The organism is Promicromonospora iranensis (genome assembly GCF_028994775.1).
GTDB lineage: Bacteria > Actinomycetota > Actinomycetes > Actinomycetales > Cellulomonadaceae > Promicromonospora > Promicromonospora iranensis_A.
In genome coordinates this window covers 56843-418281 of sequence record NZ_JAJQMN010000006.1, presented here as the reverse complement: position 1 = coordinate 418281, position 361439 = coordinate 56843, and the positions used below count along the sequence as shown (strand labels likewise).

The 361439-nt window shown below is 71.9% G+C and carries 322 protein-coding genes and 2 riboswitches (1 of these 324 cut by a window edge); of the genes, 221 read left to right on the top strand and 101 right to left on the bottom strand.

Annotation, left to right across the window (positions count from 1 at the left end; translation table 11 throughout):
- The first annotated feature begins 509 nt into the window (after positions 1–509).
- Positions 510–2966 (top strand): hypothetical protein, encoded by a 2457-nt coding sequence (locus LUU90_RS14005; protein WP_275004037.1) that lies wholly within the window; start codon positions 510–512, stop codon positions 2964–2966.
- Positions 2967–3181: 215 nt separating this feature from the next.
- On the opposite strand, the gene LUU90_RS14000 is transcribed toward LUU90_RS14005, so the two are convergent.
- On the bottom strand, positions 3182–3520 hold the full coding sequence (locus LUU90_RS14000; RefSeq protein ID WP_275004036.1) for a DUF192 domain-containing protein: 339 nt from the start codon (positions 3518–3520) through the stop codon (positions 3182–3184).
- Positions 3521–3703: 183 nt separating this feature from the next.
- Between LUU90_RS14000 and LUU90_RS13995 the strand changes: the two genes are divergently transcribed.
- Genes LUU90_RS13995 through LUU90_RS13940 form a run of 12 tightly spaced genes read left to right on the top strand, consistent with a single transcriptional unit; the run spans position 3704 to position 15010 of the window.
- Positions 3704–4549 (top strand): hypothetical protein, encoded by an 846-nt coding sequence (locus LUU90_RS13995; protein WP_275004035.1) that lies wholly within the window; start codon positions 3704–3706, stop codon positions 4547–4549.
- Positions 4546–5250, top strand: a complete 705-nt coding sequence (cpaB, locus tag LUU90_RS13990; protein WP_275004034.1) for a Flp pilus assembly protein CpaB — start codon at positions 4546–4548, stop codon at positions 5248–5250. Before LUU90_RS13995 ends, cpaB begins: the two co-directional genes overlap by 4 nt.
- 2 nt (positions 5251–5252) lie before the next feature.
- Positions 5253–6866 (top strand): hypothetical protein, encoded by a 1614-nt coding sequence (locus tag LUU90_RS13985; RefSeq protein ID WP_275004033.1) that lies wholly within the window; start codon positions 5253–5255, stop codon positions 6864–6866.
- 1 nt (position 6867) lies between these two features.
- On the top strand, positions 6868–7224 hold the full coding sequence (locus LUU90_RS13980; RefSeq protein ID WP_275004032.1) for a TadE/TadG family type IV pilus assembly protein: 357 nt from the start codon (positions 6868–6870) through the stop codon (positions 7222–7224).
- A gap of 18 nt (positions 7225–7242) precedes the next feature.
- A complete protein-coding gene (locus LUU90_RS13975; RefSeq protein WP_275004031.1) occupies positions 7243–8571 on the top strand; it encodes a CpaF family protein in 1329 nt (442 codons plus the stop codon).
- Complete coding sequence (locus LUU90_RS13970; protein ID WP_275004030.1) at positions 8568–9491, top strand: type II secretion system F family protein; 924 nt, start codon at positions 8568–8570, stop codon at positions 9489–9491. The genes LUU90_RS13975 and LUU90_RS13970 overlap by 4 nt, the downstream gene beginning before the upstream one ends.
- A gap of 1 nt (position 9492) precedes the next feature.
- Positions 9493–10374: a type II secretion system F family protein gene (locus LUU90_RS13965; protein ID WP_275004029.1), complete on the top strand. Its 882-nt coding sequence runs from the start codon at positions 9493–9495 to the stop codon at positions 10372–10374.
- On the top strand, positions 10361–11680 hold the full coding sequence (locus tag LUU90_RS13960) for a sensor histidine kinase (RefSeq protein ID WP_275004028.1): 1320 nt from the start codon (positions 10361–10363) through the stop codon (positions 11678–11680). Before LUU90_RS13965 ends, LUU90_RS13960 begins: the two co-directional genes overlap by 14 nt.
- Positions 11680–12363 carry a response regulator gene (locus LUU90_RS13955; RefSeq protein WP_275004027.1) on the top strand — a complete coding sequence of 228 codons (684 nt, stop codon included), beginning with the start codon at positions 11680–11682 and terminating at the stop codon, positions 12361–12363. Before LUU90_RS13960 ends, LUU90_RS13955 begins: the two co-directional genes overlap by 1 nt.
- A 10-nt stretch (positions 12364–12373) precedes the next feature.
- The gene (locus LUU90_RS13950) at positions 12374–12682 is read left to right on the top strand and encodes a hypothetical protein (protein ID WP_275004026.1); all 309 of its coding nucleotides are present in this window, start codon (positions 12374–12376) and stop codon (positions 12680–12682) included.
- A gap of 37 nt (positions 12683–12719) precedes the next feature.
- Positions 12720–14261, top strand: coding sequence for an OmpA family protein (locus tag LUU90_RS13945; RefSeq protein ID WP_275004025.1), 1542 nt, complete (start codon positions 12720–12722; stop codon positions 14259–14261).
- Positions 14262–14263: 2 nt separating this feature from the next.
- The gene (locus LUU90_RS13940) at positions 14264–15010 is read left to right on the top strand and encodes a pilus assembly protein TadG-related protein (protein ID WP_275004024.1); all 747 of its coding nucleotides are present in this window, start codon (positions 14264–14266) and stop codon (positions 15008–15010) included.
- A 36-nt stretch (positions 15011–15046) separates the two neighbouring features.
- Here LUU90_RS13940 and LUU90_RS13935 read toward each other — a convergent pair whose 3' ends face one another.
- Entirely contained in the window at positions 15047–16087 is a 1041-nt protein-coding gene (locus LUU90_RS13935) for an alpha/beta fold hydrolase (RefSeq protein ID WP_275004023.1), read from the bottom strand.
- Positions 16088–16185: 98 nt separating this feature from the next.
- Between LUU90_RS13935 and LUU90_RS13930 the strand changes: the two genes are divergently transcribed.
- Positions 16186–16659: a MerR family transcriptional regulator gene (locus tag LUU90_RS13930; protein WP_275004022.1), complete on the top strand. Its 474-nt coding sequence runs from the start codon at positions 16186–16188 to the stop codon at positions 16657–16659.
- A 45-nt stretch (positions 16660–16704) separates the two neighbouring features.
- Here the strand turns inward: LUU90_RS13930 and LUU90_RS13925 are convergent, their stop codons facing one another.
- A complete protein-coding gene (locus LUU90_RS13925; RefSeq protein WP_275004021.1) occupies positions 16705–17964 on the bottom strand; it encodes a nucleotide disphospho-sugar-binding domain-containing protein in 1260 nt (419 codons plus the stop codon).
- A gap of 139 nt (positions 17965–18103) precedes the next feature.
- On the opposite strand from LUU90_RS13925, the gene LUU90_RS13920 reads away from it, so the two are divergent.
- The gene (locus LUU90_RS13920) at positions 18104–19270 is read left to right on the top strand and encodes an alpha/beta hydrolase family protein (protein WP_275004020.1); all 1167 of its coding nucleotides are present in this window, start codon (positions 18104–18106) and stop codon (positions 19268–19270) included.
- A gap of 214 nt (positions 19271–19484) precedes the next feature.
- On the opposite strand, the gene LUU90_RS13915 is transcribed toward LUU90_RS13920, so the two are convergent.
- Positions 19485–20378: an SMP-30/gluconolactonase/LRE family protein gene (locus tag LUU90_RS13915; protein WP_275004019.1), complete on the bottom strand. Its 894-nt coding sequence runs from the start codon at positions 20376–20378 to the stop codon at positions 19485–19487.
- Positions 20379–20567: 189 nt separating this feature from the next.
- On the opposite strand from LUU90_RS13915, the gene LUU90_RS13910 reads away from it, so the two are divergent.
- Genes LUU90_RS13910 through LUU90_RS13895 form a run of 4 tightly spaced genes read left to right on the top strand, consistent with a single transcriptional unit; the run spans position 20568 to position 25252 of the window.
- The gene (locus LUU90_RS13910) at positions 20568–22043 is read left to right on the top strand and encodes a GntP family permease (RefSeq protein WP_275004018.1); all 1476 of its coding nucleotides are present in this window, start codon (positions 20568–20570) and stop codon (positions 22041–22043) included.
- Between the two features lies 1 nt (position 22044).
- Positions 22045–23361, top strand: a complete 1317-nt coding sequence (locus tag LUU90_RS13905) for a four-carbon acid sugar kinase family protein (RefSeq protein ID WP_275004017.1) — start codon at positions 22045–22047, stop codon at positions 23359–23361.
- 20 nt (positions 23362–23381) lie between these two features.
- On the top strand, positions 23382–24431 hold the full coding sequence (gene pdxA, locus LUU90_RS13900; RefSeq protein ID WP_275004016.1) for a 4-hydroxythreonine-4-phosphate dehydrogenase PdxA: 1050 nt from the start codon (positions 23382–23384) through the stop codon (positions 24429–24431).
- Positions 24428–25252, top strand: a complete 825-nt coding sequence (locus LUU90_RS13895) for a DeoR/GlpR family DNA-binding transcription regulator (RefSeq protein ID WP_275004015.1) — start codon at positions 24428–24430, stop codon at positions 25250–25252. The genes pdxA and LUU90_RS13895 overlap by 4 nt, the downstream gene beginning before the upstream one ends.
- Positions 25253–25540: 288 nt before the next feature.
- Here the strand turns inward: LUU90_RS13895 and LUU90_RS13890 are convergent, their stop codons facing one another.
- The 6 genes from LUU90_RS13890 to LUU90_RS13865 form a co-directional block, all read right to left on the bottom strand.
- Positions 25541–26134: a cysteine hydrolase family protein gene (locus LUU90_RS13890; protein ID WP_275004014.1), complete on the bottom strand. Its 594-nt coding sequence runs from the start codon at positions 26132–26134 to the stop codon at positions 25541–25543.
- A complete protein-coding gene (locus tag LUU90_RS13885) occupies positions 26131–27555 on the bottom strand; it encodes a purine-cytosine permease family protein (RefSeq protein WP_275004013.1) in 1425 nt (474 codons plus the stop codon). Before LUU90_RS13885 ends, LUU90_RS13890 begins: the two co-directional genes overlap by 4 nt.
- A 99-nt stretch (positions 27556–27654) precedes the next feature.
- The gene (locus LUU90_RS13880; protein ID WP_275004012.1) at positions 27655–28467 is read right to left on the bottom strand and encodes a C40 family peptidase; all 813 of its coding nucleotides are present in this window, start codon (positions 28465–28467) and stop codon (positions 27655–27657) included.
- Positions 28467–28623: riboswitch (cyclic di-AMP (ydaO/yuaA leader) on the bottom strand. (Overlaps the previous gene by 1 nt.)
- Positions 28624–28775: 152 nt before the next feature.
- Positions 28776–30122 carry an FAD-binding oxidoreductase gene (locus LUU90_RS13875; RefSeq protein ID WP_275004011.1) on the bottom strand — a complete coding sequence of 449 codons (1347 nt, stop codon included), beginning with the start codon at positions 30120–30122 and terminating at the stop codon, positions 28776–28778.
- A gap of 107 nt (positions 30123–30229) precedes the next feature.
- Positions 30230–31174 (bottom strand): ornithine cyclodeaminase family protein, encoded by a 945-nt coding sequence (locus tag LUU90_RS13870; RefSeq protein WP_275004010.1) that lies wholly within the window; start codon positions 31172–31174, stop codon positions 30230–30232.
- Positions 31171–32220 (bottom strand): proline racemase family protein, encoded by a 1050-nt coding sequence (locus LUU90_RS13865; RefSeq protein ID WP_275004009.1) that lies wholly within the window; start codon positions 32218–32220, stop codon positions 31171–31173. The genes LUU90_RS13870 and LUU90_RS13865 overlap by 4 nt, the downstream gene beginning before the upstream one ends.
- Before the next feature lie 206 nt (positions 32221–32426).
- Between LUU90_RS13865 and LUU90_RS13860 the strand changes: the two genes are divergently transcribed.
- From LUU90_RS13860 to LUU90_RS13850, 3 genes are read left to right on the top strand one after another with little or no spacing between them, the layout of a single operon-like run.
- A complete protein-coding gene (locus tag LUU90_RS13860; RefSeq protein WP_275004008.1) occupies positions 32427–34457 on the top strand; it encodes a serine hydrolase domain-containing protein in 2031 nt (676 codons plus the stop codon).
- 2 nt (positions 34458–34459) lie between these two features.
- Positions 34460–35875, top strand: a complete 1416-nt coding sequence (locus LUU90_RS13855; protein WP_275004007.1) for a sensor histidine kinase — start codon at positions 34460–34462, stop codon at positions 35873–35875.
- Positions 35872–36537 carry a response regulator gene (locus tag LUU90_RS13850; RefSeq protein WP_275004006.1) on the top strand — a complete coding sequence of 222 codons (666 nt, stop codon included), beginning with the start codon at positions 35872–35874 and terminating at the stop codon, positions 36535–36537. Before LUU90_RS13855 ends, LUU90_RS13850 begins: the two co-directional genes overlap by 4 nt.
- A 48-nt stretch (positions 36538–36585) precedes the next feature.
- Here LUU90_RS13850 and LUU90_RS13845 read toward each other — a convergent pair whose 3' ends face one another.
- On the bottom strand, positions 36586–38097 hold the full coding sequence (locus LUU90_RS13845; RefSeq protein ID WP_275004005.1) for a flavin-containing monooxygenase: 1512 nt from the start codon (positions 38095–38097) through the stop codon (positions 36586–36588).
- A complete protein-coding gene (cofG, locus tag LUU90_RS13840; RefSeq protein WP_275004004.1) occupies positions 38094–40499 on the bottom strand; it encodes a 7,8-didemethyl-8-hydroxy-5-deazariboflavin synthase CofG in 2406 nt (801 codons plus the stop codon). The genes LUU90_RS13845 and cofG overlap by 4 nt, the downstream gene beginning before the upstream one ends.
- Positions 40500–40681: 182 nt before the next feature.
- On the opposite strand from cofG, the gene LUU90_RS13835 reads away from it, so the two are divergent.
- Entirely contained in the window at positions 40682–41770 is a 1089-nt protein-coding gene (locus LUU90_RS13835) for a glycoside hydrolase family 5 protein (protein ID WP_275004003.1), read from the top strand.
- Positions 41771–42047: 277 nt separating this feature from the next.
- Here LUU90_RS13835 and LUU90_RS13830 read toward each other — a convergent pair whose 3' ends face one another.
- Genes LUU90_RS13830 through LUU90_RS13815 form a run of 4 tightly spaced genes read right to left on the bottom strand, consistent with a single transcriptional unit; the run spans position 42048 to position 46484 of the window.
- Positions 42048–42761 (bottom strand): ABC transporter ATP-binding protein, encoded by a 714-nt coding sequence (locus LUU90_RS13830; protein WP_275004002.1) that lies wholly within the window; start codon positions 42759–42761, stop codon positions 42048–42050.
- Position 42762: 1 nt separating this feature from the next.
- Complete coding sequence (locus tag LUU90_RS13825) at positions 42763–44427, bottom strand: ATP-binding cassette domain-containing protein (RefSeq protein WP_275004001.1); 1665 nt, start codon at positions 44425–44427, stop codon at positions 42763–42765.
- Positions 44427–45302, bottom strand: coding sequence for a branched-chain amino acid ABC transporter permease (locus LUU90_RS13820; RefSeq protein WP_275004000.1), 876 nt, complete (start codon positions 45300–45302; stop codon positions 44427–44429). The genes LUU90_RS13825 and LUU90_RS13820 overlap by 1 nt, the downstream gene beginning before the upstream one ends.
- A gap of 12 nt (positions 45303–45314) precedes the next feature.
- Positions 45315–46484, bottom strand: a complete 1170-nt coding sequence (locus LUU90_RS13815; RefSeq protein ID WP_275003999.1) for an ABC transporter substrate-binding protein — start codon at positions 46482–46484, stop codon at positions 45315–45317.
- Between the two features lie 208 nt (positions 46485–46692).
- Between LUU90_RS13815 and LUU90_RS13810 the strand changes: the two genes are divergently transcribed.
- From LUU90_RS13810 to clpX, 7 genes are all read left to right on the top strand, one after another.
- On the top strand, positions 46693–47970 hold the full coding sequence (locus tag LUU90_RS13810; RefSeq protein WP_275003998.1) for an ABC transporter substrate-binding protein: 1278 nt from the start codon (positions 46693–46695) through the stop codon (positions 47968–47970).
- A complete protein-coding gene (locus tag LUU90_RS13805) occupies positions 47967–48887 on the top strand; it encodes a carbohydrate ABC transporter permease (RefSeq protein ID WP_275003997.1) in 921 nt (306 codons plus the stop codon). The genes LUU90_RS13810 and LUU90_RS13805 overlap by 4 nt, the downstream gene beginning before the upstream one ends.
- The gene (locus tag LUU90_RS13800; protein WP_275003996.1) at positions 48884–49693 is read left to right on the top strand and encodes a carbohydrate ABC transporter permease; all 810 of its coding nucleotides are present in this window, start codon (positions 48884–48886) and stop codon (positions 49691–49693) included. Before LUU90_RS13805 ends, LUU90_RS13800 begins: the two co-directional genes overlap by 4 nt.
- Before the next feature lie 189 nt (positions 49694–49882).
- Positions 49883–51283, top strand: coding sequence for a trigger factor (tig, locus tag LUU90_RS13795; RefSeq protein ID WP_275003995.1), 1401 nt, complete (start codon positions 49883–49885; stop codon positions 51281–51283).
- 231 nt (positions 51284–51514) lie between these two features.
- Positions 51515–52150, top strand: coding sequence for an ATP-dependent Clp protease proteolytic subunit (locus tag LUU90_RS13790; protein ID WP_425596229.1), 636 nt, complete (start codon positions 51515–51517; stop codon positions 52148–52150).
- A 43-nt stretch (positions 52151–52193) separates the two neighbouring features.
- On the top strand, positions 52194–52913 hold the full coding sequence (locus LUU90_RS13785; RefSeq protein ID WP_275003994.1) for an ATP-dependent Clp protease proteolytic subunit: 720 nt from the start codon (positions 52194–52196) through the stop codon (positions 52911–52913).
- A gap of 280 nt (positions 52914–53193) precedes the next feature.
- Positions 53194–54483: an ATP-dependent Clp protease ATP-binding subunit ClpX gene (gene clpX / locus LUU90_RS13780; RefSeq protein WP_275003993.1), complete on the top strand. Its 1290-nt coding sequence runs from the start codon at positions 53194–53196 to the stop codon at positions 54481–54483.
- A 129-nt stretch (positions 54484–54612) separates the two neighbouring features.
- On the opposite strand, the gene LUU90_RS13775 is transcribed toward clpX, so the two are convergent.
- Positions 54613–56442 (bottom strand): AMP-dependent synthetase/ligase, encoded by a 1830-nt coding sequence (locus tag LUU90_RS13775; protein WP_275003992.1) that lies wholly within the window; start codon positions 56440–56442, stop codon positions 54613–54615.
- Between the two features lie 151 nt (positions 56443–56593).
- On the opposite strand from LUU90_RS13775, the gene LUU90_RS13770 reads away from it, so the two are divergent.
- From LUU90_RS13770 to LUU90_RS13760, 3 genes are all read left to right on the top strand, one after another.
- Entirely contained in the window at positions 56594–56941 is a 348-nt protein-coding gene (locus tag LUU90_RS13770) for a chorismate mutase (protein ID WP_275003991.1), read from the top strand.
- A gap of 201 nt (positions 56942–57142) precedes the next feature.
- The gene (locus tag LUU90_RS13765; RefSeq protein WP_275003990.1) at positions 57143–58324 is read left to right on the top strand and encodes a hypothetical protein; all 1182 of its coding nucleotides are present in this window, start codon (positions 57143–57145) and stop codon (positions 58322–58324) included.
- Positions 58325–58499: 175 nt separating this feature from the next.
- On the top strand, positions 58500–59006 hold the full coding sequence (locus LUU90_RS13760) for a DUF1877 family protein (RefSeq protein ID WP_275003989.1): 507 nt from the start codon (positions 58500–58502) through the stop codon (positions 59004–59006).
- A gap of 176 nt (positions 59007–59182) precedes the next feature.
- Here LUU90_RS13760 and valS read toward each other — a convergent pair whose 3' ends face one another.
- Entirely contained in the window at positions 59183–61936 is a 2754-nt protein-coding gene (gene valS / locus LUU90_RS13755; RefSeq protein ID WP_275003988.1) for a valine--tRNA ligase, read from the bottom strand.
- A 133-nt stretch (positions 61937–62069) separates the two neighbouring features.
- Complete coding sequence (locus tag LUU90_RS13750; RefSeq protein WP_275003987.1) at positions 62070–65699, bottom strand: ATP-binding cassette domain-containing protein; 3630 nt, start codon at positions 65697–65699, stop codon at positions 62070–62072.
- Between the two features lie 136 nt (positions 65700–65835).
- Between LUU90_RS13750 and LUU90_RS13745 the strand changes: the two genes are divergently transcribed.
- The 3 genes from LUU90_RS13745 to LUU90_RS13735 are packed head-to-tail and all read left to right on the top strand — an operon-like array spanning position 65836 to position 68475.
- On the top strand, positions 65836–66564 hold the full coding sequence (locus tag LUU90_RS13745) for an AraC family transcriptional regulator (RefSeq protein ID WP_275003986.1): 729 nt from the start codon (positions 65836–65838) through the stop codon (positions 66562–66564).
- A 10-nt stretch (positions 66565–66574) separates the two neighbouring features.
- The gene (locus tag LUU90_RS13740; RefSeq protein WP_275003985.1) at positions 66575–67450 is read left to right on the top strand and encodes a hypothetical protein; all 876 of its coding nucleotides are present in this window, start codon (positions 66575–66577) and stop codon (positions 67448–67450) included.
- A gap of 32 nt (positions 67451–67482) precedes the next feature.
- Positions 67483–68475, top strand: coding sequence for a TIGR03557 family F420-dependent LLM class oxidoreductase (locus LUU90_RS13735; protein ID WP_275003984.1), 993 nt, complete (start codon positions 67483–67485; stop codon positions 68473–68475).
- A gap of 13 nt (positions 68476–68488) precedes the next feature.
- On the opposite strand, the gene LUU90_RS13730 is transcribed toward LUU90_RS13735, so the two are convergent.
- A complete protein-coding gene (locus LUU90_RS13730; protein WP_275004051.1) occupies positions 68489–70066 on the bottom strand; it encodes a serine/threonine-protein kinase in 1578 nt (525 codons plus the stop codon).
- Positions 70067–70172: 106 nt separating this feature from the next.
- Between LUU90_RS13730 and cofE the strand changes: the two genes are divergently transcribed.
- Positions 70173–70967, top strand: coding sequence for a coenzyme F420-0:L-glutamate ligase (cofE, locus tag LUU90_RS13725; protein ID WP_275003983.1), 795 nt, complete (start codon positions 70173–70175; stop codon positions 70965–70967).
- On the opposite strand, the gene LUU90_RS13720 is transcribed toward cofE, so the two are convergent.
- Genes LUU90_RS13720 through LUU90_RS13710 form a run of 3 tightly spaced genes read right to left on the bottom strand, consistent with a single transcriptional unit; the run spans position 70964 to position 77114 of the window.
- On the bottom strand, positions 70964–74884 hold the full coding sequence (locus tag LUU90_RS13720; RefSeq protein WP_275003982.1) for an ATP-binding protein: 3921 nt from the start codon (positions 74882–74884) through the stop codon (positions 70964–70966). The genes cofE and LUU90_RS13720 overlap by 4 nt on opposite strands.
- Complete coding sequence (locus tag LUU90_RS13715; RefSeq protein WP_275003981.1) at positions 74881–75603, bottom strand: DUF4194 domain-containing protein; 723 nt, start codon at positions 75601–75603, stop codon at positions 74881–74883. The genes LUU90_RS13720 and LUU90_RS13715 overlap by 4 nt, the downstream gene beginning before the upstream one ends.
- Positions 75600–77114, bottom strand: a complete 1515-nt coding sequence (locus LUU90_RS13710; RefSeq protein ID WP_275003980.1) for a DUF3375 domain-containing protein — start codon at positions 77112–77114, stop codon at positions 75600–75602. Before LUU90_RS13710 ends, LUU90_RS13715 begins: the two co-directional genes overlap by 4 nt.
- Positions 77115–77292: 178 nt before the next feature.
- On the opposite strand from LUU90_RS13710, the gene LUU90_RS13705 reads away from it, so the two are divergent.
- The 6 genes from LUU90_RS13705 to LUU90_RS13680 all read left to right on the top strand — a co-directional run bounded on the left by LUU90_RS13705 (position 77293) and on the right by LUU90_RS13680 (position 84855).
- Entirely contained in the window at positions 77293–77610 is a 318-nt protein-coding gene (locus LUU90_RS13705) for a helix-turn-helix domain-containing protein (protein ID WP_275003979.1), read from the top strand.
- Positions 77611–77800: 190 nt separating this feature from the next.
- Positions 77801–78484: a YdcF family protein gene (locus LUU90_RS13700; RefSeq protein WP_275003978.1), complete on the top strand. Its 684-nt coding sequence runs from the start codon at positions 77801–77803 to the stop codon at positions 78482–78484.
- 115 nt (positions 78485–78599) lie between these two features.
- Positions 78600–82364 carry a S8 family serine peptidase gene (locus LUU90_RS13695; protein ID WP_275003977.1) on the top strand — a complete coding sequence of 1255 codons (3765 nt, stop codon included), beginning with the start codon at positions 78600–78602 and terminating at the stop codon, positions 82362–82364.
- 93 nt (positions 82365–82457) lie between these two features.
- Complete coding sequence (locus tag LUU90_RS13690) at positions 82458–82853, top strand: DUF1232 domain-containing protein (protein WP_275003976.1); 396 nt, start codon at positions 82458–82460, stop codon at positions 82851–82853.
- A gap of 51 nt (positions 82854–82904) precedes the next feature.
- Complete coding sequence (locus LUU90_RS13685; protein WP_275003975.1) at positions 82905–84188, top strand: NAD(P)/FAD-dependent oxidoreductase; 1284 nt, start codon at positions 82905–82907, stop codon at positions 84186–84188.
- A gap of 79 nt (positions 84189–84267) precedes the next feature.
- On the top strand, positions 84268–84855 hold the full coding sequence (locus LUU90_RS13680) for a 1-acyl-sn-glycerol-3-phosphate acyltransferase (protein WP_275003974.1): 588 nt from the start codon (positions 84268–84270) through the stop codon (positions 84853–84855).
- 62 nt (positions 84856–84917) lie between these two features.
- On the opposite strand, the gene LUU90_RS13675 is transcribed toward LUU90_RS13680, so the two are convergent.
- Together LUU90_RS13675 and LUU90_RS13670 are read right to left on the bottom strand one after the other, a co-directional pair.
- Positions 84918–85508, bottom strand: coding sequence for a redoxin domain-containing protein (locus LUU90_RS13675; RefSeq protein WP_275003973.1), 591 nt, complete (start codon positions 85506–85508; stop codon positions 84918–84920).
- Positions 85509–85567: 59 nt separating this feature from the next.
- Positions 85568–86299, bottom strand: coding sequence for a TetR/AcrR family transcriptional regulator (locus LUU90_RS13670; protein WP_275003972.1), 732 nt, complete (start codon positions 86297–86299; stop codon positions 85568–85570).
- 94 nt (positions 86300–86393) lie between these two features.
- On the opposite strand from LUU90_RS13670, the gene LUU90_RS13665 reads away from it, so the two are divergent.
- Entirely contained in the window at positions 86394–86771 is a 378-nt protein-coding gene (locus LUU90_RS13665; RefSeq protein WP_275003971.1) for a VOC family protein, read from the top strand.
- Positions 86772–86877: 106 nt separating this feature from the next.
- Here the strand turns inward: LUU90_RS13665 and LUU90_RS13660 are convergent, their stop codons facing one another.
- On the bottom strand, positions 86878–87354 hold the full coding sequence (locus LUU90_RS13660) for a TIGR03668 family PPOX class F420-dependent oxidoreductase (RefSeq protein WP_275003970.1): 477 nt from the start codon (positions 87352–87354) through the stop codon (positions 86878–86880).
- 33 nt (positions 87355–87387) lie between these two features.
- Here LUU90_RS13660 and LUU90_RS13655 point away from each other — a divergent pair, with 33 nt between their 5' ends.
- On the top strand, positions 87388–88509 hold the full coding sequence (locus LUU90_RS13655; protein WP_275003969.1) for a P1 family peptidase: 1122 nt from the start codon (positions 87388–87390) through the stop codon (positions 88507–88509).
- On the opposite strand, the gene LUU90_RS13650 is transcribed toward LUU90_RS13655, so the two are convergent.
- The 3 genes from LUU90_RS13650 to LUU90_RS13640 all read right to left on the bottom strand — a co-directional run bounded on the left by LUU90_RS13650 (position 88479) and on the right by LUU90_RS13640 (position 90961).
- On the bottom strand, positions 88479–89165 hold the full coding sequence (locus LUU90_RS13650) for an SIMPL domain-containing protein (RefSeq protein WP_275003968.1): 687 nt from the start codon (positions 89163–89165) through the stop codon (positions 88479–88481). The two genes, LUU90_RS13655 and LUU90_RS13650, sit on opposite strands and share 31 nt — an antisense overlap.
- Before the next feature lie 97 nt (positions 89166–89262).
- Complete coding sequence (locus LUU90_RS13645) at positions 89263–90354, bottom strand: winged helix DNA-binding domain-containing protein (RefSeq protein ID WP_275003967.1); 1092 nt, start codon at positions 90352–90354, stop codon at positions 89263–89265.
- The gene (locus tag LUU90_RS13640; protein WP_275003966.1) at positions 90338–90961 is read right to left on the bottom strand and encodes a DUF4126 domain-containing protein; all 624 of its coding nucleotides are present in this window, start codon (positions 90959–90961) and stop codon (positions 90338–90340) included. The genes LUU90_RS13645 and LUU90_RS13640 overlap by 17 nt, the downstream gene beginning before the upstream one ends.
- A gap of 201 nt (positions 90962–91162) precedes the next feature.
- Here LUU90_RS13640 and LUU90_RS13635 point away from each other — a divergent pair, with 201 nt between their 5' ends.
- Genes LUU90_RS13635 through LUU90_RS13615 form a run of 5 tightly spaced genes read left to right on the top strand, consistent with a single transcriptional unit; the run spans position 91163 to position 94347 of the window.
- The gene (locus LUU90_RS13635) at positions 91163–91618 is read left to right on the top strand and encodes a DUF1772 domain-containing protein (RefSeq protein ID WP_275003965.1); all 456 of its coding nucleotides are present in this window, start codon (positions 91163–91165) and stop codon (positions 91616–91618) included.
- A gap of 41 nt (positions 91619–91659) precedes the next feature.
- Entirely contained in the window at positions 91660–92715 is a 1056-nt protein-coding gene (locus tag LUU90_RS13630) for a diaminopropionate ammonia-lyase (protein ID WP_275003964.1), read from the top strand.
- Between the two features lie 39 nt (positions 92716–92754).
- The gene (locus tag LUU90_RS13625; protein WP_275003963.1) at positions 92755–93645 is read left to right on the top strand and encodes a putative RNA methyltransferase; all 891 of its coding nucleotides are present in this window, start codon (positions 92755–92757) and stop codon (positions 93643–93645) included.
- Between the two features lie 52 nt (positions 93646–93697).
- Entirely contained in the window at positions 93698–93928 is a 231-nt protein-coding gene (locus LUU90_RS13620) for a CopG family transcriptional regulator (RefSeq protein ID WP_129783680.1), read from the top strand.
- Positions 93925–94347 carry a PIN domain-containing protein gene (locus tag LUU90_RS13615; RefSeq protein ID WP_275003962.1) on the top strand — a complete coding sequence of 141 codons (423 nt, stop codon included), beginning with the start codon at positions 93925–93927 and terminating at the stop codon, positions 94345–94347. Before LUU90_RS13620 ends, LUU90_RS13615 begins: the two co-directional genes overlap by 4 nt.
- Before the next feature lie 22 nt (positions 94348–94369).
- On the opposite strand, the gene LUU90_RS13610 is transcribed toward LUU90_RS13615, so the two are convergent.
- The 10 genes from LUU90_RS13610 to LUU90_RS13565 form a co-directional block, all read right to left on the bottom strand.
- A complete protein-coding gene (locus LUU90_RS13610) occupies positions 94370–94960 on the bottom strand; it encodes an HhH-GPD-type base excision DNA repair protein (protein WP_275003961.1) in 591 nt (196 codons plus the stop codon).
- Positions 94961–95082: 122 nt separating this feature from the next.
- Positions 95083–95484 (bottom strand): nuclear transport factor 2 family protein, encoded by a 402-nt coding sequence (locus LUU90_RS13605; RefSeq protein ID WP_275003960.1) that lies wholly within the window; start codon positions 95482–95484, stop codon positions 95083–95085.
- 142 nt (positions 95485–95626) lie between these two features.
- Positions 95627–96148, bottom strand: coding sequence for an alpha/beta fold hydrolase (locus LUU90_RS13600; RefSeq protein WP_275003959.1), 522 nt, complete (start codon positions 96146–96148; stop codon positions 95627–95629).
- On the bottom strand, positions 96148–97095 hold the full coding sequence (locus tag LUU90_RS13595) for a GNAT family N-acetyltransferase (RefSeq protein ID WP_275003958.1): 948 nt from the start codon (positions 97093–97095) through the stop codon (positions 96148–96150). Before LUU90_RS13595 ends, LUU90_RS13600 begins: the two co-directional genes overlap by 1 nt.
- Before the next feature lie 141 nt (positions 97096–97236).
- Positions 97237–97725, bottom strand: a complete 489-nt coding sequence (locus LUU90_RS13590; RefSeq protein ID WP_275003957.1) for a GNAT family N-acetyltransferase — start codon at positions 97723–97725, stop codon at positions 97237–97239.
- Between the two features lie 19 nt (positions 97726–97744).
- On the bottom strand, positions 97745–98227 hold the full coding sequence (locus tag LUU90_RS13585) for a GNAT family N-acetyltransferase (RefSeq protein ID WP_275003956.1): 483 nt from the start codon (positions 98225–98227) through the stop codon (positions 97745–97747).
- A gap of 81 nt (positions 98228–98308) precedes the next feature.
- Positions 98309–98704, bottom strand: coding sequence for a nitroreductase family deazaflavin-dependent oxidoreductase (locus LUU90_RS13580; protein ID WP_275003955.1), 396 nt, complete (start codon positions 98702–98704; stop codon positions 98309–98311).
- A gap of 102 nt (positions 98705–98806) precedes the next feature.
- On the bottom strand, positions 98807–99637 hold the full coding sequence (locus tag LUU90_RS13575; RefSeq protein ID WP_425596232.1) for an ATP-binding cassette domain-containing protein: 831 nt from the start codon (positions 99635–99637) through the stop codon (positions 98807–98809).
- Between the two features lie 41 nt (positions 99638–99678).
- The gene (locus tag LUU90_RS13570) at positions 99679–100713 is read right to left on the bottom strand and encodes a putative F420-0 ABC transporter permease subunit (protein WP_425596231.1); all 1035 of its coding nucleotides are present in this window, start codon (positions 100711–100713) and stop codon (positions 99679–99681) included.
- A 23-nt stretch (positions 100714–100736) separates the two neighbouring features.
- Entirely contained in the window at positions 100737–101750 is a 1014-nt protein-coding gene (locus tag LUU90_RS13565; protein ID WP_275003954.1) for a putative F420-0 ABC transporter substrate-binding protein, read from the bottom strand.
- Positions 101751–102093: 343 nt separating this feature from the next.
- On the opposite strand from LUU90_RS13565, the gene LUU90_RS13560 reads away from it, so the two are divergent.
- From LUU90_RS13560 to LUU90_RS13550, 3 genes are all read left to right on the top strand, one after another.
- Positions 102094–102345 carry a DUF6480 family protein gene (locus LUU90_RS13560; RefSeq protein ID WP_275003953.1) on the top strand — a complete coding sequence of 84 codons (252 nt, stop codon included), beginning with the start codon at positions 102094–102096 and terminating at the stop codon, positions 102343–102345.
- Positions 102346–102369: 24 nt separating this feature from the next.
- On the top strand, positions 102370–103185 hold the full coding sequence (locus LUU90_RS13555; RefSeq protein WP_275003952.1) for an SDR family oxidoreductase: 816 nt from the start codon (positions 102370–102372) through the stop codon (positions 103183–103185).
- A 530-nt stretch (positions 103186–103715) separates the two neighbouring features.
- Positions 103716–105287 carry a molybdopterin-dependent oxidoreductase gene (locus tag LUU90_RS13550; protein ID WP_275003951.1) on the top strand — a complete coding sequence of 524 codons (1572 nt, stop codon included), beginning with the start codon at positions 103716–103718 and terminating at the stop codon, positions 105285–105287.
- Positions 105288–105290: 3 nt separating this feature from the next.
- Here LUU90_RS13550 and LUU90_RS13545 read toward each other — a convergent pair whose 3' ends face one another.
- Positions 105291–106124, bottom strand: coding sequence for a class I SAM-dependent methyltransferase (locus tag LUU90_RS13545; protein WP_275003950.1), 834 nt, complete (start codon positions 106122–106124; stop codon positions 105291–105293).
- Between the two features lie 163 nt (positions 106125–106287).
- Between LUU90_RS13545 and LUU90_RS13540 the strand changes: the two genes are divergently transcribed.
- Both LUU90_RS13540 and ileS read left to right on the top strand, forming a co-directional pair.
- Positions 106288–106959: a winged helix-turn-helix transcriptional regulator gene (locus LUU90_RS13540; RefSeq protein WP_275003949.1), complete on the top strand. Its 672-nt coding sequence runs from the start codon at positions 106288–106290 to the stop codon at positions 106957–106959.
- 330 nt (positions 106960–107289) lie between these two features.
- Positions 107290–110649 carry an isoleucine--tRNA ligase gene (gene ileS / locus LUU90_RS13535; protein ID WP_275003948.1) on the top strand — a complete coding sequence of 1120 codons (3360 nt, stop codon included), beginning with the start codon at positions 107290–107292 and terminating at the stop codon, positions 110647–110649.
- Between the two features lie 76 nt (positions 110650–110725).
- Here ileS and LUU90_RS13530 read toward each other — a convergent pair whose 3' ends face one another.
- Positions 110726–111940 (bottom strand): hypothetical protein, encoded by a 1215-nt coding sequence (locus LUU90_RS13530; RefSeq protein WP_275003947.1) that lies wholly within the window; start codon positions 111938–111940, stop codon positions 110726–110728.
- Positions 111941–112416: 476 nt separating this feature from the next.
- On the opposite strand from LUU90_RS13530, the gene LUU90_RS13525 reads away from it, so the two are divergent.
- Together LUU90_RS13525 and LUU90_RS13520 are read left to right on the top strand one after the other, a co-directional pair.
- On the top strand, positions 112417–112644 hold the full coding sequence (locus LUU90_RS13525; RefSeq protein ID WP_275003946.1) for a FitA-like ribbon-helix-helix domain-containing protein: 228 nt from the start codon (positions 112417–112419) through the stop codon (positions 112642–112644).
- Positions 112644–113066, top strand: a complete 423-nt coding sequence (locus tag LUU90_RS13520; RefSeq protein ID WP_275003945.1) for a type II toxin-antitoxin system VapC family toxin — start codon at positions 112644–112646, stop codon at positions 113064–113066. Before LUU90_RS13525 ends, LUU90_RS13520 begins: the two co-directional genes overlap by 1 nt.
- 99 nt (positions 113067–113165) lie before the next feature.
- Here LUU90_RS13520 and LUU90_RS13515 read toward each other — a convergent pair whose 3' ends face one another.
- From LUU90_RS13515 to LUU90_RS13505, 3 genes are all read right to left on the bottom strand, one after another.
- Positions 113166–114656 carry an AAA family ATPase gene (locus tag LUU90_RS13515; protein WP_275003944.1) on the bottom strand — a complete coding sequence of 497 codons (1491 nt, stop codon included), beginning with the start codon at positions 114654–114656 and terminating at the stop codon, positions 113166–113168.
- A gap of 89 nt (positions 114657–114745) precedes the next feature.
- Positions 114746–116011 carry a hypothetical protein gene (locus tag LUU90_RS13510; protein WP_275003943.1) on the bottom strand — a complete coding sequence of 422 codons (1266 nt, stop codon included), beginning with the start codon at positions 116009–116011 and terminating at the stop codon, positions 114746–114748.
- The gene (locus LUU90_RS13505) at positions 116008–117924 is read right to left on the bottom strand and encodes a hypothetical protein (protein ID WP_275003942.1); all 1917 of its coding nucleotides are present in this window, start codon (positions 117922–117924) and stop codon (positions 116008–116010) included. The genes LUU90_RS13510 and LUU90_RS13505 overlap by 4 nt, the downstream gene beginning before the upstream one ends.
- A gap of 57 nt (positions 117925–117981) precedes the next feature.
- Between LUU90_RS13505 and LUU90_RS13500 the strand changes: the two genes are divergently transcribed.
- The 28 genes from LUU90_RS13500 to dprA all read left to right on the top strand — a co-directional run bounded on the left by LUU90_RS13500 (position 117982) and on the right by dprA (position 147603).
- Positions 117982–119325, top strand: a complete 1344-nt coding sequence (locus LUU90_RS13500; protein ID WP_275003941.1) for a bifunctional folylpolyglutamate synthase/dihydrofolate synthase — start codon at positions 117982–117984, stop codon at positions 119323–119325.
- A gap of 140 nt (positions 119326–119465) precedes the next feature.
- Positions 119466–120461 carry a dihydroxyacetone kinase subunit DhaK gene (gene dhaK / locus LUU90_RS13495; RefSeq protein ID WP_275003940.1) on the top strand — a complete coding sequence of 332 codons (996 nt, stop codon included), beginning with the start codon at positions 119466–119468 and terminating at the stop codon, positions 120459–120461.
- A gap of 33 nt (positions 120462–120494) precedes the next feature.
- A complete protein-coding gene (dhaL, locus tag LUU90_RS13490; RefSeq protein ID WP_275003939.1) occupies positions 120495–121175 on the top strand; it encodes a dihydroxyacetone kinase subunit DhaL in 681 nt (226 codons plus the stop codon).
- On the top strand, positions 121172–121999 hold the full coding sequence (locus LUU90_RS13485) for an HPr family phosphocarrier protein (protein WP_275003938.1): 828 nt from the start codon (positions 121172–121174) through the stop codon (positions 121997–121999). Before dhaL ends, LUU90_RS13485 begins: the two co-directional genes overlap by 4 nt.
- A gap of 58 nt (positions 122000–122057) precedes the next feature.
- Positions 122058–122756, top strand: coding sequence for a TetR/AcrR family transcriptional regulator (locus LUU90_RS13480; protein WP_275003937.1), 699 nt, complete (start codon positions 122058–122060; stop codon positions 122754–122756).
- A 53-nt stretch (positions 122757–122809) separates the two neighbouring features.
- Positions 122810–124423, top strand: coding sequence for an MDR family MFS transporter (locus LUU90_RS13475; protein WP_275003936.1), 1614 nt, complete (start codon positions 122810–122812; stop codon positions 124421–124423).
- Positions 124420–124860 carry a DUF4233 domain-containing protein gene (locus LUU90_RS13470; protein ID WP_275003935.1) on the top strand — a complete coding sequence of 147 codons (441 nt, stop codon included), beginning with the start codon at positions 124420–124422 and terminating at the stop codon, positions 124858–124860. The genes LUU90_RS13475 and LUU90_RS13470 overlap by 4 nt, the downstream gene beginning before the upstream one ends.
- Positions 124861–124921: 61 nt before the next feature.
- Complete coding sequence (ndk, locus tag LUU90_RS13465) at positions 124922–125395, top strand: nucleoside-diphosphate kinase (protein ID WP_275003934.1); 474 nt, start codon at positions 124922–124924, stop codon at positions 125393–125395.
- A gap of 176 nt (positions 125396–125571) precedes the next feature.
- A complete protein-coding gene (gene smc, locus LUU90_RS13460; RefSeq protein ID WP_275003933.1) occupies positions 125572–129411 on the top strand; it encodes a chromosome segregation protein SMC in 3840 nt (1279 codons plus the stop codon).
- A 181-nt stretch (positions 129412–129592) separates the two neighbouring features.
- Entirely contained in the window at positions 129593–130132 is a 540-nt protein-coding gene (locus LUU90_RS13455) for a hypothetical protein (RefSeq protein WP_275003932.1), read from the top strand.
- Between the two features lie 51 nt (positions 130133–130183).
- Positions 130184–131365, top strand: coding sequence for a signal recognition particle-docking protein FtsY (ftsY, locus tag LUU90_RS13450; RefSeq protein WP_275003931.1), 1182 nt, complete (start codon positions 130184–130186; stop codon positions 131363–131365).
- 172 nt (positions 131366–131537) lie between these two features.
- Positions 131538–132800: an ammonium transporter gene (locus LUU90_RS13445; protein ID WP_275003930.1), complete on the top strand. Its 1263-nt coding sequence runs from the start codon at positions 131538–131540 to the stop codon at positions 132798–132800.
- A 43-nt stretch (positions 132801–132843) separates the two neighbouring features.
- Positions 132844–133182 (top strand): P-II family nitrogen regulator, encoded by a 339-nt coding sequence (locus LUU90_RS13440; RefSeq protein ID WP_275003929.1) that lies wholly within the window; start codon positions 132844–132846, stop codon positions 133180–133182.
- 20 nt (positions 133183–133202) lie between these two features.
- On the top strand, positions 133203–135020 hold the full coding sequence (locus tag LUU90_RS13435) for an HD domain-containing protein (RefSeq protein ID WP_275003928.1): 1818 nt from the start codon (positions 133203–133205) through the stop codon (positions 135018–135020).
- A gap of 34 nt (positions 135021–135054) precedes the next feature.
- Positions 135055–136692, top strand: a complete 1638-nt coding sequence (gene ffh, locus LUU90_RS13430; RefSeq protein ID WP_275003927.1) for a signal recognition particle protein — start codon at positions 135055–135057, stop codon at positions 136690–136692.
- A gap of 131 nt (positions 136693–136823) precedes the next feature.
- On the top strand, positions 136824–137945 hold the full coding sequence (locus LUU90_RS13425) for an amidohydrolase family protein (RefSeq protein ID WP_275003926.1): 1122 nt from the start codon (positions 136824–136826) through the stop codon (positions 137943–137945).
- 237 nt (positions 137946–138182) lie between these two features.
- Positions 138183–138608 (top strand): 30S ribosomal protein S16, encoded by a 426-nt coding sequence (gene rpsP, locus LUU90_RS13420; RefSeq protein ID WP_275003925.1) that lies wholly within the window; start codon positions 138183–138185, stop codon positions 138606–138608.
- Positions 138608–138847 (top strand): RNA-binding protein, encoded by a 240-nt coding sequence (locus tag LUU90_RS13415; protein ID WP_116674482.1) that lies wholly within the window; start codon positions 138608–138610, stop codon positions 138845–138847. The genes rpsP and LUU90_RS13415 overlap by 1 nt, the downstream gene beginning before the upstream one ends.
- Positions 138848–139041: 194 nt before the next feature.
- Entirely contained in the window at positions 139042–139671 is a 630-nt protein-coding gene (gene rimM, locus LUU90_RS13410) for a ribosome maturation factor RimM (RefSeq protein WP_275003924.1), read from the top strand.
- Between the two features lies 1 nt (position 139672).
- Positions 139673–140464: a tRNA (guanosine(37)-N1)-methyltransferase TrmD gene (trmD, locus tag LUU90_RS13405; RefSeq protein WP_275004048.1), complete on the top strand. Its 792-nt coding sequence runs from the start codon at positions 139673–139675 to the stop codon at positions 140462–140464.
- A 259-nt stretch (positions 140465–140723) separates the two neighbouring features.
- On the top strand, positions 140724–141071 hold the full coding sequence (gene rplS / locus LUU90_RS13400; RefSeq protein WP_274994083.1) for a 50S ribosomal protein L19: 348 nt from the start codon (positions 140724–140726) through the stop codon (positions 141069–141071).
- A gap of 217 nt (positions 141072–141288) precedes the next feature.
- On the top strand, positions 141289–142056 hold the full coding sequence (gene lepB / locus LUU90_RS13395) for a signal peptidase I (protein ID WP_275003923.1): 768 nt from the start codon (positions 141289–141291) through the stop codon (positions 142054–142056).
- Positions 142057–142749, top strand: coding sequence for a ribonuclease HII (locus LUU90_RS13390; RefSeq protein WP_275003922.1), 693 nt, complete (start codon positions 142057–142059; stop codon positions 142747–142749). It abuts the gene before it with no gap.
- A gap of 7 nt (positions 142750–142756) precedes the next feature.
- Complete coding sequence (locus LUU90_RS13385; protein WP_274994087.1) at positions 142757–143056, top strand: DUF2469 domain-containing protein; 300 nt, start codon at positions 142757–142759, stop codon at positions 143054–143056.
- A gap of 128 nt (positions 143057–143184) precedes the next feature.
- Positions 143185–144072 (top strand): glycoside hydrolase family 16 protein, encoded by an 888-nt coding sequence (locus tag LUU90_RS13380; protein WP_275003921.1) that lies wholly within the window; start codon positions 143185–143187, stop codon positions 144070–144072.
- A 195-nt stretch (positions 144073–144267) separates the two neighbouring features.
- The gene (locus tag LUU90_RS13375; protein ID WP_275003920.1) at positions 144268–144711 is read left to right on the top strand and encodes a YraN family protein; all 444 of its coding nucleotides are present in this window, start codon (positions 144268–144270) and stop codon (positions 144709–144711) included.
- On the top strand, positions 144711–146258 hold the full coding sequence (locus LUU90_RS13370; protein ID WP_275003919.1) for a YifB family Mg chelatase-like AAA ATPase: 1548 nt from the start codon (positions 144711–144713) through the stop codon (positions 146256–146258). The genes LUU90_RS13375 and LUU90_RS13370 overlap by 1 nt, the downstream gene beginning before the upstream one ends.
- Positions 146251–147603, top strand: a complete 1353-nt coding sequence (gene dprA, locus LUU90_RS13365; protein ID WP_275003918.1) for a DNA-processing protein DprA — start codon at positions 146251–146253, stop codon at positions 147601–147603. Before LUU90_RS13370 ends, dprA begins: the two co-directional genes overlap by 8 nt.
- Positions 147604–147607: 4 nt before the next feature.
- Here the strand turns inward: dprA and LUU90_RS13360 are convergent, their stop codons facing one another.
- Positions 147608–148564, bottom strand: coding sequence for a quinone oxidoreductase family protein (locus tag LUU90_RS13360; RefSeq protein WP_275003917.1), 957 nt, complete (start codon positions 148562–148564; stop codon positions 147608–147610).
- A gap of 163 nt (positions 148565–148727) precedes the next feature.
- Here LUU90_RS13360 and LUU90_RS13355 point away from each other — a divergent pair, with 163 nt between their 5' ends.
- Positions 148728–149636 carry a tyrosine recombinase XerC gene (locus LUU90_RS13355; RefSeq protein ID WP_275004047.1) on the top strand — a complete coding sequence of 303 codons (909 nt, stop codon included), beginning with the start codon at positions 148728–148730 and terminating at the stop codon, positions 149634–149636.
- Positions 149637–149655: 19 nt separating this feature from the next.
- On the opposite strand, the gene LUU90_RS13350 is transcribed toward LUU90_RS13355, so the two are convergent.
- Positions 149656–150363 (bottom strand): M23 family metallopeptidase, encoded by a 708-nt coding sequence (locus tag LUU90_RS13350; protein ID WP_275003916.1) that lies wholly within the window; start codon positions 150361–150363, stop codon positions 149656–149658.
- Between the two features lie 523 nt (positions 150364–150886).
- Between LUU90_RS13350 and rpsB the strand changes: the two genes are divergently transcribed.
- The 7 genes from rpsB (at position 150887) to LUU90_RS13315 (ending at position 157176) form a co-directional block, all read left to right on the top strand.
- Positions 150887–151912, top strand: a complete 1026-nt coding sequence (gene rpsB / locus LUU90_RS13345; protein ID WP_275003915.1) for a 30S ribosomal protein S2 — start codon at positions 150887–150889, stop codon at positions 151910–151912.
- 105 nt (positions 151913–152017) lie between these two features.
- On the top strand, positions 152018–152857 hold the full coding sequence (tsf, locus tag LUU90_RS13340) for a translation elongation factor Ts (RefSeq protein ID WP_275003914.1): 840 nt from the start codon (positions 152018–152020) through the stop codon (positions 152855–152857).
- 317 nt (positions 152858–153174) lie between these two features.
- A complete protein-coding gene (gene pyrH / locus LUU90_RS13335) occupies positions 153175–153894 on the top strand; it encodes a UMP kinase (protein WP_275004046.1) in 720 nt (239 codons plus the stop codon).
- Positions 153895–154017: 123 nt separating this feature from the next.
- Positions 154018–154575, top strand: a complete 558-nt coding sequence (gene frr, locus LUU90_RS13330) for a ribosome recycling factor (RefSeq protein WP_274994100.1) — start codon at positions 154018–154020, stop codon at positions 154573–154575.
- 50 nt (positions 154576–154625) lie between these two features.
- Positions 154626–155468 (top strand): phosphatidate cytidylyltransferase, encoded by an 843-nt coding sequence (locus LUU90_RS13325; RefSeq protein ID WP_275003913.1) that lies wholly within the window; start codon positions 154626–154628, stop codon positions 155466–155468.
- A 65-nt stretch (positions 155469–155533) separates the two neighbouring features.
- Positions 155534–156628 carry a 23S rRNA (adenine(2503)-C(2))-methyltransferase RlmN gene (gene rlmN, locus LUU90_RS13320; protein ID WP_425596230.1) on the top strand — a complete coding sequence of 365 codons (1095 nt, stop codon included), beginning with the start codon at positions 155534–155536 and terminating at the stop codon, positions 156626–156628.
- Positions 156629–156633: 5 nt separating this feature from the next.
- A complete protein-coding gene (locus LUU90_RS13315; RefSeq protein ID WP_274994384.1) occupies positions 156634–157176 on the top strand; it encodes a DivIVA domain-containing protein in 543 nt (180 codons plus the stop codon).
- Between the two features lie 143 nt (positions 157177–157319).
- Here LUU90_RS13315 and LUU90_RS13310 read toward each other — a convergent pair whose 3' ends face one another.
- A complete protein-coding gene (locus LUU90_RS13310) occupies positions 157320–157715 on the bottom strand; it encodes a MerR family transcriptional regulator (protein ID WP_275003911.1) in 396 nt (131 codons plus the stop codon).
- Positions 157716–157773: 58 nt separating this feature from the next.
- On the opposite strand from LUU90_RS13310, the gene LUU90_RS13305 reads away from it, so the two are divergent.
- Positions 157774–159069, top strand: a complete 1296-nt coding sequence (locus tag LUU90_RS13305; RefSeq protein ID WP_275003910.1) for an MFS transporter — start codon at positions 157774–157776, stop codon at positions 159067–159069.
- A 66-nt stretch (positions 159070–159135) separates the two neighbouring features.
- Here the strand turns inward: LUU90_RS13305 and LUU90_RS13300 are convergent, their stop codons facing one another.
- Complete coding sequence (locus LUU90_RS13300) at positions 159136–160452, bottom strand: hypothetical protein (RefSeq protein WP_275003909.1); 1317 nt, start codon at positions 160450–160452, stop codon at positions 159136–159138.
- Positions 160453–160602: 150 nt separating this feature from the next.
- Between LUU90_RS13300 and LUU90_RS13295 the strand changes: the two genes are divergently transcribed.
- Complete coding sequence (locus LUU90_RS13295; RefSeq protein WP_275003908.1) at positions 160603–160875, top strand: hypothetical protein; 273 nt, start codon at positions 160603–160605, stop codon at positions 160873–160875.
- An 83-nt stretch (positions 160876–160958) separates the two neighbouring features.
- Here LUU90_RS13295 and LUU90_RS13290 read toward each other — a convergent pair whose 3' ends face one another.
- The gene (locus LUU90_RS13290; protein WP_275003907.1) at positions 160959–162242 is read right to left on the bottom strand and encodes a DUF418 domain-containing protein; all 1284 of its coding nucleotides are present in this window, start codon (positions 162240–162242) and stop codon (positions 160959–160961) included.
- Between the two features lie 55 nt (positions 162243–162297).
- Positions 162298–164448 (bottom strand): DEAD/DEAH box helicase, encoded by a 2151-nt coding sequence (locus LUU90_RS13285; RefSeq protein ID WP_275003906.1) that lies wholly within the window; start codon positions 164446–164448, stop codon positions 162298–162300.
- 127 nt (positions 164449–164575) lie between these two features.
- Here LUU90_RS13285 and LUU90_RS13280 point away from each other — a divergent pair, with 127 nt between their 5' ends.
- Both LUU90_RS13280 and dxr read left to right on the top strand, forming a co-directional pair.
- Entirely contained in the window at positions 164576–165268 is a 693-nt protein-coding gene (locus LUU90_RS13280) for a hypothetical protein (RefSeq protein ID WP_275003905.1), read from the top strand.
- A 107-nt stretch (positions 165269–165375) separates the two neighbouring features.
- On the top strand, positions 165376–166545 hold the full coding sequence (dxr, locus tag LUU90_RS13275; RefSeq protein WP_275003904.1) for a 1-deoxy-D-xylulose-5-phosphate reductoisomerase: 1170 nt from the start codon (positions 165376–165378) through the stop codon (positions 166543–166545).
- A 98-nt stretch (positions 166546–166643) separates the two neighbouring features.
- Here the strand turns inward: dxr and thiD are convergent, their stop codons facing one another.
- Positions 166644–167591: a bifunctional hydroxymethylpyrimidine kinase/phosphomethylpyrimidine kinase gene (thiD, locus tag LUU90_RS13270; RefSeq protein WP_275003903.1), complete on the bottom strand. Its 948-nt coding sequence runs from the start codon at positions 167589–167591 to the stop codon at positions 166644–166646.
- A riboswitch (TPP riboswitch) is annotated at positions 167581–167678 on the bottom strand. Its footprint overlaps the gene before it by 11 nt.
- Before the next feature lie 16 nt (positions 167679–167694).
- On the bottom strand, positions 167695–168267 hold the full coding sequence (locus tag LUU90_RS13265) for a TetR/AcrR family transcriptional regulator (RefSeq protein WP_275003902.1): 573 nt from the start codon (positions 168265–168267) through the stop codon (positions 167695–167697).
- A gap of 122 nt (positions 168268–168389) precedes the next feature.
- On the opposite strand from LUU90_RS13265, the gene LUU90_RS13260 reads away from it, so the two are divergent.
- Positions 168390–169418 (top strand): aldo/keto reductase, encoded by a 1029-nt coding sequence (locus LUU90_RS13260; protein WP_275003901.1) that lies wholly within the window; start codon positions 168390–168392, stop codon positions 169416–169418.
- A 51-nt stretch (positions 169419–169469) separates the two neighbouring features.
- Entirely contained in the window at positions 169470–170465 is a 996-nt protein-coding gene (locus LUU90_RS13255; RefSeq protein WP_275003900.1) for an SDR family NAD(P)-dependent oxidoreductase, read from the top strand.
- On the opposite strand, the gene LUU90_RS13250 is transcribed toward LUU90_RS13255, so the two are convergent.
- Positions 170443–172671 (bottom strand): hypothetical protein, encoded by a 2229-nt coding sequence (locus tag LUU90_RS13250; RefSeq protein WP_275003899.1) that lies wholly within the window; start codon positions 172669–172671, stop codon positions 170443–170445. The genes LUU90_RS13255 and LUU90_RS13250 overlap by 23 nt on opposite strands.
- Positions 172672–172886: 215 nt before the next feature.
- On the opposite strand from LUU90_RS13250, the gene LUU90_RS13245 reads away from it, so the two are divergent.
- The 3 genes from LUU90_RS13245 to LUU90_RS13235 all read left to right on the top strand — a co-directional run bounded on the left by LUU90_RS13245 (position 172887) and on the right by LUU90_RS13235 (position 176410).
- Complete coding sequence (locus tag LUU90_RS13245; RefSeq protein WP_275003898.1) at positions 172887–174209, top strand: M50 family metallopeptidase; 1323 nt, start codon at positions 172887–172889, stop codon at positions 174207–174209.
- Positions 174210–174281: 72 nt separating this feature from the next.
- A complete protein-coding gene (gene ispG, locus LUU90_RS13240) occupies positions 174282–175424 on the top strand; it encodes a flavodoxin-dependent (E)-4-hydroxy-3-methylbut-2-enyl-diphosphate synthase (protein WP_275004045.1) in 1143 nt (380 codons plus the stop codon).
- A 26-nt stretch (positions 175425–175450) separates the two neighbouring features.
- On the top strand, positions 175451–176410 hold the full coding sequence (locus LUU90_RS13235) for a DUF4081 domain-containing GNAT family N-acetyltransferase (RefSeq protein WP_275003897.1): 960 nt from the start codon (positions 175451–175453) through the stop codon (positions 176408–176410).
- Between the two features lie 183 nt (positions 176411–176593).
- On the opposite strand, the gene LUU90_RS13230 is transcribed toward LUU90_RS13235, so the two are convergent.
- Positions 176594–177520 (bottom strand): DNA-formamidopyrimidine glycosylase family protein, encoded by a 927-nt coding sequence (locus LUU90_RS13230; RefSeq protein ID WP_275003896.1) that lies wholly within the window; start codon positions 177518–177520, stop codon positions 176594–176596.
- Between the two features lie 180 nt (positions 177521–177700).
- Between LUU90_RS13230 and LUU90_RS13225 the strand changes: the two genes are divergently transcribed.
- Positions 177701–179527, top strand: coding sequence for a proline--tRNA ligase (locus tag LUU90_RS13225; protein ID WP_275003895.1), 1827 nt, complete (start codon positions 177701–177703; stop codon positions 179525–179527).
- A 31-nt stretch (positions 179528–179558) separates the two neighbouring features.
- Here the strand turns inward: LUU90_RS13225 and LUU90_RS13220 are convergent, their stop codons facing one another.
- Positions 179559–180524 (bottom strand): DUF4439 domain-containing protein, encoded by a 966-nt coding sequence (locus LUU90_RS13220; RefSeq protein ID WP_275003894.1) that lies wholly within the window; start codon positions 180522–180524, stop codon positions 179559–179561.
- Between the two features lie 16 nt (positions 180525–180540).
- Here LUU90_RS13220 and LUU90_RS13215 point away from each other — a divergent pair, with 16 nt between their 5' ends.
- The 18 genes from LUU90_RS13215 (at position 180541) to LUU90_RS13130 (ending at position 200165) form a co-directional block, all read left to right on the top strand.
- Positions 180541–180732: a hypothetical protein gene (locus tag LUU90_RS13215; RefSeq protein WP_275003893.1), complete on the top strand. Its 192-nt coding sequence runs from the start codon at positions 180541–180543 to the stop codon at positions 180730–180732.
- Positions 180733–180817: 85 nt separating this feature from the next.
- A complete protein-coding gene (rimP, locus tag LUU90_RS13210; RefSeq protein ID WP_275003892.1) occupies positions 180818–181408 on the top strand; it encodes a ribosome maturation factor RimP in 591 nt (196 codons plus the stop codon).
- Position 181409: 1 nt separating this feature from the next.
- Positions 181410–182459 (top strand): transcription termination factor NusA, encoded by a 1050-nt coding sequence (nusA, locus tag LUU90_RS13205; RefSeq protein ID WP_275003891.1) that lies wholly within the window; start codon positions 181410–181412, stop codon positions 182457–182459.
- A 6-nt stretch (positions 182460–182465) separates the two neighbouring features.
- A complete protein-coding gene (locus LUU90_RS13200; RefSeq protein WP_342470205.1) occupies positions 182466–182813 on the top strand; it encodes a YlxR family protein in 348 nt (115 codons plus the stop codon).
- A 177-nt stretch (positions 182814–182990) separates the two neighbouring features.
- Positions 182991–186014: a translation initiation factor IF-2 gene (infB, locus tag LUU90_RS13195; RefSeq protein WP_275003890.1), complete on the top strand. Its 3024-nt coding sequence runs from the start codon at positions 182991–182993 to the stop codon at positions 186012–186014.
- Between the two features lie 89 nt (positions 186015–186103).
- Positions 186104–186544, top strand: coding sequence for a 30S ribosome-binding factor RbfA (gene rbfA / locus LUU90_RS13190; protein WP_275003889.1), 441 nt, complete (start codon positions 186104–186106; stop codon positions 186542–186544).
- The gene (gene pyrE / locus LUU90_RS13185; protein WP_275003888.1) at positions 186541–187077 is read left to right on the top strand and encodes an orotate phosphoribosyltransferase; all 537 of its coding nucleotides are present in this window, start codon (positions 186541–186543) and stop codon (positions 187075–187077) included. The genes rbfA and pyrE overlap by 4 nt, the downstream gene beginning before the upstream one ends.
- Before the next feature lie 20 nt (positions 187078–187097).
- Positions 187098–188177 (top strand): tRNA pseudouridine(55) synthase TruB, encoded by a 1080-nt coding sequence (truB, locus tag LUU90_RS13180; RefSeq protein ID WP_275003887.1) that lies wholly within the window; start codon positions 187098–187100, stop codon positions 188175–188177.
- Positions 188178–188370: 193 nt separating this feature from the next.
- Positions 188371–189393, top strand: a complete 1023-nt coding sequence (locus LUU90_RS13175) for a bifunctional riboflavin kinase/FAD synthetase (protein ID WP_275003886.1) — start codon at positions 188371–188373, stop codon at positions 189391–189393.
- A gap of 28 nt (positions 189394–189421) precedes the next feature.
- On the top strand, positions 189422–190087 hold the full coding sequence (locus LUU90_RS13170; RefSeq protein WP_275003885.1) for a hypothetical protein: 666 nt from the start codon (positions 189422–189424) through the stop codon (positions 190085–190087).
- 154 nt (positions 190088–190241) lie between these two features.
- The gene (locus LUU90_RS13165; protein WP_275003884.1) at positions 190242–190922 is read left to right on the top strand and encodes an ABC transporter ATP-binding protein; all 681 of its coding nucleotides are present in this window, start codon (positions 190242–190244) and stop codon (positions 190920–190922) included.
- Positions 190919–192460, top strand: a complete 1542-nt coding sequence (locus LUU90_RS13160; protein WP_275003883.1) for a DUF6297 family protein — start codon at positions 190919–190921, stop codon at positions 192458–192460. Before LUU90_RS13165 ends, LUU90_RS13160 begins: the two co-directional genes overlap by 4 nt.
- 142 nt (positions 192461–192602) lie before the next feature.
- Positions 192603–194489: a peroxidase family protein gene (locus LUU90_RS13155; protein WP_275003882.1), complete on the top strand. Its 1887-nt coding sequence runs from the start codon at positions 192603–192605 to the stop codon at positions 194487–194489.
- Positions 194490–194737: 248 nt separating this feature from the next.
- Positions 194738–195007, top strand: coding sequence for a 30S ribosomal protein S15 (gene rpsO, locus LUU90_RS13150; protein WP_020016810.1), 270 nt, complete (start codon positions 194738–194740; stop codon positions 195005–195007).
- A 212-nt stretch (positions 195008–195219) separates the two neighbouring features.
- Complete coding sequence (locus tag LUU90_RS13145) at positions 195220–197466, top strand: polyribonucleotide nucleotidyltransferase (protein ID WP_275003881.1); 2247 nt, start codon at positions 195220–195222, stop codon at positions 197464–197466.
- Position 197467: 1 nt separating this feature from the next.
- Entirely contained in the window at positions 197468–198796 is a 1329-nt protein-coding gene (locus tag LUU90_RS13140) for a M16 family metallopeptidase (protein WP_275003880.1), read from the top strand.
- 89 nt (positions 198797–198885) lie between these two features.
- On the top strand, positions 198886–199659 hold the full coding sequence (gene dapB / locus LUU90_RS13135; protein ID WP_275003879.1) for a 4-hydroxy-tetrahydrodipicolinate reductase: 774 nt from the start codon (positions 198886–198888) through the stop codon (positions 199657–199659).
- Positions 199656–200165, top strand: coding sequence for a hypothetical protein (locus LUU90_RS13130; protein WP_275003878.1), 510 nt, complete (start codon positions 199656–199658; stop codon positions 200163–200165). Before dapB ends, LUU90_RS13130 begins: the two co-directional genes overlap by 4 nt.
- Here LUU90_RS13130 and LUU90_RS13125 read toward each other — a convergent pair.
- A complete protein-coding gene (locus tag LUU90_RS13125) occupies positions 200150–200773 on the bottom strand; it encodes a TetR/AcrR family transcriptional regulator (RefSeq protein WP_275003877.1) in 624 nt (207 codons plus the stop codon). The two genes, LUU90_RS13130 and LUU90_RS13125, sit on opposite strands and share 16 nt — an antisense overlap.
- A gap of 111 nt (positions 200774–200884) precedes the next feature.
- Between LUU90_RS13125 and LUU90_RS13120 the strand changes: the two genes are divergently transcribed.
- On the top strand, positions 200885–201325 hold the full coding sequence (locus LUU90_RS13120; protein WP_275003876.1) for a nitroreductase/quinone reductase family protein: 441 nt from the start codon (positions 200885–200887) through the stop codon (positions 201323–201325).
- Positions 201326–201398: 73 nt separating this feature from the next.
- On the opposite strand, the gene LUU90_RS13115 is transcribed toward LUU90_RS13120, so the two are convergent.
- Complete coding sequence (locus tag LUU90_RS13115) at positions 201399–202361, bottom strand: TIGR03557 family F420-dependent LLM class oxidoreductase (protein WP_275003875.1); 963 nt, start codon at positions 202359–202361, stop codon at positions 201399–201401.
- 132 nt (positions 202362–202493) lie between these two features.
- Between LUU90_RS13115 and LUU90_RS13110 the strand changes: the two genes are divergently transcribed.
- From LUU90_RS13110 to LUU90_RS13085, 6 genes are all read left to right on the top strand, one after another.
- Positions 202494–202997 carry a hypothetical protein gene (locus LUU90_RS13110; RefSeq protein ID WP_275003874.1) on the top strand — a complete coding sequence of 168 codons (504 nt, stop codon included), beginning with the start codon at positions 202494–202496 and terminating at the stop codon, positions 202995–202997.
- On the top strand, positions 202994–204223 hold the full coding sequence (locus tag LUU90_RS13105) for an Nramp family divalent metal transporter (protein ID WP_275003873.1): 1230 nt from the start codon (positions 202994–202996) through the stop codon (positions 204221–204223). The genes LUU90_RS13110 and LUU90_RS13105 overlap by 4 nt, the downstream gene beginning before the upstream one ends.
- On the top strand, positions 204220–204660 hold the full coding sequence (locus tag LUU90_RS13100) for a hypothetical protein (protein ID WP_275003872.1): 441 nt from the start codon (positions 204220–204222) through the stop codon (positions 204658–204660). The genes LUU90_RS13105 and LUU90_RS13100 overlap by 4 nt, the downstream gene beginning before the upstream one ends.
- A 13-nt stretch (positions 204661–204673) precedes the next feature.
- Entirely contained in the window at positions 204674–205033 is a 360-nt protein-coding gene (locus LUU90_RS13095) for a PRC-barrel domain containing protein (RefSeq protein ID WP_275003871.1), read from the top strand.
- A 69-nt stretch (positions 205034–205102) separates the two neighbouring features.
- Positions 205103–206449: an APC family permease gene (locus LUU90_RS13090; RefSeq protein ID WP_275003870.1), complete on the top strand. Its 1347-nt coding sequence runs from the start codon at positions 205103–205105 to the stop codon at positions 206447–206449.
- A gap of 209 nt (positions 206450–206658) precedes the next feature.
- The gene (locus tag LUU90_RS13085) at positions 206659–208314 is read left to right on the top strand and encodes an MFS transporter (RefSeq protein WP_275003869.1); all 1656 of its coding nucleotides are present in this window, start codon (positions 206659–206661) and stop codon (positions 208312–208314) included.
- Positions 208315–208349: 35 nt separating this feature from the next.
- Here the strand turns inward: LUU90_RS13085 and LUU90_RS13080 are convergent, their stop codons facing one another.
- From LUU90_RS13080 to LUU90_RS13050, 7 genes are all read right to left on the bottom strand, one after another.
- On the bottom strand, positions 208350–209648 hold the full coding sequence (locus LUU90_RS13080) for an MFS transporter (RefSeq protein WP_275003868.1): 1299 nt from the start codon (positions 209646–209648) through the stop codon (positions 208350–208352).
- Positions 209649–209705: 57 nt separating this feature from the next.
- Entirely contained in the window at positions 209706–210230 is a 525-nt protein-coding gene (locus tag LUU90_RS13075; RefSeq protein ID WP_275003867.1) for a GNAT family N-acetyltransferase, read from the bottom strand.
- Entirely contained in the window at positions 210227–210694 is a 468-nt protein-coding gene (locus LUU90_RS13070; protein ID WP_275003866.1) for a hypothetical protein, read from the bottom strand. Before LUU90_RS13070 ends, LUU90_RS13075 begins: the two co-directional genes overlap by 4 nt.
- 102 nt (positions 210695–210796) lie before the next feature.
- Positions 210797–211300 (bottom strand): GNAT family N-acetyltransferase, encoded by a 504-nt coding sequence (locus tag LUU90_RS13065; RefSeq protein WP_275003865.1) that lies wholly within the window; start codon positions 211298–211300, stop codon positions 210797–210799.
- An 86-nt stretch (positions 211301–211386) separates the two neighbouring features.
- Positions 211387–211707 (bottom strand): AzlD domain-containing protein, encoded by a 321-nt coding sequence (locus tag LUU90_RS13060; protein ID WP_275003864.1) that lies wholly within the window; start codon positions 211705–211707, stop codon positions 211387–211389.
- Positions 211704–212441, bottom strand: a complete 738-nt coding sequence (locus LUU90_RS13055; RefSeq protein WP_275003863.1) for an AzlC family ABC transporter permease — start codon at positions 212439–212441, stop codon at positions 211704–211706. The genes LUU90_RS13060 and LUU90_RS13055 overlap by 4 nt, the downstream gene beginning before the upstream one ends.
- Before the next feature lie 96 nt (positions 212442–212537).
- Positions 212538–214010 carry an NAD-dependent succinate-semialdehyde dehydrogenase gene (locus tag LUU90_RS13050; RefSeq protein WP_275003862.1) on the bottom strand — a complete coding sequence of 491 codons (1473 nt, stop codon included), beginning with the start codon at positions 214008–214010 and terminating at the stop codon, positions 212538–212540.
- A gap of 115 nt (positions 214011–214125) precedes the next feature.
- Here LUU90_RS13050 and rraA point away from each other — a divergent pair, with 115 nt between their 5' ends.
- Genes rraA through LUU90_RS13025 form a run of 5 tightly spaced genes read left to right on the top strand, consistent with a single transcriptional unit; the run spans position 214126 to position 218246 of the window.
- Positions 214126–214590, top strand: coding sequence for a ribonuclease E activity regulator RraA (gene rraA / locus LUU90_RS13045; protein WP_275003861.1), 465 nt, complete (start codon positions 214126–214128; stop codon positions 214588–214590).
- Positions 214587–215099, top strand: a complete 513-nt coding sequence (locus tag LUU90_RS13040; protein ID WP_275003860.1) for an AAA family ATPase — start codon at positions 214587–214589, stop codon at positions 215097–215099. Before rraA ends, LUU90_RS13040 begins: the two co-directional genes overlap by 4 nt.
- A 28-nt stretch (positions 215100–215127) precedes the next feature.
- The gene (gene dapA / locus LUU90_RS13035) at positions 215128–216099 is read left to right on the top strand and encodes a 4-hydroxy-tetrahydrodipicolinate synthase (protein ID WP_275003859.1); all 972 of its coding nucleotides are present in this window, start codon (positions 215128–215130) and stop codon (positions 216097–216099) included.
- A 32-nt stretch (positions 216100–216131) separates the two neighbouring features.
- Positions 216132–217817, top strand: coding sequence for a ribonuclease J (locus LUU90_RS13030; protein WP_275003858.1), 1686 nt, complete (start codon positions 216132–216134; stop codon positions 217815–217817).
- Positions 217818–217859: 42 nt separating this feature from the next.
- On the top strand, positions 217860–218246 hold the full coding sequence (locus tag LUU90_RS13025) for a DUF998 domain-containing protein (RefSeq protein ID WP_342470186.1): 387 nt from the start codon (positions 217860–217862) through the stop codon (positions 218244–218246).
- Positions 218247–218348: 102 nt separating this feature from the next.
- On the opposite strand, the gene LUU90_RS13020 is transcribed toward LUU90_RS13025, so the two are convergent.
- Complete coding sequence (locus LUU90_RS13020; RefSeq protein ID WP_275003856.1) at positions 218349–220685, bottom strand: hypothetical protein; 2337 nt, start codon at positions 220683–220685, stop codon at positions 218349–218351.
- Positions 220682–222532 (bottom strand): HSP90 family protein, encoded by a 1851-nt coding sequence (locus LUU90_RS13015; RefSeq protein WP_275003855.1) that lies wholly within the window; start codon positions 222530–222532, stop codon positions 220682–220684. The genes LUU90_RS13020 and LUU90_RS13015 overlap by 4 nt, the downstream gene beginning before the upstream one ends.
- Positions 222533–222687: 155 nt before the next feature.
- Between LUU90_RS13015 and LUU90_RS13010 the strand changes: the two genes are divergently transcribed.
- A complete protein-coding gene (locus tag LUU90_RS13010; protein WP_275003854.1) occupies positions 222688–223521 on the top strand; it encodes a DUF4328 domain-containing protein in 834 nt (277 codons plus the stop codon).
- 76 nt (positions 223522–223597) lie between these two features.
- Positions 223598–224611, top strand: a complete 1014-nt coding sequence (locus tag LUU90_RS13005; protein ID WP_275003853.1) for an adenosine deaminase — start codon at positions 223598–223600, stop codon at positions 224609–224611.
- A gap of 28 nt (positions 224612–224639) precedes the next feature.
- Here the strand turns inward: LUU90_RS13005 and LUU90_RS13000 are convergent, their stop codons facing one another.
- On the bottom strand, positions 224640–225227 hold the full coding sequence (locus LUU90_RS13000; protein ID WP_275003852.1) for a TetR/AcrR family transcriptional regulator: 588 nt from the start codon (positions 225225–225227) through the stop codon (positions 224640–224642).
- A 64-nt stretch (positions 225228–225291) separates the two neighbouring features.
- Between LUU90_RS13000 and LUU90_RS12995 the strand changes: the two genes are divergently transcribed.
- Together LUU90_RS12995 and LUU90_RS12990 are read left to right on the top strand one after the other, a co-directional pair.
- The gene (locus LUU90_RS12995; RefSeq protein ID WP_275003851.1) at positions 225292–225729 is read left to right on the top strand and encodes a hypothetical protein; all 438 of its coding nucleotides are present in this window, start codon (positions 225292–225294) and stop codon (positions 225727–225729) included.
- 152 nt (positions 225730–225881) lie between these two features.
- Positions 225882–228689 (top strand): FtsK/SpoIIIE family DNA translocase, encoded by a 2808-nt coding sequence (locus LUU90_RS12990; protein ID WP_275003850.1) that lies wholly within the window; start codon positions 225882–225884, stop codon positions 228687–228689.
- Positions 228690–228693: 4 nt separating this feature from the next.
- Here LUU90_RS12990 and LUU90_RS12985 read toward each other — a convergent pair whose 3' ends face one another.
- Complete coding sequence (locus tag LUU90_RS12985; RefSeq protein ID WP_275003849.1) at positions 228694–229974, bottom strand: CapA family protein; 1281 nt, start codon at positions 229972–229974, stop codon at positions 228694–228696.
- Positions 229975–230106: 132 nt separating this feature from the next.
- Between LUU90_RS12985 and pgsA the strand changes: the two genes are divergently transcribed.
- The 3 genes from pgsA to LUU90_RS12970 all read left to right on the top strand — a co-directional run bounded on the left by pgsA (position 230107) and on the right by LUU90_RS12970 (position 231815).
- Positions 230107–230697, top strand: a complete 591-nt coding sequence (pgsA, locus tag LUU90_RS12980; protein WP_275003848.1) for a CDP-diacylglycerol--glycerol-3-phosphate 3-phosphatidyltransferase — start codon at positions 230107–230109, stop codon at positions 230695–230697.
- The gene (locus LUU90_RS12975; RefSeq protein ID WP_275003847.1) at positions 230694–231215 is read left to right on the top strand and encodes a CinA family protein; all 522 of its coding nucleotides are present in this window, start codon (positions 230694–230696) and stop codon (positions 231213–231215) included. Before pgsA ends, LUU90_RS12975 begins: the two co-directional genes overlap by 4 nt.
- A 246-nt stretch (positions 231216–231461) precedes the next feature.
- A complete protein-coding gene (locus tag LUU90_RS12970; protein ID WP_275003846.1) occupies positions 231462–231815 on the top strand; it encodes a helix-turn-helix domain-containing protein in 354 nt (117 codons plus the stop codon).
- Positions 231816–231946: 131 nt separating this feature from the next.
- On the opposite strand, the gene LUU90_RS12965 is transcribed toward LUU90_RS12970, so the two are convergent.
- On the bottom strand, positions 231947–232744 hold the full coding sequence (locus LUU90_RS12965; protein WP_275003845.1) for a DNA-formamidopyrimidine glycosylase family protein: 798 nt from the start codon (positions 232742–232744) through the stop codon (positions 231947–231949).
- Between the two features lie 211 nt (positions 232745–232955).
- Here LUU90_RS12965 and LUU90_RS12960 point away from each other — a divergent pair, with 211 nt between their 5' ends.
- Complete coding sequence (locus tag LUU90_RS12960) at positions 232956–233711, top strand: DUF998 domain-containing protein (protein WP_275003844.1); 756 nt, start codon at positions 232956–232958, stop codon at positions 233709–233711.
- Here the strand turns inward: LUU90_RS12960 and LUU90_RS12955 are convergent.
- Positions 233677–238788, bottom strand: a complete 5112-nt coding sequence (locus LUU90_RS12955) for an Lhr family ATP-dependent helicase (protein WP_275003843.1) — start codon at positions 238786–238788, stop codon at positions 233677–233679. The genes LUU90_RS12960 and LUU90_RS12955 overlap by 35 nt on opposite strands.
- A 73-nt stretch (positions 238789–238861) precedes the next feature.
- Between LUU90_RS12955 and LUU90_RS12950 the strand changes: the two genes are divergently transcribed.
- The 3 genes from LUU90_RS12950 to LUU90_RS12940 all read left to right on the top strand — a co-directional run bounded on the left by LUU90_RS12950 (position 238862) and on the right by LUU90_RS12940 (position 241246).
- Complete coding sequence (locus tag LUU90_RS12950; RefSeq protein ID WP_275003842.1) at positions 238862–239098, top strand: DUF3046 domain-containing protein; 237 nt, start codon at positions 238862–238864, stop codon at positions 239096–239098.
- 260 nt (positions 239099–239358) lie between these two features.
- On the top strand, positions 239359–240579 hold the full coding sequence (gene recA / locus LUU90_RS12945) for a recombinase RecA (protein WP_275003841.1): 1221 nt from the start codon (positions 239359–239361) through the stop codon (positions 240577–240579).
- A 34-nt stretch (positions 240580–240613) separates the two neighbouring features.
- Positions 240614–241246 (top strand): regulatory protein RecX, encoded by a 633-nt coding sequence (locus LUU90_RS12940; protein ID WP_275003840.1) that lies wholly within the window; start codon positions 240614–240616, stop codon positions 241244–241246.
- 132 nt (positions 241247–241378) lie between these two features.
- Here LUU90_RS12940 and LUU90_RS12935 read toward each other — a convergent pair whose 3' ends face one another.
- The 4 genes from LUU90_RS12935 to LUU90_RS12920 all read right to left on the bottom strand — a co-directional run bounded on the left by LUU90_RS12935 (position 241379) and on the right by LUU90_RS12920 (position 244805).
- Positions 241379–242254 carry an amino acid ABC transporter permease gene (locus tag LUU90_RS12935; RefSeq protein ID WP_275003839.1) on the bottom strand — a complete coding sequence of 292 codons (876 nt, stop codon included), beginning with the start codon at positions 242252–242254 and terminating at the stop codon, positions 241379–241381.
- A complete protein-coding gene (locus tag LUU90_RS12930) occupies positions 242251–242940 on the bottom strand; it encodes an amino acid ABC transporter permease (protein WP_275003838.1) in 690 nt (229 codons plus the stop codon). Before LUU90_RS12930 ends, LUU90_RS12935 begins: the two co-directional genes overlap by 4 nt.
- A 141-nt stretch (positions 242941–243081) precedes the next feature.
- The gene (locus tag LUU90_RS12925; protein WP_275003837.1) at positions 243082–243930 is read right to left on the bottom strand and encodes a glutamate ABC transporter substrate-binding protein; all 849 of its coding nucleotides are present in this window, start codon (positions 243928–243930) and stop codon (positions 243082–243084) included.
- A gap of 59 nt (positions 243931–243989) precedes the next feature.
- The gene (locus LUU90_RS12920; protein WP_275003836.1) at positions 243990–244805 is read right to left on the bottom strand and encodes an amino acid ABC transporter ATP-binding protein; all 816 of its coding nucleotides are present in this window, start codon (positions 244803–244805) and stop codon (positions 243990–243992) included.
- A gap of 149 nt (positions 244806–244954) precedes the next feature.
- On the opposite strand from LUU90_RS12920, the gene miaB reads away from it, so the two are divergent.
- Positions 244955–246613 carry a tRNA (N6-isopentenyl adenosine(37)-C2)-methylthiotransferase MiaB gene (gene miaB / locus LUU90_RS12915; protein ID WP_275003835.1) on the top strand — a complete coding sequence of 553 codons (1659 nt, stop codon included), beginning with the start codon at positions 244955–244957 and terminating at the stop codon, positions 246611–246613.
- A 36-nt stretch (positions 246614–246649) separates the two neighbouring features.
- Here the strand turns inward: miaB and LUU90_RS12910 are convergent, their stop codons facing one another.
- Both LUU90_RS12910 and LUU90_RS12905 read right to left on the bottom strand, forming a co-directional pair.
- On the bottom strand, positions 246650–247234 hold the full coding sequence (locus LUU90_RS12910; protein ID WP_275003834.1) for a YbjN domain-containing protein: 585 nt from the start codon (positions 247232–247234) through the stop codon (positions 246650–246652).
- Entirely contained in the window at positions 247231–247830 is a 600-nt protein-coding gene (locus LUU90_RS12905; protein WP_275003833.1) for a YbjN domain-containing protein, read from the bottom strand. Before LUU90_RS12905 ends, LUU90_RS12910 begins: the two co-directional genes overlap by 4 nt.
- Before the next feature lie 111 nt (positions 247831–247941).
- Between LUU90_RS12905 and LUU90_RS12900 the strand changes: the two genes are divergently transcribed.
- The 3 genes from LUU90_RS12900 (at position 247942) to dapF (ending at position 250555) form a co-directional block, all read left to right on the top strand.
- Positions 247942–248553, top strand: a complete 612-nt coding sequence (locus LUU90_RS12900) for a hypothetical protein (RefSeq protein ID WP_275003832.1) — start codon at positions 247942–247944, stop codon at positions 248551–248553.
- 65 nt (positions 248554–248618) lie between these two features.
- A complete protein-coding gene (miaA, locus tag LUU90_RS12895; RefSeq protein WP_275003831.1) occupies positions 248619–249593 on the top strand; it encodes a tRNA (adenosine(37)-N6)-dimethylallyltransferase MiaA in 975 nt (324 codons plus the stop codon).
- Positions 249590–250555, top strand: a complete 966-nt coding sequence (dapF, locus tag LUU90_RS12890; protein ID WP_275003830.1) for a diaminopimelate epimerase — start codon at positions 249590–249592, stop codon at positions 250553–250555. Before miaA ends, dapF begins: the two co-directional genes overlap by 4 nt.
- A 61-nt stretch (positions 250556–250616) precedes the next feature.
- Here dapF and LUU90_RS12885 read toward each other — a convergent pair whose 3' ends face one another.
- Entirely contained in the window at positions 250617–251216 is a 600-nt protein-coding gene (locus LUU90_RS12885) for a class I SAM-dependent methyltransferase (RefSeq protein WP_275003829.1), read from the bottom strand.
- A gap of 100 nt (positions 251217–251316) precedes the next feature.
- On the opposite strand from LUU90_RS12885, the gene LUU90_RS12880 reads away from it, so the two are divergent.
- The gene (locus LUU90_RS12880; protein ID WP_275003828.1) at positions 251317–251853 is read left to right on the top strand and encodes a GNAT family N-acetyltransferase; all 537 of its coding nucleotides are present in this window, start codon (positions 251317–251319) and stop codon (positions 251851–251853) included.
- 40 nt (positions 251854–251893) lie between these two features.
- Here LUU90_RS12880 and LUU90_RS12875 read toward each other — a convergent pair whose 3' ends face one another.
- On the bottom strand, positions 251894–252529 hold the full coding sequence (locus LUU90_RS12875; protein WP_275003827.1) for a hypothetical protein: 636 nt from the start codon (positions 252527–252529) through the stop codon (positions 251894–251896).
- 146 nt (positions 252530–252675) lie between these two features.
- On the opposite strand from LUU90_RS12875, the gene hflX reads away from it, so the two are divergent.
- From hflX to LUU90_RS12835, 8 genes are all read left to right on the top strand, one after another.
- Positions 252676–254217, top strand: coding sequence for a GTPase HflX (gene hflX, locus LUU90_RS12870; RefSeq protein WP_275003826.1), 1542 nt, complete (start codon positions 252676–252678; stop codon positions 254215–254217).
- A gap of 96 nt (positions 254218–254313) precedes the next feature.
- Entirely contained in the window at positions 254314–255333 is a 1020-nt protein-coding gene (locus LUU90_RS12865; protein WP_275003825.1) for a LacI family DNA-binding transcriptional regulator, read from the top strand.
- Positions 255334–255386: 53 nt separating this feature from the next.
- A complete protein-coding gene (locus LUU90_RS12860) occupies positions 255387–257063 on the top strand; it encodes a glycoside hydrolase family 13 protein (protein WP_275003824.1) in 1677 nt (558 codons plus the stop codon).
- An 87-nt stretch (positions 257064–257150) separates the two neighbouring features.
- A complete protein-coding gene (locus LUU90_RS12855; RefSeq protein WP_275003823.1) occupies positions 257151–258524 on the top strand; it encodes an ABC transporter substrate-binding protein in 1374 nt (457 codons plus the stop codon).
- Positions 258525–258585: 61 nt separating this feature from the next.
- The gene (locus LUU90_RS12850; protein WP_275003822.1) at positions 258586–259560 is read left to right on the top strand and encodes a carbohydrate ABC transporter permease; all 975 of its coding nucleotides are present in this window, start codon (positions 258586–258588) and stop codon (positions 259558–259560) included.
- Between the two features lies 1 nt (position 259561).
- On the top strand, positions 259562–260497 hold the full coding sequence (locus LUU90_RS12845) for a carbohydrate ABC transporter permease (RefSeq protein WP_275003821.1): 936 nt from the start codon (positions 259562–259564) through the stop codon (positions 260495–260497).
- Positions 260498–260550: 53 nt separating this feature from the next.
- Complete coding sequence (locus LUU90_RS12840; RefSeq protein ID WP_425596228.1) at positions 260551–262656, top strand: ATP-dependent DNA helicase; 2106 nt, start codon at positions 260551–260553, stop codon at positions 262654–262656.
- Positions 262657–262665: 9 nt separating this feature from the next.
- Positions 262666–263655: an L-lactate dehydrogenase gene (locus LUU90_RS12835; protein ID WP_275003819.1), complete on the top strand. Its 990-nt coding sequence runs from the start codon at positions 262666–262668 to the stop codon at positions 263653–263655.
- 118 nt (positions 263656–263773) lie between these two features.
- On the opposite strand, the gene lexA is transcribed toward LUU90_RS12835, so the two are convergent.
- On the bottom strand, positions 263774–264589 hold the full coding sequence (lexA, locus tag LUU90_RS12830) for a transcriptional repressor LexA (protein ID WP_425596227.1): 816 nt from the start codon (positions 264587–264589) through the stop codon (positions 263774–263776).
- Between the two features lie 190 nt (positions 264590–264779).
- Between lexA and LUU90_RS12825 the strand changes: the two genes are divergently transcribed.
- The 4 genes from LUU90_RS12825 (at position 264780) to LUU90_RS12810 (ending at position 267183) form a co-directional block, all read left to right on the top strand.
- Positions 264780–265238 carry a LysM peptidoglycan-binding domain-containing protein gene (locus LUU90_RS12825; protein ID WP_275003818.1) on the top strand — a complete coding sequence of 153 codons (459 nt, stop codon included), beginning with the start codon at positions 264780–264782 and terminating at the stop codon, positions 265236–265238.
- A 119-nt stretch (positions 265239–265357) separates the two neighbouring features.
- Positions 265358–265828 (top strand): transcriptional regulator NrdR, encoded by a 471-nt coding sequence (nrdR, locus tag LUU90_RS12820; RefSeq protein WP_275003817.1) that lies wholly within the window; start codon positions 265358–265360, stop codon positions 265826–265828.
- A gap of 149 nt (positions 265829–265977) precedes the next feature.
- The gene (locus tag LUU90_RS12815) at positions 265978–266205 is read left to right on the top strand and encodes a DUF5302 domain-containing protein (RefSeq protein ID WP_342470167.1); all 228 of its coding nucleotides are present in this window, start codon (positions 265978–265980) and stop codon (positions 266203–266205) included.
- 309 nt (positions 266206–266514) lie between these two features.
- Positions 266515–267183 carry a GAP family protein gene (locus tag LUU90_RS12810; RefSeq protein ID WP_275003816.1) on the top strand — a complete coding sequence of 223 codons (669 nt, stop codon included), beginning with the start codon at positions 266515–266517 and terminating at the stop codon, positions 267181–267183.
- A gap of 448 nt (positions 267184–267631) precedes the next feature.
- Here the strand turns inward: LUU90_RS12810 and LUU90_RS12805 are convergent, their stop codons facing one another.
- The 3 genes from LUU90_RS12805 to LUU90_RS12795 form a co-directional block, all read right to left on the bottom strand.
- Complete coding sequence (locus tag LUU90_RS12805) at positions 267632–268108, bottom strand: DUF1269 domain-containing protein (protein WP_275003815.1); 477 nt, start codon at positions 268106–268108, stop codon at positions 267632–267634.
- 199 nt (positions 268109–268307) lie between these two features.
- Positions 268308–269453 (bottom strand): FAD-dependent monooxygenase, encoded by a 1146-nt coding sequence (locus tag LUU90_RS12800; RefSeq protein ID WP_275003814.1) that lies wholly within the window; start codon positions 269451–269453, stop codon positions 268308–268310.
- Between the two features lie 17 nt (positions 269454–269470).
- The gene (locus LUU90_RS12795; RefSeq protein WP_275003813.1) at positions 269471–270475 is read right to left on the bottom strand and encodes a reductase; all 1005 of its coding nucleotides are present in this window, start codon (positions 270473–270475) and stop codon (positions 269471–269473) included.
- Positions 270476–270625: 150 nt separating this feature from the next.
- Here LUU90_RS12795 and LUU90_RS12790 point away from each other — a divergent pair, with 150 nt between their 5' ends.
- Complete coding sequence (locus LUU90_RS12790) at positions 270626–271084, top strand: GbsR/MarR family transcriptional regulator (protein WP_275003812.1); 459 nt, start codon at positions 270626–270628, stop codon at positions 271082–271084.
- 118 nt (positions 271085–271202) lie between these two features.
- Here the strand turns inward: LUU90_RS12790 and LUU90_RS12785 are convergent, their stop codons facing one another.
- The gene (locus LUU90_RS12785) at positions 271203–272054 is read right to left on the bottom strand and encodes a GntR family transcriptional regulator (protein ID WP_275003811.1); all 852 of its coding nucleotides are present in this window, start codon (positions 272052–272054) and stop codon (positions 271203–271205) included.
- 329 nt (positions 272055–272383) lie between these two features.
- On the opposite strand from LUU90_RS12785, the gene LUU90_RS12780 reads away from it, so the two are divergent.
- From LUU90_RS12780 to LUU90_RS12755, 6 genes are all read left to right on the top strand, one after another.
- Entirely contained in the window at positions 272384–273856 is a 1473-nt protein-coding gene (locus LUU90_RS12780) for a cellulose binding domain-containing protein (protein WP_275003810.1), read from the top strand.
- Positions 273857–273993: 137 nt separating this feature from the next.
- The gene (locus LUU90_RS12775) at positions 273994–275253 is read left to right on the top strand and encodes an extracellular solute-binding protein (RefSeq protein ID WP_275003809.1); all 1260 of its coding nucleotides are present in this window, start codon (positions 273994–273996) and stop codon (positions 275251–275253) included.
- Positions 275254–275389: 136 nt separating this feature from the next.
- Entirely contained in the window at positions 275390–276382 is a 993-nt protein-coding gene (locus LUU90_RS12770) for a carbohydrate ABC transporter permease (protein ID WP_275003808.1), read from the top strand.
- Complete coding sequence (locus LUU90_RS12765) at positions 276379–277212, top strand: carbohydrate ABC transporter permease (protein WP_275003807.1); 834 nt, start codon at positions 276379–276381, stop codon at positions 277210–277212. The genes LUU90_RS12770 and LUU90_RS12765 overlap by 4 nt, the downstream gene beginning before the upstream one ends.
- Positions 277209–278900: a beta-N-acetylhexosaminidase gene (locus LUU90_RS12760; protein ID WP_275003806.1), complete on the top strand. Its 1692-nt coding sequence runs from the start codon at positions 277209–277211 to the stop codon at positions 278898–278900. The genes LUU90_RS12765 and LUU90_RS12760 overlap by 4 nt, the downstream gene beginning before the upstream one ends.
- 136 nt (positions 278901–279036) lie before the next feature.
- On the top strand, positions 279037–279723 hold the full coding sequence (locus tag LUU90_RS12755; protein WP_275003805.1) for a PAS and ANTAR domain-containing protein: 687 nt from the start codon (positions 279037–279039) through the stop codon (positions 279721–279723).
- On the opposite strand, the gene LUU90_RS12750 is transcribed toward LUU90_RS12755, so the two are convergent.
- The gene (locus LUU90_RS12750) at positions 279618–280982 is read right to left on the bottom strand and encodes an APC family permease (RefSeq protein ID WP_275003804.1); all 1365 of its coding nucleotides are present in this window, start codon (positions 280980–280982) and stop codon (positions 279618–279620) included. The two genes, LUU90_RS12755 and LUU90_RS12750, sit on opposite strands and share 106 nt — an antisense overlap.
- A gap of 109 nt (positions 280983–281091) precedes the next feature.
- Here LUU90_RS12750 and LUU90_RS12745 point away from each other — a divergent pair, with 109 nt between their 5' ends.
- Positions 281092–281553 (top strand): Lrp/AsnC family transcriptional regulator, encoded by a 462-nt coding sequence (locus tag LUU90_RS12745; RefSeq protein ID WP_275003803.1) that lies wholly within the window; start codon positions 281092–281094, stop codon positions 281551–281553.
- 39 nt (positions 281554–281592) lie between these two features.
- Here the strand turns inward: LUU90_RS12745 and LUU90_RS12740 are convergent, their stop codons facing one another.
- Entirely contained in the window at positions 281593–283179 is a 1587-nt protein-coding gene (locus tag LUU90_RS12740) for an alpha/beta hydrolase (protein ID WP_275003802.1), read from the bottom strand.
- A 112-nt stretch (positions 283180–283291) separates the two neighbouring features.
- Positions 283292–284008, bottom strand: coding sequence for a hypothetical protein (locus tag LUU90_RS12735; protein WP_275003801.1), 717 nt, complete (start codon positions 284006–284008; stop codon positions 283292–283294).
- Positions 284009–284120: 112 nt separating this feature from the next.
- On the opposite strand from LUU90_RS12735, the gene LUU90_RS12730 reads away from it, so the two are divergent.
- Positions 284121–284747, top strand: a complete 627-nt coding sequence (locus LUU90_RS12730) for a TetR/AcrR family transcriptional regulator (protein ID WP_275003800.1) — start codon at positions 284121–284123, stop codon at positions 284745–284747.
- A gap of 124 nt (positions 284748–284871) precedes the next feature.
- On the opposite strand, the gene LUU90_RS12725 is transcribed toward LUU90_RS12730, so the two are convergent.
- The 3 genes from LUU90_RS12725 to LUU90_RS12715 are packed head-to-tail and all read right to left on the bottom strand — an operon-like array spanning position 284872 to position 287271.
- A complete protein-coding gene (locus LUU90_RS12725) occupies positions 284872–285618 on the bottom strand; it encodes an ABC transporter permease (protein WP_275003799.1) in 747 nt (248 codons plus the stop codon).
- Between the two features lie 4 nt (positions 285619–285622).
- Positions 285623–286375: an ABC transporter permease gene (locus LUU90_RS12720; protein ID WP_275003798.1), complete on the bottom strand. Its 753-nt coding sequence runs from the start codon at positions 286373–286375 to the stop codon at positions 285623–285625.
- Complete coding sequence (locus LUU90_RS12715) at positions 286372–287271, bottom strand: ABC transporter ATP-binding protein (protein ID WP_275003797.1); 900 nt, start codon at positions 287269–287271, stop codon at positions 286372–286374. Before LUU90_RS12715 ends, LUU90_RS12720 begins: the two co-directional genes overlap by 4 nt.
- A 134-nt stretch (positions 287272–287405) precedes the next feature.
- On the opposite strand from LUU90_RS12715, the gene LUU90_RS12710 reads away from it, so the two are divergent.
- Positions 287406–288602, top strand: coding sequence for a sensor histidine kinase (locus LUU90_RS12710; RefSeq protein WP_275003796.1), 1197 nt, complete (start codon positions 287406–287408; stop codon positions 288600–288602).
- Positions 288599–289297: a response regulator gene (locus LUU90_RS12705; protein WP_275003795.1), complete on the top strand. Its 699-nt coding sequence runs from the start codon at positions 288599–288601 to the stop codon at positions 289295–289297. The genes LUU90_RS12710 and LUU90_RS12705 overlap by 4 nt, the downstream gene beginning before the upstream one ends.
- Positions 289298–289316: 19 nt before the next feature.
- On the opposite strand, the gene LUU90_RS12700 is transcribed toward LUU90_RS12705, so the two are convergent.
- Entirely contained in the window at positions 289317–289724 is a 408-nt protein-coding gene (locus LUU90_RS12700) for a VOC family protein (RefSeq protein WP_275003794.1), read from the bottom strand.
- A gap of 72 nt (positions 289725–289796) precedes the next feature.
- On the opposite strand from LUU90_RS12700, the gene LUU90_RS12695 reads away from it, so the two are divergent.
- From LUU90_RS12695 to LUU90_RS12685, 3 genes are all read left to right on the top strand, one after another.
- Entirely contained in the window at positions 289797–290375 is a 579-nt protein-coding gene (locus LUU90_RS12695; protein ID WP_275003793.1) for a TetR/AcrR family transcriptional regulator, read from the top strand.
- Positions 290376–290531: 156 nt separating this feature from the next.
- Complete coding sequence (locus LUU90_RS12690; RefSeq protein WP_275003792.1) at positions 290532–291983, top strand: GntP family permease; 1452 nt, start codon at positions 290532–290534, stop codon at positions 291981–291983.
- Entirely contained in the window at positions 291980–292486 is a 507-nt protein-coding gene (locus tag LUU90_RS12685; protein WP_275003791.1) for a gluconokinase, read from the top strand. The genes LUU90_RS12690 and LUU90_RS12685 overlap by 4 nt, the downstream gene beginning before the upstream one ends.
- Before the next feature lie 24 nt (positions 292487–292510).
- Here the strand turns inward: LUU90_RS12685 and LUU90_RS12680 are convergent, their stop codons facing one another.
- On the bottom strand, positions 292511–293806 hold the full coding sequence (locus LUU90_RS12680) for a cytochrome P450 (protein WP_275003790.1): 1296 nt from the start codon (positions 293804–293806) through the stop codon (positions 292511–292513).
- Positions 293807–293974: 168 nt separating this feature from the next.
- Between LUU90_RS12680 and LUU90_RS12675 the strand changes: the two genes are divergently transcribed.
- Positions 293975–295174, top strand: a complete 1200-nt coding sequence (locus LUU90_RS12675; RefSeq protein ID WP_275003789.1) for a sulfotransferase family protein — start codon at positions 293975–293977, stop codon at positions 295172–295174.
- Positions 295175–295250: 76 nt separating this feature from the next.
- Here LUU90_RS12675 and serA read toward each other — a convergent pair whose 3' ends face one another.
- Together serA and LUU90_RS12665 are read right to left on the bottom strand one after the other, a co-directional pair.
- Positions 295251–296489, bottom strand: coding sequence for a phosphoglycerate dehydrogenase (gene serA, locus LUU90_RS12670; protein ID WP_275003788.1), 1239 nt, complete (start codon positions 296487–296489; stop codon positions 295251–295253).
- Between the two features lie 98 nt (positions 296490–296587).
- Positions 296588–298858 (bottom strand): HelD family protein, encoded by a 2271-nt coding sequence (locus LUU90_RS12665; protein ID WP_275003787.1) that lies wholly within the window; start codon positions 298856–298858, stop codon positions 296588–296590.
- 121 nt (positions 298859–298979) lie between these two features.
- Here LUU90_RS12665 and LUU90_RS12660 point away from each other — a divergent pair, with 121 nt between their 5' ends.
- The 5 genes from LUU90_RS12660 to LUU90_RS12640 all read left to right on the top strand — a co-directional run bounded on the left by LUU90_RS12660 (position 298980) and on the right by LUU90_RS12640 (position 304105).
- Positions 298980–300362 carry a PP2C family protein-serine/threonine phosphatase gene (locus tag LUU90_RS12660; protein ID WP_275003786.1) on the top strand — a complete coding sequence of 461 codons (1383 nt, stop codon included), beginning with the start codon at positions 298980–298982 and terminating at the stop codon, positions 300360–300362.
- Entirely contained in the window at positions 300359–302008 is a 1650-nt protein-coding gene (locus LUU90_RS12655; RefSeq protein ID WP_275003785.1) for a sensor histidine kinase, read from the top strand. Before LUU90_RS12660 ends, LUU90_RS12655 begins: the two co-directional genes overlap by 4 nt.
- Positions 302009–302102: 94 nt before the next feature.
- Positions 302103–302522, top strand: coding sequence for a response regulator (locus LUU90_RS12650; protein ID WP_274994388.1), 420 nt, complete (start codon positions 302103–302105; stop codon positions 302520–302522).
- 117 nt (positions 302523–302639) lie between these two features.
- Positions 302640–303569: a proteasome assembly chaperone family protein gene (locus LUU90_RS12645; protein ID WP_275003784.1), complete on the top strand. Its 930-nt coding sequence runs from the start codon at positions 302640–302642 to the stop codon at positions 303567–303569.
- A 332-nt stretch (positions 303570–303901) separates the two neighbouring features.
- Entirely contained in the window at positions 303902–304105 is a 204-nt protein-coding gene (locus tag LUU90_RS12640; protein WP_116674592.1) for a cold-shock protein, read from the top strand.
- A gap of 141 nt (positions 304106–304246) precedes the next feature.
- Here the strand turns inward: LUU90_RS12640 and LUU90_RS12635 are convergent, their stop codons facing one another.
- Complete coding sequence (locus LUU90_RS12635; RefSeq protein WP_275003783.1) at positions 304247–305236, bottom strand: spermidine synthase; 990 nt, start codon at positions 305234–305236, stop codon at positions 304247–304249.
- Positions 305237–305336: 100 nt separating this feature from the next.
- Here LUU90_RS12635 and LUU90_RS12630 point away from each other — a divergent pair, with 100 nt between their 5' ends.
- From LUU90_RS12630 to LUU90_RS12620, 3 genes are all read left to right on the top strand, one after another.
- On the top strand, positions 305337–305804 hold the full coding sequence (locus tag LUU90_RS12630; protein WP_275003782.1) for an SAV_6107 family HEPN domain-containing protein: 468 nt from the start codon (positions 305337–305339) through the stop codon (positions 305802–305804).
- Positions 305805–305885: 81 nt separating this feature from the next.
- Entirely contained in the window at positions 305886–307127 is a 1242-nt protein-coding gene (locus LUU90_RS12625; RefSeq protein WP_275003781.1) for a DNA polymerase IV, read from the top strand.
- Positions 307128–307233: 106 nt separating this feature from the next.
- Positions 307234–307656, top strand: coding sequence for a DUF3040 domain-containing protein (locus LUU90_RS12620; protein WP_275003780.1), 423 nt, complete (start codon positions 307234–307236; stop codon positions 307654–307656).
- A gap of 180 nt (positions 307657–307836) precedes the next feature.
- Here LUU90_RS12620 and LUU90_RS12615 read toward each other — a convergent pair whose 3' ends face one another.
- The 3 genes from LUU90_RS12615 to LUU90_RS12605 are packed head-to-tail and all read right to left on the bottom strand — an operon-like array spanning position 307837 to position 312508.
- Positions 307837–310128 carry a transglutaminase domain-containing protein gene (locus LUU90_RS12615; RefSeq protein ID WP_275003779.1) on the bottom strand — a complete coding sequence of 764 codons (2292 nt, stop codon included), beginning with the start codon at positions 310126–310128 and terminating at the stop codon, positions 307837–307839.
- Complete coding sequence (locus LUU90_RS12610) at positions 310125–311438, bottom strand: DUF58 domain-containing protein (RefSeq protein ID WP_275003778.1); 1314 nt, start codon at positions 311436–311438, stop codon at positions 310125–310127. Before LUU90_RS12610 ends, LUU90_RS12615 begins: the two co-directional genes overlap by 4 nt.
- Before the next feature lie 20 nt (positions 311439–311458).
- Positions 311459–312508 (bottom strand): AAA family ATPase, encoded by a 1050-nt coding sequence (locus LUU90_RS12605; RefSeq protein ID WP_275003777.1) that lies wholly within the window; start codon positions 312506–312508, stop codon positions 311459–311461.
- A gap of 403 nt (positions 312509–312911) precedes the next feature.
- On the opposite strand from LUU90_RS12605, the gene mraZ reads away from it, so the two are divergent.
- From mraZ to LUU90_RS12585, 4 genes are all read left to right on the top strand, one after another.
- Positions 312912–313382, top strand: coding sequence for a division/cell wall cluster transcriptional repressor MraZ (gene mraZ, locus LUU90_RS12600; RefSeq protein ID WP_275003776.1), 471 nt, complete (start codon positions 312912–312914; stop codon positions 313380–313382).
- Positions 313383–313577: 195 nt separating this feature from the next.
- Positions 313578–314621, top strand: coding sequence for a 16S rRNA (cytosine(1402)-N(4))-methyltransferase RsmH (rsmH, locus tag LUU90_RS12595; protein WP_275003775.1), 1044 nt, complete (start codon positions 313578–313580; stop codon positions 314619–314621).
- Positions 314618–315046, top strand: coding sequence for a hypothetical protein (locus LUU90_RS12590; RefSeq protein ID WP_275003774.1), 429 nt, complete (start codon positions 314618–314620; stop codon positions 315044–315046). Before rsmH ends, LUU90_RS12590 begins: the two co-directional genes overlap by 4 nt.
- Positions 315043–317166 (top strand): peptidoglycan D,D-transpeptidase FtsI family protein, encoded by a 2124-nt coding sequence (locus LUU90_RS12585; RefSeq protein ID WP_275003773.1) that lies wholly within the window; start codon positions 315043–315045, stop codon positions 317164–317166. The genes LUU90_RS12590 and LUU90_RS12585 overlap by 4 nt, the downstream gene beginning before the upstream one ends.
- A 9-nt stretch (positions 317167–317175) precedes the next feature.
- Here LUU90_RS12585 and LUU90_RS12580 read toward each other — a convergent pair whose 3' ends face one another.
- Positions 317176–317823, bottom strand: a complete 648-nt coding sequence (locus LUU90_RS12580) for a TetR/AcrR family transcriptional regulator (RefSeq protein ID WP_275003772.1) — start codon at positions 317821–317823, stop codon at positions 317176–317178.
- 126 nt (positions 317824–317949) lie between these two features.
- Between LUU90_RS12580 and LUU90_RS12575 the strand changes: the two genes are divergently transcribed.
- The 29 genes from LUU90_RS12575 (at position 317950) to LUU90_RS12435 (ending at position 353484) form a co-directional block, all read left to right on the top strand.
- The gene (locus tag LUU90_RS12575) at positions 317950–320520 is read left to right on the top strand and encodes a beta-glucosidase family protein (RefSeq protein ID WP_275003771.1); all 2571 of its coding nucleotides are present in this window, start codon (positions 317950–317952) and stop codon (positions 320518–320520) included.
- 50 nt (positions 320521–320570) lie between these two features.
- Positions 320571–322244 carry an ABC transporter substrate-binding protein gene (locus tag LUU90_RS12570; RefSeq protein ID WP_275003770.1) on the top strand — a complete coding sequence of 558 codons (1674 nt, stop codon included), beginning with the start codon at positions 320571–320573 and terminating at the stop codon, positions 322242–322244.
- Entirely contained in the window at positions 322244–323332 is a 1089-nt protein-coding gene (locus LUU90_RS12565) for an ABC transporter ATP-binding protein (RefSeq protein ID WP_275003769.1), read from the top strand. Before LUU90_RS12570 ends, LUU90_RS12565 begins: the two co-directional genes overlap by 1 nt.
- Entirely contained in the window at positions 323329–324312 is a 984-nt protein-coding gene (locus LUU90_RS12560) for an ABC transporter permease (protein WP_275003768.1), read from the top strand. Before LUU90_RS12565 ends, LUU90_RS12560 begins: the two co-directional genes overlap by 4 nt.
- A complete protein-coding gene (locus LUU90_RS12555; protein WP_275003767.1) occupies positions 324309–325226 on the top strand; it encodes an ABC transporter permease in 918 nt (305 codons plus the stop codon). The genes LUU90_RS12560 and LUU90_RS12555 overlap by 4 nt, the downstream gene beginning before the upstream one ends.
- Positions 325223–326323 (top strand): ABC transporter ATP-binding protein, encoded by a 1101-nt coding sequence (locus LUU90_RS12550; protein ID WP_275003766.1) that lies wholly within the window; start codon positions 325223–325225, stop codon positions 326321–326323. The genes LUU90_RS12555 and LUU90_RS12550 overlap by 4 nt, the downstream gene beginning before the upstream one ends.
- A gap of 756 nt (positions 326324–327079) precedes the next feature.
- A complete protein-coding gene (locus LUU90_RS12545) occupies positions 327080–328681 on the top strand; it encodes a UDP-N-acetylmuramoyl-L-alanyl-D-glutamate--2,6-diaminopimelate ligase (RefSeq protein WP_275003765.1) in 1602 nt (533 codons plus the stop codon).
- A gap of 89 nt (positions 328682–328770) precedes the next feature.
- Complete coding sequence (locus tag LUU90_RS12540; RefSeq protein ID WP_275003764.1) at positions 328771–330231, top strand: UDP-N-acetylmuramoyl-tripeptide--D-alanyl-D-alanine ligase; 1461 nt, start codon at positions 328771–328773, stop codon at positions 330229–330231.
- Positions 330228–331310, top strand: coding sequence for a phospho-N-acetylmuramoyl-pentapeptide-transferase (gene mraY / locus LUU90_RS12535; protein ID WP_275003763.1), 1083 nt, complete (start codon positions 330228–330230; stop codon positions 331308–331310). Before LUU90_RS12540 ends, mraY begins: the two co-directional genes overlap by 4 nt.
- Before the next feature lie 29 nt (positions 331311–331339).
- The gene (gene murD, locus LUU90_RS12530; RefSeq protein ID WP_275004041.1) at positions 331340–332800 is read left to right on the top strand and encodes a UDP-N-acetylmuramoyl-L-alanine--D-glutamate ligase; all 1461 of its coding nucleotides are present in this window, start codon (positions 331340–331342) and stop codon (positions 332798–332800) included.
- 57 nt (positions 332801–332857) lie between these two features.
- The gene (gene ftsW / locus LUU90_RS12525) at positions 332858–334090 is read left to right on the top strand and encodes a putative lipid II flippase FtsW (RefSeq protein WP_275003762.1); all 1233 of its coding nucleotides are present in this window, start codon (positions 332858–332860) and stop codon (positions 334088–334090) included.
- 114 nt (positions 334091–334204) lie between these two features.
- Positions 334205–335368 carry an undecaprenyldiphospho-muramoylpentapeptide beta-N-acetylglucosaminyltransferase gene (gene murG / locus LUU90_RS12520; protein WP_275003761.1) on the top strand — a complete coding sequence of 388 codons (1164 nt, stop codon included), beginning with the start codon at positions 334205–334207 and terminating at the stop codon, positions 335366–335368.
- Positions 335365–336876 carry a UDP-N-acetylmuramate--L-alanine ligase gene (gene murC / locus LUU90_RS12515; protein WP_275003760.1) on the top strand — a complete coding sequence of 504 codons (1512 nt, stop codon included), beginning with the start codon at positions 335365–335367 and terminating at the stop codon, positions 336874–336876. Before murG ends, murC begins: the two co-directional genes overlap by 4 nt.
- 101 nt (positions 336877–336977) lie before the next feature.
- Entirely contained in the window at positions 336978–337937 is a 960-nt protein-coding gene (locus LUU90_RS12510; RefSeq protein ID WP_275003759.1) for a cell division protein FtsQ/DivIB, read from the top strand.
- Positions 337938–338231: 294 nt separating this feature from the next.
- On the top strand, positions 338232–339584 hold the full coding sequence (gene ftsZ, locus LUU90_RS12505; RefSeq protein ID WP_275003758.1) for a cell division protein FtsZ: 1353 nt from the start codon (positions 338232–338234) through the stop codon (positions 339582–339584).
- A 37-nt stretch (positions 339585–339621) separates the two neighbouring features.
- Positions 339622–340413, top strand: a complete 792-nt coding sequence (locus tag LUU90_RS12500; protein ID WP_342470133.1) for a polyphenol oxidase family protein — start codon at positions 339622–339624, stop codon at positions 340411–340413.
- Positions 340414–340680: 267 nt separating this feature from the next.
- Positions 340681–341151, top strand: coding sequence for a cell division protein SepF (locus LUU90_RS12495; protein WP_274994289.1), 471 nt, complete (start codon positions 340681–340683; stop codon positions 341149–341151).
- Positions 341152–341331: 180 nt separating this feature from the next.
- The gene (locus LUU90_RS12490; RefSeq protein WP_425596226.1) at positions 341332–341613 is read left to right on the top strand and encodes a YggT family protein; all 282 of its coding nucleotides are present in this window, start codon (positions 341332–341334) and stop codon (positions 341611–341613) included.
- Between the two features lie 263 nt (positions 341614–341876).
- The gene (locus tag LUU90_RS12485; protein WP_275003756.1) at positions 341877–342521 is read left to right on the top strand and encodes a DivIVA domain-containing protein; all 645 of its coding nucleotides are present in this window, start codon (positions 341877–341879) and stop codon (positions 342519–342521) included.
- 181 nt (positions 342522–342702) lie between these two features.
- Entirely contained in the window at positions 342703–343170 is a 468-nt protein-coding gene (locus LUU90_RS12480; protein ID WP_275003755.1) for a TraR/DksA family transcriptional regulator, read from the top strand.
- Positions 343171–343480: 310 nt separating this feature from the next.
- On the top strand, positions 343481–344014 hold the full coding sequence (locus tag LUU90_RS12475) for a hypothetical protein (protein ID WP_275003754.1): 534 nt from the start codon (positions 343481–343483) through the stop codon (positions 344012–344014).
- Positions 344015–344320: 306 nt separating this feature from the next.
- Complete coding sequence (locus tag LUU90_RS12470; RefSeq protein ID WP_275003753.1) at positions 344321–344989, top strand: signal peptidase II; 669 nt, start codon at positions 344321–344323, stop codon at positions 344987–344989.
- Positions 344989–345918 (top strand): RluA family pseudouridine synthase, encoded by a 930-nt coding sequence (locus LUU90_RS12465; protein WP_275003752.1) that lies wholly within the window; start codon positions 344989–344991, stop codon positions 345916–345918. The genes LUU90_RS12470 and LUU90_RS12465 overlap by 1 nt, the downstream gene beginning before the upstream one ends.
- A gap of 62 nt (positions 345919–345980) precedes the next feature.
- A complete protein-coding gene (gene dnaE / locus LUU90_RS12460) occupies positions 345981–349532 on the top strand; it encodes a DNA polymerase III subunit alpha (protein ID WP_275003751.1) in 3552 nt (1183 codons plus the stop codon).
- The gene (locus LUU90_RS12455) at positions 349529–350044 is read left to right on the top strand and encodes an NUDIX hydrolase (protein WP_275003750.1); all 516 of its coding nucleotides are present in this window, start codon (positions 349529–349531) and stop codon (positions 350042–350044) included. The genes dnaE and LUU90_RS12455 overlap by 4 nt, the downstream gene beginning before the upstream one ends.
- Before the next feature lie 91 nt (positions 350045–350135).
- Complete coding sequence (locus LUU90_RS12450) at positions 350136–351086, top strand: hypothetical protein (RefSeq protein WP_275003749.1); 951 nt, start codon at positions 350136–350138, stop codon at positions 351084–351086.
- Positions 351083–352264, top strand: coding sequence for a sensor histidine kinase (locus LUU90_RS12445; protein WP_275003748.1), 1182 nt, complete (start codon positions 351083–351085; stop codon positions 352262–352264). The genes LUU90_RS12450 and LUU90_RS12445 overlap by 4 nt, the downstream gene beginning before the upstream one ends.
- On the top strand, positions 352261–352917 hold the full coding sequence (locus LUU90_RS12440) for a response regulator (protein WP_275003747.1): 657 nt from the start codon (positions 352261–352263) through the stop codon (positions 352915–352917). Before LUU90_RS12445 ends, LUU90_RS12440 begins: the two co-directional genes overlap by 4 nt.
- A 108-nt stretch (positions 352918–353025) precedes the next feature.
- Complete coding sequence (locus LUU90_RS12435; RefSeq protein ID WP_275003746.1) at positions 353026–353484, top strand: cupin domain-containing protein; 459 nt, start codon at positions 353026–353028, stop codon at positions 353482–353484.
- A 125-nt stretch (positions 353485–353609) separates the two neighbouring features.
- On the opposite strand, the gene hisD is transcribed toward LUU90_RS12435, so the two are convergent.
- A complete protein-coding gene (gene hisD, locus LUU90_RS12430) occupies positions 353610–354935 on the bottom strand; it encodes a histidinol dehydrogenase (protein WP_275003745.1) in 1326 nt (441 codons plus the stop codon).
- A 36-nt stretch (positions 354936–354971) separates the two neighbouring features.
- Here hisD and LUU90_RS12425 point away from each other — a divergent pair, with 36 nt between their 5' ends.
- Positions 354972–355235: an RNA-binding S4 domain-containing protein gene (locus LUU90_RS12425; RefSeq protein ID WP_425596225.1), complete on the top strand. Its 264-nt coding sequence runs from the start codon at positions 354972–354974 to the stop codon at positions 355233–355235.
- Positions 355236–355311: 76 nt separating this feature from the next.
- Here the strand turns inward: LUU90_RS12425 and LUU90_RS12420 are convergent, their stop codons facing one another.
- Complete coding sequence (locus LUU90_RS12420) at positions 355312–355716, bottom strand: pyridoxamine 5'-phosphate oxidase family protein (protein ID WP_275003743.1); 405 nt, start codon at positions 355714–355716, stop codon at positions 355312–355314.
- Positions 355717–355855: 139 nt separating this feature from the next.
- Between LUU90_RS12420 and LUU90_RS12415 the strand changes: the two genes are divergently transcribed.
- Complete coding sequence (locus tag LUU90_RS12415) at positions 355856–357214, top strand: carbohydrate-binding protein (RefSeq protein WP_275003742.1); 1359 nt, start codon at positions 355856–355858, stop codon at positions 357212–357214.
- Positions 357215–357224: 10 nt separating this feature from the next.
- Here LUU90_RS12415 and LUU90_RS12410 read toward each other — a convergent pair whose 3' ends face one another.
- Positions 357225–357899, bottom strand: a complete 675-nt coding sequence (locus tag LUU90_RS12410) for a class I SAM-dependent methyltransferase (RefSeq protein WP_275003741.1) — start codon at positions 357897–357899, stop codon at positions 357225–357227.
- 82 nt (positions 357900–357981) lie between these two features.
- On the opposite strand from LUU90_RS12410, the gene LUU90_RS12405 reads away from it, so the two are divergent.
- Together LUU90_RS12405 and LUU90_RS12400 are read left to right on the top strand one after the other, a co-directional pair.
- Positions 357982–360507, top strand: coding sequence for a RecQ family ATP-dependent DNA helicase (locus LUU90_RS12405; protein WP_275003740.1), 2526 nt, complete (start codon positions 357982–357984; stop codon positions 360505–360507).
- A gap of 81 nt (positions 360508–360588) precedes the next feature.
- Positions 360589–361439 carry the 5' portion of a histidinol-phosphate transaminase gene (locus tag LUU90_RS12400; RefSeq protein WP_275004039.1) on the top strand. Its footprint extends 337 nt past the window's final position, so 851 of the gene's 1188 nt are visible here — the first part of the coding sequence; it begins with the start codon at positions 360589–360591; the stop codon falls past the right edge of the window.

Below are 361439 nucleotides of genomic sequence, written 5' to 3'. Positions count from 1 at the left end.
GTGGACACGATGCGGACCATCTTCTCCAGCGCTCGGCTGGTGGCTTCCTCGGCGTCGATCCCGGGGACGCGGGCAGCGACCGAACGCACGACGTTGGGCCGATGCACGACCCAGTCGTCGGCGTCCTGGCCCCCGATGGTGGTCACGCGGCCCTCCCTCCCTCTGTTGCGCACGCTTGCGTGCTTTCCTTCTGGAGATCACCCGAAGAGCCGTGGCCAGGAGACGTGGCCGTCCGGGCATAAAGGACATAGGCATCTATTGCCCGCGCGGCATTTATCCGGATTGCCCCTGAATGCAATCCTGTGCGCCTGACACGGCGTGCTCAGCATACGAAAGAGCGGTACGTGCTCCCACTCTCAGCGCGAGGAGGTGGCCCGGGCTCGCCCGTGATATTGCGCGGGACGCCGGCGCAGGCGGGTCCGAACAGGTCCGAGGGCCCACTCGCCTTGGGTGCACAGTTGGGTCGCTGGGCCGTCGTGGCCTGCGGCGTCGCTCTCTAGGTTGGCTGGGTGACCAGCATCGACCCCCGGACCCGCCGTCGCGGCACGTTGACGCCGCGCTCTGCCCGGCCGCGCCGTGACGGCGAGGCCGGGCAGGCGATGACCGAGTACGTGGCCGTCATCGGTCTGCTCCTGCTCGTGGTCGGCGTCGTGTTCGCCGCGGCGACGCCGGTCGCGGCGGACGTCAGGGACCAGCTGCTGTGCGCGGTCGACCCCATCATCAAGGAGGAGGGGGCGATGCCCTGCGGCGAGGTGGTTGGCGCGCCCGACGGCCCCGGTGGTGGCGACACGCCGGGTGACGGGTTCAGCCCGCCGTCGGGCGACTGCAAGACCGACGTCACCTTCGACGTGGTGGACAACCCCGACTCGGACTCGGACACCTCCGTGGTGCAGATCAACTGCGTCTGGTACCCCGGCCCGACCAACTGCTTCACGGAGAACCTGCCTGAGGGCCACGCCGAGCGTGGTGCCGGCAACCAGGTGTACCGGGGGAGCGAGATCCAGGACTTCGTCGACTGCGTGCTCGACGGCCGCGGCGGGCCGAAGGACGACCCGAACGACAAGAGCTGCGCCAACGCCATGCCGACCAGCGGGGAGTTCGACGAGGACGCACCGCCCAAGGTGCAGGTGGGCTGCCGCGAGCTGCCCGTGCCCAAGGGCTGCGAGAAGGAGTGGAAGGCCTACGAGGACGCCGCGCCCGGCAAGGAGCGCGCGGCCCGCTCGGGCGAGCTGGCCAACTGCATCACCACGCGCTACACCAGCATGGAGCCGCCGTGCGTGGTTGAGGCGACTGGTCACGTGGAGAGCGAGAACATCCAGTTCCTCTTCTTCCGATGGGGCAACAACAACGGCACCCTGATCGAGAAGCTCGGCGACGGGCGCATCCGCATCCACGTCCTGCGCGGTGTCGAGATGGGGGCCGGGGTCAGCGGGAGCGACGTGGGCGGCACGCCCGTGGCGTTCGACATCGCCGGCATCACGGGCTACTCGAAGGACAAGACCTACGAGTTCACGGACATGCAGAAGGCCCAGGACTGGATCGACTGGTACAAGAAGTACGACGACGTCAACGGCAAGATGAACAGCTGCTCCGGAGCGATGCAGCAGTGGACCGGCGGCTGTGGCAAGAACCCCTACTTTGAGCAGGCCGAGGAGCTCCGGGGCCAGGAGCCCGAGCACCACGAGCTGGCCGAGGCCGACAGCGACATCAGGAAGGTGAAGCTCAAGGGCGGTCTGAAATGGGGTCCGCAGACCGGCGCTACCTCGCTGAAGGGGCAGGTCGAGGGCGGCTACGAGGGCGAGGTCCAGATCGAGGACAGGCGGTGGTCCGACGGCAGCCGGCAGGCGACCTACACGTCGTCGGACATCGGCGGGTTCCTGATCGGCGCCGAGCTGTCCGGCAAGCAGCCGTTCACCAAGAACAGCAACGGCGCGGGCAAGGGTAAGGGGCAGGTCGGCGCCGAGTGGAGGGGCACCACCAGCACCTCGGTGCTGTGGAACAAGGACGGCGAGCTGTCCCGCCTCATCATCGCCATGGACGACCAGGTGCTGAAGACCCTCTACAAGGCCGGCGTCGACGTCGACGTCGTGCTGCCCTACGGCTTCAAGCTCACCGGCGGGTACAGCAACCAGGGGGAGGAGGGCACGGCCTCCAGGCGCGAGCTGATCATCGACTTCAACCAGTACCCGGAGCTTCGCGAAAAGCTCGGCTCCAAGATCGACCGGATGTTCCCCCGCGACCGCGAGGGCAACCTCATCAAGGGTGACGTCGAGATCAACGGCGAGGACGAGGCGGGCGGCGAGCTGTACGAGGTCGCCGAGGACTACGCCAACGTCCGCGAGCTCACCTATGACGTGGACCGGGTCACCGCGAGCGGCGGGGCCGGCCTCAAGTGGCAGGGCCTGGACCTGTTCAAGGTCGACTGGACGACGGTCGACGAGAACCGCACGCTGTCGGAGTCGTCGTTCGAGGTGACCGACGTCGACGGCAACAGGCAGACCACGTCCCCCGCTCCGCAGTGCCGGGCGAAGGACTTCAAGATGCCCGACGGCTACTACAGCAACTCCTTCTCCGACCCGCCCACCAGCCGCGTCGACTCCCGGCATGACACCGGTGCGCAGTACGTGGACAACGAGTCGCCGATGTACACCGAGGGCACCTACCCCGGCACCGACTACGGCGGCGACGTGCCCGGCGACCGTGCCGAGCGGGTGCGCTCCCTGCTGGACGAGTACGGCAAGGCGTTCCCTGACAAGAACATCCTGGTCGTCAAGGACTTCGAGAAGTTCTCCTTCAGCAACCTGTTCGGGTTCGTGCACCTGGCCACCGTCGACGGCATGGACGTGATCGCCATGAACTCCGGCACGGTCAAGAACAAGGGCGACGGCGGCTGGATCAACTGGGGCTTCAGCGGCAGCTACGACTACGACCCCGAGACCAAGGTCGTGAAGTTCAAGCAGAAGTGAGGTGCGGGCGCCGCACAGCGGACGAGATGATGCGGCGATGGGCCCGGGGGCCTACCCGTTCTGGGCGCACAGTTGGGTCGCCGGACCGTCGTGACCTGCGGTTCTGCTCCCTAGGTTGGCCTGGTGACCAGTCCCGGGGCCCGCAGTCGCCGTAGCGCCGCGTCGCCGCGGCGACGCGGGGCGCGGCGACGGGGTGCCATGACCCGGCCGGCGCGCTACTCCTGGACCAGGGCGACCTGGCTGTCCGGCCGCAGCCCCCAGCGGGCGAAGCTCCCGGCCGGCGCCTCCAGCACCTGGGCGACCCCTCTGCGGGGCGCGGTCATGCCCCACGGGCGCAGCACCTGCGTGTGCACGACCCGCAGGTCCGCGGAGAGCAGGGCGACGTCGAGCGGTACCCGCATCCACGCGCCGTGCACCGATGTGCACGGCCGCAGCAGCAGGGCCTCCGGCAGCACGCGTCGGAACAGCAGCCCGCGCGCTCGGGTGAGGACGGTGTCGGCGACGACGGCCTCGGCGACGGGACGTTCGTCCACCACGAGCCTGACCTGCTGCACGGTGATGCTCCCCTCGGTGGTGGCTACCGGCCTGGAAACGAGTTTCACCCGCCTTGGTGAACGGCTTGGGAACTCTTCCCCAAGCCATGGCCAATATGAGGTGATTTGCGCCATTCGGGTGTGAGGATCGCGGCAGCGAGTTGCTCGTGGCTGCTTTCGGGCCGTTCGAGGAGAGGAACGTCTTTGCAGGTCATCGCGATCGGTGGGCCGGAGGGTGTGCACCCGGCCGTACATCGGACGGACCGCGCGCTGGGTGCAGTCGTCGACGCCGTGGCCGAGCTCCCGGCCGACGACGTGGTGCTCGCCACGCGGGACGAGCAGGCCCGGAAGGTCGCCCGGGCCGCCCGCCTGGTGCTCGGGGCGGAACGGGTGGGGGTGCTGCACGTCGACGCCCCCTGCACGGCGTGGGCCGTGATGCTGGCGGGCATCTCGGCGTCGGGCCTGACCGCGTCGTCCGCCCGCGCGGTGGCCGACGAGGTGCTCGCCCGCACCACGACGCGAGCCCTCGTGTCGAGCGTCGCCTCGCTGCACCGCCCCGCGCCCACCTTCCGCCAGCACGCGGGCAGCTACCTGCCCGGAACGGCGTTCGTGGTCGACGTCGGCAGGGGCACGGTCAGCCGGTTCCGCGGGAGCTTCGGGGTGCCGGACGGCGGCGACACGCTCGTCGTCGCCCGCTCCGCCCGGCCAGTGGTGCGGGTGGAGGACGGCGAGCTGCTGCCCCGTACGCCGGACACCCAGCTGACCGGCGTCGGAGACGGCTGGCCCGCGGCGCGCTGGCTGGAAGCGTCGACGATCGACGGCTCGCTGGGCGCGGCGGTCACGACCGCCCTGTCCCGCTCGTACCTGTGGGGCGCGTGCGACGCCTGCGGCCGCGCCGTCACCGCGGCCTGCATCTTCTGCGACATCGGGGAGCGCCGTCCCCGAGCGGTGCGAACCGACCGGGGCGACCTGTCCCGTGCGGGACGGCCCGCCATCCAGCCCGACACCCTGCCCGACACCCAGCCCGACCCCCAGGGAGCGATCAGTTGAACCCGCGTCAGCGCCGGGGAGTGTTCTTCCTCGTCGTCACCTCGATCCTCGCGGTCGCCGTCTTCGTCGGCGTCCTCTCCTACGTCAGGACCGTGAGCTCCCAGGTGGGGCCCATGGTGACCGTGCTCCAGCTCAACCGGTCGGTGGATGCCCTGGAGTCCATCGACGGGTCCATGCTGGACCGGGTGACGGTCCCGGAGCGCTGGGTGCCGCGGAGCGCGTTGCGGGACGTGGCGGACGTCGACGACCTGGTGGCGGCGACCGACTACGAGAAGGGCTCGTTGCTGCAGGACGGCATGCTGGTCGAGCGGCCGGGCGTGCAACCAGGGTTCCGCGAGGTGGCGATCATCGTGGACGCCGAGACGGGCGTGGCCGGCAAGGTGGCGCCCGGCGACCACGTCGACATCATCGCCACCATGGGTGGCACCGGTGACGTGAAGCCGGTCTCCCGGGTGTGGGTCTCGAACGTGCTGGTCCTCGAGGTCGGCCTGCCGCGGACGCTGGAGGACCCGGACGACCTGTCCACCAGCAGCGGCCTGCCGGTGACGTTCGCGCTGAGCACCGAGGACGCGCTGACGCTCGCGTACGTCGAGTCCTTCTCGGTGAAGCTGCGCCTCGCCCTGCGGGGTGCGGGTGACGAGGACATGCTCCCGGCCGAGCAGCGCGTCTACGACGGATCGACCCCGAAGGGACAGGGCTGAGCATGGCGACCAAGGTGCTGCTCGCGACGCCGTCGCTCGAGGTCAGGGACCACCTCGGCCACGTGTTCGCCGAGTCCGACGACTTCGAGCTCGCCGCGGCGGTGTCCGACGGCGCGGGCGTGCTGACCGCGCTGGACCGGCAGCCGGACATCGGGATCGTGGTCGTCGACGAGGCCGCCGACGACGGGCACGGGCACGCGGTGGCCCGCGCCGTCGGTCTGGCCACGCCGCTCACCGGCATCGTCATGGTCGTGGACGCCCATGGCCCGGCCGAGATGAGCCGGGCCATGGCCGCCGCGATGGAGGTCGGGGCGCGCTCGGTGATCGCCCGGAACGCGGGGCTGGAGGAGGTGCTGACCCGCCTCGAGGCCGTGGCGTCGTGGTCCGCCATGGCCCGCGCCTCGATCGCCGCGGAGCGCAACGGCGGCCGCAGTGGCCAGGTCGTGGCGATCGCCGGGGCGAAGGGCGGCGTCGGCACGTCGGTGCTGGCCCTGCTGCTCGCCCGGGCGGGGCGCGCCGGCGACACCGTGCTCGTGGACCTCGACCTCGGCGCGGGCGACCTCACCGCCTACACGGGGGTCCGTACCCGCCGCTCGGTGGTGGACCTCGCCGCGGTGGAGGGCGAGATCACCGGGCGCATGCTGCGGGAGACCACGTACGAGGTGCCCGGAGGCCTGCGGCTGCTGCCCGCCCCGAGCGAGGGCGAGCGCGGCGAGGAGATGACGGCGGCGGCGGCCAGGTCCGTCGTGAGCGCCCTGCGGTTCGAGTCCGGCCTCGCGGTGATCGACGTGGGCACCCACCTGGACGAGCCGCGGGCCACGGCCCTGGAGTTCGCGGACCGGGTGCTGCTGGTCACCACGCCGGACCTCCCGGCGCTGCGGGCCGCACGCCGCAGCCTGGCGCAGTGGGACAGGCTGGCGATCCGGCGCCCGTCGGCGGTGGAGCTGGTGCTCAACCGCCGCACCTCGCGCGACGAGGTGACGCCCGCGCTGGTGGAGCGGATCGTGGAGCGCCCGGTCGCGTTCACCGTGCCCGACGGCGGTCCCGCGTTCTCCGGCGCGGTCAACACCGCGACGCTGCTGGAGACGCCGACCGCCGTGCACACGGCGGTGGCCAAGGTCGGCGTCGCCGCGCTCCGGACGGAGCAGAGCTCCACCCAGGCGGGCGGTGCTGACGGTCCCACGGAAGTGGAGTCTCTGGTCACCGGGTCGTCCCGCCGGAAGGGCCGGCGCAAGGGCGCTGACCCCGAGGCGGGCCAGTCCACCGTCGAGCTGCCCGTGGTGATCTTGCTGGTGCTCATGGCGCTCATGCTCTGCGTGCAGGGCATCGGGTGGGCGTCAGGCCTGCTGGCGGCACGGGCCGCGGCGCAGGAGGGCGCGCGGACGGTCGGGGTCATGGGGTACTACGACGACGGCGGCCGGCCCCGCGACGGCGTCGTCGACCAAGTGCGGGACGACGTGCGCGAGCGCCTGCCGGACGCCTTCCGTTCCGCCGTCGCCCCGTCCGACATCGAGGTGTCGCCCGAGACCGTGAGCGTGCGGGTGACGGTCTCGACGATCCTGCCCGGCGTCGACCTGTCGGCGTCCTCCTCGGCCGTCGTGTTCCGGGAGGGTTGAGGTGCCCGGGCAGTCCCGCCGTGAGTGCGGGCAGGCGTCCGTCGAGCTGGTCGGCCTGGTGTTCGCGATGCTGCTCGTGGCGCTCCTGGCGATCCAGGGCATCACCGTGGCGCAGACCGCGTCGATCGCGCAGGAGGCTGCCCGCAACGGGGCCCGCGCCCTGAGCCTGGGCCAGGACTGGGAGGCGGCCGTGGAGCTGACGATCCCCGACGGGCTGAACCTGGTGGACAAGACCCCCGACGTCGACGACGGGACCGCACGCGTGCGGGTCGAGGTGTCGGCGCCGCTGGGCCTCGCGGGCATGGAGATCGTCGACGTCGCACTGACCCGGACCGCCGCGTTCCCGGTGGAGGACTGATCTTGGTGGAGGACCGACATGGCGCTACGTGACCGGCTGGCCGCCGACCAGCGGCACGACGAGGACAACGACCTCGCGAAGGTGTACCGCGAGCGGCTGCTGGAAGAGATCGACGTCGACGAGCTCGCCCGGCTCTCGCCGTCCCAGCGGCGCGTGCGGCTGGAGCGGGTCCTGTCCCGGATCCTCTCCGTCGACGGACCTGTGCTGTCGGCGCGCGAGCGCAGCGCGCTGGTGCAGCGGATCACCGACGACGCACTCGGGCTGGGTGTGCTGGAACCGCTGCTCGCCGACGAGTCCGTCACCGAGATCATGGTGAACGGGCCGCAGGACGTGTTCGTCGAGCGCTACGGCAAGGTCGAGCGGGTCCACGCGCGGTTCGCGTCCGTCGAGCAGCTGTACCAGACGATCGACCGCATCGTCTCGCAGGTCAACCGCCGCGTGGACGAGTCCTCGCCGATGGTGGACGCGCGGCTGCCCAGCGGCGAGCGCGTGAACGTGATCATCCCGCCGCTGGCCCTGGACGGGCCCACCCTGACGATCCGCCGGTTCCCGACGCCGTTCCGGATGGGCGAGCTGGTGGACCGCGGCACGCTGGACCTGACCACGGCGAGCCTGCTGGGCGCGTGCGTGCGGGCGCGGCTGAACATCGTGGTGTCCGGCGGGACGGGCTCCGGCAAGACGACGTTCCTGAACGCGCTGTCCGGCCTCATCCCGGACCACGAGCGGATCGTCACGATCGAGGACGCCGCCGAGCTGTCCCTCCAGCAGGGGCACGTGGTGCGGCTGGAGTCCCGTCCGGCGAACGTGGAGGGCCGGGGCGCCGTCGCCATTCGTGACCTGGTGCGCAACGCGCTGCGCATGCGCCCCGACCGCATCATCGTGGGCGAGGTACGCGGCGGCGAGACGCTGGACATGCTGCAGGCGATGAACACCGGCCACGACGGCTCGGTGGCCACCGTGCACGCGAACACGGCGCGGGACGCGCTGGGCCGGCTGGAGACGCTCGCGTCGATGAGCGAGCTCGACCTGCCCGCGGCGACCCTGCGCGACCAGATCAACTCGGCGATCGACCTGGTGGTGCACCTGGAGCGGGCGCAGGACGGGTCCCGCCGGGTCACCGAGGTGCAGGCGGTCACCTCGCAGCGGCGCGAGGAGTACGCGCTGACCCCGCTGATGGAGTTCGTCCCCGACCTCATCGGCCCCGACCGCTCCGTGACGGGCCGGTTCGTCGCCGCCGCCCCGCCGCCGGAGCTGCTGGACCGGCTGCACCGGGCGGGCGAGACGGCACCCACGGTGGCCTCGGCCCCGATGGCCGTGCCGGACGAGACCAGTGGTGAGGTCAGATGACGTTCCTGCTCATCGCGTTCGGCCTGCTCCTGACCCTGCTGATGGCCGCCGCCACGGTGGCGACCATGGTCAGCAACGCCGAGACCGAACGCCGCATGGTCGAGACCGCCGACCTGGACCAGCCGCCCGGCGTGCCCGTCTTCGCCCGGCTCGACGAACGGCTGGTCCGCGTCCGGTGGGGGCAGCGCCTCGTGGCGCTCCTGGCCGGGGCCGGCCTGCCGGCATGGTCGCCCTCCCTGTTCCTCAGCGGGTCGTGCGCCGCGGCGGTCGCGGCGGGTCTGGTCGTCCTGCCGCTCTTCGGCTGGGCGACGGCGGCGCTCGCGGTGCTGATCGTTGCGGTGGGCGCCCGGCGCTGGCTGGACCGACGGCGCAAGCAGCGCGTGGACAGGTTCGTGGCGCAGCTGCCGGAGCTGGCCCGGCTGCTGGCCAACGGCGCGTCGGCGGGCCTCGCGGTGCGCCGGTCGCTGGAGATGGCGGCGGAGGAGATGACCGAGCCCGCGGCGTCCGAGGTGGCACAGATCGGCGCCGAGATGGCGGTGGGCCGGTCCCTCCAGGACGCCCTGGCGAGCCTCACCGAACGGCTGCCCTCCCGGGAGCTGTCGGTGCTGGTGCAGACCCTGGCGATCCAAGGGCGCTCGGGTGGTGAGCTGGTGACGGCCCTGGCGGGGATCGGGCAGACGCTGGAGGAGCGGCGGCGGCTGCGGCGGGAGGTGGTGACGTCGACGATGGGGGCCCAGTTCTCGGGGTACACGGTGATCTTCCTGGCGTTCGGCGCGGTGGCGCTGATGAACGCCTTCAGCCCCGGCGTGGTGGACGAGATGATCACCAACTTCGCCGGCCAGGTGGTCCTGCTCGTCGCGACCGGGCTGTTCACCATCGGGTACCTGCTGGTCCGCCGGCTGTCGAGGGTGGAGGTGTGACGTGCTGGAGCTGCTGATCGCGGCGGGCGCCGCGCTGCTGGCGGTGCTGGGGATGGTCGCCGGGCGGCTGCTGACCAGCACCGGCCTGGAGGACGTCGAGGCGGAGTACGCGCCGGAGGAGGAGCCGCGGCAGCGCGGGTTCGTCGCCGTGCTCGACAGCGTGGGCGCGCCGCTGCTCCCGCTGGCGGTGCGGCTGCACGGGCGGCAGCGGCTGCAGCGGCTCGACACCGTCATCCGCCGCGCGGGTCGTCCCGAGGGCGTCACCCTGACGATGTTCGTGCGGCGCGAGGCAGGGCTCGTGGTGTTCGGCGTGGTCTTCGGACTGCTGTTCACGCTGCAGGACCTCTGGACGGTCGGCGTGCCGATGGCCGTGGTGCTGTGCGGGTGGATGCGCCTGTGGCTGTACACCGAGGCCGGCAAGCGGCGGCGGCAGATCGACGCCGAGCTGCCCGACTTCCTCGACGTGCTCGCCGTGACCGTGACGGCCGGGCTGGGCTTCCGCCAGGCCCTGGAGCGGGTGTGCGAGTTCCACGGCGGTGCGCTGGCCGCCGAGATGCGCACCGCGCTGCAGGAGATGAACGTCGGCGCGTCCCGGCGGCAGACCTTCGTGGCGCTGCGCGAGCGCAGCCGGTCCGCCGCGGTCGGCACGTTCGTGACGGCGCTGCTGCAGGCCGAGGAGCTCGGCGTGCCGCTGGCGGACGCCCTGACGGGCATCGCGTCGGACGTGCGCCGCGAGCACGCCGAGAACGTGCGTCAGCGTGCGGCGCGCGCGGTGCCCATGGTGTCGCTCGCGGTGACGATGACGATCCTGCCGGGTGCGCTGATCCTGATCGTGTCGGCTGTGCTCGTCGCGAACGCGGGGGTGCTCGGTGGGCTTTTCTGAGCGGCTGAGCCCGCCCCGCGCGATGGACGCGCTGACGCAGCGCGCCATCGGGCCCGCGGTGCGTCTGCTGTGCCAGGTTCGGCTGGTGATCCTGGCGTTCGCGCTGGTGCTGGCCCTGCTCGACGGCGCGGGCTGGCTCGGCGTGTTCCTGGTGGTGCTCGCGGCGCCGTTCTCGTTCGTGCCCGCGCTGAACTGGGACACCCGGGGCCGGTTCTACGCCCGCAACGGGATCCTGCTGGCGGGCGACACCGCCGTCGCCGTGATCGCGCTGCTGCCGCTGGCCGGGTCGCCGCTCATGGCGGTGTACGCCGCTGCCACCGCCGCACTGTGGGGCCTGTTCGCCGGCCTGCGGCTCGCGCTCCTGATGGCGGTGCCCCTGTGCCTGTACCAGCTCACCGCGTACAGCGACGGCTGGCGCGGCCTGATCACCGGCGCGGCCGGTGCGGCGCTCACCGTCATCATGGCCTGGACCGGCACCCACCTGGGCCGCCGGCTGCGCCGCCAGGCCGTCCAGTCGGCCCAGCTCGCGGCCGCCCGCGCCGACCAGGCCGCCCTGGCCGAACGGCTGAGCCTGGCCCGCGACCTGCACGACACGGTGGCGGGCGACCTGGCGGGGCTCGCCCTGGCCACGCGCGGTCTGGCCGACCGGCTGGAACGGGAGGGCGCGGCGCCGGGCACGGTCGGGCTGGCGCGCGACCTGGGCGCCGCCGTCCGGACGACGCACGACCACACCCGCCGCGCCCTCGGCGAGCTGCGCGACGACCCCGACGGTGTGGCGGCCCTGGTGACCGAGGTCGCCCGGCGGTGGACCGAGCGCACGGGGATCCCTACCGCCGTCGACATCGCTCCCGAGGTCGACCGGGTGGCCGGAGGGGGCCGTGCCCGGCACGTCCGGGCCATGGTGACCGAGCTGCTGGAGAACGTGCGCAAGCACGCGCACGCCTCCCGGGTGGGGCTGGTCGTGTCGGCGGCGGACGACATCGTCGAGCTGGTGGTCTCCGACGACGGCACGGGGCTCGGTCCCGCGGTGCCCGGCAGCGGCCGGTACGGGATGCGTGGCGTCCGCGAACGCGCGGAGCTGTGCGGCGGCGAGGCCACGTGGACCCCAGGACCGGACGGCGGGACCACCGTCCGGGTCGTGCTGCCCACGGAGCCGTCCGGCGAGGCCGCGCGGGAGCGGCGCGGCGTACGCGGTGGTGGGACCGCCGCCGCGCCATCGGACCAGGCCGGGCTCGCCCGCCGGGCGCGGCCCCCCGGAAGGGCACGGACCGAGGGCCGCCGCGCGACGACAGCTGAGGTGGCCTGATGCGGATACTCGCCGTGGACGACAACCCCATCATCCGGATGGGTCTGAGGACGCTGCTGGACGGGACACCTGGTGTCACGTCCGTGATCGACACGGGCGACCCCGACGAGGCGGTGGCGTGCGTGTGCGCCGGCCAGGTCGACGTCGTGCTGCTGGACGTCCGGATGCCCCGCATGAGCGGGCTGGAGCTGCTGCCCCGGCTGTCCGGCGCCACGGTCGTGATGCTGACCCACACCGACGACCCGGCGACCGTGTCCGAGGCGATGGCCGCCGGCGCGGCCGGCTACCTCGTGCACGGTGCGCTGGAGCCGGCGGCGATGGTCGACGCCATCCGGCTCTGCCGGAACGGTAGCCAGGTCGTCTCCGGGGTCGCCGTGGCCCCCGCCGTGCGCGACCGGGGACCGTCCGTGCGCGAGCTCCTGTCGCGGCGCGAGGCCGAGGTGATGGACCTCGTGGCCGAGGGCCTCTCGAACGGCGAGGTCGCGGCGCGGTTGTTCATCTCCGAGAAGACCGTGAAGAACCACGTGAACAGCCTCTTCGCCAAGCTCGGCGTGACCACGCGGAGCCAGGCCATCGTGCGCTGGCTCCACGGGGGCCCGGACCACGGTAGTGCCAAGGGCCCAGGCGGAAAGGGGCCTGCACCGGGTCCCCGCGCCCTGGGACCGGCCACCCCGGCTCCGTAGGTTTGCAGGCGTGGTCGAGGTCCGCAGGGCCCACGGCCGGCACCCGGACACCAACGTGGAGGTCACCATGAACAAGCTGATGCACAAGGCAGTCGCGGCCAGGACCGCGCTCGTGGACACCGTCGAGCGTGCGGCACGTCAGGCACACGACGACGAGCGCGGACAGGGCACCGTGGAGTACGTCGGCGCCGTCCTGCTGGTGGTCGCCGTCGTCGGTATCGTCATCGCCGCCGCGAGCGACGTCGGCGACGCGATCGTCACGCAGCTCACCGAGGCCGTCAACGACATCGCCGGCGCAGGTGGTGGCGGCGGCGAGTAAGGGCCACGGCCCACCTGAACCACGACGGAGGAACTGGATGCGTCAGGCACACCGGGCGGCGCTCGCCGTCGGTCTCGTCGGCCTGCTGGCCGGCTGCGGGCTCACCGGGCCCGACCGGACCGACGCGGTGACGTCGTCCCCGCCCGACGCGTCGGCATCTTCCACCTCGTCCGGAGGCACCACGCCTCCGGACGAGGTCGTCTCCGTGGAGCGGGAGTGGCACGAGGCGCGGGTGCGCTTCGACCTGCGCCCGGTCGAGGTCGACGGCGACCTGGCCGTGCTGCGGTACGAGTTCACCGCGGAGCCGGCCGGCGACGACCCGCTGCGCTTCTCGACGGTCACGCTCAGCCTGGGCGGGCTCGGCAACTCGGTCACCGACGGTCGCGGCGTCCGTCTCGTCGACACCGCCGCCGGCGTCGTGCACCCCGTGGCGACGGCGGACGACGGCTCCGCCGCCGCGCTGATCGAGCAGGTCGGGCGCGGGTCCGGTGACGAGACGCTGCGCGGCTCCGCCGTCGCCGTCTTCGCGGCGCCGGCCGGTGACTCGGTGGACGTGCTGCTGCCCGGGTACGGCGTCGTCACGCTGCCCGTCGCCGCGGCAGGTGACGACTTCGCCGACGCCGTCGAGCAGGTCGGCGGTGTCGAGCAGGCGTCGACGAAGCCGCTGCGCGCCTTCACCCAGGGGTACGACGCCTCCTCGGCGACGTCCGCCGAGGAGGAGGACGTGACCGTCACGCTGGCCTCCGACGTGCTGTTCGCGAGCGACGAGCACACGATGTCGCGCGCCGCGCGGGGCGTGGTCGAACGGGCCGCCGCGTCGATCGTCGAGCAGGCCGACGCCGGCGAGGTGCACGTCGTGGGGCACACCGACGACGTCGACACCGACGCGTACAACCAGGCCCTGTCCGAGCGCCGGGCCCGGTCCGTCGCCGAGCGCCTGCGCGCCGATCTGGGCGACGGGTTCACGGTGACCGAGGAGGGTCGCGGCGAGTCGGAGCCCGTCGCGGAGGGGAGGAGCGACGAGGCGCGGGCCGCCAACCGGCGCGTCGAGATCCACTTCGAGGGGCACCTCGTGGTCGAGTCCGAGGCCGGGGACGATCTCCCGGGGACCGACGCCCCGACGGCGCGGAACGCCGCCGTCACCATCGCGACGGACCGCGGTGAGTACACGGTCGAGGTCGAGTCCATGGTGCGTCGCCCCGGGGCGATCGTCGGCACGCTCGTCGCGGAGCGGGCCACGGGCACCGCCGTCGACCCGGCCTGGTTCCTCCCCGCCCACCTCAACCTGTTCGGCGACCGGAAGTTCGGCACCCTGGCTGAGGTGGCCGGGCCGCACAACCTCTCCCTGCTCGCCCCGCAGGAGCGGGTGCTGCCGTTCGACTACGTGGCCGAGAAGAGGTCGGGCGGGTTCGTGCTGCGCCGGCTGGCCGGGGACGAGGAGATCCAGACCCTGGACCGGGGCCAGTCGACGGCGATCACCGTGGTGTGGCCGGACACCGGGCAGGACACCGTGACCGTCGACGGACCGGACCGGTTCCGCATCACCGACGTGCCCGTCACCGACCAGGCGGGGGAGTGACCATGACACGCCGACCGGCCGAGACTCACCGACCGGCCGAGACGCGGCCGACGGCCGACGACCGGGAGCGCGGCTCGATGCACGTGATGACGATCCCGATCGCCGTCGGCATGCTGTCCGTCGCGGTGCTGGTCGTCACGATGCTGGGCTCGGCGACCAACGACCGCCGCCAGGCCGGGACGGCCGCCGACGCCGCGGCGCTCGCCGCCGCCCAGGAGTGGAACGAGCACCTGGGCGTGCTGCACGGGCTGCACCTCGGGATCTCCGAGCCGGAGGGGTTCTGGGGGATCGCCGAGCAGGCCCTGCTCGGCCCGGACCTCCAGGAGGAGATGAACGAGGCGGCCCGGGCGTACGCCGAGCGCAACGGGGCGGAGCTGCTGGGGGAGGTCGCCATCGATCCGGAACTTCTTCAGGTGACCGCCCAGGTGCGGCACGACGAGAGCGTGCCGGGCACCGAGATCCGCTCGGAGGCGACGGCGACGGCGGGCATCACGCTGCGCGGTGGGCTGTGCCTGGGCGTCGACGGCCTGGGCTGGCTGATCGACGGGCTGTGCCGTACCGAGCCGGAGCCGGAGGACCCGCGGGACGGTGGCGTGCCGGGCGGCGAGGAGGGCGGCGAGGACCCCGGCAGCGATCCGGGAGAGGGCGAGGACGGGGGCGAGGACGGGGAGGACGACGAGGACGACGAGCCAGCCTGGACGCCGCCCGACGTCGACGGTTACTCCAGCGCCGTCGTGCTGGTGGACTGACGCCCCGGCGCGCTGCCGCTCGTCACTCGTCACTCGTCACTCGTCGAGGAATCGCAGCAGCTCCGTGGTGACGAACTCGGGATTCTCCTCGACGAGCCAGTGCCCGGCGTGCGGTACGTCCACGGCCCGCACGATGTTGGTCATGCGTGGCGCGGCCGTGCCCCGGATCGCGTCGATCTGGCCCTCGGCGGACATGAGCAGGGTCGGGGCGTCCACCGGGTCCGCCGCCGTGGTGTCGAGCACGTCCTGGTCCAGGGCTCGGTAGAGCTCGAAGCCGCCGGCCAGGGCGTCGGGCCTGCTGTACGTCCGCGCGTACTCGTCGACCTCGGCGTCGGTGAACGGGGTGCGGTCCGAGGTGCCCCCGAACGCCGTCCCGCCGAACGCGACCTGGGGGTAGAACAGCTCCAGGTACTCGCGGACGTCGTCACCGACCAGCGTCTCGGGGACCTCTGGCTGCGAGTGGAGGGCGATGTGCCAGCTCAGCGAGCGATAGGTGGGCGCGTCCAGGGCGGGTCCTGGGAGCGGCAGGTCGAGGTAGCCGAGGCGTGCGGTGTCCTCGGGGAACTGGGCGGCGTACTGGAACGCCACGGCCGCGCCCAGATCGTGCCCGACGACCTGGGCGTCGTGCACCCCGAGCCGGCCGGCGACCAGGCCGTGCACGTATCGTGCGAGCGTCGCCTTGTCGTACCCGTCGGGAATCCCGGTGCTGTCTCCCAGCCCGGGCAGGTCGACGGCGTAGACCGTGTGCCGCTCGGCGAGCTCCGGCATGATCGACCACCAGCTGAACCAGGTCTGCGGCCAGCCGTGGAGCAGGACCACCGGCGTGCCGCTCCCGCCGGTCACGTAGTGCATCCGGACGCCGTCGACGGTCGCGAACTCGTGCCGGAATCCGTCCTGGAACTCGGGATCGTCCTGCGTCGCGGCGGCATGCGCCGGAGGGTCGTCGGCGTACGAGGCGTCGGCTTGCGGAGTGCAGGCGGCGAGCCCGACGGCCAGGAGCAGGGAAAGCGTGGCGGCCGCCACAGCGGCTGGACGTCGGGCAGCGTGGCGTGCGGCGCGTGCTGGTGCGGAGGTCATGGGATTCCTGTCCTGGCGAGGTGGTGTCGGCGCCCGGTCGTGGCGTCCGGCCCCGTAAGGCCTTGCGGGCAGGGCCCAGCCTGTGACTTCATGTCGACATGAAGTCAACCCTCGTGCCCGGAGACCAGTCGGCCTGGTCGGTCGGCGACCTCGCCGCGCGGTTCGGCCTGGAGACGCATGTGCTGCGCCACTGGGAGGCCATGGGCCTGCTCAGCCCGGCCCGCGACGGCGCCGGCCGCCGCCGGTACGACGCCGACGACGCCTTCCGTGTCGCCACGATCATGCGCAGCAAGGCGGCGGGCATGAGCCTGGAGCAGATCCGGGTGCTGCTCGACGGGGGCGCGTACGACCGGCACGTGATCCTCGAGGCGCACATCGCGGACCTGGAGCGGCGCATGGCCGAGATGGAGCTGTCCCGCGAGATGACGCGCCATGCGCTCGAGTGCCGCGCCCACGACATCACCGCCTGCCCGGGCTTCCGCTCGCACGTCCAGGACATCGTCGACGGGAAGCCTGCTCAGGGGGCGGTCCTGGCGGAAGCGCTGCGCAGCGGCCACAGGCAGCCGTTCTGAGCGTGGGATCCACCGGACGCAGCTGCTCGGCGGAACTTCCGACGATCAGTCGGTGAGCCGCTCCAGCTCCGTGACGAGGAGCCCGCTCTCGGCGTCCCGTCGTGCTGCCGCGCCGAGCGCCTCTGCCGCCCGTGCATAGGCCGGATCCTCCACGACCTGCCGGACGGCGCGTGCGACCGCCGAGGACGGCGCCGTGCGGCGCACGGCGACGCCCGCACCCCTGGTGGTCACGCGGATCGCGTTGTCCGCCTGGTCACGCCCGTGGTGCAACACGACGGCAGGGAGCCCGGCCGCGAACGCCTTGATGAGGGTGCCGTGGCCGCCGTGGGTCACGACGAGAGCGGCCTGACGCATCACGTCGCGGTGCGGCGCGGAGGCGACGACGGTCACGTTCGACGGTGCGCGCAGCACGGCCGGCGAGAGCGCCGGTCCGGTCGTGACCAGCCCGCGGACCGGGAGGCTGCCGAGAGCGTCGATGATGCGCTGCAGGCATGCGGCCTGGTCCTGAAAGGTCGACGAGAGCGCGACGAGGACCAGGGGAGCGTCGCCGGGCGGTGCGGACCAGGTGGTGTCGACGGCCCAGGCCGGGTCGTCGAGCACGGGGCCGACGTACCGTGCGTTCGCGGGGAGCTCGGCCGGGAAGTCGAACTCCTGGCTGGTCAGGAGCAGCAGACGCCGAGCTCGGCGCACCTGGTCCCAGGTGTGGTCCACCGGCGCCAGCCCGTACTCATCGCGCACGGCATTGAGCCGGGGGAGCACGTACTTGTCGACGAGACGCGTGCTGGCACCGTTCACCAGCTGGTCCCGGAGCCTGCCCGGGCGCCCGGTGGCCGGTCGCAACCCCATGCCCATCGGCGGCATCCCCGGGGCGGGCATGGTGTAGATGTTGGGCAGCAGCACGTCGAACGAGATGCCCTCCGCCTCGGCGGCGAGCATCGCGCCCAGCGCGACGAACGACGTGACGACCAGATCGGGCCGCTCCCGCTCGACGGCCGCCGTCACGTCGAGGGCCTGGCCCGCCGCGGGGCCGACCAGCATGTGGTCGGCCATCCCGCGGGCCTGAGCGAGCGGGCTCCTGATCTCCCAGTCACGGTAGGACGTGCCGTCCGGGCTTCGGTCGGTCCGGTTGGGAGCGGCTTGCCAGGGTGTGAACGCAGCACCGGCGGCGGCGACCTCCGGGGCCATGGAGTCCTCGCCCAGGACCGTCACGCGATGCCCCCGCTCGACCAGCCGTCGCGCCGCACCGAGCTCAGGAGGGACCGTCCCGCCCCCGTCGGTCAGGGCGAAGAGATAGGAGTGCGTCATCGGGCCAGGCTAGGGGAACGGACAGGTCCGGACGAGCGTTTTCGCTGGACAGGGGTTCGTTCAGGGATCTCCCTGGCTCGTCCCTGGAACTGCCCGAGAACCCTTGGCCTGCGGGTCGGCGCCGTGAAATAACCCAGACATGAAGACACGTAGACGCATGGTTCCGACAGCACTCGTCGCCACGGCACTCATGGCCTGCGCGGCGGTCGCCGCACCGAGCGCGTCGGCCGGCCCGACGTCGGGCACCGTGCCGTCCGCCGACGCCGTCCCGACCCTCTCGCTGCCCGAGCCGACCGGCCCGTTCCCCGTCGGCATGAAGCCGATCCACCTTGTCGACGCCGATCGGGCCGACCCGTGGCGCCCCGAGGAACGTCGCGAGCTCATGGTGTCCGTCTGGTACCCGGCGGTGCCGTACGGCGAACCCGCGGCGTACACGTCGGAGACGGTCTCGGCGGCGATCGTCGAGAGCGCGAACCTGCCGGTGCCGCGCGACATCCTGACGACGGTCGAGACCTACTCCTACGACCGGGCCCCGGCGTTGCCGGGCCGGCGGCCGCTCGTGGTGCTGTCGCCCGGCGCCGGCCTCAGCCGCGAGTCGCTGACGTCGCTCGCCGAGGACCTCGCCTCCCGCGGGTACGTGGTAGCCGGCGTCGACCACACGTACGAGGCCCGCGCCGTGGAGCTCCCCGACGGCAGCGTCGCCGGCTGCCTGCTCTGCGAGCGCGAGAACAGCGCAGAGGTCGGCGCCTGGGTCACGCGAGGGCGAGCCCTCGACATCAGCTTCATCCTGGACGAGCTGACGCACGGCAGGCTCTGGCGGCACGGCCCGGCCGTCGACGCACGGCACATCGCCGTTGTCGGACACTCGCTCGGTGGCTCGGCCGCCGCGGCGGCGATCGTCGACGACCGGCGCGTGGACGCCGGGGTCAACATGGACGGCACGTTCCAGGTGGACTTTCCAGAGACAGGGACGGGCCGGCCGTTCCTCATGCTGGGCAGTTCGTCGCACGAGCCGGGCGCCAGTGACGGGACCGACTGGCCGGACAACCGGGCGCGCCTGGGAGTGACCGGCTTGTGGCTCCAGGTCCCGACCGCCAACCACGGATCGTTCACCGACCAGCTGATGTTCCTCGACCAGCTCGGCGTGCCGCTGCCCGGGGACACCGTTGCCGGTGTCCGAGGCGTCACGATCACCAACGCCTACGTGGGCGCGTTCCTGGACCGCCACCTGCGCGGTCAGGACGCACCGCTGCTTGACGGTCCGTCGGGCGCGTACCCGGAGGTCGAGTTCCAGGACGTGCCGTGACCGCGCCGCTCCGGAGCGCCGGCGGGACGCCGACGGCGGTGGGTCCGGCGGTCTGATGCTCCGCCGGCCGTTCGCGGTCAACCTACGTCGGTGAGATGTGTTGCTGCGAGTGGACATTGTCGACTCGCAGCAACACACCCCCCGGACTACCTGTCCACCCCAGGGCCGTGGCGCGACCGGCGACTCGTCCCGCCAGGTCCGACAAGGCCACGACCTAGCGAGTTCCCGTCACGGTCAGGCGGATCGACAGCAGCATGTTCGTTGCCGTCACGTACAGGACGTTCCGCTTGGGTCCGCCGAAGGTGAGGTTCGAGCAGACCTCGGGCAGCAGCAGCTTGCCGAGCAGGGTGCCGTCCGGGTGCCAGCAGTGCAGTCCGTCGTGCGCGGCCACCCAGAGCCTGCCGCCGTCGTCGAGCCGGACGCCGTCGTAGCCGCCGGCGTCGGACGTGCCGAGCACCTCCCCGCCGGACAGCGACAGGTCTGGCCCCACGTCGAAGCGGCGCAGGTGCCGGTGGTGGGTGTCGACGATGTAGAGGGTCCGCTCGTCGGCGGAGAAGGCGAGTCCGTTGGGGCGTTCGAAGTCGTCGGCGACCCGCGTGACCGTGCCGTCCAGGTCGAGGCGGTAGACGTGGCAGCCGTCGATCTCCGGCGTGGCGCGGTGGCCCTCGTAGTCGTTGAGGATCCCGTACGGCGGGTCGGTGAACCACACCGTGCCGTCGCTGCGCTCGACCACGTCGTTGGGACTGTTGAACCGCTTGCCCTGCCACCGGTCGGCCAGCACGGTCACCGTGCCGTCCGGCTCGGTCCGGGTCACCGCACGCGTGCCCTGCTCGCACTGGATCATCCGGCCGGACCGGTCGATGGTGCGGCCGTTGGCGTATCCGCCGGGGCTGCGCCAGACGCCGACCTGGCCGGTCGCCTCGTCCAGCGCGAGGACCCGGTCGTCGGGGATGTCGCTGAACAGCAGCGTGCGCCAGGCGGGCGAGTAGGCGGGTCCCTCGAGCCAGCTGCCCTCGTCGAAGAGCACCTTGACGTGCTCGTCCCCGTTGACCGCCGCGAATCGCTCGTCGTGGCGCTCCCACTGGGCGCGGATCCTGCTGAGGGTCATGGTCAGCTCCTGGGTGCTCGGGCACGTCGTCCACGTGGACGCGACGAGAACATCATGGAGCCTCCAGCGTCGCTGCGCTAAATGCGCAACTAGTTGCTTGATTTGCGCAGCAAGGTCGGGCAGACTCGCGTCGTTCGATCACATCGCGGCGTCAACGACGACGTCGTCCCGGTCCAAGGAAGGACTGTCGTGGATCTCCAACTCTTGCTCGCGCTCCTGCTCGGCATCGTCACGATCATCGTCGTGGTGCTGCGTACCCGCCTGGACGCGTTCGTCGCTCTCCTCCTCGCCTCCGTCGTCACGGGGGCAGTCGCCGGGCAGCCGCTGCTCGACACCGTCACGTCCATCACCACCGGGTTCGGCAACACGCTCGCCTCGATCGGCATCGTCATCGGTCTCGGCGTGGGGATCGGCAAGATCCTCGAGGTCTCCGGCGCCGCCGACAGCCTGGCCCGTGCGTTCCTCCGCGCCTTCGGCAAGGGGCGTGAGGAGTGGGCCATGGGGAGCGTCGGCGCCCTCGTGTCCATCCCTGTGTTCTGCGACTCGGGCTACGTCATCATGAACCCGCTCGCCCGCTCCATCGCCCGGGTCAAGCGCGGCGGCTACGTCGCCCTGGCGCTCGCGCTCGGCTGCGGCATGACGCTCACCCACCACCTGGTCCCGCCGACGCCCGGCCCGCTCGCCGTCTCCGGCCTGCTCGGTGCCGACCTCGGCCTGGTGATCATGACGGGCCTGATCTTCACCGTGATCCTGCTGCCCGTCGTCATCCTGTACGCGCGCTGGGTCGGGCCGCAGCTCGAGGACCGGATCGTCCCCGCGGTCCGGGAGGCCGTCTACGGGCGGACGGCGGTCGTAGCAGGCGGCGCCGGGGGTGCCGGGTCTGTCGACGAGCCGGAGGGTCTCGACGAGCTCGACCAGCGGGAGCAGGATCAGCGCGGGCTCGGTGAGCCGCCCGCCGGGCAGCCGCCGCACAAGGTCGGGGCGTTCGTCGGTTCGCTGCCGCTCCTCGTGCCGCTGCTGCTCATCATCGCCAACACGGTCACCGCGGCCATCGACCGCAGCCGGCAGGGCGCGCTGAGCGGCGACTACGAGGTGTCGTCGTGGACGGTCCCGTTCGCTTTCGCCGGCAACCCGGTCATCGCGCTGGTCATCGGCATCCTGATCGCGGTCTACGTGCTGCTGCCGCGCTGGACGCCGCGCAGCACCGTGCACACCTGGTTCGCCGAGGCCGCGGCGTCGGCCGGGCTCATCCTGCTCATCACCGGGGCGGGCGGCGGATTCGGCCTGGTGCTGCGCGACTCGGGCGTGGGCGACGCCCTCGCGGAGGCCATCGCGTCGCTGAGCCTGCCGGTCTTCCTGGTCCCGTTCCTGATCGCCACGCTGGTGCGCATCGCGCAGGGCTCCGGCACGGTCGCCATGGTCACCGCCGCCTCGGTCACGGCGCCCCTGCTGGAGCCGCTCGGCATCGACCCGCTGCTCGCCGCGATGGCCTGCACCGCCGGCTCCATGGTGTTCAGCTACTTCAACGACTCCTACTTCTGGGTGGTCACGCGGTTCACCGGGCTCGAGGGCACGGCGGCGCTGAAGGGCTGGTCGGGTATCACCACCGCCGTCTGGCTGGGCTCGATCCCGCTGCTCTTCGTCCTGAGCCTGGTCGTGGGCTGACATGGCGGACATCCTCGTCGTCGCCGACGACCTGACCGGTGCCAACGCCGCGGCGGCCGGGTTCGCCCGCGCCGGACGGCGGGCCGTGACGGTCAGCCGGTCCGAGCACTGGGAGGCCGTCGCCGAGTTCCACGGCCGGTTCGACGTCATCGTCGCCACGACGGACACCCGGCACGCGGAGCCGGGGGACGCGGCCGACGTCGCCTCCCGGGTGGTGCGTGCCGGATGGCCGGTGCGCCTGGTGAGCTCGCGGATCGACACGACCCTGCGCGGCAACGTCGGGCCGGCCACCGAGGCGGTGCTGGCCACGACGCGTGAGCTGTCCGGACGGCGGGTCGTCGGCCTCTGCCTGCCCGCGCACCCCGCGGCAGGACGGCACACCGTCGAGGGCAACCAGCTCCTCGACGGTGTGCGGCTGGAGGAGACGGAGCTCGCGCGCGACGCCCGGTCGCCGGTGCGCTCTTCCTCCGTCGCCGACGCCCTGAGCCGTGGAACCGGTCTGACGACGGCGCTCGTCCCCCTGTCGGTGGTCACCGGCAGCGAGGAGCAGCTGGAGGCGGCCGTGCGCGAGGCCGCACGGGCCGACGTCGTCATCGGCGACGCGCTCACCACCGACCACCTCGACCGGGTCGCGCGGGCCGCCGCCGCGGTGGCCGCCACGGACCCGGACCTGATGTGGGTCGGCGTCGACCCGGGGCCGGGTTCGCTCGCGCTCGCCCGGGCGCTGCTGCCCGCGGCGGAGACGTCCGGCGCGCCGCTGCTCGCCGTCTCGGGCTCGGCCACCGAGCTCACCCGCGCCCAGCTGGCCCGCCTGGTCGCCGAGCGTGACGTCGTCGTCGTGCGGCCCGACGGCGGATCCGTGCCCGACGTGGACGTCACGGCACGCCACCTCGTCGACGCGCTCCAGGGCGCCGGCGCCGGGACCACGGTGCTGCTCGCCACGGCGCTCGCCGAGCAGGATGTCGACCCGCTGAGCCCCGCCGAGTCGGCGGCCCTGGCGCCCGCGCTCGGCCGGATCACCCGGCGCGCGCTCGAGTCCTGCGTCGTCGACGGCCTTTACACGACCGGCGGCGACGTCACCGCGGCGGTGCTCGCGGCCCTCGGCGGGCGGGGCATCGCCGTCGAGGACGAGGTGGTCCCGCTGGCCGTGGCGGGCGAGGTGGTCGGCGGGCCCTGGGACGGGCTGCCGATCGCCACCAAGGGCGGGCTCGTCGGCGGTCCCGACGCGGCGGTCCGCTGTCTCGACCATCTCGCGCAGGCTGCTGCGCTGCGCGCCCGCTGGGTGCGGACCGCCGTCCCACAGATGAGGATCCGATGAACACGCAAGGAGAGAACACCATGACTCGACCCGTCCTCGCACTCACCGTCGGCGACCCCGTCGGTATCGGCCCGGAGATCACGCTCGCCACGCTGGCGCAGCACGCCGGGGACCCGGCGCACCACGGGATCGCCGTCGGCGACCTGGCCGCGCTCGACCGGGCGCGCACTGCCCTCGGGCTCGACGTCGAGCTGCGGGCCGTGAGCTCCTGGGACACCGAGCCCGCGGGGACCGGCGTCGTCGATGTCTTCGACATCGGGGTGCTCGGCGCCGACCTGCCCGCCTGGGGCCAGGTGGACGCACGGGCGGGCCGGGCCGCCGTCGTCGCCATCGAGACCGCCACCCAGGCCGCGCTCGACGGCGCGATCAGCGGCGTCGTCACCGGTCCCATCAACAAGGAGGCGATCTGGGCGGCCGGCAGCGAGCACCTCGGCCACACCGAGATGCTCGGCGCGCTGACGGGTGCGACCGAGCAGGACACCATGTTCGTGGTGCGCAACACGCACCAGCCCGGGCACCACCTGCGGATCTTCTTCGCCACGCGGCACCTGTCGCTCCGCAAGGCCCTCGACAAGATCACGCGCGAGACCCAGCTCGGCTCCATCCGGCGGGCCGCGCAGGCCCTGGAGATCTTCGGCGTCCCGTCGCCGCGGCTCGCCGTCGCGGCGATCAACCCGCACGGCGGCGAGAACGGTGCGTTCGGTGACGAGGAGATCGTCCACCTCGCACCCGCCGTGGCCGACGCGCAGGGCCTCGGGCTCGACGTGTCCGGGCCCATCCCCGCCGACTCGGTGTTCCACCACGGACTCACCGGCCGGTACGACGGCGTCCTGTCGCAGTACCACGACCAGGGGCACATCGCGGCCAAGACCTTCGACTTCGACGGGACCATCTCCGTCACGGTCGGCCTGCCCATCCTGCGCACCTCCGTGGACCACGGCACCGCCTTCGACATCGCGGGCAAGGGCGTCGCCGACGCCGGGACCATGCGGTCCGCCTACCTCGCCGCCGTCGAGTACGCCCCGTTCGTCGACGGCATCCGCGCGGCCTACCAGCCGGACAACGCGTGAGCGTGCCGTCGGGGTCGGGGTCGGGGTTGGGGACGGGGACGGAGTCGCTGCGGCGCAGCACCCGCGCGCGCCACGACGAGCTGCTGTCGCTCATCCGGAGCGGGACCACCCGGGTCGAGGACCTGGCCGAGGCGCTCGCGATCTCCGAGTCGACGGTGCGCCGCGACCTCGCCCGACTGGGCGCCGAGGGACTCGTCACCCGCACCTACGGCGGCGCCACCCCGGAGTCGAGCTTCCACGAGCGGGCGCTGGCCGAGCGGATGCGCGTCCAGATGCCGGCCAAGGTCGCGATCGGTCGGCGGGCGGCCGAGCTGGTGCCCGACGAGGGGACGATCTTCGTCGACGCAGGGTCGACGACGGGCCAGCTCGCCGAACACCTGCGCGGGCGGGACGGGCTCACGGTGCTGACCCGGGGGCTGGAGATCGCGCTCCTGCTCGCGGGCTCGCCGGGCCTCGACGTCGTGGTGATCGGGGGCAGCGTCACGACCAAGAGCCACGGCCTGGTCGGCCCGCTGACGACGGCGGCGCTCGAGCGGTTCATGGTCGACGTCGCGTTCCTCGGCGTCGACGCCCTGGACCCCGCGGACGGCGTGGGCGAGGCCACCGCGCTGGAGGCCCAGGTCAAGGAGGTCGCCGCCCGGCGCGCGCGGCGCACCGTGGTGCTGGCCGACTCCACCAAGCTCGACCGGGGCGCGGTGCCCGCGTGGGCGCCGCTGCCGGCCGGCTGGACGCTCGTCACCGACGAACAGGACGAGGAGGTCCTGGGGCGGTACCAGGATGCGGGAGTCGTCGTGGAGGCGGTCGAGGCGCCGCAGGACTAGCGCCTCGGTCGAGAAGCCGCCGGGACTGGTGCCTCGGTCGCGGCGCCGCCGGACTGGCGCCGATCTCGGGCGGCGCCGCGTCGTTGGGTGCACTCGTTCGGCAGGTGCCAGCTCTGGTTGATCTCGTTCGGCGTTGCCCTGCCAAGTTCACGTCAGCTGAACTGTTCAGCACAGCCCGCATGTGAGGGCCACAGCCGAACGAAATTCAGCTCACCTGGCACGTGCCGAAAAGGCACTGTGCGCCCCGCCAGACCTCTTCGAGCCGCGCCGCGCCCCGCGGTGCCCGGCTCAGCGGACCGCGAGCACCTCGGCGGCCGTCGTCACCTCGATGAGCGGCGCGTACAGGCGCATGACCTCCAGCGCCCGCTCGTGGTTCTCCGGGGTCGAGCCCGCGCAGGCGTCCGCGACCACGAGCACCCGCCGGCCCGCGTCGGCGGCGGCGAGCGCCGTCGAGATGACGCAGCAGTCGGTGGCGACGCCGGCGAGCACGAGCTCGCCGGCGGAGCGGGTGGCGGCCTCGAGCTCGGGGCCCCACTTGCCGAAGGTCGTGCGGGTGACGACGGGCGCCCCGGACGCGACGACGTCGGCCAGGTCGGTGATCTCGTAGAGCGGGTCGTCCTCGGGGACGAGCGCGAACGGCCACTGGTCGAAGTAGGCGCGCCAGGCGCCGTCGGGCACCGCGGGGGCGATGTACCGGGTGAGGACGGTGCGGCCCGCGAACGCGGGGAGCAGGCGGCGGGTCCCGTCGAGGGCTGGCGGGTAGTCGGGGGAGGCCCAGGGGCTGGGTGGACGTGCGAAGACATCCTGCATGTCGATGACGACCAGGGCAGCGTCCGGGCCGGGCGGTGCGACGGGAGCTGCCCCGCCGTCGGGCGCCGTCATCGCCCTTCCTGGCGGCGTACCGTGCGGGCGCTCAGCAGGAGCGTGCCCACGAACCCGATGGCCAGCGCGACGAGCACACCGAGGTTGGCCCAGGCCCAGTTGCCCTCGACACCGCCGAGGGGGCCGAGCAGGTACCCCTGCCAGGCGAGCCACGGGGCGTAGGTGTTGGTCACCAGGCCCCAGCCGACGGCGGTGCCGGCCAGCACGAGGAGCACGGCCGCCCAGTTCACGGATCCGTACCGGCCGGTGGCGTCGTACAGGTCGGCGTCGGTGTAGTCGCGCCGACGCAGCAGGATGTCGGCGAGGAGCACGCCGCACCATGCTGCGACGGGGACGCCCAGCGTGATGAGGAAGCCCTGGAAGGGGCCGATGAACGAGTCGGCGATGAACACGACGTAGACCGCGCCGACGACCATGAGCCCGCCGTCGATGGCGGCGGCGACCCAGCGTGGCGCCGGCAGCCCTAGGGAGAGCAGCGCGAGGCCGGAGGAGTAGATGTCGAGGGCGGCGCCGCCGATGAGGCCGGCGAGGGCGACCACGACGAACGGGATGAGGAACCAGGTGGGCAGGAGCGTGGACAGGGCGCCGATCGGGTCGGCGCCGATCGCCGCGTTCAGGTCGGGGTCGGAGCCGGCGAGCAGCAGACCGAACACGAGCAGGACCACGGGGGCCAGCGAGGCGCCGAGGGTGGTCCAGCCCACGATCCGCGGGCCGGAGGCGGAGCGGGGCAGGTAGCGCGAGTAGTCGGCGGCCATGTTGACCCAGCCCAGGCCGAACCCGGTCATCATGAACACGAGCCCGCCGATCACCTGCGGCGCGCCGCCTGCGGGGATCGCGGCGACGGTCGCCCAGTCGACGTGGTCGGCCACCAGGATGATGTAGACGACGGTCAGCACGGCGGTGAGCACGGTGATGATCACCTGCAGCCGCATCACGAGGTCGAAGCCGAAGACGCCCGCGGCCACGACGATGCCCGCGACGACCACGAGGGCCACGACCTTGGTGACCGTCCCGCCGCCCCAGCCGAGCGCCCCGAGCACGGTCGAGGTCGCGAGCGTGGCCAACGCCACCAGCACGGTCTCCCAGCCGACGGTGAGGATCCACGACAGGAGCGAGGGCAGCTTGTTGCCGCGCACACCGAACGCGGCGCGCGAGAGCACCATCGTCGGTGCCGACCCGCGCTTGCCGGCCAGGGAGATGAACCCGCAGAACAGGAACGACACGACGATGCCGACCACGCCGATCACGGTCGCCTGCCAGAACGACACGCCGAACCCGAGGAGGTACGAGCCGTAACCCAGGCCGAGGACCGACACGTTGGCCCCGAACCAGGGCCAGAACAGGTCGCGCGGCGTGCCGCGCCGCTCGGACTCGTCGATGGTGTTCAGGGCGTTGGTCTCGACCGCCGTGGGGACGCTCATGGCCGTGATCATGCCACCCGGCCGGGAAACGCACGAGGACCCGCACCGTGTCGGTGCGGGTCCTCGTGGTCAGGCGTGACGGCTGTGAGTCAGCCGCTGTCAGCCGACGCGGATGAAGGTCGGGCTGTTCTGCCAGATCTCCGTGTAACGCACGGTCTGGCCGGGGACCGGCGCCTCGACCTGCATGCCGTCGCCGGCGTAGATGGCGATGTGGCCGGGCGACCAGATGAGGTCGCCGGGCTGGGCCTCGGCCGCGGAGACCGCGGTGCCCGCGTAGCGCTGCTCCGAGGAGGTGCGCGGCAGGTCGATGCCGACCTGGGCGTAGACGTACGAGGTGAACCCGGAGCAGTCGAACCCGGCGGGCGTCGCGCCGGCCCAGACGTACGGCACACCGAGGTACTGCATGGCGATCGAGACGATCTCCGACCCCGCGGCGGCGGCCGGGACGGCCTCCTCCACGGCTTCCTCGACGGGCGCCTCCGCGACCGGCGCGGCGGTCTCGACGACCTCCTCGACGACGGGCTCCGGCTCCGGCTCCGGCTCGGGAACGGGCTCCGGCTCGGGGGCCGGGGTCACCTTGATGGTGCCCGACTCCAGCGTGAACTTGCTGTCGGCCGCGACCTGCACGGCGGGGGCGGTGGTGACGGCCTGCGCTGCGGCGGCCTGGGAGACCGAGCCACGCGACGTCTCGGTCAGGATGTCGAGCTCTGCCGTGGACGGTCCGTGGTCGGCCACCGGTGCGGCGTCGGCGGGGACGCTGAACAGGGAGACGACCAGGCCCGAGCCGGCGGCGACGAGCGCGCCGCGGCGTGCGGCGCCGGAGATGCCCCGCGCCGCGGCACGGGAGATGGGGGTCAGCGGGGTGATGGGTTTGCAGGCAGCACGATGGCGCCCAGGCGTGCGAGTGGTCAAGAGGTTCTCCTGACGCCTACGAGGTGAGCTGTCGGATTCGGATCGGAGAATGACCCGGCCGCGTACTACCTGTGCGGCTTCACCCCAAGGACACCGTCGGTGCCCACTTACGTGGTTCCCCCGTCCCTGTCTTTTCGGTCTGTGCAGATCTTGGGGCGGTGACAGGGCTCGGCGTCCGCCTCAAGTGCCCGCGGCCTTCCCGCGAACCGGAGCGACGGTAACCCTGATCGGCCCCAAAGTCACAATCGCGTTACGGCTTCCGGGTCAGCCGGTGTACCGCTTGACCGTAATGTCCGACATGAGATAAGTCACTCGACCGCCGGCGACACGTTGTGGTTGCCGGCGAACAGGTTGCTCGGGTCGTACCGCCGCTTGACCGCCGCGAGCCGCTCGTAGGTCGCCGCCGGGTAGACGGCCGCCACGTCGTCGGCGGTGGTCGTCCCGAGGAAGTTCGAGTAGGCGCCGTCGACGTGCGGGGCCAGCCTCGCCCAGAGCGCGGCCAGCCCCGGGCGGGCCGCCTCGATCACGGGCTTCGGACCCCCGGCGACCGTCGCGACCAGCAGCTCCGCCCGACGGTGCGCGTACGCGGTGGCGTCCTCGGCGACCCGGGACACCGCGCCACCCACGCTCCGGACAGCTATCGACGGCGACCCCGCCGACGTGCCGACCTCCGCGAGGATTCGCAGGGCTTCCGGTACCGACTCGCGGTCGACGAATCCGCTGTGGCCGAGCAGCTCCAGGCCCGGCGGCAGGGCGGCGCCCTCCACGAGGATGTCGGTGTACGCGTGCAGCGCGACGTCGTCCTCGAGCACCGTGCCGAGCCGGCGGATCGGGTCGATCGCACGGGCCGCGAGCTCCGGGTCGTCGCCGTCGAAGGCCACATGGATCTCGAGCGGCGCCCCGGGGCCGCCCGCGAACGGGTTGGCGAGGTTCGCGATCGAGGTCAGCTCCTCCGGCGCGGTGCGGAGATGGTCCGCCCAGCCCTGGAGCACGACGGCGGTCTCCGCCACGGGGAACGTGATCCTGCCGAAGAAGACCTCCGTCGTCGGGTGCGCCGCGAACTCGAACGCGGTGACGATGCCCAGGTTGCCGCCGCCCCCGCGGATCGCCCAGAACAGCTCGGGGTTCTCCTGCGCGCTCGCGGGAACCACCGCGCCGTCGGCGGTGACCAGCTCCGCGGCCACCAGGTGGTCCAGGGTCAGGCCGTGCTTGCGGACCTTCCACCCGATGCCGCCGCTCAGGGTCAGCCCGCCGACGCCGACGCTCCTGGTGTCGCCGGAGGAGATCGCCAGGCCGTGCGGGTCCAGTGCCTCGGCGACCTGGCCCCAGGTCGCACCGCCGCCGACCCGCACGAGATGACGGTCGTCGTCGACCACCTCGATGTCGGCGAGCTCACCGAGGTCGATCACCACGCCGCCGTCGTTGGTGCCGAAGCCGGGAAAGCTGTGGCCGCCGCCTCGCACGGCGAGCGCCAGTCCCGAGCCGACGGCGAAGCGGACCGCCGCCTGCACGTCGCCGACGGACCTGGGACGCAGGACGAGGGCCGGGCTGCCCGCGACCAGCTTTGAGCGGCTCACCGCCTCGTACGCGGCCGCGCCGGGCTCGATGACGTCGCCGCCGAAGTCGTGGCGCAGGGTCTCGATCGCTGAGGTCATGGGGTTCCTTCCACAGGGGGTGCGTGGTGCACCCGGTGTGGAGGAGACGCTCCGGCTCCGAGCGATGTGACCGCGTCCCGATGTGACCCCGGACACACCGGGACGGGTCAGCGTGCGCCCGCCAGCACCGCCTCGGCCACCACCAGGTCCTCCCACGACATCCCGGTGCTCTTGAAGACCAGCGGCCGGGCCGGGTCGGGTCGGACGGCGCCGGTGACGACGTCGCGCATCAGGACCAGGTCGTCGGCGCGGAGCGCGCCGTCGGCGATGGCCAGGACGACGTCACCCGCCTCGCGCAGGGAGACGCCGCGGTCCTCGACGACGACGGTGGACCGGCCGAGCAGTCCGGCGGGCAGCTCCCGGGCGTCCGGCTCGTGCGAGCCCACCGCGACGACCACCGCGGTCTCGCCGATCAGGTCCGCGTCGAACAGCGGCTCGCGCGCCGACGTCGCACAGACGACGAGGTCGGCGGCCCGCAGCGCATCGTCCGACTCCGGGGCGCCGAGTCGCACGACCCGGGCCCCGCGAACCTTCGCCGCCCGGTCCGGATCCCGCACGAGCTGCGTCACCGAGGCGATCTCCCGGCGTCCGGCCAGGGTGCCGGCGAGCGTGTCGACGTGCCCGTGCGCCTGAGGCCCCGAGCCGAGGACGGTCACGTGCAGCGGGCCCGCACCCTCGAGGAGCCGGCCCTGGACCGCCGCCACGGACACGGCCGGCGTGCGGAGCGTGGTCAGGGCCGTGCCGTCCAGCACGGCGACGACGCCCAGCGTCGCGGCGTCGAGCAGCAGGAACGAGCCCTGGACGCGGGGGAGGCCGAGCGCCCGGTTGCCGGGCGCGATCGTGGCGACCTTGATGCCGACGTACGCGCGGCCGCCGCCGCCGTCGGACGGCATGAGCAGGAACTGCCCCGCCTCCAGCGGGACCGCCTGGCGGGGGAGATCGACGGCGGGATCCAGCCCGTGGTCCAGCGCGGCGGTGAGGGCGGCGACGGCGTCGGCGGGCGGGCAGGCGGCGGCGACTGCCGCGGCGTCCAGGACGAGGGGCGCGCTCATCGCAGCACGAACCCGGGAACGAGGGGGTCGGCGCCGTCGACCACGAACCGGTGCTCGCCCGTGCGGTACGCCATCCCCGTGACCAGGGGAACTACCGCCGGCAGGCCGCCGACCACCGTCGTGCCGACGACGGTGCCCGTGAACGTCGAGCCGACTATCGACTCGTGGTGCAGGGTCGGGCCGCCGACGCCGACCCGGCCGTCGGCGGCCAGGATCGCCAGCCGGGCCGCGGTGCCGGAGCCGCAGGGGGAGCGGTCGACCTGGCCGTCGGCGAACACCGTGACGTTGCGCTGCCGCACCTGGCCGGCGGCTGTGCCGGTGTCCGTGCCGGCGGCGGCCGGGGCACCCAGTTCCTCGTGCAGGATCGTCCCGTACACCCCGCTGAGGCGGGGGTCGGTCGGGTGGACCGCGAGCCCGTCCGCGTCCAGTGCGCGCTTGATCTCACGGCCCACCCCGATGAGGTCGCCGTAGCTCGCCGGGTCCACGGACAGCCCGAGGCTCGTCGCGTCCACGCTCGCGTAGATCGCGCCGCCGTAGGCGAGGGTCACGGACGCGGTACCCCGCGAGGTGGGCACCGTCAGACCGCGGGCCAGCACGTAGCTCGGGACGTTCACGAAGTCCACGGCGACCGTGCGCCCGCCCTCCCGGTGCACGCGCGCGGTGACCCGCCCGGAGGGCACGTCGACGACGACGTCCACCGCGCCGTCGTCAGGCGCAGGGACCAGGCCCGTGTCCACCGCCCAGGCGCCCAGCGCGATGGTGCCGTGCCCGCAGGCCGTCGAGAACCCGTCCTTGTGCCAGAAGAGCACGCCGAGGTGGGCGCCGTCGTCGTCCGGCGGGACGAGGAACCCGCCGTACATGTCCGCGTGGCCACGCGGCTCCGAGCACAGGGTGCGCCGCAGTTCCTGGGCGTCGGGGCTCGTCAGGGCGCGGACCCGCCGGTCGGCGACCGAGGCGCCCGGCAGCGGCACCGGAACGTCCGTGACGATCCGGAACGGTTCACCCGCGGTGTGGTAGTCGGTGGTCGCGATGGTCTGCGTGGTCACGCCGCCATCCTGTGCCATGGGCTCGACGCCGTCCATCGGCGCTGGACGGACGGAGGACGTCGGACGGCCCCGCCTCCACCAAAGGTCGTAGGCGAAGTGGGCACTCGTGCCCGATGTGGCGGAGCGGGCCGCCCGACAGGCTGGTCTCGTCCGGAAGAAAGCCTCCGGACCAGCCCGAACACCCGCCGAGCGCGAGGAGCGCGACGATGTTCCCGTCTTACGACCTACCCACAGAGCGGCCCGACGGCCGCCCGCGCGGCCCCCGCCGCGCAGCCGCGGCGTTCGCCGCCCTGGGCATCCTGACGATCAGCCTGGCGGCAGCCGTGCCGGCCTCCGCCGCGGCCACCGAGCCCACCCCGCCTCCGCCGATCTCTGCCCCGGCGGGCGGGCACTCCCTCGAGCAGGCCGACGTCGACGCCTGGCTCGACGGCCTGCTGCCGGCCGCGCTGGAGAGTGCGGGCATCGCAGGCGGCGTCGTCACCGTGGTCGACGACGGCGAGATCGTCACCACGCGGGGCTACGGCTACGCCGACACCGGGACGACGGGCGGCGAGGCCCTGCCGGTCGACGCCGAGCGGACGCTGTTCCGGCCGGGTTCGGTGTCCAAGCTCTTCACGGCCACCGCCGCCATGCAGCTGGTCGAGAGCGGCGACGTCGACCTCGACACCGACATCGCCGAGTACCTCGACTTCGAGGTCCCGCGCTCGTTCGACGGGCCGATCACGCTCCGTCACCTGCTCACCCACACCGCGGGCTTCGAGGAGCGGATCGGCGGGCTCATCGGTGCGGGCGACACGTCACCCGTGCTCCGCGACGAGCTCGCCGAGGACCCGCCGGAGCAGGTCTACGAGCCGGGCACCGTCCCCGCCTACTCGAACTACGGCAACTCGCTGGTCGGGTACATCGTCGAACGCGTGAGCGGCGTGCCGTTCGAGGAGTACGTGCAGCGCGACATCCTCACGCCCGCCGGGATGACGTCGTCGACCTTCGAGCAGCCGCTGCCCGACGCGTTGCGCGACCGGATGTCCCAGGGCTACGACACGTCGGCCGACGCCCCCGGCCCGTTCGAGATCGTCGGGACGCCGCCCGCCGGGGCATTGACCGCCTCCGCGCCGGACATGGCGCGCTTCATGCTGGCCCAGCTCGGCGAGCCCGGTACCGGTTCGATCCTGGAGCCGGAGACGCTCGACCTGATGCACGCCCCGGCGCTCGACGAGAGCTCGCTGGGCAACCTCGCCGCGGCCTCGCAGATGACGCTCGGGTTCTTCGACGAGAGCCGCAACGGACACCGGATCATCGGCCACGGCGGCGACACCAACTACTTCCACTCCCACCTGCAGCTCTACCCGCAGGAGCGCACCGGCATCTTCGTCTCGCTGAACAGCACCGGCAGCAGCGACCTCAGCACCCTGGAGCTGCGCGACGCGGTGCTGCACGGCTTCACCGACCGGTACTTCCCGGCTGACGGCGCCCCCGCGCCCAGCACCGTCGACGACGCGACCGCCACGGAGCACGCGGCGATCGCCGAGGGCAGCTACGTCGCCGCACGTGGCATGCAGAGCACCTTCCTGGCCTCGCTGGAAGCCTTCAGCGCCACGCAGATCACCGCGCGGGAGGACGGCCGCCTACTGATCACACCGGGCCCGCTCAGCGACTCGCCCGCCCTGTACGAGGAGGTCGAGCCGTGGGTCTGGCGTGAGGTCGACGGCCAGCGCACCATCACCATGCGGGTCGACGGCGACCAGGTCGAGGCGATCGGGGTCGAGGGCGCCTTCACCATGCTGCCCGCCCAGGAGGAACGCGCCGCCGACCTGGTGCTCCCCGTGCTCGGCCTGTCCGCGCTGATCCTGCTCGTGACGGCGATCGCCTGGCCCGTCGGCGCGATCGTGCGCCGGATCCGGCACCGGTCCCTTCCCGAGGGAGCCCGAGGCCTGACCAGGATCCTCACCAAGGTCGCCGCCGTCTGCGCGGTGCTCGCCCTCGGCGGCTGGACTGCCACCGTCATGACCGTGATGGGGCTGGAGGAGGTCTCGCAGTTCTCCCTGCGCCAGCTGCAGGTGGTCCAGGCGGTCGGCGTGCTGGGGATCGTCCCCGCGGTGCTCCAGGTCGTCAGCGCCGTCCGCCACCGCCTCGGCTGGCGCCGGATCCTCGGCACGGTGCTCGTGGTCCTCGCTCTGGCCGGAATCGCCTGGTTCGCGGTCGAGTTCCGCCTGCTCGCGCCGTCTGTATCGTACTGACGATGCCCACGACCGACGGTTCCACCGTGCTCGACGACGTCCGCGTCCCGCCACGGGTCAGCAGGCTCGACACGATGCTCACCCGGCTCGGCGTGACGAGCGTGCCGGCCCGGGACAGCCTCCTCGCGGCCGCCGTCCTGCTCCTGACGGTCGGCTTGCTGGTGGTGCTCTTCGAGTACGTGCTCGGTGCCGAGGGCCTGACGGTAGGTCCGGTGCAGGCCTGGGTGCTCATGGTCGCCGTGTGCGTCCAGGCGCTGCCCCTCGCCCTGCGCCGGACCCGGCCGGTCCTCTGCCTCGGCCTAGTCCTGGCCTGCCAGGTGGTCATCATCGCGACCTCGCCGGACGACCTCTCGCTCGGTGGCATACCGCAGGTCGTCGCCGGCTACACCGTCGGCACCCTGCTGCCTGCCCGCCGGGCACTGGCGGTGACGGGTGCGGCGGTGCCGGTGGCGGCGCTCGCGGCGACGGTGACGGCTCTCGTCTCGGGGAACGGCCTGCTGGTGCCGGTCGCCAACCACGTCCTCTCGGCCATCGGGACGTACGTGCTCAGTGCGCTCGTCGGCGGCGCGGTCGCGACGCGCCGCCGCTACGTCGAGCTGCTCCGTCTCCGGGCCGGCGAGCTGCTCCGGACCCAGCAGGCGAACACCCAGGCGGCCATCGTCGCCGAGCGGTCCCGTATGGCGCGCGAGCTGCACGACGTCGCGGCTCACCACCTGTCGGGCCTGGTCGTGCAGGCCGCCGCCGTCGAGCGGCAGATCGACAGCGACCCGGAGGCCGCGAAGAAGGGCACGGCGTGGATCCGGGCGCAGGGCAAGGAGACGCTCGACAGCCTCCGGCTCATCGTCGGCGTGCTCCGTGAGCGCCCGGGCGCCGACGGGCGCGGCGCGGACGGGCACGACGCCCCACCGCCCGGGCTGGGGGCGCTCGACGGGCTCGTGCAGACGGCGCGCCTGCTGGGCTCCACCGTCGAGCTGGTCCGGGAGGGCCGGCCGCGCGAGCTGGCCCCCATCGCGGACGCCGCGTTCTACCGCGTGGCGCAGGAATCGCTCTCGAACGCCCGCCAGCACGCTCCCGGCGCGCCGGTGCGGATGACCGTGCGGTTCGACGAGCGGGCGGTCTCGCTCGAGGTGGTCAACGGGCCGGTCGCGGGCGGCGCCTCGCAGGGCGCGGTCCGCGACCCGGCTCGGCAGGGCATGGGGCTGATCGGCATGGGGGAGCGGGCGCAGCTCGTGGGCGCGACCCTCACCGCCGAGTCGACGCCGTCCGGGGGCTGGCGGGTGCTGCTGACGCTCCCGCTGCACCATGAGCACGAGCAGCACGAGCAGCACGAGCAGCACGGGCAGGACGCGCAGCGCGCGAGCCAGGAGAACCAGGCGCCCGCGGAGTCCGCGGCGCTCGTCGAAGGAGGACGGGAATGATCAGGGTCTTGCTCGTCGACGACCAGGCGGTGGTCCGGGCAGGTTTCCGGTTCCTCCTGGAGCAGGCCGACGACATCGAGGTGGTCGCCGAGGCCTCGAACGGTCCGATGGCGGTCGAGCTCGCGCGCCGGCACAGTCCCGACGTCGTCTGCATGGACGTGCGGATGCCGGGTGGTGACGGCCTCGCCGCCACGCGGGAGATCGTCGCGAGCGGCGGCCCCGACGGTGCGACGCCCCCGGCGGTGCTCGTCGTGACGACCTTCGACCTGGACGAGTACGTCTTCGGCGCCCTGGAGGCCGGCGCCGGCGGCTTCATCCTCAAGGACTGCGAGCCCGAGGAGCTGATCGACGCCGTCCGGCGGCTCGCCGACGGGCACGGCCTCATCGACCAGGCCGTCACGCGCCGTGTGATCGCCGAGTTCGCCCGCCGTAAGGCGCCGCCGGAGCCGACGTCGGACATCGCGCCGCAGCTCACGGCCCGCGAGGCCGAGATCGTGCGGCAGCTGGCCCGCGGGCTGTCGAACGCGGAGATCGCCCGCGAGCTGGTCGTGGAGACGAGCACCGTGAAGTCCCACCTCGGTCGTGCGATGGCGAAGGTAGGGACGCGCGACCGCCTGCAGACGGTGGTCTGGGCCTATCAGAACGGGCTCGCGCCGCACTGAGCACCCATCAGGGTGTACCTCGCCTCCGGGTCGCTCGTTGCTCGCCGTTCATGGCGGAGGAGCACCCACGGCCGCGCCGTCGCGGGCGAACGGGGCGGGGTCGAAGACGCCGAACCGTTCGCGGTACTCGGCCGCGCGGCCGGGCCACAGGAGCGTGAGCCGGCCCGAGCGCTCATCGACGTACCAGCTGCGGCACCCGCCGCGCAGCCACACCGTCCCGGCGGCGCGCTCGTCGATCTCCCGCGTGTACGCGGCCTCGGCCGCCGCGGACACCTCCAGCGGGCAGCCCGTCTCGTCCTGGTGGTCGAGCGCGCCGAGCACGTAGCCGATCTGCGCCTCGATCACCTCCAGGGCGGAGTGGTGGCCCAGCCCGGCATTGGGGCCGTCCAGCACGAACAGGTTCGGGAAGCCGTGCACCACGGTGGAGGCGTGGCTCGTCATGCCGTCGGCCCAGTGCTCGGCGAGCCTCTGCCCACCGCGGCCCGCCACCAGGTGGGCGAACGGCGGCCGGGTCGTCTCGAACCCTGTGGCCAGCACGAGCACGTCCACCTCGTACCGCGCGCCGGAAGCCGCGACCAGCGTCGATCCCTCGACCGCTACCGGCGGGCCCGGCTCCAGCGTCACGTGTGGCTGCTGCAGCGCCGGGTACCAGTCGTCGCTGAACAGCGCACGCTTGCAGCCCACCGCGTAGTCCGGGGTGAGCAGCTGGCGCAGCGCGGGGTCCGGCACCTGGGCGCGCAGGTGTGCCTCCGCGCGTTCGCGCAGCTCGGCCTCCGCCGTCGTGCCGGCCACGCGCGCCTCGAACAGCCGGTCGGCCTCCTCGGCGAGCGCGGCCCGGTCCGGCCGTGCCTCGCCGGGCGCGTAGGCACGGTCACCGCGCGGGAGCACCCAGGGCGGGGTGCGCTGCAGCACGACGACGGACTCCGCCCGGCGTGCCAGCTCGGGGACGAGCTGCACGGCGCTCGCGCCGGTGCCGACCACACCGACCCGCAGCCCGGCCGGCAGGTCGCGGTCCCAGCGGGCGGAGTGGAACACCCGGCCAGGGAACGTGCCGAGCCCCGGGAGGTCGGGCACGCGCGGCTCGCTGAGCCGGCCGACCGCCGTCACCAGCACGCGTGCGGTCAGCGGGCCCCGGGACGTGGTCAGCTGCCATGCCGCCTCGTCCTCGTCCCAGCGTGCGCCCGTGAGCTCCGTGCCGAGGCGTAGGTGCGGGGCCAGCCCCTCGGACTGCGCGACGTCCCGGACGTACTCGTGGATCTCGGCGCCCGGCGCGAACACGCGCGACCAGGCGGGCTGAGGAAGGAAGGAGTACGAGTACAGAGCGCTCGGGATGTCGCACGCGACGCCCGGGTACACGTTGTCGCGCCAGGTCCCGCCGACGTCGTCGGCCCGTTCCAGGATCGTGAAACCGGTGCGTCCGGCGCGGCGCAGCCGGGCGCCGAGGCCCACCCCGGCGAGCCCCGCGCCGACGACCGCCACGTCCACGGCTGTGCCAGGTCCCGGCCCCGTGCCGCGGCCGGAGTCCGAGCCCTGGCGTGCGGCCCGGTGCGCTCCCGTCACCCCACCTGCCCGTACGTGGTCGTGCGCTGCCGGACCGGACGGCCCAGCTCGCCGGCGAGCCGGGTCACGTCGGCGACGGTCAGCTCCCGGCCCTGCTCGGGGCCGGCGTCCGGGTCCAGCACGCCGTCGAGCAGCACGCCGCCCAGGTCGTCGGCGCCGCCCGCGAGCACGCGCTGCGCGCCCCGCATCCCGAGCTTGGTCCACGCGGCCTGCACGTGGTCGATCCGCCCGGCGAGCATGAGCCGCGCCACCGCGTGCAGGGCGCGGCTCTCGCGAAGGGTTGCCGTACGTGCGCCGGGCACCGGAACCGGTGACTCCGTGGGTAGCCAGGGCATCGGGATCAGCTCCGTGAAACCGCCCGTCGCGTCCTGGATGTCGGCCAGCCTCCGCAGGTGCAGCACCTGGTCGCGCGCCGACTCGACGTGTCCGTACACGATCGTCGCCGTCGACCGCAGGCCTGCCGTGTGCGCGGCGCTGACCAGCTCGACCCACCGCTCGGCGGGGATGTCGGTGCCGCCGGTGAGCAGGTCCCGGACCCGGTCGTCGAGGATCCGCGCGCCGGTGCCCGGCACGGTGTCGACGCCGGCGTCGCGCAGCGCCGTCAGCCAGTCCGCCAGGGGGAGCCCGGCACGGGCGGCGCCGTCGGCCAGCTCCGCCGGGCGGAAGGCGTGCAGGTGCAGGTCTGGCCCACCCCGTCGGACGGCACGCACCAGGTCGAGGTAGCCGTCCGCACCCGCCGACGTCGGCGGCACGCCCTGCGCGCACACCTCCGTGGCACCGAGCTCGACGGCCTCCCTCGCGAGGCCCTCGACCTGCTCCGGCGACAGGCCCAGCGACGCGTCGATGTTCCGGTTCACCGCATACGTCACGGCGTCGCCGGTCCGCGCACGGCGCACCTGGTCGGCGAGCGCCGTGAGGTCCTCGAGGTCGGCGCCGTCCGCGCCGAGCAGCTCGACCCAGGCGGCGTCGTCCGCTCCCGCGGGCTCGACAGCGACGTCGGCGAGAAGCCGCCCAAACCCCCCACCCCTCCCGTTGAGTGCTGGGTATTTGCGCACTGCGGGGTCGAAATCGCGCAGATATCCCGCACTCAACGAGGTGGAGGCGGGGGACTCGCCCTGGAGGGCGTCGTGGCGGGCCAGGCCGTAGTCGTCGGCCAGGGCCAGCACACGGTCGCGGAGTCGGTCGTCGAGCCACTCGGCTCCAGCGCGCGCCTCGCGCAGGTAGTGGGGGTGCGCGGTGAGGCGCTCGCGCAGCGTGTAGCCGCCCTCACCGGTGAGCCGGGCCAGGTCCTCGATCTGCGGCCAGGGCCGCTCGGGGTTCACGTGGTCGGGGGTGAGCGGGCTGACGCCGCCCCAGTCGTCGATGCCGGCACGCACGAGCAGCTGGAGCTCGGCGGCGTCGGTCAGGTTGGGCGGCGCCTGGACGCGCATGCCCGGGCCGAGCAGCACCCGCGCCACGGCGACGGCGGCCGCGTACTCCTGGGTCTCCAGGTCCGCGGCACCCATCATGGCCGTGGCCGACTTGGCGCGGAAGTTCTGGACGATCACCTCCTGCACGTGGCCGTGCCGGGCATGCGCGTCGCGCAGCGCCAGCACCGAGTCAACGCGTTCGGCGTAGTTCTCGCCGATGCCGAGCAGCACACCGGTGGTGAACGGGATACGGGACCTGCCGGCGTCGTCGATCACGCGCAGCCGCAGGGCCGGGTCCTTGTCGGGGGAGCCGAAGTGCGCCTCGCCCTTCTCGGTCCACAACCGCGAGGACGTGGTCTCCAGCATCATGCCCATCGACGGGCCCACCGGCTTGAGCCGCTGCATCTCGGCCCACGACATCACGCCGGGGTTCAGGTGCGGGAGCAGGCCGGTCTCGTCCAGGATCAGCTGCGCCATGTGACCCACGTACTCGAGGGTCGAGGAGTAGCCGTGGTCGTCGAGCCACCGGCGGGCGACCGGCCAGCGGTTCTCGGGGCGGTCGCCGAGCGTCAGCAGGGCCTCCTTGCAGCCCAGCGCCGCGCCCTGCGACGCGACCTCCAGGACGGCGTCGGCCTCCATGTACGGCGAGATGCCGGCCTTGGCGAGCTTCCCCGGCGACTGGACGAAGATGCAGTAGTGGCACCGGTCCTGGCACAGGTGCGTCAGCGGCACGAAGACCTTGCGCGAGTACGTGATGACGCCCGGCCGCCCGGCCTCCTGCAGGCCGATGTCGCGCATCGTGCCCGCGACCGCGAGCAGGCGGTCGAGGTCGGCGCCGCGGGCGTGCAGCAGCACCTCGGCGTCCGCCCGGTCGGGCGATGTGCCGCCGCCGTCCTCCAGCCGGTCGAGCGCCGCGTCCAGGACCGCGCGGTCCGGGGCTTGCGGCTGGTCGGCGCCGCGCGAGGGCATGCGCAGGATCAAGGGAACAGTCATGAGCCCACCTCGGGTGCGGGAACCGGATCGGGATGGTCCGGAGGGGACGGGCCGACACTATGTCATGTGGGAATCCCGCATTTCACCCGACGGCGACCGTTGCTAGCGTCGTGGCGACCAGCAGGGCGGCAGCGCAGCCGCCTTCTGCCCCGGCTTCGCACACGAACTGAGGTGGTCCCATCATGGTTTCCCGCCGCGCTCCCATCATCGTCGCAGCCGTCACGGCCGCGCTGCTGGCGACAGGAACGGCCGTCGCTTCCGGCCTCCCGGCCGTGCCGGCGGCTCCCGCTGTCGAACGGGGGGACGTCGCGGCGGAGCCGCCCGGTGCTGCCGCTCCCGCCGCCGTCACCCCGGTCGAGGCGAACGGCCAGCTCACCGTGTGCGGCGTCGGCCTGTGCAACGAGCACGGCAAGCAGATCCAGCTGCGGGGGATGAGTACGCACGGCACCCAGTGGTACTCGCAGTGCGTGACCGACGGTTCGCTCGACACTCTCGCGTCCGACTGGAACGCCGACGTCGTGCGCATCTCCACCTATGTGCAGGAGGGCGGCTACGAGACCGATCCGGCGCGCTTCACCGCGCTGGTGAACCGCTACATCGACATGCTGACGGCGCGCGGCATGTACGCGATCGTCGACTGGCACATGCTCGAGCCGGGCGACCCGAACTTCAACCTGGAGCGCGCCAAGACGTTCTTCACGGCCATCGCCGAGCGGAACAGCGGCAACAACAACATCATCTACGAGGTCGCGAACGAGCCCCACGGCGTGTCGTGGCAGACGATCAAGGGCTACCACGAGCAGATCATCCCGGTGATCCGTGCGAAGGACCCGGACGCCGTCGTCCTGCTGGGCACACGGGCGTGGTCCTCGCTGGGCGTCTCGGAGGGCTCCAACGAGTCCGAGGTGGTCAACAACCCGGTCGACGCCTCGAACGTGATGTACACGTTCCACTTCTACGCCGCGTCGCACGGGCAGGAGTACCTGGACGCGCTCTCGCGGGCCGCGGACCGGATACCCATGTTCATCACGGAGTTCGGCACCCAGGACTACGCGGGCGAGGGAGGCAACGACTTCGCGATGTCGCAGCGGTACCTGGACCTGGCGGCGTCGAAGAAGATCAGCTGGGTCAACTGGAACTTCTCCGACGACCACCGGTCGGGCGCGGTCCTCACCGAGGGCAGCTGCGCGAGCGGCTCCTTCGGGACGGGGAACCTCAAGGAGTCGGGGCGATGGATCCGTGACCGGATCCGGACGGCGGACGACTTCTAGGTCCTGCGGTCCTGCGGCCCGGCCTGGCGCGGCCTGGCGCGGCCCGGCCCGGTCCGGTCGGGGGCAGGCTAGACCTGACGGGGACGTGCCAGGTCCGGTGAAATTCGTTCGGCTCGGCCCTGCCTGATTCACCTCAGCTGAACTGTTCGGCTGAGGTGAATCATGCGGGCCCAGGGTGAACGAAGTTCAGCCCACCTGGCACCTACCGCACGGCACCACTACCGCACGGCACCACCGACTTTGTCGGCGCCCCCAATAGGGTCGCCGGGCTGCCCGTTCAGGCCGTCCCGAGATACGCCTGGACCACGTCGTCGTCGGCCAGGAGCTCGGCCGCCGGGCCGGAGCGCACGACCTCGCCGGTGCGCAGGACGTACCCGTGGTCGGCCGCGCGCAGGGCCCGGCGGGCGTTCTGCTCCACGAGCACCACGGTGGTCCCGGCCTCGCGGATCTGCGCCACGACGTCGAACACCTCGTTCACCACGAGCGGCGCGAGACCCATGGACGGCTCGTCCAGGAGCAGCAGGACAGGCTCGGCCACCAGGGCCCGGGCGATCGCGAGCATCTGCTGCTCGCCGCCCGACAGCGTGCCTGCGGGCAGGTCTCGCCGCTCGCCGAGCACCCCGAACCGCTGGTACATCTCGTCGATGGCGCGGGCCGCGGCGCGGCCCCGGTGCCAGCCGCCCATCGCGAGGTTCTCGGCGACGGTCAGCGTGGCGAGGATCTGCCGGCCCTCCGGCACCTGGACCAGGCCCCGCGCCACCAGCTTGTGCGCGGGCGTCCGGGTGATGTCGGTCCCGCGGAACCGGACGCGCCCGCCGTGCGGGCGCACGATGCCGGACACCGCGTTGATGATCGTCGACTTGCCGGCTCCGTTCGCGCCCACCAGCGTGACCAGCGAGCCTTCCGCCACGCTGAACGAGACGTCGCGCACGGCCTCGACCCGGCCGTAGCGCACGGAGAGGTGCTCGACCTCGAGTGCGGGCTGCGTCATGTCAGGCCTCCGTCCCGAGATACGCCTCGACCACTCGTGGGTCGGCGGCGACGGCGGAGGGCGCACCCGACGCGATGATCTCGCCGAAGTCCAGCACCACCACTCGGTCGCAGACCTGACGCACCAGACCCACGTTGTGCTCGATGAGCAGCACGGCCAGGCCGTCGTCGGCCAGGGACCGGATCAGGCGAGCGAGCTCGCCGGCCTCCACCTGGTTCATGCCGGCGGCCGGCTCGTCCAGGATGAGCAGGCTCGGATCGGCCGCGAGCGCCCGAGCGATCTCGAGCCGCCGCTGGTCACCGTACGAGAGGGCGTTCGCGCGCGTGCTCGCCGCGTCGAGCATGCCGACGCGGTCGAGGCACCGGGCCGCGTGGGTGAGCGCGGCCCGTTCGTCGCGGCGCGCCGACGGCAGCCAGAGGAGCCTGCGAACCAGGGTCGGCCTCGTCACGAGGTGGCCGCCCACCAGCACGTTCTCCAACGCGGAGAGGCGGCCGAACAGCTTCGAGTGCTGGAACGTGCGGCTCACACCGGCGGCCGCCACACGGTGCACGGGGGTGCGTCCGGCCGCGACGCCGAGCACGCGTGCCTCGCCCGACGACGGCGCCACGAGCCCGCTGATCATGTTCACGAGCGTCGTCTTGCCCGCGCCGTTGGGTCCGATCAGGCCGAGCAGCTCACCGCTGTGGATCTCCAGGTCGACGTCGCGCACCGCGTGCACGCCGCCGTAGTCCTTGCTCAGCCCGGTCAGCCGCGCCACGACGTCGCCCCGCGGGGCGCGCTCCCGGGCACCAACCGCGCCGCCCTCACCATCCGCCCCGTCGAGCTCCGGCACCCGGAGCCGCCGGGGGATCCGCCCGGCGAGGCCGCCCGGCAGGAACAGGATGACGACGAGCAGCAGCAGGCCCGCGACGAACGGCCGGATCCAGCCGGCCTCGACGCCCAGGGCACGCTGGATCTCGGGGATCATCGTGAGGAACGTGCTGCCGACCACGGGCCCGATGAAGACCGTCGTGCCGCCCACCATGGCCGTGACCAGGCCGTCGATGGCGGCTGTGAACCCGAAGTCGGCGGGTCCGACGAGGCGCACCGTGTACGCCCACAGGACGCCGTAGAGCCCGGCGACGGCGCCGGCGGTGGCGAACGCTCCCAGGCGGTGCCGCCCGACGTCGATCCCCATGGCGCCGGCGGCGAGCTCGTCCTCGCGGATCGCCTCCAGGGCGCGGCCGTACCGGGTGGGCGCGGACCGCCAGAACCAGTAGGCGACCACGGCCAGCACCGCCCAGGCTATGGCGGGGGTCACCACCTTGGGCACGGTCATGCCTTGCGCGCCGCCGGTCCACTCGGCGTTGAGCAGGAAGATCCGCACCGCCTCGGCGAATCCGAGGGTCGCGATGGCGAGGAACACGCCGCGGAGGTGCATGGTCGGCAGCCCGAGCACGACGGCGGCCACGGTGCCCGCCGTCGTGCCGATGACCAGGGCCGCCAGGAGGGCGGGAAGGTCGCCCACGACGTCGGGGTCCGGGGCGAGCAGCACGGACGTGTAGGCCGCCACCGACGCGAAGCCTGCCTGGCCCAGGCTGAGCTGGCCGGCGTTGAGCACCGCGTAGAAGGAGAAGGCGAAGATCGCGCCGAGCGCGATGAACGTGACCGTCGACTCGGTGAACATCAGACCTGCCGCGCCCGACGTCCGCCGAACAGGCCCTGCGGCCGCAGCAGCAGGATCCCGAACAGGAGGGCGAACGCGATCAGGTCGCGCCACGCCGAGCCCAGGTACTGCACGGCGAACACCTCGGCCACACCGAGCAGGAGCCCGCCGACCAGCGCACCGGGCAGCGAGCCCATGCCGCCCACCACGATGACCGCCAGACCCTTGAGCTCGATCGCCGACCCCATGCCGAGCTGCGCGGAGTTCACGTTCATGGCGAACAGCGCCCCGGCGACCGCACCCAGCGCCGCGGAGATCGCGAACGTCGTGGCGGTGACCCGGTCGACGTCCACGCCCAGCACGCGTGCCGCCGTCGGATTCTCCGCCACGGCCCGCATGCCCCGCCCGAGCCTGCTGCGGGCGACCAGCCAGGTGAGTCCCACCACGAGGGTCACGCAGACCGCGACGATCACCACCTGCAGCAGCGTGACCTGCGCGCCGAGCACGTCGAACCGCGTGGCGGGGAACGTGTCCGCGGGGAACCGGCGGGTCTCGGCGCCGTACCGCCACTGGAGCAGCGCGATCAGCATGCCGGCCACGGCGATCGAGGAGATGAGGCCGGCGAAGTGCGCGTCGGCCCGCCCCTTGAGCGGCCGGAACGCCACCCGTTCCACGATCAGGCCCAGGAGCGCACCCACCACGGCCACCGCGGGCAGAGCCGCCCAGAAGGGCAGCCCGCCCACGGTCACCAGCTCGATACCGATGAAGGCCGACGCCGCGAACACCGCCGGGTGAGCGAGGTTCAGCCGGTCCAGGATGCCGAAGACGAGCGCGAACCCGACGGCGAAGAGCGCGTAGATCGACCCGATGAAGAGCCCGTTGAGCAGCTGTTGCATGGCGGCGCGCGATCAGTCGAGCACGGCGAACTCGCCGCCGTCGACCACCTGCACCACAGCCTCGTGCTCGGCGTCCCGTTCGTCGTTGATGGTGAGCTCGCCCAGTACGGTCGGCACGCCCTCGATGCCCGCGAGGCCCTCCTTGATCGCGTCGCGCTCGCCGGAGCACGACGCCCGGACGGCGGTGTCGATCAGCATCAGGCCGGTGTAGGCCTGGGCGGCGAACTGGTCGGGCCGGGTCCCGTGCATCTCCTCGAAGTCGGCGAGGAACGCGGTGTTCTCGGGGGTGTCCGACCCCGAGTTCCAGGCCGCGCCGACCACGACGCCCTCGGCGGCGTCCCCGGCGTCGGCCATCAGCTTCGGGTTGTTGAAGCCGTTGCCGCCGATGATCGGGACGTCCAGGCCGAGCTCGCGTGCCTGCGTGACCAGCGGGATGGCCGCCTCGATCAGGCTCGAGACCACGAGCGCGTCCGGCTCGGCGGCCTTCGCCTCGGTGAGCAGAGCCCGGAAGTCGGTGTCGGCCACCGAGAAGGCGAGCGTGTCGGCCACCTCGATGCCCTCGGCGTCCAGCGCCCCGGTGAACACCTCGCCGCCGGCCTCGGCGAGCGCGTCGTCGTTGGCGTACATGAGCACGACCTTCTCCAGGCCGTACTCGGCCGTCGCGGCCGCCACCGTCTGCGGGATCACCTGCGACTCGGTGAGCGAGTCGCGGAAGATGTAGTCGCCCTGCGCCGTGATGCCGTCCACGGTGTTGGAGATCGCGAGCACCGGCACGCCCTCCTCCTGAGCGATCGGCTGCGCCTGGAACGCTCCCGTGGACAGGGTCGGCCCGATGATCACGCTCGCGCCGTCGTCCGCCGTCAGCTGTTCGAACACGGCGATGCCCTGCCTCGGGTCCGTCTGGTCGTCCTCGACGGTCAGCTCGTACTCGACGCCGCCCTTGGCGTTCAGCTGCTCGAGGGCGAGCTCCAGGCCCTTCTGCTGCGACTCCCCGTAGCTGCCGGCCGCGCCGGTGAGGCTCAGCGCCGCACCCACCGGTACGGGCGAGCCGATGGTGCAGTCGTCGCCGGTGCCCTCGCCCTCGAGCCCGCCGTCGGCCGTCCCACCACCCTCCGACGTGCAGGCCGTGAGCGAGACGGTCAGGGCGGTCGCGGCGAACAGGGCGAGTGCACGGTGCTGCATGCGGTTCTCCAGAGTCTGACGAAGGCGTCGTTGCTTCGGAAGAGATAGCCGTACAAGCCGGTAGCGGGGGAAATTCTGGCACGGATGTGGTCTCGATCACACCCATTTCCGATCAGGACACGACGTATCGATTCGGCGCAAATGCTTGACACTCCGTCTCCGGACCGGAAACGTCCGGCGCATGAACCGCCGAACCACCCTCGCAGGAGTGACCACAGCCGTCGTGGCACTGACGCTCGCGGCCTGCGCGCCGACGTCGGGCAGCCCGGAGCCCGGTACCGCAGCGGGGGAGGGGTGCGACGGCGAGCCGGTGGCGCTCGACGTGTGGTCCTGGCGCACCGAGGACGTCAAGACGTACGAGCAGATCTTCGACGTGTTCGAGCAGGCCAACCCGTGCATCACGGTGAACTTCCAGGCCCACCTCAACACCGAGTACGACCAGATCCTGCGCACGGGGCTGACCGGTTCCGACGGGCCCGACGTCGCGCAGGTGCGGTCCTACGGCCTGCTCCAGCCGCTCGTCGAGGGCGGCAACCTCGAGCCGCTCGAAGACCTCGTCCCGGCGCTCGGCGACTTCGACGACGCCATCCTCGACGGCGCTCGCGGACGGGAGGACGGGGCGGTCTACGGCGTGCCGCTGGCCTCCCAGACCATCCAGGTCTACTACAACACGGCGATCTTCGAGGAGAACGGCCTGGAGGAGCCCGAGACCTGGGACGACTTCATGGCGATCAACGACAAGCTTCTCGGGGCGGACGTGACGCCCCTCGCCGTCGGCGCCCGCGACGGCTGGTTCGTGCCGACCGTGCACGATGCCCTGACGGCCGCCCAGTACGGCGGCGCGGACTTCCAGCAGGCGCTGCGCGACGGCGACACCGACTTCACCGACCCGGGCTACGTCGACTCGATCCAGACGCTCAAGGACCTGCAGAAGTACATGCCCGAGGACGTGACCGGCGTGGCGTACACGGACGCGCAGGTGCTGTTCACGTCCGAGCAGGCGGCGATGTTCGCCGGCGGCTCGTACGAGCTGGCGTTCTTCCAGGAGGCCAACCCGGACCTCGACCTCGGTGTGTTCCAGGTGCCCCCGCCGCCCGGGTCGGCCCTCGACCACCCGGTCACCGCCGGGTACGCGGACGGCAGCTGGGGCCTCTCGGCCACCACCGAGCACCCCCAGGAGGCGGAGACCCTGCTGAACTGGCTGGCCACGCCGGAGTTCGGGCAGCTGGTCGCCGACGAGCTCAAGCAGTTCTCGCCGATCCCCGGCGTCGAGTACTCCGACCCGCTCCAGCAGGAGATGTGGGACCTGTACCAGGAGAACCCCGCGCCGTACCTGCTGCTCGTCGACTACCGCTACGGCGACCCCGTGGGCACGGACCTGATGGGTGAGGCGGGCCAGAAGCTGTTCCTCGGCGACGTCGACGCCGAAGGTGCCGCGCAGATCGTCCAGGACGGCCTGTCGGCCTGGTGGACACCGGGCGAGTGAGCGGCCGTCGCACAGCGGCGCTGCCCACCCCCGTAGCACTGCTCTTCCTGCTGCCCGCGGCAGCGCTGTTCGGCATCTTCGTGCTCTACCCCATGGCGACGGCGCTGACGTACTCCCTGTTCTCCTGGCGCGGCACCGCGCAGGAGGCCTTCGTCGGGCTGGACAACTTCGTCGCGCTGTTCACCACCGAGCCGTACCGCAGCCAGCTGCCGCGGGCGTTCGCGCACAACGCGCTCCTGTTCGCCGGCGCGATGGTCGTGCAGAACTCCGTGGGCCTGCTGCTGGCGTACGTGCTGCACCGGCGGGAACGCGTACGCCGGCTCTTCCAGGTGCTGTACACGATGCCGTACCTCGTCTCACCCCTGGTCGTCGGGTACCTGTGGTCGCTGCTGCTCTCGCCGCTGTTCGGCCCGGTGAACGCCGCCCTGCGCGCCCTCGGCCTCGGGTCCGTCGCCCAGCCGTGGCTGGGCGACCCCGACACGGCCCTCTGGGTGGTCGTCCTGGTCACCGCCTGGCAGTGGGTGGGGTTCCCGCTCCTGATCTACGGCGCCGCGCTCGGGTCGCTGGACCCCACCATGGAGGAGGCCGCGATGCTCGACGGCGCCACCTCCCGCCAACGGTTCTGGCACGTCACCCTGCCCATGCTGCTGCCGGTGATCGGCACCGTGAGCGTGCTGACGTTCATCTTCTCCATGGAGGCGTTCCCGATCCCGTACGCCCTGGGCGGGTCCAACGGCAGCCCGGCGGGCGCCACCGACGTCATGTCGCTCCTCTTCTACCGCACGGCGTTCAACTCGGGCGCCTCCAACGCGATAGGTATCTCGTCAGCGGTGGCGATCGTCCTGTTCGTCGTGATCGTCGGGGTGTCGGTGCTGTTCACGCGCTGGTTCCGCAAGGTCGAGCGGGGCCTGACGTGAAGCGCGCCGCCGTGCACGTCGTGCTGTGGGGCTACGCGGCCGTCGCGCTGCTGCCCCTGCTGATCATGGTCTGGAACTCGTTCCGGTCGGACCAGGAGCTGGTGGCCGAGCCGCTCGGACTGCCCGTGAGCCCGTCGTTCGACGCCTACCAGGAGGCCTGGGTGGAGGCGTCGTTCTCGACGTACTTCCTCAACTCGGTCCTCGTCACCACGGCCTCGGTGGTCCTGTCCACTGCTGTGTCCCTGCTGGCGGCATACGCGCTGGCCCGCTCGCGCTCGCGGCTCATGGGCGTGATCGAGCAGGTCTTCGTCTCGGGCCTGATGATGCCCGTGTTCCTCATGATCGTGCCGATCTTCTACCTGCTCGATCGTGTAGGGCTCGCGTCCACCCGGACCGGCCTGATCCTGGTCTACGCGGCGGTCTCCATCCCGTTCTCGGTCTTCGTGCTGTCGACGTTCCTGCGGCAGCTGCCGGTCGAGCTGGAGGACGCCGCCCGGATCGACGGCGCGGGGCCGCTGCGCACCTTCTGGTCGGTGCTGCTCCCGCTCGTGCGGCCCGCCGTCGCGACCGTGGTGGTGTTCCGCTTCGTGCCGATCTGGAATGACTTCTTCTATCCGCTGATCCTCGTGCGCGACCGCGCCCAGTACACGCTGCCGGTCGGCCTGACCACGTTCTTCGGCGAGTACCAGACGTCGTGGTCCACGCTGTTCGCCGGCCTCGTCATTGCTACGCTCCCGTTGGTGCTCCTCTTCCTGGTTGCCACCCGGCAGATCGTCGCCGGGCTCACGGCAGGGATGGGACGCTGACGGTGTGCGGCACGACACCAGGTTGCATTCGGCGCCTGTGGTCGTGGGGCGTACCATTGACGGGTTGCCCGTGCGCCTGGCGCACATCGCTTTCAGCGAGCAGCCGCAACTGAGTTGAGCATCCCCGCGCCACCCCGGGACGCAGTACGCCGGCGTGCGCGCACCCCCGACATTCTGGAGACCATCGAAGTGAAGAGCGCCGTCGAGACCTTGGAGCCCACCAAGGTCAAGCTGACCGTCGAGGTGGACTACGACGAGCTCAAGCCGAGCATCGATCACGCCTACGAGCACATCGCGGAGCAGGTGAACATCCCCGGCTTCCGCAAGGGCAAGGTGCCCCCGCGCATCATCGACCAGCGGGTCGGCTGGGGCGCCGTGATCGAGCACGCCGTGAACGACGGCCTCTCCGGTTTCTACCGTGACGCGCTCGGCGAGACCGACCTTCGTCCGCTCGCCCAGCCGGAGATCGACGTCACCGACATCCCGGCCAAGGCCGGCGAGGGCCAGCTGAAGTTCACGGCCGAGGTCGAGGTGCGCCCGGAGATCGAGCTGCCCGACCTGTCCGCCGTCGACCTGACCGTCGAGTCCACGCAGGTCACGGACGAGGACGTCACCGAGCGCATGGACGCCCTGCGGGAGCGCTTCGGCACCCTGGTGGGCGTGGACCGCCCGGCCGTCGAGGGCGACTACATCGTCATCGACCTGAAGGCCGTCATCGGTGACGAGGAGGTCGACTCCGTGTCGGGCGTCTCGTACCAGATCGGCTCCGGCAACATGCTCGAGGGCCTGGACGAGGCCCTGACCGGCCTGTCCGCCGGCGAGACCACCACCTTCAAGGCGCCGCTGGCCGGCGGCGACCACGAGGGCAAGGAGGCGGACGTCACCGTCACCGCCACCTCGGTCAAGCAGCGCGACCTCCCCGAGGTGGACGACGACTTCGCCCAGCTCGCCTCGGAGTTCGACACGCTGGACGAGCTCAAGGAGGACCTGAGGACCCAGGTCGCCGGCATCAAGACCTCCAACCAGGCCGTCACCGCCCGTGACGCCCTCATGGAGAAGCTGCTGGAGACCGTCGAGGTCCCCGTGCCCACCGGTGTGGTCCAGGCCGAGGTGCACCGCCACCTCGAGTCCGAGAGCCGCCTGGAGGACGACGAGCACCGCGCCGAGGTCACCGAGGACGCGACCAAGGCGATCAAGAACCAGATCCTGCTCGACACCCTCGCCGAGAAGCTCAAGGTGCAGGTGAGCCAGGGCGAGCTCGTCGAGTACCTGGTGAGCGCCTCGCAGCAGTACGGCATGGAGCCGAGCGAGTTCATCCAGACCCTCGAGCAGGGCGGTCAGATCCCCGCCATGGTCGGCGAGGTCGCGCGCTCGAAGGCCCTCGCGGTCGCGCTGCGCCAGATCGAGGTCAAGGACTCCGACGGCAACGTCGTCGACCTGAGCGAGTTCATCGGCTCGGAAGATGCCGATGAGGCCCAGGCCGCGCTCAACGACGCGATGGCACAGGCCCAGGAGGCCGCTGACGACGAGGCGTCCGAGACGCCCGCGGAGGGCTCCGAGCCGGAGTCGTCGGAGCCCGCCAAGGCCTGACGCACACCCGGCCCGACAGGGCTGAAGCATGACGCCGGACGGCGGTCCGCACCCTCGGCGTGAGGGTGCGGACCGCCGTCGGCGTTCCCCCTGACTTCGCCGTGGGCAGCACCGATGCGCTGTAGGCGAAACGGCCGCCGGATCGGGAGTTCAGGCGGGCAGGGGCACGTTAGGGTCGAGCGACACGACGTCGTAGGACGTGGTCCAAAGACGAGAGTCAGAACCGAGGAGATGGACGTGAACGATCTGCTGCGGATGGATGCTGGGCCGGTAGCGCGGACGGAGGGTGCTGGCTTCGGGCTCAACGACTCCATCTACAACCGGCTGCTCAAGGAGCGCATCATCTGGCTGGGGTCGGAGGTGCGCGATGAGAACGCGAACGCGATCAGCGCGCAGATGATGCTTCTCGCGGCCGAGGACCCCGACAAGGACATCTGGCTGTACATCAACTCGCCCGGCGGCTCCATCACGGCCGGCATGGCGATCTACGACACCATGCAGTTCATCAAGCCGGACGTGGCGACCGTCGCGATGGGGATGGCTGCATCCATGGGACAGTTCCTGCTGTCCTCCGGCACGAAGGGCAAGCGGTACATCACGCCCCACGCCCGCGTGCTGATGCACCAGCCGTCGGGTGGCGTCGGCGGAACCGCGACCGACGTACGCATCGGTGCGCAGCTCATCATGCACATGAAGAAGGTGCTCGCCGAGCTGACGTCCGAGCAGACCGGGCAGCCGATCGAGAAGATCATCAAGGACAACGACCGGGACAACTGGTTCACGGCCTCCGAGGCGCTGGAGTACGGCTTCGTCGATCACGTCGTCGAGACCGCCGCGCTGGCCGGCGGCGGCGGCATGGCCAGCTGACCGCCCGGAAACGCATACTTACCTTTATTGCGAGGAGACCATCGTGAGTCCTGAAGCCCAGTTCATCGCAGCCGCAGAGCGCCTTGCCGGTGCACGCGCCCACTCGGGCATGGGGCTGCCTTATGCCACCGCCGGCGCCACGCCGTCCGCGCGCTACGTGCTTCCGCAGTTCGAGGAGCGCACCGCGTACGGCTTCAAGCGCCAGGACCCGTACACCAAGCTGTTCGAGGACCGCATCATCTTCCTGGGTGTCCAGGTCGACGACGCGTCCGCCGACGACGTCATGGCCCAGCTGCTGGTCCTGGAGACCCAGGACCCGGACCGTGACATCTCGATCTACATCAACTCCCCGGGTGGCTCGTTCACGGCCATGACTGCGCTGTACGACACCATGCAGTTCATCAAGCCGCAGATCCAGACCACCTGCCTGGGCCAGGCGGCGTCGGCCGCGGCCGTCCTGCTGGCCGCCGGCCAGCCGGGCAAGCGTCTGGCGCTCCCGAACTCCCGTGTGCTGATCCACCAGCCCGCGATGGAGGGTGGCGGCTACGCGCAGGCCTCGGACATCGAGATCCACGCGAACGAGCTCATCCGCATGCGCGAGTGGCTCGAGCTGACGCTGTCGACGCACAGTGGCAAGCCGCTGGCCCAGGTGCGGGACGACATCGAGCGGGACAAGATCCTGACCGCCGCACAGGCCAAGGAGTACGGCCTGGTCGACGAGGTGCTCGAGTCGCGCAAGCCCGTCGCAGTAGTGACGAACTGATCTCTCGGTCTCGTCGAGTCCGCTTCCTGACGCCGGGGCGCGCCACCAATACCGGTGGACGACACGCCCCGGCGTCGGGCATGGTGGGACACGCTGCACAGAACATGACAAAATTGTCATGATGTGGTGAATATCGGTCGTGCGACCCGCCGGGCCGCCGGGCTGACAACAGGCCACCGGTGGTGTGGAATGGATGTAAGACCGCTCGACGTTGCGGATCTGCTGGGTCAACCGGCCTGTGCGGGACTCCGTGAGGGTGCACAAGGCGAGGAGACAGGTAGTGGTGCGAATCGGTGACGGCGCGGAACTGCTGAAGTGCAACTTCTGCGGCAAGTCGCAGAAGCAGGTGAAGAAGCTGATCGCCGGGCCGGGCGTGTACATCTGCGACGAGTGCATCGAGCTGTGCAACGAGATCATCGAGGAAGAGCTCGGTGAGGCAGCCGAGCTCGGGCTGACAGAGCTGCCCAAGCCTCGCGAGATCTTCGACTTCCTCGAGCAGTACATCATCGGCCAGGACCCCGCCAAGCGCGCCCTGGCCGTCGCGGTCTACAACCACTACAAGCGTATCCAGGCCGGCGAGGCCGGCCGGTCGATCAGCCCGGACGATCAGGACCCGGTGGAGATCGCCAAGTCCAACATCCTGCTCATCGGCCCCACGGGCACGGGTAAGACCTATCTGGCGCAGACGCTGGCCAAGATGCTCAACGTGCCGTTCGCGATCGCCGACGCGACCGCTCTCACCGAGGCCGGCTACGTGGGCGAGGACGTCGAGAACATCCTGCTCAAGCTGATCCAGGCCGCGGACTACGACGTCAAGAAGGCCGAGACGGGCATCATCTACATCGACGAGGTCGACAAGGTGGCCCGCAAGGCGGAGAACCCGTCGATCACGCGCGACGTGTCCGGCGAGGGCGTCCAGCAGGCGCTTCTGAAGATCATCGAGGGCACCACCGCATCGGTGCCGCCGCAGGGCGGGCGCAAGCACCCGCACCAGGAGTTCATCCAGATCGACACGACGAACGTGCTGTTCATCGTGGCGGGCGCCTTCGCAGGGCTGGACGACATCGTCGCCGCCCGGTCCCGCAAGCGCGGCATCGGGTTCAGCGCCCCCATGGAGTCGATCGCGGTCGACGAGGACCTCTTCGCCGAGGTCCGGCCCGAGGACCTGCAGAAGTACGGCCTGATCCCCGAGTTCATCGGCCGGCTGCCCGTCATCGCGTCCGTCTCGCCGCTCGACCGGGACGCCCTGGTACGGATCCTCACGGAGCCCAAGAACGCCCTCGTGAAGCAGTACAAGCGCATGTTCGAGATCGACGGTGTGGAGCTCGAGTTCGACGAGCCCGCCGTCGGCGCCATCGCGGAGCAGGCCCTGCTCCGCGGGACCGGCGCACGTGGCTTGCGGGCGATCCTCGAAGAGGTGCTCCAGCAGGTCATGTTCGACGTGCCGAGCCGCGACGACATCGAGCGTGTGGTCATCACCCGCGACGTGGTGCTCGACAACGTGAACCCGACGGTGGTGCCGCGCAAGAACCCCGTGCGAGGCCGTCAGCCGCGCGAGAAGAGCGCGTAGCGGACCGAAGGGCCGGGCACACAGCAAGAACGCCTGCCGGGTCTCGACAGGCTCGACCTCGTGGTCGAGCTGGTCGGGACCGGGCAGGCGTTCTTGCGTGATGCGTCAGGGCGGGTCGGGCCCGGACCGTCAGCGCGCGGCGGTGGCCCTGGTCTGCGGCACCGGCGCGTACAGGGCGTCGATGGTGCTCGCGAAGTCGGCGATCACCTTGGAGCGCTTCACCTTGATGGACGGCGTGAGGTACCCGTTGGCCTCGGTGAAGTCGATGTCGAGCACCGTGATCCTGCGGATCGACTCGGCCTTGGACACCGCCTCGTTCGCGTGGGCGACCGCCTTGTCGAGCTCGGCCAGCACCTTCGGGTGCACGCGGGCCTCCGCCACGGACAGCTTGGGCAGGCCGTTCGCCGCGCACCAGCCGGGCAGCATCTCGGCGTCGAGCGTGACGAGGGCGCCGATGAAGGGACGCTGGTCGCCGACCACGACCACCTGGCTGACGATCGGGTGGGCGCGCATGCGGTCCTCGAGGACGGCCGGGGCGACGTTCTTGCCGCCGGCCGTCACGATGATCTCCTTCTTGCGGCCCGTGATGTGCAGGTGGCCGTGCTCGTCGAGGCGGCCGAGGTCACCGGTGCGGAACCAGCCGCCCGCGAACGCCTCGTCGGTCAGCTGCGGCTCGTTGCGGTAGCCGCGGAAGATGTGCGGCCCACGCAGCAGCACCTCGCCGTCGTCCGCGATGCTGATGTCCGTGCCGAAGAAGGCCGGGCCCACCGAGCCGATCACGATCTGTCCGGGGCGGTTGACCGCGGTCGGGGCGGTGGTCTCGGTGAGGCCGTACCCCTCGAGGATGGTCACGCACGCGCCGCGGAAGAAGTGGCCGAGGCGTTCGCCGAGGGGCGCGCCGCCGGAGACCGCCCACTTCAGCTGGCCGCCCATGGTGGCCTTGAGCTTGCTGTAGACGAGCTTGTCGGCGATCGCGTGCTTCGTCCGGAGCGCGCGTCCGGGGCCGTCCGGGGCGTCCATGGCCCGGGACCAGTCCTCGGCGACCCGGGCGGACCAGGTGAAGATCTTGGCCTTGAGGCCCGACGACGCCTTCTGCTCGGCGCTGTTGTAGACCTTCTCGAACACGCGCGGCACGGCGAGCAGGTAGGTCGGGCGGAAGGTGCCCAGGTCGGCCACGAGGTTCTTGATGTCCGGGGCGTGGCCCAGCACGGCGCTGCCAGCGATCGTCGCGACCTCGACGAAGCGCGCGAACACGTGCGCGAGGGGGAGGAACAGGAGCGTGCGGGCGTTCTCGGCCTGCAGCAGCTCCGGGATGCCGACGGCTGCATTCATCGAGAGGTGCGCGAAGTTGCCGTGCGTGAGCTCGACACCCTTGGGTCGGCCGGTGGAGCCGGAGGTGTAGATGATGGTCGCCAGGTCGTCGCGGCGGACGGCGTCGCGGCGTTCGGCGACGATGCCGGCGGAGAGGTTGGTGCCACCCTTGCGCAGGTCGAGGACGGCGTCGTCGTCGATGAGGAGGATGTCCTCGAGCGTGGGCAGGCTGGCGCGCACGCTGCGGACCGTCTCGGCGTGCGCACGGGACTCGACGACGATCAGGCGCACGTCCGCGTCGGACAGGATCCACTGGACCTGCTCTGCCGAGGACGTCTCGTAGACCGGCACGGCCACGGCGCCGGCGGCCCAGATGGCGAAGTCGATCAGGGTCCACTCGTAGCGGGTGCGCGACATGATCGCCACGCGGTCGCCAGGTCCGACGCCGCGGGCCACCAGGCCGCGGGCGACGGCGAGGACCTCGTCCTCGAACTGACGGGCCGACACCGCGGTCCACGGGCCGTTCGGGGTCTCACGCCGCTCGATGAGCGCCTCGTCTCCGGAGCGTGCCACGCGGTCCGCGAGGATCGTGTTGATGCTGGTGCCTTCTGGCACCTCCACCAAGGCCGGCGACGTGGCGAGTGTCATCTGCTGCTCTCCGTTGAAGTCTTGAAGAGGTGAAGCCAGAGTTCTGGGCCTTCACCAAGTTGCGTGCCTGCTCGCCAGACTGTAGCCGATCCACGTTGCAGGTCGGAACAGCCTTCGCCGGTGATCCCCCCGGGCGGGTTAGCCTCTTCCTGTGTCTGACAACGAACCGACCAGTGCTCCGGTGCCGTCCGAGATCATCCGGCTCCGCGGGAGCATCGACAACATCGACGCGGCGCTCGTCCACCTGCTCGCCGAGCGGTTCAAGATGACGCGGAGGGTCGGAGAGCTGAAGGCGGTGGGTGGCCTTCCGCCGGCGGACCCGTCGCGCGATCAGCAGCAGATCGCCCGGCTCACGGCGATCGCCGAGGAGTCGGGCCTCGACCCCGAGTTCGCCGTGCAGTTCCGCCAGTTCATCGTGAGCGAGGTGATCCGCCACCACGAGGTGATCGCAGCGCGGCACAAGGGCGACAACCTCCCTGAGGTCGACACATACGCTTGAAGGGGTTAGCACTTGTCGTCGCTTGACCCTTTGCGGGTCGTTGATCGACGTCGGGTGGCAGAAACTTGGTGCTCCGGTCACAGGTAATTCCCGCCTGGGGGTGGCGTGTGCCCGCGATCCGTCGTTTCCTGGAGGGAACGCCGGGGCGAGGTCGTGCGGTAGGGCATCACTTCGACCTCGGCGGGAGACGCGGAGGTTCGAATGAAGATCGACTGGCTCAAACCCCTCCTCGGCCACCCGGGCCCCTTTGCGACACTGCACCTGGACGCGACGCCGTCCGAGCAGGCCGCCGACCGCGACGTCGAAGGTCGTTGGAACGCGGCGCGCAAGGATCTGGCGCAGCAAGGGGCGCCGAACGCCGTGCTCGACGCGATCCAAGAGGTGGTGTTGCGGCCCACGAGGGTCCCGGGGCCGCACGGCCGTGTGGTCATAGCGGACGACACGGGTGTGCTGGTGGACCGCGTGGTGAACAACCCGCCGACCGCGACGACGAGCTCATGGGCAGCGGTGCCGGCGCTGCTGCAGGCGGCGCTGGCCGCCGACGAGTCCGTGGAGCTGCTCAAGGTGGCGGTGGACCGGCAGGGTGCCGACTTCCTGCGGGCGGGGCCGGGCGGCAAGGAGCACAGCACCTTCCAGGCGCCGCACGACGAGATCGAGAAGTCCGGGTCCAACGAGGTCAAGCGTGCGCGCATCGAGTCCCGTGCCGAGGACTCGTGGGAGCGCAACGCGGCCGCCGTGGCTACCGAGATCGAACGTCGGGTCGCCGAGTCCAGGCCGGAGCTGGTGCTGCTGACGGGGGACGTGCGGGCTGTCGCCCTGGTCCGTGCGGCGCTGACGGCGCCGACCACGGAGAAGGTGGTCGAGGTCTCGGGCGGCGGCCGCAGCGGCGGCGGTGTCCACGAGGGCGCGTTCGCCGAACGCGTCGGTGAGGCCCTCGACTCGTACCGGGAGCGCCGCAGAGAGCGCGTCCTGGCGGAGCTGCGGCAGGAGCTCGGCCGTGAGTCGAACGCGGTGACCTCGGTGGGCGACGTCGTCTCGGTGCTCGCCCGAGGACAGGTCAAGGAACTCGTCCTGGCCGAGGAGTACGGCACGGGCGGCTCGCCCATGAACGGCCGCAAGCTCTGGATCGGGCCGGACCCGATGCACATCGCGTCGTCCCGGTCCGAGCTCGAGGCGCTGGGCGTGACGGAGCAGCTGGAGGAGCTGCCGGCCTCGGTGGCGCTCGTGCGCGCCGCGGTGGGGCAGGACGCCGGCCTGACGTTCGCGCCGGAGGGATCGGTCGAGCTCATGGACGGGGTCGCGGCGACGCTGCGCTGGCGTGACGAAGGCACGCCAACGGAGGCGCTCGCGAGCATGTCGGGGGATGATCGAAGGTTGCACTGACCGCGCACGTGAATTCGGTGTGAATTCTGATGCCCGTTCTGGGGGACTAAAGACCCCAGAACGGGCATCAGTTCGTATGGAATTTCCGTTTTACCGTGTATGGGAAAATGTTGCATCGAAATGTGTCCGTTTTGCCCATACACACGGAAACGCATTATCGGTACGGTCACGGGCCATGGGGATGATTCATTGTGAGTACGCGCGGCTTGCCGCCGACGACTTCGACAAGGCACGGACCGATCCGACCTGGGCGCTGGAGCACATCGACGAGCTCGCGGGCGAATGGGTCCAGATGGACCTCCCGGCACAGGAGGCGAGGTACTTCAGCATCGGTACCGTCTGGGGTCCGCTGCACAACGTGCTGCGGGTCCACGGCGAGATGCCCGTCGACCCGGTGCAGGGCGGTGCCGCGCTCGGGGCTGCCGAGGGAATCACGCCGGTGCGCTACCTGGGCCCCGAGGATGTGGAGAAGGCCGCCGCGTTCCTGGTCGGCACGTCGTTCGACACCCTGGCACCGCTCGCCGACGCCACCCGGCTGTGCGACGAGGACGTCTGCCCGGACCCGAGCGAGCACGCCGCCGAGACGGACGCCGAGCGCCTGGCGCAGGCGTACGGCGAGCTGGCCGCGTTCTACGGTGCGGCTGCCGAGGCCGGCGACGCAGTGGTGCTGATGCTCAACTGACGTACCGGGCCGGTGCGCCACGCGTGTGGCGCACCGTGCCTCCGACCGATCTCTGGCAGCACGGAGACAAAAGACCGGGGCGGTGGTGCTGCTCAGCACCACCGCCCCGGTTCTGTCTTGCCCCGGTCTGGCTCGCCCCGTCTGGCTCGGCACGGTCCGCGCCGATGGGCGAAAAGTCAGCCCTTGTTGCGGGGCGGGGCCTCGCCCAGCTCGCTCGACGTCACGACCATCCCGCCCTGTACCGCCTGGTCACCCTGGCCCTCGGCAGCCGCGACCAGGTCGAGCGCACCGGTGACGCGGCCCGCGGCCTTGATGTCCTCGACGGCCGTCCGGACGGCCGTCAGGGACGCTGCCGGCACCGCCAGTGACGCCGCCAGGATCGGTGTCCGCATCGATGCCTTGGCCTCGGACTTCACCTTGCGCAGTGCCGCCAGGGCGTGCCCAGCCGCCGCGAGGTCGGCAGGGTCGGCGTCACCGGACGCCGCACGCAGCGGCTCCGCGTCGGGCCACTCCGCACGGTGCACCGAACCCTCGCGCCACCAGGACCAGACCTCTTCCGTGGCGAACGGCAGGTAGGGCGCCAGGAGCCGCAGCATGGTGTCGAGCGCGATCGCCAGGGTGGTGCGGGCCGACGTCGTCTCGGGGGAGACGTCCGCCGAGTCGGCACCGGCGCCGTAGGCACGGTCCTTGACGAGCTCGAGGTAGTCGTCGCAGAACGCCCAGAAGAACGTCTCCGTGAGCTCGAGCGCGCGCGTGTGGTCGTAGGACTCCAGCGCCGCGGTGGCCTGCTCGACGACGCCTCCCAGGCCGGCGAGCATCGACCGGTCGAGAGCGACGGTCACGGCCGCCGGGTCGAGCGCGATCTCGCTGCCCGCGCCGCCGCCGAACGACAGCGCGAACTTCGAGGCGTTGAGGACCTTGATCGCCAGGCGGCGACCGATCTTCATCTGCCCCACCTCGAACGCTGCGTCCGTGCCCAGGCGGGCCGACGCCGCCCAGTACCGCACCGCGTCCGAGCCGTGCTCCACGAGCAGGTCCATGGGCGTGACGACGTTGCCCTTGGACTTCGACATCTTCTTGCGGTCCGGGTCGAGGATCCAGCCGCTGATCGTGGCGTTCTTCCACGGCAGCACCCGGTTCTCCAGGTGCGAGCGCACGACGGTGGAGAACAGCCACGTGCGGATGATGTCCTGACCCTGGGGGCGCAGGTCCATCGGGTAGACGCGGTCGAAGAGGTCCTGGTCCCGCTCCCAGCCGGCGACGATCTGCGGGGTCAGGGAGGAGGTGGCCCAGGTGTCCATGACGTCGGCGTCGCCGACGAAACCGCCGGCCTGGCCGCGCTGGTCCTCCGTGTAGCCGGCGGGCGCCTGCGAGGTCGGGTCGATCGGCAGCGACTCCTCGGCCGGGACGATCGGGTGGTCGTAGTCGACCTCGCCGTTCGCGTCGACCGGGTACCACAGCGGGATCGCGACACCGAAGAAGCGCTGCCGGCTCACGAGCCAGTCGCCGTTGAGGCCGTTGACCCAGTTCTCGTACCGCACCCGCATGAAGTCCGGGTGGAAGTCGAGCTCCTTGCCGCGGGCCAGCAGCTCCTCGCGCAGCTCCTTGTCGCGACCGCCGTTGCGGATGTACCACTGGCGCGAGGTCACGATCTCGAGGGGCTTGTCGCCCTTCTCGAAGAAGTTCGCCTTGCGCTGCGTGGCCACCGGCTCGGTCGGCATGTCGCCCGACGCGGTGAGCGCGTCGACGATCGCCTTGCGGGCGCTGAACGTCGTCTTGCCCGCGACCTCCGCCTCGAACAGCTCGGCGCCCGGGCCGCCCGCGAGCCACTCCGGCACCTCACGCGTGATGCGGCCGTCGCGGTTGATGATCGAGCGGGTCGGCAGCTGCAGCTCGCGCCACCACTGCACGTCGGTGAGGTCACCGAAGGTGCAGCACATCGCGATGCCCGCGCCCTTGTCCGGCTCGGCCAGGTGGTGGGCAAGCACGGGGACCTCGACACCGAACAGCGGCGACTTCACGGTCGTGCCGAACAGGTGCTGGTAGCGCTCGTCGTCCGGGTGTGCGATGAGCGCGACGACGGCGGGGATCAGCTCCGGGCGGGTGGTCTCGATGTAGACCGGCTCGCCGTCGGCCTGGTGGAACGCGACCTTGTGGAAGTGGCCGGGGTAGTCCCGGGCCTCCAGCTCGGCCTGCGCGACGGCGGTCTGGAACGTGACGTCCCACAGGCCCGGCGCCTCGGCCTGGTAGGCCTCACCGCGCTGCAGGTTGCGCACGAAGGCACGCTGCGCCGTGGCGCGCGAGCTGTCGCCGATGGTCTGATACGTCTGTGCCCAGTCCACCGAGATGCCGAGGCGGCGCCACAGCTCCTCGAACTGCTTCTCGTCCTCGGCGGTCAGACGCTCGCACAGCTCGACGAAGTTGCGGCGGCTGATCGGGACCTGGTCGGCGGCCTTGACGCTCTTGCCGGTGCCCTCGAACGGCGGGGTGAAGTCCGGGTCGTAGGGCAGCGACAGGTCGACGCGCACGCCGTAGTAGTTCTGGACGCGGCGCTCGGTGGGCAGGCCGTTGTCGTCCCAGCCCATGGGGTAGAAGACCTCGAGGCCGCGCATGCGCTTGAAGCGCGCCACGATGTCCGTGTGCGTGTAGCTGAACACGTGTCCCACGTGCAGCGATCCCGACGCGGTCGGCGGCGGCGTGTCGATCGAGTAGATCTCGTCGCGCGTCTTGGTGCGGTCGAACGCGAAGGTCTTCTCGGCGGTCCAGCGCTCGTCGAACTTCGTCTCGAGCCCGTCCGTGCTGACCTTGTCCGGTACCTCCTTGACCACCGCGCGTACGACGTCGGCGCCGGTGACCTCGGCGGTCGAGGAGTCGAGGGCTGGTGTGGTCGCGGCCGGGTCCGTCGGCCCGGAGGAGGCAGGGATGCTCATGCGCACCAGTGTCCCAGATTCGAGCAAGCCGAAGTGCACGCTTTCCACAGGCAGCGGCCGTGTCGCCGGCGATGTGCTGCAGGTGGGTCGAGACCGTCGCGGCCGACGCCTCGGCCGGCGAGCCGGCGGCCCGTCACCCGGCGAGGTGGGACCAGCGCGGTTCCAGGTCACGCCAGTGCCCGACGGCGGCGACGCGCCCGTGCTCGAGCACGAGCACCCGGTCGGCGGCGGCCAGGGTCGCCGCGCGGGACGTCGTGCCGAGCACGGTGGCGCCGGCGGCCCGCAGCCCTGACCACACCTCCGCCTCGGTGACCGCGTCGAGGGCGGAGGAGACGTCGTCCACGAGGATCAGGTCGGACCCCGTGGCCAACGCCCGGGCCAGCCCCAGACGTTGCACCTGACCGCCCGAGAGGCGCAGGCCACGGTGCCCCACCAGGGTGGCGGTGCCGCCCGCCTCGGCGACGTCACGGGCCAGCCCGGCGGCGTCGACCGGGCCGGTGAGGGGGCGGTCGTGGTCGAGCCGCACGTTGTCGGCGAGGGTTCCCGACACGACGTGCGGCACCTGCGCGACGTGCGCCACGCGGGGCGGGCGCAGGAACGTCTCCGGATCGGTGACGTCGGCGCCGTTCCAGGTCAGCCGCCCGCCGACGTCGACGAGACCCGACAGCGCCCCGAGCAGCGACGACTTGCCCGACCCGACCCGGCCCACCACCAGGACGAGCTCGCCGCGCCGCACGGTGAGGTCCACGCCCGCGACGCCCACCGTGCCGTCGTCGTGCGTCGCGCTCACGCCGTCGAGCCGCAGCTCCCGCAGCTCGCCCGACACCCCGGGTGCCGGCGCCGGAGGGTTGGCCGTACCGGCGAACAGGTCCAGGTCGTCGGGCACGTCGGCGAGCCGTTCGGTGCCGGCGTACCGGGACGTCACCTCGACCCAGCGGCGGGCGGACGCCCCGCTGGTGACGAGCTCACCCAGCCCGTACCCGATCCAGCTGAACGTGCCGATCGAGGTGCTGACCAGCAGGGTGGTCGCCAGCGACCAGGTGCCGTTCAGGTGCAGCGCCCACGCCAGGACCGCCGCGATCCTGCTGAGCACGGAGGGCGCCAGTCCGACGAGAAAGTCGGTGCGCTCCTCGCGCAGGGAAGCCTGCACGCGTCGACCGTCCACCCGGGCCACCTGAGCGAGGACGCCGCCGGTCGCGGCCCCGAGCTTGACGGTGCGTACGGCGTCGAGCGCCGACCCGAGCAGGCGGCCCAGCTCCGCCGCGGCGTCACCCGCGCGGCGTGCGGCGGCCGCGACGGACCGGCTGCCCAGCACCTGCGCCGCGAACATCACCGCCGCCATGGCCAGCCCGATCGCGCCGGCGAGCAGGCTGCCGCTCAGCACCACGAGCAGCGCCAGGGTGAACGGTCCGGTGAGGACCTCGCGCCAGGCCTGGGTGTGACCGGTGAGCCGGTACTCCTCCTGGGCGCGCGCGGCGATCTCGCCGGGCGCGTCGCGCACGGTGCGGCGCTGCGCCGTCTGCCCGCGCAGGACGGCGAGCCGGAGACGTAACCGAGAGTCGGCCCACCAGCGGGCGCTCGTCAGCCGGACCGTGAACGGCAGCAGCGTGTTCGTCACCACCGCCGCCAGGATCGCGCACACCAGCAGCCAGGGCGCCGAGCCCTGCTCCAGGTCGACGACGAGCGACGCCCACAGCCACCCGACGATCAGGCCGGTCGAGGTGAGGTAGTCCGCGAGCTCCCACACGACCGCCGGGAGTAGCAGGCCGAGCGGGCGGGCGCGCAGCGTGCTCCACACGGCACGCACCATCGACGTGCGGGGCGGCGGTGCGGGATCGTGGCTCGGTCCGGACGCGGCGGCGCTCGCCGCACGGTCGGCACGGTCGGCACGGTCAGCACGGTCAGCACAGACGGCACCGGAGACACCCGCGGCGCCGACGGCACCGGACGTGGCCTGCGCCGACAGGTTCGCGGCGGGATCGGCGGCGCCGGCCACCTCCCCGGAAGCCTGCGGGGTCGTCCGCCCGCCGTCCGCGTACCCGAGGCCTGCGGCGGCGACGAGCTGGGCGAAGTGTCCGTCGGACGCCGCCAGCCGGTCCCAGGGGCCGTGCTCCACCAGGCGCCCGCCGTCGAGCACCGCCACGGTGTCGGCGTGCCGTGCGGTGGGCAGCCGGTGCGCGACGACCAGCGCCGTGCGGCCCGCCAGGAGCGCCCGGGCGGCGAGGGTGACCCGTTCCGCCGTGGCCGGGTCCATCCGGGCCGTCGCCTCGTCGAGCACGACCACCTCGACATCGCGCACCAGGAGCCGCGCGAAGGCGACGAGCTGCTCCTCCCCGGCTGACAGGGTCACGCCGTCGGACCCGAGGCGGGTGTCCAGGCCCTGCGGGAGCGATTCGACCCAGGCCCGCAGGCCGAGCGCGTCCACCGCCCGCTCCACGCGTTCCGCCGGCACGGGCGCCCAGAGCGTGATGTTGTCGGCGAGCGTCGCGGCGAGGATCTCGGTGCGCTGCCCCACGACGCCGACCCGCGTGCGCAGCTCGTGCAGGTCAAGCCCGGTGATGTCCCGGCCGTCCAGGAAGACGCTGCCGACGGGTGTGTCGACCGCACGGGACAGCATCTTGGTCAGCGTCGTCTTGCCCGAGCCCGTGCGTCCCACCAGCGCGCAGGTGCTGCCCGCCGAGATGGTGAGCGACAGCGGGCCCAGGGTGAAGCCGCCGCCGTACCCGAAGGTCAGGTCGCGCAGCTCGACGTCGACCCCGGCGTCCCGCGCGGGGAAGGCCGCGCCGCCGACGGGTTCCTGGGGAACGGCCAGCAGCTCGCGTACGCGCTGGAACGTGCCGATCGCCTCCTCGACCCGGGGCAGGAGGCGGCCCAGGACGTCCACCCGGCCGACGAACCCCGTGACGAGCAGCCACAGCGTGACCAGCCGAGCGACGTCGAGCGTGCCGCCCGTGACGGCCCACACCCCGCCGACGAGCACGGCCCCGACGAGCGCGTCCAGCGGCAGCTCCGTGCGCAGCCGCACCCGGGAGAACACGACGGACCACTCCTCCCGGAGCCGGATCTGGCGCGCCGCCAGCTCGGCGTACCGCCGAAGCACGTACCGCTGACCCTGGGCGGTGCGTAGGTCGTCCCGGGCCGCGACCGCCTCCTCGAGCTGCGCCATGTGGTCCGAGACCGCCTCGGAGCTGCGCCTGCTGAGGTCGCGCAAGGGCCGCGCCGACCGCCGTGCGAACAGGAGCACCACCGCGGCCACCAGCGGGAACGCCATCCAGGCCGGCCACCACACCAGGCCGGCGGCGACCCACCCCACCACCAGGCTGATCGCCGCCTGCCCCAGCGTGATGCCGATGCCGCTGATCGCGCGGGTGAGCCGTTCGGGATCACCGTTGACGCGGTCCAGGAGCTCGCCCACCGCCTGCTCCTCGAGCGCGGGCAGCGGCTGGCCCAGGGCCGCGGCGGCGAGGTCGCACCGGAGCGTGGCCTCCGCCCGGGCCACGGCGCGCTGCACGACCAGCCACGTCACGGCGTCCAGCACCACCACCGCCGCGCTCACCGCCGCGAGCACGATCAGCGTGTCGCGGGCCGGGTCGGCGGCCATGCGGCCCGTGACCACCGCGGCGTACGACGAGGCCCCGGCCGCCAGCAGTGCGGCCGGGACCGCGACGGCGGCCACCCGCAGCGCACGGCGGCGCCACGGGGTGCGGCGCTGGTCGCGGGACGGGTCGGGTCGACGGCTCGGCCGAGCCGGGGTGTGGGGCACGACATGACTCTGCCACCGGTCACTGACACTCGACCCGCACCTGGACGCCGCCCGGCCGGGCGCGTCGCGGGGAGCCGGTGCGGCCCGTGCTCCGGCACGAGGGTGAGTGTCAGAGGGTCCACGTAGCGTGGTTCACGTGACCTACCGTGAGCTCGCGCCGCCCACCGGCCTCCTGCCGGTGGTCGCCTGCCTGTGGGAGCACGACGTGCCGCCCGGCTGCGAGCAGCGGATCATCCCCGACGGCTGCGTGGACCTGGTGCGGCTCGACGGCGAGCTGGTGGTCGTCGGCGCCGACACGGGGCCGGTCGTGTCCCGGTCCGCCGCCACGCCGTCGGACCGGACCAGCGGCATCCGGCTGCGGCCCGGCGCGGCGGGTGCGGTCCTCGGGCTTCCGGCGTCGGAGGTCCGCGACCAGCGCGTGCCGCTGGCCGACGTGTGGCCCGCCGTCGGCCCTGCGCTCGCCGACGCGCTCGGCACGGCGGACCCGGCAGGGCGGCTGGACCTGCTCGCCCGCGCGGTGCTGCGGCGCAGGGTGGAGCGTGACCAGCTCGTCGCGGCCGCTGCCCGGCGGCTCGGGGTGCCGGGCTCACGGATCTCCGGCGTCGCGCAGGAGCTCGGGGTGAGCGAGCGGCACCTGCATCGCCGCACCGTGGACGCCGTCGGCTACGGGCCCAAGATGCTGGGGCGGGTGGCTCGGCTGCGACGGCTGATCGGTCTGTCCACCGGTCAGGCACCGCCACCGCTCGCGGAACGTGCGGCGACGGCCGGGTACGCGAGCCAGGCGCACATGTCCGACGAGGTGCGCCGCCTGACCGGCCTCACGCCCGTCCGTTTTCTGGAAGACGCCGCCCTGACCGCTGCCTAGTGTCGGAGCCATGAGCACAAGGACGAGGATCGACATCCGAGCCGCACATCGGTTCATCTACGACGACGCCCGCCTGCTGGAGCGGCACCGCCTCGCGGTGTGGTCCGGCGACGCACCGGCCGGCCGGGTCCTGGACGCCCTGCGTCCGTACCGGAACGACGACGGCGGGTGGGGTCATGCCCTGGAGCCCGATCTGCGCGGACCCGACAGCCAGGTCTCGGGTGCGCTGTCGGCGCTCGAGGTGCTCGCCGAGCTGGGCGCCGACGCCGACCCGGACGTCATGCGGCTGGCCACCGAGACCGCCGACTGGCTGGCCTCGGTCGCCCTGACGGACGGCCGGGTGCCGCACGTGCTGCCGACCGCCGCCGACTACCCGGCAGCGCCCTGGATGCAGCCGAACGACGACGGGTTCCTCACGTTCGTGATTGCCGCGCGGCTGTGGGAGCTGGAGGTGCGCCACGAGTGGCTCGACGCCGCGACCACATGGTGCTGGGCCCGGCTCGACGGTGAGACCCCCGTGGGCGGGTACACCGTCATGTTCGCGCTGAGCTTCCTCGACGCGGTGCCGGAGCCGGACCGGGTGGCCCAGGCCGTCGAGCGGCTGCGGCCTGCTCTGGGCGACGACGGGACCATCGGCGTCGAGGGCGGGCAGGACGACGAGAAGCTCAGGCCCCTGGATATGTCGCCCCGGCCCGGCGCACCGAGCCGGGCGCTGTTCTCCGAGGCCCAGATCTCCGCGGAGCTCGACCGGCTGGAGCAGGAGCGGCTGGAGGACGGCGGCTGGGACTTCGACTTCCTGCACTGGTCGCCGGGGCAGACGGTCGAGTGGCGTGGCATCGTCACGCTCGGCGCGTTGCGGACGCTCCGGCTGCACGGCCGGCTCTGAGCCCACGCGGGCGCGGCGTCTAGGCTGTCGGCGTGGTGACCATCGGCTATGCCGCGATGCTCGAACAGTTCGCACCCCGCACGGCGGTGGAGCTGGCGGCGCTCGCCGAGACGCACGGCTTCTCCGGCGTCATGGCGGCGGACCATTTCCAGCCCTGGACCCCGCACCAGGGCCAGGCGGGCTTCGTCTGGAACGTGCTCGCGGCAGCCGCTGAGCACACGACGGGCGACCTGGGGCCGGTGACGGCGCCGACGTTCCGGTGGCATCCGGCGGTGGTGGCCCAGGCGTCGGCGACCCTCGCGGCGATGAACCCGGGCCGGCACTGGCTGGGCGTCGGCTCGGGGGAGGCGCTCAACGAGCACGTGGTGGGCGGCTACTGGCCGGAGGCCGCCGAGCGGATCAACCGCATGTTCGAGGCGGTCGAGATCATCAAGAAGCTCTTCGCCGCGTCGCTGGCCGGACGCGACGTGAAGCATTCGGGCACGTACTTCAAGCTGGAGTCGACCCGCTTGTGGACCATGCCGGAGGTGGCCCCCGAGATCCTGGTCGCGACGGCCGGCCCGGTCACCGCCCGTCGCGCGGGGCGTACGGCGGACGGGCTGATCACACAGGCGGCACCCCTTGACCGGATGGCCTCGCTGCTGACCAGGTTCGCCGACGGCGCCCGCGAGTCCGGTCGCGACCCGGGACAGCTGCCCAAGGCGTTGCAGCTCCACCTCTCCTGGGCACCCACCCACGAGGAAGCGGTGACCAACGCCCTGACCGAGTGGCCGGTGGGCGGCATGCGGTTCCCCCGGTCGGACATCCGCTCGCCGCACGACTTCGCGCAGCTGGCGCGGATGGTGCGGCCCGAGGACTTCGAGGGGCGCGTGCTGATCTCCGCCGACCTGGACGAGCACCGATCGTCGATCCAGCGGTATCTGGACCTCGGGTTCGACCGTATCTACCTGCACAACGTGGGCCGCAACCAGCGCGAGTGGATCGAGACGTTCGGCCGCGAGGTGCTGCCCCAGCTGGTGCGGTGACGCGTCGGCCGGCTCAGGGCGTGACGGCCCAGTACGAGCCGTAGCCGTTCTTGTGCTCGACGAGCACGGCGGCCAACGGCCCGACGTCCGGCAGGGTGACGGTGGTGGTCACCGCCGCGGGGTCCGGGAGGTTCCCCTGGGTCCAGAACGTGTCCTGCGCCGTCGCGTCCGCGCGGTCGCTCTGCCGGACGGTCCCGTCCTGCCCGACGGCGAACACGCCCAGCCACCGGTTCGGCGTCGGGGTCTCGTAGAGGCTGGTCCCTGCCTGGTCGCACGAGAGTGTCAGGGTGGCGAGTCGCCCCTGCACCTGGTCGACGCTCGCGATCCAGCACGATGCGCTGTCGAGCTTGTGCTCGCTCCCCAACGCCCACGGCTGCTCCTGGGTGCCGTCGGCGACCGGCGACGGGACCCGCTCCGGGCGGTCCTCCGGCGGCGCGCCCGTCTGCGTCGGCGTCTGGGTCTGCGTCTGGCTCGGCGTCTGGGTCTGGGTCTGCGGCAGTGTCTGCGGTGCGCCGCCGCCGAGCTCGTCGTCGCCGCTCAGCAGGTCGAGGACGCCGAACGTGGTCCCGGCGAGCACCGCTGCTCCGACGGCCGCCCCCGCGATGATCCGGACGCGACGTCGGGGACGCGGTGTGCGCGGCGCGGAGCCCGTCATGTGCCCAGATGCGTGCGTACCGACCTGAGCTCGTGCGCGAACCTGGGCTCGCGTGCGGAGCAGAGCCACGGGGAGGGTGGCGGCGCCAGGGTCGGGAACGCCGAGGGAGCGCAGGATGGCGTCGGTCGACGGCCTGCCGTCCGGGTCCCGGACCAGGCACGCGTCGAGAAACGGGCGCAGGTACGTGGGGCAGTCGTCGTAGGCGGGCTCCTCCGCCGAGACCCGGTACAGCACCACCGCCGGGTGGTCACCGTCGAAGAGCCGGTTGCCGGTGGCGGCGTAGTAGGCCAGCGCACCCAGCGCCCAGACGTCGGCGGCCGACGTCGCCCGGCTGCCCGAGGCCTGCTCGGGGGCCATGTACACCGGCGTGCCGACCGGCTGTCCGGTCAGGGTCAGGCGGGTCGCGTCGATCGTGCCGACGACGCCCAGGTCGATCAGGCGCGGCCCGTCCGGTCCGAGGATCACGTTGGCCGGCTTGACGTCCCGGTGGACGAGGCCGGCTCGATGCATCTCGTGCAGCGCCTCCGCGACCCCCGCCACCAAGCGCAGCACCTCCGCCTCCGGCAGCGGGCCCTGTGCGGCCAGTGCCTGCGCGAGGGTGGGGCCCGGCACGTACTCGGTGGCGAGCCAGGGGAGCTCCGCGTCGGGATCGGCGTCGATCAGGTTGGCGATGAACCGGCTGCGCACCTTGGCCGCGGCACGCACCTCACGGCGGAATCGCGCGCGGAACTCGTCGTCGTCGAGCTGCGCCCCCCGGATCAGCTTGATGGCCATCTGCTGCCCGCGCCGCGAGGTACCGAGGTAGACGTCGCCCATGCCGCCGCTACCCAGCCGGCTACGGACTCGGAACGGCCCGATCGTGCGTGGTTCACCCGGCCGCAGAGCGGCGGGTTCCGGTACGGGAACCGTCCTCTGGGCGGGCGGGTCGTGCAACACCGGAAGCTTCCCCCTGCTGATCACCGCACGAACCAGACATACGTGACGTGGACGCGTGGCAGGTTACCGCACCGAGGTGGGCCCGCGCGGGTGTGAGGATGGTCCGGTGGAGAGACTCAGCATCTGGGCCCCTGACGGGCTGCCCGAGATCAGCCCCGGCGACGACCTCGGCGAGCTCGTCGCCGACCTCCTGGCCGGTCTGGACGAGCCGGACCGGCCGCGGGACGGTGACGTCGTCGTCGTCACCTCGAAGATCGTGTCCAAGGCGGAGGGGCGTGTGGTGGCCGCCGACGACCGCGAGCAGGCCATCACCGACGAGACGGTCCGTGTCGTCGCCCTGCGGGAACGCCCCGGTCTGCCGCCGCTGCGGATCGTCGAGAACAAGCTCGGCCTGGTGATGGCCGCCGCGGGGGTGGACGCCAGCAACACCCCGGAGGGCACGGTCCTGCTGCTGCCGGTGGACCCGGACGTCTCGGCCCGCACGATCCGCGCCTCCCTCACCCAGCGGCTGGGCCTGGGCCGCATCGGCGTAGTCGTCACGGACACGGCAGGCCGCCCCTGGCGCGACGCGCTGGTCGACATCGCGATCGGCTGCGCGGGGATAGCGCCCACCGACGACCTGCGCGGCAGCACGGACGCCCACGGCCGCCCGCTCAACGTGACGGTCACCGCCGTCGTCGACGAGATCGCCGCGGCCTCCGAGCTGGTCCGGGGCAAGTCGAGCGGGCGGGCGGTCGCCGTCGTGCGCGGCATGGGCCACCACGTCACCGCCGACGACGGCCCGGGCGCTCGCGTCCTCGTGCGGAACAGCGCCGACGACCTGTTCCGCGAGGGCTCCGCGGAGGCCTACGCCCGGGGCCTCGCGGACGGTCGCGCGGCCCCGGGCGCTGACGGCTCCTAGAGCGACGGGCGGCGCGAGGTCATCCGCGCGACCGGTGACGCGTCGCCCCGGTCCTCGGGGGTGACGGTCACCGACCAGTCCAGGTCCGGCTCGTCGGGGTCGTCCACGCCGTCCGCGCCTCGCGTTCCACCCGGGCCTGCGGTGTCCGACGCCGGAGCCTGCTCCGGGGCGGGCGGCGGCGGCGGAGAAACGGCGGGGAAGCCGCGTGGCGGTGTCGCGGTGCCGGCCTCGGCGCCCGTCTCGGAAACGTCGGAGGCACCGGCCGGCGCGGCAGCGGCGTGCGCACCGCCGGTCGGCCGGAGCGCCGGTGCGGTCGCCGCGGCCGGTGTGGTCGCCGCAGTCGGTGCGGCCAGCGCGGTCGGTGCGGCCGGTGCGGTCGGCGCGGCCAGCGCGGTCGGTGCGGCCGGTGCGGTCGACGCGCCCCCGCCCGTGCCGCCCCGGATCGCGGAGGGGACCGGGTCGACGTCGGGCAACGGGGACTCCAGCAGGACCACGTCCACGCGCGACTCCCGCATCTCCCGGCAGGTGGCGAGGCCGATGCCGCCCACGTAGTCCTCGAGGGTCTGCAGCAGCTTGAGCGGCGTGGCCAGGATCATGTGGAACCCGAACGCCGCGAACGTGTCCATCGCGGTGCGGGTGAACGCCGTGTCCGCCTTGTCGAAGGCCTCGTCCAGCAGGATGGAACCGAAGGCGGGCGTCGCGGAGTCCGAGGCGCCGGCGAGCTGGTACCGCAGGGCGGCCGCCAGGCAGAAGACGACGAGCTTCTGCCGCTGTCCGCCGGACAGCCCGGCCGAGGAGTCGTGCACGGCCAGGGAGATGCCGCCCGCCGTGACCTCGACGCCCGTGAAGTGCACGTGCCGCCGGGTGTCCAGGCAGAGGGAGCGCCAGGCGCGGTCGGCCGGGTCGCTCGACCCGAGGCGGCGTACCAGCCGCTCCAGCACCTCGTACTCCGGCTCGGTGTCGCCGGTGAGCGCGTCGAGGGTCGCGAGGAACTCCTCGACGGCCGCGGGGCGACGCTCCTTGACGCGGATCTCGAGGAACCGGTCCGTGTCGAAGGGGGAGCGGCGCAGGGACGTGTTGACCCCGACGATCCGCTCGCGGATGGCCGCGGGCGCCTGCCGGATCTCGGCGGCGAGCTTGCGCAGGGCCCGGCGCGCCTGGTCGGTGAGGAGGTCGGAGAACCGCGCCTCCTGCTCCGGCAGCCGCGACGTACGGATGCGCTCCAGCACCTCGAGGTACCGCGACCGGTCGCCCACCTGCGCCGTCAGGTCGCGGGTGATGGCAGGCCAGCGCCGTCGGAACTCGGCCAGCAGCCCGACGATCTCCCGCTCGGCCGCGCCCGAGGTGCGCAGCCCGGCCTCCCGCTCCGCGTCGAGCGTGCGGGACACGGTGAGCGAGACGTCGTCGATCACCTCGTGCGTCACCGTCGTGCGCACGGCGGCGTAGCGCTTCTCCAGCTCCTCGCGGTGCGCGGGCGGGATGGAGTGGGTCGGGGCGTCGCCGAGCTCGGCGACCACGCGCTCCAGCGAGCGGCGGTGAGCGCGTGCCTCGGCCAGGGTGTCGGCGGCCACCGCCGCGGCCGCCCGCGCCTGGTCCAGCCGCGTCTCGGCCGCCGCGACGTCCTGCGACGCCTGCAGCAGGTCCATCGTGCCGTCGAGCAGCCGGTCGAACGACGCCTGGGCGTCCGTCAGGTCCGCCTCGGCGGTCTCGATGTCGACCTCGCGCCACTCGCGGCGCGCCACGTGACGCAGCGTCAGCTGCCTGCGCACCGCCTCGCGCTGCTCGGCGACGGCGTCGGCCACCGCGGCGTCAGCCTCCGCGAGGCGCGCCTGCGTCTCGCGCGCGAGCTCCAGGAGCTGGTCGAGGCGGTCGTCGGCGTCCCAGCCGAGCGCCCAGTCCTCGACGCCGGGCAGCACCGGCTGCTCGATCTCCTCGGGCCCGTGCTTGACCAGCCCTTCCCGGGTCACCGCGCGTTCGTGCCGGTCCAGCCCGGAGGGGTCGTCCACGCACAGGTAGTCGTACTGCTCGGACAGGCGCCGGTGCAGCCAGCCCGACATCGGGCCGTCCTTCACCTCCACCTTGTGCACGAGCGACGCGTCGTCGGCCGAGCGGGGCGCGTCGTTGCGCACGCCGACCACGCGGTAGCGCAGGCCGGGACCGGCCTCGACGGCGCTCGCGACGGCGGCGCGGTGCGCGGGGGCCACGAGCACGAGCGTGGCCAACGGCCGAAGGACGCCCTCGATCACCGGACGCCACCCGGCGTCCTCCTCGCGGACCCGCAGCAGCTCCGCCGCGAACGGCAGCACCGAGATGTCCAGCCCCGCGGCCTCGGCCACGGCCCGGCGGGCCTCGGCGAGCTCGGCGGGCACGTTCGTCTGGGTCTGCCGGACCGCCTGGATCCGCGTGGCGAGAGCCTCGTGCCGCAGCCCGACGGCGGAGCGGGCCGCCAGCGCCTCCCGGATGTTCGCGTCGAACGTCTCGGGTGCGCGCGACCGCCCGACGGTGGCGACGGCACCGGTGGCGACCGAGGGTAGCGCACCCGTCGAGACCCCCGCCGCCGACGGGACGGCGCCCGAGACCGCAGGCACCTGCCCCGTCGCGTGCGCCGGGACGTGACTCGTCGAGTGCGCCGGCGAGACGGCGGGCAGGGCGCCCGTCAGGGTCGGGACCGAGCCGGTCGCCAGGGGCTTCGCCCCGCCGAGCTCCCACCGGGCCTTCTCCTTGAGCGCCGCGAACTCCGCGAAGGTCTCGGGCATGTTCATGCCGACCGACTGCAGGTCGGTGGCGAGCTCACCACGCCGCGTGCGGACCAGCGCCGCGATCTCGCCGGCCCGCTGGAGGCGGTCGGCCTGCGTGGCGAGCGCCTGTCCGCCCCGCGCGCCGAGCACGTTCACGGCCTGCTGATGCGTGTTCGCCGCGACGTCGACCTCGGTGTCGGCCGCCTGCCGGTGGTGCTGTGCGCGCTCCTCGGCCGCCCGCGCCTCCGCCAGCGCGCCGTGGGCGAGGTCGAGCTTCCACGCGTCCTTGAACGTCTCCAGCGACCCGCGCAGGGTCGCCGCGCGCACGCCCGCCGCCGAGCCCTCGTCGTACGCCTTCGTGAGGGTCGCGAGGCGGCTCAGGTGCTCGATCTGCTGGCGCGACGTCTCGATGTCGGCGTAGGCGCGCGCGACGTCGGCGAACTGCTCCACCGCCTGGGTGGCCAGCAGATACGTGTTCGGCTCGTCCAGCATGTGCCCGCGGAACAGGTCGTCCAGGCTGCCCAGGTTCTTCGCCGACTGCGTGCGGTGCAGCAGCACCAGCGCCTGCTCCGAGCCGATCCCCAGCGCCTGCGTGAACGCCGCGGCGAACGGGCCGTGCCGCTCGCTCACCGTCGCCGTGGGCCAGGCGGCGGTCACGCCCGCGACGTCCGGACCGGACCGGACGTAGCGCTCGAGGTCCAGCAGCCCCACGTCGTCGGGCAGCACCACGTGCAGCGTCGACGGCGTCGACGAGCCCCGCGTGAGGTGGAACAGCCGCACCAGCGTCACGGTGCCGTCAGGAGCGTCGGTGCCGTTCGAGTACTGCAGCAGCACGCCCGACCAGGTGGCGCCCGGACGCAGGTGGTCGGCCACCACCTCGCCGGTGCTCTCGTCGGTGCGGTGCCGCCACGCGCCGCGCACGTACGAGACGACGTCACGGTCGCCCGCCTCACGCTCGGTCGCACCCGTGCCGGCGGCCGCCACGTTGAACCGCAGGTGCTCCGGCGGCGTCAGGACCGCCGCGACGGCGTCGACCAGCGACGACTTGCCCGAGCCCGAGTGGCCGGTGAGCAGGAAGCCCTCACGTGGCACGGGCACCACGTGGTGCCCGGAGAACGTGCCCCAGTTGACCAGCTCGACGCGCGCGAGGCGCCACTGTCCGGGGTGGGGCGTGTTCATGCGCTCTCCTTCGCCAGTCGTGCGTACTCGGCGCTCAGCGCCGCTACCTGGTCCGCACCGAACACGGTCCGCAGCACGGGCGAGACCACGCACCGGTCCCCGCTGAGCGGCTCCAGCATGCCCGACTCGATCAGCCGGGCCCATGTCGCGTCCAGCTGCCGCGTGAAGTCCATGGGCGAACCGCCGCCGCGCCGCCGGTACATGCCGAGATGGTCGGCCGCCTCGTCGCGGCTGATCGCCACCCGGCCGTCCGCCGAGTCCAGCAGCAGGGCACGCAGGTGCAGCAGCAGAGCCGTGTCCAGGAACGTCAGGTTCAGCTCGCGCACCACCTGGGGCGCGTCCGCGGCCGGTACGTCGCGCACGAACGCGACCTGCGCGTCCGCGTCGACCACCAGGTCCAGGTACTGGTCGCAGAGGCGCTCGCGAACCACGTCCTCATGGGTCAGCAGCGCGCGCCAGACGTCCGGGTCGGCGTCGGCGGCCAGGTACGGGCCGCGCACGAGGCGGGCCAGGGCGAGGCGGGCGGCAGCGGGCAGCGTGCCGTGGTCGCCCGGCCAGAGGTGGGCGCCCGCGCCGGCGTCACCGCCGGTCTCCTGGCCGCCGCGTCCGGTCGCCGACGGCGTGGCGCCGCCGCCCGCGGGCCTCCCGGGACGGGCGCTACGGAGGTCTGTGGTGCCGGGCCTTGCCGGGCCGGGCCTGCTCACGTCGGGTTCGGTCACGGGACATGCTCCTCGAACTGGTGCTGGGGTAGTACGGCCCGCCGCGCGACGCCGCGCGAGGACCGCCAGTTCACGTCTTCGTCCTTGCCGGTGGCCACACCGTTCTGCTCCGCGAGCGTCAGCAGACCGACCACGCTCGCGGCGCCCTGGGTGGCGGGGTGCGCGGCGAGCACCGACGCGACGGTGGCGCGGCCCACGGCCCCGACCCGCTCGTTCACGTGCCCGCGCAGCTCGTCCACGTCGATCTCGGAGTCGCGGGCCATGGCCCGCAGCGCCGTGAGCGAGACGGCCCGCGGGGGTGCCGCCGGCGCGGCGGGTGGCGCCTCGGCGTCCTCCCTGCCCGGGTTGTGCGGCACGAAGCCGCCCACTGACCGAGGCGCGACGGTCCCGAGGGGCAGCCGGAGACGCATCTCGGCGCCCGGCGTGACCTCGGGGGCCGCCGCGAGGGCGGCGTCCTGCGCCTCGCCGAGCAGACGGCGCAGGGCGCGCTCGGCCGGCAGCTCGCCGGACCGGACCATGCGCTGCAGCGCACGGCGCAGGGTGGCCATGGTGTCGGTGAGCTCGTCGGCGGCGTCCTGCAGCGTGGGCAGGAGGCGGCGCAGGGCGGACGCCTCCGCGGGCGTCAGGTGGACGGTGTCGAGCACGCGGCCGACGTCGTCCTGCGCCGTGTGCTCCGCCTGCCGCAGCAGGTCGCGGAACGCGACCAGGCCTCGTCCTGCCTCGGACTCGGCGAGGTGGTCCACGCCGCGGTAGATGTCGTCGAGGAATGTGTCGCGCGAGCCGTCGGACTCCAGGAGCCGGCGGCGCAGCTCGCGGTCCGTGCGCTCCAGCTCGGTGCGTACGCGGGCCAGGTCGGCGGGGATGTCACCGGCGAGGGCGAGGATCTCGCGGGCCCGCTCGGCGGCGGCGTCCGGCGGCAGGGCCTCGTCGTCGCCCCGGCGGGCACGCTCGATCCTGGCGTCGAGGGCGGCGCGCTGCTCCAGCAGGGACGCGAGCCGCGCCTCGGGGTCGGGGTCGGCCTCGTCGGCGAGCGTGTGCAGGCCGTCGAGCACCGTGCCGAGCCGGGACGGCGTCACGGCCGGGTGGGGCCTGCTCAGCCGGGAGACGAAGCGGATGGCGAGGAGGGCGCCGTCGGACAGCTCGACGGTCTCGGCGCCCTGCTCGCCCGCAGCCTGTGGGGCGCGACGGCGCACGAGCACGCCGTCGTCGATCCACTCCGAGACGTAGAAGTAGCCGGAGTAGGGCAGCTCGAAGCCCGCGCGGCGCAGCTCGGGGAGGTCGTCGTCGATCCGGTCGGCGAGCTGCTCCACGGGCAGCCTGCGGCGGGCGCCGAGGTTGCGGTCCAGCAGCACGACGGCGGCCGCGGCGTTCCGCGAACGCAGCAGCACCCACGCGGGGTGCTCCTGGAGAAGGGCGCGCACGCCGCGCGCCGCCTGGCCGCGACGGCCTGACCCGTGCCCGGCGGCCTGCCGGGACACGGCGGCGTCACCCGGTGAGCTCGCTGTACCCATGGGGGCTGAGAGTAGTAGGCCAACGTGTCGGTGCGGCACCCCGGGAGGAAACACGGGGCACATGCACTGTCGGTGAGCCGCGACGGCCATAGACGTATAGAGTCTGGGGCACAGGGCTTGCCGGAAAAAAGATCTTCACTTTCCGGGGAGCCCTGTCGTGCGTCACGGCACGTACTTGATGGCCGAGAGTCGACGGGAGGGTGCCTTGCTCACCACCGCAGCCCAGATCGTTGTCAGGATCCGTGCCGAGCGAGGGCTCAGCATGAGTTCACTGGCAGTGCTCGCCGGTGTGCCCACATCGACGATCAGCCGTATCGAGTCGGGCCAGGTCGAGCCCACGCTCGGCATGATCCGGCGCATCGCGCTCGGGGCCGGCTACCACCTGCACCTGCAGTACTACGACCTGTTCTCGGGCAAGCTGGAGGAGCACGTCGTCGGGGTCTCGGCGGCCGAGCGGACGAGCGAGGCCGACGACGGGGACGATTCCGACCGATAGGGCGATCTCGCCGGCGTCCGTTACCTTGTGTACCCATGGGGTGTCTGCGTGGGGGGCGCGAGAACCGAGGCGGACGGCGTTGTCCGCGTGTTCTCGCCAGTTGTGACATAGCGCGCAATTACCGCGGAATCGCGGTGCGTACCCACACTCAGGTTGTGCCGGTCATTCCTCTGAGCAATATGGTCGTCATATGCCGAACGTCATGATCCCCGCCGAAGTGCGGGAGGACGTACAGACACTGTGGGCGTTCCACGACCTGAAGCACGAGCCGCGACCGGTCGACGTCTGCATCGGCCTGGGTGGTCACGACCTGGGTGTGGCGGACTACACGGCCGACCTCTACCTCGACGGGCTGTTCCAGCAGATCGTCTTCACGGGCGCCAACGCCCCCACCACCATCGACGTCTTCCCGGAGGGTGAGGCGTTCGGCTACCGCGACCACGCCATCGCGCGAGGTGTGCCCGGCTCTGCCGTGCTCGTCGAGCCGGCTGCCACCAATACCAGCGAGAACCTGGAGTACAGCCGCAAGCTCCTCGCGGAGCACCAGATCGAGCCGTCCTCCGTGCTGCTCGTCTCCCACCCGTACCAGCAGCGACGCGCGTTCGCGACGTGCCGGGTCGTGTGGCCCGACGTCGACGTGTGGTGCGTCTCCCGCCCGTTGCCGCTCGACGCGTACCTCCGGACGATCGGCGACGCCGACCGGGTGATCGACATGCTCGTGGGCGAGACGCAGCGCCTCACCCTGTACGCGGAGCTCGGCTTCATCGCCCACGAGGAGGACGTGCCGGACGACGTGGTCGTGGCCTTCGACCGCCTCGTGGCCGCCGGGTACACCTCGCGGCTCGTGGAGGACCGGCGCCCGATCGACGTCTGACCGGCGTCGTCACCGCGGCCGAGGTCGGGTGACTTTCGTGGTGCGTGCCACTTTGCGCGGATAACTTCGGCGCAGGTCGCGCCCGGACCGGGTGCGCTTGACGGAGAGGCACCACATGCGCCGCGTCGCTGTTGCCGCACTGTCCGCACTGCTCCTGGGAGGGTTGCCCGCCGCGGCACTCACCCCGTCCGCCGAGAGTCCACCGGGTTCGCCCGGCTCGGGATCCGGTGCCTTCACCACCGCGCAGGCCACCGCGACCGCCCCGGAGACGCACAGCGTCACGCTGATCACCGGCGACCGGGTGGCAGTGCGCGGATCGGGAGACGCCCGTGCGTTCACCCCGATCGCCGCGCCCCGGCCCGACGGGCGCACCGTGACCTTCCACTCCGTCCGGCAGGGCGACGCGCACTACGTGTTCCCCTCGGACATCGCGCCCCTGGTCGGGGACGCCCTCGACCTCGCGCTGTTCGACGTCGCCGGCCTGGTCGAGGCCGGCTACGACGACGCGACGCTCGCCGCCGCGGGCCGCAGCTCGCTGCCCGTCATCGTGCAGTCCACGCCATCCAGGGCCCGGTCCGCCGGCGCGGCGGACTGGGCGGACCTCGGCCTCAGCCGCGAACGGACGCTGCAGTCCATCGGCGCGGTCGCGGGCACCGTCGACGTCGCGACGGGCGACGGCGACCGGCCCGCCAAGGCGTGGGGCCTGCTGCGCGCGGTGGGCGCCGGCTTCGCAGCGGACGGAGCGCGGGCCAAGACCAGGTCGGGTGTCACCAAGGTGTGGCTCGACGGGCGGGTCGAGGCGCTCGACGCCGACTCGACGCCCCAGGTGGGCGCCCCCGAGGCCTGGGCCGACGGGTACACCGGGGAGGGCGTGACCATCGCCGTCGTCGACACGGGCGTCGACACGACGCACCCCGACCTGGACGAGAACGTCGTCGCGGAGCGTGACTTCACGGGTGGCGACAACCCGTCCGACGGGTTCGGGCACGGCACCCACGTCGCCTCGATCGCCGCGGGCACCGGTGACGCCGACCCGGACATGATCGGCGTGGCGCCGGGCGCCGACATCATCAACGCCAAGGTCCTGGACGACCAGGGCTTCGGCGAGTGGTCGTGGATCATCGACGGCATGGAGTGGGCCGCAGGGGAGGGCGCCCAGGTGCTCAACCTGAGCCTGGGGGAGCCGGGCAGCTTCACCGACGGCACCGACCCCGCGTCCCAGGCGGTGAACGCGCTCACCGAGCAGTACGGGGTGCTCGTGGTCGCGGCGGCCGGGAACGACGGGCCGCGCGCGGGGACCGTCTCACCGCCCGCGGTGGCGGACTCCGCTCTCGCCGTCGCCGCCGTGGACGACGACGACGCGCAGGCGGACTTCTCCAGCGCCGGCCCCCGGGCGGGGGACGGCGCCCTGAAGCCCGAGATCGCCGGCCCGGGTGTCGACATCGTCGCGGCCCGGGCAGCCGGGACCGAGATGGGCGAGCCCGTCGGCGACTCGTACGTCACCGCCAGCGGCACGTCGATGGCTGCGCCGCACGTCGCGGGTGCCGCCGCGGTGCTGCTCTCTGCCGACCCTGACCTGACCTGGCAGCAGATCAGGTCGACGCTCATGGCCTCGGCCCAGCCGGGCGGAAACTCGGTCTGGCAGGAGGGTTCCGGCCGGGTCTGGATCCCGGGCGCGATCGAGCAGCAGGTGACGGCGAGCCCGGCATCGGTCTCCCTCGGTGGCTTCGAGTTCCCGCAGGACGACCTGGAGCCGGTCACGAAGACCCTCACGTACACGAGCACGGCGGACACGGACGAGACGCTCGACCTGACCGTCGACATCACGTCGGACGGCGAGCCCGCCGCCGGCGCGGTCACCCTGAGCGCCGACAGCGTGACCGTCCCCGCCGGGGGCAGCGCGACCGTCGACGTCACCGCGCACCCGGCCGACCATGGCGTCGGTGACTTCGGCGGCGTGATCACGGCGACCGGTGCCGGCGGGACGGTGCGCACGGCCGTCGGCTTCGTCAACCAGCCTGAGCTGTTCGACCTGACGATCAGCGCCACGGACCTCGACGGCAGCCCCGCGGAGGAGGACGACTTCTTCGTGGTCCAGGGGATCGACGACCCGGACTACTTCACCTTCGCGGAGTTCGGCGAGGACGGCACCTCCACGTCCCGCGTACCGGCGGGCAGGTACACGGTCAGCGGCTTCACCTCCGTGTCCGACGAGGCGTTCGGTCTGCTGAGCACCACGTCGGCGGCATTCCCGCTCGTCGACGTCACCGAGGACACCGCGCTGACGGTCGACGGCGAGGCGGCGCAGCCCGTCACGATCGACACGCCCCGCGAGACCGGCGTCGGCACGACCTCCGTGGACCTCATCTTCGAGACGGACGAGATGGGGATGTTCAACGGGTTCTTCGGCGACCTCGGCGACCTGTACGCCCTGCCCGTCCCGGAACCCGCGGACGGCCACTTCCAGCAGACGTGGACCTCCTTGCTGGACGAGAAGACCCTCGACGTGCGGGCGGACGATCTCGGTCTGGACCTGGACCTCGTCCTGCTGGCCCTCACCGAGCCGGTGACCGGCACCTCCGAGGTGCCGCTGGTGGACGCAGGCCTCGGCGGCGACTTCTCCGGCGCCGAAGGCTCGTGGGCGTTCGTGGACCACGCAGGACCGGACACGCTGCAGGGTGTGGCCGACGCCGCGGCGGCGGCAGGCGTCGAGGCGCTCCTGGTCGCGGGCAGCGAGACGGGCAACGTGCTCGACTGGGTGGAGTCCGCCCAGCTCCCGGTCTTCGGGGTGCCCTCCGCGCAGGCGGAGTCGTTGCGGACGGCGCTCGCTGCCGGACCGGTGACGCTCTCGGTGGCCGGCAAGGCCGCGCCGTCGTACTCGTACGCGCTGGCCTTCGGCAGGGACGGCTCGGTCCCTGACGAGCCCATCTCGTACGTCGCCGACCGGTCCACCACCGGGTCGGTGCGGGTCTCCGTGACGGCCCCCGCGCCGGGAGCCTCCCCGTACGTGGGCGGCTCGGTGTCGATGTGGGGCATCGGCGTGGGCATGTTCAGCCGGGCCCCGGCGCCGCACACCCGCACCGTGTTCGTGTCGGCGGACGAGGACGTGACCTACGCGCCCGCCGCCTCGGTCACCGAGGAAGATCCGTTCGACGGGATGTTCGAGGGGCCCGGGCGCAGCCTCGCGCCGGGGGAGAAGACCTCCGACCGGCTGCTCGCGCCGGTGTTCCACGGCGGAATCAGCGGCGGGGCCGCGCTGCGGGCGGGCGACGCCATGGAGGTGTACCTGTCGGCCTACGTGGACGACGCCGGCCACAGCATCTGGGGCCTGCCGGGCGAGGACGCGCAGACCCGCCTGCGGCTGTGGTCGGGCAAGGAGCTCGTCGCCGACTCCGACGGTTCGACCTACGTGTCCGCAGAGGGCCTGCCGGCCGAACGGACGCCGTACCGGCTGCGCCTGGACACCGCCTTCTCGGGAGACTGGTGGAGCACGTCCACCGACGTCACCACCGACTGGCGGTTCCGGTCCGCCGCCACGGACAGCGGTGACGAGTTCGCGTCGATCCCCCTGCTCCAGGTCGACTACGGCGTGCCGGCGGCGCTCGACGGGACGGTGCCCCGCACGGCGAGGCTCACCCTGTCGGCCGACCACCAGCCGGGCACCGAGGGTGGGGACGTCACGGGCATGCGCCTGTGGGCCTCGTCCGACGACGGGAAGAGCTGGCGGGAGGTCGCCGTGCGGCGCGGCAAGGGCGACACGTTCCGGGCAGTGGTCCGGGCCGCGCGTGGTGCCGAGTTCGTGTCGCTCAAGGCGCAGGCCGTGGCCGACGACGGCGGGCGGGTCACCGAGACGGTCGTGCGGGCGTACCGGGTCGAGTGAGGCCCGGCAAACCGCTCGAATGAGGTAGACGTCACGAACCGGGCGACTCGAACATCCCTGGCGAGTCGCCCGGTTCTCCGTTACGTTCCGGGCATGGGCGAGGAAAAGAAGCGCGGCAAGGATCCCAGGAAGTTCACCTGGCAGGAGATCCTGACGTTCATCGCGGGTGCCGGCTACGTGGCCAGCCCGATCGACTTCATGTCCGAAGCCTTTCTCGGTCCGCTCGGCCTCGGCGACGACGCCATAGCGGTCATCATCGCCGGCGTCACCCTCTTCAAGGCGCTGCAGCGGTTCCGGCAGCACCGGCCGGGGAAGGGCACCACCGGGGACACCACGCCGGGCAGCACGGGCGCCGGTACCTCCACGCCGGGCGGTACGACGCCAGGGGCCGCGCCGTCGGACAGTGCCAAGCCGGGCAGGTACGCGACGGACAAGACGATCCCCGGCACCGCCGAGGACGTGACCTCGGACCGCAGGTCCCAGCGCTGACCCCGGCGCCTGCCCTGGCTCGTCGGCCGCAGCCGGTCTAGGGTCGAGCACGTGGCCGGAGACGACGCACCGCGGATCCTCGTCGTGGGTGGCGGTCCCACCGGTGCCGCGACGGCGATCGCGCTGCGGCGGGAGCTGCCCGGCGCGCACGTGACGCTGGTCGACAAGGCGACGTTCCCGCGCGACAAGACGTGCGGCGACGGCCTGGGCCCCGGTGCCAGGAGGGTGCTCGACGGGCTCGGCCTGGCGGACCTGCTGGAGCGGTTCCACATGCCGATGTCGGTGGCGATCAGTGGCCCGGGCGGGGTCGAGGCGGTCGCGCACGGACCGATCGTTGACGGCCGTGACCTCGCCGGGTACGTGACGCCCCGGCTCGCCCTGGACGCTCTGCTCCTCACCGCGGCGCGGGAGCGCGGAGCGGAGGTTCGCGAGGGTGTCGCGTTCCAGGACATGACGCCGGTGCCCGGCGGCGAACGCGTCACCCTGTCCGATCGCGAGGCCACGTTCGACCTGGTGATCGGCGCGGACGGGGCCTATTCCGGCGTCCGGCGGACGATCGGCGTCGAACGGCCCGCGATGCGGCACACCCACATCGCCATGCGCGCGTACGGCACGGTGACCCACCCGGACAAGCCGGTGAGCGACACGCTCCGGTTCGACTTCCTGGAGACGCTCCTGCCGGTCTACGGCTGGGTCTTCCCCCTGCCGGACGACGGCGCGAACCTCGGCGTCGGCATCCCGGTGGACCACCTCAAGCGGCAGACCGCGCAGCACGGACGCAAGCTGCGCGACTTCTTCGACATGTACGTCGAGGACCTGGGACGGCGGGGTTTCGCCGTGTCCGGGCTGGAGCAGGTCGCCGCACACCAGCTCCCGCACGCCGCGGCCCGCACCCCGATGACGGCGCGCGGGCGGTCGGCGGTCCTGCTGGGCGACGCCGCGGCGACGATCAACCCGCTGAGCGGCGAGGGCATCTTCTACGGCATGGCCGCCGGGGTGCAGCTCGCGGAGCACCTCGGGGCGCTGGACCGGGCGGGCGAGGCCTGGCGGGGCGACGGGCTCGCCGCCGCGCTGGCCGGGTTCGAGGCGGCGCACCGGCGCCGGTTCGGGCGGCACTACCGGGAGTGCTACCTGGCGCAGCAGCTCATGCGGTCCCGGTTCTGGGCGGGCATCGCCACCCGCGCCGTCGCGGCCTCCGACGACGCGATGGCCCACGTGGCGCTCATGCTGTTCGACGAGCAGTCGGCGGGATCGCGGGGCCTGGTGCGCCTCGCGGCGAACAGCCTGCGCCCGCTCCTGCCCGGCCGGGAACGGGCGGTCCGGGCGGGGCGTTGAGCGTGCGCGGGATCTGTCAGAATTGGGATTCTGCGCTTTTCCTGAGGTTTCACCCGATCGATCTTTGACTCGAGGACGAATGTCACGCACCATCCGCCGGGCCGTCGCACGACTGATCTGGGCCGTCACCGGCTACCGGATGCGCTCGGAACCCGCCCCGACCCGGCCCACGGTGTTCATCGGTGCGCCGCACACGTCCAACACGGACTTCTTCCTCATGCTGGCCATCGCGTTCGAGATGGACCTCAAGATCCGGTTCCTCATCAAGGACTCCTGGTTCAAGGGCCCCATGGCGGGTCTCATGCGGTCGCTGGGCGGCATCCCTGTCGACCGGAACGACCCGGCGAGCATCGTCGAGGAGATCCTCGGCGCCGTCGAACGGGGCGAGGAGTTCCACCTCGTCGTGACGCCGGAGGGGACGCGCGGCGCGGGTTCGGGTTACTGGAAGTCGGGCTTCTACCGCATCGCGCTGGGGTCCGGGTTCCCCGTGACGCTCGGGTATGTGGACGGCGTGGCCAAGGTCGCGGGCCTCGGTCCGAGTGTCCAGCTCACCGGCGACATCCGGGCCGACATGGACGTGATCCGCGCGTTCTACGCGGACAAGTCCGGGGTCAAGCCGGCCAACCGCACGGAACCCCGCCTCCGCTCGGAGGACCAGGACAGCTGAGTGCTGGATATCTGTGGGGTTTGAGCCGAAAACCCCACAGATATCCAGCACTCAACGGCGGGTCACATGGTGAGCGAGGCGACCTCGTCCGGAACCTTCATCGGGTCCATCGGGCCCTGGTGCGTGACCTCGCCGTGGTCGTCGATCAGCACGACGTCGCCGTCCGCCATCACGCCGAAGTGCGAGGCGAGATCGCCCATGCCGTCCTCGAGCTGGGTGACGCCGCTGACGTCGGCCATCGGGTCGTCCATGGGGTCGCTGTCCTTGCCGGCGACCGAGAGCAGCTCCACGCCCTCGACGTCGGCGAGAGCGGCGGCCGTGTCGGCGCACGTGTCGCACATCTCGGACCAGAAGAAGACGACGGCGGGGCTGCCCGCGAGGTCGGCACCCTCGAAGGTGTCGCCGCTCACGGTGGTGGCGGTGAAGTCGAGGGCGTCGGACATCATCTCGTCTTCGGCCATGTCGTCCTCCATCGGGGACTCCGACATGTCGTCGTCCATGGGGGACTCCGACATGTCGTCCATCGGGCTCTCCGACGTCATGTCGTCGGACGCCTCGCTGCCGCCCGGCTCCTCTGCGGAGCCGCACGCAGCGAGGGTGAAGGCGCAGGTCAGGGCGATGGCGGCGACGGCGCCGCGGCGTAGTGTTCTCATGGCGTCGACGCTAGGCGCGCCGCGGGGCGAACAACCCTTACGGCCTGGTTACCGGCTCCTTACGCGCCCGGCCCGTCGGCGGCCTGACCCAGCGAGTCGAGCACGCGGGCCAGCCCGAACTCCCAGGCGTGGGCCGGGCTGGAGGCCGCGTTCATCTCCTGGCCGGCCGCGCCGCCGACCCGCTGGGCGAGCGGATAGTCGTCGCCGAGGTACGCCGCGAGCCGGCCGGCCCACCGGGCCCAGATCTGCGGCATCTCGTCGGCCCGGGGGTCGCGACGGCGCGCACGGGCGGCGGCCCGCACGAAGTCGAGCACGAAGGTGAGCGCGGCATCGCGGGCTACGTCGTCCAGGGGCAGCGGGTCCAGGGCGTGCAGCTCGTGGTCGTACTTGGCGATGGTGCCGGGGCCGAACGCCGTGCGGTCGTCCGTGATCTCCAGCAGCCAGGGGTGCTCGAGGTGGAGTGCCAGGTTCGTGTCCGCGACCCGGCGTATGCGGGTGCGCCAGCCCGCCGTCCCGTGGGCGGGGCGCGGCATGCGCGCGTAGACGGCGTCGGCCATCAGGACGAGCAGGTCGTCGCGGCCGTTCACGTGCGTGTAGACGGACATCGTCGAGATGCCCAGGGCATCGCCGAGACGCCGGACCGTGACGGCGGCGAGGCCCTCGGCGTCGGCCAGCGCGCACGCGGCGTCGACGACGGCGCCCGTCGTCACGCGTGACCGCGGGCCGCGTGTGCCGCCCTGCGGGGCGGACGGGTGATCGCGCCAGAGCAGGTCGATCAGCTCGCGGGGCATGGGTCTCCAGAATCGGGGTAACAGGCCGGGAACATTCTGCAATCATCCTACGTTGTACGCCGTACGAAGTTAATCCTGACGCGAGGAGTCCCCCTTGAAGATCACCGAGACCGCCCTGTCCCTCAACGTTCCCGACGTCGCCGCGTCGGCAGAGTTCGCCAAGCAGCACTTCGGGTTCACCGAGAGCATGTCCGCTGACGGGTTCGTGTCGCTCGGTCATCCCACGGCCGGCGTCAGCATCGTGTTCCTCAGTGTCGGCCTGGGCACGTTCAAGCCCGAGCGCATCGCGGGCCCGGCAGGACAGGGCCTGCTCGTCGCGTTCGTCGTGGAGGACGTCGACACCGAGTTCGCCCGCATCTCCGCCGCCGGGGCGGAGGTCATCACGCCGCCCGAGACCGAGCCCTGGGGTGAGCGCTACTGCCAGTTCGCCGACCCGAACGGGATCGTCTGGCAGCTCGTCCACTGGGCGTGACGAGCGGGCCCTTCCCTTCGAGGTCAACCCTGCTCCCTTCTGAAGCGTTTCAGAGCGGAGAAACATTGACCTCGAAGGGGACGGGCACGCCCCGTGAGAGCGGCGGCTACCCGTGCGCCCAGCCGGACCACCTGGTCACCCGCACCCGGACCAGCGGGCCGTCCGGGCGGTGCTCGCGGTACTGCGGGTACCGCGCGGCGAGCGCGTCGAGTGCCGCCGCGCGGGCCGGGCCCCCGTGCTCGACGGTCGCCAGCCCGTCGGCGCGCACCCACCACAGCCGGGCCCAGTCGTCGTCGTACCGGTCCGCGAGGAACGCGACCCGCGGGTTCTCCGTGAGGTTGCGCAGGCGCTTCAGGTCGCCCGTGGTCTTGGGCTTGTGGTCGACGGCGACCACCACCTCGTCACCCGACGGCGCTCCGGCTCCGGTATCGGCCGCTTCGCCGCCCGCAGGGCCGTCCGCGGCGCTGAGCAGCACGAACGTCACCGGTACGAGGTGCGGCACACCGTCGGCGTCGGCGGTGGCGAGGTAGGCGTGCCGGGCCGCGGCGAAGCGGGAGCGGCAGGCGGCGACATCGAGGCGCACCTTGCCATTGTGCCGATCACCGATGCTGTAGCCATGGGAGACAACGGACAGCGCCCTCGCCGGGCGCGTGATCTCGGCATCGTCGTGGGCCCGCTGCCCACCGGACCGCACAACGCCCTCACGGATGTGCCCGGCGTGCGCGTGGGGCACACCACCGTCGTGGACGCGCCTCGCCTCCACACCGGGGTGACGGCGATCGTCCCCGACGCCCTCGGCCCCGACCGGCGCAGCCTCCCGTGCGGGCTGTTCGTGGGCAACGGGTTCGGCAAGCTCATCGGTGCCACGCAGGTCGCCGAGCTCGGCGCGATCGAGACGCCGATCCTGCTGACGGCGACGCTCAGCGCCTTCCGTGTGGCGGACGCGCTGGTGACGTACATGCTCGCGCGGCCGGGCCATGAGGAGACCCGCACCCTCAACCCCGTCGTCGGCGAGACCAACGACGGCCGCCTCAGTGACATCCGCGCCCGGCCCGTCACGGAGGCGCATGTGCTCGCCGCGCTCGACGGCGCGACGTCCGGCCCGCCCGACGAGGGCTGCGTCGGCGCCGGGACGGGGACCATGGCCCTCGGGTTCAAGGGCGGGATCGGGACCTCGTCGCGCAGGGTCGACGGCTGGACGGTGGGTGCCCTGGTGCAGGCCAACTTCTCGGGCACGCTGACCGTGCGGGGTGTCGCGATCCCGGCCGACGGCGCTGGCGCGGCGCCGGCCTCCAGACCGACGCCGGCCTCCGGCCAGCAGCCGCCCTCCGCCGAGGAGCTCGAGGGCAACTCCTGCATGATCGTCGTCGCCACGGACGCGCCGCTGGACGCGCGGCAGCTCGGCCGGGTGGCTCGTCGGGCGGTGTTCGCGATGGCGCGCGTGGGCTCGGACTTCGCAGGCGGCAGCGGCGACTACGCCCTCGCGTTCAGCACGCCGGGCGCACCGCCGTCGGGCAGCGCCGCAGCCGGCGACAGCCTGGCGGAACGCGACCTGGAACCGATCTTCGCCGCGGCCATGGACGCCGTGGAGGAGGCCCTGCTCAACGCCCTGCTGACCGCCACCACCACCGTGGGGCACCGTGGCACGGCGACCGCTGTACCCCACGACCTGGTGCTGAGCCGCCTGCGTGCGGCCGGCGTGCTGCCTCAGCCCTCGGCGCCGACGCCCGCCTCGTAGTCGGCGGACAGCGTGATCTCGACGTCGATGTCCCGGGGCTGGAGCTCGACGTGCGCGCCGCCGTCGGTGTCTGCCATGGAGGCCGCGCGCATGGCGTACACCGGGCCGTTCCCGCCGCCGTTCCCGCCACCGCGCAGACCCGCCTCGTAGATGGCGACGGGCGCCACCGGGCCGAGGCCCAGGGCGTCCGCGTACGACTGCGCGCGCACCACCGTCTCCTCGGCGGCCTCGATCCGGGCCTCGGCCTGGAGCGCCTTGCGGGTGTCGTCGGTCAGGTCCCACGTGATCCGGTCGATCTCGACGCCGTCGACGTCCATGACGTCGGCGAGCCAGGTCGACAGCGCCTCGAAGTCGCGGAACGTGACCGACAGCCGTGCCGACGCACGGAAACGCCGCACCCGCTGCTTGCCGCCGGCGTGTGAGCTCTTGACCCGGTCGTCGTAGACGTACGAGTGCACCGAGTCCGCGTCCCACCGCTCGGCGGCACCCGCCAAGACGTGCTCCTTGACCTGCTCCACGAGGATGGTGTGGGTCCTGGCCACCTGGTCCACCACGTCGTTCCGGAGCGTGCCGGAGAACGCGACGTGCAGGTTGACGGTGCCTCGCTCCGCGGGATGCGAGCGCGTGGCCTGGCCTTCGACGGCGATGCGAGTCATGTGCGGAGTCTGCCGACTATGCCTTGACCTGCGCTACCCCGGCCGCCCGTTCCCGACGTACCCGCTCCCGCGCGTCCGGTCGGAGGACGGGCGGCCGTCAGCCGATCGTGCCCTCGGCCACGGGGCCGCGGGTCAGGGTCGGCTCGAGCCCGCAGAACTCCCCGTAGCGACCGGCCTCGGCCTCGATCGCCGCCCACACCCTGGGGCTGGGCTCCTCGGTGAGCTCGACGGTGATGTCGACGCTCTGCGCCTTGAGGACCCGGGACCAGCCTCCGGCGATCATCCCGTCCACCGTCACGAGTCCCGTGTACAGCCAGCGGCTCGGCATCGCGTCCCCGGTCAGCGAGGGCCAGCCCTTGAAGTCGTGGCAGAAGAGCTCGTCGTACACCGACAGCAGCCGGACGGTGCCCTCCGGAGAGGGTTCGGGCAGGTCGCCGTCGGTCCAGAGGGTCAGGCCGGCCAGCTCGTGGCGCGTGAGCCCGGCGTCGGCCACCGCAGCGCGCGCCGCGGTCTTGGTGAGGGTGCCCCACCAGGCGGCGTCCTCGGCGCGGCACGGGCCGTGGCCCCGCACGTACGCACGCACCAGATGGATGCGCGCCTCGTCCTCGTCCCACGCCTTCTGCTCCGGCAGCAGCCGGTAGGTGGCCTGCTTGCCTCGTATCGGCCCGCTCGCGACCAGTAGGTCAAGCTCCGCGTGCATCATGACCTGGCCCAGGTGCCAGGTGTCGAGCGGCGTGCCCTCCGCCTCGGCGAGCGCCACCCCGATCTCCTTGCGGGTGAGCGGGCCGCCCTTCAGGGCCTCGGCGATCACCGCGTGCCGCCGGGGGAGGAGCGAGTGGTCGAAGCCGCGTGGTCGCTCCGCCGAGAGCATCGCCCGGCGCACCCGGGCCGCGGTGGCCGTCATCAGGGGCGCGAGGTCCTCGGGCACCACGTAGTGCCAGGTGGGTCGAAGGATATGGGTCCGCACCATCGAGCCCTCGGCGAGCGCGGCCTGCACCTCGGCGAGCGTGGCGGGGGCGGCCAGGCGCTGCGCCACGCCCCACGCGGAGGAGTGGAGCTCCTGCGACTGGACGGCGCCCAGCCGAGCGACGACGCCGGGGACGCCGTCGTCGGCAGGACGCAGCGCGCCCAGGCCCACCGAGGTGAGCCGGGCGCGCTGGATCGCGCGGATGTCAGACGTAGTAGGCATCTTCGCCGCCGTGGCCCGCCGCCCGGGCGCGGCGGTGCTTCACCAGGCTCCGGATCAGCATGATCACACCGATCACGAACAGGATCATCACGGGGATGATCGCGAGCGGGGCGAGCACGGACAGGAAGCCGAGGCCGATGCTGGTGACGTCCTCCGCGGCGCTGACCACCGGGGCCGCGGTGCCGCCGGAGACGGTGTTGGCGACGACACGACCGCCGGCCTTGGCGGCGTGCGTGCCGAGCGCGAGGACGATGCCCGAGACGATCGGGATCCACTGGCCGGACTGGACGAACGTGCTCGGGTCGGTGACCGTCGTCGTCTCCGACATCGAGCCCGCGCCGAAGGCGATGCCGCCCGCGGTGGGCCGGATGACCGTCTGCACCACGTCGTTGACGGAGTCGAGCACGGGGATCTTGTCCGCCGCGAACTCGAGCACCAGGAGGACGGTCAGGATAGCGAGCACCCAGCCGTTCTCCAGCCACGCCCACGTGCCCGGCAGCTGCACCAGGTCCGTGAAGCGCGACAGCACGCCGAGGAAGATGAGCGGGATCCATGCGTTGAGGCCCGCTGACAACGCGAGTCCGGTTCCGGTGGCAATTTCGAGCATGGCTCGAAGTGTTCCACGGCATACCGACACTCTGGGGTTCGAAAGTGTCCGGTGTGCCCGATCTGTTATCTGAGTGCCGCGTATGGCTTGCGCCCGGCCGAGGTGCGTTCCGGGACTGTCCGTAACACCTGGAACATGCGGACCCCTCGTGCAAGAGTTGCTCCAGTTCACCGCACGGGTGTGCTCATGGGGAGGCAGTTGATGGTCTGGACGATCTTCGCGGTGGCATCGGTGGTGCTGCTGGGGGTCTCGGCGGGTGTGTTCTACGGGTTCTCGTCGTTCATCATGAGCGGCCTCGCCCGTGCCTCCGACGACGCTGCCGGCTCGGCGATGAGCGGCATCAACGAGACGGCACTGCTGCCGCCGTTCATGAGCGTCTTCTTCGGCGCGCTCCTCGTGCCCGCCGGGACCGGTATCTGGGGCCTCGTCGAGGGGCGCGACGGCGGAGCGTGGGTTCTCGCGGCCGCCGCCGTGTACCTGGTGGGCACCTTCGGCGTGACCGCGGCCCTGAATGTGCCCCTCAACAACCGGCTCCTCGGGGCCCACGACAAGGGTGCCGGCTGGCGCGCCTTCTGGCGGCCGTGGACGGTGTGGAACCACGTGCGCACGGTCGCCGCCGTCCTGGCGACGGTGCTCGCGGCGGTCGGCCTGCTCTGACGGGTCGGCCTCCGGTGCCGGTGTCGGGGACAATCGACCACATGCCCGCCATCGACTTTCACCGCAGCCTGCCCGGATACCGGCCCACCCCGTTGCGGGACGTGCCCCAGCTCGCGGCGGAGCTCGGCGTCGGGCGCGTGCTCGTGAAGGAGGAGTCGAGCCGGCTGGGGCTGCCCGCGTTCAAGGTGCTCGGCGCTTCCTACGCGACGGCGCGCGCCCTGGCGGAGCGGTTCGGGCTGCCCGCGGCGACGCTGGACGCGGTGCGCGCCGCCGTCCGCGGCAGTGCCGTCCGGCTGTACGCGGCGACCGACGGCAACCACGGCCGCGCCGTCGCGCACGTGGCCGCCATGATCGGGGCGAGCGCGACGATCTACTACCCGCCGGGCATCACGGAGGCCGCCAAGAAGGCCATCGTCACGGAGGGCGCGCGGGCGGTCGAGGTCGACGGCGACTACGACGACGTCGTGGCCCGTGCCGCCGCCGACGCGGCCGCCGACCCGCAGGCGGTCCTGGTGCAGGACACCTCCTGGACCGGGTACATGGACGTCCCGCAGTGGATCGTCGAGGGGTACTCGACGCTGTGCCTGGAGGTCGACGACCAGCTCGCCGCCCTCGGCGTCGCCGGGCCCGACCTGGTCGTCGTACCGGTGGGCGTCGGCTCGTTCGCCCAGGCGGTGGTGGCTCACTACCGCGGATCGGGGGCCGACAGCTGCACACTGCTCGCCGTCGAGCCCGACCGCGCCGCCGGGCTGGTCGCGTCGCTGCGCGCGGGCCGGCCGGTCACGGCCCCGACCGGTGACACGATCATGACGGGGCTCAACTGCGGCACCGTCTCCGAGCTCGCGTGGCCGGTGCTGCGGGACGGGCTGGACGGAGCCGTCACCGTCTCCGACGACCAGGCGGCCGCGGCCGTCGAGGACCTGGCGCGAGTCGGCGTGGACTCCGGGCCGTGCGGCGCGGCGACCCTGGCGGCGGCCCGCTTGGTGCTGGGGCAGGCCGGGTGGCGCGATGCCATCGGTCTGCGTCCCGACGCCGTCGTGCTGCTCCTGTCGACCGAGGGCCGGGCGGCGAACCCGGTCCCGGAGGACCGGGTCTGACCCCGGCCCTCCCCCGAAACCGCTGCCAGGAGTGTGCTCGTGCCCGTCCCCCTTCCTGCCGCCCTCGACCCGATCCTGCCGCTGCTGCGCTGCCCGTCCTGCGGCGAAGGGCTGTCGGCCGGCGACGGCGCGCTGCGCTGCCCGCGACGGCACAGCTTCGACCTCGCCCGGCACGGGTACGTCGGCCTGCTGACCGGTGCCCGGGCGACCAGCGGGGACGACGGGCCGATGGCCCGCGCCCGCCGGGACTTCCTGGCCGCCGGTCGTTATGCGCCCGTCCGGGACGCGGTGGCGGAGCTCGCTGCCGAGGCGGAGCTCTCCGCCGGTTCCGGTGGCGCTGCGGGGCCCGGTCGGGCGGCACGGCCGGCCACCGTGGTCGACGTCGGCTGCGGCACCGGCTACTACCTCGCGGGAGTGCTCGACGCGCTGCCCGGTGCCGTCGGCCTGGGCCTGGACACCTCGGCGCACGCCCTGCGCGTGGCGGCCAAGGCGCATGCACGCGCAGCGGCCGCGACGTGGGACGTGTTCCGGCCGTTCCCGATCGCGTCCGGGCAGGTGGACGTGGTGCTCGACGTGTTCGCCCCCCGCAACCCTGCCGAGTTCCACCGGGTGCTCCGCCCGGACGGCGTCCTGGTCGTGGTGCGGCCCTACGGCGGGCACCTGGCTGAACTGCGCAGTCAGGTCACGCAGATGGTGACCGTGGACCCGGACAAGGAGCGGCGCCTGCACCAGGCCCTGGACCCGTACTTCGAGGCCGCGCGCGCGGTCGAGGTCGAGTACACGACGCCGCTGACCCGGCAGGAGGCCGTCGACCTGGTGCTGATGACGCCGAGCGCGCGCCATGTCACGGAGGCGGAGCTGGCCGACGGCGGCGGCCTGCCCGAGCAGGTCACGGTGTCGGTGCTTGCCACGGCCTACCGGCGGCGGTAGCGGCCAACGTCATTCTGTAGCAAGAGATTCCTACTTCAAGTAGGATCAGAGCATGTCTGCTGCAGCTGGTATCGAGAAGCACTCTGTCTCCATGCCTGTGACCACCTCGGAGGGCGTTCGCGCCCGCGCTGGGTCGCGTGGCTTTTCCGCTTACGTCGCTGGGGCGGTTGCCCGACAGCTCGAGCGAGACGCTCTTGACGACGTGCTGCAGAGCATGGAGGCCGAGCATGGTGCGGTTGATGAGGACGAGGTAGCGGCGATCATGGCCAGGCTCGCGCGGTGATCGTCGGGCCGCACTCGATCCTGCTGGACTCTGAGGCTCTCTCCGCACTGGCTGACGACGGGCGCCAGATGCAAGCGTGGGCAACCGTCGCGCGTCGCACGGACTCAACGCTGCACACTTCTGCGGTGACCCTCGCGGAGGTCACTGACGGTACCGCGCGCGACGCCCGGGTGCGGCGCGCTGCCAAGGCATTGCGCGTGGAAGACGTCACCACGGAGATCGGCTACAGCGCAGGTCGACTGCGTGCGGGCGCGGCGTCCTCGCGTCGCAAGGCTCGTGACATGACGGTCGACGCTGTGGTCGCGGCCACAGCGCTGGCCCTCCACGGGCCGGTGGTGGTGCTGACCGCGGATGACGGTGATCTGGACCTTCTCCTTGCCGACACCCCTGTGAAGGTCGAGAGGGTCGGCAAGAGATAGGCGAGGTAGGGCCCTCACGCAGTCAGGACTCCTTCGCCGCGGCCTTCTGCGCCTTCTTGAACGCGCGGACCTCCAGCAGCGCCTCGGCGCTGGTCACGTCCGCGATCGAGCGGTGCGAACCCTCCTCGCCGAACTCGCCCGCCGCCTCGCGCCAGCCCTCCGGCTGGACGTCGCGCTGCTTGCCGAGCAGGGCGAGGAAGATCTTGGCCTTGCGCTCCCCGTAGCCGGGCAGGGCGTTGAGCCGCTTGAGCACCGCGCGCCCGGTCGGGGCGCCGCCGTCGGCTCCGGGCGCGGTCCAGACCTTGGCGGCGTCGCCGTCGTACTCCTCGACGATCGTGCGCGCGAGCTCCTGCACCCGCCCCGCCATGGACCGGCCGTACCGGTGGATCGCCGGAGGAGTGGTCGCCATGGTCGTGAACTCGTCCGGGTCGGCCTCCGCGATGGCGTGCACGTCGAAGCCGCCCATGCGGTCACGGATCTTGGCCGGTCCGGCGAACGCATGCTCCATGGGGAACTGCTGGTCCAACAACATGCCAGTAAGGAGCGCGAAAGGGTCCTCGCTCAGGAGTCTGTCCGTGTCGGGGTCGCCGGTGATCCAGAGCTGGGTAGCCATAGCTCCATCTTGACGGCCATCAGTCACCCAGGCCAACTGCGAGAGCCGCCTCGTGGATGTCGGCAACTCGTCCAGCAGCGCATCGCACGTTCTGAGAGGGCCCGTTGTCATGTGGAAGGTGCTTACCGGGAGAACGCGGACAGCGCGCGGGCGGTATCTATGTATTCTCTCGCTCTGACGACCTTTCCACCCGTGAGTTCGAACGCGAAATGATATACCTGGTTCAAGGTATTTCCGTTGGCGAGGAGGGCGTTCGACGTCGCCTCCACGGACGCGTTGCTTTCATCTGCGATGACTCGGGTCACTGACACGTGTATGCCGTCGGGGAGTGATTCGTGGAACCCCCTCATGTGTGCAATGAATGCGGGTCTGGACATGTCGCCGGAGACCGGGAAGGTGTTGGCGTCCGCCATGACGGTCCATACTGCATCTTCGTGAAGAACGTCGAAGGCGCTAGAGCTGCCATTCGTTCCTAGCCCCTCGACCAATTTCTTGACGGCAGCCTTGTTCTGATCTGAGGTCATTCTTCTGCACTCAATCTGCTGGAGTGGCACGAGAGTGCGTGCCCAAACGCCGTGAGTCTACGGTCACGGCCCCACGTGCCGGTTCATGAGCGGTTGGCTGACCGGGTAGCCGCGCTCCGTGCATGACGGCTCGAACTGGCACTCAGGGAATCAGCCGGTCCGCGAGCTCCAGCGTGTCCGCGGTGAAGTGCCCGTCGTCGCGCACCACGAGCGTGCCACCGAGCCGGTCGAACAGGGCCCGGCCCTGCGCGGCGTCGCAGCCGAACTCGTCGGTCACGGAGTTGAGGAACACCAGCTCCCGGGCGTGCGACCGGATCGCGTCCCAGTCGTAGGCATCCTGCAGCACCGGCTCGGGCTGGTCGTTCGGCAGCGTCGAGTAGCCGGCGACGAGCACCGCCTGCGCCACGGTGACCTCGAGGTGCTCCAGCAGCGCCAGCAGCAGGGCGGCCCCTCCCGAGTGGCCCACCAGCACGGTGTCCTCGGTGAACGTGTGCGCGGCCAGCACCTTCGGCAGGAGCTCGGCGACCGGCTCGACGTTCGTGCCCGGGTGGTGCGGCGTCTCGACGTCGTACCCGCGCGTGCGCAGCCGGTCCGCGAGCCACGGGTACCAGATCCAGCCGGGTTGCGCGCCGGTCCCGTGGAAGATGATCGCCCGGCGTCCCATCAGTCCTGCCTCACCGCGGGAGCCGGACCGGGGGGCGCCACCGGCTCCACGACCAGGTTGATCTGGTCCAGCACCGGTTCGAACCCGATCGCGGCGTACACCCGGTTCGAGACCGGGTTGTTCCGGTCCGTGTAGAGGCAGACCCGGTCGCCGGCGTCGAGCACCCGCTGGGCCACCTCGGCGACCAGCGCCCGGGCGTAACCGTGCCCGCGGTGCTCGGCGGGCGTGTAGACCGGGCCGATCCGGACCACGCCGAACGCCGGCGGCCGCACGCCCGTCAGCTGCACCACCTCGCCGTCGACGTCCCACAGCCAGACGCTGCCCTCCTCGATCCAGCGCGGGGCGCCCTCGATCCGCAGGGGCTCGTCCTCCGGCGGGCGGCCCGCCTGGGCGTCAGCCTCGGCGTGGAACACGGCGAACCACTCGCTGACCAGGTCGAGGTCGGCGAGCGTCGCCTGGCGTGCGTGACCCGACGGCGCCGGGTCCGGCCGCTTGATGCGCGTCGCCTCCCAGAGCCGGTCGGGACGGTCCTCGCGCACGGTGCCGCACGTGGTCCGCAGCACCTCGTCGGTGAACGCCCGGACGGCGGCTATGGGTCCGTTCGCCGAGGTCAGCGGCGGGTCGCCGGCCCGGGCGGTGTGCTCGAGGGCGGTCCGGGCGAGCAGGCGCGCGGCGTCGTCGGGCATGGCCGGCACCCAGACCGTGTGCGGCGCGTGCGGCATCGTCCGCATCGACACGGCGACGACGACGCCGGCCGGGTCCCGCACGACCGCCCACCACATCGGGTGCTCCGGACGAGAGCCGCCGGGGATGAACGTCCGCGCGGCGTAGTGCGTCACGGACGAGACGACGCTCGAGAGCACCGGCTCGGCGGCCAGCAGGTCGCCCGCAACGGCGAGGACGGCCGCCGGATCATCGAGGAGCTCGACGGTGTGTGCGGTGGTCATGCGGAAGATCCTGGCATGCGGCGCGGGGCTGATCGACCTGTTTCGCGAGTGAGCGGAGTGGTCGGTTGTAGGTCAGGTGATCGGCACCTCGGACTGCCGATCACCTGACGTACTACCGACCACGAAACTCGCCCGGAAGCTTCAGCGGACCAGGCGGACCTCGAGGACTCCCGTGTCCGGGTCCGTCGCCGTGACGCCGTCGGGCAGGAAGCCGGCGCGCTGGAAGAACTTGCGGGCGCGCGGGTTGGAGGCGAAGGTCCAGAGCTGGGCGGACGTGCCGGGCGGGAGGATGTTCTCCAGCAGCGCGTGGCCGACGTTGGTGCCGTGGAAGTTCGGGTCGGCGTACAGCTCGTGCAGCTCGATGGCGCGAGCCGGCGGATGGCCCAGGTGCGGACCGGACGGGTTCTTCATCGCGAACCCGACGATCTTGTCGCCGACCTCGGCGACGAGCGCCTTGTTGCCGGCGGCGAGGATGCGCATCCAGCCCTCGGTGCGGGTGCCGAGCGTCTCGGTTTTCCAGTGCTCGGGCGGCAGGAGCTCGCCGAAGATCGCGCGCCGCGTGGTCCAGTGCACCGCGGCGATGCCGACGGCGTCGTCCGGGGTCGAGGCGCGGATGTGGAAGTCAGACATGAGTGGAACGGTAACCCGACTACCTGACCATCCGTACCTCGGCGAGGTCGGCGGTGGTCGCGTCGACGATCCGCGTGCCCTCCATGACGAACCCGTTGCGCTCGTAGAAGCGGCGGGCGCGCGGGTTGTCCTCCGCGACCCACAGCTGAGCACCCGAACCGGCCGGCACGACGGCGTCCAGCAGCGCCTGTCCGATGCCGGTCCCGTGGTACGCCGCGAGGACGTACAGCAGGTACAGCTGCCGCCCGCGCACCGGCAGGACATCGTCCTGTTCGACGGCGTCGCCGGACATCGCGATGCCGACCACCTCACCGCTCACCTCGGCGACGACCGGCGCGGCGCCGTTCGCCAGCCACCGCTCCCACGTCGTGGTGCGGCGCTCGAGCGTCGCGGTGGCCCAGAACTCGGGCGGGAGGATGTCCCCGTAAGTGGTGACCCAGGTCGTGTGGTGCACCCGGGCGACGGCGGCGGCGTCGGACAGCGTTGCTGTGCGCAAGTTCACGACGCGAAACATACTCCCGCGCAGGGCCGGTCGATGACACGCGACCGCCCCCCAGGTGATCAACGGGGGACCCGGCGGGGATCAGGCCGGGTGCAGGGTCCCGACCAGGCAGTCCTCGACGCCCACCGCCGACAGGAGCGTCGACGGCACCGAGGCGAGCCACCCGACCGCCTCGTACGCCGGCACGAGCCGCACGTCCTTGACAACGAACTCCTTGCCGCCGCGTGTCACCCGCACCGTTCCCGCACTCATCGTGTTGCGGGCCCAGTCGGTGCCGGAGCCCCACGGCAGCGGCAGCACGGCGACGATCTCCTGCTCGGGCCGGGCAGCGAACGCGACCAGCGGTGTGCGGTACGCCTTGCCGGACCTGCGTCCCACATGGTGCAGCACGACCCACGGCGGGACGCGCTCAGCGACGCGAACCATCCACGGGTTGACGATCTTTCCTGCCTTGACGACGAGATCCGGAGCAGCCATGGCTCCCATCATGGTTCAGGTACGCGGATCCGCCAGCCCGGGCGGCGGCCCTGAGGCGGCGCGGGCGGCGGCCTTGCGGGCTCCGGGAGCCCGGCCGGCACCTCAGCTCCGTTCGAACGAGAGCACCGGCCGCCCCGTCCGCGGGTGGGTGAGCACGTCGACCCGCACTCCGTACACCGGCTCCAGCACCGCCGGGACCAGCACCTCGCCGACCGGTCCCGCCGCGACGACCTGGCCACCGTCCAGCAGGACCAGGTGGTCGCAGGTCGAGGCGGCGAGGTTCAGGTCGTGCAGCGCGGCGACGACGGTCACGCCGTCCGCCGCGAGGTCGCGCAGCACCCGCATGGCGTGCAGCTGGGCCGCGATGTCGAGGTGGTTGGTCGGCTCGTCGAGCAGGATCAGGCGCGGCTGCTGGGCCAGGGCGCGCGCCATGTGCACCCGCTGCCGCTCACCGCCCGACAGCGTGCCGACCTCGCGGTCCGCCAGCTCCTGGGCGCCCGCGGCGACCAGGGCCGTGCGCGCGGCCGCGCGGTCGGCGTCCGAGTCGCCGGCCAGCAGGGAGCGGTGCGGGATCCGGCCCAGGAGCACCGCGTCCAGCACGGACAGCGGCAGGTCGGTGCCGGCGTCCTGCTCCACGAGAGCGAGCACCCGGGCGCGCTCGCGGCGGGGCAGCGCGCGCAGGTCGGCGCCGTCGAACGTCGTCGCCGGGCCCGGGGCGGGCTGTGCCGCCGGGCCGGACGGCGACGCGGCCTGCCCGGCCTGCTGCACCCCGGCCAGCACCCGCAACAGCGTCGACTTGCCCGACCCATTGGGTCCGAGCAAGCCGGTGACCGCCCCGGGGGGAGCGAGCACGCTGACGTCGTCCAGGATCAGCCGCCCGTCGATGTCCCACGACACGCGTTCGGCCGCCAGCCCGTGGTGAGTGCTGGCTATCTGCGCGGTAGGGGGTGTCCGGACCGACGAATATCCCGCACTCAACGGTGGTTTCCTCTCCAGAGCAGGAACGCGAACACCGGGGCGCCGATCGCTGCCGTGACGATGCCCACCGGGAGCTCGCGCGGTTCGAAAACCGTGCGGGCCAGGGTGTCGGCCCAGACCAGGAACGAGGCGCCGGCCAGCGCCGACAGCGGCAGCAGCAGCCGGTGGCGTGCCCCGGTGAACAGCCGCACCGCGTGCGGCAGGATCAGCCCGACGAAGCCGATGGACCCGCTCTGCGACACGAGGGCACCGGTCAGCAGCGCGACGCCGATCAGCAGGATCCACCGCGCCCGGTTCACGGGTACCCCGAGCGCCGCGGCCGCCGTGTCGCCGAACGTGAACGCGTCCAGCACGGAGCCTGTCAGGGCCAGCAGGGTGCCGAGGACCAGGACGGCGCCCCCGGCGATCGCCACCGACGTCCACGTCGCCGACGCGACGGAGCCCATGAGCCACGAGAGCACCTCACGGAACGCGTCGCCCTTGGCCGACCAGAAGATGACGAACGACACGGCGGCGGCGCAGAGCTGGCTGATCGCCAGGCCTGCCAGCACGGTGCGGGTGGGCGTGATCGTCCCGAGCGCGCCCGCCAGGGAGAGCGCGAGGGCGAGCGCGCCGACCGCGCCGACGAACGCCGCGACCGGCAGCAGCAGGGGTACGCCCGCGAGCAGCACGAGCACCGCACCGAGCGACGCGCCGGACGAGAGACCCAGCAGGTACGGGTCGGCGAGCGGGTTGCGCGTGAGCGACTGCATGACGGCGCCACACACCGCCAGACCTGCGCCGACGGCGGCCGCCGTGAGGATCCGGGGCATGCGCAGCTGCCACACCATGCCGTCGCGCAGGGCGGACAGCGGCTCCAGGCCGAGCGCGCCGCCGAACCCGAGGTGCGTCGCCACCGACCGGCCGACCTCGGACAGGGCGAGGTCGGCCGGTCCGATGGTCACCGCCACGCCGACGCTCACCACGAGGACGAGCGCCGCGACGGGCAGGGCGAGCCACGGTCTCGACAGGCTCGACCCGCAGGACGGCAGGGTCGACCCGCGGATGGCCGGCTTCACAGGTCGAGGTCCGCCAGCTGCTCCACCACCGAGGCGACGGCGTCGACGTTCCGGACGCCGGCCTCGGTGGCCGGGAACGGCACCACCACGTAGCGCTCCTCCTTGACCGCCGTCATCTCACGGGTGGCGGGGCTGGACTCCAGCGTCTCGATCTTCGCGTCCGCGGGGTTCCACGCGGCGTCGACCAGCACCAGGACGTCCGGGTCGGCCTCGACGACGTTCTCCCAGCCGAGCGAGGTCCAGGTGTCGTGGACGTCGGCCGCGACGTTGGTCAGCCCGGCCGCCTCCATGATCATCTGCGGGGCGCCGATGCCGGCGCCGACGTACGGGGTGTCGTCGCCCGAGGACCACCACAGCGCGGTGAGGCCACGGTCGTCGGGCTCTATCGCGTCGAGCGCCGCGCGCTGCTCGTCCACGAGCCTCGCGGCGGCGTCCTCCGCGCCGAACAGGGAGCCCACCTCCGCGATCTCGTCGAACACCGTGTCGAAGGTGAGCGGGTCAGGCATGTACCCCTCCTCCTTGCAGGCGGCGGGGGAGACGTACGTGGCGACGCCGAGCTGGGCGAGCGTCTCGCGGTCGCCCGCGGTCTCCGCCGTGAGGTTGGACTCCCAGCCCGCGTAGACCAGGTCGGGCTCGAGCTCGAGCGTGGCCTCGGAGCCGGGCGCCTCTGCGGCGAACGGCTCCTCGACGGCGGGCACGGTCTCCAGGGAGTCCGGAACCGGCCCGTCGAGGAACGCCGAGCCGACGATCCGGTCGCCCAGGCCGAGCGCCAGCAGCATCTCCGTGGTCGACGACTTGATGGTCACGACGCGCTCCGGCGGCGCCTCGACCTCGGTCTCGAACCCGCAGTTGTCGAGGCTGACGGGAAAGCTGCCCGACGGCGGCGTCGCGCCCTCGGCGTCGGTCTCGCCCGAGGCGGTGGGTGTGCAGGCGGCGAGAACGAGCGCCGCGACGGCGACGGCGGCGGGCAGGAGGAACGCACGAGCAGGACGGACGCGGTGGGGGTGCACGCGAGGGCTCCAGGGGTCGACGAACAGCCCACGGCCAGGGACGGCCACGGGGTGAGCAGCGACGCGCCATCTCGCGTCCAGACGGGAAGCGGCTCACAGTGAGAGCCGCATCAGCGGGCCAAAGCAGGGCCCGCGACCCGTCGCCACGATACACCGGCGGTCTCGGCCGGCCCCCGTGGATTTCGCTCTCGGCGTCGCTGTCGGCCCCGCTGTCAGCCCCGCCGTCGTGGCCTCGGTCCATGCCACCCCGCGTCGGCCGGAAGCATCCGTCGCGCGACTGGAGAGCGGCGTGCCTACGGTGGAGATGACCCCAGGCCAGGCAGACAGGGCAGGGAGATTCACGATGACGAACGATCCCGAGAACCAGGCGGCGTACAACCCGGACCCCGAGCCGGACGGCCGCACGATGCCCCTCAGCGGCAACCTCCAGCCCGGCGAGACCCCACCCGAGTCCTCCCAGGTCAGCGCACCGCAGGGCCATGAGGAGCACGGCCCGCCGCGCTGGGTGCCGTGGGTGTGGATCGTCGCGATCCTGGTCGTGGCAGGGCTGGTCGTCGCACTCTTCGGCGGCTACGCGGCCGGCCTGCTCCGCTGAGGGAGCAAGCACTACAGTGCGGCCATGAGCGACAGCACCGCCCCTGGTACCAGCCCTGAGACAATGCCTGAGACAATGCCGAACCGCCGCGCCCTGGTGACCGGGGCGTCGTCGGGCATCGGTGCCGCCACCGTGCGCCGGCTGCGCACCGACGGCTGGGACGTCGTGGCCGCCGCCCGCCGCGCCGACCGCCTGGAGGCGCTCGCCGCGGAGACCGGCTGCGAGGTCTACGCCATCGACCTCACCGACGACGACGCCGTGTCCGCCCTCGCGGCCCACCTCACCGCGACCGGCGGGCTCGACGCGGTCGTGAACAACGCGGGCGGTGCGCTCGGCCTGGACCGCGTGGAGGACGCCGACGTCGACGGCTGGCGCCAGATGTACGAGATCAACGTGCTCGGCACGTTGCGCGTCACCAAGGCGGTGCTGCCCCTGCTGCGTGAGGCGGGCGCGTCGAAGGGCGTCGCCGACGTCGTGAACGTGACCTCGACCGCCGCCCAGGGCGCCTACGAGGGCGGCGCCGGTTACACCGGCGCCAAACACGCCGAGCACATGCTGTCCCAGACGCTGCGCTGGGAGATCGCCGGTGAGCCCGTGCGCGTCATCGAGGTCGCCCCGGGCGCCGTGGCCACCGAGGAGTTCTCCCTGGTCCGATTCGGCGGCGACGCCGAGAAGGCCGCCGCCGTCTACGACGGATACACGCCCCTGGTCGCCGCCGACATCGCCGACACCATCGCCTGGACCCTGTCCCGCCCGGACCACGTCAACATCGACCTGGTGACGATCCGGCCCCGTGCCCAGGCGCACAACTCGAAGATCGTGCGCGGCACGGGGGTCTGAGCGCCCTGCACCCCGCTGGCCGCTCGACCGGCAGGGGCAGGGTGTCGGGACCGGCAGGGTGTCGCGACCGGCAGGGTGGTGCGACCGGAAGGGTGGCTCGACCGGCGGGGAGGCTCGACCGGCGGGGAGGCTAGACGTGGGTCGCCTGGTCGCGTTGCGGGGGTGAGCGCCTCGGGGAGCTGCGCCGGGATCGAGGCGGTGAGTTCGGTCCTTTGATGGCGAGTTTGCTGACTTCGGTCGGTTGGGTCGAGATCGGTCAGTCAACCGACCGATCTCGACCCAACCGACCGAAGTCGCGTGTGGGGTGGGTGCGACTGACCGAAGTCGGGTGTGGGGTGGGTGCGACTGACCGAAGTCGGGTGTGGGGTGGGTGCGACCGACCGAAGTCGGGTACGGGGTCGGTGCATCCGACCGAAGTCGGGTATGGAACAGGTGCAACCGACCGAAGTCGCCGATCGTGTCCTTACAGGCTCATGACGGTGCGCCCCCGGACCCCGGCGAACTGGCCTCCGCGTGCCAGGCTGAGCGTTATGACCCAGGCAACTGAGAGCCCCGCGCCCCCGCGGGCACACGGCGCACCGCACGACGCAGGCTGGGCCGCACTGGCGGGCGTCGTCGCGGGTGCGGCGGGGCTGGCGATCGCGGAGCTCGTCGCCGCGGTCGTCGCACCCGGCGCGAGCACCCTGTTCGCGGGCGGCGCCGCCGTCATCGACGTCGTGCCGCCGTGGCTCAAGGACTTCGCCGTGGAGGCGTTCGGCACCAACGACAAGGCGGTGCTCCTCGGCTCGATGGGCCTGGTGCTGGCGCTGGGCGCGGCGCTCGCGGGGTGGCTGGAGCTGCGTCGCCCGCCCTCGGGCGCGCTGCTGATCGGCGCGGTCGGCGTCGTCGGGGCGATCGTCGCCGTGCTGCGCCCGGACGCGACGCCGCTGTGGGCGCTGCCCAGCGTCGTCGGGATCGGCGGCGCGGTGCTCCTGCTGCGGTCGGCGATCGCCAGGCTGCGGCCGGCGGCGGACCTGCGGGCCGAGACGGGCACCGTGGTGGACCGGCGCGGCTTCCTCGCGGTCACCGGGATCGCCGCGGGTGTGGCCGTGCTCGCGCTGGCGGGCTCGCGGGTGCTGTCGGCGGGCTCGGCGGCCGTGAACGTCGTGCGCGAGAAGATCCGCCTGCCCGCCGCACGCGAGACGGCGCCGCCGGTCCCCGCGGGCGCCGACCTGGAGCTCGCCGGCCTGGCGCCGTACGTCACGCCGAATTCTGACTTCTACCGCATCGACACGGCGCTTCGGGTGCCGCAGCTGGACCCGGCGGATTGGTCGCTGGAGGTCCATGGCATGGTGGACGAGCCGTTCACGATCACCTGGGACGAGCTGCTCGCCCTGCCGCTCGAGGAGCACCACGTGACGCTCGCGTGCGTCAGCAACTCCGTCGGCGGTGATCTCATCGGCAACGCGCTGTGGCTGGGCTACCCGATCCGGGCGCTGCTGGAGCGCGCCAAGCCGCAGGCGGGCGCGGACATGGTGCTGTCCCGCAGCGACGACGGGTTCACCGCCGGGACGCCGCTCGACGTGCTGCAGGACCCGGACCGGGCCAGCCTGCTCGCGATCGGCATGAACGGGGAGCCGCTCCCGGTGGACCACGGCTTCCCCGCACGGCTCGTGGTGCCCGGCCTGTACGGGTACGTGTCGGCCACCAAGTGGGTCACCTCGCTCAAGGTCACCACCTTCGACGCCGACCAGGGCTACTGGACCCCGCGCGGCTGGTCGGCGCTGGGCCCGATCAAGGTCCAGTCGCGGATCGACGTGCCGCGCGAGTCGGTGGCGGCCGGCGCCGTGACGGTGGCAGGCGTGGCGTGGGCCCAGCACACGGGCATCGGCAGGGTGGAGGTCCGGGCCGACGACGGCGACTGGGTCACCGCCGAGCTCGCCGAGACCGTGGGCTCCGACACGTGGCGCCAGTGGCGGGTGTCCCTCGACCTGGAGGCCGGCGACCACACCCTCGCGGTCCGGGCCACCGACACCGAGGGCCTGGTCCAGACCGAGGCCGAGGCACCGCCGGCACCCGACGGCGCGACGGGCTGGCACACGGTCGACGTGTCGGTGGGCTGACCGTCAGGCGCGTGTCGCTGTGAGCAGCAGGTAGTCCCAGCCCATGGCGCCGTCGGCGTCCTGGAACCTGGCGGCGAGGTCCAACAGCGCCTGGTCGAGGACGGCGGTGCGCCCGGCGTCGTCGGCCACGTTGCGGTAGACCGCGATGGTGGGGCCGTAGACGGCCTTGAAGAACTCGCGGAACTCCACGCCGGAGGCGAACCGGGAGACCGGCAGCGAACGTACCTCCGCTCGTACGTCCGTGACGCCGTCGCCGAGCAGGGCGCGCACGTGCGCCTCGTCGCCCCACCGGGGCGGCGGCTCGGCGCCGGGCGGCGGGGCCGGAGCGAACGGCTTCATGGCGGCGAACATCTGGCCGATGAACCCTGTGGGCGTCCAGGCGATGAGCCCGATGGTCCCGCCGGGCCGGGTGACGCGCAGCAGCTCGTCGGCGGCGACCTGGTGGAACGGGGCGAACATGACCCCGACGCAGGACAGGACCCGGTCGAATGCCGCGTCGTCGAACGGGAGGGAGTGGGCGTCGGCCTCAGCCCACGTGATCTCGGTGCCGCTGGTAGCGGCGGCGGCCCGGCCGGCGTCGAACAGCTCGGGCGTGAGGTCCGAGGCGATCACGTGCGCGCCGGCGATTGCGGCAGGGATGGCGGCGTTGCCGGAGCCCGCCGCGACGTCGAGCACGTGATCGCCCGGCCGCACGCCGGCTGCCTCGACCAGGATCGGGCCCAGTGCCGGGATCACCTCGGTGGCGACCGCCGGGTAGTCGCCGAGCGCCCACAGGGCGCGGTGCTTGGTGCGGACGGCGGTCAGGACGTCGGGTGGGACGACGGCGGTGTCGCTCATGGGACTGCTCCTTGCCTGGAAGGTCTGGGAGTCTCACTGTCCGCCCGGCCGGCGCCCGTCCGCCAGTGCTTGATCTGTACCGGGTGAGGTTCACGATCTGTACTGGTGTGGCGACCCAGCGGGGCGTTGACTTGGGGGTGCGGGGGCCCGGCGAGGAGGCGTCATGACGACGTACGGTCAGTTCTGCCCCGTGGCCAAGGCCATGGAGGTGCTCGACGAGCGGTGGACCCTCCTGGTGGTCCGTGAGCTGCTGGCGGGCAGCACCCGGTTCAACGAGCTGCGGCGCGGCGTCCCGAAGATGTCCCCGGCCCTGCTGGCCAAACGGCTCCGCTCCCTGGAGCGTGCCGGTGTGGTGCGGCGTTACGAGGCGGACGACCATCCCGGCTACCGGCTCACCCAGGCGGGCGAGGAGCTGCGACCGCTCGTGGAGAGCCTCGGCGCCTGGGGCACGCGCTGGGTCGGTGGCCTCGGTGAGGCTGACCTGGACCCGCACCTGCTGATGTGGGACATGCGGCGCACGGTGCCCGTGAACGCCTGGCCGCGTGAGCGCACGGTGGTCGCGTTCCGGTTCGACGGCGTCTCCGCACCTGTCGCGCACTGGTGGCTGGTGGTGCGCGACGGGGAGGTGGACATCTGCGACTACGACCCCGGGTACGAGGCGACGGTGACGGTGTCGGCCGCGCTGCGCACGCTCGTCCGGGTGTGGCGCGGGGACCTGTCGTGGCAGATGGCACTGCGCGGAGAGGCGGTGAGCCTGGACGGGCCCGCCGAGGCCCGCCGTGACCTGCCGGTATGGCTGGGCCAGTCGCCCCTGGCGGTGGTACCGCGCCCGTGACCCGTGCTCCCGACCAGACGGCGGGATTTTCCGGTTGCCGTCGCCCGGTACGATTGCCCCACAGGCATCGACCCGGCCATCACCGGTGAGCCTCCGGAAGAACAGGTCCCCCTGCCGCGCCGCCCCGAGCACGTCGAAGGGTCAGGCAGCGGGACCCCAGTAGAACCGGACGGGTAGGCCCGTCACAGCCGTCAACGAGCGGCCGTACGCGTGAGCGAGCGGCAAGCGGGGTGGTACCGCGGCGCACCCAGGTGCGGCGTCCTCGCAGCAGAAGCACCACAGAAGTCCACCTGCTGCCGAACCGCTGAACCGCCAGGAGCCAGAAGAACAATGGCCTATCCGCTGCACCGTCCTAGCGACGCCGCCACCCCCGTGCCCGCGTCGCCCAGCCTGCCCGACCTCGAGCGCGACGTCCTCGAGTACTGGGAGAAGGACGACACCTTCCGCGCGTCCGTCGAGGCCCGACCGGCCGGCGAGAACGGCAGCAACGAGTTCGTCTTCTACGACGGCCCGCCGTTCGCGAACGGCCTGCCGCACTACGGTCACCTGCTGACCGGGTACGCGAAGGACGTGGTGCCGCGCTACCGGACCATGAAGGGGCAGCGCGTCGAGCGGCGCTTCGGCTGGGACACGCACGGCCTGCCGGCGGAGCTGGAGGCGATGAGCCAGCTCGGGATCAAGACCAAGGACGAGATCGTCGAGCTCGGCATCGACAAGTTCAACCAGGCCTGCCGCTCCAGCGTGCTCAAGTACACCGACGAGTGGCGCACGTACGTGACGCGTCAGGCCCGCTGGGTGGACTTCGACAACGACTACAAGACCCTGAACCCGACGTTCATGGAGTCGGTGCTCTGGGCCTTCAAGTCGCTGTTCGACAAGGGCCTCATCTACGAGGGCTTCCGTGTGCTGCCCTACTGCTGGAACGACCAGACGCCGCTGAGCAACCACGAGCTGCGCATGGACGACGACGTCTACCAGCAGCGGCAGGACCCCGCGGTGACCGTCGGGTTCGCGGTGACGGAGGCCCCGGCGAGCTCGGCCACAGGAGACGACGCGCTCCGCGTCGGCGACCACCTGCTGATCTGGACCACCACGCCGTGGACCCTGCCCTCCAACCTGCTCGTCATGGTGGGGCCGGACGTCGACTACGCGATCGTCGAGTCCTCCTTCACCGGCTCCCCGCAGCGGTACGTCCTCGCGGAGGCCCGCGTGGACTCCTACGCGCGGGAGCTGACGGACGACGGCGCCGAGGCGCCGAACGTCGTCGGACGGCTCAAGGGCAGCGATCTCCTGGGCGCCGCCTACGCTCCGCCGTTCTCGTACTTCGCGGGCCACGAGGGTGCGCACCGTGTGGTCGAGGCCGACTTCGTCACGACCACCGACGGTACCGGCCTGGTGCACAACGCCGGCGCCTTCGGTGAGGAGGACAAGCAGGTCAGCGACCGCGAGGGTGTCGAGCCGGTCATCCCCGTAGGCGCCGACGGGCGGTTCACCTTCCCCGTCGAGGAGTACGTGGGGCTGCAGGTCTTCGATGCGAACGCGTCGATCATCGACCACCTCAAGGCCCGTACGCGGGGTGCGGAAGGCACCGAGGCGGGTCGGACGTCGTCGGGCACGGTGCTGCTGCGGCGCGAGCAGTACGCGCACTCCTACCCGCACTGCTGGCGCTGCCGGCAGCCGCTCATCTACATGGGCGTGTCGTCGTGGTTCGTCGAGGTGTCGAAGTTCAAGGACCGCATGGTCGAGCTGAACGACCAGATCACCTGGGTGCCCGACCACATCAAGCAGGGCCAGTTCGGCAAGTGGCTGGAGAACGCGCGCGACTGGTCGATCACCCGGAACCGCTTCTGGGGCTCGCCCGTGCCGGTCTGGAAGTCGGACAACCCCGCCTACCCCCGCATCGACGTGTACGGGTCGTTCGCGGAGATCGAGCGTGACTTCGGGCGGCTGCCGCAGGACAAGGACGGCAACCCGGACCTGCACCGCCCGTTCATCGACGACCTGACCCGGCCCAACCCGGACGACCCGTCGGGGCAGTCCACCATGCGCCGCGTCGAGGACGTGCTGGACGTCTGGTTCGACTCCGGCTCGATGCCGTACGCCCAGGTGCACTACCCGTTCGAGAACGCAGACTGGTTCGAGCACCACTACCCGGGCGACTTCATCGTCGAGTACATCGGGCAGACGCGCGGCTGGTTCTACACGCTGCACGTGCTGGCCACGGCCCTGTTCGACCGCCCGTCCTTCCAGACGGCGCTCTCGCACGGCATCGTGCTGGGTTCCGACGGCCGCAAGATGTCGAAGTCGCTGAAGAACTACCCGGACGTGAACGAGGTCTTCGACCGTGACGGGTCGGACGCGATGCGCTGGTTCCTCATGGCCTCGCCGATCCTGCGCGGCGGCAACCTCGTGGTCACCGAGGAGGGCATCCGCGACGCCGTCCGCCAGGTGCTGCTGCCGCTGTGGAGCACGTACTACTTCTTCACCCTGTACGCCAACACCGCCGACGACGGTACCGGCTACTCCGCGCAGCCCCTGACCGCCGAGCGGGTGGCCGGGCTGCCCGTCATGGACCGCTACCTGCTCGCGCGCACGCGGAAGCTGGTCTCGGACACGACAGAGCAGCTCGACACCTACGACATCGCGGGTGCCTGCGACTCCGTGCGCCAGTACCTCGACGCCCTGACCAACTGGTACGTGCGCACGCAGCGCGACCGGTTCTGGGCCGAGGACGCCGACGCGTTCGACACCTTGTCGACGGCGCTCGAGGTGCTGTGCCGCGTGATGGCGCCCCTGGCGCCGCTGCTCAGCGAGGAGGTCTGGCGCGGTCTGACCGGCGGGCGCTCCGTGCACCTGGCGGACTGGCCGTCGCTGGACGGCACCGCCCCGGCCGAGCCTGTCCAGAGCGCGGGGTACGTCGGTGACGTGCTCGTGGCCGACGACGCGCTCGTGGCTGCCGTCGAGTCCGCGCGCGCCGTGGTGTCGCAGACGCTCGCGCTGCGCAAGGCGAACAAGCTGCGTGTGCGGCAGCCGCTGCGCTCCCTGGTCGTGGCCGTCGCGGACCCGGATGGCGTCGCGCCATTCACCGGGCTGCTGGAGACGGAGCTGAACGTCAAGGAGGTGCGGCTCGTCGCGTTCTCCCCGGAGGTCGCCACCGAGTACGGCATCTCCGAGCGCCTCGCGGTCAACGCCCGTGCCGCCGGCCCGCGCCTCGGGCGCGGTGTGCAGGCAGTGATCAAGGCCGCGAAGTCCGGCGCCTGGTCCAAGACCGACGCCGGTGCTGTGGTCGTCGCGACGGACGGGGGCGACGTCGAGCTGCTCGAGACCGAGTACGAGCTGACGACGGTGGTCGCTCCCCAGGAAGCCCAGGACCCGTCAGCCGCGGGCGCCGACCCCGCTGAGACGGCCGCGGCGGTCCTGACCGGTGGCGGTTTCGTCGTGCTCGACCTCGCGCTCGACGACGCGCTGCGCGCCGAGGGTTACGCCCGCGACGTCGTGCGCGACGTGCAGGACGCCCGTAAGGCCGCCGGCCTGCAGGTCGCCGACCGCATCGCGCTCGAGCTGACGGTGCCGGCCGAGTGGGTCGCCGCCGTCGAGGAGCACCGCGAGCTGGTGACGCGCGAGACGCTGGCGACGTCGCTGGCCGTGACGGCCGGGGTCGAGCGGACGGTGTCCGTGACGAAGGCCTGAGCCTTCGCCGGTCCGTCGGTCCGTCGGTCGAGCTTGTCGAGACCTGGTCCCGGCAAGCTCGACCGGCGCCCGCGGGTCAGCTGTAGATGCGCGCGTTCCAGGCGTCGAGGATGTCCACCATCGGGATGCCGTACACGTACGAGAAGCACTGTGTGGGCACCGACGTCCGGCCGCAGCTGCGGCGGTTCGAGCCGCCGTCGATCATCCCGCGCGCGTAGGCCCGCCCGCCGATGACCGCGTAGATCGGTCCGCCGCTGTCCCCGCCACCGACCACGACGCCTCCGTCACTGCGGCTGGCCCGGAACCCGTGGCAGGTGCGGTCGCCGCAGCTCCATGCCACGTTGGTGGCCTGGATGCGGGCGCCGCAGTGCTCGCCGGTGACGGCTCCGGAGGTGCAGACGACCTGTCCGACGGCGGGCCGCTGCACCCCGGCGACCTCGAACCGGTAGCGCGGGTCGGAGGGCGACGCGTTCCACGGACCGCCGAACACGGCATGGGTCGTCCGCGGGGCGTCGAACGGCGCGATGGCCTGCGCGTCGAGGGACGGCGAGCGGTGCGTGACCTTGCCCAGCGGCTGGCCCGCGCCGTCGCGGACGATCGACCCGACGCCGCGGTTGCAGTGTGCGGCGCTGATGACCCGGTGCTTCCCCGCGGCGGTGATGATCGAGAAGCCCGTCGTGCAGTAGTCGGTCCCGTCCCGTGTCGCCATCGCTCCGCCGGCGTTCCACGGCGCGTCGTCGTTGCGACGCGTGGTGGCGGTGGGCTGCACCTCGGTGTCGACGACCTCCACCCGGACGGGGACCCCGGCGGCCTGCTCCAGCTCGTCGGCGAGACCGGTCGTCCGCGCGGCGGCCGAGTCGTGGCTGACCTCGGCGACGAGGCCGGCGTAATCCTCGGCGGGGAGTGCGGCGACCACGGCGCCGGAACCGTGCAGCGCCCGCTGGCTGTCCATCAGCCGGGTGCTCGCCGTGCGCAGGTCGGCCTCGCTGAGCGCGGCCCGCTCGACGTCGACGGTCACGCCGTCGGGTACCTGCGCCGCCAGGGCGCCGACAGCGGGCGGCGCCTCGCCCTTCCAGGAGACGGTCACCTTCCCGGCGGCGTAGTCGACGGCGACCCCGGCAAAGCCTGGAACGAGCGCGAGCTCGGTCGCAGCCCCGGCCGCATGATCCACGGCGGACTCGACCGCTGTGTGGAATTCCGGGGAGATCTGCTCGGGATTGTTCGCCAGGAGCGGGCTGACGGCGGTCGTGTCTGCCGTCGCCGGCACGGCGAGCGCGGCGGTCAAAGCCATCGTTCCGATGAGCATCGCGCGCTTGACCGTGCTGTTTCGCCACATACCGCGGTTTCCCCCTGGTAGACCGGAGCACCGCCGGCCGACGATGCGCTGTCATCGTTCTTCACCGGGTGAAATGCTGCAACACGTCCCGTGATGTGCGCGGGCCGCAACGGGTTCTCCCAGGAACGGCCGCTGCCTGCAGAACATCGAGCGTTCCCGCAGCTCCGGGGAGGGCTCGGACGGGAACCTGTCGATCCATGAGCTCGTGGAGATCGCCAGGTGCTCGGCGTTCTGGTGACGTCGCTCCTCCCGCAGGACGTGCCTCTGGCCGAGTACCGGGCGGCAGCAAAGCCGCTGTAGGACCGGCTCAAGACCGCACTGGAGCCCGCGGTCCTGATGCGTCCGCTGCCACACCAGGCTCGATCGATCCCTCGGGTGGGCTCTTGACGTGCGTGATATCACCGGCTCGATATCACGTGGAGGTGGTCATCATGGAACAGATACTCATCCGCAATCTCCCGGACGGGACCAAGGCTGGCCTGACCGAGCGCGCTGCCTGGCACCACCGGTCGATGGAGGCCGAGGCTCGCGCCATCATGCAGCACGCCCTCGTCGGTGAGCCAACGAGCCTCGTCGACTACCTCGCCATGCCCGAGAGCGGCGACATCGACTTCGAGCCCGAGCGCCTGGGGCTGACCGCCCGCACGGCTGAGCTCTGATGTATGTCCTGGACACCGACGTCGTCTCTGCGCTGCGGCGACCGGACCGTGAGCCGGCGGTCGCCGACCGGGCGCGCGCCATCCCGCTTGCCGACCAGTACGTGACGGCACTGACCGTCGCGGAGATCGAGCGCGGTGTCGTCCGCAAGGAGCAGTCCGACCCCGCCCAGGGTGCGGTCCTGCGACGCTGGCTCGCGGAGCGGGTCCTACCCGGCTTCGCCGGCCGTGTTCTCCCGTTCGACCTGTCCGCCGCGCGGATCCTCGCGCGCTACGCCGTCCCGGAGCATGCCCCGTACGACGACGCTCTGATCGCGGCGGTCGCCGAGGCGCACGGGATGACAGTGGTTACCCGCAACGTCCGTCACTTCATGCCCCTGGGTGTTCGGGTGCTCTGCCCGTGGGAGGCGTCGCCAGGTGCGTAGGGTCCAGCGACAGCTCGTGGCCGGTGCCGATGGTGCCGCCGCCGGCGAACGGGTCCTGGCTGGACGCGCAGATGCCTGATCCGGCGCCCGATTTCTGAGTCAGGGCTCGACGCTCGCATATAGATCCGCCGCGTCAACCAGCACAAGGCCTTCGTCCGTCTCTGCACGCTCCCTAAGCTCCGGAGTGAACCCAGCCGCGCTGACGCACAGCAGGCGTGCGGTCTCGGCGCCGGGCTTCCCCTGCGCGCTGAGCAGCCAACGGACATGGGTGAGCCGATCGACGTGCCCTCGACCCATCACGTCACCCCACTTGACCTCACCGATCGCCAGGAGCGGCCGGGAACCGTCCCTGTCGTTGTGCCCGAACGCGGCCACATCGATCTCATGGCTGGTGCGACCCGCAGGGTCGTTGACGACGCCTGCCCCGACGAGGTTCGGCAGGTCGCTCAGCAGGTCTTCGGGCGCGAGGTGCCTGACCCAGTGACGCACGACGTGCTCGAAGTGAGGTCCGAGCACATTGCCGGTGAAGCGGCGTTGCGCCGCACGCCACAGGCGCGAGGCATCGCGAGTGTGTTCCAGGTCGGACCAGATGGGACGCATCACGGCGTGATGGAAGGTGATGAGGGGTTCGGCAATCCGGAAGTTCGTTCGGTTGCTGCGGAACGCGTCGGGCTCGTGGACGATGAGTCCGCAGTCTTCGAGGACCGTCAGGGGGTGGGCGAGATCCCCGGACTTGCGTCCGAGGTAGGACGCGATGTGGCCTCGTGTCGTGTTCCCGGAGGCTATGGCCGCCAGCACCGAGTGATAGAGGGCGGTGTCGCGCAGGTCGGGTTCATCGGCCAGGAGGTAGCGGGCCTCGCGGAAGAGCGGACTCGTCGGCGAGAGGACGGTGCGCACCACCCATGGGTCGAAGTCCTCGGGTCCCTGCGGCGTGTCGTCACGAGCGAACTCTCGCCGGTAGGCAGGAGTTCCTCCGACGATCGCGTTCACCTTCAGGGCCGTCACGGGGTCTTCCACGTCCCAGAACTGGGCGGCGAGCTGGTGGTCGAGCGTCGGCACGACCAGCTCGAGGGCGGCTCGGCCGCGGAGGGGCGCGCCGCCGCTGAGCAGCTTGCCCATGAACGACATTGCTGAACCGCAGAGGAGGAGCCGCGTGCGGCTCTCGTCGCGCTCCGTCCGCAGTGGCGCCAGCGCGTTCTGGATGATCGACGGCAGGCGCGGGTTGGCGCGCACCAGGTAGGGGAACTCGTCGATCACGACAGGCGTCGGACCGTCTTTGCCCAGCGTGAGCAGCACGTCGACCACTTCGCTCCAGTCGCGGAACGTCAACGGGGCAGGAGCACCGAGGTGGTCTGCCAGCGCCGCGCCGATGAGCTGCAGGGACTCGACGTCCGTGGCTTCCTCGGCCGCGAAGTAGAACCCGCCTGTCGCCTGGCACAGCGCGCGCAGCAGGAAGGTCTTGCCCTGTCGTCGCCGGCCGGACACGATGCCGAGCGATGCACCGCGGGTCGAGTCCTGGACGAACGCGCTCAGGGCGGCCCACTCGCGGTCACGGTCGAACATCTCGGCGGGTCGGCGTAGGTCTGACATGGTAGCCTCTTTCATAGGTGTACTTATCATAACTGTACTTATGAAAGTCCGACGACGTGTCGACCCTGGAAGTGCGGCCCCCAGCGTGCTCAGGCCGACGGCGGAACGAACGCCGTCTCGGTCTCGACGTCCAGTAGGTCCAACGCGATCCCCACGTAGGACTGGGTGCCGATCATCAGACATCCGCCGCCCTGTGAGCGGGCGGTCTCGAAGCCCAGCGCGAGCGCCGTCCGCGCGTCCAACACCTTGTCGTGCAACGTCTCGGCCTTGGTGAACGTCAGGTAGTCGTCCGCCCGCGCGGGAATCACCCGCTCAAAGCCGCGCAGCTCCGCGAAGCACGCTGCGACGTCCTTGGTGTCCGGGAAACTGGCCACCACGGTGTCCAGGCGCCCGTGCCACCGGAGGTAGTCAGCCACGGTGGCAGCGAGGCCCTCGGGCGAGATCGCGCCGTCGACCATCACGGGCACGTCGCCGAGCGTGTGGCGACTCAGCCGGCCCGGGACCTGCACGCTCGCCAGCGCGGCCGCGGCGCGGGCATCACCGATGCGCCAGCCGAGAGCGGAGGCCACCGCTCGGGCCGCAGTCTCCCCGGCCGCGGCATTCAGCCGGGTGATCGGCGCAAGACCTGCCGGCGCTGACGTCGGCGAGTCCGCGGTCACGGTCACCAGCTCGGCATCGAACCGCGCGGCCGTCTCCTTGACGATCGCCGTCACCGCGGCGTCCTGCGCCACCGTCACGATCGTCCGCGTCGCGGGGCCAACGACGCCGAGCAGGTCGCGCGCCACGTCGTCGAGGGTGGGGCCTAGCAGCTCGCCGTGCTCGTAGAAGACTTTCGTCACGGCGACCACGAGGGGGTCGAACAGGCTGACCTCGTCAGATCGTCCGCCGAGCCCCTCCTCCAGCACGAGTACGTCAGCGCCTCGCGCGGCGGCCCATGCGGCGCCCGTGATCGTGAACGACCCGGTGGGCGAGAGATATCCATCGTCGGACGGCGGGACTGACTCCCGAGCCCGGGCCAGTGCTTGGGACACCCGCTCGTACTCGTCGGGTGAGATGGCCTGTCCGTCGAACCGCATCCGTTCGCGGTTGTTCCGCAGACCCGGCGAGGAGACCAGCCCCACGTGGGCCTGACGGCTGTCCTCGACCAAAGTCGCGGAGAGCGTCGCGGCTGCGTGCACCGCCGTCGTTCCCTTGCCCTTCGAACCCACGACCGCGAGCACCGGCGGCGTGTCGTCCCACGTGCCGATGGCCTGGCCCACCGCCCGTGCGCGGGCCAGGGACCGGCGTGTGCCGGGTCGCTTGGCGCTCCACTCCTGGAAGAAGGGTGCGTCTCCGGGAAGGTGCTGGGCGGTCACCCGCCTACCTTCTCACCACCTCGACCGGCTCCAGAACCATGTGCTTCGACAGGGCCTGGCATCTGGTCGACCCAGGTCTTGTCCACTCGTGCCCGGCTCCGCGGTTGCGGGATGCGCAGGCGGGCGAGCGCGAATACCGACATCAGGGCTGTGCCGAGCCCCAGGGCGGGCCAGTGCGGATCGGGCAGGGCGGCTCCCGCGAGCACCAGGCTCGCCAGCGGGACGACCAGCGAGTTGAGGTTCTGGACGAGCACCGGCCGCATGCGCCGCCGCACCGTGACGACGGTGGCCACCGGTGCGCCGAGCTGCTCCCGAAGGCGTGTCGACAAGCGAACTGTGACGTGGGGTGATATCCCCTCCGGTAGGTCCGGCCAGAGCCGGTTGACCCGCTGCACCTTCTTCATCGACGGGGTCGGTGAACCAGAGATCGGCGGGTCGTGGTCCGCGACAGCGAGCGCCACCACCTCGCGGCCGCCCCACCGGACGAGGACCTGCTGACCGGACTGGATACCGATGCGGTCGAACACGGCGGTGTGGAGGGTGACGATCGACGCGCCGTCGTCACCCGCGTGCGCCTGGACCACTCGCGCAGAGAACTCAGGGGCGCGGAAGAGAGCTCGCCACAGGCCCTCCATGGTGCGGTCGACGGCCTCGCTCGCCCGAACGGCCCGGCGTGTCGGAGAGGTGTGCTCGACCATCTCGGGCGGGGCTGCGACGAGAGCCACCTGCGGGTTGTCCGTCGCGCCGTCGGAGGCCGTCAGGAGCCGCAGATGGTAGGCGAGCCGGACGGTACCCCGGCGGACGTGGTCGCGGGGGACCGCCCGCACCCATGCTGTGACCCCGTCCTGCACCAAGAGGTACGAACCGGGGCGGACGTCCTTCGGGTTGACCTGTACCTCGTCCGCGCTCGGCATGTCGTCGACGAGCGCTGAAAGGGTTCGCAGCGTCACGATCGGGGGTACCCGCAGCGTGACCGAGGGCGCATTGCCCACGGCAGCGCGCAGCCGACGGCTCATGCCGACCTGGCCGGGGGAGAGCTGGCGGGCCGACCCGGGGATCCCGTCAGCCGCCGCGCTCCAAGCCCATGCCACGGTCGTTCGAGCGCCCGCGCCGACCCTGACCGGAACAGGGCCGTCCGTCCCGCGCAGCATGTCAGGGTGCACGACGGCGGTCGGCAGCCCTGACGCGATCTTGACGGGCACGGCAGCCATGCCGGACGGTGTCGTCAGCGCCGGCTGCTCGATCGCTGCCACCAGGGCCATCACGAGGCGAACGAGCTCCGGAGCGTCACCCGTCGGCGGTCGCAGGTGCGCCCCGATCTCGACCTGCACCGCGGAGATGCCGAGCGACTGCGCGAAGGACGTCACGGTCGTCGGCCGCATGGCGTCGAAGACCTCGTTCGTCGTGACGCGCAGCTCGCTCGCGTCCAGTGCGGCAACGACGCCCGACGGGACCGATCCCGTACCGGTACCGAGGTCGACGTCGGACTCCGGACGGCTCCGCATACCGTGCAGATCGATGACGATCGTCGGCCGCAGCTCGGCCAGGCGCGTCTTGAGGGGGTGCTCCTCGTCGTAGTTGGCATCACCGGAGGTGCCCAGCGCGACCAGGGCGGTGCAGCCGGTCACCTCGGCGAGGAGGGCGGCGAGCCCTCCCGTGCCGCGGTCCGCGACCTTGCCCGCCCCGGCCCGCTCGTGATTGGTCGCGTGCGGAGCGGTTACCACGACGTGCGGACGCGTTGCTCCGTTGATCTCGACCAGCCCCGGTGTCGGCTCCGACACACTCGGCGCCATCGCTGTGGGCCACGTCGGCTGCCCGCCGTCGTAGCCGTCCTGGCTGAAGATCTGCTCGAAGCCCAGCCACCGGGCCGCGAGGTCGTCCGGCACGTTCGACGTCTGCTGCTCGTCCGACACCTGCTGAGCCCCCGCACGAGATCGGCAACGTTGATTCCGGAACCCTATCCTCGTCACGTGGACGAAGCCTTTGAAGCAGTACGCCGCGAGATCGCGGCACGTGCCCCCGAATTCGACATCGACCCCACCATGGCCCGCGTCGAGCGCGTCCTGGAGCTCCTCGGTGACCCGCACCGCGCCTACCGGACAGTCCACGTCACCGGGACCAACGGCAAGTCCTCCACGGCGCGCATGGTCGAGCGCCTCGTGCGGGAGCACGGACTGCGCACCGGCCGGTTCACCTCCCCGCACCTGACCAGCGTCACCGAGCGCATCGCCGTCGACGGCGAGCCGCTCACCCAGGAGCGCTTCGTCGAGGTGTTCGAGGACGTGGCGCCCTACATCGGCGTCGCCGACCGCGAGTCCCAGGAGCAGGGCGGGCCGCCCCTGAGCTTCTTCGAGGTGCTCACCGTCATGGCGTTCGCCGCGTTCGCGGACGCGCCCGTCGACGTCGCCATCATCGAGGTCGGCATGGGCGGAAGGTGGGACTCCACCAACGTGGTCGACGGCGAGGTCGCCATCATCACGCCCATCGCCATGGACCACGAGCGCTGGCTCGGCTCCACCCTCGAGGAGATCGCAGAAGAGAAGGCCGGCATCATCAAGGACGGCGCGGTCGCCGTGATCGCGGACCAGCGCGACGCCGCCTACGAGCCCCTCCTCGCGCGCGCCCAGAGCGTGAACGCCCACCTCATCCGTGAGGGAGTGGACCTCGAGGTGGTGGACCGCCGGGTCGCCGTCGGCGGACAGCTCGTCGACCTGCGCACGCCCGCCGGCGTCTACACCGAGATCTTCCTGCCTCTCCACGGTGCCCACCAGGCGCACAACGCCCTGCTGGCGCTCGCGGCCACCGAGGCGCTGATGAGCGGCGGACGCGCGCTCGGTGCCGAGATCGTCGAGGCGGCGTTCGGCGACGTCGACGCTCCGGGCCGGCTCGAGGTCGTCCGGACCAGCCCCACCGTGGTGGTCGACGTCGCGCACAACCCGGCCGGTGCGGAAGCCCTGGTGGACGCGCTGGAAGAGTCGTTCAACCTGGAACACATCGTCGCCGTCGTCGCCGTCATGGCGGACAAGGACGCCGAAGGTCTCCTCTCCGTCCTGGAGCCGACGGTCGCGGAGATCGTGGTGACCCGGAACTCCTCGGAGCGGTCGGCGAACCCGGAGGACCTCGCGGTCGTGGCCCGCGAGGTGTTCGGGGAGGAGCGCGTGCACCTGGCCAACCGTCTCGACGAGGCGCTGCAGCTCGCGGCCGACCTCGTCGAGGCCAACGACAAGCACGGCGGCGGCGTGGGCACCGGCGTGCTCGTCACCGGCTCCGTGGTCACGGTCGCGGACACGCGCATCCTGGTCGGCCGCGGCTGACCGCCGTCCCGGACGACCCGGCACAACCGCGGAGGGCGGCGCTGTACGCACGGCGGCGTTCTGGTGTTACATGAACCTCAGGGACTCGTGTGCGGGCCCGGCGCCGGCGCCGGGTCGAACAGCCCCGCAAGGAGGTCGTTGTGAAGAAGTTGCTGAACGATCCAGCCGATGCCGTCGCCGACTCCTTGGCCGGCTTCGCGCTCGCCCACGCCGACCTGGTCCGGCTCAGTCCGGCGCCCGTGTTCGTCGTCCGCGCGGGTGGTGCGGTGACCGGCAAGGTGGGCCTGGTCAGTGGTGGCGGTTCGGGGCACGAACCGCTGCACGCCGGGTTCGTGGGTGACGGCATGCTCGACGCCGCGGTGCCGGGCGCCGTGTTCACCTCGCCGACGCCGGACCAGATCCTGCCCGCGATCCAGGCGGCCGACGGCGGTGCCGGTGTCCTGACCATCGTCAAGAACTACACGGGCGACGTGCTCAACTTCGAGACCGCGGTGGAGCTCGCGGTGGAGGAGGGCGTCGAGGTCGCGTCGGTGCTCGTGAACGACGATGTCGCCGTCGAGGACTCGCTCTACACCGCCGGCCGGCGCGGGGTCGCCGGGACGCTCGCCGTCGAGAAGGTCGCGGGAGCTGCCGCCGACCGGGGTGCCGACCTCGCCGGGGTGGCCGCCGTCGCCGAGCGGGTCATCGCGAACGTGCGGTCGATGGGCGTGGCACTGGCCGCGCCGAGAGTGCCGCACGTGGGCCGCCCGAGCTTCGACCTGGCCGACGACGAGATCGAGGTGGGCATCGGCATCCACGGCGAGCCGGGCCGCCGTCGTGTCCCCGCCGCCGATGCCGACGCGGTCACGGAGATGCTCCTGACACCCGTCGCGGACGACCTGGCTCTGGCCCGCGGCGAGCGAGTGTTGCTGTTCGTCAACGGTATGGGCGGCACACCGCTGTCCGAGCTCTACGTGGTCTATGGTCGAGCGCGGCGCCTTCTTGAGGAGCGCGGTGTGACGGTCTCCCGTTCGCTGGTGGGCAACTACGTGACGTCCCTCGAGATGCAGGGGGCATCGGTCACCGTCCTCCGTCTGGACGACGAGCTGGAAGCCCTCTGGGATGCGCCTGTGAACACTGCAGCTCTCCGGTGGTAGCTCGCCGGCGATGAGACGAGAAGGGTTCCGGACATGGCGTTGGACGCGGACTGGGCGGAGCGATGGGTGCGCCGTACGGCGGACGCGATCGCGGACGCGAAGGACGAGCTCACGGAGCTCGACCGGCAGATCGGCGACGGCGACCACGGCGAGAACCTGGACCGGGGTTTCAAGGCGGTGGTCGCACGGCTCGATGACGCGGCCACCGAGTCGGGGCCGGACGAGCGCACCGTCGGTGACGTCCTGAAGCTCGTCGCCACCACGCTGATGTCCACGGTGGGCGGCGCGTCCGGTCCCCTGTACGGCACGGCGTACCTGCGGGCGGCCAAGGTGTCCGGGCGGCCGCAGATCGATCCGCCCGCGGTCGTTGCAGTGCTCGAGGCCGCGCTCGAGGGTGTGTCCTCGCGCGGCAAGGCGACGGTGGGGGAGAAGACGATGGTCGACGCGTGGCACGCGGCGGTCGAGGCGGCCGAGGCTGCCGCAAATGACGGTGGTTCCGAGGTGGACGTCCTGCGGGCGGCGGCGGCGGCCGCCGATACGGCGGCGACGGGCACGATCCCGCTGGTCGCGACCAAGGGTCGCGCCTCGTATCTCGGCGAACGCAGCGCCGGGCACGAGGATCCGGGGGCGCGGTCCACCGCGCTGGTGCTGGGTGCGGCGATGGCCGCGGCCCTGTCGGGACCGACGCCGGCCGACCCCAGCAGCGCGGCATGACGGCGCGCGTGGCCCTGGTCCTCGTCTCGCACTCCGCCGAGCTGGCCCGCGGGACCGCGGAGCTCGCGGCGCAGATGGCGCCCGACGTCCTCGTCCGCGGTGTGGGCGGCGGGCCCGACGGCGGTCTCGGCACCTCGCTCGACGCGGTCCAGAAGGTCCTCGGGGAGGTCCTGACGGCGCTGGCCGACATCGCGTCCGTCGAGGGCGGCCTCCGCGAGAGCGACGGCGGCAGTGACGACGACCGCAGTGACGACGGCCGCAGTGACGACGGCGGTGTCGTGGTGCTCGGGGATCTCGGGTCGTCGGTGCTCACGGTCGAGGCGGTGCTGGAGCTCGACGAGTCCCTGGCCGAGCACGTGGTGCTGGCGCGAGCGCCGTTCGTCGAGGGTGCCGTCGCCGCGGCGGTGACCGCGCACGGCGGCGCGGACCTGACCACCGTGCTGGAGTCGGCGAACGCGTCGATCCGGATGTTCGCCGCGATCGAGGCGGCCCAGTCGCCCGCGGCGAGCGGGACGGCGTCGGACGACGGACCGGACGGTGGCCCGGACGACGGACCGGACGGCGAGAGCGGGAGCTCGCGGACCGTGACGGTGCGCAACCCCCTCGGCCTGCACGCGCGCCCGGCGGCGCTGGTCTCGCGCAAGGTGGCCGAGCTGGGTGCCACGGTGACCATCGACGGCGTCGACGCCTCCAGCGTGCTGCAGCTCATGGCCCTCGGCGCCACGCAGGGCCGCGAGCTCCGCGTGGAGGCGACGGGGGAGCGGGCCGCGGAGGCGGTGGCCACGGTGGTGGAGATGATCGACGGCGGCTTCGGCGAGGTGTGAGCGCCGTCTCATCTTATTGCAGTTGATGAAATTTTGCGTGGGGTGCAAGAATTGAGGCATGGTCCCCACCTCTTCGCGCGCCACAGCTGCGCCCGCTGACGCCGAACCCCGCCCGGACCTGGCGGAGCTCGCCGCGGCGCTCGAGGGGACACCGGCGGAGCAGGGCCTGCGCGAGCGGAAGAAGCGTGCCCGGCGCGCCGCCCTGATCGACGCGGCGCAGATGCTCGTCGCGGAGCACGGCCTGGACGCCGTGACCGTCGAGATGATCAGCGCCGAGGCAGGCGTCTCGGCCCGCACCTTCTTCAACTACTTCGAGTCCAAGGACGACGCGGTGCTCGGAGCGGAGGACTCCGGCCTGTCCGAGGACGTCGTCCTGACGTTCGTCGGGGGCGGCCCCACCGGCCGGCTGCTGTCGGACCTGGAGGTCCTGGTCGCCTCCCTGCTCAGGCCGCACGCGGAGGCCCACGACCGGGTGGTGCGGGCCATGGACCTCATGCAGCAGGAGCCGCGCCTGCTCCAGCGCCACGTGATCTGGATGGACCGCCACAAGAGCCGGCTCGTCGAGCTCTTCGAGGCGCGCCGGGCCGCCGTGCCCTTCAGCACGGACAACGAGCTGCTCACGATGCTCGTCCTGCTGCTGATCCGCACGGCGCTCGTCGCCTGGGAGCACGCCGGCTACAGCGGCGACCCGGCCGACCACCTGCCTGCCGCCGTGGCGCAGCTGGTCGACGTCGTCGCACACGACCTCGACTCCTGACCTCTCCCCACCACATCTTTCCGCTCTACCTGATCCCCAGAAAGGCACCATCCATGAGCCACGCCGTGACCACGGCGCCGGACAAGCCGTTGGTCGTTCTCAACCAGCGCACGATCTGGCTGATCTTCGGGGCCCTGATGGCCTCGATGTTCCTGTCCTCCCTGGACCAGACCATCGTCGGTACCGCCATGCCCACCATCGTGGGCGAGCTCCACGGCGTGGAGCACCAGGGCTGGGTCATCACCGCCTACATCCTGGCGATCGCCATCGCGATGCCGCTCTACGGCAAGTTCGGTGACCTCTACGGACGGCGCTGGCCGTTCCTGGTGGCGGTCGGTCTGTTCGTCGTCGCCTCCGTCGGTGGCGGCATGGCCCAGACGTTCGAGTCCCTGGTGGCCTGGCGCGCCGTGCAGGGCCTCGGCGGCGGTGGCCTGATGATCCTGTCGCAGGCGATCATCGCCGACATCATCCCGGCGTCCGACCGCGGGAAGTACATGGGCCCCATGGGTGCCCTGTTCGGCATCTCGGCCGTCGCCGGGCCGCTGCTCGGCGGCTGGCTCACCGACGGCCCCGGCTGGCGCTGGACCTTCTGGATCAACGTGCCGATCGGCATCGCCGCGTGGTTCATCGCGTACTTCGCGCTCAAGCTGCCCTCGCACCGGTCCAGCAAGCCCACCGACTGGGGCGGCATCCTCACCATGGCGCTGGGCACCACCGGCATCGTGCTGCTCACCAGCTGGGAGTCGCTCGGCAACGACGGCTACGACTGGTCCGACCCGATGCTGCTCGCCCTGCTGGTCGGCACCGCGGTGATGGTCGGCCTGTTCGTGCTGATCGAGAACCGGGTGTCCGAGCCGCTCATCCCGCTCCGGCTCTTCAAGAACCGCACGTTCACCATCACCACGCTCATCGGCCTGGTGCTCGGCATGGGGATGTTCTCGGCCATGGCGATGCTGCCGACCTTCCTGCAGATGTCGGCCGGTGCCGGGGTCACGGAGTCCGGCCTGCTGATGCTCCCGATGATGGCCGGTGTGATGCTGACGTCGATCGCGTCCGGTTTCGCGATCTCCAAGTCCGGGCGCTACAAGATGTACCCGGTGGTGGGCCTGGCGATCACCATCGCCGGGATGATCTGGCTCACGCGGCTCGAGGCCGGCATGTCCCTGTGGCTGTTCGGCGCGATGATCTTCGTCCTCGGCGCCGGCATGGGCCTCATCATGCAGACCATCGTGCTCGCCGTGCAGAACTCGGTGGACCCGCACGAGCTGGGCACGGCGACGTCGTCGAACAACTTCTTCCGCGAGATCGGCGCCGCCGTCGGCACCGCGGCGTTCACCACGGTGTTCACCTCGCGGCTGAGCGAGAACCTGCAGGGTGTCTTCGCGGACCTCCCGGCGGGGACGGCTCCCGCGGGCGGCGGTTCGGGCCTGACCCCGGCGCTCGTCGAGCAGCTGCCCGAGCCGCTCCGCAGCGGCGTGGTCGACGCGTTCGCGGACTCGCTCGCCCCGGCGTTCTGGTACCTCGTGCCGCTGGTCGCGATCGGCCTCGTGCTCGCGCTCTTCCTCAAGGAGGTCAAGCTGTCCAACGAGGCAGGCATGGTCGCTCGCGGTGAGGCGGTCGTGGAGGAGCCCGCCGGTTCCCGGGAGACGGATACCCTGGTCCGGTGAGCAAGGACCGACCCGCCCCCGGCGACCCCATCAAGCCCAAGAAGTCCGCGCTGGTGCAGTTCACGTCGACCACGCTGCTGCTCGAGGTCTTCCTCGTGATCTTCGCGACCCTGGCGGTGTGGGGGCTGCGCGACTCGGAGTTCGGCCGCGGGCCGCTCCGGATCGAGTCGAGCACGGCGATCTGGGTGCTGGGCGGAGTCCTGGCGCTGGTGCTCGTGATCCTGTCCCGGGCCCAGGGCTCGGCCGCCGGCCGGGCGGCGGGCACCGTGGCGCAGATCCCGGTGCTCGCCATGGGTCTGCTGGTGCCGATGATGTTCCTGGTCGGCGGAATCTTCGTGGTGCTGTGGATCTACGCCCTCCGCCTCGGCGCCCGCGTGGACCGGGAGCGGGCGGAGTACGACGCGGCCCACCCGGAGACCGCCCCCAACGCCGGCTGAGCCGCGCGGCGCAGGCCGTCTGCGTCATCGGCCTGTCTCCAGCCCGGATAGGGTTTGCCCCATGACCGACGTCGCAGAGAAGACCCTGCCCACGGAGGCCTCGACGCAGCCCGTGGCCGAGCGCACCCTCGTCCTCGTCAAGCCGGACGGCGTCCGCCGCGGCCTGTCCGGCGAGATCTTGCGCCGCATCGAGGCCAAGGGCTACACGCTGCGGGCCGTGGAGCTGAAGAACGCCACCACCGACCTCCTCGCCGCGCACTACGCCGAGCACGAGGGCAAGCCGTTCTACGCACCGCTGGTCGAGTTCATGATGTCGGGCCCGGTCCTGGCCGTCGTGGCCGAGGGCGAGGGAGTCATCCCCGGTTTCCGTTCGCTGGCGGGCGCCACCAACCCGACCGAGGCCGCCCCCGGCACGATCCGCGGTGACCTGGGCCGCGACTGGGGCACCAAGGTGCAGCAGAACCTCGTGCACGGCTCGGACTCGGCGGAGTCCGCGGGGCGCGAGATCGCGCTGTGGTTCCCCGAGCTCGGCTGACCTGCCCCCACCCCTGCTGAAGCAGAACTGTGGCGAGGAGGTCTCGACAAGCTTGACCACCGCTGGTCGAGCTTGTCGAGACCGCCTCGCCACAGTTCTGTCTCGCTGCAGTTCTACTTCGGCGTTACCCGCCGTACGTCCGACGTTCGGCGCCCAGACACAGTTAGGCTCACCGCGTGCACCTCAAGACGCTCACGCTCCGGGGATTCAAGTCCTTCGCGTCGGCGACCACCCTCGAGCTGGAGCCGGGCATCACCTGCGTGGTGGGCCCCAACGGTTCCGGCAAGTCGAACGTGGTCGACGCGCTCTCGTGGGTGATGGGTGAGCAGGGTGCCAAGTCGCTCCGCGGCGGCAAGATGGACGACGTCATCTTCGCCGGCACGTCGGGCCGCGCCCCGCTGGGTCGCGCGGAGGTGGCGCTGACGATCGACAACACCGACGGCGCGCTGCCCATCGACTACACCGAGGTCACGATCTCCCGCACGCTGTTCCGCAGCGGCGGTTCCGAGTACGCGATCAACGGCAACAGCTGTCGCCTGCTGGACATCCAGGAGCTCCTGAGCGACTCCGGCATCGGGCGCGAGATGCACGTGGTGGTCGGGCAGGGCCAGCTCGACGCCGTCCTGCGTGCGACTCCGGAGGAGCGGCGCGGCTTCATCGAGGAGGCCGCGGGTGTCCTCAAGCACCGCAAGCGCAAGGAGAAGGCGCTCCGCAAGCTCGACGCGATGCAGGGCAACCTCGCGCGCCTGGGCGACCTGACCGCCGAGCTGCGCCGCCAGCTCGGCCCGCTGGGCCGGCAGGCCGAGGCCGCCCGCAAGGCGCAGACCGTCCAGCGCGACCTGCGCGACGCGAAGTCCCGCCTGCTCGCCGACGACCTCGCGCAGCTCACCGCCCAGCTCGAGCAGGAACGGGCCGACGAACGGTCGCTCAAGGAGCGCCAGGCCGAGACCGAGGCCGCCCTGACGGAGGCCCGCGGCATGCTGGCCCGTCTCGAAGCGGCGATGTCGGCGGAGTCGCAGCAGGTCAACCAGGCAGGCGACACCGTCTTCGCCCTGTCCCAGACGCGGGAGCGGCTGCGCAGCCTCCAGTCCCTGGCGGCGGAGCGTGCCCGCCTGCTGGGTACCGCGGAACCGGCCCGCCAGGGACAGGACCCCGACGACCTCGAGGCACAGGCCGCCCGGGCACGCGCGAGCGAGGAAGAGCTGGTCACCGAGGTCGAGATGGCCCAAGAGGTGGTCGAGACCGCCGTCGACGCCCGGGCCGAGGCGGAGGCCGCCGCACAGGCCGCCGAGCGTTCGCACGCCGCGCTGCTGCGTGCCGCCGCGGACCGGCGCGAGGGCCTCGCCCGCCTGGCCGGCCAGGTCGCCGCACGCCGTAGCCGCGTCGAGGCGGCACAGTCCGAGCTGGACCGGCTGCGCGAGGCGCTGCTGGAGGCGGAGCAGCGTGTGGAGAGCACGTCGCGCGAGCTCGGCGCGCTCGAGTCCGAGGTCGGCGGGGGTGGCGAGGACGGCGCGGAAGGGCTCGAGGTCGCGCACGAGGCGGCGTCGGAGGTGCTCGAGCTGGCGAAGGCCGAGGTGCGGCACCTCCAGGAGCAGGTGACCACCGCGCAGCGGGACCGCAGCTCCGCGGCCGCGAAGGTCGAGGCGCTGGAGCTGAGCCTGGACCGCAAGGACGGCGCAGGCACGCTCCTGGCGGCCGACCAGGCGGGAGTCCTGGGCTCGGTGGCGGCGCTGCTGGGTATCGAGGCGGGCTTCGAGGACGCGGTCGCCGCCGCGCTCGGCCCGGTGGCGGACGCCGTAGCGGTGGCAGGCGTCGACGAGGCCGTGGACGCGTTGCGCCTCCTCCGCGACGAGGACGCCGGCCGCGCCAGCCTGGTCGTCGGCTCGGACGGTCCGGCGCCCGCCGTCGGCACCGACCGCCCGGCGGTCGACCTCCCCGCCGGAGCCCGGTGGGCCACCGACGTGGTGCAGGTCGCGGGCCCGGCGTCGGCCGCGCTGCGCACGATCCTGCGCGACGTGGTCGTCGTCGACGACCTCGCACGGGCCCGCGCCGTGGTCCGCGACCAGCCGGTGGTAGCGGTGACCCGGGCCGGCGACCTGCTCGGCGCCACCCGCGCCTGGGGCGGTTCGGCCGCGGCACCCAGCGTGCTGCACCTGCAGTCGGCGCTGGACGAGGCGAAGGCCGCCCGCGACGAGGCGGCGGCCCGGGAGGCCGACGGGACGGCGCACCTGGAGCGCGCCCGGGCGGAACGGGTAGCGGCCCAGGAACGGTACGACGAGACGCTCGCCCGGCTCGGGGAGGCCGACGCCGCACGCGCCGCGGCCGCCGAGCAGCTCGGCTCGCTCGGCGCGGCCGCACGTGCCGCCCAGGCCGAGGCGGACCGGCACCGCGCCGCGCTGGAGCAGGCTCAGGCGCGCCGTGCGGAGGACGAGATCGAGCTCGAGGCGCTCGTCGAGCGCATGGCGATCGCCGAGGAGGAGGAGCCCGAGGAGGGCGAGGGCTCGATCGACGACGTGCAGGCCCAGCGGGACGCCGCTGCCGCGGCCGCCACCGCTGCCCGCGCGCGCGAGACGGAGGCCCGGCTGGCGCTGCGGACCGCTGAGGAGCGGGCCCGCGCCGTGTCGGGTCGCGCGCAGGCGCTGGCGGCCGCCGCCGAGCAGGAACGGGAGGCCCGGGCCCGTGCCGCCGAGCGCGAGGAGCTGCGACGGCGCGACGCGACGCGCGCGACGCTGGTGCAGCAGGCGGTGGCCGTCGCGCTCGAGGCGATCGCACGGTCGCTGGACCGGGCGGTGGCCGAGAAGGCTGCCGCGGAGGAGGCCCGGGCCGCAGGGTCGGAGCAGCTGGTCGCCGTCCGCGGAACCGTCGAGTCGCTGACCGGTGAGTTGCGCGAGCTCACCGACGTCGCCCACCGGGACGAGGTCGCCCGGGCGCAGCAGGTGCTGCGCCTGGAGCAGCTCCAGTCCCGCGCCACCGACGAGCTGGGCATGGACCCGGACGTGCTCGTGGAGGAGTTCGGCCCCCACCAGATGGTCCCGGTGTACGAGGGCGACGCCGCAGTCCGCGGGCGCAGGCGCCGCGCGGTGGTGGAGCGGGACGAGGAGGGCAACCCCATCAGGTACGAGGGCGACCCCGCGCTGCCGCGCGGCGCCGCGGCGCGCGAGGACGCGCTCATCGCGCGGACACGTGCCCTGCACGAGGCGGGTCTTCGGCCGGACGACCCCGCCGCGACCGCGGTGGTCGTCGCGGCCGCCGGCGCCGAGCCGGAGGAAGGCCCCGTCGAGGGCGAGGCCGCCCGGGACGAGGACCAGGCACCCGGTGAGCCGCAGCCCGACCGGCTGGTCCCGTACGTCCGCGAGGAGCAGGAGGCACGGCTGGCGAAGGCCGAGCGCGCCCTGTCCCGGATCGGCGCGGTGAACCCGCTGGCACTGGAGGAGTTCGCCGCCCTCGAGGAGCGGCACCAGTTCCTCGTGGACCAGCTCGCCGACCTGAAGAAGTCACGCGAGGACCTGCTGCAGATCGTCGACGACATCGACGAGCGGGTGCAGCAGGTGTTCGCCGAGGCGTTCCAGGACACGGCGGCGAAGTTCCTCGAGATCTTCCCCCGGCTCTTCCCCGGCGGCGAGGGCAAGCTGACGCTCACCGAGCCGGAGAACCTGCTCACGACCGGCATCGAGGTCGAGGCGCGCCCTGCCGGCAAGAAGGTCAAGCGGCTGTCGCTGCTGTCGGGCGGTGAGCGTTCGCTGGCCGCGGTGGCGTTCCTCGTGGCGATCTTCAAGGCCCGGCCCAGCCCGTTCTACATCATGGACGAGGTCGAGGCGGCGCTCGACGACGTCAACCTCGGCCGCCTCATCGAGATCTTCAAGGAGCTGCAGAAGGACAGCCAGCTCATCGTGATCACGCACCAGAAGCGCACGATGGAGGTCGCGGACGCCCTCTACGGTGTGACGATGCGTGGCGACGGCGTCACGACGCTGATCAGCCAGCGCATGGGCGACCGCGAGACGGTCACCGCTTGAGGCTGAAGCTGAGTTGAGCTGAGCCGGCGCGCGCGAAGCACGTACCCAGGGTGAATTTCGGCGCCTCGCGGCCGGGAAGTTCCGGGTGTGAGGGATTTCTCCTGCTGAAACCGCGCGTGTTGCGCGGCGTGTCGCGGCGCTCTGCGCGGCAGGACCGGACAAGACACGACACAATAGGGCCATGTGGTGGTCGGTCATTCTGCTCGTGGTGTGCCTGGTGCTGGCGGTCGGCGTCTTCGTCGTCGCCAGCCAGATGGACGCGCCGTCGAACAAGACTGAGGAGTTCTCGTTCGTCCAGTGGTTCCGGTCCGGCATCGCACATCTTCGGGGTGACGCCAAGCGGCGCGAGGACGGCCGCCGGCGCGGTGCCTCCGCCGTCGCGACGCACGCGGTCGGCGCTCCGTCCGTGTGGGTCGGCAAGCCGCCGGTGGTCAAGCCGGACACCAAGCCCGTGGACATGGGCATGTCCGAGTTCTTCGCCGCGACCATCGAGTCCAAGCCCGGCTACGTCGACGCCGAGGAGCTGACCGACGTGCTGAACCGGGCACGCGACCAGGCGCAGAAGACCCTCCACGTGCCGCTCGGCACGGTGCCGCTCAAGCCCAACACCCTCGTGCCCGGCCAGCTCCGGGCGGTTCGTCCGGTGCGGACGGTGCGTCCCGTGCGGCCGGTCACGCAGGAGCCGCCCGCGGAGGAAGGCCCGGCCCAGGCCGCGAGCTAGTTCTGGGCCGACTGCCCGCACCGCCGTCCGCGGGATGGAAGAATCTGGGGCGTGAACGAGCTTCCCTGGATCGAGATCATCTCTGCCGTCGTCGTCCTCGCGGGTGGCGGCGGTGTCGCCGGCCTCCTTGTGGCCCGACGCCGGAGGCGCACCCAGGACCAGGGTGGCGGTCAGGCGACGGTCGAGCGCGAGCGGACGACGTGGCCGGAGGCTGAGGCCGCACCGGAGGCGGCGGTCGAGCCCGGACCGGTCGCCGAACCGGTCGAGACCCGCGCGCCGACCGTGGAGACCCCAGCGCCCACCGCCGGTCGTCTGGTGCGGCTCCGTGATCGCCTCGCGCGCTCCGGCTCGCCGCTGGGGGCCCGGCTGCTGTCCGTCCTGTCCCGCGACTCGCTCACCGAGGACGACTGGGACGAGATCGAGGAGGAGCTGCTCCTCGCGGACGTCGGGGCAGGCCCCACCACCGAGCTGCTGGAGGCGCTCCGCACGAAGGTGCGCGTGCTGGGCGTGCGCGAGCCCGCCGCGGTGCGCGAGCTCCTGCGCTCCGAGCTCGTGGCACTCCTGGACCCGGCGCTGGACCGCACCCTGAGGACGGAGCCGACCACCGCTGAGGACGGCACCCACCTGCCCGCCGTGACGCTCGTGGTGGGCGTGAACGGCACGGGCAAGACGACGACGGTCGGCAAGCTCGCCCGGGTGCTGGTGGCGGACGGCCGCAGCGTCGTCCTCGGCGCCGCCGACACCTTCCGTGCCGCCGCGGCGGACCAGCTCACGACGTGGGGCAACCGTGTGGGCGTGCCGACGGTGCGTTCCGACCGCGAGGGCGCCGACCCGGCGTCGGTGGCGTTCGAGGCGGTCGCGCGCGGTCGCGACGAGAAGATCGACGTCGTGCTCGTGGACACCGCGGGGCGCCTGCAGAACAAGGCGGGCCTCATGGACGAGCTCGGCAAGATCGTCCGGGTCTCGAGCAAGGTCGCCGCGCCCAGCGAGGTGCTGCTCGTGCTGGACGCGACCACCGGGCAGAACGGCCTCTCGCAGGCGCGTGTCTTCGCGGAGGTCGCCGGCGTCACGGGCATCGTGCTGACCAAGCTCGACGGCACCGCCAAGGGCGGCATCGTCGTGCAGGTGCAGCGCGAGCTCGGGGTGCCGGTCAAGCTGATCGGTCTCGGCGAGGGGCCGGACGACCTGGCGCCGTTCGACGTCGACGAGTTCGTGGACGGAATTCTCGGCTGAGAGCGGGTTGTTTTCGCCCGTTGACGCCACCCCGGTCCAGGTGTGAAACGAGACGTTAACCCTCCTCCGGTCTGCTTCACGTTCCCGTAACGCCAGGGTGTGCCCGGTGAAACGGTCCTTCGCGACTGTGTTGCGAGCCCAGCACTCCGAGCTGGCAAGAGAGGATCGTCATATGGAACTGGACACCGGAGCCACAGCGTGGATGCTGACGTCAGCGTCACTCGTGCTCCTGATGACTCCCGGCCTCGCCCTCTTCTACGGTGGGATGGTCCGGGGCAAGTCCGTGCTGAACATGATGATGATGTCGTTCGGTGCCATCGCCGTGACCGGTGTCGTCTATGTGCTGTGGGGCTGGTCGATGTCGTACGGCGCCGACGTGGCGGGCATCTTCGGCAACCCCTTCGACCAGTTCGGGCTCGCCGGCGCGATCTACGACGGCGCGGGTGAGTTCCTCATCGACGACTTCGGGGTACCCGCGATCGTCGGCATCGGTTTCCAGGCGACGTTCGCCATCATCACCGTGGCCCTGATCTCCGGAGCGATCGCCGACCGCGTGAAGTTCGGCGCCTGGCTCGTGTTCGTCGCGCTGTGGGTCACGCTCGCGTACTTCCCGATGGCGCACATGGTCTGGGGCGGCGGGCTCCTCTCGCCCGACGGCCCGTTCGCGAGCATCGCGACGCCGATCGACTTCGCCGGCGGCACGGTCGTCCACATCAACGCCGGTGCGGCGGCGCTCGTGCTCGCGCTGGTCATCGGCAAGCGGAAGGGCTTCGGGTCGGAGCCCATGCGCCCCCACAACCTGCCGCTCGTCATGCTGGGCGCCGCCCTCCTGTGGTTCGGCTGGTTCGGCTTCAACGGTGGCTCCGCCTTCACCGCCGACGGGTTCGCCGGTCTCGCCTGGGTGAACACCACCGCCGCCACCTCGGCCGCGATCCTCGGCTGGCTCGTCGTCGAGAAGCTGCGTGACGGTGCCGCCACCTCGCTCGGTGCCGCCTCCGGCGTGGTCGCCGGTCTCGTCGCCATCACTCCGGCTGCCGGCTCGGTGAGCCCCGTCGGATCGGTCGTGATCGGTGTGATCGCGGGTGCCCTGTGCGCCTTCGCGGTGAGCCTGAAGTACCGGTTCGGTTTCGACGACTCGCTCGACGTCGTGGGCGTGCACCTGGTCGCCGGTCTCTGGGGCACCGTCGCCATCGGCTTCTTCGCCACGGAGAGCGGCCTGTTCTACGGGGGCGGCGTCAGCCAGCTCGCCGTCCAGGTGATCATCGCGGTCATCGCCGTCGTCTTCTCCGGTGTCATCACGCTGGTCCTTGCCCTCGCGATCAAGCCGTTCGGCTGGCGGATCACCGAAGAGGCCGAGGTCAGCGGTATCGACGCGACGGTCCACGGCGAGACGGCGTACGAGAACTTCGGCTCTACCATCACCGAGGTGCGCTGACCGTGACCGCGGGACAGCAACCGACTCTCAAGGAGGTACGCGCATGAAGCTTGTCACGGGGATCGTCCAGCCCCACCGGCTCGACGACGTGAAGACGGCGTTGGAGAGTGCCGGTGTACGCGGGATGACAGTGAGTGAGGCCAGCGGCTACGGCCGGCAGAAGGGGCACACCGAGGTCTACCGCGGTGCCGAGTACACCGTCGACCTCGTGCCGAAGGTGCGCGTGGAGGTGCTGGTGTCCGACGCCGACGTCACCGCGGTGACGGACGCTATGGTGGGCGCGGCTCAGACCGGCAAGATCGGTGACGGCAAGGTCTGGGTCGTGCCGGTCGACGACGTCGCCCGCGTGCGTACCGGCGAGCACGGCGACGCAGCCCTCTGACCGGGAGCGATCTACGACGCATGACAGGTGACCCGGTGTCCGAGGACGCCAGGGAGCAGGCGCAGGCCCCTCACCCCGTGGACGGGGTGAGGGGCCTGCGCGAGCAGCTCCTCACGATCGCCGCGGACCTCACCGGCCCCGGTCGGTCGGGCCAGGCCAGGCGGTCCGCCGTCGGGCAGCGGGTCACCGACCTCCTCGGCGGGCTGTTCGCGGAGGCGACCAGGGACGTGGTGCCGACCGGTATCGCCCTGGCGGCGGTCGGCAGCCTCGCGCGCGACGAGCTCGGGCCGCTGAGCGACCTCGACCTCGTGCTGGTGCACGACGGACGCACGCACGGCGCCGAGGAGCTCCAGCGGGTGGCCGAGCGGCTCTGGTACCCGCTGTGGGACTCCGGGGTGGACCTCGACCACGCGGTGCGGTCGCTGAACCAGTGCCGTCAGGTGGCGGCCAGCGACCTGCCGGCGGTGATCGGCTGGCTCAGTGTGCGTGCCGTCGCGGGTGATCCCTCCGTCGTGCACCGGGCGGCGTCGGTGGTGCTGAAGGACTGGCGCGCCGCGGCCCGCCGTCGGATGCCCGAGCTCATCTCCTCCGCGCGCGAGCGCGCGCAGCGCGCCGGAGAGCTCGCGTACCTCATCGAGCCGGACCTCAAGGAGGCACGCGGCGGCATCCGGGACGCGGTGCTGCTGTCCGCGCTGGCTGCGACCTGGCTCACCGACCGCCCGCACGGTGCGGTGGACGCAGCCGCCACGCACCTGCTCGACGTGCGCGACGCCCTGCAGGTCGTCACCCGACGGCGCACCAGCCGCCTGCTCCTCGCGGACCTGGAAGAGGTGGCGGAGCACACGGGCTACGACGACGGGGACGACCTGTTGGCCGGGCTGGCCGAGTCGGGGCGGACGGTCTCGTACGCGCTCGACATGACGATCCGTCGGGCCCGGCAGGCACTGACGCGTCCCGTGGGCGTCGGCAAGCCGCTCATGGTGCGCGGCCGGCGTACGCCGCCGCGGCTGCGGGTCGTGGGGGAGGGCCTGGTGGAGCACGACGGCGAGCTGGTGCTGGCCGTGGGCGCCCAGCCGGCGTCGGACCCGCTCCTGCCCCTGCGGGCGGCCGCGACGGCGGCCCGGACGGGGCTCGTGCTCTCGCCCGTGACGATCGGAAGCCTCGAGCAGTGCCCGCCGCTGCCCGAGCCGTGGCCGCCGCCCGCACGCAAGAGCCTGCTCTCCCTGCTGGCCGCCGGGCAGGCACAGGTACCGGTGTGGGAGGCGCTCGACCTCGCGGGCGTCGTCACCACGTGGATCCCCGAGTGGGCGGACGTGCGCAACCGACCACAGCGAGCGGCGATCCACCGGCACACGGTGGACCGGCATCTCGTGGAGACGGCGGCCGAGGCAGCCCGGCTGCGTCGGGGGCTGCCCGGCGCGCCGACGGGATCCGGGCAGCGCACCGGCGCGGCTCCTGGTGACCTCCTGCTGCTCTCCGCGCTCCTGCACGACATCGGCAAGGTCCGCGGCGCTCCGGACCACTCGGTGGAGGGGGCCCGGCGGGTCCCGCAGATCCTGGGCCGCGCGGGCTTCGCGCGCCCGGTGGTCGACGACGTCGTGCGGCTCGTGCGTCACCACCTCACCCTCGCGGACCTCGCCGTACGGGCCGATCCCGACGACCCGGAGACGGTGACCACCTTGCTCGACGCGGTGGACCACCGCAGCGACCTGCTCCAGGTCCTGCGTGCCCTGACCGAGGCGGACACCACGTCCCTCGGGCCGAAGGCGTGGACGGGCTGGCGCGCGCAGCTCGTCAACGGGCTCGCGGAGCGAGGGCTCGCGCGGCTGTCCGGATGAACGTGTGACGACTGGTCTCGATTAGGCTGTGTCCGTGTTCAATTCCCTGTCCGACCGGCTTACCTCGACGTTCAAGAACCTGCGCACGCGGGGCCGTCTCTCCGAGGCGGACATCGACGCGACCGTGCGGGAGATCCGCCGCGCCCTCCTCGACGCCGACGTCGCGGTCACTGTGGTGCGCGAGTTCACCGCGGCGGTGCGCGAGCGCGCGCTGTCGTCGGAGGTCTCGGGTGCGCTGAACCCGGCCCAGCAGGTCGTCAAGATCGTCAACGAGGAGCTCGTCGGCATCCTCGGCGGGGCCACGCGCCCGCTCACGCTGGCCAAGACGCCGCCCACCGTGATCATGCTCGCGGGTCTGCAGGGTGCCGGTAAGACCACCCTCGCGGGCAAGCTCGCGCACGCGCTGAAGGGGCAGGGCCATACGCCGGTGCTGGTCGCCGCCGACCTGCAGCGCCCGAACGCCGTGACCCAGCTGTCGGTGGTGGCCGAGCGCGCCGGCGTGCCGGTGTTCGCGCCGCACCCCGGCAACACGTCGGAGGCCGACGACCCGGCAGCGGACGCACCCTTGATCGGCGACCCGGTCGGCGTCGCCCGGGACGGCGTCGCCTACGCCAAGGAGCGCCAGCACGACGTCGTGATCGTGGACACCGCCGGCCGCCTCGGCATCGACGAGGTGCTGATGCAGCAGGCCTCGGACATCCGCGCCGCGGTGAACCCGGACGAGGTCCTCTTCGTCATCGACGCCATGATCGGCCAGGACGCGGTGAACACCGCCAAGGCCTTCGCCGACGGCGTCGACTTCACCGGCGTGGTGCTCTCGAAGCTGGACGGTGACGCCCGCGGTGGTGCCGCCCTGTCGGTCGCCAAGGTGACCGGCCGGCCCATCATGTTCGCGTCCACGGGCGAGAAGCTCACCGACTTCGAGGTCTTCCACCCCGACCGCATGGCGAGCCGCATCCTCGACATGGGTGACGTCCTCACCCTGATCGAGCAGGCCGAGAAGGCGTTCGACGCCGGCGAGGCCGAGAAGATGGCGGCCAAGGTCGCCAGCGGGCAGGACTTCACGCTCGCGGACTTCCTGGTGCAGATTCAGCAGCTGAAGAACATGGGCTCGATGAAGAAGATGCTCGGCATGCTGCCGGGCATGGCCCAGATGCGCGACCAGCTCGACCAGTTCGACGAGCGCGAGGTGGGCCGCATCGAGGCGATCATCCACTCGATGACGCCCGCCGAGCGCGAGAACCCGAAGATCATCAACGGCTCACGCCGCGCCCGGATCGCCAAGGGCTCCGGCACCACGACGACGGCCATCAACCAGCTGCTGGAGCGGTTCGAGAACGCTCAGAAGATGATGCGGCAGATGTCCAAGGGCGGCGGCATGGGCCCGGGCGGCATGCCCGCGATGCCCGGCGGACCCGGCATGGGCATGGGCAAGAAGTCGCGCGGTAAGACGCCGCCGCCGAAGAAGGGCAAGAAGGGCAAGTCCGGGAACCCGGCCAAGCGCGCCCAGCAGGAGAAGGAAGCCATGCAGCGCGCGCTCGGCGGCGGTCCCGCGAGCGCGCCGTCGGCCCCGGCCGGGTCCTCCTTCGGCGTCGCCCCGAAGAAGGACGAGGCGCCCGACCTGAGCAACATCGAGCTGCCGCCGGGCCTGGAGAAGTTCCTGGGTCGGTAACGGCCGGTGGTTCCGGCGGGTGACCCACGCGGGTGGCCCGCGGGTGGAGTGCTCGACCGGCACGGTAGGCCGGCGGCGGTGCGGGGGCAGGGCTTTTCCACAGGGTGAGTCGGGGAGAACGAAGGAGCCGGATGTCTGCGCTGGAAGGTCCTACCGCGACGATCCGCGGACGCATCCTGCTGGGTGACGACCGCGAGGCCGAGGAGATCTGGGTCCGCGGGGGCCGCGTCAGCCTGACGCGCCCGTCGGCGCAGGGCACCAACATGCAGGTCCTGGAGGGCTGGGCGGTGCCCGGTCTGGTGGACGTGCACTGCCACATCGGGCTCGCCGCCGACGGTGCCGTACCGGTGGAGGAGGCCGAGAAGCAGGCGGTGGCCGACCGCGACGCGGGGGTCCTGCTGATCCGTGACGCGGGCTCACCGCTGGACACCGCCTGGGTGCACGACCGCAGCGATCTGCCGCACCTGCTGCGCTCCGGCATGCACCTGGCGCTGCCCAAGCGCTACCTGCGCAACTACGGGCTCGAGCTCGAGTCACCTGAGCTGCTCCCCGAGGCCGTGCGGACGCAGGCCCGCCGCGGCGACGGCTGGGTCAAGCTCGTGGGCGACTGGATCGACCGCACGCTCGGGGCGGACGGCGACCTGCGCCCGCTGTGGCCGGAGGACGTGCTCACGGAGGCGGTCGCGGTCGCGCACGCGGAGGCGGCGCGCGTCACCGTGCACGCCTTCGCCACGGAGACCATCGACGGGCTGCTTGCCGCGGGGGTCGACTGCATCGAGCACGGCACCGGTATGACCGCCGAGCACATGGCGGTGGCCGCCGAGCGCGGCATAGCCGTCACGCCCACCCTGCTGCAGATCGGCCAGTTCGACGGCATCGCGGCGCAGGCCGACGGCAAGTACCCCGTGTACGCGGCGCGGATGCGCGCGATGTACGCGAACCGCTACCAGCAGGTGCGCGATCTGCACGAGGCAGGCGTGCGGCTCCTGGTCGGCACCGACGCCGGCGGGACGATCTCGCACGGGCGCATCGCCGACGAGTGCGCAGAGCTGGTGGCCGCGGGCATCCCGGCGGCGGAGGTCGTGGCGATGGCGTCCTGGCGAGCCCGTGACTACCTGGGCTTCGGCGCGGTCGTCGAGGGGTCCAGCGCGGATCTCGTGGTGTACCCGGCAGACCCGCGCGAGGACATCGAGGTGCTGCGGCACCCCACGGCAGTGGTGCTCCGCGGCGTCGTCTACCCGACCCACCGCTGACTCCTCCGTTGGCCGAGCCTGTCGAGACCGGTCACCGGATCTCGACAGGCTCGATCGCCGTGCGGGTGTGACGCAGACGCGGTTGGTGAGCACTCCCGCCGTCTGGCACAATATGCAGGTACTCGGCGTGCCCGGGCCCCTCTCACCCGGCCAGGCTGCGTCTCGGTCCCACCCACTGCTTCACCCCACGTCGCGGTGTTCGGGACCACCCCATCAGAAACCAGGAGAGACCACTTCGTGGCTGTCAAGATTCGTCTCAAGCGCCTCGGCAAGATCCGGGCCCCGTACTACCGTGTCGTCGTCATGGACTCGCGCGTCAAGCGCGACGGCCGTGCGATCGAGGAGATCGGCAAGTACCACCCGACCGAGGAGCCGTCGCTCATCGAGATCAAGTCGGAGCGCGCACAGTACTGGCTCGGTGTCGGCGCACAGCCGACCGAGCAGGTCGCCGCACTGCTCAAGGTGACCGGTGACTGGCAGAAGTTCAAGGGCCTGCCGGGTGCCGAGGGCACCCTGCGGGTTAAGGGCGAGAAGGCCGACGCGACTGCCGCGATCGAGGCCGTCAACGCCGACGCCGAGAAGGCCAAGGCCAAGGCCGCCGAGAAGGCTGCCGCCGCCAAGGCTGAGGCTCCGGCTGAGCCGGCCGAGGGCGACGAGGCCTGATGCTCTCGGAGGCCCTCGAGCACCTGGTGCGCGGCATCGTGGACAACCCGGAGGACGTTCGCGTCTCCGCGAAGACGCTGCGCCGTGGTGACCTGCTCGAGGTCCGCGTGCACCCCGACGACCTCGGCCGAGTCATCGGCCGGGGCGGTCGCACGGCTCGCGCGCTGCGCACCGTGATCGGTGCGCTTGCCGCAGAGGGCCCGGTGCGGGTCGACGTCGTGGACGTCGACCGGCGCTGAGCGCACGCCCGCTCTGCACGACGACGAGGCCCGGTCCGAACGTGGACCGGGCCTTGCTCGTTCCCGGTGGTCGCCGGGTGCCGCTGGTCGCCCGGCGCAGATCGGGCCGTATCGCTGGTCGGGCTGGATCGCAGGTCGGGCCGTACCTCTGGTCGAGCTTGTCGAGACCCCAACTTCATTCTTCGAGGAGACACATGCAGCTGACCGTCGCCCGCGTCAGCAAGGCGCACGGGCTCAAGGGCGAGGTAGCCCTCGACCTGCGCACGGACGATCCGGAGACCCGGCTCGCCATCGGTGAGCGGCTCGAGACGGTGCCGCCCGAAGCCGGTCCGCTGACCGTCACGCACTCGCGTGAGCACCAGGGCCGGTGGCTGGTCACCTTCGCCGAGATCACCGGCCGGACCGCTGCCGAGAAGCTGCGCGGCACCGAGCTCGTCGTCGAGGTGGACGTCTCCGACGAGGAGGACGCCTGGTACCCGCACGAGCTCGCGGGCCTGCGGGTCGAGCTCGAGGACGGCACCGTCATCGGCAAAGTCGTCTCCCTGGAGTACATGCCCGCGCACGAGGCGCTCCTCATCGAGGAGACCCTGCCCGACGGCGGTACCACCCGCACGCTGGTCCCGTTCGTCCTGGCGATCGTGCCGGTCGTCGACGTCGAGGGCGGTCGCGTCGTACTGACCCCGCCCGGCGGCCTGCTGGCGCGCGACGCCGACGCCGCGATCGTCGACCGTGCTGATGATGTCGACGCGGTCGACCGTGCTGATGATGTCGACGCCGTCGACCGTGCTGATGATGTCGACGCCGTCGACCGTGAAGACGGCTGACGTGCGCGTCGACGTCATCTCGATCTTTCCCGACTACCTGGCGGCGCTCGACCTGTCCCTCGTGGGCAAGGCGCGCCAGCGCGGCCTGCTCGACCTGCGGGTCCATGACCTGCGCGACTGGACCACCGACCGGCACCGCACGGTGGACGACACCCCGTTCGGCGGGGGAGCGGGCATGGTCATGCGCCCCGACGTGTGGGGCACCGCCCTCGACGAGGTCCTGGACGCCGGCACGGCGGACACGCACCTGATCGTGCCGACGCCGTCGGGCGAGGTGTTCACCCAGCGGCACGCCGAGAGGCTGGCGACCGCCGAGCAGCTCGTCTTCGCGTGCGGGCGGTACGAGGGCATCGATGCCCGTGTGGCCCAGCACTACCGGGACGCGGGCGTCACGGTGCACGAGCTGTCGATCGGCGACTACGTGCTCAACGGTGGTGAGGTCGCCTCGCTGGTCATGATCGAGGCGGTGGCGCGGCTGATCCCCGGCATGGTCGGTAACCCGGACTCGCTGGTGGAGGAGTCGCACGGGGCGGCCGGCCTGCTGGAGTACCCGGTGTACACGAAGCCGCCGTCCTGGGCGGACCTGGAGATCCCCGAGGTGCTCCTGTCGGGGCACCACGCGAAGATCGAGCGCTGGCGCCGGGACCGCGCGCTGGAGCGGACGGCGCGCCTGCGGCCGGACATGATCGCCGCTCTCGACGTGACGGGCCTGGACAAGCACGACCTGGCGCTGCTCGAAGAGCTCGGCTGGGCGCCCGACCCGGACGACGACGGGAAGCTGGCGCGCGGCTGAGCCCGCTCCGGGCCGGCACTGGGCCCGCGGCTGACGTCACACCTGCTCGGGGCGTCGGTCCCGGCGCTCGTGTGGCAGAATGAGCCGTCGGTGCGTCGCCGGTCAGGTCTCTGCCACAGGGGACGGCCGGGGCGGGCAACCGCCCCTGACCGGGTAATGCCGCACCTACCATCCTCACCCTTCCGGGACCCGCCGGCCAGCAGGCCGCGGCGGGGCCCACGATATTCGCGCCTGACCTGTGGCAGGCCCGGAGAGAACAATGCAGAAGCTCGACATGATCGACGCAGCCTCGCTGCGATCCGACATCCCGGAGTTCCGCGCCGGTGACACGGTCAAGGTCAACGTCAAGGTCGTCGAGGGCAACCGCTCTCGTATCCAGGCGTTCCAGGGCGTCGTGATCTCCCGCCACGGCGGCGGGATCGGCGAGACGTTCGCTGTCCGCAAGGTCAGCTTCGGTGTCGGCGTGGAGCGCAAGTTCCCGCTGCACGCGCCGTCGATCGAGTCCATCGAGGTCGTCAGCCGTGGCATCGTCCGCCGCGCGAAGCTCTACTACCTGCGCGACCTGCGCGGCAAGAAGGCGAAGATCCGCGAGAAGCGCGACAGCTGACGCGTCCAGCGCTTCAGCACGCACCAGGCACCGGCCGTCATCCTCAGCACCGAGGGTGGCGGCCGATGCCGTACGTGACCTGCGCCTGTGGGGATATCAGACGGGGGTCGTGTGCGCCCGCGAGACCATTTCGCCGCGGGCGCTCCGAGGTGACAGAGTTACCCTCGTGACGAGTTTTGACCGGGTGGCGCCGCCCACCCCTATCGATGGGACGCCCTTGAGCGCAGCAGAACCGTGGGGAAACAGCGGGGCGCATCGTCAGGGCGGAGCCGCGCACGGTCGTGAACCGCGCAAGCAGCAGTCCGGTTTTCTCGCGATGCTCCGGGAGATCGGGATCATCGTCGTCAGCGCGCTGATCCTGTCGTGGCTCATCAAGACGCTGCTGGTGCAGCCGTTCTACATTCCCAGCGCGTCCATGGAGGACACGCTGACGGAGGGCGACCGGGTGATGGCCTCCCGTCTGACGCCTGGCCCGTTCGACCTGGAGCACGGGGACATCGTCGTCTTCGTCGATCCGGGTGACTGGTTGCCGCCGTACCCGACGCCGGACCGCGGACCCGTGGGCAACGCGGCCGTGTCGTTCCTGACGACCGTGGGTCTCCTGCCGCAGGACACCGGTGACCATCTCATCAAGCGACTGGTCGGGCTGCCCGGTGACACCGTCGTGTGCTGCGACGCCGAGGGGCGCGTGTCGGTGAACGGCGCGCCCATCGAGGAGACGTACATCAAGCCCGGCTCGGAACCGAGCCAGGACCCGTTCGAGGTCACAGTGCCCGACGGCATGTTGTGGGTCATGGGTGACAACCGCCAGAACTCGCAGGACTCGCGTTACAACCGCGGCAAGCCGGGCGGTGGGTTCGTGCCCGTCGACAACGTCGTCGGTACCGCTTTCGCCACCGTGTGGCCCCTGGACCGTCTGGACTGGCACAGCAACCCGAGCGACGTCTTCGCCGGCGTCCCGGACGCGCCTCCCGCGGAGCAGTAGGTGGTCCGCACGGTGCCCACGCTGCGACACGAGAGGGCGCTCCTCGCCTCCGGCGCCCGCCTCGTCGCGGGCATGGACGAGGTGGGACGTGGGGCCCTGGCGGGCCCGGTCAGCGTGGGTGTCGTGGTGGTCGACGCCGCCACCCGCACCGGGCCGAAGGGCGTCGCCGACTCGAAGCTGCTGACGCCGGCCGCCCGTGAGGCCATCGCGCCCGCGGTGCGGCGCTGGGCGGTGGCCTGGGGAGTCGGCCACGCGGGGCCGGCCGAGATCGACGAGGTCGGGATCATCGCGGCGCTCCGGCTGGCCGGCCGGCGCGCGCTCGCCCAGGTGCGCCTGATGTGCGGCGACGTCGACGTCGTCGTCCTGGACGGCAAGCACGACTGGCTCTCCACACCGTTGCTCGACCTGTTCGCGGCGGCGGACGCGCCGGACGACGGCGTCCCCGACCCCGCGGTGCGGACGCTGATCAAGGCCGACATGACCTGCACGTCGGTGGCGGCCGCCAGCGTGCTGGCCAAGGTGGAGCGTGACGCGATCCTGGTCGAGCTGGCGCAGCGGCATCCGGAGTACGCCTGGGACCAGAACAAGGGCTACAGCGCGAAGGCCCACATGGACGCTCTCGGGCTCCACGGACCGACGCCGCAGCACCGCAGATCCTGGAACCTGCCCGGAACTGCGGCGTCGGTGGGATGATGTCGTCGTGAGCGCCGAAGACCTCGAGAACTACGAGACGGAGATGGAGCTCGCGCTCTATCGCGAGTACCGCGACGTGGTGGGCCTGTTCTCCTACGTGGTGGAGACCGAACGACGGTTCTACCTGGCCAACCAGGTGGACCTGCAGGTGCGGTCCGCAGCGGGCGAGGTGTACTTCGAGCTGCGGCTCGCCGATGCCTGGGTGTGGGACGTCTACCGCTCGGCACGCTTCGTGAAGTCGGTGCGCGTCGTGACGTTCAAGGACGTGAACGTCGAGGAGCTGTCGAAGGCGGAGCTCGCTCTCTGACGTCGTCCGTCTGACCCGTTCCCGCCCGGGTAAGGGATTCACCCACCATCCGGCTGATGCCTTGACGGTGCGCTCCCGGAGCGGGCAGCCTCGCAATTGGTAAATCTTGGTTACCAATGGAGGTAGAGATGCGTATCCCGGCGATCCTTGCGACGACGTCAGTAGCGGCCGTGCTGGTTGCCGGGACGGTGGTCCCGGCGGACGCCGCACCGACGGCGGAACTGTTCGACGACTTCAGCTACAGCGGTCCCGGCGACCCGCTCCTCGCCCAGCGCGGCTGGTACGTCCGTACCGGCGGTGGCGGCCCGGGTGTGCCGGGCGCGGTGTGGTCGAGGGACCACGTCTCGTTCCCCGCGGCCGACGGCGGCCAGGTGCTGGAGCTCAAGGCATCCACCGAAGGTGCCGCCGGCGCCACCGTGCAGTCGGAGGTCTCCCACCAGCGCAAGTTCGCCGAGGGCACCTATGCCGCCCGGGTACGTTTCGGGGATGCCCCGGTCAGCGGTCCGGACGGCGACGAGACCGTCCAGAGCTTCTTCACGATCACGCCGCTGGACGCGCCGATGGACCCGGACTACGGCGAGCTCGACTTCGAGTACCTGCCGAACGGCGGTTGGGGTGCGTCCGGCCCGACGCTGTTCATGACCACCTGGGAGACCTACCAGCCCGACCCGTGGGTCTCGGACAACGTCCATGACACGGTCTCGGCGAGCCTGGCCGGCTGGCACGACCTGGTGATCCAGGTCGCCGGCGGCCGGGTGACCTACTACCTGGACGGCACCGAGGTCGCCGACCACGGTGACAAGTACTACCCGGAGACGGCGATGGCGATCAGCTTCAACCACTGGTTCATCGCCGGTGGCCTGGTCGCGGACCCGACGCGACGCGACTACGTCGAGCAGGTCGACTACGTCTACTTCGCCGAGGACGAGGTCGTCCCGCCGGTCGAGGTGACCGCCCGGGTCCAGCAGTTCCGGGCCGAGTCGGTGAGCTGGACGGACACCGTTCCGGCCGGCTGAGCTGATCGAGGGCTCTGGGCCCCGCGCACGGGCGCGCCGAAAGTCGTCCCGGTTCGGCACCTACCCTCGTGGCGAGATCCCAAAGGTCGGAGCGCTACGCCGGACCTGTGGATCGTCGATCTGTGCACAGATGGGCCGCGGACGCTGTCGGACGGTCCACCTCCGTGACCAAGGTTGATCACGGAGGTGGACGCGATGGCGAAGAAGGACGGCGTGGGCCGGTACGGCGAGCGGGTAGCGCTGCAGCACGTGAGGGCACGCGGCTGGGAGGTGCTCGACACCAACTGGCGGGGCAAGGACGGGGAGCTCGACATCGTCGCGCTCGACGGCGACGTGCTCGTCGTGATCGAGGTCAAGACGCGGTCGGGCCACGGGTTCGGGCATCCTGCGGAGGCGGTCACACCGCGCAAGCTCGCACGGATCAAACGGCTGACGGGGCAGTGGCTCACCGTGTTCCGGGAGCGGCTCGCCGCGGCGCGGCTGCAGGAGGAGGCGCCCGAGGAGGCCGGGCAGGGCAGTGCGGTGCCGGTGCTGCCGGACGTGCGCACGCGCTTCGGTGCGGTCCGGATCGACGTGGTGGCGGTGACGCTGCAGCCCCAGGGGCGTGCGGTCGTCGAGCACCTCGAGTCGGTGGCCTGATGGGGACGGCGACCACGCGGGCTGTGTCGCTCGTGGGCCTGCAGGGGCACGTGGTGGAGGTGCAGGCCCACCTCGCGGCATCGGTCCCCGGGTTCACGCTGGTGGGGCTGCCCGACGCCGCCCTGAGCGAGTCCCGCGACCGGGTGCGGGCGGCGGTGACCAGCACGGGCCTGCAGTGGCCCGTCAAGAAGATCACCGTCAACCTGTCGCCGGCGTCGCTGCGCAAGCAGGGCAGCTCGTACGACCTGGCGATCGCGGTGGCGATCCTGGCCGGCGCCGAGGGGCCGTCGTCCGCCGGCCTGCGGCGGGAGGGTCTGGACCGGGTGGTCCACCTGGGCGAGCTGGGGCTCGACGGTCGGCTGCAGCCGGTGCGCGGGGTGCTGCCGGCCGTCGCGGCGGCGGTGGACGCGGGATACCGGGACGTCGTCGTGGCGGCCGGAGATCTCGACGAGGCGCGGCTGGTGCCGGGTGCGCGGGTGGTGGGCGCGGCGAGCCTGGCCGAGGTGGTGGCGCTCCACGGGGGATCGCCCGAGCTGGTGCGGGAGGTGGTGGTCGTGCAGCCGACCCGGCCGGCGCTGTCCCCGCGGCTGCCGGGCGACCTGGCGGACGTGCTGGGGCAGGAGCGGCCGCGCGCGGCCCTCGAGGTGGCTGCCGCGGGTGGTCACCATCTACTGCTCGTCGGGCCGCCAGGGGCAGGCAAAACGATGCTGGCGTCCCGCCTGCCGGGGATCCTCCCGGACCTCACCGACCGCGAGGCGGTCGAGGTCACGGCCGTGCACTCCGTGGCCGGCACGTTCGACCCGGGTGGCGGGCTGATCCGCCGCCCACCGTTCGAGGACCCGCACCACACGGCCACCGCGGCCGCCGTGGTGGGCGGTGGGTCCGGCATCCCGCGCCCCGGCGCGGTGTCGCGGGCGCACCGCGGGATCCTGTTCCTGGACGAGGCCCCGGAGTTCGGCGCGCGAGTCCTGGAGACGCTGCGGCAGCCGCTGGAGCAGGGCGAGCTCGTCATCCACCGGTCGGGCGGCGCGGCGCGCTACCCGGCCCGGTTCCAGCTCGTGCTGGCGGCCAACCCCTGCCCCTGCGGGCTCGCCGTGGGCAAGGGGCTGGAGTGCAGCTGCTCGCCCACGGTGCGGCGCCGCTATTTCGCCAGGCTGTCCGGTCCGCTGCTGGACCGCGTGGACGTGCAGGTCGAGGTGCAACCCGTCGACCGGGTCGAGCGGATGGAGGGTGGCTCCGAGCCGACGTCGGTGGTGGCTGCCCGGGTGCTCGCCGCACGGGAGGCAGCACGGGCCCGGCTGGCCGACACGCCGTGGTCCACCAACGCGGAGATGCCGGGGCGGTTCCTCCGTGACCTGCTCCGGCCGCATCCCGGCCTGCTCGGCCCGATCGAACGCGCGATGACCGACGGGCGGCTCAGCCTGCGCGGGGTCGACCGGGTGCTGCGGATGGCCTGGACCATCGCGGACCTCGCGGGGCGCACCGCGCCCACGGTGCCCGACGTCGGGAACGCGCTGCTGCTGCGCACCGGAGGCGACCATGGGTGAGTCGCTCTTCGACCTGCCTCGTTCGGGCCTCGGGTTCGACGTGGACGACCCGGTGCTGGCACGGGCCGCGTGGAGCCGGATCGCCGAGCCGGGGGACCCGGTGGCCGGTGCTCTGGTGGGCAACCTCGGCCCGGTCGGCGCGTTGGGCTGGCTGGTGGAGGCCGCCCGGTCCCCGGAGCGGGCGGGGGCGGCGCTCCGGCGGATCGGCGGTGGCCGGGCGCTGGACGACGTGCCGGGCCGCGGGCCGGCGACCGGCACCGGCAGCCGAGCCGATGCCCCCGGACGTCTCCTCGGGCCTGCTGCCCAGCGACCCGCCGCTGGGGCTCCTTCGGTCGGGGGGCCTGCCGCCGGAGGAGGGACGTCGGGCGCGCGAGCGGCAGGGCTCGTCGTGGCCGCTGTACGGCGCTGGGCGCCGCGCCTCGAACGGCTCGACCCCGAGGGTGAGCTCGCGGTGCTCGGCCGGTACGGCGGAACGTTCCTGGCCCCCGACGACCCGCGCTGGCCGGCGGCATTCGCCGACCTGGGTGCCGGCGCACCGCTGGCCCTGTGGGTGCGGGGCGATCCGGACCTGACCCGGTTGGCGGCGCGCTCGGTGTCGCTGGTCGGCTCCCGCGCCTGCACCGACTACGGCATCCGCGTGACGCGGACGCTGGCGTGCGGCCTGGCCGATCGCGGGTTCACCGTGGTCTCGGGCGGCGCCAGCGGCATCGACGCTGAGGCCCACCGGGGCGCGCTGGTGTCGGGGTCGCCGACCGTGGCCTTTCTCGCGGGCGGTGTCGACCGCCTCTACCCCGCGAGCAACACCGACCTGCTGCGGCGCACCATGGAGCGGGGCGCCGTGGTGAGCGAGGTGCCGCCGGGATCGGTGCCGGGCAAGCAGCGGTTCCTCAAGCGCAACCGGCTGATCGCATCACTCACGTCGGGCACGGTGGTGGTCGAGGCGTCCGTCCGGTCCGGCGCACTGTCCACGGCCAACCACGCGACCAACCTGCTGCGGCCGTTGGGTGCGGTGCCCGGTCCGGTCACCTCGATGGCGTCCGCCGGATGCCACGAGCTGCTGCGGCGCGGTGCCGCCGTGTGCGTCACCGACGCCGCGGAGGCTGCCGAACTGGTGGGCGACCTGGGCGAGAGCGCACCGGAACGCCGGGGTGAGAGCCGGCCCGGTGACGACCTCGATGCCGCGGGCAAGGCGGTGCTCGACGCGCTACCCGTACGGAAGGCGGCGCACGAACGCTCGATCGCCCGCGCGGCAGGACTTGCGCTCGGCGACACGACGGGCGCGCTGGGGCTGCTCGAACTCATGGGTCTCGCCGAGCAGAAGGACGGAGGCTGGCGCAGACGCTGATCGGTCAGCGCGTCGGGTCGAGCAGGAGCTTGCCGACGGTGCCGCGCGAGCGCAGTGCCTCGTGGGCGGCGCGCGCGTCGGACAGCGCGTACTCGCCGCCCGCGACGGCGCGGAGCTCGCCGGATTGCGTGAGGTCGAACAGCTCGGCCAGCGCGGTGCCGTAGAGGTCCCCGGGCAGCCGGAACACGTGGGGCAGCCACATGCCGGCGACGGTGGTGCTGTGGCCGAGGAGGTTGCGCAGGTCGACGGGCTTGGGCGGCTTGCGCCCCGCCATGCCGTAGAAGACCAGCCGGCCGAAGGGCGCGAGCGCCGCGACGCTCTGGTCGGTGGTGGTGCCGCCGACCATGTCGAGCACGATGTCGACGCGGCGCCCGTTGGCGTCGATCAGGGTCGCGGTCATGTCGTCCGCGCGGGAGTCGACAGCGACGTCCGCGCCGAGCTCGAGGGCCAGGGCGCGCTTCTCGTCGGTGCTCGCCGTCGCGATGACGCGGCCGGCGCCCCAGGCCTTGGCCAGCTGCACGGCTATCGTGCCGACACCGCCGGCCGCGGCGTGCACGACCACCGACTCACCGGGCTCGAGGTGGGCGTTCTTGCGCAGCAGGATCCAGGCGGTGGTGCCCTGCACCAGCATGGAGAGCGCGGTGAGGTCGTCGACGCCGTCGGGTACGGGGAAGGTCATGGCCTCGTCGGCGACGGCGCGCTCGGCGTATCCGCCGCCGCCGGTCAGCAGGGCGACGACCCGTCGGCCGTCCTGCGTGCGTCCCACGACCTCGCCGCCCGGGATGAACGGCAGCGTGGTCGGCGTCTGGTAGGAGTTCTCCACCTGGTGCGTATCGGCGTAGTTCAGGCCGATCCGCGCCACGTCGATCAGCACCTGTCCGGGCCCCGGTGTCGGTTCCGGCACCTCGACCCCCTTCAGCACCTCGGGCCCGCCGAACTCGGTCACCTGTACAGCACGCATCTTTGACGTCCTCCCTGTACTCGTCCGACCGTCATACTGGCAGAACCCGGTGGTTGCGGGCGAAAAATGGCGGCGCGCCTTCTTCGTCGTGCGGCGGGGGAGTTGCACACTGGCAAACGTGGACCTTACCGACCTGTCCGGCTTGCCTCGGCTGCCCGAGCAGATGTCTGATGCCGTGTCCCGGTTCGGCAGCTACCTCGACGCGCAGCGCGGCCACTCCGCCCACACGCGGCGCGCCTACGTGGCCGACGTGACCGACCTTCTCCGGTACGCGATGCGACACGGCACCACGCGGCTCGACGCCATCGATCTCACGCTGCTGCGCGGCTGGCTCGCGTCGCAGTCCGACCGCGGGCTCGCCCGCTCCACGCTGGCCCGCCGAGGCGCCTCGGCCCGCGCGTTCCTGCGCTGGGCGCACCGTTCGGGACTGGTGCCCGTCGACCCGTCGGCCCGCCTCGCGAGCCCGAAGGTGCCGCGCACCCTGCCCACCGTGCTCGACGTGGACGCGGCAGGCCGCCTGCTCGACAGCGCCCGGTCCGCGGCCGAGGAGGCGGACGAGGCGAACCAGCCGGCGGCCCTGCGCTCGTGGGTCGCCGCGGAACTGCTGTACGGCGCGGGTATCCGGGTGGGCGAGCTGGTGTCGGTCGACGTCGGGCACGTGGACTCCAGGGACCGGCTCGTACGGGTGCTCGGCAAGGGCGGCAAGGAGCGTGTGGTGCCGTTCGGCATCCCGGCGGCGCGTGCGGTGGAGGCCTGGCTGGCCGACGGCCGGCCGGTGCTGGCGACTGCTACGACCGGCGACGCCCTGCTCGTGGGCGAGCGCGGCGGCCGCTGGGGCCAGCGGCAGGTGCGCGAGGCCGTCCACCGCCTCGCGGCCCAGGCCGGGGTCGAGGACGTGGCGCCGCACGCGCTCCGGCACTCGGCCGCCACCCACCTGCTGCAGGGTGGGTCGGACCTGCGTGCCGTGCAGGAGGTGCTGGGCCACGCGAACCTCGCGACGACCCAGCGCTACACGCACGTGGACGCGGAGCGGCTACGCAGCGTCTACGCCCAGGCGTTCCCTCGCGCATGACGTACCCGTGCTGGGCGGCTCAGCGGTCGGGCAGGAGCACTATCGGCGGGCGGTCCAGGAGCGACAGCGGGTCGATGTAGCGTTCTCCCCGCCGTACGCCCCAGTGCACGCAGGACCGCGGAGCGCAGTGGTTCGGTGGCGTGCCGCCGCCCGAACCCCCGCCGGAACCGCTGCCCTCGACGACGCCGATCCTGGCCCCGGCGACCACGGCGGTCCCGACCGGCACCGTGGCGGACACCGGCTCCAGGCTGGTGCGCAGGCCGTCCGGGTGCGTGACCACCACGACGCCGCGCCGTGCCACCTGCCCGGCGAAGGTCACGACACCCGCCCCAGGGGACAGGACCTTGGAGCCGGCCGCGGCGATCAGGTCCACGCCGCGGTGCCCGGGCCCCCATTCCTGCTCGGGCGGATCGAACAGGCGCTCCACGCCCGCCGGCGGGTCCACCCCGGCGACGGGCGGCACGTACCCGGTGGGGTCCGGCGGGGAGCCGGGGCCGACATCCGCCCGGAGTGCGACGCCGAGTCCGGTCCGCAGCGCGACGTCCGGCACCGCCCGCAGAGTGGGGTCAGGCTCGGAACGCAGCGCGACGTCCGGCCCCGAGCGCAGCGCGGTGGCGGGTGCCGCCGCGGAGAGGGCCACCAGGGCGATCGCGAGCAACACGGCCAGGAGCGTCGTCGTGAGCCGCCCGCGGACGCGGCGGCGCAGGGGTACGGGAAGAGGTCTCATGCCGCGAGCATCACGCGGCGCCGGCGGCTCCGGGTGCCGTGGGTCCGCCCGCTGTGCACGGGCGCGTGCGGGCCTCGCCTGTGGTCGCGCTCGCCGCCTTCCGCCGCCGTCGCGAGGGGCTGCACGCCGCCCGCGGGAGCTTCCCGGACCAGGCCAGGACAGGGCTGCGGGGGGAGCGGGCGACGTCACAGTCGCCGGAGTCCGGCCGGGTCCTCGTTGCAAGGGCAGGTCGGGTAAACTTCCACCCGCGACCGGCATGCACTCCCGAACCGGCAGACGGACAGCCTGGCTGACCGTTGGCCAGGCAGGGTGAGCACCCGATCGACAACGCGCGTCACATCAAGTCACGTCCGGCAGCGGTCCGGCCCTCTGGGTCGGCGTCGGGCACGACGTGGCGCCAGGGGCACCGAAGCAATGCGGTGCCGATCCAACCCAACCGCGGCCCGGGCTGTCAGCCTTGGTGCCGCCTGAAATGCGTGCGGAGGACCCGAGTTGATCTCGGGCCGCACCGAAAGGACGTGTCATGGCCGTCGTGTCCATGCGCCAGCTCCTCGAGAGCGGTGTCCACTTCGGACACCAGACCCGCCGTTGGAACCCGAAGATGAAGCGGTTCATCTTCACGGAGCGCAACGGCATCTACATCGTCGACCTGCAGCAGTCGCTGCACTTCATCGACAACGCCTACGACTTCGTCAAGGAGACGGTCGCCCACGGCGGTTCGATCCTCTTCGTCGGCACCAAGAAGCAGGCCCAGGAGCCGGTTGCCGAGCAGGCCGCCCGCGTCGGGATGCCCTACGTGAACCACCGCTGGCTCGGTGGCATGCTCACGAACTTCACCACCGTGCACAAGCGCCTTCAGCGGATGAAGGAGCTCGAGGAGATCGACTTCGACGACGTGGCCGCCTCCGGCCTCACGAAGAAGGAGCTCCTGGTCCTGCGCCGCGAGAAGGACAAGCTCGCGCGCACGCTCGGCGGTATCCGTGACATGGCCAAGGTTCCCTCGGCCGTCTGGATCGTCGACACGAACAAGGAGCACCTCGCGGTGGACGAGGCCCGCAAGCTGGGCATCCCCGTCGTCGCGATCCTCGACACCAACTGCGACCCCGACATGGTCGACTACGCGATCCCGGGCAACGACGACGCGATCCGTTCCGTCACGCTGCTCACCCGCGTGATCGCGGACGCCGTCGCCGAGGGCCTCATGCAGCGCCACTCCGGTGGCAGCAAGACCGGTGCCGAGACCGAGGTCGCCGCTGAGCCCCTGGCCGAGTGGGAGCGCGAGCTCCTGGCCGGTTCCGAGGGCACCGTCGAGGCTCCGGCCGAGACGAGCGAGGGCACCGTCGCCGCGGCGTCCGCCGAGGCTGCTGAGGCCGCCACCCCGGCCGCTCCCGCCGAGGTCGTCGAGGCCGCAGAGGCAGTCGAGGCTGCTCCGGCCGCTGCTCCCGAGGTCACCGCACCCGCCGACGAGGCTCCGGCCGCCGCCCCCGAGGCGACCGAGGCCGCTGCCGCGGTTGCTCCCGAGGCCGCTGAGGCCGAGACCGAGAAGTGACGTGCGGCGCTGACCGGGTCCGGTTCGCCCGGACCCGGTCAGCGCGCCGTTCCTCGGGTCGTACGACCTCCCACGAACAACACGACTGCACGGAGGACCAGAACAATGGCGAACTACACCGCCGCTGACATCAAGGCGCTGCGTGAGCGGACCGGCGCCGGCATGCTCGACGTCAAGAAGGCACTGGACGCCGCCGACGGCGACGCCGAGAAGGCCATCGAGATCATCCGCACCAAGGGCCTCGCCCGCGCTGCCAAGCGTGAGGGCAACACCGCCTCCGAGGGCCTCGTGGCCGTCAAGGTCGAGGACACCGCGGCCGGCCAGGTGGCCACGATGATCGAGCTGAACGCCGAGACCGACTTCGTCGTGAAGAACGAGAAGTTCATCTCGCTGGCCGAGGCCGTCCTCGAGGCAGCGGCCGCCGCCGGTGCCTCGGACGAGGTTGCGGCCACCGCCGCCCCGTCCGCGGAGGGCACCGTCGCCGACCTCATCGCCGCTCAGGGCGCCACGCTGGGCGAGAAGATCGTCCTGCGCCGCGTCGCGCGGGTCGAGGGCCCCAAGGTCACGACGTACCTGCACAAGACGGCCAAGGACCTGCCGCCGTCGATCGGTGTCCTCGTCGTCACCGACGAGGCGGGCGCCTCGGTCGCCAAGGACATCGCGCAGCACGTCGCGGCGATGGCCCCGAAGTACCTCACGCGTGAGGACGTCCCGGCGGACGTCGTCGAGAAGGAGCGTGCGATCGCTCTGGAGACCTCGAAGAACGAGGGCAAGCCGGAGGCCGCACTGCCCAAGATTGTCGAGGGTCGCCTGAACGGCTTCTTCAAGGAGGTCGTGCTCGTCGACCAGCCGCTGGCCAAAGACCCGAAGACCACGGTCGGCAAGCACGTCGCCGCCGCGAACGGCTCCCTGACCGCGTTCGTGCGTTTCCGCGTCGGTTCCTGACGCAGTGTGGTCGGCCCGGTCCGCGCTTCGGCGCGGGCCGGGCCGACGCATACGCGGGTCGGCTCCCTCCACGGGCCGGCTCGCACACCGGGCTCCATCAGGAGCGCGGTGGGACTTCGATGCTTCTGATGCGGACTGGAGCCACACGGGCTCGAGAACGCGCCAGGGGTCTTGAGGTCGGCCCGGACCTCTGCCGCGCGCAGAGGTGTGTTGCCCGCGAGTCGGGCAGTATTCCGGGAGAGCCAGTTTCCCGGTAGTGACGACTGAAGGGTGACGGACCAGTGAGCGACGAGGCGACCCAGAACTTCGCGGTGGACATGGAGGGCAAGCCCGCCCGGCGTGTGCTCCTGAAGCTGTCGGGCGAGGCGTTCGGCGGCGGCAGTGTCGGGCTCGATGCCGACGTGGTCCGGCGCATCGCGAAGGAGATCGGCGTGGCGGTGCGCGACGGCGTGCAGGTCGCCATCGTCGTCGGCGGCGGGAACTTCTTCCGTGGCGCCGAGCTGAGCGTGGCCGGCATGGACCGGGCCCGTGCGGACTACATGGGCATGCTCGGCACGGTCATGAACTGCCTGGCCCTCCAGGACTTCCTGGAGCAGGCAGGCGTCAAGACCCGCGTGCAGACCGCCATCACCATGGGCCAGGTCGCCGAGCCGTACATCCCGCTGCGCGCGATCCGGCACATGGAGAAGGGTCGCGTCGTCATCTTCGGCGCCGGCGCCGGCATGCCGTACTTCTCCACCGACACCGTCTCGGTGCAGCGCGCGCTGGAGACGCACTGCGAGCAGGTGGTCATGGGGAAGAACGGCGTCGACGGCGTCTACGACTCCGACCCCCGCCGCAACCCCGACGCGAAGAAGCTCGACCACCTCACGTACACCGACGCTCTCGTGAACCGCCTGGGCGTCATGGACGACACGGCGCTGGCCATGTGCCGCGACAACAACGTCCAGATGCGCGTGTTCGGCATGGAGGGTGAGGGCAACGTCACCCGTGCGCTGGCCGGCGAGCCGATCGGCACTCTGATCACGTCACGCTGATCACCGCACGCCGAGCAGTGTGCGACCCGGCGAGTCCCGGTGAACGCGCGAACCTTTCGGTAGCCGGGCAAAGTGTCCGTAGAGTGGCCCCGGCACCACCCGTAGACGAATGAAGGAGCAGTGGTGATCGACGAGACCCTCCTCGAAGCCGAGGAAAAGATGGAGAAGGCGATCGAGGTCGCCAAGGAAGACTTCGCGGGTATCCGTACCGGTCGCGCCAACGCGGGGATGTTCAGCAAGATCACCGTCGACTACTACGGTGCGCCGACGCCGCTGCAGCAGCTGGCGTCGTTCAACATCCCGGATGCGCGCACCGTGATGGTCGCCCCGTTCGACAAGAGCTCGCTGCCGGCCGTCGAGAAGGCGCTGCGCGACTCCGACCTGGGCGTGAACCCCGCGACCGACGGCAACGTCGTCCGCGTCGTGCTGCCCTCCCTCACGCAGGAGCGTCGTCGCGACTACGTGAAGCTCGCCAAGACCAAGGCCGAGGAGGCGCGCGTCTCGGTGCGCAACATCCGACGCAAGGCCAAGGACGAGCTGGACCGCGTGGTCAAGGACGGCGAGGCCGGCGAGGACGAGGTCGCCCGCGCGGAGAAGGAGCTGGACAAGCTCACCAAGAGCCACGTCGAGGTCATCGACCAGCTGCTCTCCAGCAAGGAGAGCGAGCTGCTCGAGGTCTGATGTCCGCACCGCCTCGAGACAGAACAGAGCGAGACAATGCGCACACCGCCGTGAGCCCTGAGTCCGAGCCCGTACCGGCCCCGAAGCAGTCGCGTGCAGGCCGTAACCTTCCTGCCGCGATCCTGGTCGGCGTCGGCCTGCTCGGCGTCGTCGGTGCGTCGTTGTACTGGCGGCCGGAGCCGTTCGTCCTCTTCGTGGTCCTGCTGCTGTGGGCAGGGCTGTGGGAGCTGCGCCAGGCGTTCGCGCGCCGTGCCCTGCGCCTGCCGATGGTGCCCCTGTTCGTGGGGACCGCCGGCATGGTCGTCTCCGCGTACCGGGGCGGCGCGGAGGCGTTGTTCGTCGCCTTCATCCTGACGGTGGCGGCGGCGGTGGTCTGGCGTGCGCTCGACGGCTCCGGGCTCAGTGCCGTACGTGATTCCGCGGCGGCGGTCTTCGCGGCCGCCTACGTCCCGTTCCTGGCCGGTTTCGTCGTGCTCATGCTGGCGCAGCCCGACGGCGAGATCCGCGTGGTGCTGTTCGTCCTCCTGGCGGTCGCCAACGACACGGGCGGCTACATCGCGGGAGTCATGCTGGGCCGGCACCCGCTCGCGCCCACCGTGAGCCCGAAGAAGTCCTGGGAGGGCCTGGCCGGCTCGATCGTGCTCGCCACGGCGGTGGGCGTGCTCGGGGCGGTCTACGGGCTGGGCGAGAGCCCGCTCCTCGGGATCGCGCTCGGCGTCATGACCGCAATCACTGCGACTGTGGGCGATCTCGCGGAATCGCTGCTCAAGCGTGACCTAGAATTGAAGGACATGGGCTCATTGCTCCCGGGGCACGGGGGCGTGCTGGATCGCCTCGATTCGATGATTATCACAGCGCCCTTCGTCTATCTTGTGCTCTCGGTGGTTGCCTGATGAAAACTCCCCTCGCCCAGCCGACCGTCCGGCCTTCGGACGAGACCCCTGCTATTCCGCTCCAGATGGCGCCGAAGCGCCGCGGCAAGCCGCCGAAGCACTTCGCCGACCTCACTCCCGAGGAACGGGTCGCCTCCGTCGTCGAGGCGGGGGAGCCGGCGTTCCGGGCCAAGCAGCTCGCGACGCACTACTTCACGCACTACACGAGCGACCCGGCGAAGATGACCGACCTCCCGGCGAAGTCCCGGGACGCGCTCGCGACGACCATGTTCCCCGAGCTGATGCGGCCGACGCGCAAGCTCGAGGCGGACGGCGGCACCACGGTCAAGACGCTGTGGCACCTGTTCGACGAGGCCAAGGTCGAGTCGGTCCTGATGCGCTACCCGCAGCGCACCACGCTCTGCGTCTCGAGCCAGGCGGGCTGCGGCATGGCCTGCCCGTTCTGCGCCACGGGCCAGCTCGGCCTGACGCGCAACCTCTCGACGGCGGAGATCCTGGAGCAGGTCCGCGCGGCGTTCCGCTCGCTGGCCGAGGGCGAGATCCCCGGCGGCGTCACCCGGCTGAACAACCTGGTGTTCATGGGCATGGGTGAGCCGCTCGCGAACTACAAGGCAGTGATCGAGACGGTGCGGGCGCTGGTGGCGCCCCAGCCCGAGGGCTTCGGCATGTCGGCCCGCAACATCACCGTCTCGACGGTGGGCCTGGTCCCGGCGATGCAGAAGCTCACCAAGGAGGGCATCCCGGTGACGCTCGCGCTCTCGCTGCACGCGCCCGACGACGACCTGCGCTCCGAGCTGGTGCCGATCAACACGCGGTGGAGCGTCGACGAGACCCTCGACACCGCGCGGAACTACTTCGAGGTGACCGGCCGTCGCGTGTCCATCGAGTACGCGCTGATCAAGGACATGAACGACCACGGCTGGCGGGCCGACCTGCTGGGCGAGAAGCTCAACGCGCGCGGGCGCGGCTGGGTGCACGTGAACCCGATCCCGCTCAATCCGACGCCGGGCTCGATCTGGACCGCGAGCGACCGCGAGGTCGAGGACGAGTTTGTGGCACGATTGCGCGGTCACGGGATCCCGACCACGATCCGTGATACCCGCGGGAGCGATATCGACGGGGCCTGCGGGCAGCTTGCGGCTGAGGAGGACGACGAGTGAGTGGGATGTTCAACAGCGTTCCCGCGCTGCGTACCGGGTACGACAAGGACGAGGTCGACGAGTTCTTCGAGCACGCGCGGCAGGCGTACGAGGGACGCACCGCGGATCGGCTGACCAGTGCCGACATCCAGGCGTCCACGTTCGACCTGACCCGTGGTGGGTACAACACCCACGAGGTCGACGCGGCGCTCGACCGGCTCGAAGCAGCGTTCATCGCCCGGCAGCGCGCGGAGTACGCGGCGGCGCACGGCCAGCAGGCCTGGATGAACGCGCTCGCCGAGCGTGCGCGCTCGCTGTACGGGCGGCTGGGCCGGCCCGACGGCGAGAAGTTCGCGCCTGCCGACCGCGGCTCACAGGGTTACGACAAGGACGACGTCGACGACCTGTGCGACCGGCTCATCGGGTACTTCGACCGTCAGGAGCCGCTGACGGCCGGCGACATCCGGTCCGCCACCTTCGGGCGCGCCCGCGGCGCGGACGCCTACGATGAGGCCTCGGTGGACGCGTTCCTGAGCCGCGCGGTGGAGGTCCTGCTCGGCGTCGAGTGACCCCACGCCGAGGTAGGACCGTGGCGAGGTAGAACAGTGGCGAGATACAACTGTGGCCGAGGTGCTGATCAGCACCTCGGCCACAGTTCTGCTCCGGCATGGCTGCTCCGGCATGGCTGCTCCGGCATGGAAGACGGGGCGGGTCAGACGGCGACCGCGGGCTCTTCTGCCTCACGCAGCAGCACCTCGTGCTGCGTCGCCGTCAGGAAGTCGCGGATCGAGTCCCGGCTCCGGGTGAGGCAGTCGATGCGCGCCTGGACGCCGACCAGCTCTGTCGCGAGCTGTTCGGCCACCTCGCGGGGGCATGTCGGTTCGTCCCGGGCCGCGGAGTCCTCCGTGTCGAGCAGCACCTTGACCAGTCGCGTCGGGATGCCGGCCTGGACCAGGCCCGCCACGCGGGACACGCGCTCGACGTGGGCCTCGGTGTAGGTCCGGTAGCCGTTGGGCGCACGGTCCGCCTCGAGCAGGTCCTGCTGCTCGTAGTAGCGGATCAGGCGGGGTGTGACACCGGTTCGCGCGGCCAGCTCACCGATCTTCATGGGTGCCTCCGAGCAGGTCTTGACATTGACATCAGTGTCAAACTCTAGCGTTGCCGACATGGAGACAACAGGCATTACCCCAGCCCAGCCGGTCGCCGTCGAACCGCCGCGGAGCGGGCACCCCTCGGCGCCGGCCGCCGACGTGCTGCCCTGGCCCTCCCTGCTCGTGCTGGGAGCCGGGACGCTTCTCATGGTCACCGCCGAGATGCTGCCGACGGCGGTGCTCGAGCAGATGAGCACCGGCCTGGGCGTCGCCGAGTCGAGCACCGGCATGCTGGTCTCGCTGTGGGCCGCGGTGGTCGTGGTGCTCAGCTTCCCGCTGGTCCGGCTGACACGTGGCCGCGACCGCCGTGCGGTGATCGCCGGTGGGCTGGCCGTCCTCGCCCTCTCGTCGGCCCTCACGGCCCTCGCCCCGACGTTCCAGCTCGCCGTGGGCGCGCGGATCCTCGGCGCGTCCGCCGTCGGGCTGCTGTGGGCCACCACCAACGCGCACGTCGCCGACCTGGTCCCCGACCGTCTGCTCGGACGCGCTGTCGCCGTGGTGCTGGGCGGGGCGACGCTGGGGATGGTGGTGGGCACGCCGCTGGCCCGGCTGATCGCCGACGCCGCGGGGTGGCGGGCCGCCTTCTGGGCCCTCGCGGTCCTCGGCGTGCTGGGTGCCGTCGCGGTGCGGCTGGTCGTCGCCCGTGCGGCAGCTCCGGCAGCCCCGGCACCCGGGGCGGCTGCGGACGCCTCGACGGGAGGAGGCCCGACGGCGGGCGGTTCGGCGTCGGCGTCGGGCGGCCCGACGAGCGTGAACCGGCGTGGCATGGGGCTGCTGCTGACGGTGACGGCGCTCGTGGCGCTGGTCCTGGTGGGCCACTACGGGGCGTACACCTACATCACCCGCCTCACGGAGGTACCTGCCGACGCGCTGCCGGGCGGGATGAGCGCGCTGCTGCTGGTGTTCGGGCTGGCCTCCGCGGTGGGCGTCGCGCTGGCCGGCAGGCTCAGCGACCGGACCGGGCCCGCGCTCGTCGTCAGCGTGGCCGCCACCGCGCTCACCGTGCTCGCACTCGGCGTCGTCGACACCAACCCTGCGGTGGGGATCGCTGTGGTCGTGGCGTGGGGCGTCGTATCGGGCGGCATGCCGCCCTTCGCCCAGACACTCATCCTGCGGCTGGCCGGGCCCGAGCGGCGCTCGTTCGCGGGTGCGCTGATCCCGGTGCTGTTCAACGGCGGTATCGCCGTCGGCGCCGCGTTGGCGTCGTGGGTCGTGGCCGGCGCGGGCGTGACGGCGCTGCCGCTGCTCGGTGCGGTGGTGGTCGGTGTGGCCGCGGCAGGGCTGGCGCTGTCGCTCCGCCGCGCGCCGTGACGTGGACGGGGTGGTGCTCCGGCGCGACGTGCGCGGGAGCACCACCCCGTTCCCTGCGTCCCCGGGTCAGCAGGCGGGGGCCACCGGGCCGGACGAGCCGGTGTTGACGTAGGCGTCCGAGATCCAGTTGCCCGGCCCGATCCGGTTCCACAGGTCGGTGGTGCCGTAGGTCCCGGTCACCGTCGTACCGCGTGCGGTGCACTCGATCACCACGTTCGCGTGGTTGCCTGCCTGCCCGACGGCGGCCCTACCGGTGCCGGGACCGGAACGCACGGTGAGCGGACCGCCGCTGGTGCGGACGATCCCCTTCGGGCCGGAGCCGGTCCAGAGGTAGGTCACGGTGGTCCAGGCGTTGTCGGTCAGCCCGACGCCGTCCCAGAAGGTGCCGTCCCCGAGGTCGATCCCGGCGGGGTTGGCGACCCGGCGGCCGAACCCGTCGAGCCCACCGTTGTAGCTGTCCTGGTAGGCGGCCTGCGCCTGCGGGCGGCCCTGGGGCAGGTCGGCCCAGGACTGGCGCGTCGCGGGGTCGTTCCAGTAGTCGTCGGTGGTGTTCCACGGCCCGACGTCCCAGACCGGGGCGTACGCGCAGCGGCCGGTGCTCTCGGCGCAGACCCGCACCGAGTAGCTCCCCGAGTTGTTCGAGGACAGTCCGCGCCGGGACGGCAGCGCGACGAAGTGGTCCCGGGGCGTGATGACGTGCCCGTTGGCGGTGGTGCCGCCCACCAGCCCTTCGCGGGTGGCGAAGACGCGGTGGGTGTCGGCGGCGGCCGTCGGCGCCGCCTCCACCTCCGCCTCCTGCAGCGACCGCGACCGGGCGGCCTGGGGCGTGAGTGTCACCTCCCGCACGGCCGGGCTCGTGCTGTCCTCGCCGACGAGCGTGACGCGTGCCTGGACCGTCTCGGACGGCGCGGGGAGCGGGGAACCGGCGGGCACCCACTCCGTCCACGAGTCGGGGCCCTGGACGGCGAGGCGGCCGCGGACGTCGACCAGCACGAAGGTGCCGGCCGGTGCGGTGGCGTCGACGTCGGCGGCGACGACGCTCGCGGGGGAGCCGAGGTCGGTCGGCTCGGCGACCAGCTGGCCGGACGCCTCCTGGTGCACGCCGGAGGCGGTGCCCGCGCCGCTGCCCCCGTCGTCCACCGTGGAGCTGCCGCCGGTACCGGCGGGGTCCAGGCGGAGCGCGCCGTCGACGTGACGCACCCCGGCGTCGTCGGCGGTGCGGGCGGCGAGGTCGACGGACCAGACCTGCGTGACGGGGCCGGCCCCCGGCCCGGTGCTGGGAGCTACCGCCGCGACCGCGGTGCCCGAGGCGATCACGAGGGCGCAGGTCGTGGCGGCGAGCAGCGCGGCACGATGCCGGGTCTTGCGTACCTGGGTCAGCATGTGCTGAATCTATGCGTCGTGCTATTTCACCCGCGAGGGGAAGAGGGTGAAATCTCAGGACTCCGTTGCTCGGCAGGGTGCTCGGGCAGCACGCCTCGTGGTGCATGATCAGGGAGCACCCCAGCCGCTGTGACGAGCAAGGAGAACCACGTGTCCGAGTTCCTGGCCGACAAGCCCGGCAAGTACGACCTCGACGGCGACGGCATCGCCGACGTCGAGGTGGCAGACACCGACGGCGACGGCGTGGTGGACGCCCAGTTCGAGGACTACGACGCCGACGGCGTCCCCGACGTCGAGCTGCACGACACCAACGGTGACGGGCGGCCCGACGTCGTCGTGGAGACCGCCGGTGGCACGCGGACGATCTCCGTGGACACCGACGGTGACGGCGAGGACGACGCCGTGGACTCGTTCCCGGCCTGAGCCTGCGGGCCGGCCCACGGCTTGAGCCTGCGGGCCGGCCCACGGCTTGAGCCTGCGGGCCGGCCCGCGGCCCCTACCGCGGGCTAAGCCTTGACCGGTGCCTGCGCCGGCCGGCCGTAGACGAGCCGGCGCAGCAGCACCTCGGCCGGGCCGCGCCGCCCCGTGCGCTCCTGCCAGACGGCGAACACCACGGTGAGCCCCCACACGACCACCGCGAACAGCAGCATGCTCCACGAGGTGAGGTGCTCCCCGAGCCCGAACCCCCAGGCGGCGAGGATCGGCGCGCACAGCACCGACTGCAGCAGGTAGGACGTCAGCGACCGCTTGCCGACCGCCTGGACCGCGCCGACGAAGGGGCCGTCCGTGTCGAGCAGGTTCCGCGACGGCGCACCCGTGCGGCGCTGCGCGACCCGGTGGCCCAGCAGGCCGAACAGGGCGACGTAGCCGAGTCCGCCGAAGAAGCCGGTCAGGAACTGCACCGGGTAGAAGACCCATGCGGCATGGTCCGGTACGTCGATGAAGCCGACGTGGTCGAACGCGGACGGCAGCGGCCCCAGCCAGCCGATCGTGATGCCGACCACGGCGACCCGCCGCAGCAGCGGCAGGTGCTCGCCCGGGTTCTCCAGGATGCGGCGCCGGCCGGCCCAGAACGCGAGCAGGAGCATCATCGGGACCACCAGGACGAGCAGCCCCTGGAGCACCGTGCCGAGCGACCAGTAGCCGAGGCGTTCGACGATCGAGTCGAGGTAGGACGTCTGCGCCATGGACGCGGTGTCGGGGGCGAAGCCGGCCGCGATGTTCTGCGCCTCCGGGTGGTCCGCGGGCAGCTGGGCCAGGAACCACGCGCCGACCACCGCGAACGCCGTGCCGATCGCCAGCAGGCCGCCGAACACCCACGTCCAGACGATGAGGGTGACGTCCTTGGCCCGGAAGAAGAGCCACACCATGATCAGGCCGGCGAGCCCGTAGGCACCCAGCACGTCGCCCATCCAGAGCAGCGCGGCGTGCACGAACCCGAAGACGAGCAGCCAGACGTTCCGCTTCTGCAGGAGCCTGCGGGCCGCCTTCTCGGAGGTGCCGGAGGACACCTGCCGGTTGTAGAGCTGCATCATGCCGTAGCCGAACAGGAACGCGAACATCGGGTAGGTCCGCAGGTCCACGACGGTGATGATGAGAAAGTCGGCCACCTTGTCGACGACCGAGCCGTCGATCGGGTGCGACGCACCGGGGTTCATCTCCCGGCCCCACAGGTAGTAGGGCGTGTTCGCGATGGCGATCAGCAGCAGCATGAAGCCGCGCGCGAGGTCGGGCGCGGGCGAACGCTCGGAGGCCTGGACAGGACCCCTGGTCAGGGCGGTGGTGGGCATGGGTCCATCTCAGCAGGCCGAGGGCCCGACCGCGAGCAAAAGGGCGTGCTCCGGACTATGCGGCCGGCTCGGTGAGCCGGGCGCGCTCCTCCTCGACGATGCGCCGCGCGAGCTCGGCGTCTGCGACGTCGGTGGCGCCCGGCGCCACGGCCACCGTCGAGCGGCCGGCGTACTCGGCGAAAAGCTCCGCCTTGGTGCCGAGGATCTCCAGGAGGCGCTCGTCCACGCTGTTCTCGATGAGCAGCCGGTGCACCTGCACGGTGCGCACCTGGCCCATCCGGTGCGCCCTGGCGATGGCCTGTGCCTCGACGGTCGGCTTGACCTGCGGCTCGCACAGGATCACCACGGAGGCCGCCTGGATGTTCAGCCCGACGCCGCCGGCCTCGATCTGGCTCACCAGCACCTTCGGCTCCGGTGCCGCGGTGAACTCGTCGACCAGCTCCTGCCGCCGTCGGGCGGGGACCGAACCGGTGATGGGGCCGATCGCCAGCGGGCCCAGCTCGGCCAGCACCGTCTCGATCACGTCGCGGAAGAACGAGAAGACGACCACCTTGCGGTTGTTGTCCATCGCCTCGGCGACGATCTCGCGCAGCCGCACCAGCTTCGCCGTCGGCTCCGGGGCCTGGACGAACGCCGCCCGGCGCATGTCCGCGAACGAACGCTTCAGCACGGCCCGCCGGTAGGCGGCGCCGTCGTGCTTGCCGAACCGCTCCCACTCGTCCACCTGCACCAGCTCGGGCAGTTCCGTGAGCACGTCCTCCTGGTTGCGCCGCAGGTACACGGTGGCCACCGAGCGGCGGAACGCCGCCGCACCCGCGAGGCCCGCCGCCGGGTCGACCGAGTCGGCGACGTCGGGCTTGAGGTAGCGCACGAGGCTGCGGAACTCGTCCACCGTGTTCTCCATCGGGGTGCCCGACATGAACAGCACGCGTTCCGCGGTCCGGGCCCACGCCGCCGTGCGCTCCGAGCGCTGGGCGGCCGGGTTCTTCACGTAGTGCGCCTCGTCCACCACGAGCAGCGCGGGCCGGGGCATCCCCTCGGCACGCAGGTGACCGAGCTGCGGGAAGGTGACGATGCCGACGCCGCCGTCGGCGACCCAGGCGCGGATGCCGGCGTCGCGCTCGTCGCCCTGCAGCACCCGGACCGCCAGGCGGGAGTGAGCGGCGACCTCACGGGCCCAGTTCGAGGCCACGCTCGCCGGGCAGATCACGAGGAAGTGCCGCCGTCCGCGCGCCGCGAGGTGCGCCATCGCGGCGATGGCCTGGACGGTCTTGCCGAGCCCCATCTCGTCGCCGAGGATGGTGCGGCGCTGCACCAGCGCGTAGCGGGCCCCGAACGCCTGGTAGCCCCGCAGGGAGACGGTCAGGAGCGAGGTGTCCAGGTCCTGGGCCGAGACCTGGTCGACGACGTCCTCGGGCAGGTAGCCCTCCGCCGCCTCCACGTCGACGCCGAGGTCGACGAGCTCGCTCAGCGCCGTGTAGTAGGCGGCGGCACGGGCCTCGTAGTCCTGCCACACCTCCGTGTCCGACGCTCCGGTCAGCGTGCCGTCCAGCCGCCGCAGGGCATCGGTGACGCCCGAGGCGTCCAGGCCGTCGACGGCCGCACGGAGCGCGGTCAGGGCGGAGTCGGCCGCCGCCGTGCGCTCGCGGCCGGCGAAGAGCCGCTTGACGAGGGTGCTGCGCAGGGCGCCCACCTCGGCCAGGCGGGCCAGCTGCGGGACGTCGACGTCGAGCCGCTCGCCCCACGCGTCGAAGAACCGGGCGACCTGCTCGTGGGTGTGCAGCGCGCGCACCAGGTCGGTGACGAGGGGGTCGGCCGGGTCGGGCTCGATCCGGAAGGTGAGCGCGTCGTCGACGGCGTCGTAGATCTGCCGGGCGGCCTCCCGCAGGAGGCGCGCGGTCTTGGGTCCGACGCCGCCGATCGCGTCGAGCTCCGCGGAGGTGGCCCCCAGCACCTGGGCCACCGTGCGGAACCCGGCGGCCTCGACGGGCCCGACCCGCACCCGGCCGGTGCTGACCTCGCGGATCCGGTCGACGGGCACCTCTGCCAGCTCTGCCAGCACGCGGGCGTCGCGGACGGCACGGTAGGCGACACGTACGCGCTCGGGCGCGGCGCCGCGCTCGGTCAGTGCGTCCGTACCCAGGGTGTGCCGGATACGGGCCTCCGCGAGGAGGTCGCGGGAAGCGCCGCGGGACCAGGTCTTCATGGCGGCTGACGGTACTGGGTGTGCGCCACGACGAGGTACCCGCACACGCCGTCGGACCTCACCGTGCCACATACCGGACTGAACGCCCGTTCTGGTAGTTTCGTCGCACCGTGGACAGGAGGAACGAGTGAGCACGGACGCACTGCCGCAGGAGGCACAGGCGGCGCAGGTCACCGCAGCAGGGGAGACGACGCCCGAGGTGACGCCGCACGCGGCACCGGTCGCCGTCGAGCACGACGCAGGCCCGGAGCAGGTGACGGGCCCGGAGCAGGTGACGGGTACCGAGCAGGTGACGGATCCCGAGCAGGACCGAACGCCGGAGCAGGCCGAGGCGCCGGAGCGCGAGGACAACCTCGAGACGCGTACCGCCGCGAGGCTGCACGAGCTGGTGGTCTCGGGTGCGGAGAAGCTGCCCGGCGAGACCGGGAGCACCGTGTCGAAGCTGGCGGTGGCGCTGCTGTCGTTCGGCAGCCAGGCCGCGGCGAAGGAGCAGGACAAGCCGACGACCAAGCTCGTCGGCGAGGCCGTCCAGCTGTACAAGAGCCTGGACGACGACGACCCGACCAAGCAGCGCGAGGTGCTCGAGCACGCGCTGGAGACGTTCACGACGTCGGCGATCGGTGGCAAGGAGCGCTCGCAGGTGCTCGAGGTCGCCGAGGAGGCGATGAACCTGTGGGGCAAGCTCCGCGGGACGTCGTCGGACCTCGTGAAGTCCGACGCCGCCGCCTCGATGCGCTCGCTCACCAGCGTGCTGCGCAAGGAGGGCCGCGACGAGGAGGCGGACGAGACGGAGAACGAGGCCAAGCGCCTCGAGTCCTGACCCTCCGCTTTCGTTGAGTGCTGGGTATCTGTTGGATCGTGCGGTGCAGACCAACAGATACCCAGCACTCAACGAGAACCGGCGCCAGGGCTGACAGGATGTGCACCATGCGAAGCGTCACCCTCCTCGGCTCCACCGGCTCCATCGGCACGCAGGCCATCGACGTCATCGGGCGCAACCCCGAGCGGTTCCGGGTGGACGCCCTGTCCGCCGGCGGATCCGACCTGCCTGCCCTCGCGCGGCAGGCCGCTGACCTCGGTGTCCGCGCCGTCGCGGTGGCCGACGCCGCCGCGCGCCCCGCGCTCACCGCCCTTCTCGACGAGGCCGGCGCCCACGGCGTCGAGGTGCTCGCCGGCCCCGAGGCGGCGACCGAGCTGGCCGGCCGGGGGAGCGACGTCGTGCTCAACGGCATCACCGGGTCGGTGGGCCTGCGGCCGACGCTCGCGGCGCTCGCCGCCGGGTCGACTCTGGCGCTCGCGAACAAGGAGTCCCTGGTCGTCGGCGGCGCCCTCGTGAAGGCCGCCGTGCGGCACGAGGGGCAGATCGTGCCCGTCGACTCGGAGCACTCCGCCATCGCGCAGTCGCTGCGCTCGGGCGCGTCGTCGGAGGTCCGCAAGCTGGTGGTGACCGCCAGCGGCGGGCCGTTCCGCGGCCGTTCACGAGCCGAGCTGCGGGACGTGACGCCCGCGCAGGCGCTGCGCCACCCCAACTTCTCGATGGGGCGCGTCGTGACGACCAACTCGGCGACCCTGGTGAACAAGGGGCTCGAGGTGATCGAGGCGCACCTGCTGTTCGACCTGCCGTTCAGCGCGATCGACGTCGTGGTCCACCCGCAGCAGATGATCCACTCGATGGTCGAGTTCGCCGACGGCTCCACCATCGCTCAGGCCGGTCCGCCGCGGATGCTCGTGCCGATCGCGCTCGGCCTGTCCTGGCCGGACCGCCTCCCGGACGTCGACGTACCGATCGACTGGACCAAGGCCGCCACCTGGGAGTTCGCACCCCTGGACGACGACGCCTTCCCCGCCGTCCGCCTCGCCCGGCAGGTCGGTGAGGCCGGGGGGACCCATCCGGCCGTCTACAACGCGGCGAACGAGGTGTGCGTGGACGCGTTCCACGACGGGGCCATCGGCTTCCTCGACATCGTCGACACGGTGGCCGCCGTCGTCGAGGCGCACGCGACGACCGGCGCGGGCGACGCCGGGTCGGTCGAGGGTGTTCTGGAGGCCGACGCCTGGGCCCGCGCCCGCGCGGCGGACATCCTCAAGGGCGCCTGACGCCGCCCTGCCCGTTCACTCTCCTTCGAGGTCTAAGTTTCTCGCCTCTGAGACGTTTCAGAGCGGAGAAACTTAGACCTCGAAGGGAGGCGCGGTGATCAGCCGAAGGTGCGGGTCGCGTAGCCGTGGTGGACCGGGCCGTGGCCGTGCCACGGGCCCGGCGCGGTGCCGGTGCCGCCGATGACCAGGTCGTCGGCCGCCCGGAGCGTCGCGGTCAGGTAGTCCTTCGCGGCGCGTACCGCGGGCTCCCACCCGTCGTGCAGCGGCCGAAGGACGGCGCACGCGGAGCTGAGCGTGCAGCCCGTGCCGTGGGTGTTCCGCGTGGGGACCCGCGGGGCGGTCAGAGCGACGACGCCGTCCGGTCCCGCACCCCACGCCGCGCCCTCGCCGGGCCCCGGACCCCCCGGACCCCCCGGACCCGCGAGGTGGTCGACCGACTCCGCCGAGTCGAGGTGCCCGCCCTTGACCAGGGCGAACCGCGTCCCGAGCTGCAGCAGCGCACGGGCCTGGTCGGCGGCCTCGGCGTCGTCCCCAGCCTGCTCGACGCCGAGCAGGACGGCGGCCTCGGGCAGGTTCGGCGTGACGAGGTCGGCGAGCGGCAGCAGCTCGTCGCGCAGCACCGCCTCGGCGTCGGCCGCCAGGAGGCGGTGGCCCGACGTCGAGACCATCACCGGGTCGAGCACCACGTACGGGGCGCGGCCGGCCGACCGTAGCTCGCGCAGGACGGCGGCGATCGCCCGGGCGATCGCGGCGTCCGTCGTCATGCCGATCTTCACGGCGTCCACCGCGACGTCGGCGAACAACGTCTCGAGCTGGGCGGTCACCATGTCGGCGGGCACCGGCATGACCCTGGTCACGCCGGTCGTGGACTGTGCGGTGAGCCCGGTGAGCACCGCGCAGCCGTAGCCGCCGAGCGTCGAGAAGGTCTTCAGGTCCGCCTGGATCCCGGCGCCCCCGGAGGGGTCGGATCCGGCGATCGTCAGCGCGACCGTGGGGTGCCCGGGAGGCCGGGTGCGCGCGACGGTGTCGGGCAGGAGCGAGCCCATGAGGCGTTCCCTTCGCTAGAACTACCTAGATCAGGTTCCACGGGTGCCTCTCAGCCGGGCTGCTGCCCGGCGCCCCGCGCCATGTGGGCCCACCTTAGACGGGTCAGGCCCCGTGCTGAAGCCCGTCGACCAGCAGGTCCAGCATGCGGCGCCCGTGCTCCGGCTCCTCGTCGCCCATGGGCAGGCTCAGCTTGGACACGGCGTACAGGAGGTCCTTGGGGCTCGCGACGGCGCGGATCTCGCCGGCCTCGACAGCGGCGTCGAGCAGGGAGCCGAGCGCCGGGCCCAGACGGCCGAGGAAGTAGCTCGGCAGCGCGTCGAACGCCGGGTCGCCGGAGTGGAGGGCTGACGCGAGCCCGCGCTTCGTCGCGAGGAACTCCGTGTACCGGTGGAGCCACTTCTCGAGCGCCATGACGGGGTCGTGCTGCTCCGCGAGCAGGGGGGCGGCGTCGGCGGTGGCGTCGACCTCGTGCTGGAAGACGGCCTTGACCAGGTCCGAGCGCTTGGGGAAGTGCCGGTACAGCGTGCCGACCCCGACGCCGGCCAGGTCGGCGATCTCCTTCGCGGGCGCGTCCACGCCGGACGTCGCGAAGACGCTCTTGGCGGCGTCGAGCAGCGAGTCGATGTTGCGCTGGGCGTCGGCGCGCAGCGGCCGCGGCGCTGTGTTCTGGGTCACGTCACTCCATCCCTTGCTATCCGGAACGTCTTTCCATATAGTTCTGGAAGAGCGTTCCGCTTAGTTCCAGAGTACGGCATCCCCGGGGCGCTCACCAGACCTCTCGACCCCAGGAGGGCCCCATGCAGTACCGCAACCTCGGCCGGACCGGCATCAAGGTCAGCCCCTACGCGCTCGGCGCGATGATGTTCGGAGCGGTCGGGAACGCCGACCACGACGAGTCGGTCAAGATCATCCACAAGGCCCTCGACGCCGGGATCAACTTCATCGACACCGCCGACGCGTACTCGCACGGCGAGTCCGAGGAGATCGTGGGCAAGGCCCTCAAGGGGCGGCGCGACGACGTCGTGCTCGCCACCAAGGTGCACCTGCCCATGAGCGACGACCCGAACCACCGCGGCAACTCCCGCCGCTGGATCATCGCCGAGGTCGAGAACTCCCTGCGCCGCCTGGGCACCGACTACATCGACCTCTACCAGATCCACCGACCCGACCCCGAGACCGACGTCGAGGACACGCTCGCGGCGCTGACCTACCTCATCAACTCCGGCAAGGTGCGGGCGATCGGCTCGTCGACGATGCCCGCCGCCGACATCGTGCAGGCCCAGTGGGTCGCCGAGCGGCGCGGCCTCGAACGCTTCCGGGTCGAGCAGCCGCCGTACTCGATCCTGAACCGCGGGATCGAGCGCGACGTCCTGCCGATCGCCCAGCAGTACGGCATGGGCACCCTCGTCTGGAGCCCGCTGGCGGGCGGGCTGCTCACCGGCCGGTACCGCAAGGGCCAGGGCAACGACACCCACCGGTCTCAGTTCGGGTTCGCGCACCTGCGCGACGAGCAGCGGCTCGACGTGGTCGAGCAGCTGGTCCCCGTCGCCCGGGACGCCGGCGTCCCGCTGAACCACCTGGCGATGGCGTTCGCCATCGCGCACCCGGGAGTCACCTCCGCGATCATCGGCCCGCGCACCATGGAGCACCTCGACAGCGCGCTCGCCGGCGTCGAGGTGGCGCTCACGGACGAGGTCCTCGACCGGATCGACGCGATCGTGCCGCCGGGGACGGACATCGGCCGCCTCGACATGGCCTACGACCCGCCGGCCATCCAGCAGCCGCTCCTGCGCCGTCGGCCCGCCGAGCAGCGCGCGGCCGCCTGAGCCTCCGCGCTCCCGCAGTTTCCCGCACGTTCCCGCACGGAAGGAACCGTCATGACCCATCAGCAGCACCCCATCGGGACGGGTTTCACTGCCGCGTCCACGGTCGACGACGTCCTGGCGGGCATCGACCTGACCGGCAGGAACGTCGTCGTCACCGGCGGCCACTCCGGCCTCGGCCTGGTCGCGACCCGTGCGCTGTCCGAGGCCGGTGCCTCGGTCACCGTCGGTTCCCGGGACACGGACCGCGCCGCGGCCGCGGTGGCCGGGATCGAGCGGGTCGAGGTGAGCCGGCTCGACCTCATGGACCCCGCCTCGGTCGACGCCTTCGTGGCGCGCTACCTCGAGTCCGCCCGCCCGCTGCACATCCTGATCAACAACGCGGGCTACCTGCCGAGCGCCGAGGTCGTACGGGACGCCCGCGGGTACGAGCCACAGTTCGCGACCAACCACCTGGGCCACTTCCAGCTCACGCTGGGTCTGCACCCCGCCCTGCGCGCGGCCGACGGCGCCCGCGTGGTCACCACGACGTCCGGCGCCCAGCGCTTCTCCGACATCCGGTGGGACGACCCGAACTTCACCACGGGCGCCTACGACCCGGGTCTGGCGTACGCCCAGTCCAAGGCGGCGAACGTGCTCTTCACCGTAGAGCTGGACCGGCGGTGGGCGCCCGAGGGCATCCGCGCCTTCGCCGCGCACCCTGGCGTCGTCGCCACGACGTCGTTCAACAGCTCGGTCGGGGTGGAGTCGCAGCGTGCTCAGGGCCTGATCGACGACGCCGGACGGCCGATCATCGACCCCGAGCGCGGCAAGAAGACGGAGGGGCAGGGCGCCGCCACCATCGTGTTCGGGGCCACCAGCCCGCTGCTCGACGGCCTCGGCGGTCTCTATCTTCTCGACAACGACGTCTCGCGGGTGAACGACGAGGACCTGCCGCTCACCGCGGACTCGGTCCCGGCCGAGGTCGTCTCGCACTCGATCGACCCGAGATCGGCCGAGCGGCTGTGGGAGCTGAGCGAGCGGCTGCTCACCGACCCCGCGTCCAGTTGAACACCGCCAGGCCCGTCACCAGGGCTCCCACCGTGACCAGGGCGGTGGCCGTGACGGCCTCGGGTCCGCCGATCATCTTGGCGTCCAGGGCGACCTGGACGGTGCCGATCAGCGCGTAGACGCCCGCGAACACGGTGATCGCCGACAACGTGCCGTCCATCAGCCGACGCCGCCCGCGCTCGCGCCTCGCCTCGGCGGCCCGCTCCCGGTCGCCGTGCAGGCGTTCGAGGGCGGCCAGCCGTGCGGCGATCGGCTCCTGGAGCAGCTCGCGCAGCCGCCCCAGGACCACCGCCGCCTGCTGCTCGAAGTGCGCCGCCTGGAGCAGCTGGTTCAGCATCCGGGACTCCAGCGCGGAGGCGAGGAACGTGGGCGAGGTGATGGTCGTCAGCGTGGTGCGGACCTCGGAGGCGAACTCGTGCAGGCGCAGCTGTTCCCGCGTGAGGCGTTCCTTGCGTTCGGCGAGGTCGGCACCGTTGTTGACGTCGTGGTCGGCGAGCATCGCCGCGACGATCCGCAGGTGGTCCGCGAGCGTGGCGTTCCAGGCGCTGAACAGCCCGTTGAGGCTGGCGACGAACTCGGCGAGCGAGCCGTACTGGGAGATCTTGAAGTGCGCGGTGCCGACCAGGGCGACGGTCGTGGAGTTGGTGGCCACCGCCACGACGTCGCCCAGGTGGCGCACGCCCTCCAGCAGCACCGGGTTGCGCTGGCGCAGCGTCCAGTCGCAGAGCGTGGCGGTGCCGTAGGAGACCGGCTGGAGCAGCACCTGCGAGCCGAACGCGGCGAGCAGCTCGTCACCCATGTTGACCGGCGTGCGCTCCGCCCGGGGCGCGGCCGGCCCGTGTCCGTGGCTCGCCTCGTAGACCGTGGTGACCACGTGCGCGCGCCCCTGGGCGATCTCGGTGCCCTCGCGGACCAGGTCGGTGGTCGCGCGCTGCAGCAGGTCGGCGAGATCGAACAGCCGCTCGGGCGGCGGGCTGTCGCCGTGGTCGACGTCGACGGGCGCGCCGTCCGGCCCGATCCACCGCACCCGGATGTCGGCGTGCAGGTTGGACAGGCGGAACCGGGCGTCCCGGACCTGCTGCGGCGACTGCTCGCGCGCGGAGTAGCGGAACCGCACGTAGTGGTTGCCGAACTCGGTGAACCGCACGTCGCAGGAGAGCTCGGCGATGAACGACCCGTCAGGCTGCTCCAGGCGCACGTTCGGCATCGACAGGGACACCCCGCCGTATGGCCGGGCCGCGCGGTCGACGCTCGCCCAGACATCGTCCATCTTGAGGCGGCCCCGCACGGCGAACGCCTGCACGCCGAGCAGCTGGGGCCGTTCGTCGCGGTCGGCGAGGTTCCGGATGGCCGTCACCGCCGCGATGGGGCTGACGTCCCGCAGGCCGAACGGGTAGATGTACACGGTCCGCAGCCGGTCGAGCGTGAGCCAGGTGGAGCCGAGGTTGCGGTGCAGCTCCGTCAGGTGCATCCGGTAGGAGCGCAGCTCGCTGGCCAGGATGTAGTTGAGGTGCCGGTCGGTCTCGGCGGCCCGCAGCCCGTCGAGCGCCGGGCCGAGCCGGGCCGGGCGGCCGGCCATCGCGTCGTCGGCCGCCCCGGCGGCCTCCGACAGCGCGCGGAAGTACCTGATGCGCGTGACGGCCTGCGGCACCAGCGCGCGGCGGAACGGGGACGACGGGTCCGGGATGGCGCGGGCCGCCCGGAGCAGGTCCTCGCACCGCTCGCCGGCCTGCGCCGCGGCGTCGGCCACCCGTGCGAGGCTGCCCGCACTGCGGGCGGCCGAGGTGTGCATCTGGGTGATCAGGGTGCGCAGCAGCACCGCGACGGCGTCGCCCTCGGCCCGGCAGACGTCGTCGGGCGCGCTGTCCCGGCGTGCCGCCCAGGTCTCGACGAAGGCGCGGAGCGGGACGATGATCCGGCCGTGCCGGAAGGTGTACTGCAGGGCATCGCTCGCCTGTGACCACAGGTAGACGCCGAGCAGGGCGGCCGCCCGGGGTTGCGCGACGACCGCGCTCAGCGCCGCGGCGGTCTGCGGGCCGCGCGGGTCGCCCGGCAGCGGGTGGCGGCGGTTCGGCGCCTCGCCGTCCTCGCCCATGTTCCAGCGCGATGCGGCCCAGATCGCGCTGACGTCGACACCGATCTCACGGAGCTGCCGGGCGACCCGTGAGTCGCCGTCCGCGGCCGGCCAGGCCTCCGTCTGGAACATCGACGTGAGGCTCTCGGTGAGGGACGCGGGGCCGTGCCCGTGTAGTTCCCGGGACTCAGGGATGGACGAAACCGACATGCCGTCAGGTTAATGATCAGTAACCGATGTTTCAACGAAACACCATGGATTCGAAAGGAAGTGAATGTCAGGTGGCTGTCCCGGGGGAGACGTGCGCTGCCTTTCGACGGTGTCAAGAGGTGCCGTAGTCTCGGTCCGTGAGCATCGTTCCGCACATCGTTGGTGTGCTCGTCCTCCTCCTGGGCGTCATCGTCTCCGTCGGGCTGCACGAGCTGGGGCACATGATCCCGGCCAAGAAGTTCGGCGTGCGGGTGAGTCAGTACTTCGTGGGGTTCGGGCCCACCCTCTGGTCGCGGACCAAGGGCGAGACGGAGTACGGCATCAAGGCGATCCCGCTGGGCGGGTTCGTCCGGCTCATCGGCATGATGCCGCCGGCCCCGGCCGGCACGCGGCGCGGCACCGGGTTCTGGAACGAGCTCGTCGCCGACGCCCGTGACGCGTCCGTCGCCGAGGTACGTCCCGGCGAGGAGCACCGGGCGTTCTACAACCTCTCCACGCCCAAGAAGCTGATCGTGATGTTCGGCGGGCCGTTCATGAACCTTGTGATCGCCACCGTCCTGATCGGCGTGGTCCTGGTGGGCTACGGCACGATGACCGTCTCCACGACTGTCGCCCAGCTCTCCGAGTGCGTGCCCGCGTCCGTCACGTCCACCGCGTCGGGCGACGACTGCGAGGGGCAGCCCGCCGCGCCCGCCGCCGCAGCCGGTCTGGAGCCCGGTGACGAGATCGTCGCGTTCGGCGGCGCCGAGGTGCACAGCTGGCAGCAGCTGGTCGGTCTCATCAACGAGTCCGCCGGGCGCACGTCGGAGGTCGCGGTGCTGCGCGACGGCGAGCGGGTCACCCTCCAGGTGACCCCGGCCAGGGCCGACCGGCCCGTCGTGGACGAGCAGGGCGCCGCGGTCGTCGGGGACGACGGCGAGCCCGTCGTCAGGCCCGGCGGCTTCGTGGGCTTCTCGCCGCTCCAGGTGCGCGAGCCCCAGCCGTTGTCCAGCGTCCTGCCCGCGGTGGGCGACCAGACCTGGCAGACGGCGACCATGGTCGCCACGCTGCCCGTCCGAGTGGCCGACGCCGCGACCCAGGCCTTCACCGCCGAGGAGCGCGCGCAGGACTCCGTGCAGTCGGTGGTCGGCGTCGCGCGGATCAGCGGCGAGATCATGGCGCTCGACGAGGCGATCCTCGACCGGGTGATGATCTACCTGAGCCTGCTGGCGAGCCTCAACATCGCACTGTTCGTCTTCAACATGATCCCGTTCCTGCCGCTCGACGGCGGGCACCTGGTCAACGCCCTCTACGAGGGCGGCAAGCGCACGCTGGCCCGGGTGCGCGGGGCTGCGGTCCTGCCCGGCCCGGCCGACGTCGCGCGCATGACGCCGGTGGCCTATGTGGTCTTCCTCATCCTGCTCGGGGTGGGCGGCGTCCTCATCGTGGCGGACCTGGTGGATCCGGTGCGGATCACGTGATGCCAGACACGATGTACGTTTCGCACCTTCTCAAGCAGGGATACTGATCTCGTGAGCGCAATCAGCCTCGGCATGCCGGCAGCACCCCCGCCGGTACTCGCCCCCCGCCGCAAGACTCGAAAGATCAAGGTCGGCAAGGTGGAGGTGGGTGGTGACGCACCCGTGAGCGTGCAGTCCATGACCACCACGCCCACCACCGACATCAACGCGACCCTCCAGCAGATCGCGGAGCTGACGACGGCAGGCTGTGACATCGTGCGTGTCGCCGTCCCGACCTCCGACGACGCCGAGGCGCTGCCGATCATCGCGAAGAAGTCGCAGATCCCGGTGATCGCGGACATCCACTTCCAGCCGAAGTACGTCTTCCAGGCCATCGACGCCGGCTGTGCCGCCGTCCGCGTGAACCCGGGCAACATCCGTAAGTTCGACGACCAGGTGGGGGAGATCGCGCGCGCCGCCAAGGATGCCGGGGTCTCGCTCCGCATCGGCGTCAACGCGGGCTCGCTCGACAAGCGTCTGCTGGCCAAGTACGGCAAGGCGACGCCCGAGGCCCTGGTGGAGTCCGCGGTCTGGGAGGCGAGCCTCTTCGAGGAGCACGACTTCCACGACTTCAAGATCTCGGTCAAGCACAACGACCCGGTGATCATGGTCCGCGCCTACGAGCTGCTCTCCGAGCGCGGCGACTGGCCCCTGCACCTCGGCGTCACCGAGGCGGGCCCGGCGTTCCAGGGCACCATCAAGTCGGCCACCGCGTTCGGCGCGTTGCTCAGCAAGGGCATCGGCGACACGATCCGCGTCTCCCTCTCGGCCCCGCCGGTCGAGGAGGTCAAGGTCGGCAACCAGATCCTGCAGTCGCTCAACCTGCGCCCCCGCAAGCTCGAGATCGTGTCCTGCCCGTCGTGCGGTCGCGCCCAGGTGGACGTGTACACGCTCGCCGAGAAGGTCACCGCCGGCCTCGAGGGTATGACCGTCCCGCTGCGCGTCGCCGTCATGGGCTGCGTGGTGAACGGCCCGGGTGAGGCCCGCGAGGCCGACCTGGGTGTGGCCTCCGGCAACGGCAAGGGCCAGATCTTCGTCCGGGGCGAGGTCATCAAGACCGTCCCGGAGGCGATGATCGTCGAGACGCTCATCGAAGAGGCGATGCGGATCGCGGATGAGATGCCTTCGCCGGAGAATGATGTGCAGGCCGGTCCGCCGGTCGTCTCGGTCGGCTGAGAATCTGAGTTCGAACGGAGCAGAGCATGGCTCGCTGGCGCACCCCGGTTCCCGCCGGGGCGCGCCCCGACGGGCAAGCGCAACCGGGCGAACGCGACATTCTGCCGCGTCGTGACCGGCCGGACGTCGCGCGTGCGCTGACCCGTGCGGACCTGGCGCAGGCTCTCGCGGTCTGCGCCGTCGACCCGGTCTCGTCGGTGCTCGCCACGGCCCGGCTGGAGATCGCGGCGCGCGCGGGGTTCGGTGCCGCCGCGGGCCAGGCCTGGGGTTTTCCCGACGTCGGACCGCTCGAGGCCGTGTGCTGGGCCGGTGCGAACCTGGTGCCGGTGATCCCGCTCACCGATCCGGAGCGGCGCGCCCAGGCGGTCGCCGCCTTCGCCGAGGTGGCGCGCGTGCACGGACGGCGGTCGTCGTCGATCGTGGGGGAGCAGTGGGCGGCGCTGGCGCTCTGGGAGCACCTGTCGCCGCACTGGCCCCCGGCCCGCGACGTGCGCGCCGACCAGCCCTCCATGGCCATCGGGACGGCGCCCGCGCTGGCTCCCGAGCCCACCGTCCGCCGCTCGGTGCCCGCCGAGCTCGGCCTCGTGCTGCCCGCGTGCGTGCGGATGTTCACCGAGGAGGTCGGCTACTCACCGGTCGCGACGGGCGGGTCCGCCTACGCGGAGCGGGTGCGGGCGCTGATCACCGAGGGCCGCTCGTTCGTCCGCGTGGTGCCCGACGGCGGTGGGCAGCCCGCCGTGGCGTTCAAGGCCGAGCTCGGCGCGGTGGCCGGCGGCGTCGCCCAGGTCCAGGGCGTCTGGGTCGAGCCGGCGTTCCGCGGCCGTGGCTGGTCCGAGTCGGGTATGGCGGCGGTCGTCGCGGCGACGCGCGCATCCATCGCCCCGGTGGTGTCGCTGTACGTGAACGCCTACAACGAGCGGGCGGTGGCCGCCTACCGCCGGGTGGGCTTCGAGCAGGTGGGCACGTTCGCGACGGTCCTCTTCTGAGCTGCTGACTGGCTAGCTGGCTAGCTGGCTAGCTGCCTGCCCGCTGCCCGCTGCCCGCTCCCGCTGCCCGCCTCGCCTGTCCTCTTCGGGGTCTAGGTTTCTCCGTTATGAAACGATTCAAGACGGAGAAACTTAGACCTCGAAGGGGGTGAGGTGGCGGGGCGTGGGGTCGAGAGTGCGCGTTCAGCGGAGCAGCTTGGACATCCGGCGGTCCGCGAGCGGCTTGCCGCCCGTCTGGCACGTGGGGCAGTACTGCATGCTGCGGTCGGCGAACGACACCTCGTGCACGACGTCACCGCACGGCGTCCCGTCCCACCCCGGGCACGGCAGACCGGCGCGCCCGTGCACGCGCATCCCGGCACGCTTGGCGTCCTTGAGCTCCTTGGCCGGCTTGCCCGACGCCGCCGTGATCGCCTCCGCGAGCACGTCACCGATCGCGGCGTGCAGCCGCGCCGTCTCCTCCGGGCTGAACGACCGGGTCAGCTTGTAGGGGCTGAACCGGCCCGCGTGCAGAATCTCGTCGCTGTAGGCGTTGCCGATGCCCGCGATGGCGCGCTGGTCGCGGAGCAGCCCCTTGACCTGCTGGTTCTTCGTCGAGAGCAGGTCGGCCAGAACCTCGGTGGTGAACTCAGGGGCGAGGGGTTCCACGCCCAGGGACGCGATCATCTCGATCTCCGCGGGGTCGCGGACCACGTGCACCGCCAGGCGCTTGCGGGTCCCCGCCTCGGTCAGGTCGAACCCGGAACCGTCGTCGAGCCGCACGCGCAGCGCGAGGACCGCACCCCGGCCCGAACCGCCGAGGGACGGTCGTACCGGCTTGGTGGACAGCGCGTCCGACCAGCGCACCCACCCACCCCGCGAGAGGTGGAAGACCAGGTGGAGCGGGGCGCCGTCGGGCACAGGGGTGGTAGGGGCGGGGGAGACCACGACGTCCAGCCACTTGCCGTGCCGCGCGACGCCCGTCACCACGCCCCCGGTCAGCGCGTCGGTCGGCGGGTCGAACGTCTTGAGCGCGGCGATCGAGCCGACCTCCACGCCGGCGACCGTGTGCCCGGACGCCCGCGTGCGCAGGAAGTCGGCGAGTGCGGCGACCTCGGGCAGCTCCGGCATGCGCCAATCCTCCGAGACTTCCCGACCCTCGGCAAGGCCTCGGGCACATGGCCCACGTCCAGGCTCCCGGCACATGGCCCCACCTCGAGGCCTCCGGCCCATCGCCCCCGTTCGAAACCTCCGGTCCCGGTGCCGAATTTCCGGCGAGCCGCAGCGGCGCACGCGGATAGGCTGTGCCCCATGTCTTCCGCACGCCTCATCCAGGGCGACGTGCTCCGCATGTCGTCCCTCTTCGTCCGTACCCTGCGCGAGGACCCGGCCGAGGCCGAGGTCGCCAGCCACAAGCTCCTCGTGCGGGCCGGGTACATCCGCCGCGCCGCCCCGGGCATCTACTCGTGGCTGCCGCTCGGTCTGCGTGTGCTGGCCAAGATCGAGGCGATCGTCCGCGAGGAGATGGTCGCCATCGGCGGCCAGGAGGTGCACTTCCCGGCGCTGCTGCCGCGGGAGCCCTACGAGGCCACCGGCCGCTGGGAGGAGTACGGCGCTGGCCTGTTCCGCCTCAAGGACCGCAAGGGCGGTGACTACCTCCTCGCGCCGACGCACGAGGAGATGTTCGCGCTCCTGGTCAAGGACCTGTACTCCTCGTACAAGGACCTGCCCGTCACGCTGTTCCAGATCCAGACCAAGTACCGCGACGAGGCCCGCCCCCGCGCGGGCCTGATCCGCGGGCGCGAGTTCATCATGAAGGACTCGTACTCGTTCGACGTCAAGGACGAGGGCCTGGAGGTCAGCTACCAGAAGCACCGCGAGGCGTACGAGAAGATCTTCCAGCGCCTCGGCCTGGAGTACGTGATCGTCTCCGCGATGTCGGGCGCCATGGGTGGCTCGCGCTCCGAGGAGTTCCTGAGCCCCTCCGCGATCGGTGAGGACACCTACGTGCGCTCGCCCGGCGGCTACGCCGCCAACGTCGAGGCAGTGGTCACGCCCGTCCCCGAGGCGATCCCCTACGACGACGCCCCTGCGGCGCACGTCGAGGACACGCCCGACACCCCGACCATCGCCACCCTGGTCGCGCTCGCGAACGAGAAGTTCCCGCGTCCCGACCGGCCCTGGACCGCCGCCGACACCCTGAAGAACGTCGTGCTCGCCCTGGTCCAGCCCGACGGCACCCGCGAGCTCGTGGTGGTCGGCCTGCCCGGTGACCGCGAGGTCGACCTCAAGCGCATCGAGGCCGCGGTCAACCCCGCCGAGCCCGAGGCCGCGACCGAGGAGGACTTCAAGAAGTTTCCCCAGCTGGTCAAGGGCTACATCGGCCCGCAGGCGCTCGGCCCCCAGGGCGAGCAGGTCGAGGGTCCGGACGGCGAGAAGGTTCCCGCGATCCGCTACCTGCTGGACCCCCGCGTGGTGCCCGGCACCCGGTGGATCACCGGCGCCAACGAGCCCGGCAAGCACGTGTTCGACCTGGTGGCCGGTCGTGACTTCACCGCGGACGGCACGATCGAGGCCGCCGAGGTGCGCGCCGGCGACCCTGCTCCCGACGGCTCCGGCCCCCTGGAGCTCGCCCGCGGCATCGAGATGGGCCACATCTTCCAGCTCGGCCGCAAGTACGCCGAGGCGCTGGGCCTGGTCGTGCTCGACGAGAACGGCAAGCAGGCGGTCGTCACCATGGGCTCCTACGGTGTCGGCGTCACGCGCGCGCTCGCGGCGCTCGCGGAGGCCAACCACGACGAGCGCGGCCTGGCGTGGCCCGCACACGTGGCCCCGGTGCACGTGCACCTGGTCGCGGCGGGCAAGGGCGCCGAGGTCTTCGAGGCCGCCGAGTCGATCGCGGCCGACCTCGCCGCCCGTGGCGTCGAGGTGCTCTACGACGACCGGGCCGGCAAGACGTCGCCCGGCGTGAAGTTCAAGGACGCCGAGCTGCTCGGCGCACCGCTCGTGGTCGTGGTCGGCAAGGGCCTGGCTGACGGCGTGGTCGAGGTCCGGCCGCGGGCCGGCGAGGCGGAGCAGCTCCCCGTGGCCGGCGTCGCGGCAGCGGTCGCCGACCGGGTGGCGGCCCTCCTCGCCTGACCCCCGAGGTCGGTCAGGCGACCGACGTCGGTCAGGCGCGCTCCGGCAGGCCCGGGAACGGAACTGCCGGGGCGCCCCACTGGGCGCCGGCCAGAGTGGCGTCGGTCAGGAGCGCGACCAGGACGGCGCGGGTTCCCGGTTCCGCCACCCCGACCAGCGTCGCGTAGTTCTGCGCGAGGTCGCCCTCGAGCTCGCGGGCCAGGTCCGGCGTCGCCGTGCCCGGTCCGGGTACCGCGTAGGCGACCCTGCGCGGGTCCTGGTCGGTCTCCTCGATGCCGGCCACGACGGCCCAGGCCTGGGCCCGCGCACGGTGCAGGCGGGCTCGGTCGTAGGCCCGGGTGCGGACCTCGCCGTCGGCCTGCGCCGCACGTACCTCGAGCGCGTAGGCGGCAGTGTCCTCGGCCAGGACGAGGGCGCTGAGCTCCTCGGCCGACAGGCCGGTGGGGACGGCGGGCGGTCCTTCCGCGGCGGACGCCGGAGCCGCCGGCACCTTCTCGGCCTCGCTCGGCTCGGCGCTGGACTCGGTGGGCTCGGGGATCTGGGTCGGGGGGAGCACGGGCCCGCGCGCACCCGTCACCCGGGCGAGGTCCCGGGCGTACCGGGTCTGCGCGGCGGAGATCGAGCCGAGCAGCCGACCGAGGGGCCCGACCTGCGCCTGGTCGGCTGCGGCACGGGTCCGCGTGGCGGCGTCGCGCAGGGAGGTGAGGACCGCCTGCGGCGTCTGCTCGGGGGTGGTCGCCGAGGGGGAGGCCCCGGACCGTTCGGCGACGATGTCGCCCAGGCCGGAGTCGTACTCGCCTCCGAGCTGCTCCGCCTGCAGGGTCGTGGCCTCGGCGATCGTCGTCAGCTCGGCGGCGACGTCGGGCCGGACGCCCTCGGCCGCCGCGGCGGCGTCGGCCTGGTCGGCGACGAGCAGCGCGTCGGCGACGGCGGTGCGGCGTACCACCTCCGCCGCGTCGGGCACCGGCTCGGTGGGTGGCGGCGTCTCGAGCCGCACGCCGCAACCTGAGAGAATGATCGCGCAGGTCAGGGCCAGCGCGGTCAGGACTGACCGGCTTCGGGTGCGGGCCCTCGGGCCGTTGGGGTTCATCGAGGCCGATGATGCCATGTTCCAGAAGCCGATTCGTGACCGGACCGATTGCGGTCGGGTCACGGACATCACGTTCTACGCGAAGTGCCGAGGCCTGGCGCTTCGTTACGCTTGACGCAGACAACAACAGCACATCGGTCGAACCGTTCCGGCTCGAACCGTGCCCCCGCGCACGTGGGGGAGCCGACGGGAGGCAGTCGATGACACAGCAGGCGGATGCGGTCCGCAAGGTGGTAGCCCCGGTGATCGAGGCCGCAGGGCTGGACCTCGAGGCGGTAAGCGTCTCCCAGGCGGGCAGTAAGTCGGTGGTGCGGATCACCATCGACCTGCCGGAGGACGCCCTGGGCAGCCTGGACTCCGACTCGCTCGGAGACGCGTCCCGCGCGATCTCCGCGGCGCTCGACGCCGACGACGTCGTCGCCGGCGCCTACACGCTCGAGATCTCGACGCCGGGGACCTCCCGGCCGCTGACCGAGCTGCGGCACTTCAAGCGTGCCCGGACCCGGCTGGTCACGCTGAAGATGATGGACGGCAGCCGCGTCGAGGGCCGGTTGACGGACGTGCTCACGGACGGCGGTGACGTGCTCGTGCTCGACGGCGACCGCCGGATCCCGCTGGGTGACGTGCGCCGCGGCAAGGTGGAGGTCGAGCTCAAGAAGCTCGACGAGGTCCAGGATGCCGAGGCATCGGAACTGGGCGAGAGTGCAGGTGAAGACACCGACGACGACTCGGACGGTGCAGGTTCGGACAACGCGACCGAGGGTCACCCCGGCCGCAACGAGGAAGGCTGACATGGACATCGACATGACGACCCTGCGGATGCTGGAGCGCGAGAGGGACCTCAGCCTGGACATCCTCGTCGCGGCCATCGAGCAGGCGCTCCTCTCGGCCTACCACCGGACCCCGGACGCGTACAACCGCGCCCGCGTCGAGGTGGACCGCGCCTCGGGCCACGTGACGGTCTGGGCCCGTGAGGAGCTGCCCGTGCCGGTCGACCCGGAGGACCCCGACGCGCGCCCCACCGTGGAGTACGGGCCCGAGTTCGACGACACCCCGCAGGACTTCGGCCGCATCGCCACCGCGACGGCCCGCCAGGTGATCGTGCAGCGGCTGCGGGACGCGGAGGACGACCAGGTGCTGGGCACCTTCCGCGGCAAGGAGGGCGAGGTCCTGGCCGGTGTCATCCAGCAGGGCCGCGACCCGCGCATGGTGCTGGTGGACGTGGGCGGCACCGAGGCGATCCTGCCGCCGCACGAGCAGGTGCCGACCGAGGAGTACGTGCACGGCGAGCGCCTGCGCGCCTACGTGGTCGAGGTCAGCCGCGGAATGAAGGGCCCCCAGATCACGTTGAGCCGCACGCACCCGAACCTCGTGCGGAAGCTCTTCGAGCTCGAGGTCCCGGAGATCGCCGACGGCTCGGTGGAGATCACCGCCATCGCCCGCGAGGCGGGCCACCGCACCAAGATGGCCGTCCGTACGCGGGTGGCCGGGCTCAACGCCAAGGGCGCCTGCATCGGCCCGATGGGTGCCCGGGTCCGTGCGGTGATGGCCGAGCTGCACGGTGAGAAGATCGACATCGTCGACCACAGCGACGATCCGGCGGCCTTCGTGGCGAGCGCTCTGTCGCCCGCCCGTGTGTCGTCGGTCACAGTGGTCGACGCCGATGCGCGCGCCGCGCGTGCCGTCGTGCCGGACTACCAGCTGTCCCTCGCGATCGGCAAGGAGGGGCAGAACGCCCGTCTCGCCGCGAAGCTGACGGGCTGGCGCATCGACATCCGTTCTGACGAGGCCGCCGACGCCGACGCAGGTGGCGCGGCTGCCGACGCGCCGGGCGGCCGGTAACGCCCGGTGGGTCGGCACGGTAGACTGTCCGAGTCTGGGCCACATACCCGTCCTTCGACATACCCCGTTCCGCCCGTCAAGGGTCCGGTACGCACATGTGTCGGATGCCGGGGGCGTGACCAGCGGTCTGCACTCCTGCGTCTGGTGCTGGACGACTCGATGCATGGTGACGCCGTGGCAGGTTCGCGGCACATCGTGGTCGACGTCCGGGCCTGCCTGCCGGGTCGCGGTGCCTGGGTTCATCCGGAGCCGCGGTGCCTGGAGCTCGCTGAGCGTCGCAGGGCCGTACCACGCGCACTGCGTGTGGACGGGCCTCTCGACCTCGGTGAGGTACGAGCACACCTCGGCCAGTGAGTGCAGCAACCGCAGGACTGTTCCGACCGGACGCAACCGTGCGTCGGGCCGAATTATGCGATTCGTCGACAAGGAAGCGGGTCAGACGCCGATGGGCACCCGATGAGCCCCCAGCGATGAGTACTCAGTACTAACGGTGGTCCTCCCTGTCTTGGGATGGACCGAGACAGGAGAGTTGTGGCTAAAGTCCGCGTCTACGAGCTCGCAAAAGAGCTCGGAGTGGAAAGCAAGACCCTGCTTGGCGAGCTGAAGTCGGCAGGCGAATACGTTCGCTCGGCGTCTTCGACGCTCGAGCCGCCCGTCGTGCGGCGCATGCGCGACAAGTTCCCCGCCGGTGGCAGTGGCGGCCCGTCCGACAAGGGCGAGACCGCCAAGCCTGCTGCGAGCTCACCCAAGCCGGCCGCCGCGAAGCCCGCGGCACAGAAGCCTGCCGAGTCGACCCCGACTCCGGCTCCCGCTCCGGCACCGAGCAAGCCCCAGGCCGAGGCCACGCCGACCCCGGCGCCCGCCCCGGCTCCCAACCCGACTCCGGCTCCGAGCCCCGCGCCGGCGGCACCCGCCCCGGCTCCGGCAGCCAACGAGACCCAGGCGGCGCCCGCGGCGTCCGCCCGGCCCGCGGCGGGTCCCAAGCCTGGTGCGCCGAAGCCCGCAGCTGCGCCCAAGCCCGGTGCGCCGAAGCCGGCTGCCGCGCCCTCGAGCGCGCGTCCGGGTCGCGACGGCGGCCGTGACGGCGGCCGTGGTGGCCGTCCCGGTGGCGGCAACCCGCGTCCGGGCAACAACCCGTTCGCGACCAGCCAGGGCATGCCCCGTCCCGGTGGCGGCCGCGGTCGCCCGGGTGCAGCGGGCCCCGGGAGCAGCGGCGGTAACGACCGTCCTGCGGCCGGCGGCAACCCGCGTCCGGGCAACAACCCGTTCGCGCCCAGCCAGGGCATGCCGCGTCCGGGGCAGCGCCCCGAGCGCACCGAGGCTCCCAGCGGTGAGCGCTCCGGCGGTCCCCGTCCGGGTGGTCCCCGTCCTTCGGCACCTCGTCCCGGTGGTACCGGTGGCGGCGGTCCGCGCCCGAACCCCGGCATGATGCCGGGCAAGACCTCCATGCCGCGTCCGGGCGACCGCCCGGCTCCGGGTGGCGGTCGTGGCCGCCCTGGTGGCGGCGGTGGCCGTCCCGGCGGAGCCGGTGGCGGCGCTGCCGGCGCAGGCGCACCGGGTCGTCCCGGTGGCGGTGGCGGCTTCGGTGGCCCGCGTCGCGGTGCCGGTGGTCGCGGTGCGACACAGGGTGCCTTCGGGCGCGCCGGTGGCAAGCCGGTCCGCGGGCGTAAGTCGAGGCGCGCGAAGCGCCAGGAGTTCGAGGCGATGCAGGCCCCGTCACTCGGTGGCGTGCAGGTCCCTCGCGGCAACGGCACCACCGTCGTCCGGCTGCGCCACGGTGCGTCGCTGAACGACTTCGCGGACAAGATCGACGCGAATCCCGCGGCGCTCGTGACCGTGCTGTTCCACCTGGGCGAGATGGCCACGGCCACGCAGTCGCTCGACGAGGACACGTTCGGCACGCTGGCCACCGAGCTCGGCTACCAGATCGAGATGGTCTCGGCCGAGGAGGAGGACCGCGAGCTGCTCGGGGCCTTCGACATCGACCTGCAGGCCGAGGAGGCCGACGAGTCCGACGAGGACCTCGCCGTCCGTCCGCCGGTCGTGACCGTCATGGGTCACGTCGACCACGGTAAGACCAAGCTGCTCGACGCGATCCGCAAGTCGGACGTCGTGGCGGGCGAGCACGGCGGGATCACGCAGCACATCGGTGCGTACCAGATCACGCACGAGCACGAGGGCACCGACCGTGCCATCACGTTCATCGACACCCCGGGCCACGAGGCGTTCACCGCCATGCGTGCCCGTGGTGCACAGGTCACCGACATCGCGATCCTCGTGGTCGCGGCCGACGACGGCGTGATGCCGCAGACGGTCGAGGCGGTGAACCACGCGCAGGCAGCAGGTGTGCCGATCGTGGTCGCGGTCAACAAGATCGACGTCGAGGGTGCGAACCCGGCGAAGGTGCGTCAGCAGCTCACCGAGTACAACCTGGTGGCCGAGGAGTACGGCGGCGACACCATGTTCGTCGACGTCGCGGCGAAGCCGGGCATCGGTATCGACAGCCTGATCGACGCCGTCCTGCTGACCGCGGACGCGTCGCTCGACCTGCGGGCGAACCCGACCAAGGACGCACGCGGTGTGGCCATCGAGGCGAACCTCGACAAGGGTCGCGGCCCGGTGGCGACGGTGCTGGTCCAGGCCGGCACGCTGCACGTCGGTGACGCGATCGTCGCGGGCACGGCCTACGGCCGGGTCCGTGCGATGTTCGACGAGCACGGCAACGCGGTCGAGGCGGCCACCCCGGCCCGCCCCGTCCAGGTGCTGGGTCTGACCAGCGTCCCGGGCGCCGGCGACACGTTCCTCGTGGCGCCCGACGACCGGACCGCTCGCCAGATCGCCGAGAAGCGCCAGGCGGCCGAGCGCGCGGCGACGCTGGCCAAGCGTCGCAAGCGGATCAGCCTCGAGGACTTCGACGTCGAGCTCAAGAAGGGCAAGGTCGAGAGCCTCAACCTCATCCTCAAGGGCGACGTGTCCGGTGCCGTCGAGGCACTGGAGGACGCGCTGCTCAAGATCGATGTGGGCGAGGAGGTCGAGCTGCGCGTCATCCACCGTGGTGTGGGTGCGATCACGCAGAACGACGTCAACCTCGCGACCGTCGACAGCGCCGTGATCATCGGCTTCAACGTGAAGTACGGCGAGCGCGTCGAGGAGCTGGCGGAGCGCGAAGGCGTCGACGTCAAGTTCTACTCGGTCATCTACCAGGCGATCGAGGACGTCGAGGCGGCCCTCAAGGGCATGCTCAAGCCGGAGTACGAGGAGGTCCAGCTCGGGACCGCGGAGATCCGCCAGGTCTTCCGTTCCTCGAAGTTCGGCAACATCGCCGGTTCCGTGGTCCGCTCGGGCAGCATCCGCCGCAACTCCAAGGCGCGTGTGCTGCGCAACGGCACGGTCGTGGGCGACAACCTCACCATCGAGTCGCTGCGTCGTGAGAAGGACGACGTCACCGAGGTCCGCGAGGGCTTCGAGTGCGGTATCGGTCTCGGGTCGTTCAACGACGTCAACGAGGGCGACACCATCGAGACCTTCGAGATGCGCGAGAAGCCGCGCGCCTGACGCTGATGGCTCATTGAGTGCGGGGTGTTCGCCCGGCCGGCTCGTCCGGACGGGGCGAACGCCCCGCACTCACGCTGAAAGGACTATTCATGGTCGACAATCCGCGGGCTCGTAAGCTCGCCGACCGCATCAAGGTGATCGTCGCGGAGATGATCGATACACGGATCAAGGATCCGCGGCTCGGTTTCATGACGGTCACGGACGTCCGGGTGACCGGTGACCTGCAGAACGCCTCGGTGTTCTACACCGTCTACGGCTCGGACGAGGACCGGGAGGGTACGGCCGCGGCGCTGAAGAGCGCTACCGGCCTGATCCGCTCGGAGGTGGGCAAGCAGACCGGTATCCGGCTGACGCCCACGCTCGAGTTCCACCTGGACTCCGTCCCGGACACCGCCGCCAACCTCGACGCCGCCCTGATCGAGGCTCGTAAGCGCGACGCCGAGCTGGAGGCGTTGCGTGCCGGTGCCCGGTACGCGGGTGACGAGGACCCCTACAAGAAGCCGCGCGAGGACGACGACGAGGTCGAATGACCTCCTCCGACCGCACGCTCGCGCGTGACATCGACGCCGCCTGCCGCCTGACCGGGACGTTCACGCTCCGGTCAGGGCAGGCGGCGTCGGAGTACTTCGACAAGTACCTCTTCGAGACCGATCCGGCGTTGCTCGCCCGGGTCGCGCGCCAGATGGTGCCCCTCGTACCGGAGCGCGCCGACCTGCTGGGCGGGCTCGAGCTCGGCGGCGTGCCGATCGTGACGGTGCTCAGCGGGCTGACCGGCACCGGCGCGCTGTTCGTGCGCAAGCAGGCCAAGGCGTACGGCACGTCGAAGCTCGCCGAGGGTCCGCCCGTCGAGGGCCGCAGGGTGGTACTGATCGAGGACGTGATCACGACCGGCGGCGCCGTCCGGGACGCGACGCGTGCCCTGCGTGCCGCCGGGGCCGTCGTGGACACCGTGGTCTGCGCGATCGACCGGAGTGCTGCGGGCAGCACACCCCTTGCCGACATCGGCCTCGAGGTCCGTGCTGTCCTGACCAAGACGGAGCTGGACGCCGAGCGCACCGGCTGAACCGCGAGAGACTGGACCTCATGATCTCCCCGACCCCTCAGGCGCCCGTGCGCCGGCCGACCGCCGCCGACGGGTTCGTCGTCGTCGACAAGCCGCAGGGCTGGACCAGCCACGACGTCGTCGGGCGCATGCGGCGCCTGGCCGGGACGCGCAAGGTCGGCCATGCCGGAACGCTCGACCCCATGGCGACCGGCGTCCTCGTGCTGGGTATCGGCAAGGCGACCCGCCTGCTCACGTACGTGGTGGGCGCCGACAAGGACTACGACGCCACGATCCGGCTGGGCATCACCACCACCACTGACGACGCCGAGGGCGACGTCATGTCCGTGGCCGGCCCCGGCACCGTCGAGCAGGTCGACCGGGCTGCGCTGGACGCCGCCGTCGCCGACCTCACGGGGGACATCCTGCAGGTGCCGACGTCGGTGTCCGCGATCAAGGTGGACGGCAAGCGTGCCTACGCGCGGGTCCGGGCGGGGGAGGAGGTCGCGCTACAGGCGCGGCCCGTCACCGTGTCCCGGTTCGACGTCCTGGACGTGCGGACGGCCACTGCCGCCGTGCCCGACGTCGACCCGGCCGGCACCTACGTCGAGGACCCTGCCGGCGGGCATCCCGACGCGGAACCGGGAGTCGCGCCCACGCTCGCCGAACCGGGTGATCACCCGACCCGGGACGTGCCGGCGGTCGACGTCGACGTACGCGTCACCGTCTCCTCCGGGACGTACGTGCGCGCCCTGGCCCGCGACCTGGGTGCCGCCCTCGGAACCGGCGGGCACCTGACGATGCTCCGCCGCACCCGGGTGGGCGGTTATGACCTGGCCGGTGCCCGCACGCTCGAGCAGCTGGAGGCGCAGGCTGACGCCGACGGCACGCTGGCCACCCTGCCGATGGCCGAGGCCGCCCGGGGCACCTTCCCGGTGCGTGAGCTCGACGAGGTGGAGGTGCGCGCGCTCGGTTACGGCCAGTGGGTGGAGCCGTCGGGGCGGCCCGAGGTGGTGGCGGCGCTGTCGCCGTCGGGCACGCTGGTGGCGCTGCTCGAGGACACCCGACGGCGGGGAGAGGACCTCGCCAAGCCCGTCCTGGTGCTCGCGCCGGCCGGCTGAGCCGGGCGCGAGTACGGGGCAGCAAGCCCTGGTGCGGCCCCCATACCGACCGCCCCACCGGTGGTCGGCGGTCCGTCGTGACCACGCGGGCACACGACCTCCGAAACACGCCGTAGGCTTTTGGCGATCGGTGCGGGTCGCGGCGTGCGCGGCTCCCGCGCCAGCGCCACCCGATTCATGAGGAGCAACCCGCGTGCAGCTGTGGACGGACCTGGAACAGGTTCCCCCGGGATTCGGGCCATCAGTAGTGACGATCGGCAACTTCGACGGCGTCCACCGCGGCCATCAGGCGGTGCTCGACCGCATCCTTCGGCTCGCCCGGAGCGACGCGGCCAGCGCTGTCGCGGTGACGTTCGAGCCGCACCCGTCGGCCGTGCACCGGCCTGAGTCGGCCCCGGAGCTGATCACCGGCCTGGAGGACCGCCTGGCGCTCATGGAGCGCACTGGCCTGGACGCGACGTTGCTCGTGAACTACACGCTGGACTTCGCCGCCCAGACGCCCGAGGAGTTCGTCTCCCGGTACCTGGTGGACGGCCTCGGTGCCCGCACGGTGGTGGTGGGACACGACGTGCGCTTCGGCAAGCAGAACGCCGGCACGCTGGCCACGATGGTCGAGCTCGGCGGCCAGCACGGCTTCGAGGTGGTCGCCATCGACGACGTCGGCGACTTCGCGCAGCCCGAGGGCGACGGACATCAGCGCTGGTCGTCGACGGCGGTGCGTGCGCTGCTCGCGGAGGGCGACGTCGACCAGGCCGCCGACGTGCTGGGCCGGCCGCACCTGGTGCGCGGCACGGTGGTGCACGGCGACGCCCGCGGCCGGGAGATGGGCTTCCCGACCGCCAACCTCGGTGACATCACCGGGCTCGTCCCCGCCGACGGCGTCTACGCCGGCTGGCTGCGCCGCGGCACGGCCGCCACCTGCGCGAGCCTCGCCGGGCCGGAGGGTGACCGGGCCGCCGTGTCCGGCACGGGGATGGGGCAGGAGGAGATCCTGCCCGCCGCGATCTCCGTCGGCACCAACCCCACGTTCGACGGCGTCGAACGCCGCGTCGAGGCGTACGTGCTCGACCGCACCGACCTCGACCTGTACGACCAGACGGTGGCGCTCGAGTTCGTGGCGCACCTGCGGCCCACGCTGCGGTTCGACGGCATGGAGCCGCTCATCGCCCAGATGAACGACGACGTGGCGCGCGCCCGGAAGATCCTGCGGGCCTGAGCGGCCCGGACGGGTGACGAGGCGTGCGGTGACGGGGCCGAGAGCGATTCCCCGCAAGAGACATGGCGCGGCGGGCGTGGCGGCGGTGATCGGCGTCGTGGCCGTCGCGGTCGCCGGCTGCGGGCCGAGCGAGCCGGTCGTGCACGGCGACGACCGGAAGCATCCGCTGCGCGTGCTGGCCGGGGGCGGCGGCAGCAACCTGGACATCCCGGACGGAGTCCGTCCGGGTCAGCCGTGGACCGCGTCGTTCGGGCAGTACACGCCATGCGTCACGACGGGTGAAGGGCCGCTGACGATCACCGACGTGACGTGGGCGGCGGACCCCGGGCTCGAGCCGACGTCGGTCGAGGCGTACGTGGTCACCTTCGACGGCGGGGCGTTCGCGCCTTCTCCGGCGATTATCGGCACGCCCTTGGACCCGCATTCTCCGGACTCGTGGGGGGAGGTCGGCCTCCTGGAAGCTCGCGAGGGGATCGTGGGATACGAGGCGACGATCCCGTGTGCCCGGTTCGGCCATCGGACGGATCCGGTCGACGAGCTCTACGTCACGCTGACCACGGACGGCGGTGGAGTGATGGTGCGCGACCTCCGTTTCCACTACGAGACGCCGGAGGGCGAGAAGTTCGTCCTGCAGGCCGCGTGGGACATGGGCATGTGCGGTCCTGAGATGCCGGAGGAGGAATGTCCCTCGTGAAGCCGGAAGCCGCTGTCGGCACCACGCGATGCTCCGACGAACCACTGTCGAGTCATCGGAAGCTCCGATCGTGGTCGAGATGCGGATGTGGTCCGGCGGACACAACTCGCACCTACCCGGGAGAACGAGACCCCGTTCGTGCGTTGAGGTGGGCATGACGCTCCTTGAACTGTCCGACCTGTCGGTCGGGTACGGCGGCAACGCCGTCTGTCCGCCGGTATCGCTCACGCTGGCACCCGGGGACGTCGTCGCCGTGATCGGCACCAACGGCACCGGCAAGTCCACCCTGCTGCGCACGGTGCTCGGCCTGCAGGACCCGCTGTCCGGGACGGTCCGAGCGTTCGGCCGTGCCGTGGACGAGCGGGAGCGGCACTTCCGCGCCCGCGTCGCGGGTGTGCTGGACGACGACGCGTTCTTCCCCGGCGTGACCGTCCGCGAGCATCTCGTGCTCACCGCGCGCGGGCACGGCGTGCCCGACGCCGGAGCGGTCACCGACCAGGTGCTCGACCACGTGGGCATCACCGGGCACGGCGGCGCCATGCCGCACACCCTGTCGTCCGGGCAGCGCCGCCGCTTTCTCCTGGCGAGCGCCCTGGTGCGGCCACGGGACCTGCTCGTGCTCGACGAGCCCGAGCAGCGCCTGGACACCGCCATGCGGGGCCGGCTCTCCGGCATGCTGCGGGCCGAGGCGGACGCCGGCACCGCCGTCCTGTTCGCCACCCACGACGACCGGCTCCTCGCGGACACGGGCGCGAGCGCGCTGTACCTGTCCGACGACGGCGCCGTGCTGCTGCCTGCGGACGAGGCACCGGGCGTGCTGGCGGGCTTCCGATGACCGGCGGGACGGCCGACACCGCCGTCGAACCCGTGCTACCGCGGGTCGTCGGGGACGAGGAGGAGCGCCTCACCGGCGCCGAGCTACGCCGGCTGACCGCGCGGGTGCGCGCCCACAACCTGCCCGCCCAGGCAGGCCGGGTGGCGATGGACGTCGGCGAGGTGGTGATCTCGCTCGCGATCGTCGCGCTGTACCTGTGGGGGTTCGGCGCACCCCTGCGGGAGCTGCTGGAGTCCGACGCCACCCGGTTCGGGCTCGGCCCCGGCCTCGTCCAGGCGCTGGTCCTCGGGTTGGCGACCCTCGCGGGAACCGTGCTCGCACTCCGGCTGGGCCCGGCCGGCCTGCCGGCCGCCGGGGTGCGCTGGTGGGTACCCACCCCGGCCGACCGGACCGGCCTGGCCTCGCCGTCGGTGGTGCGGTCGGTGCTGATCGGCGTCGGCGCGGGACTGGTCGTGGGCGGCGTGCCCGCCGCGTTCGTGGGCGTCAGCGTCCCCGGGATCCTCGCCGACGCCGGACTCGGCGCCACGCTCGGCCTCCTCGTCGTCGCGGGCACCGGCGTGCTGCAGGTGACCGGGGCGGCGTCGGGCCCGCTGCCGGGGCGGGTGCTCAACATCCTGCTCGCCGCCGTCCCGCTGGCCGGGCTCGCCCTGGCTCTCTGGGCACCCGAGTGGACCGCCTGGGCCGCGCCGTGGCCCCTCCCGGTCCTGCTCACGGTGCTGGGCGGCGCCGCGCTCGCCCTCTGGGCCACCCGCCTCGAGCGGCTCCGCGCCGGAGAGCTGCGCGCCCGCGCGTCTGCGGCGATGCAGGCGTCGGTCGCCCTGCTCTCGCTCGACAGCGGCGGCATGAGCCGCGCGCTCGGCGGAGGGCCGACCGCGTTACGCGTCCTGCCGTGGCTGCCCGGCACGGCCCGTGGCCCCGCAGGCGCCCTGCTCGCCGCTGACGCCACGCTGCTCGCGCGGTCCCCCTCGGCGCTCGCCGGGCTGGTAGCCCTCGCCGCGACCGGGGCGTTCGTCGTGCAGGTGCCCGTGCTGGCCGGAGGGATAGGACTCTGGGCGGTGCTCGTCGGAGCGGGGTACGCGGGGGCGATCGCCGGCGCGGTCGGCCCGCGGTCGGCGGGAGAGAACCCGCGTCTGGACTCCCTGGTGCCGCTGGGCGCCCGGACCACCCGTGCGGTGCGCACGGTGTGGCCGGTCCTGGCCGCCGCGGTGGTGCTGCTGGCGGCCGCCCTCGCGGTCGGCGGCGGGCAGTGGCTCGTCACGGGGGCGCTCGCCACCGTCGCGCTCGGGGCCGCTGCCGTCCGGACCGCTTACCGCGGGCCGGTGCCGTGGGACGTCCCGATGATCGCCACTCCGGCGGGTGCGCTGCCGACGGGGCTCGTGCTGCACCAGATGAAAGGGCTGGACCTGGCGGTACTCGGCACGCTTCCGCTCGCGTGGGCGGTGGTCTCCGGATCGGCAGGGCCGGCGGTGATCGGGCTGCAGGCGGTGTTTTCCCTCGGTGCGGTGCTGTGGGCAGCGCACGTCAAGCGATCCGCCTGACCGGCCGGACCTGCAGGTCGACCACGTGACCTGAAGGTCCGACCGGATCACCTGTGATTCGGGCCTCGCCGAATCGGTCACCACGCGGCGCCCGGGACTCTCCCACTGGAGGAAGGCCTTCACCCCCAGCGAAGGAGAGACGATGGTCCAGATCACGCAGGCGCCACCCCAGGGCGACGCGAACCACTCGCCCCACGAGGCGGTCGACCTGGCGCAGACACCGGCCGGCCGCACGGTATGGCGGATCGGGCACGGCGGTGTGTTCGTCCCGTCCGACGGCGCCGACGCCGCCGACCCGCAGCAGAGCACCGCGACGCTCCTGCCGCGCACCGAGGCGGCGGTGCGGCGCGACCTGCGCGAGCACCGGTTCGACGCGACGACGTCGTTCGCCTACCTGTTCCGTGGGCCGGCCGCGCGCTACCCGCAGGCCCACCTGCCGGCGGGTGAGCACCTGGAGGACACCCGGGCCGCCCTGCTGCGGCTCGGCACCGCCATGATCGAGCCCGCGGCCGTGCCCGTCCCGCGCGACTCGACGATCCCGTCCGTCTACACGTACTGGGGTCAGTTCATCGACCACGACATCACGCTCAACACGAACGGCCCCGACGACGGCTCCGGCCCGGGAGGTGACCGGGCGCTGGGGGACGTCGTCAGCGACCCGTTCCGCACGTTCCCGCCGGACGTCGTCGTGCGCAGCCTGCACAACGGGCGTATCCCGCTCCTCGACCTCGACAGCCTGTACGGCTCAGGCCCTCGGTTCGAGGGCGAGCCGGACTTCGGCTCCACCCGGAGCGAGGCGGCGTACGTGCCGGGCTCCGCCAAGCTGCGGCTGGGCAGGGTCTCCACCGACGCCATACCCGGGTTCGAGCTCGTGGCGCCCGGCGACGACCCGCAGCGCGACCTGCCGCGCAGCACCGAGCCGGGCAGCGAGCGCATGCCGCTGATCCCGGACGGACGTAACGACGAGAACCTGGTCCTGGCACAGTTCCACGTGGCGATGATCCGGTTCCACAACGCGACCGTCGACTGGGTGGCCCGGAACGAGCCGTGGTCGGCGACCACGCAGCGGGAACTGTTCGGCCGGGCACAGCAGCTCGTCCGGTACCACTACCAGTGGCTCGTGGTGCACGACTACCTGCGCACCCTGACCAAGCCCGGCGTGGTGGACGCGGTCCTCGCGACCGGCCCGTCGCTGTTCCGGCCCGCGCGCCGCGTGGCGATGCCGCTGGAGTTCGCGGTGGCGGCCTTCCGGTTCGGCCACTCGATGGTGCGCGGTGCCTACGACTTCAACGTGAACTTCACGCGGAACGGCCCCGGCGGGGTGGCCTCGTTGAACCAGCTGTTCCAGTTCACGGGCGCCGGCGGGCTGTCGCCCGACCTCGCGAACCCGTTTCCGGCACTGCCGTCGAACTGGCCGGTCGACTGGTCCCGGCTGACCGACAAGGGCGACCCCGCGGCGTTCCGCATGGCCCGCAAGATCGACCCGTTCCTCGCCGACGGCCTGGGCGACCTCCTGAACGAGGGCGGTGCGGCCTCGGGAGCGGTGCGGGCGCTGCTCAAGCACCTCGCCCAGCGCAACCTGCTGCGCGGCTACATGCTGGCGATCCCGACCGGCGAGGCGGTCGCCGCCGAGCTCGGGGTGCGTCCGCTCACGCCCGGACAGCTGCGGCAGAACGCGTCGCCCGAGCTGGTGGCGGCGCTCGACGACCTCGACGGCACGCCGCTCTGGTACTACGTGCTCAAGGAGGCCGAGGTCCAGGGCAACGGCAACTTCCTCGGCGAGGTCGGCAGCCGCATCCTCGTGGAGACGTTCGTCTACCTGCTGCGCCTGGACGACGAGTCGTACCTGCGCCGCCCCGGCCGGGACTGGACGCCCGCCCACGGCGTGCGGTTCGACGACCGGCGTCTCATCACGACGCTCCCGGACCTGCTGGCGTTCGCCGGCGTCCTCCCGGTGGGGCAGGACGAGGCCGGGGCTCCGGTCTTCCGGCGCGCGGGCACGGGCTACGCGGGCCACGACGGGGCGTAGCTCCCGCGTCGGTGCCGTGTGCCGACGGCGTGGTCGGCGATTTGTGCCGACCACCCAGGTTCTGGGCGTCAGGTCGAGAGCGGGACATGGTCGCGATCGGAGACCAGGGTCATACGTGGACCGGCCTTCGCCGTCGGGCAGAGAGGCCTGGCACTGGTAATGTTGTACTGCCGTCTGAACGGCCGCGGATCGAGAGCGCCCCGGTGAACAAGTCCCGGAGCACCGCGCAACGACACTGAAGGAGAGCCATGCCGCTCGACACTGCCACGAAGCAGCAGATCATTTCCGAGTACGGAACCAAGCCGGGCGACTCGGGCTCGCCGGAGGTGCAGATCGCGCTCCTCACGCAGCGCATCAAGGACCTCACCGAGCACCTCAAGGAGCACAAGCACGACCACCACAGCCGTCGTGGTCTGCTGCTCCTCGTGGGCCAGCGCCGTCGTCTCCAGGGTTACCTCAAGGGGATCGACATCGAGCGCTACCGCGCCCTCGTCGACAAGCTCGGCCTGCGCCGCTGACATGACGCCCACCAGCCCGGCCCCCGCTGCGGGGGCCGGGCTGGTCTGGTGAGATGCTGTAGTACGACAAGCGCCGCCCGTGACCTCGTCCGGTCCTCGGTAGTGGCTTCCCGAATCCCTCGCCCCTGGCGAGCGGTGGTTCGGTAGGCCTCGATCGATGACCGTCGGGCACGGGGGCGTTCCAAGAGAACACCAACAGAAGGAGGGCACCCGTGGAGGGTCCCGAGATCCAGTTCGCCGAGGCCGTTATCGACAACGGTCGCTTCGGCACCCGTACCGTCCGGTTCGAGACCGGACGGCTCGCCAAGCAGGCCGCCGGCGCAGTCGCCGCCTACCTCGACGGTGAGACCATGCTGCTGTCGACCACCGCTGCCGGCAAGCACCCGAAGGAGCAGTTCGACTTCTTCCCCCTGACGGTGGACGTCGAGGAGCGGATGTACGCCGCCGGCCGTATCCCCGGCTCGTTCTTCCGCCGCGAGGGTCGTCCGTCGACCGAGGCGATCCTGACCTGCCGCCTGACCGACCGCCCGCTGCGCCCCCTGTTCGTCAAGGGCCTGCGCAACGAGGTCCAGGTCGTCATCACCGTCATGGCGCTGCACCCGGACGACGCGTACGACACCCTGGCCATCAACGCCGCGTCGGCGTCGACCCAGATCTCCGGTCTGCCGTTCGACGGCCCGGTCGGTGCGGTCCGCATCGCGCTGGTCGACGGCCAGTGGGTCGCGTTCCCCAAGTACTCCGACAAGGAGCGCGCGGTCTTCGACATGGTCGTGGCCGGCCGTGTCGTCGGTGACGACGTGGCGGTCGCCATGATCGAGGCCGAGGCCACCGACAATGCGTGGAACCTCATCAAGAACGAGGGCGTCGCGGCACCGACCGAGACGGTCGTCGCCGAGGGCATCGAGGCGGCCAAGCCGTTCATCAAGGCCCTGTGCGACGCGCAGGCTGCGCTCGCCGCGCAGTCCGCCAAGGAGACCAAGACCTTCCCGCTGTTCCCGGACTACCAGGACGACGCGTACGCCGCTGTCGAGGCCTCGGTGACCGAGCCGCTGCGCGAGGCCCTGGCCGTCGCGGACAAGCAGGAGCGCGAGAACCGTCTCGACGAGATCAAGGACCGCATGCTGGGCGACCTGCAGGCGGGCTTCGACGGGCGCGAGAAGGAGCTGTCGGCGGCGTACCGCTCGCTGCAGAAGCACCTCGTGCGTCAGCGTGTCCTCACCGAGGGCGTCCGCATCGACGGCCGTGGCCTCGCGGACATCCGCACCCTCTCGGCCGAGGTCGAGGTGCTGCCGCGCGTGCACGGCTCGGCGATCTTCGAGCGCGGCGAGACCCAGATCCTGGGTGTCACCACGCTGAACATGCTCCGCATGGAGCAGCAGATCGACTCGCTCGGTCCGGAGACGCGCAAGCGCTACATGCACAACTACAACTTCCCGCCGTACTCGACCGGTGAGACGGGCCGCGTGGGCAGCCCCAAGCGCCGCGAGATCGGCCACGGTGCGCTCGCCGAGCGTGCCCTGGTGCCGGTGCTGCCGAGCCGCGAGGAGTTCCCGTACGCGATCCGCCAGGTGTCCGAGGCTCTCGGCTCCAACGGTTCGACGTCGATGGGTTCGGTGTGCGCGAGCACGCTGTCGCTGCTGAACGCCGGTGTGCCGCTGCGTGCCGCCGTCGCCGGTATCGCGATGGGCCTCGTGTCCGACACCGTGGACGGCGAGACCCGCTACGCCGCGATGACCGACATCCTGGGCGCCGAGGACGCGTTCGGCGACATGGACTTCAAGGTCGCCGGTACCAAGGAGTTCGTCACGGCGATCCAGCTCGACACCAAGCTCGACGGCATCCCCACCTCGGTGCTGGGTGCGGCGCTCGGCCAGGCTCGTGACGCCCGCCTGACCATCCTCGAGGTGCTCGACGAGGCGATCGACACGCCGGACGAGATGTCCCCGAACGCCCCGCGCGTCATCACGGTGAAGGTCCCCGTCGACAAGATCGGCGAGGTCATCGGCCCGAAGGGCAAGATGATCAACCAGATCCAGGAGGAGACGGGCGCGGACATCTCCATCGAGGACGACGGCACCGTGTACATCGGTGCCACCGACGGCCCGTCGGCCGAGGCCGCCCGCGCGGCGATCAACGCGATCGCCAACCCGCACGTCCCCGAGGTGGGCGAGCGGTTCGTCGGAACGGTCGTCAAGACGACGTCGTTCGGCGCCTTCATCTCGCTGTCCCCGGGCAAGGACGGTCTGCTGCACATCAGCCAGATCCGCAAGCTCGTGGGTGGCAAGCGCGTCGAGAACGTCGACGACGTGCTGTCGATCGGCCAGAAGGTCCAGGTCGAGATCGGCGAGATCGACCCGCGCGGCAAGCTGTCGCTGGTCGCCGTGACCGACGAGGACGAGTCGGCCCCGGCCGACGCCGCCGAGCCGGCCACCGAGGCCACCGCATCCGCGGACGCCTGACATGGCGTGGCACCTGCCGCTCGTCCCGACGGGCGAGCCCGGTGCCGAGCTGACCGCCGGGCAGGACGGAGCGACCATTCGTCGCTCCGTCCTGCCCGGCGGTGTCCGTGTACTCACCGAGCACATGCCGGGCCAGCGCTCGGCGACGGTGGGTGCGTGGATCGGCGTCGGCTCGCGGGACGAGACCGACGGCCACTTCGGCTCGACGCACTTCCTGGAGCACCTGCTCTTCAAGGGGACCGCCCGGCGGTCCGCCATGGACATCGCCGAGGCGTTCGACGCCGTCGGCGGTGAGGCGAACGCGGCCACCGGCAAGGAGCACACCTGCTACTACGCGCGGGTGCTGGACTCCGACCTGCCGATGGCGGTCGACGTCATCTCCGACATGGTCACCTCCGCGCGCCTGGACACCGACGAGCTCGAGACCGAGCGCGGCGTCATCCTCGAAGAGCTCGCGATGAACGACGACGACCCCACCGACGTCGTGCACGAGCAGTTCTCCGCCGTCGTCCTGGGCGACCACGCGCTGGGCCGCCCCATCGGCGGCACGCCCGAGACGATCAACGCCGTCCCGCGGGACGCCGTCTGGGACCACTACCGCTGGAACTACCGGCCGGAGACCCTCGTTGTCACGGCCGCGGGCGGGATCGACCACGACAAGCTCGTGCAACAGGTCACCCAGGCGTTGTCCGACGGCGGGTGGGACCTCGACGTCGCCACCGCGCCGTGCGACCGTCGGGTCACGACCGAGGACCGCACCGGGGTGCCGGACGCGGGTGCGGAGCTGACCGTCACGCGGCAGGTCGAGCAGGCGAACATCATCGTGGGCTCCACGGGCATCGCGGCGACGGACGACCGGCGCTTCGCGCTGTCCGTGCTGAACGCGGTGCTGGGCGGCGGCATGTCGTCCAGGCTGTTCCAGGAGATCCGCGAGAAGCGGGGCCTGGCGTACTCGACGTACTCGTTCGCCTCCGCCCACGGCGGGCTCGGCACCTTCGGCCTGTACGCGGGCTGCGCGGCCGCCAAGGCGGACCAGGTCACCGACCTGCTCGTCGAGGAGCTCGAGAAGCTGGCGAACGACGGGATCACCGAGTCCGAGCTCAAGCGGTCCGTGGGCCAGCTCTCCGGCGGTACGGTGCTCGGGCTGGAGGACTCCGGGTCGCGAATGAGCCGACTCGGAAAGGCCGAGCTCGTGTACGGCGACCTGCTGTCGCTGGCCGAGTCCCTCGAGCGCATCCAGGCGGTCACGGTGTCGGACGTCCAGGCGCTGGCGCAGGACCTGGCCGCCCGCCCGCGTTCGATCGTCCGCGTAGGCCCGTTCGACAACTGAACCTCCCGTTGAGTGCTGGGTATTTGTCGAATGAGGTCGCTTGAACCCACAAATATCCAGCACTCAACGAAGAACAAGGGTGGTAGATCGTGAGTGACATCAAGGTGGCGGTGCTCGGTGCGGCCGGACGCATGGGTACCCAGACGTGTGCGGCGGTCGAGGCCGCGGACGGCCTCGAGCTGGTCGCCAGGCTGGACCACGGCGACACCGTCTCCGGCGAGACGCTCGCCGGGGCCGACGTCGCCGTCGACTTCACCGTCCCGGCCGCCACCGAGGCCAACGTGCACGCGGTGCTCGACGCCGGCGCGCACGCCGTGGTCGGCACCACCGGCTGGGACGACGACTCGCGGGCGCGGGTGGCGGCCCACCTCGCCGAGCTGTCGCCCCGGGGGACCGGTGGCACGGGATCCCTCGGCGTGCTGATCGCCCCGAACTTCGGCCTGTCCGCGGTGCTCGCGATGACGTTCGCCGCGAAGGCCGCGCGCTACTTCGAGTCCGCGGAGGTCATCGAGCTGCACCACCCGAACAAGGTGGACGCGCCGTCGGGCACCGCGCGGCACACGGCCGCGGCGATCGCCACGGCCCGTGCCGAGGCCGGCCTCGGGCCGTCGCCCGACGCGACGGAGTCGGGCTGGGAGGCACGCGGCGCTGACGTCGACGGGGTGCGCGTGCACGCCGTGCGACTGCGTGGCCTCGTGGCGCACGAGGAGATCCTCTTCGGCAACGAGGGGGAACAGCTCGTCATCCGGCAGGACTCGTTCGACCGGGCCTCGTTCATGCCGGGCGTGCTGCTCGCGATCCGGTCCGTGGTGTCCCGTCCCGGGCTGACCGTCGGCCTCGAGCACGTGCTGGACCTGTCGTGAGTGGTTCCCAGGCCGACGGCCAGGGCGACCGCTCCGCCGAGCGTCCGGCGTCGGGCCGGAGGCTGCCCAAGGGGCTGGCCGGCACGCTCGCGGTGACCGCTCTCCTCGCACTGTACGTCTGGCAGATCGCGGGGCGAGGCATCGCGATGGTCCGCAGCGGCGAGCCCGTGCTGATCGGCATCGGGCTGGGTGTGCTTGTCATACCCCTGCTGGTCATCGGGCTGATCGTGCGCGAGTACCGGCTCGCGGCGAAGGTGCAGACCATGGCCGACACGCTGTTCGCCGAGGGCGACCTGCCCGTGGACGACCTGCCGCGCTCACCCGGCGGCCGCATCGACCGATCGGCGGCGGACGAGGCCTTCGAGCCGCGCCGTGCGGCCGTCGAGGCCGCGCCCGAGGACTGGCGGGCCTGGTACCACCTTGCTTTCGCCTACGACGCGGCGGGCGACCGCCGCCGGGCGCGGGAGTCGCTGCGCAAGGCGGCCGGCTTCTACCGGGCGCCGTAGCGCGCGACCATCGTGGCGACGGCGTCGTCGACGGCTCGTGCCGTCTCGGCGCCAGTAGGGTTCCAGCCGGCGACGATCAGGCGGGGCCAGAACGTGAAGTTCGAGATCATCCCCAGGAACTGGGTGGTGGCGGCCACCGGGTCCTCGACGCGTGCGGCCCCGGCGTCGTGCTCGGCGGCGAGATACCGGCGCACCGAGTCGAAGAACGGCATCTTGCCGACGTCGAAGTGGGTCTCGGCAAGCCCCGGGAAGCGCGGCATCTCGGCGATGACGATGCGGTACAGGCCCACCATCTCAGGCCGGGACATCAGGGCGGCGTATCGGCGCCCGTACTCGGCCAGCCCTCGGCCGAGGTCGCCGGACGCCGGCTCGGGACGATCGTCGTCGTCGGGGTTCCAGTGCTCCTTGACCATCGACTCGAACAGGCGAGCCTTGGTGGGGAACTGCTTGAACAGCGTGGCCTTGGACACCTCCGCGGCCTCGGCCACCCGGGCCAGCGACGTGCCGGCGTAGCCGTTGTCCAGGAACAGGGTGGTGGCCGCGGCGATGATCGCCGCGCGCTTCTGCTCCGCGAGCTGCTGGTGGTACGTCCCGCTGCCGGTCGCCATGGGCCCATCATGCCCCAGGTTGTGAGGTGAGTCGCTTGACTCACTTCTGCGCCCTGCCTACTCTGATCAAGAGGTGAGTCAAGCGGCTCACAACTATCGAGGGGTTGACCCGTGGAGCGATTCAAGAACAAGGCAGTGCTGGACGACGCCGTACGGCGGGCCATCGAGATCACCCCGGCCGCCTCGACCCGGCAGCGAATCATCGACATCACCACGACGGGCCGGCGCACCGGTCTGCCCCGCCGGATCGAGATCTTCTTCTACCACGTGGCCGGACGCACCTACCTCTGCAGCGGCACGGTCGACCGGCCGAGCTGGTACGTCAACCTGGTGGCCGAGCCGGCCTTCACCTTCCACCTCAAGCACGGTGTGCGGGCGGACCTGCGTGCCACGGCGCGGCCGGTCACCGACGAGCAGGAGCGGCGCGCGGTGCTGTCCGAGATCGTCGCCGACCTGAATCAGCCCGCCAACCCGGGCCATCTCGCCCAGCCGGTGGACCTGGAGGACTGGGCGGGCCGGAGCCGGCTGGTCGAGGTGACGTTCCTGGACTGACCGGCGCCCGCACCGCCGGGCGGACCTGTTCGCGAGGCGATCGGCAGCAACCCCCTGGACGGCAGCGAGTGCCTTAGAGCGCCCGGACGCGCTCCAGCAGCGGCCCGGCCGCCTCGGCGAGGAACCGATCCTGGTTGTGGTCGCCGATCTGGACGAACGCGAGATCGGTGAAGCCGGCGTCCAGGAACGGGCGTGCGCTCTCGGCGAGCTTGTCGAGGTCCGGCCCGCAGGCGATCGACGACGCGACGTCCTCCGGCCGCACGAACTGCGTGGCGCCCGCGAAGCCCGCCGGTGTGGGCAGGTCCGCGTTCACGGACCATCCGCCGCCGAACCAGCGGAACTCGGAGTGGGCCCGCTCGACCGCCTTCTGCTCGTCCGGGTCCCAGCAGATCGGCACCTGCCCGAACACCCGGGACCCACCGGGGTGCTTGTCGTTCCAGCCCTGCACCACGTCACCGTCGGGCATGGCCTGGACGAGGTGGTCCGCGAGCGGGGCGAACCGCTTGATGCCCTGGTCGCCGGAGAGGGCGACGCCGACCTGGACCCCGGCGTCCGGCACGTCCCAGAGCCGCGCGGAGTCGACCCGGAAGTGCTGGCCCTCCCACGTGACGAGCTCGCCCGTGAGGAGCTCGCGGATGATGTGCATCGCCTCCTCGAGCATGTCGTGCCGCATGTCGATGCTCGGCCAGCCCTCACCGATCACGTGCTCGTTGAGGTTCTCGCCGGAGCCAAGACCCAGGGTGAAGCGGCCGTCGGCGAGGAGCTGGAGCGTCGCGGCCTGCTGAGCCACCACCGCCGGGTGGTAGCGCATCGTCGGACAGGTCACGAACGTCATCAGCTCGACCCGGCTCGTGGCCTGTGCGACCGCTCCCAGGAGCACCCAGGCGTTGGGCGCGTGTCCCTGCTCCGTGAGCCAGGGGCTGTAGTGGTCGCTGGAGAGCTCGAAGTCGAACCCGGCCTCCTCGGCCGCCACGGCGTACCGCAGCAGCTCTCGCGGCCCGCTCTGCTCGGTCATGAGGGTGTACCCGATGTGCATGGTGTGCTCCTTCCCGCGTCTCCTCCCGACGATAGGCAGGGGTGGCGGCAGCTCGCCCCTCGGGTCCGCCGGCCGATGCCGGACGAATTCACCCGGCGTGCGAAAGTCGGAGAACCGCGCGAGCATTCGAGCGTGACCAGCCGCCCGAATCGCCAGCCGTCCCGGCCGGCCGTCGTGTTGACCGTGGTGGTGGCCCTGACCTGCGGACTCGCCGCATGCGCGCCGGCGGCCACCCGGGCGGACGACGCGGGCGCCCTCGACAGCGTCTCCGACCACCTCGACGACTCGAGCTCCGCGGTCGCGTCGGCGGAGCTCGCCGTGCGGGCGCGGGCCGCGGGCCGCCTGCCGGCGGTGACCGCCGACGTGGCCGTCGGCGACGCCGTCGAGACGGCCACCGGGGCGGTGCACGGCATCGGCACGCTGGTGGTCGCCACCGGCGACGCCGACCGGGTGCGGGACGACGCGCTCGACGCCGCGTCGGCCGCCGTCGGCCCGGTAGCCGCCGCCCGCACCTGGCTGGGGCGGCCGCCGTCCCCTGCCGACGACGTGCTGCGAGCCCTCGACGACGCCTCCAGCACGCTCGACGACGCCAGCGGGACGGTCGACGAGGCGCTGGCCAGGCGGGTGACGCCATGAAGAGCCGCCTGCTGACCGTCGCCCTCGGCATCCTCACCGCCATCGGCGGCTTCCTCGACGCCGGGGACCTGGTCACCAACGCCGTCGTCGGCTCACGGTTCGGGCTGTCCCTCGCGTGGGTGGTCGTGGTCGGTGTGGTCGGCATCTGCGTGTTCGCGCACATGTCCGGCAAGGTCGCGGCGGTGTCCGGGCGGGCGACGTTCGAGATCATCCGCGAGCGCCTCGGCCCGACGACGGCGGGGCTGAACCTGGCGGCGAGCCTCGCGGTCACGGTGCTGACCCTCATCGCGGAGGTGGGGGGCATCGCGCTGGCGCTGCAGCTCGCGAGCAGCGTGGACCACCGGCTCTGGGTGCCCGTCGCGGCGCTCGCGGTGTGGCTCGTGCTGTGGCGGGTGAAGTTCAACCTCATGGAGAACGTCACCGGTCTGCTGGGTCTGGCGCTGGTGGGGTTCGCGGTGGCGGTGTTCCTGCTCGGTCCGGACTGGGGTGACCTCGCCGCCCAGCTGGTCCCGCAGGTGCCCGTGCAGGAGAGCGCGGCCGTGTACTGGTACTTCGCCGTGGCGCTGTTCGGTGCGGCCATGACGCCCTACGAGGTCTTCTTCTTCTCGTCCGGTGGTGTCGAGGACCGCTGGACGGTGAAGGATCTCGCGACGTCCCGCCTCAACGTGCTGGTCGGGTTCCCGCTCGGTGGCCTGCTCTCGATCTCGATCGCAGCGTGCGCCGCCATCGTGCTGCTGCCCGCCGGGATCCAGGTCGACTCGATGTCCCAGCTCACTCTGCCGATCGCGGAGGCCGGCGGGACGCTGCTGGTCGCGGTGGTGATCGTCGGCCTGGTGGCGGCGACGTTCGGTGCCGCGCTGGAGACCGCGCTGTCCACGGGATACACGCTCTCGCAGTACCTGGGCTGGTCGTGGGGCAAGTTCCGGCGGCCGGTGCACGCGCCCCGCTTCCACCTGGCGATGATCCTGGCGCTCGTCGTCGCGGTCGGCGTCCTGATGACCAACGTCGACCCGATCGCCGTCACCGAGTACTCCGTGGTCTTCTCCGCGGTGGCGCTGCCCCTGACCTATCTGCCCATCCTGGTCGTCGCGAACGATCCCGAGTACATGGGCGAGCACGTCAACGGGCGGGTCATGAACCTGCTGGGCACGGTGTACCTGGTCATCCTCGTCGTGGCGGCCCTGGCCGCCATCCCCTTGATGATCGCGACGGAGGCGGGCGGATGAGACGTAGGAGAACGGGCTCCCGTGACGTCCCCCGGGGGCCGGAACCGCGGCAGCCGGGCCGGGTGCTGGACGCCCGTCTGCACCTCCTGGACCGTCAGGTGCTCGACGTCGACGGCATGCCGGTGTGCACCCTGGACGACCTCGAGCTCGAGGCCGTCGACGGCAGGTCCGCACCGGACGAGCCGATCGACGGCAGCGTCCCCGTGGTGGTCGCCGCCCTGCTCACGGGTCCCGTGCTCGGCACCAGGGTGTTCGGCGGGCGTCCCCCCGCCTCGCGCTGGCACCGCCTGTCGTGGGCGCACGTGGTGGACATCGGCACGGCGGTGCGCCTGAGCGTGCGCAGCGATGACCTCGACGCGACCTGGCTCGAGCGCTGGACCCACGACCACATCATCGGCCGCATCCCCGGCGGCCATCACGACCCGGAGAGCTCGTGATGGGGAGGCCACGATGATCGCCTCGGACCTGCTCGACGTCCCCGTGCACGACGACGCCGGGGCCCAGCTGGGCTGGGTGGTCGACCTGCGTTTCGTGCTCGACGGGGCGCCCGACGCGTACCTTGCCCGCGCACGGCTGCACGGCCTCGTCGTCTCCCCGCGCACCCGCACGTCGTTCATGGGGTTCGAGCGGTCGAGCGTGCGGCACCCGTGGCCGGTCGCCCCGATCCTGCGGTGGTGGCACCGTGGTGCGTTCCTCGTGCACTGGCCCGACGTCGCGCGGGTGCCCCACCCCGACGAGGGTGCGGGGCCGGGGGACGACGCCGCCGTCGTGCTCCGCGCGGGGTACACGGCCTACGAGCCGGGGCTCTGACGACGTGCGCGCCGCAGCGACCCGTCCGTACGCCCTGCGAGTCGACGCCGCAGGTGCCAGCCTCTAGTCATGACGACGAGCCAGGCCGACCCGGAGACCCGTCTTTCTCGCGCCGTCAGCGGACGGCTGCTGTACCTGTTCATCCTCGGTGACGTGCTCGGAGCAGGTGTCTACGCCCTGGTGGGCGAGATGGCCGGCGTGGTGGGCGGCCCGGTGTGGCTGCCGCTGCTGGTAGCGCTCGGCCTCGCCCTGCTCACCGCAGGCTCCTACGCCGAGCTGGTCACGAAGTACCCGCGGGCCGGGGGAGCCGCCGTGTTCGCCGAACGCGCGTTCCGGCAGCCGGTGATCTCGTTCCTCGTCGGGTTCTCGATGCTCGCGGCCGGCGTCACCAGCGCGGCAGGGCTCTCCCTGGCGTTCGCCGGTGACTACTTCGGCACCTTCGTCGACGCGCCCGAGCGCCTCGTGGCCGTGCTGTTCCTGCTTGCCGTCGCCGCGCTCAACGCCCGGGGGATCCGCGAGTCGCTCGGCGCGAACGTCGCCATGACGGTCATCGAGGTGAGCGGTCTCGTCGTCATCGTGGTCCTCGCGCTCGTGGTGCTCGGCCGCGGGGACGGCGACCTCGGGCGCGTCACCCAGTTCCCCGACGGCACCACCCCCGCGCTCGCGGTCCTGTCGGGGGCGATCCTCGCGTACTACTCGTTCGTGGGCTTCGAGACGTCGGCGAACGTGGTCGAGGAGGTCCGCGACGTGCGGCGGGTCTACCCACGGGCCCTGTTCGGTGCCCTGCTGACGGCCGGCGCCGTCTACGTAGCGGTGGGCATCGCGGCTGTCGCGGTCGTGGAGCCCGAAACGCTCGCCGGCTCCAGCGGCCCCCTGCTCGAGGTGGTCAACCGGGCCGGCGCGGTACCCATGTGGCTGTTCTCGCTGGTCGCCCTGATCGCCGTGGCGAACGGCGCGCTCCTGACCATGATCATGTCGAGCCGACTGGCGTACGGCATGGCCGAGCAGCGGCTCCTGCCTGCCACGCTCGGCCGCGTGCTTCCGCACCGCCGCACGCCCTGGGTCGCGATCCTGGTCACCACGGTCGTCGCCGTAGGGCTGGTCTTCACGGGCGACCTCGCGTCGCTGGCGGAGACCGTGGTGCTGCTCCTCCTCCTGGTGTTCATCAGCACGAACGTGGCGGTGCTGGTGCTGCGCCGCGACCATGTGGAGCAGCCGCACTTCCGGGTGGCGACGGTGGTGCCGTGGCTCGGCGTCGGAAGCTGCGTGCTGCTGCTGACCCAGCAGTCGGGGGAGACGTGGCTGCGGGCGGGCGCGCTGCTGCTGCTCGGCCTGCTGCTCTACGTCGCGATGCGGGTCCTACGGAGCCGGGACGGGGACACGGGTTCGGCGGAGGACTCCTCGGACGACGGCTGACCGCCGCCGCGGCCCGTGCGGCCGCCCGCACCAGAGACGGCGGTCACCTGCGACCTTGGTCACGAAGGGCCACCGGGGGTAGAGCGCACCCGGAGCCGGTTGTTTGAATTGTCGCCGCTGCGATCGGCGGCAGTCGCCGGCGGCGTCCCCCTCCACTGAAAGCTCTCGTGTTTCTCCCTGCCTTTTTCCGGGCCCTCTTCCGTGTGCCCGTGCGCGCTCTGCGCCCGAAGTCCGTACCGTCCAGCCCTGCTCCAGGCCGCTCCCCATGGCGTGCGCTGCGCCATCCGGCGATGCGCTGGTGGACCGGCGCCAACCTCGTCTCGAGTGCCGGCACGTGGATGCAGATGACCGTCCAGAATCTCCTCGTCCTCCAGATCACCGGCTCCCCGGCCGCGACCGGGCTCTCGCTCGCCGTCCAGGCCGCGCCCGGCCTGCTCTTCGGGGTCGCCGGCGGTGCGGTCGTGGACCGGTGGCCCCGCAAGGTGGTGGTCGCCGTGAGCCAGGCGGTGCTCGGCGCGATCGCCCTCGTGACCGCCCTGCTCGTCGGGCTCGACGCGCTCAACCTCCCGCTCCTGCTCGCCCTGTCGGCCGTCACCGGCCTGGTGGCCGCCGTGGACGGCCCCGCGACCTCGCTGCTCGGCAACGACCTCGTCCCGCCCGACGACGTGCCGTCCGCTATCGGGCTGGGCTCCGTGACGAACAGCGTGGGCCGGCTGGCCGGCGTCGGTATCGCCGGTGGCCTGCTCGCGTTCGCGGGACCCGCTGCCGCGTACCTCGGCAACGGCATCTCGTTCCTCGCCGTGGCGGCCCTGGTCCCGTTCCTGCGGCTGTACACGCGCCGCCGTGACCGCGTGCTGGAGGTGGCGCCCGTGCCGCCCGCCGACCTGGTGGCGCAGGCCGCACCCGTGCCGCAGGTCGAGCCGGTGGCGGCAGCGGAGCCGACGGCGGCAGCGGAGCCGGCCGAGCCCGGACAGCCGGCCGCACCCCGCGCAGGGCGGTCGAGCTCGCTCGACGGCATCCGGTACTTCTGCAGCCGCCCGCGGCTGGTCGCCCTGCTGGCCGTCACCGCGGTCAGCGCGGTCTTCGGCCGCAACTACTCGCTCACGCTCGCGGTGCTCGTCACGGGCGCGCTCGCCGGCACCACGCAGGACTTCGCGACGGTCGCCTCGGTGCTGGCCGTCGGGGGAATCGTCGGGGCGTTCCTCGCCGGCCGCCTGCGCCGACCCTCGGTGCGGATCGTCGCGGCGCTCGCGGCGGGTGGGGCGCTGCTCCAGGTGCTCGCGGGTCTGTCGCCCACGTTCGCCCTCCTGCTGGTGGTCGTAGCGCCGATGGCAGTGCTGGAGTCGTTCTCCGACACGGCCGGAGCCACGGTGCTGCAGACGGACCCGCCGGCCGCCATGCGCGGCCGGGTCCTGGGCGTCTGGCGCAGCGCGAGCACCGCGTGGGGCCTGGCCGGCCCGCCGCTCCTGGGTCTGCTCATGGAGCTGATCGGCGTGCGCGCCGCCCTCGTCGCCGGTGGGCTGTTCGTCCTCGCCACGATCGTGGCGGGCGCCGTCCGCAACCAGGTCCGCACGGCGCGGCTCGCGCCTGCGAGGCCGGCGCGTTCGTGCCACCGGCCGACGACGGCGAGGCCGAGCCTCGCGCACGGTCCTGGCGCGGCCGCGCGCGACCCCCGGACGGCGAGCGCCGTGGTGCTGACGCCGCCCTCATCCGCATGGGTCGGCGGGGTGTCGGTCAGCGCTGACGCGGTGCCGTGGCCGCGCGGCGCCGGGACGGTCCGCGGCCGTTCGATCCGCGGCCGTTCGATCCGCGGCCGGTCCGCCGCGGGCGGGACGCGGGAGCTGGTCGGCACGTCGCCGCGGTGAGGCAGGGGCCGGTCCTGCGCCGGGCCGGCCCCGTGTCAGGACGGGTCGGACGTCAGGGCGGCCTCCGCCTCCGGGTGCGTCGGCACCCAGCGCACCAGCACCACCACGAGCCCGACGACGAGCAGCACCGACGTGAGCACGAACGGGTAGGTGCGGTCGAGTCCGGACAGCCAACCCGAGATCCAACCGAACGGGGCCGCGGCGAGCATGATGCACGTGCGCTGGAGCGCCATCACCCGCGAGCGCTCGGCCTCGTCCACGTGCAGCGCGACGAGCGACTCCGAGAGCATGAACAACATGCCCGCACCGAAGCTGTCCAGCAGCAGGCACAGGCCGAGGAACGCGTAGGTCGACGCCGTCGCGGTGCCGGCGGACGCGGGGATCGCGACCAGCACGAGCTGCCCGGCGAGGTGGACCCCGAACCCCCACAGGGCGGCGCGCCTGAGGTCGACGGCGGTGGTCAGGAGCGGGATGAGCGTGAAGAAGAAGAGCACGGACAGGACCGAGCGGACCATCGGGAAGAAGGGCAGCAGCGCGTCCGGCACGTGCAGGTGCTGGCTGACCACCACCTGCCAGAACGTGCCGTTGACGAGTGTGACCGCGGCGGTCAGTGCGGCCACGGCGAGCGCGAGGAGCGAGCCGCGCGAGCGCAGCAGCAGCCCGAGCGCACCCCGGTACCCGGCCAGCAGCCGCCACACGCTCTGCCCGCGGGTGGCGGCCCTGCGGACACGGCCCTGTCGGGTCTCCCTCGACCACAGGTAGAGCCAGATGATCTTCGCGGTCATCACCACCGCCGCGTTGATGTACAGGATGCGGACCGCGGGCTCGAGCCCGAGCTGGGCGACCAGGACGGCGGCCAGCGGCGCGAACAGCGCGGAACAGTCGGACGCGACCTTGACCAGCGAGTAGATCCGGGTGATCTGGCCGCGCTCGGCGTCCTCGACCATGAGGCAGTCCCACGAGTTCTGGGTGACCTGCAGGGCGCCGTTCACGAGTGACGCCGCGAGGAAGAACCAGAAGTTCTCCGCGAACGCCCAGAGCAGGCACGGGATCACCCAGGCGATCACGTCGAACCACGCCGTCGTGGCGCGCCTGCCGAGCCGGTCGGTGATGATCCCGCCGGCCAGCCCGAAGACGACCTGCGAGAGCATGGCGACGGTCGCCAGGAAGCCGATCTGCTCGTCGTGCAGTCCCAGAGCCAGCATGAACACCGACGCGTACGGCAGCACCAGGGCCATGGACAGCCCCCACAGCGGCTCGGTCCACACGCAGGCGCGCGGGTTGCCACGGAGCTCGACAAGGGTCCGCCAGAGCGGGTTGCGGGTGCGTGTCACCGGGAGATTGAAGCACCCCTGCGGCCCTGCACGCGCCACCATTTCAGCCGGTGCACATCAGCCGACGGCGCGCTCCAGGCACACCAGGTCGTCCCGCTCGTCCCAGGAGTCGACGATCGTGAAGCCGAGCTTCTGGTACAGGCCGATCGCGCCCGTGCGCCAGCTCCAGACCGAGAGCGCGACGGCGCCCACGCTGCCCGCGCGCGCCTGGGTCAGCGCCGTCGCGATCAGCATCGACGCGATCCCGTGGCCGCGGGCCTCCGGCGCGGTCCAGAGCCGCTTGATCTCCGAGCGGCCGGACACCGGTGCGGTCAGCACGAGACAGCCCGCCGAGACGCCGCCGCGGCGCGCGACGAGCACGACGTCCTCGGCGAACGCGGCACGCGGATCCGTCGTCTCCGCCCGGTAGCGGGCGGGCAGCGCGTCAGCGTCCGCGACGGGTACGCCCTTCTCGGCCTCGGTCTGCAGGTGGTAGGCGGTCAGGAGCGCGCTCAGCCCGAGGTCGGCCGGGCAGTCCCGGCCGAGCCGGCGGACGACCTCCGGTCCGGCCCGCTCGGCGCGGGGCGCGGCAGCAGTGCTCATTCGGTGAGGCTGGTCCAGCAGTAGAGCCCGTGTCCCAGGTCGGCCGCCCGCGCGGCGAGTGCCGCGAGCGGCAGCAGCGCGGCCGCGAGCTGACGCGGCGGGACGGCGGGCGGCGCGGTGGCGGACCACTCGCGGGCCGCCCGGACCAGGCGGGCGGGGGCGGCGGAAGCGAGGTCGTCCGCGAGAGTCTGGGCGACGGTCACGACCCAGGGCCCCTCGGCACCTCCGCTGCAGACGAGCGTCCCGTGCCGCGGGTGCGCGGTGACCTCGCCGTACGGGCGTCCGGACAGCACACCCGCGAGCCCGCCGAGCATGATGAACGGGTCCATCGACGGCACCGCGACGGCGTCGAAGCGTGGCAGGTCGGTGCGTTGGTCCGGGTCGGCCGGCCCGCCGGGTGTGCGGAGCGCCGTCGCCGCCACCTCATCGGATGGTGCGGCGAAGTACTCCGTGCGAATCCCCATGAGGTCGATGGTCGCAAGGCCGTGTCACGGGACTGTCACATCGGCGTGAATCCTGGGGTTCGTGTGGCGGGCGCTCCCGGCCGTTGCCGGGACACGCGGGTGTCAGATCGCGGCGGACCAGCGGTGCTCGATGACCTCGCGGACCCCTGTCGCCAGGGTGCGGCTACGGCCGTCCTCGCCGAGTCCGCTGGCCTCCAGGAACGCGGCACGCGCCGTGTCGTCCACGAGCGACCAGGTGGTCACGGTCTCGGAGCCGTCGGCACGGAGCCGGTCGACGGCGGCAGCGAGCAGGCGGGACCCGTGCCCGGCGCGCTGCGCCTCGGGCAGGACCTCGAGCGACAGCACCTGGCCGGGGGAGACGGCGGCGAACCCCACGACGTCAGGCCCGTCGAGCGCGACGAACACCGCGAAGCCCGGGCCGGGCGGCGACGTGATGGCCGACGACCAGCGCTCCCGCATGGCCGGGACGTCGAGGGCGGCGATCACCCCCTCGCCCAGCACCCCCGTGGCGCGCCACGCGGCCACCTGCACGTCGGTCACGGCGGACTCGTCGCCGGCGATCGCTGGGCGGACGGACACATCGGCGGTCTCGCGAAACAGTGCCACCGCACCACCCTAACCGCCGCCGGTGCCCAACCGTCCCGCCCCCGACAGTGGTCAGCCGCGTCGGGTCGAGGGTTGGTGGCGGCGGGTCAGCCCCAGCCCAGGGCGCGAAGGGCCGCCGCCGTGCCTGCCGCGAGCACCACCACGAGGATGAAGGGCGCGCGCAGGGCGAGGGCCAGCGCGGCGACCGCGAGCGCAGGGACGCGCGCGTCCACGGTCAGGGCGAGCCCGTCGGCGAAACCCTGGACCACCACGAGGGACACGAGCAGCGCCACGGTCACGAGGGTGGTGATGCGGGAGACCCGCTCGGACGCGAGCCAGGACCGGGGGACCAGGTGGCCGCCGAGCTTGAGGGCGTAGCAGGCCAGGGACGCGACCAGCACGGTGACCCAGAGCGTTGTGGTGGTCATCGGACGGACTCCTTCTCGGCGGCCCCGCCGGGCCCGTTCCCGGACGCGGCGTCCGGGTCGTTCGGCGAGACGAGCCCGACGACCACGGCTACCGCAGCCGCGGCGAGCACGGGGATCCCGGGCGGCACGAACGGGATCAGGGCGGCGGTCGCCACGACGGCGAGCCCGGCGACGAGCTGGGCGCGGCGGGGCGCGAGCCGGGGCCAGACCAGCGCGAGGAAGGCGGCGGCCGCAGCGGCGTCGAGCCCCCAGGCGCGCGGGTCGCCGAGCGCGTCGCCGGCGAGCGCCCCGAGGAGCACGAACGCGTTCCAGAGCACGAAGACGCCGACTCCCGTGACCCAGAACCCGATGCGGGACGCCGCGGGTTCGGGCTGGGCGACGGCGACCGCCGTCGACTCGTCGATGGTGACGTGCGCCGCGGCGAGGCGGCGCCAGCCGCGCACCTGGAGCAGCGGTGAGACCACCGCGCCGTACAGGGTGTTGCGGAGGCCGAGCAGCGTCGCCGTGGCGATCGCCGCGACGGGTGTGCCCGCGGCGCCGATGACGCCGATGAGGGCGAACTGCGAGCCGCCGGAGAACATGAGCAGGCTGAGGGCCATTGTCGGGCCGAGACCGACACCGGCGGCGACCGACAGGGCACCGAACGAGATGCCGTACAGCCCGGTCGCCACCGAGACACTCACGCCCTGGCGGACGGCGGCGCGGGCCACCGGATCACTGGGGAGGACGTTCACGCACCGAGGCTACGTCGTCGCCGGGCGTATCCGGGACACGCCCGTACGCCGGACAGGGACCTGCCGCGGGACCTGCCGCGAGACCTGCCGCGAGACCTACAGAGCCACGTACACGGTCTCCTGGTACTCCTCCATGCCCGCCTCGCCGCCCTCGCGTCCCAGGCCGGAGGCCTTGACGCCGCCGAACGGCGCGCTGGCGTCGGACACCAGGCCGCGGTTGATGCCGATCATTCCCGCCTCGATCTCGTCCATCGCACGCCGGGCACGGGCCAGCGACGTCGTGTACGCGTACGCCGCCAGGCCGAACGGGGTGCCGTTGGCCAGCTCGAACGCCTCGTCGTCGGACCCGAAGGCGACGATCGGGGCGACCGGCCCGAAGATCTCCTCGGTCACGACCCGCGCGTCGGCGTCGACCCCGGTGAGCACGGTCGGCTCGAAGAAGTGGCCGGGGCCGGCCAGCCGCGAGCCTCCCGTGAGCACCTGGGCGCCGTGCGCGACGGCGTCGTCGACCAGGCCGGTCACCTTCTCCACCGCCGCCTCGTCGATGAGCGGACCCACCTCGGCGCCGGGGCGCGTGCCCGGTGCGGTCACCTTCGCGCCCACCGCCGCGGAGAACCTGTCGGCGAAGGTGCGCGCGACGGCGTCGTGCACGAGGAAGCGGTTGGCGGCCACGCAGGACTGCCCGGAGTTGCGCAGCTTCGCGACCAGCGCGCCCTCGACGGCGGCGTCGACGTCGGCGTCCTCGAACACGACGAAGGGCGCGTTGCCGCCCAGCTCCATCGAGCTGCGCAGCACGTTCTTCGAGGCCTGGGCCAGCAACGTCTGACCCACGCGGGTGGAGCCGGTGAACGAGACCTTGCGCAGCCGGGGATCCTCGAACAGCGGTTCGGTGACCGGGCCGGCCTGCGTGGTCGGGACCACGTTGACGATGCCCGGGGGCAGGCCGCGTGCCTCCGCCTCGGAGCGGATGATCTCCGCGACCAGGAGTGTGGTCATCGGGGCGAGCGAGGCGGGCTTGACCACCACCGTGCACCCGGCCGCGAGCGCCGGGGCGATCTTGCGGGTCGCCATCGCGATCGGGAAGTTCCAGGGCGTGATGAGCAGGGACGGTCCCACGGGCCGACGGCTCACGTACTGCGTGTTGCCGCCCGACGGCGCCGTGCGCACCAGCCCGTCGGCGCGCACCGCTTGCTCGGCGAACCAGCGCAGGAACTCGGCGCCGTAGAGGACCTCCGCGCGTGCCTCGGCCAGCGGCTTGCCGGCCTCCGCGGTGATCAGGGCGGCGACGTCGTCGGCGCGTGCGACGAGGCGGCCGAACACGGCGCGCAGCAGCTCGGAGCGTTCGCGTGGCGGCACGGCACGCCACGCGGGGGCGGCGGCGTGCGCGGCGTCGAGGGCGCGCACCGCGTCGGCGGGGGTGGCGTCGGAGACGTCGAAGATGGGCTCGGCGGTCGCCGGGTCGGTGACCTCGAACGTCGCGCCGCCCTCGGCGGGGCCCCAGTGCCCGCCGACGAGGATGCCGGTGGGCAGGTGCGCCACGAAGGCGGGGGAGAGCGTCGTCGCCGTCATATCTTGAGTATCCACGTCGGCGCGCCGCTCGCCCGGGCAGGGCGGGCGAGCACGCGGAAGCCGGTCGGGCCGCCAGGTATGGTCTCGCGCAACGCCACCGGACGAGAGGACCACCATGACCGCCACGGCCGACCTGTACGACGAGCACGGCGAGGCGCTGGCCTCGCTCTCCGTCCAGCTGCGGGACCTCGGCGGCGTCCGTGCCTTCTCCGGACCCGTGCGGACCGTGCGGTGCTACGAGGACAACGGCCTGGTCAAGGCGGTGACGCAGACGCCGGGCGAGGGCGCCGTCCTGGTCGTCGACGGCGGCGGCTCGCTGCGCAGCGCCCTGATGGGCGACCTCATCGCGGCCACGGCGGTCGAGAACGGCTGGGCCGGCGCGATCATCCACGGCGCGGTCCGCGACTCGGTGGCGCTCGGCGGGCTGCGCCTTGGCGTCAAGGCGCTCGGCACCAACCCGCGCAAGTCGTCGAAGACGGGCGCGGGCGTGCTGGACGAGGCGGTGGAGATCGGCGGCGTCGTGTTCCGGCCGGGCGCCACCGTGTACGCCGACGAGGACGGCGTGCTGGTCGAGCGGTGACCCGGGACGACGTACGACTGATCCTGCTCAACGGGCTACCGGGCGTGGGCAAGTCCGCCGTCGCGGCGGCCTGGTCGGCGCGGCACCCGGGCACGCTCGACCTGGACATCGACGTCGTCCGGACGCTGATCAGCGGCGACGTCCGGGACACCGCGGAGCCGGCTCGGGCCCTCGGCCTCGCCATGGCGGTCGAGCACCTGCGCGGCGGGCACGACGTCGTCGTGCCGCAGCTCGTGGCGCGGACCGACCAGGTGCGGCGCTTCGCGGACGCCGCCGCCCGCGCCGGAGCGCGGCTCGTCCACGTCGTCGTGGAGGCGCCCGAGGACGTCGTCGCGGACCGGGTCGCCGCGGACGCCGCGCCCCACCGCCGTGACCTCCGCCCGACGGCGCTCGCCGCCTACGCGGGGGGCCTGCACGAGGTGGCCCGGGAGCCCGGCGTGGTCCGGCTGGCCAACGACGAGATCGCGCCCGCCGTCGAGCGCCTGGAGGAGCTGCTCGGAGGGGGGTGATCGGGGCGGTAAACGGTACGGTAGACCCATGGTTCTTCCCACAGACTCCGCGCGCCCGTTCGGCGCGGTCCTGACCGCCATGGTCACCCCGATGACGCCCGACGGCGCCGTGGACCTGAAGGCAGCGGTCAAGCTGGCGAAGAAGCTGGTGGACGACGGCAACGACGGCCTCGTCCTCTCCGGCACCACCGGCGAGTCGCCGGTGACCCACACACCCGAGAAGGAAGAGCTCGTCGCCGCGGTCGTCGAGGCCGTCGGCGACCGCGCGGCCGTCGTGGCCGGTGCGGGCTCGAACGACACCGTGCACGCGATCCGCATGGCCGAGCAGGCCGCGGAGGCCGGCGCGGACGCCCTCCTCGTCGTCTCGCCGTACTACTCGCGGCCCAGCCAGGAGGGCCTGTACCAGCACTTCACGGCGGTCGCGGACTCGACCGACCTGCCGGTGATGCTGTACGACGTCCCCGGGCGCACCGTGGTGCGCATCGCGCCCGAGACCTACCGCCGCCTGGCCCAGCACCCGCGGATCGTCGCGAACAAGGACGCCACGGGCGACGTCTACGCGGCCACCAAGCTCATCGCGGAGACCGGCCTGGCCTGGTACTGCGGCGACGACGGTCTGCTCCTGCCGTTCCTGAGCATCGGTGGCGCGGGCATCGTGTCGGTGTCGGCCCACGTGGTCGGCGCGCACTTCGCGGAGACGATCCGCCGGTTCGACGCCGGCGACCTCGCCGGAGCGATCGAGGTCTTCCGCACGACGACCGGCGTCATCGACGCGCTGAACGGTGCGGGCGCCCAGGCTGTCATGGCCAAGGCGGCGATCGAGGCCCTCGGTGTCACGGACAACCGGTTCCTCCGCCTGCCGAACGTCGCCGCGTCGGACGACGAGGTGGTCGCCCTGCGCGCGGTCCTGGCCGACGCCGGCCTGCTGCGCGACGCCGGCGCCGCGCACCAGCCCGAGGTGAGCGAGCTCGCGGAGGCGAGCCCCGCCGTCGCGCACTGAACTTTCTGTTGGAACGAGGCCTTGGAGGCCACGTGAGTCACCCTCACCCCGAACTGTCCCTGCCCCCTGCGCTGCCTGAAGGTGGCCTGCGTGTGGTCGCCCTCGGCGGCCTGGGCGAGGTGGGACGCAACATGGCGGTCCTGGAGCATGCCGGAAAGCTGCTCGTCATCGACTGCGGCGTGCTGTTCCCCGAGGACAACCAGCCCGGCGTGGACCTGATCCTGCCGGACTTCGACTACATCAAGGACCGTCTCGACGACATCGAGGCGATCGTGCTGACGCACGGTCACGAGGACCACATCGGTGCCGTGCCGTACCTGCTGCGGCTGCGCAAGGACATCCCGCTCGTCGGCTCGCGCCTGACGCTCGCGTTCATCGAGGCGAAGCTCAAGGAGCACCGCATCAAGCCCTACACCCTCGAGGTGAAGGAAGGGCAGCGCGAGCAGTTCGGCGTCTTCGACTGCGAGTTCGTCGCGGTCAACCACTCCATCCCGGACGCGCTCGCCGTGGCGGTCACCACCGCTGCGGGCACCGTGCTGCACACCGGCGACTTCAAGATGGACCAGCTGCCCCTCGACGGCCGCATCACCGACCTGCGCGCCTTCGCGCGCCTCGGCGAGAAGGGCGTCGACCTCTTCATGGTGGACTCCACCAACGCGGAGGTGCCCGGCTTCGTGACACCCGAGGCCGAGATCGGCCCGGTGCTCGACGACGTCTTCGCCCACGCGGACAAGCGGATCATCGTCGCGTCGTTCTCGTCGCACGTGCACCGCGTGCAGCAGGTCCTCAACGCCGCGCACGCCCACGGCCGGCGCGTGGCCCTCGTCGGCCGCTCCATGGTGCGCAACATGGGCATCGCCGCCGATCTCGGCTACCTCGACGTGCCGCCGGGCGTGCTCATCGACCTGAAGAAGGCCGACTCGCTGCCCGACGACCGGATCGTCTACATGTCCACCGGCTCGCAGGGTGAGCCGATGGCGGCGCTCTCGCGCATGGCCAACGGCGACCACAAGGTGCAGGTCGAGTTCGGCGACACGGTGATCCTGGCGTCGTCGCTCATCCCGGGCAACGAGAACGCGGTGTTCCGCATCATCAACGGCCTGACCCGGCTCGGCGCGCGCGTCGTGCACGGCGGCAACGCGAAGGTGCACGTCTCCGGGCACGCGTCCGCCGGCGAGCTCATGTACTGCTACAACATCCTCAAGCCCAAGAACGTCATGCCGGTGCACGGCGAGGTGCGCCACCTCGTGGCCAACGGGGCGCTCGCGGTCAAGACCGGCGTGCCGGCCGACCGCGTGGTGCTCGCCGAGGACGGCGTCGTCGTGGACCTCGTGGACGGCAAGGCCTCCGTGGTCGGCGCCGTTCCGTGCGGGTACGTGTACGTCGACGGCTCGTCGGTCGGCGAGATCACCGAGGCCGAGCTCAAGGACCGCGTCATCCTGGGCGAGGAGGGCTTCGTGTCCGTCTTCGCCGTCATCGACACCGCCACGGGCAAGGTGCTCGCGCCGCCACAGGTGCTCGCGCGGGGTATGGCCGAGGATGCCTCGGTGTTCGACAAGGTGATGCCGGAGGTCACCGCGGCGCTGGAAAATGCGATCGCGGGCGGGGCCACGGACACGCACCAGCTGCAGCAGATCATGCGCCGCACCATCGGGCGCTACGTGGCGACGCGGCTGCGCCGCAAGCCCATGATCGTCCCGGTGGTCCTGGAGGCCTGACCGGACCGGGTCGGCCGGGCGGACCTGCGCGAGAACGGGGCCATGGGCCTGACCTGTGGGTCAGGCCCATGGCCCCGTCTCTCGTGGCCCTGGACAGCGACGTCCTTCCCGCCGGGGCAGGACGGGGCGACGACGATGAGCGCCTCCGGTGTTCTGCACTTCGCCTTCGGCGGCATCGGGTTCATCGCGTTCGCGGTGGCGGCCTTCCTGTTCGGCGGGTGGCTCGCCCGGCACGGCGAGCGCGGTCGCGCGGCCTGGTCGAGGGTGGCCGGTGCCGTGATCCTGGTGGGCTTCGTCGGTGGGGCCGCACTCGGCCCAGCCGGGATAGGCGGGCTGTGGTTGGCCGTGGTCGTCGGCTTCGCCTGGCTGCTGCTCGCGTCGCTGCGCCACCACCGGGCTGTGCCCCACCCGGTGGTGGCGCGCCGCTGACCCGTGAAGCGCCGCTGAGGCGGGCGCACTGCCGGACCGGGGCGCACTGCCGGACCGGGGCGCACCGCCGGACCGGGGCCCCGGCCGGGCGGTGCGCCGCACTCAGGCGGTGACCTGCTCGCGGATCCAGCCGGCGTGGCCGCCGAAGCCGCTGAGCTCGTCGACGCCCTGGATCCTCGACTCCACCTGCGCGACGAGCTCCAGGCCGCGGGCGGTTCCCCCGGTCTCGACCGCCAGCTCTGCGGCCAGGAGGGCGCTGCGGCACCAGCGAGCGACGTCGTCGGACTCCCGCAGGAGCGACTCGGCCCGGCCCGCCAGCTCGGCTGCCTCGCCCAGGGCGCCCTCGTAGAGACCCTCGAACCGGGAGGTCACCTCGTTCTCGTCGGCGATCGCCCGGGCATGCTGTTCGAGCGTCTCGGGAAGCTCCACCCGCAGCTCGGCCAGCTCGTCCGGATCGGTCGCGTCGGCGAGCGCCGCCTCGCACACCCGCATCGCCCCGGTCATGATGCGGCTCGCCTCCGTGACGTCGCGGTCCCGGACGGCCCAGGCCCACGCCCGGGTGGCCCGGATCTGCCGCATCGCGTCGCCGACCTCGGCCCACAGGTCCGCGGCGCGTTCGTATGCCAGCTCGGCCGACAGCTTTTCGCCCGCCTTGTCCAGGGCCTCCGCGGCGAGGTTCGCGAGCACCGCGTGGTCCTCCTGCTCCGGCCAGTGCTGTGCGATCTGCGCGGCGGCGAGCCAGTGCCGGGCGGCCTCCGCGTGCTCGTACCTGGCCGCCGCGCAGTCGCCGAGCCACCAGCGGACCTGCACCAGGGTCCCGTCGCCGTGCACCTCGGGGGAGGGGTCCAAGTCGGGCAGGGCCTGCTCCAGCACGGGCGCGGCCTCGTCGAAGCGGCCACCGGACATCAGGTACCCGCCCAGCCGGACCCGGGCGACGACGGCGGTGGGTCGGTCGACCAGGTCCGCCCAGGCCACCGCCTCCAACCCGTGGTGGACGGCGCCGGCCGGGTCGCCGTCGGCGGCGAGCACCTCGGCGAGCTGCAGGTGTGCCGCCAGGAGCCACTCGGGCGCGGCGGCGTCGCCCGCGCGGTCGATCGCGTCCGCCATGCCCGACCGCATGCCCGCCAGGTCCTGCTTCTCTCGGGCCGCGTTGTACCGGTCGACGGCCTCCCGGACGTCGGCGGGCATAATCGTGGCGTCGCTGTCGCCGTCGGTTCCGTGCTCGACGCCGGGGGTGTTTGCCGGCTCGGCGGCCTGGTCGGCGTCGGCAGCTGCCGGGGCCGCATCGGCGAGGGTGTTCACTTCGGCGGGGCCCACGACCGACGGCAGCACCGCACGCAGCCCGAGCGGCAGCCGGTCCAGCAGCGGCGTCGCGTCCAGCCGGGCCCGTACCTCCTCGCCGACCGCCGTCGTACCGTTGCGCTCGTCGAACGCGGCGGCCAGGCCGAGCGCCTCGGTCCGAGCATGTCCGGCCAGCTCGTCGGCCGTCCAGGTGCGGCCGGCGGGGCCGGCGACCGGCAGGTCGCCGCGGCCGAGGGCGACCAGGCGGTCCATGAGCAGCGCGGTCACGGCGTAGAAGCCCATCCGCGGCTCGGGCTCGCCGTCAGCCTGGAAGTAGGCGGGGGTGTCGGCCAGGAGCTCCAGCCCGCGCGCCTCGTTGCCGGTCAGCGCGCAGAACTCGATGTGCTTGGCCACCGAGCGCATCAGGCTCTCCGAGCCCTTGACCATGGGGTACCCACGCAGGTGGTTGGCCCGGGCGTCGTCCAGGCGGCCGAGGCGGACCAGGGGAAGGAGCGAATGTGCGAGCGTCCGGTGCGGCTCCTCGGCGCAGGTCTGTTCCCCGCCGAGGACCGGCCCCCAGTGCTCCACCGCCCGGGCGTCGTCGCCCGACCTGGCGTAGTACCCGCCCTGCGCCGCTGTCTCGCAGGCGTGGCAGTCCGCCATGTCGCCGCGTGGGGCGGCGAGCCAGCCGTCGAACGCCCGGCGCGCGCGCTCGGCATCGCCCACGTGATCGGCCACGTAGAACTCCGACATCCGCACGGCACGGTCGGTGTGCCCCGCGATCCGATAGCGCCGGTCCATGTCCGTGAGGGTGCCCTCGATGGCGGCCAGCGAGACCTGCGGCAGGTCGAGCAGGCCGGAGGTCATCCACTTGAACATCCAGAACAGCGAGTGGGTGTCGTACGACTCGAAGAGGCTCGGGTCCTGGTCCCACAGGCGCAGCGCCTTGGCGAACGGCACGACCATCTTGTGCCGGTCCGCGCTGAACTCGTAGGCGTTGACCAGGTGCAGCAATGCCTTGACCTCGGCCTTCGGGCCGAGCCGCACTGCCTGGTCGAGCAGGCCCTCTGCCGCCACCGCCTGCGCGGTGCCGTGAGGGCGTTGCCGGTTCGCCCAGAGCGCCTGCTCAAGTGTCGCCAGGTCGGTGATCTCGGTCATCGGTTCGTCTCCTGGGAGTCGTCAGCCTGGTCGCCACGCGTCGTCGGCTGGGCCGGTGTCGCCCATTCGAGCAGCTCGCCGAACGCACGGTTCACGAGTGCCTGGTCGACGGGCCGCAAGGGGCGCCGGGCCTGGAGCAGCGACTGCCCGTAGAGGGCTTCGGTCGCGACGCCGGCGAGGTCGGCGTCGGGCAGCGCGGCGATGCGCCGCACCAGCGGGTTGAGGTGGTTGAGCACGAGCCGGGCGCGCGGCGCCTCGTCGCGCAGGGAGCCGAGGATCCCGGCCCAGAGGTCGTCGGCCTGGCCCTCGGCCTCGGCCCGGGCACGTTCGTGGCGGACGGACCGGTCGTCCAGGTGGACGGCGGCCAGGGCCGCCGGGTGGAACGTGCGCACGACGACGTCGCAGTCCAGCGGGTCGAGCCGGGCCCGGGCGGTGGCGAGGAACGGCGCCAGCGCGAGCTCGGCCCCGGGATCGAGGTGGTCCAGGTGCGCCGTCACGACCGACGCGTCCAGCTCCTCCACGGCGACGCCCGGCCGGGCGAGCGGTAGCGCCTCGACCAGCGCCGCGTCGTAGGTGTACCCGCCGTTGACGACGGCCATGCCCTGCGCCGCCGCGATCGCGGACACCTGCCGGAACTCGTCCACCGTGCGGGTGAAGTGCACGGTCCGGTGCCGGCGCGCGAGGTCGTCGAGCGTGAGCTCACCCTCGGACGTCTCGAAGGGCAGCCACGGCAGCATGGTGCGCAGCACGTCGGCGTCGTGCAGCGCGAGCGCCTTGACGCCCAGGTGGTGCACGGCGAGGAAGCGCCGCAGGCGCTCCGGCGAGGTGGTCGCGAGCTGCGCGAGCCAGCCGCGGACCCTCTCGCCGAGCGCATCCCGTACCGCGGCCAGCGTCTCGTCCTCGTAGAGCTGCTCGCGGCTGGCCGTGGGGCGCAGCGAGTCGGTGTCGAGCACGCAGCGCACGAAGAACGCCCAGTCGGGCAGCAGGGTCTCCGCGCGGTCGGTGAGCAGCATCCCCTTGAGGTGCACGCGGTGCCCGCCGCGCTGTGCCGGGCTGACGACGCCGGGCAGCACGTAGGCGACGCCCCGGATGCCGACCAGCGGCAGGTCGAGCTCGATGGAGTCCAGCGGCGCGAAGCCGAACGTGTCCTGGCAGTACGCCGACAGTGCCGCGGCTCGCGCCGTGGGGCCGGCGTGCTCGGCCTCCCACGGCGGACGCCGACCGGTGATCGGCTCGTCGCCCACCCGGACGTCGTAGGGCAGCAGTGCCCCGAAGTCCGCCGCGAGGCCAGCCACCGTGGCCGCCTCGAACCACTGCTCGCTCCCGCGGCGGGCCACCAGGTTCACCGTCGTACCGGGTTCGGGGTGCTCGGACGCCGCGAGCGTACGGACCGTGTACGAGCCGTCGCCGCGGGCGACCCACTCCACGGGCAGCGCGTCCGGGGTGCGCGCCGAGCGGCTCACCACCCGGATGGTCTCGGCCACGACGAAGCAGGCCAGAAGGCCGATGCCGAACTGGCCGAGGAACTCCTTGCGCGCCTCCCGGAGGGTGTCCCGCTTGGAGCTGCGCCCGATCGTGGCCAGCAGCTCGTGCACCTCGGGTTCGGTCAGGCCGACGCCCGAGTCGGTGATCCGCAGCGCCGACCCGGTCGCCTCGATCCGCACCGTGCCGGGTGCGTCCGGATCGAGGGCGCGCCGCGCGGTGATGGCGTCGACGCCGTTCTGCAGCAGTTCGCGCACGTACACCCGCGGGCTGGCGTACAGGTGCTGGGACAGCAGATCGACCAGCCCACGGAGGTCTACCTGGAAAGTGTGCGGTGATTCCGCAGGGGTATCGTGCATCGTCATGGTGGGCGAAATGGTAGTGGCGCCCTCTGACAGACCCCAGGAAAGTCCCTCTCCGCGCACGTATCCCGGCCTGGTCGACGCGGGTTCACCCCCATATGGTGAGTACCGGACATAGCGGTGTGAGTACGGTGGCGGGAACACACCGGAGGCCATTGATGTCCGATCCGCGAATTCCCCACCAGAACCGAGCGGCCCGCTGGGCCGAGCCCGGCTCGCAACAGGGTCGCCAGCCCTACCCGGAGCAGCTGGGCAGCCCTGCGCACCCCCAGTCCCCGTACACCGAGCCGCAGTACCCCGAGCACTATGCCGGTGCGAGCACCGGGCAGCACGCCGCGCAGCACACGCCCGTCGCCGGGCAGCCGCGAGTGCCCGTCGACCAGGCGTACCCGCCGGCGCGCCGACAGGCCCCGAGCAAGCCCTTGCCCGAGCCTCCCGCCGGCCTGGCGGTCGGGACGATCGTCGCGGCGTGCTGCATGCTCTTCGTCGAGCTGGCCGGCCTGGCGATCCTGCTCGTCACCGGCGACCGGGGCGGGGCGGCCGGCATCGAGATCGGCCTCGGCCTCCGGGTGGACCCCAACGGCGGCACCGTGACCGTCCTGTTCGGCCTGGCCGCATACGTCGCCGCCTGCTGCTGGCTGCAGGCCAGCCGGACGTTCGCCGAGGCCGCAAACCCCGCAGCGCGGTTCGCGCACGGGCGCGGCTGGACCTGGTTCGGCTGGCTGGTGCCCATCGCGTTCCTCTGGATCCCCTACCAGGTGGTCCGTGACATCCGCGGCGCAGTGGTGCCCGACGGGCAGCGCCGGGTCGCCCTGGGCCTGTGGTGGCCCTTCTGGCTGGTGTCCGGGGTGCACGTCCTCACCTCGATCTGGGTCGACGCGGAGATCGCAGCTCGCTCCGTCGCGGCGGCCGCGCTGATCATCGCGTTCGTCTACTGGGTCCGGATCGTCCGTGAGACCACGAGGGCCCAGGAGAAGCTCGCCGGGTTCTGACGGGGCTCCGACCGGGCTCCGACCGGGTTCTGACCGGGTTCTGACGGGTTCGGCGGCGGGAGATAACCTCCCTGGCATGGCCTCTCCCGCACCGTCGACACGGCCGCCTCGTGCCGAGCTGCACGTACACATCGAGGGCACGCTGGAACCGGACCTGGCGTTCGAGCTGGCGGCCCGCAACGGCGTCGGGCTGCCGTATGCCGACCCGGCGAGCCTGCGGGCCGCCTACCAGTTCGAGAACCTGCAGTCGTTCCTCGACCTGTACTCGGCGGCCATGTCGGTGCTGCGCACCGAGGCCGACTTCGCCGACCTGACCAGCGCCTACCTGACGCGTGCTGCCCGGGCCGGGGTGCGCCACGCGGAGATCAGCTTCGACCCGCAGGCGCACCTCGTGCGCGGCGTGCCGCTGGAGACCGTCGTGGGCGGCGTCGCCGGCGCCCTGCGGCGCAGCGAGGCCGAGCACGGCCTGAGCACCCTGCTCATCGCCGCGTTCCACCGCGACCGCGACAGCGCCGAGGCGCTCGACATCCTGGAGCGGCTGCTCGCGATGGACGCGCCGATCGTCGGCGTGGGGCTGGACAACGCGGAGATCGGCTACCCGCCCGGACCGTTCCAGGGCCTCTATGCGCGTGCGAAGGAGGCCGGGCTGCGGCGCACCGCGCACGCGGGGGAGGAGGGGCCGGCGCAGAACGTCCGCGACGCGCTCGACCTCCTGCACGCCGAGCGGATCGACCACGGCGTCGCCGTCGTCCAGGACCCGGAGCTCGTCGCGCGCGTCGTGGCGGAGCAGGTCCCCTTCACCGTGTGCCCCGTCTCCAACGTGCGGCTGGGAGCCGTCCCTGCCCTGGCCGACCACCCGCTGCCCGCGATGATCGAGGCGGGCATGCTCGTCAGCATCAACTCCGACGACCCGCCGTACTTCGGCGCCTACGTGGACGACGTCGACGACGCCGTCACCGCCGCCTTCGGCCTGTCCCGGGATCAGCGGGCGGCGCTCGCCGCGGCGTCGTTCCGCGGGTCGTTCCTGCCCCCGGACCGGGTAGCGGCTTACCTGGCCGACGTCGAGGCCTGGCGGCAGGCGGACGGCTGACCCGCCGCTCGCGGGGCGCCGCGCGGTGTCAGGGCGCGAGCAGTGCGGGCCCTACCGCCCCGGCCGCCTGGTCGAACGCCGCCTCGCGCGCCCTCTCGTCGCCGGGCAGCAGCCCCGCGAGCTCCAGCGACACCAGCCCGTGCACCAGCCCCCACAGGCCGACGGCGGCACTCAGCACGCGCTCGGGCGGCGCGCCGGCGAGCACACTGCCGACGGCGTCGTGCAGGACCCGGAACGTGGGGCGGTCGACGGCGGACACCAGCTCGCCGTCGGCCGGTGACACCGCGCGGTAGAACATGACGCGGTAGAAGTGCGGGTCCGCGAGGGCGAACTTCCGGTACGCGCCGCCGAGGGCGCGCAGGTCCGCCGCGGGGTCGTGACCCTGGCTCACGGCGGCGAGGTGCTCTGCGAACCGCCGGAACCCCTCGTCGCCGACTGCCTCGACCAGCGCCTCGCGCGAGCCGAACAGGGCATAGACCGCGGACGCGCTGGTGCCCGCCGCGGCGGCGACCTTGCGGACGGTGACGGCGCTCTCGCCGTCCGACGAGATCACCTGCGACGTGACCTCGAGGAGCTGGGTGCGCAGGGCGTCGTCGTGCAGCCGTGGTCGAGCCATGCCGTGAGTCTAGAAGCCTTGACGCCAGTTTACGAACGATGTTTGATAACAGTGTTACAAAACAGTGCACCATCTAGTCCTGGAGGACGTCGTGCTCGAGCTCTCGGATCCGGCCCGCATCACAGCGGGCATCGTGCTGCTGACCGTCGTGGCGGTCGAGTCGGGCGGGTTCTTCCTGCTCAAGGTCTTCGGCGGCCGGCTGGTCACCACCGACCTGCAGAAGAGCTTCTACCGGGCGGGCCACGCCCACGCGGGCGTCCTGGTGATCCTCGGGCTGCTCTGCGTGCTCCTGGCGGAGGCGACGAGCCTGACCGGGTTCGCGCACTGGCTGGCTGCCACCGGCGTCCTGTGGGCGGCGATCCTGATGCCGGCCGGGTTCTTCTTCTCCGCGATGGGAGACGGGCGGACGACGCCCAACCGCGCCGTCGTCCTGCTTCCGGTCGGGGCGGTGGCGCTGGCCGCCGGAGTCGTGATGCTGGCGGTGGGGCTGCTCCTGGGCTGAGCTCTCTCGGGCTCGCCGACCGGGCCTGCCGATTCGGCCTCCCGCGGCCAGGACGCGGGGGAGAGCGCGACAAACCGGACAGCGGCCCGGTCCGGGACACACCGCGAGGCTTCCTGGGCGGGGCCGTCGTCGCCCGTTACGGTGGCGACATCATGGCGACCCGCACGTCGGCCCGGCGAAGTTCCGGGAAGGGATCCGGGCAGGGCGCGAAGAGCGCCAGGCCCAAGGCCGCAGCGTCGAAGCGATCGACACAGCGCCGGGGGGCTACCCGCCCGGCGTCCAAGGCTGCGTCCGCGCCGTCCGGCCCGCCGTGGCCGGTCCGCGCTCTGCGCGGGCTGTGGATGGGCATGGCGCACGCCGTGGGCGGCGCCACCCGCGCCGCCGGACCCCGGACGGCGCAGGATGCGTTCGACCAGGGCGCGCAGAAGGCACATCAGCAGGGAGGCCAGGAACTGGAACCGGACCACCGGCGCGACGGCGTCGGCTTCGCGCTGCTCGCGGTGGCGGTGATCGTCGCCGCGCGCGAGTGGTGGGGCATCGACGGTGCCTTCGGCGACGGCGTGCACGCCGTGGTCGCGGGCACGTTCGGCATCGCCGGCGTCGCCCTGCCCGTGCTGCTCGTGTGGCTCGCGTTCCGCGTCATGCGTCATCCCGAACGCACCCAGCAGAACGGCCGGGTGGCGATCGGGCTCAGCTTCCTGGTGGTCGCCACCTGCTCCCTCGTGCACATCAGCGCCGACCTGCCCTCGCCTGCCGAGGGCTTCACCCCGGTGCAGGACGCCGGCGGCGTGATCGGGTTCCTCTTCGCGACACCGGTGGTCACCGGGCTGACGCAGTGGTTCGCGATCCCGCTGTACATCCTGGCCGGATTCTTCGGCGTCCTGATCGTGACGGCGACGCCGGTGCACCGGATCCCGGCACGCCTGCGCGGCCTCTACGACCGGCTCACCGGCAACCACCGTGAGCCGGCCCTGACCGACGAGGACGGGCTCGCGCTGGCCGAGGGCGTCTCGCCGCACGACGGCGCCGCCGCCGGTACCAAGCGCCGCAAGCGCCGCACCAAGCAGGAGATCGCCGCCGAGAAGGAGCGCCTGGCCGGGTTCGTGGGCGACGAGGCCTTCGAGAAGGCCGCGGAGGTCGAGGCCGCCGAGCGGGCGGCCAAGGCGGGCAAGCTCATGACGCAGCGCATCCCGACCAGCGAGTCGGCGGGCAAGAGCACCGGTGCGCCCGCCATCGGCCCCGGCGTCCTGAGGTCGGACGGCGAGCCGGGCAAGGCATCCGACGGCCCCAAGCCTCCGCAGGGCGGCGAGCCGATGCCGCGTGGCGTGCAGCCCATGCTGGAGGGCGACACCGTCTACCTGCTGCCCGACGAGGACCTGCTGGTGCAGGGACCGCCGCACAAGGCGCGGTCGGCCGCCAACGACCGGGTGGTCGAGTCGCTCACGGGCGTGTTCGAGCAGTTCGGCGTCGACGCCAAGGTCACCGGCTTCAGCCGCGGCCCGACGGTCACCCGCTACGAGGTCGAGGTCGGTGCCAAGACCAAGGTCGAGCGCATCACGTCGCTGTCCAACAACATCGCGTACGCGGTGGCGAGCGCGGACGTGCGCATCCTGTCGCCCATCCCCGGCAAGTCCGCCATCGGTATCGAGATCCCGAACACCGACCGCGAGACCGTGGTGCTGGGCGACGTGCTCCGCTCGGGGGCCGCACGGCGTACCGAGCACTCCATGGTGATGGGCGTCGGCAAGGACGTCGAGGGCGGTTACGTCGTCGCGAACCTCGCGAAGATGCCGCACATCCTCGTGGCGGGTGCCACCGGTGCCGGTAAGTCGAGCTTCATCAACTCGATGATCACCTCGATCCTGATGCGTGCCACCCCCGAGCAGGTGCGCCTCATCCTGGTGGACCCCAAGCGCGTCGAGCTCACGATCTACGAGGGCATCCCCCACCTCATCACGCCGATCATCACCAGTCCCAAGAAGGCCGCGGAGGCTCTCGACTGGGTGGTGCGGGAGATGGACTCCCGGTACGACGACCTGGCGGCGTTCGGCTTCAAGCACATCGACGACTTCAACACGGCGGTGCGGGCCGGCAAGGTCAAGCCTCCGCCGGGCTCCGAGCGCAAGATCGCGCCCTACCCGTACCTCCTGGTGGTCGTCGACGAGCTCGCCGACCTCATGATGGTGGCCCCGCGCGACGTCGAGGCCTCGATCCAGCGCATCACGCAGCTGGCCCGCGCCGCCGGCATCCACCTCGTGCTGGCCACACAGCGCCCGTCCGTCGACGTGGTCACGGGGCTCATCAAGGCGAACGTGCCGTCGCGGCTCGCGTTCGCGACGTCGTCGGTCACGGACTCGCGCGTGGTGCTCGACCAGCCCGGCGCGGAGAAGCTCATCGGCCAGGGTGACGCGCTGTTCCTGCCCATGGGGGCCGCCAAGCCGATGCGTGTCCAGGGCGCCTGGGTCACCGAGTCCGAGGTGCACCAGGTCGTCGAGCACGTCAAGAGCCAGCTCAAGCCGGTGTACCGCGAGGACGTCGCAGCGCCCGCCGCGGCGAAGAAGCAGGTCGACGAGGACATCGGCGACGACCTGGACCTGTTGCTGCAGGCCACGGAGCTCGTGGTCACCACGCAGTTCGGCTCGACGTCCATGTTGCAGCGCAAGCTCCGTGTGGGCTTCGCCAAGGCCGGGCGGCTCATGGACCTCCTGGAGTCCCGGGAGATCGTGGGACCCTCGGAGGGGTCCAAGGCGCGCGACGTGCTCGTGTCCGCGGACGAGCTGCCCTCGGCGCTCGCTCTCATCCGTGGCGAGCAGCCCTCGCAGGTCTTCGACCAGGCGGAGCCCGACCGGGGCGCCGACGAGGCCGGTCGCGCCTCCGGAGACCAGTACGCGGAGGGGACGGACGGCCACATGCCGCCCGTCGCCACCGACTACCACGACGACGCCGAGGCGCTGCGCTGACAGGTCAGCGGGCGCGGGGGACCACCCGCGGCGCCTTGCCCGAGGGGTGCTTGGGCGGCAGGCGCTGCTCACGTGCGGAGGTCCCGGCCGAGGTCTGCGCGATTCGCAGGCGCTCCCTGAGCTCGCCGGCACCGAGCTGCCCCTCTTCGGGGTGGGCCAGGGCATCGCGCGTGGCGCGCAGCCGGTGCCCGGCGGTGCGGTCGACCGTGGTCGCGGCCCAGCGGGCGTCCGTGACCCGGGCCGGGGCGCCCGGCGGCTGGACGATGTCCGCCACCAGCAGCAGCCCGACGGCGGACGCCGCCACGCAGCACTCCTCGCCCTGGTTGGACAGCAGGTTGCCGAGGCCGTAGGCCACCCACATCCCGTCGCCGCCCGGTCCACCGCGCAGGTGCGCCACCGGCTGCGGCACGTGCGCGTGGTGCCCGATCACCAGGTCCACCTGACGGGAGCGTGCCAGCGCCTTGACCGTCTCCTTCTGGTGGTCGGTCGGCTCCGAGATGTACTCGGTGCCGTCGTGCAGGCTCACCAGGACCAGGTCCGCACCGGCGGCCCGGGCAGCCCGGGCCTGCTCGACGATCCGGTCGGCGTCGATGAGGTCCACCGACCAGGGACCGCTGGGCGGCTCCGAGCCGTTCAGCCCGTAGGTCGCGGCCAGGTGGGCGACCGTGACGGTCCGGCCGTCCCTGCGCAGCTGGTAGAGCTGGGGGCTGAGCGACTCACGCTTGTCGCGGGCCGTACCGACATGGCCCATCCCGGCGTGGTCGAGCGCGTCGAGGGTCGCTGCGATGCCGTCGTAGCCCGAGTCGGCCGAGTGGTTGGACGCCGTCGAGCAGCCGTCCCAGCCCTGCTCGCCCAAGTCGCGGACGATCTCGCGCGGTGCGCGGAACACGGGGTAGCCCGACGGCTGCGTACCAGGCGGGGCGACCGGAACCTCCAGATGGCACAGTGCCAGGTCCGCGCGGTCGACCCAGGAATCGATGCCCGCCAGCAGCGGTGAGTAGTCGATGCCGTCCGGCCCGGTCGCGGAGTCGTTCACCGGCGAGTGGGTGAGGACGTCGCCCGCGGCGAGCAACGTGAGCTCGATGTCCTGTGGTGTGGGCTCCGGTGAGGGTGGGGGCGCTGACGGCGAGGCCACGGGGGACGTCGTCGTCCCCGGGGCACCGGAGCCGGTGGACGCCGGTGTCGAACCGGGGCCGGGAAGGGGCGTGCAGCCCGCGGCCGTGATGACGAGCGCGCAGGTCACGGTTGCGGACGCGAGGAGCCGCAGGACGCCGGCGTTGGCCACCTCCGGATGCTATGGCAGGCCGGGCAGGGCAGCGAGCGGACGCGTGGTGCTGGGATGGTGACTGGGGTGCGGCAGTTGCCCGCGCGGCCCGGTGCGGTCCGGGCGCGAGTGAACCGCAGTTAGGCTTGAGCAATGGTCAACGACGCTCCGTCGCCCTGGAATATTGCGAACTTCGTCACGATGATTCGCATCGCCATGGTCCCGTTCTTCGCCTGGGCACTTCTCGTCGAAGGTGGGGACGACACCACGTGGCGGCTCGTGGCGACAGCGATCTTCGTGGTCGCGGCGGTGTCGGACAAGGTGGACGGCTACCTCGCCCGGTCGCGCGGCCTCATCACCGACCTGGGCAAGCTGCTCGACCCGATCGCGGACAAGCTGCTCATCGGTGCCGCGCTGATCCTGCTCTGGATACCGCTCGGCGAGGTGCCGTGGTGGATCCCGGTGGTGATCCTGGTGCGTGAGCTCGGCATCACGTTCATGCGCATGGGTATGCTCAAGTACGAGGTGATGCCGGCGTCGCGGGGCGGCAAGCTCAAGACCGTGCTGCAGGCCGTGGCGATCTCGATGTTCCTGCTGCCGCGTGACGGCTTCGAGTGGTTCACGGTGCTCGCCTGGATCGTGCTGATGGCCGCGTTCGTGCTGACCGTCGTGACGGGTGTCGAGTACGTGTACCAGGGCTGGAAGATCCGCCGCGACGCACGGGCCAGGACGCGCAGCGTATGACCGCGCCCCGCCTGCTGGCAGAAGCGGCCGCACGGGGCTGGACCATCGGCGTGGCCGAGTCGCTCACGGGCGGCCTCGTCACGGCCGCGCTCGTCTCGGTCCCCGGTGCGTCACGGGTCCTGCGCGGCGGCGTCGTCGCCTATGCCACGGACCTGAAGGCCGGGCTCCTCGGGGTGGATGCCGACCTGCTCGCCGAGCGAGGCGCCGTCGACGAGGCGGTGGCCGCTCAGATGGCGGCCGGGGTGCGCACCGTCACGGGGGCTGACGTGGGCCTCGCGACGACCGGCGTGGCCGGACCCGACCCGCAGGACGGTCAAGAGCCAGGTGTGGTTTTCGTCGCAGTGAGCACCCCGGTAGTGTCCGAGGTGCACCGCCTGGACCTCGACGGCGATCGGTCCCAGGTGATAGCCGACGCCGCGCGTGGGGTGCTCGACCTGGCATGGACACTCGTCAGCGAGGCACCGGGTGAAAATCGCGACACACCCGCCGAGAACTCTCCTGAAGTTACAGACAAGTGAAACTTCTTGGTTTAATCTTGCACAGGACTTGACGCGGACGCCGTTCGGGAACAAGGCTCATATCCACGACGTTGTCCCGGTGTGATCACGAACAGGCCGACCACCCGGAGCCGGCGCAAGAACTCCACGAGCGCGGGGTACGGTAGAACGAACTCCACGCTCGGAGCACGTACCACACGCAAGACGCGTCCGGTCCAGGCAGGGCAGGGCGTGAGTTCAGGGACAGGCACTGAGAGGGGGCGCGAGATGGTCGTACTACGGCGAGAAATCGGAGACGTGCTGCGTGACACGCGGCAGCGTCAGGGGCGCACCCTGCGCGAGGTTTCGTCGGCGGCGCGAGTGTCGCTGGGTTACCTCAGTGAGGTGGAGCGAGGGCAGAAGGAGGCGTCGTCCGAGCTTCTTGGCTCCATCTGCGAGGCGCTCGACGTGCCGCTGTCCTTGGTCCTGCGTGAGGTGAGCGACCGCGTAGCGGTGGCCGAAGGATTCCAGATCCCCGACACCATCCCGGCGGACTTCGTCGCCGGACTCCTCGCCAGGGGAGGCGACCGGACCGCAGCGCGGCGGGACGTCGCGCCGTCGGACCTGGCACCGGTCGGCTGATCAGCCGGCGGGCACGGCAAGAACGACTACAGCCGGGGCGGGACATCACGTACCTGATGTCCCGCCCCGGTCCTGTCTCGTTACAGGTCTGTCTGCCTCTTCCGCGGTCGTGCCCGGCCGCTCCAACGTGTCTAGCGTGCGGTAGGCGCCTGGCAGGTCGGGCACCAGAACACCGGACGCTCGTAGGGCTTCTCGTTCGCCGAACCGACGGCGACCGGGGTGCCGCACCGGTGGCACGGCCGGCCCGCCCTGCCGTGGACGTGCATCTCCACGGCGCCCAGGCCACGCGCCCTGCCCACGGCCACGCTGCGCTCCATGAGCCTGCGGGCGGTGCGGAGCAGGTCGTCGCGCTCCTCCTCGGCCAGGGCCACGGCAGGCGTCCACGGGAACAGCCGCCGCGCGAACAGTGACTCAGCCATCCAGATGGTGCCGATACCCGCGACGGTGCGCTGGTCCAGCAGGGCGGCGCACAACGGCCGGTCGGGCTCTCTGACGAGCCGCCCCGCGGCCTCGGGCAAGCCTGTGGTGGGAAAGTCGGCGCCCAGCACGTCCGGGCCCAGCCCGTTGAGGATCCGCTGCTCGTCGTGCGTGCGCAGCAGGTCGAGCATCCCGAGGTGCCACCCAGTCGCGGTCCAGGCGTCGGTGGCGAGCACCGCGCGGATGGCGGGATTGCGTGCGGACGCGTCGCGCGAGCCCGTGCGGTGAACCTTCCACGTCCCCTCCATGCGCAAGTGCGTGTGGAGGGTGCGTCCGTCGTCGAGCCGGGTCAGCAGGTGCTTGCCGTAGGCGCTGGTCTCCAGCGCGGTGGCGCCCGTCAGGTCCGCCGCCCCGGCGCTGGGCCAGCGCAGCTCGGCACGCACGAGGGGGAGACCGCGGAGCGCGGCGGTGAGGCGCTCGGCGGTGAGGCGTAGCACATCGCCTTCTGGCACGTATGCTCCCCTCGTCGTCGGGCTTCAGCGTAGTGTGCGCCAGGGCCGAGGTACGCCGCGCAACCGGCATATCACCCACCCGACACGGCCTGGTCCGGCTTCCGCCCGGACGGTCGTCCATGCCGTATCAGGGATCGCCCGCAGAAAGATCAGGGCGCGATCAGGGGTAAAACTGATGGTTTCCGTGCGTCCGCTCCAGGACCCTAGTCTCATGACCGTCGCAGCTGCTGACCTGGAGAGACACCTTGACGTGCCGCCCGCACCCGGAGATCCCCGCAGCACGCGGACCGTCGGCTGGTTCGGCGCGACGGCCCTGCTGCCGATGGTCGCCGCGCACGTCGTGGGCGCGTCGGTCGTCGACCCGGTCCTCGACCCGATCAGCTGGTACGCCTTCGTGCCCGGCGGCGGCGAGCTGATCCTGGCCGGCGGTCTGGTCCTGGCGGCGCTCGGCCTGATCCTCACCGTCCGGATGTATCGCTCCGGCCTGGCGGTCGGTCCGGTCCCCGCCGTCGCGATGATCCTCTTCGCCGTGGCGATGGTCCTGGTCGGCGCGTTCCCGACCGACCCGCCCGGGACACCGGCGACGTTCTCCGCCACGGTGCACCGCGTCAGCGCGGCGGCGGCGTTCTGTGTGCTGCCGATCGTCGGGCTGAGTCTTGAGCGGTCGATCCGGCAGCCCCGGTCGGCGCTCCCGCGAGGCCTGCGCTCGGCGGCCACCGCCCTGGGCGTGGTGGTAGCGCTGTTCCTCGTGGTGCACCTCTCGCTGGTCTTCTTCGCGGACTCCGGGGTCATGGCGTTCGGGCTCATCGAACGCATCGGGTTCGTGATCATGATCGGCTTCCTGTTCCTGCTCGCCGCCACGATCGACCGGGAGAGCCCCACCGCGGAGCCCGAGATCGCCGCGTACCCGGCGGACGAGCCGGCCTTCCTGCTCAGCGGATCGAGATCCGCAGACCTCGTGGGGTGACCGCGAAGCCCGCCTCCACGAGCGCGCGTGCCACCGGCTGGTGCCGCGCGGCCTCCAGGGCGGGAATGCCGTCGACCCGCTGGACCACGAGGCGGCCCAGCCTGCCGTCGCGGACCGTACGGGCCAGCGCGGCGGCAGCGACCGCGAGCCGCGCGGGGTTCCGGGTGAAGGACAGCACCGTGCGCCCGCCCCGTTCCACGAACAGCGTGAGGTCGCCGTGGGTGAGCACGACGACGGCGCCCGCCTTGCGGCCGGGCCGGTGCGCCGTGACGTGCCTGTTCCCGGGACTGCCGTCCGACGCCGCGCCTTCGTCCGCCGGCTGGTCGAGGACGAGCCCGTTGCCACCGCCGGCCGCAGTTCCCCGCGAGCTCCCGGACGGGCCGCCGGCCGTACCGGAAGCGGTCTCGTCCGGTGCCGGGACTGCGGGCCAGGCGAGAGCCGCCCCGTACGGGTTGGCAGGGTCCATCGCGGCCAGGACCACCGCGCCGCTCGCGCTGCCGGCACCCGTGCCGGTCGCCACGGCCGCCGTCCGCTCGGCGACCTCCAGCTCGGCCTCGACGATCCGGGCGCGGTCCTGCGCGTCGACCCGCAGCCGGTCGACGGCGCCGGGCAGCGCGAACTGCGAGCCGCCCAGGTGCTCGACGAAGTACCCGCGGCGCACCGCCCCGCGTTCCTCCAGGCCGGCCAGCACGCGATACACGTCGCGGTAGCCCGCGCCGACCCCTTCGGCTGCCGCACCGGGGCGCGTCAGGACGCCGTGTCGTTCGAGCAGCACCTGGGTCAGCGCGTGGGCCCGCACCGTGGGATCGGCCTCTCTGGTCGGGAGCGCCGCCCAGCGGCCTCCGCCGCCCGGGACGGACGTGCTGGCCCGCAGGGCCGAGGCCGGACGGCCAGGCGACACGGCGAACCGTGACCGTCGTACCGGCCGGGCACGCGCGGCCGTCCGGGGTGCGCGATGGGCGCCGGCGCCGCTGACCCGTTCCCGGAGGGCGCCCAGCCCGTCGTTGGTGACCTGTCCGGCCCAGACGAGGTCCCACAGCACCTCGAGCACGGCGTCCGGCTCGGCGCCGGTGAGCTCGGCGACACGGGGGAGGAAGAAGCCGCCGGAGCCGGTCAGCAGATCCAGCACCGCCCGGTGCAGCTCGGAGTCGATCGGTCCCTCCTCCTCGACCGGTTCGAGTGAGGGCAGGGTGAGCGGGGCACCGTCGGCCAGGTGGAGCGAGACCAGGCCGTCCCCGCCGCCGGACCCGGGCAGGCGAGAGTGTCCCGCCCACAGGACCTCCCCGGCGACCGTCAGCTCGTCGAGGAGCGCGGGCGAGTAGTCGGTCACGCGGGCGGGCAGCACCAGGGTCTCCAGGGCCGACGCGGGGACAGCCGCGCCCGCGAGCTGCTCGATCGCCTGAACGAGCCCGTCCGCGCCGCGCAGCAAGCCGGTGGAGACGTTCTGCCAGCGGGGCAGGAAGGCGCCGAGAGCCTCCTGCTCGACGGGCTCCACCTCGGCCCGCAGCACCGCCAGCGACCGCCGTCGAAGCAGGCGGAGCACCCCGGGGTCGCACCACTCGTCACCGGTGCCACCGAGCGAGCCGGGCCGCAGGCTCCCGCGTGCGAGCACGCCGTCGGCCTCCAGCCGGGCCAGCCCGTGCGCGACGATCGCGACGCCCAGCCCGAACCGCTGCGCCACCGCACCGGCGCCGAACGGTCCGTGCGTGCGGGCATGCCGGCGCAGGAGGTCGCCGAGCGGGTCGGGCACGGGTTCGGTGAACGTCTCGGGGATGCCCACCGGAAGGGCCACGCCGAGCGCGTCGCGCAGGCGCCCTGCGTCCTCGGCGACCGCCCACTGCTCCACGCCGGCGAACCGGACGCGGATGACACGACGGGTGGCCTCCAGCTCGTCGAGCCAGTGCACCACCGCATGCCTGGCCTCCTCGCGGGTGCGGGCCTCCAGGGCGTCGAGCGGGTGCGGCCCGGTACGCCGGAGCAGGTCCCACAGCCCTTCGGCGTCCCGGGCCTGCCGGTCCGGCGCGAGCCCAGCCAGCTCGGCCTCGGTGCGCTCCACGGCGCCGGGGTCCAGGAGGTCCGCGAGGTCGGCCGAACCCTGCTCACCGAGCAGCTCGGCGAGGAGCTCCGGGTCGAGCGACAGGGCGGCGGCACGGCGCTCGGCCAGCGGGGCGTCGCCGTCGTACAGGAACTGGGCCGTGTAGCCGAACAGGAGCGACTGGGCGAACGGCGACGGGGTCGGTGTCGTGACCTCCACGACCCGGACGCCGCCGCCGGCGATATCGCGCATGAGGTCGGCCAGGGCGGAGACGTCGAAGTCGTCCTGCAGGCACTCGCGGGCGGCTTCCAGCACGATCGGGAAGTCGGGGAACTGGCTGGCCACCTCCAGCAGCTGCGCCGACCGCTGCCGCTGCTGCCACAGGGGCAGCCGCTTGTCGGGTCGGCGACGGGGGAGCAGGAGCGCCCGCGCCGCCGCCTCGCGGAACCGTGCCGCGAACATCACCGACGAGCCCAGCTCGTCGCGGACCGCACCGAGGACCTCGTCCGGGTCGAGGAGCAGGTCCTCGAGCGTGACCCGGCCGGGGGTGTGCTCGGCCTGCGCACCGGAGCCGTCGTCCTCGGCGCCGGCCGCGCCTGCGCCCCAGGGGTCGCCCTCCCAGCCGCCACCGGAGTCGGGCAGCCGCAGCACTATGCCGTCGTCCGAGTGCATGGCGGCGACGTCGAGACCGAACCGGGCCCTGAGGCGGGCGGAGATCACGAGGGCCCACGGCGCGTGCACCCGCGCGCCGAGCGGCGAGTGGATCACCACGCGCCAGTCGCCGAGCTCGTCGCGGAACCGTTCCACGACGATTGTGCGGTCGTCAGGCACGCGCCCGGTACCCAGTCGCTGCTCGGTGAGGTAGGCGGCGAGGTTGTCCGCCGCCCAGGCGTCGAGCCCGGCCTCGCGGAGGTGCTTGCGCCCCGCGTCCGGGTCGGCGGCCAGGGCGGCGTCGGCCTGGCGGACGAACGCACCCACCGCCCGTCCCAGCTCGGCGGGCCGGCCCTGTGCGTCGCCCTTCCAGAACGGCAGACGTCCGGGCAGCCCGGGGGCCGGGGTGACCAGCACGCGGTCGGTGGTGATCTCCTGGATGCGCCAGGTGCTCGACCCGAGCGTGAAGGTGTCGCCCACCCGGGACTCGTAGACCATCTCCTCGTCGAGCTCACCGACCCGCTTGCCGCCGCGCATGCGGGCGGACCCACCGGTCACGGCGTCGGTGAGGGCGTCGCCGGGTGCGCCGCCGTCGGGCGCGTCGGTGGCGAGGAAGACGCCATAGGCGCCCTTGTCCGGGATGGTGCCGCCGCTCGTGGCCGCCAGGCGCAGCGCGCCGGGCCGTCCGCGCAGCATGCCCGTGGCACGGTCCCAGGTGATGCGGGCCCGCAGCTCCGCGAAGTCCTCGCTGGGGTAGCGGCCGGCGAGCATGTCGAGCACAGCGCGCCAGGTGGCGTCGCCGAGGTTCGCGAACGGCGCGGCCCGGCGGACGAGGGCCAGCAGGTCGTCCTCGGCCCAGTCGTCGACCGCGAGGGCTGCCACGATCTGCTGGGCCAGGACGTCGAGGGGATTGGCGGGGACGTGCATGTGCTCGATCTCGCCGGCGCGCATGCGCTGGGCGATGACGGTGGCCGGCACCAGGTCCCCACGGAACAGCGGGAAGACGATGCCCTTGGACACCGCACCCACCTGATGCCCGGCACGGCCGATGCGCTGCAGCCCGCTCGCCACGGACGGCGGCGCCCCGACCTGGACCACGAGGTCCACCGCGCCCATGTCGATGCCGAGCTCCAGGGACGACGTGGCCACCACCGCGGGCAGCCTGCCCTCCTTGAGCTCCGTCTCGGTGCGCGTGCGCTCCGCACGGCTCATCGAACCGTGGTGGGCGCGCGCCAGGATCGTCTCGCCCTGACCGGTGACGTCCCGGCCGGGCACCGCCTCGGGCATGCCGCGCTGTCCGGCCGCGGGTCGGGGGAGGCCCGCGCTGGTGCCCGACTGGCCGGGGACCAGCGCGGCCCAGGTGCTTGCCGGGTCGGCGATCTCCAGCCCTTGGCGCTGTGCCCACACCTCGTTCATGCGGGCCGTCAGACGTTCGGCCCCCCGCCGGTTGTTGGTGAAGACGATGGTGGAGGTGTGGTCGGCCACGAGGTCGACCACCCGCTCCTCGACGTGCGGCCAGACCGAGGCCCGGCGCAGCGGACGCGTGGCCTCGCCCGAGAGGTCGATCTCGTCGTCGCCCGACGTGGGCGCGGCGTCCGACGGGCCGGTGGCAGGCGCGCTGTCGAGGTCCGCGAGATCGGGGACCGGCACGACGACGTCGATCGCCCACTCCTTGTGCGACGGCGGCTGCACGACGGCCACCTCACGTGCCGAGCTGTCGGCCCGGCCACCGCCGAGGAACCGCGAGACGGCGTCCACCGGGCGCACCGTGGCGGACAGCCCGATGCGCTGCGCGGGCCGGTCGAGGAGCGCGTCGAGGCGTTCCAGGCTCAGTGCCAGGTGGGCGCCGCGCTTGGTGCCCGCGACGGCATGGATCTCGTCGAGCACCACGGTCTCCACCCCGGCGAGCCCGGCGCGGGCCGACGAGGTGAGGATGAGGAAGAGCGACTCCGGTGTCGTGACGAGGATGTCCGGCGGGCGGGTGGCGAACGAGCGGCGCTCGTTGGCGGGTGTGTCCCCGGTGCGGATGCCGACCGTGACGTCCGGGACCTCCACGCCGTCCCGGGCCGCCGCCTGCCGGATGCCGGTGAGCGGTGAGCGCAGGTTGCGCTGCACGTCGGCGGCGAGAGCCTTGAGGGGTGACACGTACAGCACCCGGCAGCGACGGGCGCGGTCCTCGGGAGGGGGAGCAGACATGATCCGGTCGATCGACCAGAGGAATGCCGCGAGCGTCTTTCCCGACCCGGTCGGTGCGACCACGAGCGCGTGCTGATCGCGCGCGACGGCGTCCCACGCCCCGGCCTGGGCGGCGGTGGGCTGCGCGAACGCCCCGGTGAACCAGGCGCGCGTGGCGGGTCCGAACCGGGAGAGGGGGTCGTCGGGCGTGGGCATGGACCCATTCTGTCCCTGACCACTGACATGGGCTGGTTGTCGGGGCGGGTCAGTGGCGACGTAGGGTTGACGGGTGCGCGAACGGGATTTCTGGCAGCTGATCGACGAGGTGTTCGGACCTGCCTACGGGCGTGCCCTGGCACGCGAGCAGGTGCTGCCCGCGCTCGACGGTCGGACCCCGGCCGTCGCGCTGGACGAGGGCGACGAGCCGCGTGACGTGTGGCACGCGCTGTGCGACGCGCTGGACGTGCCGGACTCCGAGCGGTGGGGCAAGGACAAGCACCGGCAGGCACCGCCGCCTCGTCGCTGAACCTGTGCGGCACTGGACGTGAGGGTCCCGGGCTGACCGTCGCCGTACCGGTGAGATGTCCTGCGACACACCGATGTGTCGTGCCTTGCCTCGAACACGCGTTCGGCTAGACTTTGACCACAGACACGGATTTCGGAACGTCGTCCACAGGCGGCGGCCGGAGAAGGCGTTCGTGTCAGTGGCTCCGCGTACGGTCGGCAACGACGTACAGAGCCATCCACGCCGGCGCACAGAGCGCCCTGAAACCGAAGGTGTTGCACATGCCCGCACCAGCAGATCGCGACAAGGCCCTCGAAGCGGCCCTCGCCCAGATCGACCGCAGCTTTGGCAAGGGCTCGGTCATGCGCCTCGGCGACGAGATCCGCGCACCCATCGAGGTGATTCCGACCGGCTCGATCGCCCTCGACGTGGCGCTCGGTATCGGTGGTCTGCCCCGTGGCCGCGTGGTCGAGGTATACGGGCCCGAGTCCTCGGGTAAGACGACCATCGCGCTGCACGCGGTGGCCAGCGCGCAGCGCCAGGGCGGCATCGCGGCGTTCATCGACGCCGAGCACGCGCTGGACCCGGACTACGCCAAGAAGCTCGGTGTCGACACCGACGCGCTCCTGGTCTCGCAGCCGGACACCGGTGAGCAGGCGCTGGAGATCACCGACATGCTGATCCGGTCCGGCGCCCTCGACATCATCGTGATCGACTCCGTCGCCGCGCTGACGCCCAAGGCCGAGATCGAGGGCGAGATGGGCGACAGCCACGTGGGTCTGCAGGCCCGCCTCATGTCGCAGGCCCTCCGCAAGATCACGGGCGCCCTGAGCTCGTCCGGCACCACCGCCATCTTCATCAACCAGCTGCGCGAGAAGATCGGCGTGTTCTTCGGCTCGCCCGAGACCACCACCGGTGGCAAGGCGCTGAAGTTCTACGCGTCGATCCGCCTCGACATCCGCCGCATCGAGACCCTCAAGGAGGGTACGGACGCCGTCGGTAACCGCACCCGTGTGAAGGTCGTCAAGAACAAGATGGCGCCGCCGTTCAAGCAGGCGGAGTTCGACATCCTGTACGGCCACGGCATCTCCCGTGAGGGCGGCCTGATCGACATGGGCGTGGAGCACGGCTTCGTGCGCAAGTCGGGCTCGTGGTTCACGTACGAGGGCGACCAGCTCGGCCAGGGCAAGGAGAACGCGCGAGCGTTCCTCCGAGACAACCCCGACCTCGCCAACGACATCGAGAAGCGCGTCAAGGAGAAGCTGGGCGTGGGCCCGAAGGTCGACGCACCGGCGGTCGAGGGCGCGGGTGCCGCCGCGGCGACATCCGCCGCAGAGACCGCACCGGCCGCAGGTGCCGTCGCAGCGGCAAGCTCGTCCTCGCGGACGACCGCCACGGCGAAGGCGACCAAGTCGACCAGCGCACGTTCGAAGGCCACCAAGCCGGCGGTGTCGAAGACCGCCGAGAAGGCGGAAGCGGCCGCCGAGAAGGCGCCGTTCTGACGTGCAGTACGGTGATCCAGCGGATGGTCCCGGCGTGGGGAAGCGTCGGGGCCATCCGGCCGCTCGGGACGGTGGCTGGACGAGCAGCCGCGGAGGGCGCAGCAGCGCCGACCGTGCACCACGCAAGTCCATCGTGGAGCGCCTGGAGTCCGGCGAGATCAGCCGGGACGAGGCCGTCGAGAAGGCCCGTGAGGTAGTCCTGAAGACCCTGACCGCGGCACAGCGGTCCCGGCGCGAGCTGGAGCAGTCGCTGGCCCGCAAGGGCTACCCGGAGGACGTCGTCGTCCAGGTGCTCGACAGGTTCGACGAGGTGGGTCTGGTGGACGACGCGAGCTACGCCGAGACCATCGTCCGTACCCGCCACGCCGAGCGGGGTCTCGCGCGCCGCGGCATTGCCGCGGAGCTGCGCAGGCGCGGCATCGACGAGGACACGGCCACCGAGGCCCTGGACCAGCTCGACCCCGACGACGAACGTGTCGCGGGCGCGAGGCTGGCCACCAAGCTCATCACCCGCACGCGCAGCCTGGACCGCCAGGTGCGGGTCCGTCGTGCTGTCGGCTCGCTCGCTCGCAAGGGCTACGCGCCCGGCCTGGCCTTCGAGCTGGTGCGGGAGGCGCTCGCCGCGGAGGGCGAGGACACGGACGACCTCGACTACGCCGGGGACTGACGGAATGGCGGGGTGCCCCGGCCCCGGAGCGGCAGTCGGTAGAACGTCAGGTGGTCGGTAGCTCGAGCTACCGACCACCTGACGTTCTACCGACCTACCGTCATCGCCTGGCGTCGCCAGGGCGCATGCCGGTCACACCTTTGTCCCTCCGGCGACCGCCGTCGGGTTGCCGATGCCGGTTCCCTCGAGCGGTGTGGCGGCCGTCCGGCTGGACAGCAGCTTGGACAGGCGGTGCGCCAGCACCGTGAGGAGCACGTTGAGGAGGATGAAGACCACAGCCACGGCCGTGAGCACCTGCAGCGGGTTGCCGTCGCTGGAGTAGACGATCTGCCCGGTGCGAAGCAGCTCCTGGTACCCGATGATCTGGCCGAGCGCGGAGTCCTTCAGCACCACGACGATCTGCGACACCATGGCGGGCAGCATGGCGACGAGAGCCTGTGGGAGCTGGATCGACCGAAGGGTCTGGCCCTCCGTCAGGCCGACCACCAGACCGGCTTCGCGCTGACCACGGGGCAGGTTTCCCACGCCGGACCGCACCAGCTCGGCGATGACCGACCCGTTGTACAGGATGAGGGCGACGACCACGGCGAGGAACGCCTTGTCCGCCACACCGGGCAGCAGCACACCGAACAGCCCGTAGAAGAACACCATCATGAGCAGCACGGGTACGGCACGCAGGAACTCGACGAACACACCGCACACCCAGCGCACCGGAGCGAGCTGGGACAGTCGGCCCATGCCGAACAGGAGCCCGAACACGAGGGAGCCGACGATCGCGAAGGCCGCAGCGCGCAGCGTGTTCACCAGGCCGGGGAGCAGGTAGTACTGCCACGTGCGGGTGGAGAACACCGGTCCCCACAGGTCCCAGGAGAGCTGGCCCTTGGCGTCGAGCTGGAGCAGCACCCAGACGGCGACACCGATCACGAGGATGGCGCCGAGTATGTTTCCGGCGAGCGTCCAGGCACGCGTCCTGGGTCCCGGCGCGTCGAAGAGGACTGATGCGCTCATCGCTGCACCGCCAGACGCTGGGACAGCCAGGTGGTCAGCACGCCGATCGGGATCACCAGGATCACGTAGCCGAGGGCGAACATCGCGAAGATCCCCCAGAGGAAGTTGGGATTGAACTCGATCATCGTCTTCATCGTCGAGGCGGTCTCCCAGGAGACGCTCGCCGCGGCGGCGACGGTGGAGTTCTTCAGCAGCGCGATCAGCGTGTTGCCGAGCGGCGCGATCGCGCCGCGGAACGCCTGCGGCAGGATGATCAGACGCGCAGCGGGCAGGAACGACAGCCCGATCGCGCGTGCCGCCTCCGCCTGCCCGAGCGGAACGGTGTTCACGCCGGAGCGGATCGACTCGCACACGAACGCCGCGTGATAGACGGCCAGGCCGACGACGGCCAGGCGGAAGAAGGTGCTCTCGAACGTGTCGGCCACGTGGATCTGGAGTGCGGTCCACACGCCCATCACCATGAAGGTCATGATGATCGTCAGCGGGGTGTTACGGAGGATGTTCACGTACGCGGCACCGACCCACCGTAGCGACGCGATGGGGGAGATGCGCATCAGCGCGAGCGCGGTGCCAAGCACCAGGGCGATCAGCGCGCCCCAGAACGTCAGCTGGATGTTGGTCCAGAACGCCCCGAGCACGTCGTACCGCACCAGGAGCGAGCCGAGCCCGGACAGATAGTCGTTCACGGGTCACCTTTCGGGTGAGGTGCGCCCTTGGCAGGCGCACCCCGGTCGGTCAGGTCTCGGACGGCGGGAGTGCCGCCCCCGTAGCGAACGGGATCGCGCCTCGCACGGCAGGCGCGATCCCGTTCACGACGAGTGGAGACGTCAGGCGCAGGCCTCCGGCGTCGGCGGGTTGAGGTCCGCGTTCGGGGTGTAGTCAGCGCCCTCGGTGTTCGCGGCAACTGCCTCTTCCCACGCACCCTCGTCGATCATCTTGGTGATCGCCTCGTTGATGGCCTCGCACTGGTCGTCGCCCTTGGGCAGGCCGACACCGTACTTCTCCTCCGAGAACGGGTTGCCGACGACCTTGAGGTTGCCGTCACCGTTGGCCGCCGCGAGACCGGCGAGGATGATGTCGTCGGTCGTGACGGCGTCGACCTGGCCGGCGGAGAGAGCCGTCACGCACTCGGCGTAGCCCGGACGCTCCAGGAGCTGGACGCCCTCGGCGTACTCGGTCTTGATCTTCTCTGCCGACGTCGAGCCGGTGACCGAGCAGAGGTTCTTGCCCTCGAGGTCCTGCGGGCCGGTGATGTCGGTGTTGTCGGCTGCGACGAGGAGGTCCTGCCCGGCGACGAAGTACGGGCCGGCGAAGTCGATGACCTCCTTGCGCTCGTCAGTGATCGAGTAGGTCGCGAAGATCATGTCGACGTCACCGTTCTGGAGCATCGCCTCGCGGTTGGCCGACGGCGTCTCCTTGAAGGTGATCTGGTCCTCGCTGTAGCCGAGCTCGTTCGCGACGTACGTGGCGACGTCGACGTCAAAGCCCGTGTACTCGGCACCGTCCTGCAGGCCGAGGCCCGGCTGGTCGTACTTGATGCCGATGGTGATGCCTTCGCCGCCAGCGGCGCTCTCCTCGCCCTCGGGCTCGCCGCCGACCTCGGCACCGCCACAGGCGGAGAGTGTGAGAGTGGTCGCTGCCGCCATTGCCAGCAGCCCCATGGTGTGCTTACGCATGATTCCCCTTCGGTAAGTGCGGGATCCGGTCCGGAACCCTTGGCTCAGTCAGTGAAAGATCAGTGGGTGAGGATCTTCGAGAGGAAGTCGCGGGCCCGCTCGCTCTTGGGAGCGGTGAAGAACTCCTCGGGGGGAGCCTCCTCGACGATCTGGCCGTCCGCCATGAAAACGACGCGGTGGGCAGCCTTGCGGGCGAAGCCCATCTCGTGCGTGACCACGATCATGGTCATGCCCTCCTCGGCGAGGGCGACCATGACGTCGAGCACCTCGTTGACCATCTCGGGGTCGAGAGCCGACGTCGGCTCGTCGAACAGCATCACCTTGGGCTGCATCGCGAGTGCCCGTGCGATCGCCACGCGCTGCTGCTGGCCGCCTGAGAGCTGCGCGGGCATCTTGCCCGCCTGGTTGCCGACGCCCACCCGGTCGAGGAGGGTGCGTGCCTGCTCCTCGGCGTCCTTCTTGCTCATGCCGCGGACCTTGCGCGGCCCGAGGGTCACGTTGTCGAGCACGGTCTTGTGCGCGAACAGGTTGAACGACTGGAAGACCATGCCGACCTCGGCCCGCAGCTGGGCGAGCGCCTTGCCCTCCTCGGGAAGGGTCTTGCCGTCCACGGCGATGCTGCCGTCGTCGATCGTCTCGAGGCGGTTGATCGCGCGGCACAGCGTCGACTTGCCGGACCCGGACGGGCCGATCACGACGAGTACCTCGCCCTTGTGGACGGTGAGGTTGATGTCCTGCAAGACGTGCAGCTCACCGAAGTGCTTGTTGACGTGGTTCAGCTCTACGAGGGGCGCCCCGAGGACGCGGTCCGACGTCGGAGCGTCCACGGTCTCGTCGGCCGCCGGTTGGCCGGTGGTCGGGGTGCTCTGGTCCATCCCTTGAACCTAACGATCCGATGTTTCAAGGACCAAGTCGACGGGTCATCGGGGCACAACGTTTCGGTAACAGATGCCCGCTATGGCCTGCTGTCGTGGTGAAAGTCCGTGGTTCGGCATGCCTCGACAGGGGTCGTAAAATCGACGGGATGTCCACGACCGCCCTCACCCCAGCCCTGCCCGACGCCGACGCGACCGACCGCTCGACCGGTCCAGCCCTCCGCGACGAGGCTCCGGAGCAGCCGCAGCGCACCTACATGGTGCGCACGCTGGGCTGCCAGATGAACGTCCACGACTCGGAGCACATGGCCGGGATGCTCGAGCAGGCGGGCTACACGCGTGCGTCCAGCCAGGACGAGGCGGCCAGCTCCGCCGACGTCGTCGTGATCAACACGTGCGCCGTGCGCGAGAACGCCGCCAACAAGCTGTACGGCAACCTGGGCCAGCTCGCCAGCATCAAGGCGGCCCGGCCGGGTATGCAGATCGCCGTCGGCGGGTGCCTGGCACAGAAGGACCGCGGGGACATCGTGGCGAAGGCGCCATGGGTCGACGTCGTCTTCGGCACGCACAACCTCGACGCCCTGCCGGTGCTCCTGGAACGTGCTCGGCACAACGAGGCGGCGCAGGTCGAGATCGCGGAGTCGCTGCAGGTCTTCCCGTCCACGCTGCCGACCAAGCGCGAGTCCGTCTACGCGGGCTGGGTCAGCATCTCGGTGGGCTGCAACAACACGTGCACCTTCTGCATCGTGCCGCACCTGCGCGGCAAGGAGCGTGACCGCCGTCCGGGGGAGATCCTCGCCGAGGTCGAGGCGCTGGTCGCCGCCGGCGCCATCGAGGTGACCCTGCTCGGCCAGAACGTGAACAGCTACGGCGTCGAGTTCGGCGACCGGGGGGCGTTCGCCAAGCTCCTGCGGGCCTGCGGCCGGATCGAGGGCCTGGAGCGGGTGCGGTTCACGTCCCCGCACCCCGCCGCGTTCACGGACGACGTCATCGCCGCCATGGCCGAGACGCCCAACGTGATGCCGCAGCTGCACATGCCGCTGCAGTCCGGCTCCGACCGGATCCTGCGCGCGATGCGTCGCTCGTACCGCTCGGAGAAGTTCCTGGGGATCCTCGACCGTGTGCGGGCCGCGATGCCTGACGCCTCGATCACCACCGACATCATCGTCGGCTTCCCGGGCGAGACCGAGGAGGACTTCGCCGAGACGCTGCGCGTCGTCGAGGCCTCCCGGTTCAGCTCGGCCTTCAGCTTCCAGTACTCACCGCGGCCCGGGACGCCCGCCGCGACGATGGCCGACCAGCTGCCCAAGGCCGTGGTGCAGGAGCGCTTCGAGCGCCTGCTGGCCCTGCAGGAGCGCATCGGCGCCGAGGAGGCCGGCAAGCAGGTCGGGCGCACGCTCGAGGTGCTCGTGTCAGAGGGCTCCGGCAGGAAGGATGGCGCAATGCACCGCCTCTCGGGCCGAGCCGAGGACAACCGGCTGGTGCACTTCGGCCTGCCCGACCCGACGCTCGAGCTCACCGGCACCCCGTCGAGCCTCGACGACCCGCGCCTGACCGCCGTCGTGCCCGAAGGGCTGCCCAGGCCGGGCGACATGGTGACCGTCACCGTCACGAAGGCCGCCCCGCACCATCTGATCGCGGACCCCGTGTCCGCGGGACCCCTCGCGGTGCGGCGCACCCGTTCGGGTGCCGCGTGGGCGGAGCGCGAGAAGGTGCGTCTCGGTGGTGGGGAGGACACCCACTCCCACGGCACGCCGGCGCCGTCGGGCCCGGTCTCGCTGGGCCTGCCGGTCCTCCGCGGGAAGTAGGACCGCGGGCAGCGGGATCAAGCCTGGCTGCGGGTCCTACTTCGCGGTGTCGTCCGGGTCCGAGCCCGTGCCCGGTTCGGTGTCCGACGGCGGGGCGAGCGAGGCGACCGTCGAGAAGAACTGGCTGGCCGTGACCAGGCCGCACGAGACGGTCTGAGCGAGCTGCTCGTCGGTGGCGCCGTGCTCGAAGTCCACCGAGACCTCGGCGTACAGGGCGAGCCCTGCCGCTTCCTCACGGGTGTAGACCTTGGGCCAGATGCGCTCGCGGTTCCAGTCGTTGGCAGCCTGCAGCACGGCGAGGCGCGCCCCGGCGGGCAGCGTGCCCGCCCAGCGTCCGCGCACCTGGAGGATCTCGTCGTGCTCACCGAGCAGCAGGAACCAGAACCGGTTGCCGTCCCAGGTGCCGGTGACATCGCCGTCGTCGTCGATGCGGAACCGGTAGCCGCGCCGCGAGAGGTCGTCGCCGACACGCTGCGTGCTCAGCGGCCGGGGCTTCTCGACCTGGACGTTGGCGATGGTCCGGGTCTGCATGCCCGGGGACCGCCGCGCTGCCGGCGGACGCGGGTTCAGCAGTCGTGCGAGCCAGCGGCTGGCGCCGCCCCCGCCCTGTGCCCGGCTCATGGCGCGGACCTCAGCGGGTCGGGGAACGTCTCGTCGAGGTGCTCGAAGAACATGGAGCCGGTCGTCAGCCCGCACTGCAGCAGCTGGTCCAGCTGGTCCTCGGTGACGCCGTGCTCCAGGTCGACGGTGACCTCGGTGTAGACGAGCACCGCCCCGTTGTCCCGGACCCGGACGTACGTCTTGGGCCAGATGCGCTCGGCGTTCCACTCGTTGCAGAGCTCGAGGATCTCCTCGAGCCGCTCGATGGTGAGGTCGCGGTGCCACTGCCCGCGTACCTGGAGCACCTCGGAGCTCTCGCCGACCATCAGGAAGTAGAACAGCCAGCCGTGCCACAGCCCGCCGACGTCGCCCTCCGAGTCCACGAAATAGCTGAACCCGTTCTCGCCCAGCCATTCGACCACGCGGTCGCGCGTCAACGGCTCAGGGATGGAGGAAGGATCGTCGAGACCGCCCGTCAGCTCTCGAAGCAGAACGCCTTCGACCTGTGCCCGCAGCTCGTCATCGTCGAGTTCCCTGGGCTCGGGCTGTTGCGGGCTGGTGGCCGCACGGTCGCCGTCGCCCGCCGTGTTCCGGCGTCGTGACCCGAAGAACCTCACCTGCCCACAGTACCCGCCAGACCCCTGACCGCGCTGCGTCGATCGCGTGAGAATGGGGTGGAATCTGCCCGGAACGGCTTGAGGCCGGGCCTCCTGCTAGTTTCATGGATCGTGCGCGCCGTCATCCTGCCTGCGACCCCCCTGCTCCTCGACGGGGTAGCCCCTGGCCTGCGGCGGGACCCGTTGACGCCGGTTCGTGCCGCGGTCCGGGCCGCCCTGGTCGAGCTCACCGTCGGCGGCGGGCTGCCCCTCGTCGTCGCCCACGGCCCTGCCCTGCGGCACGGTCGGCTGCGCCCCTCACTGGCGGGATCCGGCATCAGCGACCGCTGGCTGCCGGACCCTTCGGCGGAACAGCTCCTCGCGGTGGACCCACCGGTGCCCGACGGCGGTCTGCCGTCCGCCGGGACCGGCGCGTCGGTGGCCCTCCTCGCGCTCGCGGGGGTGCTGGGCCCGCGTGCCGCCGACGTCGAGACGCTGGAGGTGCCGCCGGACGGTGCGTCGCTGGACGACCAGACCGCCGACCTGCTCCGTCGCTGCGACGGCCTGGTCGTCGCCGGCGGGGGAGCGCCCGGCGGGCTGGACGGCAGCCCCGGCGCGCTGACGGACGGCCTGCGGGCGGCACTGCGCGCGGCAGGTGCGGACGGGTGGACCGCGGACGTCCAGGTCTTCGAGCTGTCGCACGATCACCTGCCGCCGGAGTACCGGGTGACGACCCTGTCGTGACGCCGAAGGGTGCCGGTGCCCCGGACCGCGAGGAGACCACGGCAGGTGACCCGTAAAGTGGCCGCGTGATAGTCGTCGCCGTCGTGGGTCCCACCGCCACCGGGAAGTCGGACCTCGCGCTCGACCTCGCCCAGGCGCTGGGCGCCGCAGAGATCGTCAACGCGGACGCCTTCCAGCTCTACCGCGGCATGGACGTCGGTACGGCCAAGGTGCCACCGGCCGAGCGGCGGGGGATCACGCACCACCAGCTCGACGTGCTGGACCCGTCCCAGGACGCCTCCGTGGCCCGCTACCAGGAGTCCGGGCGCGCCGACCTGGACGCGATCGCCGGGCGGGGGGCACGCGCCGTCGTCGTGGGCGGGTCCGGGCTGTACGTGCGGGCCCTGCTCGACGCCATGGACTTCCCGGGCACCGACCCGGAGATCCGGGCACGGCTCGAGGCGCGCGCCGAGGCCGAGGGCCGCCGCGCCCTGCACGCGGAGCTGTCCGGACTGGACCCGCAGGCCGCGACAAGCATCGGGCCGCACAACACCCGTCGCATCGTGCGGGCGCTCGAGGTCATCGAGATCACCGGCCGCCCCTACACGGCCAACCTGCCCCGGCAGGAGTACGTACGGCCCGCCGTACAGATCGGGCTCGACTGCTCGCGAGAGGTGCTGGACGCGCGCGTCGCGTCGCGCGTGGACCGCATGTGGGACGCCGGCCTGGTCGACGAGGTGCGCTCCCTGGCCAGCCCCGAGCAGGGCGGGACGGGGTCCGGGCTGGGTGTCACCGCGGCCCGCGCGGTCGGCTACGCGGAGGTGCTCGCCTGGTGGCGCGGCGAGATCACCGAGGCGGAGGCACGGGAGGCCGTCACCGCGAACACCCGGCGCCTGGCGCGCAAGCAGATGGGCTGGTTCGGGCGCGACCCGCGCGTGCACTGGCTGGACGCGGCCTCACCCGAGCTGCTCGACGAGGCCCTCGCGATCGTCGCGGCCGCCGACGCCGGCACCCTGCCGGTTGCCGGGACCGATCCCGTGCGCCGTAGCCTGGGGTCATGACGCAGCCCGCGACCAGCCCTGTGCCCTCCGTCCCGACGCCCGGCACTCTTGCCTTCACGAAGGGGCACGGCACACAGAACGACTTCGTGCTGATCGCGGACCCCGCGGGAGTGCTCGAGCTCGAGCCGCGGGACGTGCGCAGACTGACCGACCGGCGCAGCGGCGTCGGCGGCGACGGCGTGATCCGGCTCGCGCCGACCGCGGCGCTCGCCCGCGCCGGCGAGCAGGCAGCCCAGGACGCCCTCACCGCGGACCCGACGGCGGAGTGGTTCATGGACTACCGCAACTCCGACGGCTCCGTGGCCGAGATGTGTGGCAACGGCGTGCGGGTCTTCGCGGCCTTCGCCGAGCAGGAAGGGCTCGCCGACCTCTCCGTGGGCCCCCTCAGCGTCGGCACGCGCGCCGGCGTCAAGCGCGTCACCAAGGAGCCCGGTGGCTGGTACGCCGTCGACATGGGGCCCTGGTTCCTGCCCGGCGGCGAGTCCGCCGCGGCCGACGGGTACGACGCCGCTGTCGCGGTCCACGGGTGGACCGCACCCCGTCCCGCCCTGAGCGTGGACCTCGGCAACCCCCACACGGTCGTCGCCCTCGCGAGCCTCGACGAGCTGGAGTCGCTCGAGCTCTTCCACGCCCCTGAGGTAGCGCCCCCGCCCCCGCACGGCACCAACGTCGAGCTCGTGGTGCCGCTCGGTGAGGAGGAGGGCCCGGACGGCGTCGTCGGCCGCCTCCGCATGCGGGTGCACGAGCGCGGCGTGGGCGAGACGCCGTCGTGCGGCACCGGCGCGTGCGCCGCGGCGCTCGCGGTACGGACCTGGCAGGCAGGGTCGTCCGGCGACGGGGCCCCCGACACGTGGATCGTCGAGGTGCCCGGCGGCGAGGTGCGGGTGCGGGTCCTGCCCAGCGGAAACGTCGAGCTCGCGGGGCCCGCGGAGCTGGTCTACTCCGGGCAGGTCGCGCGCTAGGGAACGGCGCAGCGCCGAGCGGGCCGCTCGGCCGGGGGCGAGACGCGGCCGACGTGCGGCGTCAGCCCGCCACGCGCAGGATGCGGAATCCCTTGGACGACGCCTCCCGGTCCACCGGGAGACCGAGCGTGTCGGTGATCCAGCGCGCCAGCGAGTCGGACCCCAGGTTCTTCTGCACCACGAGCCAGGCCTCGGCGCCGTCCGCGAGCCGGGGGAGCCAGCGCGTGAGGAGGTCGTGCAGCGCCTGCTTGCCCACTCGGATCGGAGGGTTGGACCAGCACACGTCGAACTCGAGGTCCGCGGGCACCTCGTCCGGCAGGGTTGCCCTGACGTTGTCCAGGCCGAGACGTTCGGCATTGCGGCGCACCAGGTCGAGGGCCCGCTCGTTGACGTCGACGGCCCACACGGTGGCGTGCGGCGCCTCCAGCGCGAGGGAGATCGTGATGGGCCCCCAGCCGCACCCCAGATCGAGCAGGTTGCCCGACGGCGGGGGCGTGGGCACCCCGCTCAGCAGCACCGCTGTGCCCTTGTCGACCCCGCCGGGTGAGAAGACTCCCGGTGCCACCTCGACCTCCAGCTCCCGACCGGCGAGGTGGACGGTGCGGATGCGGCGCTCGTCGTCCGAGGCGGGCTGCGCGGTGAAGTAGTGGTCGGTGGACACCGGACGATCCTAGGCGCTTGCCGGGCAGGATGACCGGTGCCAGCCTTCCGTCATGGAGATCGTGCCGGCGACCCCGGACCGGTGGGACGACGTGTAGGTGGTGTTCGGCACACGCGGCGGCGCCCACCACTGCCAGTGCCAGCGTATCCGGCTGGGCGACGGCGCCTGGTGGCACCTGTCGGTCGAGGAGCGCACTCACCACCTGCGCGACCAGCTCGACGCCGGTCCGGACGCGCCGACGTCGGGCGCCCTGGTCGGGTACGTCGACGGTGAGCCCGCCGGCTGGGTGGCGGTGGCGCCCCGCACCGAGTTCGTCCGCTACCGCGGCAGCCAGGTCCCGTGGGCGGGCCGGCACGAGGACAAGGACGACGACGGCGTGTGGGCCGTCACGTGCTTCGCGATCCGCGCGGGCTACCGCAAGCAGGGCTTGATGTACGACCTGGCGGCGGCCGCCGTCGAGCACGCGCGGGAGCGGGGCGCCCAGGCCGTCGAGGGATATCCGATAGTGCCCGACCCGGGGCGGGAGATCTCCTGGGGCGAGGTCAACGTTGGCACGGCCGGCCCGTTCGAGGCAGCCGGGCTGACGGAGGTCAGCCGGCCGACGAAACGGCGCCGGGTGCTGCGGCTGGACTTCTGACCGGCGGTGGGCCGGCCGCAGGCGTCGGCGGCAGGCGTCGCTACCACGGGCCGTCCGCCCAGGCGTACGGGTTCCGGTGCACCGTGAGGCCCACGGCCTTCGACCAGCGATGAACCTGCTCGTCCAGGTCGCGGAATCCCGTGAGCTCCCGGTGGGTGGCCAGGTACGACTCGTGAGACTGCCCGACCCGGTCCGCGAGCCCGCGCTGCTTCACCTCGGCGACAAGACGGCCGCGCAGGTCGGCCGTGGCGACGCGGTCGTCGAGCAGGACGCTGTGCGCGACGGTCACCAGGTCGTCGTCCGCCAGGCCGGCGAGGCCCTCACGGACGATCGCGGGCGGGTTGACCACCGGGCGCGGCGGCAGCGTCAGGAGCATCTGTCCCTGCCAGTCGTAGTCGGGGTCGCGCAGGTGTTCGCGGAGCGCAAGGACCACGCGGTCGTTCGGGCAGGACCGGTGCTCCAGCGGCAGCATCCGCCGCAGGCGGGCCACCACCGACGTGCTGGACCGCCGGACCCCGTCCGCGACTGCGTCCAGGTCCGCCCCGCTGCGCACCAGCGCCACCACCTGCTCGTTCTCTTCCTCGGTCCAGGTCGTGCCGGTCCGTGACTGCCTCTGCTGTGGTTGTTCCTCGAGCATCTCCGGCCCCCTGATCGGCGTGGTGAGGTTGCCCGTCAAGTCTGGCAGCGGCCGCGGTCGGCCAGGGGTGGTTATCCACAGCCAGCGGGTCGACGGCGGTCGGTGCGGGAAAGACATAGCCGCGGGACTTTCGGCCGTGGGATCCTTGTTGTACTGAGCACGAACAACCGAGAGTTAGGTAATACATGACCCACACCCCGACAGAGCCCGAGCTCCCCGCAGAGGAGACGCCCGAACTCCGCGCAGTCCAGGCAGATGCCCAGGCGATCGCGAACGATGTCGTGGCACGGGTTCTCGCTCGGGCGGGGACCGCACGTGCCGACGGCGACACGGTGCACACCGTGGCTGACGGTGACCAGCTGGAGCTCGAGGAGCGCACGGCGCTGCGTCGCGTAGCCGGTCTGTCGACCGAGCTCGAGGACGTCACCGAGGTCGAGTACCGGCAGCTCCGCCTGGAGAAGGTGGTGCTCGTCGGCCTGTACTCGGGAGGCGAGCGCGCGGCCCGTGACGCGGAGATCTCGCTGCGCGAGCTCGCCGCTCTGGCAGAGACGGCCGGCTCCCAGGTGCTGGACGGCATGCTGCAACGTCGGCAGAAGCCCGACCCGGGCACGTACCTGGGTTCCGGCAAGGCGCTGGAGCTGGCCCAGGTGGTCCTGGCGACGGGCGCCGACACGGTGATCGTCGACAGCGAGCTCGCACCCTCCCAGCGCCGTGCGCTGGAGGACGTGGTCAAGGTGAAGGTCGTCGACAGGACGGCTCTGATCCTCGACATCTTCGCTCAGCACGCCAAGTCCCGGGAGGGCAAGGCCCAGGTCGAGCTCGCCCAGCTCGAGTACCTCCTGCCGCGCCTGCGCGGCTGGGGCGACTCGATGTCCCGCCAGGCCGGTGGCCAGGTGGGCGGCGCGGGTGCCGGCATGGGCTCGCGTGGTCCCGGTGAGACCAAGATCGAGCTGGACCGGCGGCGCATCCGCGACCGGATGGCCAAGCTGCGGCGCGAGATCGTCGCGATGAAGCCGGCCCGCGAGACCAAGCGGCTGAGCCGCAAGCGCAACGCGATCCCGGCGGTCGCCATCGCGGGCTACACGAACGCGGGCAAGTCCTCGCTGCTCAACGCGCTGACCGGCGCGGGCGTCCTGGTCCAGAACGCGCTGTTCGCCACGCTGGACCCGACGGTGCGCCGTACCAAGACCGAGGACGGCCGCGTCTACACCTTCACGGACACGGTCGGGTTCGTGCGGCACCTGCCGCACCAGCTCATCGAGGCGTTCCGGTCCACGCTGGAGGAGGTCGGCGACGCCGACATCCTGCTGCACGTGGTCGATGCGTCCCACCCGGACCCGGAGGGCCAGATCGCCGCTGTCCGGGAGGTGCTGTCCGAGATCCCGGCGTTCGAGGACGTCCACGAGATCGTGGTGCTGAACAAGGCCGACATCGCCGACCCGACGGTCGTCGGTCGTATCCAGCGGCGCGAGCGGCACACCGCCGTGGTCTCGGCGCACTCGGGAGAGGGCATCGCCGAGCTCCGGGCCCGGATCGCCGCCGAGCTGCCTCGCCCGGGCATCCAGATCGACCTCGTGGTGCCGTACGAGCGCGGCGACCTGGTGCACCGCGTGCACGAGCACGGGGACATCGACCTGACCGAGCACGTCGCGACGGGTACGCACCTGCGTGGCCGCGTGGACGAGCAGCTCGCCACCGAGCTGGAGCGGGTCGCCGTCGTGTCCTGATGCACGGTCGGCGTCCGACGTCGGCAACGCAAACCGCTTGCAGGAGTATGAAACCCCTGCAAGCGGTTTGCGTTGTCCGTGACTAGGATCGACGTCATGTCGAGACGGTTAGCGGATGTGGCGAAGAAGGTAGGGGTCAGCGAGGCGACGGTCAGCCGTGTCCTCAACGGGAAGCCCGGGGTGTCCCAGGGCACCCGGGACGCGGTGCTCACGGCCCTCGACGTGCTGGGCTACGAGCGGCCCACCAAGCTGCGGGGCAGTCGCGGCAAGCTCGTCGGGCTGGTCCTGCCGGAGCTGGTGAACCCGATCTTTCCCGCGTTCGCGGAGGTGATCGGCGGCGCGCTCGCCCAGCAGGGGTACACGCCGGTGCTCTGCACGCGCACCGCCGGCGGCGTCACCGAGGCCGAGTACATCGACCTCATGCTGCAGCAGCAGGTCTCCGGCGTGATCTTCGCGGGTGGCTTCTACGCGGAGCGAGAGGCCGACCACTCCCACTACCGGCGGCTGGAGGACCTTGGACTGCCCGTCGTGCTCATGAACGCGTCGATCGAGGACCTGGACTTCCCACGCGTCGCCACCGACGACCTCGTGGCGATCGAGCAGGCGATGGGCCACGTCGCGTCGCTGGGTCATCAGCGGATCGGCCTGCTGCTGGGCCCGGCCGATCATGTCCCGTCGGAGCGCAAGCTTGACGCCGCCCACCGGTTCGCGAAGCGGCACGGCCTCGCGCTCGACGCCGACCTGGTGGTGCACTCGCAGTACTCCCTGGAGAGCGGCCAGGCGGCGGCCAACCGCCTGATCGAGCGGGGCGCCACCGCGATCGTCTGCGCCAGCGACCCGCTCGCGCTCGGTGCGATCCGCGCGGTGCGGCGCGTCGGGCTGTCGTGCCCGGCGGACGTGTCGGTGGTCGGCTTCGACGACTCGGCGCTGATGAACTCCACCGATCCGGCCCTGACGACCGTGCGCCAGCCGATCGAGCCGATGGGCCGCGCCGCCGTCGACCTGCTCGCCGCGCTCATCGACGGCAGCGACGTGCCGCGCGACGAGCTGCTCTTCGAGCCGGAGCTCGTGGTCCGCGCCTCCACCGCCGCGGCGAAGGTTGTCACGAATCAATAAGGTTCCTGTCGAGTTCTTGCGCGTTCGTTGTCACGTGACTTACGGTTCACTGCATGACGACGACGTCCGAGCCTGCAGCAGCACAGCGCCCCGCCGGGCACGACTGGTGGCGCAGTGCGGTGATCTACCAGGTCTACCCCCGCAGCTTCGCGGACGGGAACGGCGACGGCACCGGTGACCTCGCCGGTGTCCGTTCCCGGCTGGGTTACCTGCGTGACCTGGGGGTGGACGCCATCTGGTACACGCCCTGGTACGCCTCGCCCCTGGCGGACGGCGGCTACGACGTGCGGGACTACCGTCGGATCGACCCGGCGTTCGGCACCCTGGACGACGCCGAGGCGCTGATCGCCGAGGCCCGCGAGCTGGGCATCCGGACCATCGTCGACGTGGTCCCCAACCACATATCGGCGGAGCACGAATGGTTCCGCGCGGCTCTGGCGGCCGGCCCCGGCTCGCCGGAGCGCGAGCGATTCTGGTTCCACGACGGCGGGGGGCCGGACGGGGCGCAGATCCCGACCGGCTGGGTGTCGAGCTTCCAGGGGCAGACCTGGACCCGCACGACGAACCCGGACGGCACACCCGGGCAGTGGTATCTGCACCTGTTCACACCGGAACAGCCAGACCTGAACTGGAACCACCCCGACGTCCGGCAGGAGCACGAGGACGTCCTGCGGTTCTGGTTCGACCGGGGCGCGGCAGGCATCCGGATCGACTCGGCGGCCCTGATCGTCAAGGATCCCGCGCTGCCAGAGGTGCCGGAGACGGTGGGCCCGGGGGAGCATCCGCACCTGGACCGCGACGAGATCCATGACATCTACCGCGGCTGGCGGCGCGTCGCCGACTCCTACGCCGAGCCGCGGGTGCTCGTCGGTGAGGTGTGGCTCGCGGATCACGAACGCTTCGCCCAGTACCTGCGCCCCGACGAGATGCACACGGCGTTCAACTTCGACTTCATGGCCCGCCCCTGGGACGCCAAGGAGCTGCGCGAGTCGATCCGGATGACCCTCGAGGCGCACGCCCCCGTGGGAGCGCCCGCCACCTGGGTGCTGTCGAACCACGACGTCACCCGGCCCGTGACCAGGTACGGACGTGAGGACTCGTCCTTCGACTTCGCGGCCAAGCGGTTCGGCACGCCGTCCGACCTGGAGCTCGGCACCCGCCGGGCGCGGGCCGCCGCGCTGCTGGTCGCGGCGCTGCCGGGCGCCCTGTACGTCTACCAGGGAGACGAGCTCGGCCTGCCCGAGGCGGACGTGCCGCGCGAGCTCATCCAGGACCCCATGCACTTCCGGTCGGAGGGTGTCGACCCCGGCCGGGACGGCTGCCGCGTGCCGCTCCCGTGGACCCGTACCGGCCCGAGCCTCGGGTTCGGGCCCGACGGCGGCGGCGCGCCCTGGCTACCCCAGCCCGCCGACTGGCCGGACTACTCGGTGGCGAGCCAGGACGGCGACCCGGACTCGATGCTGAGTCTCTACCGTCGGGCGCTGCACCTGCGGCGCGACCTCCCCGCGCTGCGTTCCGAGGAGCTCGCGTGGCTCGACCTCGACCTCGACCTGGACGACGAGGGCGACAACGTCGTCGCGTTCGCCCGCGGCGCTCGCTTCGCGTGCGTCGTCAACCTCGGGACGGCTCCCGTCCCGCTCCCCGCCGGAGCCACGGTGCTCCTGGCGAGCGGTCCCGTCGACGGCGACGTCGGGCCGGACACAGCTGTCTGGCTCGACCTGCCGTCCTGATTCCCCGCCTTCCCCCTGCTCAACGGCTTTCCCAGCAGTGCTTACCCCAGAGATGCCGCCCCAGCGGCACACGACCAAGGAGTGACAATGAAGTCAGCACAGAAGCGCGCGGCGATCGCCCTGGTGGGCGTCCTGTCCGTCGCGGTAACCCTCACGGCCTGTGGCTCGTCCGAAGAGCCTGCCGCCGAGCCCACCGGGCCGGTCACCATCGAGGTCGCCATCGACGCCGGCCTGGAGCCGGAGGCGATCAGTGCTTTCGAGGAGCGCATCCTGCAGTTCGAGGAGGTGAACCCGGACATCCAGGTCGCGACCAAGGAGTTCACCTGGTCCGGCACGACGTTCGCCGCCGAGCTCGCCGGCGGCACGCTGCCCGACGTCTTCCCGATCCCGTTCACCGACGGTCGCGCCCTCATCGAGCGTGAGCAGATCGCCGACATCAGCGAGCTCGTCGCGGAGCTGCCCTACGCGGACCAGTTCAACCCCACCATCGCCGAGGCGGGCCAGGACACCGACGGCGGCATGTGGGCCGTCCCGATCTCCGCCTACAACCAGGGACTGCACTACAACCGCGCGCTCTTCGAGGAGGCCGGGCTCGACCCGGACAACCCGCCCGCGACGTGGGACGAGGTGCGTGAGGCCGCCAAGGTCATCGCGGACAAGACCGGCCAGGCCGGGTACGCCCACATGACACAGAGCAACACGGGCGGCTGGATCCTCACCACCGAGACCTACGCGCTCGGCGGCCGCGTCGTCGAGGGCGAGGGCGAGGAGGCGACCGCCACCGTGGACAACGACGCCACGGCCCAGGCTCTCGAGATGCTGCGGGAGATGCGCTGGGAGGACAACTCCATGGGCGCGAGCTTCCTGTACGACTGGAGCACCATCAACCAGGACTTCGCCGCCGGCAAGATCGGCATGTACGTCTCGGGCGGGGCGAACTACCCCAACCTGTTCACCCAGAACCAGATGAACCCCGACGAGTACGGCGTGACGGTGCTGCCGCTGGAAGGCGACGACGCCGGCACGCTCGGCGGCGGCACGCTCGCCGCGGTCAGCTCGGCGGCGTCCGAGGCGGAACAGGCGGCAGCGGTGAAGTGGATCGACTTCTACTACATCTCCAAGCTGACCGACCAGGAGGCGGCCGTCGCCGAGGCCGAGATCGCCGCCAGGACCGACCAGCCCGTCGGCGCGCCGGCCCTGCCGATCTTCGACCAGGCGACCTACGAGCAGCAGCAGAGCTGGATCAAGGATCTCGTCAACGTCCCGCTGGAGAACTTCGCGCCCATGACGGAGCAGATGTTCGACCAGCCGGTCATCCCCGAGCCCTCCGTCGCCACCCAGGAGGTGTACGCGGCGCTCGACCCGGTGGTCCAGGCGGTGCTGACGGACGAGGACGCGGACATCGACGCGCTCCTCGCTGATGCGCAGACCCAGGTCCAGGGCCTGCTCGACCGCAGCTGACCTCCCGTTGGCCGAGCTCGCCCGTCGGGGCGGGCTCGGCCACCGAAGCGAAGGATCCACGATGACGACCATCTCCAGCCCGCTGCGAGCCACGGCTCCGGCACCACCCCCGCCGTCACCCACGAGGCCCCGCCGTGCCCGGCGCGGCACGCCCCGGCAATGGCTGCGCGACGGCGGCCTGAGCACCCTGGTCATCGCGCTGCCGATGATCCTCGTGTTCGGCGTCTTCTCCTGGTTCCCGATCGGACGCGCGCTGGTCATGAGCGTCCAGGAGACCAACCTCGTCACGGCCCCCGTGTTCGTGGGGCTCGACAACTTCGTGTTCGTGCTGCAGGACCCGCTACTGGGCAAGGCCGTGCGGAACACGCTGTGGTTCGCCCTGCTCGCGCTGGTCTTCGGGTACCCGCTGCCGCTGGCCGCCGCGGTCCTGATGAGCGAGGTGCGCAAGATGCGGGGCCTGTTCTCCGCGCTGGCGTACCTGCCCGTCGTCGTGCCGCCCGTCGTGGCGGTGCTGCTCTGGAAGTTCTTCTACGACGCCTCGGACACCGGCGTCTTCAACACCATCGCGGGCTGGGTCGGGCTCGGCCCGTACCCGTGGCTCCAGGACGCCACCAGCGCCATGCCGTCCCTGGTTCTCGAAGCGACCTGGGCGGCGGCCGGCGGAACCGTCATCATCTACCTCGCCGCCCTCGTCGGGGTGCGCACCGAGCTCTACGAGGCGGCGGAGGTCGACGGCGCCGGCGTGTGGCGCAAGATCTGGCACGTGACGCTGCCCCAGCTGCGCGGCGTCCTCTTCATCACGCTCATCCTGCAGGTGATCGGCACCGCGCAGGTGTTCCTCGAGCCATTCCTCTTCACCGGGGGCGGGCCCAACAACGCCACCCTCACGGTCCTGATGCTGATCTACGACTACGCGTTCGGGAGCAGCCTCGGCGGCAACTACGGGGCCGCGACCGCCCTGAGCCTGATGCTCGCCGGCGTCCTGGCCGTCCTCTCCGCGGTGTACTTCCGCGTGACCCGACCCTGGAGCAGCTGACATGGCAGCGAACACCCGGACCCCGGCCCTCGCCCGCCGGCGCGCCACCCGGCCCGAGCGGCCCGAACGGGGCATCGTCTCCTCCCACGACCGGCGCCGGCCGAGCGTACGAGGCTCCCTCGGGGTACTGCAGGGCGGCCTGCTGGTCACCCTGGTCGTCGTCGGGCTCGGGCCGATCCTCTGGCTCGCGAAGGCCGCCGTCACCCCGACCCAGGAGACCCTGCGCGACCCCCTCGGGCTGTTCCCCACCGGGATCGACTGGGCGAACCTCGCCACCGCGTGGACCCGGGCCGAGATCGACCACTACTTCGTCAACACGCTGATCATCGCGGTCGGGGCCTGGTTCTTCCAGATCCTGGTCGCCACCACCGGCGGCTACGTGCTGTCCGTGCTCCGGCCCAGGTACGGCAACGTGATCTTCGGGCTCGTCCTGGCGACGCTCTTCGTGCCGTCCGTCGTGCTCCTCGTGCCGCTGTACCTGACCATCCTCGACCTGCCGATCGTCCACGTCAGCCTGCTCAACACGTTCTGGGCCGTCTGGCTGCCCATGGGCGCCAGCGCGTTCAACGTGCTCCTCGTCAAACGGTTCTTCGACGGCCTCCCGCGCGAGATCTTCGAGGCCGCCCGCGTCGACGGCGCCGGACCCTTCCGGCTGCTGTGGAGCATCGTCCTCCCGATGTCCAGGCCCATCCTCGGCGTCGTCTCCGTGTTCGCCGTCATCGCCGCGTGGAAGGACTACCTCTGGCCGCTGCTGGTGCTTCCCGACCCGGCCCACCAGCCCCTGTCCGTCCGGCTGCCGGCCATCGCGCCCTACCTGGAGCTCGATGTCTTCCTCGCGGCGCTCGCGATCTCCACGGTGCTGCCGATCGCCCTCTTCCTCGCCTTCCAGCGCCTGTTCCTCAGCGGAGCCGGCCTGGGTGGGGCGGTCAAGGGGTAGCCCTCCCGCCGACCGCCCGCCGCCCGCAGATACCTGTGGACGACGTGGGGTGCATGTCGGTGGTCCGGCCTAGGATCGAACGTGTGACCAGCCTTCCCGACGCCCCTACCGCAACCAGTGCCGCCGAGCGGATTCCCGAGGTCGAGGAGCTTCTCGACCTCGCCGTCGGCGAGCTGGGCGGTGGGCGCCGGGACGGTCAGCACCGCATGGCGGTAGCGGTCGGCGAGGCCATCGAGAAGGGCGAGCACCTGCTCGTCCAGGCGGGTACCGGTACCGGCAAGTCGCTCGGCTACCTGGTGCCCGCCGTCCGGCACGCGGTCGCGTCCGGCAGCAAGGTCATCATCTCGACGGCCACCCTGGCCCTGCAGCGCCAGGTCATCACGCGCGACCTCCCGCTCGTCGCCAAGGCCGTGACGCCCCAGCTCCCGCGCGAACCGCGGATCGCTCTCCTCAAGGGCTGGCACAACTACCTCTGCGTGCACAAGGTCGGCGGCGGGTATCCCGCCGACGAGCCCACCCTGTTCGACCTGCCCGGCGGCGAGGACCACCCCCGCACCGAGGAGCCCGCGGTCCCCGGTGGTGCTCGCGGCCGGCGCAAGGACGACGGGGCGACGCTCGCCGACCACGTCCGGCGCCTGCACGAGTGGGCCGGGGAGACGGAGTCGGGGGACCGCGACGACCTCGTGCCGGGCGTGCCGGACCGGGCCTGGCGGCAGGTCTCGGTCACCGCCATGGAGTGCCTGGGTGGCAAGTGCCCCATGCTCGCCGAGTGCTTCCCGGACAAGGCGCGCACCACCTCCCGGGAGGCGGACGTGGTGGTGACGAACCACGCGATGCTCGGCATCGCGGCCACGGGCAGCCCGGGCATCCTCCCGGAGCACGACGTCGTGGTCGTGGACGAGGCGCACGAGCTCACGGACCGGGTCACGTCGTCGGCCACGGTGGACCTGTCGATGGCCTCGGTGGAGAGCGCCGCCCGCCTGGCCCGGCGGCACGCCGGAACGAACACCGACGCCCTCGACCAGGCGGCGCAAGCCCTCGGGACCCTGCTGGTGACAGCGCCCGCCGAGCGGTTCCCGAACGGTCTGCCGGACGAGCTGCGTGCGGCGGTCGGCGCGGTACGTGACGCCGCCCGCGAGGTGCTGAGCACGCTGAAGCCGGAGGCCGGGGGCGGCAAGGGGCAGCCCGCCGGCCAGCCGGAGCCGGGACTGAAGATGGCGCAGGGTGCCATGCTCCAGCTGTTCGAGACGGCGGAGCGCATGGCGTTCAAGGACACGACCGCCGACGTGCTGTGGTGCTCGCGCCCGGACAACGGCTGGGGCGGCTTCGGTGACAACGTGACACGCCTGCACGCGGCGCCGCTGCACGTGGCCGGGCTGATCCGGACCCACCTGCTGGGCGAGGCGACCGGCGTGTTCACGTCGGCGACGCTTGCGCTGGGTGGCACGTTCGAGCCGGTGGCGGCCACGATCGGTCTCAAGGGCGAGGACGCCCCGCCGTGGCAGGGCCTCGACGCCGGCAGCCCGTTCGACTACCCGCGCCAGGGCATCCTCTACGTGGCGCGGCACCTGCCGGCCCCCGGTCGCGAGCCGACGACAGAGGCGCAGCTCGACGAGATCGCCGAGCTCATCACCTCCGCCGGCGGGCGCACGCTCGGCCTGTTCTCGTCCCGGCGTGCGGCCAACGCGGCGGCGGAGGCCATGCGCGAGCGACTGGACTTCCCGATCCTGGCGCAGGGTGACGACCAGCTGCCCACACTGGTGCGTCAGTTCGCCGAGGACCCGGCCACCTGCCTGTTCGGCACGCTGTCCCTGTGGCAGGGCGTCGACGTCCCGGGGCCGTCGTGCCAGCTCGTGCTCATCGACCGCATCCCGTTCCCGCGTCCGGACGACCCGGTCAAGGCGGCGCGCGCCCGCGCGGTCGAGCAGGCGGGCGGCAACGGGTTCATGGCGGTCTCCGCGCAGCACGCGGCCCTGCTGCTCGCGCAGGGTGCCGGGCGTCTGGTGCGGAGCATGGACGACCGGGGGGTGGTGGCGGTCCTGGACCCCCGGCTCGCGACCGCCCGCTACGCGTCGTTCCTGACCCGTTCGATGCCCGGGTTCTGGCCCACCACGGACTCGTCGCTGGTCCGCGCCGCGTTGGCGAGGCTGGACACATAGCCTGGAGGCATGGCAGCCCTTTCGGACATCCCGGCCACCCCGTCATCCGGCTCCCGTACCACCAAGCTCGCCGTGGTGGGGGCGGGTGCCGTGGGGTCCACGCTGGCCTTCGCGGCGCTCGCGCGCGGATCGGCGCGGACCATCGCCCTGCACGACATCAACCGGTCGAAGGTCGAGGCCGAGGTGCTCGACCTGCAGCACGGCCTGATGTTCACCTCCCAGGCGCAGGTGATCGGCTCGGACGACGTCGCCGTGTGCGCGGGTGCCGACGTCGTCGTCGTGACCGCGGGTGCCAAGCAGAAGCCCGGGCAGTCCCGGATCGACCTCGCCGAGGGAACCATCGGGCTGATGCGCGAGATCCTGCCCGGACTCGTCGACGTCGCCCCGGACGCCACTTATCTGATCGTGACCAACCCCGTGGACGTCGTGACCTACGCGGCGCTCCAGATCTCCGGGCTGCCGCGCGAGCGGATGTTCGGCAGCGGCACCGTCCTGGACTCGTCCCGGCTGCGTGTGGTGCTCGCCGAGCGTTGCGGTGTGGCGGTCGGGAACGTGCACGCCTACATCGCCGGCGAGCACGGCGACTCGGAGATCGCCCTGTGGAGCTCCGCATCGATCGGCGGCGTCCCGCTCCTCGACTGGGAGCCGCTGGGCGACAACCCGCCGCTCGACGACGCGGTGCGCGCGGAGGTGCACCACGAGGTGGTCGAGTCCGCGTACCGGATCATCGCGGGAAAGGGCGCGACCAACTATGCGGTCGGCCTGGCCGGGACCCGCATCATCGAGGCGGTGCTCAAGGACGAGCGGCGCATCATGCCGGTGTCGTCGCTGCTGGACGACTACTACGGCATCGGCGACGTGTGCCTCTCCGTGCCGTCGCTCGTGGACCGGCGCGGTGTGACGGACAATGTGCGCGTGCCGATGTCCGACGACGAGCTTGCCGGTCTGCGCGCGTCCGCGGACAGTGTGCGGGCGGTGCAGAAGCGCTTCGGCTTCTAGATCGCTTCGGCGCTAGAAGGAGCGGGAAACAAGAAGGTCTCGACGAGCGCGATCGACGATGGCCGTGGCCATCCTTCGATCGGGCTCGTCGAGACCTGTCCGTCGCTGGTCGGGACCCCTACAGGCTGCGCAGCACCGCGACCACACGGCCCAGGATCTGGGCCTCGTCGCCCGGGATGGGCTCGTAGGCCGGGTTCTGCGGCAGCAGCAGCACGTGGCCGTCGGCCTGCTTGAACGTCTTGACCGTGGCCTCGCCGTCGATCATGGCGGCGACGATCTCGCCCTGCTCGGCAACGTTCTGGCGCCGTACGACGACCCAGTCCCCGTCGCAGATCGCGGCGTCGACCATCGAGTCGCCGGCGACCTTGAGGAGGAACAGCTCGCCGTCGCCCACCAGCTGGCGGGGGAGCGGGAACACGTCCTCGACGACCTGCTCGGCAAGGATCGGGCCACCGGCCGCGATGCGGCCGACGAGCGGGACGTACGACGGCGGAGGAGTGCTGGCGTCGTCCGGCACCGAACCGCCCCAGTGGACCTGGCCGCTACGGCGCGGCTCGGGCCAGTGGATCTCACCCCGGGTCGGCTTGTCGACCTGCTCGGCCAACGGCTCCACGAGCTCCATGGCGCGCGGCCGGTTGGGGTCGCGGCGCAGGAAGCCCTTCTTCTCGAGCATCTGGAGCTGGTGCTTGACGCTCGACGGGCTGGCCAGCCCGACGGCCTCACCGATCTCACGCATCGACGGCGGGTAGCCCCGCGTCTCGAACGACTGCCGAATCGTGTCCAGCACGAGGCGCTGACGCTCGGTGAGGCGGTCTGTCGGAGAGATCGCGTGCACGTCAGCGACCGCCTTGTCGCTTGGTGCGTCCAGCGTGGCGACGCCGGAGAGTGCCGTGTCGACGGCTCTCGTGTCGCTGGTCCCGTCCCGTCCCGTCATGCCCGTGCCCCTCCCGTTCCGACAAATGTTCTCCCATGCGTGACCCACTCTAGATCACAAACTCGCTCGGCTCAAACGAATGTTCGAGCGTGTCTCGACATCGACGGTGTCCCGTGCTACACAATGGTACGGGCGTTCGACGAACGCTTGTATGAACGACAAGAGCTCAGTCACTCTTCGAGGAGGGGCCATGGGGGACGTGATCCCGCTGCGGCAGTACACCCCGACGTATGGGCAGGCGTACGGGCAGGCATACGCGCCGGCATACGGCAGGGCGTACGCACCAGCGGCCCGACCGGTCGCGAGCCCGGCGCACGGCCCCGCGGAGGAGCGGACGCTGGCCGGCAGGCTCGGCCTGGCCGGCCTGCGGCTCACGCGGCGGGGCCGCGTGGTCCTGGTCCTCCTGGCCATGCTGGTTCTCGCACCCATGGTCACATGGGGCGCGACCGCGGTCGCCAGTTCTCCGGGTGAACCCACGGAGGTCCGGGTGCACGCGGTGCAGCCGGGGGAGACGCTCTGGGGCTTTGCCCAGGAGATCGCGAAACCTGGCGAGGACGTGCGGCACGCGGTCGGCAGGCTGCAGGATCTGAACGAGATGTCGACCGGTACGCTCCGGGTCGGGGAGCTGTTGCTCCTTCCCAAGGAGTGATGAGAGGCCTCGATTCGTCGTCAAATGTTGCGGCGATGTTGCATGGGGGTGGTTTGCCCGCTTACGGTCGGGGCGCGACCGGAGGCCTCCGGTCGGTGGTCGACCACGCAGGAGTGAGCATGCACTGCCCGTTCTGTCGCCACGCCGACTCGCGCGTGGTGGACTCGCGGACCGCCGACGACGGCCTGTCGATCCGGCGCCGACGGCAGTGCCCGAACTGCAACCGACGGTTCACCACCGTGGAGACCGCGAGCCTGTCCGTGGTCAAGCGGTCCGGTGCCACCGAGCCCTTCAGCCGCGACAAGGTCGCCGCGGGTGTGCGCAAGGCGTGCCAGGGGCGTCCGGTGAGCGACGACGACCTCGCGATCCTGGCCCAGCGCGTCGAGGAGACCCTGCGCAGCAACGGCAGCGCGGAGATCGACGCCTACGAGGTGGGTCTCGCGATCCTGGGCCCGCTGCGCGAGCTCGACGAGGTGGCCTACCTGCGGTTCGCGAGCGTCTACCAGTCGTTCGACTCGCTCGAGGACTTCGAGAGCGCCATCACCTCGCTGCGCGCGGAGCGTGCCGAGCGGGAGGCGGCCCAGGCGTAGGTCCGCCGTGACGGCCCGGTCGCGACGCGATGTCGTGCCTGACGCCAGGCGGTGACCAAAAATGTTGGCACCCGGCTGTGCCGTGGTGCAGGCTGGGCCCGACGACGGACCCGATCGAGGGACCCCCGAAACAAGAGGAGGTGATCGGTGTGACGGACGAGAAGCCCAATGCCGAGGTGGCCGAGACCCAGGGCGCTGAAGAGCCCAAGGTTGCGACAGCGCCGAGCACGGACGCGAAGGCGAAGTTCAGGGAAGCACTGGACCGCAAGAACGCGGCTCGGAGCCGGACCTCCGCCGGCGATGTGAACACCGGTGCGGTGCACGGCTCGGAGACGACCGGCCCCGTGCAGAAGATGTTCCGCCGCAAGAGCGGCTGAGACTGTCGACCGAGGCCGTCGACCAGGTATCTGACCTGGTCGACGGCCTTTGCCGTCTCGCGAGGCGCCCAGAAAAGGCCAGAGGCTACCCCTGATCCTGTATGCCTCCGCGTGGCGCAGGTTCACGCGTGGGTGCTCACTCGCGGTCCGGTCGCCATCCCGGCGATCTGGCCCAGACGCGCCGAGTACGGGACCTGGTACGTGACGCACGCACGAGGGGTCACCCAGTCCGGGTGACTCCTCGCCAGCGATCGGGGCCTAGCGTCGGGCCTGCGGGTCGCCAGGCGTGTTCAAGCGGAGGTGTTCGGTATGGGCGCAGCAATAGGTCAGTCGCTACCCGTGGCAGTGGGTGTTCTCATCAGTCCTTTGCCGATCGTCGCGGTGGTGCTGATGCTCGTCAGCGCCCGGGCGCGCACGAACGCGCTGGCTTTCGTGATCGGCTGGTTCCTGGCAGTTCTCGTCCTGGTTGGTGCTGTCGCGCTGGCAGCTGGGGCCGCCGCGCCCGGCGACGGTCCGGCCGAGTGGACAGGCTGGTTGAAGATCGGCCTTGGTGTCCTGCTGGTGTTCCTCAGTGTGCGCCAGTGGCTGGGCCGGCCACGGGGCGACACCGAGCCGCCGGCGCCGAAGTGGATGGCAGCCATCGAGCAGTTCACCCCGGTGAAGTCCGCCGGGCTGGCGGTCCTGCTTGGCGCGGTGAACCCGAAGAACCTGCTCCTGGTCGTGTCCGGTGGTGCGGCCATCGCGGCCACCCAGCCGGTGGACACCGTCACGACCGTCGTAGCCGCGCTCGTGTTCGCGGTGGTGGCCAGCATCGGAGTGGTCACGCCCGTCGTCCTCTATTTCGCCATGGGAGCACGAGCCGCCCGGACTCTCGATGAGCTGAAGACGTGGATGATCCGCAACAACGCGGCGATCATGGCTGTCCTGCTGCTGGTCATCGGCGCAAAGATGCTCGGTGACGGTGTCTCTGTCCTGTGACGAACACCGCGCCGCCACCCGTGCCGGACGCACCAGACCACTGACAGCTCGAGCGCCGGCGCGAGGAAGAAAGCGGTGAGCACGGAGAAGCACCATGCCAACATGGCCGGTACGCAGCGCCAGGTCCGGCCTCTGCTCCACGTGAGACCTACGTAGCGCTCCCTGCAGCGCGTGCAGGCCTCCTCCGCGCGCGGAAGCGAGTCGCGCGGCGATCCGCGCGGCGCCGACGCTGCGGCCGACGACTCACCAGGTCCCTCGAGGTGGGGGTCTGGTGTCCTCCGGAATGTCGCGGGATTCGCTGGAAATAGATACCGGACTGGAAGGAGTGAACCAGCTCCCGCAGATGTGGCAAGGTGCGCCCCGTCATCTCTTCAGAATGTCCCGACCTTGCCTTGCTCGAGACGCGGCATTGGGCCAGTGGGAGTCGGCCGCGTAAGCGACGCCTCTATTACCTTTCATGAGAAACCGATTCGCTCACACACGGTCCGGGCCGAAGGTTGGTGAAGGTGAGCTCGGGTAGGTCCTCGCCGAAAGCGTCTCGGATTTCGTCCACGACGGCGCCCGGTGACACGACGAAGAGTGCTGACGTCCCCGGCCGGATCCCTTCCTGGACCCGCGCGATGAAGCGGTAGTCGATCCCCTGTTCCGTGAGGGCGTGGCTCAGCGTGCGGTTGATTTCGTCGCGAGGTGGGACAAGGAAGAGGAGGTCGAATAGACGTCCCCAGAAGTCGGTGCCGGGGGCGCGCACGTCGGTGATCGGGTAGAGCTGGGACGCCGCGGGCCTTGTGGCGTCCTTCTCCCACTCCACGATCGCCGTGTCGTAGACGACGGCCAGGCTCTCGCGGGCGAGCTTGCGGAGCGTCTGCGCCGCGAAATCTGCTGTGTGCGCGCGCTGGAACTTCCAGGCGGTCAGGGTGATGCTCATCGAAGGCTACCCTCTCCATTGGAAAAACTGCATCACGCAACATTCGCGGACGAAAGAAGATGCTTGTGCAGGGAAATGGTGAAGCGGGTTCGCGACGACGTCTGTGCTCTCGATACTAGGCAGCAGGTGAATAAATGCTCGTCCTGAACAGGCGTGTGTTTCTCCATCCTGAATTCGCCCGCCGGTTGTGTCCATGAGCTCAGCCCTTGATGAAGCGGCTGGCCATGTATCGGCGGACCGGAGGAAGGGTGGCCAGCCTCAGGGGGAGCAGGCTCAGCCACAGCAGCACGGGGTTGGCCGGAGCGTAGACGCCCTTGACCCGGCGTCCGAGCCTCTGCTTGCGTTCGGCTTCGGGCCGGATGGCTGCCTCCCACGCGTTCAGCGCGCGGAGGATGTCGCCAGGGTGGGCGGCCAGCTCGGTGCCGAGCCGGTCGGCGCCGCCAACGGCCAGCGCTGAGCCGTAGCCGGCGAACAGGGTGACGCACCAGGCCGCGTCGCCGAGCAGCACCACTCGGCCGCTGCTCCAGGACGGTGCCACGACCTGGCTGATGGTATCGAAATAGACCGAATCGGCCCCCTCAAGCCCGGCGAGGGCTTCGGGGATGACCCAGCCGAGGTCGCCGTAGACGCGGTTCAGCTGGGTGGTGACGTCCTCGTCCGGACGGGCGTGGCCGGCGCGGTAGCCGAAGAAGGCGACGTTGCGGCCGTCCCCGGCGCTGATGACCGCCGCGGTACGCCCACGCGATGACAGGGTGCCGGTCGCGCCGGGCGCGATGCCTGCCGGCCGCCGCTCGAGCATGAAGACGGCGACCCTGTGATCCAGGTCGAGCAGGAAGTCCTCCTCCGGGCCGAACAGCAGGGCACGGGTGGCCGAGTGCAGGCCGTCGGCGCCGATCAGCAGGTCGGCGGTCTCGACGGTGCCGTCGCTCAGGGTGACGCGGACGGCATGCTCGTCCTGGTCGATGGCGGTGAGGGTGGTGCCGAAGCGGATCGTGGTGTGGTCGCGGACCTTGTCGTACAGGACGGACTCGAGGTCGCCGCGCAGAATGGTGATCGAGCGCGCGCCGGTGGTGGCAGCGATGGTGGCGCGGTCCAGGGCGAAGCGGCGGGAGCCGTCGCTCTTGTGGTAGACGAGCTCGGTGGTCTCGAAGGACCTGGCTCGCAGGCCGGGCAGGATGCCCATGCGTTCGGCGGCGTCGTAGCCGATGCCGCCGAAGGTGACGGCGTAGCCGCCGCCGCGGCGGCCGGGCGCGCGTTCGACGATGAGGGTGTCCCAGCCGATCTGGTGCAGGCGCAGGGCGGTGGCCAGGCCGGCGATGCCGGCTCCGATGATGATGGCGCGCATGGCGGGTGGTCCTTTCCTCAGCGTGAGAGCTGGTCGAGCAGCAGCTGTTCGGCGGCGGCATCCATCCAGGTGTCGGGGGAAGGCGCATCGGCGCGGGGGACCGGGTCGCCTTCGGCCTGCAGCCAGGCCCAGGTGTCGGCAAGAGTCTGGCTCAGCGGGCGCGTGGTGAGCCCTTCGGCCAGGGCAGCGCTGATATCGGCGTCGTGCATGCCGCTCGGCGCGCTGCCGTCAGGCATGCGTATCCCGAACTCCATGCCGAGCGGCAGGCCATGCTCCAGGAGCTGCTCCGGCGGCGCCCACACCAGTTCGGTGTCGAAGCCGGTGACTTCCAGAGCCGTGGAGAGCAGGTCGCCGAGGGTGATCGCGCCGGGTGGGCCGGTCACGGTGAAGGCGCCGCTCAGGCCGCGTTCGGCGGACCGGAGCATCCAGCCGGCCAGGTCCCGCACATCGAGGTACTGCAGCGGTGTGTCGGCAGGGGCAGCGGCCAGGACCCGGCCACCCTTCTCCAGGCGGCGCAGCCACCACGGTATGCGGCCGACGTCCTCGTACGGGCCGAGGATCATCCCGGCCCTGGCCAGCAGCGCCCGCTCGTCGAAGGACTCCAGGACGGCGAGCTCGCCGCCGCGCTTGGCCGCGCCGTAGTCGGTGTCGTCCGTGCTGCCGGGGTCTCCGTCGACCAAGGGCGCCTGCTCGTCGGCGCCCGCTCGCCAGGGCCAGCGATGCACGCCGCGGCTGGAGACGTACCCGTAGTGTCCTGCGCGGTCGGCCAGCAGGCGCGCACTGTCGCGCACCACCCTGGGCGCCCAGGCCCAGGTGTCGATGACCGTGTCCCACTCCTCGTCACCCACTGCCCGCCGCACCGACTCGGTGTCGGTGCGGTCGGCGAGCAGCGCCCGCACGCCGGGGGCGGGGTCGCGGCTGAGGCCGCGGTTGAGCGTGCTCACGTCGTCGCCGCGTTCCAGTGCGGTCTCCACGATGGCACGGCCCACGTGGTGGGTGCCGCCGAGAACAAGCAACTTCATGATGCTCCTGGAGAGAGGGGCAGCCCGACGGCTGACGGATGCTGGTGATCGAAGCTCTGGCGAGAGGTTCGATATGAGCAACGTACCGTACGTTCAGAAATTACTGAAGGCTCCGCATGTCCGGTACTCTGTCCCGATGAGGAGGCGTAGATGACTGACAGGCACGAACAGTGGCTCGCGGCCGAACGGCTGGCCCTGACCCTGACGGAGGGCGGTATGCAGCGCATGGCCGCGCGTACGCTGGCGGTCTTCCTGTTCACCGACCAGGAGAGCGTCACGGCCGGCGAGATCATCGACCGGCTGGAGGCCAGTGCAGGCTCGGTCTCCAGCGCGATCAAGTCCCTGCTTTCGGTCGGCCTGATCGAACGCCTCCCTGCCCCTGGCAGCCGGCGCGAGCACTACCAGCTCCGCGACAACGCCTGGGCCACTCTGTTCACCAGCCAGAACGCCGTCATCCAGGCGATGCTCCAGGCCGCCGCCGCCGGGATCGCCACCACCGCGAGCGGCGATCCCGCCCATCGGCGCCTGACGGAGATGCACGACTTCTACGAGTTCCTGCTCGGCGAGATCCCCACCCTGCTGGACCGCTGGCGTCAGCAGTCCGGCTGACCTCATCCGGCCGGCGCGCCCCTCTGCCCACTGCCCTGCTGCTCGCCCTCACGGGCTGCGGAATGGATGCGGAATGGATGCGGCATGGATGCGGCATGGATCGGGGACACGTGGCCTCTTATTCGGCGGGCTGGACGTCCCCGCTCGTCCTGTAGGCGGCTCGTACTCCGGCGAGACTCCCGGGCATGCCTGGGTAATGGGCTCCGGGTAGGCGTCCGTCCGCCGAAGTCGCCGCTTCGGACGCCGCCGCGTCGAGCGCGAGGCGCGACACGATGCGATAGCGGTCCCCGCGGTAGATCGAGTGGACGTACTCGACCGGGCGCGCGTCCGTGTCCAGGGTGATTCGCTCGAAGACGAGCGCCGCGGAGAACGGTGCCACGCCCATGATCGATGCTTCCTGCTCGCTCGTCACGGTCGCTTCCATCGACTGCGTCGCTCGGCTGACCCGGACCCCGTAGCGCTCGCGCAGGAGGTCGTAGAGGTCGCCGGACTCGACGTCGCGCGCGACCAGCCCCGGCACGACGCTTGCCGGGAAGTACAGATACTCGATCGCGATCGGCTCGTTGTCCACCAGTACCAGGCGGGCGACGTGCGTCACGGGCGCCGACGGCGAGAGTGTGAGTCTCCGCCCGACGCGCGGGCCCGCGGCGATCGTCGTCAGGTCCAGGACGCGACTCGACCAGGCGCCGCTCGCCCGGGGGACCTCGGCGACAGCCTCGTTGGAGACGAGCTCTTGCGTGACCTTCTCACGGGCGACGAACATCCCGCGGCCGTGCTCGCGGATGACCACGCCGGCGGCCACCAGCTCGTCCACCGCGGAGCGCAGCGTGGGGCGCGAGACGCCGAGCTGCTTGCTCAGGTCCCGCTCCGAGGGCAACGGATGACCCACCGGGCTCGACTCGACGAGCTCGAGGATCCGGTCGCGCACCTGCTCGCGCTTGCGTGTCGGACCCAAACGGATCTCCTCCACCGTGCCTCCTTCAATACCGTCGATGCTTACCACTGGTTCACACCGCATCCTAGGCTCGCGGGCGGCGTTGGGCCATGACCGCCCGGCATGGCGGCCGCCGCGGACTCAGGAAACGGCGGCGTGGCGCGCGGAATGCGGTGACCGTTGCCGGCGGATCGTTGGCAACGCGAACCTCTTGACGGCATGACTGGTCTATGCCATGTTGTCCACGGTTGACCACTTGAAGTGACCACCGGTACCAGCACCGACGCTCCACCGCATGTCACCTCGCTCCGCACCCGGCGTTTCGCCCCGTTCGGTGCGCCCGGAACCCACGAACGGAGTTCACCGTGTTCACCCTGCCCAGACACCGCGCCGCGAGGCGCCGCGCCGCCGTGGCGGCCGCCGGGCTCGTCGCCCTGTTGCTCGTGACCCCCGCAGCCGTCGCGGCACCGCCAGCCGGCACAGCCCCGCCAGCCGGCACAGCCCCGCCAGCCGGCACGGACGACGTGCCGGACATCGTCGTCGAGTACCGGACGAGCGCCACCTCTCCGACCACGGACCAGGTGGAACCCTGGCTCAAGGTCCGGAACGTCGGCACCTCGTCCGTCGCGCTCGCCGACCTCACTGTCCGCTACTACTTCTCCGCGGACCCCGGCGTTCGCCAGTACCGGTTCGCCTGCTCATGGGCCGTCCGCGGCTGTGCGAACGTGACGGGAACGTTCGGGGAGATCGCGGATCCGGAAGCCGCCGCAGACCGGTACCTGGAGGTCGGGTTCCGCCCGGGTGCCGGCACGCTGGCTCCGGGCGAGAGCTCGGGCGACCTGCAGCTGCGGTTCCACCGCGCGGACTGGCAGCGCATCGACCAGAGCGACGACTACTCGTTCGGCGCGACCCGCACGTCGTACGCCGCGTGGGACAGGATGACTGCCCGGGTGCGCGGCGAGGTCGTCTGGGGCACGGTTCCCGGGGACGAGGACCCGGGCGGCGGCCCGGTCGACCCCCCGGAACCCGGCCCCGTGCTCTTCGACGACTTCAGCTACACGGGGCACAACGATCCGCGACTGACCCAGCGCGGCTGGACGGTGAAGTCCGGCGCCGGCGGGCCGGGAGCTCCCGGCGTGGTCTGGGCGCCCGAGAACGTCACGTTCGCGCAGGAGAGCGGAAACGCCGTGATGAACCTCGAGACCAGCACGGACGGGACGCCGTCGGGCACGCGCCAGTCGGAGCTCTACCACCAGCAGAAGTTCACCGCGGGCACCTACGCCGCCCGGGTCTGGTTCAGCGACGCTCCGCGCTCCGGCCCTGACGGTGACCACATGGTGCAGACGTTCTTCACCATCACCCCGCTCGACGCACCGATGGACCCGGACTACGGCGAGCTCGACTTCGAGTACCTGCCCAACGGCGGCTGGGGAGAGCCCGCGAACATCCTCTACGCGACGTCGTGGGAGACCTATCGGCCCGATCCGTGGGAGGCGGTCAACATCCACACCGAGGAGCGGACGAGCTTTGCCGGCTGGCACGACCTGGTGGTCACCGTCGACCAGGAACTCATCCGGTACTACGTGGACGGCCGGCTCTTCGCCACCCACGGTCAGCCGTACCTGCCCGAGACGCCGATGTCGATCAACTTCAACCACTGGATCATCTCCGGCGGCCTGGTCGACAGCAGTACGCCCCGGGCGTACGACCAGAAGGTCGACTACGTGTACTTCGCGCAGGGCCAGGTGCTGGCCCCCGCACAGGTCCAGGAAGCGGTGAACGGGTACCGCGCGGACTCGGTGACACACCTCGACACGGTGCCCTCCACAGTGCCCTGACGGCGTCTGCCGGCGGCGGGCCGGGACGGGCACAGCTGCCCGCCCCGGCCCAGCCCGCCGGCCGGAGCCGGGGCCAAGTTCCCGACATGCAGACCCTTACCAGTGGTCCACTGGTAACCAAGACCTATGAGGTGAACGTGAGGAAGAACCGATTCGCTGCCAGCGCCCTGGCGGCAGGACTCGCCGCGTCGCTCGCGGCGTGCTCGTCCGGAACGAGTGAGGACCCCTCCGGGGAAGCAACGACCATCGACGTGTGGCTCATGCGCGACAGCGTGACCGACGCCTTCCTCGACGAGTTCGTCGCCGACTTCGAGGCGGACAACCCCAACACCGACGTGAACGTGCAGATCCAGGAATGGGACGGGATCGGCCAGCGCGTCGTGTCCGCGATCGCGAGCAACGACGCTCCGGACGTGATCGAGGTCGGTAACACGCAGGTCGCGCAGTACGCCGCGAGCGGCGGCCTGACCGACCTCGGCGACAAGGTCTCCGAGCTCGGCGGCGCGGACTGGATCCCGGGGCTCGCCGAACCGGGCCGCATCGGCGACGCGCAGTACGGCATCCCGTACTACGCCGCCAACCGCGTCGTCGTCTACAACACCGAGCTCTTCGAGGCCGCGGGCATCACCGGACCTCCGACGACTCGTGACGAATGGATCGCAGCGACGACGACCCTGAACTCGGGGGATGTCCAGGGCATCTACCTGCCTGGCCAGAACTGGTATGCCCTCGCCGGGTTCGTCTGGGACGAGGGCGGCGACCTTGCCGTCCAGGACGGGGAAACCTGGAAGGGCGCGCTCGACACGCCCGAGGCGCTCGCCGGGATGGACTTCTACGCGCAGCTCCAGGCACTGGGCAAGGGGCCGAAGGACTCCGACGAGGCCAACCCTCCTCAGGTCGACGTGTTCTCCGCCGGAGACGTCGCGCAGATCATCGCCACCCCGGGGGCGGGGCGCCAGATCGTCGAGGCGAACCCCGAGCTCGAGGGCAAGATCGGCTACTTCCCGGTCCCGGGCAAGACCGCCGACGAGCCGGGAGCCGTCTTCACCGGCGGGTCCAACCTCGTCATCCCGGTCGCCACGTCGCACCCCGACGAGGCGTACACGTTCGTCGCGGCGCTCGCCGGGGACGAGTGGCAGGAGAAGCTCGCCGTCGCGATGAGCTACGTGCCGAACAAGACCACCCTCGCCGACGTGCTCGCGGACGACCCCGGGGCCGCCGCGATGGCCATCGGCGCGCACAACGGCCACGCGACCCCGAACTCGCCCGAATGGGCGGCCGTCGAGGCGAACAACCCGATCAAGAACTACATGACCCAGGTCCTCACCGGAGCCGATCCGAACGAGGCTGCGACCACAGCCTCGGAGGCCATCACGTCCGCGCTCAGCGGCGGCTGACCCCGCGACAACCGGTGGGAGCGCCGGCCAAGACCGGCCGGCGCTCCCATCGTCAGCTCTGTCAGCGCCCCCCACGGGCTGCACCTCCCACACACCGGCACCAACCGGTCCCGCCACTCTGCCCCCAGGAGGCCACGTGACCGTCCCGAGCGAAGTCGCCGCGAGGACGACGCCGCACACCGTGAAGCGCGGGGCCTCCTCACCCCGCGACCGACATCGCACGCGAACAAACGCACCCCGGGGCCGGACCTCGTTCTGGCCCTACCTGCTCGTCGCTCCGACGGTCCTGCTCATCGGAGCGGTGCTCGGCTACCCCGTGGTGCGCAACGTCGTCATGTCGTTCCAGGAGTTCGGACTGCGCGAGCTCGTCCAGGGCGCGCCGGCCTTCGTGGGTCTCGCGAACTACCGCGAGCTGTTCGCCGACCACGTGTTCTGGGAGGTCGTGGTGCGCACGCTCGCGTTCACGGCCGTGAACGTCGTCCTCATCATGGTCCTCTCCACGCTCGTCGCGCTCATGCTCGCCCGCCTCGGCCGGGTCCTGCGCGTCGCGGTGATGACCGGGCTCGTGGTCGTGTGGGCGATGCCGGTCATCGCGGCCACGACCGTGTGGCAGTGGCTCTTCCAGTCGCGGTTCGGGGTCGTCAACTGGGTCCTCGTCCAGCTCGGTCTCGACCAGTTCCAGGACTACTCGTGGCTCGCGAACGGCAGTGCGACGTTCGCGCTGATCGTCGTGCTCGTCGTCTGGCAGTCGGTCCCGTTCGCCGCGCTCACTCTCTACGCAGGCCTGACGACGGTTCCCGCCGAGCTGTTCGAGGCCGCGCGGATCGACGGGGCAGCGGGGTGGGCGCTGTTCCGGCGCATCACGTTCCCCGTCCTGCGGTCGCTGTTCGGCCTGATCGCGTCGCTCGAGGTGATCTGGGTCTTCAAGTGCTTCGTACAGATCTGGGCGATCAGCGAGGGCGGCCCGAACGACGCCACCACCACGCTGCCGGTCTACGCGTACCAGGTCGCCCAGACGCTCAACCGCTACGACCTCGCCGGCGCGGTCTCGGTGATCACCGTCGTCGTCCTCACCATCCTGCTCCTCGTGTACTTCCGCCAGTCGCTGCGTCAGGAGACCAACCGATGACCCCGCGCCCGTGGACCCGCACCGTTCTCGGTGTCGCGGCCGTGATCACGCTCCTCATGTCGGTCTTCCCCGTCTACTGGATGGTGACGACGGCTCTCAAGCCCACCCCGGACATCCAGTCCGAGACCCCGCAGCTGTGGCCCAGCACCCTGACTCTCGACCACTTCGCCACAGCCTTCGCAGCGGACGGTTTCTGGACCTTCTGGCGCAACAGCCTGCTCGTGACGATCGGGGCAGTCCTCATCGCGCTCGTCGTCGCGGCGCTCGCGGCGTTCGCCGTCGCGCGGCTGCGCTGGACAGGTCGCCGCGCGTTCGTGCTCGTCGTGTTCGCGGCGCAGATGGCGCCGTGGGAGGCCCTGCTCATCCCGATGTACGTCGTGATGCGCGACGCGGGGGCGCTCGACCACCTCGCGACTCTCCTGGTCGTCTACGTCGTCATCACCCTGCCGTTCACGGTGCTCACCCTCCGCGGATTCCTCGAAGCCATCCCGGTCGAGCTCGAGGAGGCCGCGCGCGTCGACGGGTGCTCGCACCTGACGGCGTTCCGGCGCATCGTCTTCCCGCTGCTCGCGCCCGGGCTGCTGTCCACGTCGCTCTTCGGTTTCATCACGGCATGGAACGAGTTCGCTTTCGCGAACACGCTCCTCATCAAGCACCAGGACCAGCGCACCCTGCCCGTGTGGCTGTCGTCGTTCGGCAACACCTTCGGCACCGACTGGGGAGCGACCATGGCGGCCTCGACACTCTTCATGCTCCCCGTGCTCCTCGTGTTCGCGGTCCTGCAGAACCGGGTGACCGGCGGGCTCACGGCCGGGGCGGTGAAGGGATGAGCGGCACACCGGATGGTGCAGCGCCTCCGCTCCTTCCTCGGCCCGGACGATGGGAAGGCGCGAAGGGCGTACTTCACCTGGACGCGGCCTCGACGATGGGTGCGCCGGACTCGCTGCGGCGTGTGGCCGACTGGTTTCGGTCGGAGCTGAGCATGGCGTGCGGGCTCGGGCTGCACCCGGCACCGCTCGCCGGGTCGACGATCCGGCTCGGTCTCGACCCCGCGCTCCCCGCGGAGGGCTTCGTCCTCGAGATCATGACGACCCACCTCTCCGTACGGGGCGGCGACCCCTCCGGCGTGTTCTACGGGCTGCAGGCCGTGCGCCAGCTGCTGCCGTCGTCGGCCTTCGCCCGTGCCCAGGTGGGCGACGGGCCCTGGGACCTGCCGTGCGGCGTCGTCCAGGACGCGCCGCGCTTCGCGTGGCGCGGCGTCCTGCTCGACGTCGCGCGCCACTTCCTGCCGCTGGACGACGTGCTGCGGTTCGTGGACCTGCTCGCGATGCACCGCATCAACACGCTCCATCTCCACCTCACCGACGACCAGGGATGGCGCGTCGAGATCGCCGGCTACCCCCGGCTCACCGACGTGGGCGGCTGGCGCCGTGAGTCGCAGGTCGGAGCCGGCGACGACGCGCCGGGAGACGGTCGCCCGCACGGTGGTTGGTACACGCGCGCGGACATCGCGCAGATCGTGGCGTACGCCGCCGACCGGTTCGTGACCATCGTTCCGGAGATCGAGCTCCCCGGTCACGTGCAGGCGCTCGTCGCGGCCTACCCGGCGCTCGGAGCGGGTCTCGACGTCGGACCGGACGGGCGGCCGCTCGCACCCGAGGTCTGGACGCGCTGGGGGATCTCCGACCATGTGCTCAGCGTGGACGACGCCACGGTCGCCGTCCTGTGCGACGTCCTGGACGAGATCGTGGACATGTTCCCGTCGCCGGTCGTATGCCTGGGCGGCGACGAGTCGCCCAAGAGGCGCTGGCAGGACGACTCCCGCGTCGCCGCGCGGCGCGCCGAGCTCGGCGGGGCCACCGACCCCGAGCTGCACAACTGGCTGGTGGCCCGCCTCGCCGAGCACCTCGGCCGTGGTGGTCGCCGTGCCATGGTCTGGGACGAGGTGCTCGAGGGTCCCGACGTGCCGGGTGTGGTCGTCGCGTCCTGGCGCGGGGAGCACGGGGTACGCGTGGGGACCCGGCGTGGGTACGACGTCGTCTCCTCTCCCGCGGACCGCGTCTACCTGGACTACCGGCAGTCCGACGACCCGGACGAGCCCATACCGACCGGGGCGGTGACGACCCTGCTCGACATCTACGGCTTCGACCCCGCCGCGGCGTCCGGTGCTGCGTCCGGTGCGGCCGGGCCGGACGCCGGCACGACAGGGGTGCTGCTCGGTGCCCAGGCGAATCTCTGGACGGAGCACATCGACTCGAGGCAGGTGCTGGAGTACATGACGTTCCCGCGCGTCGCGGCGCTCGCCGAGGCGCTGTGGTCGGCAGGCGAGAGAGACGGCAAGGAGTTCCTCGAGCGGCTTGTCGTCCACCTCGGGCGCCTGGACGCGCGCGGCGTCGCCTACCGGAACCTCGATGGCCCCAAGCCGTGGCAGAAGCGGCCGGGCGTGCTCGGGGACGTGCGTGCGCCGCACGAGCTGGAGGCGGAGATAGCCCGTATGGTCGCGGCCTTCGACGAGTAGCCCTGACGTCACCGTGCGCGTCGAGGACAAATCGCTAGCCTGCGATGTATCTTCATCGCGATATTCTAGCGACCACAGGTTCTTCGCCCTGATCACCGGGGCGGGAACCGCACGACTCGGCACCAAGAGGACCCGCGTGAACGACACACCTGCACCCGATCAGACTCCGGTGGAGAGCGACATCGAGAGGGCGCTCGGTGGCGGTGCCAGGCCGCCGGTCGGGCGTTTCCGGCTCGACCTGGCGACAGGTGAGTGGGCGTGGACCGACGAGGTGTACGTGATGCACGGCTTCGAGCCGGGCGAGGTGGTGCCGACGACTCCGCTGATGCTGTCGCACAAGCACCCCGATGACCGGGGAAGGGTCGACGGGGTGCTGCGACATGCGGCGGAGACGGGACAGACGTTCAGCTCCGTGCATCGCATCGTGGACGCGGCAGGCAGAACTCGTACCCTGGCCGTGACAGGCCAGGGGCGACGCGACCCCGCTTCCGGCCGGGTGACCGAACTCTTCGGCTACTTCATCGACGTCACCAAGGCGCACCGCGAAGCCGCAGCACGGGAGGCGTCGGCCTCGATCCAGGCGTCGTCGGAGCGGCGGTCGGTCATCGAGCAGGCCAAGGGCGTGCTCATGGTCATTCACGGCGTCGACGAGGAAGCGGCGTTCGACCAGCTGCGCGAGGCGTCCAACCAGTCGAACATCGCCGTCCGGGACATCGCCTACTCACTGGTGCAGCTGTTCTCCGGGCCGGACGTGACCGAGTTCCCCACGCGTGAGGCCATCGACAAGTTCCTCGCCGACCCGATCCGCCCCGACGACCTCTGACGTCCGGGGTGTCGCCACTGAGCAAGCACCGCGACGGCACCGATGACCGCGGGGATCAGGAGCAGAGCTCCGCAGAACACCAGCACCACACCGACGAAGAAGGACGCCGCGACGGCGTTCCCGCGCTTGCGTCCGCGCAGCAGTCGGACACCGGTGAGAGTGCCCGTGAGGGTGACCGCGGCGAGCAGCGCGGACGTGGTGCGGACCAGCTCGTCAAGCGTGACGACACCGCCGACGACCGGGACGGCGACGAGGAAGCAGCAGGCGGCGAGGAACGCCAGGCTGCGGCGCGGCTCGCGGTCCGGCGTCGTCCGGCCGACGAGCCAGCGGGGCAGGGAGCGATCCCGGCCGAGCGCCGCGCCCAGCCGCGCTCCGCTGGCCAGGTAGGCGTTGACGGCGCCGAAGGTCAGGAGCACGGCGGCGGCGGTGGCGAGCGCGGTGCCAGTCGGGCCGAACGCACGCTCGAGGAGGGTGAGCAGCGGCGCCGGGTCACGCCCGGCGTCCGGGCCCAGGACGCCGATCGTGACGACCGCCAGCCCCAGGTAGAGCACGACCACGAGGCAGAGCGTGAGCACCGTGGCACGGCGCAGACCCCGGACGGGGTCGGCGAAGTCTGCCGAGAGGTGCGTGGCCGCCTCCCAGCCGGCGAACGCGAAGAACAGCACGGTGGCGGCGGTGCCCACGCTGCCCCAGCCGTGGGGCGCGAACGGTACGAACTCCTCGGAGCGCACGCCGCCGAGCGATACCGTGATCGCGACGGCCAGGAGAGTCACCATGACGGCGGCGGTCAGGACCTGGACCCGTCCGGTCGCGCGGAGGCCAACGGCGTTCAGCGTGAACGACGCCACGAGCAGGCCGAAGCCGACCCCCATGGCGAACCCGGGATCCCGACCGAGGGCAGCCGCGATGTAGTGCCCTCCCATCAGCGCGGCGGCCGTGACGCCGAGCGGCACCGCCGCCAGGAACCACCAGCTGACCGCCGCGGCGATCCGTCTGCCGAAGGCGATCGCCGCGAAGTGCGCGACGCCGCCGCCGTCAGGAAACGTGCCCCCGAGCGCCGCGAAGGTCGCCGCGACGGGAATGCTGGCGACGAGCAGCAGCGCCCACGCCAGCAGGGACGCGGGCCCGGCGGCATCGGCGGCCAGCGTGGGCAGGGCCAGGGCCCCTGGCCCGAGGACGGCGCCGAGCAGCATGACCGCACCCGTCGGGACGCCGAGCCCTCGACCGCGCTGCGTGCCCCGACCCACGTTCTCTCTCATGTTCCGTCCTTTGCCATACGTCCAATGTCGAGACGTGAGAGTAGGCACAGGAACGCTGCAGCAGGAGAGATCCCGAACGTTGTTCGGCACGCTTGCTATGGTCCCGACCATGGACGAACTTGATTCGGCGATCGTGCAGGAACTCCAGCGTGATGCGCGGCAGACGAACCGAGACCTGGCCCGTCACCTCGGTATCGCGCCCTCCACCTGCCTGGAGCGTGTGCGACTCCTCCGCGCACGGGGCGTCATCCGCGGATATCACGCCGAGATCGACCCGGCAGCACTCAACCGCCGGGTGGAGGCGTTCATCTCCACGCGGCTACGGCCCCTCAAGCGCGAGGTGATCGACTCCTTCAAGGCCGCCCTGATCAAGCTGCCCGAGGTCATGGCGGTCTACGTCGTCGCAGGTGACGAGGACTTCCTTGTCCACGTCACCGCCCAGGACCTCGACCACCTCCACGCGTTCCTCATCGACCGTCTCAGCCAGCGGCGCGAGGTGCTCACCTTCCGGAGCCAGATCGTCTACCAGAGCGCGCAGAAGCGGGCATACGAGCAGCTGCCCGAGGCGTGATCTGTCCCGCGGTCGGACCACCTCCGACGGGCGGACGGGTCACAGGCTGCAGCGCGTGCCGACGGGCGGCGACTCGAGGCCGAGGAGGTAGGCGTCGACCACGCGGTCGACGCACCTGCTGCCCCCGAGAAGGTAGGCGCCGTGCTGCTTGCCGTCGACGGTGAGCAGGCTTCCGCCCAGAGCGTCAGCCATCGCGATACCGCCCTCGTGCGGCGTCGCAGGATCTCCGGTGACCGATACGACGAGGGTCTCGGGAAGGTCCTCGACATCGGGGAGCCAGGGCTGGTCGCCCGTGGGCGGCGCGGGCCACGCCTCGCACTCGTCGTGGTGGTCGTGTGCCGTGAAGACATCGAGGTCGAACATGGGCGCTGCTTCACCGATCCTGCGTGCCAGCGCGGTGGTCTCCTCGGGAGTCAGGCGGGGCCAGTCCATGCAGCGCACGGCGATGTTCGTGTCGAGGCCGAGTCCGTAGGCGCCGTCCGCGGTGCGGCCGTAGAACGAGTCCCGTAGGGCGAGCATCTCGTCGGCCCGCCCTGCCTCGAGGGCGGTGAGCGCGGAGACGACGTCGGGCCAGCTGGCCTGCGAGTACAACCCGCCGGAGATGCCGAGGTAGACATCCCAGATGCTCACGTCCCTGCCGTCGGCGGTCGGCGGTGTCCCGATGAGTGGCCGGACGATCTCGTGCAGGCGGTCGTTCGCGGCCGCGGGGTCGGTGCCGAGTACGCAGTCGGAGGACTCGGCGCAGAACGCGGCCAGGTCGTCGAACCGCGCCTGCAGGCCGGCGAACTGGGAGACGCGGAACTCCTGCGCCGTCAGGTCGGGTGCGACCGCCCCGTCGAGCACGATCGCACGGACCTTCTCGGGGTAGGTCGTGGCGTACATGGCGCCGAGCTGGGAACCGTAGCTGTAGCCGAGGTAGGTCAGCTGGTCGTCGCCGAGCACCTCTCGCACGATGTCCATGTCACGCACGACGTTCGTCGATCCGGCGTTCACCAGGTTCGCGACGCCGGAGCCCTCGGTGCACCGTTCCGCGAGCTCGGCCGCCTGCTCGGCGCTCGTGATGTCGTACACGACGCCGAACCGTAGCGCCGAGCCTGCGTCGTACTCCTCGTCGGTGTAGCAGTCGAGTGCCGGGGTGGAGGACCCGATCCCGCGCGGGTCGAAGCCGACGATGTCGAAGCGTTCGGCGACGGGGCCGGCCTGCCACAGGGCCGCGGTCAACGCGACGAAGTTCGTGCCGGAGCCTCCGGGACCGCCCGGGTCGACCAGCACGGACCCTTCGGCCTTGCCCGTGGCGGGTAGGCGCAGGAGCGCGATGTGCGCCGTGTCGCCGTCCGGCGCGTCGTAGTCGAGCGGCACCTCGACCGAGGCGCACTCCAGCGCCGGGTTCGCGAACAGCTCGGCGTCCGCAGTGTTGGTCGCGGTGTCCTCGCAGCCGCTCCAGTCGAGCTCTTGCCTGAGGTAGGAGCCGAGGTCCGCCTCCGCGCCGGAGTTCGCTTCGGCGCCGGGATCCGGTGGGGAAGCCGCCGGTGTGCAACCGGCGAGCAGGAGGACCGTCGCCGCGGTGGCGGCGGACCCGGCGCCGAGATGGCGAGATCGGCGCGCGGATCGAGGATGTGTTCGCATGCGTTCTCCTTGGTTGGACCGCAGTGGTGCATGAGGCGCGGCGGGGTGTGGTTGACGTGTCTTGGTGGGTGCACGAGACGTTCGATCACCGAGGGGCCTTGTCCGGCTGACGTCAGCCCGCCAGCCCGTCCGTCTCGGCGTCCAGGAGGCGGTGGTGGCGAAAGGTGAGTGCTCGCTCGATCCCGGCGAGGGCCGCGGCGATGGTCAGGGCCGTGTTCACCGATGCCGGTAGGTCGATGGGCGAGACGAACGGCACGAGGCGATCCGCCCAGAGCGGCAGGTGGGTGACCACCTCGAGCAGCTGTGGCGCGAGCAGGATCAGGTTGACCGCCAGCACGAGCACGGCACCGGCAGCCAGGGCACGCCCCGTTCCCGGGTGCCGCCGGGAGAGCTGAGCGCGCCAGTGCTCCGGCGTCCCGGGCGCGGGGTCGAGACGTCGCTGGCTACCGTTCGCGCCGACCAGGTGAATCCGCTGCATGCCGTACCTGCTCGCGGCGACCTCGATGCTGTCCGGTCCGAGCGGGAACCGGACCGGCATGTCGGCGCTCCGGACGTGGCGGTCGTCCCGGTAGAGCGACGCCCGGCCCGATATGTGATCGACGTCTACCGTCGCCGTCGACGCATCGGGCAGGTCGACGGAGAACCGTGTGCGCTCGAGCGAGAGGGAAGGGCGGAACGGCGGCAACGGTGAACCCGGCTCCGGAGAGGGCGTCGACCATGTCCCCGAATCGCCGTCGAAGTCGTCGAGCCCGTGGAGATCGTCGAGGCCGCCGAAGCCGTCAGGGTCCTCGCCCGTCGAGCCCGCCCGGGGGTCGGCCCAGCCCGTCATGTCCTGCCCTGTCTGGAGCCGGGGCGGGAACGAAGGGCGCCTCTCGGCGTTTCTAGCACGTCCATGCCAAAAAAGTTAGCATGACGATGCTACGAATTGCTACGATGGGGTCATGCCCAGACGAGTCGACCCGGATGTGCGCCGGGAGCAGGTCGCCGATGCCGTGATCGAGGAGATCGCCGCGCACGGGCTGCGCTCGGTGACCCTTGCCCGGATCTCCGAACGCACCGGCCTGGCCATCGGCAGCATCCGGCACTACTTCGGCGACACCCTCCGCGAGGTCATGCGCTTCACGTTGAACGTGCTCACGCAGCGCATCGGGCGACGCGCGACGACGATGTCCGACGACCCGGTGGCACGGATCACCGACGTCATCGCCTTCGCCGCGCCGACCAGCGATCAGGAACGCCGGGAGCACATCGCCCTCGTCGAGTACCGCGTCATGGCACGCACCGACCCGGAGTTCGCGGCCGACATCGCGGCGACCTCGCTCCAGGGCGCAGAGGTGGTCCGCTCGCTGCTGCGCGACGCGCTGGCCGACCGCGCGATCGACGAGGAGGCGCTGCGCCGCGAAGCGCTCCTGCTCTTCACCCTGGTCGAGGGATTCTCGTTCGGTTCGGCGATGCTCTCCTCCCCGCTGCGCGAGACGGACGTCCGTGACGTCGTGACGGCGACCGTGCACCGTCTGCGTGGCGCCTATCCGCCCGTCGAAGAGGTCGCCGAGGACGCGCTGAGCTAGTGCGGACGCTGCGGGACACGTGACCTCGCCCGTGCCCCGCAGCCTCCGGTGTCCGTCTCGGGGAGCCGCCGGCGCCAGCTGGGTTCACTCGACGGTGAGGACCACCTTGGCTGTGTCGACGCCCCTACCGGAGCCTCACCCAGCGGATCGCCGCGACGCCGAGAGCCACGCAGGCGGCGGCGAGTCCGAGCGCGGTGAGCAGGATCGGGAGGACGTCATCAGGGGTGAGGCTTCCGGAGCCGGTGAGCGCGGTGGAACCGAGGTTGAGCGCGCGCGTGTTGATCGCCTGCGGCAGCACGTAGCTCAGCGGCCTGAGACCGACGGACGTGACCGAGGCGACGCCGAGCACGCAGCCGGCGAGGCACACGGCGACCGGTGCGGCGAAGGACTTGAGCAGCATCGACAGGAGCGACTGCACGACCACGAGCGGGAGCGCAGCGACGATGGAGATCGCTCCGACGAGCACGAGCTGCCAGGGCACTCCGCCGTCGAGCCGCAGCACGAAGGCCCCGGAGACCAGAGTTCCCACGACGAGTACCGCCTGCATGAAAGCGACCGACACGGCGGTGGCGGCGACCTTGGCCAGCACGAGGGTGACGGGCCGCCTGGAGGTCGTGAGCAGCAGGTTCCAGTTCGTGCCCCGGTGCTCGGCCCGCCACGACGTCGCAGCGAGCAGCCCGATGCCGAGGGAGAAGAACAGCAGCCCGTAGAACATGACGACCTGCGAGTTGAAGGCGGCCCAGCCGCCGGCCAGCATGTCGGCGTTGTTGGCGTAGTTGATGGTGCCGGTGGTGACCGCCAGCAGCGGCAGCGCCAGCGCGATCGGCCAGATGGCGGATCGCCGGAGCTTGATGAGTTCGGCGCGGAGCACGGTTCTACCTCTCGATCCGGTCCAGCCGGCGCGTGACGAAGGCATACACGGCGCCGACAAGTATCAGGAAGCCTGCGATCCAGGCGTAGGGCGGGGTCTGATAGGTGACGACGTCGCCGTCCTGCGCGGCATGCGCGATGACCGCGTAGTACCCCCACGGGATCAGCCGCGAGACGGCGCTCGGTATCAGCAGGGTGAAGGCGGCGAGGAACGCACCGAGCATCCCGATCCCGACGCTGACGAGCTGGTTCTCCACTGTGGCGGCGAGCCAGACGTGCAGGGCCAGGAAGGCGACGTCGAGCAGGAACAGCAGGGTCGTGTAGCCGATCCAGGGTCCGGCATCGAGCGGCGCGCGGATGCCGGCCACCGCTCCCGCACCGATGACCAGCAGGCTCTGCAGGGCGACCGCGGGCAGCAGCACGAGGCTGAGAGCCACCACCTTGGCGCGGCACAGGACGCCTGGTGTGTACCCGGCCGTGGCCGCGAGGGTCCAGCCGGCGCCCGCGTGCTCGATGTCGGTCTGGCGGCTGGCCAGCACCGCCGTGAGGATGGGCGAGGTCATCGCGGCCATCATCGTGTAGGTCAGCAGCAGCGCCGCCCACGGTGCGGCGGTCGGGTCGTCGAAGGTCTCGCGGGTGCCTCCAGAGAACTGCGACGCGCTGCTGAGCGCGGCGACCGCGAGCACGAGGAGCACCACGATCGGCCCCGTGCGCAGCCGCCGCATCTTCCGGAGCTCCAGGACGACGGCGCGGGTCACAGCAGGCCTCCGCGCCCGGTGAGGTCCATGAACACGTCCTCGAGGCTCTGCCGCACCCGGCGGACCTCGTGGATCGGGACTCCGGCGACGGCGAGGCGGCGGACCACCTCGGCGGTCCGCTCCTTGGTGATGCCGCTGATGCGAAGGCCCTCCGAGACCGGTGTCGCGGTGATGCCGAGCGCGAGCGCGGCCCCCGGGTCGGGAGTCTCGATGACCAGGTCCGGGGTGGAGTGCTCGAAGAGCTCGTCCCGTGTGCCCTGGAAGATCAGCTTCCCGCCGGAGAGGATGCCGAGGACGTCGGCCATCCGGTCGATCTCGTCCAGGAGGTGGCTGGAGACCATCACCGTGATGCCCTCGCTCGCCAGCTCGACCAGGAGCGTCCGGATCTCCTCGATGCCGGCGGGGTCGAGCCCGTTCGTCGGCTCGTCCAGCACCAGCAGAGCAGGATCCCGGGCCAGCGCCATGGCCACGCCGAGGCGCTGCTTCATCCCCAGGGAGTAGTTGCGGACCAGCTTGTCCCGGTGCGCGGTCAGGCGGACCGTGGCCAGGGCCTTGTCGATCTGGGCGTCGGCGAGGTCGAGCATGTGCTGGACGATCCGCATGTTCTCCAGCCCGGTGAGGTGGCCGTAGCCGGGCGGGGCCTCGATCATCGAGCCGATCGACCGCAGCAGGTCGATGCGCGACGCCGGTGTGAGGGGCCGGCCGAACAGCGTGATCCCGCCGCTGGTCGGCCGGGTCAGACCGAGCAGCATCTTCATGGTGGTCGACTTGCCCGAGCCGTTCGGCCCGAGGAAGCCGTAGACGACACCCTGGGGGACGCGCAGGTCGAGGGAGTCGACGGCGGTGTGGTTCCGGAAGGCCCTGGTCAGGCCCTGCGTGGTGATGACGGCGCTCATGGGCGCCTCGTCGTGCGGTTCATGCCCACCACGATCCCGAGCGGCCGGCCGCCTCGGATCATGCCTGGGTATCGACGACAAGTCATCCCACGGCATGAGGACGCGCCGGGACCGCCGACCTACGCTTGCCCGGTATGGACCTCCGATCAGCCGCACCTGCCGCCGGCAGCTCGCTGACCGGCGGCGCCCGGCGCCTCCTTGCCGATGTCGCCCTCGCTGCGGCCGTGGTGCTGATCGGGCAGCTCGGTCAGCCGGCCGTCTCGTCACCGTCGGACCGGGCCTGGTACTGGGTGGTCGTCGCCGGCTGCGGCCTCGCCATGCTGGTCCGGAGCCGCATGCCGCACGTCTGCCTCACCGCCCTGGCCGGGTTCCTGCTGCTCCACCTGGTCCTGACCCGGGAGCTGAGTGTGTTCGCCGCCGCGGTGTGCCTGATCGCCGCGTACATCTCCCAGACGCTGGGGCCCCCGGCGCGCTGGGTCTACCTCGCCCTGACCTACCTCGGTGCGGTGGTCGCGATCCTGGCTCCCGGCCCGGTGCAGGGCGAGCCCTGGTGGGGTCGCTGGGCCCTCGCCGCGTTCGCCTGCGCGATGATCACGGTGGCGGCGCTCGCGGGCGCGCTTCGTCGTCGCGGCCGTGAGCGCGTCGAGCTGGCGCTCGACCGGGTGGCGATCCTCAAGGCCCAGCAGGAGTCCGAACGGCGTCTCGCGACCATGGAGGAACGGACTCGCATCGCCCGGGAGGTGCACGACATCCTCGGTCACTCGCTCGGTGCGATAGCGGTCCAGGCCGAAGGCGCCCGGTACGTGCTCGCCACCGATGCGGCGGCGGCCGACCGCGCGCTCGCCGACATCGGGCGCCTCAGCCGCGGCGCGGTCGCGGAGGTCCAGGAGCTCGTCGACGTGCTCCGCGCGGACGACGAGCCCGCGGCGCTCCGTCCGACCCCGACGCTGAGCGACCTTCCCGAGCTCGTCGGCACGTTCCAGCATCCCGGAGCGAGCATCCGGCTGCTGCTCGACGGCGAGGCCGGGGGCGTCCCGGCGCACGTGGGGGTCGCGGCGTACCGGATCGTGCAGGAGGCGCTGACCAACGTGCTCAAGCACGCCGGGCGGGTGCCGGTCCTGATCCGGGTGCGGGTCGCGGAACGTCGCACCGACCTGCTGGTGGTCAACGGCGGACCGACGCGACCGCTTGGCGCGGCGTCCGACCTGGGGCACGGCCTGACCGGGATGAAGGAGCGGGTACGGGCGCTCGGCGGCACGTTCGACGCCGGACCCGATGCTGCGACCGGCGGCTGGCGGGTCGCCGCGACCCTGCCCTGGGAGCGCTCATGATCACCGTCGGGCTCGCCGACGACGACCCGCTGTTCACGGCGGGCCTGTCGATGATCCTCGACGCGCAGCCCGGGCTCCGGGTCAGCTGGCAGGCCGGTGACGGCGCCGAGGCCGTGCGGCGGCACGACGTCGACCCCGTCGACGTGCTGCTCCTGGACATCCAGATGCCGGGCACCGACGGGCTGACGGCGACGAGGCGGCTGGTCACGAGCCAGGCGCCCGGCAAGGTCGTCATCGTGACGACGTTCGACACGGACGACTACGTGCTGACCGCCATCGAAGCCGGAGCGGCCGGGTTCCTCCTGAAGAACACACCGCCCGACGAGCTCGTCGCCGCCGTGCGCACGGTCCACCGTGGCGACGCGGTCATCTCGCCCGGGCCCACCCGGAGGCTCGTCCAGCGCGTCAGGGCGCACCCCGCTCCCGCCGTCCCGGCCCAGGTGCTCACCGCGGCCGAACGGCGGGCCGTGGACACGTTGACCGAGCGGGAGCGTCAGGTCCTGACCCTGATCACGCAGGGACTGACCAACCAGGAGATCTGCGACCGTCTGTGGCTGTCCATGCCGACCGTGAAGACCCACGTCGGGAACCTCATCGCGAAGACGCACGCCCGGGACCGGGTCCAGCTCGTCCTGTTCGCGCTGCGCACGGGTCTGGTCGGCGTCGGGGACGCGCTCCAGCACGCCGGCCGGTGACCTGGGCCGGTCCTGCGGCTCACACCTCGGTGTAGGCCTCCGCGTACTCGGCGGTGGGCGGGATCGGCTGGATGACGTCGAGCAGCACGCCGTCCGGCGCGGCCACGATGAAGTGGCGCTGGCCGAAGTCCTCGTCGCGCAGCGGCAGGAGCGGCTCCAGCCCGGTCCGGCCGGTCAGGCGGGCATGGACGTCGTCGACGTCGTCGACCTCGAGGTTGACGATCACTCCCTGCGGCAGGGCGCGATGGCTCGCCGGGATCGTGGCGTGGTCGTGGGCGACCAGCCCGAGCTCGAACGCGCCGAGCCGCAGGCTCACGTACCAGTCGGAGTCGTAGGTCGTCTCGAAGCCGAGCCCTTCGCGGTAGAAGGCGGCCGCGGCGGCGACGTCTCGCGACATGAGGACCGGGTAGAGGCTGGTGACGGCCATGACGAGCTCCTTTAAGTACAGTGCGTATGTAAGATCCAGGTTACATACACTCCGTACGTAAAGGAAGTGCTCGTGCCCCGCGCCTCAGCGGCTGACGCCGCCCGGACCGCCCAGGACATCCTCGTCTCGGCCACCGGCCTGCTCTCCACGCGCGGCTTCGCCGCGGTCTCCCTCGACGACGTCGCCGGCGCGGCCGGGGTCACGCGGGGCGCGGTCTACCACCACTACCGGAGCAAGACGGGACTCTTCCGCGCCGTCGCGTCGAAGCTCCAGTCGGACGTCGCCGAGGCCGTCGTCGTGGCCGCCGAGGACGCCGGTGCCGATCCGCGGGAGCAGCTGCGGGCGGGCTGTCACGCGTTCCTGGACGCCATCACGGCGGCCCCCGCGGTGCGGGTCCTGCTCATCGATGCCCCGGCCGTGTTCGGCTGGGAGCAGTGGCGCCGGCTCGACGCCGAGCACTCGGTGGTGCACCTGCGCGCGGCGCTGGCCGACGTCGGCGTCCCGGACGACCTGCTCGACGCGACGACCGCCCAGCTCTCCGGAGCCATGAACGAGGCAGCGCTCTGGATCGCCCAGCAGTCGCGAGGACCCGAGGCTCGGGACGCCGCGCACCGGGTGCTCGACCGTGTGCTGGCGTCCGCCGTCGCCTAGCTCGTGGTGCGGCCCGGGAGGGACCCGCGCACCGCGTGTGCGGCTCCCTCGGCCACCTGGCAAAACGCTCGTCGACAGCCCTCCCGGACCGACGCCGTCCGCCCTGCTAGTGTCGTGGCGATCTTGTGAAGTAGCACTGACCGCGAGGAGACGGTAATGACCGAGATAGAGCCGGTCTACGGGGCGGGCACCCTGCTCCTGATAGCGGCGGCCGCGGTCGCCCTGCTCCTGTTCCTGATCATCCGGCTCAAGCTCCACGCGTTCGTCGCGCTCGTGCTCGTCAGCCTGCTCACGGCGGTCGCCGCCGGGATCCCGATCGCGGACATCCCCGACGCGCTGCTGACCGGGTTCAGCGGGACGTTGGGCTCGGTGGCCCTGCTCGTGGGCTTCGGTGTGATGCTCGGCCGGCTGCTGGAGACCACCGGCGGTGCGCAGGTGCTCGCCGACACGCTCATCGCCCGGTTCGGGGAGAAGCACGCGCCGCTCGCGCTGGGGGTCGCCGCCCTGATTTTCGGCTTCCCGATCTTCTTCGACGCCGGCCTCGTGGTGTTCCTGCCGATCATCTTCACCGTGGCGCGCCGGTTCGGCGGCGGCATCCTCCGCTACGGCCTGCCGACGGCCGGGGCGTTCGCCGTCATGCACGCGGTGGTCCCGCCGCACCCCGGACCGGTCGCCGCCGCCGATCTGATGGGCGGGAACATCGGCCTCACGCTTGTCGTGGGCCTACCGGTGGCGGTCATCGCATGGTTCCTCGGCGTCCACCTCGTGGCCCGCTACCTGAGCGCGCGCTACGTCATCGACGTCCCGACCGCGGTGTTCGGTCGCATGAACGGTGGCCGCGACCAGGATGGCGCCGATGGCGGCACGAACGACGGGGGCACCGGAGCGGGCGGCGCGTCGACGGCCACCGCCACCCAGGCCCCTCCGCGGTTCGGCACCGTCCTGTCCCTCCTGCTCCTGCCGCTGGTGCTGATCTCGCTCAACACGGTGGTCAGCACTCTGGTCACGGCACGCGTCATCGCTGAGGACCAGGTCTGGGCCAACACCCTGATCCTGATCGGGCAGACCCCGATCGCCCTGCTCATCACCGTGCTCGTGGCGCTCGCCGTGCTGTCCCGTGGCCGGTTCACGATGGGTCAGGCCACCGGCATGCTGGACGACGCCCTCGGCCCCATCTGCTCGATCATCCTCATCACCGGGGCCGGCGGCATGTTCGGCGGGGTGCTGCGCGCCAGCGGCATCGGCTCGGCGCTCACCGACGCGCTGTCCGACCTCGGCATGCCGATCCTCCTGCAGGCCTTCGTGATCGCGACGGTGCTGCGCGTCGCGCAGGGCTCCGCGACCGTCGCGCTGACGACGACGGCCGGGCTGATCTCGGCACAGGTGGCGGCGGAGGGCCTGAGCGACATCAAGATCACGCTCCTGGTCTTCGCGGTGGCCGCAGGCGCCACCGTCCTGTCGCACGTCAACGACTCCGGGTTCTGGCTCGTGAGCAGGTTCTTCGGCATGGACGTCAAGACGACGCTCAAGACGTGGACGGTGCTGGAGACGACCCTGGGTCTCTCCGTCTTCCTGATCGCCGCGCTGCTCTGGCTCGTGACCGGATGAGCGCGCCGCGCCACATCGTCGTCATGGGCGTCACCGCGACCGGCAAGACGACGGTCGGCCGCGCGCTCGCGGAGGCGCTCGGCGGTGTGTTCGTCGAGGGCGACACGTTCCACCCGCCCGCCAACATCGCGAAGATGTCGGCGGGGATCCCGCTCGACGACGACGACCGGCGTCCCTGGCTGCGCTCGCTGGCCACCGAGATCGCCCGCCTCGACGGCGCCGGCGAGATCTCCGTGACCGCCTGCTCTGCCCTGCGCCGGGTGTATCGGGACTGGCTCCGGGAGGGACATCCCGGCCTGTTCTTCGTCCACCTCGACTCGACGTTCGACGTGCTGCTCGCACGGATGAAGCTCCGGACCCACTTCATGCCGCCGTCGCTGCTGCAGTCCCAGCTCGACACCCTGGAACCGCTGGAGCCGGACGAGGCGGGCGTCGTCATCGACGACACGCCGCCGGCCGACGTCGTGATCGCCACCAGCCTCGACGCCGTCCGGGCGGCGTGACGGGGGAGACTGCCGCGGCAGGGCCTACTGCGCGAACTCCTGCGCGCCGGGCGGCCACGCGCCGGGCGCGGGCTGCTGGAGCGGGGACGGGAACGTCACCGGCAGCCGGGCCGGGAAACGCATCCACGGGCTGGTCGCCCACTCGACCTTGTCGGGGTCACCGACGAGGGTGACCTGCAGACGCTGCAGCAGCTCGGCGACCGCGATGCGAGCGATGACCCGCCCGAGGCGGGGCGCGGGACACCGGTGCGGACCCGCGCCGAACGACAGGTAGGCACGGTTGCCCACGGTGTCCCACGGGTCGGCCGACTGGATGAGCGGGTCGTGGTTGGCCGCGTGCACGCCGACGATCACCGCCGCCCCGCGCTCGATCAGCTTGCCGCCGATCGTCACCTCACGGGTGGCGAACCGGGGCATGAGGTTGGGGTTCGTCGTCGAACGCCACAGCACCTCGTCGAGCGCGTCGTCGATGTGCAGCCGGCCCCCGGAGACCCGGTGGGAGAACCGCGGGTCGCTCAGGACCAGGGCGAGCGTCTGCGCGATCCAGGCCAGCAGCGCCTCGTTGGCCGCGAGCGTGATGGCGGTGAGGGTCTGTGCCCGCTCCAGGTCGCTCTCGAAGTTGTCGTGCACGGCCAGGACCCCTGCGATGTCACGGGTGCCCAGCGCCCTGCTGTGGGCGATGTGCTCGGTGACGATCTCCAGCAGCTCGACCGTTCGCTCGCGTGCCGCGGCACCGGACTCGAAGATCGCCCGGGTGATCTCCTGCAGACGCTGCGCCTGTCCCGGCTCCAGCCCGTCCAGCTCGGACAGGACGAGGAACGGGACGACGGCCGCGTACTCGGCGACCAGGTCGGCGCGGCCGCGGTCCTCGAACCGGTCGATGAGCATGCCGCACAGCCGGCGCGTGATCGCACCCGCGCGGGCCTCGTCCACCTGTGACAGCGCGTCGTCGACCGGCGGCCGCATCCGGGCGTGCTTGGCGCCGTCGGCGTCGGCGAGGGTGGGCTTCGGGGCGCGGGGGAGCACGAGGTGGAGAGCCGACTGCGGACCGAGCAGGTTCTCGGCGTGCCCGTGCCAGATCGACGGGTCCTTGATGAAGGTGCGGTCGTCCCGCAGCACGCCCACCGCCTCGTTGTGGCCGAGCACCAGCCACGCCGGCACACCGGGCTCGAGGTCCACCGGCGCGACCGGACCCCACTCGTGCCGCAGCCGTTCGTAGACCTCGTTCACGTCAGCGGCCGCGGTGGTCTCCACGAGGAGCGTGCGGTCGGTGACGTCGCGTAGCCGCACCGGCGGGTCCGACGGCGGTCGTGCGGTCACGGTTCCCCTCTCGTCGACAGCCTGGCCCGACGATGTGACGCCGCGCACAAGCACTCGCTCCGGATGTTAGTGGACGAACGCTCCGGATTGGCGAAAGTGCTGCTCACATTCCGTACGGGAGCCTCCGGTGGCTTGTCGCCGCCCGCCGGTATGGGCAGGATGTGCGCCATGCCCCAGGCCACACCGCTGCTCCGACTCCTCAACGTGCTGCTCGCACCCGGCACGCGCACCCGCAAGGACCCCGACGCCGTCTACGAGCGCCTGCTCCAGGAGGTGCAGCGCGGGCGTGTCCCGCTCGGCGCCGACGACCTCGCCGCGCTCGACGGCCTGCGCCTGCTCCTCGCCGACCACGCCGCCAACCCCGACCTGAGCGCCTTCGGGTGGATGAGCACCCAGCAGCAGATCCGGGAGCGGCTGGACAACCGCGCCGTCGTCCGCGACATCCAGGCGAACCACCCCGGGGTGCGTGACGAGCCGGTGACCGCGCCCGTGTTCGTCGTCGGCCTGCCGCGTACCGGGACGACGGTGACGTACAACCTGATCGCGCGCAGCCCCGGCAACCGCGGCCCCAAGCTGTGGGAGATGACCAACCTGGGCCTCCCGCGGCCGGCCGCCGAGCGCGAGCGGCTGATCGCCCAGGCCCGCAAGCGGTTCGCGACCGTGGCGAAGCTGAGCCCCGCGTGGGCCCACCTGCACCCGCTGATCGCCGACAGCGAGGAGGAGGACTTCATGCTGCGCGCCCACACGGAGATGTACGCGACGTGGGGACCCGCGCCGCGCTACCTGGACTACGTGGCGGGTGCCGACCTCACCGACGACTTCCTGTTCCTGCGCGACGCGCTGCAGGTCATCGCGGCGGGCGAGGCGCCGGAGCGCTGGGTGCTCAAGCACCCCATGGACCTGTGGCGGCTGCCGGAGATCCTGCGCGCGTTCCCGGACGCGCGGTTCGTCTGGACGCACCGCGCCCCCGGGGCCGCCGTCGCCTCGGGCTGCTCGATGGCCGAGGCGACGCACATGATGTACATCAAGCCGGGCCGGATCGACCTGGACCGGATCGGCCAGGAGTGGCTGGGGATCTCCGCCGGTGGGGTCGAGCGCGCGACCCGGCTGCGCGAACAGCTCCCCGACGACGCGGTGATCGACGTCGTCTACGACGACCTGCTCGCGGACCCGGCCACGGTGCTGCGCGGGGTCTTCGACCGCCTGGACCTGACCTGGGGCGCGACGGACGACGCCAACCTCGCCCAGGCCCTCGACCGGAGCGGCCACCGCCCGCACGTGTACTCGCTGGAGCGGTACGGGCTGGACGAGGCCCAGGTCGCCGAGGCATTCCGGTCGTACAAGATCCCGGCCTCGTCCCTGACCTGACCACGGACAACTGAGTGCGTGATATTTGCGCCGATCACACGGTCGACGGCGCAAATATCACGCACTCAACGAGGGGTCAGCGGGCGGCCGGTCCCGGCGGGAACTCGGGGCGCTCGAAGGCGTCGCGGATGCGGAGGCGGATCGTGCTGTCCAGCGCCTGGAGCTTCTTGGACGCGCCGCGCTCGGTCACGTCCGAGATGTCCGTGACCACGTAGCCGATGTCGCCGCGGGTCGCGAGCATCTGGCCCTCGATGTTGGCGCCGTGGTCGGCGAAGATCTGGTTCACGGTGGCCAGCACGCCGGGCACGTTGCGGTGCAGCAGCTTGATGCGGCCCACGCCGGTGTGCTCCAGTTGGAGGTTCGGCAGGTTGACGCTGAGCATCGTCGAGCCGGTGGTCACGTAGTCGCTGAGCTTCTTGGCCACGAACTGGCCGATCGCCTCCTGCGCCTCCTCGGTGGAGCCACCCACGTGGGGGGTGAGGATCACGTTGGGCAGGCCGCGCAGCACCGACTCGAAGGCGTCGCCGCGCTTCTTGGGCTCCGCGGGGAAGACGTCGACGGCGGCCCCCGACAGGTGCCCCGACCGGATGTGCTCCGCCAGCGAGTCGACGTCGACGACAAAACCGCGGCACAGGTTGAGGAAGATCGCGCCCTGCTTCATGCGGGCGAACTGCTTCGCGCCGAAGAGGCCCGCGTTCCCGGAGCGGCCGTCGACGTGCAGCGTCACGATGTCGGCGGTCTCGAGGAGCTCGTCGAGCGTCTCGGCACGGCGGGCGTTGCCGAGGGCCAGCTTCTCGGCGGTGTCGAAGAAGATCACCGACATGCCGAGGTTCTCGGCGAGCACGGAGAGCTGCGAGCCGATGTTCCCGTAGCCGATGATGCCCAGCGTGCGGCCGCGCACCTCGTGCGAGCCCTCCGCGGACTTGTCCCAGACGCCGTCGTGCAGGGCGCGGTCGCGCTCCGTCATCCGGCGCGTCAGGGAGATGATCTCGGCGATGGCCAGCTCCACCACGGACCGGGTGTTGGAGAACGGCGCGTTGAACACCGCGACGCCACGGTTGGCGGCTGCGGTCAGGTTGATCTGGTTCGTGCCGATGCTGAAGGCGCCCACGCCGACGAGGCTCGTCGCCTCGGACAGCACGCGCGCCGTCACCTCGGTCTTGGACCGGATGCCCAGCAGCTGGACGCCGTCGAGCGCGGCGATCAGTTCGTCCTCGTCGAGGGCTCCCTTGCGGTAGTCGACCTCGTACCCGGCCGATTCCAGGATCGGGACGGAGGTGGGGTGGACGTTCTCGAGGAGAAGGGCTCGCTGCACGCACCCATGGTGCGCCAGGTGAGGCGGAAGCAACAAACGGATGGGGTCCACGTCCCGCCTGCTGGGACGTCCACGCGCCGCAACCGCCGCACCCGCAGCTAGAAGCCCTCGGGCAGGTCCCGGCTGTGGAGGACGACGAGGCGCTGCGTCGGCCGGGTCATCGCCACGTAGAGGTCACTGGTCCCGCCGGCGCCCTCCGCGATCGCCGCGGGCTCGACGAGCACGACGGCATCGAACTCCAGGCCCTTGGTCTGACGCGGGGCGAGCACCGTCACCTGGGCGTCCTCCGGGCGCTGCGCCGAGAGCCGGGCGGCCTCCGCCGCGCCGACCGCACCGGGCAGCGCCGCGGTCAGCGCGGCGACCAGCCGCGGGACCCCGGCTCCCGGCGCCACGATCGCCACACGTCCGGCGTCGGGCCCCACCAGCTCCTTGACGAGGCCGAGCGCCTCGGCGACCACCGTATCGTCGTCCGGCAGGCCCTCCGGGCCGGGCGTGGTGCGCACCGCGGTGAGGGAGCCCTCGACGTCGCGCGCCGCGCGCAGCTCCGAGACGGGCAGGCCCGCGGCCCGCGCCACCGCCTGGGCGGTGTCGGCGACCGTGGACGGCGTGCGGTAGGAGACGGTCAGCTCGGCGAGCCGCCACCCGTCGTGCAGCAGCGGCGTGAGCATCCGGTCCCAGTTGCGCGCACCGGCCGCGGACGACGTCTGCGCGACATCGCCGACGATGGTCATCGACCGGGTGGGCACCCGGCGCACCAGCGACCGCCAGGCCATGGGGGAGAGCTCCTGCGCCTCGTCGACCACCACGTGGCCGTAGGTCCAGGCGCGGTCGCCGGCGGCGCGCTCGGCGGTCGTCAGGGACGGTCCGCTCGCCGCGAAGCGGGCCGCGAGCGTCTCGGCGTCCACCAGGCCGTCGCCGGCACCCGTCGAGGACAGCACGCTGCGGGCGTACTCGATCTCCCGCGCCTGCTCGGCCTCGCGGTTGCGCGCCTCGGCGAGAGCCACCGAGTCGTCCTCGCCGAGGAGCTCGTACGCCTCGTCGAGGATCGGCACGTCGGACTCCGTCCACGGTGCACCGGGCTCCCGCAGCAGGAGACGGCGCTCGCGCGCGGTGAGCTCCGGCGCGGCCTCGGCCAGCCGGTGCGGCTTGGCGTACAGGTCGCTGACCAGCTTCTCGGGGGAGATCGGCAGCCACGCGATGTTGAGCGCCACGCGGACGTCGCGGTCCGAGCGAAGGTCCTCGAACACCGACGCGCGGTCCTCGCCGGACAGGGGCGCGCCCGTGAAGTCGCGGTACTGGTCGGTGAGGCGGTCGAGCATGTCGCGCACGAACGCCGCGCGCGCCAGGTTGTGCGGCTTGTGCGTGCGACGGGCACGGGCGATCGCGTCGCTGATGTCCCGGGGACGGATCACGAAGTCGTGCCCCTCGACCCGTACCGGGACCTCCCGCTCCGGCACGCGCTCGCGCGCCCGCACTGCCCGGCGGATGATCTTGCGCCACAGGAGCAGACCCTTGAGCCGGGCCACCTGCCCCTCGTCGACGGCGGTCGCCCGGATACCCGGGATGAGGTCGCCGACCGTCGTGGAGACCACGCCGGTCTCACCGAGCGAGGGCAGCACCTGGTCGATGTAGCGCAAGAACGCGCTGGACGGGCCGACGACGAGCACGCCGGAGCGTTCCAGCAGCCGCCGGTGGGCGTACAGGAGGTAGGCGGCACGGTGCAGCGCCACCGCCGTCTTGCCCGTTCCCGGGCCGCCCTGGACCACGAGCGCACCCGAGAGGTCGGACCGGATGATGCGGTCCTGCTCTGCCTGGATGGTCGCCACGATGTCCGACATCCGGCCCGTGCGGCCCTGGGCCATCGCCGCCAGCAGCGCCCCCTCGCCGGACAGCGCGTCGGGGTCGATCTCGGTGTCGAGGTCCAGCACCTCGTCCTCGAGGCCGGTCACCGAGCGGCCCTTCGTCACCAGGTGCCGACGCCGTCGCACGTCGCCCGGGTGCAGCGCCGTGGCCCGGTAGAAAGCCTCGGCTGCCGGAGCGCGCCAGTCGGTCAGCATCGAGCGGTGCTCGACGTCGGTCAGGCCGATCCGCCCGACGTACCGTGTCACCGTGCCGTCGGCAGACCCGTCCGAGAGGTCGAGGCGCCCGAAGACCAGCCGGTCCTCGACGGCGTCGAGCTGCGCGGCCCGGTCCTCGTAGAGCGTGGCGAACGCGTCCCGCTCGCTGCGGTTCTGGTGCGTGCCGCTGGCGCCCGCCAGGCGGACGTCCCGCAGGCGGTCCGCCGTGGTGCCCCGAAGGGTGTCCAGACGGACGTACATCGTGTCGACGACTGCCTGCTCGTGGGCGAGCTCGCCCGCGATTCCCGTCACGCCATACCTCCGTGGTTCACCAGCGAAAAAACCTCGGTCAGAATCAACCGGCCGACCATTATCGCGCACCTGTCGGCCTGTCCGCTGACACGGCGTCATCTCGCTGGATAGGATCGCCGCCATGGCACTGGGCGGGGCAGGTACTGCGGGGCCCGGGAGCGGGCACGGACCCGAGGCGCGCCCGGCCTGGATCGACGGCCCCATCTCGGTCCTCCTCGTCGAGGACGACGACGCCGACGCGTTCCTCGTGAGCGAGCTGCTCGCCGACGCCGACGTGGAGGCGGACCTCCGGGCCGACCTGCACCGGGCCCGGTCCGTCGACGAGGCGCTCGGGGTCCTGTCGATGGTGGCCGTGGACTGCCTGCTCCTCGACCTGGGCCTGCCCGACGCCGAGGGGCTGGGCGCCCTCCGCCGCATCATCGACGGCATCGACGTGCTGCCGGTCCAGCCCGCCGTCGTGGTGCTGACGGGGAACACGGCGCACGACCTGGGCGCCGCCGCCGTCGCCAACGGCGCCGACGACTACCTGGTCAAGGGCGAGGTGGACGGCGACGCGCTCGCCCGCTGCCTGCGGTACGCGACGCTCCGGCGCCGGTCCGCCGCTCAGCAGATCGCCCTGTACCGCAGCGAGGTGCGGGCCGCCGAGACCACCCGGCTGGAGCGCGCGCTGCTGCCCAAGGAGCTGGTCACCGACGAGCGGGTCTCCGTGATGGTGGGCTACCTGCCCGGCGGGAACGGCCTGCTCGGCGGCGACTTCTTCGACACGGTGGAGCGTCCCGACGGCACGCTCGTCACGGTCATCGGTGACGTCGCCGGGCACGGCCCGGACGAGGCGGCGCTCGGTGCCGCCATGCGCACCGCGTGGCGCACGCTCGTGCTGGCGGACACGCCCGCCGACGACGTGCTGCCGCTCCTGGAACGGGTGCTCCTCGCGGAACGCGGCCGTCCTGAGGTGTTCGTCACGATCTGCCAGGCGGTGATCTCGCCGGACCGCACCCGCATGGACGTCTACCTCGCCGGGCACCTGCCGCCGCTGCTCGTGGTGCCCCAGAGCTCGACGGACACCACGGCGCCGGTCGCGCACCACTGCGAGGAGCTGTCGTCGGCACTAAGGGGCCGCGCCTTGGGGATCCCCGTGGACGGCGGCTGGTCGGCGCACACCGTCGAGCTGCCGGAGGTGTGGACCGCCGTGCTCTACACCGACGGCCTCGTGGAGGCGGCCGTCGGGGCCGACCCGAAGGGGACCCCCGTCCTGCCGCCCAGCGCGCACGGACGGATGCCCCGCCTCGGGGCGCACGGGCTGCGCAGCGTCGTGGAGCACGAGATGGACCAGGGCACCGACGAGGTGGTGACCCGCGTGCTGCGCCGCGTGCGCGAGCTGCACGGCGGCCCCCTGGTCGACGACGCCGCCCTGCTCTTCGTCGGCTGGGCCGGCGCCGGCGCGACCGGCCCTGCCGAGCGGACCTCGACGCTCGCCGACTCGGTGGAGTGGTCGCGGGCATGACACTGGCGCCCGACGAGCACCGGTTCTCCGGTGTGTCCATGCGTCGCCGGCTCGCGCGGCTCCTGGGCGCGGTGGCGGCGATGCTCGTCATCGCCCTCGCGGTGGCCGTGCTCGCCCTGGTCCAGTCGCGCAGCCTCGACGCCCGGGCCGACGGCCCGTACTACCGGGCGCTGGTCGACGGCGAGCGTGCGTCCCTGGCGCTGGGCGACGCCGAGGCCTCGCTGCGCGCCTACCGGGCGACGTGCGACGACGCGGCGCTGGAGCCCTGGACGCGGGCGGTGGGGTCCAGCGGCCGCATCATGCTCCTGGCCGACGTCGAACGGCGCGAGCTGGCCTCCGACGCCGAGGTCGCGCAGGCCTACGAGGAGGCGATGCGCCGCACCGACGCGTGGTTCGACGAGTACGCCGAGCCCGTGGTGGCCGCGGTCGAGGCGGCGCCCGCGGGCCAGATGGCGTGCCGCATGGAGCTCCTCGGCACCGCGCCGTCGTCCGCCGAGGGCGACGAGCTGTACGAGAGCGCGCGCACCGCCGTCGTGCAGTACCTGGCTCAGCTGAGCGCGCAGCGCGACGAGATCGTGGCGACCCGGGCGGTGTGGGAACAGCTGCTGCTGGGCGCGGTGGTCACGCTGGTGCTCGTCGTCGTGCTCATGGGCACGATGATGTGGCTGGCCCTGGAGACGTGGGTGATCCGGCCCCTGACCGCGCTGACCGCCGCCGTGCGGGTGGTGAGCAGCGGTGTGCTCGGCCGCGAGATCCGTCCGGTGGGCGCGGGCGAGGTGGCCCTGCTCGCCATGCACGTGGAGACGATGCGCCGCGAGCTGGTGCACCAGGTGGAGGAGATCCGGCTGTCGCACCAGGAGGTCGAGAACGCGCACGGCCTGCTCAGCGAGCAGGCGCGTGAGCTGGAGCGGTCCAACCGCGACCTGGAGCAGTTCGCCTACGTGGCCTCGCACGACCTGCAGGAGCCGCTGCGCAAGGTCGCGAGCTTCACCCAGCTCCTGCAGAAGCGGTACGGCGGCTCGCTCGACGAACGGGCCGACCAGTACATCGACTTCGCCGTGGACGGAGCCAAGCGCATGCAGCGGCTCATCCAGGACCTGCTGAGCTTCTCGCGTGTGGGCCGGACGGGCGTGCCGCGAGAGGACGTCGAGCTCGAGGGTGTGCTGACGGCGGCGCTGTCCGAGCTGTCCGAACGGATCGAGGAGACGGGCGCCGAGATCGTCCACGACCCGATGCCGGTGGTCCACGGCGAGCGGGCACTGCTGCAGCAGCTGTTCGTGAACCTGGTGGGCAACTCGCTGAAGTTCCGGGACCCCGAACGGGCGCCCCAGGTGCGCATCGAGGTACGGAGCATGCGCGCGCACTGGGAGATCTCCGTGGTGGACAACGGCATCGGCATCGACGCGCAGTACGCGGAGCGGGTGTTCGTCATCTTCCAGAGGCTGCACCCGCGTGAGCAGTACCCGGGCACCGGCATCGGTCTCTCTCTGGTCAAACGCATCGTGGAGTACCACAAGGGCCGCATCTGGATCGAGCCGGCGGCGGGCGGCGGCACCATCGTGCGGTTCACCCTCGCGCGGCGGCAGGGGCAGCCCGGCGGGGGGCGGCTTTCGACCGAACGAGCGCAGTCGACTACGCTCGGATGAGTCGGCCTGACCAGGGCCGACGGCGGGTCGCGACGACGGGACCCGTTGCTGCTGAAACCAGGGGACAGGTACGGGCGTGAGCGGTCACAAGGTGATGGAGATCCTCCTGGTGGAGGATGACCCGGGCGACGTCCTGATGACCCGGGAGGCGTTCGAGGACCACCGCGTACCCAACAACGTCTCGGTCGTCGGCGACGGCGTCAGCGCGCTCGAGTTCCTGCGCAAGCAGGGGCAGTACGCGAAGGTGCCGACGCCGGACCTGGTGCTGCTGGACCTCAACCTGCCGAAGATGGACGGCATGGAGGTGCTCGCCGTGGCGAAGGGCGATCCCATGCTGCGGCACATCCCGGTGGTCGTGCTGACCACGTCGGACGCGCAGGAGGACGTGGTGGGTTCGTACTCGCTGCACGCCAACGCGTACGTGACCAAGCCCGTGGACTTCGACCGCTTCATCGACGTGGTCCGGCAGATCGACGACTTCTTCGTCTCCGTGGTGCGTCTTCCCGGTCGATGAGGTGCTCCCGACGCTGAGGGCGTAACGGGAAGACACCGGGCCGTCGTGGCGTTGGACCTGAGCAGACACCGCAGTACCGGGTGATCGCCAACCACTCCGACGAGCGAGGGAGCGCACGTGCTTGACCCCCAGGGCATCTACGACGTCGACGAGACAGCGGTCGGGCGCACGCTGGGTCGCAGCGTGCCCGGAAGCACCGACGGACCTGTTCTGCTGCATGCCGTCCGCGGGTTCGTGGACGCAGGCAGTGCGGGAGATCTCGCCGTCGAGCACCTCATCGACGAGTTCCGTGTCGAGCGTCTCGTGACGTTCGACGTCGACCAGCTGCTCGACTACCGCTCCAAGCGAGCGACCATGACCTTCGACTCCGACCGCTGGGCGGACTACCAGGCGCCCTATCTCGCGATCGACCACGTGACCGACGCCGAGGGCACCGGATTCCTGCTGCTGCACGGCGCCGAGCCGGACCTGCAGTGGGAGCGGGTGGTGGCCGCCGTGATCCAGCTGGTCGAGCGGTTCGCCGTGAGCCTCGTGGTCGGTGTCCAGGGCATCCCGATGGGCCTGCCGCACACCCGTCCGCTGTCCCTGACGGCGCACGCGACGCGGCCCGGGCTCGTCGACGACTACACGTCGTGGTTCGGCAGCGTGAAGGTGCCGGGTTCCCTGGCCGCGCTGCTGGAGTACCGGCTGGGCGAGGCGGGCCACGACGCCATGGGCTTCACGGTCCACGTGCCGCACTACCTCTCGCAGTCGCAGTACCCGCCGGCGACGGTGGTCGCGCTGCAGCACACCGAGCGGGCCACGGGTCTCGACCTGGCCATCCCCGCTCTGGAGGAGGCGGCCACCGACGCGAAGATCGAGGTGGAGAAGCAGGTCGCCGACTCGGCGGAGATCGCAGCCGTGGTGAAGGCGCTGGAGGAGCAGTACGACGCCTTCGCGCGTTCCGTGGGCCGTCCGAGCCTGCTCGCCGAGACCACCCCGATCCCGAGCGCCGACGAGCTCGGCGCGGAGTTCGAGCGGTTCCTCGCTCAGCAGAACGGCGACTGAACCGGGACACCGCGTGGCGCGCGCCCGGGGAACGGAGCGCGCGCCGCACGCGGCAACCGCAGGCCTGAGCCGTACAGCGACCGCCCGAGCCGGAGGCTGAGGCGCACACCAGCGCCCCCGGAACCGGGCATCGAGGGCCCGGTGTGTCATATCTGCGGCAGAAATGTGCCTGTTCCGTGGCACATTTGAGTGGTCCGTGCCACACTGGCGCACGTTGCAGTGACGTACCAAGGCCACGTCCGCCGTGTCGTGTGCAAGCGGGGAAAGCATTGCGGCACGGGGGCGGGCAACGGGCCCGCCGTCGGATCCCGGACGGAAGGTCGAAGGACAGCATGGCGCAGGGTTCTGTGAAGTGGTTCAACGCGGAAAAGGGCTTCGGGTTCATCGCCCAGGACGGCGGCGGCGCCGACGTCTTCGTCCACTACTCCGCGATCCAGTCAAACGGGTACCGGTCTCTCGAGGAGGCCCAGCGGGTCGAGTTCGAGATCACCCAGGGTCCCAAGGGTCCGCAGGCGGAAGCAGTCGTCCCGCTCTGACGCACCCGTGAGAGAGGTCGTCGCCCCTGGGGGCGGCGGCCTCTCGCATGTCCGGGCCGCGTTGCCGGGCCGCGTTGTCTGGCTGTGCTGCCCGGCCGCGCGTCCACCGTGCGCGCGACCGGCCCGGCTGCCGCCGACCGGTCAGGCCGCAGGCGTCTCCAGCGGCGCCGCCGTGCCCGCGAACGCCGTGGCGTCGTCGCCCACGAGCAGCGTGGCAGGCACCGCCAGCGTCCGCAGGGCGCGCCCCAGGCGGGCGTCCCGCAGGTCCGGCCGCACGACGTCGTCGGCTGGCCCTGTCGGGGCCTGGACGGCCTCCTGGGCAGCTCCGGGGGTGGTGCCGTGCGGCTCCTCCCCGGGCCGTCCCGCCGACGGGTCCTCGGGCAGCTCGCGGACGGCCGCGAGGACCAGGTTGCCGTAGCGGCGCCCCTTGAGGATCGCGGGCTCGGCGACCGCGGCGAGCCGGCCCGAGGCCGCGGCGTCCGGACCGAAGGCGCGGGCAAGGCTCGCGACCTCGCGGCGGGCCGTGGTCAGGGGCGGCTTGTCGGCACAGTTCACCAGCAGGATGCCGCCCGGCCGGAGCACGCGGTGGGCCTCGGCGGCGAACCCGGTGCCCACGAGGTGAGCGGGCGTGCGGTCCCCCGCGAAGACGTCGCGCACCACCACGTCGTAGGACTCGTCACGGGCGGACGCGAGCGTGCGCCCGGCGTCGTCGGCGCGCAGGCGGAGCAGCGGCGAGCGCGGCAGGGCGAACCACTCCCGGACGAGCTCGAGCAGCCGGGCATCGAGATCGACGCCGAGCTGACGGGAGCCGGGACGCTCGTGCTCGACGTGCCGGGCGAAGGCGCTGCCGGCCGCGCCGAGGTGCAGCACCCGGAGCGGGCCCGGCGGGAGCAGCGCCACGAAGGCGGCCATCTGCTGCATGTACTCGAAGTCGAGGAAACCCGGGTCCGCGAGGTCGAGGCTGGAGCTGGGCACGCCGTTGACGTGCAGCGTCACCCGCTGCGGAAAGTCGGGGTCGCGGATCACCTCGGCGGTGCCGGTGTCGATCGGCACGGGGCCGTCGGGCAGCTCGGCGGGGAGTGTCAGTGGTGCGGAGGAGGATGGGCGGCGTCGGGTGGAGCGGCGGGCCATGGGGACAGTGTCTCCCGGGTTCGCGCGGCGCTTGACAGGATAGAACGTATGTTCGATAGTGTCGCACAAGGGGTTCGATCGGAGGTTCGGGATGGGCACCATGCACTCTCAGGGCGCGCGGGACGTTGTCTCCGCGCGAATGCTCGTGCCGCGCGCGGTTCCGCCGGGCGTCAGCGCTCTGCTGCGCAAGGCGGACGCGGAGCTGGCCGAGGCAGCGCGTTCGGCCGACCCGGGGGACCGGTTCGTCCACGCGCACCTCGCGGCGATCCGCTCGGCCGCCGCGGTCGTGGCGCTCCGTGGGCGTCCGTCGGCGCGCTCCGGCGCACGGACGGTGTGGGACATGCTCGCGCACGCCGAACCGGATCTGGCAGCCTGGTCCGGCTACTTCGCGTCGGGGGCGCCCCTGCGGGCGGCTGTCGACGCGGGCCGCCCGGAGCAGGTCGAGCCCGCCCGTGCGGACGAGCTGCTGGCGTGCGCCGAGGACTTCCGGGACGAGGTGGCGATGCTCGTTGACCCGCAGGCCGGGTTCTCTGCGCAGCGCCTGACCCTGGTGCCCGAGGCGTCCTAGCAGAATGTGCGCGGCGGGGCGGTCGCGTCCCGTCCGGGTGACACCCGGAGCACCGAGCAACAGCAAGAACGGAGCACGTTCGTGAGCAAGGGGCCGCGGTCAGCGGCGGCGAGACGTCACTGGGGTTCGGACGAGTCCGGCTGCTCGGTGCTGCACCTGGACATGGACGCGTTCTTCGCGTCCTGCGAGCTGGCCCGGCGGCCGGAGCTGCGCGGGCTGCCGGTGATCGTCGGCGGGCAGGATCGTGGGGTGGTGCTGGCCGCCACCTACGAGGCCCGCGCGTACGGTGTGCGGTCCGCGATGCCGATGACGCGGGCGCGTCTGCTGTGCCCGCAGGCCACGGTGATCCCGCCCGACCAGACCCTGTACCACGACGTGTCCCGGTCGGTCATGGGCCTGCTCCAGGAGGTCACGCCGCTCGTGGAACAGATCAGCGTGGACGAGGCGTTCCTCGACGTGAGCGGCGCCCGACGGCGGCTCGGGCCGCCCACTGTGATCGGAGCCGAGCTGCGCCGTCGCATCGAGGCGGAGCACGGCGTGACGGCGTCGGTGGGCATCGCCCGGAACAAGTTCGTGGCAAAGCTCGCCTCGACGCACTCCAAGCCCGACGGGCTGATGCTCGTGCCCGCGTCGGCCACGGTGGACTTCCTGCACACGCTGCCCGTCGGCGCCCTGTGGGGCGTCGGGGAGAAGACCGAGAAGGCCCTCGCCGCGTGGGGCATCACCACCGTGCAGGAGCTGGCGCACACGGACCTGGCGAGTCTGCAGACCGCCGTCGGCCGGGTGAGCGGTGCACACCTGCACGACCTGTCGTGGGGGCGCGATCCTCGCCCTGTCGTGCCCGAGCACCGTGAGCACAGCATCGGTGCCGAGACCACCTTCGGCACCGACCAGGACGACACGGTCGCGGTGAGCCGGCGGGTGCTGGAGCTGTCCGACCGGGTTGCCGCTCGCATGCGGCACCAGGGTGTGATGGCGCGCACGGTGTCCGTGAAGGTCCGTTCGAGCGACTTCGCGACATTCACCCGATCGCGAACACTGGACGGCCCTACCGACGTCGCCCGAGAGATCTACCTGGTCGCGCGGGAGCTCGTCGCGGGGGTGGATCTGGGTGGTCTGCCGGTGCGGCTGGTCGGCGTACGGGGTGAGAATCTCCAGCAAAGAGACGGATCCGTGCAGCAGCCGACGCTCGAGGAGTCGGTCGATCCACGCTCCGGAGCCCAGCGCGAAGCCGAGCTCGCGCTCGACGCGGTGCGTGAGAAGTTTGGAAAAACTGCGATCGACCTGGGTGTACATCACAAGAACGGCACGCATCGATACTGATCTGGCCCTATAGTCGCTGGTATGCCCGGGATGTCGACTACCAACGACGGCCGGGTCGTCCTATCCTGGAAGGGACACTGTTCCTTTGCGAGATCCGGGGGTCTCGATGCCTCTGTCCGAGTACGAGCAGCGGGTGCTGGAGCAGATGGAGCGTGCTCTGACGTCAGACGACCCGCGGCTTGCAAATACGCTTCAGTCCACAGGTCGGGGTAACGCGCTGCGCTATGTGCTGTCCGGGGCCGGCGTTGTCGTCGGCCTGCTTCTTCTTGTTGTCGGTGCGGCAACGTCACAGACCTGGCTCGGTGCCATCGGCTTCGTGCTGATGTTCGCTGGTGTGGTCTTCGCGTTCCTCGGACCGCGCAAGAAGCAGCAGGACGGTCCGGTCGGCGTCGTCGGCGAAGACGGCACGGTCCAGCCGCCGCCAGGGGGAGCTCGTAAGCCCCGAAAGCGGCAGGGTGGCCGCTCAGGCGGCTTCCTGGCCAGCCTCGAAGAACGCTGGGAGAACCGGCGTAATGAGGGCGGTCGCTAGCCGACCGACCGATGTCGGTGGTCCGGTACCGGACCACCGACCCATGTGCGCGTCAGGCACAGCGCTACGTGCCTGACGGGCCACATGAACAGGAGCCGGGCCCCGCTGGGGCCCGGCTCCTGTTTGTTCGCACCCGTCTCGTGTGACCGGCACCCGTCGCACCTGACCAGCACGAGCTGGTCAGGGCTTGCTGCGCGCCAGGACCTCGGTCAGCTCCGTCGTCACGGTCGTGGTGAGCTCCTCGAGCTCCTCGGCCGTGGGCGGCGTCGAGTGCCGGGCGTAGCGCTCCTCCTCCGCGGCGTCGGCCAGCGCGGTGAGACGCTCCGCGACGTCGTCGGGCAGGGGCGCGCCCGTGCGGGTGCGGACCTCGTCCGCGATAGCGGCCGGCGCCCTCCGCAGCGTGATCGACGGGCCGAGCCGGACGTCCTGCTCCGCGAGCAGCGCCAGGACGCGGGACCACGCCCGTTCTGGGTCGAGCACCTCCGCCTCGGTACGTCGGCGCAGCAGCAGCCAGGCGGCGCCGGCGAGTACGCCGAGCGCGATGATCACTGCGACCGCCCAGGCCCAGCCGGGCAGCGTCTGGTCGGACACGTTGTCGGTCGTGGCGCCGGGCGTGGCTGCCGGTTCCGACTGCTCGGCGTTCTGCGTCGGCTGCTGCGTCGGCACCTCGTTGGCGCGCGTGGGTGTGGGGGCGGCGCTGGGTGCGTTGTCGACGCCCGGGTTCGCGTACGCGGGGAGCGGGCCGGTCTGGACCTGCGGTGTCGGCTCGAACCGGACCCATCCGACCGTCGGGAAGTAGATCTCGGGCCAGGCGTGCGAGTCCTGGCCCGTGACCCGGTACCCGCCCTGGCCGTCAGGCCGGCCGGGCAGCCATCCGATGCCGATCCGCGCGGGGATGTCGAGGCTGCGCGCCATCACCATCATGGACAGGGCGTACTGCGTGCAGTAGCCCTCCTTGTTCTGCAGGAAGTCCCAGACGGTGTCGGACGAGCCCCGGTAGTCGGCGTCCGGGTCGTACACGAACCCGGCGCCGGACCGCAGGTGGTTCTGCAGCGCGACCGCCGCGTCGAACCGGGTGGGCGCGTCGCCGGCGACGTCCTGGGCGTAGGCGGCGATCTGGTCCCGATGCTCGGTGTCGGGCACCTCCGTGTAGCCGGCGGACCGCGGATCCCCGGACATCGGCGCGCTGCGCAGTCGCTCCGGTGTGAGCTGGCGGTCGAGGATCTCCATCGTGTACGGAGCTCCGGCCTCCGCACCGTCGGAACCGCGAACCTCGTCGCGGAGCGCGTCGTAGGCCCAGTCACCGCTGACGTCGACGGTGCGGGGCTCGAGCGGCAACGGCAGCTCGGCGCCGGTGAGCTGGCCGATCCGGACGTCCATCCGCCGGCGGTCGCCCACCGCGCTCTCGCCCTCGGGCGCGAGGACGGTGGTCGGGTCGAACTCGGCCATGCCGCCGTCGGGTACCGAGCGGCGCGTCTGGACGCCGTCGAACGCTGTGAGGGTCATGACCCGCAGCGGACCCGCCGGGTCGTCGTCGGCCATCGTGTACGTGAGCACGGTGCTGGTGGAGCGAGCGCTCAGGGGCTGACGCATGTCGAGCTCGGAGGACAGCTCGACGGTGTCGGACGGCGTGGAGATCAGCTGGCTCCACGTCCCGGCCAGCGCGGGGAGCGCGGCCATGCTGGTGGCGACGCCGAGCGACGTGGCCGCGACCGCCGCGGCCGTGACGGCGGTGATCCAGGAACGGAACCGCTGCGCGCGGCGGACCGCCGCGGAGTCGGACTCGCTGTGCCGGCCGGGGGTCACGCCCACCGGGTCGACGGTGAGCAGGAGGAGCATCGCCGTCACGCTGATGACGAAGACCTGCCACGGCACCTCGCCGATCAGCGTGAGGGGAGGGGTCCACAGGAGCAGCAGGGGCACACCGGCGAAGCCGGGCATGCGGGCGCCGGCGAGCGAGTCCACCACGAGCAGCACCAGCAGCGTGCCGCCCACGGCGACCATGCTGATGGCCTCGTCCGGACCGACCGGAGCGACCTCTGTGCTCATGGTCTCGGTCGCCTGGCGGAACCGTTCGAGGACCTGGTCCAGGGCGTCGGGACCGACGAACGGCTCGAACCGCTGGCCGGGACCGCCGTAGCGGGCCAGCACGTACCAGATGGCGACGACCACGCCGGCGGCCGTCGCGACGAACGAGGCGCTGCCTGATGCGCGGTCGGCGGCCCGGTCGGCGCTCGGCCCCTGGCCGGCGGCCCGCCGGACGGCGGCGCGGTCCACGGCCGCCCGGAGCAGGAGATACCGCACCACACAGCTGGTGGTCGACACGAGGATGACGCCGGTGGTGCCCGCGGTGAGCCAGGGCCCGGGGTCGACGACCAGGGTGAGCGCGTGCATCGACGCGATGACGGCGATGGCGACCAGGACACCGGAGGCGACGGTGCGGACCAGCGGTCCGCGGTGTGCGGGGATCACAGCGCACGCTCCGCGAGCAGGGCCCAGGCGCGTTCCGGGTCGGTCCGGGCCTCGGACGTGCTGACGTGCCAGCCCGACGTGCGCAGCTCGGCGGCGGTCTCGTCCATCTCGTGCTGGAACCGGGCTCCCCGGGGGGCGACCAGGAGCGCCCAGCACGTGCCCTCGGCGCCCAGGGCCGCGAGGTTGTGGCGGGCGTCGGGGTCGTGCGGGCCGAGCACCGCTATGACGATCTCGCCGGGTGTCCGGGCGAGCCGGAGCGCACGCGCGGTGGTGCTCGTCGCCTGGTGTCCCTCGGCGGCCCCGCGGTGCCCGCGGATGTCGACGCACGCGTCGAGCAGGGCGCCCCGGCTCGCGCGCGTCGTCGCGAACCGCTCACTCTCGAGCCGGGGAGCCACGGAGGTCGTCAGGAGGCGCGTCGGGTGACCGGCGTCGAGGAACGACGTGGCGATCGAGGCGGCGAGCTCCACGGCCCACTCGCCGTCGTCCACCGCCGCGGGGCGTCGCATGCTCCCGGACTCCTGCGAGTGCGGCAGCAGCGAGCGGTCGAGCAGGATCGTGACCGGGCGCACCCCTGCGCTCTCGTCGGCCCGGACCATGAGCTGGCCGCGGCGAGCGGCACTCGCCCAGTGGACGCGGCGGGGGTCGTCGCCCGCCACGTACTCGCGCAGCACCGAGTCGTCGGAGGACTGGAGGCGGGCGCCGGTGGCCGAGTGGTCGACGTCGCCCACCGACCGGGTGCGTACCGCGAGCTCGACGGTGCGCGGCCACACGGGCACGTGCGTCGCACTGCCGAGCGGCTGGGTCGCGCGGACCAGGCCGAACACGTCGGTGCGGGTGGTCAGCAACGGGCCGAGCGACCAGCGCCCGCGCCGCGTGGGGGTCAACGAGTAGTGCACGGAGATCCGGTCGGCGCGGGCCGACACGCGGGCGCGGATGCCCTGGTGGCCCGCGAGCTCGTGCGCCGCCTGCTCGGAGAGCCGCAGCCGGGACAGCCGCTCGTACGCGGCGCCGCTGGCCTGCTGCGCGGCGACCAGCAGGCTCACGTCCGCCGTCCGGTCGCGGACGACCGGGTTCGGGGACACCGAACGGGTCACGTGCAGGGCACCGCGCCCGGACTCGAGCCGCTGGGTCCCGATCGCCACCCAGGCCACCGCCACGGCGAGCAGCGCGGCGGCGCCGAGCCCGACGACGTCGGGCAGCGTGAGCACCAGGCCGAGAGGGACCAGCGCACCGCCCAGGCAGGCCGCTCCGATGCCCCGGGGGGTCAGCCGGACCCGGCTGATCCGGACGAACGTGTCGCGCCACCTCATGTGCTTGCCGTCCTGGCCGGTCAGAACGTGCGCCGGTCGGCGGGCTCGAGCGCCGGCACGGGTGTGCGCTGCACGAGCTCGTCCACGAGCGTCTCCGGTGTCACACCGCTGAGGCGTGCCTCGGTGGTGAGGATGAGCCGGTGCGCCAGGACGGGCCGGGCGAGCCGCTGGATGTCGTCGGGCAGCACGTGGTCGCGACCCGCCATGGCGGCGATCGCCTTGGCAGCGCGCAGCAGCTGGAGCGACGCACGGGGCGAGGCGCCGAGGCGCAGCCCCGGGTGCTCGCGGGTCGCCCCGACCAGGGCGACCACGTACCGCTTCACCGACGGCGACGCGTAGAGGGACCGGGCGAGCTGGGAGAACCGCAGCATCGAGCGACCGTCGGTGACGGCCTGCAGGTGCGCCAGCGGGGAGCTGGCCTCCTGCCGGTCGAGCATGCGGATCTCGGCGTCGGCGTCGGGGTAGCCGACGGTGATGCGGGCCATGAACCGGTCCCGCTGCGCCTCGGGCAGCGGATAGGTGCCCTCCATCTCCACGGGGTTCTGCGTGGCGACCACGAGGAACGGCCGCGGGAGCTGGTGGGTGGTGCCGTCCACGGTGGTCTGGCCCTCCTCCATGCACTCCAGCAGCGCCGACTGCGTCTTCGGAGAGGCCCGGTTGATCTCGTCGCCGATCACGATGTTGCTGAACACCGGGCCGGGCCGGAACTCGAACTCGTGGCTGCCGGTGCGGAAGATGTTGACGCCGGTCAGGTCGCTCGGCAGCAGGTCGGGCGTGAACTGGATGCGGCCCACATGACAGTCGATGCTGCGGGCGATCGCCTTGGCGAGGGTCGTCTTGCCGACGCCGGGCACGTCCTCGACCAGCAGGTGACCTTCGGCCAGGAGGACGGCGAGGGTGATGTCGGCGAGCCCTGGCCGGCCCGTCACGACCGACTCGACCGCTCCGCGGACGCGAGCCATGGTTTCCACCAGCTCGTCGAGCGCACCCGGCCCGGGCGCCGCCTGCGGGGCGGCCCCGCCGCTGTAGTGAGTATCCGCGAGGCCGGGCGCGGCGGGTTCCGTGTGCACAGGTGGAGACCTCCATCAGGGCCGAGCTAACAGGCCGGGGTTTCTGGCGCATGGACGCGCCGAGACGGGAGCCGGGCGGCTGGCGCTGGCCGGCTGGTCCAGCCTAGTAGAGATGTAAAGCACTCTGTTGTATGCATCACGCGGTCTTCACAGAACCCAGAAACTGGTTTTCCCTGCCGGATCGGCCCTCTACCGGGCCTGAGGACCGTTGCGGGAGCACGGATCGACGTCGGCTACTCCGACATTCCACGCCACGCCGGACATGAATTCCCTCCACTTGCTCTTTACCTCTTTGACCTGCGCATTGAGGGCCTGTGGGTAGTTCTCCCCATCGTTTTTCCGAGTGGGGTGGTGGAAAGTGGAGTAGCGTGGAGCGTGCGGGAGCGAGAGGAGGTGCTGGCCCATGACTGCGATGGCAGAAGGTTTCGCGGGTCTGGGCCTGCTCCTCGGTACGTACACCCCGAAGCTGGACGAGAAGGGCCGGTTGATCCTTCCCGCCAAGTTCCGGGGGCGTCTGTCCAGCGGTCTGGTCATGACCAAAGGGCAGGAGCGGTGCCTCTTCCTTCTCCCGATGGACGAGTTCCAGCAGATCTATACCCAGATCCGGCAGGCGCCGGTGACGAGCAAGGCTGCACGGGACTACACGCGAAACTTCCTGGCGGGAGCGAGCGACGAAGTACCGGACAAGCAGGGCCGGGTCTCCATCCCGACACACCTGCGTGAGTACGCCGGCCTGGACCGCGAAGTGGTCGTGATCGGGGTCGGTAGCCGCGTGGAGGTGTGGGACGCACAGGCCTGGTCGACATATCAGGAGCAGACCGAACCCGACTACATCGATCAGGCCGAGGAGATCTTCCCCGGGCTGAGCTTTTAGAGGGGCTTCCAGGGCAGGGCGAGGCGGTAGGCCGTACGGCCAGGCCTCCTCCCGCAGGATCCGGCGCACTTCCCCGCCGCCGGAACCGTGCGGAGGGAGACCTGACCGGACGGCCCTCTCCCGTAGGACCGGCCGGTTCAGCGGTACGGCAGGTGCAGGGCCACAGCAGGGAACGACGCACGAAAGGAGACACCGATGAACGCGACCGACGACCGTCCAGGTACTCACAGCGACGCCGCCGACCGACACCTCCCGGTGCTGCTCCAGCGGTGCGTCGACCTGCTCGCGCCGGCGCTCGCCGAGCCCGGCTCGGTGCTCGTCGACTGCACGCTCGGCATGGGGGGCCACACCGAGGCCGTCCTGGAGCAGGTCCCGACGGCCCGCGTGATCGGCATCGACCGCGACCCGCAGGCGCTCGCCCTCGCGGGCAAGCGGCTGGCCCGGTTCGGCGAGCGGTTCACTCCGGTGCACGCGGTGTACGACGAGATCGTCGAGGTGGTCGACGAGCACGCCGGTGGTGCCGTGCAGGGCGTGCTCATGGACCTCGGCGTCTCCTCGCTGCAGCTCGACGAGGCCGAGCGGGGCTTCGCGTACGCGCAGGACGCACCGCTCGACATGCGGATGGACTCCACCCAGGAGCTGACGGCGGCGGACGTGCTCAACACGTACGACGAGCGCGACCTCGCGCGGATCCTGCGGGAGTACGGCGAGGAGCGGTTCGCCGGCCGGATCGCGAAGGGCATCGTCCGGCGTCGGGCGGAGCGGCCGTGGGACCGCAGCGCCGAGCTCGTCGACCTGCTGCGGGCCAGCATCCCCGCGGCCACGCGCAAGACGGGTGGCCACCCGGCCAAGCGCACGTTCCAGGCACTTCGGATCGAGGTGAACGGCGAGCTCGAGGTGCTCGAGCGCGCTGTGCCCGCCGCGATCGAGGCGCTCGCCGTGGACGGCCGGATCGTCGTGGAGTCGTACCAGTCCCTGGAGGACCGGATCGTCAAGCGTGCCATCGCGCAGGGCACGACGTCGTCCGCGCCGTCAGGGTTGCCCGTGGAGCCGGAGACGCACCGGCCCTACCTCGAGGCGCTGACCCGGGGTGCGGAGGAAGCCGACGCCGAGGAGCTGGAGCGCAACCCGCGTTCCGCGTCGGTCCGGCTCCGCGCCGCCCGGCGTCTGCGCCCCACGCCTGACCACCTGCGAAACCGCACCACCAAGCACCACACCGCGAAGGAGGACCGCCGATGAGTGCCACGACCGCTGCGACGGCCCGCGCCGCCCGTCCCGCCGAGCTGCCCCGTACCCGCCGCGCCCCGCTGACCGCCATCTCGGGGGGTGCCGGCCAGCGCGGCCGCCGCCTCGATGCCGTCCGCGCGCCGCTGCACGCGAAGAGCCGCGTGCCCTTCCTCGTGCTGTGCGCCACCCTGATGATCGTCTCGCTCGTGGCGGTGCTGGTCCTGAACACGACGCTCGCCCGGGGTTCCTACGAGATGTCCCAGCTGCAGGGTGAGGTCGCGCAGACGGCACAGGACGTGCAGGGCCTCCAGGAGGACCTGAGCGCGGCCGAGACGGACCTGCCGGAGAAGGCCCGCAGCCTCGGCATGGTCCCGGCGGAGAACCCGACGATGGTCAGTCTCCGAACCGGCAAGGTGGTGAAGGGAGCGGGTCAGTGACCCGGCAGACGCCGGGTCCGGACCGGCAGCGCACCCCGAGCGGGCGCGCTGCCGGACCCCGTTCCGCTCAGCCGCGCGCTGCGCAGCCGCGGTCCGCCCAGCCCGCTCGCGGCGACGGCAAGTCCCGCCAGGGCGCGGCTCCGCAGCGCAAGCAGGGCGCGACCGCCCAGCCGCAGAAGGCCCGGGCCGGCCAGGCCCGGCCCAAGAAGGCCCAGCCCAAGACCCAGCCGAAGAAGACCCAGCCGAAGAAGACCCAGGCGCGTGCGACCAGCACGCGGCTGGGCTTTCAGGCGCCCGAGGGCGGCCGCAAGGGCGCCGGCCAGAACCGCCCTGCCCCGGCCCCCGCCCGCTCCCGGGTGGCCCGCCCGCTGCCGCCGCGGCCCGGCCGGCCGGAGATCCGGCAGCGCTGGCTCGTCGGCATCGCGGCGGTGGTGGTGGTGATCTTCCTGGTGCGTCTCTTCCACGTGCAGCTCATCGAGGGGCCGAGCCTCGCCGCGGAGGCCGAGGCGGCCCGCACCGCCACCGCCGTGACCCCGGCGCACCGCGGTGACATCACCGATGCCAACGGCGTGGTGCTCGCGACGTCGGTGGACCGGTACACGGTGATCGGCGACCCGGTGGCGATCAAGGACTTCCGCGGCTCGTCGCGCGGGGTGGAGGACGGTGCGCTCGGCATCGCCCAGCAGCTCTCGCCCATCCTCGACATCCCGAAGAACGAGCTCGCGGCCAAGCTCGTCGGCGAGTCCCGCTACAAGGTGCTCGCCAAGAACGTGGTGCCCGAGGTGCAGCGGGCCATCGCCGACCTGGAGATCCGTGCGTACGTCCGGACCGACCTCACCTCGCGGCGCACCTATCCGTCAGGCACGGTGGCGGGCTCGCTCGTCGGCTTCGTGGACGACGAGCAGACCGGCCAGGGCGGTATCGAGAAGGCGTACGACGACCTGCTGGCCGGCACCGCGGGCTCGGACACGTACGAGCGCAGCCTCGACGGCCTGCGGATCCCAGCAGCCGGGCAGGAGTCCGTCCCCGCGGTGCCGGGCAAGGACGTCCAGCTCACCCTGGTGCACGACATCCAGTGGAAGGCGCAGGACGCCATCGACGAGGCGAAGCGGAGCAGCGGCGCCGAGTACGGCATGGCGATCGTGCAGGACGTGCGCACGGGTGAGATCGTGGCGCTCGCCGACTCGGGCGCGGTGAACCCGAACGACCGGTCGACGTCGGCGGTCGCGGGTGGCTCGCGCGCGGTCAAGGACGTCTTCGACCCGGGCTCGACGGGCAAGGTGATCACCATGGCGGCCGCCCTTGAGGGTGGCTACTGGACCCCGAACAGCCGGTTCACCGTGCCGGACAGGTACACGGCGCCGAACGGCCAGACCTTCCGCGACTCGCACGACCACCCGGTGCAGCGGCTCACGCTGACGGGGGTCCTGGCGCAGTCGTCGAACACCGGGACCGTCCAGGCGGGGGAGAAGATCCCCCTGGAGGAGCGGCAGGAGTACCTGGAGAAGTTCGGCTTCGGTCAGCCGACCGGCCTGGGCCTGCCGGGCGAGTCGGTGGGCCTCATGCCGCCGGACGACGTCGCCGACTGGGACGGCCGCACGCAGTACGCGGTGCTGTTCGGGCAGGGCCTGTCCGTGAACGCCATGCAGGCCACCAGCGTGTTCTCGACGGTGGCGAACGGTGGCGTGCGGATGAAGCCGACACTGTTCGCGGGCTCCATGAGCCCGGACGGCACGGTCACGCCGGCCGAGCGCGAGCCGGGGGAGCGCGTCGTCTCGGAGGAGACCGCGGACACCGTCGTCGAGATGATGGAGGCGGTGACCGAGGACGGCGGGACCGGGACGAACGCCAACGTCCCGGGTTACCGGGTGGCCGGCAAGACCGGTACCGCGCAGATGCCGACGGGGAGCGGTTGGACCTACATGGCGTCGTTCATCGGCGTCGCGCCGGCCGACGACCCCCGGTACACCGTCGCCGTCTTCCTCAAGAGCCCGAAGAGCTCCATCTTCGGTGGCGACGTCGCGGCCCCGGTGTTCAGCGACGTCATGGGGTTCACCCTCCAGAAGATGGACGTGCCGCCCAGCGAGCGGGACACGCGGCGCCTCAAGACCGAGTGGTGACCCGGACGGTCACGCGCTCGTGATCTCCACGGTGCTGCCCAGCGTGGCCGTCAGGATCGACTCGATGGAGAACCTGGTGGCCTCCGCGAGGTCGACCGCGTCCGGGTCGAGCAGCCACTGCAGCTGAAGACCGTCCATGACGGCGATGACGGCGTTGGCCGCGCGCTCGGCCTCGCCGTCGGGCAGCTGTACGTCGCGCTCGGTGGCCAGTGCGAGCACCGCCTGCGAGATCTCGCCGCGCAGCACCGAGAACCGGTGCGCCACCCAGGTGGACGCCGGGTGACCGTCGGTCACCGACTCGCCCGTGAGCACGGCGTACGCCTGCACGATGCCGCGCCGGTCGGCGTTCAGGCGTGCGGTGGTGACCAGGTGCCGGAACAGGTCCATGCCACCGGGGATGTGCTTGCCCTCGAGGTGCTGCACGTCCACGCGGTCGCGGTACTCGAGCACCTCCCACAGCAGCTTGTCCTTGCTGCCGAAGTGGTGCAGCACCCCGGCGTGGGTGATGCCGACCTGCGCGGCGACGTCCACGAGCGAGCCCTGGTGGTAGCCCTTCGAGCCGAACACCCGCGTGGCGGCGGCGAGTATCTCCTCCCGCCGGTGGGCGCGGGTGGGTCGCTTGGCCTTCGGGGCAGCCTGCTCGATCGCTTCGGACATGCCCCTACGATACGGGTGAACGGGCTTACTAACCAGTAAGTAAGTGTGGTTGAATGCGTGGCAGCCGTCCGACGCTGAACGGAGAACACGTTGTCATCGCAGGCCATTACGCCGCAGGTCATCGCCATGCAGACCATCGCCCCGGAGCCCGAGCTGCTCCGCATCCTCGACGAACTGTCCGCCGAGGAGAAGGTGTCGCTCGTCGTGGGCGCCTCCATGTGGGCGACCACCGCAGTGCCACGCCTCGGGCTGGAGCCGGTGGTGATGTCCGACGGCCCGGTCGGCGTGCGCGGCCCGGACGGTGGGACCTCGGCGATGTTCCCCGCGCCGTCCGCGCTGGCGGCCACCTGGGACCTGGACCTCGCGCGCCGGTCGGGTGCCCTGTTCGCCGCCGAGGCGAAGCGGCACGGTGTCGACGTCGTGCTGGCCCCGCAGGTGAACCTGCAGCGCACGCCCGTGGGCGGCAGGCACTTCGAGTGCTACTCCGAGGACCCGCACCTGACCGCCGAGATCGCGGTGGCGCTCGTGGGCGCCGCGCAGGAGCGAGGCGTCGGGATGTGCGTCAAGCACTACGTCGCGAACGACTCGGAGACCGAGCGCACGCGCTACCTCGCGCGCCTCGACGAGCGCACGCTGCGCGAGGCCTACCTGGCTCCCTTCGAGCGGCTCGTGCGCGACGTCGTCCCGTGGTGCGTGATGGGTGCGTACAACGGCGCCGAGACGGGCGGGGTAGCCGCCCGTCTGCTGGAGCACCGCCCCCTGGTGGTCGACCTCCTCAAGGAGGAGTGGGGCTACGACGGCCTGTTCATCAGCGACTGGGTGGCCACCCAGTCCGTGGCACCCGCCGTCCGCGGCGGTCTCGACCTGCAGATGCCCGGGCCCGACGGCGCGTGGGGCGACGGCCTGCTCGACGCCGTCCGCTCCGGCGAGGTCGCGGAGTCCGACCTCGACGACAAGGTGCTGCGCCTCCTGCGGCTCGCCCGCCGCACGGGCCGGCTCACGCTGCCCGACGGCGGCGCGGGCGACGGCACGGGAGACGCCGCGGCGGGAGTCCACGCCGCGATCGACCTCGCCGCCGCGACCGTCGTCGCCGAGCCCTCCGCCGCGCAGCTCCTGCGTGAGCTGGCCGCGCGCTCCGTCGTCGTGCTCAAGGACGACGCGGGGCTGGTGCCGTTCACGCTCGACGGGGCCCGGCCCCTGCGCGTCGCGCTGCTCGGCCCCGCGGCCGTGGAGCCGTTCTTCCAGGGCGGCGGCTCGTCGTTCGTCCACCCCGACCGTCTCACCTACCCCGCCGACGAGCTGCGGGCCGCACTGCCGCAGGGGTCCGAGGTGACGCTGCTGGCCGGCGCCCGCGCCCTGCGCAACCCGCCGGAGCTCGACGTCGACCGGTGCACCGACCCGGAGACCGGCGAGGTGGGTCTGCGCCTGACGGTGCTCGCGGCCGACGGCAGCACCCTCGAGGAGTACACGGCCCACGAGTGGACCGGCTGGCTGCACGACGTCCGCCCCGACGCCGACGCCGTCCGCCTGCGGGCGCAGGTTCGCCTCGACGAGCCGGGCGAGCACCAGCTGGGTGTCGGCACCGTCGGCGTGCACCGGGTGCACGTCGATGGCGCCCGGGTCGCCCAGGGCGACGTCCGCGTGGACGAGGACATCGTGCTCTCCTCGGGGCACAACCACCCGATCGCCGAGGTCGCCACGGCGACCGGCACCGCCGTCCTGGACGCGACGCTCCAGGTGGTGCACGCGGTGGGCTACGGACACTTCGTACGTGCCGCCCTGGTGCACCGGCTGCCCGGCCCGTCCGTGGAGGACGAGCTGGCCGGTGCGGTCGCCGCGGCCGCGGCCGCCGACGTCGCCGTCGTCCTGGTCGGCACCACCGCCGAGGTCGAGTCCGAGGGTTACGACCGCCCCGACCTGGACCTGCCGGGCAACCAGGACGAGCTGGTGCGCCGTGTCGCCGCGGCCAACCCGCGCACCGTGGTCGTCGTCAATGCCGGCGCGCCGGTGCTGCTGCCCTGGCTCTCCGACGTGCCGACGGTGCTGTGGGGCTGGCTGCCGGGCCAGGAGGCGGGCACCGCGCTCGCCGACGTGCTGACCGGTGTCACCGAGCCGTCCGGGCGCCTGCCCTGGACCCTTCCCGCGCGTTTCGAGGACGTCCCGGTGCCGCACGCGCGGCCCGTGGACGGGGTCGTCGACTACGCCGAGGGCACCGACATCGGCTACCGGGCCTGGGAGCGCCGGCTGGAGCCCGGGGCCGACGGCGCCGTGCCGGCCGCGCCGTTCGGGCACGGCCTGGGCTGGACCACCTGGGAGTACGAGGACGCCGTCCTCGCCTGGGGCGAGGCCCACGACGCGCCCGCGACCCTGACCGTCTACGTGACGGTCCGGAACACCGGCCGTCGCGCGGGCCGCGAGGTGGTCCAGGTGTACGTCGAGGCACCCGAGGGCGGCCCGAGCCGCCCCGTGCGGTGGCTCGGCGGCTTCGCGGTGGCCGACGTACCCGCCATGGGGAGCGCCACCGTCCGTGTACCCGTCCCGGCCCGGGCACTGCAGGTCTGGGACCCGCAGGCCAAGGGCTGGGCAACGCCGCCGGGCACCTACCGGCTGCGTACCGGCAGGTCCGTCGCGGACCTGCGACTGACCAACGAGCTGACAGTCCGGCCCGGGGAAGATCCCGGCGCCGGAGCCAGGTGATCACACACCATCCGTCCCGCACACGCGGGAGGAGTGCAAGGAGGCACACCGTGAGGATTCACAAGCACGTCGCCGCGGCCGCAGCCGCGGCAGCCATCGCGCTGCTGGCCACGGCCTGCGGCGGTGGTGGCGGCGGAGGCACCACCGAGACCGAGGGCGGCGGGGAGACCCTGACCGTCGGCATGCCGAACGGCGTCCAGACGGAGAACCACAGCCCGTTCGCCACCGGCTCGTCCGCGCTCTCGCTCGGCTACGCGTTCGTCATCTACGAGCCCCTGATGATGCGCAACCAGGCGCGCCCGTCGGAGGAGCCGTCCCCCTGGCTCGCCGAGAGCGTCGAGTGGAACGAGGACTTCACCGAGGCCGTCATCACGCCCCGCGAGGGTGTGACCTGGTCGGACGGCGAGGAGTTCACCGCCGACGACATCGCCTTCTCGATCCAGCTGCGCATGGACTTCGAGGCGCTGAACGCCGCCGCTCTGCCCTACGACACGGTCGAGACCGACGGCGTCGCCGTCACCGTCTCGTTCACGACCGGGCAGTACGTCAACCAGTCCAAGCTGTACGACCTCGTGATGGTGCCGGAGCACATCTGGGCCGACGTCGAGGACCCGACCACGGACACCAACGCCGACCCGGTCGGCACCGGTCCGTACACCCTGAAGTCCTGGACGCCGCAGGCCGCGACCGTCGTGGCCCGGGACGACTACTGGGGCGGCGAGCCGGCCGTCCCCGAGATCCGCTACTCGTCGTACAACGACAACAACGCCCTGACCACGGCTCTGACCACCGGCGAGGCGCAGTGGGGCTGGACGTTCATCGCCGACTTCGAGAACGTCTACATCGCCCAGGACCCCGAGCACTACCACCAGTACGCGGCCGGCGGCCTCGGTATCGACGTCCTCTACCTGAACAACGAGACCAAGCCGTTCGACGACAAGGCGTTCCGGCAGGCGCTCAACATGGTGATCGACCGCCAGGAGCTCGTCGACGTCGCGACGTCCGGCGTGAACCCCGCGCTGACCAGCGTCACCGGCCTGCCCCTGCCCGCGGGTGAGGAGTTCCTCGCGGCCGAGTACGCCGACCAGGAGTACGAGGTCGACGTCGAGGGTGCCCGCGCCCTGCTCGAGGACGCCGGGTACACCTGGGAGGGCGAGAAGCTCGTCGACCCCGACGGCGAGGAGGTGACGTTCGAGCTGGTGAACCCGGCCGGCTGGAACGACTACCTGACCGCCCTGGACCTCATCAAGAACTCGGCCGCCGAGCTCGGCGCCACCGCGACGGTCAACCCCGTCAACCAGGACGGCTGGTTCGCCGACATCATCCCCGGCGGTGACTTCCAGGCGACCCTCCACTGGACCGACGGCGGCGCCACCCCCTGGGACATGTACGCCGACATCATGGACGGCGCCCAGTACAAGAAGCTCGGTGAGCCGGCCACCTGGAACTTCGGCCGGTTCCAGAACGACGACGCCACACAGGCGCTCGCCGACTACGCCGCGGCGACCGACGACGGCGCGCGTACCGAGGCGCTCGCCACCATCCAGAAGGTCTTCGTCGAGGAGGTGCCGGGCATCGCGATCTGGACCCGCCCGGCCACCGCGCAGTACTCGACGCAGAACTACGTGGGCTGGCCCTCCGAGGAGGACCCGTACAACCAGCCGCAGCCCACCGGGGTGCAGGCCGCCCAGATCCTGATGAACCTCGAGCCTGCGGACGGCTGATGAGTCAGAGCACACCGGTGCTGGCCGCGCACGGCCTCACCAAGCACTTCCGGGCGGGTGGACGCCGCATCGCCGGCCGTCCGCCCGCCCGGGCGATACACGCCGTGGACGGCGTGGACCTCGAGCTCCACCGCGGCCAGGTGCTGGCCGTGGTGGGGGAGTCGGGCTCCGGCAAGTCCACCGTCGCCCGCCTGCTGGCGGGCCTGATCCCGATCACGGACGGCCAGGTCCTGCTGGACGGCGCCGAGGCCCGCGTGCGCGGCCGGCGGGCGTTCCGCGCGTACGTGCGACGCGTGCAGATGATCTTCCAGGACCCCTTCGCGTCCATCAACCCCGTGCACCCCGTGCGCTACACGCTGACCCGCGCGCTGCGCCTGCACCGCCACCAGTCGACGGGGGGCAAGCTGCGGGGCGCCGAGCTGGAGGCGGCCCTGACCGAGCTGCTGGAGCGCGTGCACCTCACGCCCGCCGAGCGGTACGTCGACAAGTACCCGCACGAGCTGTCCGGGGGGCAGCGCCAACGCATCGCCATCGCGCGGGCGCTCGCCGCCGAGCCGGAGGTGCTGCTCGCCGACGAGCCCGTCTCGATGCTCGACGTCTCGATCCGGCTCGGCATCCTCAACCTCCTGGCCGACCTGCGCGACCGGCTCGGCATCGCCGTCCTGTACATCACGCACGACATCGCGTCGGCGCGCTACTTCGCCGACCGGACCACCGTGCTGTACGCGGGACAGGTCATGGAGACCGGGGACAGCGAGTCGGTCACCCAGGAGCCGCTGCACCCGTACACCCGGCTGCTCGTGGCGTCCGCGCCCGACCCGGACGACCTCGCCGGTGCCGGCGCGGCCGCCGTGCGGGACCAGGGGACCGGCGGCGAGCCGCCGAGCCTCGTCGACCCGCCGCCCGGCTGCCGCTTCGCGCCGCGGTGCCCGTACGCGACGGACCTGTGCCGACGCGAGACGCCGGCGCTGCTCGAGGTGGCGCCCGGGCGGGCGGCGGCCTGCTGGGGGTACAGCGAGCGGGAGGACCGGCCAGAGGTGGGGCGGGTCTCCACGAGTTCGGCCAGCGGCGGGGAGGCGGGCGCATGAGGTTCCTGCTGCGCAGGGTCGCGTTCTACGCGCTGACCGCGTGGGCCGCGATCACCATCAACTTCTTCATCCCGCGCATGCTGCCCGGTGACCCGGTCACGGCCCTCCTCGGCCGCATGCAGGGCCGCATCGACTCCCGCGCCGAGCACTCGCTGCGGGTCCTGTTCGGTCTCGACCAGGACACCAGCCTGTGGCAGCAGTACGTCGACTACTGGGGTCTGCTCCTCCGGGGTGACCTGGGCCTGTCGTTCACGCACTTCCCGACGCCGGTCGCGGACATCGTGAGCCAGTCGCTGCCGTGGACGGTGGGGCTTGTCGGCGTGGCGACGGTGATCGCGTTCGTGATCGGCTCGCTCATCGGCACGTTCCTCGGGTGGCGCCGCGGCACGTGGGCCGACGGTCTGCTGCCCGTGGCGACGTTCTTCCAGGCCGTGCCGTACTTCTGGCTGGGCCTGATCACCATCGCGGTGTTCTCGGTGAACCTGGGCTGGTTCCCCTCGAGCGGTAGCTACGACCGCGGCATGGTGCCCGCGTTCACCGGTGAGTTCATCGGCTCGGTGATCTACTACGGGTTCCTGCCCGCGCTGACCGTGGTGCTGTCGTCGGTCGCGGGCTGGGTCCTCGGGATGCGCAACATGATGGTGACCGTCTCCTCGGAGGACTACGTCACCGTGGCGCACGCCAAGGGCCTGCCGGAGCGCCAGGTCATGTTCGGCTACGCGGCGCGTAACGCGGTGCTGCCGCAGGTCTCCAGCTTCGCCCTGTCCCTCGGGTTCGTGGTCGGCGGCACGCTGATCATGGAGATGGTCTTCTCCTACCAGGGCATCGGCTACACGCTCTACCAGGCGGTCTCGACCCACGACTACCCGCTGATGCAGGGCTGCTTCCTGGTCATCACGCTGTCCGTCCTCGTGGCGAACATGGTGGCCGACCTCGCCTACGCCCTGCTCGACCCCCGCACCCGGACGGAGGACCGATGAACAACCGGCTGATGTTCCTGCGCAACGGCAAGGTGATCACGGGCCTGGTCATCCTCGGCTTCTTCACGTTGCTGGCGCTGCTCGGCCCGTGGATCGCGCCGTACGACCCGAACCAGGTGAGCGATGCGCTGCTCAGCCCGCCGTCGGCAGCGCACTGGCTCGGGACCGACCACACGGGCCGCGACATCCTGTCGCAGCTCGTGGTCGGCACCCGCGGTGTGCTCGTCGTCGGCCTCGTCGCCGGGGTGAGCGCCACCGTGGTGGGCGTGCTCGTGGGTGTGACCGCCGGGTTCGTCGGCGGCGTCGGTGACGAGTCGCTGTCCGCGCTGTCGAACATGTTCCTCGTGATCCCGCAGCTGCCGCTGATCATCCTGATCGCCGCGCAGCTGCCCTCCGCGGGCGGGCTCACGGTGGCCCTCGTCATCGGCGCCACCGGCTGGGCGTGGGGCGCGCGCGTGCTGCGGGCCCAGACGCTGTCGCTGCGCAAGCGCGACTTCGTGGAGGCGGCCCGGGCCAACGGGGAGCGCACGTGGCGCCTCGTCCTCGTCGAGGTGATGCCCAATCTGACGGCGGTGATCGCCTCCGGCTTCGTCGGCACCGTGACGTTCGCGGTGCTGTCCCAGGTCACCCTGTCGTTCATCGGTATCACGCCGGTCAGCGAGTGGAACTGGGGCACCATCCTGTTCTGGGCGCAGAACAACCTCGCGCTGCAGCGTGGCGCGTGGTGGTGGTTCGTGCCGGCCGGTGCCTGCATCGCCCTGCTGGGCATGGCCCTGACGCTGGTCAACTTCGGTATCGACGAGATCGTCAACCCCCGCCTGCGGTCCACCGGCCTGCACGCGCGTTCGCTGCGTCGCCGGGGCATCCGGCCGCGTGTGGGGTTCACTCCGGTGGTGCGGGAGGCACGGTCATGAGCCAGACGGACACGAGCACGCAGGACGGCACGACGACCACGGAGGCCGGCACGCCGGTGGCGCCGGAGTCGTCGGACCCGGTGCTGGAGATCCGGAACCTGAGCGTCGACTACGGGTTCGGCGACGACCCCACGCACGTGCTGCGGGAGGTCTCGCTCACCCTGAACCGCGGCGAGGTGCTGGGGCTGGCGGGGGAGTCGGGCTGCGGTAAGTCGACCCTCGCCTACGCCGCCACCCGGCTGCTGTCGCCGCCGGGCCTCATCACGGGCGGCGAGGTGTGGCTCACGGGTCGCGACGGCCAGCGCGCGGACCTGCTCTCCCTGTCCGACGCCGAGCTCCGGGCCGCCCGCTGGCGCGACATCGCCATCGTGTTCCAGGGCGCGATGAGCTCGCTCAACCCGGTGTTCCGGGTCGAGCGGCAGCTCATCGACGGCATCCTGGCGCACCGGCCCGGCATGCGGCGGGCCGAGGCCCGGGAGCGGGCGGCGGAGCTGCTGCGGCTGGTCGGCATCTCGGCGGACCGGCTGCGGTCCTACCCGCACCAGCTCTCCGGCGGCATGCGGCAGCGCGTCATGATCGCGATGGCGCTCGCCCTGGAGCCGCAGGTGCTCATCATGGACGAGCCCACCACGGCGCTCGACGTGGTGATGCAGCGCCAGATCCTGGAGCAGGTGATGGAGCTGCGCGAGCGGCTGGGCTTCTCGGTCGTGCTCATCACGCACGACGTGTCCCTGCTGGTCGAGGTCGCCGACCGCATCGCCGTCATGTACGCGGGCGAGATCGTGGAGACGGCGGTCGCGCGGGACGTCTACGCGAAGCCCCGGCACCCGTACTCGGCCGGTCTGCTCGGCTCGTTCCCTCCGCTGCACGGGCCGCGGCGGGAGCTGACCGGCATCCCCGGCGCGCCACCCGACCTCTCGAAGCGCCCGCCGGGCTGCCCGTTCGCGCCCCGGTGCGCGCACGCCATGGACGTGTGCCGGACGGAGCTGCCCGTGCTGGGGCGGACGGCGCAGTCCGAGGAGGGGCGGCTGGTGGCGTGCCACCTGCACACCTCCGGGCTCGTGAACGGTGAGCTGCCGGACCTGCTAGCCCGGTAGCGAGCTGTGGCCGCAGAGACCGACCGGCGGAAGGTGTAGGTCCGCGGGGTGTGTTGCCGTGAGTAGACCTCGTCTACTCACGGCAACACACCCCGCGTGCGTAAACAGTGCCGCCCGCCGACAGCCTGCCGCTAGCCTGACGTGGCTGCTGATTCCGTTGGGCTCGCTGTACACAGGCAGCGTCGGACGGAAAACAGATCAGGACGGAACGTGATGCGCATGGAACAGGCGTTACTTGGCCGACGGTCCGGCGCTTATTCGACTCTCTGCGATGGTGAGCGGGCGTGGTGCGACCCGAGCTGATTCTGATCGGCTACTGGGCAGGTGAGCGGGCTGCGGGTTGGCCATCGCCGGGTGATTTCTTCGACGAGACATGGGACTCTGATACGCGCGACCAGGTGGCGGACTACTTGCGGCGAGGGTTCGTGGTGAGGGCCTATATGGGTTACTCGCCATGCCGGATCTGCGGTTGCAACAACGGAGATCTGGAGTTGAGTGACGGGACGTTCGTGTGGCCTGACGGACTGGTCCACTACGTGACGGATCACGCCGTCCGACTTCCGGACAAGTTCGTGACGCACGTACTCAGCGAGATTGCGTCTTACGAGACCGCTGGTCGGGAGGAATCCTGGTGGCATGGGATCGCAGGGCCAGCTCCGGCCAGGCCCCCGGTTGTACCCGGACCACCCCACAACCACCACCCAAGACCCACAGACAGGACAGGCCCCTACCCTCGGACGCGGTAGGTTCTACTCCGTGACATCCCCGTTCGACCGGATCCGTCCGGCGGCCACCACCGCGCGCCAGGTCTCCGACCTCGCCGTCGCGTTCGGCCTCACCATCGCCCCAGGTCATCCCGCCGATGCCGCGGTCACCTGCGTGGCCTCGGACAACCGGGTCGCCAGGCCGGGAGACCTCTTCGTGGCCGTCCCCGGCGCCCGTGCGCACGGTGCGCAGTTCGCCGCCGACGCCGTCGCGCGCGGTGCCACCGCGGTCCTCACGGACGCGCGCGGGGCCGACCTGATCGCCGCCGACAGCACGGTGCCCGTCCTCGTCGCCGACGAGGATCCCCGCGCCATCCTCGGCCAGGTCGCCGCCTGGGTGCTGGGCAACCCTGCCGAGGAGCTGATGACGTTCGGCGTCACGGGCACCAACGGCAAGACCACCACGACCTACCAGCTGGACCACCTGCTGCGCTCCCTGGGGTGGAAGGGCGGCCTCATCGGCACCGTCGAGACCCGCTCCGGCGACCGCGTCATCCCGAGCGTCCTGACCACGCCCGAGGCCGCGGACCTGCAGGCCCTCCTCGCCGCGATGCGCGAGGACCACGTGCGCACGCTCGCCATGGAGGTCTCCTCCCACGCCCTCGCGCAGCACCGCGTCGACGGCGTCGTGTTCGGCGTGGCCGGGTTCACCAACCTGACCCAGGACCACCTCGACTTCCACGGCGACTTCGAGTCGTACTTCGCCACCAAGGCCGACCTGTTCACGCCCGCCCGCGCCCGCCGGGGAGTCATCACCGTCGACGACAGCTGGGGGGAGCGCATGGCCGAGGTCGCGCAGATCCCCGTCGCGACCCTCACCACGCTCCCGGGCAAGGACGCCGACTGGACCGTGACCGACGTCGCGCCGTCGGGCACCGGGTCCGCCTTCACCCTGTCCCACCGCGACGGGCGCACCCTGCGCACCTCTACCTCGCTGCCCGGCGGCTACAACGTGGCCAACGCGGCGCTCGCGGTGACGATGGTGCTGGAGGGCGGCTCCGACATCCGGGACGTGACCGACGCGCTGGCGGCCGGCCACGGCCTGAGCGCCACGGTCCCGGGCCGCATGGAGGTGCTCGCCACCGCGCCGCGCGTGGTCGTGGACTTCGCGCACAACACCGAGGCGCTCGAGCTCAGCCTCGCCGCCCTGCGGCCGACGACGACCGGCCGTCTCGCCGTCGTGTTCGGCGCCACGGGTGACCGCGACCCCGGAAAGCGGCCGTTCATGGGTGCTGCGGCCGTCCGCGGCGCGGACGTGGTCTACGTGACGGACGACGACCCCCACGACGAGGACCCCGCGAAGGTGCGGGCCGAGGTCCTCGCCGGCACCGGGCCGAACGGCACGCCCGGGCGCACCGTCGATGCGGCGGACGGCGGCGGCTCGCGTACCGTGGAGGTCCGCGAGGTCGCCCCGCGCGCGGACGCCATCCGCGCGGCGATCCTCGCCGCCGGCCCGGACGACACCGTGCTGGTCGCGGGCCGCGGGCACGAGACCGTCCAGGAGATCGCCGGCGTGGACCACCAGCTCGACGACCGTGTCGAGGCGCGTGCAGCGCTGGCCGCCCGGACGGGGCAGCCTCAGCAGAACGTGTAGGGCCGGCAGCACTCCGTGCGACGCCAGCGGTACGTGTAACCCGAGCAGGACCCCGAGCAGGACCCCATGCAGGAGAGGACACCACAGGCATGATCGAGCTGACTGCGGCACAGGTCGCCGCAGCCACCGGCGGGCGGCTGCACGCCGACCCGGACGTGACGGTCACAGGGGCGGTGATCGTCGACTCGCGTGACGCCGGACCTGGTGCCCTCTTCGTGGCCCTGCCGGGCGAGCGGGTGGACGGCCACGACTTCGCGGCCACCGCGGTGGCCGCGGGTGCCGCGCTGGTACTGGCGTCCCGCGAGCTGGACGGCCTGCCGACCGTCGTGGTGGACGACCCGCAGGCTGCCCTCGGCGAGCTCGCGCGGTACGTCCTGGCGACGGTGCGCAGCGGGTCCGACGGCGGCGTCGTGCCCCAGGTCGTGGCCGTGACCGGCTCGGTCGGCAAGACGACCACGAAGGACCTGCTCGGCCAGCTGCTGACCCCGGCCGCGGGCGGCGAGGACGCGATCATCGTCCCCAAGGGCTCGTTCAACAACGAGATCGGCCTGCCGCTCACCGTCCTCCGGGTCACCGCGGCCACGCGCTACCTGGTGCTCGAGATGGGCGCCGACCGCGTCGGCAACATCGCCTACCTCACGCGCATCGCGCCGCCCGACGTCGGCGTCGTGCTCGCGGTCGGCGTCGCGCACGTCGGCCACTTCGGCAGCGTCGAGGCCATCGCGCAGACCAAGGGCGAGATGGTCGAGGGCGTCGTCGAGGGGGGCTCGGTGGTGCTCAACGCCGACGACCTGCGCGTCGTCGCCATGGCGAACCGCGCCGCCCCCGGCACCACCGTGCAGACCTTCGGCACCATCCCGTCCGCCGACGTCCGCGCCGAGGACGTCACCGTGGACCCGATGGGCCGGGCGAGCTTCACGCTCCGCGTCACCCGCGCCGGCGAGACCGACGAGCAGCGCGCCGACGTCGCGCTGCAGCTCGTCGGTGCGCACCACGTGAGCAACGCCCTCGCCGCCGCGACGGTGGCGCTGCGCCTCGGCGTGACGGTGCCCGACGTCGCGAAGCGGCTCTCCGAGGCCACCGCCCTGAGCCCGCACCGCATGGCCGTCACCGAGCGGCCCGACGGCGTCACCGTGATCGACGACGCGTACAACGCGAACCCGGACTCGATGAAGGCGGCGCTGCGCACCCTCGCGGTGGTGTCCGGCCGGACCCGCCGTTCGGTCGCGGTGCTCGGCGAGATGCTCGAGCTCGGCGACGGCGCCCGCGCGGCGCACGACGAGATCGGCCGGCTCGTGGTCCGGCTGAACATCAAGCAGCTCATCGTGGTCGGCGAGGGTGCCTACCACATCCACGAGGGCGCGATGCAGGAGGGGTCCTGGGGCTCGGAGTCGATCTTCGTCCCGGACATCGCCGCCGCCCGCTCGATGCTGGACGAGTCGCTGGAGCCCGGCGACGTCGTGCTCGTGAAGTCGTCCCTCGGTGCCGGGCTGACCGAGCTCGGGGACCACCTGTCGATTGCTCGGACCACAGAGGACAACAACAAGTGATCGCGATCCTGGTCAGCGCCGCAGTGGCGCTGCTCATCGCCCTGCTGGGCACCCCGGTCTTCATCCGGTTCCTGGTCCACAAGAACTACGGCCAGTTCGTCCGCGAGGACGGCCCCACGGGGCACTTCACCAAGCGTGGTACGCCCCAGATGGGCGGCGTCGTCATCATCGCCGCGACCGTGCTCGGGGTCGCGGCCTCGATGCTGGTGTCCGGCCGGCTGCCGAGCGTGTCGGCGCTGCTGGCGCTCTACCTCATGGCGGGCCTGGGCCTGATCGGGTTCCTCGACGACTTCACCAAGATCCGCAAGCAGCGCTCCCTCGGCCTGACCCCGCGCGCCAAGCTGATCGGGCAGGGCGTGGTCGGCGTCTCCTTCGCGGTGCTCGCGCTGCAGTTCCCCAACGAGAACTCGCGCACCCCGGCGTCGACCAAGATCTCGTTCCTGCGCGACACGGAGTTCGACCTGGCGTTCGCCGGCGCCACCGTCGGTCTCATCCTCTTCGTGATCTGGGCCAACCTGCTGGTGTCCGCCTGGTCCAACGCGGTGAACGTGACCGACGGACTGGACGGCCTGGCCACGGGCGTCTCGATCATCACGTTCGGCGCCTACGTGCTGGTCGGCATCTGGCAGCTCAACCAGTCGTGCCAGTTCCTTGCCACCGCGGGACCACGCTGCTACGAGGTGCGTGACCCGCAGGACCTGGCGATCGTGGCCGCCGCCGTCACGGGCGCCTGCGTCGGGTTCCTGTGGTGGAACGCCAACCCCGCCAAGATCTTCATGGGCGACACCGGCTCGCTCGCCCTGGGTGGCGCGCTGGCCGGCCTGTCGATCCTGTCGCGGACCGAGCTCCTCGCGGTGATCATCGGCGGCCTGTTCGTGCTCATCGTCTCCTCTGTCGTGATCCAGGTCGGATACTTCAAGATGACGGGCAAGCGCGTGTTCAAGATGGCGCCGCTGCAGCACCACTTCGAGCTGTCGGGGTGGGGCGAGGTCACGATCGTCATCCGGTTCTGGCTCATCGCAGGCCTGCTCGCGGGCCTGGGCATGGGCATCTTCTACGCCGAGTGGGTCGCCTCGTGACCGGTTCGCCCACCGGTCTGCCCGACGACGTGCCCGACCCGTACGGCGCCGTCGAACCGAGCGTCCCGCTGGCCGAGGCCCGTGTCGTCCTGGCGGGGCTGGGCGTCACCGGACGCTCGCTCCAGCGGGTCCTGACGCCGCGTGTCGCGTCCCTGGTCACCGTGGACGACAAGGCCGACGACGCGGACCACAGCAGTCTGGACGCCGACGGCGCTGCGGCCGTGCTGGCCGAGGCGGACCTGCTGGTCGCCTCGCCGGGCTTCGCGCCGCACCACCCGGTCGTCGCCGCCGCGCTGGGAGCGGGCGTGCCCGTGTGGAGCGAGGTCGAGCTGGCGTGGCGCCTGCGGGTCGACCGTCTGGGCTCCGACCAGCCCGCGGAGTGGCTCGGCATCACCGGGTCCAACGGCAAGACGACCACGGTCGAGATGCTGGTGGCGATCCTGCGCGCGGCGGGCCTGCGCACCGCCGCCGTCGGCAACGTGGGCCGGTCCCTCGTGGAGGCGGCCCTCGACCCCACGCTCGACGTCGTCGCCGTGGAGCTCTCCAGCTTCCAGCTCCACTTCACGCACACGATGTCCCTGGAGGCCGGCGCGGTCCTCAACGTCTCGCCCGACCACCTCGACTGGCACGGCTCCATCGACGCCTACACGCGCGACAAGGGCCGCATCTACGAAGGCGTCCGGACCGCCTGCGTCTACAACGTCGCCGACCGGACGACCGAGGACCTGGTGCGCGAGGCGGACGTCGTCGAGGGCGCGCGCGCCGTCGGCTTCGTGGTGGGCACGCCCGGCCCGGGTGACCTCGGCCTGGTCGACGACGTCCTCGTGGACCGTGCCTTCCACACCGCGACCGACGACCCCGACCGCCGCAAGAGCGCCGCGGAGCTCGGCACCCTGGCCGACCTGAAGCAGCTGGGTGACCAGGGCGGCGTCGTGCCGACGCACATCGTGGCCGACGCCCTGGCCGCCGCCGCTCTGGCGCGTGCGCACGGTGTGCCGGCGTCCGCCGTCCGCGACGGTCTGCGGTCCTTCGGGCCGAGCGAGCACCGCATCCAGCGGGTCGCGGAGGCGGACGGCGTCACGTACGTGAACGACTCGAAGGCGACGAACGCGCACTCCGCGGCCGCCTCGCTGGCCGGCTTCGCCCACGGCACCGTCGTGTGGATCGCCGGCGGGCTGTCCAAGGGCGCGACGTTCGACGAGCTCGTCTCGTCCCGTGCCGACCGCATGCGCGCCGCCGTGGTGATCGGGGCGGACCCCGGTCCGCTGGCCGACACGCTGGCCCGACACGCGCCGAATATCCCGGTGGTGGTGATCGATCCCGGTGACACTGGGACGGTGATGCGCCGGGCGGTAGCCGCAGCGCGGGACCTGGCCCAGCCGGGGGACACCGTGCTGCTGGCCCCGGCGGGTGCGTCGCAGGACCAGTTCGCCTCGTACGCCCAGCGCGGCGAGGAGTTCGCACGCGTGGTGCGTGAGCTCACCTCCTGAGCTACGGGCTCGGGGGCTGACGGCGCTGCTCGCGCACGGGGGTAGGAGGGGACAGGGATGGCCACGACGGCAACGAGCCGCGGCGCTCCTGCGCGTTCCTGGCTGGGCCAGTGGAACTCCAACGTCTCCAGCTACTACCTCCTGGTGGGCACCACCGGTCTGCTGACCGTGATCGGTCTGATCATGGTGCTGTCCAGCTCGACGGTGACGTCGATCGCCGCGGACCAGTCGCCGTACGCGGCCTTCCTGGTCCAGGCGCAGTACGCCCTGATGGGCCTGCCCGTGCTCCTGGTCGCCGCGCACCTGCCGGTCCGCTGGTACAAGCGGCTCGCGCTGCCCGGTCTCGCGATCGCGATGGTGCTGCTCGTCCTGGTGATCTTCATGGGGGAGATCACCAACGGCCAGCAGAACTGGCTGGTGTTCGGGCCGGTGCGGTTCCAGCCGTCGGAGCTCGCCAAGCTCGCCCTCGCCATCTGGCTCGGTACGGTGCTCGGTCGCAAGCAGGCCCTGCTGGGCAGCTGGTCGCACGCGATCCTGCCGGCCGTGCCGGGCGCGGTGGTGGTCCTCGGCCTCGTGCTCGGCGGAGGCGACCTCGGTACGGCGCTCGTGATGGGCCTCCTGGTGGCCGGCGCCTTCTTCGTGGCCGGCGTGCCCATGTCCCTCATGACGCTCGGGAGTGTGCTCGCGGCATTCGTCGTGGGATACGTGTTCATCCTCCAGCAGGACGGCGGCGACCGGCTCCGGCGCATCGTGGCCACCTACGGCGCCGAGTGCGACGCTGCTTCCGACTGCTACCAGTCCCTGCACGGCCTCTTCGGGCTGGGCACGGGCGGGCTGTGGGGAGTGGGGCTGGGCGGGAGCCGCGAGAAGTGGAACTACCTGCCCGAGGCGCACAACGACTTCATCTTCGCCGTGATCGGCGAGGAGCTCGGACTGTTCGGCACGGTGCTGGTGCTGGCACTGTTCGCCGTGCTCGGGATCGCGATGAGCCGCGTGATCCGGCGGCACACCGACCCGTTCGTCAAGGTCGCGACCGCCGCCGTCGCCTGCTGGATCGTGGGTCAGGCCTTCGTGAACATCGGCGTGGTGATCGGCGTCCTGCCGGTGATCGGTGTGCCGCTCCCGCTGGTGTCCGCGGGCGGTTCCGCGCTCATCACCACGATGGCGGCGCTGGGAATGGTGATCTCTTTCGCCCGGACCGAGCCAGGGGCTGCCAAGGCACTGGCTGCACGCGGTAGCGTCGTGCGCAAGTCACTGGCTGTGCTGGGCGGCGCGGTTCGTAGACGGTAGAAATGTGCACGGTGGCTTCAGCTGTGAACGAGTTCCGGCACCTCGGATCTCGCACGGTGGGGCGCCGCGCACCGATCCGCCCGGGCCGTTCGTCCGGGCGACGACGAGAAGGTGATGATGAGCTCAGCAGTTGTGTCGGTGGTGCTCGCCGGTGGCGGTAGCGCGGGACACGTCAACCCCCTGCTCGCGGTGGCGGACGAGGTCCGGCGTCGGGAGCCCGGTGCGCGCGTGCTCGCGCTCGGTACCACGACGGGCCTGGAGGCCGAGCTCGTGCCGGCCCGCGGCTACGAGCTGCGGCCCATCCCGCGCGTGCCGCTGCCGCGGCGCCCCAGCCCCGACCTGCTGCGGCTGCCGGGCAGGCTGACGGCCGCGGTGCGGGCCGCGGAGGAGGCCATCGACGAGATCGACGCGCAGGCGGTGATCGGGTTCGGCGGGTACGTGGCGACGCCGGCGTACCTGGCGGCCCGGCGCAAGGGCGTGCCGATCGTGATCCACGAGCAGAACGCGCGGCCCGGCCTGGCCAACCGCCTGGGCGCCCGGTGGGCCGCCCGCGTGGGCCTCACCTTCCCCGGCACGCCGTTGCGTGGGGGCGTCCTCACGGGCCTGCCGCTGCGGCAGGCGATCGCGGCGCTCGTGCAGGAGCGCGAGGCCGACGCCGCGGGCGCCCGCGCCCGCGCCGCCGCCGAGCTGGGCCTCGACCCGGCGCTGCCGACCCTCGTCGTCACCGGCGGTTCCCTGGGCGCGGTGAACCTGAACCGCGGGGTGTCCGGCGTCGCCGCCCAGATCCTCGCCGCCGGGGCGCAGGTGCTGCACCTGACCGGCAAGGGCAAGAGCGACGAGGTGCGCGAGACGCTGGCGGCCGTCCCCGCCCTCGACGACCGGCGCTACCAGGTGCGTGAGTACCTGGAGCAGATGGAGCTCGCCTACGCGATCGCCGACCTGGTGGTCTGCCGCTCCGGCGCGGGCTCCGTGGCCGAGCAGGCCGCGCTCGGCATCCCCGCGGTCTACGTGCCGCTGCCCATCGGTAACGGCGAGCAGCGGCTGAACGCCGCGCCGCTGGTGGAGGCGGGCGGAGGCCTGCTGGTGGACGACGCGGACCTGACACCCGACTGGGTGTCCCGAGAAGTTCCCACGCTGCTCGCGGACCGCGAGCGGCTCGGTGTCATGGCGAAGGCCGCACGGTCGGCCGGCACCACCGACGGCGCCGCACGTGTCGTCGATCTCGTCGAGCAAGCCGTACGGTCAGCAGGTACCGACACCACGGAGGTCAGGTCATGAGCACCACGGTCACGGATCAGATGACGGATCAGGTCGCGAAGCTCGGACGCGTCCACATGATCGGCATAGGCGGGGCCGGCATGTCCGTCGTGGCCCGTCTGCTCGCCGGGCGCGGCGTGCCCGTGCAGGGCTCGGACGCCGCCGACTCGGAGACGTTGGAGGCCCTGCGGGCCGAGGGTGTCCAGGTGTGGGTCGGTCACGATCCGGCCCACCTGACGGGGGTGGACACCGTGGTGATCTCGAGCGCCGTGCACGAGGACAACCCGGAGCTCGCCGCTGCCCGCGCCCGTCGCCTGAACGTGCTGCACCGCTCACAGGCGCTGGCCGCGCTGATGGAGGGGCGGCGCGGCATCGCCGTCGCCGGCGCGCACGGCAAGACGACGACGTCGGCCATGATCGCGACGATCCTGCGCGAGGCGGGCCTCGACCCGTCGTACGCGATCGGCAGCACCGTCCGTACCGCGAACGGGTCGACGCCGGGCGGCCACCTGGGTACGTCCGACGTGCTCGTGGCCGAGGCCGACGAGTCGGACGGCTCGTTCCTGAACTACACGCCGACCATCGCGGTCGTGACGAACGTCGAGGCGGACCACCTCGACCACTACGGCACCCCGGAGGCGTTCAACGGCGCCTTCATCCGGTTCGCCCGCCGCCTGGTGTCCGACGGCTGGCTGATCGCCTGCGCCGATGACGAGGGCTCGCTCTCGGTGGGCGCCACGATCTGCGCCACGGGCGGCCACGTCATCACCTACGGCACGAACGACACGGCCCGCGTGCGCGTCACCGACATCTCGACGACGCCGGAGGGCACCACCGCCGTGCTGCGCGGCGACATCCTGGGCACCAACGAGCAGGTGGCCGACGGAGCCGGCGTGTCCGGCAACGTGCCGGGCATCCCGATGCGGCTCGCCGTCCCGGGCAAGCACAACGTGCTCAACGCGACCGCCGCGGTGATCGCCGCCGTGAAGCTGGGCGTGTCGCCCGAGCAGGCTGTCGCCGGCGTCGGCGCGTTCGTCGGCACGGGCCGCCGCTTCGAGGAGAAGGGCACCGCCGACGGCGTCCGCGTGGTCGACGACTACGCCCACCACCCCACAGAGGTCCGGGCGGTCCTGACGGCGGCGCGCGAGATCGCAGACGGCGGGAGGGTGCTGGTCCTGTTCCAGCCGCACCTGTACTCGCGCACGAAGTTCTTCGCCGACAAGTTCGCGCACGAGCTGTCGGCCGCCGACGAGGTGGTGGTCACGGACATCTACGGGGCCCGCGAGGAGCGCGACCCGTCGATCACGGCGAACACGATCGTCGACCTGATGGCCGACCACGGCGCCGTCTACGCGGTGCCGGACCGGCTGGACGCCGCGCACGCGATCGCCGACCTCGCCCGGCCGGGCGACGTGGTGCTCACGGTCGGCGCCGGTGACGTGACGCAGCTCGGGCCCGCCGTCCTGGCACGCCTGAACGGCCGCGTCGCCACGGGTTCGGCCGCTGCACCGGGGCTGGGCGAGGACTGATGCGACCGCCCGCGCGTCCTCGCGCCGCGGGCACGGCACGGCCGCGCCCCGCAGGCGAGGGTTCGGCACAGCAGGGAACGAACGACCAGGAGGCCCCGGGCGTGACCGCCCGGGGCACCACGGGTCAGGGTCCGGCGCAGGAGTCCGCTCAGCGGGCCGCCGCGCCGGCCCGGCCCGGCCGCAGGACGTCCGGCGCGCAGGCGCCGGGCAGACGCCCGCCGGCGTCGCAGCAGGTGTCACAGCGCACGGCACCCCCGAGGACCCCGGCGAGCCGCCCGGACATGGCACGCACGTCGCCGTCGGGCACCCGGCACGACGTGGTGTCGGACCAGCTGGCCGACCGTCTCGCCGAGCGCACGGCGATGGCCCGCTACCGCGTGTGGCGCCGGATCGGCTGGACCGCCCTGGCCCTGGCGGTCACCACAGGACTGGTCTGGGCGACGTTCTTCTCGCCGCTGCTCGCGCTCGACCCGGAGCAGGTCCGGGTCTCCGGGCAGGGCACCACCGTCGACGTCGGCCAGGTGCGGGAGACGGTGACGGACCAGGCGGGCGTGCCGTTGCCGCGGATCGACACGGTCGGCCTGCGCGAGGAGATCCTCGCGATGAACGCCGTCAAGGACGTGGAGATCACGCGCGCTTGGCCCGACGGCCTGGCGGTGCGGCTCACCTCCCGCGAACCGGTCGCGGCCGTCCCGCAGCAGGGGGATGTGCACGCCCTGATGGACGCGGAGGGCGTGCGGGTCGGCACCGCGAAGGAAGTGCCCGACAACCTGCCGTCGATCGTCGTCTCGCTGGCCAACGGCGAGGCCGGCCGGCGGGCCATGAACGCGGCTCTCGAGGTGCTGGGCGCGCTGCCGCGGAACCTCGCGGGCGACATCCAGACGGTCAGCGCGGCGACACAGGACGACGTGCGGACCACGTTGAAGGACGGGCGCGTGATCCGGTGGGGGAGCGGGGCCCAGGTCGAGCTCAAGACCAAGGTGGCGCAGACGCTGCTGCGTGCGGAGCCGTCGGCGACGACGATCGACGTCTCGTCACCCGCTCTGCCGGTCACGCGCTGACCGTCGCGTGCCGGTTTCACCCTCGGTGGGCGAAAACCCGGGAGGTCGATCCGGTGATGTCGCAGGTCGGGCGGGTGAGAGGGCCGGGCGAACTGGTCGTCGCCCGAATGACATCCGTGTGATTTCTCGCGTGCATCGTTGCGCGACACGCGCAACGATGTCTTCGACACAGTTCGACGACGCACTTACCGTCGAACACAGCAGCAACCTGACATAACTCTAACCCTCTACCTCAACCTGAGACTTTGGGAGGGATGAGAGTCGGGACTCGGGACCCGATCGAAAGGCGACGACGTGGCAACTCCGCAGAACTACCTGGCAGTAATCAAGGTGGTCGGTATCGGCGGCGGTGGTGTGAACGCCGTCAACCGCATGATCGAGGTCGGCCTCAAGGGCGTCGAGTTCATCGCGATCAACACAGACGCACAGGCACTCCTGATGTCGGACGCCGACGTCAAGCTCGACGTCGGACGTGAGCTCACGCGCGGCCTGGGTGCCGGCGCGGACCCTGAGGTCGGCAAGAAGGCGGCCGAGGACCACGCCGAGGAGATCGAGGACGTCCTGCGCGGCGCCGACATGGTCTTCGTCACGGCGGGTGAGGGCGGCGGTACCGGCACCGGCGGCGCTCCTGTCGTGGCACGTATCGCGCGCTCGCTCGGCGCGCTGACGGTCGGCGTCGTGACGCGGCCGTTCACGTTCGAGGGCCGGCGCCGCGCGGTGCAGGCCGAGAGCGGCATCGAGAACCTCCGCGACGAGGTCGACACGCTGATCGTGATCCCGAACGACCGGCTCCTGTCGATGTCGGACCGGAACGTGTCGGCGATCGCGGCGTTCCACTCGGCCGACCAGGTGCTGCACTCCGGTGTGCAGGGCATCACCGATCTCATCACCACGCCCGGCCTGATCAACCTCGACTTCGCGGACGTGAAGTCGGTCATGCAGGGCGCGGGCTCCGCGCTCATGGGTATCGGCTCGGCACGGGGCGAGGACCGCGCGGTGCAGGCCGCCGAGCTGGCGATCTCGTCGCCGCTGCTCGAGGCCTCGATCGACGGCGCGCACGGCGTGCTGCTGTCGATCCAGGGCGGCAGCGACCTCGGTCTCTTCGAGGTGCACGAGGCCGCGCGCCTGGTGCAGGAGGCCGCGCACCCGGAGGCGAACATCATCTTCGGTACGGTCATCGACGACGCGCTCGGCGACGAGGTGCGGGTCACCGTCATCGCCGCGGGCTTCGACGGCGGCCTGCCCAAGGAGCGCAAGGACAACCGTGCGCTCGGCCAGGTGGCCGGAGCGGTGGCGACCCCCGCGGCGACGCGGAGCCCCGCGACGGCGCCCGTGCCGCTGCCCGACGTCTCCGACGCGGCGCGCCGCGCACCGGAGCACCACAGCGGGAGCGGCATGCCCCCGTCGGTCCCGCCGGCGCAGCAGCAGCCGTCACCGGTGTCGACGCTGCCCCGCGTGATCGACGACGAGGGTTCGTCGGACGACGTGCCGCGCACGCTGGACGAGCCGGCCGTCGTGGTGCAGGGCTCGTTCAACCGGCAGGACGTCTCGCGCGAGCAGGGCGAGCGCGTGGAGGTTCCGCCGCTGTACGAGGAGAACCCGCGCCGGACCTCCGAGGACCTGGACGTCCCCGACTTCCTGAAGTGACCGGACCCGCGATCGTCCGCCGGGTACTCTCGCACACGTGAGCGACACCCGGACTCTTGCAGGCATGTACCCCGTCGACATGGGCGACGGGGTACATGCCTTTTTTACAGCCGGCACGGGCGGCGTCTCGCCCGCCCCCTGGTCGACGTCGGACGGCGGCGGGCTCAACCTCGGACTCAACGTGTCCGACGACGCGACGCGGGTCGCGGTCAACCGTTCGCTGGTCGCCGAACGGCTCGGTGCGCCGGTGGCCTTCGCGACACAGGTGCACGGCGACGCGGTGCTGGAGCTCGGCCCGGCCGAGCGCGTCGCGTGGGCCGCGCACCGGCCACCCGCTTCGGCGGGGGAGGGCGACGCGCTGGTCACCGCGGAACGGGGACTGGGGCTCGGTGTCCTGGTGGCCGACTGCGTGCCCGTCCTGCTGGCCGACCCGGAAACGCGCGTCGTCGCGGTCGCGCACGCGGGGCGCAAGGGCGTGCTGACCGGCGTGGTGCACCGGACCCTCGACGCGCTGGTCGCGCGCGGTGCCGACCCGGCGCGCGTACGCGCCGCCGTCGGGCCGGCGGTGTGCGGGCGGTGCTACGAGGTGCCCGCCGCGATGCGTGACGAGGTGTCCGCCGCGGTGCCCGAGACCTATGCGACGACCCGCGAGGGCACACCGGGCCTCGACCTGCCGTCGGGAGTGGTCGCGCAGCTCGCCGCGCGTGGTGTCACGGCGACCCGCGTCGAGCGGTGCACGCTCGAGGACGCGGGGCTGTTCTCGCACCGCCGGGCCAGCGGCGCCGGTACCACAACAGGTCGCCAAGCCGGAATCATCGCGCTCATTTGACGTCAGCGCCCGTATCGCCCTTCCGCGACACGCCGACAGCAACGCGCTGACCTGCGAAATCACACGGATGTCGTTTTTAGCGAGCAATTGCTGAACAACTTTGGCAAAGTTGTTCGTGGCACGGCGTGTCGCACTTCCGGGTCGGATTGCGCCGGGCTACTTTTGTCAAGGCGACCTCGATCAGGGGTCAAGGTCGGACCTGTTGTACGGGCCCGCTGGACACCGAGACAGAAGGACGCACAGCAGGCGACGAACGGAGAATGAGCGATGGCCGGAGCGCTTCGCAAGACCATGCTGTATCTGGGCCTCGCCGACGATCAGGGCGAGCAGGAGTACCTCGACGACTACGACGAGGGCCTGGAGGAAAACGTGGAGGATCACCGGCACGCACAGGTCACGCCGCTGCACCGCGATGGTGTGCCGCGTGAGGCCCTGTCCTCCTCGGACCTGCGCCGCATCACCACGGTGCACCCCCGGTCGTACAACGACGCACGGAACATCGGCGAGGCTTTCCGCGCCGGTACTCCCGTCATCATGAATCTCTCCGACATGGACGACGCCGACGCCAAGCGCCTGGTCGACTTCTCCGCCGGCTTGATCTTCGGTCTGCACGGCTCGATCGAGCGGGTGACCAACAAGGTCTTCCTGCTCTCGCCCGAGCACGTGGAGATCGCTGCTGAGGAGCAGGTCGCCACCGAGAAGCCGAACGGACGCGGCGGCTTCTACAACCAGAGCTGAGTCCTGCACATCGGGACGACGCAACACCAGGACGATGTATGAGGGGCGGTCGCTACGGCGGCCGCCCCTCACGCCTGCCCGGTCGGTCACGCCCGTCCGCCTGTTCTTGACCGGACTCGCGCGGCACCCACACCAGGCACCTCCCGGTCTACCCCGCCGGAACAGGTTAGGTTGTCCCTTGTGATCTGGGACTTCATCGGCTTCGTGCTGTGGCTCTTCCTGCTGTTCCTCATCGGACGGCTCATCTTCGACTGGGTGCAGTTCTTTGCCCGGGACTGGCGGCCCCGTGGTGTGCTGCTCGTGATCGCCGAGGCGATCTACACCGTGACGGACCCGCCCCTACGGTTCCTGCGTCGCCTGATCCCGCCGTTGCGGCTGGGCCAGGTGCAGCTGGATCTCGCGTTCATCGTGCTGTTCTTCGGGGTCTCGCTGCTCTCGTCGCTCATCGGAAGCATCGGGTAGGCGCGTCTGCCTCGTGGTGAACCTGTGCTGGTTCGAGGCGGCCCGGTCGGCATCGGGTCCCAGGGCCCGCGGAAACATTGACCGGAGCATGGATGGAGCCTGGGGTGACACGGCACACTCTGTGAGGAAATCGTGCCCGGGGGCCCTCCCGGTGTCCCACGCCGATGTCGTCCGCTACCGTGGGCTTCGACGGAGGGCGCGCGGCTGGGCAGCGCCGACGTCCGAGTTCTGCGTTCCTACGTTCTAACTTTCGAGGTGACACGATGGCACTGCTTACTGCAGAGGACATCCTCAACAAGAAGTTCTCCGCGACGAAGTTCCGCGAGGGCTACGACGTCGAGGAGGTCGACGACTTCCTCGACGAGGTCGTGCGGACCCTGACCAACGTCCAGGAGGAGAACGAGGGCCTCCGGCAGAAGGTCGCCGCCGCCGAGCGGCGTATCGCCGAGCTCTCGCGCAGCGAGGCCGCCGGCCCCGCCCGCGCCCAGGCCGCTCCGGTCGCTGCCCCGGTCATGCCGACCGGTCCCGCCGCCGGCCCCAAGGGCAACGGCCCCGAGCCGGAATCGGCGACCGGGATGCTCCAGCTGGCCCAGAAGCTGCACGACGACTACGTGCGCTCCGGCCAGGAAGAGGGCGACCGGCTCATCAGCGAGGCCAAGACCGAAGGTGCGCGTATCGTGCGCGACGCCGAGGAGACCTCTCACCGCACGCTCTCCCAGCTCGAGCAGGAGCGCTCGCTGCTGGAGCGCAAGATCGACGAGCTGCGCCTCTTCGAGCGTGACTACCGCACGCGTCTGAAGAGCTTCCTGCAGAACCTGCTCGGTGACCTCGACGCGCGGGGCTCTGCCCTGCCGCCGCGCAACAACCAGCAGTCCGGCCGCCCGGCCGAGATGGCCCAGGGCATCTGACAGCAGCACTCGTCGAGCACGGCGGCCGGGCGTCCCCACCTCACGCCCGGTCGCCGCGCGCGACACGCCAGACGCACCCATGATTGGGGCACGCCACATCGGCGTGCCCCGTTGTGCGTCCGGCCGCTTGTGCTTACGCTTCGTGGACTTGACCACCGGGGGCGACCGTGAAGGGGAACCCATGACCAAGATCTCGACTGCGACGCGAGCCGCGATCAAGCAAGAGTTCCCGAACCTGACGCGCGACGTGAAGAAGTTCCCCGTCCGCGAAGGTGAAGAACCCTGGACCGTACGTGAGGCCGAAGAACTGGCCGCGCTGCTCCTTGAGGACAAGGAGCGGCTGGAGGGGGAGCTGGAGGCTGCCGACCGCGAGCTGTCGGACCTCCTGCGGAACTCGGGGGACGGGGCGGGCGACGACCAGGCCGACTACGGCTCGAGCGCCCTGGAACGCGAACAGGAGCTCACGCTCGTCAACAACATGCGTGACCTCCTGGACCAGACGAACCATGCGCTCGACCGCATCCGCAAGGGCACGTATGCCACGTGCGAGCTCACCGACCTGCCGATCGGCAAGGCGCGGCTCCAGGCCTTTCCGAGGGCGACGCTGTCGGTCGAGGCCAAGGCGCGCGAGGAGCGTCGCGGGGCCTGACCGGCAGGTGGCCGGAAGGTGACGTGCTGGGCACCGAAGCCCGCGGCTGAGCGCCTCGGAAATCCGATATCAAGGCTGTGATGTCTGGGTTACGGGTATTCCTGGCGTAATGCCGCGGGGTTCGGTCCGGGAATGTCGCTTTTTCTTCCCTCGGCGCCCCGTCACGTTCGAATTGACAGGGTGAAATTTCCGCCGGATGCTCATCGAGATGAATCACACGTGTGTGGTTCATCGCTATTTCGTCTGAGCTATTCGAGGGGGAAACACAATGATCCGAGGATTCCGTGCAACCTGCCGTGCAGGGGCAGCCGTGGTCATGTCGGCCGGTCTGGTCGTCGCCGCGGCAACGGGTGCGAGCGCACTGACGATGGGCGACGAGCCGATCAGCGCACCTGCCGCCGGCAGCGCGACGGAGGTGGCCGACGGCGCTGCCGCCGCGGCCGACGTGCTCGGCACCGCGAGCCCGCTGGGCGTCGTGGGCGCCGACGGTGCGCTGGACGTGCTCGAGGGCTACGGCACCTCGGAGCTGCCCGCGGGCGTCGACGGTGTGATGGTCCCCGAGGAGGTCGCCACCACCGGTGAGGTCGTCGAGATCGAGAGCGACGGCAGCTTCAACGCGCTGAACGACGTCTGTGTCGCTCCCTGGTACTGGGAGGGTCCGGGCAACGTGGGCAACACCGCCAACGTGACCGACTACCAGGCCTGCAACGACGGCGACTACGAGCTCGGTGGCGACGGTTCGGTCAACATCCTGAACAACGTGTGCGTCGCGCCGTGGCACTGGGACGGCCCGCTGAACCTGTTCAGCACGGGTAACTTCACGAAGTACGCGGCCTGCAACTGACGCTTGCGTCAATTGACTGCCATCGTGCGGTGACGCGACGGTAGTGCTGCACCAGGCGAGGCCCTTTCCCTGATATCGGGAAAGGGCCTCGCTGCATTTGTCGGACCGGACCGCCTTTTGATGATGAATCAATTGCGGCACACCGCCGAGGAATGCGGAGGAGCTGCGAAACGGCACGTCTGCGGCGCGGTGCCGGCGCGGCATCGGTGCGGTGGTGGTGCGCTGGCAGCGGGGCGACGTGCGGCAGACGTCCGGCCTCCGGCCGTGCGGGCACGGGAGCGTCCGGGGCATGGGAGACTTTGCCTGATGTCTACTCCCGCTGAACCCTCCGCCGTGGCCGGCGGCGAGACGGATCCCGCAGCAGCCACGCCCCCGTCGTCGGGCAGCCGTGTGCTGGTCGTCTGGACCGTCGTCCTCGCGGCCTTCGTCCTGGCCGCCGACCAGCTGACCAAGTGGTGGGCCGAGTCCGCACTGGTCGCGAATGCGCCCACCATCCCTGTCGTGGGCGATCTGCTCGGGATCCGGCTGATCTACAACCCGGGCGCGGCGCTCTCTATCGCCTCGGGCTACACCTGGATCCTGACCATCGTCGTAACGGTCGTCGTGGTGTTCATCATCCGGGCGATCGGGCGCCTCGGTTCACGTGGCTGGGCTGCGGCGCTCGGCCTGCTGCTCGGTGGCGCCGTCGGCAACCTCGTGGACCGCCTGGTGCGTGAGCCCGGGTTCGCGCGGGGCCACGTCGTGGACTTCATCGACTACGCGGGCTTCTTCGTCGGCAACGTCGCCGACATCGCCGTCGTCTCGGCAGCCGTGCTGATCGCGCTGCTGTCCCTGCGGGGTATCGGCCTGGACGGCAAGCGCCACACGGACGACGAGCCCGGCGAGCAGGTCGGCGACGAGTCCGGCGACCAGCTCGACGACGGGCCCGGCGACAAGCCCGGTGACTGGCCGGCCGGCCAGGGCGACCCCGCCTGATGGCGCTGCGCACGCTGCCGGTCCCCGACGGGCTGGCAGGCGACCGCGTCGACGCCGCGCTGGCGCGCATGCTCGGGCTCTCGCGGACCCGCGCGGCGGAGCTCGCCGAGGCGGGTGCCGTGCGCCTCGACGGGCGCCCGGTACGCAAGTCCGACCGGGTGCTGCCCGGCGGCTGGATCGAGGTGGACCTGCCCGAGGAGCGGCCCGCAGTGGAGGTGGTGGCGGAGCCCGTGCCGGGCATGGGCATCGTGTACGACGACGACGACCTGGTGGTCATCGACAAGCCGATCGGCGTGGCGGCGCACCCGTCGCCGGGCTGGACCGGGCCCACGGTGGTCGGGGCGCTCGTCGCGGCGGGCTACCGCGTGTCGACGTCGGGCGCGGCGGAGCGGCAGGGCATCGTGCACCGGCTCGACGTCGGTACGTCGGGCCTGATGGTGGTCGCGAAGTCCGAGCTCGCGTACACCGGCCTCAAGCGCGCCTTCAAGGAGCGCACCGTCGACAAGATCTACCACGCCCTGGCGCAGGGCCACCCGGACCCGACGTCGGGCACGATCGACGCCCCCATCGGGCGCCACCCCAGCTCGGACTGGAAGTTCGCCGTGACCGCCGAGGGCAAGCCGTCGGTGACGCACTACGAGACGCTCGAGATGCTGTCGGCGGCGTCGCTGCTGGAGGTGCGTCTGGAGACCGGGCGCACCCACCAGATCCGCGTGCACCTCGCCGCGCTGCGCCATCCGCTGGTGGGCGACCTGACCTACGGGGCGGACCCTGTGCTGGCCTCCAAGGTCGGTCTGACACGCCAGTGGTTGCATGCGCACCGGCTCGGGTTCGAGCACCCGACGACCGGGCGCCGGGTCGAGGTGGAGTCGCAGTATCCGGCGGATCTCGCGGCCGCTCTGGACGTGGTGCGGGGCGCCTACAAGTGATGTGAGGTTCCGCTCGGCGTTGCCCGTGGCCGGGTGTCAGTGGGGCGATCTAAACTCGCCGCATGCCCTCCGCCACCGCCTCGAAGAGCGACGACTTCGTCCACCTCCACGTCCACACCGAGTTCTCGATGCTGGACGGCGCGGCGAGGATCGGCGACCTCATGGAGGAGGTCGGGCGGCAGGGGCAGCGCGCCATCGCGACGACGGACCACGGCTACCTGTTCGGGGCGCACGAGTTCTGGGCGCAGGCGCAGAAGGCCGGCATCAAGCCGATCATCGGTGTCGAGGCGTACGTCACGCCGGGCACCAGCCGGTTCGACCAGACCCGGGTGCGCTACGGCGAGGCGGGCCAGGAGTCCGACGACGTCTCGGCACGTGGTGCGTACACCCACATGACGCTGCTGAGCAAGAACAACACCGGCATGCACAACCTGTTCCGGGCGTCGTCCCTGGCCTCCCTGGAGGGCCAGATGGGCAAGTGGCCCCGCATGGACCGGGATCTGCTGGAGAAGTACTCCGACGGTCTCATCGCGACCACGGGCTGCCCGTCGGGCGAGGTCCAGACCCGGCTGCGGCTGGGCCAGTGGGACGAGGCGGTCCGGCAGGCCGGGGAGCTGCAGGACATCTTCGGCAAGGAGAACTACTACGTCGAGCTGATGGACCACGGTCTCGATATCGAGACCCGGGTGACCAAGCAGCTGCTCGAGCTGAGCAAGACGATCGGCGCGCCGTTGGTGGCCACCAACGACCTCCACTACGTCCGCGAGGAGGACTCGACCAGCCAGGAGGCGCTGCTGGCGATCAACTCCGGTTCCACGCTGGACGACCCGAACCGCTTCAAGTTCGACGGCACCGGCTACTACGTGAAGTCCGCCGCCGAGATGCGCAAGGTCTTCAAGGAGCTGCCTGAGGCGTGCGACAACACGCTGCTCATCGCCGAGCAGTGCGAGGTCTCGTTCAACACCTCGGCCAACTACATGCCGCGGTTCCCCGTCCCCGATGGGGAGGACGAGATCTCGTGGTTCATCAAGGAGGTCGAGGCGGGACTGCTCCGCCGGTATCCGAACGGGTACTCGGACGCGGTGCGCAAGCAGGCCGACTACGAGGTCGAGGTCATCATCCAGATGGGCTTCCCGGGGTACTTCCTCGTGGTCGCCGACTTCATCAACTGGTCCAAGAAGCAGGGCATCCGCGTGGGCCCCGGGCGTGGCTCGGCCGCGGGCTCGATGGTGTCCTACCTCATGGGCATCACCGAGCTGGACCCGCTGGAGCACGGCCTGATCTTCGAGCGCTTCCTGAACCCGGAGCGCGTCTCCATGCCCGACGTCGACGTCGACTTCGACGAGCGCCGGCGCGGTGAGGCCATCCGGTACGTCACGGAGAAGTACGGCGACGACCGCGTCGCGATGATCGTCACCTACGGCACCATCAAGGCCAAGCAGGCGGTCAAGGACTCCGCACGGCTGCTCGGGTTCCCGTTCGCGATGGGGGAGAAGCTCACCAAGGCGATGCCGCCCGCCGTCATGGGCAAGGACATCCCCCTGTCGGGCATCTTCGACCCGAAGCACCCCCGGTACTCGGAGGCCGGCGAGTTCCGCCAGGTGCACGACACCGATCCCGAGGCGCAACGTGTCGTCGAGCTCGCGCGCGGTATCGAGGGCCTGAAGCGGCAGTGGGGCGTGCACGCCGCCGGCGTGATCATGTCGAGCGAGCCGCTGATCGACATCATCCCGATCATGAAGCGCCCGCAGGACGGCGCGATCATCACGCAGTTCGACTACCCGACGTCCGAGGGCCTCGGCCTGATCAAGATGGACTTCCTGGGTCTGCGCAACCTCACGATCCTCGACGACGCGCTCGAGAACATCGTGATGAACGGCAAGGACCCGGTCGAGATCGAGACCGTGCCGCTGGACGACAAGGCCACCTACGAGCTGCTTGCCAGCGGCAACACGCTCGGCGTCTTCCAGCTCGACGGCGGACCCATGCGTTCGCTGCTGCGGCAGATGCGGCCCGACAACTTCGAGGACGTCTCCGCCGTCATCGCCCTGTACCGGCCCGGGCCGATGGGCATGAACTCGCACATCAACTACGCGCTGCGCAAGAACGGGCAGCAGCAGATCGAGGCGATCCACCCGGATGTCGCGGAACCGTTCGCGGAGATCCTCGACGAGACGTACGGTCTCATCGTCTACCAGGAGCAGGTCCAGCGCGCCGCCCAGATCATGGCCGGCTACACGCTCGGCCAGGCCGACCTGCTGCGTCGCGCCATGGGCAAGAAGAAGCCCGAGGTGCTGGCCAAGGAGTACGTCAACTTCGAGAAGGGCGCCAAGGACAAGGGATACAAGCCCGCCGCGATCAAGGCGGTCTGGGACACCCTGGTTCCCTTCGCCGGGTACGCGTTCAACAAGGCGCACTCCGCCGGCTACGGCCTCGTCGCCTACTGGACCGCCTACCTCAAGGCGAACTACCCGGCCGAGTACATGGCCGGCCTGCTCCAGTCGGTGGGTGACAACAAGGACAAGATGGCGCTCTACCTCAACGAGTGCCGCCGCATGGGCATCACCGTGCTCCCGCCGGACGTCAACGACTCCGCCGCCAAGTTCACCGCCGTCAAGGGCGACATCCGCTTCGGGCTCACCGGCGTGCGGAACGTGGGTCGCAACGTCGTGGACGCCATCGTGGAGAGCCGCGAGGAGAAGGGCGCGTTCACGTCCTTCCAGGACTTCCTCGACAAGGTTCCCGCGCCGGTCTGCAACAAGCGGACCATCGAGTCGCTCATCAAGGCAGGGGCCTTCGACTCGCTCGGGCACACGCGGCGCTCGCTGCTCGTCGTGCACGAGCAGGCCGTCGACTCCGTGATCAGCGTCAAGCGCAAGGAGGCGGAGGGCCAGTTCGACCTCTTCGCCGACTTCGGCGGCGGTGGCGACGACGAAGCCGGCATGGGCTTCTCCATCGAGGTGCCGGACCTGCCGGACTGGGAGAAGAAGCAGAAGCTGCAGTTCGAGCGGGAGATGCTCGGCCTGTACGTGAGCGACCACCCGCTGTCCGGGCTGGAGCATGTGCTCCAGCGGGCCGCCGACACGTCGATCGCCTCGCTGATCGCCGATGAGCACCGGCCGGACAACTCGGTGGTGACCGTCGCGGGCCTGCTCACCTCGGTGCAGCGCAAGATGAGCAAGAACGGCAACCCGTGGGCCGCGGTGACCGTCGAGGACCTGGAGGGCGCCGTCGAGGTCATGTTCTTCGGCGAGACCTACCTCGCGTACTCGACGATGCTCGCTGAGGACCAGGTGGTGGTGCTCCGCGGCAAGGTGCGGCGCCGCGACGAGTCGATGTCGCTCCAGGCCATGGAGGTCGCACTGCCCGACATCACCGTCGGTTCGGACTCACCGCTGGCCGTCACCGTGCCGCACAGCCGGGCCGTCGAGCCCGTCATCGTGCGGCTGCGAGAGGTGCTGGCGACGCACCCGGGATCGGCGGAGGTGCACGTCGTGGTGGCGGAGCCGGGCAAGAAGACGCTGGTGCGGGCCTCCGACAGCCTGCGGGTGGAGAAGTCGCCCGCCCTCTTCGGTGATCTCAAGGCGCTGCTCGGACAGGGCTGCCTCTCGTGACCGAGGCCAGGGACGTCGGGACCGACCGCTACCGTGAGGCCGATCACGACCGTTTCGCCCTCGTGCCCGCCGCCTACGTCTTCTTCCGGCGGGAGGGCCAGGTGCTGCTCCAGCTACGGCAGGGCACGGGCTACCGCGACGGGTACTGGGCGTGCGCGGCCGCCGGCCACGTGGAGGAGGGCGAGTCGGTGATCGACGCCGCGGTGCGCGAGGCCCACGAGGAGCTCGGCGTGGTCGTGGGGCCGGAGGACGTGCGGCCGCTGACCGTCCTGCACCGCGGCGAGCCGGGCGGACCCGCCATCGAGCAGCGCGTCGACTTCATGTTCGAGGTCACCCGATGGACCGGGACGCCGTCGATCCAGGAACCCGAGAAGGCCGCTGACCTGGCGTGGTTCCCGTTCGTGGCGCTCCCGGAACCGCTCGTCCCGCACGAGGCGGTGGTGCTGCGAGCAGTGCACGACGCCGGCCGGCACGGCACCGAGATGCCGCGCATCCTCGGCTACGGGTTCTGACGCGCTGTCCTCGCGAGGCGCGACCGAGGTCGCGTCGCCGCGCGACCTAGGGCGGATGTGGGGGCGGGCGGTCGCGCACGACGCTGTAGCCATGACGCGGACACCGATCACCTCGGCACCCCAGACATCTCACGCAGCTCAGACACCTCAGGCACGGTCCCGGCCCGGCACGAGCCTCGCGACGAGCGGTACCGCCGTCGCAGTCGTCGCCGTCCTCGTCGTCCTGGCCTCCACGACCGCGCTGGTCCTCGGCCCGACCGAGGAGTACGCGCGGATCTTCCCTCCGCCCTGGGTCGCCCTGGTCGCCGTCGGGCTCCTGCTCTGCGCGGTGCCGGCCGCCCGCACCGCGCCCGCCGGCCGTCTCACGGCGGTCCTCGGATGGGCGGCCGCCGTCTTCTTCCTCGGCGGGTCCGGAGGCGTCGTCCTTGACGCGTTCCGCGCTTTCTTCTGGGTCACCGGCATTCCCGCGGGAGACTTCGACCGCGTCGACTGGCCGGGCGCCGTCGCGCGGACCGTGAGCCTGCTCGCCGCGCTGGTCACGGTCCACCACACGTGGCGCAGGGGCCTGGGCACGCCGCGGGCGGCCGACGTGGGGACGAGCGTGCGGACGCGCAGGGTGCTGGCCTGGGCGGCGGTCGTCCTGGTTGTCCCGTATCCGTCGCTGAAGCTCGTGTGGTGGGGACAGGCGCTCGCCGACCCGGCGTCGGCGGAGCAGGGCATGTTCCCCGGGATGGAGCTGCTTGCGTTCGGGGCGGCGCTGGTCCTGGTGCTCCTGATGGTTTCGTCACGCACGCCGTCCGTGCTCGGCCGCGCGCTGCTCATCGGCGGCTGGGCCGCCTCGATGACCCTGCTCAGCATGGGTTTCCTCATGGTGTTCGGGATGCTCGCGCAGCTGACCGGTGTCGCGGCGAGCAACGTCACCTTCTCGTCCGACGGAGCGGCGCTGATGGTGTTGTGCGTCTACGGCACCTGGCTCATGCTCGGGGTGGTCGTGCTGGCCGCGACGCTCCAGCTCATGGACCGGCGCAGGAGGGCAGTGTGAGCACGAGACCGAGGAGAGCGGATGTCCTGATCGCGGGCGTTGCCGCCGTCACGCTGTTCCCGCTCACCGTCCTGGTGGCGACCGCCTCGCTCCCCGGACCGCAGTCGTGGATCGTGTCCGGGCTCGCGTTCGTGGCGCACGGCGCCTTGGCGTGGAGGCGCTCCAGGCCCGTGGCCTCGTTGCTGACCGTGAGCGCTGCTGTCGGCGGGGAGATCGCGGCGACGGGCCTGTTCTACCTGCTGCCCTCCACCCTCGTGCTTCCGATGAGCCTCTATGCCGCCGCTGCCTACTCGGGCCGCTCGGGGCGGTGGCTGCCTCTCACGCTCGGTCTCGTCGGTTCGGTGGTCGCGGCCGGGCGGCACGCGGTCGACCCGAGCGTCGTCGGCTCAGGGTTCGGGCCGGCGTCGTGGCTGCTCGCCCTCCTGTTCGCCGCCGTGGTGATCTGCTCAGGGGTGATGGGCCGCCTGCGTCGTGCCCAGCTCGTGGCCGTCCAGCTCGCCGAGGAGCGTGCGGAGGCGGAGCGGCACGACCGGGAGCGGGGCGAGGAGCTCGCCGCAGCCCAGGAGCGTGCCCGCATCTCCCGCGACATGCACGACGTGCTCGCCCACTCGCTGTCCGCCATCATCGGGCAGGCCAGGGTGGCGCGGTTCGACGACTCCCGGACCGCACCGGCGCTCGCGACGATCGAGGAGACGGCGCGTGAGTCGCTCCACGAGATCCGAGGCATCCTGCGGCTGCTCCGAGCGGGCGACACGGAGGCCCGGCCGCAGCCCGGTCTGGCCGACCTCTCGGAGCTCGTCGACCGGGCACGATCGCTCGGCTGTGCCGTCACGCAGACGGCGGACGGCGCGCCGCTGTCCGTCAGCGGCGCCGGGCAGCTCGCCGTCTACCGATTCGTCCAGGAGGCGATCACCAACGTGACCAAGCATGCGTATCCCGGGGCGGCGGTGGACCTGGCGTTGCGGTGGGGCGACGACCAGCTCACGGTGACCGTCGCGAACGATCACGTCCGGACCGGGACCCAGCCGGAGGCCGCGACCGGGATGGGGCTGAGAGGAATGCGCGAGCGGCTGCTGGCGGTCGGCGGGAGCCTGGCCACGGCCGGCGCGGACGGTGCCGGTCCCGGACGGTTCGCCGTGACCGCCGTCGTCCCCGCACGGGCAGAGGCCGGAGCATGATCCGCGTGCTCGTGGTCGACGACCAGGACCTCGTACGAGCGGGCGCTGTGGCGAGCGTCGGTGCGCAGCCGGACATGGAGGTGGTCGGTGAGGCCGCCACCGGTGTCGACGCCGTGCGGGAGGCGATGCTCCGCGTACCGGACGTCGTGCTGATGGACATCCGGATGCCGCAGCTCGACGGCATCGACGCCACCCGTCAGATCCTCGACCGCCATCCGGAGGCGCGCGTCCTCGTGCTGACGACGTTCGACGTCGACGAGTACGTCTTCGCCGCGCTGCGGGCGGGGGCGTCCGGGTTCCTGCTCAAGGACGCCTCCGTCGAGGAGCTGGCCGCGGCGATCCGCGCGGTGCACCGGGGCGACTCGGTCCTCTCCCCGTCGACGACCGGCCGTCTCGTCGAGCTCATGCTTCCGGTGGTGCCCGACCCGGGGCGGCGGGCCGCCGCGGAAGCGGCCCTCACCGACCGCGAGCTCACGATCGTGCGACTGGTCGCCCGTGGCCTGAGCAACGCCGAGATCGGCGGCACGGTCTTCCTGGCCGAGGCGACGGTGAAGACGCACGTGGGCCGGGTCCTCACCAAGCTCGGCGTGCGCGACCGGGTGCAGGTAGTGATCTGGGCCTACCAGAACGGGCTCGTCGGCTTGTCGGGCTGACATCGAGGCTCCGGAGGGATCCGCCCGGGTGGACGGACAGGCCTGTCACAGATCCGGGTCGTTCCCGGTCATCACGGGTACAGGATGTCTACCGAGAGGCGCAGCACGATGACAGTGTCAGAGAACCACGCAGCACACGTGCACGGGGACGGCGAGGACGGCGGGGCTCCGGCGGGCTGGAAGACCGCGGCCACGATGCTGCAGGACGCAGCGCCCTTCACGGTCCCGGACGGCGCCTCGGCCATGACCGTCCATGTCGAGTGGGAGCCCGGCGACCCGGGGACCCCGCCGCACCGTCACTCCGGTCCCGCCTTCGGCTACGTCGTCAAGGGCGCGGTCCGGTTCGAGATCGAGGGCGAGGCCGAGCGCGTCGTCGAGGCCGGTGGGACGTTCTGGGAGCCGGGCGGCGACGTCATCCACTACCAGGACGGCAACGCGCTGACGGACGCCCGGACGGAGTTCGTGGTGGTCATGCTGTGCGCGCCGGGCAAGCCCATGCTCGAGCTGGTCGACGAGGCGGAGCTGGCCGAGCGCGCCCACCTGCGCGCCCCGCGCCCCACGGCCTGAGCCTGGTCGTCTGCCGGCGTAAGTTTCTCCCTTCTGAAACGCTTCAGAACGGAGCTGCTTAGACCTCGAAGGGGTGGGCTCCGAAGGGTGGGCGACCTCAGGAGGAGACAGCCGGGTTCCGTGGGTCAGTGGAACCGGCCCCGGACCGCCTCGCCGTGCGCCGGTAGGTCCTCGTCGTTCGCGATGGCGACGATACGGTCGGCGAGCTCCTCGAGGGCGTCCCGTGTGTACTCGACCTGCTGCACCGACTTCAGGAAGCTGTGCACGCCCAAGCCGCTCGCGAAGTGCGCGGTGCCACCGGTCGGCAGCACGTGGTTGGACCCGGCCATGTAGTCGCCCAGCGACACCGGCGACCACGGCCCGACGAAGATCGCACCGGCGCTGTGCACGCGCGAGGCGACCCGGGCGGCGTCCGCGGTCTGGATCTCCAGGTGCTCCGCGCCGTAGGCGTTGACGACGGCCACACCGGCGTCGATGTCGTCCACCAGGACCACCGCGGACTGCGGGCCGTCGAGGGCGCGCGCCACGCGGGTGGAGTGCTTGGTGGCCGACGCGAGGTCCAGGACCCGCGCCTCGACCGCGGACGCGAGCTCGGCCGAGTCGGTGACCAGCACGGAGGCGGCCATCGGGTCGTGCTCGGCCTGGCTGATCAGGTCGAGGGCCACGTGCCCGGGGTCGGCGCTGTTGTCGGCGAGGACCGCGATCTCGGTGGGGCCTGCCTCGGCGTCGATCCCGACGATGCCCCGCACGAGCCGCTTCGCCGCGGCGACGTACACGTTGCCGGGGCCGGTGATGACGTCGACGGGCTCGCACAGCGTCTCGCCGTCCTGCGGCTCGCTCCCGGGAACGCCGTACGCGAACATCGCGACCGCCTGCGCGCCGCCGACCGCGTAGACCTCGTCCACGCCCAGCAGCGCGCACGCGGCGAGGATGGTCGGGTGCGGCAGGCCGCCGTTGTCCTTCTGCGGTGGTGAGGCGACGGCGAGGCCGGGCACGCCCGCCTCCTGCGCGGCGACGACGTTCATCACGACCGACGACGGGTACACCGCCAGCCCGCCTGGCGCGTACAGGCCGACCCGCTGGACCGGGATCCAGCGCTGCCGCACGACGGCGCCCGGCGCGAGGTCGGTCACGTGGTCGGCGGGAAGCTGCTCGGCGTGCGTCCGGCGGACACGGCGGATCGATTCCTCCAGGGCCCGGCGCACCAGCGGCGTCAGGCTGTCGAGGGCGTCCGTCAGGGCGGTGGTGGGCACCCGCAGGTGCTCGGGCGCGATCCCGTCGAACCGCAGACCGATCTCACGCAGCGCGGCCGCGCCGCCCTCGCGGACCTGGCGCAGCAACGGCTCGACCGCATGGACGGCCTCGTCCACTCCGGCCTCGGCACGGGGTAGGACGTCGAGGAGGGCGCGCCGGCCGAGAGGCCGGCCGCGCAGATCGATGCGTTGGATCACCCGGCCAGTCTATGGCGGCGAGCGGGAGACAATGCTGTGGTGTCCAACTCTGCATCCCACCCAGCATCCGATTCCGGCTCCGTGCCCGAGGTCCCGATCCGGGACGATGTCATCCGCCTGGGCCAGTTCCTGAAGCTCGCCGACCTTGCCGAGGACGGCGCGCAGGCGCGCGACCTCATCGCCGACGGCGAGGTGCGGGTCAACGGCGAGGTCGAGACCCGCCGCGGCCGGCAGCTCGTACGCGGCGACGTGGTCAGCGTGGCGCTGGCGACGGGCGACGAGTCGGCGAAGGTCGGCTGACCACCTGGTTGGGGCGTGATCGCTCTGCCTCAACTGGCGGGTAGGCGCAACGATCACGCCCACAACCAATGTGGGGTCAGGACGCCATGTACGTCGACGCCATCACCTTGTCGACGGTCACGCGCAGCACGATCCGGTCCGGGTTCGGCCCCAGCTGGCGGTAGCGGCGCGCGTACCGTGCGACGGCGTCGGCGATCTCGGCCTCGTCCTCGCTGACGGCGATGGTGCCCTCGAGCGTGATCCAACGGCCGCCGGCGACCTGGCAGAGCGCGGCGCGCGGGTCTCCGCCGTCGGGCAACGGGGTGGCGTTGCGCGCCTTGAAGGAGGTGCGGTTCGTCGTGATCCGCGCGACCCCGGCGTCGGCGTCCCAGGTGAAGGCGACGGGGACCACGTGCGGGGTCCCGTCAGGGCGCAGGGTGGTGAGGGTCGCGAGGTGGCGCTCGGTGACGAAGACGAGCTGCTCGGGGTTGAGTCGGATCACGACGCGAGTCTAGGTCGGGGCGGGCGGGCGCTGGTCGTCGACCGGTGCCCAGGGTGTGGGTTCCCCGTATTCCCCGGTACGCCGCATTTGGCTAGCGTTCCTCACAAATGCCCCATCCGGCCTGGACCCGAGGAGTGCCATGAGACGGCGTACATCGTTCCTGGCGGCGGGCATCGCCGCCGTGCTGGTCAGCGGTCTCGCGATACCGGCCCTCGCGGCGCAGGCCGGGCCGTTCGCGGCGCCGGCCGTCGTGGACTGCGCCGCGGCGACATGGGCCGAGGGCAGCACGTACGCCACCGGCGACCGGGTGACCCACCTCGGTCGCGGGTATACCGCGCGGGTGGGGCACACCGCGCACGTCGGCGCCGGCTGGACGCCGGGCACCACGCCCAGCCTCTGGGCCGACGACGGCGCGTGCGCGACCCAGCCCGACCCGGACCCGACCGACCCGACGCCCGACCCGGACCCGGACCCCACCGATCCGACGCCCGACCCGGACCCGGACCCCACCGATCCGACACCGGACCCGGAGCCCACGCCCACGGACTGCGGCCAGCGTCCGCGCCCGTCGGGCAAGGTGCTGCAGGGCTACTGGGAGAACTGGGACGGCGCGAGCAACGGCGTGCACCCCGGCCTCGGCTGGATCCCCGTCACCGACTCGCGCATCACGCAGCACGGCTACAACGTGGCGACCCTCGCGTTCCCCGTGATCCGTTCCGACGGCACGGTCCTGTGGGAGGACGGCATGGACTCCGGCGTGCGGGTCCCGACGCCCGAGGAGATGTGCGCGGCGAAGGAGAGCGGGCTGACGATCCTCATGTCGATCGGCGGTGCCACCGCCGGGATCGACCTGTCCTCCCAGGCGGTGGCCGACCGGTTCGTCGAGACGATCGTGCCGATCCTGCGCGAGTACAACTTCGACGGGATCGACATCGACATCGAGACGGGCCTGACCGGCAGCGGCTCGATCACGCAGCTCTCGACGACGCAGGCCAACCTGATCAGGATCATCGACGGCGTGCTCGCCGGTATGCCGGCCGGGTTCGGGCTCACCATGGCGCCCGAGACGGCGTACGTCACCGGGGGCAGCGTCGTCTACGGCTCGATCTGGGGTTCGTACCTGCCGATCATCAAGAAGTACGCCGACAACGGGCGCCTGTGGTGGCTCAACATGCAGTACTACAACGGGTCGATGTACGACTGCTCGGGCAACTCCTACGCGGCGGGCACCGTCGAGGGCTTCCGGGCACAGACCGACTGCCTGAACGCGGGGCTCACCATCCAGGGGACGACGATCCGCGTGCCCTACGACAAGCAGGTCCCAGGCCTGCCGGCCCAGCAGGGCGCGGGCGGCGGCTACATGGTGCCGTCCCTGGTGAGTCAGGCGTACGGCTCGTACAACGGGGCGCTCAAGGGCCTCATGACCTGGTCGATCAACTGGGACGGGTCGCGCGGCTGGACCTTCGGCGACAACGTGAAGGCGTTGCAGGGTCGGTAGCCGCCCGGCGTCAGGCGCCCGGGCCGTCCGCGCGCACCACCGCGTACTGATAGCGATGGCTGCTGCCCGGACGGCTCGGCCGTGTCCACCAGGACTCGACCTCACCGTGCTCTCCGAGGCGTTCGCGGACCAGCGCATCGGTGCGGCGGTGGAAGTAGCGGGGCGGACCGTAGTCCTGGTCGGGCTCTGCCGACGGGCCGACGGTCAGCTCCGCCGCGCCCCACATGCCGACCGCGAACAACCCGCCCGGCACCAGTACCCGGGTGATCTCGGACAGTGCCGCCTCCAGCTCGTCGTCGTCGAGATGCATCAGGGTGCTCATGGACCAGACGGCGTCGAAGGCGTGGTCGTCGAACGGCAGGTCGGTCGCCGGCGCGACGTGTGCGTCCAGGTCCGCCGCGCGGGCGACCTCGACCATGCCGGGGGAGAGGTCGGCTCCCGTGTACACGAAGCCGGCGGCGGTGAACGCCGCACCGTCCAGGCCCGGGCCGCAGCCGATCTCCAGCACCGTGCGCGACCGCTCCTCCGTGAGCCGGGCCAGGAACTCCTCCCGTGCGGCGGTGCGCCACGGCGGGATCGGCCGCAGCGCCCGGTCCGCGGCCTCTGCGTCGTAGTAGGCCAGGAAGTCCGCGCGGCGTGCTTCCCGGTCCGCCGGCGGCTCGGACGTGCTCGTGGTGGAGGTCACGGCGGTGATTCTAGGTACCGCGGACGTGGTCGGTGTGGATAACCCGCTCGCGGTGTCGGTGGCTGCTCTTAGGATCGATGACGTGACCAGAGACCCCTTCGCAGATCTGCCCTTCAACGTGGAGGAGCCGCCGGACGACGCAGCGTTCCTGACCGAGGTCGGTGACCCGGCGCCTCCGCCGTCCGCCCGGAACACGCCGGAGGCGCAGGCCGCCAAGCTGCAGATGCTGCGCGGGCTGCTGGACGAGGACGCGGCCGCAGCGGCGGCCGCCCCGCCGCTGCGCAGGCGCAAGCCCGAGCCGACGCCGGAGCCGGTGCTGGAACCGGCGCCGGAGGCCGAACCCGACGTCGCCGAGCCGGCAGCCCTTCCGGTCGCCACGGCCACGCCGGGCGCGTCCCTGCGCGAGGAGGCAGAGGCCGCGCTCCGCGAGCTCGTCGGCCGCGACGAGGCACGCCTGCGCGACGACCAGTGGACCGCCATCGAGGCGCTCGCCGCGTTCCACCGCCGGGCGCTCGTGGTGCAGCGCACCGGGTGGGGCAAGTCCGCCGTGTACTTCGTCGCGACCAAGCTCCTCCGGGCGCGAGGCGCCGGCCCGACCGTGATCGTGTCGCCGCTGCTGGCGCTCATGCGTGACCAGATCTCGGCCGCCTCCCGTGCGGGCATCCGTGCGGTGACCATCAACTCGGCCAACATGACCGAGTGGGACGAGGTGCACGCCTCCATCTCGCGCGGCGAGGTCGACGTGCTGCTGTGCTCGCCGGAGCGGCTGAACAACCCGGGCTTCCGGGACGAGGTGCTCCCGCGTCTGGCGGCCGACGCCGGGCTCGTGGTCATCGACGAGGCGCACTGCATCTCCGACTGGGGGCACGACTTCCGCCCGGACTACCGGCGTATCCGCACGCTGCTGGCCGACCTCCCCACGGGGATCCCCGTGCTCGCCACGACGGCCACCGCGAACGAGCGCGTCACGCAGGACGTCGCCGAGCAGCTCGCGGTGCACGCGGACGGCGCGAGCGACGAGGAGGTGCTGGTGCTGCGCGGCGGGCTCGACCGCGAGTCGCTGCACCTGGCGGTGCTGGAGCTCGGCGACCAGCCCACCCGCGTGGCGTGGCTCGCCGAGGCGCTGCAGGACATCGACGGTTCCGGCATCGTCTACTGCCTCACCGTTTCGGCGGCGGAGCAGGTCGCCGAGCAGCTGCGCGGGTACGGCCTCGCGGTCGCCGCGTACACGGGCCGGACCGAGCCCGCGCAGCGCGAGCAGCTGGAGGCGGACCTCAAGAACAACGAGGTCAAGGCGCTGGTCGCGACGTCAGCGCTGGGCATGGGCTTCGACAAGCCGGACCTGGCGTTCGTGGTGCACCTCGGTGCGCCGTCGTCGCCGATCGCGTACTACCAGCAGGTCGGTCGTGCCGGACGTGGCGTCGACCAGGCGCTCGTCGTCCTGCTCCCGGGTGTGGAGGACAAGGCGATCTGGGACTGGTTCGGCGAGCAGGCGTTCCCCGCCGAGAACCAGGTACGCGCGACGCTCGACGCGCTGCGCGGCGGCGGCACCATGTCGACGGCCGTGCTGGAGACGCAGGTTGACCTGCGTCGCTCCCGCCTGGAGACCATGCTCAAGGTGCTCGACGTCGACGGCGCCGTGCGGCGGGTCCGCGGCGGGTGGGAGTCCACCGGCCAGGAGTGGTCGTACGACGCCGAGCGGTACGCGAGGGTCTCCGCCAGCCGCGCCGCGGAGCAGCAGGCGATGGTGGACTACGTCAATACCCAGGGCTGCCGCATGGCGTACCTGCGCGCCCAGCTCGACGACCCGGAGCTGGCACCCGGCTGGCGCTGCGGCCGCTGCGACCGGTGCGGCGGGATGGCGCTGCCGGAGCCGCCCGACGCCGAGGCGGTCGCCGCGGCGCGTGCCGAGATGGACCGTCCGGGCGTCGAGGTCGAGACCCGCAAGATGTGGCCCACCGGCCTGGCCTCGATCGGCCTGGACCTCAAGGGCAAGATCCCGCCTGCCGAGCTCGCCGAACCGGGCCGGGCGGTCGCCCGGCTCGACGGCCTGGGCTGGTCCGGTCCGTTGCGTGACCTGCTCGCCCCGACGGCGGGCGACGGCGAGCTCCCGGTGCCGCTGCGCCGGGCCGCTGCGCGCGTGCTCGACGAGTGGAGCGCACTCCGCCCGGTGGCCGACGCCGCCGATCCCGTCGAGGCGGGCGCCGGTGAGGCCGGTGAGCCGGACGGTACGGGCGAGGCGGAGCCCGGCCCGCTCGTGATCGAGGCGGTGGTGGCGGTCCGGTCCATCACGCGGCCGCAGCTGTCGTACCACCTGGCCACCGGACTGGCGAAGTACCTCGGCGTGCCGATGATCGGCGCCATCGGTCCGGTCGCCGGGCAGGAGCAGCCCGGCCGCCACGACGTGAACTCGGCGATGCGGCTCGCGGGAGTGGCCCGGCGTCTGCAGCTGCAGCTCGGTGAGGGAGCGCTGCGCGGCCTGCCGGGCCGCACCGTGCTGCTGGTGGACGACTACACCGACTCGGGCTGGACGCTCACGGTCGCCGCCCGGCTGCTCCGCCAGGCCGGTGCGGCAGCCGTGTACCCGTTCGTGCTGGGTGTGCGGTGAGCGCGGGGTGACGTTGCCCACGCGCCCGGTGGGCGGACTCACACCGGGTCGGTGCCGCACGGTTCGTAGACTGGTCCGGTGATGACCCACGCCGTCGACCAGCACAGCGCGGAGGACAGCGCGCCCTCGGTGCGGCTGCCGCTGCGCCCGGAGCTGGCGAACGAGAAGCCGTACGGCGCGCCGCAGCTCGACGTCCCGGTGCTGCTGAACGTCAACGAGAACCCGTACCCGCCCGGCGAGGAGGTGGTCGCCACCATCGCCGAGGAGGTGGCGCGCGCCGCTCGCGGGATGAACCGCTACCCGGACCGCGAAGCGACGGTCCTCCGCCAGGACCTCGCGGACTACCTCGCGGTGGAGACCGGCGTCGACCTGGAGCACCTGGACGTGTGGGCGGCTAACGGGTCCAACGAGGTGATGCAGCACGTGCTGCAGGCCTTCGGCGGGCCCGGCCGCACAGCCCTGTCGTTCGCGCCCACGTACTCGATGTACCCGGAGTACGCGCGCGACACGCACACGGCCTGGGTGGTGGGCCGCCGCCAGGAGGACTTCACGCTCGACCCGGCCTATGCCGCCGAGACCATCCGTGAGGTGCGTCCGTCGGTCATCCTGCTGGCCAGCCCCAACAACCCGACCGGGACCGCGATGCCGTCGGCCACCGTCGAGGCGGTCTGCGAGGCCGCCCTGACCGTCGACCTCGACGGCGCGCACCCTGTCGTCGTGGTGGACGAGGCCTATGCGGAGTTCCGGCGTCCCGGCACGCCGTCCGCCGTGGCGCTGCTGGCGCGGTACCCGAACCTGGCGGTCACGCGCACCATGTCCAAGGCGTTCGCCGCGGCCGGTGCCCGGCTCGGCTACCTGGTCGCGTCCGGTGACTTCGTCGACGCGCTCCGGATCGTACGACTGCCCTACCACCTGAGCGCCATCACGCAGGC

Bases quoted from the DNA above. Each gene is read 5' to 3' on its own strand.
- LUU90_RS13985 (WP_275004033.1), top strand. From the start codon at position 5,253: ATGGCGACCAAGGTGCTGCTCGCGACGCCGTCGCTCGAGGTCAGGGAC.
- LUU90_RS13975 (WP_275004031.1), top strand. From the start codon at position 7,243: ATGGCGCTACGTGACCGGCTGGCCGCCGACCAGCGGCACGACGAGGAC.
- LUU90_RS13970 (WP_275004030.1), top strand. From the start codon at position 8,568: ATGACGTTCCTGCTCATCGCGTTCGGCCTGCTCCTGACCCTGCTGATG.
- LUU90_RS13955 (WP_275004027.1), top strand. From the start codon at position 11,680: ATGCGGATACTCGCCGTGGACGACAACCCCATCATCCGGATGGGTCTG.
- LUU90_RS13945 (WP_275004025.1), top strand. From the start codon at position 12,720: ATGCGTCAGGCACACCGGGCGGCGCTCGCCGTCGGTCTCGTCGGCCTG.
- LUU90_RS13940 (WP_275004024.1), top strand. From the start codon at position 14,264: ATGACACGCCGACCGGCCGAGACTCACCGACCGGCCGAGACGCGGCCG.
- LUU90_RS13935 (WP_275004023.1), bottom strand. From the start codon at position 16,087: ATGACCTCCGCACCAGCACGCGCCGCACGCCACGCTGCCCGACGTCCA.
- LUU90_RS13930 (WP_275004022.1), top strand. From the start codon at position 16,186: ATGAAGTCAACCCTCGTGCCCGGAGACCAGTCGGCCTGGTCGGTCGGC.
- LUU90_RS13925 (WP_275004021.1), bottom strand. From the start codon at position 17,964: ATGACGCACTCCTATCTCTTCGCCCTGACCGACGGGGGCGGGACGGTC.
- LUU90_RS13920 (WP_275004020.1), top strand. From the start codon at position 18,104: ATGAAGACACGTAGACGCATGGTTCCGACAGCACTCGTCGCCACGGCA.
- LUU90_RS13915 (WP_275004019.1), bottom strand. From the start codon at position 20,378: ATGACCCTCAGCAGGATCCGCGCCCAGTGGGAGCGCCACGACGAGCGA.
- LUU90_RS13905 (WP_275004017.1), top strand. From the start codon at position 22,045: ATGGCGGACATCCTCGTCGTCGCCGACGACCTGACCGGTGCCAACGCC.
- pdxA (WP_275004016.1), top strand. From the start codon at position 23,382: ATGACTCGACCCGTCCTCGCACTCACCGTCGGCGACCCCGTCGGTATC.
- LUU90_RS13890 (WP_275004014.1), bottom strand. From the start codon at position 26,134: ATGACGGCGCCCGACGGCGGGGCAGCTCCCGTCGCACCGCCCGGCCCG.
- LUU90_RS13885 (WP_275004013.1), bottom strand. From the start codon at position 27,555: ATGAGCGTCCCCACGGCGGTCGAGACCAACGCCCTGAACACCATCGAC.
- LUU90_RS13875 (WP_275004011.1), bottom strand. From the start codon at position 30,122: ATGACCTCAGCGATCGAGACCCTGCGCCACGACTTCGGCGGCGACGTC.
- LUU90_RS13870 (WP_275004010.1), bottom strand. From the start codon at position 31,174: ATGAGCGCGCCCCTCGTCCTGGACGCCGCGGCAGTCGCCGCCGCCTGC.
- LUU90_RS13860 (WP_275004008.1), top strand. From the start codon at position 32,427: ATGTTCCCGTCTTACGACCTACCCACAGAGCGGCCCGACGGCCGCCCG.
- LUU90_RS13855 (WP_275004007.1), top strand. From the start codon at position 34,460: ATGCCCACGACCGACGGTTCCACCGTGCTCGACGACGTCCGCGTCCCG.
- LUU90_RS13850 (WP_275004006.1), top strand. From the start codon at position 35,872: ATGATCAGGGTCTTGCTCGTCGACGACCAGGCGGTGGTCCGGGCAGGT.
- cofG (WP_275004004.1), bottom strand. From the start codon at position 40,499: ATGACTGTTCCCTTGATCCTGCGCATGCCCTCGCGCGGCGCCGACCAG.
- LUU90_RS13835 (WP_275004003.1), top strand. From the start codon at position 40,682: ATGGTTTCCCGCCGCGCTCCCATCATCGTCGCAGCCGTCACGGCCGCG.
- LUU90_RS13830 (WP_275004002.1), bottom strand. From the start codon at position 42,761: ATGACGCAGCCCGCACTCGAGGTCGAGCACCTCTCCGTGCGCTACGGC.
- LUU90_RS13825 (WP_275004001.1), bottom strand. From the start codon at position 44,427: ATGTTCACCGAGTCGACGGTCACGTTCATCGCGCTCGGCGCGATCTTC.
- LUU90_RS13820 (WP_275004000.1), bottom strand. From the start codon at position 45,302: ATGCAACAGCTGCTCAACGGGCTCTTCATCGGGTCGATCTACGCGCTC.
- LUU90_RS13815 (WP_275003999.1), bottom strand. From the start codon at position 46,484: ATGCAGCACCGTGCACTCGCCCTGTTCGCCGCGACCGCCCTGACCGTC.
- LUU90_RS13790 (WP_425596229.1), top strand. From the start codon at position 51,515: ATGGACGTGAACGATCTGCTGCGGATGGATGCTGGGCCGGTAGCGCGG.
- LUU90_RS13775 (WP_275003992.1), bottom strand. From the start codon at position 56,442: ATGACACTCGCCACGTCGCCGGCCTTGGTGGAGGTGCCAGAAGGCACC.
- LUU90_RS13765 (WP_275003990.1), top strand. From the start codon at position 57,143: ATGAAGATCGACTGGCTCAAACCCCTCCTCGGCCACCCGGGCCCCTTT.
- LUU90_RS13760 (WP_275003989.1), top strand. From the start codon at position 58,500: ATGGGGATGATTCATTGTGAGTACGCGCGGCTTGCCGCCGACGACTTC.
- valS (WP_275003988.1), bottom strand. From the start codon at position 61,936: ATGAGCATCCCTGCCTCCTCCGGGCCGACGGACCCGGCCGCGACCACA.
- LUU90_RS13740 (WP_275003985.1), top strand. From the start codon at position 66,575: ATGAGCACAAGGACGAGGATCGACATCCGAGCCGCACATCGGTTCATC.
- LUU90_RS13720 (WP_275003982.1), bottom strand. From the start codon at position 74,884: ATGAACACGCCCCACCCCGGACAGTGGCGCCTCGCGCGCGTCGAGCTG.
- LUU90_RS13710 (WP_275003980.1), bottom strand. From the start codon at position 77,114: ATGGGTACAGCGAGCTCACCGGGTGACGCCGCCGTGTCCCGGCAGGCC.
- LUU90_RS13705 (WP_275003979.1), top strand. From the start codon at position 77,293: ATGGCCGAGAGTCGACGGGAGGGTGCCTTGCTCACCACCGCAGCCCAG.
- LUU90_RS13700 (WP_275003978.1), top strand. From the start codon at position 77,801: ATGCCGAACGTCATGATCCCCGCCGAAGTGCGGGAGGACGTACAGACA.
- LUU90_RS13695 (WP_275003977.1), top strand. From the start codon at position 78,600: ATGCGCCGCGTCGCTGTTGCCGCACTGTCCGCACTGCTCCTGGGAGGG.
- LUU90_RS13690 (WP_275003976.1), top strand. From the start codon at position 82,458: ATGGGCGAGGAAAAGAAGCGCGGCAAGGATCCCAGGAAGTTCACCTGG.
- LUU90_RS13680 (WP_275003974.1), top strand. From the start codon at position 84,268: ATGTCACGCACCATCCGCCGGGCCGTCGCACGACTGATCTGGGCCGTC.
- LUU90_RS13675 (WP_275003973.1), bottom strand. From the start codon at position 85,508: ATGAGAACACTACGCCGCGGCGCCGTCGCCGCCATCGCCCTGACCTGC.
- LUU90_RS13670 (WP_275003972.1), bottom strand. From the start codon at position 86,299: ATGCCCCGCGAGCTGATCGACCTGCTCTGGCGCGATCACCCGTCCGCC.
- LUU90_RS13655 (WP_275003969.1), top strand. From the start codon at position 87,388: ATGGGAGACAACGGACAGCGCCCTCGCCGGGCGCGTGATCTCGGCATC.
- LUU90_RS13650 (WP_275003968.1), bottom strand. From the start codon at position 89,165: ATGACTCGCATCGCCGTCGAAGGCCAGGCCACGCGCTCGCATCCCGCG.
- LUU90_RS13645 (WP_275003967.1), bottom strand. From the start codon at position 90,354: ATGCCTACTACGTCTGACATCCGCGCGATCCAGCGCGCCCGGCTCACC.
- LUU90_RS13640 (WP_275003966.1), bottom strand. From the start codon at position 90,961: ATGCTCGAAATTGCCACCGGAACCGGACTCGCGTTGTCAGCGGGCCTC.
- LUU90_RS13635 (WP_275003965.1), top strand. From the start codon at position 91,163: ATGGTCTGGACGATCTTCGCGGTGGCATCGGTGGTGCTGCTGGGGGTC.
- LUU90_RS13630 (WP_275003964.1), top strand. From the start codon at position 91,660: ATGCCCGCCATCGACTTTCACCGCAGCCTGCCCGGATACCGGCCCACC.
- LUU90_RS13620 (WP_129783680.1), top strand. From the start codon at position 93,698: ATGTCTGCTGCAGCTGGTATCGAGAAGCACTCTGTCTCCATGCCTGTG.
- LUU90_RS13610 (WP_275003961.1), bottom strand. From the start codon at position 94,960: ATGGCTACCCAGCTCTGGATCACCGGCGACCCCGACACGGACAGACTC.
- LUU90_RS13605 (WP_275003960.1), bottom strand. From the start codon at position 95,484: ATGACCTCAGATCAGAACAAGGCTGCCGTCAAGAAATTGGTCGAGGGG.
- LUU90_RS13600 (WP_275003959.1), bottom strand. From the start codon at position 96,148: ATGGGACGCCGGGCGATCATCTTCCACGGGACCGGCGCGCAACCCGGC.
- LUU90_RS13595 (WP_275003958.1), bottom strand. From the start codon at position 97,095: ATGACCACCGCACACACCGTCGAGCTCCTCGATGATCCGGCGGCCGTC.
- LUU90_RS13590 (WP_275003957.1), bottom strand. From the start codon at position 97,725: ATGTCTGACTTCCACATCCGCGCCTCGACCCCGGACGACGCCGTCGGC.
- LUU90_RS13580 (WP_275003955.1), bottom strand. From the start codon at position 98,704: ATGGCTGCTCCGGATCTCGTCGTCAAGGCAGGAAAGATCGTCAACCCG.
- LUU90_RS13560 (WP_275003953.1), top strand. From the start codon at position 102,094: ATGACGAACGATCCCGAGAACCAGGCGGCGTACAACCCGGACCCCGAG.
- LUU90_RS13555 (WP_275003952.1), top strand. From the start codon at position 102,370: ATGAGCGACAGCACCGCCCCTGGTACCAGCCCTGAGACAATGCCTGAG.
- LUU90_RS13550 (WP_275003951.1), top strand. From the start codon at position 103,716: ATGACCCAGGCAACTGAGAGCCCCGCGCCCCCGCGGGCACACGGCGCA.
- LUU90_RS13545 (WP_275003950.1), bottom strand. From the start codon at position 106,124: ATGAGCGACACCGCCGTCGTCCCACCCGACGTCCTGACCGCCGTCCGC.
- LUU90_RS13540 (WP_275003949.1), top strand. From the start codon at position 106,288: ATGACGACGTACGGTCAGTTCTGCCCCGTGGCCAAGGCCATGGAGGTG.
- ileS (WP_275003948.1), top strand. From the start codon at position 107,290: ATGGCCTATCCGCTGCACCGTCCTAGCGACGCCGCCACCCCCGTGCCC.
- LUU90_RS13530 (WP_275003947.1), bottom strand. From the start codon at position 111,940: ATGGCTTTGACCGCCGCGCTCGCCGTGCCGGCGACGGCAGACACGACC.
- LUU90_RS13525 (WP_275003946.1), top strand. From the start codon at position 112,417: ATGGAACAGATACTCATCCGCAATCTCCCGGACGGGACCAAGGCTGGC.
- LUU90_RS13520 (WP_275003945.1), top strand. From the start codon at position 112,644: ATGTATGTCCTGGACACCGACGTCGTCTCTGCGCTGCGGCGACCGGAC.
- LUU90_RS13515 (WP_275003944.1), bottom strand. From the start codon at position 114,656: ATGTCAGACCTACGCCGACCCGCCGAGATGTTCGACCGTGACCGCGAG.
- dhaL (WP_275003939.1), top strand. From the start codon at position 120,495: ATGGCGTTGGACGCGGACTGGGCGGAGCGATGGGTGCGCCGTACGGCG.
- LUU90_RS13485 (WP_275003938.1), top strand. From the start codon at position 121,172: ATGACGGCGCGCGTGGCCCTGGTCCTCGTCTCGCACTCCGCCGAGCTG.
- LUU90_RS13480 (WP_275003937.1), top strand. From the start codon at position 122,058: ATGGTCCCCACCTCTTCGCGCGCCACAGCTGCGCCCGCTGACGCCGAA.
- LUU90_RS13475 (WP_275003936.1), top strand. From the start codon at position 122,810: ATGAGCCACGCCGTGACCACGGCGCCGGACAAGCCGTTGGTCGTTCTC.
- ndk (WP_275003934.1), top strand. From the start codon at position 124,922: ATGACCGACGTCGCAGAGAAGACCCTGCCCACGGAGGCCTCGACGCAG.
- LUU90_RS13455 (WP_275003932.1), top strand. From the start codon at position 129,593: ATGTGGTGGTCGGTCATTCTGCTCGTGGTGTGCCTGGTGCTGGCGGTC.
- LUU90_RS13445 (WP_275003930.1), top strand. From the start codon at position 131,538: ATGGAACTGGACACCGGAGCCACAGCGTGGATGCTGACGTCAGCGTCA.
- LUU90_RS13440 (WP_275003929.1), top strand. From the start codon at position 132,844: ATGAAGCTTGTCACGGGGATCGTCCAGCCCCACCGGCTCGACGACGTG.
- LUU90_RS13435 (WP_275003928.1), top strand. From the start codon at position 133,203: ATGACAGGTGACCCGGTGTCCGAGGACGCCAGGGAGCAGGCGCAGGCC.
- LUU90_RS13425 (WP_275003926.1), top strand. From the start codon at position 136,824: ATGTCTGCGCTGGAAGGTCCTACCGCGACGATCCGCGGACGCATCCTG.
- LUU90_RS13415 (WP_116674482.1), top strand. From the start codon at position 138,608: ATGCTCTCGGAGGCCCTCGAGCACCTGGTGCGCGGCATCGTGGACAAC.
- rimM (WP_275003924.1), top strand. From the start codon at position 139,042: ATGCAGCTGACCGTCGCCCGCGTCAGCAAGGCGCACGGGCTCAAGGGC.
- rplS (WP_274994083.1), top strand. From the start codon at position 140,724: ATGCAGAAGCTCGACATGATCGACGCAGCCTCGCTGCGATCCGACATC.
- LUU90_RS13380 (WP_275003921.1), top strand. From the start codon at position 143,185: ATGCGTATCCCGGCGATCCTTGCGACGACGTCAGTAGCGGCCGTGCTG.
- LUU90_RS13375 (WP_275003920.1), top strand. From the start codon at position 144,268: ATGGCGAAGAAGGACGGCGTGGGCCGGTACGGCGAGCGGGTAGCGCTG.
- LUU90_RS13370 (WP_275003919.1), top strand. From the start codon at position 144,711: ATGGGGACGGCGACCACGCGGGCTGTGTCGCTCGTGGGCCTGCAGGGG.
- dprA (WP_275003918.1), top strand. From the start codon at position 146,251: ATGGGTGAGTCGCTCTTCGACCTGCCTCGTTCGGGCCTCGGGTTCGAC.
- LUU90_RS13360 (WP_275003917.1), bottom strand. From the start codon at position 148,564: ATGCGTGCTGTACAGGTGACCGAGTTCGGCGGGCCCGAGGTGCTGAAG.
- LUU90_RS13355 (WP_275004047.1), top strand. From the start codon at position 148,728: ATGTCTGATGCCGTGTCCCGGTTCGGCAGCTACCTCGACGCGCAGCGC.
- LUU90_RS13350 (WP_275003916.1), bottom strand. From the start codon at position 150,363: ATGAGACCTCTTCCCGTACCCCTGCGCCGCCGCGTCCGCGGGCGGCTC.
- rpsB (WP_275003915.1), top strand. From the start codon at position 150,887: ATGGCCGTCGTGTCCATGCGCCAGCTCCTCGAGAGCGGTGTCCACTTC.
- tsf (WP_275003914.1), top strand. From the start codon at position 152,018: ATGGCGAACTACACCGCCGCTGACATCAAGGCGCTGCGTGAGCGGACC.
- pyrH (WP_275004046.1), top strand. From the start codon at position 153,175: ATGGAGGGCAAGCCCGCCCGGCGTGTGCTCCTGAAGCTGTCGGGCGAG.
- rlmN (WP_425596230.1), top strand. From the start codon at position 155,534: ATGGCGCCGAAGCGCCGCGGCAAGCCGCCGAAGCACTTCGCCGACCTC.
- LUU90_RS13315 (WP_274994384.1), top strand. From the start codon at position 156,634: ATGTTCAACAGCGTTCCCGCGCTGCGTACCGGGTACGACAAGGACGAG.
- LUU90_RS13310 (WP_275003911.1), bottom strand. From the start codon at position 157,715: ATGAAGATCGGTGAGCTGGCCGCGCGAACCGGTGTCACACCCCGCCTG.
- LUU90_RS13305 (WP_275003910.1), top strand. From the start codon at position 157,774: ATGGAGACAACAGGCATTACCCCAGCCCAGCCGGTCGCCGTCGAACCG.
- LUU90_RS13300 (WP_275003909.1), bottom strand. From the start codon at position 160,452: ATGCTGACCCAGGTACGCAAGACCCGGCATCGTGCCGCGCTGCTCGCC.
- LUU90_RS13290 (WP_275003907.1), bottom strand. From the start codon at position 162,242: ATGCCCACCACCGCCCTGACCAGGGGTCCTGTCCAGGCCTCCGAGCGT.
- LUU90_RS13285 (WP_275003906.1), bottom strand. From the start codon at position 164,448: ATGAAGACCTGGTCCCGCGGCGCTTCCCGCGACCTCCTCGCGGAGGCC.
- dxr (WP_275003904.1), top strand. From the start codon at position 165,376: ATGCGAAGCGTCACCCTCCTCGGCTCCACCGGCTCCATCGGCACGCAG.
- thiD (WP_275003903.1), bottom strand. From the start codon at position 167,591: ATGGGCTCGCTCCTGCCCGACACCGTCGCGCGCACCCGGCCTCCCGGG.
- LUU90_RS13260 (WP_275003901.1), top strand. From the start codon at position 168,390: ATGCAGTACCGCAACCTCGGCCGGACCGGCATCAAGGTCAGCCCCTAC.
- LUU90_RS13255 (WP_275003900.1), top strand. From the start codon at position 169,470: ATGACCCATCAGCAGCACCCCATCGGGACGGGTTTCACTGCCGCGTCC.
- LUU90_RS13250 (WP_275003899.1), bottom strand. From the start codon at position 172,671: ATGTTCCAGACGGAGGCCTGGCCGGCCGCGGACGGCGACTCACGGGTC.
- ispG (WP_275004045.1), top strand. From the start codon at position 174,282: ATGCCGGCAGCACCCCCGCCGGTACTCGCCCCCCGCCGCAAGACTCGA.
- LUU90_RS13235 (WP_275003897.1), top strand. From the start codon at position 175,451: ATGGCTCGCTGGCGCACCCCGGTTCCCGCCGGGGCGCGCCCCGACGGG.
- LUU90_RS13230 (WP_275003896.1), bottom strand. From the start codon at position 177,520: ATGCCGGAGCTGCCCGAGGTCGCCGCACTCGCCGACTTCCTGCGCACG.
- LUU90_RS13225 (WP_275003895.1), top strand. From the start codon at position 177,701: ATGTCTTCCGCACGCCTCATCCAGGGCGACGTGCTCCGCATGTCGTCC.
- LUU90_RS13215 (WP_275003893.1), top strand. From the start codon at position 180,541: ATGATCGCGCAGGTCAGGGCCAGCGCGGTCAGGACTGACCGGCTTCGG.
- rimP (WP_275003892.1), top strand. From the start codon at position 180,818: ATGACACAGCAGGCGGATGCGGTCCGCAAGGTGGTAGCCCCGGTGATC.
- nusA (WP_275003891.1), top strand. From the start codon at position 181,410: ATGGACATCGACATGACGACCCTGCGGATGCTGGAGCGCGAGAGGGAC.
- rbfA (WP_275003889.1), top strand. From the start codon at position 186,104: ATGGTCGACAATCCGCGGGCTCGTAAGCTCGCCGACCGCATCAAGGTG.
- pyrE (WP_275003888.1), top strand. From the start codon at position 186,541: ATGACCTCCTCCGACCGCACGCTCGCGCGTGACATCGACGCCGCCTGC.
- truB (WP_275003887.1), top strand. From the start codon at position 187,098: ATGATCTCCCCGACCCCTCAGGCGCCCGTGCGCCGGCCGACCGCCGCC.
- LUU90_RS13165 (WP_275003884.1), top strand. From the start codon at position 190,242: ATGACGCTCCTTGAACTGTCCGACCTGTCGGTCGGGTACGGCGGCAAC.
- LUU90_RS13160 (WP_275003883.1), top strand. From the start codon at position 190,919: ATGACCGGCGGGACGGCCGACACCGCCGTCGAACCCGTGCTACCGCGG.
- LUU90_RS13155 (WP_275003882.1), top strand. From the start codon at position 192,603: ATGGTCCAGATCACGCAGGCGCCACCCCAGGGCGACGCGAACCACTCG.
- rpsO (WP_020016810.1), top strand. From the start codon at position 194,738: ATGCCGCTCGACACTGCCACGAAGCAGCAGATCATTTCCGAGTACGGA.
- LUU90_RS13140 (WP_275003880.1), top strand. From the start codon at position 197,468: ATGGCGTGGCACCTGCCGCTCGTCCCGACGGGCGAGCCCGGTGCCGAG.
- LUU90_RS13125 (WP_275003877.1), bottom strand. From the start codon at position 200,773: ATGGCGACCGGCAGCGGGACGTACCACCAGCAGCTCGCGGAGCAGAAG.
- LUU90_RS13115 (WP_275003875.1), bottom strand. From the start codon at position 202,361: ATGCACATCGGGTACACCCTCATGACCGAGCAGAGCGGGCCGCGAGAG.
- LUU90_RS13105 (WP_275003873.1), top strand. From the start codon at position 202,994: ATGAAGAGCCGCCTGCTGACCGTCGCCCTCGGCATCCTCACCGCCATC.
- LUU90_RS13100 (WP_275003872.1), top strand. From the start codon at position 204,220: ATGAGACGTAGGAGAACGGGCTCCCGTGACGTCCCCCGGGGGCCGGAA.
- LUU90_RS13095 (WP_275003871.1), top strand. From the start codon at position 204,674: ATGATCGCCTCGGACCTGCTCGACGTCCCCGTGCACGACGACGCCGGG.
- LUU90_RS13090 (WP_275003870.1), top strand. From the start codon at position 205,103: ATGACGACGAGCCAGGCCGACCCGGAGACCCGTCTTTCTCGCGCCGTC.
- LUU90_RS13075 (WP_275003867.1), bottom strand. From the start codon at position 210,230: ATGAGCACTGCTGCCGCGCCCCGCGCCGAGCGGGCCGGACCGGAGGTC.
- LUU90_RS13070 (WP_275003866.1), bottom strand. From the start codon at position 210,694: ATGGGGATTCGCACGGAGTACTTCGCCGCACCATCCGATGAGGTGGCG.
- LUU90_RS13060 (WP_275003864.1), bottom strand. From the start codon at position 211,707: ATGACCACCACAACGCTCTGGGTCACCGTGCTGGTCGCGTCCCTGGCC.
- LUU90_RS13050 (WP_275003862.1), bottom strand. From the start codon at position 214,010: ATGACGGCGACGACGCTCTCCCCCGCCTTCGTGGCGCACCTGCCCACC.
- rraA (WP_275003861.1), top strand. From the start codon at position 214,126: ATGACCGCCACGGCCGACCTGTACGACGAGCACGGCGAGGCGCTGGCC.
- dapA (WP_275003859.1), top strand. From the start codon at position 215,128: ATGGTTCTTCCCACAGACTCCGCGCGCCCGTTCGGCGCGGTCCTGACC.
- LUU90_RS13025 (WP_342470186.1), top strand. From the start codon at position 217,860: ATGGGCCTGACCTGTGGGTCAGGCCCATGGCCCCGTCTCTCGTGGCCC.
- LUU90_RS13020 (WP_275003856.1), bottom strand. From the start codon at position 220,685: ATGACCGAGATCACCGACCTGGCGACACTTGAGCAGGCGCTCTGGGCG.
- LUU90_RS13015 (WP_275003855.1), bottom strand. From the start codon at position 222,532: ATGACGATGCACGATACCCCTGCGGAATCACCGCACACTTTCCAGGTA.
- LUU90_RS13010 (WP_275003854.1), top strand. From the start codon at position 222,688: ATGTCCGATCCGCGAATTCCCCACCAGAACCGAGCGGCCCGCTGGGCC.
- LUU90_RS13005 (WP_275003853.1), top strand. From the start codon at position 223,598: ATGGCCTCTCCCGCACCGTCGACACGGCCGCCTCGTGCCGAGCTGCAC.
- LUU90_RS13000 (WP_275003852.1), bottom strand. From the start codon at position 225,227: ATGGCTCGACCACGGCTGCACGACGACGCCCTGCGCACCCAGCTCCTC.
- LUU90_RS12990 (WP_275003850.1), top strand. From the start codon at position 225,882: ATGGCGACCCGCACGTCGGCCCGGCGAAGTTCCGGGAAGGGATCCGGG.
- pgsA (WP_275003848.1), top strand. From the start codon at position 230,107: ATGGTCAACGACGCTCCGTCGCCCTGGAATATTGCGAACTTCGTCACG.
- LUU90_RS12975 (WP_275003847.1), top strand. From the start codon at position 230,694: ATGACCGCGCCCCGCCTGCTGGCAGAAGCGGCCGCACGGGGCTGGACC.
- LUU90_RS12970 (WP_275003846.1), top strand. From the start codon at position 231,462: ATGGTCGTACTACGGCGAGAAATCGGAGACGTGCTGCGTGACACGCGG.
- LUU90_RS12960 (WP_275003844.1), top strand. From the start codon at position 232,956: ATGACCGTCGCAGCTGCTGACCTGGAGAGACACCTTGACGTGCCGCCC.
- LUU90_RS12955 (WP_275003843.1), bottom strand. From the start codon at position 238,788: ATGCCCACGCCCGACGACCCCCTCTCCCGGTTCGGACCCGCCACGCGC.
- recA (WP_275003841.1), top strand. From the start codon at position 239,359: ATGCCCGCACCAGCAGATCGCGACAAGGCCCTCGAAGCGGCCCTCGCC.
- LUU90_RS12935 (WP_275003839.1), bottom strand. From the start codon at position 242,254: ATGAGCGCATCAGTCCTCTTCGACGCGCCGGGACCCAGGACGCGTGCC.
- LUU90_RS12925 (WP_275003837.1), bottom strand. From the start codon at position 243,930: ATGCGTAAGCACACCATGGGGCTGCTGGCAATGGCGGCAGCGACCACT.
- LUU90_RS12920 (WP_275003836.1), bottom strand. From the start codon at position 244,805: ATGGACCAGAGCACCCCGACCACCGGCCAACCGGCGGCCGACGAGACC.
- miaB (WP_275003835.1), top strand. From the start codon at position 244,955: ATGTCCACGACCGCCCTCACCCCAGCCCTGCCCGACGCCGACGCGACC.
- LUU90_RS12910 (WP_275003834.1), bottom strand. From the start codon at position 247,234: ATGAGCCGGGCACAGGGCGGGGGCGGCGCCAGCCGCTGGCTCGCACGA.
- dapF (WP_275003830.1), top strand. From the start codon at position 249,590: ATGACGCAGCCCGCGACCAGCCCTGTGCCCTCCGTCCCGACGCCCGGC.
- hflX (WP_275003826.1), top strand. From the start codon at position 252,676: ATGACCCACACCCCGACAGAGCCCGAGCTCCCCGCAGAGGAGACGCCC.
- LUU90_RS12865 (WP_275003825.1), top strand. From the start codon at position 254,314: ATGTCGAGACGGTTAGCGGATGTGGCGAAGAAGGTAGGGGTCAGCGAG.
- LUU90_RS12860 (WP_275003824.1), top strand. From the start codon at position 255,387: ATGACGACGACGTCCGAGCCTGCAGCAGCACAGCGCCCCGCCGGGCAC.
- LUU90_RS12855 (WP_275003823.1), top strand. From the start codon at position 257,151: ATGAAGTCAGCACAGAAGCGCGCGGCGATCGCCCTGGTGGGCGTCCTG.
- LUU90_RS12850 (WP_275003822.1), top strand. From the start codon at position 258,586: ATGACGACCATCTCCAGCCCGCTGCGAGCCACGGCTCCGGCACCACCC.
- LUU90_RS12845 (WP_275003821.1), top strand. From the start codon at position 259,562: ATGGCAGCGAACACCCGGACCCCGGCCCTCGCCCGCCGGCGCGCCACC.
- LUU90_RS12840 (WP_425596228.1), top strand. From the start codon at position 260,551: ATGTCGGTGGTCCGGCCTAGGATCGAACGTGTGACCAGCCTTCCCGAC.
- LUU90_RS12835 (WP_275003819.1), top strand. From the start codon at position 262,666: ATGGCAGCCCTTTCGGACATCCCGGCCACCCCGTCATCCGGCTCCCGT.
- lexA (WP_425596227.1), bottom strand. From the start codon at position 264,589: ATGACGGGACGGGACGGGACCAGCGACACGAGAGCCGTCGACACGGCA.
- LUU90_RS12825 (WP_275003818.1), top strand. From the start codon at position 264,780: ATGGGGGACGTGATCCCGCTGCGGCAGTACACCCCGACGTATGGGCAG.
- nrdR (WP_275003817.1), top strand. From the start codon at position 265,358: ATGCACTGCCCGTTCTGTCGCCACGCCGACTCGCGCGTGGTGGACTCG.
- LUU90_RS12810 (WP_275003816.1), top strand. From the start codon at position 266,515: ATGGGCGCAGCAATAGGTCAGTCGCTACCCGTGGCAGTGGGTGTTCTC.
- LUU90_RS12805 (WP_275003815.1), bottom strand. From the start codon at position 268,108: ATGAGCATCACCCTGACCGCCTGGAAGTTCCAGCGCGCGCACACAGCA.
- LUU90_RS12800 (WP_275003814.1), bottom strand. From the start codon at position 269,453: ATGCGCGCCATCATCATCGGAGCCGGCATCGCCGGCCTGGCCACCGCC.
- LUU90_RS12795 (WP_275003813.1), bottom strand. From the start codon at position 270,475: ATGAAGTTGCTTGTTCTCGGCGGCACCCACCACGTGGGCCGTGCCATC.
- LUU90_RS12790 (WP_275003812.1), top strand. From the start codon at position 270,626: ATGACTGACAGGCACGAACAGTGGCTCGCGGCCGAACGGCTGGCCCTG.
- LUU90_RS12765 (WP_275003807.1), top strand. From the start codon at position 276,379: ATGACCCCGCGCCCGTGGACCCGCACCGTTCTCGGTGTCGCGGCCGTG.
- LUU90_RS12760 (WP_275003806.1), top strand. From the start codon at position 277,209: ATGAGCGGCACACCGGATGGTGCAGCGCCTCCGCTCCTTCCTCGGCCC.
- LUU90_RS12750 (WP_275003804.1), bottom strand. From the start codon at position 280,982: ATGAGAGAGAACGTGGGTCGGGGCACGCAGCGCGGTCGAGGGCTCGGC.
- LUU90_RS12745 (WP_275003803.1), top strand. From the start codon at position 281,092: ATGGACGAACTTGATTCGGCGATCGTGCAGGAACTCCAGCGTGATGCG.
- LUU90_RS12740 (WP_275003802.1), bottom strand. From the start codon at position 283,179: ATGCGAACACATCCTCGATCCGCGCGCCGATCTCGCCATCTCGGCGCC.
- LUU90_RS12735 (WP_275003801.1), bottom strand. From the start codon at position 284,008: ATGACGGGCTGGGCCGACCCCCGGGCGGGCTCGACGGGCGAGGACCCT.
- LUU90_RS12730 (WP_275003800.1), top strand. From the start codon at position 284,121: ATGCCCAGACGAGTCGACCCGGATGTGCGCCGGGAGCAGGTCGCCGAT.
- LUU90_RS12715 (WP_275003797.1), bottom strand. From the start codon at position 287,271: ATGAGCGCCGTCATCACCACGCAGGGCCTGACCAGGGCCTTCCGGAAC.
- LUU90_RS12710 (WP_275003796.1), top strand. From the start codon at position 287,406: ATGGACCTCCGATCAGCCGCACCTGCCGCCGGCAGCTCGCTGACCGGC.
- LUU90_RS12705 (WP_275003795.1), top strand. From the start codon at position 288,599: ATGATCACCGTCGGGCTCGCCGACGACGACCCGCTGTTCACGGCGGGC.
- LUU90_RS12700 (WP_275003794.1), bottom strand. From the start codon at position 289,724: ATGGCCGTCACCAGCCTCTACCCGGTCCTCATGTCGCGAGACGTCGCC.
- LUU90_RS12690 (WP_275003792.1), top strand. From the start codon at position 290,532: ATGACCGAGATAGAGCCGGTCTACGGGGCGGGCACCCTGCTCCTGATA.
- LUU90_RS12685 (WP_275003791.1), top strand. From the start codon at position 291,980: ATGAGCGCGCCGCGCCACATCGTCGTCATGGGCGTCACCGCGACCGGC.
- LUU90_RS12675 (WP_275003789.1), top strand. From the start codon at position 293,975: ATGCCCCAGGCCACACCGCTGCTCCGACTCCTCAACGTGCTGCTCGCA.
- LUU90_RS12660 (WP_275003786.1), top strand. From the start codon at position 298,980: ATGGCACTGGGCGGGGCAGGTACTGCGGGGCCCGGGAGCGGGCACGGA.
- LUU90_RS12655 (WP_275003785.1), top strand. From the start codon at position 300,359: ATGACACTGGCGCCCGACGAGCACCGGTTCTCCGGTGTGTCCATGCGT.
- LUU90_RS12650 (WP_274994388.1), top strand. From the start codon at position 302,103: ATGGAGATCCTCCTGGTGGAGGATGACCCGGGCGACGTCCTGATGACC.
- LUU90_RS12640 (WP_116674592.1), top strand. From the start codon at position 303,902: ATGGCGCAGGGTTCTGTGAAGTGGTTCAACGCGGAAAAGGGCTTCGGG.
- LUU90_RS12635 (WP_275003783.1), bottom strand. From the start codon at position 305,236: ATGGCCCGCCGCTCCACCCGACGCCGCCCATCCTCCTCCGCACCACTG.
- LUU90_RS12630 (WP_275003782.1), top strand. From the start codon at position 305,337: ATGCACTCTCAGGGCGCGCGGGACGTTGTCTCCGCGCGAATGCTCGTG.
- LUU90_RS12620 (WP_275003780.1), top strand. From the start codon at position 307,234: ATGCCTCTGTCCGAGTACGAGCAGCGGGTGCTGGAGCAGATGGAGCGT.
- LUU90_RS12610 (WP_275003778.1), bottom strand. From the start codon at position 311,438: ATGAGGTGGCGCGACACGTTCGTCCGGATCAGCCGGGTCCGGCTGACC.
- mraZ (WP_275003776.1), top strand. From the start codon at position 312,912: ATGACTGCGATGGCAGAAGGTTTCGCGGGTCTGGGCCTGCTCCTCGGT.
- rsmH (WP_275003775.1), top strand. From the start codon at position 313,578: ATGAACGCGACCGACGACCGTCCAGGTACTCACAGCGACGCCGCCGAC.
- LUU90_RS12590 (WP_275003774.1), top strand. From the start codon at position 314,618: ATGAGTGCCACGACCGCTGCGACGGCCCGCGCCGCCCGTCCCGCCGAG.
- LUU90_RS12580 (WP_275003772.1), bottom strand. From the start codon at position 317,823: ATGTCCGAAGCGATCGAGCAGGCTGCCCCGAAGGCCAAGCGACCCACC.
- LUU90_RS12575 (WP_275003771.1), top strand. From the start codon at position 317,950: ATGCAGACCATCGCCCCGGAGCCCGAGCTGCTCCGCATCCTCGACGAA.
- LUU90_RS12565 (WP_275003769.1), top strand. From the start codon at position 322,244: ATGAGTCAGAGCACACCGGTGCTGGCCGCGCACGGCCTCACCAAGCAC.
- LUU90_RS12560 (WP_275003768.1), top strand. From the start codon at position 323,329: ATGAGGTTCCTGCTGCGCAGGGTCGCGTTCTACGCGCTGACCGCGTGG.
- LUU90_RS12555 (WP_275003767.1), top strand. From the start codon at position 324,309: ATGAACAACCGGCTGATGTTCCTGCGCAACGGCAAGGTGATCACGGGC.
- LUU90_RS12550 (WP_275003766.1), top strand. From the start codon at position 325,223: ATGAGCCAGACGGACACGAGCACGCAGGACGGCACGACGACCACGGAG.
- LUU90_RS12540 (WP_275003764.1), top strand. From the start codon at position 328,771: ATGATCGAGCTGACTGCGGCACAGGTCGCCGCAGCCACCGGCGGGCGG.
- ftsW (WP_275003762.1), top strand. From the start codon at position 332,858: ATGGCCACGACGGCAACGAGCCGCGGCGCTCCTGCGCGTTCCTGGCTG.
- murG (WP_275003761.1), top strand. From the start codon at position 334,205: ATGATGAGCTCAGCAGTTGTGTCGGTGGTGCTCGCCGGTGGCGGTAGC.
- murC (WP_275003760.1), top strand. From the start codon at position 335,365: ATGAGCACCACGGTCACGGATCAGATGACGGATCAGGTCGCGAAGCTC.
- LUU90_RS12495 (WP_274994289.1), top strand. From the start codon at position 340,681: ATGGCCGGAGCGCTTCGCAAGACCATGCTGTATCTGGGCCTCGCCGAC.
- LUU90_RS12485 (WP_275003756.1), top strand. From the start codon at position 341,877: ATGGCACTGCTTACTGCAGAGGACATCCTCAACAAGAAGTTCTCCGCG.
- LUU90_RS12480 (WP_275003755.1), top strand. From the start codon at position 342,703: ATGACCAAGATCTCGACTGCGACGCGAGCCGCGATCAAGCAAGAGTTC.
- LUU90_RS12470 (WP_275003753.1), top strand. From the start codon at position 344,321: ATGTCTACTCCCGCTGAACCCTCCGCCGTGGCCGGCGGCGAGACGGAT.
- LUU90_RS12465 (WP_275003752.1), top strand. From the start codon at position 344,989: ATGGCGCTGCGCACGCTGCCGGTCCCCGACGGGCTGGCAGGCGACCGC.
- dnaE (WP_275003751.1), top strand. From the start codon at position 345,981: ATGCCCTCCGCCACCGCCTCGAAGAGCGACGACTTCGTCCACCTCCAC.
- LUU90_RS12450 (WP_275003749.1), top strand. From the start codon at position 350,136: ATGACGCGGACACCGATCACCTCGGCACCCCAGACATCTCACGCAGCT.
- LUU90_RS12440 (WP_275003747.1), top strand. From the start codon at position 352,261: ATGATCCGCGTGCTCGTGGTCGACGACCAGGACCTCGTACGAGCGGGC.
- LUU90_RS12435 (WP_275003746.1), top strand. From the start codon at position 353,026: ATGACAGTGTCAGAGAACCACGCAGCACACGTGCACGGGGACGGCGAG.
- LUU90_RS12415 (WP_275003742.1), top strand. From the start codon at position 355,856: ATGAGACGGCGTACATCGTTCCTGGCGGCGGGCATCGCCGCCGTGCTG.